We start from the raw sequence: 353,224 nt of genomic DNA, 5'->3' as shown, positions 1-353,224 counted from the left end.
GCAGGAAGCCGATGATCTGTTCTTCGGAAAAGCGCTTCTTCACGTCCAATCTCCTTCTCGTTGGGGATTGGACTCCAAATCGTTGCGCTACTCAAAAGCGGGGGGACGTCGCGAAAGCAAAAATAAAGCTGAGCATGAGCCGGCCCGGCATGCCCTATGACAACGCCATGATCGAGAGTTTCTTTGCGAACCTGAAACTGGAAATAAATGACGGCCGCCCGTTTAAAACCCGGGAGGCCGCCAGAACTGCGATCTTTGAGTACATCGAAGTGTTCTATAACCGGGCCAGGCTGCATTCCGGGCTGGGCTATACAACGCCCTTACAAGCCGAGCGGCAATATCAACCGGTCAGGACTGTCCCCTGACTACCCTGTCCACGAAACACGGGGCACTCCAACCTGACCCCGTTTATTGCACGAAACCCGGGACACTCTACTCTGGCCCCCGATTCGCTGGATTATTGAAACCAACCCAGCGTACGGCCCTTTATCAGGCCAATGCTGGGCTAGCGAAGCCAACCCAGCCTATGGCTCTTATATCTTATGCCGCAATCCTACTAATTACATCCCGTTGAACTTCAGGAACGCATGATTTCAAAAATTCCCGGCCCTTGGGATCTTGGAATATCGCCCACTCAGAAATTACGTAAACAAGCTCACCATCATCCGCCATCAATTTGGCGAATCTCGTCCTTGCCTGTTCATTTTCATCCAAGAGATAAAGTGCGCATGCGATTGCTTGCGTCTCGTCGGATGATTCAACCAGCTTCCCGAGCCGACCACCATTCGGCTTTGCGCCGCCTCTTTTTCTTGCCAATTCATAATTAATGATGAGAGCTGGACTCGCCATACTATAACTAACTCTCTCCAAAGCAGCCTTACACAGAGCCTCCGCCATGCTATGACTTCCACACAACAGAAGTGCATGTGACTCCTCCACAGCACCATGGATTGTCTCATAAGGCTTGGCTGCATTTATGGCCCTTACGACCTCCAATTGCCCCTTGTAGTCCCGTTGTGCCTCGCAAATCTTATACTTCATCTGAAGGCGCTCGTCAGGACTAAGAACAGTTGCTTTTGATTCCGCAAGCTTCTCAATATCGCCCACTTTTCCAGCGTACTTCAGGACGTCCGCAAGCCAAAGAACGTGCACTGCCTCGCCCCCAAGGTCTACAGCAAGCTTCATGTCATCCGTTGCCGAGCTGAGGTCAGAGTTACGCTTAAGGCTATGCTTGGCACGCCTAAATAGAAAATTACGACTTTTCAAATAAGACGAATTCTGCGAGAGATCTCCTATCTTCTCTGCAAGCTCATTATTCCTATCAAACTTGTCATATGCATCCAAAAGCAGAAGCTCGTAGGCGAGCACTGAGTGCCTATTCGCTGAATCTCTCGCCACCTTAACTCTATCTATAAAAGAATCAACATCAACGTGAGACGGCTTCGCCTCTCTCGCAGAAATTGAGTCCATTAGAGCAACCAGAACCTTAATAGCACGCGGAGACTGCTCAAGCCCGGCATTAACGACACGCTCAAGCTCTTCTTTATCCTGACCGCCATCCTTAACGGCCTTTATTAAATAGCTAAGGTATGTACCCCAAGCATACCCTTCCACCGAAGGCTCAAGCTGAATCGCCATCTTCAGACAATTCTTAATTTCATCATGGTTATTTGCCGCCCTGTCAAATCCGGCATCCAACCTATCGATGAGTATTTTCGCTTTCTCGTTCCAGGCATTTGAGCTATAGGGATCAATCTGTAGTGCCAAATCGACCATTGCCAGCCTATCCGCCTCAGTCCTCAACATCGATGACTTCCAAATTGGCCAAGCATCCTCTTTAGGATCGGACTTCATAAGCTCATCAATGAAGTTGCATGCTGCAATCCTGTCTCCACTCGCCTCCTCATTCTTAGCGGATAGAACTAAAAACTCCTCCCGCGCCTGCCAGCTTGACGCATCTCTTACCGCGCAAACAAGACGTTTCCTCGCAGAATCATAATCTCCAGAAGATATGAACTGCCTGACAGATATCAAACAACCAATCTCACTGTCGGTCATTTTACTCGCAGGCTTCACTGCCCCCTGCGACTCGCGATCGGACGCACTTCGAATGGCATCAAGTAGCTTCTCTCGATCAAATGCTCTTTTCAGCCTTTCGATGTCACGAACAATAATACTGGAACCCGAGAGAGCCAAATCTTCACTTTCACAAAAGCCACTAATAATCTTCCGCGGCTTATCAGATATAAGATTTGTTTCTATCGGAAGACTGTCACCAATCGCATCGCCATGCAGCTGAGCCATTAGCTCGTCAAACCCATCAACAATTACAAAATAAACTCGATCCCGCCAGAGGAGCTTTAGGAGCTCTTCACTCGGCTCATCATCCTTCCGAAGGCACCAGTAAATCCCGTGCCTAAAATATTCCTCGCTGCGAAGAAGATGGCTGAGCACATCCATAATTGATCGATCAGAACCAGAGTATCCAGCTACGATCAGGCCATGCTCCCTGCTGAATTCGACAAACTTCTTCTTTGTATTTTCCTCTAACGACTCGGTCTCACGCACTGTTGACTTTATGTCATCAAAAAGATAATCGCCGTGCAGCTTTATGACCTTTGGCCTCTTAGATGTGACACTTACGCTAGTGACCGATGAGTCATGCGCACAAACAATTGGACGCATGTCGGAGAACCTAAAGAACGCTTCATTGATGAGATCATCAAAATTGGTGGTGAATACAGTGTTGAAATACCCGTTCTCAATGAGCCTAACTAAATATGCATAGCCAATACTAGGAGATTTCTCTGCGACCTCAGCTTCGATGAACATTCGACGCTGCCTTGGGAGGTCAAAACGCCGCTCAAAGAGACTGGAATATTCTTTACTAGGCACATACCAACTTGATTCCTCCCTGGTCAAGTAGTCATTAACTTCAGAAATAGTGAACTCGGCGACTCCCGGATGACTGGAAATATATATTTCTTCCTTCCATATCCGAGTGAGCTGAGAAGCACTTCTCACGCCCGAAGTTACTGAACAACCGGCGCCTAGCAGTAACGTAAAGTTCGGCACCTCACTCGTCCTAGTTATTAAAAACCTACTCAAATCCGAGTATGAACGACACTTGGCACGCAGCGGCTGCAACGCCTGAGGCAAATCCATAGCACCCCCCTTTTTATATTGTTTTCCTTAGAAATTCTGACCTTTTACGCCCCACAACTCTCTCGCACACGCCCATACAACCGCGCGGTCACGCATTTGCTGCCCCACTAGATAAATTCCAGAACAGCGTCCTCTCTTCCCCTTGCCTATACGGCTGTATACCACCGATTTTGTAAGGACTTCAAACTACTTAAACCATGGCTAAGGATAGTTAGATAGTGCTCGCCCTCGTGGAACCAAAAAAAAGGCGGCCACCAGGCCGCCTTTTTTTCAGCTTTACCGGACATCAAACCCCGACAGGGTTCGCCTTCTCCGGATCAATCCCGTACTGCTTGATGGCCCGGGCGACGTCCTTGGCGGTCATCTTCCCATCCTTCGCCAATGCGGCAATGGCGGCGTGGGCGATGTAGTAGCGGTCCACTTCGAAGAAACGGCGCAGGTTGGCGCGGGTGTCGGAGCGGCCGAAGCCGTCGGTGCCCAGGACCGAGTAGGTCATCGGCACGAAGGCGCGGATCTGGTCGGCATAGGCGCGCACGTAGTCGGTGGCGGCGATGGCCGGGCCCTGGCGGCCTTCCAGCAGCGCGGTGACGTACGGCTTGCGCGGTTCGGCTTCCGGATGCAGGCGGTTCCAGCGCTCGGCGTCGAAACCGTCGCGACGCAGTTCGTTGAAGCTGGGGCAGGACCAGATATCGGCGGTGACGCCGAAGTCCTTGTCCAGCAGCTCGGCCGCGGCGATGGCTTCACGCAGGATGGTGCCGCTGCCCAGCAGCTGCACGCGCAGCTCGCCCTTCTTCGGCTTGCCGGCATCGGTGAGCAGGTACATGCCCTTGATGATGCCCTCGGCTGCACCTTCGGGCATGCCCGGGTGGGTGTAGTTCTCGTTCATCAGGGTGATGTAGTAGTACTCGTCCACCTGGTCTTCCATCATGGCCTTGGTGCCGTGCTGGAGGATGACGGTGACTTCGTAACCGAAGGTGGGGTCGTAGCTGCGCACGTTGGGGATGCCGCCGGCGACGATGTGGCTGAAGCCGTCTTCGTGCTGCAGGCCTTCGCCGTTGAGCGTGGTGCGGCCGGCGGTGCCGCCGAGCAGGAAGCCGCGGGTACGCATGTCCGCCGCCTGCCAGGCGAGGTCACCCACGCGCTGGAAGCCGAACATCGAGTAGTAGATGTAGAACGGCAGCATCGGCACGTTGGAGACCGAGTAGCTGGTACCGGCGGCCATCCACGAGGCGATGGCGCCCGGCTCGCTGATGCCCTGCTGCAGCACCTGGCCGGACTGGTCCTCGCGGTAGTACATCAGCTGGTCGGCATCGACCGGCTTGTACTTCTGGCCGTACGGGGCGTAGATGCCGATCTGGCGGAACAGGCCTTCCATACCGAAGGTGCGCGCTTCGTCGGCGACGATCGGCACCAGGTGCGGGCCCAGTTCCTTGTCGCGCAGGCTGATGTTGAGCGTCTGCACGAAGGCCATGGTGGTGGAATAGCTGCGCTCGCCCGAATCCTTGAGCAGGCGCTCGTAGGTTTCCAGTTTCGGGGCGACGAAGGACTTGCTGGCCTTCTGCCGGCGCTGCGGCAGGTAGCCGCCCAGGGCGGCGCGACGCTCCTGCAGGTACTTCACTTCCGGCGAATCCGGGCCCGGGTGGTAGAACGGCACCTGGCCGTCCTTGAGCTGCTCGTCGGTGACCGGGATGTTGAAACGGTCGCGGAAGTGGCGGACCGCCTCGTCGTCCAGCTTCTTGGTCTGGTGGGTCGGGTTGAGCGACTCGCCGGCGCTGCCCATGCCGTAGCCCTTGACCGTCTTGGCCAGGATCACGGTCGGCATGCCCTTGGTGTTCACGGCCTGGTGGTAGGCGGCGTACACCTTGTGCGGGTCGTGGCCGCCACGGTTCAGGCGCCAGATGTCGTCGTCGGACAGGCCGGCGACCATCGCGGCGGTCTCCGGGTACTTGCCGAAGAAATGCTCGCGGGTATACGCGCCGCCGAAGGCCTTGCAGTTCTGGTATTCGCCGTCGACGGTTTCCATCATCAGCTTCTTCAGGACGCCGTTGGTGTCCTTGGCCAGCAGGGCATCCCAGTAACCGCCCCACAGCAGCTTGATCACGTTCCAGCCGCCGCCACGGAACACGCCTTCCAGTTCCTGGATGATCTTGCCGTTGCCGCGCACCGGGCCGTCCAGGCGCTGCAGGTTGCAGTTGACCACGAAGATCAGGTTGTCCAGGCCTTCGCGGCCGGCCAGGGCGATGGCGCCCAGGGTTTCCGGCTCGTCCGACTCGCCGTCACCGATGAAGCACCACACCTTGCGGTCGGACTTCTCGATCAGGCCGCGGTTCTCCAGGTACTTCATGAACTGCGCCTGGTAGATCGCCGCCAGCGGGCCCAAGCCCATCGACACGGTCGGGGTCTGCCAGAAGTCCGGCATCAGCCACGGGTGCGGGTAGGAGGACAGGCCGCCGCCATCGACTTCCATGCGGAACTTGTCCAGCTGCTGTTCGTCGATGCGGCCTTCCAGGAAGGCGCGGGCGTAGATGCCCGGGGCGCTGTGGCCCTGGATGAACAGCAGGTCGCCCGGGTGGTTCTCGCTGGGCGCGCGCCAGAAGTGGTTGAAGCCCACGTCATAGAGCGTGGCGCCGGAGGCGAAGGAGGCGATGTGGCCGCCCAGGTCGCCCGGCTTGCGGTTGGCGCGGACCACGGTGGCCATCGCGTTCCAGCGGATGATCGAGCGGATGCGCCATTCCAGCTCCGCGTTGCCCGGGCTCTTGGCCTCCAGGTGCGGGGCGATAGTGTTGACGTATTCGGTGGTGGGAGAGAACGGCAGGAACGCGCCCGAACGACGGGTCAGTTCCACCATGCCTTCCAGCAACTGATGCGCGCGCTCGGGGCCCTCGACATCGATAACGGCCTTCAACGACTCGATCCACTCCTGTGTTTCCACCGGGTTGGGGTCGTTGTTCAGCACTTCATTCAACCAGTTCATTGGCGCTCCCAGGTACTGCACGCACGCGCGCGCTTGTTTTTAATTTTGAGCCCTGAAGTGTAGCGCACCGCGCCCCTGACGAAGCTGGCTACGCATACGTATGGCGTTGATTCCACTACTGTCCGCAAGACATCCGGCGACATCGATGGCCCCCGGACGTAGACACGGCAGGACACCCCGTCCGCAGCGCCGTCGCATGGCGGGCAGCGCCATGTGGGCCCGAAGCCGCGAGCCGCCCGGGTCAGCAAGGTGACAACGGGAGCCATGCTGCGATGCAGCAGAAAACCGGTCGGCGGAATCATCCGGTCGCGTCCGTACCACCTGCCCGGCCGGATCGTCGCCGGCGCTTGCCGGCCGGGGCTTTTCGATATATCGTCTTTGCCAATTCCGATATATCGAAATGAAGGCCGAGGCCGTGACCACCGATACCCGCAGCCGCGCCACGGCCCGTCCACTTGGCCGCGGTGACCTGCGCCTGCTGCTGCTGTGGCTGCTGGGCCAGGCGCCGCGCCACGGCTACGAACTGATCCAGCAGGTCAGCGAGATGTTCGTGCGCACCTACACGCCCAGCGCCGGCTCGGTCTATCCGCTGCTGGCGGACTTCGAGAAGCAGCACTGGGTCAGCGTCGAGGAGGAGGGCGGCCGCAAGCGCTATCGCATCAGCGCGCTGGGCCGCGCGCAGCTGGCCGCGCGCGATGCCGAGGTGCAGGCCGCCGTGCTGCGTGCCCGGCACAGCGCGCGCACGATGGCCAAGGCCAAGCTGCCGCCGCCGTTGCGCGAGGCGATGGGCCAGCTCACCCGGGCGCTGATGCTGCACGACCGCCGCTGGCGCGACGCCGACGTGGCCCACATCACCGCGCTGCTGGCCCAGGCCACGGCGCGGGTGCGGCACGCGGCACAGGACGGCGACGATGCCGGCTGAGCCACACCGCCCTCTTTCTTCCCACGACCCAGCCAGAGCGATCCAGCCAGGTCACCCCGGCGCACCGCGCCTTTGACCGAACCCAGGTACCCCCATGTCTTTGCATGAATCCCGACTCGTCCGCCGCGCCATCCAGTTCCGCCCGCTGCAGGTGCTGCACAGCCAGCGCCTGACCCCGAACATGCAACGCGTCATTGTCGGTGGCGATGCGCTGGCCGGCTTCGAGAGCGCCGCGCCCGACGATCACGTCAAGCTGTTCTTCCCCAATGCCGAAGGCGCCTTCGTGCTGCCGGAGCTGACCGAGCAAGGCCCGCGCTATCTGGAAGGCCAGCTGCCCTCGCCGGCACGCGACTACACACCGCGCTTCTTTGACGCGCAGGCCGGCGAGCTGGTGCTGGATTTCGTGCTGCACGGCGATGGCCCGGCGGCGAACTGGGCGGCCAGCGCGCAGCCGGGCGATGCGCTGGTGGTGGCCGGCCCGCGCGGCTCGCATGTGATCGCCGACGACTTCGACAGCTATGTGCTGATCGGCGATGAAACCGCGTTGCCGGCCATCGCCCGACGGCTGGAAGAGCTGCCCGAACATGCCGTGGCCGAGGTGTTCATCGAGATCCCCGAGGAAGCCGACCGCCAGCCGCTGGACAGCGATGCGCAGGTGACGGTGCACTGGTTCGAACGCAACGGCTTCGCTGCGGCCAGCAGCACCCTGCTGGAGGATGCGCTGGTGGATTTCGAACAGCCCGACGGCGATGCGTTCTACTGGATCGCCGCCGAATCGCGGCGCGCGCGGATGATGCGCAAGTTCATCGAAGGCCACCTGCAGGTGCCCAAGGAATGGATCCGCGCCACCGGCTACTGGAAGGCGGACCCCGACGAGGCGGAGTGATCGCAGCTGTCGCCTCGCCGAGGCGACGCACGAGGGAGGCCGTGCGCGAACGCGTGGCGGCGTGGACAGCGGCGAACAGCCGCCGCGCTCGCCACCGCCTGCACGGCGGCGCGCGGTGCCTCCCGTTTGCGGGGCGCGTGCGTTACAGCGGCGCGCTTCGGCCCGCGCCGAACCGGTAGGTCACCCCCAGCATCGGACCGGACAGGGCCACGTCCAGACGCTTGCCCTGGTCGCGGTAATCCAGGCGCTGGTGGCGGTAACCCATCGACACGAACCACTGCTCGGTCGCCTGGTAGTTGGCCAGCGCCAGCACCTGCCAGGTGGCATCCGAGCCCAGCCCGAACCCACCGACATCCGCATAGGCCACGCTGCTCCAGCGCGGCGAGAGCACCTGGCGCCAGCGCACGCCGGCGATCGGGTCGACGAACGACGAATCCGAACGCGCCGAGAGCAGGCCCGGCACCTGCACCGCGGCGTTGATATCCCAGTAGCGGATGCCGGCCAGCAGATCGATGCCGGTACGCTCATCGGCCCTGACGGCATAGCCGGCGGTCAGCGTGGCCGAGGTCTGTCGCACCTTGACGTTGGCCGCCAGGCCCAGCGGCAGCGGCGTTGAATCGGAGGTGGCGGCATGGGTGAGATCGGCCTGCAGCACGACGTTGCCGCGGCGCGCGGTGCCGGTGATAAACGCGGCGGCGTCCAGGCTGTCCATCAGCTCGGAAAAGGACTTGTCCACCTCGGCCGTCGGCGCGCTGCGGAACGGGCGCACCTGGCCTTCCATGCCGCTCATCCACACATACGGGGTGGCCTGGAAACGCCAGCGGTCATCGCCGGACGTCTCGGCCTGGGCCAGCGGCACAACGGCCGTCGCCAGCACCAGTATGGCCAGCGACGCCGGCAGGTACTTGAGGTTGAATCGCGTGTGCATGGGAGCTCCGGGTGATGCCTGCCCGCGTGCCGGGCAGACGATCGATGTAGGCAAGCGGCGCTCAGACGCCGAGGAAACGGAACGGCTTGGTTTCCTTGAACTGCGCGTTGGCCTCGCCGGCATACAGGGTGCGTGCCTGCTGCCCCAGATCCAGCCGCCTGACCTTGCCGGTACGCTCGCTGAAATCGATCTTCTTCAGATCCACCCAGAACACGTTGGGCGCCAGCGCGGACTCGAAGTAGTACAGCTTGCGGGTCTGGTCGGCCACGGTGCGCCAGCGCGTGGAGGAGATATTGGGCTGGTCCGGCGTGGTGATGCCATAGGGCACCGACACGTTGCGGATCACACTGAAAACGCTGGCGGTGGATTCCACCGGATCGGTGGATTTGGGAATGGCGTCGATATAGAACGCCGCACGCGCGAAGCGGTCCGCCGCGCGGTTGGTGCCCGGCAGCATCACCGTGCCGCCGATCTGCCGCCAGTAGCTTTCCAGCGCCAGCTGCTGCTCGAAGACCGGCGAGTTGGTCATCACCGTGTAGTCGCGGCTGTGGTGGATGACCTGCTTGCTCTTGATGTACTCGATGATGGCGCTGTCGCCACTGGCATCGGACAGTGACAGGTGCAGCGTGGCCAGGCGCTGCTCGCCGGGGGCGGCATCGCTGACCAGGGTGAACGGCTCGTCGGCCAGCGCCTTGACCGCTTCTTCCACGGTGGCGAAGTTGTCGAGCATGTACTGGGTCCACACCGAGATGCTCAGGCCCGGCTTGCCGCTGTCGCGCGCGGGGTATTCGGATTCGGCCAGCCACAGCAGGTTGGCGACCAGGCCCGCCTCGTTCATGCCGTCGGTGGTGGCGAAGTCGTAGGCGCTGGCGATGACGCTGCCGTGGCGCGAGGTCCACGTGAGCGTATTGGCGCCGGTCTCGCCGTTGCGCTGCATGCCGCGCGGAAACATCCACAGATGGGTGCCGGTATCGACCTTGTAGTCCATCGACCGGCCGGTGAAGACCTCATCGCCGGCACCGTGGTAGACGAAGCGGGTGCAGGCCGTTGCGGGGGGCGCCATGCCCAGCACGCCGACAACGAGCGTGGCACAGGCTGCCACGAGGGATCGCTTGACTGACTTCATGGACAAAAACTCCCTTTTTTTGACCGTTGCATTGACAGCAGACGGACAGATCCTAGCAACGATCCCCTATCGACAGTGGACACAGTGGCCCTGCCTTGCCGCAGCGGCCGCCTTCCAGCCGCTGCTATGCTCGGCGCAGCCACGCCCGGCCGCCGATGTGATCGATCCCATGTCCGAATTTTCCGCCGCCTCCCCAACACTGCGCCTGCCGGCGTTCGCCCTGCTGCTGGCCGTGGGCCTGGCCGCCTGCCAGAGCGCGCCGCCTGCCGCTGCCGACCCCGACTTCGGGCTGTGCCGGGATGCCACGCTGCAGTGGGCGGTGGGCAAGGTCAACGACGAGCCGACCATCCGCCGGCTCAAGCGCGAAAGCGGCGCCGGGCTGGTCAATCCGATCGGCCCGGCCAGCATCACCACCCGCGACATCCGCAAGGACCGCCTGCGCGTGTTCGTCGATGCCAACAACGTCATCACCGCGGTGCGCTGCGAGTAACCGCGCAGCCTTGCGGTGGTGCATGAAAACAGAAGGCCCGCCATCACTGGCGGGCCTTCTTGTTGCAGCCGCTGGGCGCAGCGGTCAACCCGCCCCGGTTACTGGGCCTTGGCTTCTTCAGCCTTGGCTTCTTCGGCCTTGGCCTGGCTGGCCTCGGTGGTGATACGGACCTTGACCTCATCGCTGACGGCCGGGGCGTAGGCGCCCACGCCGAAGTCGCTGCGCTTGAGGGTGGTGGTGGCATCAAAGCCGACCGACAGCACCTTCATCATCGGGTGCTCGCCGGCACCGTTGACGGTCACGTCCAGCACCACCGGCTTGGTGACGCCCTTGATGGTCAGGTCACCGGTCACGGTCAGCTTGTTGGTGCCGGCCGCTTCCACCTTGGTGCTCTTGAACGTGGCGGTCGGGAACTTGGCGGCGTCGAAGAAATCGGCGCTGCGCAGGTGCTCGTCGAACTTGGCGGTGAAGCTGTTCAGGCCAGACAGCGGCAGGGTGACTTCCACGGTCGACTTGCTCACGTCGGCGGCGTCGTACACCAGGGTGCCGTCGGCATTGCCGAAGTGTGCGGTCGGGTTGGAGAAGCCCATGTGGTTCCACTGCACCAGCACATCGGTGTGGCTCGGATCGAGCTTGTAGGTACCCGACGCGACCTGGATGGCCGCAACTTCCGGGGCAGCGGCTTCGGCCGGCGCGGCGGCGGTTTCCGCCGGAGTCGCGGCCGGGGCGACCTGTTCGGCCTGTTCGGCCGGCTTGGAGCAGGCGCTGATGGCGGCGGCCAGGGCCAGCGGGAGCAGCAGTTTGGAGAGCGTGGACATGGCAGTTTCCTTGAGGAAGAGAGAGAGGAACGGAGGCAGTTTCAACACGCCGGCGTCAGCGGATGTGATGACCGCCGGCGATGGAACACTTACTCGATGCGCGCGGCTTCATCGAAGGACAGGCGCGGCAGACGCGGGAACAGCCCGGCCGGATCGCCATAGCCCAGGTTGACCAGGAAGTTGGACTTGATCGCGGTGCCGGCAAAGAACGCCTCATCGACCTTGGCGTTGTCGAAGCCGGACATCGGACCGGCATCCAGGCCCAGCGCGCGCGCGGCCAGGATCAGGTAGGCGCCCTGCAGGCTGCCGTTGCGGAACGCGGCCTCGTGACGGCCCTCACGCGGGCCATCGAACCAGCTCTTGGCATCGGTGTGCGGAAACAGGTACGGCAGCTTCTCGTGGAAATCCAGGTCAAACCCGATGATCGCCGTGACCGGCGCGGCCAGGGTCTTGGCCAGATTGCCTTCGGACAGCGCCGGCGCCAGCTTCTGCTTGGCCTCGGCCGATTTGACGAACACAAAGCGTGCCGGGCTGGCGTTGGCCGAGGTCGGCGCCCACTTCACCAGGTCGTACAGCGCGCGCAGCTGGCTGTCTTCAACCGGGCGGTCCTGGAACGTGTTCTGGGTGCGGGCGGTACGGAACAGCTGGTCGAGCGCGGCATCGTTGAAGATGTCGGACATGGAAACTCCGTGGTGAATTGGCTACGGTCGTGGCGCTGGGCCGGAAAGGCCCGGACAATGACACGACGAGTGGACGCAGTGTAGAGCGCCACGACTGATGCAACACCCGGCCTTACTGAAACGAATTGATGCCAAACGCGAAACGATCGACGCTTCCCTGGACGATCACCGACGGCCGCGCCGGCAACGTCCGCCAAGCGGTCGCGTTGGCATCGGCGTTGCGTCTGGGCGGCCAGCAACGGCTGCAGCTGGAACCGCGGGCACCGTGGCGCTGGCTGGCACCGCGCTTGCTGCCCGGTGCCACGCGCGGCTTCGGTGCAGGCTTCGAGCGGATGGCCGCCGCGCAACCCGGACTGGCGATCGGCTGCGGCCGCCAGGCGGCCGGCGCGCTGCGGGTGTTGGGCCGGAATGGCACGCGCACGGTGCAGATCCTCGATCCGCGTATCCACCCGCGCCACTGGGATCTGGTGATCACCCCGGACCACGACCGCCTGCGCGGCGACAACGTGCTGACCCTGCTGGGCAGCCTGAACCCGGTCACCGACGACTGGCTGGCCTGCGGCCGCGCGGCCTTCTCCAGTTTCGAACACCTGCCCGGGCCGCGCACCGCCCTGCTGGTCGGCGGCCCCACCGACCACGCGCCGTGGCAGCAGCGCGAGATCGTGCCGCTGTTCCAGGCGCTGGCCGCGCAGGTGCGCGCCGAGGGCGGCAGCGTGCTGGCCACCACCTCGCGGCGTACCCCGCGCGCGGTGACCCAGGCGCTGCTGCACGCTTTTGACGATGTGCCGGGGGTGATCTGGAGCGATGGCGGTGACGGTTCCAATCCGTACGCCGGGCTGCTGGGCTGGGCCGACCGCGTGGTCTGCACGCCGGACTCGGTGAACCTGCTGTCCGAGGCCTGCGCCACCCGGGTGCCGGTGGGCGTGCTGCTGGGCCGGCGCGCGCAGGGACGGATGGCACGGTTCCAGCAATCGCTGGTCGAACGCGGCCGGCTGCTGGAGGGTCTCGCCGCGCTGGACGCCGACCCGGCAGACCCGATCGAACCCTTGCGCGAAACCCCGCGCATCGCCGCCGAGGTCAAGGCCCGGCTCGGCCTGTAACGGTCTTTTACAGTTTGCCTGCAAGGATGCCCCCCGATGAACCACCGTTTCCCCCTAGTGCTGGCGCTGGGTATCGCCACGCTGGCCCCGGTGGCGAGCGCGCAGCCGCCGACCTGCACCCCGCGCTACCCGCCGCCGACCACGATCGCGGCGATGTTCGACATGGCCGCCATCACCGCCGACACCCTCGATGCGCTGCCCGGGGTGGAGGTGGCCATCGCCGCGCGCGGCGGCCAGGACCTGCGCAGGTACGGCCTGCGCCACAGCCATCTGGCGTTTCTGGTCCGCAACGAAGCCGGCAGCTGGGATGTGCTGCACCTGCTCAACCGCTGCAAATCCGGGACATCGGACCTGTACCGCGAAGGGCTGGTCAATCTGCTCGGTGAAAGCGCGATCAGCACCGACCTGCGCGTGGGCATTCCCACGCCGGCCGTGCAGGCCGCGCTCAGGCAGCTGCTGGCCGGCGAAGCCGCAGCGGCCCGCGCCCTGCATCAGCCGCGCTACAGCATGCTGGCCTGGCCCGGCGGCAGCGACTACCAGAATTCCAACCAGTGGATTCTGGAAGTGACCGCCGCGGCGATGGCGCAGGTCGAAGACGGCCGCACGCTGGGCAACCGCGACGCCGCACTGGCCTGGCTCAAGCACAAGGACTTCAGGCCCTCACGCCTGCATATCGGTCTGGGCAAACGGCTGGGGGCGCGCCTGTTCGCCGACAACGTGGCCGTCACCGATCACCCGGCCAGCGAACGCGTTTCCGGGAACTATTCGGTGGTGACGGTGGAATCGGTGTTCGATTTCTTGCACCAACGCGGCGCGCTGGAGCGCGAGCTGAGCATCGCCCACCAGCGCATCGCTGCACCCGCCGCACCTTCTTCCCCGTAACCCCAGGAGAACCTCATGAAATCCCTGCTTGCCGCTACCGTCCTGACCTGCGCTCTGGCCCTGGCGCTTCCCGCATCTCCGGCGCAGGCCGGCGACGACATGACCGGCTCGCAGGCCTCGGTGCTGATCACCGGCGTGAGCGCGATGATGGTGGTGTCCGGGCCGTTGTACCTGTCGGTCACCGGCGTGCGCAGCGTGGCCGACCTGTCCAAGGCCTCCAGCAAACCGCACGAGGGCAAGCGCCGGACCAGCGCCGGGCCGCTGCCGGACATGCAGGTGAAGGACATCGTCCGGACCGCGGACGGTGGCCGCAGCGTTTCCCTGCAAGACCCGGCCAATCCGGAAAACACCGCCCTTCTGCAATGGCCGCAGCGGCAGGACAACCCGGCGGCCAACTTCGTGCCCGGCCAGACCGTGGCCTTCACCCCGAGTCCGCAGGGCGCGGGCTGGATGCTGCGCGCCGAGGACGGCGCGGTGCTGACCTTCGTGCCGACCATCGAGGCGGCCGGGGACAGCCGTACCACGACGCTGTAAGCCTCCTCACAACCGGCCCCGCCGCCGGCCCCACCCGGGCGCCGGTGAAGGACGGTAAAGGCCGGACCGGTACAATGGCCGCCCTCTTGCGCCCGCCGGCTCCGGCGCGGCCACTCTTCCTTTCCTGTTCCGCGGCGCCTTGCGGCGTTGCCGCCTGCGCTCTGCCATGTCCCCGAATCCGCCGATCCGCTTCGCCCCGTTGACCCTCCCCTCGCTGCTGCTGGCCGTGCTGGCCATGGGCATCGTCGTGCTGGGCTCGAACGTGCTGGTGCAATACCCGATCAATGACTGGCTGACCTGGGGCGCGTTCAGCTATCCGGTCGCGTTCCTGGTCAGCAACCTGATCAACCGCCGCTTCGGCCCGCGCGCCGCGCGCCGCGTGGCCTGGGCCGGGTTCGCGGTGGCGGTGCTGCTGTCGATCTGGATCGCCACGCCGCGCATCGCGGTGGCCTCGTGCTCGGCGTTCATCGTCGCCCAGCTGCTGGACATCACCGTGTTCGACCGGCTGCGCGCCGGCAACTGGTGGCGGGCGCCGATGGTGGCCACCACCTGCAGCGCCACGGTGGATACGGCGATCTTCTGGTCGATCGCCTTCGCCGGCTCGCAGCTGCCGTGGGTCAGCTGGGCGGCCGGTGACCTGGCGGTGAAGCTGGCCATCGGCGTGTGCCTGCTGGCCCCGTTCCGCGCCCTGCTGTGGAAGATGGCGCCGCTGCGCGGCCAGCCCGGCACCCGCTGAGCCGACCGCCCGGCAGCACCACCGGACCAGGGAGTGAGACCTACAGCGCCGCTTTGCCCGGTTCGAACGGCAAGCCCTGGGCGATGGCCGCGGCGGTGATCGCCGCGCACGCCGCTTCGATTTCCGGGGTGGGCGCGGTGATGCGCGGCCGCCGGTCCAGCGTGCAGCGCAGCCCGGCATCGAGCAACGTGGCATGGGCGTCGTGCAGCGCCACCGCGGTAGTGCCGGGCAGCCAACCGGCCGCGGCCAGTGCCGCGATCAGGAACGGGGTCTCGCGCGGCTCGCACAGCGCCGGATGGCCGGCCGCCTGCGCCAGCACCCCGGTCTGCAGCACGAACTCCAGATCCACCAGCCCGCCGGCGCCCTGCTTCAGGTCCATCCGCGCCGCGTCACTGCGGTCCAGTTCGGTGCGCATGCGCGCGCGCATCTTCAGCACGTCGGCGTACAGGGTAGCGTGGTCGCGCATCCGGCCCAGCGTGGCCGCGCGCACCTGTTCGAAATCGGCCAGCAGCGAGGGCTCGCCGGCGATCGCGCGGGCGCGCACCAGCGCCTGATGCTCCCAGGTCCAGGCGCGCTCGCGCTGGTAGTCGGTGTAGCTGGCCAGCGAGGACACCAGCGCGCCCTTGCCGCCATCCGGGCGCAGCCGCACATCGATGTCGTACAGGCGGCCGGCGGCGGTGACCGCGGCCAGCAGCGCCATCACCTTCTGCGCCAGCCGCGCGAACCAGCGCCCGCTTTCCAGCGGCCGGCCGCCATCACTGGCATCCACCCCGGCCGGGTGGTCGTACAGGAACACCAGATCCAGATCCGAGCCGAAGCCCAGCTCCAGCCCGCCGAGGCTGCCGTAACCGATGATCGCAAAGCGCCCGCCGGGCACTTCGCCATGCGTGGCGACCAGATCGGCACGGGCCATTTCCAGCACCGTCACCACCACCGCGTCGGCCAGCTGCGCCAGCTGCCGGGTGCAGTCCACCGCCGGCTGGCGGCCATCGTGGAAGGCCAGCGCCATGCGGAAGCTCAACGCCAGCCGCACCTCGTTGAGCATGCGCAGCGCCGCTTCCGGATCGTCGAGGGTCAGCGCCTGCGCGCAGGCGTCGTGCATGTCCTGCAGCTGCGGCATCGGCCCGGCCACGCGGGTATCGAGCAGCTCGTCCAGCAGCAGCGGGAAACCGACCAGACGCTCGGACAGCAGCGCGCTGCGCGCCAGCACGTTGACCAGCCGTTCCAGCGCGCTGGGCTGCTCGTCCAGCAGCGCCAGATAGCTGGTGCGGCGCAGGATCGCCTGCAGCAGGCCGAGCACGCGGCGCAGCGCGGCATCGGGCTGCGGCGAGCGGGTGGCGGCATGCAGCAGCGCCGGCAGCACCCGGTCCAGCCGCGCCCGCGCCGCGTCGGACAGCGACTTCACCCCCAGCGACTGGGCGAACTCGCGCAAGGACTGGTCCGCGCCGGTGGCATCGGCGAAGCCGGCTTCGGCCAGCACCTCGGCACTGCCGCCGCCGGGCAGCACCCGCCAGTAGCTGGCCAGCGCATCGGGCGCAGCCTGGCCCTGGCGCGGCGCCAGCAGCGCGTCGAACTCGGTGGCCACCCGCTGCCGCTGTCCGTCCAGATCGCGCAGCAGCGCCTCCCAACCGGCATAGCACAGGCCCAGCGCGATGCGTTCGCGGTCCAGCGGATCGACCGGCAGCGCGTGGGTCTGCGCGTCGCGCAGCATCTGCAGGCGGTTCTCCAGCCGCCGCAGGAAGCGGTAGGCGTCGATCAGGTCCTGGCCATCGCCGGCCGCCATCTGCCCGGCCTCGACCAGCGCGCGCAGGGCTGGCAGCAGGCGCCGCTCGCGCAGCGCCGCTTCGCGGCCGCCGCGGATCAGCTGCAGCGCCTGGGCCAGGAACTCGATCTCGCGGATGCCGCCCGGGCCGCGCTTGATATCGTCCAGCCGGTCCTTGCGCGCGACCTCGGCGGTGATCGCGGCCTTCATCTCGCGCAGGCCGTCGAGCGCGGTGAAATCCAGATAGCGGCGATAGACGAACGGCCGCAGCGTCTGCAGCCACGCCTCGCCGGCGGCGATATCGCCGGCCACCGCGCGCGCCTTGATCCACGCATAGCGTTCCCAGTCGCGGCCCTCGCGCTGGAAATACTGGTCCATCGCGGCAAATGACAACGCCACCCGGCCGGCGCTGCCGAACGGGCGCAGGCGCAGGTCGACGCGATGGCAGAAGCCTTCGGCGGTGGTTTCATCCAGCAGCCGTGCCAACCGCTGGCCGAGCCGGGCGAAATACTCCTCGGCCGCAAGCGGGCGGGCGCCATCGGACTCGCCTCCTTCCGGGTAGGCGTAGACCAGATCGATATCGGAGGAGAAATTCAGCTCGCCGCCACCGAGCTTGCCCAGCCCGAACACCACCAGCCGCTGCACACTGCCATCGGCGGCACGGACCACGCCATGGCGCTGGGCGAACTCCTGCTCCAGCGCGGCCAGTGCCAGCTGCAGGCAGTCCTCGGCCAGCGCGGTGGCACCGGCCAGCGTCGCCTCCACCTCGTCCAGACCAAGCAGATCGCGCCAGACCAGGGCGGTGGAAACCGCCGCGCGGTAGCGGCGCAGCCGGGTCGGCCAGGCGCTGGCCTGCAGCGGGTCCAGCACCGGTGGCGGCAGCGGCACAGCGGCGCCGTCGGCCAGCCAGCGCAGCAGTTCCGGCTGCCGGCACAGGGTGTCGATGGCGAAATCGCTGGCCACCGCCAGCTGTCGCAGGCCGGCGTCGAAGGCGGCCGAGGGCGGCCAATGCGACGGATCAGGGACAGCCAGCCGCAGGCGGGCCAGCGCGCGGTCGACGACCGGAAGGACGGATTCAGGCAGGGCGGAGGCGATTGGACTCATGCGCCAATTCTGGCATCCGCTGCCAACTGCGGTCGCGATCTGCCGCGAAAAGACAATAAAAAAGCCCGCTGGCAGCGAACTGCCAGCGGGCTTTGCTCCCTCCCCCACGTCGGGATGCAGAGCGATCCTGCGGGGATCGGAAGCAACTTGCACGCTGCAGTGCAAAACAATACCCGGCAGTACAGAAGCATTCCGGCGGCCGGCGCCATCCCACCAAGGTCGGACAACATCCCCGCGTCCGATCCGCGATAATCCAGTGTCCCCTACGAAAACTTGTCGTCATGTCTGTCGAACGTATTCTCGACGCGCGTCTGCGTGACCGCGTGGTTTCTGCCGAAGCCGCTGCCGCCCTGATCCAGCCGGGCGAAACTGTTGCCATGAGCGGTTTCACCGGCTCCGGCTATCCCAAGGCCGTGCCGGTGGCGCTGGCCAAGCGCATCGAACAGGTGCATGCCGATGGCCTGCCGTTCCAGATCAAACTGCTGACCGGCGCCTCCACCGCACCGGAACTGGATGGCGCGCTGGCCAAGGCCGACGGCATCGCCATGCGCATGCCGTTCCAGAGCGATCCCGATGCCCGCACGCGCATCAACGAAGGCAAGCTCGACTACATCGACATCCACCTCAGCCACGTCGCCCAGCATGTCTGGTTCGGCTTCTATGGCGAGATCGACACCGCGGTGATCGAGGTCTCGGCGATCCGCGAGGACGGCTCGCTGGTGCCCTCCACCTCGGTCGGCAACAACAAGACCTGGCTGGACCTGGCCAAGAAGGTGATCATCGAGGTCAACGACTGGCAGCCGGCCGGCGTCGATGGCATGCACGACATCTACTACGGCACCGCGCTGCCGCCGCACCGCAAGCCGATCCCGCTGGTCAGCGCCAACGACCGCATCGGCGACACCTCGCTGCACTGCGATCCGGACAAGATCGTCGCGGTGGTTCGTACCCACGGCCCGGACCGCAACAGCCCGTTCAGCCCGATCGATGCCACCAGCGAGATGATCGCCGCGCACCTGATCGACTTCCTCAAGCACGAGGTCAAGCAGGGCCGGTTGCCGGCCAACCTGCTGCCGCTGCAGTCCGGCGTGGGCAACATCCCCAACGCGGTGCTGGCCGGGCTGGCCAAGAGCGGTTTCCGCGACCTGGCCGCCTTCACCGAGGTGATCCAGGACGGCATGCTCGACCTGCTCAAGTCCGGCGTGCTCAGTTACGCCTCGTGCACCGGCTTCGCGCTGAGCCCGGAAGCCAACGAGGAGTTCAAGCGCAACATCGATTTCTACCGCCAGCGCATCATCATGCGCACGCAGGAGATCTCCAACCATCCGGAACTGGTGCGCCGCCTGGGCTGCATCGGCATGAACGGCATGATCGAGGTAGACATCTACGGCAACGTGAATTCCACCCACGTGATGGGCAGCCGCATCATGAACGGCATCGGCGGCTCCGGCGACTTCGCCCGCAACGGCTTCCTGTCCACGTTCCTGAGCCCGTCCACCGCCAAGAACGGCACCATCTCGGCGATCGTGCCGATGGCCAGTCACGTCGACCACACCGAGCACGACGTGTCGATCATCGTCACCGAACAGGGCCTGGCCGACCTGCGCGGCCTGACCCCGCGCAAGCGCGCCCGCGTGCTGATCGACAACTGCGCGCATCCGGATTTCCGCGACCAGCTCAACGATTATTTCGACCGCGCCAGCCGCGACAGCTACGGCAAGCACACTCCGCACCTGCTGCCGGAAGCCTTGTCCTGGCACCAGCGCTGGCTCGACACCGGCAGCATGAAGGGCTGAGTCCTTTCAGCGCGCTTCAAAAAAAAGCCCGGCGCAACGCCGGGCTTTTCGTTTTAGGCAACGACCGCAGATCGCGCTCAGACCGCCGTTCTGTCCTTGATGGTAGTGCTGGGGCCATTGCCCTTGACGCTGGTGATGCCCGCTTCGCGTGCCGCCTGCGAGGCATACAGCTGGCTGCTGCCGATCACCTGGTGATTGGCGGCCTTGAGATTGAAGTGGTAGCGCCCGTCGCTGGCGGTCTTGCGCTCGTAGCGCGCCTCGTCGGGGCTGTTGTGCTGCACCGAGGCGATACCGTTCTCGGCCGCGGTCCGCGTGCTGTAGCGCTCGCTGGTGAGGATCACCTCGGCGTTGCCCGCCTTGAGCACGAAATAGAACTGGCCGTCACTGCTCTTGTCCAACTCGTACCAACCTGCCATCGCAATTCCCCCGCGTTGAGGATGAGGCCGGCTCGCGGCCTCCGCGCTGCCGCAGGCAGGGCGGAAGGTCCGGACAACCGGACGCGGCGGCGATCAGCCACCGCCACCGCGCAGCCGACTCTACCTCAATCCTCCTGCCGCTCCAGCCAGGCCAGCTTGCGCTCGCGCGGCAACTGTTTGATCTGCCATTCCGCGCGCGAGGCGGCGGAGCGGTCGGCATAGGGGCGGCTGGCCAGGATCCGCAGCGGTGGATACGCGCGGGTGTAACGCGCGCCCTTGCCGGCGCGGTGCGCCTGGAAGCGCGCCTCCACATCGGTGCTGATACCCGCGTAGTAGCTGCCGTCACGGCATTCAAGCAGATACAGGAACCAGCTGGCGGTGCGCACAGGCGTTGCAGGCCTACATCACAGGCTGGCGGCGTCGGCGATCTTGCACATGCCCGCGCCCACGGCCTTGTTCGAGGTCATCTGCCCGCCCTTGGTGCTGAATCGCACTTCCACGCGCACGCTGCCATCGTCCTGGCGGCGCACGGTGGTGCGCAGTGGCACGGTGGCGCCGCCCCCGCCGGTGACCGGATTTTCCGCGGCGATATAGCCGGTGCGCTCGTTCGGGTAGATGCCGACCATGCCTTCGGCCTCGATCGCGGCCACCGTCTTGGCGAAGACTTCCGCATAGCCCAGGCCTTCGTGGTCGGTCGAGGCCAGGAACTGCTTGCCGGAGCTGAAACCGCCGGTCACCGACAGGTTCTGCAGGCAACCACTGCCCGAATCCTCGACCGGCTTCCTGGCGGCCACCGCCATCGCCGGAACCAGCGCCATTGCCAACGCCACACTGCACATACGGGTACGCATTACTTCCTTCTCCCTGGAACGGTGAACTGATCGGCTTCCTGCCGGGGGAGGTGGATTGCCCCGTCGCCACAGCAGACCGGAGGCCTCGCGCCTCCGGCTGCGTAAACTACTGCGGCAGGCTCCCGTGCACCAGTAGGGACGTCACACAAGGCTCAGGCCGCCGCCTCCAGCTGCACGCGGCGACGCGCACGCACCGCCTCGGCCAGACGCTCCAGCACCTGCACGGTGCTGTCCCAGTCGATGCAGCCATCGGTGATGCTCTGCCCATAGACCAGCGGCTGGCCTTCGATCAGCTCCTGGCGGCCGGCCACCAGATGGCTCTCGATCATCACCCCGACGATGCGCTGCTCGCCCGCTTCCACCTGCATCGCGACGTCATCGATCACCTTGGGCTGGTTCTCCGGCTTCTTGCTGCTGTTGGCATGGCTGGCATCGATCATCAACCGCGCCGGCAGCTGCGACTTGGCCAGCACGTCGCTGGCGGCCTGCACACTGGCGGCGTCGTAGTTCGGGGCCTTGCCGCCGCGCAGGATCACATGGCAGTCCGGGTTGCCCTGGGTGGCGACGATGGCGGTGCCGCCTTCCTTGGTCACCGACAGGAAGTGGTGCGGGTGCGAGGCCGCGCCGACCGCATCGGCAGCGATCTTCACATCACCGGTGGTGCCGTTCTTGAAACCCACCGGGCACGACAGCCCCGAGGCCAGCTCGCGGTGCACCTGGCTTTCGGTGGTGCGCGCGCCGATCGCGCCCCACGCCACCAGATCGGCGATGTACTGCGGCGAGATCACGTCCAAAAACTCCACGCCGGCCGGCAGGCCAAGGCGGTTGATGTCACGCAGCAGGCCGCGCGCCACGCGCAGGCCCTTGTTGATGTTGAAGCTGCCATCCAGGTCCGGATCGTTGATCAGGCCCTTCCAGCCCACCGTGGTGCGCGGCTTCTCGAAGTACACGCGCATGACGATTTCGAGTTCACCACTGAGCGCATCGCGCAACGGACGCAGGCGCTGGGCGTATTCCATCGCCGCCACCGGATCGTGGATCGAGCAGGGGCCCACCACGACGGCGAGACGGTCGTCCTGGCCGTGCAGGATGCGGTGCAGCGCGGCGCGGGCATCGGCCACGGTCTGCGAGGCCTGTTCATCACAGGGCAACAACGCCAGCAGCTGTGCCGGCGAAGTCAGCGGTTCAAGTTTGCGGATGCGAAGATCGTCGGTGTGGGGGGGCATGGGGGTCTCCAGTTCAAAACGAGTGAATGGTTCTGCCCCAGCGTGGCGGCATGAAAAAAGCCGCCAGGTTCGCTGGCGGCTTTTCGGGAATGCATCTGAAAGTTTCTTCAGGGTGAGCGCAGTCCTTCCTCCGCCAGCGGCTTGGGAAAGTAATACCAGAAGTAAAAGCTGGCGCGGGCTGCGTTCATGGGGAGCATTGATAACACGGTTTTTTGTGCGATGCGACAGTTTCAGGGGCAACGGACACCTTGGGTCCGGCACCATCGTGTTCTTCCCCGCAGGATCTATCTTCATAAAGCAGCAGCGATAAGAAGTTCATCGCAACGGCGGCATACTGCACCGCCGCTCACCGCGTTCCTGACCGCTGCGATGAACAACGACACCACCGGATTGCTGCAGATCGCCTGCCCGCACTGCCATGCCATCAACCGCGTCCCCGGCGCGCGCCTGGGACAGGCACCGGCCTGCGGGCGATGCCACCGGCCGCTGTTCACCGCCACGCCGCTGGCGTTGAACAGCGCCGCGTTCGAGGCCCATGCCAGCCGCTCGCAGATTCCGCTGCTGGTGGATTTCTGGGCGGGCTGGTGCGGCCCGTGCCGGCAGATGGCGCCGGAGTTCACCAAGGCGGCCGCGCAGCTGGAACCACGCATGCGCCTGGGCAAAGTCGATACCGAGGCCGAACCGGCGATCGCCTCCCGCTTCGGCATCCGCAGCATCCCGACCATGGTGTTGATCCAGGGCGGTCACGAGATCGCACGCCAGTCCGGCGCGATGCCCGCCAGCAGCATCGTGCAATGGGCCAGCGCGCAGCTGCGCGGCTGACGCGGCGGCAACCGCACAGCGCAGACAAAACAAAACCCCGCCTCGCGGCGGGGTTTTGCGTACATCAGCAGCGGTGAGGCCGCGGCGGACTTAGAAGTCCATACCGCCCATGCCACCCATGCCGCCCATGCCACCGGCACCCATGGCCGGCTCGTCCTTCTTCGGCGCCTCGGCCACCATCGCTTCGGTGGTGATCATCAGGCCGGCGATCGACGCGGCGTTCTGCAGGGCCGAACGGGTCACCTTGGTCGGATCCAGGATGCCGAACTCGATCATGTCGCCAAACTCGCCGTTGGCGGCGTTGTAACCGAAGTTGCCCTTGCCTTCCTTGACCTTGTTGACGATCACGGACGGCTCTTCACCGGCGTTGGCGACGATTTCGCGCAGCGGGGCTTCCATCGCACGCAGCGCGATCTGGATGCCGTGGTTCTGGTCTTCGTTGTTACCCTTCAGACCGGCCAGCGCGGCAACCGCACGCACCAGCGCCACACCGCCGCCCGGGACCACACCTTCTTCCACCGCCGCACGGGTCGCGTGCAGGGCGTCATCGACGCGGTCCTTCTTTTCCTTCATTTCGATTTCGGTCGAGGCACCGACCTTGATCACGGCCACGCCGCCGGCCAGCTTGGCCACGCGTTCCTGCAGCTTCTCGCGGTCGTAATCGGAGGAGGTGTCCTCGATCTGGGTCTTGATCTGACCAACACGGGCCTCGATGGCGGCGACATCGCCGGCGCCGTCGATGATCGTGGTGTTCTCCTTGGAGACCTGCACCTTCTTGGCGCGGCCCAGGTCCTTGATCGTGGCCTTGTCCAGCGACAGGCCCACTTCCTCGGAGATCACGGTGCCGCCGGTCAGCACGGCCATGTCTTCCAGCATCGCCTTGCGACGGTCGCCGAAGCCCGGGGCCTTGACGGCCACGACCTTGACGATGCCGCGGATGGTGTTGACCACCAGGGTCGCCAGCGCTTCGCCTTCGATGTCCTCGGCGATGATCAGCAGCGGCTTGCCGGCCTTGGCGACGCCTTCCAGCACCGGCAGCAGGTCACGCACGTTGGAGATCTTCTTGTCGTGCAGCAGCACGAACGGATCGTCCAGGTCGGCGGTCTGCGCCTGCTGGTTGTTGATGAAGTACGGCGACAGGTAGCCGCGGTCGAACTGCATGCCTTCCACCACGTCCAGCTCGTTTTCCAGACCCGAGCCTTCCTCGACGGTGATCACGCCTTCCTTGCCGACCTTCTTCATCGCTTCGGCGATGATGTTGCCGATCGACTCGTCCGAGTTGGCCGAGATGGTACCGACCTGGGCGATGGCCTTGTCGTCAGCGGTCGGCTTGGAGATGTTCTTCAGCTCGGCGACGGCGGCAACCACGGCCTTGTCGATACCGCGCTTGAGGTCCATCGGGTTCATGCCGGCGGCCACAGCCTTGGCGCCTTCACGGATCAGGGCCTGGGCCAGCACGGTGGCGGTGGTGGTGCCGTCACCGGCATCGTCGTTGGTGCGGGAAGCGACTTCCTTCACCATCTGCGCGCCCATGTTCTCGAACTTGTCAGCCAGTTCGATTTCCTTGGCCACGGACACACCGTCCTTGGTGATGGTCGGGGCGCCGAAGCTCTTTTCGAGCACGACATTGCGGCCCTTCGGGCCCAGGGTGGCCTTGACGGCATTGGCGAGCGTGTTGACGCCGCGCACCATGCGCGAACGGGCGTCTTCACCGAAACGGATATCCTTGGCAGCCATGTGCTGTTACCTCAGTAAATATAAGAGTGTCTGGGGGTGGATCAGGTGGGAAGACGCGCTCAGCCGACGATGGCGAGGATGTCGTCTTCGCGCAGCACCTTGTACTCGACGCCGTCGGCCTTGTAGGTCGAACCGGCATACTGGCCGTAGATGACCTTGTCGCCGACCTTCAGCGCCGGCGCACGCACCGAACCGTTGTCCAGCGGCTTGCCCGGGCCCACGGCCACGACTTCACCCTTGGTGGACTTTTCCTTGGCCGAATCCGGGATCAGGATGCCGCCGGCGGAAACTTCCTCGGCTTCGATCGGCTTGACCACAACGCGGTCGTGAAGCGGCTTGATGCTCATGAAAAGACCTCTTAAGTTATTGATTGGCCTGAAAACTTCGGCGGAACCCGACCGCTTTGCCGGCGATATAGGTGCCACGCGTAAAAACGCCCGTCGAACGGGCATGACTGCGAGATGGGGCCCGCCCGGAGGCTTTCAAGGGCTGCAAGAAAAAAATGGCGCGGCCCGGGAGACAAGCGGGCCACGCCATAGCAAGAGAGAAATTGCCGCCCGGCCGCAGGGCTGGACTGCTTCTTGAATATCAGGGGTAGCGGGACCCGTGGACCGAACCGTGGGTTACGCCCGCCGGCGACACTGCATCACAGCAGATGGCAGGACGCACAGCCTCTGGCACTTTCCGCCCTGCGGATTTTGCTGCGCAGTACAGGGTTCGGATAGGCCGGCAGCGCGATGGCCGCGAGGATGGCAAGGATCGCCACCACCATCAACTCGATCAGCGTGAATCCCCGTGCGGTGCGTCGTTCCCGGAAGCCGCCTCCTGTTGCGTGCCAACCAGCGGTACATACGTCACCCAACGGCGCCAGTCGCCAGTGATCCGGCCTTTCATCGCAGGTGAAACACGCCTACAAAAACTGTGACTTGCCGCAACATGCAAGCGGTGACAACGGTATTGGAACTCCTCTTTGAAAGTGTGGGCGACGCTTCTGCGACAATGCCCGCATGGACGTAAGACTGGTCTTTTGCACCTGCCCGGACACTGTGACTGCGCAATCGCTGGCCCGCCACCTGGTGGAGCAGCGGCTGGCCGCCTGCGTGAACTTGTTGCCGCCGATGCAGTCTGTGTACCGCTGGCAGGGACAGATCGAGCAGGCGCAGGAGGTGCAGCTGCTGATCAAGACCTGCGCCGAGCGGCTGGACGCCCTGTCCGCTGCTATCGTCCAGCAGCACCCCTATGAATTGCCGGAGATCCTGGTGGTCTCCCCGGACGCCGGCCTGCCGGCGTATCTGGACTGGATCCGGGCCCAGACCCGGGAGGAAACCTGATCGATGATGTTGTTCCAACGTTTGACCGCGCTGTGCCTGCTGTCCCTGTGCGCCCTGCCCGCCCTGGCCCTGGATGAAAAGGGCCTGCTGCCGGTCGACCAGGCCTTCGTCCTGAAGGCCGAGGCCGGCAGCCGCGAGCGGATCGAGCTGCGCTGGGACATCGCCCCGGGCTACTACCTCTACCGCCACCGCACCAGCGTCAAGGCCGGCCCCGGCTTTACCGCCGGCGCCTTGCAGATGCCCGCCGGCAAGAAGAAGTACGACCAGTTCTTCGGCGATGTGGAGACCTACCACCGGCAGCTGCGGGCCACCCTACCGGGCACGGCCGAGTCCGGCGCGGACAGCGTGACCCTGGAAGTGCGCTACCAGGGCTGCGCCGATGCCGGGGTGTGCTATCCACCGCAGAAACGCAGCATCGAGGTGAAACTGCCCGGCGCCGCCGCATCCAGCGCCGCTGCCGGGTCCGGCGCGCCCCTGTTCAACCCGCTGGCGCGCAACACCGGCGGCCTGAAGCTGCCCGGCGCGGCGGCGGCACAGGAGCTGCCGCTGCCGTCGGAACAGGCCTTCGGCTTTGAAGCCATCGTCGATGACGGCAACCGCCTGCTGCTGCGCTTCTCGCCGGCGCCCGGCTATTACCTGTATCGCGACCGCACCTCGCTGGCGCTGGAAGGCGCTGCGGGCATCCGCACCGGCAAGCCGCAATGGCCGGCCGGCCAGCCCTACCGCGACGAGCACTTCGGCAATGTCGTGGTCTATTTCGACCAGGTCGAGGTGCCGGTACCTCTGCGCCGCGAGCGCGCCGAGGCCACCAGCGCCACCCTGGTGGCCACTTTCCAGGGCTGCCAGACCGATGGCATCTGCTATCCGCCGATGACCCGGCGCGTGCGCCTGTCGCTGCCGGCCGGTAGGGTCTCGCCCCGCGAGGAGGCGGTCGTCGCACCGCTGGTGATCCCGCCGCTGCCCAGCGGACAGAAGGCCGCGCCGGCCGCGGCCCTCGAGCCCACCCCACTGCAGGCAGAAGCCGGCGCACCGCAGCCGCTGGTGATGCGCCCCAATGCCGACCCGGGCACCGGCGCCCTATCACTGGACGCCTCGGCCGACAACAGCCTGCGCAGCCAGCCCCCGGGCACCACCGCACGCCCGGCGCTGCTGGGGATCCTGGCGCTGGCGCTGCTCGGGGGCCTGGTCCTGAATCTGATGCCCTGCGTGCTGCCGGTACTGTCGCTGAAGGTGCTGGGGCTGGCGCAGAGTGGCGAAAGCCGCCTGCACGCGCGCCGCCACGCCCTCTGGTACACGCTCGGGGTGCTGGTCGCCTTCAGCGCGATCGGTGCGCTGGTGCTGGCGCTGCGGGCAGCCGGCCAGGCGGCGGGCTGGGGCTTCCAGCTGCAGCATCCGTGGTTCATCGCCACCCTCGTCTATCTGATGTTCGCGGTCGGCCTGAGCCTGTCGGGCGTGTTCACGCTTGGCGGCCGTCTCGGCGGCGTCGGCCAGTCGCTGGCCCACCGCAGCGGGGCGGCCGGTGATTTCTTCACCGGCGTACTGGCCTGCGTGGTGGCCAGTCCGTGCATCGCCCCGTTCATGGGCCCGGCACTGGCCTATGCCTTCACCGCCCCGCCGCTGCTGGCGATGCTGGTGTTCCTGGCCCTGGGCCTGGGACTGGCGCTGCCGTTCCTGCTGATCGGCTTCGTCCCGCGCCTGGCACGGCGCCTGCCCAAGCCCGGGGCATGGATGGAAACCTTCAAGCAGGTGCTGGCCTTCCCGATGTATTTCACCGCCATCTGGCTGCTCTGGGTGCTGGGCAAGCAGCGCGGCATCGACGCGGTGGCGCTGTTGCTGGCGGGTGCGACATTGCTGGCGCTGGGTCTGTGGTGGTTCGAGCGCAGCCGCTGGCACAGCCGCCACGCGGGCATGGCGCTGGGCGCGCTGATCGTACTGGCCGCGCTGGCTCCGGTCTGGGCCGTGACCCGTCTCGCTCCGCCGGCGGCGCAGGCCACCAGCGAAGGCGCCGTGGCGTATTCGCCGGAAATGCTCGACCGCCTGCGCGCCGACAACCGCGTGGTGCTGGTCAACATGACCGCCGACTGGTGCGTGACCTGCAAGGCCAACGAGCGCAACGTGCTGGACCGTGACGCCTTCCGCGACACCCTCAAGCGCCTGGATGCGGTGTATATGCGCGGCGACTGGACCAATGTCGACCCGCAGATCAGCGCCTTCCTCGAGCAGCACAAGGCCGTGGGCGTACCGCTGTACGTGGTCTACGGCCCGGGCGCGCCGCCGCGGGTGCTGCCCACCGTACTGACCCAGGCCGTCGTCGAAGACGCGCTGCTGCGGGCGGCCCGCTGAGATGCGCCGGCCGGCCTGGCCCGTGGTCATCGCCCTGGCCGCCGCGGCCGGTACCGGCGCCGGGCTGTGGCTGACCAGGCCCGGGACCGATCCCCTTCCGTCGCCACCGCCCTTGCCGGCAGCACCGCCGGCGGTGTACGCCGCCGTCCCAGGCGACGCGATGCCGGCACTGACGCTGCCGGACCTGGACGGCATGCCCACCCCACTGCCCGGGCGGTTCCTTGGTCGCCCCCTGCTGATCAACGTCTGGGCCAGCTGGTGCGCACCGTGCATCGAGGAAATGCCGGAACTGGCACGCTTTGCCGCCCAACATGCCGACAATGGCCCGCAGGTGCTCGGCCTGGCCCTGGACAGCCCCGAGGCCGTGCTCGACTTCCTGGGCAATGTGCCGGTGTACTACCCGATCGTGCTCGACACACCGGGACCGGCCGACGCCAGCGTCAGGCTTGGCAACACCCGAGGGCTGCTGCCCTACAGCGTGCTGGTCGATGCGCAGGGGCGCATCGTCAGGCAGAAACTCGGCCCGTTCAAAGCCGGCGAGATCGAGCGCTGGGCACAGCTGCCCTGAGCGATGGGGCCGCCTGGCGGCGATCGTCGGCGAACAGGCCGACTTCCCGCAGATTCGTAATCCGGGTGATCGCGCCGTTGACGCCTGCACCCTGCGCTCTGCCTGCCGCAGCGTCTGCCGGGAGTACCACGGCGTGGCCACCAGAAAAATTCAAACAAACGATTAAAACGAAGCTAATTTCGTCGAACTGGACAGCATCGCCAGCTTCCCTCACACTGCCGCCCTTTCCTGCCAACCCTGCGGCCCATGGCAAAACTGCTGGTCCTTCACGGCCCCAACCTGAATCTGCTGGGTACGCGCGAACCCGAGGTCTACGGCAGCGCGACGCTGGCCCAGATCGACGCCGCGCTGATGACGCAGGCGCAGCAGGCCGGGCATGCGACCGAGCACCTGCAGTCCAATGCCGAACATGTGCTGGTGGACCGGGTGCAGGCCGCCCGTACCGACGGTACCGCCTTCATCCTGATCAATCCGGCCGCCTTCACCCACACCTCGGTGGCACTGCGCGATGCGCTGGCCGCCGTGGCGATCCCTTTTATCGAGATCCACCTGTCCAACCCGCACAGCCGCGAGCCATTCCGCCACCACAGCTATCTGAGCGACAAGGCGGTGGGGGTGATCTGCGGCTTTGGCGCCGACAGCTACCGCTACGCCATGGACGCCGCCCTGCAGCGGCTCTGACCCTTTCCACGGAACCGCGTGGCGCCTGACGCCCACGGTTTCGAACACCACCCAACGAGGTATTCAATGGACCTGCGCAAAATCAAGAAACTGATCGACCTGCTGGAAGAGTCGAATCTGGCCGAGATCGAGATCAAGGAAGGCGAAGAGTCCGTGCGCCTGTCGCGCACCCCGGTGGCCGGCTATGCCGCCCCGGCGCCGGCTCCGGTCTACGCCGCCCCGGCACCGGCCGCCGCCATGCCGATGAGCGGCCCGACCGAGGCCTCCACCGGCGGTACCGCCAAGCCGGGCAACGCCCTGCCGGACGGCCACGTGCAGCGCGCGCCGATGGTCGGCACCTTCTATGCCTCGTCCTCGCCGGACAAGCCGGCCTTCGTCAGCGTCGGCCAGCAGGTCAAGGCCGGCGAGACCCTGGCCATCATCGAGGCGATGAAGATGTTCAACCCGATCGAAGCCGAAGTCGCCGGTACGGTCGTGGCGATCCTGGGTGAGAACGGCCAGCCGGTCGAGTTCGACCAGCCGCTGTTCGTGATCGCCTGAGGCGCCGGCCATGCTCGACAAGGTCGTTATCGCCAACCGGGGTGAGATCGCGCTGCGTATCCTGCGCGCCTGCCATACCCTGGGCATCCGCACGGTCGCGGTGCATTCCACCGTTGACCGCAACCTCAAGCACGTGGCCATGGCCGACGAGTCGGTCTGCATCGGCCCGGCCCCGTCCACGGACAGCTATCTCAACATCCCGGCGATCATCGCCGCGGCCGAGGTCACCGACGCCCAGGCCATCCATCCCGGCTACGGCTTCCTCTCCGAGAACGCCAACTTCGCCGAACGCGTGGAAGAGTCCGGCTTCATCTTCATCGGCCCCAGGGCGGACACCATCCGCCTGATGGGCGACAAGGTCGAAGCCATCCGCGCGATGAAGGCCGCCGGCGTGCCGTGCGTGCCCGGTTCGGGCGGCCCGCTGGGCGAAGACCCGGCCACCAACGTCAAGATCGCCCGCGAGATCGGCTATCCGGTCATCGTCAAGGCGGCCGGCGGCGGCGGCGGCCGCGGCATGCGCGTGGTCCATACCGAGGGCGCGCTGGTCAACGCCATCGCCACCACCAAGCAGGAAGCCAAGGCCGCGTTCGGCAACGACATGGTCTATATGGAGAAGTTCCTGGAAAACCCGCGTCACGTGGAGATCCAGGTGCTGGCCGACGGCCAGGGCAACGCCATCCATCTGGGCGAACGCGACTGCTCGATGCAGCGCCGCCACCAGAAGGTGGTGGAAGAAGCGCCGGCGCCGGGCATTACCCCGGAACTGCGTGCGGAGATCGGCAAGGTCTGCGTGGAAGCCTGCATCCGCATCGGCTACCGCGGCGCCGGCACCTTCGAATTCCTGTTCGAGAACGGCCGCTTCTACTTCATCGAGATGAACACCCGCATCCAGGTGGAGCATCCGGTGACGGAGATGATCACCGGGATCGATCTGGTCGCCGAGCAGCTGAAGATCGCCGCCGGCCACAAGCTGTCGATCAAGCAGAGCGACATCCAGATCAATGGCCACGCCATCGAGTGCCGGATCAACGCCGAGGACCCGGAAACCTTCTTCCCGTGCCCCGGCACCATCACCGGTTTCTACCCGCCGGGCGGCCCGGGCGTGCGCGTGGACACGCACATCTACGGCGGCTACCGCGTGCCGGCCAACTATGACTCGATGATCGGCAAGCTGATCGTGCACGGCCCGGACCGCGACACCGCCATCGCCCGCATGCGGGTGGCACTGAGCGAGATGGTGGTGGACGGGATCAAGACCAACGTGGCCCTGCAGCAGCGCATCATGCGCGACAAGGGCTTCCAGGCCGGCGGACAGAACATCCACTACCTGGAAAAGCGGCTGGCCGAGCGCAAGAACCAGTCCATCGCGCTGACCTGATCAGCGCATGGCGACAGGGAAAAGGCGGGGCAACCCGCCTTTTTCTTTGCCTGCGATCCGCTGCCGGCTACTGCGCGCCGGTATCGGCGGCGGTGATCGCACTGCCCTTGACCGGCTCCACGCCCAGCGGCGAGGTCGGATCGACAATCATCACCGTTTCGGTCGAGCCGTCGGGCCATACGATCTGGAAGGTGCTGCCGGCCGGCAAGGTCGAAAACGGCGTGCCGCTCTGCGCGCGGTAGACCGCCGCCGCCTGGCTGGCGCCGGCACGACGGGCGTCGGCGTCGGCCTTCACCGAGGTCAGCTTGACCTGGGACAGGTTCCGGTAGCGGCTTTCATAGGTGTCTATCAGCAGCACCCCGACCGCGCCGGCCGAGTAGGCCACGAACAGGACGACCCAGATCCAGAACTTGGCACCGCGCAGAAAACGACGGTAATTCATCGCGCACCTCCCCGCGCCTTGCGCAGGTAACTGACCAATTCGTTCATTTTCTCAACACCTTGCCGCGGTACCGCGGCATCAAACACGAAAGACTCGAAGTCCTGCCCCGGGTCCCGCGAACAGATTCCGCCGTTGGCGCAATAGCTGTTCATCAGGACGCTGTCGGGCCCGCACGCCAAGCCGAGACGACACGCCGCCACCTGCCACGCCAGTTGCGTGAACTGGCTGCCCGCCACCAGCCCGCTCAACGCATCATCACCGGCGGCCATCACGCCCATCGCCGGTGAAATCGCCAGAAACGCTTCCGGATCCTGCGACTGCTGGACCCGCTCCACCAGCCCGCGCCGGTACTCCGGCTCCTTGTGCAACGGCTCGCCCATCGCCAGCAGCGCGGCCTCGGCGGCCAGATTGCCGGCCCTGGCAGCCTGGCGACGCTGCTGCAGCAGCAACGGCCGGCCCAGCTGGTCGGCAGCGGTGAAACCGCTACAGCGCTGGCTTACCCGCTGCCGCGCGGCGATCAGGCCCGGGGCGTCATCCAGCCCCAGCCCGGCCAGCATCGCGCTGTCCAGTGCATAACTTTGCGGGTCCAGCGCATACAGGCCGCAATAGTCATAGATCCGGCTGACGACCCACCCCGCCTCGGCATCGCCGGCCGCCGCGGCAAGCCGCAGCTGACGGGCATAGTCGAACAGATTGCCGCCATCCTCCAGCGCACCGCGCAGATCCACCGGCAGGCCAGGCCCGATCGCGGTGGAACGCTCACGCAGCACCGGCGGTGGGCGGGTCGGGCGCGGCGAGGCGGCGTTCGCCACCAGCGCCGCCTCGACCTGCCCGGCCACAGCCTGTTCGGCCCCGGCACCGCTTTGTGCCAGCCCGCTGCGATAGCCCAGCACCGCCAGCAGCGCGGCCGCCGGCAGCACCAACAGGTACCAGGGTTTTCTGGACAGGCTGGAAAGCATGGAAACCGGCGAAGACCGCTGCGGCAGAAGGATGTGAAGTCTAGCAACCACAACGCCGGAACGGCTGAATCGGCGGGCGGAAAACGCGCAATCGGGCGCCGCCTCGTCTAGGATGCGCGGTCTGTCCCGCTGTCGCTGTCCCTCGCCCATGCCATTTCTCGAAATCACCCTGCGCTGCACCGAAGCCACCCAGCCCCGCTACGAAAATGCACTCGACGACGTCGGCGCGCTGGCGGTGACCATGCTCGATGCCGACGCCGACACCAGCAACGAGCGGGCGATCCTGGAACCGGGCGTGGGCGAGACCCCGCTGTGGAACGAACTGGTACTGACGGCGCTGTTCCCGGCCGACACCAATGCGCTAGCGCTGCTGGCCGCGCTGGAAGCCTTCGATGCCGGGCTGGACTGGAGTTCGGTCAGTTTCCGCGCGGTCCAGGACGAGGACTGGGAGCGCGCCTGGCTGGACCAGTTCCAGCCGATGCGCTTTGGTGCGCGCACCTGGATCGTGCCGTGGAACCATGAACTGCCCGAAGACGCGCAGGCCGCCGATGCGGCCGTGGTGCGGCTGGACCCGGGACTGGCGTTCGGCTCGGGCACCCACCCGACCACCGCGCTGTGCCTGCGCTGGCTGGACCAGCTTTCGACCGACGGCCTGCTGGCCGGCCAGGCCGTGCTCGATTTCGGCTGCGGCTCGGGCATCCTCGCGCTGGCCGCGCTCAAGCTGGGCGCCGGCAGTGCCACCGGCGTGGACAACGACCCGCAGGCACTGATCGCCACCGCCGACAATGGCGAGCGCAACGGCATGCAGATCGCCGCCTACCTGCCCGAGGACGAGCCGGTGCGGACCTACCCGATCGTCGTGGCCAATATCCTGGCCTCGGCGCTGGACGCGCTGGCCGAACTGCTGGCCGCGCGCGTGGCCCCCGGCGGCCGCATCGCCCTGTCGGGCATCCTGCATGGTCAGGAAGACGAGCTGCTGCAGCGTTATGCGGCATGGTTCGACCAGCTCGAAGCCGTGCGCGATGGCGACTGGATGCGCATCACCGGCGTGCGCCGTGCTTGAATGAGGCCAATGCGCCGGCCTTGCCACCCATGACCGAAGAAACCACTCCGCCTCGTCGGCCGTTGGCCACCTTCCTGCGCGCCGCCCCAGAGGGCACGGCGGCCATCGACGACGCCGGTGACGCGCCGGCCGGCGCCTGCCTGGTCGAAACCTCGCCGGCGGACGGGCAGCACGGGGAGGAACCGGCGGTGACCGGGGAGGCCAGCACCGCCGTGCTGACCCCGCCGCCGGAGAGCGACCCGGCTGTCGTTCCGTTTGAGGATGCCGTGGAAGCGGCCTTGCTGGAGCCAGCGGGAGTCGAGGCGCCCAGTTTCCTGCGTGCTGCCGCCACGCCCGACACTGCCCGGCCCACCCCGCGCTGGCAGTGGGGCCTGCTGGGCGCACTGGCGCTGGTGTTGCTGCTGCAGATCCTCATCGCCGACCGCGCCACGCTCGCCGCCAGCGCCAGTACCCGTCCGCTGATCAGCGGCATCTGCACGCTGCTGCGCTGCGCGCTGCCGGCCTGGCATGAGCCGGCCGCCTTCGCCATGCTCAGCCGCGATATCCGCCCGGTGCCCGGTCAGCCCGGTGCGCTGCAGGTGCAGGCCAGCTTCCGCAACGATGCCCGCTGGGCGCAGGCCTGGCCAGCGCTGCGGCTGTCGCTGTCCGACGCCGACGGCCGGGTGATCGGTCGCCGCACGCTGCTGCCGGCCGACTACCTCGGCAAGGGCGCCGATCCCCAGGCGCGGCTGGAGCCGGGGCAAAGCGCGCAGGTCTCCTTCCGGCTGCGCGAACCGGCCGCGGCCACGGTCGCGTTCAACTTCGAATTCCAGTAACCGCGGTACCGGCGTGGCAGCGCGCCGGCCCACGCGCTAGACTCCCTCCCCTCACGACGGGCCGCGCGCCCGCCTCTGCTGAATCCGGGAACTCCCTTGAACGCTGCCCCTCCACGTCCTGACACCAGTCGCGGCGCTCCGAAGCCGCCGCTTCGCGAACACGTTGCCCAGTCCGTGCGGCGCTACCTGCGCGATCTTGACGGCTGCGACGCCGACGATGTCTACGAGATCGTGCTGCGCGAGATGGAGATCCCGCTGTTCGTGGAAATCCTCAACCACTGCGAGGGCAACCAGAGCCGCGCGGCGTCGATGCTGGGCATCCACCGCGCCACCTTGCGCAAGAAACTCAAGGAATACGGGCTGGCCTGATCCCGCCCGGCGGGCCTGGGCGGATACGGCGCCGGGCTGCCGCACGCAGGGCGCGGCCGGCACGCAACCGGCGCCTCGGCCTACAATATCGGCCCGCTCCGCTGATCCCCACGCCCCATGTCCTCCGATTTGCTGCCCGTCCGCCGGGCCCTGCTGTCTGTTTCCGACAAGACCGGTCTGCTCGAACTGGCCCGCGCCCTGGCCGCCCGCAACGTCGAACTGCTGTCCACCGGCGGCACCGCCAAGGCGATCCGAGAGGCCGGCCTGCCGGTCAAGGACGTGTCCGATGTCACCGGCTTCCCGGAAATGATGGACGGCCGGGTCAAGACCCTGCACCCGATGGTGCACGGCGGCCTGCTCGGCCGTGCCGGTACCGATGACGCGGTGATGGCGCAGCACGGCATCGCCCCGATCGACCTGCTGGTGCTGAACCTGTACCCGTTCGAAGCGGTCACCGCCAAGGCCGACTGCACCCTGGCCGATGCGGTCGAAAACATCGACATCGGCGGCCCGGCGATGTTGCGCAGCGCGGCCAAGAATTTCGCCCGCGTCGCCGTGGCCACCAGCCCGGACCAGTACCCCGCGCTGCTGGCGGAACTGGAGGCCAATGATGGCCAGCTGTCGGCGGCCAAGCGTTTCGAACTGTCGGTGGCCGCGTTCAACCGCGTCGCCCAGTACGACGCGGCGATCAGCAACTATCTGTCGGCCGTCACCGACACCGGCGCCGCGGTGCCGGTGCGCAATGAATACCCGGCACAGATGAATTCCTCTTTCATCAAGGTCATGGACCTGCGCTACGGCGAGAACCCGCACCAGAGCGGCGTGTTCTACCGCGACCTGTACCCGGTGCCGGGCACGCTGGCCACCTTCGTGCAGCTGCAGGGCAAGGAACTGAGCTACAACAACCTGGCCGACGCCGATGCCGCATGGGAATGCGTGCGCCAGTTCGACGTGCCGGCCTGCGTCATCGTCAAGCACGCCAACCCGTGCGGCGTGGCTTTGGCGGCCGATGTCGGCGCCGCCTACGAGATGGCCTACAACACCGACCCGACCAGCGCGTTCGGCGGCATTCTGGCCTTCAACCGCACGCTGGACGCGGCCACCGCCAAGGCCATCCTCGACCGCCAGTTCGTCGAAGTGCTGATCGCCCCGGACTACGAGCCGGCCGCGCTGGACTACGCCACCAAGAAGGCCAACGTGCGCGTGCTGCGCATTCCGGCCGGTGATGCGCGCAACAACTACGACACCAAGCGCATCGGTTCGGGCCTGCTGGTGCAGAGCGCCGACAACCGCGGCATGAGCGCCGACGAACTGAAGACCGTCACCCGGCGCGCGCCGACCGCCGCTGAAACGCGCGACCTGCTGTTCGCCTGGCGCGTGGCCAAGTACGTCAAGTCCAACGCGATCGTCTACGCCAAGGACGAGCGCACGATTGGCGTGGGCGCCGGCCAGATGAGCCGTGTCTATTCGGCACGCATCGCCGGCATCAAGGCCGCCGACGCCGGTCTGGTGGTGCCGGGGTCGGTGATGGCCTCCGATGCGTTCTTCCCATTCCGCGACGGCCTGGACGCCGCCGCCGAAGCCGGCATCACCGCGGTGATCCAGCCGGGCGGTTCGATGCGCGATGCCGAAGTGATCGCCGCGGCCGATGAACATGGCATCGCCATGGTGTTCACCGGCGTGCGTCATTTCCGTCACTGAGCCGCGCACCGATGGCCATGGGGATGTTTCCACGCTTGATTTCCCTGGCCGCCGTGGTCCTGCTGGCGGCCTGCCGGCAGGACACGCCGCCGGCCGCCGGCGCCGGGGCGGAAAAGCCGGTACTGCGCCACGATGACGCGGTACGGGCGCTGCTGCAGGAGCGCTACGGCGCGCCGGCACAGCTGACCGGGCAATGGGCGCAGCAGCTGGAGGATCCTGGCACCGGCAGCGCCCGCCCGGTCCAGCGCGCGCTGTGCGCCGACCACGGCATCACCCTCGGCGGCAACCGCTACCGCATGCTGGCCGTCTGCACCGGCTATGCCAACGCCACCTCGATCGAGCTGGGCACCACCGATTTCATCGTGCTGCAGCAGGCTGCCGACGGCAGCATGCGCCTTGCCGCCGAGTTGCCCGGGCGCGCCAGTGGCGCCGACGGACAGCCGGGCAGCATCAGCACGGTGCAGGTGGGCGCCGGAGCGTGGGCCTACCAGATCGACGACGAGCTGGTGGCCGTCGGCTCCAGAACGCGACACCGCGCCTGGCTGCTGTTCGATGGCGGCGACAGGCTCGCGGACGCCGGCTGGCTGCGTGTGCACTGGGACAACCACAACGCCATCGAATGCAACGCCGCCGGCCATTGCGCGCCCGGCACGCTGGCGCTGGATCTGGATATCCGGCCCGACGACAGCCAGCCCGACGTGCCCTACTGGCCGCTGCGGGTGACCGAAAGCGGGCGCGACTGCCACGGCCGGGCCAACCGGACCTATACCGTCACCTACGATCCGGCACAGGCGCGCTACCTGATCCCGGCCGACCTGCAACGCGAGGAATGCCGCTGATGCGCAAGACCGTTCTGCTTCTGGCTGCCGTTGCCGGCAGCGCCCTGTTGCCCGGCTGTGGCAGCGACCAGCTCACCGGGGCCCAGCGCGCGGCCATCGCAACGCTGGGCACGGAACTGCCCGCGCCCTATCGCGATGGCCTGGTGATCGATTCGGTGCATCGCCATGGCGATGACCTGGTGCTGATGATCCGTTTTCCCGAGGCCACCGTGGCCATGGCCAAAGCCAAGCCCGACCTGTTCGCCGCGCTGCGCCGCGATGAAGCCGAGGCCATCGCCGAGCTGTGCCAGGAACCGGCGTTGGCTCCGGTCTACGCGGCCGGTGGCGGTGTGCGCCGCCGCTTCGTCGATGCCAACGGCGCGGTGTTTTTCGAAGTCTCCCTGAGCGCTTCCGACTGCCCTTCCCCTTGAATGCCCCACAGGAACTGACCCCATGAAAATCCTCGTCATCGGCGCCGGTGGCCGTGAACACGCTCTGGCCTGGAAGCTGGCGCAATCGCCGCGCGTGAGCGAAGTGATCGTCGCCCCGGGCAACGCCGGTACCGCCACCGAAGCCAAGTGCCGCAACGTGGCGGTCAAGGTCACCGACATCGACGGCCTGCTGCGCCTGGCCCAGGACGAGGCGGTGGGGCTGACCGTGGTTGGTCCGGAAGTGCCGCTGGTGCTGGGCGTGGTGGACCGCTTCCGCGCTGCCGGCCTGCGCATCTTCGGCCCGACCGCCGCCGCCGCGCAGCTGGAAGGCAGCAAGGCGTTTGCCAAGGATTTCCTCGCCCGCCATGGCATTCCCACCGCGTTCTACGCGGTGCACACCGAGGTGGCGCCCGCGCTGGCCTACCTGCGCGAGAAGGGCGCGCCGATCGTGATCAAGGCCGACGGCCTGGCCGCGGGCAAGGGCGTGATCGTGGCGATGACCCTGGATGAGGCCGAAGCGGCGGTGCACGACATGCTCAGCGGCAACGCCTTCGGCGATGCCGGCGCACGCGTGGTGATCGAGGAGTTCCTCGAGGGCGAGGAAGCCAGCTTCATCTCGATGGTCGACGGCCGCACCGCGCTGCCGATGGCGACATCGCAGGATCACAAACGCGTGGGCGATGGCGACACCGGCCCGAACACCGGCGGCATGGGCGCCTACTCTCCCGCTCCGGTGGTCACCCCTGAAGTGCATGCACGGGTGATGCGCGAAGTGGTGGAGCCGACCGTGGCCGGCATGATCAAAGATGGCGTGCCGTTCACCGGCTTCCTGTATGCCGGGCTGATGATCGATGCCAGCGGTGCGCCGAAGGTCATCGAATTCAACGTGCGCTTCGGCGACCCGGAAACCCAGCCGGTGATGCTGCGCCTGCAGTCGGATCTGGTCGAGCTGCTCGAGGCGGCCATCGACGGCGCGCTGGCTGGCGTGGAAGCCTGCTGGGATCCGCGTCCCAGTCTGGGCGTGGTGATGGCCGCCCGGCCGTATCCGGAAACGCCGATCACCGGCGAGGTGATCTCGGGCCTGCAGGACGTGCCGGGGGATATTTCCCACGGCGGCGCCAAGGTCTTCCACGCCGGCACCGCGCAGGACACCGCAGGCAACATCCTTTCCGCCGGCGGCCGTGTGCTGTGCGTGGCCGCGCTGGGTGACAGCGTCTCCGCCGCGCAGCGGCACGCGTATGCCGGTGTGGCGAAGATCCACTGGACCCACGCGTTCCACCGCACCGACATCGGCTGGCGTGCCATCGCCCGCGAGCAGGATCAGGGCTGATCCCCCCTGAAACAGACCGGTGCGCTCGCCCTGCGGTCGCACCGGACGATTGCCGGTCTGTCCCCGGGACCGGCAATAATGGCCCCTGATCCCATCATCGAGCGCCACCCGCCTTGGAATCGCGCCTGACCCGGCTGTGGGCCCACGAGAAAGCCAGCTATGGGCTGCGGGTGTTCATCGCGCTCACCGCCGCTCTGGCCTACGGCTGGTACGACGGCCCTATCGGGGCGATCCCGGGGCTGTTCCTGGGCATCATCGCCAGCGCCATCGCCGAGACCGATGACAACTGGTGGGGACGCACCAAATCGGTGCTGCTGTCGCTGCTGTGCTTTGTCGCGGCCGCCGCCGCGGTGGTCGTGCTGTTCCCGCATCCGCTGCCGTTCATTACCGCGCTGGCGCTGACCGCGTTCGGCCTGACCCTGCTCGGCGCACTGGGCGAGCGTTATGCCTCCATCGGCCAGGCCACGGTGACGCTGGCGATCTACGCGATGATCGCGCTGGACCAGCACCCTGGCAGCAACCAGTGGCAGGCGACGGGTGAAGTGCTGCCATTGCTGGCGGGCGCGGCGTGGTACGGACTGCTGTCGATCCTGTGGGCGGCGATGTTCGCCAACCGCCCGGTGCGCGAGCGTCTGGCGCGGCTGTTCGTCGAGCTGGGCCAGTACCTGCAGCTCAAGGCCGACCTGTTCGAACCGGTACGGCAGGGCGACCTGGAGGCGCGACAGCTGGCGCTGGCCGAGCAGAACGTGCGCGTAGTGCGGGCGCTGAACATCGCCAAGACCGCGATCCTCAGCCGCTTCGGCCGCTCCGGGCGGCCAGGTGTGCAATCGGGTCTGTATTTCCGCCTGTACTACATGGCGCAGGATTTCCATGAGCGGGCCAGCTCCTCGCACTACCCCTATGAGGCACTGGCCGAAGCCTTCTTCCACAGCGACGTGCTCTACCGCTGCCGGCGCCTGCTGTCGCTGCAGGGCAAGGCCTGCCAGGCCCTGGGTCAGGCCATCCGCCTGCGCCAGCCCTTTGACTATGGTGAGCGCACCCGCGTGGCCGGGCAGGATCTGCAGTCCTCGCTGCAGTACCTGCGCGCGCAGCGCAATCCACAGTGGACGCGCCTGCTCGGTTCGCTGCAGCTGCTGGCGGCCAACCTGTCCAGCATCGAGCGGCAATTGTCGGAAACCGCGCTGGCCGACACCCCGCTGGAAGGCATCGACACCCGCCTGCGCGATTCCTCGCCGCATACCCTGCGCGAGATCGGCACGCGCCTGCGCCAGGCCCTCACGCCCGGCTCGCTGCTGTTCCGCCACGGCGTGCGTATCGGCATCGCCCTGATCGCCGGCTATGCCCTGCTTGCGCTGGTGCATCCGGAAAACGGCTACTGGATCCTGCTGACCATCGTGTTCGTGTGCCGCCCGCATTTCGGTGCGACCCGCTTGCGACTGGTGCAGCGCATCGCCGGCACACTGCTCGGCCTGGGCGTGACCTGGGCATTGATGCAGCTGTTTCCCGGTACCGGCCTGCAGCTGTTGCTGGCGCTGGCCGCGGCGCTGCTGTTCTTCATCACCCGTACCGACCGCTATGTGATCGCCACCGCGGCGATCACCCTGATGGCGCTGCTGTGCTTCAACCTGCTCGGCGATGGCTTCGTGCTGATCTGGCCGCGCCTGCTCGACACGCTGATCGGCTGCGTCATCGCCGCGCTGGCCTCGCTGCTGATCCTGCCGGACTGGGAAGGCCGGCGGCTGCACAAGGTGATGGCGCAGGTGGTGGCGACCGGCGCGGCGTATCTGGAGGAGGTGCTGGGCCAGTACCGCAGCGGCATGCGCGATGACCTGCCCTACCGTATCGCCCGACGCGACATGCACAACGCCGATGTCGCCCTGTCGGCAGCCCTGTCCAACATGCTGCGCGAACCGGGCTATGCCCGCGGCAATCTCGATGCGGGTTTCCGCTTCCTCGCCCTGTCCAACACCTTGCTGGGCTATCTGTCGGCACTGGGGGCGCATCGCGCGCAGGCGGTGGTGGTCAGCGATGATCCGCTGGTCCACCAGGGCCAGCAGCAGCTGCAGCAGTCGCTGTCGCAACTGGCGCAGGCACTGGGCAAACGCGAGGCCGCCACGCCGCAGGAAGACGAGATCGCCCTGGCCGATGCACTGGAGCAGACACCCGAGGACATCAACGAGAAATCGCAGCTGGTACGTACCCAGCTGGCGCTCATGCTGCGGCTGCTGCCGCGGCTGCGCACGGTGGCCGCCGAAGCGGTGGCAACAACCACTGCCGGCAGCGCGCCCCCGGCAAAGGCCTAGCGCGACCTGCGCGCCGGCACGAAGAACACCAGCAGGCCGAGCAGCGCCAGGCCGCCGCCCAGCACGCACACGCCGTTCCAGCCGTATCGCGTCCACGCCGCCGTGCCCAGCGCCGAGCCACTGGCGCCGCCGATGAAGTAACAGGTCATGTAGGCCGAGGTGATGCGGCTGCGCGCGTTTTCATCCAGCTGGTAGATCGCGCTCTGGTTGTTGATGTGTACCGCCTGCACCGCGATATCCAGCAACAGCACGCCAACGACCAGGGCTGCCAGCGAGACCGGCGCCAGCGCCAGCACCAGCCAGGACAGCAGCAGCAGCATCAGGCCGCCGCCCGCCACCCAGCGCCCCAGTCCGCGATCACTCAGCCGCCCGGCGCGGCTGGCCGCCAGCGCCCCGGCCGCGCCCACCAGACCGAACAGGCCGATGGTGCTGATCGAGTAGCCATAGGCCGGCCCTGACAGCAGGAACGCCAGTGGCGTCCAGAACACGCTGAAACCGGCAAACAGCAATGCGCCCAGCAGCGAGCGCCGGCGCAGCAGCGGCTCATCGCGCAGCAGAACCAGCACCGAGCCGATCAGACGTGGATACGACAGTCTGGCCGTCGGCCTGTATGGCGGCAGCAGCCGGGCCAGGACAAGGGCACACAGCAGCAACGCCACACACGCAACCCAGTAGATGGTGTGCCACGAGCCGATGTCCGCCAGCAGCCCGGAGGCGGTCCGCGCCAGCAGAATACCCAGCAGCAGGCCGGCCATCAGCGTGCCGACCACGCGCCCGCGCTGCTCCGGTCGCGCCAGCGTGGCCGCATGCGGAATGATGATCTGCGCGGCCACCGCGCTCAGCCCAGCCAGGGCGGTACCCGCCAGCAGCTGGACGAAATTGCCGGCGCTGGCACTGATCCCCAGGCCCACCGATGCCAGCACGAACAGGCCGACAATCAAACCTCGCCGCTCCAGCCTGTCGCCCAGCGGCACGATCAGCAGCAGCCCGGCGGCATAGGCCAGCTGCGCCACCGTCACCACCCAGCCGGCCATCCCGGCACTGACGTCGAATACGCCGGCCAGCAGCTGCAACAACGGCTGGGCGTAGTAGTTGCTAGCCACCACCAGACCAACCGCGATCGCCAGCAGCAGCACCAGCGCGGAGGACAGCGGCCGCGACGCGGCGGCGACTGGAGCGGAGTTGTTCATCACAGGACATATCGCACAAGGCCGCGTCCGGCGCGGCAGAGCCGCTATTTTTGCCGAGCTTGCGCGCAGGCGGTGAAAACACCGCCATGACACAGTGATCCAGAAGCCAAGGCCGCGTTTGATGGGTACTTCAGCCGCCATCACGGTCTGCTAATGTGCCGCGCAGACCAAGGAGTCCCGATGTCCGGCCACAGCCAGTTCTCATTGCTCACGCAGCGACGCTTCCTGCCGTTCTTCATCGTCCAGGCACTGGGCGCGTTCAACGACAACATCTACCGCCAGGCGATCATCGGCCTGCTGTTCTATCTGGGCGTGAGCACCGAAGAACGCGCGCTGTACACCAACCTGGCACCGGCGCTGTTCATCCTGCCCTACTTCCTGTTCTCGGCACTGGCCGGACAGATCGCCGAGAAGCTGGAGAAGCAGCGGCTGATCGTGATCACCACGCTGATGGAGATCGTGATCATGTCGCTGGCGGCGATCGGCTTTCTCACCCAGAACATGCCGGTACTGCTGATCGCGCTGTTCTGTACCGGCCTGCAGTCCACCCTGTTCGGACCGGTGAAATACTCGGTGCTGCCCTCGATCCTCAAACCCGAGGAACTGACCGGCGGCAACGGTCTGGTCGAGATGGGCACCTCCATTTCGATCCTGACCGGCATGATCGCCGGCGGCATGATCTTCGCGCTGGCCGGCAGCCAGGGCCCCATCGTCGCGGCAGTGGCGATCATCACCCTGGCATTGGCCGGCAACCTGGCCGCACGCCTGATCCCGCGCGTGGATGCCGGTGCGCCGGACCTGAAAATCCACTGGAATCCGCTGCGCGAATCGCTGGCGGTGCTGCGCCTGGCCAAGAAGCAGAAGGCGGTCCGCAACGCCATCCTCGGCGTGTCATGGTTCTGGTTCTTCGGCACCATCCTGACCTCGCAGCTGCCCACCTACGCCGAGGTCAATCTGGGCGGCGGCTCCACGCTGTACATCGTGGCGCTGGCACTGTTCTCGCTGGGCACCGGCACCGGTTCACTGCTGTGCGAAAAGCTGTCCGGGCGCATCGTCGAGATCGGACTGGTGCCACTGGGCGCGTTCGGCATGAGCGCATTCCTGTTCGATCTGTATTTCGCCCGCACCGGCACAGCCAGTGTGGCCGGTCTGGATCTGGCCGGATTCCTGCAACAACCCGGCAGCGTGCGCATCGTCATCGATCTGCTCGGCATCGGCCTGTTCACCGGCTTCTTCGTGGTGCCGCTGTTCGCGTTGATCCAGAGCCGTTCGCCCAGGTCGGAGATGTCGCGGGTGTTCGCCGCGCTCAACATCCAGAACTCCGGCTTCATCGTGCTGGCCGCCGGGCTGGGCCTGCTGACCCAGACCGTGCTCGACTGGAGCGTGCCGCAGCTGTTCCTGGCGCTGGCCATCGCCAACGTGGTGGTGGCGGTCTACATCTTCACCATCGTCCCCGAATTCCTGATGCGCTTTTTGAGCTGGGTGATGGTGCACACCCTGTACCGGCTGCGCGTGACCGGCGTGGAGGAACACGTGCCCGATGAGGGCCCGGCGCTGATCGTCTGCAACCACGTCAGCTACATGGATGCGTTGATCCTGTCGGCGACCATCCCGCGCCCGGTGCGCTTTGTCATGTATTACCGGATCTTCAACATCCCGGTGATGCGCTGGATCTTCACCACGGCCAAGGCCATTCCCATCGCCAGCCCGAAAGAGGACGCCGCGCTGATGCAGCGCGCGTTCGACGAGGTGGATGCGGCGCTGGCCGAGGGCGAACTGGTCTGCATCTTCCCGGAGGGCGCGTTGACCAAAGACGGTGAGATCGCGGCGTTCAAGTCGGGCGTGGAGAGGATCCTGGCGCGGCGGCCGGTACCCGTGGTGCCGATGGCGCTCACCGGCATGTGGTCGAGCATGTGGAGCCGGCGCGACACCCGGCTGGGACGGATGCGGGTACCGCGCCGCTTCCGCGCCCAGATCGGCGTCATCGCCGCGCCCCCGGTGGAGGGAACCGCTACCGGTGCCGCGCAGCTGGAGGCCAAGGTGCGGGCATTGCGCGGCAGCGAGGCCTGAGCACACGCCACGCTTTCCAGACGTAAGACAACTGGCTACGCTATCGCGCTTATGCATCGCAGGGGACAATGCGACGCAAGGGACACCCAGGGGATACATGGACAACGCGACACCACCGGTACCGGCACCAGCGCCGGCGCCACCCATTCCGCAGCAGGTTCACCACTACTACCATCCGCACAAATCCGGTGGCGTGGCGGCGTTGCTGGAAGTTCTCCCCGGCCTGTTCCAGGTGTTCGGCATCGGCCATATGTACGCTGGCAATGTCGCCACCGGACTGTTCATCATGTTCGGCTACTGGGCCGTGGCCTTCGTCAATTTCCTGCTGCTTTTCCTGTTCATCGGTTGGATCACCTGGCCCCTGTGCTGGATCGCCGCCATGATCATTTCGCCGCTGATCGCGGCAAATGCCTGCAAGTCTCGCTGATTTTTCAACAAGGAGTTTTTCGTGAACACCAGCAGTCCCGCCGTTTCCAACAACCTCGTCTGGGCGATCCTGTCCACCCTGTTCTGCTGCCTGCCGCTGGGCATCGTCTCGATCATCCACGCCGCCAAGGTCAACGGCCTGCTGGCCGCCGGTGACGTCGCCGGTGCCCGTGACGCGTCGGAGAAGGCCAAGAAGTGGGCCATCTGGTCGGCCCTGGCCTGGGTCGTGGTCGTGATCCTGTATGTGGTCGTGTTCGTGCTGCTGGGTGTTGGCGGCGCGATGAGCGGCGCATCGGGTTACTGATGCATTACGCAGGTCGGCTGTCCGCGGCCGGCCTGCGCTCTGTGACATGAGATTTCCCCCGCACCTGTTGCGTTATGCACCGCTGGCCGCAATGGCCACGCTCGGCGCCGGTGCGGTGGCCGTGCTGGGCCGGATCGATCCGAACACACCCGGCAATCCCCTGCCCGCCTGCCCGTTCTACATGCTCACCGGCATCCTGTGCCCGGGTTGCGGCAGCACCCGCTGTCTGCATGCGCTGGTCCAGCTGGACCTGCCCCAGGCCCTGGCGATGAACCCACTGCTGGTGGTCTCGATTCTGCCCATGCTGATGATGGCCCTGCACGGCGCGGGCCTGTGGCCGAGAGCACTTCAGCCGATGCTGCGACCGGTTGCGCGGCCGATGCTGTGGATGGGACTGATTGCCGGCTTCTGGGTTACCCGCAACCTTCCCTGGTATCCGTTCCATCTGCTGGCACCGGGCTGATACAGCCGTCTTCCGCGCGACTGGCGCGGTGGCCCTGCAGCGCCTTCCCGCTGGCGGGCCTAGCCGACCCAGCCGGCGATGATCATCAGCGCCAGCACCACCATCCACAGCAGCAGCATGCGCCAGACCAGGCTCATCGCATCGCGCAGTTCGGGAAAGCGCTCGTCGGCCGGCAGCATGCCTTCCAGTCGCGCCGCTTCGGCCGCTTCGGCTTCTTCCACCAGCTCGGCCCCCACACTCGCGCGCGCAGCCTCGGCCAGGAAGCCGATGGACAGCGATGCCCGGCTGCCGCCGGCACGGCGCCACGCCGAAGACACGGTGTCGAAATTGCCCGCCAGCGCCATCGCCAACGTCATCAGCTGCGCCACCGGCCATTCCAGGATTTTCAAAAAGGTGTTGCCGTCTTCGCGCGCCGCAGGCGAGAGCAACGCGCCCTGCGCGCCGTGCACGGCCTGCACCAGCAACCGGTAGAGCAGCACGCCCCACGGCCCCAGCAGCAGGAACCAGAACAGCGGGGCGAACCAGCGACGCAATCCATTGATCACCGTGGCATCCACCAGCGAGGGGGCGTCCTCGCGCAGGCTGCCGCCGGCGCATTGCAGCTGCGAGATCGCCACACCACAGGCGTTTGCATCTTCGGCATCGATCACCGCTTCCACATCGCGATCCAGATCGCGCGGCCCCCAGCACAGGGCCAGCACGGCGATGCCGAACAGCAGCGACGGCAAGCCGTACAGCCGACCGGACAACAGCCACTGCAGCGCGGCGACCGCCAGCACGCAAGGAAGGATCGCCAGCCACAAAGCATGGCGGTTGTCCTGCGCCGTTTCCGACTGACCCTGCACCCATGCCAACCAGCGCCCGAACCAGCGCCAGTCACGCAGCGCGGCCATCTGCGCCGGCGCCAGATGGCCCAGTACCAGCGCGGCGATCACCGCTACCAGTGTCGTGAACATGCGAATTCTCCTGTCACGATTGTCGGCATTGCCTTCCCCCTTGGAACCGGCGCAGATGGCGCTGGCAGCGGCTCAACGACGCTGACGGTCGAACCAGTCCACGATCAGCGTCCGCGCGATGGAAATCCGCGGCGGCAGCAAGATGCCCTGCCCGTCATCGTCGATCTCACGCTGCATTGCCGAGCTGATTTCATCCACACTGAACCAGCGCGCATCTTCCAGTTCGCCATCCACGGCCGGAACATCGTCCTCGGCAGTGGCGCAGAAGCCGACCATCAACGCGCCCGGAAACGGCCACGGCTGCGTACCCAGATAACGCGCTTCACGCACCCGCACCTTGGCCTCCTCGAACACTTCGCGCCTGACCGTCTGCTCGAAGGTCTCGCCCGGTTCCACAAAACCGGCCAGCACCGAATAGCGGCGTGGCGCCCAACTGGCCTGGCGTCCCAGCAGCAATCGCCCCTGGTTTTCGACCGCGACGATCACCGCCGGATCCACCCGCGGATAGTGTTCAGTGCCACATTGTCCGCAGTGGCCGATGAAACCGCCGCGACGGAAATCCACCGCGCCGCCACACACGCCGCAATAACGGGTGCGCGTATGCCAGTACGACATGCCACGGGCATAGCAGAACGCTGCCGAATCGGCCGGCGACCAGCTCGCCGCGGCCTGGCGCAGATCCACCCGCTGCGGCGCGCTTACCGTCACCGCACCGGCCTCGACCACGAACACCGCACGGCCCTGTTCCACGCCCAGAAAGATCGCCGATCCCGGGCCACCGCCCAGATCCCGGCCACTGAGCGGGAGCGGCTGTCCGCTGTCATCGCACAAGGCCGTGCCATCGGTATCGAGCACCAGCACGCGGGCCTGCGGCCACAGGCCGGACAACGCATCGGGGTCATCGCGCAACGCATCGGCGCGATCAAGGGAGCTGGCGGTAAACGCGTAGCCGGCCAAGGAAGGTAGGGAGAGCTTTGACATCGGCCAGAGCGTGCCGACAAAGCGCCCCTATCGCAAGGGCGCCGTGTGCGGCCGGTGACTCAGACCGAGAAACTGCTGCCGCAGCCGCAGGTGGTGCGGGCATTCGGGTTGCGGATCACGAACTGTGCGCCGGTCAGGCTTTCGGTGTAATCCACCTCGGCCCCCATCAGGTACTGCAGGCTCAGCGGATCGACCAGCAGGGTCACGCCGTCGGTGACCACCGCCAGATCGTCGGCCTCGCGGTTCTCGTCGAACTCGAAGCCGTACTGGAAGCCGGAACAGCCGCCCCCCTGGATGTAGACGCGCAACGCCAGCGCGTCACTGCCCTCGTCCTGGATCAGTTCACGCACCTTGGCCGCGGCCGCACCGGTGAAATTGAGCGGACGATCAAGCGACTGGTAATCAGGTGCCGGCTTGGCGCCGGGCAGGGACACTAACGTACTCATGGGGTCAGCATGGGGACGCGGCCGGGAGGATTCAAGCTTCGGCCGCTTCAGCTTGGCGGATCTTTCCGCCCCGCTTGGCCTCCGGCGACGGCAGCGCGGCGACCGCGCTGGCGGAATGGACCAGTCGACCGTTCAACTGGGCACCGGCATTCATCTCCACCACCTGGTAATGGACGTTGCCGGTCACCCGCGCGCTCGGGGTCAGCTCGATCCGCTCGCTGGCGTACACGTCGCCATCCAGGCGGCCGCTGAGCACCACCACCGCGGCGCGGATCTCGCCTTCGATATGACCCTGTTCGGCCAGCGTCAGCATCGCCTCGGCACCGTCTTCGGCGACGACCTTGCCCAGAATGCGGCCTTCCACGTACAGCCCGCCGCTGAACACCACATCGCCGCGGATCACCACCTGCGGCCCGATCAGGGCGTCCACGACCAGCTGGCTGTCGCGGTTGGATTTGCTTTTGAACATCATTACTCCCCTCTGCCGTTGCCGGCGAGCTTCCAATCGAATGTCTGTGTGGCGCCTCCCCCGGGCCCCGACAGCGAGACTCGCACACGTTGCGGGGTGAAATCCCGGGGCAGCATCACGCTCCCGTCCAGCTGCTGGAAATAGCGGAACGAATAGTTCTGCCCGGGCACATCCTTGCGCTGGTGCAGCTCATCCCAGCTGACCGTGGTCAGTTTGCCGTCTTTCACGCCCTCTACCGAGAAGCGCATCTGGCCCTGGCTGATGGCGCCGCGGTTCAGGTTCTGGGTCAGCACCACGCTGTAATGCCAGGTCCCGGCCGCCTCGGCGGAAAATTCGATCGAATGGGCGTTCAGGCCCTTGCGCTGGCTGGTGGCCCCCACCAGCCGCTCATAGAAGGCGACATCGGCGCGCAGGCCGGCGATTTCCTCGTCGCGTTCTGCCAGCGAGGCCTGCACTTCGGTATTGGCCGCGCGGCTGATCTTGTCCGATGCCTCGAGCGTGGCCTGCCGCTGCCGCAATTCTTCGATCTGCCCGCGCTGCTGCTCCAGCTGCTGCTCGCTCTGGCGCAGGCGCTCGCGCAGACCGCCCGCATCGGGCGAGGCATAACGGGCGGCCAGCCAGCCCACCAGCAGCAGCGACAACAGCCAGGCGGTGGCCAGCAGCGCAAGGGGCAGCCAGCCCGGGCGGGTGCCACCGGCGCCGCGCGGGGTGATCTGGAAACGGGAAGGCGATCGGTTGTTCATGGCAGTGGCCGGCACCCGTGAGTGAAGACGGGCGCTGCTGCTCCGTTCGAAACGACACGGCAGTGTAAACGACCCCCGGCCAGGGCGCCGGCAGGCCGGATCTGGCATTCACCGCGGCCATGCCCGATAGTTGGACCCTGCTCACAGTTTCCTCATGGACCGACGACCGTGACCGACGCCCATATCTTTGTCATCGGCATCCTGCTGGCCTGGCTGGCCGGCATCCGGGTGTATCTGACCGTGTTCGGCGTGGGCCTGGCCGGGCTGCTGGGCTGGGTCGAGCTGCCGCCGGCGCTGCAGGCCACGCAGTCCTGGTGGGTGCTGGGCACCTCCGGCGCACTGGCCATCACCGAATTTTTCGCCGACAAGATTCCCGGGGTGGACTCGATCTGGGACCTGCTGCAGACCCTTGCCCGGGTGCCGGCCGGCGCCTTTCTCGCCGCGGCGACCCTGTCAGGCGACGGGGAGCTCAGCACCGGCGTGCTCGCCGCTGGCGCCGGGGTCGCGCTGGCCAGCCACGGCCTGAAGGCCGGTACCCGCGCCTTGCTCAACACCTCGCCGGAGCCGGCCAGCAACTGGGTCGCTTCCACCGCCGAGGATGGTGTGGTCATCGGCGGGCTGGCGCTGGCGCTGGCCAACCCGTGGCTGGCGCTGGTGTTCGTGATCGGCGCCAGCCTGATCGGTGCGCTGACGGTATGGCTGATCTGGCGCATGCTCTGGCGCGGATTGCGCCGGCTGTTCGCCGCCCCCCCGCCCGCTGCGCGGCCCGCGCAAGCGCCGGCACCGGGCGATCATTCGCTGCCACCGTCGGCTTGACCGCATAATCCACGGTCGACCGGGAGTACCGATGGCCACCAACGACACTGTGATTTCCTCCGCACGACCGATCCGCGCGGAAACCCCACCGGCCAATTACTGGCAGCGCTGGAGTGTGGAGAACGTGCCTGCCAGCATCACCCAGCCCGAACAGACGCAGGCACCCGCCCCGGTGCCTTCGGCGGCCCGCAACGAGAACAGCAATCATCAGGCCGCCGGCGAAGCACCGTATCGCGTGCTGATCGTCGAGGACGACCGCTCCCAGGCGCTGTTCGCACAAAGTGTGCTGCACGGCGCCGGCATGCAGGCCATCGTGCAGATGGAAGTGGAGGGCGTGCAGCAGGCCATCACCGAGCACCGTCCGGACCTGATCCTGATGGACCTGCACATGCCCGGCCTGGACGGCATGCGCCTGACCGCGCTGATCCGCCAGCAGCCGGACCAGCAGCTGCTGCCGATCGTGTTCCTGACCGGTGATATGGATCCCGAGCGCCAGTTCGAGGTGCTCGACAGCGGCGCCGACGACTTCCTGACCAAACCGATCCGGCCGCGTCATCTGGTGGCAGCGGTCTCCAACCGTATCCGCCGCTCACGCCAGCAGGCACAAGGACGCAGCGACACCGCGCCGGTGATGAACAATCCCGAGACCGGCCTGCCCACCCGCCACAACCTGATGCTGCAGCTGGGCACGGCCCTGGCCGAACGGCAGCCCGGTGGCGTGATGTTCATCGAAGTGGCCAGCGCCCTGGGGCTGCGCGAACGCTATGGCTATGCCGCCTTCGAACGGCTGATGGTGCAGGCCGGACGACGCCTGGCCGAGGCGGCGCGGCCGCATCTGTTGGCCCGTCTGAACGACAACAGCTTCCTGCTGCTTACCCGCGGTATCGACGAAGAAGCACTGGCACCGCTGGCAGGCGCGGTGCGCCAAGCGCTGTCGGCCCATCCATTGATCGCGCGCGAGGACGAATCGGTCCACCTGCGCTGCGCCATCGGCTATGCCGGCCTGTCACACGGCTTCGCCGATGCCGGCAGCGCGCTGGAGGCGGTGGAGCGCACCGCGCTGCTGGCACGCCTGCACCCCGACGGTCTGGTGGCTTACCAGGGCAGCGAAGACGCCACGCATGAACACCTGGCCCTGCTGGACGGCCAGATCGAACTGGCCTACCAGCCCATCGTCGCTGTCGCCGGTGGCGACACCGCCCAGTACCAGGTGCTGCTGCGCCTGCGCCAGAGCAACGGCACCCTGCTGTCCGCCGGGCAGGTCATTCCCGCCGCCGAAGCCGCCGGCCGCATCGCCGACCTGGACCAGCAGATGCTCGACCACGCACTGGGCATGCTGCACCTGTACCAGCATGCCACGCCACCGATGCGGCTGTTTGTCTCGCAGTCGCTGCGCACACTGGCGCGCGAGAGCTTCGCCAACTGGCTGTTGAATGCACTGCAGGAGCGCCAGGTGCCCGGCAGCTCGCTGGTGGTGGATGTCCGCCTGGGCGACGCACTGGTGCATGCGGTCACCCTGCAGCAGTTCTGTACCCGGCTGATGCCGGCAGGTGTGCAGTTCTGCCTGAGCCAGTTCGAGCCCGGCGACGAGGCCAATGCACTGCTCAGCCAGTTGCCGCTGAGCTACGTCCGCATGGCCGGTCGCTTCGCCGGCAGTGCCGGCAGCCAGAAACTGCGCGATGAGCTGCGGCTGGCCATCACCAGCGCCCATCACGCCGGGCTGCAGGTCATCGGCCAGCAGATCGAGGACCCGCAGGCCGCCGCGGCGATGTGGATGAGCGGGGTCGACTTCATCCAGGGCAACGTGGTGCAGTCGGTGGGCACGGAGCTGAACTTCGATTTCCAGAACGCGGTGCTATGAGCGGGCGCTCGGCCGAGCACACACCGTCAGCCACCGGATGGGCGATCGCCGCGGCGATGCTGGCGATCGCCGCGGCAGCATGTGTCTGGCTGCTGCCGCCCCGCTTCGCAGCCCTGGCCGCAACCGGCGCCATGCTCGGCGCCGGCGCCTCCGCCCTGTTTGCCGTTTTCGCCAGCCGCCACCTGGCCGACACCCTGGCACTGCAGCGAAGCCGCGCGTTACAGAGTGAGCGCGAACTGCTGCGACTGCGGCAAGAAGAGCAGCGACACACCCGGCTCGAACAGCAGCTGCTGCAGGCCAAGCAGGAGGCCGAGGCTTCGACCCTGGCCAAGAGCGAGTTCCTGGCCACGATGAGCCATGAGATCCGCACTCCTCTCAACGGCATCATCCCGATGCTTGAACTGGTTGCGCAGGGACACCTGGAGCCGGAACAGCGGGAGATGCTCAACACCGCCAGCGAAAGTTCGCGCCAGCTGTTCCGCATCGTCGATGACATCCTCGATTACTCCAAGCTTGAAGCCAACCGGCTGGAGCTGGAGATCACCACCTTCAACCTGCGCGAACTGCTCGATTCGATGCTGCAACTGATGCAGCGTTCGGCCGAGCACAAGGGGCTGCGCATCACGTTGGCACTGGATCCGGCGGTACGGCTTTCGGTGCGCGGCGATCCGGTACGGTTGCGCCAGGTGCTGAGCAACCTGCTGGTCAACGCGATCAAATTCACCGAGCGCGGCAGCATCCAGATCCAGGTCAAACGACTGGGCGAAACCAATGCCCAGCACCAGCTGCGCTTTGAAGTGCACGACACCGGCATCGGGATCGATGCCGCCCAGCAGGAGCGCCTGTTCAACGCCTTCACCCAGGCCGACGCCTCCACCACGCGCCTGTATGGCGGCACCGGGCTGGGACTGGCCATCTGCAAACGCATCATCGACCTGATGCACGGCAGCATCGGCGTGGTTTCTACCCCGGGCAGCGGCGCCACGTTCTGGTTCGAGATTCCCCTGCTGAAGGTGATCGGCGATCTGCGCCAGACGGCTCCGGTAGAGAACAAGACGCGGGTACTGCTGGTCACACCCGAACCGCGTCTGCGCCAGCGGCTGGAGCTGGCACTCCCGCACTGGGGCTTTGCGGTCCACGCGGTGGATACGGTGCAGGAGGCGCTCGAGCGCCTGCGCAATGGCACCGCATCCAACGCCTATCACACCGTCATCGGCGATCTGGAACCCCTGCGCCAGAGCGCCCTGGCGCTGCAGCGCGCCATCGCCCGCAACGAGCACGGCGACCTGCGTCTGATCTGGCTCTACGGAGATATGCCGGTCGCCGAAGAACTGCGCGCCCATGGCAACCTGCTGTCACGGCAAAGCCCGGATGCGGATCTGCGCGCAATGCTGGCGCCGGTGATTCAGGCGCCAACACCGGCGACGCCCGCCCCGCAATCGGCAGCCGCCCAGGCCGAGCCGGACACCCCTACCGCACTGGCCGGGGCACGCGTGCTGCTGGTCGAAGACAACCCGGTGAACCTGCTGGTCGCGCAGAAGCTGATGGCCGTCCTCGGCTGCGCGGCCGACACCGCAGTCCACGGCGAGATCGCCCTGCAGAAGATGCGCGTACAACGCTACGACGCGGTGCTGATGGACTGCCAGATGCCGGTGCTCGATGGCTACAGCGCCACGCGCCGCTGGCGCGAGCACGAGACCACTGCGGGCCTGCACCGACTGCCAATCATCGCGATGACCGCCAACGCCATGGCGGGCGATCGCCAGCGCTGTCTGGATGCCGGGATGGACGACTACCTGTCCAAGCCCATCGCCCGCGACGAGCTCGCCGCCTGCCTGCGCCGCTGGTGCAAACCGGCCTGCGCAGCCACTGCTGCCGCGGTGCCGGACATGCGCCCTGCGATGGCCGCCCCTCCGGTGGAAACACCATCCAGCATGCCGCCGGCCACTTCGCTGCCGGTGCTCGAGCGCGAAGTGCTCGATGAGCTGCGGGAAATCGCCGGCGGAGAAACCGCCACCATCATCAAGGTGTTTCTCGATGACACCGCACCGCTGGTCCGTCGGCTGCAGGACGCGGCGGCCAGCGCCGATCTGGACCAGTTGCGCGAGCTGGCCCACAGCCTGAAATCCTCCAGCGCCAATGTCGGCGCGCTGGCGTTGTCAGCCGCGGCGCGCCGGGTGGAACTGGATGCCCGCGCCGGCACCCTGGAACGGCCGGCGGTGATGGTCGCGCTGATCATCGCCGAGTTCGCGCGCACGCGCCTGGCACTGACCGGCTACCAGGCCGGAATCCGCGAAACCAACAGCACCGTCGACCACTGAAGCCGGATCAGTCGTCCAGCTTGGTCAGCAGATAATTCGGCTCGCCGATGCGCGCGATCAGATCCAGCTGGGTTTCCAGCCAGTCGATGTGCTCTTCCTCGGAATCGAGGATCTTCACAAACAACTCGCGGCTGACGTAGTCACCGATGGACTCGGCGTAGGCCACCGCATCGCGCAATACCGTCACCGCTTCGATCTCCAGCGCCAGATCGCACTTGAGGATCTCGGTGGGATTTTCACCGATGCGCAGCTTGCCCAGCGCCTGGAAGTTCGGCAGTCCTTCAAGGAACAGGATGCGATCAGACAGCACGTCGGCATGCTTCATCTCGTCGATCGATTCCTTGTATTCGTGTTCGGCCAGTTCCTTCAGCCCCCAGTTCTTCAGCATCTTGGCGTGCAGGAAGTACTGGTTGATGGCGGTCAACTCGTTGTAGAGGACCTTGTTGAGGAATTCGATGACCTTGGCGTCGCCCTTCATTGCACTCGCTCCCGCAGTTGAACGCAGGCACTGTAACGCTTGCGGATGCCGCATGAAGGAACGCGAATCGTGATCATTAGCCCCAGCGCGGGCTCACCTCGGGGAAGTCCCGCTGGGACTTACGCGGCGCGGGCCATCCACAGGACGGGGAGCGGCAGGGCCCGGGTGTTGCGGGCCTGTTCCAGCAGGCCCGCGGCCATCTCCAGACAAGAGCCGCAATTGGACCCGCACCCGGTACGCATCGTCAGCTCTGCCACCGTTTCGCAACCCGCCAGGGCGGCTTCGCGGATCTGGTGATCGGTAACTCCGGTGCAGATGCAGACGTACATGATGCGTGGGCCTTGAGTAGCCGGAAGCGGCTGATCGAGATTCAAACGCAAACGCGAATAGTTGTCAATTCCGAAGGTGAACCGCCCCTAATCCTCGTGGAGCCGTCGCCGCGGCCAGGGCCCGGTCCGGCGCGTTCGCTTGCGTGGCCGCTCATGCCCGGCACTGCTGCCCGGCAACCACGCCTCCTGTGCGGATCGCGGCATCGCCTGAATACCGCCCCCCGCCACCCCCTGCGCCAGCGGCGCCAGATGCCGCAGCGCACGCGCATAGACACCCCGCTTGAACATCACCACATGCTCGACTGGGTACCAGAAGTCCACCCAGCGCCAATGGTCGAATTCCGGGGTCTCGGTCAGGTCCAGGCGCACATGCGCTTCATCGCCGGTCAGACGCAGCAGGAACCAGACCTGCTTCTGGCCGACGCAGACCTGGCGCTCGTTATGGCGGATGGCCCTGGCGGGCAGCCGGTAGCGCAACCAGCCAGGCGTGGCCCCCAGCACTTCGACGTGCTCAGGCAACAGACCGGTTTCTTCCTGTAACTCGCGATACATGGCCTCGACCGGTGTCTCGTCGGTGTTCATTCCACCTTGCGGGAACTGCCAGCCATCCCGGCGCACGCGGCGTGCCCAGAACACCTGCCCATCCTCACGCATCAGCACAATGCCGACGTTCGGTCGATAGCCGTCCGGATCGATCACGATGCGGACTCCTGAAAAATCTACTGCAGCGACTCTGCCATGGCCGCCCTCAGGCCACAAGCACGGAAAAAACCTGTTGACATAGTCCGGCCGTCCAAGAATAATTGCGGGCTCCCTGAGGCTATGTAGCTCAGCCGGTTAGAGCACAGCACTCATAATGCTGGGGTCGGTGGTTCGAGTCCACCCATAGCCACCACAGGGAACAGAGAGGCAACTCTCGCAACCACAGCCCCGTCGCCAAGCGGTAAGGCACCTGACTCTGACTCAGGCATTCGGAGGTTCGAATCCTTCCGGGGCTGCCAGATACCAAAAGGCCAGATCGAATGATCTGGCCTTTTTCTATTGATCAATGCCAGTCAAAACATGCGGAATCTGGCTTCCACACGCATGGCATGCGATAATCCAGTCCGCACTTAGCCCCGTCGCCAAGCGGTAAGGCACCTGACTCTGACTCAGGCATTCGGAGGTTCGAATCCTTCCGGGGCTGCCAGATACCAAAAAGGCCAGATCGAATGATCTGGCCTTTTTCTATGCCCGACCCCCACCCGCGCACCCACACTGCACCGATGCCAGAAACAACAAAAGCCCGGACGAGCCGGGCTTTTGTTTCGCAACCAGTCGGGCAACCGGAGTCGCCCGATCCAGAGCACTGGAAATCAGCGCTTGGAGAACTGGGTGGCGCGACGGGCCTTGTGCAGACCGACCTTCTTACGCTCGACTTCACGGGCGTCACGGGTCATGAAGCCAGCCTTGCGCAGCTCGGACTTCAGGGTTTCGTCGTACTCGACCAGTGCACGGGCAATGCCCAGACGGATCGCACCAGCCTGACCGGTGGTGCCGCCGCCAGCGGCGGTGACCAGGATGTCGAAGCTTTCAGTGTTCTTGGTCAGCTCAAGCGGCTGGCGCACGATCATGCGCGCGGTCTCACGACCGAAGAACTCGTCCAGCGGACGACCATTGACGGTGATGTTGCCCGAACCCTTGCGCAGGAACACGCGAGCGGTGGAGGACTTGCGGCGGCCAGTGCCGTAGTTTTGAGTGATAGCCATGATTAGATATCCAGAACCTGCGGCTGCTGTGCGGCGTGCGGATGCTCAGTGCCGGCGTAGACCTTGAGCTTGCGGTACATCTGGCGACCCAGCGGGCCCTTCGGCAGCATGCCCTTGACCGCGGTCTCGAGCACGCGCTCCGGATGACGCTCAAGCGCCTGAGCCAGATTCTCGCTCTTCAGGTTGCCGATGTAACCGGTGAAACGGTGATACATCTTGTCCTGCAGCTTGTTGCCGGTGACGGCAATCTTTTCTGCATTGATGACGACCAGGTAGTCGCCGGTATCAACGTGGGGGGTGTAAACCGGCTTGTGCTTGCCGCGCAGACGGCGGGCCAGTTCGGAAGCCAGACGACCAAGGGTCTTGCCGTCGGCATCAACGAGGTACCAGTCGCGCTGGACGGTCTCGTTCTTTGCAGTGAAAGTGCTCATAAAGAACTCTGTTAGGTCGGGCTCATTGCGGCGTTGGACCACCGGAACTCTGCCACGCGTTGTGAAGGTGAAACGCAAGAGGCGGGATTCTACCAGCCGCAACGGGACTGCGCAACCTGGCAACCGGGCACATGCCTCCGCCTTGGCATACCCTGACCCAGCGGCGAGAATCGGGCATCCGCTTACCCGCCTGCAGCCCCATGCCCACCGCACGTATACAGACACCCCTGGATCACCTGTTGACCGAAGCACAGCGTGCGCTGGACACGGTGTTCGGGAGTCCAATGGCTATCCGGCCCAATCCCGCCGGCGACACACCCGAGGCGGCACTGGACCCGGACCAAGTCCGGCATGCGGCCGGACTGATGCGCATCAACCATGTCGGCGAAGTCTGCGCGCAGGGCCTGTATTTCGGGCAGGCCGCGGTTGCCCGCGACCCCGCCACGCGCGACCATCTGCTCGCAGCGGCACAGGAAGAAACCGACCACCTGAGCTGGTGCGCCGACCGCCTGCACGAGCTGGGCAGCCGCCCCAGCCTGTTCAACCCGCTGTGGTACGCCGGCAGCTACACCATCGGCACCCTCGCCGGCCTGCGCGGCGATGGCTGGAACCTGGGCTTCGTGGTGGAGACCGAGCGCCAGGTGGAGGCCCATCTGGATGAGCATCTGCAGACCCTGCCGCCGGCCGACCAGCGCAGCCGCGCCATCCTGCAGGTGATGAAGCTCGACGAGGCCCGCCACGCCGAGCACGCCGAACATGCCGGCGCACGCAAACTACCGTTTCCGATCCCGTCGGCAATGGCACTGGCATCCAAGGCGATGAAGGCCGTGGCTTACCGGCTCTGAGCGAAGCATCCACGCGTCTGGAACCACTCCGGAAAATGTGCGGGCCACGGCATCCGGAGACGCCGACTACCCGGCACCGCACCGAGCGGCGACTAACGCATCCGGCCTTCCGGCGCACATCGGGCCTCCAGGAGCGCCGGCAGCCCAAACGGGGGCATCGGCTTACGAGACCAGCTTCAAGCCGACCACACCGCTGACAATCAAGCCGATGCACAGCAGCCGCGACCACGATGCATCGTCGCCGAACAGCAGCACCCCGGCCACCGCCACGCCAACCGCGCCGACTCCGGTCCATACCGCATAGCCGGTACCCACCGGGATGGTACGCAGCGCCTGGGTCAGCAACCACAGGCTGATCGCGGCAAGCACCACCGTCAGAACGCTTGGCCACAGACGGGTGAAGCCTTCGCTGTACTTCAGGCCCAGGGCAAACCCGATCTCGAATACGCCGGCCAGCAGCAGATAGATCCAGGGCATCACGCAACTCCTCCACAAATCAAAAAAAAACGGCGGCCCGATGTCTGCACCGGGCCGCCGTCGGCAATCGTCTGCATCCACTGCAGGGCGGGCCGTCCCGCCAGTTGTCACGGCAGCGGGCACGCCCGCCGCCGTGTTGAGACTCACTCGGCCAGGTTGCGGCCGTGGAAAAGCTCCTCGATCTCACGACGCAGCAGCGCCTCGATCTTCATGCGCTCCTTGAACGAGAGGTTCTTGGCCTTCTCTTCGAACAGGTACTGGTCCAAGTCGAAGTCCTTCAGGTGCATCTTGGTGTGGAAGATGTTTTCCTGATAGACGTTGACGTCGAACATCTCGTAACGCGACTTGATGTTCTTGGCCAGGAAGTTCTGGATCGAGTTGATCTTGTGGTCGATATAGTGCTTCTTGCCCTTCACGTCACGGGTGAAACCGCGAACACGGTAATCCATGATCACGATGTCCGATTCCAGGCTCTCGATCAGATAGTTCAAGGCCTTCAGCGGCGAGATCACGCCGCAGGTGGCCACATCGATGTCGGCGCGGAACGTGGCGATACCTTCCTGCGGATGGGTTTCCGGGTAGGTGTGAACGGTGATGTGCGACTTGTCCATGTGCGCGACGACTGCATCGGAGATCAACTCCTTGCCGGCGGCCTTCTTGTCGATCACCGGTTCTTCGGAGATCAGGATCGTGACCGACGCCCCCTGCGGGTCGTAGTCCTGGCGCGCAATATTCAAGATGTTCGCACCGATGATCTCAGCGACATCGGTGAGGATCTGCGTGAGTCGATCGGCGTTGTATTCCTCGTCGATGTACTCGATATAACGCTGGCGCTCCTCTTCGGTACGCGCATAACAGACGTCATAAATGTTGAAGCTCAAGGCCTTGGTGAGGTTGTTGAATCCTTGCAACCTCAGGCGAGGCAACGGCTTGACCACGGCGGTCGATCCTGTAGATGGTGGGAAAGGTGGCGATTATGGGGCAAAGTCCCCCCCTGCGATACGTACCCACATTACCCCGGTTTGCCCGGTGGGGTCAGCGCCGCTAAGCTTGTCCGTTAAGCATGTTCATTCGTCATGTGAACGCCATCATGAGCCAAGGGAACGCCACCACCGTGTCCAACGCGCGCCTCGCCTCCAGCCCACTGGCTCTGGATATAGCCACCATCGAACGCTTTCTGGCCCACAGCCACCGGCGCCGCTACCCTACCCGGACCGATGTGTTCCGCCCTGGCGACCCGGCCGGCACCCTGTATTACGTGATCAGCGGCTCGGTCAGCATCATTGCCGAGGAAGACGACGACCGTGAACTGGTGCTGGGCTATTTCGGCGCCGGCGAGTTTGTTGGCGAGATGGGTCTGTTCATCGAATCGGACAAGCGCGAGGTCATCCTGCGCACCCGCACCCCGTGTGAACTGGCTGAAATCAGCTATGAACGCCTGCACCAGCTGTTCCTGGGGCCGCTGTCCACCGACGCCCCGAAACTGCTGTATGCCATCGGCTCGCAGATCTCCCGGCGCCTGCTGCACACCAGCCGCAAAGCCAGCCGCCTGGCGTTCCTGGACGTGACTGACCGCATCATCCGCACCCTGCACGATCTGGCCAAGGAGCCGGAGTCGATGAGTCATCCACAAGGCACCCAGTTGCGCGTGTCGCGGCAGGAGATCGCCCGGCTGGTGGGGTGTTCGCGTGAAATGGCCGGCCGCGTGCTGAAGAAGCTGCAGGTGGACGGCATCCTTCACGCCCGCGGCAAGACCGTGGTGCTGTACGGAACCCGCTGACACGCCTTCAACCATCGCGCCAGCGCCTGTGCGATCAGCGCGATGATCGCGGCATCCATCAAAAAAGCCCCCTTTCGACCGGGGGCTTTTGTCTGCGCGACACCGCTGCCCGGCGGCCCGGATGATCTGCATGAACAGCGGCGGGAATACCCGCCCCTGTCCGCCCGACTTCCCCATAGCCTGCCACCGCAGATGCCGGAGAAACGTTGCCGATGGAGCTTTCCTTGACCGCTCCGGGCTCTGCCCGCAGGCTGGCGATATGGAATTTGGCAGCGAGTTCTACTGGTTCATCCTGATCGGGCTCGGTGCGCAGCTGGTGGACGGCGCACTGGGTATGGCCTTCGGCCTGATCTCCTCCTCCGTGCTGCTCAGCATGGGCCTGCCGCCTGCCGCGGTGAGTGCCAGCATCCACACCGCCGAGGTGTTCACCACCGGCGCCTCGGGCGTCTCGCACCTGGTGGCCGGCAATGTCGACCGACGCCTGTTCCTGCGCCTGGCCGTGCCCGGCGCGATCGGCGGCGCGCTGGGCGCCTATGGGCTGACGCGGCTGCCGGGCGAGGCCATCCGTCCGTTCATTTATCTGTATCTGCTGACCCTGGCGGTGTTCATCCTCGCCCGCGCCGCCGGCCGCTTCGCGCCGCGCCGGGAGATAAAGCGGGTACCCCTGCTGGGCTTCTTCGCCGGCCTGCTCGATGCCAGCGGTGGCGGCGGCTGGGGACCTGTGGCGACCTCGACCCTGCTTGCGCGCGGCGCTCAGGCCCGCACCACCATCGGTACGGTCAGCGCGGCCGAATTCCTCGTCACCCTGTCGATCTCGGCCACCTTCCTGCTGTCGATGGGGTTGCAGCACCTGTCCATTGTCGCCGGGCTGCTGGTGGGCGGCATGATGGCCGCACCGGTGGCCGCGCTGCTGGTCAAGCGGGTCCGGGAGCGCTGGGTGCTGGTTGCCGTGGGCCTGCTGGTGCTGTCGATCAGCCTGTTCCAGATCGGCACCGCGCTGCTCAAGCTGCGCGGCGCCTGAGCCGGCTCAGGGCAGCGGATCACCGCCGCGACCGGCACAACCCCAGTTCAGGATTGGCGTTCCCACCGGCAGCACCTTGCCGAAGTAGGCCACGCGCGAATGCTTGGGATTGACCACCACCGGCGCCCTGGCCGCTTTGAGCAGCGGCAGGTCGGCGGTGCTGTCCGAATAGGCGATGGCGATGTCGCCGTAGCCCCGCTCGCGCAGCATCCGCATCTTTTCCTCGTTGTGGCAGTGCCGGGTGGCGCCCATCGCGCCCAGCCGCGGCCCCACTTCACTGCCGATCACCGGCACACCCTGGTGGGCGACGAAGGTGAGGATGGCGCGGGCCAGCTCCGGCGGCGCGCCGGTGGCCACCACCACGCGGTCGCCGGCGCGGCGATGCGCGGCAAACACCTCCAGCGCATGCGGCAGCAGCTTCTGGCGAATCTGCGTCTCGTGCGTGAGCACGTACCGGTCGATGACCTTGTTGAACTCGCGCGCCTGATGCAGACCGAACGTGGCAATCCAGACATAGCCGGAAATGCCGATGCGCCGCGTCGGCAGCATCGCCACCAGCGGCCCCAGTACCGGCGTGGCCAGCACCGCCGCGAGCAGTCGCAGCGGATTGCGCCTGATCAGCCAGGCGAACAGATGGCTGCCGGAATCGCCGTCGTAGAGGGTGTGATCGAAGTCGAAGACGACCAGTTGCGCATCGTCCGGAGGCAAGGGGTATGAATCGGTCATGCCGGGAAGAATAGCTGACGCAGGCCCTCGCCCGGCTCTTCCACACGCATGAAGGCTTCGCCGACGAGGAAGGCGTTGACGCCTGCCTCACGCATCAGCTGGACATCGGCCGGGCCGAGAATGCCGCTCTCGGTGATCAGCAGGCGGTCACGCGGCACCGCATCCTTCATGTCCAGCGTGTTCTGCAGCGACACCTCGAATGTGCGCAGGTTGCGGTTGTTGATGCCGATCAGCGGCACCGGCACCTGGATCGCACGCTCCAGCTCGTCGATGTCGTGCACTTCCACCAGCACGTCCATGCCCAGCTGCATCGCCAACCCGGACAGCTCGGCCAATTGGCGGTCATCCAGCGCCGAGACGATCAGCAGGATGCAGTCCGCGCCCAGCACGCGCGCCTCATAGACCTGGTAGGGGTCGATGACGAAGTCCTTGCGCAGCACCGGCAGGGTGCAGGCCTCCCGCGCCTGCTGCAGGTAGGCGTCCGCGCCCTGGAAGAAATCCACGTCGGTCAGCACCGACAGGCAGCTGGCGCCACCCAGCTCGTAGCTCACCGCGATATCGGCCGGATGGAAGTCCGGGCGGATCACACCCTTGGACGGACTGGCCTTCTTGACCTCGGCAATCACCGCCGGATCGCCATTGGCGATCGCCGCGTTGAGCGCATTGGCGAAACCGCGGACCGGCGGCGCCTCGGCCACGCGCGCCCTCAGCTCGGCCAGCGGCACGCGGGCGCTGCGCTCGGCCACCTCCTGCATCTTGCGGGCGAGGATGGTGTTGAGGATGTCACTCATGGATCTGTTTCCTGAAAGGCGGGCGCTGCGGACGCGGGAAGCGGAGAAGCGTTCAACTGTGGCCGGCCAGCATACGGCTGACGGCCACGTACTGCTGCATGCGCGCACGGGCGCTGCCATCGGCGATGACCGCACGGGCGCGGACCAGACCATCGGCGATGCTGTCGGCCACACCGGCCACATACAGCGCCGCGCCGGCATTGAGCGCGACGATGTCGTTGGCCGGGCCCGGCTCGTTGTCGAGCACGCCACGCAGCATGGCGATGGATTGCCCGGGATTCTCGACCTTGAGGTTGCGGCTGGCCGACATGGCGATACCGAAGTCCTCCGGATGAATCTCGTACTCGCGCACCTTGCCGTCACGCAGCTCGCCCACCAGGGTGCCGGCGCCCAGCGAGATCTCGTCCATGTTGTCGCGGCCCCACACCACCAGCGCGCGCTCGGCGCCCAGCTCGCGCAGCACGCGCGCCTGTATGCCGACCAGGTCCGGGTGGAACACGCCCATCAGGATATTGGTGGCACCGACAGGGTTGGTCAGCGGGCCGAGGATGTTGAAAATGGTGCGCACGCCCATCTCGCGGCGCACCGGCGCCACCACCTTCATGGCCGGATGGTGCATCGGCGCGAACATGAAGCCGATGCCGGTCTGTTCAATGGCGCGAGCCACCTGCCCGGGCTGCAGCTCGATCACCGCGCCCAGCGCTTCCACCGCGTCGGCGCTGCCGGATTTGGAAGAGACGCTGCGGTTGCCATGCTTGGCCACCTTGGCACCAGCCGCGGCCACCACGAACATCGAGCAGGTCGAGATGTTGAACGTGTGCGAGCCATCGCCGCCGGTACCGACGATATCGACCAGATGCGTCTTGTCTTCCACCGCCACCGGCAGCGCGAACTCGCGCATCACCGTGGCCGCGCCGGCGATCTCGCCGACGGTTTCCTTCTTGACCCGCAAGCCGGTGAGGATGGCCGCGGTCATGGTCGGCGAGACTTCACCGCGCATGATCTGGCGCATCAGGTCGACCATCTCGTCGAAGAAGATCTCGCGGTGTTCGATGGTGCGTTGCAGGGCTTCCTGCGCGGTGATGGTCATGACAACTCCAGAAATCAGGAAATAACGATGTAGTCGCTTTGGCTGCGGATGCCGGCGTGTGCGCCACGCCGAAGCTGCACATGCAGGCCACCGATCGGCCCCACCGGCAGGCAGCGGTCTACATCCAGCAGCGCATCGCGGTGTGGCTTGATCCACTGCGCCTGGGCCTGCGCCAGCGCCTTGCGCTTGGCCTCGGCCGCGTCGGCGGCGACCACCAGCAGATACCGGTGGTCTTCGCCGAATGCACCTTCGACATAACCGCCGAGGTTGACGAAGAACAGCGTCGGCGCGTCCGCGGCAGGCGGGTCCTGCGACAGGCGCACCTGCCAGTCCTCGACCCCATCGACCGTCATCCATGAATCCAGATGCAGGCCGGCGGCCTCGCCGAACCACTGCTCGCGCAGCTGCGGCCAGGTCTGCCTGATATCCCGGCCAACGGCGAAAACCACGTCGTGCACCTCGGTATTGGCACGCGCATGGCGGCCGCCGAGCATCACCACGAACAGGCGCAGTTCGATATCACCCATGACACCGGCGTTCCGTCAGCGCTCGAATCGAACCGGCCTCATCGGCCTGAAGCAGCCTCGTCCGTGCAATCAGCATGTACGGCCCAGGAAGTTCTTCATCAGCGCGTGGCCATGCTGGGTGAGGATCGATTCGGGATGGAACTGCACCCCTTCGACCGGATACTCGCGGTGGCGCAGGCCCATGATTTCTTCCATCGACCCGTCCGGGTTCTCGGTCCAGGCGGTGATCTCCAGCGCGGCCGGCAGCGTGTTCTTGTCCACCACCAGCGAGTGGTAGCGGGTGGCCTCATAGCGGTCCGGCAGGCCGGCAAACACGCCCTTGCCTTCATGGCGGATCGGCGAGGTCTTGCCATGCATGATGTTGCCGGCGCGAATCACGTCACCGCCATAGACCTGGCCGATGCTCTGGTGGCCCAGGCATACGCCGAACACCGGGATGCGGGGACCCAGCTGGCGGATCACCTCCAGCGACACACCGGCCTCGTTCGGCGTTTTCGGGCCGGGCGATACCACGATATGCGAAGGCTGGAGCGCGGCGATCTGCTCGACGCTCATCGCATCGTTGCGCACCACCTTCACCTCGGTACCCAGCATCTGCAGGTACTGCACGAGGTTGAAGGTGAAGCTGTCGTAGTTGTCGATCATCAACAGCATGGAATGGCACTCATTGAGCGATCAGGAAGATCGCGTAGACGTTTTCGGTGAAGGTGATCGTCCCGGTTTCCAGACTCTCGGGCGCAAGGCGGGAGCCGGATACCTCCATTGCCGCAGGCGCAGGGGGAGCCGGCGGAGACGGCGGCGGGATGGCGTCGTCCCCGGCATCTTCGCTCGCCGACTGCCACGTACCGGCCTGCACGCCGTAGGCAAAACTCGGAGCAACGTCGGAGATGGTGTACAGGCCGGTGATGCGCGTGCCGTAGGCCGCTGCCAACCCTTCGGCGGAATGGCGCGACTGGCGGGCGGCTTGCGCCTTGAGTTCAGCGCGCAACGTGCTGGCCTTCGCGTAACCGGAGCGCAACGAGGTGATCTGCAATTCCGGCCCGGCATCCACGTCGGCCAGCAATGCGCGCAGCTTCTCCAGATCATCGAAGCTGCCACGGACGCGACGGACAACCTTGGTTCCCTTGAACACCTGCTTGCCGTTCTCGTACGCGTTCTCGGCGGAAATCGACAGGGAGGAGGCGTAGGTGTTTTCCGCCAGCGCGCGGTGTTTCTTCAACGCGGCCAGTACCGCCGCCACGTTCCGCTCGACCCTCGACCGCGCCTGTTCCGGCGCCATGTCCGTGGCTTGCACCAGGAACTCGACGGTGAAGTGATCCGGCACCACCGTGCGCGCGGCCTGCCCCTTCACCAGCAGATGGGGCTGCGACGGAATCGAATTGGCTTGTGCGAACGACAGCACCGGCGCCAAGGCCAGCAACAACGACAACACGAATCTGCTCTTCATCCCGATTTCCCCATTCCCCTGCGCACCACGATGCGCAAACAATGCACGCTCACAAGCCCTTCGCCGCCTGCGCCACCGCGCGGAACAGCGCGCGGCCCTTGTTCATGGTTTCCTGCCACTCGGCATCGGGGTCGGAGTCGTAGACCACGCCGCCGCCGGCCTGCACGTACAGGTAACCGTCCTGGATCACCGCGGTGCGGATGGCGATGGCGGTATCGGCATCGCCGTTCCAGCCGATGTAGCCGACCGCGCCGGAATAGACGTTGCGCTTGACCGGCTCCAGCTCGCGGATGATCTCCAGCGCACGGATTTTTGGCGCGCCGCTCACCGTGCCGGCCGGGAAGGTCGCGCGCATTACATCGCTATAGCTCAGGCCGGCCTTCAACGTGCCGGTCACTTCACTGACGATGTGCATGACGTGGCTGTAGCGCTCGATCACGAACTGCTCGCCCACTTTCACCGTGCCCGGCTCGGCGACGCGGCCGACATCATTGCGGCCCAGATCGATCAGCATCACGTGCTCGGCACGCTCCTTGGGATCGGCCAGCAATTCGACTTCCAGCGCCTTGTCCAACTCGGGCGTGGCGCCGCGCGGACGGGTGCCGGCGATCGGACGCACGGTGACGATGCCATCGCGCAGGCGCGCCAGGATTTCCGGCGAGGAACCCACTACCTGGGTGCCACCGACATCGATGAAATACATGTATGGCGAGGGATTCAGCGCACGCAGCGCGCGGTACACGTCGATCGGCCGTGCACGGAACGGCACGCGCAGGCGCTGGCTGGGCACCACCTGGAAGATGTCACCGGCGCGCACGTAGTCCTGCGCCTTGCGCACCACCGCGTGGTATTCCTCGCGGGTGAACGAGGACTGGAAGTCCTGCTCGTCGATGGCGTCGGACACCTGCGACTGCGGGTAACCGGCGCCGCCCTGGCGCAGGCGGTGCGCCAGCTCATCGAGACGACGGTTCGCGCGTGCCCAGGCCTGCGGCTGCGCCGGGTCGGCATGCACGATCAGGTACAGGCGGCCCTTGAGGTTGTCGAACACCGCCAGCTCTTCGGACAGCATCAGCAGGATGTCGGGCGTACCGAGTTCGTCGGGCTTTTCGCCCGCGCCCAGGTGCGGCTCGATGTACTGGATGCACTCGAAGCCGAACCAGCCGACCAGGCCGCCGGTGAAGCCCGGCAGGCCCTCCAGCTGCGGCACCGAGTACTGCTTGCGCAGCACTTCCACCTCGGCCAACGGGTCGGCCACGTCGCGGCGCTCGACCACCTCGCCCAGCTCGCTGACTTCCAGCGTATGCCCGCGGAAGCTGTACGTGCGGCGTGCAGGCAGGCCGATGATGGAATAGCGCCCGAAGCGTTCGCCGCCTTCGACGGATTCAAACAGGTAGGTATACGGGCCGTCGGCGAGCTTCAGGTAAACCGAGAGCGGCGTGTCCAGGTCGGACAGCACTTCACGGACGACGGGGACGAAATTGTGCGGGTGTGCGCTGCGGCCTTCAGCGGCCAGTTGCTGGAACTGCTCTTGCGTGATCAAGACGGCTTTCCTTCCGGGAAACGACGGTGGCGGGACGGACGACGGCAACGGGCCACCATCGCCACCAGCGGCGAGCGGAAGAAAGGGAACGCTTGGTCGTCAGAATGGGCACCGGGCAACTCTACCGCAAGATCGCGGTGTGGTGTGCATCTGCAACATCGGCAATTGCTTGCAGCAGCAACGGTTCAGCGGCTGAGCAGGGCGGTGTCCGCAGGCAGATGCATGCGTACCCGGCCGGGCACACAGCGCACATGGAAGCGGCGCGCCTGCAGCGGCTCCCCATCCAGATTCAGTGTCATCGGCTGCATGGCATCGATCCACAGCTGATGCAGGCGGGCGCGTACCGCGACCTGCTCCAGTGCCGCGTGCTTGCCGTCGCTGAACAAAGTGCCCAAGGTGGACAGGACCTCACCGGAAAGCTCGGGCACGACAGTCAGATCCAGCAGACCATCATCGAGCAGCGCATCCGGGCACAGCACCTGGCCGCCGCCGGCCTGACGGCCATTGCCGATACCCAGTGCGATGAAATCTCCCTCCCATGCGAAGTCTCCGCCATGGATCCGCGCCCGGATCGGCTCGATCCGGCCCACCCGCGAAATACCGGTGACCACGTACGCCAGCCCGCCCAGCATTTTCTTCAATCCTTCGCGGGTTTCCACGGTGACGTCGGTACCGAAACCGCCGCTGGCCAGATTCGCGCACCAATGGCTTCGCCCGTCACCGTCGATCTGCAGCAGATCGATCGGCCGCGCCGCCGTGGCGCCAATCAGCGTCAGCGCGGCCAACGGTTCCAGCGCGATGCCGGAGGCGGCCGCGAAGTCGTTGGCGGTACCCAGCGGCAGCAATCCCAGCGCCGGCAGCTGCGCCGCATCCAGCGTGCTCTGCGCCATGGCCTCGGCCACTTCGCTCAAGGTGCCATCGCCACCGCCGGCCACGATCACCGCGGCATTGGCCGCGATGGCTTCACGCACATGACGCCCGGCATCACCGGCTTCCCAGGTCACCCGGACCGCGAGCATGCGGCCCTGTCGCCGCAGCTGCGCAACAGCCTCGCGCACCGCCTCATCGTTGGCGGACTTGCCATTGAGGATCAAAAACCACGGACTTGCCTGCATGCTGTTCTCCGGAAACGCGCGCAGCCTAGCAAGCGCGTCACTGCGGGCGGGTGAATGTCACCGTTCCGTCATCGAGGACCGGGAGTATGGAAGTCCATAGCAAGGACGACGGATGGAGGCAGGATCAGCCTCCGCACTATTCCCCAGCCGCAGCGGCAACGCTGCGGCCTTTTTTTGCTTTACCTGCAGAGCCGAGCCCTGTCTGTTGCCCGGCAAAGGGGATGAGCTCTTGTCGAGCTGATTTCGTCCGTGCTTCGCGGCGTACGCCGCTCCTGCAAACAGCCGGTCATTCGCCTGCGGCGAACTTCTGCAGCGCTTCGCCTTGCAGGCGGTACACCGTCCATTCGTCCTGCGCCACCGCTCCGGCGGCTTTGTAGAAATCGATAGCCGGCGTGTTCCAGTCCAGCACCGACCATTCGAAACGACCGCAGCCCTGCGCTACCGCCAGCCTGGCGATGTGCTGCAGCAGGGCCTTGCCCGCGCCGCTGCCGCGCGCCTCGGGGCTGACGTACAGGTCTTCCAGGTAGATGCCGGTGCGGCCCAGCCAGGTCGAGTAGTTGTAGAAGAACACGGCGTAACCAATCGCCTTGCCGTCGCGCTCGCAGATCAGCGCCTGCGCCTTGGCATCCGGACCGAACAGGCTGTCACGGATGCCGGCCTCGTCGGTCTGCACCGAGGATTCGGCCTTCTCGTAGATGGCCAGTTCGCGGATGAAGTGCAGGATCAGGCCTGCGTCATCGGCCAATGCCGGGCGGATGCGTACTTCTGCCGCGTCCACCACTCAGCCCCGCGCCGCAGCGACGTTGCCGCGCATCTTCGCGATCACCCCGGCATAGTCCGGCGCATTGAAGATGGCCGAACCGGCGACGAAGGCATCGGCACCGGCGGCGGCGATCTCGCCGATGTTGTCGGCTTTCACCCCGCCGTCGACCTCCAGGATCACCGGCTTGCCGAGCTTGTCGATCATCGCACGCACCGCGCGCAGCTTGTCCAGCGTGGAGGGGATGAAGGCCTGGCCACCGAAGCCCGGATTGACCGACATCAGCAGCACCAGGTCCAGGTCTTCCAGCACCCAGTCCAGCACTTCGACCGGGGTGGCGGGATTCAGCACCAGGCCGGCCTTGCAGCCGTGCGACTTGATCAGCTGGATGGTGCGGTGGACGTGGCGGCTGGCTTCCGGGTGGAAGCTGATGAGGCTGGCGCCGGCCTCGGCGAAGTCCGGCACGATGCGGTCCACCGGCTCGACCATCAGGTGCACGTCGATCGGCGCGGTCACGCCGTGCTTGCGCAGCGCCTGGCAGACCATCGGGCCGATGGTCAGGTTGGGCACGTAGTGGTTGTCCATCACGTCGAAATGGACCCAGTCGGCGCCAGCGGCCAGCACGTTGTCGACCTCCTCGCCGAGCTTGGCGAAATTGGCCGAGAGGATGGACGGGGCGATGATGCAGTTGGACATGACGGGAGCCTTTCAGCGCTTGCGCAGGGTTTTGATGCGGTCGTAGGCGGCGTTGATCTGCCGGGCCTTCTTTTCGGCCTGGGCGCGCAGTTCGGGCGCGGCGCCGGCCACTTTGTCGGGGTGGTACTGGGACATCAGGCGACGGTAGGCCAGGTCGATCTCGGCATCGGTGGCGTCGCGGGTGACCCCCAACTCGCGGTACGGCAGATCTTTGCCCAGGCGGAACCAGTCACTGTCGAAGGCATGGCCCAGCAGCAGGCCGATCACCGCACCAAACAGGGGATTGGGCCTGAAAAGCAGGGCCCCGGCGATGAAACCAAGCAGTTTTCCGTACCAGCGCATGGAGGTTCCAATGGCCTGAGGACCGTCAAGACGCGCATTTTATGCCACAGCGACCCGATCCGGCTTTACACTAGGCCGCCCGCCGTCCAGCAGCGGGCCCTGCGGGTCTCCAGACCCGGGTCCTCCACGCCGGCGGCATCATTGCCAAGCCCCAGGAGTGCCCGTGCCGACCACGCTGTTGCAATCCGATCTTCCCGGCCTGCCCTTGCGCCATCGCGGCAAGGTGCGTGATGTGTTCGATATCCCACGCGAACGTCTGCCTGCTGGCACGCCCCCCGGGGACTACCTGTTGATGGTTGCCACCGATCGCCTGTCGGCGTTTGACGTGGTGCTGCCCGACCCGATCCCGGGCAAGGGCGAGATGCTGTGCCAGGTCTCCAACTTCTGGTTCAAGAAGACCGAGCACCTGATGCCCAACCACCTGACCGGCATCGAGGTGGCCAGTGTGCTGCCCGAAGGCGTCGATCCGGCGCTGTACGCAAAGCGCGCGGTGGTGACCAAGAAGCTCAAGCCGGTGCCGGTGGAAGCGATCGCCCGCGGCTATGTGATCGGCAGCGGCTGGAAGGACTACCAGCGCACCGGTAAGGTCAGCGGCATCGCCCTGCCCAATGGCCTGCAGCAGGCCGAGAAACTCCCCGAGCCGATCTTCACCCCGTCCACCAAGGCGGCGGTGGGCGACCACGACGAGAACATCGATTTCGACGCGATGGTCAAGGCGGTGGGCGCGGATCTGGCCGAGAAGGTGCGCGACGCCACGCTGCGGATCTACAAGTTCGCGGCCGAATACGCGGCCGAGCGCGGGATCCTGCTGGCCGATACCAAGTTCGAGTTCGGCACCGACGCCGATGGCCGCCTGTACATCATGGACGAGATGCTGACCCCGGATTCCTCGCGCTACTGGCCGGCCGACGAGTACCAGGTCGGGATCAGCCCGCCGAGCTACGACAAGCAGTTCGTGCGCGACTATCTGGAGACCCTGGACTGGGACAAGACCGCCCCGGGCCCGGCGCTGCCGGCCGAGGTGATCGAACGCACCCGCGCCAAGTACGCCGAGGCGCTGGACAAGCTGGCGGGCATCAGCATCGACTGAGGCCGTACCACCTGGCGGACGCGGCCTGCCGGGCGCGTCCGCCAGGTAGCCGCACTATGCTCTGCCCACCAAGGGCCGGGAGAGACCATGGACATCCGCAGCGCGCGCCCGCTGGACCGCTACTTCGCCGGTTATTCCGGCGACCATAGCAACGCCACCAACCAGGCGATCCATGTGGTCGCGGTACCGGCCATCCTGTGGTCGGCGATCGCCCTGCTGTGGTGCGTTCCGCCGTTGCTGCCGTGGTTCCAGCACGGCATCTGGGCGGCCCTGGCGATGTTCGGCACCTGGGCCTATTACAACCACCTGTCGCGCCCGCTGGGCATCGGCATGCTGATGCTTTTCTTCGTGGCCGGCTGCATCTGCCGGCTGCTGGAAGACCGCCTGGGCATTCCGCTGCTGCTGCGCATCGGCATCGGCGTGTTCGTGCTGGCGTGGATCGCACAGTTCATCGGCCACAGGATCGAAGGCCGACGGCCCAGTTTCCTGACCGACCTGACCTACCTGTTGATCGGCCCGATCTGGGTGCTGGCCAAGCTGTACCGCCAGTTCGGCTGGCGTTACTGATCGGCCGCCGCCGGCGCGGTGAACATCGTCGCCTCGGCAATGAACGGACGCGGCGCATAGCCGAAGTCCCGTCGCGCCGGTTCGATATCGAAGACCAGCGGATCGCGCATGCGGGCGAGCGTGGCCGCATTCATGCCCTGCAACCGCCCGCTGGCATGCGCCAGCCGCAAGGCCAGCCGGAACAACGGCGTCGGCACGCTCCACAGACGCGGCCGGGCCGGCAATGACGCCAGCACCCGCCGGACCATCTCGCCATATCCCAGCACCTCACCGCCGCCCAGCGCATAGGCGCGACCGGCCGCTGCCGGATGCCGCACTACCTGCAGGGCCGCGTCGGCCAGATCCTGCACGTGCACCGGCTGGCGCAGACCATTGGCACAATGCGGCAACACAAAAAAACCCGTACGCGCAGCCAGCGCGGCGATGACGCTCAGCGTCTTGTCACGGCCGGCACCGTAGACCAGCGTCGGCCGCAGTACCGTGGCGGCGACACCACGCTCTTTGGCACGCTTGAACAGCACCTGCTCGGCTTGGCGCAGACGACCGGCCACATCCCGCTCGGCCGGCTCACGGGAATCCTGCTTGACGTCCACACTGGTCGAACCGAACGCCACCACCTTCGGTGCGTGCACGTCCGATGCGGCATACCAGCGCGCGAAATGGTCCAGCGGACCACAGCTGAAAACGGCGTCGAACCCCTCTTCGCCCTGCCAGGTGCCGGACAGGTCGCCGCGCTGCCAGCGCACTCCCGGCAGCGCCACCTGCGCGTGGCGTGACACCGCGGTCACCTCCCAGCCTGCGGCCAGCAGGTTGGCCAGTACGCGCTCACCGATCTGGCCACTGGCACCAAACAGCAGTGCCTTGCGCAGGCCGGTTTCAACGCGGGTGTCATTTTCCATGCCGCACAGGATAGGCGATCAATCGCGATTTGCCGCAGCAGGTAGACTCGAACCGGACAACGCCGAGCACGCCATGCCCTCTCCTGAAAGCCACTCCCACGCCGTTCCCTCCGCCATCCTGCTCGCCACCGATCTGAGCGCCCGTTGCGACCGCGCATTGGCACGCGCCCTGCAGCTGGCACGGCAATGGAACGCGCGGCTGGTGGTGGCCACGGTACTCCCGGATGCCGCCATGGAAGCCGGCGCGGAACTGCCACACGGAGCGCCGGACCCGCGGGATACCGCCGAACGTCGCCTGCAACGGCTGCTGGACGGGGAAGAACACAGCGGCAGGATCGACGTCCGGGTGACGCAGGGCCATGTCGGCCGGGCCCTGCTGCGCCTGGCGGCCGAGGAGAATTGCGGCCTGCTGGTCACCGGCATCGCCAGCGACATGCTGTTTGAACTGCCGGTACCCGGCTCCACCGTGCTGTGGCTGAGCCGGCATTCGCCGCTGCCGGTGCTGATCGTGCATGACCGGGTACGTGGACCGTATCGCCACCTGGCGGTGGCCAGCGATTTCTCCGACAGCGCCAACCGGGCAGCCGGCCAAGCCTTGTCGCTGCTGGGTCCGCCATTGCGGCTGTCGCTGGTGCATGCACTGGAACCCACGGGCAGCCCCCTGCTCGGCGGCGATCGCGCCAGCGTGCAGGAGCAGGCCCGGGACGCGGCGCGCGGACAGGCCCAGCAACTGCTGGCCGAACTGCGGCCGCTGCTGGCACAGGCCATGGCGGAAATCCACATCGATACCGGCGCGCCGGCGGCGGTACTGCGACGGTATACCCGGGACAGCGGCGCGGAGCTGGTCATTGTCGCCACGCACGGCCGCGGCGCGCTGTTTGAGCTGCTGATCGGCAGCGTCGCCCGGCGGCTGGTCGCGGTGCTGGAAACGGACACCCTGCTGATACGCGATCCGCGTTCCCTGCCCGCAGACACCGCCGTTACTGGACTTGCAGGCTGAACCCGAACGGCTCGTTCAGAAAAACCGCCGGACCGGGAAAAAGCGCCTGTTAAACTCGAAATCCTCCCGTTGCACCTTCATTCCTGAATGACGCCTGTCCTGCCGTTGCTGCTCGCGCTGCCTTTCCTGCTGGCTGCGGCCATCGCCCTGCTGGGCCGCCTGCCACGCAGCGCGGCGGCCTGCTTGGCGGGGGCGGCACCGGTGCTGGGGCTGGCGCTGCTGGGCAGCGTGACCCCGACCGTGCTCGATGGCTGGATCGTCCGCAGCAGCTGGCAGTGGCTGCCGCAGATCGGGCTGGATTTCAGCCTGCGCCTGGACGGGCTGGCGTGGATGTTCGCCGGGCTGGTACTGGGTATCGGCGCGCTGGTGGTGCTGTACGCGCACTACTACCTCTCGGCGAAGGACAGCGCGCGGCGCTTCTACAGCTACCTGCTGCTGTTCATGGGCGCGATGCTCGGCATGGTGCTGGCCGGCAACCTGCTGCTGTTGATGGTGTTCTGGGAGCTGACGAGCATCAGCTCGTTCCTGCTGATCGGCTTCTGGTCGCACCGCAAGGACGCCCGCGAGGGCGCGCGCATGGCACTGGTGGTCACCGGCGGCGGCGGTCTGGCGCTGCTGGCCGGCGTGCTGCTGATCGGCCGCATCGTCGGCAGTTTCGATCTGGACGTGGTGCTGGCCTCGGGCGAGCTGATCCGCGCCAGCGCGCTGTATCCGTGGGCGCTGCTGCTGGTGCTGGCCGGCATCTTCACCAAGAGCGCGCAGTTCCCGTTCCACTTCTGGCTGCCGCATGCGATGGCCGCGCCGACGCCGGTGTCGGCCTATCTGCACTCGGCCACGATGGTCAAAGCCGGCGTGTTCCTGCTGGCACGGCTGCACCCGGCGCTGGCCGGCACCGAACTGTTCTTCTACGTGGTCAGCGGTATCGGGGCGATCACCCTGCTGATCGGCGCCTGGAACGCGATCTTCCAGCATGACCTCAAAGGCCTGCTGGCGTATTCGACGATCTCGCATCTGGGCCTGATCACCCTGCTGTTCGGCCTGTCCACGCCGATGGCGGTGGTGGCCGGCGTATTCCATATCCTCAACCACGCCACCTTCAAGGCCTCGCTGTTCATGGCCGCCGGCATCATCGACCACGAGACCGGCACCCGCGACATGCGCCGGCTCGGCGGCCTGCGTCGGCTGATGCCGATCACCAGCACGCTGGCCATCGTCGCCTCGCTGGCAATGGCCGGCATCCCGCTGCTCAACGGTTTCCTGTCCAAGGAAATGCTGTTTGCCGAGGCGCTGGCCACCGAAGGCCCGGACTGGATGCGCAACGCGGTGAGCGCCGCCGCGCTGCTGGCCGGCATCCTCGGCGTGGCCTACAGCCTGCGCTTCGTCCACGACACCTTTTTCGGCAAAGGACCGGTCGACATCGACGTGGTGCCGCACGAACCACCACGCTGGATGAAGGTGCCGGTGGAAGTGCTGGTGGTGATCTGTCTGGCGGTGGGCATCGTGCCGGCGCTGACCGTCGCCCCGGTGCTGCAAGCCGGTGCGAGCGCGATTCTTGGCAACGCGATGCCCGGGTACAGCCTGGCCGTCTGGCACGGCTTCAACCTGCCATTGGCGATGAGCGTCATCGGCGTGGCCGGCGGCATCGCACTGTATTTCGGCCTGCGCCGGTTCACCGACCTGTACGCCGCGCGCAACCGTCCGGTCGGCAAGCAGCTGTTCCAGCGCAACCTGGAGGTGCTGTTCGGCTTTGCCCAGCGCTTTACCGCCGCAGTGGCCAACGGCAGTCTGCAACGCATGCTGCTGGCGCTGGTGCTGGTGGCGGTGATCGTGGCCGCCGCGCCCTATGTCGCCAATCCGGCGATACCGGCCTGGCCGGCGCCGCAACCGATCCCGTTGCTGGGCTGGATGCTGTGGCTGGTGATGCTGGCCTGCGCCTTTGCCGGCCTGTTCCTGTTCCGGCAGCGCCTGCTGGCGGTGATCGTGATCGGCGGCACCGGGCTGATGGTGGCACTGACCTTCGTGTTCCTGTCCGCGCCGGACCTGGCCCTGACCCAGCTGATGGTGGAGATGGTGACGCTGGCGCTGATGCTGCTGGGCATGAACTACCTGCCGGCACAGTCGCCGCCGGAACACTCGCGCTGGCGCAAGCGCCGCGATGCGGCCATCGCCACCGTCGCCGGTACCGGCATCGCCGCGCTGGCCTATTCGCTGATGACCCTGCCGCCCAACACCATGGCCGGCGAACTGCTGCTGCGCTCGCTGCCCGAGGCCTACGGCCACAACGTGGTCAACGTGATCCTGGTGGACTTCCGCGGCTTCGACACCTTCGGTGAGATCACCGTGTTCGGCATCGCCGCGCTGGTGGTGCATGCACTGCTGCGGCGTTCGCGGATGGCGCCGGAGCAGATCATGCCCGGCCCGCCGATGAAGCTGCCGGTACCGGCCGATCTGGCGCAGATCATGTTCCCGCTCACGCTCACCGTGTCCATCTTCCTGTTCCTGCGCGGCCACAACGCCCCCGGCGGCGGCTTCATCGCCGGCCTGGTGCTGGCGGTGCCGCTGCTGATCCAGTACGTGATCCAGGGCTCGGCCTCGGTGGAATCGCGCTTCGGTTTCGACTACATCCGCTGCATCGGCCTGGGCCTGCTGATCGCCCTGCTCAGCGGCGCCGGCTCGCTGCTGTTCGGCGTACCGTTCCTGACCAGTGGCCACCTGGACCTGCAGCTGCCGCTGATCGGTGAAGTGCCGCTGGCCAGCGCGATCGGTTTTGATACCGGCGTGTACCTGGTGGTGTTCGGCGGGGTGATGCTGATCCTGTCGATGATGGGCACCGTCAAACCCTCGCGCAGCCGCAACGCCCGCAACGGCGAAATCGATATCCACCGCCGTTCGGCCCGCACCGGGGAGATGCACTGATGGAACTGGCCCTGGCAAGCGCGATCGGTGTGCTCACCGGCATCGGCATCTACCTGCTGCTGCGCGCGCGCAGCTTCGATGTGATCCTGGGCATGACCTTCCTGTCCTATGCCACCAACCTGCTGATCTTCAGCGCCGGGCGGCCGGTGATCGGCAAGGCACCGGTGCTCAAGGACGGGATCGCCAGCACGCTGGCGCACTACACCGATCCGCTGCCGCAGGCGCTGGTGCTGACCGCCATCGTCATTGCGTTTGCGATGACCGCGGTGAGCATCGTGCTGGCCATGCGCAGCCGCAGCGACAACCACAGTGATCACGTGGATGCACACGAGCCCGAGCCGCCGGCTGAGCAAGCCGCCAAACCGGGGAGCGGCGCATGAACCATCTGGTGATCCTGCCGATCCTGATTCCGCTGCTGGGCGCGGCGCTGTCGCTGTTCATCGAACACCGACGCTACGGGCCCAAGGTGCAGCGCAGCGTGGCCTGGGCCAGCATGGCGGCGCTGGCGGTGGCGGTGGCGCTGCTGTTTGCGCAGACCAGCCAGGGCCATATCTGGGCCTACCTGCTGGGCGACTGGCCGGCGCGGCTGGGCATCGCGCTGGTGGCCGATGGCCTGGCGGGCTGGATGCTGGCCACCACCCTGCTGCTGGCCATCGCCTGCCTGCTGCATGCCTGCACCGGCTGGGACCGGCGCGCGCCGCATTTCCATGCGCTGTTCCAGTTCCAGCTGGTGGGCCTCAACGGCGCGTTTTTGACCGGCGACATCTTCAACCTGTTCGTGTTCTTCGAGGTGCTGCTGATCGCTTCCTACGGCCTGCTGCTGTCGGGCGGACGCGGCCTGCGCATGCGCATCGGCCTGCACTATGTGGTGTTCAACGTCACCGCCTCGACGCTGTTCCTGATCGCGCTGGGCATGCTCTACGCCACGCTGGGTTCGTTGAACATGGCCGAGATCGGCCAGCGCATCGCCGAGCTGCCGCCGAGCCACCTGAAGCTGGCCAAGGCCGCGCTGGGCCTGCTGCTGCTGGTGTTCTGCGCCAAGGCCGCGCTGCTGCCGCTTTACCTGTGGCTGCCCGAATCCTATGCCCGCGCGCCGGCGGCGGTGGCGGCGCTGTTCGTGATCATGACCAAGGTCGGCCTGTACGCGGTGCTGCGTGTGACCTCGCTGTGGTTCGATGCCGACGCCGGCGCGATGGCCGGTTATGGCAGCGATTGGCTGCTGTGGGCCGGTATCGCCACCTTGCTGGTGGCCGCGCTCGGCGCACTGGCGGCCACCCGCCTGAGCGTGCTGGTCGCCTACCTGGTGGTGGTCTCGGCGGCAACGCTGTTCATCGCCTTCGCGCTGGGCACTCCCGGCACCCTTTCCGCCGGCCTGTACTACCTGCCGCACAGCACCTTCACCGCGGCGGCACTGTTCCTGGTGGCCGACCTGATCCGCCGCCGGCGCCTCCGTGCCGGGCAGCGACGCGAGGGCGAGCAGACCGTACTGCCGGGCAAGACCGTGCCGGGCCTGCTGTTCCTGGTCGGCGCGGTCGCGGTGGCCGGATTGCCGCCCCTGGCCGGCTTCCTGGCCAAGGCCGCGCTGCTGGCGGCCGTGCCCGACGCGCACACCGCCGTGGTGTGGACCGCGGTGCTGGGCAGCAGCCTGCTGGTGATCATCGGCCTGACCCGCACCGGCATCCGCCTGTTCTGGCATGTGCCTGGCGCCGAGGACGAGGTGGCCGGGCCGCACCCCGGGCCCAGCGAAGCCCCGGCGCGGCCGTTCGAAACCGCTGCCGCCTGCCTGCTGCTGGGCTACGTGGTGGCGATGAGCGTGTTCGCCGCGCCGCTGATGCGCCAGTCCGAGGCCATCGCCACGCAACTGCAGGCGCCGGACCGCTACCTGCAGGATGTGCGCGGCACCCTCCCGCAAGTGAGGCAGCCATGAGTCCACATCGCCCCCTGCTGCGCCGGCTGTTCCCGTCGCCTGTCCTGTCCATCACCGTGGTCGCGTTCTGGATGGTGATGTCCTTCACCTTCGACGTGGGCCAGCTGCTGCTGGGCCTGCTGCTCGGGCTGGTGGTGCCGCTGTTTGCCGCGCGCCTGGACCGCGAGTTCGCCCGCATCGGCACCTTGCGACCGGTACCGCGGCTGGTCTGCACGATCCTGTGGGACATCCTGATCTGCAACCTGCGCGTGGCCGCACAGGTGCTGGGCCCGGAAGACCGCCTGAAACCGGCGTTCATCTGGCTGCCGCTGGATATCGGCAACATCCACGGCATCGCCGCGCTGACCAGCTTCATCACCCTGACCCCCGGCACGGTGTCGGCCGCGCTGTCCGAGGACCGCCGCCACCTGCTGGTACATGTGCTGCACCTGGAGGACGCCGACGCGCTGATCGCCGAGATCAAGAGCCGCTACGAGGCGCCGCTGATGGAGATCTTCCCGTGAACGGGCATCTGATATTCGAAACCACCCTGATGGTGTGCATGCATGTGGTCGGGCTGGCGATGCTGCTGGCGCTGTGGCGGCTGCTGCGCGGGCCAACCGTGCCGGACCGCATCCTCGCCCTGGACACGCTCTCGGTCACCGCCATCGCGCTGCTGATGCTGTTCGGCATGTACCTGGATTCGGCCATCTATTTCGAGGCCGCGCTGATCATCGCCATGCTCGGCTTCGGCAGCACCGTGGTGCTGAGCAAGTACGTACTGCGCCGGGATATCGTCGAATGATCACGTTCCTGCAGATCACACTGTCGGCCCTGCTGGTGTTCGGCTGTTTCTTCATCCTGGTCGGCGCGCTGGGACTGGTGCGCTTTTCCGACTTCTTCAAGCGCCTGCATGCGCCGACCAAGGCCAGCACCCTGGGGGTGGGCTGCATCCTGGCGTGCTCGGTGGCCTATCACATCTTCCTGGGCGAAGACCCGCAGCCGCGCGAGCTGCTGATCACCGTGTTCCTGTTCATCACCGCCCCGATCAGCGCGCACCTGATGGCCAAGGCGGCGCTGTCGCTGATGATGGAAAGCCGCCCCGAACCGCCCACCGGCGGTAACGGCGGGCCCGACACCGACACTCCGCCTCACTGAGGCGGCGGCGCTTCCGGCGTGCGTCAGCGCAGCTGGATCTGTGCCACGTCGCTGACGCGCACATGGGTCTGGTAGTAGTACTTCCCGCTGGGCTGCCCCTGACCGTCGGTGAAGTCGATCCGCACCATGCGCGCGGTACCGCGCACCAGAACCGGCTTGCCCTTCAACACCGTCTTCGGATCGGCCTGCAGCCGCTCGGCCAGCGCCAGCCGCGCCTGCGGATCCACCGCGACGCTGAGATTGCGCGGGTCACGGTAGTCCGGCCGCGAGCCCAGGAACAGGCGGCCACCCTCTTCCCCTATAGCACGCACGTTCAGTGCGAACACGCCATCCACGCCAAGGCCGGGGCCGGCGGCCGCGGCCAGCTGCACCGCCATCGCCGGATCGATCCAGGCCCCCTGTTGCCGCGGCAGCAGCGCGCACCCGGCCAGTACAACGCACAACACCGCAACGCCCATCCCCTTGCGCATAACTGCCTCCCTGATCCGTCAATACAACAGCGCCAGTTCCAACCCCACCCACGCCAGGAACGCCACGAGCAGCACCGCACCTTCGCCGCGGGTGATCTTCAGGTCGCCGCGCAGCATCGGGTACAGCATCAGCACGAACACGATCGCCGCCGGCAGCTCCAGCCGCACGAACGAGGCCGGCAGCGGCATCGGCCGCAGCGCCGCCATACCGCCCACCACCACCAGCAGGTTGAACAGGCTCGAGCCGATCACATGACCGACCACCATGTCGCCCTGGCCGCGACGCGCCGCGGCGATGGCTGCAGCCACTTCCGGCAACGCGGTGCCGATAGCCACCGGCAGCAGGCCGGCCAGCAACGGCGACATCCCCCAGCCGGCACCGATCACCGGTGCGGCCTGCACCACCCAGCGTGCGCCGTAATACAGCACCACGGCGGCGATCAGCAGGCGGACCATATTGAGCCACAGCATCGTGCGGGTGGTGGCGTAGTTGGCGATGCTCTCCTGCAGCTCCACCGGCTCGCGCCGCGCGCGCGTCAGCAGCAACGCCAGCACCGCCACAAAGCCCAGCAGCAGCACGATGCCTTCGCTGCGGCTGATCACGCCATCCAGGCCGAACACGATCAACGCCAGCGACGCCACGGCCAGCAGCACCAGCAGCGGCGACAGCAGCCGGGTGCGCACCAGCAAGGGAAACGCCAGCGCTGCCAGACCCAGGGTCAGACCGACGTTGACGATGTTGCTGCCCACCGCGTTGCCCAGTGCCAGCTCCTGCGCGCCGACCACGAACGCGCGGGCATTGACCACCAGCTCCGGCAGCGAGGTGCCGAACGCCACCAGCAGCAGACCGGCGACGAACGGCGAGGCGCCGAAGCGCTGGGCCAGACCGGAGGCGGCCTTGACGATGGAGTCCCCACCCAGCGCCAGCAGCAGCAGCCCCAATGCGAACCACACGATTGCTTCAAACATTCCGCATCTCTCCCGGCAATGATGGCGGCGGTTGCAGGGCCGAACGCGTGCCCCACCGTTAGCGGCAGCAGGGTATCAGCCGCAGCCTTCCACGTAATCCACCTGTGGCGGCAGTCCCACCCGCCACGCGCCGACCTTGCCATCGGCGCCCAACTCGAACACCAGCACGCCCGGACCACCGTCGGCCGCCGTCACCCGCAGCATCCGGGCGCCGTCCACATACTTGTGCGGCTGCGTGGGGCTGGCGTGCGGATACAGCGCCTGCAGCTGTGCCAGCTCCATGCCGACCGTGCCACCGCCCGGCGCCGGAACAGCGGTGCTACGCAGGTCATAGCGCACGAAGCGGTCGCCCTCGATCATGAAGAATGGTCGGGCCTCGTCCTGGCCGGCCGGACTGAGGTAATAGCAGCCGCCGTCGGCGACCGCATCGCCTTGCAGCGCGTCAGGCCACAATGCGTGCAGCTGCGCGGCATCGCTGCCCAGTGGCACCGGCCCATAGCCCTGCCAGCGGGCACCGGCAGTCGTCGCAGCAGGCCCAGCCATGGCGGCCGGTGCGGACACGCTGCCGGTTGCCGACGGCGATGCGGTCGGCTCGGACGGGCGATCACAGGCCGCCGGCAGCGCGAGGAGGATCAGCGAAAACAAGGCGATGCGGTTCATACGGCAACTCCGGGCAGGTCCGGGCCGAGTCTAGCGACCGCACCGGCCGCGCCAGGTGAGCGACGCCTTGTCATGGTGCTTTCACCGGCGACCGCCAGGCTCATCTCCTTCCGCGCCGCGTCGAGTCCCCATGCAGCCGCACAAGACCGAACTGGGCCATGCCGAACTGCACACACCCTCCGGCGCGCTGGACCTGCGCCAGCGGCGGGCGCTGATCCTGTGTGATGGCAAACGTGATCTGGACGAGCTGCGCCTGCTGCTGGGCAGTGACGCGGCCGCACTGATCGCCGGGCTGCAGCGCGAGGGCTATCTGTCCACGGACCGCCCCGCTCCTGCCGAGCCGCACCGCCGCTCGCTGCTGGCCGCACGCATCTATGTGCTGGATATCCTGGCCCTGCAGCGCCATCCCACCGCCACCCAGCTGCACCGGGTGCTGCAGGCCGCACGTGAGGATGCCGATACCGTGCAGGCGCTGACACTGGCCCTGCGACACCTGCCGACACTGACTTCCGAAGGCTACACGCAGCGGGTGCAGGCGCGCCTGCGTGAAGTGCTGCCGCAGGCGCAGCTGGCAGCGGTGCTGGAACCGGCACCGCTGCCGGCGTGAATCACCCCCGGGGCGGGGTGAAGTGGTTGCGCAGGCCGCTCCAGCAGGCCTGGTAGCCACGCTGGCGATGCGTCGCGGCCACCGCCTGCTCGCTCGGGCAGATCACCCCGCGGGTTTCGAACATGAAGGCCATGGTGTCGGTGATCACATCCGGCCTGGACAGGTCGGCATGGGAAGCCTTGTCGAAGGTGGCCGCATCCGGACCGTGGCCGGTCATGCAGTTGTGCAGCGAGGCGCCACCGGGCACGAAACCCTCGGCCTTGGCGTCGTAGGCGCCGTGGATCAGCCCCATGAACTCGCTGGCGATATTGCGGTGGAACCACGGCGGGCGGAACGTGTCCTGCGCCACCAGCCAGCGTGGCGGGAAGATCACAAAATCCAGGTTGCTGGTGCCCGGGGTGTCGCTGGCCGAATGCAGCACCAGGAAGATCGACGGATCCGGATGGTCGTAGCTGATCGAACCGATGGCGTTGAAGTGGCGCAGGTCGTAGCGGTACGGCGCGTAGTTGCCGTGCCAGCCGACCACGTCCAGCGGCGAGTGGCCGATGTCCGCGCGCCACAGCCGGCCCTGGAACTTGGCGACCAGCTCGAATTGCCCTTCAAGGTCCTCGTAGGCGGCCACCGGGGTTTCGAAATCGCGCGGATTGGCCAGGCCGTTGCTGCCGATCGGCCCCAGGTCCGGCAGCTTCAACTGTGCGCCGAAGTTCTCGCAGACATAGCCGCGCGCCTGCCCGTCGGGCAGCTCCACGGCAAAACGCACGCCGCGCGGGATCACCGCGATCTGCTGCGGCTCGATCTCGATCAGGCCCAGCTCGGTGCGCAGCCGCAGCCGGCCCAGCTGCGGCACGATCAGCAGCTCGCCATCGGCGTTGTAGAACCAGCGGCCGCGCATGTCCGCGTTGGCCGCATACATATGTATGCCCGCGCCGCTGTGTGCCGCAGGCCCGCCGTTGCCGCCCATGGTGTACAGGCCTTCGATGAAATCGGTGGGCGTGGGGGGCAACGGCAGCGGATCCCAGCGCAGCTGGTTGGGCGACACCGCCGCGTGGCTGAACTCGCCATGCAGGTGCGGCTGCACGAACGGCGTGAATTCGCCGTGCATCGCCGCCGGACGGATCCGGTACAGCCAGCTGCGGCGGTTGCTGCCGCGCGGAGCGGTGAAAGCGGTGCCGGTCAGCTGCTCGGCATACAGGCCATGGGCCACCCGCTGCGGCGAATTGCGTCCCACCGGCAGCGTGCCGGGTACGGCCTCGGTGGCGAACTCGTTGCCGAATCCGGACTGGTAGGCGGTATTGCTCTGGGACATGGCTGCGCTCGCTTGGATGGGCCCGGACGGGAGGGGATGGTTTCAGGTCAGCTGACGCCGGGTCGCCGGTTCGATCAGCAAGCCCAGTTCTCCGGCAAGTTCAAGAATGCGCGGGCTGTCGTGGCGACGGACGATGAAGGCGTAGAGGTTGTCGTCGAACGGGTTGCCCCACAGCAGTATCTCGTAGGGCGTCGGACGGGCGGCCAGCTGCCCGTCCAGCCACTGGAAATATTCCGCCGCCGACAGCGCCTGGTGGGGCATTGCCGGCAGCGGGTTGGCGAACTGCTCGCTGATCTCCTCGTGCAGTTCATCGAGCTTGTCACCGATGGCGAGGTAATCGCCCAGCTCGGCCAGGACCGCGAACTGCATGAACGCCGCCGGGCTGTCGCCGTCGATCCAGTCCAGCTCCGGATCCATCGGCGAGGCCTTGATCCTGGACACGCAGGCGGCCAGGTCCTTGCCTTGCAGGTCGTCACAGGTCAGCAGGGTGATCAGCTCGGTCAGCATCGCGCGTTTCTCGGGGGAATGGGCCGGTAACGTTACAGCACGCCGCGCTTGATCTGGTCGCGCTCGATGCTCTCGAACAACGCCTGGAAGTTGCCTTCGCCGAAGCCTTCGTTGCCCTTGCGCTGGATGATCTCGAAGAAGATCGGGCCAATGGCGTTGGTGGTGAAGATCTGCAGCAGCTTGCGCTGCTTGGTCTCCGGATCGGCATCGATCAGGATCTTGTTCCTGCGCAGACGCTCCACGTCCTCGCCGTTGTCCGGGATGCGCAGGTCGACCACGTCGAAATAGGTGTCCGGCGTGTCCAGGAACTGGATGCCACGCGCGCGCATCGCCTCGACCGTGTCATAGATGTTGTCAGTGAAGCAGGCGATGTGCTGGATGCCCTCGCCCTTGTAGGCGTCCAGGTATTCGTTGATCTGGCTCTTCGGATCGGAGGACTCGTTGAGCGGAATGCGCACGATGCCATCCGGTGCGGTCATCGCCTTGGACACCAGCCCGGTCTTGGCGCCCTTGATGTCGAAGTAGCGGATCTCGCGGAAGTTGAACAACCGCTCGTAGTAGTCCGACCACTGCTGCATGTTGCCCAGATACAGGTTGTGGGTCAGGTGGTCGATGAAGGTCAGGCCGAAGCCGGCCGGGTTCTGCTCGGCGCCTTTGATCGGCTCGTAATCGGTGTCGTAGATGCTGCCGCCCGCGCCATAGCGGTCCACCAGATACAGCATGCAGTCGCCGATGCCCTTGATCACCGGCGCCGGCACCGCGCGGGTGTCGGCCAGCAGGGACACTTCCTCGGCGCCGTTGCCGATGGCCGCGGCCAACACCTCGGCCGCCGGCTTGCCGAAGCGGATCGCGAAGCCGCAGGCGCACGGACCGTGCTTGGCGGCGAAATCGGCGGCGAAGGAATCCGGCTCCTCGTTCACGAGGAAGTTGACGCCGCCTTGACGGTAGACGGTAATAGCACGCTGCCGGTGGCGGAGCACAGCAGTGAATCCCATGTTCTGGAAGTAGTCGTGCAGCTGGGCACCCTGCCCGGCCGGTGCGGCAAACTCGACGAACTCGAACCCGTCGATGCCCATCGGGTTTTCGAAGGTGGTGACCTGCATGCCCAGATTGGGCGCGTGGGTGGCGCTGGGGGTATTCATGAGTTGGCTCCGGAAGCAGGGCAGTCGCCGGTCACCGGCGAGCTAGACAGGAAGGCCCGCCCGAACGGGGGCCTGGACCGAAGGTTATAGTTTCACATGAAACCACCATCAAGGTGCACTGCAGCATGAGCTCTTCCGATTACAGCAAGTCCACCAGCATCCGTGCCTCGCACGTGTTGCTGGATCTCGAGCAGTTCCTGCCTTACCGCATCAGCGTGTTGTCCAACCGGGTCAGCGGCAACATCGCCCGGCTGTATGGCGAGCGCTATGGCCTGGCCATCCCCGAATGGCGGGTGATCACGATCCTGGCGCTGTACCCGGGCTCCTCGGCCAGCGAGGTGTCCGAGCGCACGGCGATGGACAAGGTCGCGGTCAGCCGCGCCGTGGCGCGCCTGCTGGAACGCGGTTTCATCAAACGCGAGACCCACGGCGATGACCGCCGGCGCTCGGTGCTGGCGCTGTCGGCGGCCGGCTTCGAGGTCTACGAGACCATCGCACCGCTGGTGATCGAGATGGAGCGGCGCCTGATGTCGGTCCTCACCGAGGAGGAAGAACAGGGGCTGGAACGCCTGATCACGCGCCTGGCCGAGGCCGGCCTGGCACGCATGAACGAGGCTTGATCGCCATCGGCGATCAGCTCAGGTACTTGCGTCGCGCATAGATCCATGGCGCGGCCAGCGCGGCGATGGCGCCTCCGGCAAAACCCAGCGCCGAAGCCACCGCGGCCGCTTCGATCTGACCGGGCAGGGCCAGTGCTGCGATTACCAGCAAGGCCGCCGGCAGGCCGATGAACGAAGCCAGGAAAAAGCGCCAACGCGGTACCCAGGTGTGCAGCTGCATCAAACTTGCGCTGGCCCAGGCCTCGCCGGCTTTGCCACGTCTTATTTTGTCCACCAGTTTGACCAGATCGACCTCGACCACGCCACGACCGCCGCGCATCCGCGCCAGCTCGGCGCCAACGTCGGCCGGTTCCGGCCACTGCGCCGGCCAGGGCTGTGGCGCGGCGACGCCATAAGCGGTCAACACCGGCAAGGTCAGCGACGGGGCCGACAGCGCACGCAGCCGGCGGTTGTCCAGCACGCACCAGATCTGCGTCATGCCATCGACCGTCACCTGGTACAGCGCCAGTTGCGCCGCTTCCGGATAGGCCAGCGTCGTCACCCGCGCGGCCATCGACTCGACGCCCAGCGCGCGCAGGAAGCCGACCCGGCTGCGTCCCTCCTGCGCCCAGGCCAGACCGAGCGGCGAGAGCAGCATCACTTCGGCCTGATCGGCGCTGCCTGCCGTTGCCCGCTCGTCGGCCGCCAGATAGACCGCCAGCGATTTCGGCTCGGCCACCTCGGCCCGGCTCCAGCGGTGCGATTGGCCAAGCAGGAATTTCAGTGGCACCCGCGCCGGCACGGTCTCGCTGCGCACCGCATCGGAGGCGAACGGCAGCACCGAGGCGACGAAGGCACGCAACTCGTTGCCCGGGTGCGCGCTCCATTCGGCCGGCAACAGGCCGGACAGCAGGCCGTCGCGCACCAGCGCATCGATCCGTTCTTTCTGTTCGACCAGCCGGGTGATCGCCGACTGCAGCATGATGTTCGGCGGTGAGGCGGCCAGCGGCAGGCGGTAGCGCGGCACTTCCTGCGGCATGTCTGGCGTTTCATCCAGCAGTGCTTCCACCGTCGGCAGGTTCACACCGGCGGCCTCGGCAGTGGCGGATTCGTCAAGCGCATCAACAGGAGGCGGAGCAGCGTGCATGCGGATAGGGCCGGCGTCCCCGGCCGGATGCCGGGCTATCTTTCCGATAGCGGCCGGAGTGCACGGAAATGAAGCCCCGGCGTGCCTCCAATAAAAACGGCGCCCTGCGGCGCCGCTGTTGCTGACGGTTACCGCATGCCTAGGGCGTGGCCGGCGGGGCCCACTGGCGGAGGAACGCCTCGAAGCGCGCGCGATCGTAGCCCTTACCCTTTTCCAGCTCGCCGGTGAACTGCGAGTGCAGCAGCCGGCCGTCGGCGTCGAGCACGAACAGGTGCGGATAGCCGGTAATCCCGGGGAAGCGCGACAGGAACGCGACGTTCTCGTTGTCCTCGCTGTAATTGACCTTCATCCACACGTAGTTGGCATCGCGGAAGCGGCGCAGCTGCGAATCGCCTTCCATGAAGGCGTCGAGCAGGTGGCACCACGAGCACCATTCGCCACCGACATCCAGGATGATGCGCTTGCCACCACGCTGGGCCTCGACCTTGGCCGTTTCCAGATCGGCGAACGGATCGCGCGCCGGGTCGAACTGCGCATTGAGCCCGGCCACCGCGGCGATATCCGCCGCGGCAGGGGTATTGCCCGAAGCCACCGGCTGGCGGATATCGGCCACCGGCGGTTTCTGTTCGGAGGTGTCCAGCGGCTGCACCGCTGCCGGCGCGGCGGCCGGCGGCGGATTGCAGCCGGCCAAGGCCGCGGTGAGCAGCAAGGCAACCATCCCGGACAACCGCTTCATCGGCACCGCCTTACTTCACGCCGTGCATCAGCTTCTGGATCAGCGGCGCGATCAGGAACAGCAGCACGCCGGCGCCGATCAGCACCCAGAAACCGAAGGTGTAGCCGGCCTGCGCCGAGGCCACGGTCATGCCGCCTTCGCCGCTGACGCTGCTGGCGAAAATGCCCGACAGGTTGTTGCCGATCGCTGTGGACAGGAACCAGCCGCCCATGCCGAAGCCGATCAGGCGCACCGGTGCCAGCTTGGTCACCATCGACAGGCCGATCGGCGACAGGCACAGCTCGCCGACCGACTGGATCACGTAGACCATGAACAGCGTCCAGAACGGGATCTTCAGGCTCTGCGGGTCCACCAGGCTGGACAGCGCGAACATCAGCAGCAGGAACGCCAGGCCGTTGAAGATGATGCCCAGGCCGAACTTGCGCGGGATCGACGGATTGGCCTTGCCCATCTTGACCCACATCCAGGCTATGACCGGTGCCAGGGTGATGATGGCCAGCGAGTTGACCGACTGGAACCAGCCCACCGGGAACGTCCAGCCGCCGAAGTCGCGCTGGACGATGTTCTGCGCCAGGAAGTTGAACGAGCTGCCGGCCTGTTCGAAGAACATCCAGAACAGCACGTTGAAGGCGAAGATGATCAGCATCGCGATCGCCTTGTCGCGCGCCACCGCACCGTTGGCGAAGCCTTCGCGCAGGATCAGCACGCACAGGCCCACGAACAGGATCGTCAGCAGCACCTGCAGATTGTTGGCATCGATGGTCAGCAGGAAGTAGATCGCCGGAATCGCCACCAGCACCCCCAGCACCACCAGCAGCAGGCGTCCGAAACCTTCAGCGCCGGCCAGCGGACGGCCGATGCCCTTGAGCTGGGCGCGGCCAAACCAGAACCACACCAGGCTGATCAGCATGCCCACGCCCGAGGCGATGAACACCGCCTTGTAGGCCGGCATCTGCGAGGAGCCGCCGAACATGTTCTCGGCCAGCCAGCCGGTCAGGATCGGCGCGATCAGCGCACCGGCGTTGATGCCCATGTAGAACAGGGTGAAGCCCGAATCACGGCGCTCATCGCCGGTGGCATACAGCTGGCCGACCATGGTCGAGATGTTGGGCTTGAACAGGCCATTGCCGGCCACGATGGTGGCCAGGCCGATCTTGAACACCATCTCGTTCGGCACCATGACCAGGAACAGGCCGGCCGCCATCACCACCGCACCCAGCAGGATCGAGCGCTGGTAGCCGATCACCCGGTCGGCGACATAGCCGCCGAACAGCGCCGCCGCGTACACCAGCGCCAGGTAGGCGCCGTACAGCTTGCTGGCCGAGCCTTCACCGGCGGCGTCGCCGTTGAAGAACTGCGCCACGATGTACAGCGCCAGCGCCCAGCGCATGCCGTAGAACGCGAAGCGCTCCCAGAACTCGGTCATGAACAGCATCCACAGCGGACGCGGATGGCCAAGCGTGGTCTTGAACTCCGGCACGGGCGCCGGGGTGGATGCGGAATTCGGCGCGGCAGCGCTCATGCGGGACTCCCCTGAACAATTCGTTGGGTAAAGAAATCGGCCGGAACCGGCGCGACGGGCGAGGATCACAGAAGCGTCTGCTTCACGTCAAATAGAGGTTGCGCCGGTCAGGTGCCGGTCATGCACGGCCATGGCCGCCGCGCAAACCACCTGGCCGCCGCCGCAACCTCATGAATGCGCCGCAATGCCGCCAGCGCCCAGCGCGTGGCGGCACACCCCACCGCCCTCCGCCCGCGAGGCGGGGCAACGGCGCCGGGGGGCTGCCCGTGGCCCGTCTCAGCCGTCGGCGCGGATACTGGTGCGCACTTCGAACAGTTCCGGGAAGAAGGTCAGCTCCAGCGCCTGGCGCAGGAAGCCCACGCCGGAGGAGCCGCCGGTGCCGCGCTTGAACCCGATCACCCGCATCACCGTGCGCATATGCCGGAAGCGCCACAGCTGGAACTGGGTTTCCAGGTCCACCAGGTCCTCGCACAGCGAGTACTCGCGCCAGTAGCGGTCGGTGTCCTGGTAGATGGTCTCGAACACCGGGCGCAGCGCCGGATCGCTGACATGCGGCCGGGTCCAGTCGTGGTCGTCGTAGGTGGCCGGGATGGCATGGCCGAAGCGCGCCAGATAGGCCAGGAACTCCTCGTACAGGCTGGGCGCCTCCAGCACTTCACGCAACTGCGCCTGCCCGGCCGGGTCGTGGGCGAACACGTTGAGCATGTCGGCGTTCTTGTTGCCCAGCAGGAATTCGATATAGCGGTACTGCAGCGACTGGAAGCCCGAGGACGGCCCCAGCACGTCGCGGAAGCCCATGTATTCGGACGGGGTGAGCGTTTCCAGCACCGCCCACTGCTCGGTCAGCAGGCGCAGCACCTGCTTGGCGCGGGCCAGCACCTTGCGGCACTGCCAGACCTGGTCGCGCTGCAGGAAACCGCGCGCCGCGCGCAGCTCGTGCGCCAGCAGCTTCAGCCACAGCTCCGAGGTCTGGTGCTGGATGATGAACAGCATCTCGTCGTGGTGCGGCGGACTGGACAGCGGCTGCTGCGCGGACAGCAACTGGTCCAGCCGCAGGTAGCCGCCGTAGGTGAGCCGGCCCTGCAGATCGGTATGGATACCGGCTTCGAGCTCACGCTGGTTCTTTTCTACGGTCATCGGTCGTGCCTGTGCGCGGGGCGCAAAGCGTAACGCAGCCCGGCCATTGGCGGCGGCCCCGCGCAAACGGAAACGCAACACTTGCCAGCGCGCCCGGCGCGACAATGCGCAGGCCCGACAACGCGACTGAATACGTTGAGTTTGCGGCGCCTGCCCCGTGGCTATCGACCCCGGCGGACGCTCGCACGGCGGTTTGTGCTGCGCCGCAGGACGGCTTTTCCGGTCCGAGTCCTTACCATGGGCAATTCCTATCATTTGAAACCATCTGTTCAAGGTGTTGATGCGATGACGGTTTCCGCCCAGTTCCAAATCGAATACCTGCAGTACCTGGATGCCGACGGCAACCTGGTCCGCAATGACCTTCCCGCCTCGCTGCGCGATGCGCGGGCGCTGCTGCCGATGTTCAAGCAGATGCTGGCCACGCGGGTGTTCGACACCAAGGCCGTGGCCCTGCAGCGCACCGGCAAGCTCGGCACCTTCGCCTCCTGCCTGGGCCATGAAGCGGCCCACGTCGGCATCGGTGCGGCGATGAAGCCCGGCGACGTGTTCGCCCCCAGCTACCGCGAGTACGGCGCCATGTTCATGCGCGGTGTACGCCCGCGCGACGTGCTGATGTACTGGGGCGGTGACGAGCGCGGCAGCGATTACGACCGCGACAGCGACGCGGTCCGCGACTTCCCGATCTGCGTGCCGATCTCCACCCAGTGCCTGCATGCGGCCGGCTCGGCGCTGTCGTTCAAGCTGCAGGGCAAGCCGCAGGTGGCGGTGACCGTGTGCGGTGATGGCGGCAGCTCCAAGACCGATTTCTACGCCGCGGTGAACTCGGCCGGCGCCTACAAGCTGCCGCTGATCCTGTGCGTGGTGAACAACGGCTGGGCGATCTCGGTACCGCGCTCGGCCCAGACCGGTGCCGAAACCCTGGCGCAGAAGGGCATCGCCGGTGGCCTGTTCTGCCTGCAGGTGGACGGCAACGACCTGATCGCGGTGCTGGCGGCGATGGAACAGGCGCGCGAACGCGCCCTGGCCGGCAACGGCGGCACCGTGCTGGAACTGCTCACCTACCGCCTGTCCGATCACACCACCGCCGACGACGCGCGCCGCTACCGCGATGACGCCGAAGTGAAGGCGGCCTGGTTGAACGAGCCGATGCTGCGCCTGCGCAAGTACCTGGCCGCACAGGGCGTGTGGAGCGAGGAGGAAGAAAAGAGCTGGATCGCCGAATGCGGCGCGCGCGTGGACGAGGAGGTCAACGCCTACCTCAACTGCCCGGTGCAGCCGGTCGAGGCGATGTTCGACTATCTGTATGCCGATCCGCCGCCGGACCTGCTGGCCCAGCGCGCCGACGCCATCGCCCTGGAGCAGCGCCATGGATGATCTCAAGCGCACCGCCCCTGAATCCACCGCCGGCCACGACGCCGGCACGGCGCACAGCGCCGCCACCGCGCGCGGAGAAGAGCCCATGACCGCAACGCCCATCACCCTGATCGAAGCGGTGACCCAGGCCCTGGCCTGGGAAATGGAACACGACCCCTCGGTACTGGTGCTGGGCGAAGACGTCGGCGTCAACGGCGGCGTGTTCCGCGCCACCGCCGGCCTGCAGCAGCGCTTCGGCGCGCAGCGCGTGCTGGACACCCCGCTGGATGAAACCACCATCGCCGGCCTCACCGTCGGTCTGGCCGCGCAGGGCATGAAGCCGGTGGCCGAGGCCCAGTTCGACGGCTTCGTCTACCCGATGGTCGACCACGTGATCTGCCATGCCGCGCGCCTGCGTTACCGCACCCGTGGCCGCCTGCACTGCCCGATGGTGCTGCGCGTGCCGTGGGGCGGCGGCATCCGCGCGCCCGAGCACCACAGCGAAGCCAACGAGGCCATCTTCACCAACGTGCCGGGGCTGCGCGTGGTGCTGCCGTCCAGCCCGCAGCGCGCCTACGGCCTGCTGCTGGCCGCGATCCGCGAGCCGGATCCGGTGATCTACATGGAGCCCAAGCGCATCTACCGCCAGTACAAGGAAGTGGTCGCCAATGACGGCGAGGCACTGCCGCTGGACGTGTGCTTCGTGCTGCGTGACGGCACCGACGTGACCCTGGTGACCTGGGGCGCGCAGGTCAAGGAAGCGCTGGAAGCGGCCGACAAGCTGGCCGGCGAAGGCATCAGCGCCGAGGTCATCGACGTGGCCACGCTGCGTCCGCTGGACTTCGCCACCATCGCCGAATCGGTGGCCAAGACCGGCCGCTGCGTGATCGTGCAGGAAGCGCCCAAGACCGCCGGTTTTGGTGCCGAGATCGCCGCGCGCCTGGCCGAGGAATCGATGTACGACCTGCTGGCCCCGGTCGAGCGCGTCACCGGCTACGACACCCACATCCCGCTGTTCCGCCTGGAGATGAAGTACCTGCCGAGCGTGGAGCGGATCGTGGCGGCGGCCAAGCGCGCCGTGGCGGCGGGCTGATATGCGGGCACGCCTGCATGGCAGTCACCGCAACCAGTACCGCAACCCGGTGCAACTGCGCACCGGACAGATCGTCGAACTCGGTGTCCGCGACGAGGAATGGCCGGCCTTCGCCTGGGTGAAAACCGCCGAGGGCACCGCCGGCTGGGCCCCGGCCGACTGGTTGCGGCCGCTGGGGGACGGCCGCGCCGAGGCCTTGCGCGACTACAGCGCGCGCGAGCTGGACGTGGACCGCGGCGAACAGGTGCGACTGCATCACGAACATGGCGGCTGGTGGTGGTCCGAACGCGCCGATGGCGTGCAGGGCTGGCTGCCGGCCCGCGAACTTGAACTGCTGGAAGAGAACTGCACATGAGCCAGACCAAGAGCTTCAACCTGCCCGACCTGGGCGAAGGCCTGCCGGACGCTACCATCGTCGAATGGTTCGTCAAGGAAGGCGATGTGATCCGGCTGGACGAGCCGCTGGTGTCGATGGAAACCGCCAAGGCGGTGGTCGAAGTCCCCTCGCCGGTCTCCGGCAAGGTGCTCAAGCTGGCCGGCGCGGCCGGTGACATCGTGGTCACCGGGCACATGCTGGCGCACTTCGAGATCGACCCGAACCTGCCGCAGCGTGCCGAAGGCCAGGACACCGGCCACCACCACGGCGCCCCGGCCGAAGCCGCGCCGGTGCCGGTGGCTGCACCTGTCCCGGCGGCAGCCGCCGCCGAACGGGCCGATGAAGGCACCGTGGTCGGCGCGATGGTCAGCTCCAACGCCGTGCACACCGAACAGGCCGTGGCCGTGGGCGGGGTCAAGGCGATGCCGGCGGTGCGGGCGATGGCACGCAAGCTGGGCGTGGACCTGACCCGCGTGCGCGCCACCGGTGCCGACGGCGCGGTGACGATGAACGATGTGAAGCAGGCCGCCGCGGCCGGCACCGCCAAGGTCGGCGCCACGCCGGTCCCCGCTCCGCAGGCCGCTGCCGCACCGCTCACCGCCGCACGTGCCGAAACCACCCGTACGCCGCTGTCGGCCGCCGGCAAGCCGATGCGCACCGCCCCGCCGGGCGTGGTCGCCAAGGGCCAGCCGGAACCGCTCAAGGGCGTGCGCCGCAACATGGCCCGGGTCATGGCCGACGCGCACAGCAAGGTCGTGCCGACCACGCTCAATGACGACGCCGACATCCATGCCTGGGCGCCGGGCAACGACATGACCTCGCGGCTGGTGCGGGCAATCGTCGCCGCCTGCCAGGCGGTGCCGGCGATGAACGCCTGGTTCGACGGTGACACCCTCACCCGCACCCTGCACGCGCAGGTCGACATCGGCATCGCCGTGGACACCGATGACGGCCTGTTCGTGCCGGCGCTGCGCAATGCCGACATGCTCGACGCCCGCGGTGTGCGCGAAGGCATCAACCGCCTGCGCCAGCAGGTGGAAGACCGCTCCATCGCCCCGTCCGAGCTCAGCGGCTACACCATCAGCCTGTCCAACTTCGGCATGTTCGCCGGCCGCTATGCCACCCCGGTGGTGGTGCCGCCGTGCGTGGCGATCGTTGCCGCCGGGCGCGCCCGCTTCCAGCTGACCCCGGTGATGGGCGGCGTGGAAACGCACAAGGTGATCCCGCTGTCGGTGACCTTCGACCACCGCGCCTGCACCGGTGGCGAAGCCGCCCGCTTCCTGCGCGCGATGATCGACGATCTGGCCCTGGCCCACTGAGCAGTTTGTTTGCAGCAAGACTTCAGCCCGCAGCAATGCGGGCTTTTTTTTGGGGCGGAGGAACCGGGTCTTGCCTTACCGATGGCGCGGGCACCGCGTTGCGCACTGTCACCCCGGTCTGCGGTCACGGCGCTAGGATGCGCACATCCACCTCCACCTGCGACGGTACGCCTGATGAACAGCTGGATCTGCAGCAACTGCAAGGAAGCCAACGAAGGCAACTTCGAACAGTGCTGGAACTGCGGCACCCATGCCGATGGCTCGGCGCCGGAACGGCCATTCCGGCCCGAGGCCAGCGCGCCATGGCTGCAGCCGCCGCGGCTGATCCAGTGCCTGCGCTGCCCGGGCTCGCGGATGGAGTTCATCGGCCGCAAGCGCTTCCACGAAGGTTCGCAGGCCATGCCGTTCCTGCTGGGCGATCTGGGCGAGCTGTTCGTCAACCGCGAGGAGTTCGAGCTGCATGCCTGCCCGGCCTGCGGCAAGGTCGAGCTGTTCCTGTCCAACCTGCCCCGCTGAAAGTCGCCACCGGACCGGGAGTATCGCCATGAGCCACCGCAGCCGTCTGGCCGGTTTCATCATCGATTGCCAGGACACCGACAGTGATACCGCCGCGGCCTTCTGGAGCGCGGCGCTGGGCCTGCAGGCGCTGCCGGCCGAGACCGACAGCGACGGCGCGCAGTACACGCGGTTGCGCGATGCGCCCGGTGAGCTGCAGGTGGAAGTGCAGCGGGTCAGCCACCCTTCGCGCGTGCATCTGGATATCGAGGCCGACGACATCGACGCCGAAGCCGACCGGCTGGAAGCACTGGGCGCGCGCCGCATCGGCTTCGTCAAACGCTGGTGGGTGATGGAGGCGCCGACCGGCCACCGCTTCTGCGTGGTGGCGATGAAGCATCCGGCGCGCGGACAGACCCCCAACACCTGGGAGTAACCGCGCCGGCGCGCCGATAATGGCCACCCGTTCCTGCTGGAGATATACCGATGTCCGTTTCCTCCCTTGCCGGTGCCCGCGTGCTGGTGGCTGGCGGCAGCCGTGGCATCGGTCTGGCCATCGCCGCTGCCTTTGCCCAGGCAGGCGCGCAGCTGTCGCTGTGTGCACGGGGCGCGGCCGCGCTGCAGGCCGCCGCGACCAAGCTGTCGACACCGGGCTATTCCCTGCATTGGCAACGCTGCGACCTGTCCGATCCGGTGCAGATCGAACACTGGGTCGAAGCGGCGGCCGCCGCGCTGGGCGGCATCGATATCGTCATCAACAATGCCTCCGGCTATGGCAACGGCAACGATGACGCCAGCTGGCAGGCCGGCTTCGATATCGACCTGATGGCGGCGGTGCGTACCAGTCGCCTCGCGCTGCCGTACCTGCGCCAGAGTGCACGGCCGGCGATCCTCAACATCAGCTCGATCAACGCCTCGGTGCCGACCCCGCGCGCGGCCGCCTGTTCCACCGCCAAGGCGGCGCTGAACTACTACACCGTCGCGCTGGCCACCGAACTGGCACGCGAGCGCATCCGCGTCAACGCCATCGCGCCCGGTTCAATCGAATTCCCCGACGGCCTCTGGGACCGTCGCCGTCTGGAGGAGCCGGTGCTGTACGAGCAGATCCGCGCCAGAATTCCGTTCGGCGGCTTTGGCGCGGCCGACGACGTCGCCAGCGCGGCGGTATTCCTGTGCTCGCCGGCCGCCCGTTGGATTACCGGCCAGGTGCTGGCGGTGGATGGCGGCCAGTCGCTGCCGGCGTAACCCCGGAAGACGTCGCCGAAGACACTGCGCCTCTGCGCAAAGCACCTCAGGCCAGCGCCGCGGAACCCACCACCTGCACACCGGGTTGCGGCTGCAGCGCCGCCTGCACCAGCGCGGTGCCGATATGCGCGGCCGGATTGATCCGCCAGCCGCGCGGCAGCACCGGTGCCAACGCGCCCAGTACCACGCCGGCCAGATGCTCCGCCGGGCGACGCTCACGGCGCTGCCCGCCGATCAGGCCCGGCCGCACCAGCGTCAGCGAGCTGAACCCCAACGCGCGCAGATCCCGCTCCAGCTCGCCCTTGACCCGGTTGTAGAACAACGGCGAGCGTGCATTGGCCCCGGCGGCCGAGTTCAGCGCGAACACCTCACAGCCCTGGCGCTTGACCGCCTGCGCGATCAGCAGCGGATAGCCGTGGTCGATTTGCCGGAACACTTCACGCGAACCGGCCTGTTTCATCGTCGAGCCCAGCGCGCAGATGGCCGCGTCCACCCGCCACCACGGCGCCTCCAACGGCAAGGCGGCGAAGTCGTGTACCGGATTGAGCAGCCGCGCGTGGCGCATCGGCAGCGGCCGCCGCGTCGGCGCCACCACACCGCTGCAGCGCGGATCGTCCAGCAGCTGCTGCAGCACCTGTGCACCAACCAGCCCAGTCGCGCCCGCCAGCAATACCCGCATGAGTTACCTCCCGTGATCGCTTGCCGTTCAAGCAGGCCCCCACCTTGCCGATAATGGGGGTTGCTTACCACCTTCCCGGCGCCAGCGCGCCCGCTTCCTGCCCGGACTCCCGCAATGGCCGACAGCACCGAGACTCCCCTTCCCCGCGGCGCCGGGCTGGGACGCATCCTGTCACGCCGGCAGGCGGCAAGCGCCGAACCGGCGGTGAACAGTCCACGGCCGGCCGAGGGCGCCCAGGGCATGGCGCAGCTGCAGCTGCTGTTCGCCGCCGCCCGCGAGCCCGAAGCGCTGCTGCACGCCTTCGCCCAGGGCATGGCCACGCTGCCCGGCGAGCTGGGCGACATGGGCCAGCGCCTGCACAGCGCCCAGGCCGAGCGCGACTGGGAGCGCTATGGCCGCCTGCTGCGGCAACTGATCGACAAGTACATCCGCACGGTCGAACTGGACACCCCGCCATCGGCGAACGGCGATGCCGCCAAGCTGCGCGACCTGCTGCGCAACACCCTGGATGCGGTGCTGGCCGGCTTGCTGGTACAGGCGCCGGAACTGCAGCAGCACACCGAACGGATGGGTGCCGAACTGCGCCACTGGCAGCCGGGCCAGTCGCTGGCGCCGGTGGAGCAGCAGCTGCGCGAGCTGTGCCACCAGGTCGGCGTGCGCAGCGAAGGGCTGCAGGAACAGCACGACCTGCTGCTGAACCTGTTCGATCTGCTGCTGGAAAACATCGCCGAACTGCTCGAGGGCGGCAGCTGGTTGCAGGGGCAGATCAGCGCGGTGCGCCAGTTGCTGGGCGGCCCGCTGGATCGCAGCTCGCTGGAGCACACCCGCAACGACCTGCGGGAGGTGATCTACCGCCAGGGCCTGCTCAAGCAGGGCATCGACGCCTCCAAGACGGCGATGAAGGAGTTGATGATCGATTTCGTCCAGCAGGTGGACGGCATGGCCACCGATACCGGCGATTACCACGACCGTCTGGCCAGTTACGCCATCTCGGTCCGCCAGGCACGCAGCATCGCCGATCTGAGCCAGCTGCTGCAGGACGTGCTGCAGGACACCGCGCGCGTGCAGGCGCAGGCGCTGCGCGCGCGCGACCACCTGGCCAATGCCCGGGCCGAGGCGGTCGCCGCCGAGCAGCGGGTGCTGCAACTGGAACGTGAACTGGAAGAAGTCGGCAGTCAGCTGCGGACCGATCCCCTGACCGGGGCACTCAACCGGCGTGGCCTGGAAGAAGTGCTGGGCGGGGAACTGCGCGCCGGCACCACGCCGCTGAGCGTGGCGATGCTGGACCTGGACCACTTCGGCCAGACCAACGCGACCCACGGCCATGCCGGCGGCGATCAGGCGCTGCGGCACCTGGTGGCGGTGATCCAGCATCGGTTGCGCGGCCGCGATCATATCGCCCGTCTGGGCGGCGACGAGTTCGTGCTGGTGCTGCCCGAGCTGGGCCGCGGGGCCGCGTTGGAAACGGTGCAACAGCTGCAGACCGCACTGGTCCAGCGGCCATTCCTGCATGAGGACCAGCGCGTGCAGGTCCGTTTCAGTGCCGGCGTCGCCAGCGCGGTGGCCGGGGAAACGGCCGATGCGCTGCTGCAGCGCGCCGACCGTGCCCTGTATGCCGCCAAGCGCGGCGGCCGCAACCTGGCGATCCTGGCCGACTGAGCGGCAAGTTGGAAAAGGCTGTGATATTTCCTGCGCTGGTGCGAATCATCAGGGCATGGACACCATCATGATGGCCGGGACGAGCGAGGATCTGCAGCAGCGCTTCGCCGCGCTGCTGGCACAGCATCAGGGCATCGTGCTCAAGGTCGCCCGCGCCTATTGCCATGACAGCGAGGAGCGCAGGGACCTGCTCCAGGAGATCAGCATCCAGGCCTGGCGCGCGTTCCCCGCCTTCGCCCCGGAGCGCGCGCAATTCAGCACCTGGCTGTACCGCATCGCGCTGAATGTGGCGATCTCGCAATTGCGCCACCAGCGCCTGCGCCTGCATCACCACCGCGATGTCGATGCCGCGCGCATCGATGACCTCGCCGCGGTGGCCGACAGCGCCGAGGATGCGGCCAGTCTGGCCCAACTCAATGCACTGATCCGCAGCCTGCCGGCCCTGGACCGCGCCTTGCTGCTGTTGCACCTGGACGACTGCAGCCACCGCCAGATCAGCGAGGTGCTGGGCCTCAGTCCGGGCAATATCGCCACCCGCCTGCACCGCTTGCGCCAGCAACTGCGCCAGAGGCTCAACCCATCCCCCGACCGCTGAGGACACGCGCATGGAACTGGACGATCTCAAATCCGCCTGGGCGCAGCAGACCCGGCGTCTGGACCAGATCGAAGCGCGGGCGCTGGAGGCCTGGCGTGAGCCGCGTCGCCGCGACGTGCGCAAACGCCTGCGGGGATTCAGCGCGTTGCAGCTGCTGTGGCTGGCGGTATGGATCGTGGTCACCGCACTGGCCGCCCGCTTCTGGATCGAGCATCGGCAGGTGCCGCACCTGCTGCTGACCGGACTGGTCTTGCACGGCTACGGCATCGCCGCGATCTGGGTGTCGATCACCCGCGCGTTGCTGGCCGCGCGCCTGCAGTACACCCAGGCACCGGTATTGCAGCAGCTCACCCGGCTGGCGCAGCTGCGCCGCTTCACCGCCCTCACCGAGCTGGCGCTGGGGCTGCCGTGGGCCTGTCTGTGGCTGCTGGCCACGCAGTGGCTGTGCGTGCAGTGGCTGGGGTTGGATCTGTATGCGATGGCGCCGCGCTGGTTCATCGCCACGCTGGGGGCAGGTCTGGTCACGGCAGTGGCCGGCAGCGTCCTTGCGCACCGGGCGCTGCACCGGGTGCCCGCCTCCCATTGGCTGCACCGCGGATTCGAGGCTCTGTCCGGGCAATCACTGGCCCGCGCCCAGCAGGAACTGCGCGAGCTGCAGGACCCGCTGCGCTAGCCCCATTCCGTGCATAGCCTGTCCCAGGCCGGGCTTCGTCCTGTTTGGCGAAGCCGTGGTTCAGGGGACACGTCGGTGCTGATCGCGCCCACCGGTGTCGCAGGGCGCGGGCCGGCACCGGTACCCATCACGCCATCATTCGTGCTCAGTGCGCCGGCTTGCCGCCGCCGCGCAGCCGCTGGAACAGCGTCACCGCCACCAGCACCAGCGCGCCGACGCTGATGCCCACCACCACGCTGCCCAGCGCGTTGGCCAGCCATTGCAGATGCGCCGGCGCCAACCCGGTCACGAAGTGGTGCAGTGCCGGAATCGCATGCACCAGGATGCCGCCGCCCACCAGGAACATCGCCGCGGTACCGGCGATGGACAGACCGCGCATCAGCCACGGTGTGGCATACAACAGCCCGCGTCCGAACGCGGCCAGCGTGCGGCCCTTGTCCAGCAGCCACATGCCCAGATCATCGAGTTTGACGATGCCGGCCACCAGGCCGTAGACGAATACGGTCATCGCCAGCGCGATCACCACCAGCGTGGTCACCTGCTGGCCGAACGGGGCAGTGGCCACCACCCCCAGCGACAGCACGATGATTTCGGCCGAGAGAATGAAGTCGGTGCGCACCGCCCCCTTGATCTTGTCCTTCTCCCAGGCCACCACGTCGGTCTTCTCGTCGGCCAGCGCTCGGGTCAGCTCGGCCTTGTGCGCGTCGTCCTCGTCCTTGGAGTGCAGGAACTTGTGCGCCAGTTTCTCCACGCCCTCAAAGCACAGGAAGGCGCCACCGATCATCATCAAGGGCGTGATCGCCCACGGCAGCCAGGCGCTGATGGCCAGCGCCGCCGGTACTAGGATCGCCTTGTTGACCAGCGAGCCCCTGGCCACGGCCCACACCACCGGCAACTCGCGGTTGGCGCTCACGCCGGTCACCTGCTGCGCGTTGAGCGCCAGATCGTCCCCCAGCACGCCGGCGGTCTTCTTGGCCGCCACCTTGGTCAACAGGGAAACGTCATCGAGCAGTGTGGCGATATCGTCGAGCAGGGCAAACAGGCTGGCTCCAGCCATGGGCACACCGTAGGAATGGGACAGGCGGCGATTTTCACCTATTCAGCGCCTGCCGCGCGTGAGGCCGTGCGTGTTCACCCCTCTACCACCCGGCGCCGGCCACACTGGCCCTCCCTTCTGCCCGGAACGCCTCCTTGACCGAGCCATCCAGCGATACCACCGCGACCACTATCGGCGGCATGAGCCGACGCCAACAGATCGTGCGCCTGCTGGTGCGCTACCGGAACTCGGGGGTGTTTTCCGGCCTCCAGCTTGATGGCGAACTGCCGCGTCTGGACCGGATTCCCGCCACCGACAACCCCACCCAGTTCGTGGCCGATCTGGAGGCGCTCGGCACCACCTTCGTCAAACTCGGGCAGGTGCTGTCCACGCGACCGGACATGATTCCGGCCGAGTATGTGACCGCCTTGGAGCGCATGCAGGAAAAAGTGGCGCCGATTCCGGCCGAACAGATCCGCGCGATCATCGAGGAAGACCTCGGCGCGCCGGTGGCCAAGCTGTTTGTCTGGTTCGACCCGGAACCGCTGGGCTGCGCTTCCATCGCCCAGGTGCATCGCGCCGAACTGCGTGATGGCCGCCAGGTGGCGGTGAAAGTGCAAAAGCCCGACGTGGCCGCGCAGCTGCGTTCGGATCTGTCGGTGTTGCGCAGCTTTGCCACCGCCGCCGACCACCTCACCCGGGTCGGCCGCAAGGTGCGCTTTTCCGACTGGCTGGACGAGTTCGCCAAAACTTTGCGCATGGAGCTGGACTACGAAACCGAAGCGGCCAATCTGGCCCGCTTCGGCCAGCATCTGGCGCCCTATCCGGAGCTGACGGTTCCACAGCCGGTGTGGGACCTGTGCAGCCGCCGGGTGCTGACCATGGAGCTGGTGCAGGGCGTGCGGGTGGATGCCATTCCACAGGTCCGGCGCACCGAGCAGTCGATGGAGCCGCTGGCCGCGGCGCTGATCCGCGGCTACCTGGACCAGATCTTCGTCCATGGCGAGATCCACGCCGATCCGCATCCGGGCAATCTGCGCGTCACCCCCGAGGGACAACTGGCCATCTTCGATCTGGGCATGGTGGCGCATGTGCCGCCGCGGCTGCGCGAGCGCCTGCTCAAACTGCTGTTTGCCGCCATCGACGGCCGTGGCGAGGAAGTGGCCGATGAGATCATCAGCATCAGTACCCGGCTGGAGGATTACGACGAGGAGCGCTACCTGCGCGAGACCGGGCAGATGATCGCCCGCTACGCCGCCAATGGCACCATGTCCGAAGGCCATGTGGTGCTGGAAGTGGTACGCATCGCCACCGCCAGCAACCTGCGCACCCCACCGGAACTGACCCTGCTGGGCAAAGCGCTGCTGAATCTGGAAGGCGTGTGCCGCGTGCTCGCGCCGGCGATGAACACCCGTGGTGTGGTCGAAAAGCAGCTGCAGCATGTGATGCGCGCGCGCCTGAAAAAGTCGCTGTCGGTGGCCAATCTGGCCAGCGAGGCGATGGAGATGCAGCAGCTGCTGCGCAACGGGCCGCGGCGCCTGACCGACATCCTCAGCCTGGTCGCCGAGAACCGGCTGCAGATGAAGGTGACCGGGCTGGAAGAATCGCGGCTGATGGAGAACATCCAGAAGGTCGCCAACCGCATCGCCGCGGCCCTGATCACCGCCGCGCTGCTGCTGTCCTCGGTGCTGTTGATGCGGGTTCCCACGCGCGTGACGCTGTTCGGCTATCCGGCCTTCGCGATCCTGCTGTTCCTGGTGGCGGTGGTGATCGGTCTGGGGCTGATCCTCAGCGCCCTGCTGTTCGACCGGCGCACGCGGGCCCGTGCGCACGAGGAACGCGGACATCGCTGAGCCGGAATGACGCCGCCACCGCCACGCTCATGGCGCGGCGGCACGGCAAACTGTTGCGCCGGAAAAAACATTCCAGTCAGGTTCGCGCAGGCACTCTGCTGACATCCCTCCGTCACATGCATGACACCGCATGATGGCAGGGAGCCTGCGGCCGCGGCCGTTGCCCTGTTCCATTCTCCACCTGACCGCATGCATTGGATCATCTGGCTCTATCTGGCAACACTTGTCGTCCTGCTGTTGTTGTCACCCACCGGACGGCGCCTCAAGGCGGGACTGCTGTCAGTGCTGTTGCTGGCCTTGAGCAGCTGGTGGCTGATCGATCGGCTCAGTGGCGATGGCATCAACTCCGCCACGCTCTATCACCTGCGCAGCGATATGGAAGGTGCCGGTGTGGGGGATTTCGGCGCGTACATCGCCGGCTTCCTTGCCCTGGTACTGCTGTCGCTGACACCGCTGCTGTTGATGCGGATCAAACGCTTCCAGCGGAGGCGCGGCGGCGGGGCCGTGTTGGCCGGATTCATCGCGCTGGTGATCGCCACGATGGCAAGCAGCCCGCTCTACACGGATGCGCGACGCATCTACCAGCAGATGCAACCGGTCGACTACAGCAGTGTCGCGCCCGAATACGTGGTGCCATCCCGGCCTTTGGCACGCACCCCGAATATCGTCTGGATCTATGGCGAAAGCCTGGAGCGCACCTATCTGGATGAGGCGGTGTTTCCCGGACTGATGCCCAACCTCCGGCGCCTCGCCGGCCAGGGGCTGGACGTGCGCGATATCGCCTCGGCCGACGGCAGCGGCTGGACCATCGCCGGGCTGGTGTCTTCGATGTGTGGGGTGCCGCTGACCACCGCACAGGGTGATGAGAACAGCATGGGCCGCATGGCCAGCTTCCTGCCCGAGGCGTTCTGTCTGGGCGACTATCTCAAGCAGCAGGGGTACCGCAACCATTACCTGGGGGGCGCCAACGGCCAGTTCGCGGCCAAAGCCGATTTCCTGTCCACGCATGGCTTCGACGAGGTGCGGGACCTGGCTTGGTTCCAGCAACAGGATATCGCCCAAAAGCATTTCTCCAACTGGGGCGTGCATGACGATGTGCTGCTCGATCACGCGTTCGAGCGCTTCATGGAGCTCTCACGCAACGGCCAGCCGTTCATGCTCACCGCACTGACCATGGACACCCATCATCCGGCCGGCCATCTGCCGGTGGCCTGCAGGAACCTGCGCTACCGCAGCGCGCTGGGCGATATCGGCCTGCTCCATGCCCTCCAGTGCAGCGACCGGCTGATTTCGCGGCTGGTCGATCGCATCCGCGCCAGCGCCTTTGCCGGGAATACGCTGGTGATCATCGCCTCCGACCACCTGGCCATGCCCAACCACCTGAGCCATGTGCTGGAGAAGCAGACCCGCGAGAACCTGCTGTTGTTCCTCGGCCCGGATATCGCCCCGCGCCAGCTGCACAGCGATGCCGGCACCACACTGGATTCGGGCGCCACCTTGCTGCAGCTGATCGATCCGGCGATCGACGCGATCGGCTTCGGGCGTTCGCTGGTCGCGCCACAGCGCGCGCCCAGCGCCAGTGTCGCAGCCTTGCACGGCGATGGCGACAGCTACACCCGCTACCGCGCGTTCGCCCGCTCGCTGTGGCTGGGTGAACAGAACCGCATGCTGCGTCTGCAGGACGACCACGTGCAGGTCGGCGTGCAGAACGTACAGCCACCGGTACTGCTCGAGTACGACCGCAAGTGGGAGTTGAAGTCGGTGTATCTGGAGAACACCTCGCGCAAGTTCGACGAAGCCGATCCCGAGCACCGGCTGGCCTACGTGGACCGCTGCACCGCGTTCGAGGACGGCTCGGCCGAGGGCCACTGGTGCGCGCTGCTGGTGGACAGCGACCAGGGCATGCGCCTGTACCGCGACGGCCAGTTGCGCCGCGGTATCGCTGTGGATGCCCCGCTGCAACCGTTCCAGGGCCCGCGCCCGAGCGTGCGCCAGTCACGCATGATCAGCCGCCAGCCGCAGCGCACCGGACCGGGCCGGTACGTGCTGGAGATCTATGCCGCGCAGCGCCCGCAACGCGCGTTCTGGGTCGAGGCGGTGTCATCGCAGCGCAAGGTGGTGGTCGCCCAGCAATGGGTGCAGGCCGACAGCGACGGGCGCATCCGCATGCCGCTGGGACTGGATCACGCCATCGACGATCTGGAGATCCGCGCCTGGCTCAGCCATGCCGAAACCCTGGCGGTGGACGACTACGCGCTGGTGCGCACGCCGGCGCAGCGGACCCGTTCCTGATCTGCGGCGGTCACCGCGCCGCCTCAGGTCGGCGCCGGTGCCGACGGATCGCGTACCAGATGGATATCGGTGGGGGTGACCAGCGCGATGCCCTGCGCCGCCACTTGCTGCAACAGCTCGAACAGCAGCTCACTGCGGGTGCCGTAGACATTGCGCGAGGAGGGCACGTAGGCAAAGCTGTTGATCGCCACCTGGCCACCGCTGATCGAATCGATGAACACCGACGGTTCCGGATGCTCCAGCACGGTCTCGTTGGCCGCATAGATGCCGAGCAGCAGCGCGCGCAACCGGCCCATATCGGTGCCCAGCGGCACCGAGAACTGGATCTGGATCCGCCCCAGTGCATTGGCCGTGGTCATGTTGCGGATGGTCTTGGTGATCAATTCGGAGTTGGGCACGATCAGCGTGGAGCGGTCACCCACCTGGATCTCGGTCGAACGCACCGAGATGCGGCGGATGTCCCCCTCCTGGTCGCCGATCTTCACCCAGTCGCCGATCTTCACCGGCCGCTCGGCCAGCAGGATCAGCCCGGACACGAAGTTCTGGGTGATCGCCTGCAGACCGAAACCGATACCCACCGACAGCGCGCTGGCCAGCAACGCGAGCTTCTCGAAGCCGATACCCAGCGTCGCCAGCGACCACAGTACCGCCAGCACGATGCCCAGATAGCGGGCGACGGTGCTGATCGAGTTGCGCGCCCCAAGATCCAGTTCGGTCTTGGGCAGATAGGTATCCACCAGCCAGCGCTGCACCACCTGCATCAGCGCCAGCGCCAGCACCAGCACCCCGATCGCCCACAGCACCGAGGACGGCCGCAGCAGGTTGTCGCCGATCCGGATTCCACCGGCCAGCGTCTCCAGCCAGCCATACAGGGCGCTGACATTGCCGAACGGAGCGATGAACGCGGTGATACCCAGCATCACCACGGCAATCCGCAAGATCGCCGACAGCAGCACGCCGGCCTGCTCCAGGCGGCCGGGCGGCAGACCGGTGGACAGACGCAGCATGCGTCCCAGCGCACTGCCCGGTGCCAGCAGCCACAGCGCGAAGTCATCGGCAAAGCGCAGCAGCAAGGTGGTCGCCAGCACGACGACCGTGCCCCATACCATCTGCTGGGCGGTGAACATGGCGAAGTTGAGATAGCCCAGCAAGGTCGCCACCAGCGCCGCGCCGATGCTCAGATAACCGCCCAGACGCGCCACCACCAGCCAGCCGCTGCGCGGCGCACTCGGCGCGCGCCCACTGCCGGCATCCTCCTGCTCGACCCTGGCCGCCTCTGCCGCCCGGCGCCGGTGCAGCGCAGCCAGGGTCACCAGCATCGACATGATCAGCACCACATAGGTCAACGCGATCAGGCCATCGAGCGTCACCGTGCCTACCTGCGAGGTCCGCGCCGCGGCGTTCACCGCCCGCAGCAGCATCGTCAGCCAGGTCAAGCCTGCCGCCGCCCACGCGAAGCGGCGCAGGCGCAAGGCGGCCAGGTCATCGATATCCAGCAGCCGCCACGACGGCCGCTTGGGCACCAGCAGACAGGCAGCAAGCGCGCCGATGAAGGCGGCCACCAGGGTTGCCAGTGAAAACTGCTCGGCGACGCGCTCCAGCCGCGGTGCGATGGCTGAAATCTCCTGCAGCCCCGCCACCATCGCCAGACTCGCCAGCCACGGCATCAGCGTACCTACCAGCAGCAGCCACACCGCCAGTCCGGTACGCCGCAGACGCCCTACCGGCGCCCGCTCGGAGGCGGCATAGCGGCGCCCCAGATGCCGCAGCCACAGCCGCAGCGGAAACAGCAGCACCAGCGCCACCGCCGCGCCTACCAACGGTGCCGCCCAGCCATGCCGGGCCGTGGCCTGGCGCATGCCGTTGCCGGCCTGCCGGTACAGCGACTGGAAGCGCCCCACATCGTCCGGCAGCTGCGCGAAGAACTGGCGCCACAATGCCGGCGACAGCGGCGAGCCGACCTTGCGCCCGAGCTGTTCGCCGAACTGCTGGGCCCGCATCTTCTCGATCGCGTCGCCCAGTTGCCGGGCATCCTCGGCCAACAGTTTTCCCCGCTTGATAGCGGCATCGATCTGGTCGCGCTGGCGCTCCAGCGCCTTGCGCTGGCGGGCGATATCGGCCACTTCGCCCCCTTCCGGCGCCGGCCCGAGCTGTTCGATACGCGCGTCCAGCTGGGCCAGCTCCGGCGCCAGTGCCTGCACGCTGCTCTCGGCCTCGCGCTGGGCCTGGGCGGCCTGCTCGGACAGGGTCTTGAGGGTTTCCGGCGCGTCGGCATCATCCATGGCGTGCTGCGTCGAGGCGAACAGCTTGCCGGCCTGTTCGATCCGCAGCTGCGGGGTCAGCCCGGCGCTGGTCGCGGCTTGCGGCGCGGCGCGTGCCGGCTCGACCGACAGCCCTGTTCCCACCATCAAAATGACAAACAGCACGACGCGCAGCGGCTGTAGAACGCATTGAGCAAGCAAGGCAAAAGCACCGGATCGCGCGGAACACCGCGCCTGCTGCGGACTATAGATCAGCCAGCATCCAGATCATGCGAACCGTCGCGACACGCAGCACGGCGGACGCAACCGCGCCAGGTGAGGGCGGTTGCGTCCGGGAATGCGGGGAGAGCTTCCACAGTGGGCTGATCGTGGGCATAGGCTGCCCTGGGCTCGCAGCCCTGAGAGTCCGGCCGCGGACCGGCACCCGCAAACAGCGGACTTCGCCGTCGAGCAGCGCAGTCACCTGCTTGCAGCGCGCGCGTGACGCGCCCACTGGTCAAGCAGCGGTCTATGTGAGCGGAGTAACGTCAGGCGGAGCAAAAGTGATTCAGGTCACGGTCTGCCTGGAGCAACCGGCAATCCGCGCGGCCGCCGCGCACAACCCGTTCACCGCGCTCGGGCTATAGCGTTGCCTCCCGGAACTTGCGATCACCAAGGAGACGCTATCCATGACCGAGCATTCGCCCCTGCCTACCGTGCCCTCGCTGGAGCTGCAGCGCTATCTGGGCACCTGGTATGAAATCGATCGTCTGCCGATGCGGCATGAGCCGGAAGACGCCACCGATGTCAGCGCGCACTACTCGCTCAATGAAGATGGCAGCGTACGGGTGCAAAACCGCTGCCTGCACAACGGTGAGCTGGAAGAATCCATCGGCCGGGCCACGCCGGTGGATGCCTCCAACAGCAAACTGGAAGTCAGCTTCCTGCCCGAGGGCCTGCGCTGGATTCCCTTCACCAAAGGCGACTACTGGGTGATCGCACTGGCTCCGGACTACACCACGGCGATGGTGGGCAGCCCGGACCGCAAATACCTGTGGCTGCTGGCCCGGCAACCGGATATGGACGCGACCATCCGCGAGCACTACCTGGCACGGGCACGCCAACTGGGCTTCGATATCGAGCCGCTGATCCATACCCCGCACACCGGCCACCGCACGGCCTGAACCGGCACCACTGAACCTCTACAGGCGAGGAACACGACGACGATGGATCTTAAAAGCGGCTATCCGTTCTGGGCCATCCGCAACGGATTGATGCGGGCCTTCCCGCAGCTGGAGCAGTCGCTGCGCTGCGATGTGCTGGTGATCGGCGGCGGTATCAGCGGCGCCCTGATCGCCGACGAGCTGGGCCGGCATGGCCATGATGTGGCCGTGGTGGAGCAACGTGATATCGGCTGGGGCTCCACCGCGGCCAGCACGGCGCTGTTGCAGTACGAAATCGATACGCCGCTGCGGGTACTGGCCAAACACTACGGCGAAGAACAGGCGGTGCTGGCCTACCAGGCCTGTGCCGAGGCCATCCCCGGATTGCAGCAGGTCGCCGCGCGGCTGCGCGGCACGGATTTCCAGCACCGCTCCAGCCTGTACTACGCCAGCCGTAGGCGCGATGTGCCCGCGCTGATCGACGAGTTCGAACTGCGCCGCCGCCACGGCTTTGCGGTGCGCTGGCTGGATACGGCGCGAATCCAGAAGCGCTATGGTTTCGCCGCACCGGGCGCCATTGTCAGCGAGCTGGCCGCCAGCGTGGATCCGTACCGGATGACCTACCACCTGCTGGCCGAGCTGCGACGTCGCGGCGGACAGGTCTATGACCGCACCTGCATCACCGCGCTGGAGCCCTCCGCGCGCCAGGTGCAGGCACGGACCCAGCAGGGCGTCACCATCACCTGCAAACACGTGGTGATGGCCGCCGGCTACGCCAGCGAGGCGTGGCTGGACCAGCGGGTCGCGCGCAACCGCAGCAGCTACGCCTTCGTCACCGATCCGCTGCCGGTCGCGGCGCTGGGGCCGTTGCGCGCAACGATGCTGTGGGAAACCGCGCGGCCCTACCTGTACCTGCGCAGCACCGCCGATCACCGTCTGCTGGTCGGCGGTGAAGATGACGCGGTGGACATCCCCGCGCGTCGCGACGCCCGTGTCGACCGCAAGGCCCACACGCTGGCGGACAAAGTCACTGCGCTGTTTCCGCACCTCCCGCTGGTACCGGCCTTCGCCTGGGCCGGTACATTCGCCGAAACCCGCGACGGGCTGCCGTTCTTCGGCACGCATCCGCAGTGGGGGCCACGGGTGCAGTTCGCCCTGGCCTATGGCGGCAACGGCATCACCTATTCGATGATCGGCGCCGGCCTGATCCGCGCGGCCATCGAGCGGCGCCAGCACCGGCTGGCTGCGCTGTTTTCCTTCCAGCGCCTGGAGTGAGCGCCGCGGGCAGGCGGAAACGACAGGCATCATTCAAGCCATATCTGCTAGTTTTGCACCAGCGGCATCACTGACGATGCCGCGTGCTCCGGAGCGGTACCCGCCATGATCCGAACCTCCCTTATCCTTGCCCTGTTGCTGCTGCCCGCTGCCGCGGTGGCGCAGAACGATGCGGTCACCCCGGGGGCGCTGGATCTGAGCGTTCCTCAGGCGCCGTTGCGGTATCTCGGTGATCCGGCCTACCAGTCCGATGCACCAGGCACGTTCTACGGCGATCACAGCGGTCGCAGCCTGTCCAGAAACCAGCCCGCCGCCGAGGCTGTCGACGACAAGCTGCAGGTGCATGGCGCGATCAGCACCGGCATCGGCTATTCCAAGCAGACCGGCAACAGCCACTGGAGCGCAGTGGATCTGAACCTGGGCAAGAACTACACCAACGACGAGGGCAAGACCCGTCGGGTGGACCTCAACATCCACCTCAGCAAGGGGGAAGGCATCGGGCCGTACGGTTATGGCCCGGGCCCCTGGTACGGCGGCTGGTAAGCCTCCCGGGACCGGCTCAGCTGCTGCAGCGCATCCACATGCAGTCGATGGCATCGAGCGCGATGTGCAGCACCAGGCCGATGCCGAACAGACGCGTGCGTTGGGGCACCACCAGCCCGGCATACAAGGCGATCGCCGGCGCGGTATGCAGCGGGTGGAAGCCGACACTGCACCGGTCCGGCACGTAGACAGGATCGGCCAGCAGGTGATCCAGGTCGATCACCCAGCCCAGCAGCATCACCAGCCACGCCTTGCCGAACTGCGGGCGCCAGAACAGCCACGCCAGCAGCGCCGGCACCGCCGCATGCAGGCACAGGTGGATGATCGCGCGCAGGCTCACCGGCTGCCCCGGCGGAGCGTCATCTGTGGCTTCCCCGGCGGAGCGGTGGACGCGTAAGGAACGGCAGGTATGAGGCGCATGCGCGGCGGGCTGTCTGAACGGGCACCAATTGTAGGCCGGGGCCGCAGGGTGCGGCGTTACACTATGCCCCCGCAGGCAGTTCCGCCGCGGTGGTGACGGAGTGGCAATGATCAACAACGACGTACTGCGCAGCATCCGCTACATGCTCGATCTCAGCGACGGCATGGTGGTGGATACGATCCTGCTGGCCGATCCCGCCTTCAGCGTGGATCCTTCGCAGGTGCATGATTTCCTGCGCAAGGAAGACGAGCCGCTGTTCGTGGCCTGCCCGGACGCCGTGCTGTCGCGCTTCCTCGATGGCCTGATCTACCACTTCCGCGGCCGCGACGACTCGCAGCCTGCCCGCCCGCCGGAAAAGCGCATCACCAACAACGTGGTCCTCAAGAAGCTGCGCGTGGCCTTCGAGCTGAAGGATGTCGATATGCACGATGTCTTCGAGAGCGCCGGTTTTCCGGTGTCCAAGCCGGAGCTGTCGGCGCTGTTCCGCCAGCCCGACCACAAGAACTACCGCGAATGCGGCGACCAGATGCTGCGCAATTTCCTCAAGGGCCTGACCCTGCGCCTGCGCGGCAACCGCTGAGTCACCAGCACCGTGGCGGGCAGTTGCCCCACCGTTGCACAAAGAAAAAGCCCGGCAATGCCGGGCTTTTCTGTCTGGGCAACCGCTCAGCCGGTTACCAGCTGAAGCGCGGGCCGATCGACCATTCCTTGTCGCCTTCGCCGTTCATCTTGAGGTCGCCATTGATGCCCCAGTTCTGGTTCAACTTCACCTGGCCACCGAGACGGCCGTAGAACTCGCCTTCCGGGTTGATGCCGTGCTTCTTGGTGTAGTCCTCGTAACCGGCCATCGCATAGACCTCGGCGTGGGCACCGAACGCGGTGCGGATACCGGCCTCGGCGCTGTAGCCGTTGAAGTCCAGGCCCTGCTTCGGGTCGAACTTGTTGTAGGCCACGCGGCCGACGAAGTCGGTGCTGTTGCCGATTTCGCGGTTGTAGCCGACACCGACGCGCCACTGGTCGGTCTTGGCGTCGGTGAGGTCGGCCTTCTGCTGGTTGTATTCACCGAAGGCATGGACGTGCGGAATGAATTCATAGGAACCCTTCACGCCCCAGCCGTCGGCCTTGCCGGCGTCCGCGTCGGTCTTGACGTAATCGGCCTGCGCATAATTGTAGGACAGGCCGTCGGCGGCCGAGGCGGCGAACGGAGCGGCGGCAAGCAGCGCCAGGGCAATCAGCGAATTCTTCATGGGTACAACCTCTGGATTACTAACTAGATGGCACAGCAGCCAGCGCGACTGCTTGCGTCCGGTTGTAAGTTTTCCGTTAGCCACCCCAACGCATCCTGAAATCGGCATGCGCGAGAAGCGCTGTTTTTAGGCGTTTATTCAGGCCTTTTCTGGCACGCGTGGCGCGTGTAGCGCAATTGGCCGGATTCAAGCGAGCACGGCGATCTACGTGTGCTTGCGCTTGCCCGCAGCGGCCTGGCCGAAGGTTGTCGGCGTCGCCGGACCGTGTAGCGGCACGCCGGTTTCGATGTCGCGCAGGATCGGGCAATCCGGGCGGCCATCGCCGGCGCAGCAATCCACCAGCGCCTGCACCGTCTGCACCATCTCCTGCAGCTGGTCGATGCGCTCGCGCAGCACCTGGATGTGTTCGCTGGCCATGCGTTTGACGTCGGCGCTGTGGCGCGAGTGGTCCTTCCACAGCGCCAGCAGTTCGCCGATACGCTCCACGCTGAAGCCCATGTCGCGCGAACGCTTGATGAAGCCCAGCGTGTGGATGTCGCGCGCGCTGTAGAGGCGGTAGCCGGCATCGGTACGCGCCACCGGCCCGATCAGGCCGCTGTCCTCGTAGTAGCGGATCATCTTGGCCGAGATGCCGGTGGCCCTGGCGGCCTGGCCGATGTTCATGCCCACTTCCATCATCGTCTCCGTCAACCCTGTGGCGGCTGGAAGCGCTTCAGGCGCAACGCATTGCCCAGCACGAACACCGACGACAGCGCCATCGCGCCGGCGGCGAACACCGGCGAGAGCAGCACGCCCCACAGTGGATACAGCACGCCGGCGGCCACCGGAATCAGCGCGGTGTTGTAGGCGAACGCCCAGAACAGGTTCTGGCCGATATTGCCCATCGTCGCCTTGCTCAGGGCGATGGCGTTGGGCACGCCCTGCAGGCTGCCGGACATCAGCACCACATCGGCCGCCTCGATCGCCACGTCGGTACCGGTGCCGATCGCCATGCCGACATCGGCCGCGGCCAGTGCCGGCGCATCGTTGATACCGTCACCGACATAGGCCAGATGGCCATGCGTGGCCTTCAGCCGCTGCACCGCCTCGACCTTGCCTTCGGGCAGCACTTCGGCAACCACCTTGTCGATGCCCAGCTGGCGGGCGATGGCCTCGCCGGTACGGCGGTTGTCGCCGGTGATCATCACCACCTTCAAGCCCAGCGCGTGCAGCGCGGCAATGGCGGCGCGGGTGTCGTGCTTGATCGGGTCGGACACGGCGATGATCGCTGCCAGCACACCATCGATGGCCGCGTACAGCGGGGTCTTGCCCTCCTCGCCCAGCCGCCGCGCGGCATCGGCGAACAGCGCCACGTCCAGGCCGAGCTTGTGCATGAAACGGTCCGCGCCGACTTCCACGCGCACGCCGTCCACCTCGGCCCGCACGCCGAAACCGGTCACCGATTCGAAGGCGCTGATCGCAGGCAGCGTCAGCCCGTCCTGCTGCGCGGCGCTGACGATGGCGCGGGCGATCGGGTGTTCGGAGCGGTCTTCCACCGCCGCCACCCTGGCCAGCACTCCGGCGCGGTCAAAGCCGTCGGCCAGCTGCAGGTCGGTCAACAGCGGGCGACCTTCGGTCAGCGTGCCGGTCTTGTCCACCGCCACCACCTGCGCCTGCTTGAGCAGCTGCAGCGCTTCGCCCTTGCGGAACAGCACGCCCAGCTCGGCGCCACGGCCGGTACCGACCATGATCGAGGTCGGCGTGGCCAGGCCCATCGCACACGGACAGGCGATGATCAGCACCGCCACCGCGTTGACCAGACCGAAGGTCAGCGCCGGCTCCGGGCCGAACAGCAGCCACACCGCGAAGGTCAGTACCGCCAGTGCCATCACGATCGGCACGAACCACAGCGTGATGCGGTCCACCAGGGTCTGGATCGGCAGTTTGGCGCTCTGCGCCTGTTCGACCAGGCGGATGATCTGCGCCAGCACTGTGGCACCGCCCACCGCGGTGGCGCGCACGCCCAGCGTGCCGGTCTGGTTGACGGTACCGCCGATGACGCTGCTGCCCGGCGCCTTCTGCACCGGCACCGGCTCGCCGCTGATCATCGATTCATCGACATAGCTGTCGCCGTCGATCACCTGCCCGTCCACGGCGATCCGCTCACCCGGACGCACGTCGATCACATCGCCACTGGCGATCTGCTCCAGCGGCAGTTCCACCACACCGCCGTCGCGGCGCACGCGTGCGGTCCTGGCCTGCAGCTTGAGCAGGCGCTTGATCGCCTCGGAAGTGCGGCCCTTGGCCTTGGCTTCGAGCATGCGCCCGAGCAGGATCAGCGTCACGATCACCGCCGCGGCTTCGTAGTAGACGTTGACCGTGCCGGCCGGCAGCAAGCGCGGGGCGAAGGTCGCCACCAGCGAGAAGCCGTACGCGGCCAGCGTGCCGACCGCGACCAGCGAATTCATGTCCGGTGCGGCGCGCAGCAGCGCCGGGATACCCTTGAGATAGAAGCGGCGACCCGGCAACAGCAACACCAGCGTGGTCAGCGCGCACTGCAGCAGCCAGCTGTTCTGCGTGCCCAGCGTGCTGGCGATGACATGATGGAACGCCGGCAGCAGATGCCCGCCCATCTCCAGCGCGAACACCGGCAGGGTCAGCGCCGCGGCCAGCCACAGATCGCGCTTGAGCACGCGCAGCTCCTCGGCGTGACGCTGCGCCTGGGCATCCTCGCCGCTGCCGGCCGGGTCCAGCACGCGGGCGCTGTAGCCGGCCTTGGCGATGGCGGCCAGCAGCGCCTGGACCGGCGCATCGCCCTGCACCCGCGCGCGCTCGGTGGCCAGATTGACGCTGGCCGACTGCACGCCGGGGACCGCCTGCAGCGCGCGCTCCACCCGGCCCACGCACGAAGCGCAGGTCATGCCCTCGATCATCAGCTCCACCGGGGCCGGCGCGCTGACCTCGTAGCCGGCCTTGCGTATCGCCTGCACCAGCGCCTGCCGCGCAACACTGCCATCGGTCCGCACGCTGGCGCGCTCGGTGGCGAGGTTGACGCTGGCCGACTGCACGCCGGGCAGCGCGCTCAGCACGCGTTCCACCCGGCCCACGCACGAGGCACAGGTCATGCCTTCGATCAACAGTTCTTCCGAATGTTGTGCCGGATGCGGGGTGCCCGGATCGACCTTGCTCATCATCGGCTCATCTCCACCTGCCTACTGTTGAGGGCACCTTAAAGCTTCCCACGATGGCAGGGTCAAGCCTTATCCGGTGCTTGACCTTGCCACACTGGCAAGCCCCACCATGCCCCCACCCAGTGGAGATTCCCGATGAAACTGCATATCGACAGCATGACCTGCGGCGGCTGCGCCCGCAGCGTGACCGCAACCGTCAAGGACGTGGACCCGGCTGCCACCATCGACATCGATCTGGCCGGCAAGACCGTGCAGATCCAGTCCAGCCACCCGGTGACCGATTTCATCGAGGCGCTGGACGCGGCCGGCTTCCCGCCGGCACAGCAGGACTGACCCGCCCCGGTGGATCAGGGCTGAACCGGCGCCGGAGCCCCTCTTCAGGTCCGGCGCAAGGGACATGCGCGCACTTCAGCGCGCCACGCGCCGCCATACCTCGCGCTCGACCCGGCGCTCACCGTCCCAGCGTTCCAGCGTCCACACATCGCCTTCCAGCGTGTAACGGAACTCGTAGCGGCCACCGCTCTCCAGCGGATAGGACGCCATCAGCGGGGTTTCCACGTAGCGCCCGCCCTCGGTGGTATAGGTACCCGAACCGCCAGCCCAGAACTTTCCGTCACTGGTGGTGGTGAAGGCGAAGCGGCCGTCGGCCAGCAGCTTGGTGCCGGCGAGCTTCTGGCTGGCGTAGTCCACCACCGCACCCTCTTTGTTGACGGATTCACCCGATTGCAGCTGCCACGCGCCCTGCAGTGCGGGCGCATCGCTCGCGGCAGCAGTGGCGAGGCAGGCCAGACCGCCCAACAGCACGGCGGCGGCGAGGGAACGCGGTGACAACATCGGCAACTCCACGGTAGGGGCGGGCCCGCATTGTGCGCGGCCGCACGCAGGCGCGACCACTACCGGAACATCGGCAACCTTTCCGGGGCGACGGCGACCGGCGGTATCATGGCCCCCATCTTCTGAAGTGGCAGCGGCAACGTGCAGACCCTCCTGACCCCGGTATCGATCGGCGAACTGATCGACAAGATCACCATCCTGGAAATCAAGGCCGAGCGCATCACCGATGCGGCCAAGCTGGCCAACGTGCGCACCGAACTGGATGGCCTGTGGCCGCTGTGGCTGGAACAGCAGCGCGCGCGCACCGAGCTGTCGCCGCTGAAGGACCAGCTCAAAGCGATCAACGAGCGCATGTGGGACATCCAGGACCGGCTGCGCGACAAAGAAGCGGCGCAGGACTTCGGCGCCGGGTTCATCGCCCTGGCCCGCGGTGTCTATGGCACCAATGGCGAGCGCGTGGCGGTCAAGAACCAGATCAACCGGGTGGCCGGTTCGGCGCTGGTGGAAGAGAAGCAGTACCAGGGCGAGTAAGCCGACGCTGCCGAAAGCAGAAGGCCAGCGTCAAAACGCTGGCCTTTCGCGTTTCACCACCGCTGATCGGGCTCAGAATGCGAGCTGCGCCCACACGCCCACTTCGTCGCTTTCCATCGCCTTCTGCTTCGAAGCCTGCTCCACGCGCTTGCCAACCGCGGCCAGCCGCAGGTGCTTGTTCGGCTTCCACTCCACGCCCAGCTGGTGATAGCGCTCGCGGGTGATCGGATCGATATCCAGGCTCATGCGGGTTTCGTCATAGCGGGCGAACACGCCGTACTGCGGGGTGAACTGGTAGCTGCTCCACGCCGACCAGCCGCGCTGGTCATCGCTGCCGGGTTTGGTGATGCGGGTCCAGTCCTCGGCACGGAAGTACTGCGCACCGGCGCGGCCGCGCACGCCCACCCAGCTGGCCATCGCGTTCCAGCGCTGCGCGGTGTGCACATGCGGCTTGCTTCCGGCATCCTGCGCGCGCGTGCCGCGGTAGCCACCGGCGGCCAGTTCCACGCCCTTGAGCGGGGTCCAGCCTGCCCGCACTTCCACATCGGCACGGTTGCCCAGCCGCGGCTTCTGGAAGCCGCCCCCGGTCACCACCGAGGCCGCGTACACCAGCGGCCCATTGCTGTACTGGCCATGCACACCGTAGTCGGCCGGCGCGCCCATCTTGGTGCGCGCGATCAGCCCGGCGTCCACATACCGGAACCCTTCGCGCGCGGACTCCTGCGCGATCCACGGCGTCGGCGCATTGCCCAGCCGCAGCCAGCTGCCCTTGCCGAAACTGCGCTGCAGGTAGGCATGGCGCACCCAGACATCGGTCGGATCGCTGTTGCGGTTCCACTGCACATCGGTGGTGATCTGCGCCGACCAGCGCGCGTTGAACCGATGGTCCAGCGTCACGAAGGTGCGCTTGAGGTCGATCGCCAGTCCTTCATCGGCGGTATCCACGCCATCGCGGTCCAGCTGGCTGGCGTTGACGAAGATCTGCGTGGACAGCTTCGTGTCCGGGCCGCTGTCCTGCGCCAGCGCAGCCAGTGGCGCGCAGCCGGCCGCGATGGCCATTGCGAGGACTCCGCGGGAAACAATCTGCATTCCTGTACTCCTGGTTGCCAACAGCTCTATCAGTAACGTGCGTCTTCGGGTTTCTTGTCGCGCGGCCAGTCGTTGACCTTGCCTGCAAAATCCGGCCGCGGCTGCTTGATGAAATACTCGGCCACATCGATCGCATCCTGGTCGGGCAGCACCGTCTGTCCGAACGGCGGCTCGTAGGTCACCGCCAGCGGCATGTTGTGCTTGACGAACGCCGCCGCCTTGCTCAATCGCGCCATGCCGGCGCCGATGTTGAACGACTCCTCGCCCCACAGCGGCGGGAAGAGGTAGTCGCCGGAGGCGTCCTTCATGCCCTCGCCGTTGTTGCCATGGCAGGAGGCGCATTGCGCGGCGTAGATCTTTTCACCGCGTACCGGATCGGGCCGCAGCGACATGTCGATCGGTCCTTCGGTCTTGCCCGACACCTTCGCGCCCTTGGCCATGCCGCGGCCCAGCCAGTGCATGTAGGCGAGCATGCCCTGCATCTCGGCCGATTCCACCGCCAGCTTCCTGCCGTTCATCGAGCGCACGAAGCAGCCGTTGATGCGCTCGGCCAGATCGATGGCCTTGCCCGGTCGCGGCATGTAGCGCGGGTAGTTGCCGCCGGTATTGAGGTAGTGGTTGCGCAGCGGCTCGCGGCCGTTGGCCATATGGCAGGAGTTGCAGTTCAGGCCGTTGCCGACGTTGTCCGGCAGCAGTCGTGCGGTTTCATTGAGCAGGCGCCGGCCCAGCATCACCTGCGCGGCGTTGGACAGCCCGGCGATCTCCTGCACGCTGGGCGCCAGATGATGGCCCAGCAGCTTGCCATCCTTGTCCAGCACCTCCATCGGCACCGGCTCGGGCGCATCCAGCTCCGGCTGCGTGTAGGCGTGCCAGGCCCAGGCGCCGGCGGCACCGGCCAGCAGCAGGGCGGCAGCGGCCGCCATCCATGACTTGTTCATTGCGCGGCCTCCTCGGGCACGTAGTGCACGGGCTTGTGCGCGATCACCCGCCGCATGCGGGCGATGTCGTTGGCCGTCACCTCGCTGGCATGGTTGCCCCAGCTGTTGCGGATGAAGCTCAGGATGTCGGCCAGCTCGACGTTGGGCACATGGGCGAAACCGGGCATGGTGAACGCCATGCGGTCATGCGCGGTCTGCGGTGTACGGCCACCGGCCAGGGTCACCTGGATCAGCGAGCTGGGATCATCGGAGAACACGATCGAGTTGCCGGCCAGCGCCGGGTAGACGCGCGGCGCGCCCTTGCCGTCGGCGCGGTGACAGGCCTGGCAGTGCTCCGAATAGCCCAGCGCACCGGGCTGGCGGTAGTCGCCGGCGCGCAGCTGCGCGGTGGTGGTGTCGGCGCGCGGCGTCCACTGCGGCGCACGTTCGGCACGCGCCGGCAGCTGCTTGAGGTAGTGCGCCATCGCCTGCAGATCTTCGGCACTCATGTGCTGGGTGCTGTGCTGGACCACATCGGCCATGCCACCGAAGGCCGCGGTGCGGTCGGTACGGCCCGTGCGCAGGAACTCGACGATCTCGGCCTCGCTCCACGTCGCCAGCCCGATATCCTCATCGCGCAGGCTCTTGGCATACCAGCCTTCGAGCACCGAGCCGGACAGGAACTGGCCGCTGCCGTCCTCGCCCAGCGCCTTCTCCTGGAACGCCAGCCCGCGCGGGGTATGGCAGGCCCCGCAATGGGCCAAGCCCTCCACCAGATAGGCGCCACGCTGCGCACTGGCATCCAGTGCAGGATCAACCCGGTGCTCGCGCGGACGGGCGAACATCAGCTGCCACCACGACAGCGGCCAGCGCATGCTTGCCGGCCACGGAATCGTGGTCGCGGCGTTGGCCTGCGCCACCGGCGCCACGCTGGACATGAAGTAGGCATACAGCGCCTTGATCTCCTCATCGGAGCTGATCATGTAGGACACATACGGCATCGCCGGATACAGCGGCTGGCCATCGGCGCGGATGCCACGGCGCACCGCCCGTTCGAAATCCGCGTAGTCGTAGCCCCCGATACCGGTGGCCTTGTCCGGGGTGATGTTGGTCGAATAGAGGGTGCCCATCGGCGTCTGCATGCCCAGCCCGCCGGCAAACGCCTTGCCGCCGGGAGCGGTGTGGCAGGCGGCGCAATCGGCCACGCGCGAGAGGTATTCACCGCGCTGGATCAGCGCGCGATCGTGGATATCGACCTCGGCCACCTGCCGCGGTGCGAACCAGTGTGGCGTGGAGCGGGCGACACCGTAGGCAACCGCCATCCCCGACACCACCACCAACACCAGCTTCGTGAGTTTCTTCATTCGACCTGCCTTACCGGGAGCGCGGCCATTCTCCCGAGGCCGTCTGTGCGGGGGCATGATCCAGATCAATCACCGCCGCGCGTCTGCCGCACCGCAACGCGCAAAACGTGCAAAGGCAAGGGCGTTGCGGCATTCCACCCGGACGGCGCAGGATCCAACCGCCAGCATAGGCAAAGCCGGAACATCGCCGGACTGAAGGCTGGCCTGCGGCGTTGCACCGGTACCGGAGGGTACGTGGTGCAGAAAAAAGGCCAGGCAATGCCTGGCCCATCGGTTGTGCCTGGTGTCAGGCGATTGCGTGATGCTGGAGCAGCGTGGCCACGTCCAGACGTACGGTTTTGATCGACAGGCACTGCGGACACACCCGCTCAAGCACCTTGATCGCGGGCTCGTACACCGCGTTGCATTTCCTGCACTGGATCCATCCAGTCATGTCGGCTTGCATAAGCCTCCCTTGTTGCTGTTACCACAAGCCCATCAGATGGGGGCCGCTCCAGCGGTTTTAAAGGGGGCGACCACCAGATGCCCGCAGCGGCACCGGGACCACGTCCGGTCGCTGCCGCAGCCAGCCTCATCCCGGCAACCGGCAGGCCTAGAGATTTCCCAGCACATACAGCAATGCCATCACCGCCAGCGCAGCGGTCACCGCCGCGAAGAAGATCTTCCACGCACTGTAAGGACGCTCACCGGCAATCTCGCCGGTGTAGCCGTTGGCCAGTACCTGGTAGCTGCGCGCGCCATAGGTGTAGCTGACCAGCCACACCGGCACCAGGATGTGTTTGAAGGTGCGGGCGCTGTAATCGGCCTGTACCTGCAGATTGCGGTGTGTATCACCGGGTACCTGCTCGGCGCACAGCGCTTCTGTCTGCGCCTGCATCTGCGCCACGTTCTGTTGCGCGGCCTGGCGCAGATCGACCTGGTAACGCTCCACCGTCCAGCCACGCACGAACTCGGGCGAATAGGCCTTCAGATCGGTGGTGGTCGGAAAGCGGCCGATCTTGTGCAGCAGCGCCATATGCACCCCGACCGTACCCGGCACCAGCTCGTCATCGAAGAAATGCCGAAGCGAGCCCGCCGCCGGTTCCCAGCGCGTGCGTTGCTCCTGTCGGGTCCGGGTATTGCCGTTGGAGTCGCGGTAACTCACCGTCACGTAATAGTGGTAGCCGGCCTCGGCCGTCCAGCGCGCGGACACCTGCGCATCGAACGTCCAGTACGGCAGGTACACGCCCTTGAGCGTATCGGTCAACGCCGCACGCTTGAGCCGGTTCGGCGCGAACCAGCGCGTGCCGTACCACTTGCGGATGCCATCACGGACCTGCCCGTCGCTGATCTTGAACGGCAGCAGGCTCTGCGGGGTGATCGCATCGCCCAGCGACTGGTGATCGATGATCGAGGGCGAGCCGCAGAACTCGCAGCGGTCGGCCACCTTGCCGGCGACAAATACCGAGATCGCATGGCAGCTCTGGCACTGCACTTCGCGTGACTGCGCGCCATAGCCGCGTTGCGCGGCAGGCGTGGCCGCCATGCTCTGCAGCAGGCCCAGCACACCGCCCGGGCGTGCCTGCTCCGCCGGCAGCGGTGGAGGCTGCGTGCGCTCGGCCGCCTGCAGCCGCGCCAGCGCCTGCATCAGGTCCTGTTCGACCACACCGGCACTGCCATCGCCCACACCGTCGGCGGCCTGCGCCAGCGGCACCAAGGTGCCGCAGTACGGACAGGCCAGCGCCTGCTTGCCGGCATTCCATTGCAGATCCCCGCCGCATTCGGGACAGGGATGTTTGCCAACCGTTGCGTTGTTCATCCGCCGCGCAGGAACTCTTCCAGTGCCGACCGGGCGATGCGGGTGGCAGTGCCGATCTTTCGCGCTTTCAGTTCACCGGTGGCGATGGCCGCCATCACGTCCTCCACCGACACCGACAAGGTCTGCGCGGCCTGCTCGGGGGTGAGTACGTCCAACACCGGTGCTTCCGTGCTGGCGGCCGGCAGCGGCGGCGGTACCGCTGCAGCGGCCGGTGCGGTGCCCTGCATGCCGCGCATCATTTCCTGCGCCATGCCAAAGCCCATCGCCATCTGCGCCGGCACCGCGGCGGCAGCGGCCCCTTCACCGCCCTCGCCCATGCCGTGGCCCATCTGGTATTTGACGTAGTCGTTGAGGTTGCCGATCACGCCCATGCTCGAGCGCTTGTCGATGGCCTGTTCCACTTCCGGCGGCACCGACACGTTCTCCAGCACGAAGCTGGTGATCTCGATGCCGTACTTGCCGGACATGGCCGGATTGATGATCGGCAGCAGCGCCTCGCCCAGTTCGGAATAGCGCTGCGCCACATCCAGCGCCGGCACACCGGCCCTGGCCAGTGCCTCGGTGAACACGCTGACGATGCGCGAACGCATGGTGTCGGCGAATTCGTCCAGACGGAAATTCTGGTCGGTACCCGCCACCTCCTTGAGGAACTTCGGCGGATCGATGATGCGGAAATCGTAGGTGCCGAACGCACGCAGACGCACCACGCCGAAATCGGCGTCGCGCATCATCACCGGGTTGGCGGTGCCCCACTTGTTGCCGGTGAACAGGCGCGTATTGAGGTAATAGACATCGCACTTGAACGGCGCCTCGAAGCCGTACTTCCAGCCCAGAAGGGTGGACAGCACCGGGATGTTCGCCGTGCTCAGCGTGTGCTTGCCGGGACCGAACAGGTCGGCGTACTGGCCGGCGGCGACAAACTGCACCATCTGCGATTCGCGCACGATCAGCTGCGCGCCGTTCTTGATCTGGCGGTCCTCGTCCGGCCAGCGGTAGGACAGCGTGTCACGCGAGTCATCGGTCCACTCGATGATCTCGATCAGCTCTTTCTTGATGAAGCCCAGAATGCTCATACCGCCTCCCGAATCGTCTGAGGGCCGATTCTAAGACGGAACGAGCAGAGCCGGCGCAGGGTCGCCGGCCCCGGGTACCCGTGCAATCAGGCGCGCAGTGCCGCCAGCAGGGTGTCGATATTGCGCCGGTTCTTGCCCCAGTCCAGGCATTGCGTGGCCAGGATGCAGGTGCTGCGGAATACCGCGTGGCCCGGTGCCAGGGTGATGGCCACGGTTTCACCGAACGAGAAAAGATTCAGCCCGACCTTGGCGATCACGGTGCTGCCGTGGCGGCGGATATCCTGCCAGCCGGCCTTGCGCATGGCCGCTTCCACGGCTTCGACAGTATGTGCACCGGGCAGGATGTGTTCGTGAAACGCGGGAAATGCGAACGTCATCAGAGGGCTCCTTCCGCAGACATGATCCATTCATATACCCAGCGTTGCCGCCAATGGCAAGCGCGTCCCCGGGGCGCCGCGGCCGTCAGGCCAGCTCCAGCCGCGGCGCCTCGTACCATTGCGCCTGCGGAAAATGGCGCGCCACATGCGCACGGATGAAACCGCGGCTGTCAGCGGCGATCACTTCATCATCGCTGTCGTCGCGGCAGTTCCATGCCACCCCGTGCAGCGTGATGCCGCGCGCGGCAATGGCCTCCAGCGACAGCAGCGTGTGGTTGATGCTGCCCAGCCGCCCGGAGGTCACCAGCAGTACCGTCCAGCCGCGCTGGACCACATAGTCGATGGTCAGCAGCTGCGCGGTCAGCGGCACCATCAGGCCACCGGCACCTTCCACCAGCACCGTGTCATAGCGCGCGCGCAAACGCGCGGTGGCCTGTTCGATCGCGGCAAGATCCAGCTCGCGCTGTTCCAGCCGCGCGGCCAGGTGCGGCGAGGCCGGATAGGCGTACAGCACCGGCATCGTCGTGCCATCGCGGTCTTCCTCGAACAGATCACAGCCCATGATGCGGCGGTGCATCAGGATGTCGTCGGACGCACCGACGCAACCGGTCTGCACCAGCTTCTGGGTGATGACGTTGTCCCCTTGCTCAAGCCACTGCCGCGCCAGCCAGCCGGTGACCACGGTCTTGCCGATATCGGTATCGATGCCACTGACGAATACCACCTTGCCGTTCATGCGCGCATATCCTCGTCCTGCAGGCTGGCCACCAGCGCCACCATGCCCTCGCACAGCTGTTGCAGCTGCGCCGGTTCAATCACATACGGCGGCATCACATACACCAGCCGTCCAAACGGGCGGATCCAGATGCCCGCCTCCAGCATGCGCTGCTGGATGCGTTCCAGCCGCAGCGGCGCCTTCAGCTCGATCACCCCGATCGCACCGAGCACCCGCACATCGGCCACCTGCGGCAGCGCGCGTGCCGGCGCCAGCCCCTCGTGCAGGCGGTGCTCGATCGCTGCCACCGTGCCCTGCCAGTCCTGCGACCGCAGCAGCCGGATCGAGGCGGCCGCCACCGCGCAGGCCAACGGGTTGGCCATGAAGGTGGGGCCGTGCATGAACACGCCCGGCTCGCCGCCGGCGATGCCCTCGGCCACCGCACGCGTGCACAGCGTCGCGGCCAGGGTCATGTAACCGCCGGTCAACGCCTTGCCGATGCACAGAATGTCCGGACTGATACCGGCATGCTCGCAGGCGAACAGCCGCCCGCTGCGGCCGAAGCCGGTGGCGATCTCGTCGCAGACCAGCAGCACGTCATGCGCGTCGCATAGCCGCCGCAGCTCGCGCAGGTACTGCGGATGATAGAAGCGCATGCCACCGGCGCCCTGCACGATGGGCTCGATGATGAACGCCGCCAGCGTGTCAGCGCGCTCGGCGAACAGTTGCGCGACCGGCGCGATATCACGCTCATCCCACGGTTCGTCAAACCCCGTACGTGGCGCCGGCACAAAGCAGCGCGCCGGCAGCGACGCACCGAACAGGCCATGCATGCCGGTGACCGGGTCGCACACCGACATCGCGTTCCAAGTGTCACCGTGATAACCGGAGCGGGTGGTGGCGATGTTGTTCTTGCAGGGTTTGCCGCGTGCGGCCTGGTACTGCACCGCCATCTTCAGCGCCACCTCCACCGACACCGAACCGGAGTCGGCGTAGAAGATCGCCTCCAACCCCGCCGGCACGATCTCCAGCAGCGCCTTGCCCAGCGCGATCGCCGGCTCATGGGTGAGCCCGCCGAACATCACGTGCGACATCTTTCCCAGCTGCCCGATGACGGCCTGGTTCAACACCGGGTGGTTGTAGCCATGCACCGCGCACCACCACGAGGCCATGCCGTCGATCAGGCGGGTACCGTCTTCCAGTTGCAACAACACGCCATCGGCACGGGCGACCTTGAGCACCGGCACCGGGCCGCCCAGCGCACTGTAGGGATGCCACAGGTGCTCACGGTCGAATTGATCCATCACCATCATCCAGAACCACGCCGCGCGGGAGCGCGGCTTGCAGGGCGCGTACCTTACGCCCTCGCCCGCAGCGGCGCACGTGCGCCGCCACGATGGGTTCTCGTCACTGCGGCAGCGAGGCCATATCGATGACGAAGCGGTAGCGCACATCGGATTTCTCCATGCGCTCATAGGCCTCGTTGATCTGGTCCATGCGGATCATTTCGCAGTCCGGCAGGATGTTCTTCTCCGCACAGAAATCCAGCATCTCCTGGGTCTCGCGGATGCCACCGATCAGGGAACCGGCGATGCAGCGGCGGCCCAGCAGCAGTGGCACGGAGTTGATCTGGCCCATCGGCCCGACCTGGCCCACGATCACCAGCGTGCCGTCCACATCCAGCAGCGGCAGGTAGGGGTCCAGCTCATGCTTGACCGGCACCGTGTCGATGATCAGATCGAACGAGGCCGCGGCCGCGGCCATCGCCGCCTCGTCACTGGAGACCAGCAGGCGGCCGGCGCCCAGTTCCAGCGCATCGGCCTGTTTGGACGGGCTGCGGCTCAGTACAGTGACCTCGGCGCCCAGACCGGCCGCCAGCTTCACCGCCATATGGCCCAGACCGCCCAGGCCGATCACGCCAACGCGGCTGCCCGGGCCCACGTTCCAGCTGCGCAGCGGCGACCAGGTGGTGATGCCGGCGCACAGCAGCGGCGCGGCGCGCGCCAGGTCCAGCCCTTGCGGCATGCGCAGGCAGAATTCCTCGCGCACCACCAGATGCTTGGCGTAACCGCCCTGGGTGGGCTCGCCGCTGATGCGGTCGGCGCCGGCATAGGTGCCGGTCATGCCGTTGCGGCACAGCTGCTCCTGGCCGCTGTCGCACTGGTCGCAGGCCAGGCAGCTGTCGACCATGCAGCCGACCGCGACATGATCGCCCACCTTGTAGCGACTGACCTCGGCACCGACCTCGATCACCCGGCCGACGATTTCATGCCCCGGCACGATCGGGTAATAGCTCCAGCCCCAGTCGTTGCGGGCGGTGTGCAGGTCCGAATGGCAGACGCCGCAGTACAGGATCTCCATCGCCACATCGTTGCTGCGCAGCGCACGGCGTTCGAAGGTGAAAGGCGCCAGCGGCGAGGTCGGATCGTAGGCGGCGTAACCGTGGGTTTTCATGGGGCATCCGGTAAAGCCGCGGTGCGGCGCAGGCGCACAGTCTAGGTGCGCACCGGTGATGGCATAAGTCACGCCGGCAGGATGCAGCTGTCCATACATGGCCACCACAGGCATATCGAGCGAAGAAATCGCCATGAGCCGACGCCCGAATCGCCGCATTGCGTGTAGTGCGGCCAGCCCCTGTGGCCTGAAAATACGGGCGACACCTGCTACCGCTTTGCGCCGATGAAATCCTCTCCCACACCGCTCCCGCCGCTTCGCAGCTGGCTGGGTATTGAACGCAACCAGACCCGTCATGGCGAAAAGTGGATCTCCGCGCTGGGCGCGCTGCTGGGCCTGCTGGCGGTCTACCAGCTCACCCACTGGAGCTTTCCGCACGGCTTTGACGGCCATCCGGGCAGCACCCTGCTGCTGGCCTCGATGGGTGCCACCGCGGTGCTGGTGTTCGCGGTACCGCACGGTGCGCTTTCGCAGCCGTGGCCGGTACTGGCCGGGCACCTGGTCCCCGCGTTCATCGGCGTCAGCTGCCAGCAGCTGTTTCCCGGCCAGGTATGGACCGGCGCACTCGCGGTCGGACTGGCGGTGGCGGCAATGCACTACCTGCGCTGCATCCATCCGCCCGGTGGCGCCACCGCCCTGGCGGCGGTGATCGGCGGCAGCGACGTGCATGCGCTGGGCTACCACTATCTGCTCACGCCGGTGGCGATCAATGTCGGTGCGATCCTGCTGGCGGCGGTGCTGTTCAACGCCTGCTTCGCCTGGCGCCGCTATCCGGCCCATCTGCACCGCCGCCGGCAGCCCCTGCCCAGCGTGAGTCCGGCCCAGCGCAATTTCGATCTGACCCAGGAGGATTTCCACGCCGCCATCGGCCAGCTCAACTCCTTTGTCGACATCACCGACGAGAACCTCACCGAGCTGCTGGAACTGGCCAAGCAGCATGCCGAGCGCGTGTCGCTGCACCCGGCGCGGATCCAGGCAGGGCGCTGCTACAGCAATGGCCGGCTGGGCCGCACGTGGAGCGTGCGCCAGGTGCTCGCGCTGCCGGCGGCAGGCATCCCCACCACCCGTCTTTCGTATCGCATCGTCGCCGGCGACGGTTGCGGCCAACAGGGCGAGGCCAGTCCGGCGCAGTTCCAGCACTGGGCCCGCTTCCAGGTGGAGGCGCGCCAGGACGGACGCTGGATCAAGACCGGTGCCGGGGAACTGCCGGCGACCACCGGACAGGACGCCGCGCGCCGCCCGCCTTCGCTGCCGGCGTAAAGCACGCGCGCAGTCGCGCTCCGGCAAGCCCGGCGGGAACAGGTGCCGGCAGTCGTGCCTCCTCCATCGCGCGGGCGAAGGACGGGCGTGCCAGCGACCGCGCAACAACGGATAACGGTTGCTGATCGGATCGGCCCAGGCGGGGGAGAGCAGCAGTGGCGCGACCGCGCAGTCGGCCAGGCTGAGGTGCCCGCCGCATGCCTCCTCCAGCCGCTGCCCGGCGAACATGCCACCGAAAGAAAAAAGGCCGGCGCGCAAACCCGCGGCCGGCCCTGCTGGTTCCGCCAGAATCAACCGGCCCGGTTCAAACGGCCATATTCATCCGGCCACCCAGGTGCCGCCGCCCATGCTGCAGCTCTGCGGCAGACCTTCCAGACTGTCGGCGGTGCGCTCGTAGTAGTGGCCGTCGAACCTGCCACCGAAGATGTTCCGGCACACGCCCTGCGAGGGCGACGGGCAGGCCTCCATATAGGTCACCTCGGCCGGTGCGCTGCCGGCCTGCTTCAGGCCATCGGCCAGCCCTTCGCAGGCCCGGGTCAGGTCCTGCTCGGTGCTGGTGCCGGCGATCTGCATGCAATCGCGCGAGCGGATCGACTCGCCGAGGACGGTGATGGTGCCGGCGATCATGCAGGCTCGCCGCGCGCCCGCCGTGGCGGTGTCCGCGGCCACTGCGGGGCCCGTGGCGGCAGTCTCTTCCGCCACCGGCGCGGGTGCCAGCGTCAGCGGGGCCGTTGCCAGCGCCGGCTGCTCCGGCTCCGAACAGGCAGACAGTCCCGCCACCATGACCACCATCAGCCCCACCCATTTCCCTGTCTGTCGCACATTGCACTCCTGTGTCTTGATGGACTGCCGATCATAGGCAATGCAGGACATCGGCGCCCATCGATGCAGATCACAGTTACAGATACCGTCTGCCACCTTCGCGCCGGTTGCGGCGCGGTGGCCGCGCCAGCAATCGCCGCCACACAAAAAAAAGGGCCAAGCATCAGCCTGGCCCTGGTACCGGCCCGCGCAGGCGCGCGGCGGTCAGAAACGGTAGACCAAGCCCAGACCCAGCACCGGGTACACGCTCAGATCGATCTTGTCTTCCAGCTCGCGGCGCTCCTGCTCCAGATCGGCCTTGAACTGCGGATCGGCGGCCAGCCCGGTGGCGGCCAGGCTGACGCTGGTCTTGGCCGAGATCACGCCCAGGTCGGCGTAGAAGCCCAGGCCTTCACCGCGCGAACGGTAACCCACGCCCACATACGGCGCCACGCTGTCCTTGATTTCCACGCGGCCACGCAGCTGGCCCACATCGGCGGCGGTGTACTGCACGCCGTTGAACTCGTAGACGCCGCCGGCACGCGGGGTACCGGTGACAGCCGCGCGGATATCACCGACCACCAGACCGGCCGAGACGTGGAAGCCGCCCGACAGCGGATGCCAGTTGAGCTTGACGGTGGCGTTGTTGAACTTCAGATCCCCCTGGTAGCGGACGTCATCGGTGTTCTCGTCGCCGTCGATGGTGAAGGAGTTGTAGCCCACGGTGGCGGAGAAACGCTCGGTGAACTGCGAATTCAGGTCCACGCCATAGCCCAGCGTGGACACGCCGGCACCGACGCTCACGTCGTCAAAGGCGGCCGCGGCGGCGGCGGGGACAACCAGGCTGGCAGAGAACGCAACGGCCAGGGCGAGGACAGTGGGTTTGAACATGAATATGAAATCCGGAAAGAAAGAGATCGGCCATAAGGCGCTGCCGGTAACGGCAGCGAGCGGGAAACCTTTAATAGTGGTCTGCTCCCGTTCCCGCCCTGCCTGAAACCACAGCGACCCGCCTCAGAATCCTCCCCACCGGACAAGCCGGAGCACCACCGAACCGGCCTAAAGCCGTGACCGGGTAGCCACTATTTGCAAAACGACGGAAGAGCGTTCGCGCAGCAGCCGTGCACGTGTCGCAACGCTCTTCTAAAAGCCCGGTGGCGGATCAAAGCCATCCGCCTGCGTAGCAGATGGAAACCTTGGACCTTGAACCATCACCCAAACAGAAGAGCCATTGAAAAAATCGACGCTGCCCCGGGTTATACGGCCCATGTCTTACCCATGAAAAATGGCTGCCGTGTGGCAGCCATTTCCATGGACCCGACAGGGATGGGAATTCAATCCCTCGCTTATTCCCCGTGCATCAATCAATGCAGATTGATGTGCGCCTGGTTGTCGGCGTAGTCCTTCTTCGGGTCCACACCCAGCATCATCTTGATCCCGGCCAGAAGGTTGTTCTCGTTCTTCCAGACCTCGGCATCAGCGGGATCAAAGCGCAGCAGTACCAGCGTGGGATCATCCTTGCCCTCGAACCACGCGGCAATAAACGGGTTCCACAGGCGCTCGATCATGGCCGGATCGTTGTGCACGCTCAACGTGCCATTGATGGTCGCAAACAGTTCATGCCCCTTGGCCACCACGAGCACCTGCGCCGCCGTCCCCGTCCGGGCCAGGTCCGCCAGCGTATTGGGCCGGCCGGCGAAGAACCATACCGGGCCATGCTCTCCCTCCACCAGGGCGGTCATCGGCCTGGGCGCGCCGTGGTGACTGCCCGGCACACCCAGCAGCACGGTACGGTCGGAGGCCAGGGTCTTCCAGAGTTTTTCCTGAAGCTCTTCGGGTGTGGTCATCCACGTTTCTCCACTTGAGGGAAACCCGATCCTCGCCGACCGTCCATATGCAGACAGTGATGACAGACGCCGCCATTGAAGACATCACCGCAACCTGTGCACCGTCGCGATCCGCGGAGCCCAGGGAACCGGTGCCGCTCCATCACATCGACATGCATCCAGCGGAAGCGGTTTGATTCGGACCTGCGGCGCTCATCCTTCGAGCCGGCGTCGCCGCTCATCGCCACGCCCGGCAGGTGACTTCTGCCGCGTCAGCCGATCTGCAACGGCCGAATGGCCGGTCAAATGCACCCGGCCGCGCAACAGGCGAAAGCCGTTGAACGTGAGCTCTCGTCAAAACCAGCGGGGCAGAGCGAATAATTGACTCTGACAGCGGGGTTTTCTTCCGATTTCCGTGGGCACGCCCGGCCTCTACAATCAGCCCAGCACTTCTCCGGATGCAAACCAGATGGGCATGTTCTCGTGGACCGAAAAGTCCCCCGCCGCGCTGCAGAACGGCGGCGTCATCGGACCCGACGAGCGCCTGCCCTGGGCGCAAACGGGGCTGATGGGCATCCAGCACGTGATAGCCATGTTCGGCTCGACGGTGCTCGCGCCCATCCTGATGGGGTTTGACCCCAATCTGGCCGTGCTGATGAGTGGTGTCGGCACCCTGATTTTCTTCCTCATCACCGGCGGCAAGGTCCCCAGCTACTTGGGCTCGTCGTTCGCCTTCATCGGCGTGGTGAACGTGGCCACCGGCTATGTGGCCAGCCAGGGGGCCAACGCCAATATCGGGCTGGCATTGGGCGGCATCATGGCCTGTGGCCTGGTCTACATCGCCACTGGCGTGCTGGTCCACGCGGTGGGCACGCGATGGATCGAACGCTTCATGCCGCCGGTCGTCACTGGCGCGGTGGTGGCCGTGATCGGCCTGAACCTGGCCTCGATTCCCATCAAGACCATGGCCGCCAACAACTTCGATGCGTGGATGCAGGCGGTGACCTTCCTGTCGGTCGCGCTGGTGGCGGTGTTCACCCGCGGCATGCTGCAGCGCCTGCTGATCCTGATCGGCCTGATCGTGGCCAGCGGCATCTATGCCGGTCTGACCAACGGCCTGGGGCTGGGCAAACCCGTCGATGTCAGCGGCATCGCCGCCGCCCCGTGGTTTGGCCTGCCGTCCCTGCATGCGCCGGTTTTCAGCACCCGCGCCATGCTGCTGATCGTGCCGGTGGTGATCATCCTGGTGGCCGAAAACCTGGGCCATATCAAGGCCGTGACCGCCATGACCGGCCGGAACCTGGACCAGTACATGGGCCGCGCCTTCATCGGTGACGGTGTGGCAACCCTAGTCTCCGCTGCCGGCGGCGGCACGGGCGTGACCACCTACGCCGAGAACATCGGCGTGATGGCCGCCACGCGCATCTACTCCACCGCGGTGTTCCTGGTCGCGGCACTGATCGCCATCGCGCTGGGCTTCTCACCGAAGTTCGGCGCCCTGATCCAGGCCATCCCGCTGCCCGTGATGGGCGGGGTGTCGATCGTGGTGTTCGGTCTGATCGCCATCGCCGGCGCCAAGATCTGGGTCGACAACAAGGTGGATTTTTCCGACACCAAGAACCTGATCGTGGCGGCCATCACCCTGATCCTCGGCACCGGCGAGTTCACCTTGAAGTTCGGCGAGTTCGCGCTCGGCGGCATCGGCTGCGCCACCTTTGGTGCGATAGGGCTCTATGCGTTGCTTGGCCGCGCCAAAGCCCAGTGAAGCGGCACCTGTCTAAGACGGACAGAACGGAAACCCAGGGCCAGAGCCAATAATCGACTCTGACCCCCTGTTTTTAGTAGCCCGGGTAAGGCCAGCGGCCGCACCCGGGAAAGCCGTCACGTTGCGTTGGAGGAAAGCCCCGGGTGCGCATCGCTTACCCGGGCTACGCGTGCTCACCGACGTGCACCGGTGATGCGATCGCGCCCATGCCCCAATCCGCTGGCAACTCGCCATCACGCACGTAACGGTGGAACGAGGAGTACGGCCAATCAACCACGCGCGTGACCAGCCCATGCTTTACCGGATTGAAATGCACATAGTCCACGTGTGCACGCAGGTCATCGTCATCGCGGATCGTGTGCTCCCAGAAGCGCGACTGCCACGGTGACGGCCCCGCGTTCCGCAAACGCCGGGTGAACCCCTTCTTGATCTCCTGGCAGAGCCGCGAATAGTCCGCGTCGGTCTCGTGCATGCGGATAACGGCGTGCAAGTGGTCGGGAAGCACAACAGCAGCCACAACCGTGTGTGGAATGCGCGAACGTGCCTTCTGCCAGGATGCCCGCAGAAGATCGACATGCCGTACCAATGCGTCGTCGCGCCGATCGCGGAGAGTCACCGTAAAGAAATAGGCACCGCCCGCAACCCGGTTCCGCCGGTATCGCACCATCCCGAGCCACTCCGCGCCCCATCATGCGACCAACAGTAGCCCCGGTAAGGCCCGGGCCGCACCCGGAAAAGCCGCGCGTTGCCATCGGGGAATGCCCCGGGTGCGCGTCGTTTACCTGGGCTGGGCGCTGGTCAAAGGGGCCCGTACGTGCGGCGTGTGGAAACCTTTGTTCTCGCCTCTGATCTTGAAAAGCCAAGGCAGAAAAGCTTTCGTGCACCTGCGGTGCGCGAGTCACTTTGACCAGCCATTCGGCTGTTGAAGGGCCTTTCTTTGTCTGTGCAAAGAAAAGTAACCAAAAGAGACGCTTTCCCAACAGCCGAATGGCTGGTCAAGCACACCCGGACGCATGCCCGCGCCATGTGCGGGTCCGCCACTGCCCGGCGCATTTTTCGACGGCACATCCATGTACCGGCGAAAAACGACGCGCTCCTGCGCGTCGCCCTGCGGGTATCCGCGCCCGTCATTGGCCATGCTCTACGGGATTGAACGTCAACCGCAAAAGCACAAACTGAAAAGCAAACGGCGGAGAGCGGCCCAGACTCACATCCCGCTGGCATCCATACAGCGACGTAGCCCGGGTAAGGCCACCGGCCGCACCCGGGGGCGTCCCAATGTATGCATCGAGGGAAATTCCCGGGTGCGCTTTGCTTACCCGGGCTACGCGCTGTTGCTGTTGCTGTTGCTGTTGCTGTTGCTGTTGCTTTCAGCATTTGATCCACCCGAGCTGTGAAAGCATGCCGAGCACCGCAGTGGATCGGGGAAGAAGGCGCGGGTGTCTGAGCGAAGCGAGTTCCGCGCCGCTCCGATCCGCGAGGAGCGCAGGGCACCGATGCGGCTTCATCGCATCGGCATGCGTCCGGCGAAAGCGGTTTTGGTTACTTTTGCCAAGACAAAAGTGACCCGGCTGCGCAGCAGGCGGAAGCCTTTGACCTTGATCCACCGCCAGAACAAAAGGACCAGATCGAACAATCGACTCTGACCCCTGTTTTTGGTTTTTCACCGTAGCTCGGGTAAGGCCGGGGCCGCACCCGGGAAAGCCCCAAGTTGCCATCGGGAAACCACCCGGGTGCGCGGCGCTTACGCGGGCTACGCGCCTGACAGCCTGGCGCGTCACCGGACCCGCCCAAAGCCCTGCCGACCCGCACGGAAACTTGGCGAAGCAGTTGAAAGCCTCAACCGGCAAGAAAAAAGCCTTAACGGAGTAGCTCGGAGCCTTAACGGACAAGCTAAAAGACTTAATCGTTCAGCCAAAAGCCTTAACCGATAGACTAAAAGCCTCACGGGAGTAGCAAAAAGCTTTAATCGTTCAGCTAAAAGCCTCACGCGTCAGGCTAAGTGCCTCAACGGATAGGCTAGGAGCCTCAACGGAGCAGCTGGAAGCCTCAACCGGGTAGTTCGGCGGTTCAATGGGCCGCTGAAAAGGAGCGGCGCTGAGCGCAGCGGGTTCCGCACCATCCCGAGCCACTCCGCTCCATCACGCGACCAACGGTAGCCCGGGTAAGGCCCGGGCCGCACCCGGGAAAGCCGCACGTTGCCATCGGGGAACACCCCGGGTGCGCGTCGCTTACCCGGGCTACGTGCTGGTCAAGCACACCCGGACGCATGCCCGCGCGATGCGCGGGTTCGCCAATGCCCGGCGCATTTTTCGACGGCACATCCGTGTAGCGGTGAAAAACGACGCGCTCCTGCGCGTCGCCCTTCGGGTATCAGCGCCCGTCATTGGCCATGCTCTACGGGGATGAGCGTCAAAAGCGAAAAGCAGACTCAAGAGCAGAGCCGCTTTTGATTTCAGCTTTTGATCCACCCGAGCCGTCAAAGCATGCCGAGCACCGTAGTGGATCGGGGGAAGAAGGTGCGGGTGTTTGAGCGCAGCGAGTTCCGCGCCGCCCCGATCCGCGAGGAGCGCAGGGCACCGATGCGGCTATACCGCATCGGCATGCGTCCGGCGGAAGCGGTTTTGGTTCCTTTTGACGCAACAAAAGGAACCCGGCTGCGTAGCAGACGGAAGCCTTTGACCTTGATCCATCGCCAAAACAAAAGGGCCAGATCGAACAATCGAACCTGACCCTCTATTCCCGCCAAGAAGTAAACCTGATCCCGCTACTTCTCCTTAATCTTGGCATTCGGAAATTCCACAGAAAACTGCGATTGCGCAAAATTCCGGAACGCCTGTGACGCCCTATAGACGTGCAGCATTGCCGGAAGCGTGGAGACCAAAGAGTAAATAACGAGCAATGCAACGAGCCAGCCCAATGCCGCTCTAATTAATAATAATATAACTTGAGCAGCCAGCGGCAGCTGCTCCCAGGAAATACCTATGACATTCAGCACAAACGCAACGTGGCCTGATCCAACTTGAATTGCAAGAAGCAAGGCCGCGACTTGAAGAATCATGAAATGGAGAAAAGCGTTTGCCATCTCCTTCATTGCAGACGTCCCACTCCCGAAGTCGACAGCCAACAAAATTCGAAATTTATCGCTTCCAATACCGAGCGACAGCGTAAACGCTGCGATGGAAAAGCCTAACAGACCAGGGACCACGCTTATAGCAAGTGCAGGCGCGCGCCCTGAAGCCCATACAGGAAGCACAATTAATGACATCAGCACAGAGGCTCGAAAAAAAGGACTAGCCCGGAGCGCAGGAACCCCACCGTACTCTTTGAAATAAGTCTTTAGCGTCTCTTTAAAGTCACCCCACTGCTTTCCCGAGTCGCCTTCCATGATTAAACCCGCCTTCTGCGCCTTCTAACCGATCCGGAAATTTCGCTCATAGCGTTGTACTGAGCACTAATATCATCCACAACATCCGCATTATAGGCAGTTGTTGCAATTAATGGCCTACTGTCTTGGGTCGACCGCTTAACGATCTGCCCGTCATCATTAACACCTTTAACTTCAACATAGCCGTTCTCGTCTGCAACACGCGCAAGAGCAAGTGTTGCACCGTTCGGCTCCAACGTCCGATCAGCAGATGAGATGCGCTGCTCTAAACGATCAGCAGATTGCTCAAGCAAGAACCTGTTTAAATCCTCATATGGCGTCGTATCAAAGTCACCCGGGTTAGGACGATTTGAGCGAATGTAGATCTCACTAATATTATCGAGAAGGAAAACGCTATCGACGCTATTCTCCTCCGTGACAGGCCTTACCGTTACAGGACCAAATTCCTTAACCACCTTTGGCAAATCGAAAAGTTGCGTTAAAAATTTGAGCATCGAGGCAGGACCCACTCCCCCCTTAGCTGCCTCCACATCGAAAGCCAATGTGTGAGTCTTTTCGTCCAGAACAAATCGGCAGCGCTTCAAGCCAGGACGAAGATTGGCCGGAAGCTCGATCTTGTTCAGTTCGTCCTCCGATGCCTCCTCGTTGGTCTCCAAATCTAACCACGATTGTGCTGCGTCAAATTGTACGAAGGTGGATATCACACCGTGAACTCCTGGCGCATCAGCCCGAGGGGAGTCCCAAACTTGCGTTATCATTCCATAACGATCCGAATGTATCTTTGCGACTAAATGTCTGCGCTGAACGAATCGAATCAATCGTTCGTAGGTACCTTCGGGATGCGGATGCACAACTATATTAAGCGCAGCCATTCGCAGAACAGTATTCCGAGCCATCAATCACTTCCCTGATTAAAGAAAAGGCCAAGCATTAAGCTTGGCCAATTGATTCCTTAGTGCATCACCCGCACTTGCTATACCCACAATTCAAGCAAGTCTGGCAGCCATCCATCACCACCAGCGCCTTGGTGCTGCACTTGTGGCACATGGTCGCCGCGGCCGGGAAACTGCCGTTGTCGGCACTGGCGTCCTCGCCCGCTTCCACGGCGGCAACCGCGACGGTTACGGCTTCAGCGTTTTTTTTTGAGTGTTCCTCGAACTGCTTGCGCTTCTCGGCGATCATGGCGCGCTGGTGCGCGCTCATTTCCGGATCGTGCAGCAGGCCGATCGACTTCATGTGCTCTTCGACGATGAAGCCCAGCTCGGCCACCAGCGACGGCATGTACACGCCACCGGCCTTGAAGTAGCCGCCCTTCGGGTCGAACACGGCCTTCATCTCATCGACGATGAAGGTGACGTCGCCGCCCTTGCGGAACACGGCCGACATGATGCGGGTCAGCGCCACGATCCACTGGAAATGCTCCATCGACTTGGAGTTGATGAAGATCTCGAACGGACGGCGCAGCTCGTGCTGGGTATCGGCGTTGAGCACGATGTCGTTGATGGTCACGTAGAAAGCGTGCTCCACCAGCGGTGATTTGATCTTGTAGGTGCTGCCGATCAGCACTTCCGGGCGCTCGATGCGCTCGTGCATGTGCACGATGTTGTCCAGCGGGGTGGCGTCCTGGACCACGGCAACCGGGGCGCTGGCCGCTGCTTCCCGGGCTTTGTCGTCCGGAGTGACGACGGAGTAACCCTTGATTTTCTTGTCGATTTTGACGGCCATGGTGCGTGTCCTGGATATGCGTGGTGGTGCGGGGTATGCGGCAGCAACCCCGTCCTCGCGGTGAGGACGGGGCGCGCGGTGCGACTTACTTGCGAACGGCCTTCTTGACCGCCTTCTTCACGGTCGCGGCCTTTTTGGCAGCGGTCTTTTTGGCGGCCGCGGCCTGCTTGACGACCTTCTTTTCAACTTTCCTCACCGCTTTCTTGGCGGTGGCGACCTTCTTGACGGCCTTTTTCTCGGCAGTCTTTACCGCCTTCCTGGCGGCGGCGACCTTCTTGACGGCCTTCTTCTCGACGGTCTTTACCGCCTTCCTGGCAGCGGCGACCTTCTTGACCGCCTTTTTCTCGACGGTCTTCACCGCCTTCCTGGCGGCAGCGGTCTTCTTGACCACGGCCTTGGCCACCTTCTTCTCGGTGGCCTTCACTGCCTTTTTGGTGGCAGCGGCTTTCCTGGTCACGGCCTTGGCGACCTTCTTCTCGGCGGTTTTGACCGCCTTCTTCGCCGAGGCCGCCTTGCTGGCCGCGGTCTTCTCGACCTTGGCCAGGGCCTTCTTGGCCGCGGCGCGCTTGCCGGCGCCCTGCTTCTTCAGCGCGGCCGCTTCGGCCTGGGCGTTGACCTTGGCCGTTTCCAGCTTCTTGCGTACCGAGGAGACGGTCTTCTTCACTTCCTTGCTGGCGGCGGCCGCCTTCTTGGCGACGACCTTCTCGGCCTTGGCCACGGCCTTCTTCACCTTGGCGACCTGCTGCTTGGCGCCGGCCTCGGCTTTGCGGGCGCGGGCCTTGACTGCGACAACAGCGTCGCTGGCGGTGACCGCCAGGCTGTCTCCCAGATGGGCGGTGGTTTCTTTCACAGTCTCGACAACCTGGGAAACGGTCGCCGTCACACCATTACCATTGCTCATAAAGCCCTCCTCAGGGCGTCGGGTCTGTAACGTGGGCGATGCTATCTCGAAGCCGATGCAACGTGGAACTCACGCGGTACAACCCGATGGCGGCGACCATCGCGTCACCGCCCCGCCGCAGCGGCGGGACGGCCGGGACATTACTCAGAACTTGCCGTAATACCCTTCTTTCAAGGCATCGAACAGGTTGGCGGCGGTGTGCATTTCGCCGTCGTACTCGATCTGTTCGTTGCCCTTGACCTCCACCGTGGAGCCGTCTTCCAGCTCGAAGCGGTAGGTGGTGTTTTCCAGGTCCGCTTCCTTGACCAGCACGCCCTGGAAGGCGGCCGGGTTGAAGCGGAACGTGGTGCAGCCCTTCAGCCCCTGCTCGTGGGCGTAACGGTAGATGTCCTTGAACTGCTCGTACGGGTAATCCGTAGGCACGTTGGCGGTCTTGGAGATCGAGCTGTCCACCCATTTCTGCGCGGCGGCCTGCACGTCCACGTGTTCCTTGGGTGAGATGTCGTCGGCGCTGATGAAGTACTCCGGCAGCTGCGCGTCGGCGTCTTCGGCAAACGGCATGGCCTTGGCGTTGACCAGCGCGCGGTAGGCCAGCAGCTCGAAGGAGAACACGTCCACCTTCTCCTTGGACTTCTTGCCTTCGCGGATCACGTTGCGGCTGTAATGGTGCGCGAAGGACGGCTCGATGCCGTTGGAGGCGTTGTTGGCAAGGCTCAGCGAAATCGTGCCGGTCGGGGCGATGGAGCTGTGGTGGGTGAAGCGCGCGCCGGTTTCGGCCAGTTCCTTGACCAGTTCCGGAGCAACCGTGGCGATGCGCTGCATGTAGCGGCTGTACTTGGCGTGCAGCACCTTGCCGGCGATGGCCTGGCCGACCTTCCAGCCGTCCTTCTTCATTTCCGGGCGCTGGCGCAGCATCGCGGCGGTAACGGTGAACTGCTCGTCCATGATCGGCGCGGCGCCCTTCTCGCGGGCCAGTTCCAGACCGGTTTCCCAGCCGGCCACGGCCATGTCGCGGGCGATGGCTTCGGTGAATTCGCACGATTCCTTGGAGCCGTACTTCATCTGGAGCATGGTCATGGTGCTGCCCAGGCCGAGGAAGCCCATGCCGTGGCGGCGCTTGCGCATGATCTCGTTGCGCTGCTGCTCCAGCGGCAGGCCGTTGACCTCGACCACGTTGTCGAGCATGCGGGTGAACACGCGCACCACTTCCTTGTACTCGTCCCAGTCGAAGCTGGCCTTGTCGGTGAACGGATCGCGCACGAACTTGGTCAGGTTGACCGAGCCCAGCAGGCAGGCGCCGTACGGCGGCAGCGGCTGTTCGCCACACGGGTTGGTGGCGCGGATGTTTTCGCACCACCAGTTGTTGTTCATCTCGTTGACGCGGTCGATCAGGATGAAACCCGGCTCGGCGTAGTCGTAGGTGGAGACCATGATCATGTCCCACAGGTGGCGGGCACGGATGTGGCCGTAGACCTTGCAGGCGACCAGGCCATCGTCGCGGACGATGTAGTTCTCGTGGGTCGGCCAGTCACGCCAGACCACGTCCTCGGCCTTGGCCAGGTCGATGTCGCCGTGTTCCTTGGTGTTGAACGGGAACACCAGCGGCCAGTCGGCATCGGTCTTGACCGCCTCCATGAAACCGTCGGTGATCAGCAGCGACAGGTTGAACTGGCGCAGGCGCCCGTCCTCGCGCTTGGCGCGGATGAAATCCTTCACGTCCGGATGCGACACGTCGAAGGTGCCCATCTGCGCGCCGCGGCGGCCACCGGCACTGGACACGGTGAAGCACATCTTGTCGTAGATATCCATGAAGGACATCGGGCCGGAGGTGTAGGCCCCGGCGCCGGCTACGAAGGCGCCGCGCGGGCGCAGCGTGGAGAACTCGTAGCCGATGCCGCAGCCGGCTTTCAGGGTCAGGCCCGCTTCGTGGACCTTCTCCAGGATGCCGTCCATCGAGTCGGTGATGGTGCCCGACACGGTGCAGTTGATCGTGCTGGTGGCCGGCTTGTGTTCCTGCGCGCCGGCATTGGAGGTGATGCGGCCGGCCGGGATGGCACCGCGGCGCAGCGCCCAGACGAAACGCTCGTACCAGTAGGCGCGCTTCTCGTCACTGGCTTCGGCATCGGCCAGGGCACGGGCCACGCGCTGGTAGGTGCCGTCGATATCGGCATCCAGCGCTTCACCCGCCTTGGTCGTGAGGCGGTACTTCTTTTCCCAGATGTCCTGCGAGGCAGGCTGCAGAGGGATCAGGTCCGATTTGGTTTGATTGCTGACCACTTCAAGACGCACCGTGCTCATGATTATGGAAATTCTCTTCAAGGCGCCATGGGGCGCGATTTGGCTCTTCCCCGGCGGGCCGGGCGGCAACGACGACGACGCACAGCCGCGTGGTTACGCGCCTGCTGGCGGGATGAGGGGACTCCGGGGACTACCGGTTATCTGCATCGTTTTCGCTGTCATTGCACGCCTTCCGCTGGGGTGCTCGCCCCGAGCATAACCCTACTGCTTGGGGGCGCGTTTCACATCAACCCAATATCTTGTGGCTGATGGCGAGGCCAAGCTTACCCAGCGGCAAGGTGATGTCAAACGAAAAATCTGCCGCCAGCCCCTTGCAATCGGCGAAGCGCTTGCCGGCCTTGGGATTGCGGCGGTGCGGAATATTTCATTGTCGATTTAGCCGTCGCCGGCCACACTCGCGTTCAGTGAATTCCGCCCCATCCCGACGCGCCCCCTGGCGCCTGTGCACGGAGCTACCGCACTTATGCGACCGATCCCCACTTTGCTGACTCTGGCCCTGGCCGCCGCCTTCGGCGGCTTCACCGCCACGGCGATCAACGCCCACCTGGACAACCGTGCCGATGCAGCGCCGCTGGCCAGCGCGCTGCCGGCCACGGCCGCGTTGCCGGCCTCGGTGGCCGGGCAGCCGCTGCCCTCGCTGGCGCCGATGCTGGAGCAGGTGATGCCGGCCGTGGTCAGCGTCAATACCAAGCAGGTGGTACGGGTGCGCAACCCCTACTTCAACGATCCGTTCTTCCGCCGCCTGTTCCCGCAGGTGCCGGCCGAGCGCATCAACGAGTCGCTCGGCTCGGGCGTGATCATCGATGCGGCCAAGGGCTATGTGCTGACCAACCACCATGTGATCGAAAACGCCGACGATGTGCAGGTGACCCTGGCCGACGGACGTACGGTCAAGGCCGAGTTCCTCGGCTCCGATGCCGACACCGACATCGCGTTGATCCGCATCCCGGCCGAGAAGCTCACCGAGATCCGCCTGGGCAACAGCGACCAGCTGCGCGTGGGCGACTTCGTGGTCGCCATCGGCAACCCGTTCGGCTTCAGCCAGACGGTGACCAGCGGCATCGTCTCGGCGGTGGGCCGCAGTGGCATCCGCGGGCTGGGCTACCAGAACTTCATCCAGACCGATGCCTCGATCAACCCGGGCAACTCCGGCGGTGCGCTGGTCAACCTGTCCGGCCAGCTGATCGGCATCAACACCGCCAGCTTCAACCCGCAGGGCAGCATGGCCGGCAACATCGGCCTGGGCCTGGCCATTCCCTCCAACCTGGCGCGCGACGTGGTCGAGCAGCTGATCACCAAGGGCGTGGTGGTGCGCGGCACGCTGGGCGTGGAAACGCAGAACCTGAGCCCGCAGATCGCGCAGGGCCTGGGACTGGCCGAAGCACGCGGCGCACTGGTGACGCGGGTGCTGCCCGCCTCGGCGGCGATGGCCGCGGGGCTGAAGGCCGGCGATGTGATCACCGCGATCAATGGCCAGCGCGTGGACAACGCGCAGGCGCTGCACAACTTCGAGGGCCTGCAGCCGGTGGGCCGCACGGTGGAGCTGGAAGTGCGTCGCGACAGCAGAGCGCTGCAACTCAAAGCCACCTTGAAGGAACAGCCGCGTGCGGTCAGCGGCGAAACGCTGGATCCGCGCCTGAGCGGCGCGACCTTCGCCGATCTGCCCGAATCACTGCGTCAGGCCGGCCTCAACGGCGTGCTGGTCAGCAACGTGGCACGTGGCAGCCGCGCCGCACAATCGGGGCTGGCCAGTGGCGATGTGATTCTTGCCGCCAGCAGCGGCGAGTTCACCGATCTGGCCAGCTGGCGCGCCAGTTTCCAGCCGCGCCCGCCGCAACTGGCGCTGAGCATTCTGCGCGGCAACACGCGCGGTCAGCTGTTGATGCGATGATGGTTCATCGTCCGTAACGCGCCTTACACCCCGCGACTGGTATTTCTGGACGCCCGCTGCAACCCGCGCGCCGCCTCGCGGCGCTCCCGCTGAAACCAGGAGATCACGATGAGCCCCACCAATACCGAAAACATGAAAGAGCATCTGGGCGAGGCCGGCGCGCACCTGAAGTCGGCCGCAAATGCCGCCGGTTCGGCGGTCAAGGGCGCCGCCGGCGCCGCCACTGACGAACTGCGTCTGGGCAAGGCCAACATGAAGGCCGAGCTGTCTGACAGCGCCCTGTCCGGCCTGGCCGCGGCCGAGCTGGGCGGTGCCGCCGCCAAGGAACAGATGGACGCGCTGATGGACAAGAGCAAGGATCTGATCGACAGCGCCGCCGAGCTGATCCGCGAGCGGCCACTGGCCTCCTTCGGCGTGGCCTTCGCCGCCGGCTGGATCATCGCCAAGCTCGCCCGCAGCAACGACTGACCGGCGTGAGCGAACACGCCACACTGCCACCGGGTGAACCGGCAGGAGCGGATGCGCCAGCCCCCGGACTGGAAGAGAGCATCCGCCAGATCGGCAATGCCGGTCGCCAGACGCTGGATTCGGCCTCGCACACGTTCCGTTCGCTGCGGCGCCTGGCGTCGGCCGATTTGGCCCTGGCCCGCAGCGCCTTCGGCCGTGCCCTGGCCTGGAGCGGGGTGGCGATCGTGTTCGGCGCCTCGGCGTGGCTGCTGCTGGCCGCCACGCTGGTCGCGTTGCTGCAGTACCTGGGCCTGTCACTGTTCATATCGCTGCTGGTCCCCACCCTCGCCAGTCTGGCGATGGCCGGCTATGCGATCTGGCGGGTGTCGTACTTCTTCCACCACACCGGCATGCATGCCACCCGCCGGCAGCTGTCGCGGATGGGCCTGTTCGATGAGCCCGGCGATGAAGATCCCGATGCCCACGTGACCGTGCCCGGGGACAACACGCCATGAAGTTCGAAGTCCTGCAGCGCCGCGTGCGGCGCGCCGAAGCCGTGGTGCAGGTCCGCAGCACCGAAACCCTCACCCAGTGGAATTTGCTCAACCATGTCTGGCGGCGCGCCTGGACCCCCGGACGCATCGTCATCGCCGGCCTGGCCGGCGGCTTTGCGGCCGGCAAGCTGGAGCCCGGTGGCGCCTTCAGCGGTGGCCGCTGGCTGCAGATGATCGGTTCGGTCTCCGGACTGGTGGCCTCGGCACAGGCCTCGGTGGCTTCGTTTGCGGCCGCGGCCGCGGGCATGGCGGCGCAACAGGCCAGCGCCGCGGCCGATGATGCCGGACAGGCGGCCGAAACCGCCGCTTCGACCGCTGCCGCAGCCGACCCCGTGCAGCCACGCGCGGCCGAAGCCGCCACCGACGTATCAGAGTCCTGAGCTCCCGCGCCGGCACACCGCCCCTCCCTCTTTCTGAGCATCGTCCGCATGTCCGAGTCGTTGCCCGAAGTTGCCGCACCTGAGGACCCGCCGGCCCCCGCGCCACGTCCGCGTTCGCCAACGGCGCTGGTGGTGCTGGCCACCCTGGCCGTCGGCTACACGCTGTGGGCCGCGCAGAGCGTGATCCTGCCGGTGCTGCTGGCGATGTTCTTCGCACTGGTGGGCAACCCGATCATCCGCGGGCTGCAGAGGCTGCATGTCCCGCGGTTTCTGGGCGCCGTGCTGGTGTTGCTGGGCGGGCTGGCCGGCAGTGGCGCGCTGGCGGTGCAGCTGGCCGGGCCGGCCAGCGACTGGGTGCAAGAGGCGCCGCAGCAGATGCGGCAGATCTCGCGCCAGGTGCAGGCGCTGGTCAAACCGGTGCAACAGGCCAACCAGGCGGCCGAGAGCTTTGCCCGCGCCGCCGCCGGCGAGGGCAGCCGCAAGGTGCAGGTGATCCGTACCCAGCTCGATGACCCCTACAAGGCGCTGGTGCGCACGCCCAAGCTGGCAGCCTCGGCGCTGGCGGTGGTACTGCTGACGCTGTTTTTCATGATCTATGGCGACAGCCTGCAACGGCATGTGCTGGCGCTGCTGCCCACCCGCCAACAGAAGCGTTTCACCGCCGACATCCTGCGCTCGATCGAGCGCGAGATCTCGCGCTACGTGCTGACCATCAGCGTGATCAACGTGCTGCTGGGGCTGGCCCTGGCCGGCGCGCTGATGCTGCTGGGCATCGCGCTGCCCGAAGCGCTGCTGTGGGGCACGGTAGCGGCACTGCTGAATTTCGCGCCCTACGTGGGGCCGCTGCTCGGCATCGCGTTGATGCTGCTGATGGGCTTTGTGCAGTTCCGCGATCCGCTCACCGCGTTCCTGCCGGCGCTGTGCTACCTGGCCTTGCACACGCTGGAGGGCCAGCTGGTGACGCCGGTGGTGCTCGGCCGCAGCATGGCGATCTCGCCGCTGATGCTGATCCTGGCGCTGATGCTGTTCGGCTGGCTGTGGGGGATGGTCGGGCTGTTGCTGGCGGTGCCGCTGCTGGTCTGCGTGAAACTGGTGCTGACCCGGCTGGACGGCATGCAGGGCTGGGCCAGGCTGCTGGAATAGTGCATCGCAGGCCTGCGCCGATGGCTTGACGTAAAATGGCCAGGTGAACTTCCCTGTCCTAGCCATCACCCTCGATCTGGACGACACCCTCTGGCCGTTCGCGCCCATCGGCGCGCGGATCGACCAGGTGCTGCACGACTGGATGCGCGAGCACAGCCCGGCGACGGCCACCCTGTACCCGGTGGAAGCGATGCGCGAACTGCGCGAACGCACCTTCGTCGACAACCCCCACTTGCACCATGACCTGAGCGCGTTGCGGCGGCTGACACTGGCCGAAGCGCTGGACAACAGCGGCGCGAACCCGGCGCTGCTGGAGCCGGCCTACGAAGCGTTCTACGCCGCGCGCAACCAGGTCGAGTTCTATCCCGATGCACTGGCCGCGCTGCGCCGTATCGCCACGCGCGTGCCGGTGGCGGCGGTCAGCAATGGCAACGCCGATCTGCAGCGCATCGGCATCGGCGAGCTGTTCGCCTTCCAGCTGGGTTCGCGCGAGTTCGGTGCGGCCAAGCCGGACCCGGGCATCTTCCATGCCGCCTGCGAGCGCCTCGGCGTGGCGCCGGCACAGGTGCTGCACGTCGGCGATCACGCCGAGATGGACGTGGCCGGCGCCATCCGCGCGGGCCTGCGCGGTTGCTGGATCAATCGCGACGCACATACATGGACCCATCCGGAGCTGCAGCCCGATCTGCAGTTCGACACCCTGACCGGACTGGCCGACTGGCTCGATGCCAACGCATCCAGCCACCTGGCCTGAACCGGCGGCCGCCACCAGACGCAGTAGAGGTATTGCATGTCCACGCTCAATGGTTTCACCACGGATTCTTCGCACGCGCTCCCCCTGTACGTGCTCGACCACAACGGTTTTGCCGCGTGGAACGCGCAGCAGCCGGCCGCCCTGCAGGCCTGGCTGAAGAGCCAGCAGTTCAGCGCCGCGCCCGGCTCGGTCGCGCTGCTGCCCGGCACCGACGGCCTGGCCGGTGCGGTGCTGGGCGTGGGTGATCGCGCCGATGCCTACAGCTATGCGCACGCCCCGTTCGCGCTCCCGGCCGGCAGTGTCTGGAAGGTGGCCGGCGAACTGGATATGGCCAGTGCCAGCAACCTGCAGCTGGGCTGGGGCCTGGGCAGCTACCGCTTCGCCCGCTACCGCAAGCCGGCACGCGCACCGGCGCAACTGCTGGCCTCCCCGTCCAGCGAAGTGGCCGATGTCATCACCGCCTGCCTGCGCGTGCGCGACTGGGTCAACACGCCCACCGAGGACATGGGCCCGCAGCAGCTGGAAGATGCCGCACGTGCGCTGGTGAACGCCCATGGCGGCGAACTGGAAGTGATCGCCGGCGACGAACTGCTGGAACAGAATTTCCCGACCATCCATGCGGTCGGCCGCGCCTCGCACCGTGCACCGCGACTGATCGCACTGCGCTGGGGCAAGGCCGATGCGCCGCATCTGGCGCTGGTCGGCAAGGGCGTGTGTTTCGACACCGGCGGCCTGGACCTGAAGCCGGCTGATGGCATGCGCAACATGAAGAAGGACATGGGCGGCGCCGCCCACGCGCTGGCGCTGGCCGGGCTGGTGATGGCACAGGAACTGCCAGTGCGGCTGACCCTGCTGATCGCCGCGGTGGAGAACGCGGTCGGCCCGGACGCGTTCCGTCCCGGCGAGGTCATCACCACCCGCAAGGGCATCACCGTGGAGATCGACAACACCGACGCCGAGGGCCGGCTGGTGCTGTGCGATGCGCTGACCTATGCCAGCGAGCAGCAGCCCGAGGCGATCATCGATTTCGCCACACTCACCGGTGCGGCGCGGATCGCGCTGGGTCCGGACCTGCCGGCGCTGTTCGCCAACGATGACACCCTGGCCCAGCAGTGGCTCGACGCCGGCGACGCCACCCGCGATCCGGTCTGGCGCATGCCGTTGTGGCGCCCGTACCTGCGCTACCTCAACAGCGGTATCGCCGACATGGCCAATGCCGGTTCGCGCATGGCCGGCTCGGTCACCGCCGCGCTGTATCTGGAACGCTTCATCGAAGCCGGCCAGACCTGGGCGCATCTGGACGTGTACGCGTGGAACGACAGCGAGCGCGCGGGCCGTCCGGCCGGTGGCGAAGCGCTGGCGCTGCGCTCGGCCTGGGCGATGCTCAAGACCCGCTACGGCCGCTGAGCATCACCGCTGCGGGCTGATGTCCTGACAGGCGTCAGCCCGCGGTGTGCAACAACGGTCGCAACTGGCGCATCCGTGCCTGGGTGGCCGGCCCGACCAGCGCGAAGGCGGTATTTCCCTCCGCCCAGTACTGCGCCAGCAGGCGCCCATCGCGGCGCTCGCCCTGGCTGAAGCGGTCGCTGCGCGGCCGCAGATACAGGCCGATGCGGGCCCCGTCGGCATCCTGGTAGACCAGCATGGCCGCCGCGCCTTCCGGGGTGGACAGCATGCGTCCGCCCTGCAGCTGGAACCCCTGCGACTGCAGGTCCGGCGCCGCGCCGGCCGCGCCGAAGTTGGCCTGCAGCCAGCCCTGCAGCGGACTGTCACGACCGGCCCCGGACTCCAGCGGCATATCCGTGTCGGCAAACAGACGGTAGGCAGCGACGGCATCGGCCATCGGCAGGCGCTCACCGGCCATGCGCAGCTCGCGCGCCTGCCAGCCCAGCGTCGTGCCAAGACCGAGGGCGAGCACACAACTGGCGACCAGCCCCAGCCGCGCGCGTCGTTGCCGCTGCAGCTGGCGGCGGATCTGCGGCGGTGCCAGGGGGGTATCGGCCGGCAATGGCTCCAGACCGGCCCAGGTCGCGCGCAGCGAGGCGGCATCGCGTTTCCAGCCGGCGATGCGCGCGGCCTGCTCCGGGTGGTTTTGCAGCCAGTGCTCCAGGGTGCGGACACGGTCGGCGTCCAGGCGCCCATCCACGTAGGCGTGCAGTGCTTCGTCGTCGGGAGGCAGTGTGTTCATTTCAGTACCCGCAGTGCCGGAGTGGTATCGGCGGTGCCTTCATCCAGCGCACGCAGCCGGTCGCGCGCCCGCGACAGCCGTGACATCACCGTGCCGATCGGAATGCCCAGCGCCTCGGCCGCTTCGCGATAGCTGAAGCCTTCAACACTGACCAGCATCAGCAACGCCCGCTGTTCGACCGGCAGCCGGGCAAAGGCGGCCAGCTGCGCACGTCCATCGTGTACGCGCTCTGCCGATGGCGAGATGCCGGCCTGCTGCGGTGCGAACAAGGCCACCACCCGCTGCCAGCGCGCCGCGCGCCGGCGTTCGTCCATGAACTGGCGATAGAGGATGGAGAACAGCCAGGCCTGCAGCGCATCGTCCTCGCGCCGGGTATGCCAGCGTCGCAGTGCGCGCTCGAGCGTGGCCTGCACCAGATCGTCCGCACTGGCCGGATCGGCCGCCAGTGAGCGGGCAAACCGGCGCAGGCGGGGCAGGAGCGCGCGCAGGCGTTCGTCGTCGAAGGTATCCATCACAGTCAGGCGGCAGAGTTACAGGTATGACGCTAAGGTCGGAGGATTATTCCCGGGCCGGGCAAAACCTTTCCGGAATATTTCCCGCCGGTCGATGGAATAGATCGCGCGCCCGCACGTCCTACCTGCCCACATACCCAGGAAACGCCCATGACTGCCGACTCCCCTCCTCCTGCAACGCGCCGGCACCGCTGGCTGCCGCTGGCCGCCATCGCGGGCATCGCCGGGCTCGGCGCGGTCGCCTTTGCCTGGTCGGCCGGCTGGATCGGCAGCAGCCAGCGCCTGACCGCGTCCACGTTCATCAACACGATCGAGGCCACCGGCGCGCGGCATCCCGGTTTCCGCCGGGCCCACAGCAAGGGCATCTGTGTGACGGGCACCTTCCAGGGCACGGCCGAGGGCGCTGCGTTGTCCAAAGCCCGGGTGTTCTCGCAGACGGCGGTGCCGGTGCTGGGGCGGATGTCGATCGGCGGCGGCGATCCGCATGGCGCCGATGCCGCGGCCCGCGTGCGCAGCATGGCGCTGCAACTGCGCAGCGACGACGGCCAGGAGTGGCGGATGGCGATGAACAGCTTCCCGTTCTTCGCCGTGCCCTCGGCGGCGGCGTTTCTGGAGCAGACCCGCGCCCAGATCCCGGATCCGGCCACCGGCAAGCCCGACCCGGCCAAGATGGCCGTCTTCCTGGACAAGTACCCGCAGGCGCGGCGATTCCAGGCCTGGGCCAAGTCGGCGCCGTGGTCCAGCAGCTGGGCCAACACCGCCTACAACGGTATCCACAGCTTCCGCTTCATCAATGCTGCCGGCGACACCCAGCCGGTGCGCTGGTCGATGCGGCCCCAGGCGCCGTTTGTGGAAATGGACAAGGCCCAGCGCGCGCAGGCTCCGCTGGACTATCTGGCCGAGGAACTGGGCCAGCGCCTGGCCGCCGGCCCGGTGCGCTGGGACATGCAGGTGAGCCTGCCCGAGCCCGGTGATGCGATCGACGATCCCTCCCAACCCTGGCCGGAAAACCGCCGGCAGGTGACCGTGGGCACGCTGACACTGCTGCAGTGGCAGCCGCAGGCCGACGGCGCCTGCCGCGATCTGAACTTCGATCCCCTGATCCTGCCCACCGGCGTGGAAGCGTCCGATGATCCGATCCTGGCGGCGCGCTCGGCGGTGTATGCCAAATCATTCGACCGGCGCGAACGCGAAATCGCCAGCGGCAAAGCCATCCAAGCCACCGGCCAGGGAGTAACCCGATGAGCGGCTCACCCATGAAACCTGATCCTTCGCACTTCAACCTGCTCGCCCGCCTGCTGCACTGGAGCATGGCAGTGCTGATCCTGACGATGCTGTTTGTCGGCGTGATCATGGTCGCCTCGCTGACCTTGCGGCCGGTGCTGATCGACCTGCATCGCCCGCTCGGGATCGCCATCCTGCTGCTGGCACTGGTGCGCCTGGGCAACCGTCTGAGCCACCGCGCGCCGCCGCTGCCAGCCGATCTGCCTGCCCTCCAGAAGTTCGCCGCGGTGGCATCGCACTGGGTGCTGTATGCGCTGATGCTGGCGATGCCGCTGATCGGCTGGGCGATGCTGTCGGCCGGCGGCTATCCGGTCGTGATGTTCGGCAGCGTGCATCTGCCGGCGATCGTGCCGCACTCGCCCGGGTTGTATGCGCCGTTGCGGGCAGCGCACGGGCTCCTGGCCTACCTGCTGTTCGCCACGGTGCTGGTGCACCTGTCGGCGGCGCTGTACCACGCCTGGGTGCGCCGCGACGGCGTGTTCCAGGCGATGGCCCGCGGCCCACGCCGCGAGCGTCCGTAACGGCTACAGCCAGCCTTTCTGCCGCGCGAGGCGATACGCCTCGATGCGGTTGGCCACGCCGAGCTTGCCGATGCATTCGGACAGGTAGTTGCGCACCGTGCCGTGCGACAGGCCGAGCTGTTCGGCGATCTCGTTGGCCGAGCGGCCTTCGCCGGCCAGTCGCAACACCTGGCGCTCGCGGTCATTGAGCGGATCGGCTTCGGACCACGCTTCGACCGCGAGCTGCGGATCGATCGCGCGGCCACCGCGCTGCACCTGGCGCAGGGCCTCGGCCAGCTTCTCGGCCGGAGCATCCTTGAGCAGATAGCCCTGCACGCCGGCATCCAGCGCGCGGCGCAGGAAGCCACTTCGCGCGAAGGTGGTGACGATCACCACCTTCACCGGCAGCCCGTGGCGCTGCACGCGCTGGGCCAGTTCCAGCCCGGTCAGTCCCGGCATCTCGATATCGGTGACCAGCACATCGGGCGTGAGCCGCTGCAGCTCCCGCCAGGCGATCTCGCCATCGGCCGCGGTGCCAATCACTTCGATATCCGTCTCCAGGTTGAGCAGCGCCGACAACGCGCCGCGCACCATCGCCTGGTCCTCGGCCAGCAGGATGCGGATCATGCGCGGACCTCCCCGGCCGCGGCTGCGTCAGGCGGCAACGGTGCAGCATCTGCCAGCGGCAACGACGGCGTCGTGGCAGTGACGGGAATGCGCACCTTCAACCGTGTTCCCTGCCCCTTGGGCGAATCGATCCGCAGCTCGCCCCCCAGCGCCAGTACCCGCTCACGCATGCCGGCCAGGCCGTTGCCATTGGCCGCCACACCGCCTCGGCCATCATCGACGACCTCCATCCACACCGCGCCGGGCTCGCTGTGGATGGCGATCTGCGCCGCATTGGCCTGGGCATGCCGGGCGATATTGGTGGCCGCTTCGCGCAGGATCATCGACAGCCCCGCCTCGATCCAGGCCGGCATCGGCGGCGGTGGCGAATAGCGCAGATGCACATGCGAGGACTCCAGCAGCAGATGCGCCGACGCCAGTTCGGCGGCCAGATCGGCGGCGCGGAATCCGGTGACCGCACTGCGCACCTGTGCCAGCGCATCCCGGGCGATCTGCTCGGCCTCGGCCAGCTCGCGCTGCGATCGCTGCGGGTCACGCTCGAACAACTTGCGCGACAGCTCCATTTTCAACGTGATCAATGACAGGGTATGGCCGAGCAGGTCATGCAGATCCCGGCCGATGCGCTCGCGCTCGGCCGTGGCGGCCAGGCGGCGCACCTCTTCATGCGAGAGCCGCAGCGCGGCGTCCTTCTCGCTGCTGGCGCGCTCCACGTTGACGATGATGCCGATGATGACCGCCAGCACCGGCACCCAGGCAACGGTCTGCCACGGGTAGCCGATCCACGAGGCCAGCGCCACGAACACCACGTTCAACAGCAGCACTTCGATCAGGTAGCGACCGGTGCCGATGGCGCGGTTGGTCCGCAGCATCACGCAGCCGAAAATGAAGTAGTTGATGCCCGAGGGATACCCCCGCAGCAAGGCCAGCGACAACACGATCATCGCCAGCGCGAACAGCGGCGCGATGCGCCGGGGTGACAGCAAGGTCAGCGCATACAGCAGCAGGAACAACGGATACGACCACAGGGTGATCAGCGCCCAGCGCACGGTGTAACCGCCGCCGAACATCGGCGTGATGAACACCCACACCGTCCAGAAAAGATGCACCGCGTCGATCCATGGCCACTTGCCGAGCCTGAGGTTGTCGGCCACCACCGAATCCGGGGCCGGCGCAAGCCAGGCGGGGAGAAGACGGGACATCAGCGGACGGCTCCGGTTGCAGTGCGGGCCATGATGCCATCAGCCATGACGGCGCAGGCGCCACGCCGCCAGCAGCGTCACCGCGACAGTGAACACCGCCAGCCATGCCACATGCGGCCAGGTGCTGCCCGTATCGAAGCCGAGCGAGGACTGGGCGATCAGGTTCAGGTGATGACTGGGCCAGATCGGCGCCAGCGTGCGCAGCAGCGGCGGCAGCATCGACAGCGGGAACCACAGCCCCGACAGCAAGGCCATCGGCAGGTACAGCAGGTTCACCAGCGCCGGCGCGGCATCGCCCTTCACCCGCGTGCCAATCAACAGACCCAACGCGCAGAATGGCAACGCGCCCAGCACACAGGTCACGGTCAGACACAGCACCTGGGATGCCGACAACGCCACGCCCGCGACCAGCACCGCCAGCACCTGCAACAGCACCCCGATCATCAGCGCCATCAACATCGCCATCACCATCTTGCCGATGAGGTAGGCGGCCGGTGGCATCGGCAGCGCACGTTTGAGTCTGAGCAGGCCGTTGCCGCGCTCCAGCGCCAGCGATACGCCAAAGCAGAACAGGCCGGGCGCCATCACCCCGAAGGTGGAATAGGTGCCCAGCAGGAAGCGCGGCCCGTCAGCGGAATGCCCCAACCCCAGCACCACCGCGAACATCAGGTAGAAGATGGCGGGGAACAGCAGCGAGGGCAGCACGAAGCCGGGGCTGCGCAGGTAGCGCAGGCATTCGGCGCGCGCCTCCTGCAGATAGGCACCGAGCAGCCGCCGGCCGGACATGGCGGGCACGGTACGCGTACCGGCTTGGATCAACGGGGAAGTGTGCATCAGGCCGCCTGTGCGTGGGGGTGGGTGAGATCGTAAAACGCCTCTTCCAGTCCGACCGGTTTGACCTCCAGCGCGGACAGGTCCGGATCGGCAGCAAGCAGGCGCCGCACCACCGCCTCCACCTGGTCGCAGGCCAGATGCAGGCGGTCGCCCTCGCGCTGGGCCTGGCGCACGCCCGGCCAGCGTGCGACCTGCGCGGCATCCAGCTGCGACTGGCAGCGCACCGTGCGGACCAGCACGCGGGCCCGCAGGGCCGCGACGCTGCCGTCGCTGACCACCTGGCCGCGCCGCATCACGCAGATGCGGTCGGCCAGCTGCTCCGCCTCTTCCAGATAGTGGGTGGTCAGCACCACCGCCGCACCCTCGTCCACCAGGGTGCGTACCGTGGCCCACAGCCGCTGCCGCGCGGGCAGGTCGAGGCCGACGGTGGGCTCGTCCAGAAACAGCAGGCGCGGCCGGCCACAGATGGCGACGGCAAACTGCACTCGTCGCTGCTGGCCTCCGGAAAGTCTTCCGTAGCGACGTTGCAGCAGGTCCTCGATACCGGCCAGCGCCGCACATTCGTCCACGGCACGCGGCAGCGGGTAGTAGCTGGCCGACAGCCGCAGCAGTTCCGCCACGCTCAGGGTTTCCGGCAGCTGCGCTTCCTGCAGCATCACCCCGATATTGCGCCGTGCCGCCAGTTGCTGCGGATCGTCACCGAACAAGCGCACCTGCCCGGCATCGGCGCGCAGCAGGCCCAGCAGCAGGCCAATGGTGGTGCTCTTGCCGGCGCCGTTGGGCCCGAGCAGCGCCAGCACCTGGCCCGCATACAGGTCCAGGTCCACGCCCGCCAGTGCCGCCACCGTACCGTAGCGCTTGTATGTGCCACGCAGGCTGGCCAGCACTTCCTTGCCCTGCTCCATCACCATCACCTCCAGGCGGAATGGCGCCACGGTAGGCGCGACACGGCCGTGGCGGCAGTCCCGGCGGTCAGGCAAAGCAGGTGACACCCGTCACCTGTGCCGCCGCTGCCGGCTGCCTATGCTTCGCTCCAGCCCTGACCTTCCCGTCGCACCGGTTTGGGGTACCTTCCGTCACATTCCCCGTCACGCGCCGTCTTCTCCCACATGAATGCATCTGCTGAACTGCTGAAGGAACTCCGCATCGACCGCTCCGCGCCGCCGCGCGGCCCCTCGCCATCACGGCGCTGGTGGTGGGTGGTGGCGGGTCTGGCGCTGCTGCTGGCCCTGGCCGCGGGCATGTGGTTGGGGCGCAAGCCGGCACTGACGGTGGACACCGCGCCGGTGCTTGCCATGGCGCAGAACGGCAGCGGCACCGCCTCGGTGCTCGATGCCAGCGGCTACGTGGTCGCACGGCGCATGGCCACCGTCTCGGCCAAGATCACCGGCAAGGTGCGTGAGGTGATGATCGAAGAAGGCATGCGCGTGGAAGAAGGCCAGGTGATGGCCACGCTGGATCCGATCGATGCCAATGCGCAGCGCAGCCTCAGTGCCGCACAGCTGTCAGCCGCACGCAGCCAGATCGGCGGCCTGCAGGCACAGCTGCGCCAGAGCGAGGCCGAGGCCACGCGCCTGCACTCCCTGGTCGGCCAGCAGCTGGTGTCACGCTCGCAGTACGACCAGGCCGTGGCGGCCCGCGACAGCCTGCGTGCGCAGTTGGCCACCGCCCGCCACAACGCCGAGGTGGCGCGCGACGCGCTGGCCATCGCCGACCTGGGCGTGGACAACAACATCGTGCGCGCGCCGTTCTCCGGCGTGGTCACCGCCAAGGCCGCACAGCCCGGCGAAATCGTCTCGCCGTTGTCGGCCGGCGGCGGCTTCACCCGCACCGGCATCGGCACCATCGTCGATATGGATTCGCTGGAAGTGGAAGTGGAAGTGGGCGAGGCCTTCATCGGCCGCGTGCAGCCGAAGATGCCCGTGGAGATCGTGCTCAACGCCTATCCGGACTGGAAGATCCCCGGCGAGGTGATCGCGATCATCCCCACCGCAGACCGCGGCAAGGCCACGGTGAAGGTCCGCGTAGCGTTGAAGGTGAAAGACCCGCGTGTGGTGCCGGAAATGGGCGTGCGGGTGAGCTTCCTGGAGAAGGCCGCGCCGGCTGGAACCGCGGCCCCCAAGGGGGTACGGGTACCGGGCGCGGCCATCGTGCAGCGTGACGGCAAACCGACGGCATTCGTGCTGCAGGCCGACAACACCGTGCGGGCGCAGGCGGTGCAGACCGGCGCCACGCTGGGCAAGGACAAGCAGGTGCTGGCGGGTCTGGGCGTGGGGCAGACGGTGGTGCTCGATCCGCCGGATGCCTTGAAGGATGGCGACAAGGTGGCGCTGGCGGGCGCGGACAAGTAAGCGCCCTGCCCGCTGGCCGGGCGTATCCGCTGCGGTGCCGGGAATCACGCGCTGATTGTGCTGCAGGTTTTGTGTGAACCGCCTGTGCGCTCCAGCGCGGTGCGGCCCTTGTCGTCGTTCCACGCCGCTGTGCCCTGCACCTGCCAGGTGGCAGGCCCACATTCCTTCCGTCACTGCTGAGGTCTACCCATGAGCCCCCTCGTTTCCTTGCGCAACATCACCAAGACCTATCAGCGCGGCCCGGAGAAAGTGCAGGTGCTGCAGGGCATCGATCTGGATATCGCCCGGGGCGACTTCGTCGCGCTGATGGGTCCGTCCGGTTCGGGCAAGACCACGCTGCTCAACCTGATCGGCGGGCTGGATGCGCCCAGCGGCGGCGAGATCAACATCGAAGACCAGCGTATCGACCAGCTCAGCGGCGGCCAGCTCTCCACCTGGCGCAGCCACCACGTCGGCTTCGTGTTCCAGTTCTACAACCTGATGCCCATGCTCACCGCGCAGAAGAACGTGGAATTGCCGTTGCTGCTGACCGGCCTCAACGCCAGCGAACGCAAGCGCCGCGCGCAGATCGCGCTGACCCTGGTCGGCCTGGCCGATCGCCGCGACCATCGCCCCAATGAACTGTCCGGTGGCCAGCAGCAGCGCGTGGCCATCGCCCGCGCCATCGTCTCCGACCCGACCTTCCTGATCTGCGACGAGCCCACCGGCGACCTCGACCGCCAGAGCGCGGAGGAAGTGCTGGGGCTGCTGCAGCTGCTCAACCGCGAACATGGCAAGACCATCATCATGGTCACCCATGACCCCAAGGCCGCCGAGTACGCCACCCACACCGTGCATCTGGACAAGGGCGAGCTGGTCGACACCCCGGTGCACTGAAGGAGTCCGGTCATGAAAAAACAACACCAACGGTCTTCGTTACGGCGCAGCTGCCCTCACGGTGGCGCACAGGCAGGTACGCCATGAAGTACTTCTCCCTGATCTGGGCGCAGCTGTTTCGCAGCCGTACGCGCACCCTGTTCACGCTGCTGTCCATCGTCACCGCGTTCCTGCTGTTCGGCATGCTCGATTCGGTGCGCGTGGCCTTCGCCAGCGGCGGCAGCAGCGTGGCCGGTGCCAACCGGCTGGTGGTCGCCTCGCGCCTGTCTATCACCCAGTCATTGCCGATCCGGCTGGAATCGCAGATCCGCCAAGTGGAAGGCGTCGACGATGTCACCTATGCGATGTGGTTCGGCGGCATCTACCAGGACCAGAGGAACTTCTTCCCCAACTTCTCGGTGGCACCGAACTACTTCGACCTGATGACCGAATTCGACATCCCCGAGGACCAGGTCGAAGCGTTCCGCACCACCCGCACCGGCGCCATCGTCGGTGAGGAGCTGGCCAAGCAGTTCGGCTGGAAGATCGGCGACACCATTCCGCTGCAGGCCACGATCTTTCCGCGCGGCGGCAGCAACGACTGGCCGTTGCAGCTGGTCGGCATATTCAAATCCAGGAACACCGCCACCGCGGCCAACGAAGAACGCCAGCTGATGATGAACTGGAAGTACTTCGACGAATCCAACGACTACATCAAAAACCAGGTCAGCTGGTACACCGTGCGGCTGGACAACCCCGACCATGCCTCGCGGGTGGCGCAGGCCATCGATGCGCTCTCGGCCAACTCCGACCATGAGACCAAGAGCCAGACCGAGTCGGCGTTCCAGCAGGCTTTCATAAAGCAGTTCGCCGACATCGGCATGATCGTCACCTCGATCATGGGTGCGGTGTTCTTCACCCTGCTGCTGCTCACCGGCAACACCATGGCCCAAGCGGTGCGCGAGCGCGTTCCCGAGCTGGCGGTGCTAAAGACGCTCGGCTTCAAGGACGGCACCGTGTTGATGCTGGTGATGGTGGAGTCGGTGCTGCTGGTCGGCCTCGGCGGCGCTACCGGTCTGGGACTGGCGGCGCTGGCGCTGCCGGCCATGGCGCCCAAGACCATGGGCCTGCTGCCGCCGGTGGTGCCGGGACAGACCTGGGCGATGGGTGCGCTGCTGATCGTGCTGATCGGGCTGGTGGTGGGCGTGTTGCCGGCGCTGCGCGCCAAGCGCCTGAAGATCGTCGATGCACTGGCCGGGCGCTGAGGAGAACGAGATGAGGAAATTTCTTGCAAATGCGCTGGTCATCGTCCTGCTGGCCATCGGCCTGGGCATCTGGATCGCGCTGCCGTGGGTGGGCGTGGCCGGCGTGGCGATCGTACTCGCAGGGTGGCTGCTGCTCACCCGCAGCGGCCGACTGGCCCTGGCCGCCACCCGGATCGGCCTGGCCAGCCTGCCGCAGCGCTGGGGCGCCTCCTCGGTGATCGTCATCGGCATTGCCGGCGTGGTCGGCGTGCTGGTGGCGATGCTGGCGATGGGCCAGGGCTTCCAGGCCACACTGGAAAGCACGGGCAATGACACCACCGCCATCGTGCTGCGCGGCGGTTCGCAGGCCGAAACCAATTCGGTCATCACCCGCGAGCAGGTACCGCTGCTGGAAACCTTGCCCGGTGTCGCGCGCGGCGACAACGGCCGCCCGCTGGTATCGCCGGAGCTGTCGCAGGTGGTCAACGTCATCTCGCGCAGCGACGGTACCGACGTCAACGCGCAGTTCCGCGGTGTCGGCGAACAGGCCTGGGCAGTGCATGACAAGGTGCGGATCGTGGAAGGGCGCCAGTTCGGTGCCGGCCTGCGCGAGATCGTGGCCGGTCGCGGCGCACAGAAGCAGTTCCGCGACCTGGAAGTGGGCCGGACGCTCAACCTCGGCAACCAGACCTGGACGGTGGTGGGCATCTTCGAATCCGGCGATGCACACGAGTCCGAGCTGTGGACCGATGCGCAGACCCTGGCCGCCACCTACAACCGCAGCGCCTGGCAGTCGATCACGGTGCGTACCGAGGGCAGGCAGGGCTTTGCGACCTTCAAGGCCGCGGTGGAGGCCGATCCGCGCCTGAAGCTGGATGTGGAGACCACCGCCGACTACTACCGCAAGCAGGGCGGAAGCCTCAACGGACTGCTCAAGGTGCTGGGTACGGTGATCGGCGCGATCATGGCGGTGGGCGCGGTATTTGGCGCGCTCAACACCATGTATGCGGCGGTGGCCACGCGGGCGCGGGAGATCGCCACGCTGCGCGCCATCGGCTTCCGGGGCGTGCCGGTGGTCACCGCGGTGATGCTGGAGACCATGCTGCTGGCGCTGCTGGGCGGCCTGCTGGGCGGGGCGGTGGCGTGGCTGGCGTTCAACAACTTCACCGTTTCCACGCTGGGCAACAACTTCAGCCAGGTGGTGTTCCAGTTCAAGGTCTCACCGCCGCTGCTGTGGAGCGGGCTGAAATGGGCGCTGGGGATCGGCCTGGTTGGTGGCCTGTTCCCGGCGTTGCGCGCGGCGCGCTTGCCTATCACCACCGCCCTGCGCGAGACCTGAGGGCTGCGGGCAGCGTCGCGGGAACCGTCGTTGCCCGCGCTTCGGCCGGCCCGTTGACAGCGCCATGGCGGAAACCCTCCCTTCACGCATCTATCCGTTTGGTCCATGATGCGCGCCCGCCTAAGTCCTGGCGGGCAGCGCATCTGTGTGAGCGGATGCTGCGTCCCTCCCCCAACGGTGATGCATCTGTCATGGCGCCCCTCGCGGGCGCTTTTTTTCGTAGTTAGAAAGGAAGTCTGAAAGCGATGTATCTGAAGTCAAAACCGCTGCACACCGCCATTGCCCTCGCATTGGCCAGCAGCTGCACCCCCGTTGCGTTCGCGCAGGACGCCACCGACGCCCCGGTCACCCTGGACCGCATCGAGATCACCGGTTCGCGTATCCGCCAGGCCAATGTCGAGACCGCCCAGCCGGTCATCGCCCTGACCCGCGCCGAAATCGAGAAGAAAGGCTACGTCAACGTCGCCGATATCCTGCAGGACGTCACCGCCGCCGGCGCGCCGGCGCTGAGCCGCGCCTCGGCGCTGTCCTCCGGTCGCGACTACGGCGGCATGTTCGTCAGCCTGCGCAACCTCGGTCCCGAGCGCAGCCTGGTGCTGATCGACGGTCGCCGCATGGGGGTCAGCGCCGGCGGCTACTCCGACGTCGGCTCGATTCCCTCGGCCATTGTTGAACGCGTGGAAGTGCTGACCGACGGCGCCTCGGCGCTGTACGGCTCTGACGCCATCGCCGGCGTGGTCAACGTCATCACCCGCAAGAACTTCGATGGCGGCACCGCCAGCGCCTACGTCGGCCAGTACGGCGAAGGTGATGGCCAGAAGCGCGCCTACAGCGCGACGTTCGGCAAGACCTATGACCGCGGCTGGTTCAGCGTCGGCGCCGAAAGCACCAAGGAAGATCCGGTGCTGGGCGGCGCGCGCGAGTTCACCGCCTATCCCAATGGCCCCTATCACCCCACCGATGGTCTGAACGGCACCACGGCATGGGGCTCGGTCACCGTCGATGGCAAGGTGCTCAGCGTCGGTCCGGGCGGCGATCCGTCGAAGAAGGAGAACTTCAAGCCGGTCGACCGCGCCACCTATGCCAACACCAAGACCAACATGACGCTGCTCTCGGCGCTGGAACGCAAGTCGGCCTTCGCCAACGGCGGCTTCCAGATCACCGACGACCTGCGCGTGGTCGCCGACGTGCTCTACAGCGAGCGCGAGTCGGTCAAGCAGCTGGCCGGCTACCCGTACTCGGTGTCCCAGGCGCAGGCCAACAGCGGCGCGCGTGCGGCCCTGTCCAAGGACAGCGCGTTCAACCACTGGGGCAAGGACGTGCTGTTCTCGCACCGCACCGAGGAGTTCCCGCGTGCGACCAACAACAGCCTGACCACCAAGCGTGCCAGCGTGGGCCTGGAAGGCAGCTTCGAGACCGGTTCGCACTTCTGGGACTGGAACGTGGGCTACATGTTCAACCGCAACGAGGGCGAGCGCCGCACGCTGCAGAGCATGTACCAGCCGAACGTCAACAACGCGGTGGGCGCCTCCTTCATCGATGCCAATGGCGTGGCCCGCTGCGGCACCGTCGGCAACGTGATCGAAGGCTGCGTGCCGTGGAATCCGCTGGCACCGATGGGCAGCAACAGCCCCGGTTCGCTCAGTGGCGACCCGGCCGTGCGCGACTACCTGTTCAAGAGCTTCGTCGACGATATCCGCAGCACCACCAAGGTGTTCAGCGCCAACCTCTCCGGCTCGCTGTTCGCGCTGCCGGCCGGTGACGTGATGGCGGCGATGGGTGTGGAACACCGCAGCGAGGAAGCCAGCTACACCCCGGACCTGATGGTGCAGAACGGCCAGATCGCCGGTACCAGCGGCAAGCCGACCGCCGGTGACTACAAGCTGGACGAGGTCTATCTGGAACTGCAGGTGCCGCTGCTGGCGGATCTGCCGTTCGTGCGCGAGCTGTCGATGGACGTGGCCGGTCGCTATTCGGACTACAACAACTTCGGTGGCACCACCAACGGCAAGTTCGGCCTGAAGTGGAAGCCGGTCGACGAGCTGCTGGTACGCGCTACCTACGGCACCGGCTTCCGTGCGCCGACCGTGGACGACCTGTACGGCGGCACGGTCACCACCCGTGACCGCATCACCGATCCGTGCGACCGCGCCTTCGGCGCCGCCGCGCGCAATGCCGAGGTCGCCGCCCGCTGCACCGCAGCCGGCCTGGGCAACGACTTCCGCCAGAAGACCGGTGACGGCGAACTGGCCACCACCTCCGGCGTACAGGCCGTGACCGACTTCACCTCCGGCTCCAACCCGGAGCTGAAGCCGGAAACCGCCAAGACCTGGACCGTGGGCCTGGTCTACAGCCCGGACTTCGTCTCCGGCCTGGACCTGAGCCTGGACTGGTGGAAGATCCGCATCGACAACGTGATCGTTGGCGAGTCGGCCACCGACATCCTCAACCAGTGCTACGTGCAGGGCATCACCTCGGCCTGCAACCGCTTCACCCGCTACACCTCGGGCACCAACAAGGGCCAGGTCAGCGGCATGAACCGTTCGTTGAACAACGCCGGTTACCAGGAAACCGCCGGCTACGACGTGGGCATCCGCTACCGCCTGCCGGAACTGGCGATCGGCCAGGTCTCGCTGCGCTGGAACACCACCTATGTGGACTACCTGTCGCGCAAGAGCGACAACGAAGCCACCACCCCGGTCGACCAGTACACCGGTTGGGGCGGCAACTTCCGCGTGCGTTCGAACCTCACTGCCGACTGGCAGTACGGTGATCTGGGCGTGAGCTGGACCACCCGCTACTACTCCAGCATGAAGGAGAAGTGCTCCTACGATCTGGACGGTGGCCCGGAGTGCAACCTGCCCGACTTCCAGTCGCCGTACACGGACATGCAGCCGAGCAAGCAGGTCGGTTCCAACACCTTCCACGACCTGCAGGTCCGTTATGCGCTGCCGTGGGACGGCACCGTGTCGCTGGGGGTGAACAACGTGTTCGAGCACGCAGGCCCGATCATGTACAGCGGTCCGAACAGCAGCTTCACCTACTACGGTGGCTTCGACATCGGCCGTTTCATCTACATGAAGTACCAGCAGCGTTTCTGATCCACCGCGCTGTGAGTTGACGGAGCGGCGCCCTGCGGGGCGCCGTTTCCGTTTCAGCGGTGGCGCAGGCCGCGATGCCTCACGCCCGCGAACGGGCCCTGGTCGCGGCCCGCAGTCCGGCGAGCGCGAACACCGCCAGACCCGCCCAGATCAGACCGAAGCCGATCAGCTGGCGGTGCTCGAACGCCTCGCGGAACACCAGCACGCCAACCAGGAACTGCAGGGTGGGGGCGATGTACTGCAGCAGCCCGACCACCGTCAGCGGCACCCGCCGCACCCCGTAGGCGAAGGCGATCAGCGGGATTGCACTGACCGCGCCGGCCAGCACCAGCAACGCATCGTTGCCCCAGCCCCAGCCGGAGAGGAAGCCGCCGCCGTGGCCGCTCTCGGCCCACAGCACGTAGGCCAGCGCCGGCAGCACCATGAACAGGCTTTCCACGCCCAGCCCGGCCACCGCTTCGACCGCCACCAGCTTGCGGATCAACCCGTACAGACCGAAGGTGACCGACAAACCCAGCGCGATCCACGGCGGCCGCCCGCTTTGCCAGGTCAGCCAGGCCACGCCCAGCGCGGCCAGCGCCACCGCCAGCCACTGCAGCTTGCCCAGCCGTTCGTCCAGCACCACCACGCCCAGCACCACGCTCAGCAGCGGGTTGATGAAATAGCCCAGGCTGGTTTCCACCACGTGGCCGGCATTTACCGCCCAGATGTACAGGCTCCAGTTGGCACCGATCAGCAGGCTCGACAGGCCCAGCAGCCAGAACCGCCGTGGCGTGGCCCAGACCTCGCGCAGCCAGCCCCAGCCACGCACCAGACCCAGACCGCCCACCAGCAGCACCGCGCTCCAGACAATGCGGTGGGCGATGATCTGGAACGAGGGCACGTCCTTGAGCAGATGCCAGTACAGCGGGAACAGGCCCCAGATCACAAACGCCAAGGTGACAGCGAGCAGGCCGTTGCGGTGGTCGCCGGTGGTGTTCATGCGCGGCGGATCCGGGCCAGGGTGATGACCACGACGCCGGCCAGGATCACCGCCATCGCACCGATATCGGCGCCGCTGAAACGCTCGTGCGCGATCCACGCGCCCAACGCCACCGCGATCACCGGATTGACGTAGGCATAGCTGCTGGCCAGCACCGGGCGCACGTTGTGCAGCAGCCAGACATAGGCGGTGAAGGCGATGATCGACCCGAACACGGTCAGGTAGCCCACCGACAGCACGCCCTGCAGCGTGGGCAGCGCGTCCATCCGCTCGCCGCGCAGCAGGCCGCCGGCCACCAGGATCACGCCGCCGCACAGCATCTGCCCGGCGGCGGTCATGAACGGCGATGGCAGGTCGCGTCCGCGCGACCAGATCGACCCGGCGGCCCAGCCCAGCGGGGCGATCAGCAGAAACACCAGTCCGTGCGGGGTGGCGGTCAGGCTGCTGCCGGCGTTGAGCCACAGCACCCCGGCAAAACCAATCGCGATGCCCAGCCATTCACCGCCGGTGGCCTTCTCGCCGCGCAAGGTGGAAAACAGTGCCATCCACAGCGGCACCGAGGCCACCGCCACCGCCGCCAGGCCCGAGGACACTTCGCGTTCGGCCATCACCACCATGCCGTTGCCCAGGAACAGCAGGCACAAACCCATCACCGCCAGCGTCGCCCATTGCGCCCGGGTCGGGGCGGCCACTCCGCGCCAGCGCAGCAACGCATAGAGCACGCTGCCTGCCACAACGAAGCGCGCGCCGGAGATCACCGACAACGGCGGCAGGCCGCTTTCCAGGGCCAGATGGATGCCCAGATAGGTCGAGCCCCAGACCACGTACACCAGCAGCAGGGCGAGGACGACAAGACCACCGCGCGGGGCGGGCCGTGCGGAAACGGGAGCGGACATGGGCAGAACCGGCGGGGGACCGCGCCATTTTAGGCCACCACCGGCCCCCCACTGCTACCGCTGTTGCAACGCCGGGTTGCAACAGCGGCGCAGGGATGGGCGATCAGCGCCGCGCCGCGTCGCTGGCCTCACGTGCGGCCTCGAACTCCGCGCCCGGCTGCCACTGCGGCCACTGCCGGCTGTTGGCCAGTTCCAGCCCCAGGTCGTAGACCAGCAGCGTGTCGGCGGCCAGCCCGCGTGCATCCCACTGCGGCGACCACGCATCGCAGGCCTGGTGGTAGCAGCTGGCGAAGTAGGCATCGCGCAGCGCGCGGCCGGCCGCCACGCCACCGTCGCGCTTGTCCAGCCCCGCCCCCACGGTGATCGCCGGCACGCCCTTGCGGGCGAAGGCGAAATGGTCGGCACGGTAGAAGAAACCGGCTTCCAGATTCGGATCGGGCGACCAGTGGCGGCCACGCGCCTTGGCCACGCGGTCGATGTCCTGCTCGAGCGAGACGCGGCCATTGCCCCAGGTGGCGATATCGGCGGTTTCCCCGTCCGGGCTGAACATCTCGATGTTCAACACCGCCGCGGTGGTTTCCAGCGGCGCCAGCGGATGGGCGGCGTAGTAGCTGGCCCCGAGCAGGCCTTTCTCCTCGGCGGTCAGCGCGATGAAGTACAGCGTGCGCTGCGGCCGTGGGCCGGCGGCGAACACCCGCCCCAGCTCCAGCAGCGCGGCCACGCCGGTGGTGTTGTCGATCGCGCCATGGCGCACGGTCTGGCCGCTGGCGTCGGGCTGGCCGATGCCGAACGCATCCCAGTGCGCGGAGAAGATCACCGATTCGTGCGGATGGCTCGCGCCTTCCAGCCTGGCCACCACGTTGCGGGTCACCACCGGCTCGCGCTTGAGTTTGAAGCTGGCCGACAGGCGCGCATCGCCCAGCGCCACCGGCCGGAAGTCGGCACGCATCGCCTTGCGCTTCTCGACCTCGAAATCCAGCCCGGCAGCGGCGAACAGCTGCTCGGCCAGGCTGCGCTGCATCCAGCCACGCAGCGTGGTGTGCTGCGCCATCGCCTCGGCCTGGCTGCGCTGGATGTCAAACAGCGGCGAGGTGCCCGATGCCTTCACCGTCGCCCACGGATACGCCGCCGGCGCGGTCTCGTGCACGATCAGCACGCCTTCGGCGCCCCGGCGCGCGGCCTCCTCGAACTTGTAGGTCCAGCGGCCGTAGTAGGTGACCGCGCGGCCATCGAACGCCCCGGCCATATCGGCCTCGAAATCGGCGTCGTTGATCAGCACCACCGCGATCTTGCCGCGCAGGTCCACGTCCTTGTAGTCGTCCCACTGGCGCTCGGGCGCAGTGATGCCGTAACCGACAAACACCAGCGGCGCATCGCGCACCTCCACGGCCGCCTGCGGGCGCAGGCTCTGCAGGGTCACGTCCTCGCCGTTGACCAGTTTCCGCGCCGTGCCACCGAGCCTCAGTTGCGCGGTGACCGGCCCGTCGACCTGCGCGCGTACCAGCGGCACGTTCTGCACCCAGCTCCCGTTTTCGCCGCCCGGCTGCAGACCCGACGCACGGAATTGCTCGACCAGATAGTCCACGGTGCGCTGTTCGCCGGCGCTGGCCGGCGCGCGGCCCTCGAATTCGTCCGAGGCCAACACCCGCACGTGCCGGGACAACGCTTCGGCATCGATGCCGCCGCCGGGAAGGTCGTTGGCCGCATGGGCGATGCCGCCGGCAAACAGGCACGACGACAACAGCAGAATGCGCATCGGATTCACAGCGGACACCAGCGTTCGACAGAGCGGCGATTCTATCGCGTGCGGTGTCTGTTTAATGAGGGGGCCACGCCACCGCGCAGATCGTTGATCGCCACAGCCGTGCACTGCACTCCACTCCAGCCTTCAGCGGCGGTCGCGGTCCAGCCAGCATTCCAGCCCCTGGGCATTGAGCTCGATATCCATGCCCAGCACCTGCAACACCTGCACCTCGTCCAGGGTGCTGCCGTGCCGGCGCAGCCGCGCCACATACAGCGCGCCCAGCGCCTGCACCAGCAGCCGGTGGCGATCGGCGTGACCATCGCAGCGGCGGGCGATAGCCACCATCGCGTCGATCTGCGCGTGCAGCTCGGCCGCCAGTCGCGCCGGCTGCTCGACGCGGCCGTAGTGGGTCAGGTACATCGCCACCGGCGCGCGCGCCATCAGCCGCTCGATCGAGGCATGCAGCGCCTGCGGCTCGAACTGCACCGGCGAGGAGGTCGGAATGATGAACGGCCCGGCGTCACTGTCCAGTTCGCGATAGGACAGGCCGAAGGTGTCGCCGGTGAACCAGCTGCCGCTGGCCGCATCCCAGATGCAGTGGTGATGGCGGGCATGGCCAGGGGTGTCCACGCACAGCAGCTCACGCCCGGCCAGCGACACGCGATGGCCATCCTCGGCCACCACCACGCGCGCGGCCGGCACCGGCACGATCTGCCCGTAGCTGCGCGCCATTTCTTCCTCGCCATAAACCGCGGTGGCACCGGCGATCAGCCGGCCCGGATCGATCATGTGCGCCGCACCACGCGGATGCACCACCAGTTGCGCGTTGGGCAGCTGCTGCAGCAGCGCGCCGGCACCGCCGGCGTGGTCCAGGTGCACGTGGGTGAGGAGCAGCCAGTCGATATCGGCCGGCTGCAGCCCGGCCCGGGCCACCGCGGCCAGCAGATTCGGCAGCGAGTGCGTGGTGCCGCAATCGACGAACGCGCCGCGACCGCCGTGCACGATCAGATAGGCCGCATCGAAATGATCGCGCTGGAACGCGGTGTCGATGGTGTGGATGCCAGGGTCGACGGACATCGGGCAGCTCCGGGAAGGCGATCTTCGATCCTGCCAGCCGTTGCCGGCCGCTTCCACTGCACCTTGGTCGCAGCCGCCGGATCAGTGCACGAGCACCCGCGGGCGCAGCAGCAGCGCCAGCACCATCACCGCCAGGAAGCCGCCATAGGCGTACAGCACCGCCAGGATCTGCTTCCACAGGCCCGCAGCCCCTTCCGCCGCGCCCACCCGGTAACCCCACAGCATGAAGCCGGTGCTGACCAGCAAGGCCAGCCCCAGCATCACGGCGTCGAACAGCCTGCGGGCGCGATGCCGCGGCTGGCGCGGAAACCACCAGTACAGCGCGCCCACCACACAGAACCAGGGAAAGAACAACAACAACGACAACCAGGCCATCGACGTGCTCCTTCCAGGTAACGGGTCAATCCTTGGCGGCGGCCTCGCGCAGCGCGGCCAGCGCGGCCAGCACCGGCTCCACTTCGCCTTCGACCTTGAACAGCTCGCTCTGCAGCGCATCGCCCTGCTCGGCCTGCTTGAGCACGGCGATCAGCTGGCCGGCATCGCGCGGCGAGTCGAAGCCTTCGCTCTGGATCAGCAGCTGGCCTTCGCCATCGAGCAGCTTGAAGTAGAAACGGCCGTCCTTCTCGCGGTACTGCTTGAACAGTGGCAGCGCCACCTTGGCCACCGCTTCGGCCTTCGCCGTCTGGCCGATGGTGGACAGGTCGCGCAGGCCCACCGCTTCGCGCAGCTGCTTGAGCAGCGGGATGGCGAACTGCTCGCGCAACTGCTGGCCACGCTGGCGCAGCAGTGCCTCGATCTTGGCCGGCTCGGCCATCAGTGCGTTGTAGCGCTCGCGCAGCGGCGCCAGCTCGGCGTCCATGCGTTCGAACACCTGCGCCTTGGCCTCGCCCCAGGCGATGCCGTCGGCGAACGCCTGGGCGAACGCGGCGGTCTGCTCGGCGCTGGCAAAGGCCTGGTACATCTGGAACAGCGCCGAGCCCTCGGTGCTCTTGGGCTCGCCCGGCGCACGCGAATCGGTCAGCACCGAGAACACCAGTTTCTTCAGCTCCTCGCGCGGGGCGAACAGCGGAATCACGTTGTCGTAGCTCTTGCTCATCTTGCGGCCGTCCAGGCCCGGCAAGGTGGCCACCGCCTCGTCGATCACCGCCTCGGGCAGCACGAAGTAGTCCTTGCCGTAGACGTGGTTGAAGCGCTGGCCGAAGTCGCGCGCCATCTCGATGTGCTGGATCTGGTCGCGGCCGACCGGCACCTTGTTGGCACCGAACACCAGGATGTCGGCGGCCATCAGCACCGGGTACATGTACAGGCCGGCGGTGACACCGGCGTCCTCGTCGATGCCTTCCTCGCGGTTCCTGTCCACCGCCGCCTTGTAGGCGTGGGCGCGGTTGAGCAGGCCCTTGCTGGCGACCGTGGTCAGGTACCAGGTCAGCTCGGTGATTTCCGGAATATCGCTCTGCCGGTAGAACCACACCTTGTCCGGCTCCAGCCCCGCGGCCAGCCAGCTGGCGGCGATCTCCAGGGTGGAGCGCTGCACGCGCAGTGGATCCTGGGTGTTGATCAGGCTGTGCAGGTCGGCCAGGAAGAAGAAGCTTTCCGTGTCGGCAGCGCGGCTGGCGGCGATGGCCGGGCGGATCGCCCCCAGGTAATTGCCGATGTGCGGGGTGCCGGAGGGCTTGATGCCGGTAAGGACGCGGGTAGTCATGAACGCAAGGGTGACAGAGGAATGAACCCGGCCAGTGTAACCCCGCCGGTCCCCGTCGCCGCCCCCATCCGCGTGTTCGACGGGCCGTTCACTGCCCGGGAGCTGGCCATGCACGGTCTGTGCGCCCGCGTGTTGTGCGGCATCGCACCCTGTGGGGCTCCAAGTCCGCGGCGGACCGCGAGGCGAGCCGCCACGCCTGATGCGGGACTTCGTACGTGCCGCGAGCGGTAGCACCGGCATCCCATCGCCGGTAATTCCTCCCGGAGGTCCAGTACCGATCAACGCACCCACACCCGCCCTGCGTGCCCTTACAGGAAGGGCCGCATCGCTGCGGCCCTTCTTCAATCACCTGCGCGAAGGCGCTCAGTGGTAATCCGGATATTCCTTGTGCAGGGCCTTTTCGAAATCACGCACCTCGCTCTCAGCGCGATCCTTGGCCCAGCCATAACGTTCCTGCAGGCGCCCGCTCAGATATTCGGCGTTGCCTTCGGCCACCTTCATGTCGTCATCGGTGATGTCGCCCCACTTGGCCTGCACCTTGCCCTTGAGCTGGGTCCACTTGCCGGAAATGATGTCTTTATTCATTACGTTGCTCCTTTCGGGGGATACGCGGTTGGTTCGCGTGGGACCACCATGGCAGCGACGATGTTGGCATCAGGTCCACGCTTCGTTGGCCCATGCTGATGTCGGTGAACGATGCTTCAGCTTCAACGTCTGACCTCGTATAACGCAACAAGGCCGGCAGTGCCGGCCTTGTTGCTTGAACTCGAACAGGTACCTGCCGGATCAATGACCCTTGGCAGCATCCTCGACCTTCTCACCGGCCTTCTGCACATCCTTGCCGGCACCGGCAACCGTGTTGCAGGCCGACAGCATCGCCATCGAGAACATCGACACCAGCACCAGAGCAACCAGACGCTTCATGTTTTTCTCCTGTTGTGAGTAGACACCCAAGTCTTGCCGCAAAGCACTGCCGTCAGCACTTGCCGTCACTGCAATCGCCGGCCTTGTCTTCCACCTTCTCTCCCGCCTTCTGCATATCCTTGCCGGCACCGGCAACGGTGTTGCAGCCACTGAGCATTCCGACCGAAAACAGCCCCAGCAGGGCCAACATCAGCACTCGCTTCATCCGACTTCTCCTTTGCATCTGGCGGGAGCCGGCGGCGGACATCCGCAGCCGACCTGCCCGCAGGTGCAGGTGAATCTGGCGAGTGCGCTGTGCAGTGGGCGTGAACAGCGGCCCGGTGCGTTCAGGCTCAGCCCCGCATCAGCGTGGACTTTCCGAACAGGCTTTCCACCAGATCCACCGCCAGCTCGGCGGTCTTGTTGTGGTGATCCAGCAAGGGATTGAGCTCGACGATGTCCAGCGATCCCATCAGACCGGTGTCGGCGATCATTTCCATCACCAGCTGTGCTTCGCGATAGTTGGGACCACCGGGCACCGTGGTGCCGACGCCGGGCGCGATGCTCGGATCCAGGAAATCCACATCGAAACTGACATGCAGGTGGGTATTGGCGTCGATGCCGGCCAATGCCTGCTGCAGGGTGCGCTTCATCCCGGTCTCATCGATATAGCGCATGTCGTAGACATCGACGTGGTGCTGCTTGATCAGGCGCTTTTCCTCGGCATCCACCGAACGGATGCCGATCTGTCGCACCTGCTGCGGCGAGATCGCCGGCGCATTCCCTCCCAGCCGGGTCAACGCATCCGGGCCCAGTCCGCACAGGCAGGCCACCGGCATGCCGTGGATGTTGCCCGAGGGCGTGACCTCGGAGGTGTTGAAATCCGAATGCGCATCCAGCCACAGCACGCGCAGCTGTTTGCCCTGCTCGCGGCACCAGCGTGCCACCGCGGTGATCGAGCCGATGCCCAGGCAATGATCGCCACCGAGCATGATCGGCAGGCGTCCATCGGCCAGTTCGGCGTAGGTCGCCTCCATCAGCGCCCTGTTCCAGGCCACCACTTCATCCAGATGCCGGTAGCCGTGCACCGGCCCGCTCCAGGGATTGCGCGGCCCCTGCAGATTGCCCACATCACGCACCTCCACACCGCGCGCGACCAGGGCCTCCGGCAAGCCTGCAATGCGCAGCGCCTCGGGCCCCAGACGGGCTCCGCGATGGCCGGCCCCCACATCCGTGGGTACCCCGATCAGCGACACGGGACGAAAAACGGCCATACCGATACCTCCATTGCAAATCAGCGCAGTCTAGCGAGCAGCCGCACGAACGCCTCGCGGCAGCGCAGCAGGAGGCAAACGGAAGGGAAGGGTGGTGCCGCTTATCCGAATCGAACGGATGACCTACTGTTTACAAGACAGTTGCTCTACCAACTGAGCTAAAGCGGCAAGATTGTGCGTCCGGCGAGCCATTGCAGCCGCGCGGACAGTTTACGCCATCACAGCGCGCAAACCCGCCGGATCACTGGACCGGCGGGGCGCCATTCTAGCGTAGCCGGGTGCAATCCAGCGATTGTTGTTGCGCCGCGCCGCTGCGCTGCGCCAGCACCGCGGGGCTGGAGCCTGCCGCCACGCTCGCATCGATCCACCAGCTGGGCGGCGTTTCACTGCCATTGGCGACCAGCCTGGCGGGAAACCCCGCTGCCGTCAGCGCCGCCTGGCGGCGCTCGGCGCCTTCGCGATTGCGGTACTGGCCCAGCGCCACCGCATTGGCATCATCCCCCTGGGCGATGATGAAGTAGTCACTGAAGCCGGCCTCGACAATACGCTTGACGGTGGCCTGGGCCTCATCGCGGGTGGCCGCTGCCGGGATCAGCACGCGATAACCGGATGCCGCCTTGCCCGGCACCTCACGCAGCCGCGCGCGTTCGGCCACCGCCCCCAGCCTGGACAGCGCCCCCTGCGCCTGGGCCTGGGCGGTGAACGGCCCCAGACTCAGACATTGCGCCGGTGCCCGGGCTTCAGGCGCGGCCGGTGCGGGTGCAGAAGCGGCAACAGCGGGCGGGGCAACCGCCGCCTGTGCTGCGTTCGCGGCGGCAACCAGCGCGGGCTCGGATGGGCCCGGCGCGACTTCCGCAACAGGCGCGGCGGCCGGTGGTACCGCCGGCGTGGGCAGCAGCTCGAGCGAGGCCACGCCCGGCTCGTTATCGGCAGGCAGTGGCGCGGTCGCTGACCGCGGCGTCATCCACCACAGCGCGACCCCCACGTTGAGGATGGCCAGTACGACAATCAGGAAGCGGATCAACATGGGTCGATCCTAACGTTCCAGCACGGGCTGATGCACGGCCCAGCGTGCCAGTCCGTCCAGCACCAGTGCCGGGCGGTACTCGGCTGGCGGCAGCAATGGCAGCAACGGGGCCGCCCCGCCGCCATGCACCAGCAACTGCGGCGGCACGCCGAGCAGCTCCGCGCCAAGGCGCAGGCTGCGCTCTACCAGCGCCACGGCAGCCCCGTCACAGCCCGATGCCAGGGCGTCGGCCGTATCGTTGGCGAACTCGGCGTAGTCACCGCCACTGGCCGGCAACTGCGCCGCACGGGCATGCAGGGCCTGCCGCATCACCGTCGGCGAGGCACCGATCCGGCCACCGCGGTGCAGCCCATCGCCATCCATGAGATCGATCGTCAGTGCGGTTCCAACCCCCACCACCAGTACCGGCTGGCGCGCACGCGCGGCGGCCAACAGGGCGAGAAAACGGTCCACGCCGAACTTTTCCGGACGCGCATAGGCAATGCGCACACCGGCACATTCGACCTGCGTGCGCGCCACCTGTACCCGCGCGAAGCGGGCGTCCAGCACCGTCATCACCTCGGCCGTCAGCGTGCTGGCCGCCACGCTGGCGACCCACGCGGTATCCCCCCGTGGCAGCGCCTGCAGCGCGGAGGCGGTCATCGCCTCGGCACCGTGCGCCCAGGCCTGCACCGGACCCACGCCGCCCTCCACCAGCGGCGCGAACTTGAACCGCGAATTGCCCAGATCGAACAACCAGTCGCTCATGCCGCCCTCACGCTGACTTCGCCGGCATGGAAGCAGGTTTCCCGCCCGTCGATGCGCACCCGCAGCGCGCCATCCTCGGCCAGTCCGCAGGCGTGGCCCTCATGCAGCACGCCGGCCTCCTCGATCCGCACCACACGTCCGGCCAGCACGTCCATCGCCGCATAACGCGGCAGAAACGGCGCCAGACCCTGCTGTTCGAACAATTCCAGCGCCGGCAGCAGTCGCGACAGCAGCGCGGCGACCACCGCATTGCGCGAGACCGGCGCGGTGCCGAGCGTTTGCAGATCGATCCACGGCTGTCCGATATCCGCGGCCACCGCCGGGGGCATATGCACGTTCAAGCCCAGTCCGATCACCGCGCGCGCCGGACCGGCAAACTCGCCACCGCCCTCCACCAGAAGACCGCCGAGCTTGCGCCCGTCCACCATCACATCGTTGGGCCACTTCAGGCCGGCACCGGTGAACCCCAGGGCATGCAGCGCCTCCACCGTGGCCACGCCCATCGCCAGGCTCAGCCCGCCCATCCGCGACAGCCCCCCGGGAAACGCGCGCGACAGCGACAGGTACACATGGGCGGCCAAGGGCGAGGCCCAATGGCGGCCGCGCCGTCCACGGCCACCGGTCTGGCGCTCGGCCAGCAGCACCTCCACCCCGCGCCCAGGCGCGCTGCGCTGCAGCAATTCGCTGTTGGTCGAGGCCACGGTCCAGCCCACCTGCAGATCCGCCAGCAGATTCACCACGTCCGGCGCCAACGCCGCGCGGATCGCCGCGGCCGACAGCAGCTCCACCGGACGTTCAAGCCGGTAGCCGTCGCCCGCGCGACCGTCAATCGCCACGCCAGCCGCGCGCAGGCCCTGGATACGCTTCCAGACTGCGGCCCGGGTCTGCCCCAGCTCGCGGGCCAGCGCATCGCCGGAAAGGGGCCCGGCCCCCAGCTTGGCCAGCAGTTCGCGGTCATCCACGGCAGCTATTCCTCGAAACAATCGGCGAAATTATGCGGGATGCCCGGCAGGGCGCCCAGCACACGGACCAATTCAGGCAAAAAAGCAGGCTAGAATCGGGAGCTCGCCCGCTCTGGATGTTGTCGATGCGCCACCTCGCACATTGCCTGATCCTGTTGTTGACGCCGGTTGCAGCGCAGGCCTCCGAAGCGCTCAATGGCTCCAGCAACACCGGCTGCACCTACGCTCCCAGCGAAGTGGAGCGGGTTGCAGTGCCAGCGGCATCGGTGAATCTGGCCAGCGGCGCGCCAGCGCCGGCGACAAAGCGCACCACACCGCCGGCCGGCGGTGGCAGCGATGAGGAAATCATCCCCCGCCTGCGCGCACCGAAGTGGCACCGCCTGCTGCCGGGCATGTTCCGCTGATCCCTGGATTCGGGCGCTGGTGGCAACGCCCGCCACCTCCGGTTGATGACGCGCTTTGGCTGCAGGTCCGCGAGGCTTGCCCGTGGGTGCGGCCGCTTGTCCCGCAACGCGAGCGCCGCCTGCGCGAGCTGGTCGCGCGGTTCCTGCAGCGGAAAACCATCACCGCGGTCGCCGGGCTGGAACTGGATCCGGCCCAGCGCCTGCTGCTGGCCACGCTGTGCTGCGTGCCACTGATCGAGTTCGGTGCCGAAGGCCTGCACGGCTGGTCCGAACTGGTGGTCTATCCCGATGCGTTCCGGGTGCGCCGCAGCCATCTGGACGCGGCCGGCATCCTGCACGAATGGGATGACGAACTGATCGGCGAGGCGTGGGACAGCGGTCCGCTGATCCTGTCCTGGGCCGATGTGCAGGCCGATATCGCCGATCCGCGGGCCGGGTTCTGCGTGGCCGTGCACGAGATGGCGCACAAGATAGACCTGCTCGATGGTGCGATGGATGGCACGCCACCGCTGCCGCGGGAGTGGCAGAAGCAGTGGGCGCGCGATTTCCAGCAGTGCTATGACCGTTTCCGCCGGCAGGTGGACAACGGCGAGGACACCGCTCTGGATACATATGCGGCCGAGGCCCCTGAGGAGTTCTTCGCGGTCGTCAGCGAGTACCACTTCTCCGCACCGCAACTGCTGGAGCAGGCGATGCCGGCCGTGGCCGCACACCTGCACCGCTTCTATGGCCCGTCGCCGTTTGCCGACGCGCCCGCCGCCCTCGACGGCGTCTGAGCCTCACAACCCCGGCGGCAGCGTCACTTCGAAACGGGCACCGCCCAGTTCGGCCGAACGCTTGACCTGCAGTTCGCCGCGATAGTCCTTGATCAGGTCCTGCACGATCGACAAGCCGATGCCATGGCCCTGTACCCGCTCGTCACCGCGTACACCGCGCTGCAGCACCTTGGCGATATTCTCCTCGGCGATGCCCGGGCCATCATCGTCCACCGCCAGCTGCAGGCCGGCGCGGCGTCCCGGCGCGGCGGGGATCGGCTTGGCGGTCAGCAGCACGCTGCGGCGCGCCCACTTGAACGCGTTCTCCAGCAGGTTGCCGAGCAACTCCTGCAGGTCACCCGGCTCGCCATAGAAATTCACGCCCGGGGCGATATCGAACTCGCACAGCACGCCCTTGCTGGCATAGATCTTCTCCAGCCCCGGAACGATGTCTTCGGCGGTGGCCTCGATCGGCACCGGCGCGGAAAACAGCTTGTGGCCCGAAGAGGCCGCCCGGGCAAGCTGGTAGGACACCAGGTTGTTCATGCGCTGCAGCTGCACGTCCAGTTCCTCGCGCAGCGCGGCGGCGTCGGCACCGCTGTCCAGCTGCGTGCGCAGCACCGCGATCGGTGTCTTCAGGCTGTGCGCCAGATCGGCCAGCGTATTGCGCTGGCGGTCCAGGTTCTCGCGTTCGCTTTCGATGAAGGCGTTGATGCTTTCGGTCAGCGGCTCCAGCTCACGCGGATGCCGCTCACTCATGCGGGCGCGCTCGCCGCGCTGCACCTTGGTCAACTCGTTGATCACGCGCTTGAGCGGGCGCAGGCTCCATTGCAGCACCAGGGTCTGCAGCAGCAGCAGGATCAGGCCGGTGACACCGAGCCAGAACCACACCGCGCCGCGGAACACCCGCAGCTGCGCACCCAGCGCGCGCGAATCTTCCAGCACATAGATGGTGTAGGGGAACTCGGCTTCCGGCGCACCGTCACCGCCCCAGACCAGCCCCAGCCCGTAGCGGTAGACCTCGCCAGGCGTGCCGTCGATCTGGGTCATCGGCAGCGGCCCTTCGAACACCTCCTGCCGGGGATCAAGCAGGTGGCCGCTGACTTCCGGCAGGATCGGCCCTTCGGCGGACATGGAATTGCCATGGTCGCCGGGCATCACCACCTGCAGGTACAGGCCGCTGCCGGGCACATCAAAGCGCGGATCCGGCGGCTGCTCGCGGATATACAGCGAGCCGTCGCGGGTGAAGTCGATGCCACCGGCATAGGCGGTGGCATAGTTTTTCAGGCGCTCGCGCAGATTGGCACGCGCAGTGTCGGCGAAGGCCGCATCCAGTGCGTAGCCGGCCAAGGCCAGGAACGCGATCAGCCCCACCGACGCGGCCAGCAGCTGGCGCGCCTGCAAAGAACGAGGCCGCCAACGCTTCAACAGCCACTGACGGCCCGTCATATCGCACCGCCCCTGACGGGGCTCAGCCTTCGTTACGCGGAATCGCGAACCGGTAACCGCGGCCACGCACGGTTTCGATCGGCTTGAGTTCGCCGTCCGGATCGAGCTTCTTGCGCAGACGGCCGATGAACACTTCCAGCACGTTCGAATCGCGATCGAAATCCTGCTGGTAGATGTGCTCGGTCAGATCCGCCTTGGACACCAGCTCGCCGGCGTGCATCATCAGGTACTCGAGCACCTTGTATTCGTAGCTGGTCAGGTCGACATTGCTGCCGCTGACACTGACGGTCTGCGCCGCCAGATCCAGCGCCACCGGGCCACATTCCAGGGTCGGCTTGGACCAGCCGGCGGCGCGGCGCAGCAACGCGTTGACACGCGCCAGCAGCTCTTCGACATGGAACGGCTTGACCAGGTAGTCGTCGGCGCCCTGCTTCAGACCCTCGACCTTGTCCTGCCAGCTCGACCGCGCGGTCAAGATCAGCACCGGAAACTTCTTGCCCTCGTCACGCAGCGCCTTGATCAGCTCCATGCCCGACATCTTGGGCAGACCCAGATCGATGATGCCCACGTCGAACGGGACTTCGCGGCCCATGTACAGGCCTTCCTCGCCATCCTGCGCCGCATCTACCGCGAAGCCTTCGCGCTTGAGGCGGGCTGCCAGGGTCTCCCGCAGCGGGGCTTCGTCTTCGACCAGAAGGATACGCATGAACTCTCCCTAGTAACTTGGGCCGGCCGTGGGCCAGCATTTTGATGCGGAACGCGGGCGATTATCGCTGTTCAGGAGTTATCGCCGCGTGGTGGCGGATCGGCCCGGCGCGAACCGCGCGGGACCGGCGGCGAGGGATCGTCCATATAACGCACCCGGCCGCGGTCATCCATGTATTTGACGCGATTGATATCGCGGCCATCGTAGGGCACGCGCTCGGCACCGAGAATGCGGCCCCCGGTTTCGCGCTGCACACGACGCACCGCGTCGGACAGCGAGCGGCCATTGGCCTGCATCCGGGGTGCGTTGCGGGCTACTCCGGCCTCGTTGCTGACGCCGCGCGCCTCCGGGCGCTGTTCCTGTGCCGCAGCCGGCGCCACGACCGCACCGGCGGCAGCCAGGGCTGCGGCAACGACGAGGGGGAAAACATGGCGGCTGGCCGGAAGCATGCAGTGATCCTATCGGACTGCGACGGAACGTTCAAAAATCGTGAATCGCGGGTCCAGAAAAACTTCTAGGAAGCTCACGAAATCGAGGCAAATAATTGATTTTTAGGGGTGAATCCGATCTGAACTCCTCCCCGCCTCCACCGGCCACGTTCAGCTAGATGGCCAAACCAACACCACTTCCAAGGTCATGCGGCGCGGGCGGCCTGCTCGCGGGTCACCTGCAGCGCTTGTTCGATCAGCGCCCAGTCCGCGCCCGGACGGTGTGCGCCTTCGCTCAGCACCTGGCGGAAACCGCGGCCACCGGGCTGGCCGTGGAACAGCCCGAGCAGGTGGCGGGTGATGTGCTTGAGCGCCAGTCCTCGCCCGAGCTGGGCCTCGATATACGGACGGAAGGCGGTGAGCAGCTCTTCCCGCGGACGCAAGGCCATGCCGGTCTGCGCCGCCTCCAGCGCATGCAGCACATAGGGGTCGTGATAGGCCGCGCGCCCCAGCATCACCCCATCGACCTGTGCCAGCTGCGCCTGCGCGGCCTCGACCGTGGCAATGCCGCCATTGAGTACCACCGGCAACGCCGGACGCTCCTGCTTGAGCCGGTACGCCCACTCGTAGCGCAGCGGCGGAATCTCGCGGTTCTCCTTCGGCGACAGGCCCTTGAGCCAGGCGTTGCGCGCGTGCACCACGACCATCGCCGCGCCGGCGGCGACCTGCCGGTCGACGAAGGCGGCGAACACCGCATAGTCGTTGTCCTCGTCCACGCCCAGCCGGCACTTCACCGTGATGGGAATCTCCACCGCAGCAGCCATCGCCGCCACGCAATCGGCCACCAGCTCCGGTTCGCGCATCAGGCAGGCGCCAAACCGCCCGGCCTGCACCCGGTCCGACGGACAGCCGCAGTTGAGGTTGACCTCGTCATAGCCCCAGTCAGCGGCAATGCGCGCGGCCTGCGCCAGCAGCGCCGGTTCGCTGCCTCCCAGCTGCAGCGCCAGCGGCTGTTCGCTGCCATCGAAGCCCAGCAGACGCTCGCGATCCCCATGGATCACCGCATTGGCATGCACCATCTCGGTATACAGCCGTGCACCCGGCGCCAGCAGCCGGTGGAAAGCACGGCAATGGCGATCGGTCCAGTCCATCATCGGGGCGACGGACAGGCGCAGCGAGGCGGCGTAACGGGTAGTGGAAATGGGCGACAGGGGCATGGGCGGATACGCGATTTCGTGGCCCACCGGTCGTGGAGGCGACCGGCGGCGAAGAACAAGGGGGCACAAAGAGTAAACGACACGCCTGAACCCCGTTGGCACAGGCGCGCCAGCGCCGCTTCGAACCGGTATCGCGCAATCGCAACAACGACAATCCACGACACGCCGCGGACCGCGATGGAAACGGCGAAAATCCGCGTGCATAGGGCCGATGGTGACGACACCGCCGCGCAGGTATCGTTGCGGTCCGGTCATTCCATATTTCCCTCCCGCGCTGCGAGACTGCCCAGTCAACCTGCCCCACCTTCCCTATGAGTACACCCGTGGACATCGCCACTTCCGCGTCACCTCCCGACTTGTTGAGCGGTCTTTCCGAGGCGCAGCGCGATAGCGTTCTTTCACAGATGCGACGGGTGGAGCTGCACAAGGGCGAGCACCTGGTGCGCCAGGGCGACAGCGCCGACCACGTCTATTACGTGCTGCGTGGGCGCTTCGAGGTCTTGCTCGATGGCCGGCATCTGGTGGCCGAGATCGGTGCCGGCGAGCCGGTCGGGGAGATCGCGTTCTTCGGCGGCCTGAGCCGCACTGCCGATGTGGTGGCCAGCCGTGATTCGGAAGTACTGGAACTGAGCCGCGAGAATTTTGACCGCCTGGCGGCGGCCCAACCGGACTTCATCCAGTCGATCCTGCGCACGCTGGGGCGACGGCTGGCAGCCACCACCGCCGCCGCATCGGCGCTGGCACCGCGCATCGCCGATGCTGTCGGCCTGTGTGCGGCCGGCCAGTCGGCAGTGCCCGAATCACTGGTGGCCGATCTGGTGCAGGCGCTGCGCGACAGCGGCAGCCGCGTCTGCGTGCTGCGCGCCCGTGACCTGCCTGGCGATGTGGCCGCGGACGATGAGCGCCTGATGTCGCAGTGGCTGGGGGGGCAGGAACAGCGCGGCAGCACACTGCTGCTGGTCAGTGGTGACGGCAACCCGGCATGGGATCGCGCCGCGCTGCGTCACTGCGACCACCTGCTGCTGTGTGGCCGGCTGGATGAGGCCAACGCCGGCCCGGTGGCGCTGGGCGAGCTGGAGCGTTACGCCGCCCCCCTGTTCCGCCCACGCCAGACCAGTCTGCTGTTGTGGCGGGAGCAGTCCCGCACGGCCATCGCCCATACCCGGCACTGGCTGCAGGGGCGTGCGCTGCACCTGCATCACCACGTCGCGTTGGACCGGCCAGGTGACTTCGGCCGTGTTGCCCGCCTGCTGACCGGACGGGCGCTGGGGGCCGTGCTCGGCGGCGGCGGCGCGCTGGGGGCCGGGCACATCGGTACCCTGCGCGCCCTGGGCGAAGCCGGCATTGAGCTGGACATCATCGGCGGCACCTCGATCGGCTCGGTGGTTGCCCACGCCTACGCGGCCGGCGACGACGCCCATTCGATGCTGGCCGACTACGAGCATTTCTTCATCAAGCGCAAGGCGCTGGGGCGCTTCACCCTGCCCTGGTACAGCCTGCTCGATCACCGCCATCTGGATGCCTGCATGCAGGACCAGCTGGGTGATTCACGCCTGGAGGACCTGCCACTGAACTTCTTCGCGGTCGGCGCCAACCTCTCCACCAATGAACTGGAGGTGGTGCGGCACGGGCTGTCCCGGCACGCGCTGCGCATTTCCACAGCGATCCCGGTGGCGTTGCCGCCATGGATCAACGCGCAGGGCCAGGTGCTGGTCGATGGCGGGGTCATGAACAACGTGCCGATCTCGGTGATGCGCGCGATCAAGAGCGGTCCGAACATGGTCTCGATGCTCTCTCCGGGCAAGGAATGGCAGGTCAAGAGCGCCTATGAGCGCGTGCCCTCGCGGCTGGCGCTGGCCTGGCAGCTGCTGCGCGGACAGCGCAGGGACGATGACTTCCCGCGTCTGGGCGAAGTGGCGGCACGTTCGATGCAGATCACCTCCGGGCGCATGCTGCGCGGCACCGGGCTGGGCAGCGATCTGCTGCTCAAGCCGCCGGCCGTGCCGGGCATGGGCTTGCTGAACTTCAAACTCGGCCGCGCGCAGGAGCAGGCCGGTTACGAGTACACGCGCCGCTTCCTGGACAAGGCTGGTGGCCTGGAAGGCATCCAGGCCTGGCAGCGCGGTGAAGTCATGCCCGAATTCGAGGACTGACCGCCCTCAGGGCAGCGGCCCGAACACCAGCAGCCCGCCCAGCCACAACGCCTTGCACAGCACGTGCAGCAGCTGGTCCAGGTTGTAGCTGATACGGCGGCCACACTTGAGGTCGTCGATCAGCCAATGGCTGGCCGTCTCCAGCACGCCCAGCAGCAGACTGCCGGTGATCAGCGCGACCGCGCCGCCATGGATCACCGCATGTGCGCCCAGCGCCTGGTACCACGGCACACCCTGCATCGGCGAAAAGCGGCTCTTGGCTCTGGCCAGGAATTCGCCCTGCAACGGGTAATCGGCCACCGCATGGCCGAGGATCAACAGCAGGAACGTCTGGAGGATGTCGTAGGGGGCCATCTGCGCACACGGCTCGGGCTAGGTCTGGAGTCTGGCACTACTTGGCGGTGGCAGTGAAGATGCCATCCCACTGCGCCGGCGGTTGAGCCCGCAACTGCTCGAGCCGGTCCGCATACCGGTCATGCAATGCAGCCAGCGAGGCGGCGACGGGGAATTCGCGCAGCACCTGCAACGCCAAAGCGGTCGCATCGAACTCGGCCGCACGGTACCGCGCCAGCATCTGCGCATGCGCCTGCGCGTACTGCTGGAATGCCGGGTCGGCAACCAGGTCGGCATTTCCCAGCAGCGCATGCAACACCACCGGCTCACTGCGCCCCACCACCCGCACCCGGTCGACTTCGATGAAGGCCAGATCGGTGGCCTGCATTTTCACCGCCCCGGTGACCAGCACCGTGACACCGTAGAACTTGGTCAACCCCTCCACGCGCGAGGCCAGATTGACTGTGTCACCGATGGCCGAATAGGAAAAGCGTTGTTGCGAACCGAGATTGCCGACGCAGGCCTCGCCGGTATTCAGCCCGATCCCGATGCGGATCGCCCCGCCACTTTCACGGTTGAGCGCATCCACCGCCGCCACCATGCCCAGTGCCGCCAGGCACGCCTTGCGCGGATGCGCGGCGATATCCACCGGTGCGTTCCAGAACGCCATGATCGCATCGCCGATGTACTTGTCGATGGTGGCCTCATGGGCCAGCAGCACATCGGTCATCGGCGTGAGATAGCGGTTGAGCAGCGAGGTGAGTGCGTCCGGCGACAGGTTTTCCGACAGCGCGGTGAAGCCACGGATATCGGAGAACAGCACGGTGATCGGGCGGCTCTCGCCACCCAGTTTCAACGCCTGGGCGTCGTGCGAGAGCCGCTCCACCAGCGCCGGCGACAGGTATCGCCCGAACGCCGAGCGCACGAAGCGCTTTTCCCGGTTGCCGATGAACAGCAGCGTCGGCAGCAGGGTCAGGAACACCGCCAACAGACACAACACGGCCGGCAGCGGATCCAGCAGCCAGGCGTGCCGGCGGTACGCCCACCATGCGCCGCCGAGCACCGCGACCAGCAATCCCAGCAACACCGCCGAAGACAGCAGCGGACGACTGCCGTTGAGTACCAGCAACAACAGCAGCGCGCCCACTACCGCCACCAGCACCTCGGCACCGCGTGCCCAGTCCGGGCGCTGCAGGAACTGCTGGTTCAAGGCCTGGTCGATCAGCTCGGCATGCACGTTGACACCCGGCGCGGCCGACGCCAGCGGAGTGGCGACGATATCGCGCAGACCGATCGCCGAGGTTCCCACCAGCACGATGCGCCCCTCCACCTTGGCCGCCAACCTCGCCGCGTCGGACTGCAGCAGCTGCCATGCAGGAATCACGCTCATGTGCGGCATGCCCGAGTAATGCAGGCGCAGATGCCCATGCCCGGAGGCCGGCAACTCCAGCGCGCCAACCTTCACCGACATCAGCGCCAGCGACCCGCCGCCGCGTTCGCCACTGGCATCGGTGGAACGCAGTACCAGGCCCGACGCACCCTGCGCCACACGCAGCGCCTCCACGCCGAGACCGGGATACAGCTGGCCCGCGGCCGCGGTCACCAGCGGCATCGAACGGATGATGTTGTCGTGGGCCGGCGGAAACGAAAAACTGCCAAGGCCGCTGGCGGCCGCGGTCAGCACCGGCAGATTGGACAGGCCGCCCCGGACGGCCGGCAGGTACTGGCGCGGATCGGTCCCGGCAAAGGACAGCCCGGCCAGCGGCGATGGCAGCTCACGGCCGACTTCATCGGCCGGCGCCACCCCCATCACCACCGGATGGCGGACGATGGCCGCGGCGAACAGCGCATCGTTATCCAGCGCCAGCTGCGGCGGCAGGCGGATATCCAGCCCCTGCGCGCGCCACCGCTGCAGCTGTGGCCCCAGCGAGGTGCGATCGGGTTCGGTGAAAACCATGTCAAAAGCGATGGCGGCCGCCCCCAGCTGGCCGGCGGTGTCGACCAGCTGCCCGATCTGGTCGCGCGGCCACGGCCATTGGCCGACCCGCTGCAGCGAGGCCTCATCGATATCCACCACGACCACGCCCGGATCGGCCGAAGCCGTGCGCGGCGCGCTGCGCTGGAAGGCATCGAACAGCAGGTCCGACAGTCGCGCCAGGCCATCGCGCAGCACCACGTCCGCCACCAGCGTCAGCAGCAGTACCAGCACACCCGCGAAGAGCAGCCGGGCCTTGCCCGGGCGCAGTGGCCGCGTGTTTGCCGCTCTGATCATCGACCGCCGCTCACTTGGCAGCGCCGGCATCACGGGTACCGCCGAAAATACCGCTGGCCGACCATTCGCCCTCCTCGACCTGGAAGGTGCCGAACATCGCCGCAGCCTTGTCCTCGCCATCGCTGGCGAAACCGGCGCTGTAGCCGCCACTGAGCGAACTGTTCTGGTCGTCCATCAGGCTTCCCGCAAAGGCGCCATCGGGCGTGCCCGGCAATGCCATGGTGTTGATATCCAGATTGCGGTCGCCAAAGGTGCGTCCATCGAAGTTGCTGATCTGGAGGCTGCCGGTGCCGGTGGCGAAATCCACGGTCGCGCTGAAGTCGCCCCGGACGGTACGGGTATCGGAGACGCCATCGCTCACCGCTCCGAGCGCATGGCCGCTGTAGCTGGCGACGATATCGGTGGGCAGCTGCGCAGCGGGAGTGACGTTGCCCACGATCCAGTAGCCGTGCTCGGCGCTGTACTCGGTGCCGTTGGTGGGCACGAGCGCCTCCCAGTGGCCCCAGCTGAGGTAGTCGCAGTCACACAGCAACGCCGGGTCGGCCGCCACCTGCAGGGTGCCGTAGCTGTTGCTGGCGCCGTACTCGGTGTTGGACACGTACTGGCCATCGACGACCTCGTAGGCCGCACCCTCCCACTGCATCGGCGCGATGCGCGCGGAGAACGTTCCGGCGGTCACATCGAAAACCAGCTGTGCGCTGCCGCCGAGGGCCGCACGGCCACCACTGAAGCTCGACGCGAAGCCGCTGTACGTGCCTGTCAGCGTTTGCAACGGGGGCTCCGGCTCCGGCTCCGGCTCCGGCTCCGGCTCTGGCTCTGGCTCTGGCTCTGGCTCGGGCTCTGGCTCTGGCTCGGGCTCTGGCTCTGGCTCCGGCTCCGGCTCCGGCTCCGGCTCCGGCTCGGGCTCCGGCTCGGGCTCGGGCTCCGGCTCCGGCACGGCTGCGATATCGCCATAAGTGGCGGCCAACGTCAGCTCGTCGCTGTCCGGGGTGCTGCCGCCACCGGCCTGCTCTGGCGTACGGCTGCGGTCGGCCGGATCCATCGCCATCGGCGCGCCGCTGAATCCGGCCAGGCCACTGGGATTGCCGTCCAGCCCTCCGGCATCGCCCATCGGCGGATTGGGCGAGTCGGGGACGGCTCCCGGCGACAGCGCGGGCAGATCCCCCGGGTAAGTCGCCCGGCCATCCGTGCCGACCACCATCGACGTCCCGGCCTGGCTCAGATTGCCGGAGTGCCCGTCATTGCCGGTCCAATCGATGCCATCCCCATAGACCAGATCGACGCGCAGCCGATCGCCGATGAGCATATCCACCACCGCCCCGCGGATGCCGGCCGTGCCCACCGGGGTGGTGATGGAGGCACCGCCCTTGGCTTTGGAGGCCGCTCCTCCGACAAACCGCAGGATGCCGCGGCTGGCACTGGCCGCCAATCGGGCGCTGCCCTTGGCCGGGTCGTAGACGAAGCGGTCGATGACCAGCGACGAGCGCGGGCCGACGGTGAAGCTGCTGCCATCGGCCAGCAGGATCTGCACCGCGCCCTTGTCGTCGGTCTCGAAGCGCTGGTCGCGCAGCACGTGGTCGCCCAGCCGCACCTGGCGCATGGCGGCGGTTCCGCTCTGGCTGCGCGCCGCCGGCGACACCGCAGCGGTCACGCCCACCTGCGGCTGCTGGGCGAACGCCGGGGGCAACAGTACGGCCGCCTTGAGCAGGACGATCACCGGAAGATATTTGGCCGCCATGTCGTGTCCTCAGAAGCTCTGTGTCAGCGAAAACCCGACGAAGCGGTTGCTGTAATCGCGGATCTGGTAGTTCGAATGCACCGTGCGCCAGCCGGCGAAGAACTGCAGCTCGGTGCTGTCGCGCAGCGGAACGGTCTGCACCAGCTGCAGCATCAGTTCGTTGCCCTTCTGCACATGGCGCCGGTCCACCACCGGCATCGGCGCGTCATTGCGGCGGCGGCCCAGCTGCCCCAGCAGCGCCAGCGTCCAGGACTGCTGGCCAGCAGCAGCTGGCGCGGCAAAACGGTGACTCAGGCCGGCAGTGAGCCGCGGTTCCCAGTAGGCGTTGTAACCGGCGCGTGCCTCACGGCGCTCGACACCGGGGCCGATCACCCATTGCCAGTCGGCAGCGTGCTGGCGGGTGTAACTCACGCTGGCGCGATAGCGCTGGCCGGAGAACTCCGCCGCGCTGGCCTGGGCCGGTGGCGGGGTGTAGTGCTCATCGCGGTAGTCGAGGTTCACCGCCAGCGCCGCCTCGCGTCCAACCGGCTGCCGGTAGGCCAGCGCCAGTCCTTCCGACTGCATGTAACGCGCGCCCTGCAGCCACATCTGTCCGGTGACCGCGCTGAGCGACAGGCGCGCATCGCGCAGTCCCAGCCGGCTGAGCGAGAAATCCGGCCCCACCCGCAGCTCCAGCACCTGGCTGTCGAGCCGGTCCAGTTCGCGATAGCGATTGCCCGAGCCGCCCAGCGACACATCCAGGCGGTCGCCGTGGCGCGACAGCAGATGCCGGTAGCGCAGATTCGCCCCCACCTGGCCGCTCAGGTCGCTGGCCGCACGCGACTCGGGCGACAGCAGGAAATCCAGGCCGTTGAGGGAAATCGAGTTCACATCCGGCGCCGCGTTGGCATTGCTTTCCCAGCGGCTGCCGAGCATCACGCGCCCGGAGAACCCGCTGCGTTGCCGCTTGCCGGCATCGATCACCGCCAGATAGCCCTCGACCTTGATCCGCACCGGCTCGGGCGTATCGGTCCGCGCCAGCACCGCGTCAAACAGCGTGCGGGCCTGGGGATAGGCGCCCAGCCGGAAGTACAGCGCGGCCAGTTCCAGCTGCAGCCGCGGCGTGGCCGGATGCTGCACCAGCAGACGTTCATAGGTGCCGATGGCCGCTTCGTAGTCGCCCACGCGGGTGGACAGCACCGCATAGGCAAAACCGGTATCGACATCGGCCGGGTTGGCGAGGATCTTCTGGAACAGCGCGCGGCGCTGCTCCTCCAGCTGCGGCACCTCGGCGGCCGGCACCGAGGGCGGCAGGTTGTAGGAACGGTGCTGCGCCCAGCTGGTGCCGGTTGAAACACAGCACAGCGCTGCCGCCAGCAACACCGTCCGCGCTCGCCCCCTGCGTGCTGCGGCTACCGGTGCTGCCTGGCGGCGGCACTGTCCCCCCATGCGTGTCCTGCTCACATCCACCTCCCCACCGCGCGCTCCAACCACTGTCGGCCGACAGCGCAGGGCGCAGCGTGCGCGGAGTGTAGGGAACCGGCGTAAGAGCCCGGCCGGCGCGCTGCTCATCCAGCCGGGAATGGCTCGCCGTAGAATCCCGTACACGCCCTTCCGTGCGTGCCCCGCGATCTACGTCCCATGAATGCCTACGCCCTGCTTGCCTGTGCCATCGTCCTGGAAGTGGCCGCCACCTCCCTGCTCAAGGCCTCCGATGGCATGACCCGGCTGTGGCCGACGCTCGGCGCGCTGGCAGGCTACGGGGTGTGCTTCTGGCTGCTGTCGCTGGTGATGAAGTCCATCCCCACCGGCATCGCCTACGCGGTCTGGTCCGGCGTGGGCATCGTGCTGATCTCGCTGATCGGCCTGTTCGTGTTCAAACAGAAGCTCGACGCCGCGGCCATCCTCGGCATCGGCCTGATCTGCGCCGGGGTGCTGGTGATCAACCTGTTCTCGCGCGCCAGCGCCCACTGAGCCGATTGCCTGCTGCTGAAACCAGTGCTTGACCGCCACCGCCGCGGGGCCTACCTTGTGTCCGCCACAGGTATCCATCTCTTAATTCGCATGAAGGGATGGAATTAAACGGGAATCCGGTGACGCAGGCCGCAAGGCCTGCCATTCCGGAGCTGCCCCGCAGCGGTGAATGGAAACGACCGCCGTCAACAGCACTGGGTTCATCCCCGGGAAGCGACGGCCAGTAGGAGGATGCCAGGCGCATCCGTGTCCATCAGCCCGAATACCGGCCTGGGCCGGGAGACCTGCCGTCTCCCGATTCGACCTGGAGTCTCCGCGGGGAGGCAGCCGGTACCGTCAGCCTGCAGCCGCGGGAGCGGTGCGCTGCATCCACGCCAGATGTCCGGTTCGCCCGCGGGGGCGAAGGTCGCTGGCGGGGTGGAGGCAGCCGCAAGGCATGCGCCCACCGCGCGGTTCCTTCGTTCCTCAATGCCCATGCAATGAGGAAAGAATCATGACTACCGTTACCAACCTGGGGTTTCCCCGTATCGGCGCGCGCCGCGAACTCAAGCGCGCCCTGGAGAGCTACTGGCGCGGCGAGAGCTGCGTGGCCGAGCTGCAGGCCACAGCCGCCAGTCTGCGCATGCGTCACTGGCAGCTGCAACGCGAGGCCGGCGTGGACGTACCGCCGAGCAACGATTTCAGCCTGTATGACCAGGTGCTCGATACCGCCGTGCTGTTCGATGCGATCCCCGAGCGCTACCGGCCGCTGGCCGAGCACTGCCCGCTGGACGCCTACTTCGCCATGGCCCGCGGCCTGCAGCGCGGGGGCGTGGACCTGCACGCGCTGGAAATGACCAAGTGGTTCGACACCAACTACCACTACCTGGTGCCGGAGCTGCAGCGCGGCCAGCGTTTTTCGCTGCGCGGCGACAAGCCGCTGGCCGAATACCGCGAGGCCAGGGCACTGGGGATCCAGACCCGCACGGTGCTGCTCGGCCCGGTCAGCTTCCTGCTGCTGTCCAAAACCACCGACAACAGCAATCCGCTGGAGCTGCTCGATGCGCTGCTGCCGGCCTACGCGCAGTTGCTGGCCGCCCTCAGGGAGGAGGGCGCCAGCTGGGTGCAGCTGGACGAGCCGGTGCTGGTGCAGGACCTGGACCCGGCCGCGCGTGATGCCATTCGCCACGCCTATGCCGTCCTTGCCGGCCAGCCGCGCCCGGAGATCCTGCTGGCCACCTACTTCGGTGCGCTGGACGACAACCTGGAGCTGGCCACATCGCTGCCGGTCGAAGGCCTGCATGTAGACCTGGTGCGCGCCCCCGAGCAGCTCGACGCGGTGCTGCGCGCATGGCCGGCCGGGCGCGTGCTGTCGCTAGGTCTGGTCAACGGCCGCAACGTCTGGCGCAGCGCGCTGGACAACGCCCTGATCCTGGCCCGCTACGCGCTCGGCCACCGCGGCCCGGACCGGCTGTGGCTGGCGCCGTCCTGCTCGCTGCTGCATTGCCCGGTGGACCTGGCGCTGGAGAAGAAGCTCGAGCCGGAGCTGCGCAGCTGGCTGGCATTCGCGCGGCAGAAGCTCGAAGAACTGCGGCTGATCGCCGACACCCTGACCGGCAGCCGCGATACCTCGCCGCAACTGGCGCAGGCCCGCGCCGCGCTGGAATCGCGCCGCCAGTCGCCGCGCGTGCACAACCCGGCGGTCAAAGCACGGCTGGCGGCCTTGGATGCCGACGCGGGTGTGCGCGCCAGCGCCCATGCGCAGCGCCGCCAGCGGCAGGCCGAGGCGCTGCGCTTGCCGCTGTTCCCGACCACCACGATCGGCTCGTTCCCGCAGACACAGGAAGTGCGCGATGCCCGCGCCCGGCATCGCGCCGGCAAGCTGTCCAGCGCCGACTACGACAGCTTCCTCGCCGCGCAGACCGAGCACTGCGTGCGCCTGCAAGAGCAGATCGGGCTGGACGTACTGGTGCATGGCGAGTTCGAGCGCAACGACATGGTCGAGTACTTCGGCGAACAGCTGCAGGGCTTCGCCTTCACCGGCAACGGCTGGGTGCAGAGCTACGGCTCGCGCTGCGTGAAACCGCCACTGATCTATGGCGATGTCAGCCGGCCGGCACCGATGACGGTACGCTGGTCGCAGTACGCCCAATCGCTGACCGAGCGGCCGCTCAAGGGCATGCTGACCGGACCGGTGACCGTGCTGCAGTGGTCGTTCGTGCGTGACGACCAGTCACGCGCCCAGACCTGCATGCAGATCGCGCTGGCGCTGCGCGATGAGGTGCTGGATCTGGAAGCGGCCGGGATCCGCGCCATCCAGATCGACGAACCGGCCCTGCGCGAAGGCCTGCCGCTGCGACGGGCGCAATGGCAGGCGTATCTGGACTGGGCGGTGGCCGCGTTCGGCATCAGCGCCGGCGGCGTCGCTGACGCCACCCAGATCCATACCCACATGTGCTACGCGCAGTTCAACGACATCATCGACGCGGTGGCGGCCCTGGATGCGGACGTGATCTCGATCGAGACCTCGCGCTCGCGGATGGAACTGCTCGATACCTTTGCCCGCTTCGACTATCCCAACCAGGTCGGCCCCGGCGTGTACGACATCCATTCCCCGCGCGTGCCCAACCACGCCGAGATGATCGAGCTGCTGCGCAAAGCCAGCGAGGTGCTGCCGGCGGAAAAACTGTGGGTAAACCCGGACTGCGGCCTGAAGACCCGCACGTGGCCGGAGACCCGCGCTGCACTGGAGGCGATGGTGGAAGCGGCACAGGTGCTGCGCGCTGAATTCTCCGCAGTCTGATGGACGCCATGTAGGCCTGGCGCCGGGTCAGGACGCGACATCTTGCACGGCGCCCCTTCGGCCCGCGGCTGTCGGCAGACGGGCGAAGCCATGGGCAATTCATCGCGCGGTGCGTCGCAGATGATGGCCGACGCGCAGTGAAACGCAGCGGGCCGAAACGCGAAGTGCGGGCGGGTTACCCGGCCCGGGGTGCCGGGGCCCGGAAATCCGGCGGGTGATGCATCCACCGCGATGCACCCGGGTCGACCTGCCAATCCCGGGCGGGCGCCGCTCCAGCCTTTGCCGTGCCAATGCACGGGCCGGTGCCGCCCGGCCATCAATGCGCCGGCAAGGCCGTCCCCTGCGGATTGCGGCAACGACGATGCCGGCAAGGCGACAAGGCGGGCGGCACTTGGATGCCGCCCGCGCTGGCGTCAGAACGCCTTCTCGACGTTCATCGACACCCCATGGTCCTTGCCATCGCTGCCATACATCCCGCGGTACTCCAGGCGGGTGCTCCAGCCATGATCGGTGCGGAACACGCTCCCCAGGTTGATCACCAGGCGATTGCGGTCGAACCCGTTGAAATCCGCCCGGTAAACCGGTCCGAAGCCGTCTGCGTACTGCAGCAGGGCGAAGCTGTCGGCGCTGAAGTCGTGCTGATACTCCACCCGCAGCTGCGGCTGCAGCAGGCCCCACGTGGTCGGCCTGCGGAACTCCATCCTCAGGCCGAGCGTGCCGCTGTTGCTGTCGAAGTCCATGCGGTCGTAGCGCAGCGCGTAGACCGCATCGCCCTGCTCGGCATAGGCATCCAGTGCGGTACGCGCCAGGTCCAGTCGTCCATACGGGGAGAACAGCAGGGCATCGCCACCGAATTCGCCACTGAAGGTCAGCGACCCGAACCACTGGCTGCCATCGCGCTGGCCATGCAGGCTGGTACCGCTGACGGCTGCACGCGCCATCCGGTAATCCAACTGCTGGAAGCCGACCATGCCATCCAGGTAGTACACCTGCCCCGGGTGGTAGCTGGCGTAAAGGAACGCCACCTTGGTCTTGGCATCCAGCCGCGCCCCGTCATTGCCGACGTCGGTACGGTCGCGGCCGTAGCCGGCGCCGGCACCCGCCGCGAGCGACGGCCAGAACCGGTAGTCCACGCCTGCGCTGAGGCCATCGGTTTCGAAATCCAACGCATCGCGTCCGGCACGCGCATCCACATTGCCCGAACGCACGCTGCCACCGACCCAGGTTCCCAGCGCCAGCCCACCCTTGCCTCCGCGTTCGCGGGCGTTCGCGGTTCCCTGCATCGTAGTACCCGATGGATCGTATGTGCCGGAAGGTCCGCCAACCGGCATCGCCGCACAGCCGCGCTCGTCAGGATTCTGCAGGTCGGGGACGCAGGCCCTGTTGAAGGACATGCTCAACTGGTTGGCAAAGCCACGCCCGTCCGTTTGCCGGTGCAGGCTTTCCATGCGACGCAGGACGTTCATCGTCTGCGCCTCCGCGAACCGGCGGCTGGTGGCCTGCTGGGCTTCGATCAGTCCACGGACCTGGGGATCCTGGCTGGGATCGGGGCGCGCATTGATGTTGACCGTGTAGGCACGGGTACCACTGAAGCCCAGCGCGTCGGTCACCTGCACGGTGAACGCGTAGGCGCCGGCCACGTTCGGCGTGCCGCTGAGGACACCGTTGGCAGCCAGGCTCACGCCCGTGGGCAGCGCGCCCGTGCCGATCGCATAGGTGTAGGGCGCGGTGCCGCCGGCACCGGCCATGGCCTGCTGGTACGGCACGAACAACAGGCCATTGGGCAGCGTCGCCGGATCGACGACGATCGTCGGTGCCGACAGCGCGAGCGTGTAGGCATGGGTGACGGTACCGGCGCTGCCGGTGGTGCTGTCGGTGGCGGTGATGCTGAAGCCGAAACTGCCGGCGACCGTCGGCGTACCGCTCAGCGTGCCGGTGCTGGCGTTGAGCGCCAGGCCCGCCGGCAACGCACCGGCGCTCACCGCATAGGTGTACGGGGCGATACCGTTGCTCGCGGCGAAGGTCTGGCTGTAGCCGCTGCCCGCGGTGCCACCCGGCAGTGCGCCGGCCGCCGGGGTCAGGGCCAGGTTGGGCGCGGCGACGGTCAACATATAGGCATTGCCGACCGTGGCCGCGGTGCCACCGGTGCTGTCGGTGACGGTCACGCCCAGGTTGAACGTACCCGCCTGTGTCGGCGTGCCGGCGAAGGTGCCGGTCGCGGCATTGAAGGTGATGCCGGCCGGCAGCGTGCCGGTCAACGTCGGGGTGTACGGCGCGATACCGCCGCTGATGGTCAACGCCTGCGAGTAGACCGTGCCAGCGACGGCGCCCGGCAGCGTCGCCGGGGTCAGGGTCAGGGTCGGCACCGCTACCACAACCGCGTACGCCTGGGAGCCACTCTGGCCGAACGCGTCGGTTGCGGTGACGGTGAAATTGAACGTACCCGCCACCGTGGGCGTGCCCGACAGTGCGCCGGCCGCGGACAGTGCCGTACCCGTGGGCAGGCTGCCGGCGGTGACGGTGAAGGCGTAGGGGGCGACACCACCGGTCGCGCTCAGCGCCTGGCTGTATGCCAAGCCGGCAGTGGTATCGGGCAGCGTCGCCGGGGCGAGCGTGACGGTCGGCGCCGACACATTGAAGATGTAGCTCTGCTGCACGGTGAACGGCGCACCGGTCCCCGTCGTGCCGGCATCGGTCGCGGTGATCTGCACGGTGTAACTACCCGGCTGCGCCGGCGTGCCCGACACCGTGCCGGCGTTGAGCGTCAGCCCCGGCGGCAGGGTGCCGGTCACCGCGTAGGTGTACGGACCGGCACCACCGCTTGCGCTGAAGGCCTGGCTGTAGGCGGTGCCGTAGCTCAGGTTGAAGGTGGTCGAGGCTGGTGCCAGCGCCAGGGTCGGCGCGGCGACCGCCAGCGTGAACGCCTGGCCCACCGTGTTCGGACCGTTGCCGGTACTGCTGTCGGTGGCCAAGACATTCAGATTGAAGCTGCCCACCTGGGTCGGCATACCCGACACCGTCACCGTATTGGCGGTGGTACCGGTCACCGACAGGCCGGCTGGCAGGTTGCTGACCTGGAAGGCGGACCACGGCGGCGCACCGCCGCTGAAGGTGAAAGTCTGGGTGTACGACACACCCACCGTGGCGGCAAAACCACCGCCCGGGGTGATCGTGATCACCGGATCCTGCACGGTCACGCTCACCGTGGCCGGTGCCGAGGTGCCGCCGCTGTTGGCCGCGGCGTAGGTGAAACTGTCGGGACCGGCGTAGCCGGCGGTTGGCTGATAGGTGATCGTGGTACCGCTGACCAGTGCCGTGCCGTGGGCCGGCGGGGTCGCGATCGCGAGCGAGGTCGGCGCGCCGCCCGACAGGCTCAGCGGCACGCTGGTGGCCGCCGCGTCGTAGGCGACGGTCAGCGACACCGGGTTGGCGACCGGCGGGGCGTCGATCACGGTGAGCGCATACGCCTGCGTCGCCGTGTACGGGCCGGTGCCGGTGCTGCTGTCGGTGGCGGTGACGCTGATGTTGAACGTGCCATGCGCCGTCGGCGTGCCGGTGATGGCGCCGGTCGAGGCATTGAGCGTCAACCCGCCCGGCAGCGCGCCGGCGGTGACCGCGTAGCTGTAAGGCGCGGTGCCCCCCGAGGCGGCGGTGATGGTGGCCGAGTACGGCGTACCCAGCGTGCCGTCCGCCAGCGTGGTCGCCGGCAGCGAGATCGTCGGCGACGCGATGGTCACGGTGTAGGCCTGCGAGCCGGAGAACGGGCCCGGGAACGGGCTACTGTCAGTCGCGGTGATGGTGGCATTGAACGTGCCACCGGCGGTCGGCGTGCCGCTGAGCACACCCGCCGGGGACAGGGTCAGGCCGGCCGGCAGCGCGCCGGCGGTGACGGCGTAGCTGTACGGCGCGGCGCCGCCGCTGGCGCCCAGCGCCTGGCTGTAGGCTGCCGCCACCGTGCCGTTGGGCACTGTCGCCGGACTCACCGTCACCGGCACTTCGTCGTTGCTGATGGTGCCGACGCCCTGGTTGCCGCTGATCGTCGCGTTGGTCGCGCCGCTCAGGTTGACGAAGAAGGTCTCGTTCGCCTCGGGCACGGTCTCACCGATCACCGGCACGGTGATGGTGCGGGTGGTCTGGCCCGGGGTGAAGGTCAGGCTACCGCTGGTGCTGGTGTAGTCGGCCGGCTGCGTGGCCGTGCCGTCTGCGGTGGCGTAATTGACGGTGACGGTCCGGCTGCTGGCGGCGCTGAGGGTCACGGTGAACACCGCGCTGGTCGTACCGCTGTTGCCCTCGGCGACGGTGACGTCATCGATCGACATGCTCGGCATCGGGTCGTCGTTCTGGATCGTGCCGACGCCCTGGCCATCGAACACAACCGCGTTGGTCACGCTGGTGATGTTGACGAAGAAGGTTTCGGTGTTTTCGTCCAGCAGGTCGCCGTTGACCAGCACGGTGAAGGTGTAGGTGCTGCTGCCGGCCGGGATGGTCTGGCCGGTGAGCGACTGGGCGATGTAGTCGGTACCCGCGGTGGCGCTGCCGTTGACGGTAGCGATGTTGAAGCTGACACCGCCCGGGCCGGCGGGCTGGTCCAGGCTGACCGTGAAGGTGAAGTTGGTGGTGCCGGCGTTGCCTTCGTTGAGCAGGATGTCGTTGATCGTCAGGGTCGGCAGATCGTCGTTGCGGATGGTGCCGGTGGCGCTGTTGGGCACGCCGACCGTGTAACCGGTGCCGGCGGCCAGGGTCAGGATGACGGTCTCGTCGGTCTCGATGGTCACGTCCGCGGTCGGGTTGACCGTGACCGTGCCGGTGGTGCTGCCCGCCGGGATGACCAGCGGCGAGGCGATGGTCGCGTAGTCGGTGCCGTTGGTGGCGGTGCCACCGACGGTGTAGTTGATCGACAGCGCCGAGAACGCCGCCTGGTCCAGGGTGAAGGTGTAGACCAGGTTGGGTGCGCCATCCTCGGCGACCGACGCAGGGGACACCGTGACGGTCACGCTCGGCACGTCGTCGTTGAGGAGGGTGCCAGTGGCGCTGGCCGGGACGCCGACGGTATAGCCGGCGCCTGCGGCAACGGTCAGGGTGACCGTTTCATCCGGTTCGACGGTGTCGTCGACGGTCGGGTCGATGGTGATGGTGGCGGTGGTCGCGCCGGCCGGGATGGTCACGGTGGCGACGCTGCCGGTGTAGTCGGTGCCTGCGGTGGCGGTACCGGTGGTGGTGATGTTGACCACCGTCGGCGAGGTCAGGTTGAGGCTGCGGGTAACCGTGTAGGTGAGGTTGGTCGCGCCATCCTCGCTGACCGACGCCGGCGATACAGCGATGCTCACGCTGGGCGACGGGCTGACAGTGAGGGTGTAGGTCTCAAGCTCGAAATAGCTGCCCGGGCCGGTGCTCGAATCGGTGACGCGGAGCGTGACCGGGTAGTTGCCGGGGGCCGCGGTGGCGGTGCCGCTGACTACGCCGGCGCTGGAAAGGGTGATGCCGGCCGGGAGACTGCCGGTTTCGAGCTGGTAGGTATAGGGGGCGACGCCACCATTGGTGGTCAGGGTCTGGGTGAACGCCACACCCTGGATGGCGGTGCCGCTGCCGGTGCCAAGGCTCAGGCTCGGATTCTGGACGGTGCCGGTGTAGCCCTTGTCGACGTACTGGGCGGTGGGCGTGGTCGAATCCGTCGAGCGCACGCTGAAACTGTAGGCGCCGCGCTGGGTCGGCATCCCGCTCAGGACACCGGCGCTGCTCAGGCTCACGCCAACCGGCAGGGTGCCGCTCTGCAGGCTGTAGGTGTAGGGTGCGAGACCGCCGGAGGAGGTCAGCGTCTGCGAGAACGGGGTGCCGGCGGTCACCGTCGGCAGCGCGCTGGGGGAGACGACGATCGACGAGGTGGCCGGGGTGATGGTGATGCTCACCTGGACGTCTCCGATACCATCGAGCGAGCCATCGGCGAACTCGAAAACATCGGTCGAACCGGCACCCGAGCCATTGTTGCTGTAGTCCAGGAACCACTGGCCACCGGTCTGCCGGAGCACAGCGGTGCCGTAGTCCTCGAAATCGGGGGTGCCGAAACTGCCGCCATCGATGGCGCCGATACCGCCGAAGCCGCTGGAGACTTCGCAGTCGGAAACGTTGATCGTGACCGATCCGCCGCTGACAACCGTCGCCGTCTGGGCCGGGCATTCACCGGAGGTGTGCTGGGCGCTGGCCAGCGCGGGCCACAGCAATGCCAGGCTGCACAACAGCAAGGGGAAGCCGAACGGGAACGGGCGATCGCCGCGGCGACGCATCAGAAGCTTCGAAAGCATGTGTATTTAAGTTTCCCCGGAAGTCCATTACCCAACGACGAACGGTCGTGCCGACCATTCGATGCGCACGTCGTGCTTTCCACCCGAACACGGCCCTGTCCCCGACCGCCCGGCTGGCCCGGCATGCAAGCCGGGTAGCCCAATATGAGAACAGCATCGCACAACCAGAGCAAGACCCCATGATAGTGGGCAGCCCATACGCCCCATCGGGACTTGTGGGGCGACCGGCGGCGCTTAAGAGTGCAGCGGCGCGGCACATGACGTGCGGCGCCCACCACCTGAGGGGAAGGATCACGATGAGCGAATTCTTCATCGGCGCCGGCGGCAAGCAACCGCATTCGAACATTCAGCCCTACACGACCATCAACTTCTGCATCGCGCAGAGCGGCATCTTCCCGTCTCGCGAATGACGTCGAGTTCCAAGGACAACGCAATCGCGTACCGCCTGGTCGCGCACACGTCCAACCCACTTCCGGAGCAAGACCCCAATGAGTACTCCGTACATCGGCGAGATCCGCATGCTCGGCTTCGGCACTCGCGCTGCCCCCAACAGCTGGCAGTCCTGCGACGGCAGCCTGCTGCCAATCTCCCTGTACGACGCACTGTACACACTGATCGGCACCACCTATGGCGGTGACGGCCAGAGCACGTTTGCCGTTCCCGACATGCGCGGGCACAGGGTGATGCCCCTGACCGGCAGGCCCGCGTCGCTGGCGGCCGTGCCAGTGGCGTGCCCAGGGCAAACCGCAGGCGCAGCCGGCCACTGTGCGCGCAACGGTGCAGGTAGCGCAGCTCCAGCGGCTTGAGCAATGCCAGGATCGCCCACAGCAGCCCGGTCGCCAGCGTCGCGGCGGCATACAGTCCGGCACCGGCGGCCAGTCCCACCGACGCCACCGCCCACAGACCGGCCGCCGTGGTCAGGCCGCGGATCATCTGCTCGCGCTGCAGGAACAGGATGGTGCCGGCACCGAGAAAGCCCACACCGCTGATCACCTGCGCGGCGATACGGGAGGGATCGAGCACCACATTCGGCCGCCCCAGCACATCGGCGAAACCGAAAGCCGACACGGTGATGGCCAGCGCCGAACCGACACAGACCAGCATGTGCGTGCGCAACCCCGCCGCCCATTCCAGACGCCCGCAGTTGATCATGCCCTCCGCAGCAGCGCAGCCAGCAACAGACGCAGGCCGATTTCCCACCACTGGATCATGCTGCACTCCCGTTGTGGAACGCGCGGCACAGCCGCCCGCTGGCCGGACCGGCAATGCGCACCACCGCTAGACTGTGCGCCAGCCCATGTCAGGAAACAGTCGATGTACGCAAAAGACGTTGCGCTGCTGGTGGTGGATCTGCAGCCGGACTTCATGCCCGGTGGCGCGCTGCCCTGCCAGCAGGGCGATGCGATCGTCCCGGCGATCGCCCAGCTGCTGGCCTCGCGGTGCTATGCCACCGTCGTCGCCACCCAGGACTGGCATCCGGCCGATCACCTTTCCTTCGCCAGCCAGCACGGCGGACGCAAACCGTTCGAGCAGATCCTGCTGCATGGCCAGCCGCAGACGCTGTGGCCGGACCACTGCGTGCAAGGCTCCGCCGGCGCGGCGCTGGACCCGCGGGTGGACTGGCGTCATGCCGACCTGATCCTGCGCAAAGGCACGCAGCGCGAGGTGGATTCCTATAGCGCGTTCCGCGAGAACATCGGCCCGCACGGCGACCGGCCGGCGACTGGCCTGGCCGGCTGGTTGCACGAACGCGGCATCGCCGAGGTGCATGTGTGCGGACTGGCGCGCGACTACTGCGTGCTGTGGAGCGCGCAGGACGCGGCGATCAGCGGCTTCCGTGTGCGCTTGCGATGGGAGTTGAGCCGGCCGGTGTCGAGCGAAAACGATGTCGCCACCCGTATCGCGCTGGAAGCGGCCGGGATCGACCTGCTCTGAAGCGGCGACCGGCAGCGGTCCGCTCCGGCAACGCTCCCCCCCGATCACGACATCGGGCCGCATATCTCAGCGGAACACGACGGTGCGATGGCCGTTGAGCAGGATGCGGTGTTCGACATGGCGCCGCACCGCGCGGGCCAGCACCTGCGATTCGGTATCGCTGCCCAGCTGCACCAGATCGCGCGGCGTCATTGCATGATCCACCCGCGCCACGTCCTGCTCGATGATCGGGCCTTCATCCAGATCGGAAGTCACATAGTGCGCGGTGGCACCGATGATCTTGACCCCGCGCGCATGCGCCTGGTGATACGGCTGCGCGCCCTTGAAGCTGGGCAGGAAACTGTGGTGGATGTTGATCGCGCGCCCGGCCAGCGCCTGGCACAGCCGCGGTGACAGGATCTGCATGTAACGCGCCAGCACCACCAGGTCGATCCGCTCGCGTTCGACCAGGTCCAGCAGCTGCTGCTCCTGCTCATCTCGGTTGTGTGCGTCCACCGGCAGATGATGGAACGGCACCCCGTAGGAACCGCACAGTGCGGCAAAATCGGTGTGGTTGGAGGCCACCGCGGCGATGTCCACCTTCAGCTGGCGGCTGTGGGTACGGAACAGCAGATCGTTCAGGCAATGGCCCTGCTTGCTGACCAGCACCAGCAGGCGCGCCCGGCGGCGTGCATCGTGCAGCTCCCACTGCATTGCGAATGCTTCGCCCAGCGCCTGCAGGCGCGCGCGCACGGCCGGCGCATCCGCCACCGACCTCATGTCGAAATGCACGCGCAGGAAGAAGCGGCCGCTTTCCTCGTCACCGAACTGCTGGGCATCGAGGATGTTGCAGCCGGCCTCGAACAGCAGACCGGAGACGCGGTAGACGATGCCGGTACGGTCCGGGCAGGACAGGGTGAGAATGTAATCAGGGCGCATAGCCGCTGGAGTCTAAGTCAGCGGCGTGCGGCCGCACGCAATGCTGACAACTGCAACCAAGCGCCCCCGCGCTCAGCCGGGACCGCGCACGCTCCAGCGCACCAGCCGGGCGACCAGCGGACGCACCAGCAGCACGCAGCCGAACGCCACCGGCATCGCCAGCGCGTAGGCGTGCAGGATGCGTACCGGCAGCCCGCGATCCAGCCCGGTGTTGCTGGAGGTGATCACCGTGCACATCAGCAAGGCCATGATCGCGGCCATGTAGAACGCGAACATCCAGGGCATCGCCCGGGGCGGCAGCCGCCAGTCACGCCGGGCCGGTGGCCTCACCCGAACACCCCGCGGGCACCGGCCGGCTCACAGCGCAGGTACTGCGGCGCCGGGACGACCTTGTCGCCCAGGGCGGCGGCGGCGTGCCACGGCCAACGCGGGTCGTAAAGGATGCCGCGGGCCAGCGCGATCGCGTCGGCCTGGCGCTCCTTGAGGATGGTCTCGGCCTGCTTTGGCTCGGTGATCAGCCCCACCGCGATCACCGGCATGCCCACCACGGCCTTGATCGCCGCGGCGAACGGCACCTGGTAGCCCGGGGCCACCGGAATCTGCTGCCGCCGGTCCAGACCGCCGCTGGAGACATGCAGGAACTGGCAGCCCCGGGCATCAAGCACCTGGGCCAATGCAATGCTCTGCGGCAGATCCCAGCCGCCGGCGACCCAGTCGGTGGCCGAGATCCGCACCCCCACACTGATCTTGTCCGAGACCGCTTCACGCACCGCATCGAACACCCGCACCAGCAGGCGCAGGCGGTTCTCCAGCGAGCCGCCGTATTCGTCCTCGCGCTGGTTGCTCAGCGGCGACAGGAACTGGTGCAGCAGGTAGCCGTGCGCGGCGTGGATCTCGATCAGGTCCAGCCCGATCCGCTCGGCGCGGCGGGCGGCGGCGACAAACGCGGCGACCACCGCCTCGATGCCGGCCTCATCGAGCGCCTGCGGGAGCGGATCGCTGTCCAGATAGCCACAGGCCGACGGGGCCTGCGTCTGCCAGCCATGGGGATCTTCCGGCGAGAGCGCCGCACCACCGTCCCACGGGCGCGCCGTGGAAGCCTTGCGCCCGGCATGGGCCAGCTGTATCCCGATCGGCATCGGCGACCACTGCCGCACCGAGGCCAGCACTGCCGCCAGCGCCGCTTCGGTGGCGTCATCCCACAGGCCCAGGTCGGCCCAGCTGATGCGTCCTTCCGGCAGCACCGCGGTGGCTTCCAGGATCAGCAGGCCGGCGCCGGACTGCGCCAGCTGGCCCAGATGCATGCGGTGCCAGTCGTTGGCCAGCCCGTCGGTGCTGGCGTACTGGCACATCGGGGCGATGACGATGCGGTTGGACAACGACAACGGGCCGAAGGTGATCGGCGAGAACAGCTGGCTCAAAACAGACTCACGGGCAGGAGAAAACGGGCGCTATTGCACTCCTGTGCGCGGCCGCGCACAACCACCGGGATGGATCACTGTTTCGCAAATTCCGTGTTCAGCCCGCTGGCGGGCGCCAGCCTCAGTGCCCGCCCGGCAACAGAAACGCCAGCGCCTGCGCGCAGGACGCATGGATCTTGAGTTCGAGCAGGTCGTCGGCGCGGGTGCGCCCCAGGTTGATCGCGGCCACCGGCAGTCCGGCGCGGGCCGCGGCCTGCACGAAACGGAAGCCCGAATAGACCATCAGCGAGGACCCGACCACCAGCACCGCATCGGCCTGGCGCAGGTGCGCGTGCACCGCCTCGACCCGCGCGCGCGGTACGTTCTCGCCGAAGAACACCACATCCGGCTTGAGAATGCCGCCGCAGCGCTCGCAGGCCGGCACCTGGAAACCGGAGAAATCCGTGTCCAGATCGGCATCGCCATCCGGCGCGGTACTGGCCTGGCGCACCTCCCAGCCGGGATTGGCCTCGCGCAGGCGCTGCTGCAGGTGTTCGCGTGTGGAGCGCGCCTGGCAGCCCATGCAGCACACCGCGTCCAGGCGCCCGTGCAGATCGATCACCGTCCGGCTGCCGGCACGCTGGTGCAGGCCGTCCACATTCTGGGTCAGCAGCAGCTCGACCCGGCCCTCGGCCTCCAGCGCCGCCAGTGCGTGATGGGTGGCGTTGGGCCGGGCCAGACCGATACGCGGCCAGCCCAGCAGGCTGCGCGCCCAGTAGCGCTGGCGCGTGGCCGGCTCGGCCATGAACGCGCGGTAGTCCACCGGCGGCGTGCGCTTCCACTGCCCGTCGGCATCGCGGTAGTCGGGAATGCCCGAATCGGTGCTGCAACCGGCACCGGTCAGCACCAGCAGGCGCCGGTGCCGGGCGATGAACGCCGCCAGCCCGGGGGCCGGTGAGGTGGCCGGGATTCCGGCCGGAACTGCCGATGCGCCGTCCACGTGTCCGGTCCGGTCAGCGCGGCAGCGCCGGCACCGCGGTCGGGTGGCCGTCATCGCCCAGCGCGATCATCACGAAGGTGCCCTTGGTGCACAGCTTGCGTTCGCCGCTGTGCAGGTCCTCGGTGACCAGCTCCACCTCCACGGTCATCGAGCTGCGCCCGACCCGCACCACCCGGCCGATGGTTTCCACCATCTGCCCGACCCGGATCGGCAGCTTGAAATCGACCTGGTCCGAACGCGCGGTCACCACCGTGTGGCGCGAATAGCGCGCGGCGGCCAGGAACGCGGCCTTGTCCATCCACGCCAGCGCCTGGCCACCGAACAGCGTGCCCATGTGGTTGGTGTGGTTGGGAAACACGATTTCCGCCATGCGGATCTCGGTGGGCGGGTTGGTGTCGGCAATCGGTGTCATGGCGATCCTGCAACGTACTGGCCCGCGGCGGCAGTGCCGCGGGCATCGGGGGAGAACCCGATTTTAAAACAGGCGATGTGACGGCTCAGAACGCCATGTCGAAGCTGACCTCGCCCTGCACCCCGACCTGGTAGGCCGAGGCGCGGCGCTCGAAGAAGTTGGTCAGCTCCTGCACGTCCTGCAGTTCCATGAACGGCAGCGGGTTGCGCACGTTGTACTTCTTCTCCATGCCCAGCTTGAGGAAGTGGTTGTCGGCGCAATGCTGCAGGTACTGGCGCATGTCACGGGTGGAGATGCCGGCCACACCGCCGGAGAGCACGTCTTCGGCGAACTGCACCTCGCACTCGATCGCCTCGGCCAGCATCGTGTAGACCTGCTGCTTCATTTCCTCGTCGAACAGGTCCGGCTCCTCCTCGCGCACGGTGCGTACGCATTCGAAGGCGAACTCCATGTGCGCGCTTTCATCGCGGAACACCCAGTTGGTGCCCGAGGCCAGCCCCGGCAGCAGCCCGCGCGAGCGGAAGTAGTACACGTAGGCGAACGCGGCAAAGAAGAACAGGCCTTCGATGCAGGCGGCAAAGCAGATCTGGTTGAGCAGGAACTGGCGGCGCTGGGCGCGGGTTTCGATGCGCTTGAGATCCTGGATCGAGTCGATCCACTTGAAGCAGAAATCGGCCTTGGTCTTGATCGCCGGGATGTTCTCCACCGCCGCGAACGCCTTGGCGCGCTCGTCCGGATCGGGCAGGTAGTTGTCCAGCAGGGTCAGGTAGAACTGCACGTGCAGCGCCTCCTCGTACAGCTGCCGCGACAGGTACATGCGCGCCTCGGGCGCGTTGAGGTGCTGGTACAGGTTCAGCACCAGGTTGTTGGAGACGATCGAATCGCCGGTGGCGAAGAATGCGACCAGGCGGTGGATCAGGTGGCGGTCGGCCGGCGACATCTTGCCGTGCAGGTCGCTGATGTCGATCTGGAAGTTGATCTCCTCCACCGTCCACGAGTTCTTGATCGCGTTGCGGTACATCTCGTAGAAGTGCGGGTAGCGCATCGGGCGCAGGGTCAGCTCGAAACCGGGGTCGAGCAGCATCTGGCGGGTGGTGTCGGACATGGAAACCTTCTCTCTATTTTTTTGCCGCTTTGCGGTGGAAGCAGGGGAAACGTGCACGCCGGCGCGGCCGTCAGCCGCGTGGCCGCCGCCCGGTCGCGGGCGGCGGTGCGAGCCGCCTTACTGGCAGGCCTCACAGCTTTCCGGGTTCTCCAGCGAGCAGGCCACCGCTTCGGCCGGTGCATAGCTGCTGACCGTGGTCTTGGCGATCCGGGTGGCCGGTCGCGAGCGCAGGTAGTAGGTGGTCTTGATGCCCTGCTTCCAGGCGTACATGTACATGGAGGACATCGCACCGATGTTCGGGCTTTCCATGAACAGGTTGAGCGAGGCGGACTGGTCGATGAAGGCGCCACGGTCGGCGGCCATATCGATCAGCGCGCGCATCGGCAGTTCCCAGGCGGTGCGGTACACCTGTCGCAGCGGCTCGGGGATCTGCGCCAGGTTCTGGATCGAGCCGTCGGCCAGCTTGATCGCATCGCGCATTTCCGCCGTCCACAGGCCCAGCTGCTTGAGCTCGTCCACCAGATAGCGGTTGACCTGCAGGAAGTCGCCGGACAGCGTTTCGCGCTTGAACAGGTTGGACACCTGCGGCTCCACGCATTCGTAGCAGCCGGCGATCGAGGCGATGGTCGCGGTCGGGGCGATGGCGATCAGCAGCGAGTTGCGCAGGCCGTGCTGCTGGATGCGCGCCCGCAGCGCGTCCCAGCGGGCCGCGTCCACCGGGGCGATGTTCCAGGCGTCGAACTGCAGCGCGCCACTGGCGGCACGGGTGTCGTTGAACGAGGGATGGCGGCCCCGCTCGATGGCCAGCTCGCACGAGGTCTCCAGCGCGTGGAAGTAGATCGTCTCGGCGATCTGCCGGGACAGCGCGCGGGCCTGCTCCGAGTCGAACGGCAGCCGCTTGCGGAAGAACACGTCCTGCAGACCCATGCAGCCCAGGCCCACCGGGCGCCAGCGCAGGTTGCCGCGGCGGGCGGTTTCGATCGGATAGAAATTCAGGTCGATCACGCGGTCGAGCTGGCGCACGGCCAGGCGGACGGTTTCGGCCAGCTTGTCGAAATCGAAGTCACCGTGCGCGTCGAAGTGGTTGCCCAAGTTGATCGAACCCAGGTTGCACACCGCGGTCTCCTCGTCGGAGGTGATCTCCAGGATCTCGGTGCACAGGTTGGACAGGTGGATCACATTGCCCGGGCGCAGGGTCTGGTTGCTGGCCTTGTTGCACTTGTCCTTGAACGTCATCCAGCCGTTGCCGGTCTCGGCCAGGGTGCGCATCATCCGGCCGTACAGCTTGCGCGCGGAAATGCGCTTGGCCGCCTTGCCCTGCGTTTCGGCCTGCACATAGGCGCGCTCGAACGCCTCGCCGTACAGGTCGGTCAGCTCCGGTACCACGCTCGGATCGAACAGCGACCATTCCTGGTCGGCTTCCACGCGGGCCATGAACAGGTCCGGCACCCAGTTGGCCAGGTTGAGGTTGTGGGTACGGCGCGACTCGTCACCGGCGTTGTCGCGCAGCTCGAGGAAATCCTCGATGTCGGCGTGCCAGGTTTCCAGATAGACGCAGGCCGCGCCCTTGCGCTTGCCGCCCTGGTTGACCGCCGCCACCGAGGAATCGAGCGTCTTCAGCCACGGCACGATGCCGTTGGAATGGCCGTTGGTGGAGCGGATCAGCGAGCCGCGCGAGCGCACCCGCGAGTAGCTCACGCCGATGCCGCCACTGAACTTGGACAGCTGCGCGATATCGCCGTACTTGGCGTAGATCGACTCGAGCGAATCGCGCGGCGAATCGAGCAGGAAGCACGAGGACAGCTGCTCGTGCACGGTGCCGGAATTGAACAGGGTCGGGCTGGACGGCAGGTAGTCCAGGCTGCCCATGCGCTGGTACAGCGCCAGCGCCTCGGGTACGTCCTCGCTCAACGCGCTGGCGATGCGCAGGAAGAACTGCTGCGGGGTCTCGATCACCTTGCGCGTGTGCGGATGGCGGAGCAGGTAGCGGTCATACAGCGTGCGCAGGCCGAAGTAGTCGAAGTTCAGGTCGTAATCGGGGTTGACCGCATCGTTGAGCTTGCGCGCGTTGATCTGCACGAAGCCCAGCAGCCGTTCGTTGATCAGGCCGACCTCGTGGCCGCGGGCGATGGACTGCGAGAACGCGTGGATCTCCTGCCCGGACACTTCCTTGGCGATGAAGCTGGCCAGCAGGCGCGCGGCCAGGCGGCCGTACTCGGGCTCCTCGCCGATCAGCAGTGCGGCGGTGCGGATCGACAGCTCGTCCAGCTCCTGGGTGGTGGCGCCGTTGTACAGGCCGGAGATGGTGCGGGTGGCCACACGCATCGGGTCGACCGCGTGCAGGCCCTCGCAGCAGCGCTGGATCGCACGCACGATCTTGTTCAGGTCTACCGGCTCGACCACACCGTTGCGCTTGGTCACGCTCATCGCGGTGGCGGTCGGCGGCGGGGTCAGCAGGAATTCGTCCGCCGTGGCGGGGGCGACGGCGGCGGGCGTTTCGGAAATGGTCACGGCGTTTCTCCATGCGTGATGCACGCGGCTCCCGTCCCTCGACAGGTGCGGGGCCGGCGGTTCCAGAGCATGGGGACGCGGTGTCGCACGGGCCGCGACGCGCGGACCGGCCAGGTCCACGTCACGGCTCGTGATGCACCGACCATCTCCCCCCGGAGATTCGCGCGGCCGGCACCGCGCGGTGTGCTTCGCGCGGCTGTCGGCAGGTCTTCGGACTCATGGGCGCGGAGGCGCAGGCCTCCTCCTTCTCCGCCGCTTCCCAAGGCCGGGCGGCCTCAGTGCTGTGTGGCGGGGTCGTTCCCAATTACCGCTGCGGGGCAGTGCTGGAATGGCCCGGACAGGCGTCACCAGCTTCCCTCTTAGTCCACCGGGTTGCTGCCCGGTGGAACCGACGCGCACAAGATACTGGGCAAAAGTGACAGCCGCAACACTAGATATTGTGAACAACCCTGTGCACAACCCGGCCGCAAGCTTGTCCCGCCACGGTTGTGGGGCATCGCCGGACGGCAGCATATTTTTCTCAAAGCTGGTTCAATCCCCGGCCCTTCCTGCGGGCCGTGGCCTTGAAACAGACGTTCAAATGGATCGCTGTGGCGGTGCTGGTGTTGCTGCTGGGCGCGTCGTTCCACTACAGCGGCGGCTGGCTGCAGCTGTGCGCGGGGCTGGCGCTGTTCCTGTTCGGCATGCAGTGCCTGGAACAGGGGCTCAAGGCGCTGGCCGGCGGCGGCATGGAGCGCCTGCTCGCGCGCAGCACCGCCACCCCGTTCAAGGGCCTGCTGTTCGGCGGCGGCGCCACCTTGCTGCTGCAATCGAGCACGCTGGTGTCGCTGCTGACCATCGCCTTTCTCGGCACCGGGCTGATCCAGCTCGGCGGCGCGATCGCGGTGCTGCTGGGCGCCAACCTCGGTGCCACCAGCGGCATCTGGCTGCTGGCGCTGGCCGGGCAGAACCTGAGCCTGTCGCCGCTGGCACTGCCGCTGCTGGTGTTCGGCGTGCTGGCCCGCTACACCGGTCCGCGCGGCATGGCGGCCGGGCAGCTGCTGGTCGGCATCGCCTTCATCTTCCTGGCCATCGACCAGATCAAGGACGGTTTCTCGGCGATGACCACCATCGAGCTGGGCCGCTATGCCGCCGATGGCTGGGCCGGCACGTTGCTGTTCGTGGCGGTGGGACTGGGGCTGACGGTGATCGTGCAGTCCTCGCATGCCACGCTGATGCTGACCCTGGCGGCGCTGTCGCAAGGCCAGCTGGAGCCGGCGCAGAGCCTGGCCATCGCCATCGGTTCCAACGTCGGCAGCAGCGTGTCCACCGCGGTGATGGGGTTCCTGGGCGGCAACCGCGCCGGGCAGCGGCTGGCGCTGGCGCATGTGCTGTTCAACGTCAGCACCGCGCTGGTGGCGCTGCTGGCCCTGCCGCTGCTGCAGTCGGCGGTGCTGTGGTTCACCGCCCGGGCCGGCATGGGCGACAACGCGCTGATCCAGCTGGCCCTGTTCCACACCCTGTTCAACGCGCTCGGCGTGGCCCTGTTCTGGCCATGGCAGGCGGGCTTTGCGCGGCTGCTGGAACGCTGGCTGCCCGACCGCCCGCAACCAGCCGGGCTGGTCGCGGAGATCGCACGGGGGCCGGCGGCCACGCGCCGCTCGCCGTACCTGAGCGACAGTGCGCTGCGCAGCGCCGACACCGCCACCCAGGCCTTCAGCCAGGAGCTGCGCCATCTGGGCCGGCTCAGCCTGGAGGTGATCGGCCAGGCCCTGTACTGCCCGCCAGACGAACTGGCGGCACCGCGCCACGACGACGTCGTGCTGCGCAGCCGCCTGCAGCAATCGACCCTGGACAGCGAGACGCTGTACCGCGAACACATCAAGCCGGTGTACGGCGAGCTGCTGCGTTTTGCCGGCCGGTTCGAACAACCGCTGGACGAGGTCCGCCAGCAGTGGTGGCGTGACGGCCAGGAGGCCGCCTCGCAGCTGGTCAAGGCGGTCAAGGACGCCCACCAGCTGCAGGCCAATCTCAAGCGCTATGCCGGCGCCACGGTGCAGCCGGGGAGTACCGCCAGCGCGGCGGCCAGCGCGTATCTGGAGCTGCGCCGGCAGCTGATCGATGCGCTGGCGTGGCTGGGGCAATCGGCTTCAGTGCCGGCCACAGCCGGGCACTGGCAGGCCCAGCGGCAGACCTTGCAGGCGCATCTCACCGCGTTCAAGGACGACTTCACCGCGCGGCTGTTCCGGGAGGTGCGTGAGGGCCGGCTCGACGGCGCCCAGCTCGGCTCGCTGGTCAACGATCTGGGCTATGCCCAGCGCATCGTCGGCAACCTGCACCAGGTGCTGGAGCTGTGCGACGGCCAGCGCCAGGGGCTGGCCTGGCGCGGGCGGGAGGAGGACGCCGCTACAGCCCCGGCACCCTGAGCGGACGGGCGGATCAGCGCGGGGCCGGCAGCTGCGCCAGTTCCTCGCGCACCAGCCGCACCACCAGCTGGTCCAGCGTGTCTACCGAATAGTTGGCCACCTCGTGCACAGTCTGGCTGCCCGGACCACTGCCCGGGTCGGCGGCGTCCTGGTAGGTGAGGAAGATGAAGCGGCCGCCGGTGTACTGGGCGATCTGCCGCTGCACGATCTCGCCGAGGGTGTCCTGGCCGGACGCGGCCACGCTCAACACCTTGATGCCCTTGCCCAGCGCGGCCAGCATGGTGGCGTCATAGCGGGGCGGCGGGTAGCCCATCTGCGGCGGCGCGTCGGCCAGCGCCACCAGCAGCCGGGTGGTGCCCGGGCCCCGCCAGCCCAGTGCCTGCACCGCATGGTCGAAGGCCTCGTTCATCGCCTCCGGGTAATCGCCGCCGCCGTGGGCACGCACGCCGTCGAGCACCTGCTGGAACGCGGCGACATTGCCGGTCAGGTCCCAGCTGCGCACGAAATACTCGTCACCACGATCGCGGTAGGTGACCAGCCCCAGGCAGATGTCCGGGCTGGACGGCAGCGTGCCGATCTGGCGCACGATGCCCTGCAGCGAGTGGCGCAGCTTGTCGATCTCATCGCCCATCGAACCGGTGGCATCGACCATGAACACCAGATCCAGCCGGGCCCGTGCCGGCGCCGGTGCATCGGCCAGCACCAGCTCCAGCACCTGCTTCTGGCCACGCCGCAACGGCGCGGTGACCTGCTTGCCACCACGCCGCACCGTCACCGTGTAATGACTGGAGTCGCGGTCATCGAAGGCGTTGGGATGCAGCCAGACCTGGCCACCGGCATCGGTGCGCGCCCACATCCGCGCGCCACCGGCCGAGCTGACCGCCACTTCGGCATCGGGCACCGGCCGGCCCTGGCCATCGACCACGCGCAGACGCTGGCGCACGCGGATATCGCGGCCCAGCGGCGCGGCGTGTTCATGGCGCTGCAGGAACTGCTGGAAGCTGCCGAAGTCGGCGTTGTCATCGACCACCCCGGCGGTGACCGGTATGGCCGGCTGCCGGCGTGGCGCGCGGACAGGCTGGGCGGCACTGCGGTACCGCTCCAGGGCCGGCTCCGCTGCCGCGCCCGTCGCCATCACCGGCAAGGGTGCCGCTGGCGGCGCCGGCGGTGACGGTGGCGGCGCCATGACAGCCTCCATTGCCGCGCCGGCATCGGCATCGGCCACCGCGCGGGTGCGCCGGCTGCCCGTCACGGTCAATTGCGGCGGCCGCCGCGGGCCGGGATCGGCCACCTCGCGCAGCAGCGGCGTGTCGCTGCAGACCGTGGCCGCCGGAGCGCGAAAGTTCGGGCGCGTCTGCCGCTCACGTTTGGGCGCGGGCGCCTGCAGTGCGGCTTCCGCAGTTGCCGCCGGTTCCGGCCATACCGGCTCGCCGGCAGTGGCCGGCAGACCCGCCAGCAGCGTCAACGCAAACGCCAGCGACTTCACCGGCAGCTGCCGTGCACTGCCTGTTGCCTGCTTCATGGGACCTCCGTACGCCTGTGGGCGGATTGGCCGCGCGGGGCGGCAGACGGAGACAGCAAACGCACGGGCAGGCGCAACGGGGTCAATCCCCGGACGCGCGGCCGCGCGTCCGGGGAGAGGGGTCAGTTGCGGTGTTCGGTGCCCAGGTACTCGGCGCTCTGCATTTCGATCAGACGGCTGGCGGTGCGCTCGAACGCCCCGGCCAGACGGGTGCCCGAATACAGCAGCGGCGGCGGGTCCTGCGCGGTGCAGACCAGGTTGACCTGGCGGTCGTACAGCTCGTCGATCAGGTTGACGAAGCGCCGTGCGGCATCCTCGTTCATGCGGTCGAAGTGCGGAATGCCGCCCAGCAGCACGGTGTTGAACTCGCGCGCGATCTCGATGTAGTCCGAGGGCCCGCGCGGGCCCTCGCACAGCGCGGCGAAATCGAACCAGACGATGCTCTTGCCGCGCCCACGCACCGGGATCTTGCGGCCTTCGATCTGGATGTTGCCGGCGCGTGCATCCTCGGCACCGGACAGCTCCTTCCAGCGGCCGCCCAGCCACGCATCGCTGTCGGCCGCCAGCGGCGCGCGGTACACCGGCGAACGGGTCAGCGCGCGCATCCGGTAGTCCTCGGTGCCTTCGGCGTACAGCTCCACGCAGTGCTTTTCCAGCAGCGCGATGGCCGGCAGGAAGCTCTCGCGCTGCAGCCCGTTGAGGTACAGGTTGGTCACCGCCGTGTTGGAGGTGGTCACCAGCGTCACGCCCTCGGCGAACAGCCGCTCCAGCAGCCGCGCCAGCAGCATCGCATCGCCGATGTCGGTGACGAAGAACTCGTCCAGCACCAGCACACGCAGCTGGCTGCGCCACTGCTGGGCGATCCTGGCCAGCGGATCGCTCTGGCCCTGGTGCTCGCGCAGCTGCTCGTGGATGCCACGCATGAAACGGTGGAAGTGGGTGCGGTACTTTTCCCGGATCGGCAGGCCGTCGTAGAACAGGTCCACCAGGAAGGTCTTGCCGCGGCCGACGCCGCCCCAGAAATACAGGCCCTTGACCGGCTCGGGCTTCTTCCAGAAGGCGGACAGGCGGTCCAGCCAGCCGTCCTGCGCCGAATCGACAATGGCCTCGTGGATGCGGTCCAGTTCGGCCAGGGCCGCATGCTGGGCCACGTCATCGCGCCAGTCGCTGCGGGCCACGCCGGCGGCGTAGCGCTGCGAGGGAGTCATGGCGTCCATGCTCAGTTGCTGTCGTCGGGCAGCCAGCGCCGCACTTCATGCTGGATCGCGCCGCGCAGGTCGATCAGCTTGCGATGGAAAAAATGCGAGGTGTCGGGCATGCGCACCAGTTGTGGCGGGTTCTCCAGCGACTCCAGCCACTGGTAGACGGCCTGGGCGTCGACCACCTCGTCGGCATCACCCTGCACCACCAGCCACTGGGCCGGCGGCTGCACCTGGCTGAAATCCCAGGTGCGACGCCCGACCGGCGGGGCGATCGAGATCAGGGCCTGCGGCTGCAGCGCACCGGTGGCCAGCAGCGAGACATAGGCACCGAAGCTGAAACCGGCCAGCCACAAGGCACTGTCCGGACGCTGGTTGCGCACCCAGTGGGCGACCGCACGCAAGTCATCGGTTTCGCCGACACCATTGTCGTAGGTCCCGGCCGAGGCGCCGACGCTGCGGAAATTGAAGCGCACCGTGGTGATACCCAGCTCGCGCAACGCGCGCGCGGCCATGGTCACCACCTTGTTGTGCATGCTGCCGCCTTCGATGGACAGCGGATGGCAGATGACGGCGATGACCGGGCGCGGCGTGACGTCGCCATCGGGCAGGTCGACGGCGACTTCCAGCGGCCCGGCCGGGCCTTCCAGGGTCAACGTCGCCGATTCGTGGGGAAATGGGGGCGTTTGCATGCGTCCATAATACCGGCCCCGCCCGGCGGCTTCACCGCCACGCCCTTCACGGTCGCCCCGTCCGATGCTTTTCCTGATGTTGAGTGTGATCTGCAGCGTGCTGGTTTCGGTGGTACTGAAACTGGCGCCGCGCCGCGGCATCGATATCGCCCAGGCGGTGACCTGGAACTATCTGGCGGCCAGCGGGCTGTCGCTGCTGGTGCTGCAGCCCTCGCTGCAATCGCTGCACAGCGCGCACACACCGTGGCCGGCGCTGCTGGGGCTGGCGGTGGCGCTGCCGGCCATTTTCCTGGTGCTGGCACGGGCGGTGCGCGAGGCCGGTATCGTCCGCAGCGATGTCGCCCAGCGGCTGTCGCTGCTGCTCTCGCTGGGCGCGGCATTCGTGCTGTTCGGCGAGCAGGCCAACAGCTGGAAGCTGGCCGGGCTGGCGCTGGGTCTGCTGGCGATCATCGGGGTCAGCGCGCGCAATGGTGGAACAACCAGCGCCACGCCTGCCAGCTGGCGCTGGCTGCTGGCGGTGTGGGCCGGTTTTGCGCTGATCGACATCCTGCTCAAACAGGTGGCCGCAGCCGGCACGCCCTCCACCGCGGCGCTGCTGGTCAGCTTCGCCATCGCCTTCGTACTGATGCTGGGCTGGCAGCTGCAGCGCCACCTCAGCGGTTCTTCGAAACTCACTGCCCGCAATTTCGGCTATGGGCTGCTGCTGGGCCTGCTCAACTTCGGCAACATCCTGTTTTACGTGCGTGCGCATCAGGCGCTGCCGCACAGCCCGGCGACGATCTTCGCCGGCATGAACATCGGCGTGGTAGGCCTGGGCACGCTGGTCGGTGTACTTGCCTTCGGTGAGCGCACCAGCGGCTGGAACCGCGCCGGTCTGGCGCTGGCGGTGGTGGCGATCGGGCTGATTACCCGCGGCACGCTGCAATAGGACACGCTGCAATGAAAACAGGCAGGTGCGGCAACGGCCGCGACCTGCCTGCCCGGGTTGTCTGCCCCGTCCGGGCAGGCGTGCGATCAGCTGCTGCGACTTACGGCTCGAAGCCCAGCAGCAGCGGGTCGTGGTCGGAACTGCGCCATGGGCCGGGCACATTGCGCCCCTGGTAGCCGGCCTCATCGGCCTCGTCGGCATTGATGTGCCATTCGGCAGCGCCCTTCAACCGCGCCGCCATGCCCGGGCTGAGCAGCGCGTGGTCCAGCCGCCCGCTGAGGCCGTTGTAGACGTAGCTGTAGGGCCGCTCCACGCCAGCCAGCGTGAAAGCATCCTGCCAGCCATCGGCTTTCAACTGGCGGATCGGGTCTTCCATCGCATAGGCGTTGAAGTCGCCCAGCAGCACCGCGTCACGGCTGCCGCTGCGCGTCGGATCGCCCTGCAGCCACTGGTGCAGCAGCCGCGACGAGGCGACGCGGGTGGCATTCCAGCAGCCCTGGCCATCGTTCTGGTCGGCATCGGCACCGCTGGCGCTGGAGCAGCCCTTGGACTTGAAGTGGTTGGCCACGACCACGAACGGTTTGCCGCTGCGACCCACGCGGAAAGCCTGGGCCAGCGGCACCCGGCTGCGTTCGCCGAACGGCTCGCGCTCCAGCACCGCCGGTTTGCCGAGCGGGCGCACCTTCGTGCTGCGGTAGATGATGCCGACGCGGATCGGATTGTCGCCCGGGCCGCGCCCGGCATCGACAAACGTCCAGTCACCGTCCCGGCCCTGGCCCTGGTTGAGCGCGCGCACCAGCTGGTCGATCGCCGAGCCCGGGCCGTAACCGTCATTTTCCAGCTCCATCAGCGCGGCGACGTCGGCACCCAGACCACGGATGGTGGCCACCAGCTTGGCCTGCTGCGCGGCCTGCTGTTCGGCGGTCTTGGCGCCGCGCAGGGTCGGATAGCCACCGCCCTTGCCGTCCCCGTTGAAATAGTTCTCCAGATTGAACGCGGCGATGCGCACACCGCCCGGCACGGTCGGTGCCTGGGGTGGACGCCGCACCTCATCTAGCGTCAGCGGTGCGGTCAGCTGCAGGCGGTAGTCGCCATCAAAGCGCTGGTCGACAACACCCTGCACCTCCCGCAGCTGCATGCCGGTCCGCAGCAGCAGGGCCTGCGGCAGATAGGCCACCGTGCCCGGATCCCGCTGGCTGCTGGCATCGTCCAGCCGCAGCCGGCGGCGCGCGTTGTCGGCGATCACCGCGGCCTGCTCCGGGCTGCCGGCGGCGGCCACTTCGCTGGGCTGCCACAGGCGGCCACCGAAGGCGGCGGTGAGTTCGCCGAAACGCTGCAGGCCGTCCTGCCCGGCCAGTGTCAACGGCGCGGTGATGCGGACCTGCATCCCCTCCAGCGCTTCCCAGCTGACCGGCGCATCGTCGATCAAGGTGACCGCCGGCGCCGCACGCGCGGCCAGCGCCACTACCGTGTCGGCCTGCAGGGTGGTCAGCGACGGGCCGTCCTTGCCGGCAGCCTGCTCCTGCACGGTGCCGCGAAGGCGCAGCCACTGCCCGGCCTGGACCTGCTGGCCGTCCGGCAGGCGCACGAACAGCGCGTCGGAGGTCGCCGCATCGCCATCCCCGGCATCCTGCACAAACACTCCACCCAGGCCGTCACGCATGTCGGCGGTAACCATCGCCTCGACCGTCACCGGCTTGCCTTCATAAGGGCTGCGCCCGCCGCTGCCCTGCACCGTACCGACAGGCAACACACTGGCCGGGGACGCAGCCAAAACCGGACCGGCACCTGCCGCAGCCAGGGCCAGGGCGAGTAGCGAAGGAAAACAGCGCATGGACGACTCCAAAGAAAAGCGCAACAGGGATACGGAAAACAGAAGCGCCGCCCTGGAAAGGCGGCGCTGGATATTCTGCAGCAATGCGGCCGGTTGCCCGCTGCCGAATATGGCGGCTTGCTACTTCAGGTTGGCGAGCATCCAGTCCACCGTCGCATGGATCTGCTCTTCGCTCAGGCCCGCATTGCCGCCCTTGGGCGGCATGATGCCGCCGTTCGGGCCGGTGTAGCCCTCGATGGCGTGCTTGTACAGCGTTTCCTTGCCCTGGGCGATGCGCGCGTCCCAGTGCGCGTGGTCCAGCGTTGGCGCCATGCCCACGCCGTTGGTGTGGCAGGCGGTACACAGGTTGTCGTAGATGACCTTGCCATCCAGGGTGCCGCCATATGCGCCACTGGCCATTGCCGCCGCTGTGGCCGCCGCCGCGGCGGCGGCCTGCGCCGCGGCGCCGGTGCTGCCGGCATATACCGCGCCGATCGGCGCGATGCGCTGTTCGGTGCGTTTGGTCGCCTGCGGGGAGACTTCACCGGGAATCGTGCGATGCAGGAAAAAAGCGAAAACAATCAAACCGATCGTGACGATGGCCAGAAAACCGATCACGATGGAAAAGCGCTTCAGAAACTCTAGGTCGTAATTCCGCACGTCTCATCACCCCGGGCGAGTAGTCGGTGGACCAGCAGTTGCCGGGCGAGTATAGACCAGCGTCCGCTACCGCCCGCAACGGGTGAACGTGCGTGCGGGCGTGTGGCGATGCAGCATCCGGCGCGCGTGGAATTACGCCTGCAGGCGGGCGCCGGCGGCACGCAGACACAGCGCGCTGATCGCCGTCACCAGATGTTCGCCATCGCGCAGGCCCTCGCGGCTGGGTGCGGTCGGCCCGACCAGCGCCTCGGTGAACGCCCCGACGATGCAAGCCGCGCTCACATCCAGATCCTGCGCAGGCAGCTCGCCGCTACGCACGCCGTCTTCCAGGATGCGCTTGAACACATCGCCGAACAGCCGCCGGCAGCGGATACGCTCGGCTTCCACGTCCGGGTCCACCGGCTCGGCAATGAAGGCATAGGCCAGCCCGGGACCGGCCATGGCGCGGCGCACGAACGAGGCCACCGCCCGTTGCAGCCGCCGCGCTGCCGGCAGGGGCTCATCAGCAATGGCCTCGAGGATCTCCAACTCGTGCTCCACGGCCGCGGTCAGCACCTCGACGAACAGTTCGGCCTTGGACGGAAAGTGGCGGTAGATCAGGCCGGTGGATACGCCGGCCTCGGCCGCCACGGCGGTGATCGGCGCGTTGCGGTAGCCGCCGGCAGCGACCAGTCGCCGGGCGGCCGCCAGGATCGCCTCGCGGTTGCCGGCGAGGCGCTTTTCCATACGTTCCGAGCGTTTGTAGGCCATGGAATGATTCTATGTTCAATTTTTGAATTTGTATTCACTTCTTTGCACGGACCCGTTAGGCTGCGCGCAAACGCCCGTGCTGACGGCCTCTCCCGTCATCCCCACCCCGGAGCGCCCCTCGCCAAGCAGTTCTGGAGCCGCCCCCATGCATATCCCCTCCCTGTCCTTCGATCTCGGCGAAGAGATCGACATGCTGCGCGAAAGCGTGGCGCAGTTTGCCGCGGCACATATCGCGCCGCTGGCCGCCGACGCCGACGCGACCAACCATTTTCCCAACCAGCTCTGGCGCCAGCTCGGCGAGCAGGGCCTGCTGGGCATGACCGTGGAAGAGCAGTACGGCGGCAGCGGCATGGGCTATCTGGCGCACGTGGTGGCGATGGAAGAAATCTCACGCGCTTCGGGTGGCATCGGCCTGTCCTACGGCGCGCATTCCAACCTGTGCCTCAACCAGCTGCGCAAGAACGCCAGCGAGGCGCAGAAGCACAGGTACCTGCCCAAGCTGTGCAGCGGCGAACACGTCGGCGCCTTGGCGATGAGCGAACCGGGCGCCGGCTCGGACGTGGTGTCGATGAAGCTGCGCGCCGAGCTGCGCGGCGACCACTACCTGCTCAACGGCAACAAGATGTGGATCACCAACGGCCCCGATGCCGATGTGCTGGTGGTCTATGCCAAAACCGACCCGGACGCCGGTTCGCGCGGCATCACCGCCTTCATCATCGAGAAGGGCATGAAGGGCTTCTCCACCGCGCAGAAGCTGGACAAGCTCGGCATGCGTTCGTCCAACACCTGCGAACTGGTGTTCCAGGATTGCGAAGTGCCGGTCGAGAACGTGCTCGGCGAGGTCGGCGGCGGCGTGAAAGTGCTGATGTCCGGGCTGGACTACGAACGCGTGGTGCTCTCCGGCGGCCCGCTGGGCCTGATGGCCGCGGCACTGGATGTGGTGCTGCCGTACGTGCACGAGCGCAAGCAGTTCGGCGAGGCGATCGGCACGTTCCAGCTGATCCAGGCCAAGCTGGCCGACATGTACGTCGGCTTCAACGCCTGCCGCGCCTATGTGTACGCGGTGGCCAAGGCCTGCGACCAGGGCCGGACCACACGCCAGGACGCGGCCGGCGCGATCCTGTATTCGGCCGAGAAGGCCACCTGGGCCGCGGGTGAGGCGATCCAGATCCTCGGCGGCAACGGCTACATCAACGAGTACCCGGCCGGACGTTTGTGGCGCGACGCCAAACTGTACGAGATCGGCGCCGGCACTTCGGAGATCCGCCGCATGCTGATCGGCCGCGAACTGTTCCAGCGCACGGCGTGATGGCGCTTGATCGCCTTCCCCGGAAACCGGTGAAGCGATTCGAACACCATACCCTCGCGCCCAGGCGGCAACCGACATGCTCCATGCACCCTCAGGATTCCGGCCATGACCGTACTCACCTCCCAGCTGCAACCCGGCAGTGACAGCTTCGAAGCCAATCGCGCCGCGATGCAGGCCCAGGTCGATGATCTGCGCGCCACCCTGACGGCCACCGCCCGCGGCGGCAGCGATGCGGCGCGGGCCAAACACACCGCGCGCGGCAAGCTGCTGGTGCGTGAGCGGATCGATGCCCTGGTCGATCCCGGCAGCGCGTTTCTCGAGATCGCGCCGCTGGCCGCCCATGGCATGTACGACGATCCGGTGCCCGGCGCCGGCATGGTCGCCGGCATCGGCCGCGTCTCCGGCGTGGAATGCCTGATCGTGGCCAACGACGCCACGGTCAAGGGCGGCACCTACTACCCGGTGACGGTGAAGAAGCATCTGCGCGCGCAGGAAATCGCCCAGCAGAACCGTCTGCCCTGCATCTACCTGGTCGACTCCGGCGGCGCCTTCCTGCCGCTGCAGGATGAGGTCTTCCCCGATCGCGATCACTTCGGCCGCATCTTCTACAACCAGGCCAATCTGTCGGCGCAGGGCATCCCGCAGATCGCCTGCGTGATGGGCAGCTGCACCGCCGGCGGCGCGTATGTGCCGGCGATGAGCGATGAGACCGTCATCGTCAAGGAACAGGGCACCATCTTCCTCGGGGGCCCACCGCTGGTGAAGGCGGCCACCGGCGAAGTGGTCAGCGCCGAAGAACTGGGGGGCGCCGACGTGCACACACGCATTTCCGGCGTGGCCGACCACATGGCCCACAACGACCTGCAGGCGCTGGCGCGGGTGCGCGCGATCATCGCCAACCTCAACTGGCGCAAGCCCGAACCGGGCGTTGCGCTGCAGCCCAGCGAAGAGCCACTGTTCGATGCGCACGAGCTGTACGGTGTGATTCCCGCCGACACCCGCAAGCCTTATGACGTGCGCGAGGTGATCGCACGCATCGTCGACGGCTCGCGCCTGGACGAATTCAAGCCGCGCTACGGCAACACCCTGGTCACCGGTTTTGCCCATGTGCATGGCCATCCGGTTGGGATCATCGCCAACAACGGCATCCTGTTCTCGGAGTCGGCGCTGAAGGGGGCGCACTTCATCGAGCTGTGCTGCCAGCGCAACATTCCGCTGCTGTTCCTGCAGAACATCACCGGCTTCATGGTCGGCCGCAAATACGAGCACGGCGGCATCGCCAAGGACGGGGCCAAGCTGGTGATGGCGGTGGCCAACGCACGCGTACCCAAGTACACGGTGGTGATCGGCGGCTCGTTCGGTGCCGGCAACTACGGCATGTGCGGCCGCGCCTATTCCCCCCACTTCCTGTGGATGTGGCCGAACGCGCGCATCGGCGTGATGGGCGGCGAACAGGCGGCCAGCGTGCTGGCCACGGTCAAGCGCGACGGCATCGAGGCCAAGGGCGGTGCGTGGTCGGCCGAAGAAGAAGACACGTTCAAGCAGCCGATCCGCGACCAGTTCGAGCAGCAGGGCCATCCGTATTACGCCAGTGCGCGGTTGTGGGACGACGGGGTGATCGATCCGGCGGATACGCGGCGGGTGCTTGGGTTGGCCTTGGCTGCCAGTCTCAATGCGCCCGTGCAGGACACGCGGTTTGGCGTGTTCCGGATGTGATTGGCATGATTGCCGCTCTGACAGCAACAGCAAGGGCTTTCACTCCCCTCCGGGGATCGAGTTACTTTTCTTTGCTTGTGCAAAGAAAAGATAACCAAAAGAAGCGCCTGTTCAACAGCCGAATGGCTGGTCAAGCACACCCTGCCTTCGCGCCCACACCGCTGCGCGGCGCGGGTCCACTCCGCCGGCAGGATTTTTCGACGAGACGTCCCTGTCTCGTCGAAAAACGACGCACTTCCTTGTGCGCCGCCCCTTCTGGGTCTTGTCTGCCGGCTCCGTCGCTACGGAAGGGGCCCCTAAGATCAAAGTCAAAGGCCAGAGCAAAGCTCGGCCCCGCAACTTCCGCTCTTCGCAGCAATTCCATCGCCTCGGCACTCAACGGATAAAGTCATGTTCAACAAGATCCTGATCGCCAATCGCGGTGAAATCGCCTGCCGCGTCATCGCCACCTGCCGGCGTCTTGGCATCGCTACCGTCGCGGTGTATTCGGATGCCGATCGCAATGCGCGGCACGTGCGGCTGGCTGACGAGGCTATCCATATTGGTGCCGCGCCGGCTGCCGAGAGCTATCTGCGCGCCGAGGTCATTCTCGAAGCAGCGCGTCGTAGAGGTGCGCAAGCTATCCACCCTGGTTATGGCTTCCTGTCCGAGAATGCTGGCTTCGCGCGTGCCTGTGATGCTGCTGGCATCGTGTTCATTGGACCGCCGGCCAGCGCCATCGATGCGATGGGCGACAAGAGTTCGGCCAAGGCCTTGATGCAAACTGCCAACGTGCCACTGACGCCGGGCTATCATGGTGAGCGTCAGGAACCGGAGTTCCTGCGCGCGCAGGCCGATTCGATTGGTTATCCGGTGCTGATCAAGGCCAGCGCTGGCGGTGGCGGCAAGGGCATGCGCAAGGTCGAGGCCAGTGCCGACTTCGAAGCGGCGTTGGCCAGCTGCCAGCGCGAGGCGCAGGCGGCGTTCGGCAATGCCCACGTGCTGGTGGAGAAGTACGTCGAGCGGCCGCGCCATATCGAGATCCAGGTGTTTGGCGACAGCCACGGCAACGTGGTCTATCTTTTCGAACGCGACTGCTCGGTGCAGCGCCGTCACCAGAAGGTGCTGGAAGAAGCGCCCGCGCCCGGCATGACGCCCGAACGTCGCACCGCCATGGGCAAGGCCGCCACTGATGCCGCACGTGCGGTGGGCTATGTCGGTGCTGGCACGGTGGAGTTCATTGCCGGCCCGGATGGCGATTTCTATTTCATGGAAATGAACACCCGCCTGCAGGTCGAGCATCCGGTCACCGAGCTGATCACCGGCACCGACCTGGTCGAATGGCAGCTGCGCGTAGCCGCAGGCAAGCCGCTGCCGAAGACCCAGCAACAGCTGCAGATCTGCGGCCACGCGATCGAGGCGCGCCTGTACGCCGAGGATGCCGACCGCGGCTTCCTGCCCTCCACCGGCACCTTGCGTCATCTGCGTCTGCCGCAGCCCAGCGCCAATGTCCGCATTGATGCCGGTGTGGAACAAGGTGATGCCATCACCCCGTACTACGACCCGATGATCGCCAAGCTGATCGTCTGGGATGCGGACCGCGACCGCGCGCTGCAGCGCATGCAACATGCACTGGCGCAATGCCAGGTGGTGGGCGTCACCACCAATGCGGCCTTCCTGCGCCGGCTGGTGATGACCGGTTCGTTCCAGCACGCCAACCTGGATACCGCACTGATAGAACGCGAGCACGCTGCGCTGGATATCCAGCACAGCGCTGCAACCGTGGCAGATTGGGCGCTGGCGGCGGTACTGGCTTGCAACGACGCGGCCGCTGCGACGAACGACACCTCCCCGTGGGCCATCAACGATGGCTGGCGCATCACCGGTCCAGCCGCGCGTTCGCTCCTCATGGAACATCTGCAGCAGCAACAGACGCTGCAGGTGCGCAGGCAGCCCTATGGCTGGCAGGTACAGGTCGGCGACGCGCTGGTTCACGTCATCGGCAGTGCGTACGGCAACGGTTACGCCCTGCAGGTCGGCGACCGCCTCTATCGCGGGAACGTGCTACGTGATGGCAATGTGCTGCACGTATTGGGCGAGGAACGGCAACAGCGCTTCATCCTGCACGATCCGGTCGCCGAGGCCGACAGTGCCGGCGACCCGGGTGGCAGTCTGCTCGCGCCGATGCCCGGGCGCGTGGTGACACTGCTGGTCGAACCCGGCAGCACCGTCAGCCGTGGCACGCCGCTGCTGGTGATGGAGGCCATGAAGATGGAGCACACCCTGCAGGCGCCGTCCAACGGCACCGTGCATGGCTTCCGCGCCAAGGCAGGGGATCAGGTTGGAGATGGCGCGGTGCTGGTGGATTTCGAAGCCGGTTGAGCGCCGCGCGACCGCCTCATGCGGTGGTCGCGGGCCACACCGCGTTGCCCGGATCAAATTCGGTAATGCGCAATGCCGGTCTGCGCCGACCGAAGCCGCAGACCGCGATCACACCGGAGGTGAGGGCATCCAGGCCGAACATCTGTTCAATCTGGTGTTCGTTGACCGCTGCCGTGACGAAGGCCCCCAGGTCCATTTCCGTCGCCGACAGATACAAGGTCTGCGACAGATGCCCCGCGTCCAGCACCAGTGCCCGGTAAGCCTTGGTGTGATTGCGGTACTTCCAGAAACTGCGGCGATAGGTGGCGACCAGCGCAACCATCACCGGCGCATTGGAAAACCAATGCTGGCCGGCCACCATCGTTGTCGCCAGCTGATCCAGTGGCAGCTCGGGCGACGGGAGGCGCGAAAGCGAATGGCTGTCGGCCAGGTAGCGGTACAGGCCCGGCGGCACGCCTTCGACCTGCTGCACCAGCAGATAGGCATCAGTGGCATGCAGACCACCACCGGACGGGCTGCTGCGCTTCAGGAAGCGCAACCCCGGCGCAGGTTCCACAACATGCGTCGCGGCGAAGACGCGCTCCATCAGGGTCTGGAACGCCGACAAGGGCAGCGGCTCGCCGGAGAAGTTCCGGCAGGTCACCCGGCGACGCAGTACGGCATCGAATTCCGTAGCCACGCCAGGACCGAGCCGAAGATCAATTGGCGGCTGCGGTTCGGGGCGCGGCGTGCCGAAATGGCCGACCAGGCCGGCGATGGTATTGGTCCCGTTGCGCTCCATGTCAGCGGCGCTGTCGATCTGCGACCAGCGACCACGCGCAGCATACGCTGCTGCCAATGGCCACCAGTTCGCCTCACGCAACCGCTCGTCCGCTTCTCGGTGCTGCCGCCAGGCTGGCTCTGCGGCATCGCTCACCAGCAACCCGGTATCCAGCAGCGCCTGAAGCTGCTCCGGTGCAAGGCTCAACGTGTCTGCCCGACTCCATCGACTGGGGCTGCACTGGCCCAGTGTCTGCACCATCCAGTCCGCAACGTCCACCGCGCCTTCGCTCAAGTGCGGGGCCAGCGCACGCCATGAACGACGGCGTTCCAACCCGTCGCCGCCACCGAGAAGTACCGCCAGACTGAAGCTGGCGCTTTCCAGCGGCTCGAAGAACAGAACGCTACAACGCCTTACTTCCATAACGCCCCACTTGATGCCTTACGATTCATGCCGCTACTCACTTCGACCTGCAACACCCACCTCACTGGAAGACTCCATGACCAACGCTGATCACGCCCCCCTTCCCCATGACGTCGCCGACCAGTTGCTGCAGCAGCTTTCCACCAACGATGCCTTCCGCGAGGCATTCGCCAACGATGCCCGGGCGGCGCTGACGTCGCTCGGCTATACCCCTCCTGCCGGCGCCACGCCCTACTGCCTGACCGTGGAGAAACTCGCCAGCAAGGAGGAATTCGCACAGGCACGGGGACAGCTGATGGAACACCTGACCTCGGCGGTGGGCCTGACGGTGATCTTCTGCTACGAGGCTGGCCGGATCAACGAAGCGGTCGGCAGCTGAGGCGCTGGAGCCTGGGCGCGGGGGAGCGATGCAGACTCCCCCCGCAACTTCCCGGCAGCCTCCAGAACGTCGCTGACGTTCAGCGGCTGCAGTAGCTGGCTTCCATTGAACTCCACGTAGGCCCGGCCCAGGTTCTCCGACAGCCACGCACGGTGGATGCGTGCCGACCGGGCATCCCCCATCGCGTCGAACGCAGCGGCCAGCTCCACCCGGACCTGCACCGCCTCGGTGCCATCCAGTAGCGGAGAAAGCAGTCTCACGGATTCCTCCGGACGCCCCTCCAGCCGTGCCTGTGTGGCATTTACCAGCCGCCGCATCCACGCCAGGTTGAACGGCCCATCCAGCTCGGACAGGCGTGGCAACGCATCCAACCCGCGGCGACTGGATGCGGTAAAGCCCGAGCGTTGTGCCAGATGGATAGCGACAAGTGCCCTGAACAGTGCGTTCTGCCGTCCTCTGACATTGCCCGTTCCCCGCGCATAGTTCACCGATTCATCTCGCAGCGACGCCAGGGTTGCCGCCGAGCTGCCGGCATCGCTGGCCAGCATTCTCGTCATCTGTTCCAGCAACTTGAACTGGACCACGTGGTCGGGGCCGTACTGCGTGGATAGCTGTGACGCCTGCTCGGCTTCGGCCACGGCCTGTGCCCGCTGCGAGCGGCTCAAGGCCACACTGATCCGGTCCATGGAGGCATAGAGGCTGGAGGGATTGCCCGGCGCCGGCCTGATCTGCTCGAGCAGCTTCTGCGCTTCATCCAGCCGCCCCAGGACCGCAAGTGCGTTGCCGCTGTAGCGCAACGGCTTGCCGCCGCCTTCGCTTTCGGCCTCACGGAACGTCTGTAGCGCCTGTTCGGCCTTGCCCAGCGCCAGCTGGATGCGGCCGACATGATCCAGCGGCACCGCACGCATCGGGTCCTGCGGGACCGCCGCCGCCTGCGCGAAGGGCAACGCCTCTTCGAACCGGTTCTCCACGATCAGGTACCAGGACGTATTGGACGGACCTGCGAAGTAGTCCGGATACATCGTCGCCAGCAGCTTCCACTGTGGCAAGGGCGATGCGGCCGAACGCAATTCGTGCTGCCAGGCCTCCAGATACATCTGATCGCGCGGCGGCAGCCGGTCACGATGGGACAGCGCGGCATCAAGTTGAGCCAAAGCAGGTGCTTCATCCAATCCGGACCAGTAGATGCGCGCCAGACCCATGTTCGCCAGCGCGAAATCGGGATCGATTTCCAGAGCCTTCTTGTACAGATTCTCGGCCAGCACGTAGTCGCGTACGGCCATCGCCTTCAGGGCCAGCGCATAGGCGCGCAAGGCTTCCAGGTTGGAAGTGGTCACTTCCGGGAGCGGCTCGGAGTCACGCGCCAGCGCCAGGCTGGGCTCACCCAGGCGGGTACGCAGGCGCCCGCTCACGGTGTCCACCGAGGCCAACAATGAATTCACGCCACGGCCTTCGGCGTACAGCGAATCCAGTGTGCGGCCATCTGCGGGATTGATGATCTCTACCGTGAAGCGGAACCGGTTGCCGATTTCATCCACCCGGGCCATGAGCACCGCCCGTGCACCATCGCGGATGGCCACTTCCGAGGCGACCCGTGCGGTCATCGCCTGGTCCGCATCCAGCTGCATCAACCCCAGCGTTTTTTGTACCTGCAGCTCGCTCAGCACGTTGACGAAACGGGACTGCTCCAGACTGATGCGGAACGCCTGCTCGATCGAGTCATCCAGCAGGGATTCCCCGGTCAGATTGCGTACCCCCCCTACAAGCACCCAGTTGCGCTCGGCGAAGGCAATGGCAGGTTCCGGCCGCACAATTACCCACGCGGCAATCAGCAGTCCCAACAGCAGTACCGCTTCCGTCACCAGCGCCAGCGGACGGCGCCAGAGGGGCAACTCCCGCCACGCCTTTTCCGAACCCGGCGGCATGCGCAACGGCGCGCGGCCCTCCCTGCCGACCTCGAATACCTCCTGGGCGCTTGGCATCCCCTTGAAATGCCAATGTCCGTGCGACTTCCACTTCAGTCTGGCACCCCGGTCATCCAGTTCGCGCTGGGCACTGCGCATCATCGATTCGGCTGCCGCCGACAGCAGGATCTGTCCCGGCCGCGCCAAAGCCATCAGCCTTGCCGCCATCGGTTTGGCCAGCCCCTCCACTTCCAGGGATTTGGCACCGGCGGCCACAGCCTCCTCGCTGTTGTGCCAGGACAGCACATAGCCCACGTGCATACCCAGCCGAGCGCGCAGCGGCAACTTCTTTTCCTTGCCAAGACGATCCAGGACGTCCAAGTAATCCAGGGCGAACCCCAGGCCGTCCACCGGTGCATTGAACAGCAGGAACATGCCATCGGAGCGGTCAATCAAACGGCCGTTCCAGCGCCGCAGCAACTGCATGACCTGGGCATCAAGTGTGCGGAACAGATCGGCGGCGGCGTTGTCGCCGATCCGCTCGACCAGCGCCACCGAGTCGCACAGGTCGGTCAGGACCAGCGTCTTGAACTGGCGGCTGGACTGCAGGCTTTCAGGAACCTCTTCCACGTCACCGCTCCACGTGACCGGTCAGCGCAGTGTCCACTGGGCACGCCCCCCACCGAGGCGCTTGGCCTCATAAAGGGCGTCATCGGCGCGCGAATAGGCATCGTTCCAATGCTGGTGCGTTTCCATCGGCACGATGCCGATGCTCACCGAGCAGATACCCGGCATCGCCCCGGGGAACGCCTCCAGCCCGCGCACGGCTTCAAGAATGAAAGCCGCTACACGCGTCAACCGCTCCATGTCCGCGTGCTTCAACAGAACGCAGAATTCGTCGCCGCCAAGGCGGCAGGCGATATCGTCTTTCCCCGCCACCGAACTGAGCACCCGGCCCAGGCGCTTCAGCACATGGTCGCCGGCGAGGTGGCCGTGGGAGTCGTTGAGCGCCTTGAAGTCATCGCAATCGATCAGCAACAGGCCCTGCGGACGCTGCCCGGAACGGTGCGCCTCCTGCAGATAGACCGTGAGCGCGCGCCGGTTGCCCATCCCCGTCAGGTCGTCGGTATAGACCAGCTCGCGGGTACGGTGCAGCTCGTCGTTGGCGCTGTACAGATTGCTCAACGTCTCTTCCAGCTCCTGATTGCGGCGGCTCAGCTGGTCGATCAGGCGCTGCTCACTGGAGACCACCCGCCACAACGTGCGCCGCAGGAAGAACACCACCGTTGCCGGGTCCTGATCGATCAGCCGATGGAAATTGGCACAGGTGACTTCCAGCAGGACGGTATCGCCACAGGCGCGCGCGGCGGAAGAACGCGGATGGCGGTCGACCAGCAATCCGAGTTCGCCGAAAAAATCATTCGGTCCCAGCTGCTTGGGCGGCAAGCCCGGGCCGAAGTCCAGGCAGATGGCCCCACTGACGATGATGAACATCGAGGTGCCGATATCACCGCGCTGGAACAGCACCTCGCCGTCAGCCAGCATGCGGCGGTCACCGAACGGCGCGAACAGGGCGAACTCCACCGCAGAAACCTGCGCGCGCAGCGCAGCATCCCCAGCATCGGCGACGCTGGCGGGAAGATGTTCCTGCACTACCGGTCCCCCTGACCCCATGCCGCTCATCCGTTGCCTCATGGATTCCCGCCATTTGCCGGCGAGTAATGCGCAAGAGCCTATCATCAAAATAAGGTGATGTGGATCCCAACTCCGGGAATACAGCTTCGCTTTGACCTCCAAAAGAAGGGGCCCGTAAGAGCCCCTTCCCGTCGTCACCTAAGCCGTACTCACGCGGCCTTTTCCGTCTGGAACTGCTCCTCTTCGGTGGACCCGGTCAGCGCGGTCACGCTCGACGCGCCGCCCTGGATCACCGTGGTCACATCGTCGAAGTAGCCGGCACCCACTTCCTGCTGGTGCGAGACGAAGGTGTAGCCCTGTTCGCGGGCAGCGAACTCCGGTTCCTGCACCTGCTCCACGTAGTGGCGCATGCCCTCGCCACGGGCATAGTCGTGGGCGAATTTGAAGGTGTTGAACCAGTTGATGTGGATGCCGGCCAGGGTGATGAACTGGTACTTGTAGCCCAACGCGGCCAGCTCGTCCTGGAACCTGGCAATGGTCTTGTCGTCCAGGTTCTTCTTCCAGTTGAACGAGGGCGAGCAGTTGTAGGACAGCAGCTTGCCGGGGCTGGCGGCATGCACGGCCTGGGCGAACTCGCGGGCGAAGCCCAGGTCCGGGGTGCCGGTTTCGCACCACACCAGGTCGGCGTGCGGGGCATAGGCCACGCCGCGGCTGATCGCCTGCTCCAGGCCGTTCTTGACGCGGTAGAAGCCCTCGGCGGTGCGCTGGCCGGTGACGAACGGGGCGTCGTTGGGGTCGAAGTCGCTGGTCAGCAGGTTGGCGGCTTCGGCATCGGTACGCGCCAGCACGATGGTCGGCACGCCCAGCACGTCGGCGGCCAGACGCGCGGCGGACAGCTTCTGGATCGCCTCCTGGGTCGGCACCAGCACCTTGCCGCCCATGTGGCCGCACTTCTTCACCGCCGCCAGCTGGTCCTCGAAATGCACCGCGGCGGCGCCGGCAACGATCATGTTCTTCATCAGCTCATAGGCGTTGAGCACGCCGCCGAAGCCGGCCTCGCCATCGGCGACGATCGGCAGGAAGAAGTCGATCGCGTCCTCGGCCTTGACCTTGCCGTCAATGATGTTCTTCCACTGGATCTCGTCGGCGCGCTGGAAGGTGTTGTTGATGCGACGGACCATGGTCGGCACCGAGTCGTAGGCGTACAGCGACTGGTCCGGGTACATGGTTTCGGAGGTGTTGCCGTCGGCGGCCACCTGCCAGCCGGACAGGTACACCGCTTCCAGCCCGGCCTTGGCCTGCTGCATCGCCTGGCCGGCACTGATCGCACCGAAGGCGTTGACGTAGCCCTTCTTCGAGCCGCCATTGACCAGTTCCCACAGGCGCTCGGCGCCGCGCTTGGCCAGGGTGTGTTCCGGCTGCACGCTGCCACGCAGACGCACCACGTCGGCGGCGCTATAGGTGCGCTTCAGCCCCTTCCAACGCGGGTTGGTATCCCAGTCCTGCTGCAGGGCGGCGATCTGTTGCTGGTAGCTGCTCATCGTGCTGTCCTCGAAAAGTCGTGCTTGCGTAAGGGGAGGGGTCAATCGATCTGCCGGTAGGCCGGCAGGGTCAGGAAGTCGGCCAGCTCGTCGGCGCGGCTGAGCTGGTCGAGCAGGCCGATGGCCTGGGTGATGCGGCCGCCGCCGGGCAGCGCGGAGGTGTCGCCAAGGCGCGCCGGCAAAGCGCGCAGGGTGCTGGTCAGCAGCGCGAAATCGATCGCCGTGCCGTCGTCCAGATGCTGGTTGCCGGCATGCAGCCACTGCCAGATCTGGCTGCGGCTGATCTCGGCGGTGGCGGCGTCTTCCATCAGGTTGTGGATGGGCACGCAGCCATTGCCATCCAGCCAGGCGGCCAGGTAGCGCACGCACACCTCGACGTTGTTCTCGAAGCCGGCACGGGTGATGGTGCCGCTGCACGGTGCGATCAGATCATCGCGGCTGACCTGCACGTCACGACGCAGCACGTGATGCTGGTTGGGACCGGGCATATGCTCGTCGAAGATCGCGCGCGCCACCGGGATCAGCGCCGGGTGCGCCACCCAGGTGCCGTCATGGCCGGCGGTGACCTCGCGCAGCTTGTCCGCACGCACGCGCGCCATCGCCTGCTCGTTGGCGGCAGCATCGTGGTTGATCGGAATCTGCGCGGCCATGCCGCCCATCGCATGCGCGCCACGGCGGTGGCAGGTCTTGATCAGCAGTTCCGAGTAGGCCTTCAGGAACGGCTGGGGCATCGTCACCTGGCCGCGCTCGGGCAACACCTTGTCGGCGTGGCGGCGGAAGGTCTTCAGGTAGGAAAAGATGTAGTCCCAGCGGCCGCAGTTCAGCCCGACGATGCGCTCGCGCAGCGCATGCAGGATCTCGTCCATCTCGAACACCGCCGGCAGCGTCTCGATCAGCACCGTGACTTTGATCTGCCCCTGCGGCAGGCCGAGCATGCCTTCGATGTGCGACAGCGCGGTCTCCCACAGCGCCGCCTCTTCCATCGACTGCAGCTTGGGCAGGTAGAAGTAGGGGCCGCGGTCCTTGTCCATCAGCGTCTGCGCGTTGTGGAAGGCGAACAGCGCCGCGTCGAACAGGCCGCCGGCAATCGGCTGGCCGTCAACCAGCACGTGCTTCTCGTCCAGATGCCAGCCGCGCGGGCGCACGATCAGCACCGCCTGCTCGTCGAACGGGCGCAGCGTGTAGTGCTTGCCGGGGCCCTTGGCGGTGGCCGGCGCGGTGAAATCCAGATCACCGCGCACCGCCGCCTTCATCGTCTGCTGGCCGGCCAGCACGTTGCGCCAGGTCGGCGAGGTGGAGTCCTCGAAGTCGGCCATGAACACCTTGGCACCGGAGTTCAGCGCGTTGATGACCATCTTCGGGTCGGTCGGGCCGGTGATCTCGACGCGGCGATCCATCAGCGCGGCCGGGATCGGCGCCACCGTCCAGTCGCCCTCGCGGATGGCACGGGTGTCGGCACGGAAATCCGGCAGACCGCCCTGGTCGAAGAAAGCCTGGCGCTCGCGGCGGGCCGCCAACCGCGCCTGCCGCCCCGGCTCGACCGCACGGTGCAGCGATACGAGCAGGCCCAGCACGCCGGCCGGCAGCAGCGCGGACTGGCCGGCCAGCTGGGTGGTCAGGGTGATGCCCGGGGTCGGGCGGGGGGCGGACTGCGGCGTGGCGACAGCGTGGGCGACGGCGGACATTGGAAGTTCCTGCGGGTGTCGGGAGCTCCAACGTGCCGCTGCGTGGAGGTATTTAACAAAACAGTTTTTGCAATGCTTTTTATAAGTTGTGCTAATACTGGCTTTGCCATGCCAACCAAACCGCCCGCAACCCCTCGTTTTTCCTACAAGTCTGATCGGCTCAAGCCGCTGCGGGCGTTCCTGCAGACGGTGCGTCTGGGCTCGGTTTCGCGGGCGTCGGAAGCGCTTTTTGTCAGCCAGCCGGCGGTGAGCCTGCAGCTGCAGGCGCTGGAACGGGAGTTGGGAGTAGTGCTTTTCGAGCGCAGCGGGCGCCGCCTGGTGCCCACCCGCGAGGGCCAGCTGCTGTACGACATGGCGCAGCCGTTGGTGGAAAGCCTGGACGGGCTGCTGCCGCGGTTCCGCGAAAAGGTCAGCGGACTGGACGCGGGCGAGCTGAACATCGCCGCAAATTCGTCGACCATCCTGTATCTGCTGCCAAAGATCGTCGAAAACTTCCGCAGGCTACACCCGGATGTGCGCCTGACCCTGCACAACGCGATCAGCGCCGACGGCACCGATCTGCTGCGCAGTGACGCCGCCGATCTGGCCATCGGCTCCATGCTGGATGTACCGGCCGACCTCAGCTACGCCCCGGTCTACCGCTTCGACCAGGTGCTGATCACCCCGCCCGACCACCCGCTGGCAAAGAAAAAGAACCTGACGCTGGAAGACCTCTCCCCGTGGCCGCTGATCCTGCCGCCGCGCCGGCAGATCACCTGGCGGCTGGTCGACCTGGTGTTCCAGCAGCACCGCGTGCCCTACACGGTGGCGCTGGAAGTGGGCGGCTGGGAGGTGATCAAGCAGTACGTGGCGATGGGTATGGGCATCAGCATCGTCACCGCGCTGTGCCTGAACGAGGCCGACCGCGACAAGCTGGTCACGCGCGCGATGGGGGAATTCTTCCCTTCCCGCAGCTACGGCGTGGTGGTGCGCCGGGGCAAGGTGTTGTCGCCACAGGCGCGCGCCTTCGTCGAGTTGATCCAGCCGGATCTGTTCGCGCCACGGCAGTACGACGATACCGGGCACTCCGAGCGCTAGGCGGCAGGCGCTGCCCAGAAGGCGGTATCAGGCCTCCTGTCGGACAAACCCAGAACGGGCCACGGGCCGCGCCGCAGGAAGCGGCTCAGACGGTTTGGCGGGGATCAAAGCCGCTGCCACTCCAGACCTTCACCGCGGCGCCAGTACACCGCCAGCGCCTTGCCGTAGACCTTGTCGGCATCGACCAGACCGAAGAAACGGCCATCGAAACTGTTGCCGCGATGATCGCCCATCACCAGCAGTTTGCCGGCGGGGAGGGTGAAGCCCGGGATATCCGGACCTCCGCCTGCATCCAGATCCAGCTGCACCGGCTTGCCGTCGAAAAGCTCGCGGGCGACACCCTGCTGCAGACGCCGTCCATTGATGCTCAGGTATCCCCCACGCAGCGCCACACGATCCCCACCCACCGCCACCACCCGCTTGATCAGGCGGGTGCCATCGGCCGGTGAATCGAACACCGCCACATCTCCGCGCTGCGGCGTGCCGGTGGCCAGCAGCTGCATCTGCGTGAACGGCAGCCGCACACCATAGGCGCGCATATCCACCGCCACCCGGTCGCCGGGCTGCAGCGTGGGCTGCATGGAACCACTGGGCACCTGGTAATGGTTGGCCAAGGTGTCGCGGGCCACGCCGAGCAACAGCAGCATCACCGCCAGCGGCAGCGCTTCACGCCGCAACCAGGCGATGGCTGGATGGCGCGGGGGAACAGACGACGTGTCGTTCATGGCACTTGCCCTGCACGGAGAGGAGAGCCTGTTGACCTGCCAGCCAACGGGGGAGTTCCCGTGCGACGCACGCCCGCCAGGTACACGGCACCCAGCCGTCGCCCGCCAGCGCCGCACAGCAGAACGGCAGGGTTTCCCCTGCCGTCCGTCGCTACCGGTTTACCGCACCAGCGCTTACTTCAAACCACGGTTCTTCAGCAGCGGTTCCACACTCGGATCCTTGCCACGGAAGTCGCGGTAGGCGGTGGCCAGATCGCGGGTGTTGCCAATGGACAGGATCTTGTCGCGGAACACCTGGCCGTTCTCACGGGTCAGGCCACCGTTCTCCTTGAACCATTCAAAGGCGTCATGGTCGATCATCTCCGCCCAGAAGTAGGCGTAGTAACCGGCCGAATAGCCACCGCCCCAGATGTGATCGAAGTAGCTGCTGCGGTAGCGCGGCGGCACCTGCGCCAGGTCCACCTTGTAGCGTTTGAGCGCATCGGCCTCGAACGTGTCCACATCCTGCAGCGGTGCATCCGCGCCCTGCGTGTGCCAGGCCATGTCCAGCAGCGCCGCCGACAGGTACTCGGTGGTGGCATAGCCCTGGTTGAAGGTCTTGGCCTTGGCGATCTTCTCCACCAGCTCCTGCGGCATCGCCGCCTTGGTCTGGTAGTGCCTGGCGTAGTTGGCGAACACCTTCGGGTCCGAGGCCCAGTGCTCGTTGAACTGCGACGGGAACTCGACGAAGTCGCGCGGCACACCGGTGCCGGCCACGCTCGGATAGGTGGTCTTGGAGAACATGCCGTGCAGCGCATGACCGAACTCGTGGAACATCGTGGTCACGTCATCCCAGCTCAGCAGCGCCGGCTGGCCGGCGGCAGGCTTGGTGAAGTTGCTGACGTTGTAGACCACCGGCTTGGTGCCGGTCAGGCCGTCCTGTTCGACGAACACATCCATCCAGGCGCCCCCGGACTTGCTGTCGCGCTTGAAGAAATCGGCGTAGAACAGCGCCAGCGGCTGGCCGTCGGCATCGGTCACCTCGAACACACGCACGTCCGGGTGGTAGACCGGCAGGTCGGTGCGCTCCTTGAAGGTCACCCCGTACAGCTGGGTGGCGGCGAAAAAGACGCCGTTCTGCAGCACGTTGTCCAGCTCGAAGTAGGGCTTGATCTGCGCCTCGTCCAGGTCGTACTTGGCCTTGCGCACCTGCTCGGCGTAGAAGTCCCAATCCGAGGCGGCGGCCTTGAAGCCGCCCTTCTGCGCGTCGATCACCTTCTGGATCTCGGCCAGCTCGCCACGGGCCTTGGCGGTGGCGGCCGGCACGGTGTCGGTCAGCAGCTTGAGCGCGTTGGCCGGGGTCTGCGCCATCTGGTCGGTCAGGTTGTAGGCGGCGTAGTTCGGGAAGCCAAGCAGCTTGGCCTTGGCCGCGCGCAGCTGGGCCAGGCGTTGGATGATCGCGCGGGTGTCGTTGGCATCGCCGTGCTCGGTGCGGGTTTCCGAGGCTTCCAGCACCTTGGCGCGCACCGCGCGGTCATGCAGCGAGGCCAGCACCGGCTGCTGGGTGGTGTTCTGCAGGCCCAGCACCCACTTGCCTTCCAGCTTGCGGCCCTTGGCGGCATCGGCAGCGGCAGCGATGTCGGCCTCGGACAGGCCGGCCAGCTGCGCCTTGTCCTCGAGGGTGACCGCACCGGCGGCGGTGGCCGCGACCAGCTTGTTGTGGAAATCGTTGGAAAGGGTGGCCTCTTCGGCGTTGTACTGCTTCAGCGTCTCCTTGTCGGGATCGCTGAGCTGGGCGCCGGCTTTGACGAAGCCCTTGTAGGTTTCCTCGACCACGCGCAGCTGCTCCGGCTCCAGCCCGGCACCCTGGCGCGCGTCATAGACCGCCTTCACCCGCTCGAACAGCTTGGCATCCAGATAGATCGCATCGCTGTGCGCAGCCAGCTGCGGCACCACCTCTTCCTGGATCTTCTGCCGCTCGGGATTGGTATCGGCCTGCACCACGCTGAAGAACACGCGGCTGACGCGGTCCAGCATCGCACCGGATTTTTCCATCGGCAGCAGGGTGTTGTCGAAGGTGGCCGGCTGCGGGTTGTCGGTGATCTGCTTGATCTCGGCCAGGTGCTGGCGCATGCCTTCGGCGAAGGCCGGCAGGTAGTCGCTGTCCTTGATCTTGTCGAAGGCCGGCGCCTGGAACGGCAGCGGACTGACGGCCATGAACGGGTTGGTCGAGGCGTCGGCGGGCTGGCCGGCCTGGGGGGGCGTGTTGGTGGTCACGGGGGCAGTGGACTCCTTGCCGGAACAGGCGGCCAGCGCAAGGCTGATGGCGGTGGCCAGGACAACGGTACGCGACATGAAACGGCTCCTTGGGAACGGGCTTCGATCAGCCCACAACCCTACTCCGTTGCCGCGGCGGCAACATGTGCCGATGGTGGCGGCCGCCGCCTGCACACCGGCCGCGCGGACTCAGCCGGTACCGCGGTTCTTGCCCATCCACTGCCGGTACCACTGGCGGATGGCGAGCATGTCGGCCGCATCATCGCCACTGGTGAAAAACGGCTCGCCGAAGCCGATGGTCTTGTCCGGGTAATGGAAATAGGCCGGAATCACCGGCACCTCGGCCATCCGTGCGATCTTGAGGAACCCCCCCTTCCACTCCTTGACCGGCTTGCGCGTGCCCTCCGGGGCCAACGCAAACCAGACCCGGTCACTGCGCTGGATCATCGCCACCACCTGCCCCACCGTGCCCTGCGGCGAACTGCGATCCACCGGCATCACTCCGAGCCCGCGCAGGATCACACTCAGCGGCCACCAGAACAGCTTGTCCTTGCCGAGGATGCGCGCGTCCACGCCCAGCGCCATCTTGGCCGCCAGCCCCCACAGACCGTCCCAGTTGGACGAATGCGGCGCGGCGATCACCACCGCCTTGGCCAGGTCCGGAATCGGCCCGCGGATATGCCACCCGCCCAGACGCAGCACGCTGCGCCCCAGCCAGCGGCTGAGTGCGCGGCCCTTGAGTTGTGGCATGTTCGGCGGCAGGACCGGCACGGTCGGTAAGCGGTTGCTCAAGCACTACTCCCAATTGCGTTGCGAACGGCCGCGCTTGACCTGCGCACGGCCTTTTTTCTCATCCAGGCGGCGCAGCTTGGAGCCGTAGGTCGGTTTGGTCGCCACCCGCGCCTTGGGCACGCTCAGGCCGGCCTGGATGAAGCTGACCAGGCGTTCACGCGCGTCCTGGCGGTTGCGGTCCTGGGTGCGGAAGCGCTGCGCGTCGATCACCAGCACGCCTTCGCCGGTCATACGCCGGTCGCGCCGGGCCAGCAGAAGCGCGCGCAACGGCTCGGGCAGCGACGGCGAGGCGGCGATATCAAAGCGCAGTTCCACGGCGGTGGAGACCTTGTTGACGTTCTGGCCGCCGGCGCCGGACGCGCGCACGAAACGCTCGACGATCTCCGTTTCCGGTATCGCCAGCTGCTCCGAGATTTCAATCCGGTCCCTCGCCATCGGCGCATTGTAAGGGGCAACCGCCCCCGCGCCGCCGTCGCTCCCGTCGCAACGCGGCGCACTTCCTGCGGCGCGTTGCGACGATATCTGGGACCCTATTCCCAGTACTGCCCGGCCCAGCGGCGCCATGCGCGGTAGTGGTGGATCGCGAAGCCGGCAAAGGACGGCTCGTTGCGCAGCGCGCGTTCGACCTTGCGCACCTCCTGCTCGAACACCTTCGGGCCTTCCTCATGGAAGGTGACCTTGTTGATGTCGTTGGAAGAAACCTCCAGCCCGATCACCACCTTCTTGCCGACTTCATTGGCGTAGGCGATCTCGCTGGCCGCATGCGACAGGATGCTGTCGCGGCCCTCGGCCTTGTCGCGGTAGTCCATCAAGGCGACGTAGTCGTAGATGTTGATGGTGTGCTCGCTCACCGGACGATGACGGCCATTCCACTCCACCTCGATGCCGTCCAGCCAGAACGGAATCGCCGGGCCAACCGTCAAGGTCGCGCTGCTCTCCTGCTTGATGCGCATCACCGCTGCGCTCATGTCCAGGAAGCCCACCAGCAGATCCGCGCGGGTGTCGTCATTCCATTCGTCGAGGATGTGCGGCTCGATGTCCAGGTTGGCGCCATCAAAACGTGCGGCTTCGGGTACCGATGCGTTGTACTCCACCACGCGGCGGAACATCGCTTCGGCTTCTTTGCGGTAGGCCGGCAACACGTAGTTCTGGGTGCTCAGATACCAGGAGCCCAGCAAGGCATATACCTTCATCTTCTTGCCATGCATGCGCTCGATGAAAGCGCGATACAGTTGCGGCTGATCGACGATCAGGTTGCGGCCCTTGTAGGCATCGGCATACAGGTAGATGGTGTCGATCTGCTGCGATTTCAGATAGGCGGCGGCCTCCTCGGCGACGGCCGGGTCCTCGACCATCGCATAGGACTCCGCTTCCCAGGTCCACATCGCGCGGCTGGCCGCCATGGAAGGTGCGCTCGACAGCAGACACAGCAGTGCCAGCATGCCGATGGCAAGACGATTGTTCATTACTGCTTCTCCACGGTGCTGCCGGTATCCACCAGCAAGTGATAACGGCCCTGCCCGATGGCCTTGCCGCTATCGGGGTCGGACGGGAATACCGATACGTAGCACCGGCCTTTGCAATCTTCGGGCTGCGGCAGGGGCAACTGCAGCTGGACCTGATGACTGCCGCCAGGCGGCAACTGCAGGGCCTGGCCGTAGACCTCCTGCAGTTCGCGGCCGTTCTCGCTGGACATGACCGCCAGCGGCACGAACACACGGCTGGGCTTGGAATCCCCGCTGGCAAATACCGCCGACAAGCGCACGCCGGTCGCCGTCGCCGTGGCCTCGGCCGAAGTGATGGACACGCCGGGCACCGCCGGTGCAGCAGACAGTTGCGTGGCCTCGGGAACGGCCGCATAGGCGACCAGTGGCGGCGTAGCGCCGTCCGGAAGCAGCGCGCCGCGCTTGAGGAAGATCGCATTGGCCTGCGTATAGCGTTGCAGGCGCTGCGCCACCCACTCGCGCACGCTGGCGTCATCGGCCCTGGCCAGATGCATGCCGTCCTGCAGTTCATACAACTCGCCGTCGCGCAGCCACCAGCGGTCGGCCAGATACTCCGGCGCACTGGTCTTGGTCTGCTTCAACGGCAGCTGATGCAGGTTTCGGAAATTCTCGGACATGTCCAGGCCGGTACCCAGCCACGCGGTCCGCGCCGGACGCTGCAGGCCGTAGGTGTTGGACAGCAGGGCCATCAGCGAGGGCGTCACATCCAGCTGCGAGGACACCGCACGCACCCGCTTGGGCTGCTTGAGCAGGGGCGAGAACACGATCAGGGGCACGTGGTAACGATCGACGTGTTCACCCATCGGGATCTCCGGCAGCCGGTGATCGCCAGTCACCACGAAAATGGTGTCGTCATACCAGGGCGCCTTCTGCACCGACTCGAAATAGCGCCGCAACTGGTCATCGGTATACAGGATCGTGCTGTAGATCGCGGCGTTGGCGCGGTAGCCGGCCAGGCGCGACTCCGGCACCCGCAGCTGCTGCAGCTGCTGCTCGAATCGGGCACGGTAGGCCTCCTGCCCGGGGAACTCGTAGCTGGTGTGCATCGAGATGGTCTGCATCGCCAGCACGAACGGCGATGGCAGGCGGTCACTGTCGGCCAGCACGCGCGACACCAGCTCCTTGTCCGGGTAGCCCCAGGCGCTGAACGGATTGCGCTGGTAGCCAGGACCGAAGTTGTTCATGTCCACCAGCGTCTGCACCTGCTGCAGCCGCATGTAGCCCCGTTCGTCATCAAAGGCGGTATCGGTGCCGTTGTAGAACGCGGTGTGATAACCCTGCTGGCGCAACACGCTGAAAAGGCCTGGATGCGCAGGCATGCGTTCGCCCAGCGCGGTGAAGCCCTGGTCGGCAAAGGGTGCCGAGCCGAGCAGGGTCGGCAGCACGCCGAACGTGCGGCCCTGGTTGGCGATGAAATTGTCGAAATAGAGGCTGCGCGCAGCCAGGGTGTCGAGGAACGGGGTGAAACTGCCCAGCGCCGCCTGCGGACCGGAGAACGAACGCCCCAACCCCTCCACGATAATCAGCACCACATTCGGCGGGCGCCCGTCGCGGGTCGGCGCGAAGTACGCGCCCAGGGTATCCGGCGTCTGCTCCTGGCGCAGGAACGGATAGTCCGGGTCCAGCGCCGGCTCTGGAGCCGCATGCGCCGATGCGGTCGCCACCATGGCAGCCCCGGACTCGGCGTTGGACCAGCGCCACACATCGGCACTGAACCAGGCCAGCTTGTTGCAGGCCACTGCGCGCGCAGCCTCGTCGGTCAGCAGGCTGGCCCCGGTTGGCATCGGCAGCAGCCAGGCCAGCGCGGCGCCGGCCAGCAGCCCGCCGCTCCAGCGCGCAGAACCGGGGGCATTACGCCGTGCCTGCCACAGCAGCCCCGTCCACAGCACCAGCAATGGTAGGCCGATCGCCAGGACACCGCGCAATGTCATCGGCGCCCCGTCAGACAGCGTCGTGCGGATCTCGGCGATGCTGTAACCGAACAGATCCGCGCCCAACGGCACCTGCGCCACCTGGAAATACTGGTCCAGCACCACCTGCACGACCAGGAACACTGACCACAGCAGGGCCAGGGTGACAGCACGCGGCACCGCCCGTTTCAGTGCCAGCAGCGGCAACGACAGCAACAGCAGCAGCGGCACCGCACGCAGCAGCACGAACAGCGACTGTGCCGTGGCCACACCGGCCACCGCCCAGCGCTGCGACGCAGTGTCGCCGGCACCGGCCACCGCATTGGCCACGGTTACCGCCACCAGCACCAGCTGGGCCAGCAGCAGAACAGGAAAAACCGAGGAAAAGCGCGCCCACGCGCTACCGTTGTGCGGTGTTGTCATCGTCGCCTACCCCCTTACCAGCGCGTATAGATCGACGCCGATACCCGCTGCTCGTCGAAACCGCCGTCATCGTCGGCATAACCGGCACCGAGCTTGAAGCCCCAGTTCGGGGCGAACTGGTGCCGCCAGGCGACCCCAAGGCTCGCGTTGTTGTCGCGCACCAGGCTGCCGAAGCGGTCCACGTCGGTACTGCGACCGCTGCTGACGCTCACTTCCAGGTAGTTGTCCGCGTCACCGCGATAGTAGTTGCGCAGCAGTACGCGATGACTCCAGCTGCCCGAGCCCACGCCCGGCACGTGCTGCAGTTTGTAGCGCCCGTACCAGTTGCCGCTGTAGCGGCCCACGCCAATTCCGTAGAACTCGGTGTCTCCGGAAAAACGCAGGTGATCGACACTGGCCGACAGTTCCCAGCCACTGCCCACGCCCTGGAACACTTCCACGCGCCAGGACTGCCGGGGCAACACGCCGCTGGACGGGCCATGCTGGTAACGCAGATTGGCGTAGGCCCGCGACCACAGCGGGGTGTAGCCATCCAGCGCCCAGGCGATATCGCTGGTGTTGAAATGGTCCGCACGCAGCATTTCCAGCCCCAGCGAGCCGCGCTTGAAGTACCGGCGTAACGACAGGTCGGCATCATTCCAGCTCTGCCGGTTACCACTGAAACGGGTATGGCTCCAACCCGCGCTGGCACTCCAGCGATAGCCGTCGGCGGCAGCGACATCGGGATTGGCCATGCGTGGCAACAGGCTGTCACGCAGGCTGAGGATTTCCGCCGGATCCGCCCCCAGCGCCTCGGCCGCGTCGAAATCGGCGCGGGCGGCGGCGATCTGGCCCTGGTCACGCAGGGCCCGGCCGCGGGCGATATGCGCCGCGGCGCTGTCCGGCGCCAGCGCCACCCACTGCGCATACGCAGCGGCCGCCTGCTGCGGGCGATCGCTCCAGCGATACAGATCGCCCAGGGCCGACCAGGCATCGGCGTAGGTCGGGCTCTTCTGCACCACCTGCTGCAGATCCGCCTCGGCGGCGGCGTATTGACCATCCCAGGCGTAGGTGCGGCCACGTGCCAGCAGCAGGTCGCTGTTGCCCGGGTGCTCCGCCAGCAGCGCGGTGTACTGCGTGATCGCCTCACTGCGCTGGCCATCGGTGGCCAGTGTGCGGACCTGCTGCATCCGTGCCTCAAGCGAGTCGGCCGGCGCCTCGGCCGGTGACTGGGCCAGCAGCGCACCGGGAGTGGACAGCGCCAGCAACAGCAGCGGACGGGCACATCGACGGGTAGACGCGGTAGAAAGCAAAAAACACCTCATGGAGAAAATCCTGCGGTTCATTTCGGAGTACTGCCATAACTTGCCGGCGGCATTTCGGCGGCCTCTTTGTCCGGCGCATCCTCGAGGGTGTGCTGCCACGACCCGTCACGGCTGATCCGGCCCCAGTTGCGCACCTTGCCGCGGCTCAACAGCCAGCGCAGGGTGCCGACAAAACGCCACCACGAGTTGATCTGGCGATAGCCGAAGTTCTCCAGTACCGCCAGCAGAAACAGCTTCAACTGCTGCGTCGGACGCTGGTAGAGACGGAACGAAAGCTCCTCCAGCACCATTGCATTGACCGACAGCAAAATTCCCATGCCGATGGCCGCAGCCAGGAACACCAGGAAGGTCTCCAGCGGGACCAGCCCCAACAGCGCCAGCACGATCATCGTCACGTAGCCGACCACTTCGATCAACGGCCCCAGGAATTCGAAGATCACCATGAACGGGAACGCGATCCAGCCGACCGCGCCGCCGCGGCGGTTGAACATCAGGGCCATGTTCGACCACAGGCTCTCGGCCAGCCCCTGCTGCCAACGCACCCGCTGGCTCTTCAGCGACCGCAGATCGGTCGGAGCCTCGGTCCAGCACACCGGGTCAGGCACGAACACGATGCGGTAGTCCCGCTTCTCCTCGCGCAGATTGCGGTGCAGGCGGACCACCAGATCCATGTCCTCGCCGACCGTATTCAACCGGTAGCCGCCAATGGCGATCACGCGCTCCTTGTAGAACACGCCGAATGCGCCGGAGATGATCAACAGCGCGTTGGCCGGCGACCAGCCCATACGTCCGAACAGGAACGCGCGCAGGTATTCCACCAGCTGGAAACCGGGCAGCATCCGGCTTGGCAGGCCGACCTTGGACAGCATGCCGTCCTTGACCGTGCAGCCATTGAGCACCCGCACCACGCCGCCGCTGGCCACCACGCGGCCATCCTCCAGGAACGGGCGCACCACCCGCGACAGGCTTTCCGGCTGCAGGATGCTGTCGGCATCGATCACGCAGAACAGTGGGTAGCGCACGCAGTTCAAGCCGGCGTTGATCGCATCGGCCTTGCCGCCGTTGGCCTTGTCCACCAGGCGCACGTTGGGAAAACGCGCCGAGGCATAGACCGCGTGCACGGGCTCGGTCTTGAGCCGGCACCGGTAGGCTTCAGGCACCTTCACCAACCCGAACGCGTCGATCAGCGCCTGCCGGGTGGCATCCGTGGAGCCGTCGTTGACCACCACCACTTCGTATTCCGGATAGACGGTCTTCAGCAGTGAACGTACCGAAGAGACCACCGACTTCTCCTCGTTGTGCGCCGGCAGGATGATGCTCACCGGCGGCTGGTATTCGCGCAGTCCCTTGGGCAGGTAGTTGGCGCGGTACTCGCGCATGTAGCGCACGATCTGGAACGCCGAAACGTAGTTAAGCACCAGATAGGCGATATTGATCGCGGCGAAGTAGGCGATGAACACCCACTGCAGCGAGACCATCAAGCGTATCCACGGGACCTGCTGCAGATAGCTCACGATCAGATGCCAGTATTCGTTCATACCCCTGCCCTCATGCTCTGCTCGGACAGCACGTGGTCGATGATGTCGCGACCATACGGATCGTTCACCCGCTCCCGCACCGCACGCATTTTGTGCTCATCCATTCCCGGCAACATCAACAGCGCCTGCGCGGCGCGGTAACGCACCCACCACACACTGTCCGACAGCAGCGGCTCCAGCCGGACGTGATCGCTGGCATCGCCGATGCGCGCCAGCGCCGACGCCGCATGCATGCGGATGTGCCAGCGGGCAACCTGCAGGAATCCGCGCACCTGCTCGATATCCTGGCGATCGTTGACCAGCTGCAGACACACCGAGATGACCCGGTCATCCACATCGCTCTGCATCAGCTCACGGATCACGGCCGCTGCGCGCTCCGGATCAATGTCGGACAGAAAGCGCACCAGCTTCAGCGCGGTGTCGGAATTGGCCCGCAGCAGCGCGTTTGAAAGCTCCCGCACCGCACTGCCGTCCTGGTTTTCGGCCAGAATCCGGGCGACGCTGCCCTGCACCCAGTCGTCGCGTTCGAGAATCAGCGGCACGAACATGGCCATGGCCCGCGCAGGATCGATCTGCGACAGTGCCCGCGCCGCGCACAGCGAGACGATCGGACTGTGATCGGTGAGATGTTTGGCAATGGTGTCGAACATGCCGCCATCGCGCAGATGGCCCAGCGCGATGATCGCCATGGCACGGTCGTGATAGCTGCCGCGCAGCAGGCGCGGGGCGGTGTCAGCCAGCCCGACCCGCTGTCCCAACGGCACCAGCCGACGTGACGCGGCATCATCCAGCGGCTCATGGATCGCGTTCCAGGCTTCGATAAAGCCAGGTGCCTCGCGCCGCTCGAGCTTGCGGGTCGGCACTCCCGGTGTCTCCAGTTCCTGGCGCAATACCTGCGACCAGTACTGCATCGACTGCGCATCGCGCCGCTCACGCCACTGCGTGCGCACGCGCATCAGCAAGATGGTGGTCAGCAGCACCACCGTCAGCAGCAGCGTGGAAACCGCCACCCAGTACGCCACAACGACGACCAGTGGCCCAGTGAACAGACCTTCCATCCCCTTCCCCTACTTCCCTGCAAAAGTACCCAATTGTCATCCGACTGCCGCAAAGCCGTGTTACGACGACATGCGGCAAAAAGTGTGATCCAAGTCACCTTACCCGTCAATTTCTGCGGAAATATCGTCCAGATCCGCCCGGCGGCATCCTGGGCCGCGGCACATGTCGATGAAAAATAACGACTTGCACTCTTACGCTGTGCGCCGCGCCAACACCGAATAAATGGCAAGGCCGGCGATTGCGCAGAAATCGCCCATCTGGACGGCCGGGAGGGAGCGTCGGGTAAGCTCTGCGCTCCACCCAGAGCAGAGGACGATCCATGCGCGGCCATCGCCCGTTACGCTACCTGCGCTTCCGCCTGTTGTTGGCCAGCGGCCTGGTGTTGGCCGGCCTCGTACCGGCACTGGCCACTCCCGCCAGTGATGGCGACATCAACCGTCTGCTTGCCGCCTCGCGGGCGCAGACCATGCTCGATGCGATGCTGCCGCAGATGGAAGCCATGCAGTCCCAGCAGTTCGCACAGCTGACCGCCGGGCAGGCGCTGACCCCCGAGCAGAAGGCGCGCGTGCAACGCATCCAGCAGCGCACCTCGCAGACCCTGCGCGAGGCGCTGTCATGGTCGCAGATGCGCCCGATGTATGTGGATCTCTACAAGAAGTCGTTCTCGAAAGAGGACGTGCTGGCGATGGCCGAGTTCTACGAGAGCCCGGCCGGGCAAAGCCTGCTCGACAAGACCCCGCAGCTGATGCAGAACCTGATGCTGGCCATGCAGCAGAAGATGACGCCACTGCTGGCGGATCTGGAGCAGGATCTGGACGCGATCATCCAGGAATCCGAAGCTGCCCGGTAGTTCCCGCGCGGTGTTCGCTGGCGGGTGCGTCGGGTCGAAGGCCCGCTGTCCCGCCCGGCACATGACACGGCCCGAGCAACGCCTTTGAGCCGGGGTCGACAGCCGCCCGCAGCGGCGTTGCCGGATGGATTGGACACCGCCGCGTGCCTTCGGCACTGCGATCCGCTGAAGAACCAAGGCTACGGCCTGCTTCCTGTTTTGAGCGCGCCGCGCGCCTGTGCGGTGCAACATTGCAGGCACGGCCGTTGGCGATACGTCGTTGATCCCCCCCACCGGGCATGACGCGCCGCAAGCCGGGACGTCCCGCCGGCAGGCCGCGAAACTGGCCACGATGACGGTCCGTTGGAAAAATGTCGGAATTTCGTGACAATCGTCACAACAAGCACTGACATCCAGTCAGTGCAGTCCCGGGGAGAGGGAATGAAAAAGTCCACAAGGAACAAATGGCTGGCTGCGCTCGCTGTTGTGGGCCTGCTCGGTTTTGGTGCGGGCGTCTGGGTTCTGCTGAATCCGGCCAGCTTCGTGGTGCAGCCCTGGCGCGCACAACAGTCGGTGACGTCGGCACGCTTCGTGTTCGGCCCGTATCCGGTGCAAGCCGACATGGATCGCCTGAAGGACGAAGGCGTGACCACCATCATCAGCCTGCTCAACCCCAAGGTCCCCTACGAGGCGGTGCTGCTGGAGGAGGAAAAGAAGCGCGCGGCGGAGCTGGGCATCGAAGTGCACAACTTCCCGATGGGCAGCATCCTCGGCCAGCGCTTCGGTGAGGATTACGAGCGCAACTCGCGCGCCGCCGCCGAGACCGCGATCAACACCCCCGGCACCGTGTACATCCACTGCTACCTGGGCCTGCACCGCGCCGCCAACGTGCGCGACTATCTGGAAAAGCACGGCACGGTCGATACCCGCCAGTTCGATGGCTCGGTCAAACATGACCGGACGCCGCGCCAGCTGGCCAACGAGCGCGCCCGCCGCCTGTTCCGCCAGCAGGAATATGCCGCCGCCCTGCGCGAACTGCACAGCGTGCAGCCGCTGGACTATTCGGCGCATGTGGCCGAAGGCTGGGTGCATCTGCGGCAGGCGAACAACGAGCTGGCCCGCAACAGCTTCCGCGCCGCCAGCCAGATGCCCGGGGCCCGTTCCGATGCCTCCAGCGGGCTGGGCTTTGCGCTGTTGCGGCTGGACGATACCGACGGTGCCCATGCCGCCTTCAGCCAGGCGCTGGAGCTCTCGCCTGACGACCATGACGCGATGCAGGGCATGGCCCAGGTGTTCTACCGGCAGGACAAACCGGAACAGGCACGGGTCCTGCTCGAGCGCCTGCATGCCGCCGCGCCCGACAACGCCGAAGTGGCCGAACTGCTGGAACGCGTCAGGGCCGAGAAACAGGCCGCGGCAGGCGCCGCGCTGTAACGCGACGCGGCAGCGGCCCCGGTGCGGCGCCGCTGCCGATGCCGACGGCCGAACGATGACTCCGGCCGGTCGGCAAGGCCGCCGGAGCGGCGGCTGGCCTTTCGGCTGTCATGCCAGCGCCCGAAGCGTGCCGCCCTGGCCCGCCAGGCAGCTCAAAGCAGCGGAGAGATACGGGCTACACCGGCCGGCCCCGCGTAGCGCCGGCGGCGCGTCAGGCCTGGCCGAGCTGCCAGCCGAACAGGTCCAGCGCCTTCTGGAACTCACGATCCAGCGGGGCGTGTACTTCGATGCGGCGCCCGTCCTGCGGATGCGGGAAGGCCAGGCGCTCGGCGTGCAGCAGCATGCGGTGCACGCCCTGCATACGGAAGCTGCGGTTGTGCCGGCCGTCACCATGGCTGGTGTCGCCGATCATGTGGTGGAACATGTGCTTGAGGTGCCGGCGGATCTGGCGGAACCGCCCGGTCTGCGGCTGGCAGCGCAGCAGCGCATAGCGCGAGGTCGGAAAGCCCGCCGACGGAATCGGCAGTTCCCCTTCCAGCAGTTTCTGGAAATGGGTGATGGCCGGCTTCTTGACCGGCTTGCCGGGGCCGCCATCCAGATCGTGATCGACGGTAAAAGCCGCTTCGGCCGGCCAGCCGCGGCATACGGCCAGATAATCCTTCTCCACCTCGCCCCCCATCAGCGCCTTGCCCAGCACGCTGGCGCTGTCGCGGTCGAAGGCCAGCAGCAGGCAGCCGCTGGTGGCGCGATCCAGCCGGTGCACCAGGAAGATCGGCTTGCCCAGCTGCTCGCGCAGCCGGTCGGCCAGGAAGTCATCCTCGCCACGCGCGAGCTTGCTGCCGTGGACCATCAGCCCGGCCGGCTTGTTGACCACCGCCAGCCACGGGTCTTCGTACAGCAGCGGCAAGGGCTCGAAAACCACCGGTTCCACCGCCTGCTCCAGCGCCTCGCTCATCGACGCAGCCACGCCGACGCCAATGCCAACACGCCAACACCCCCGGTGATCCACGACCACACCGGGATGGACGCCAGCTGCGGGCCACCGGCCTGCAAGCCGTACAGCAGCGCCGACACCACCACCAGCCCGACTCCGGTCACAGCGGTAATCACGCGCCGCTGCATGCGCTTGAGCGTGTCATTGAGCGTGACGATGTCCTGCGAGCGCATCGCCAGCTCATGCTTGCCTTCCACCTGCTGGCGCAGCCAGCTGTGCAGCAGCGCCGGCATGTCCGGGGCCTGGGTCATGATTTCCGGCAGGCGCTTGCGCAGCTCCTTCAGCGCGCGGCGCGGGCTGTAGCGCTCGCGCAGGATGCGTTCGAGCACCGGCTTGGCCACTTCCCAGATGTCCAGGTTGGGGTCGAGCTGGCGGCCTACGCCCTCGATGTTGAGCAAGGTCTTCTGCAGCAGGATCAGCTGCGGCTGCAGGGTCAGCTGGTAACGCTGGGCGGTGCGGAACAGCTTCATCAGCACTTCGGCCAGCGAAATCTGCGACAGCGGCCGGGTGAAGTAGGGCTCGCAGACCGCGCGCACGGCGGCCTCCAGCTCATCGATGCGCACCGTGGCCGGCATCCACTGCGCCTGCAGGTGCAGCTCGGCGATACGGCGGTAATCGCGGTTGAAGATGGCCATGAAGTTCTCGGCCAGGTAGAACTGGTCCTCTTCCGAGAGCTGGCCCATGATGCCGAAGTCCAGCGCGATGAAGCGCGGGTTGTCGCGGCGCGCCGGATCGATGTCGACCCAGATGTTGCCGGCGTGCGCATCGGCATGGAAGAAGTTGTCGCGGAACACCTGCGTGTAGAACACCCGCACGCCCTTGGCCGCCAACGCCTTGCGGTCGATGCCGGCCTTGTCCAGCGCCACGATGTCGTCAGAGGGAATGCCCCAGACGCGCTCCAGGGTAAGCGCGCGTTCGGCAGTGTGGCTCCAGATCACCTCCGGCACGTACAGGTCGTCGGAGTTTTCCCAGAAGCGACGCAGCACGCTGGCGTTGGCGCCCTCGCGCTGCAGGTCCAACTCGGCCGCCAGCGTGGTCTCGATCTCGGCCACCACTTCGCGCGGACGGATCTTGTCGGCGCGCGGATGGGTGCGTTCAACCAGGGCAGCCAGCGACTTGAGCAGGGCGATGTCACCGGCGATCTGCTTTTCGATATCCGGGCGCAGCACCTTGACCACCACCTGGCGGCCGTCGTCCAGGGTTGCCGCGTGTACCTGCGCGATCGAGGCCGAGGCCAGCGGTGTGGTGTCGAAGCTGGCGAAGGCCTCGGTGATCGGCAGACCCAGCGCCTGCTCGACGATCCGCAATGCCTGCTCCCCATCGAACGGCTTGACCCGGTCCTGCAGCAGGGTCAGCTCGACAGCGACATCCGGCGGGACCAGATCGCGTCGGGTGGACAGGATCTGCCCGAACTTGACGAAGATCGGTCCCAGTTCCTGCAGCGCCAGACGCAGCCGGGCACCGCGCGACTGTGAGGCGATATCGGCACTGGCGCGCGGCACGAACGGCTTGGCCACACGCAGCCAGCGCTCGACCGGAGTGCCATCAAGCAGGTCGTCCAGACGGTATCGCAGGATCACCCGGCCGATGCGGCTGGCGCGGAACATGGCGCGGGTCGCCTTCATGCGGCACCTCCCGGATGCTGGCGCAGGCGCGCGACGCGCGCGGCCATGCGCTCGACGTCGTCACGGATCACGTCCACATCGTCATGGAAGGCCTCCAGTTCGGCGCGGGCCACCACATCACGCGATTCCTCGGTGACATACTCGGCGGCGGTCTCGGCCAGATCCCTGGCACTGCGGCGGGCCTGTGCCAGCGCCGCGCGCAGGGCCTGCGCGATCTGCACCCCCAGCACCTCACCGAACGCCTTGACGAACGGCTGCTGCCAATCCGGATCGAAGCGCATGGCCAGCTGCTGCAGGCGACGGGCGAGCTCGGCGTCACCGGAGACTTTCACCCGGCCGGCCGGCGCGCTGTTGCCGCGCCGCGCATTGGCCAGGAATGGCAGCTGCGCCAGAACACCTCCCAGGGTGCTGCGCACGGCCAGGTCCGGCTCCAGCGAGGGGTCCACCGGGCCGACGGTCAGGCGCTGGCCGCTGACTCCGATCTGCATCGCCAGCGACGGCGATTCCAGGGTCAGGGCGATGCGCTGGCCATCGAGCGGGGCCAATGCGGTGCGGGTATCCGGGTCCAGCGCGAGTGCACGGTTGAGCGCCACTTCCAGCGCACGGCCGGCCAGCGGCTTGATCACATTGAAGGGGGATGCAGGCATGGCGGGCATTCTACCTGCCCGCGCAAGCGCATCGCCGCACGTGGATTAATCGACAGATAACCGCCACGCGCCCGCGCAGGCGGACGCCGGAAGGTTCATGCTATGCATATTCCCTTCAACACAAGCGGCAGGAGCACACAGGCAATGGGCAAGACCCGGGTTGGCATCATCTTCGGCGGTCGTTCGGCCGAGCACGAGGTCTCGCTGCAATCGGCGAAAAACATCTTCGATGCGCTGGACAAGGACCGGTTCGACGTCAGCCTGATCGGCATCGACAAGCAGGGCCTGTGGCACCTGTGCGATGCGGCCAATTTCCTGCACAACGCCGAGGACCCCAAGCGCATCGCGCTGGATACCTCCGGCCCGGTACTGTCGGTGCTGCCGGGCGCCGAGCACGGCCAGCTGCTGGCCGCCGATGGCCGCCAGGTGCCGCAGCTGGATGTGGTGTTCCCGATCGTGCACGGCACCCTGGGCGAGGACGGCACCCTGCAGGGCCTGCTGCGTACACTGAACCTGCCGTTTGCCGGCCCCGGCGTGCTCGGTTCGGCCGCGGCGATGGACAAGGATGTGGCCAAGCGCCTGCTACGCGATGCCGGACTGGCGGTGGCGCCGTTTGCCTGTTTCAACCGGGTCAGCGTCGCGCAGGCCAGTTATCAGACGCTGGTCGCCCAGCTGGGCTCGCCGCTGTTCGTCAAACCGGCCAACCAGGGCTCCTCGGTGGGCGTGAGCAAGGTGCGCAACGCCGCCGAGTTCGCCACCGCGCTGGCACTGGCGCTGTCATTCGACCACAAGGTGCTGGTGGAATCGGCGATTGCCGGTCGCGAGATCGAATGTGCGGTGCTCGGCAACGAGGTCCCCGAAGCCAGCGTCTGCGGCGAAGTGGTGGTGCATGACGACTTCTATGCCTATGACACCAAGTACATCAGCGCCAGCGGCGCGGAGACGGTGATCCCGGCCGATATCAGCGCCGATGCGCAGGAGCGTATCCGCCAGATCGCCGTGCGCGCCTACCAGGCGCTGGACTGCATCGGCATGGCGCGGGTGGACGTGTTCTTCACCGCGAGCGGTGAGGTGGTCATCAACGAGCTGAACACCCTGCCCGGCTTCACCAAGATCAGCATGTATCCCAAGCTGTGGGGGGCCAGCGGGCTGGGCTACACCGCGCTGATCACCCGGCTGATCGAACTGGCGCTGGAACGCCACGCCGCGGACAAGGCCCTGAGCAGCTCGATCAACGCCCTGGCCTGACCACAGGCGATCAGGCCGGTGATGCGCCGCGCGCCATCACCGCCTGGTCCCTATCGCCCGCATCGTGACCGCCTAGGCCGTACGGTGCCGAGGGCAAGAGCGTGATCTGCCGCGAACGACCGCGGCCCGCCGGATAAAGGAAAAGAAACGGCCCGCACCGGTCACCCGGGCGGGCCGTCGTCGTGCAGGGCGATCGTGCGATCAGACTTTCTTGCGGAACAGCGAGATCACCGCAAGGATCAGGAACACCACGAACAGGATCCACGCGATATTGCTGGCAGCGCCGGCGATACCGCTGAAGCCCAGTACCGCGGCGATGATGGCGATCACAAAGAAGACGACGGCGTAATGGAGCATGGGAAAGTTCCGCTGTTTGGACACGCGGTGCATCTTCCATGTCCGGCGGTCGCGACACGGTGATCGCGACGTGATAGCGGCATGACGACGCAGCTCAACCGGCAGTGGTCGCCGCTGCCAAGCGACGCAACCCCTCTTCAATCGACACCTTCGGCACGTAGCCGAAATCGCGGCGCGCCGGCTCCATCGAATACCAGTGCGGCGTGCACAGCTGCTCGGCCAGAAAACGCGTCATCGGCGGCTCGCCACGCAGCCGCAGCAGCGGCCACAGCTTTTCGCAGACCGCGCCAATGCGGTAGGCGGCCTTGAACGAGATCGTCTTGTCCACCGCCGGCGCGCCCACCGCAGCCAGCAGCCGGTTGAGCAGTTCGCGCATCGGCAGCGGCTCGCCATTGGAGATGAAGTAGGCCTTGCCGGCACAGGCCGCACCGACCACCAGATGGTCGAACGCATCAAAGTGCGCCTGCGCGGCATTGTCGATGAACGTGGTATCGACCTTGTTGCTGCCGTCGCCGACAAAACGCAGGCGCCCGGCCCTGGCCCGCTGTGCCAGACGCGGCACCAGCTGGTTGTCGCCCGGCCCCCAGATCAACCGCGGCCGCAGCGCGACGGTGGCCAGCTCGGCGCCGTTGGCGGCCAGCACTTCCTGCTCGGCGAGGGTCTTGGTGGCCGCGTACGGCGCCTGGAAATCCTCGCCATAGGGCACCTCGTCCGCGCCTAGCCCCTCCACCGGATGGGTGGCGCGATGGGTCACGCTCGGCGTGGAGGTATAGACCAGACGCCCGATGCCATGCGCACGACAGGCGGCCAGCACGTTGCGGGTGCCAACCACATTGGCCTGGAAGTAGCTGTCATAGCTGCCCCAGGCGCCGGCCTTGGCGGCGTTGTGGAAGATCGCATCGACGCCGGCGGCGGCGTGGTGCACCGCATTGGCATCGGCCAGATCGCCGCGGATCTGGCCCACGCCCAGCGCCTGCAGCTGCGGGTAATGGCCGCGGTTGAAGCTGAGCACCTCGTGGCCGCGCGCGACCAGGCCCCGGCACAGCGCCTGACCGAGAAATCCACCGCCGCCGGTGACCAGAATCTTCATGCGCGCTCCTTCAATCGGGTTGCCGCCCAGACCGCGAGCTTTTCGCGGCCGATCTTGGCGTTGTGGCGGATGTCCACCGGAAACGCCGGATGCTGCAGGAACCGGCCAATCCCGGCCAGCCTGGGCTGCGTTGCCGCCAGTGCGCGCAGCGCCTGCTCGATGGCGGCGGCCTCGCTGCCGGGCAGCCGTTCGTAGCACAGCACCGGCACCTGCCGGCCCAGCGGCCCCACGCCGACCAGCGCGGTGCGACGCACGCCGGGCACGGTGTTGAACACCGGCTCGACCTGCTCGGTGTACAGCGGCCCGGTGGCGGTTTCCACGCGCTGGGTCTTGCGCCCGCAGAACCACAGCCGCCCCTGCGCATCGAACCAGCCCACATCGCCCATGCGGTGCACGATGCGCTCGCTGCCGTCGGCCAGCACCTCGCGGATCTTGGCCGCGGCGGTGGCCTGCGGCCGGTTGAAATAGCTGTCGGTGGTGGTGGGCCCGGTCACGGTGATCTCGCCGACCTCGCCCACGGGCAGTTCGCGCACACCGCTCCAGTTGGCGATGGGTTCATCGGTGATGGCGATGATGCGCACCTGGTTGGGCGCCACCACCGCGCCGACACAGGTGCCGGCACCACTTTCGGTCGCCGCGCGGGTCGCCTCCAGCTCACGGCCTTCGATCACCGCCACCGGCAGGCATTCGGTGGCGCCATAGGGCGTCCAGAACTGGCCGTCGGCCGGCATCAGCGCGCGGATCTTGGACACGGTCTGCGGCGGCACCGGCGCCCCGGCCGAGGTCGCGCGGGTCACCGTCGGCAGCGGCTGGCCGTACTCGGCCAGCACCCGCATCAGCGCCGGCGAGCCGAACAGCTGGGTCACGCCGAAACGGGCGATGGCGTCATGCAGCTTGCGTGGATCGGCACTGCCGGGCCGGGTCGGGTCCATGTCCGGGATCACCGAGGTCAGGCCCAGCGCCGGATCAAACAGCGCGAACGGCGGGAAGGTCGGCAGATCGACGCCGCCGGGCTGCATGCCGAAGGCGTTGCGCAGCAGCTCGATCTGGCCGAGGAAATGGCGGTGGCGGTAGACCACGCCCTTGGGCACGCCGGTCGAGCCGCTGGTGAACAGGATCGCCGCGGTGTCCTCCGGCGCGGTGGCCACCAACTGGCTGCCGGCGCCGGTCCCGGCCGCTTCGAGCCGGGCCAGGGTGGTGCCGCCCCAGCCCCAGCGCGTGCCGACCGTGACCAGCCGCGTGGCCGACTTCGACCAGCCCAGCAGCAGCCGCGCCAGATGCGCCAGCGGGATACCGATGAAGGCCTGCGGCTGCGCCTCGTCCAGGCATTGCTTGAGCGCGCGCCTGTCGATGCCCGGATCCACCAGCACCGGCACCGCACCGATCTTGAACAGCGCGAACATCAGCAGGAAGAACTCCGGCCCCGGCCGCACCATCACCACCGCGCGTACACCGCGGCCGACGCCATAGGCCGCCAGCCCGGCGCCGATGGCATCGCTGCGCGCATCGAGCGTGCGGTAATCCAGGGTGACGTCGTAGCGGGCCATGCCGTCGGGGCCCGGCCGGCCCGGGCAACGGATGGCGATCTGGTCGGGCCGTTCACGCGCCAGTTCGGGCAGGCGCGCGGCGATATTGCAGGAATCGTTCATCGGCATATTGTCACCGCTGCAGAAATTTCTTGCGCGCGGAACGGCGGCATGGAAAATCCTCCAGCTTCCCCACCCGCATCGCCGCCCCAAGGCCGGCTCCCATGCCCCATCCCTGCCTCAGCTGCGGCGCCTGCTGCGCCCAGTACCGCGTCGCCTTCCACTGGATGGAATCGGACGAAGCCAGCGAAGGCGGCGTGCCACACGCGCTGACCCAGCGCCTGGACCCGCACCGGCTGTGCATGCAGGGCACCTATTCGGACCCGATCCGCTGCGTGGCGCTGGATGCGCGCATTGGCGAGTATTCGCGCTGCACCATTCACCCCAGCCGTCCCAGCGTCTGTCGCGAAGTCGATGCGTCGTGGGAATACGGCCAGGTCAGCGCGCAGTGTGATCGCGCGCGCGCCGCCCATGGGCTGGCCCCGTTGACCCTGGCCGACTGGCGCTGGCGCGATGCGGCCGACAATGACGGTCCACAGCCGGACGACAACGGCAACACGCCATCCTCACCGCCACAGCCGCCGATCGCCGCCTGAGCGCTGCCGGGCCCAACCGCCGCAGCGCAAAGTCCGGCGGGGTTGTCATCGGGCAGTCAGCGCAGGGGGTTGCGCTCCAGGAACGCACGCACCGCCGGCACGATGGCCTCGTGCTTGTCTTCCAGCACGTAGTGGTTGGCATCCTCGAACGCGGTCACTTCGGCCTGCGGCAAGGCCTTGCGGAAGCCGGCCAGGAAGTGGTGGTCGAAGCAGAAATCACGCAGGCCCCAGGCGATATACACCGGGCGGTCGGCGAAAGACGGCAGCGCCGCAGCGGCACGCTCCAGCAGCGACCACGCCTTGTCGGCCGGTGACAGCGGGATGTCCTGCATGAAGCGGATGGTGGCGATGCGGTTGGCCCAGCTGTCGTACGGGGCGACATAGGCACGGCGCACTTCGGCAGGCATCCTGCGGCTCACGCCCAGCCACGAGGCGCCGGCGGAGAACGCGTTGAAGGTACGGATGAACCACTCGCCCGGCTTCCAGTGCCGGCCCATGGCGATCTGCCACGGCATCGGCTTTTCGGCCGGCAGCGGGAACGCGGCGGTATTGGTGATCACCAGCCGCTTGACCTGCGCGTGGTGCGACAGCGCCCAGCCGAAACCGATCATGCCGCCCCAGTCGTGCACCGCCAGCGTCACCGGACCGGTGATGCCCAGGTGCGTGAGCAGCGCGTCCAGATCATCCACGCGCGACTGCAGCGTGTACTCGTACCGGCTGTCATCGGGCTTGTCGGACAGGCCCATGCCGATGTGATCCGGCACGATGCAGCGGTATTTGTCGCTCAGGCCGTTGACCAGATGGCGCCACAGATAGCTCCACGACGGGTTGCCGTGCAGCATCACCACCACCTCGCCATCGCGCGGGCCTTCGTCGATGTAGTTCATCGACAGCCCGGGACGGACCTCGAAGCGGTGGGTGTGGCTCGGATAGCCGGGGAACTTGTTCATCACATCGCACCTGGAAAAAGGGCCGGCAGAACCGGCCCTGTGTTTCGTCTGCGCCGTGCCGGCTTACCAGACGACTTCGGCCATCGTGCAGTTCAGGCCCGAGCCGATACCCATCAGCGCCACGCGGTCGCCTTTCTTGAGCTTGCCCAGCTGACGCAGCTTGCTCAGCACGATCGGCACCGAGGCCGGACCGATGTTGCCGTGCTCGCCGAAGATGGTCATCACCTTCTTCGGGTCGATGCCGAAGGCCTTGATGAAGGCGTTGGTGTGCGGCTGGCTGACCTGGTGGATCACGAACTGGTCGATCTCCTCCACCGCCCAGCCCAGCGCCTCGCGCGTGGCCTCGAAGGTCTTGGTGGCCAGCTTGATGCCTTCGATCAGCAGCAGGCGGGTGTCGGTGACCATGCGGTCCAGGTTGCCCACGCACAGCTTGTTCCACTCGTTGGCCGCACGGGTCACGCCGCCCTTGTAGCGCGGCGCATCGGGCACCAGCTCCGAGCGTGCCAGCACCATGGCCGCGGCACCGGAACCGGTGGTCAGCGCGGCGACTTCGTCGCGCAGCTGCTGGGCGGTGATGTCCGGGGACATCATGCGCTCCAGGGTCTTTTCATAGACCAGGTTCGAGGTTTCGCCGTCGACGATCAGTGCGTAATCGATATCACCGCGCTCGAGCATGCGCGCGGCCACGTCCATGCCGTTGATGAAGGCCAGGCAGGCGTTGGCGATGTCGAAGGTGACACAGTCTTCGCCGATGCCCAGGTTGCCGGACACGATCGACGCGGTCGACGGCTCCAGGTAGTCACGGCTGACGGAGGTGTTGAGCAGCAGGCCGATCTTGTCGGCGGTGATGCCGGCATCATCCAGCGCCTTCTGACCGGCGAGGGTGGCCACATCAGAGGCTTGCGTACCCTGGTCCCAAAGCCGGCGCGCGTGGATGCCGGCGATATCGCCCAGCACATCGGCACGGATCCCCAGGCGTTCCAGCGTGGGCTGGAGCCGCTCGTTGATTTCCTTGGAGGTCAGCGTATGCGGCGCATCAATATGCGCCAGTCCCGCGATCGAGACATTCTGGAAAGGCATCGGAAAGCGCCAAGACTCAGGCGAAGGGGGCGCTATTCTAGCCTCTGCGCCTTTTTACCGCATCTTTACAAATAAACGGCCCGCCGTATGGAGCCCTCCGGCGCGCTGGCAGGCACCGGGACCACGTGCCTGCGCGCCGCGGAGCCGGGAAATCACCGGCTCACGGACAGTTGCCGCACTCAGCGCGGCGGGCACTGGTAGGCGGCAAAGCGCTGGCTGCCATCGGCCGGCAGCCCTGTCGCCTGCACCGCATTGGCACCGGCACTGGGCGCTTCGTTGCGGGCCAGGGTTTCCAGCTCTTCCTGCACACGCAGCGGGTTGCGGTTGTAGAAACCGACCTTGTTCTTCACCGACACCACGATCTCGCCCTTGGTCACGCACCCCGGCGCGACCGGACCGGCCGGCAGCACGCGCACCGCCTTGCCTGAAGATTCAATCGGCACCCAGGTGCAGGCAGCGGTGCTGGCGATCAGGACAGACAGAAACACGATACGCATGGACAGTTCCTTGTAGATAACGGAACGGATTGTGCCGTGAATGAATGAACCCGTCATGATCCATGGCCCGCTCCACTGCGGAGCGGGCCATGGCGTGGGCTGCGTGGAACTTACCTGGCCGTGGCGGCCACCGGCTTGCCTTCGGTATCGATCACGGTGACTTCGCCCAGGTTCAGGGCACGCACCGGGGCTTCGGTCTGCTTCAGGTCCCCCACCACCACCCAGGTCAGCGCGGCCGGATCCAGCGTGCCGGCGGCCTGCGCCACCTGCGCCGGGGTCATCGCCTCGATCTCGGCCTTGCGCTTGAACACGTAATCATCCGGGCGCTGGTAACGGACGATGCCACCGATGGTGCTCATCACCGCCGCGCCGGTCTCATAGGCGCCGGGCAGGCTCAGCGTCTGGATGTTGCGGATGCGGGTGACCTCCCCGGCCGTGGGCGGGCGCTGGCCGCCGGCGAACTGCGCGATCTCGGCGTGCATCTCCTTCATCGCCTCGGCGGTCTTGTCGATCTGCACCGGCGCCACCGCCATCCACGGCCGCTGGCCCAGGGCGGGGCTGGCCATGCTGCGCGCACCGTAGGACCAGTGCTTGTCCTCGCGCAGATTCATGTTCAGACGCGAGGTGAAATCACCACCGAGCACGCCATTGGCCATATCGAAGCGGGTGGCTCCCGTATCCATGGTGGAAGGCACGACCTGGCCGGCGAACAGGTTGGCCTGCACCGCGCCGGGCTGGTCGATCAGGTACACGCGCGCGCCCTGCGGACGGGCCACCGGGGCCGGTGCCGCCACGCTGGCCGCGGCGCCTTCGCCCTTCCAGTCACCGAACTGGCGCTCCAGCAGCGGCACGATCTCCTGCAGCGTGGTGTCGCCGACCACGATCAGCGTGGCCGCTTCCGGACGCACCCAGGCCTTGTGGAAACCGACCAGGTCCTCGCGGCCGAGCGCGGCGATCGCCGCCTCGTCGCCACTGCCGGTGAACGGAATCGCATACGGGTGACCGGCGCCGTACAGCAGCGGCGGCAGCACGCGCATGGCCACCGCGTTGGGTTGCGCCTTCTCCTGCTGGATGCCGGCGATCCAGGTCGCCTTGATGCGGTCGATCTCGTTCTGGTCGAAGCGCGGCGCGCGCAGCGCGTCGGCATACAGCGCCAGCGACGGGGCCAGGTTCTCCTTCAGCGCCGACAGGAACACGCTGGCGCCGTCCAACGATGCGCCGGCGCCGATGCGCGCGCCCAGCGCCTCGGCGGCGTCGGCGAATGCCAGCGCGCCGCGCGAACCGGCGCCCTCATCGAGCATGCCCATGGTGAAGTTGGCGGTGCCCGGCTTGCGTCCCTGATCGGCGGTGAAGCCCCCCGGGAACTCATAGCTGAACTGCACCACCGGGATGTCATGGCGCTCGGCCAGCACCACCCGGGTGCCGTTCTTCAGCGTGGCGCGCTGCAACTGCGGGAACTTCAGCTCGGGGAAGCTCGTGGTCTGCGGCACGCCGGCGCTGCGGTCGACCTGGCTGGGCAGTGCCGTGTACTTCGGGTCCACCGCCGGCACGTTGAACGGCGCCGGCTTGCCCGAGGGCAGTTCCTCCAGCGCCACCCGCGCGCCGGGCGTGACCACCAGGGTGTGGTCGCCCACGCCCAGCCACTTCGCGCCAACCGCCTTCAGGTCTCCGGCGGTGGCCTTGTCGATGTTGGCCAGCGAGGTGCGGAAGCAGCCCGGATCACCTTCGTACACCGTGCATTCGGCCAACGCGTCGGCCTTGCCGCCGAAGCCGCCGATCCGCTCGATCCCGCGCACGAAACCCGAACGCGACTGCACCTTGGCGCGCTCCAGTTCGTCGGCGCTCGGGCCTTCGGCGATCAGGCGCTTGAGTTCCTCATCGATGGCCGCCTCCACCTTGGCCGGGTCCACGCCCTGCTTGACCGTGGCCATGATCAGGAAGTTGGAGCCCAGCTGCGAGGCGTCGGCCATCGCGGTGATGTTGTCCACCAGCTTGTCGTTGTGCAGCAGGCGCTGGTCCAGCCGCGAGGACTTGGCCCCGCCCAGCACATAGGCCAGCAGCCCGAGCTGGTCGATATCGGCCGTGCCCAGCTGCGCCACATTCCAGGCGCGATAGATGCGTGCCTGCGGCACCTTGTCGGTCATCACCTCGCGGGTGCTGGCCGGACGCTGCGCCACATCCACCTTCGGCTGGGCCATGCTCGGACCGGCCGGGATATCGCCGAAGTAGCGGGCGACTTTCTCTTTGGCGGTGGCCACATCGATATCGCCGGCCAGCACCAGCACCGCGTTGTTCGGGCCGTACCAGGTGCGGAACCAGGTCTTCACGTCATCGAGCGAGGCGGCATTGAGATCGTTCATCGAACCGATCACGCCGTGGTGGTACGGATGCCCGGCCGGATACAGCGCGCGGGTCAGCTTGTCCCACACCTGGCCATAGGGCTGGTTCTCGCCCTGGCGCTTCTCGTTCTGCACCACGCCGCGCTGTTCATCGAGCGCGGCCTGGTCGATCGCACCGAGCAGGTGGCCCATGCGGTCGGACTCCATCCACAGCGCCATGTCCAGCGCGGTGGTCGGCACGTTCTGGAAATAGTTGGTGCGGTCGGTATTGGTGGTGCCGTTCTGGTCGGTGGCGCCGACCTGCTTGAACGGTTCGAAAAACTCGCCGCTGTGGTTCTCGCTGCCCTGGAACATCAGGTGCTCGAACAGGTGCGCAAAACCGGTGCGGCCGGACGGCTCGTCCTTGGCACCGACGTGGTACCAGATGTTCACCGCCACGATCGGCGCCTTGCGATCGGTGTGCACCACCACCCGCAGGCCGTTGGGCAGGGTGAACTGTTCGTAGGGGATATCCACCGCCGGGGCCGCGACCGGCGCGGACTTGGCTTCGGCGACCAGAGGCGCGCCGACGAATCCTCCGAGGGCGGCGCTCAACGCCAGGGTGAGCAGGGCGGTGCGGGGAACAGCTGCGTTCATTCCTCTTTCCTTGGGCATGAATGTGAGTGCCGATGCTAACCGGGCCCCGAAGTCGCCACACCGCCCATCGGTCATAGCGGCGTTTCCCGGCCACCGCGTCCGCGGTGGACACCCCCGGCACGGCCAGTGTCCGGACAACGGACACCGCGCATCCACGAGAAACCAAGCCATATCAATGAGATGCAGTTGGCATGCAGCCTGCTCTGTTCTCACTGCAGCGCAGCCAGTCCCGAAGCAAACCTGAGCAAACGCTGAACCATACATCGGAAAGCAAGAAATTTCTTGCAGCACGAGGAATGGTGTACTACATTACTACCACACCGCTGTTCACACACACCAAATAGGTCCTGCCATGAACACCAAGTCCATCGCCATTGCCATCGCCCTTGCCGCCGGCACCGCGTTTGCCGCTTCGGTCCAGGCTTCCGACATCCCCACCCTGGAAACCGTGCAGGTGCGTCCCAGTGCCGACCAGCTGGCCCAGGCCGAACACGAGCGCACCAGCGCCATCCCCACCCTGAGCGCGGTGCAGGTCCGCCCGACCGCCGGCCAGATCGTCGAACGCAATGCCGAACTGGCCGCCGCCCAGCCGATGGTGACGCTGGCCGCCATCCAGGTGCGCCCGACCCGCGAACAGCGCGACGCGCTGGCCGCCGAGACCGCACACGACAACCGCGTCCACGCCACCACCATGGCGATGGCCACCGCGCTGGGTCACTGGGTGGTCGCCGTGCCGGCCCTGCACATCCGCCCGGGTTCGCTGAGCCTGCAGTCGCTGGCCATCAACGTCGCCGCCGATCTGCTGGGCCGCTGAGCCGGCCACACGCCAGGCCCTGCCTGCGGCGGCGTAAACTGCGCCGATGACTTCCGCACCCGTTTTCGATGTCCTGCTTTACCAGCCCGAGATCCCGCCCAACACCGGCAATGTGATCCGGCTTTGCGCCAACACCGGCGCGCGCCTGCACCTGATCGAGCCGCTGGGCTTCGACCTCAGTGACAAGCAGCTCAAGCGCGCCGGCCTGGACTATCACGAATACGCGCAGCTGCAGGTCCACCCGGACCTGGAGACCGCGCTGGCGCGCATCGCGCCCACGCGCCTGTTCGCTATGAGCACCCGAGGCAGCGTGCGCTATGACAGCGTGGCCTTCGCCGATGGCGATGCGTTCCTGTTCGGCCCGGAAACCCGTGGTCTGCCGCAGGACCTGCTGGATTCGCTGCCCGACGGCCGCCGCCTGCGGCTGCCGATGCAGCCCAACAACCGCAGCCTGAACCTGTCCAACTCGGTGGCGGTGGTGGTGTTCGAGGCCTGGCGCCAGCACGGTTTTCCCGGCGGCCAGTAGCGCGCGCGGACAATCCGGCGGGCGCAGGGCCCTTGGCGGCCGGAGTGCGCGGTTCACTCCCCGCCGCCGAGCACCCCGAGCGCCTGCAACTGCCCCAGGCGCCCGGCATCGAGTGAGAGAATTTCCTTCAGCACCTGTGCGGTGTGCTGCCCCAGCATTGGCGCGGCCTGCGTGTACTGGAGCGGGGTGGCGGAGAACTTCAGCGGATTGCGCACCATCGCCACGCGGCCACCACCGGCATGCGGCAGCTCGATCTTCAGCCCCCGCGCCCGCACCTGCGGATCATCGAACACCTGGTCGATGCGGTTGACCGGATTGGCCGGCACGCCCGCTTTTTCCAACAGCGCCAGCCACTGCGCGGCCGGACGCGCGCGCAGACACTGCTGCAGCTGCGGCACCAGTGCATCGCGATGGGCGACCCGTGCATTGTTGGTCGCATAGCGCGGATCGGCCGCCAGCTGCGGCTGGCCGATCACCTCGCACAAGCGCGCGAACTGGCCATCGTTGCCCACTGCCAGCATGAAATAGCCATCGGCCGCCGGCATCACCTGGTAGGGCACGATGTTCGGGTGCGCGCTGCCCTGCCGCTCCGGCACCACGCCGCCGACCAGGTAGTTGGAGGCTTGGTTGGCCAGCCAGGCCACCTGCGTGTCCAGCAGCGCCAGATCGATCTGCTGGCCGATGCCGGTGCGCTCGGCATGGCGCAGCGCCGCCAGGATCGCGGTGGCCGCATACAGGCCGGTCATCAGGTCGGTCGCGGCTACGCCCACCTTCTGCGGACCGGCGCCGGGCGCGCCGTCGGGCTCACCGGTCACGCTCATCAGTCCACCGATGGCCTGGATCGCCGCGTCATAGCCGGCGCGCTGCGCGTACGGGCCATCCTGGCCGTAACCGGTGATCGAGCAGTACACCAGCTTCGGGTTCAGCGTCTGCAGGCGCGGGAAATCCAGCCCGTACCGGGCCAGCCCGCCGACCTTGTAGTTCTCCACCAGCACATCGCAGCGGGGAACCAGTTCGCGGATCAGCGCCTGCCCATCGGGCGTGGTGAAGTCGATCGCCACCGAGCGCTTGCCGCGGTTGGCGCACAGGTAGTACGCCGATTCGCCGGTGTCGTGGCCGGCGGCATCTTTCAGGTACGGCGGCCCCCAGCTGCGGGTGTCATCACCCACCCCGGGGCGCTCGACCTTGATCACATCGGCACCGAAATCGGCCAGCACCTGCGTGGCCCAAGGCCCGGCCAGGATGCGGGACAGGTCCAGCACGCGCACACCCTCAAGCAAGTTCACTGCAGCCCCCAAGCCCGGATAGCGGAACGCGCAGGGTGCCACGGCGCGCCGCCCGCCGGCCAACGCGGCACCGCCGCACACACGATCGGCCGGGTTCCACAACCCGGCCGACGGTATTTGCAGCATTCCCGCGTCGCGGTTTTGACGGCCGGCCAGCGGCTCAGTCGTCGTCCTGCTCGGCCGCTTCACGGCCCTGCTGGCGGATCAGCGCTTCCTCGCGGGCGTCGTTAATGGCGTGGCGCACGCTGTCCAGATCGATGCTGCTCATGTCCGGGGTGTACTGCCCGGTCAGCACGGTGTCCGGCTGCAGCTCGCCAGCCTGGAACAGCTCCCACATCTCCTCGCCGTACCAGGTGTCCAGCAGTTCCGGCGCGCTGCGCCCGAGGAACGCGGTGAGGTTGTTGACGTCGCGCAGCAACATGGTGCGCGCAGCGTTGTTGCCGGCGGCGCTGACCACCTGCGGGAAATCGATGACGATCGGGCCGTCCGGGCCGACCAGCACGTTGTACGGCGACAGGTCGCCGTGGATCAGCCCGCAGCACAGCATCAGCTTGACCTGATGCACCAGCACCGCGTGGAACTGGCGCGCCTCCTCGGCCTCGAGCTCCACCTCGCCCAGGCGCGCGGCGCTGAAGCCTTCGGCATCGGTGACCAGCTCCATCACCAGCACGCCGTGGAAATAGCCGAACGGCTCGGGTACCCGCACCCCGGCTTCGCGCAGCTGGTAGAGCGCGTCGACCTCGGTGTTCTTCCACGCCGTTTCCTGCTGCTTGCGGCCGTACTTGCTGGCCTTGCCGATGGCCCGGGCCTCGCGCGAGCCGCGGACCTTGCGACCCTCCTGGTACTGCACGCGCTGCTGGAAGCTGCGCTGGGCCATGTCCTTGTAGACCTTGGCGCAGCGCACTTCACCGCCGCTGCGGACCACGTAAACGGCCGCTTCCTTGCCGCTCTTGAGCGGGCGCAGCACTTCTTCGATGACACCGTCGTCGATCAGTGCCTGCAATTGTTGGGGTGTCTTCACGGTCTCTCGGTAGGTACTGGCCGACAGGGCGGCACGGCCGGGCGGCGGATCGAACGGCGTCGAACGTGGCCCGATAGGACGGGATCAAGGGGGCATATTGTTGCCGATGGCGCCCACCGGCAACAGGCCGGCGGCATCTGCCGGGGTGGGGCGGCGTTCACGTTGCCGCCGGAACCCGCCCCGGCGGCAATGCGGTTGCCAGCCGCGTCCGCGCGGCGCTTCGCCCGCGATCAGAACGCGTTGATGCCGGTCAGCTCGCGCCCGATCACCAGCTGGTGCACGGTCTCGGTGCCTTCATAGGTGATCACCGACTCCAGGTTCAGCGCATGGCGGATCGCACCGTGCTCGATGGTGATGCCGGCGCCGCCGAGCAGGTCACGGCATTCGCGGGCGATGTCGATGGCCAGGCGGCAGTTGTTCCACTTGGCCAGGCTGACCTGCTGCGGCTGCATCTGCCCGGCGTCCTTCAGGCGGCCCAGCTGCAGCACCAGCAGCTGGCCGGCGGTGATGCGGCGGGCCATGTCGGCCATCTTGATCTGCGCGCTCTGGGTGGCGGCGACCGGGCGGCCGAACAGGATGCGCTCCTTGGTGTAGGCCAGCGCTTCGTCCAGACAGGCGATGGCCGCACCGATCGGGCCCCAGGTGATGCCGTAGCGGGCCTGGGTCAGGCAGCCCAGCGGGCCCTTGAGGCCCTTCACGTTGGGCAGGCGGTTGGCATCGGGCACGCGCACGTTGTCGAAGAACAGCGCACCGGTCACCGAGGCGCGCAGGCTCATCTTGTGCTTGATCTCCTGGGCGGTGAAGCCCGGGGTGCCCTTCTCGATGACGAAGCCCTGCACGCCCTCGTCGGTGTTGGCCCAGACGATGGCGATATCGGCCACCGGGCCGTTGGTGATCCACATCTTGGAGCCGTTGATGACCCAGTCGCCGCCGTCCTTCACCGCGCGGGTCTTCATGCTGGCCGGGTCCGAACCGCCGTGCGCCTCGGTCAGGCCGAAGCAGCCGATCACCTTGCCGCGTGCCATGTCCGGCAGCCAGCGCAGGCGCTGTTCTTCCGAGCCGTAGGCGTAGATCGGGTACATGCACAGCGAGCTCTGCACCGAGACGAAACTGCGGATGCCCGAATCGCCGCGCTCCAGTTCCTGGCAGATCAGGCCATAGCTGACACCGTTGAGCCCACCGCCCCCGTACTGCTCCGGCAGCGAACTGCCGAGCAGGCCCATGTCGGCGATCTCGCCGATCAGCTCGCTCGGGAAGCGGCCCTGGTCGAAACAGTCGCCGATGATCGGAATGACCCGCTCGTCGGTGAAACGGGCAACGGAATCCTGCACCGCGCGCTCTTCCTCGCTCAGCAGCGAACGCACATCGAACAGGTCGTAGGGGTTCAGTGTCTTCAGGCTCATTACTGTCTCTGGGAAGGCGCCTCGGCGCCCGGGAAGGTAGGGCATAAGGTAGTGCAAACCGGCCGAAAGAATTGCTGCGCCCGCACGTCCGCCGCCGCCACGCGGGGCGGTTGCCGCCGGCCCACCCCCCAACCTTCGGGACAGACACGGCAACGGGTGGACGCGGTATGGTGTCGCCCTCCTCAGCCGTGAACCGCACCGATGCCCGCCACTCCTCCGGCCCCGGCCACCGCGCCGTCGCAGTCCCTGGAACGCGCGCTCAAGCCGCGCCAGCTGATCATGATGGGGCTGGGCAGCGCGATCGGCGCCGGCCTGTTCCTCGGCTCGGGCGTCGGCATCCAGGCCGCCGGTCCGGCGGTGCTGATCTCCTATCTGGTGGCCGGCACGCTGGTCATCATCATGATGCACGCCATGGGCGAGATGGCCGCCGCGCGCCCGACCAGCGGTGCGTTCTCGGTCTATGCCGCCGATGCACTGGGCGCCACCGCCGGGGCCACCGTGGGCTGGCTGTGGTGGGCGCAGCTGGTGGTGGTGATCGCGGCCGAATCGGTGGGCGCGGCCGGCCTGCTGGCCACGGTCTGGCCACAGCTGTCGGTGCCACTGACCTCGCTGGCGTTCATGCTGGTGTTCACCGCGATCAACCTGCTGGGAGTGCGGAACTACGGCGAGTTCGAGTTCTGGTTCGCGATCCTCAAGGTCGGCGCGATCATCGCCTTCATCCTGGTCGGCATCGCGCTGCTGCTGGGTCTGCTGCCGGGCGTGACCTCGCCGGGGCTGGCCAACTTCACCGCCCATGAGGGGTTCATGCCCAAGGGCCTGGCCGGTATCGGTGCGGCGCTGCTGGTGGTGATCTTCGCCTTCGGCGGCACCGAGATCGTGGCCGTGGCCGCGGCCGAAACCCAGGACCCCGAGCGCAGCCTGGCGCGCGCCATCCGCACCGTGGCCTGGCGCATCCTGGTGTTCTACATCGGTTCGATCGGCGTGATCATCGCCGTGGTGCCGTGGAACAGCGCCTCGCTGAAGTCACCGTTCGCCGCCGTGCTGCAGGTGGCCAATATTCCCGGCGCCGCCACCGCCATCACCCTGATCGCGGTGATCGCCCTGCTGTCGGCACTCAACGCCAACCTCTACGGCGCTTCGCGGATGATCTACTCGCTGGCCGAGCGCGGCGAAGCCCCGCGCTGGCTGGCGCGCACCAACGCCCGCCAGGTGCCGGTGATCGCGGTGCTGGCCAGTGTGCTGTTCGGCTTCGCCGCCACCGTGCTGGAACTGCTGTTCCCCGACCAGGTGCTGCCGGTGCTGCTCAACGTGGTCGGTTCCACCTGCCTGCTGGTATGGACCATCACCCTGGTCTCGCAGCTGATCCTGCGCCGCCGCGCCGAGCGGCGGGGCACGCCGCTGCCGTTCCGGATGGCCGGTTTCCCGTATCTGACGGTGCTGGCGCTGGCGATCCTGGCGCTGATCTTCGCCCTGCTGATGGTCTCGCCGCAGACCCGCATGCAGTTCCTGTCGATGGCCGCGCTGACCGCCGTCATCGCCCTGTGCAGCGCGCTGGCGCGGCGTGCCCGCGGCGGCTGAACATGCCGGATCGGGCTGTTCACCGGCCCGCCGCGACGGCGGGCTTGTTTTAACGCCAAACTAACGGCAGGCTGCGCCCATTCGAGGCCAGCCATGCCGATTGAAGACCCAAGCGTCGACCCCCACATCGCCCCCAACGCCACCTTCGCGCAGCCGTTGTGCGGGAAGTCGGCCGGCGGCTGGCTGGCGTCCGGGCGCGGCAAAAATCACCTCCGATGCACCCGATCCGGGCTATCAACGCGGGTATCGCAATGCACAGGTTGGGCCCGACGTGACCGTACCCGCTCGCAACTCATCGCCCTGGCCCTCGCCGGGCGGGCCGATGGCCAGCGCCGCCACTGTCCACACGGACCGCATTGACCTGGCCTCCCCGCTCCACAACGTCCCTTTCCCCCTCCCCTGCCGCCTTATCGCAACGCCATGATCGACCTAGACGACCTTATCGAGCGCGCCATCGACCCTTCCGCCGTGAAGCTGGAAGGCACCCTGACCAATCCGCCCTCCTTCGGCGTGTATGCCATCACGAACGACGAGGACGGCAGCACCCATTACCGCTTCGGCAATCACCCGGTGCGTCTGCACGAGCTGGAAGACAAGTTCGGCGCGGCCGAGCTGGAATACCTGTTCCTCAACCGCGAGGACGCCGCGGCGATGACCGCCGCGCTCAACCGCGCCGACTCCTGAGCCGCGCCTCGCGGCTCACTTCAGCCCCAGCCGCTTGGCCAGCCGGTTCAAGTTGGCGCGGTCCAGTCCCAGCGTGCGGGCGGCCTCGGTCCAGCTGCCGGCGTGCCGCTCCAGACTGGCGGCGATCTGCCGCCGCTGGAAATCCTCCACCGCCTTGCGCAGATCACCGGCCACCGGTGTGCGGGTCGTCGCCGGCCCGGAAGGGGCCTCCGGACTTGCGGCCAAGGGCAACTCCAGCGCCGGCGGGCCCACGGTGAGGATGCGCGGCCGGGCCTCGCCACTGGCGGCCAGCGCGCGCAGCACCGCACGGCCGACCAGGTGTTCCAGTTCGCGCACATTGCCCGGCCAGTCGTAGCCCAGCAGCGCCGCCTGTGCCTCGGCCGACAGCCGCAGGCTGCGCAGGCCCATGCGCGTGCGCGCCTCCTCCAGGAAATAGCCGGCCAGCAGCAGCACGTCGCGCTCGCGCTCGCGCAGCGGCGGCACCCGCAGCGGATAGGCGCCGAGCCGGTGGTACAGGTCGGCGCGGAAACGCCCTTCGCGCACCGCAGCGGCCAGATCCAGATTGGTCGCGGCGATCACCCGCACATCCACCTGGTGTTCGCGGTCCGAGCCCACCCGCTGCAGCTGCCCGCTCTGCAGCACGCGCAGCAGTTTGGCCTGGCTGGCCAGCGGCAGTTCGCCGACCTCGTCCAGGAACAGGGTGCCGCCATCGGCCAGTTCGAATTTGCCGCGGCGCTCGCCGACGGCGCCGGTGAAGGCGCCGCGCACATGCCCGAACAGCTCGCTTTCCACCAGCGCATCGGGCAGCGCGGCGCAGTTGATCACCACCATCGGCTTGTCCGCGCGCGTCGAGCGGCGGTGGATGCCGCGCGCTACCAGTTCCTTGCCGACCCCGGTCTCGCCGCTGATCAGCACGCCCAGGTCGGTCGGCGCGACCAGCTCCATCTCCTTGCGCAAGGCCTTGTAGGCGCTGCTCTGCCCCACCACCTCCGGCGGCGGACGCTGGCCGGCGGCCTGCCGCCAGGTCTCGGCCAACCGCTGCTCCTCGCCCAGCTGCGCCGACAGCGCGCCGATCCGCTCCACCGCCTTGACCGTGGCCGCGGCCAGGCTGACGAACGCCTCCAGCCGGCCGCATTCGGTCGGCCCGAACTGCCCTGGGCGCAGCGCATCCATCGTCAGCACGCCCCACGGCCGGTCGTCGATGTACAGCGTGCAGCCCATGCAGTCGTGCACCTCGAGGTGGCCGTGGACCGAATCCACCAGCCCGTCGTAGGGATCGGGCAGGCCGCAGTCGGCGGCAAAGCGCACCGTGCCGGCGCCCTGCAGGATCGCCGCCAGCCGCGGGTGCTGGTCCAGCCGGAAGCGCCGGCCCAGCGTGTCCGCGCTCAGGCCTTCCACCGCCAGCGGCACCAGCTGCTCGCCGTCCAGCCGCAGCAGCGCCACCGCGTCGGCCGGCAGCAGCTGCCGCAGCACCTGCAGCAGGCGCCGGTAGCGCTCGGACTCGGGCAGATCGCGCGACAGGTCATCGACCAGCGGAATGATCGCGGCCATGAATGGACTTCGGGTCATTTCGACACCCTCGAGTCCGATTGACTCGGATAACTACGGGTCATTTCAACCCAACACAATCGCAACCCGTTGATTTTCATAGCTTCAAAAGCTGGCACGGAACGTGGAATACACAGGGTACTCCTGAAGCAACCCGAGAAACACGCAATGCTGAGCCCCACCCAACGCGACCTGATCAAAGCCACCATCCCGCTGCTGGAAACCGGCGGTGAAGCCCTGACCACCCATTTCTACGGGCTGATGCTGACCGAGAACGAGCAGGTGCAGCCGTTGTTCAACCAGGCCCACCAGGCCAGCGGCAACCAGGCCCGGGCCCTGGCCAACGCGGTGCTGATGTACGCCAAGCACATCGACCGGCTCGAGGCGCTGGGCCCGCTGGTCGGCCAGATCGTGCACAAGCACGTCGCCCTGCAGGTGCTGCCCGAGCACTACCCGATCGTCGGCCACTACCTGCTGCGCGCGATCCGCGAGGTGCTGGGGCCGGAGGTGGCCACCGACGAGATCCTTGAAGCCTGGGGCGCGGCCTACCAGATGCTGGCCGACATCCTGATCGGTGCCGAGGAATCGGTGTATGCGGCCAATGAAAGCGCGCCCGGCGGCTGGCGTGGCGCCCGCACCTTCCGCGTCGCCGACAAGGTGCGCGAGAGCGCGGAAATCGTCTCCTTCCATCTGGTGCCGGCCGACGGCGGCGCGGTGGTGGACTTCCAGCCGGGCCAGTACATCGGCATGACGCTGGTGCTGGACGGCAAGGAGGTGCGCCGCAACTATTCGCTCTCGCGCGCGGCCGATGGCGTGGGCTACCGCATCAGCGTCAAGCAGCAGCACCAGGGGCTGGTCTCCAACCACCTGCACAACCATGTGCAGGTCGGCGACACCCTGGAGCTGTTCGCCCCGGCCGGGGATTTCACCCTGCAGGTCAGCGACAAGCCGCTGGCGCTGATCAGCGCCGGCGTCGGCATCACCCCGACCCTGCCGATGCTGGAACAGGCGCTGGCCAGCGGCCGCGAGGTGCATTTCATCCATTGCGCGCGCAACGGCCAGGTGCATGCGTTCCGCGAGCTGATCGCCGAAAAGCAGCAGCAGCATCCGCAGCTGCGCAGCTACACCTGCTACAGCGAAGCGCTGCCGGGCGACCAGGCCGACGCTGAAGGTTTCCTCTCGCGCGAACTGCTGGAGCAGTGGCTGCCGGCCGAGCGCGACCTGGATGCCTACTTCCTCGGCCCCAAGCCGTTCATGGCGCAGGTCAAGCAACTGCTGCGCGCTGCCGGCGTGCCCGAAGCCCAGAGCCACTACGAGTTCTTCGGCCCGGCCGCGGCGCTGGACGCCTGAGCCGCGCAGGCACACCGTGTTGAGGGGGGGCAGGCCGGCGGGGCAATCCGCCGGCCTGCTTGTTTGCCCCTGCCGCAAGCCCCCACGGCAGGGCTAGGCGGCGGGAGCGCGCATTGCCGGGAAGATGGGCATGAACATCTGTGCCGTGAAGCGGACGGCGATGCCGCGCTTTCGGCCCGGCGGGCGGGGACATCGGCCGGTCCTGTCCGGCCACGCTGGAACCGCTGGAACCGCTGGAACCGCGGGAGCGGCGGGAGCGGCGGGAGCGGCGGCCAGGCTCCATCACCGCGGATGCGGGATCAGCGCAGGTGGGCCTGCAACCAGCGCTCGACGATGACGAGCGTTCCCAGCTTGGCCGGAACCGCCAGCGACATCGCCCGTGCAAAAGCATCCGCCTGTCGAATGAAGGCCTGTCGGGCCATCCGCTGCGCCTGCTGCACGGCCGACTGCTGCCGGCGCAGCTGCACGATCTGCAGCGACGGCCGGCCCGGCGGGGCGAACTTCTGGTAGCGGCGCAGCTCATCGGCGACCAAGGCGACATCGGCCTCGCGCTGCGCCAGCGCCTGCCCGGCCAGCAGCAGCTGCTCCAGCGCCTGCCCGCGCGCGTTCAAGGCACCGTCCGCATCGAACAGCGCCAGCGGCGCCAGCACCGGATCGCGCTGCTGCAGACGCTGCAACGGCAGCGTCCAGGGAAAGGTGGCGATGAAATCGGACATGCGGGCGACAGGCAAGGAAGGGCGAGGCACTGTACGGACTGGCGCCGGCCGGCACCAGTCACACCGGCCGCACGCTCAGCCGATCACCCGCTTGAATGGCGGCAGCGCATCGATGATGCGTTTGCCGTAGCGACGGGTCAGCAGCCGCGAATCGAGGATGATCACCCGGCCCGTGTCGGTGGAGGTGCGGATCAGCCGCCCGGCGAACTGGGTCAGCGTGCGCAGCGCATGCGGGATCGCGATCAGGTTGAACGAATTCAGCCCGCGGCTTTCGAACCACTCGCTCAGGGTCGAGGTCTGCGGATCGGTCGGCACCGCGAACGGCACCTGGGTGATGACCACCGTGGTGCAGGCCTCGCCCGGCAGGTCCAGGCCCTCGCCAAAGGAGTTCAGGCCGAACAGCACCGAGCCCTCGCCCGCCGCGGTGCGCCTGAGGTGCTCGTCGATCATCTTCTGCTTGGCGCCGTCACCCTGCACCAGCACCTTCTTGCGCAGCGTCGCCGGCATCAGCTCGGCCACTTTTTCCATCTTCCAGCGCGAGGTGAACAGCACCATGCTGCCCTTGTCCCAGTCCAGTTCGCTGGCCAGGTACTTGGCCACTTCCTTGGGATGGCGCTCGCGGTCGTCCGGCGTCACCGGGAACGGCGGCACGATCAGCTCGGCCTGGTTGGGCAGGTCGAACGGCGAGGCCAGCGACACCATCTCCGCGTCTGCGGGAATGCCGTTGTCGATGGCCAGCGACTGGAAATCGCCGCCGCCGGTCAGCGTGGCCGAGGTCATCACCACCGAGTCGACCTCATCCCACAGCAGCTTGCGCAGCACCATCGCCGCCGATACCGGCGAACAGTGCAGGATGGTGTCGCCATCGCGCGACAGGGTGATCCAGCGCGCGATCGGCGGCTGGCCCTCCTTGTCCTCGCGGCGCCAGCCGGCCCACAGGTTGTACTGCTGCTCGACCATTTCCTGGGCCATGCCCAGATTGCGCTGCAGACGTTCGACCGCCGGATCATCCTGCTTGCCCTTGGCCACCGCCGAAGCCGCCGCCGTGGCCCAGTTGAGCAGGGTGCGGGTTTCATCGGCCAGCACTTCGATCGGCTGGCGCCAGGAGTCAGGCAGGCGGCCATTGGCGGCGCGCCACATCGGTTCGCGCTCGTCCGGCTGCGGAATCCATACCTGGGCGATCTCGTCGCGGAAGGCCTTGAGCAGCTTGCTCACCCGCGCCGCCACCTCGATGGCCTCGTTCGGCAGCAGGTTGCCGACCCTGTCCTTGTCCACCGCGCGGTAGGCGCCGGCGATCAGGATCTGCAGGCGGCCGGTGCGCTTGGCCATGTCATCCAGCGGCAGGGTGGCCGCGCCCTGGTCGATGGCGACATTGCCGATGTGGTGGCCTTCGTCCAGCACCAGCAGCATCTCGGCGGGCGGGGCGATCAGCGGCTGGCCGCTGTCGCTGTCGCCCAAAGAGAGGGCCGACAACAGCAGCGCATGGTTGGTGACGATGATCTGCGCATCACGTACTTCAGTACGCGCGCGCAGCACCGGGCATTGCGCCGAATACGCGCAACGGCGCCCGGCACAGGCCGAGGCCGGCGTGGTGATGCGCATGCGCAAGGTGGGGGTGACCGCCTCCGGTGCGTTGTCCAGGTCGCCATTCCACTTGCCCTCGATGAAGGCCTTGGTCAGCTTCTCAGCCACATCCATTTCGATCGGCGCCAGCGGCCGGTCGTAGAGCGGGGCCTCGTCGCCGAACATGCCTTCCTGGCTGCCCTCGCCCTGCGCTTCGGCGGCATTGCGCGTGCACAGATAACGGGTGCGTCCCTTGGCCAGCGCCACGGTGGCCTGCAGCCCGGTGTTCTTCAGGAAATTGGGGATGTCGCGCTCGACCAGCTGCGACTGCAGCGCCACGGTGCCGGTGCTGATCACCAGCTTCTTCTTGCTGGCCAGCGCGATCGGCACGCCGGCGGTCAGATAGCCCAGACTCTTGCCCACGCCGGTCGGCGCTTCCACCACCCCTACGCCGCCGGTGCCCAGCGCGCGCGACACCACGCCGATCATCTGGCTCTGCGAGCGGCGCGTGCTGAACCCGGGCGTATTGGCCTGCAGCTTGGCGTAGGCGTCGCGGATGCCGGCCTTCAATTCCTCGGTCAAGGTCCGCGGTGCTTCCACTTTTTCGGTCACGCCACTGTGCTGCCTGCTGCGATCAAGGCCGGCATTTTCCCACACCGGCCCGCATTCACCGAATGCCCGTGCAGATCACAGCGTGCCGCGCGCGGCCTGTCGCCGCAGCGCCTGTACCAGCGCCCACGCCAGCAGGATGAAACCGGTGGCCTCCAGCAGCGACAGCGCGAAATGGGCCACGCCCAGCACCGTGTTCAGGCCACTGAGGCCGGCGAAGTTGCCACCGGCAATCAACAGCAGCGGCAGCACGCTCAACACGCCGCCGACAAGGGTCGCCGCCAGCAGCAGCACCAGTGCCGACAGCGCCACCGTGCGCACCCGCCCGCGCGGGGTATCCAGCAGCATCACCAGGGCCACCCCCAGCGCGATCAGGATCGGCAGGCGGTAGCCGATGGAGACCAGCAGGGTGGTCAACAGCTGCGTGCTTTCCATGGCGCGCTCAGTCGGCGGTGACCAGGAACGCATCGCGGCTGCGCAGCTGCGCATACACCGCATCGGTTTCCGGACGCATGCCATGCCATTGCTGGAAGCTCTCGGCGGCCTGTTCGACCAGCATGCCCAGCCCGTCAAAACTGTTGCGGCAGCCCGAGGCGCGGGCCCAGGCCAGGAACGGAATGGCCGCCTCGCCGTAGTTCAGATCCACCGCCGTGGTCATGCTGTTGACCAGCGACAGCGGCAGGTTGAAGCCCTCACCGCCACCGCGCGCGGCCGAGGTGGCGTTGATGATCAGTTCGAAATCGCCCTGTTCGCGCAGCGCTTCCCAATAGGCGGAAATCGCGCGGCCCGGTTCGCTCATCGCATCGACCAGCGCATCGGCGCGCTCCGGCGAGCGGTTGACCACGATCAGTTCCAGGATGCCGGCATCAAGCAGCGCCGGCGCCACGCCGCGTGCGGCGCCGCCGGCGCCGAGCAGCAGCACGCGGCGGCCGCGCAGGTCCAGCCCATGCCGCCCGGTCAGGTCGCGCACCAGACCGATGCCGTCGGTGTTGTCCCCGTGCCAGCGATCACCCTTGCGCAGCAGCGTGTTGACCGCGCCGGCGCGCTGCGCACGCGAGGTGGTGGTGGTGCACAGCGCGAACGCCGCCTCCTTGAGCGGCAGGGTCACATTGGCCCCGACGCCGCCCTCGGCGGCAAAGGCTTCCAGTGCGGCGGCGAAGGCGTCCGGCGAGGCCTCGATCGCACGGTAGTCCACGGCGATACCGTGCGCCTTGCCGAAAGCCGACTGGATGAAGGGCGACTGCGAGTGTGCGATGGGCTGGCCAAATACGGCGTAGCGGGGTGCGCTCATGGTGATCCTCTGCATGACCTAGACTGGACGCGATTCTCGCCTGCGGAACCTTCATGCGGACCCGACCACTGCTGCTCGCGCTGACTGCGAGTCTACTCTGTACCCCGGTGGCCTCGGCGCTTTCCGAGTTCGGCATCGAAGGCATGGGCGTGGTCTCCACCCGCGCCGATGAGCTGCGTGCCAGCCTGTCGGCCGACGGCCAGCGCATCGTCTGGGCCAGCAACCGCGACGGCGGTGCCGGCGGCTGGGATCTGTGGCAGGCCAGCCTGCAGGGCACGCGCTGGATGGCAGCACAGCCGCTGGCGCTCAACAGCGGGGCCGACGAGGTCGATCCGTTCCTGAGCGCCGACGGCCGCTGGCTGTACTTCACCTCCAACCGCACCGGCGGCCGCGGCGGATTCGACCTGTACCGGGCCGCGGTCCGGCCTGACGGCAGCTTCGGTGCCCCGCAGCCGCTGGGCAAAACACTCAACAGCCGCCACGACGAGCGCTCGCCGGCGCTGGCCGACGATGGCCGCCTGCTGTTCACCAGCAACCGCCCCGGCGCAGCCGGCGGCTGGGACCTGTGGCAGGCGGACAGCGCGGGCGCGGGTTTCAGCGCGCCGACGCCCCTGGCCGGCATCAACAGTGCGGCGGATGAAATCGATGGCAGCTGGCTCAGTGGCGGCCGCGCGGTGCTGTTTGCCCGCACCGCGGCCGAAGGCGGCACCCGGGTCTGGCTGGCGCAATGCCGACAGGGCCGCTGGGCGCCACCCGCGGCGCTGGCGCTGTCGTTCAACACACCCGGGGGCACCACCCGCGGCGCGCTGGTCGATGCCAGCAAACCGGCCGAGCTGGTGCTCAGCGGCAGCGCACGGGCGCCGCGGGCCGGCGGCCTGGACCTGTACCGGATGAAGGCCCCGGCGGTGGACGGCAGCGACGACTGCCACTGAGCCCATGCCGGTGGCGGCAGCTCAGCGGCGGGCGAGGATCTCGGCGCGACGCTTCTCGTACTCTTCCTCGCTGATCTGGCCCTTCTGCTTCTGCAGGCTCAGCGCGCGCAGCCCGGCATCCACCTCCGGCGGCGGCGGGGCTTCGCGCTGCAGCCGTTCGGCCGCCGAATGCAGTTCGGCCGGACGCCGGCGCGCACGCACGATCGCCGCGATCACCAGCCCGATCACCGCCGCGAATACCGACACGCCGATCACCCATACCACCCACTGGTAGGCCTGTACCGCCGGAGCATCCATCTCAAGCCTCCTTCAGCCAGCGCGCGATCTGCGGCGCGTAGTAGGTCAGCACGCCGTCGGCGCCGGCGCGTTTGAAGCCGATCATCGTCTCCAGCACGCACTTGCGCTCGTCCAGCCAGCCATTGGCCGCGGCCGCCTTGAGCATCGCGTACTCGCCACTGACGTGGTAGGCGAAGGTCGGCACGCCGAATTCGGTCTTCACCCGGCGCACGATGTCCAGGTACGGCATGCCCGGCTTGACCATCACCATGTCCGCGCCTTCCTCCAGGTCCAGCGCGATCTCGCGCATGGCCTCGTCGCTGTTGGCCGGGTCCATCTGGTAGGTCTTCTTGTCGGCCTTGCCGAGGTTGCCGGAGCTGCCCACCGCATCGCGGAACGGACCGTAGAAGGCCGAGGCGTACTTGGCCGAATAGGCCATGATGCGCGCGTTGATATGACCGGCGGCGTCCAGCGCGGTACGGATCGCACCGATGCGGCCGTCCATCATGTCCGAGGGCGAGATGATGTCCACACCGGCTTCAGCGTGCGACAGCGACTGCTTGACCAGCGCCTGGACGGTGATGTCGTTGAGCACGTAGCCGCGCTCGTCGATGATGCCGTCCTGGCCGTGCGTGGTGTACGGATCCAGCGCCACGTCGGTCATCACCCCCAGCTCGGGGAAACGCGACTTCAGTGCACGCACCGCGCGCTGTGCCAGACCCTCCGGATGCCAGGCTTCGGCCGCGTCCAGCGTCTTGCGCGAGGCGTCGATCACCGGGAACAGGTCGATCACCGGTACGCCCAGTTCCAGCGCCTGCTCGGCCTCGCGCAGCAGCTCGTCGATGGACATGCGGTCCACGCCCGGCATCGAGCCGACCGGCGCGCGGCCGTCCAGCTCATGCACGAACACCGGCCAGATCAGGTCGTCGGTGGTCAGCGTGTGCTCGCGCATCAGCCGGCGCGAGAACTCGTCATGGCGCATGCGGCGCGGGCGGTAATGGGGATGGCCCATGGAACTACTCCTTGATTCAAAAACGGTGATCAGCGCAGGACATAGCCCTGCGGCTGCAATGGTTCAGGCAATGGCTGCCGGCCCAGCGCGTCCAGCACATCGATCTCGATGGTACGCACCATCGCATCGAGCGGCAGGTCATTGGGCTCCAGCCCGAACGGCTCCTCCAGCTCCTCGCCGAGCTGGTCCAGGCCGAAGAAGGCATAGGCCAGCAGCATCGACACCAGCGGCGTGGCCCAGCCCAGCGCGCCGGCCAGGCCGAACGGCAGCAGCACGCAGAACAGCCACGCGCAGCGGTGCAGCAGCAAGGTGTAGGCAAACGGCAAGGGCGTGCCGGCGATGCGCTCGCATCCGGCCTGTACCGAGGACATGGCCTGCAGGCGCGCTTCGAACTGGCCGTACAGGTAAGGGTCGAGCCGACCTGCGTGCAGCGGTACCGCCAGCTCGCCGGCCAACTGCGCGAGCACCGCGTCGGGGATGTTGCGTCGCTGCAGCACCACCCTCTGATCGTCGGCCAGCCACGGCGCCGCCGCGGCCGCCTGATCGGCAGCGCGCAGGCGCGCGGCCAGTGCGTGGGCGAAAGCGATCAGCAGATGGGACGCACGCGTGCGCAGCGCCGGCTCACCGGGCAGCAGCGCCGCAGCCGCGCGGGCAACACTGCGTGCCTCGATCAGCAGCTGGCCCCACAGCTTGCGCCCTTCCCACCATCGGTCATGGCAGGCGCTGTTGCGAAAGCTCAGAAAGATCGACAGCACCAGACCCAGCAGGGTGAAGGGCACCACCGTGACCCCGTCGCGACCAAACGGGTGCCAGTAGCGCTCGAACGCCGCCACGGCCACCGCCAGCACACCGATCGCCAGCACCTTGGGCGCGATGGCCGGCACGATGGAACCGCGCAGGATGTACAGCAGCTGCCAGCCAGTGGGACGGGGGCGGATGATCATCGGAAAGCAATCACGCCGGGCAAAGGCCCGGTCAACGCGGGCATTTTACGCCCGCTGGCCGCCCCCGACCGGGCCACCCTCTTCCCGGTTCAGATGAACCCACCGCCGATGCTCAGGCGGATCACCCCGACCACGATCACGATGCCATTGAGCAGCAGGCCGGTCTTGGCCCGGCCCCGCTTGCTGGCATGGGTGAACAGCAGCCCGATCGCGGCGATGACCGCGCCCACCGCAGCGAACGGAATCAGAAACCAGTTGCCCCACCCCAGCAGCGGGATGAACGCCAGCACCATCCACAGCAATGCCACAATGCCCCAGACCAGGCTGATCAGCCCCATGTTGTTTCCTCCGCTTGTTGCAGCCTGCACCATAGCCGGTAAACCGGCTCGAAAACGCCCCTGTGCGGAAAGTCGCCGGTCCTGTGGAATTCGCGGCTGATTCAGCAACTGCCGGGGATCATCCGCAAACAACGATCATCGGGGAGTGAAACCATGAAATTCCCGCTTGTCATCGCTTTGGGCCTGGTCTTGGCCACCGGCGGTTGCGCCAGCACCTCCAAGGTCATGCTCGGCCAGGCACGCGCCCCGGTGGACCCGGCCAGCGTGCAGATCTATTCCACGCCGCCGCCGGGCTCGGTGGAAATCGCCCAGCTGGAAGCCTCCAGCGCGGTCGGCTTCGGCACCCAAGGCCAGACCGATGCCGCCGTCGCCCGGCTCAAGCGCGAAGCGGCCGCGCTGGGCGCCAACGGGGTGATCCTGATGGGCGTGGGCGGCGGACGTTCGCCGGTCGGCATGTCGGTCGGGGCCGGCAGCTTTGGCCGGCACAGCGGCGGGGGCCTGAGCGTGGGTATTCCGACCGAGCAGAAACGCGCGGCCGGGGTGGCGATCTGGGTACCGCCGGGCGCGGGCAAGTAACGGCTGCGGCAGGACAGCGAAGGGCGCCATGCGGCGCCCTGCATTTTTACCGCTTGCGCTGCGCCGGAATGAACACCTCGTTGACCGCCGCGGCCAGCTGGTCCGGCGGCAACAGGCCCTGGTCGAGCAGGAAATTGTTGAATGCCAGGCGGTCGAACCTGTCGCCCAGGGCCAGCTCGGTCTGCATGCGCAGTTCCATGATCCGGGTGTAGCCATAGAAATAGCTGCAGGCCTGGCCCGGCGCACGCACGGTGTAGCGGTCCAGCTCCTGGGTGGCCATCGCCTCGGACAGCCCAACGCCTTCCACCAGCAGCTTGCGCGCCCGCTCGCGGTCGGTCTGGCCCAGATTGAGTGCGGGATCGAGCATCGCCCGGGCCGCACGCAGCAGGCGGAACTGCAACGCGATCATCTGCCCTTCCAGCGGCTCGAACGGCACCATCTCCGCCTCGGCATACAGCGCCCAGCCCTCAACGTTGACCGAATTGAAGGCGAACATCGTGCGCGCCAGCGAGATGCCGCGCTCGACCATGGCCGCGAACTGCAGGTCGTGGCCGGGGCGGCCTTCGTGCGCGCTCAGCGTCCACGCCGCCGCGCCGAAGTTGAAGTCGTCGTACCGGGCCTTGTCACCCGAGGCGGGGTTGCCCAGCGGCAGCACGAACGTGCCCTGCTGGCCGGTGTTGCCCACCAGCGGCGGCGGCAGGTAGTGCGGGGCAGGCGAGGCGGCGCTTTCGGCGGCGCTGCCCAGGCGCATCTGCAGCGGACGCTGCGGCACGTCGACGATGCCCTGCTTGTGGATGATCGGATCGATCGCATCGATCACGCCGCGGTAGTGCGACTCGAGCTGGTCGTTGCCGATGGTGTCCTGCTTCAGCGCGCGGATCACCGCCACGTAGTCGGTGTTGTCGGCAACCTTCAAACCCTTGGCCTGCACCACCAGCGGTGCCAGCTGGCGCATCATCGCGCGGGTTTCCATGTACTCGAGCTGGGCACGCTGCATCAGCAGCGCCGGGTCGATATCCACCCCCACCCGCTTGAGCTGGAACGCGTACAGCTCGGCCGGCAGACGGGTATCGGTGCGGGCCTGGGGCAGCACGTCCTGCTGCGTCCAGGCGATGTAGTCCTTCATCTGCGTGGCCAGCTCGGCCAGCGAGGCATCGGCGCCGTCGATCTTGTACTTGGCAAACAGCTGGCCGATGCCGGCGATGTAGGTGTCGACATTGGCCAGCGCCTGCTCGACTTCGATCCGGGTCGGCTGCAGCAGGTTGGGCGTGCCGCTCTTTTCGGCGTAGCGCTGGCGCGCCAGGGTGGCCAGCGGCTGCGTGCCCGGGGCCCTGCCGAGGTAGGCGTTGAGCCGGTCCAGTGCCTTGGCCCGGCGCGCTTCGGGCACCTGGTCGGAGAGCAGGTTGTTGAGGCCGCCGAACACGGTCTGCGGCACATCCACCCACGGCATCAGATGCTGCTCGTCGAGCGCGCTGCCTTCGATGTTGCGTCCGGCCGCGTCGATCATGATCTGCAGGTCCTGGCGCAGATTGGGATCGCGCTCGACCTGCAGCTTCTCGCGCAGCTGGTCGCGCGCCTGGTTCATGGCGGCGCGGTAGCGCGCGGCGTTGTCCGGCCCCAGATCGACCACCTTGTCGTCATAACCGGGCACGCCGAAGAAGCTGGTCATCTCCGGCTGGAACGGCGCCTGCGCGGCAAGCAGGATCTGCGCCAGCTCGTTGCTGCGCGCAACCCAGGCCGGGACGGCGGGCGTGGTCGTGGTCGTTGCGGGTGCGGCGGCGCTTGCGGTGAGCGGCAGCGGGGCGGCAAGGGCGAGCGCGACGGCGAGGACGAGAGGCTTCATGGACAGCTCCGTGAGGAATGGGCTGACCGTACGCAGTCGCTACCGGGGCGGCAAGGGTAGGAAGTGGGGGCTGTTCGCGGGAGTGGCAGCAACGGGGGCAACGCTCATCCCTTCCTGGACCTCCCCTGGCCTGCGGCCAACGGGCGAGACCCGCGGCTGCGCGGCGGTCCGACAAACCGCCGCAAACAGCTCCCTCCCCTTGCCGGGGACAAGGGAAGGGGGCATTCCGCTTTGGCTTGCAACCCCTTCCCCACAAACCACTCCAGCAACGCCGCTCAGGGCTTCAGGCAGCGCCCAAGGAAGTTTTCGGCGACGCGGTAGCGGTGCAGTGCATCCATGCCCGACAGGCCGTGCTTGGCACCCGGATAGGTCATCAGCTCGAACGGCTGGCCACGTTTCTGCAATGCGCTCATCAGGCTGGTGGAATTGGAGAACAGCACGTTGTCATCGGCCATGCCGTGGATCAGCAGCAGCGGCGAGGTCAGTCCGTCGATATGGGTGAGCACGCGCGCCTCGCGGTAGCCATCGACATTGGCCGCCGGCAGGTTCATGTAGCGCTCGGTGTAGTGGGTGTCGTACAGGCCCCAGTCGGTGACCGGTGCACCGGCCACGCCGCAGGCGTACTGGTCCGACGCCTTGGCCAGCAGCATCAAGGTCATGTAGCCGCCGTTGGACCAGCCCTGCACGCCGATGCGCGCACCGTCCACCCATGGCTGGCTCTTCAGCCACTGCACGCCCTTGAGTTGGTCGGCCACTTCCACCGTGCCCTGCACGCCGTACAGCGCGCCGCCGAAGTCACGGCCGCGGCGCGGCGTGCCGCGGTTGTCCAGCGAGAACACCACATAGCCGCGCTGGGCCAGGTACTGGTTGAACAGGTGGTCGCCACGGCCCGGCCAGCTGTCGGTCACCGTCTGCGAGGCCGGGCCGCCGTAGACGTACACGGCCACCGGGTATTTCTTCGCCGGGTCGAAGCCCTCGGGCTTGATCAGGCTGTAATGCAGCACGGTCTTGCCGTCGGCGGCCGTCAGCGTGCCGTACTCGACCGGGCGCTGCGCGTCGCGGTACTTCGCGTACGGGTGCTTCGGGTCCGCCAGGTTGTTGTCCAGCAACGTGGCGATCTTCTCGCCATTGGCGCGGAACAGCTCGATCTGCGGCGGCGTGGTGTGGTTGGACCAGCTGTCCACATAGACGCTGGCGTTGTGGGCGAACGCGGCGCTGTGCATGCCGGGGCTGCGCGAGAGCTTCTTCGGGCTGCCGCCGGCCAGCGGCACGGCGTAGATCTCGCTGCGCAGCGGCGATTCCACACCGGCGCGGAAATACACGGTGCCGGCGTCCTCGTCCACGGCCAGCAGCTCGTCGACCGGCCAGTTGCCCGAGGTCAGCGCGGTCATCTGCTTGCCATCGGCGCTGGCCAGGTACAGGTGTTGGAAGCCGCTGCGCTCGGAGGACCACACAAAGCGGCCGTCCTTCAGGAAGCGCAGGCTGTTGTGCAGCGGCACCCAGGTGGTGCCGGTCTCGGTGGCCAGCGTGCGCTGCCGGCCATCGACCAGGTTGGCCTCGACCAGCTCCAGCGTTTTCTGGTCACGGCTCTGGCGCTGGAAGGTGAGGTGCTGCGGATCGCGCCAGTTCACGCGGGTCAGGTAGATATCGGTCTGCTTGCCCAGGTCCACCCAGTTCACCGCCGCATCGGCGCGCGGCGCGATCACGCCCAAGGTGACCCGCACGTTCGGATCGCCGGCGGCCGGATAGCGCTGCTCGATCATCTCCACGCGGTCGGCATACATCTCATAGCGCTTCTGCACCGGCACCGGCGATTCGTCGATGCGGGCGAAGGCGATGGCCGAGTCATCCGGCGCCCACCAGTAACCGGTGTGGCGGTCCATTTCCTCGTCGGCGACGAACTCGGCCACGCCGTTGCCGATGGTGGCGCTGCCGTCGCGGGTCAGCTGCAGCTGCCTGCCGCTGGCCAGGTCGATCACCCACAGGTTGCGCTCGCGCACGAAGCTGACAAAGCCGCCCTTGGGCGAGAGCTTGGCGTCGGTGCTGAAACCTTCGCCATGGGTGAGCTGGCGCACCGCCTCGCGGCCCTGCTTGCCCAGGTCGTACAGGTACAGCTCGCCGCCGAGCGGGAACAGCAACGTCCTGGCATCGGGCGACCACTGGTAATCGACGATGCCGCTCAGCGCGGCGATGCGCTGGCGCTCGCGGCGCGCCTTTTCCTCGTCGCTCAGGGTCTCGGTGCCGGGCAGCACCACCTTGGAATCGACCAGCAGCCGGGTCTGGCCGCTGGCGATGTCGTATTCCCACAGGTCCAGCTGGTTGCGGTCGCTGTCCTTGCCGCGCAGGAAGGTGACCCGCGAGCCGTCCGGCGCCACCTTGGGCTTCATCAGCGTCGGGCCGGACAGCGGCGCGGTGCCGGTGATGGCTTCGAGGGTCAGCTTTTCGGCGTGGACGGCGGGAGTGGCGAAGATCATGGCAAGGGCAAGAAACAAGGGACGCATGGAATTCCTGTCGGCGACAGCACGGATCGGGCCATCCTAGCCGAGCCCCTGCGTCCTTGCCCCTGCCGTGAGTCAGTCGCGCCGGCCGAACAGCTGCTGGCGTTCTTCCTCGCTCAGCGGCTGCCCGGCCTGCGGGTTGACCGTCGGCCCCAGCGCATACGCCCGCTGCGTGGCCGGCCGGGCGGCAATGGCCTGGTGCCAGCGCTGCAGATAGGGAAAGGCGTCAAAATCCACCGGCAGCTTGTCGTAGGCGCCGATCCACGGGTAGCAGGCCATGTCGGCGATGCCGTACTCCTCACCGGCCAGGTAGGCCGACTGTGCCAGGCGCTTGTCCATCACCCGGTGCAGGCGCCGCACCTCGCTGTCGTAGCGCTCGATCGCATAGGGAATGCGCTCGGCGGCATACACGTTGAAATGGCCCATCTGCCCGCTCATCGGCCCCAGCCCGCCCATCTGCCAGAACAGCCACTCCAGGGTGGCGGCGCGCCCGCGCAGGTCGGTCGGCAGGAAACGGCCGGTCTTCTCGGCCAGGTACAGCAGGATCGCGCCGGATTCGAACACGCTCACCGGCGCGCCGCCATCGGCCGGGGTGTGGTCGACGATGGCCGGCATCTTGTTGTTCGGCGAAATGGCGAGGAATTCCGGCAAAAACTGGTCGCCCTTGCCGATATTGACCGGGACGATGCGGTACTCCAGCCCGGTCTCCTCCAGCAGCAGGGTGATCTTGTGGCCATTGGGGGTGGGCCAGTAATAGAGGTCGATCATGCGTACGGCTCCAGGAAAGACAGCCCCCAGTGTAGGCAACGGCGTGCTTGGCAGCGTTACGGCCGTGCCGTTAATCTGCCTGCTTTCCGCAACGCAGCATTCCCTGACCGATGTCCGAATTCAAGCCGCTGAGCCCGCTTCCCTCCCTGATCTTCGCCTCGCGCTGGCTGCAGCTGCCGCTGTACCTGGGGCTGATCCTGGCCCAGGGCGTCTACGTGTTCCTGTTCGGCAAGGAGCTGTGGCACCTGATCCACTCGGCCACGGAAATGAGCGAGCAGCTGATCATGCTGGCGGTGCTGGGCCTGATCGATGTGGTGATGATCTCCAACCTGCTGGTGATGGTGATCGTCGGCGGCTATGAGACCTTCGTCTCGCGCCTGCGCCTGCAGGGCCATCCGGACCAGCCCGAGTGGCTGAGCCACGTCAACGCCTCGGTGCTGAAGGTCAAACTGGCGCTGTCGATCATCGGCATCTCCTCGATCCACCTGCTCAAGACCTTCATCGAGATCGGCAACCTGGGCGCCGAAGGCAGCAAGTACACCGAAGCCGGGGTGCTGTGGCAGACCATCATCCACTGCGTGTTCATCCTCTCGGCCATCGGCATCGCCTGGACCGACAAGCTGATGCACAACGGCTCGTCGAAAAGCGCCAGCCACTGAACTACACTCCCGACGCCCGCCACATTGTGACGGGCGTCTCTCTTTCACACCATCAGCATCCCCACCTCGTGCAGGCAGGGGTGGCAATGCTAGATTCGCCCTTTGCTCCAGATCGCCGGCGTCGGGAAACGCCGTGCAGTCACCCGGTCCGGGCAATCACTTTCGCGTTCGTCGATTCAAGGGGAAGTCTGATGTCGTACGTCACGATCCATGGCAAAGCGCGCCTGCTCGCGCCCAGCTTGCTGGTGGCCGCTCTGGTGGCCTGCTCGGGCAAGGAAGAAACCACGCCTGCACCGGTCACACCGGCAGCCGCGCCCGCCGCCGCACCGGCACCGGCCGTCTCGGCCAAGGTGCAATCAATGGATACCGAGCAGCTGCGCGATTCGGCCAGTGCGGCCTTGCGCGAGAACCGCATGTACGCCCCGGCCGGCGACAACGCGATGGAGTACTACCTGGCCCTGCGCGACAAGCTGCCCGACGATGCCGCGGTCAAGAGCGCGTTGACCGATCTGCAGCCCTACACCCTGATCGCCGCCGAGCAGAGCCTGGCCCGCGAGGACTTCGCCGAAGCGCAGCGGCTGGTGGCCCTGATCGAGAAGGTCGACGCCGGCGCCCCGGCGCTGCCGCGCCTGAAGCAGGGCATCACCTCCGGCATGCAGGTGGCGGTCAAACGCACCCAGGAGGAGACCGACAAGGTCAAACGTGAAGCCGAAACCCGCGCCAAGCAGCTGGTCGAACAGCAGCGCCTGGCCCAGCAGCAGGCCGCCGAGGCCAGCGCGGCCCAGCAGCTGGCGGCCAGACAGGAGGCCGCGCGGCAGGAAGCGGCGCGTGCCGAAAGTGCGCGCCAGGAAGCCGAGCGCCAGGCGGCCGCCCGCCGTGAGGCCGAACAGCGCACCGCCACGCCCGCTCCGACGGCGCCCAAACCCGCTGCGGCGGCATTGCGCGCGGTCAGCACGCCGGCACCCCGCTATCCGGCCGACGCGCTGCGCTCGGGTACCTCTGGCGAAGTGCTGGTGGAAATCTCCGTCGGCACCGACGGCTCGGTCACCGACGCCCGCGTGCTGCGTTCCAACCCGCCGCGCGTGTTCGACCGCGAAGCCCTCAACGCGGTGCGCCGCTGGAAGTTCGAGCCGATCGCCAGCCCGACCACCACCCGCCGCACGCTGGCCTTCACACCGAACCAGTAAGTCCGCCGTCATGGCAACAAAAAGGCCCGGATCGCTCCGGGCCTTTTTGTTTGCCGCGCTCCCGGCTCAGCCGGAAATCGCCAGCCGCTCCTGCCGGTAGCGCCATACCGCCACCGCCCACAGCAGCACCGCCAGCAGCACCGAAGCCGCCAGATACACGCCCCACTGCGCTGCGGTCGGCATCTCGCCACGCGTCACCTTCACCAGCATCTGGTTCTGCGACAGGAATGGCACCGCGTACTGCCACAGCTGGGTGTCCTTGAGCGGATAGGCCATCAGCGCGTAACCGGGCAGCATCGGCAGCAGCATCAGCCACACCATGTGGCTCTGTGCCTCTTTCATGCTCTTGGCGCTGGCGGCCAGGCAGGTCAGCAGCGCGGTGCCGATCAGCACCAGCGGCAGCAGGATCACCAGCAGCTTGCCCATCGCCGCGAAGCTCACGTCCAGCGAGCGCGCGATCCCGGTGCCAAGGCTCGCACTGAGCTTGAAGGACAGCAGGATCAGCAGCATCGAGGCCAGCCCGATCACCACCGCGGCCAGCATCTTGCCGCTGACCAGTGCCCCGCGCGCGACCGGCGTGGCCAGCAACGGCTCCAGCGACTGCCGCTCGCGTTCACCGGCGGTGGTGTCCATCGCCAGATGCGAGCCACCGACGAAGGCGGTCAGCATCAGCATCAGCGGCAGGATGAAGGACAGGAAGATGCCGCGCTTGGCTTCGGCCGTGGCCAGGTCGCGGGTGCCGACATTCACCGGCGCGGCGACCATCGGGCTGATCCCGCGCGCCAGCAGCCGCAGCGAGGCCACCGATTGGCCGTATTCGCCCAGCGTGGCGCGCACCCGTGCCACCTGCACCTCGCTGGTGCGGCGGGTGGTATCGGCCACGATCTCGACCTTGGCCGGTTTGCCGGCCTGCCAGTCGGCGGCGAAGTCCGGATCGATCACCAGCGCCAGATCCTCGCGCTGGGAACGGATGCGCTGCTCGATGTCCGCCGGTGCCTCGGTGGCAGTGATGCCGCGGCTGGCCAGGAACGCTACCAGGTTCGGTGCCCGCGCGATGCCCACCACCGGCACGGTCATGTCTTTCTCCAGCTGCGTCTCGGCACGCAGGCTGGCCAGTTTGCCCATGCCCAGGAACAGCAGCGGATAGAGCAGCGGGGCGGTCAGCAGGGTCAGCAGGAAGGTGCGGCGATCGCGGGCGAAGTCGCGCAGCTCCTTGCGCATCACAGCGAACATGCTGCGGAAATATCCAGTCCGGTTCATGCGTGCAGACCCTCCTCGCTGCCGATCAGTTTGACGAACGCATCTTCCAGATTGGCCTCGCCGGCCTGCGCGCGCAGTTCCTCCGGCGTGCCCTGCGCCACCACCCGGCCCTGCGCCACGATCACGATGCGGTCACACAACGCGGCCACCTCCTGCATGATGTGGCTGGAAAAGATCACGCAACGGCCTTCGGCGCGCAGCTCCTTGAGGAAGCCGCGCAGCCCGCGGGTGGTCATCACGTCCAGGCCGTTGGTCGGCTCGTCGAGGATGACGTTGCGCGGATCATGGATCAGCGCGCGGGCGATCGCGGTCTTGGTGCGCTGGCCCTGGCTGAAGCCTTCGGTGGCGCGATCCAGGAAATCCTCCATCTGCAGCGCCTGGGCCAGGCGCTCGGTGCGTGCGGCGATGGCCGCCGGGCTCATGCCGTGCAGCTGACCGAAGTAGTCGATGTTCTCGCGCGCGGTCAGCCGCTTGTAGACGCCGCGCGCATCGGGCAACACGCCCAGGCTGCGGCGTACCGCGTTGGGGTCGACAGCGGCATCGATGTCATCGACCAGCACGCGGCCGGTCTCCGGCGTCATCAGCGTGTAGAGCATGCGCAGCGTGGTGGTCTTGCCGGCGCCATTGGGGCCGAGCAGGCCGGTGATCTGGCCGTCATGGGCGGTGAAGCCCACTTCGTCCACGGCGATCACCGGGGCTTTGTCCTTGCCCTTGCCGGGAAAGGTCTTGCGAAGTCGTTCTGCAACGATCATGGAAGCGGATTCCTCAGGAATGCGGTGAGGTCACGGTTCCCAGCCATTGAAGCTGGTGAACGGCGGCACGTAGTCGAGTTTTTCCAGGCAGGCGCCATCGAGCGCCTTGGCATCGGCCTTTTCAACGAACTGGGCGAACAGCTTGGGCATGCAGCCGGCACCGATGACGTTGTGGCCTTGCCCGCGCAGCACGAAAAGACGGCCGTTGGGCAGGGTCTTGACCACCTCCTCGCCATAGCGCGGCGGCGTGACCGGATCGAACTCGCCTTCCAGCACCAGCGCCGGCACGTTGCCGGCCAGGGGCTGGTGGAAGTCCGCCGGCGCGGCGCGCTTGGGCCAGGCCGCGCACATCGCCGCCATGGCCTGCGGCATCTGGTTGCCCAGCACGGTGCCTTCATCGGCCTGGTTGGCGACCATGCTCTCGCTGTCCTCGCTGCACACCACCGACAGCTGCATGCCCATGGCCATGCTGTCCTTCATGTCGCCCTGCATCATCTGCGCCAGCGCCATCAGGTTTTCATAGCGGCCGGCGCCGGCTTCGTGGATCAGCTTGGGCAGCAGCGCCGCGGCCGCCGGCATGTAGGCATACATGCGCACCAGACCGGCCACGGTCTCGGCGCGCAGCACGTCCTCGCGCTCCTCGCCACTGCTCGCGTCGCGGTAGCGCACCGTCACCGGCTGCGCGCGCAGCCTGGCCAGCAGCGCATCCAGTTCCGCACGCGGGTCACCGAGCTTGTCTTTGCACGAGGGTGTCTGCGTGCACTGGGCGAACTGCAGCGCCAGCGCATCATCCAGGTTGCGCGCGAAGATGTTGCCCAGCTGCTGGGTATTGGGCACCACCGAATCGAGCACGATGCTGCGGGTGGCCTGCGGATGGCGCATGGCGTACTGCTGGGCCACGCGGGTGCCGTAGCTGACGCCGACCAGGTTGATCTTCTCCGCGCCGATGGCCGCGCGCACCGTGTCCAGATCGGCCACCGCATCGGTGGTGGTGTAGAAGCGCAGATCGGCTTTCCCCGCCAGTTTGGCCGCACATTTTCCCGCCTCGACCTGCATGGCCGCAGGCGAGATGTCCTCGCTTTCGGGCGTATCACAGGCCAGCAGGTTGGATTTTCCGGTGCCGCGCTGGTCCACCAGAATCACGTTGCGGTGCTTGCGTACCTCGGCAAACGCCGTATCCACCTGCGGGTAGGTGGCCACCGCCGCCTGGCCCGGACCGCCGGCCAGGAAGAACACCGGATCCGGCTGCAGGTCGGTCTGCTTCTCCGGTGCCAGCCAGGCGATGTTCAGGGCGATCTTGCGCCCCTGCGGATTGGCCCGGTCCTCGGGGACCTGGAAGGTGGTGCAATGCGCTTCCAGGCTGTTGCGGCTGAGCGGCGAGCTCAAGCTGCAGGGGGTGAATTCCAGGCTGCCCAGGGTCAGCGGCTTGGCCGGCGTGGCTGCCGTTGCCACGGCCGGCTCACCGGTGGCCGGCGCTTGCGACTCCGCCGCCGGCCGCGTGATGCGGTAACCGACAAGGCCGGCGACGACGGCCAAGGCGAGGATGGTTTGGGTCTTGCGGGACATCATCGGAACAGCCCCTCACGGTTGAAGGAAACAAACGGATCTGCCTGCATCCAGACGCGGTCGCGGCAGCTATGTGACGTCGGGAAAGAAGATTTCCTCGATCCGGCGATCGAACAGTCGTGCGATGCGGAAGGCCAGCGGCAGGCTGGGATCGTACTTGCCGGTCTCCAGCGCATTGACCGTCTGCCGGGAAACGGCCAGCCGTTCGGCCAGCTCGCCTTGCGACCAGCCGCAGGCATCACGCAGTTCGCGCAGGCGGTTGTCCATACCGGTGCTTCAGCGGTAGCGGCGCGCGACCACGGCTTTGACCAGGCCATAGCCCAGGCACAGCAGCGGGAACACCCAGATCATCGCCGCACCGGCCGGCACATCCACCACCCGCGCCACCTGCAGCAGGCCGCCGCCCAGATACAGCAGCGAGACCAGCGCGGTGGCGAAACTGACCGCCTGCAGTTCGATACGCTGCTGCAGCTCGTCGGCATCGCGGATGTAGCGGATCATCGCACGCAGCATCAGCGCGATCGGCGGCACCGGCAACAGCGCGACCAGCGCCCGCAGGCCAATGCTGTCCACGTGTTTGAGCAGCCAGATCGAGCTGAACAGCAGCACCACGTAGCCGCCCAGGGCGACCATCATTTCGCGGGTATAGCGCTTGCGCAGCACCGGCGGTGCGGTATCGCAGGCATCGGGAAGCAGCCGGCGCAGCACCACGGCAAACAGCAGGCCGATGGCCAGGCCGGCGAAAATGCCAGCGAGCATCGGACCGGGAGCGTGCGGCATGCCCTTGAGGAGCGCGCCACTGGCGAGCGCGGCCATGACCGCGGCAAGCAGCAGCCAGCGCGTGGCGGTCAGGGCCATCAGCGCAGCGTCCGGCAGCGCGGGCGGAAAATCGCCACAGCGGTCGCGCCCCCGCCAAGGCCCGGCAAGGGGACGCGCGCGGCCAAGGCGCGGGCGGTGTTCACAACAGCGGTGCGGGAATGCCTACGGGACTGCATATCAACCACCCTGTAAAGGACGCTTGACAGACGATAGGGGCGGCACCGTCCCGCTGTCAAGGAGTCTTTACAGGTGGAACCGTGCCGGCGCGATTCCGCGTGGCGCCACTGCCCGCAGCCGGGCCGGCTTATTTGCTGCTGACGTACTTCTCGCGGCGGATCTGCGGATTGCCCAGACCGGCGGCCTTCAGCGCCTCGGCGCAGGCATCGACCATGTCCGGATTGCCGCACAGGTAGGCGATATCACGCGCCGGATCCGGCGCGACTTCCGCCAGTTGCTGCTGCACATAACCGCGACGCACGTCCGCATGCGGCTCGGCCGGCAGCTCGCGCGACAGGCACGGCATATAGCGGAAGCCCGGCGTGGCCTCGGCGAAGGCGCTGAAATCCTCGCTGTACAGCAGCTCGGCCGGGGTGCGGGCGCCTTGCAGCAGCACCACTTCCACCCCGCGTTCGACGATGGCCTGGCGCAGCTGCGGCAGCATCGAGCGGTAGGGCGTGACGCCGGTTCCGGTGGCAATCAGCACATAGCGGGCATTGTGGTCGCCCGGCTGCAGGCAGAAGCGCCCGAACGGACCGCTGGCACTGAGATGCCCGCCGATCTCCAGCCCTTCGAACAGCGCGGTGGCCGCGCCGCCGGGCACGAAGCTGACTGCGATCTCCACCGCCTCGCCCGGGCCCATCGCATGGTCATGGATGGTCGCCAGCGAATAGCTGCGCTTGGTGGCAGTGCCGTCGGCATAGGCGAAATGGATCTGGATGAACTGGCCGGGCGAGAAATCCAGCGGCTGACCGTCATCGCGGACGAACTGGTAATGACCGACCGTCGGCGCGAGCATGCGCCGGCCGACCAGCTTGAGGGGGAATTGGACAGGCACGGGGAGGGAACAGTGTGTAGCCGGGCTGACGCCGCAGGGGCTTCTATAATACCGGCTTGCTCTTATCCGGCGCCTTTACCCGGGCGCAAAGGCCGAAGCTTGGACCCCCGAACCTCCCCCGTCGCGCCCGCGTTGCGCGTGACCGACCTCCGCAAGACCTACGACAACGGCGTGCACGCGCTCAAGGGCGTGTCGCTGGAAGTGGCGCCCGGTGATTTCTTCGCCCTGCTCGGCCCCAACGGCGCCGGCAAGTCGACCCTGATCGGCATCGTCTCCTCGCTGGTGAACCTCAGCGAAGGCCAGGTCGAAGTGTTCGGCACCGATCTGGTCAGCAATCGCAGCGCGACGATGCGCCTGCTCGGGCTGGTGCCGCAGGAAATCAACTTCAACCTGTTCGAGAAGCCCTTCGACATCCTGGTCAACTACGCCGGCTTCTACGGCATTCCACGTGCCGAGGCGGAGGTGCGCGCCGAAGAGGAGCTCAGGCGCGCCCACCTGTGGAACAAGGCGCAGATGATGAGCCGCACGCTGTCCGGCGGCATGAAGCGGCGGCTGATGATCGCCCGCGCGATGATGACCCGCCCGCGCCTGCTGATCCTGGACGAACCCACCGCCGGGGTGGATATCGAGATCCGCCGCGACATGTGGAAGACGCTGCAGGAGATCAACGCCGCCGGCACCACCATCATCCTGACCACCCATTACCTGGAAGAAGCCGAGCAGCTGTGCCGCAACCTGGCCATCATCAACCACGGCCGGATCGTCGAGCAGGGGCCGATGCGCGACCTGCTGGCCAAACTCGACGTGGAAGGCTTCATCTTCGACATCGACGGTGAGCTGCCCGCGCAGCTGCCGCAGATCGAAGGCGCCACGCTGGTCGCCACCGATGCACACACCCTGGACATGGACATGCCGCGCGCGATGGACCTCAACCGCGTGTTCGCCGCGCTCAACAGCGCCGGCATCCGCGTGCGCTCGATGCGCACCAAGAGCAACCGCCTGGAAGAGCTGTTCGTGCGCCTGACCGGCAACCTGGAGACCTCCGCATGACCCCCGCCGCCAACACCGAAACCGCCACCACCGGCGCGCGCAACTGGGTGGCACTGGGCACCATCGTGCGCCGCGAGATCAACCGCATCCTGCGCATCTGGGGCCAGACCCTGGTGCCGCCGGCGATCACAATGACCCTGTACTTCCTGATCTTCGGTGGCCTGATCGGCTCGAAGATCGGCGACATGGGCGGCTACAGCTACATGCAGTTCATCGTGCCGGGTCTGGTGATGATGAGCGTGATCCAGAACAGCTACGGCAACATCTCCTCCTCGTTCTTCGGCGCCAAGTTCGGCCGCCATATCGAGGAGCTGCTGGTCAGCCCGATGCCGAACTGGGTGATCCTCGGCGGCTATGTGGCCGGCGCAGTGGCGCGCGGCATGGCCGTGGGCGTGATCGTGCTGCTGATCGCCATGTTCTTCACCCCGGTGCGCATCCCGCATCCGCTGGTGACGCTGAGCACGGTGCTGCTGGGCGCGACGATCTTCTCGCTGGCCGGCTTCATCAACGCGGTCTATGCCAAGAAGTTCGACGACGTGGCGATCGTGCCGACCTTCATCCTGACCCCGCTGACCTACCTGGGCGGCGTGTTCTATTCGATCACCCTGCTGCCGGGCTGGGCGCAGACGCTGACCCATGCCAACCCGATCTTCTACATGGTCAACGCCTTCCGCTACGGCCTGCTGGGCAGCAGCGACGTGCCGCTGTGGGTGTCGTATGCGCTGATGCTCGGCTTCGTCGCCGCGCTCGGCGCGCTGGCACTGTGGCTGCTCAAGCGCGGCGTCGGCCTGCGCAGCTGAACCCGGGGGCGCCGCAAGGCGCCTTCTTTTTACCTGCGGCCGCCGCGCGCACACCTATGATGGGCCGGCTCCCCTTGCTGATGGACTTACGATCTGATGCGCATCCTGATTCTCGGCGCCGGTGGTACCGGCGGCTACTTTGGCGGACGTCTGGCCCAGGCCGGTCTTGATGTCACCTTCCTGGTACGGTCGGGCCGCGCCGCGCAGCTGGAGCGCGATGGCCTGGTGATCCGCAGCCCGCTGGGCGATGCCACTTTCCCGGTCGCCCACGTCACCGCCGATGCGCTACCGCACGGCGTGCTGGAACGCCCGTTCGATCTGGTGATCCTCAGCTGCAAGGCCTACGACCTGGACAGCGCGATCGAGGCGATCGCCCCGGCGGTCGGCACACACACCAGCGTGCTGCCGATCCTCAACGGCCTGCACCACTACGCCGCGCTGGATGCACGTTTCGGACGCGAGCGGGTGCTGGGCGGACTGTGCTTCATCAGCGCGACCAAGGCCGCCGACGGCGCGGTGCTGCATCTGGACACGCCGGCCAAGCTGACCTTCGGCGAGCGCGACGGCGGCGCTGACAGCGCGCGCGTGGCCGCCCTGGTCACGGCCTGCGAACAGGCCGGCATCGACCATGTCGCCTCGGCCGATATCGCCCGGGAGCAGTGGATCAAGTACACCTTCCTGACCGCGCTGGCCGCCGGTACCTGCCTGATGCGTGCCGATGTCGGCAGCATCGTGGCCAGTGACCATGGCACCGCGTTCATGCAGGCGCTGTATGGCGAATGCCTGGCAGTGGCCGCCGCCACCGGCCAGGCGATCCCGCAGAAAGCGCAGGACATCGCCCTGTCCGCGCTGACCAGGGCCGGTTCGCCGATCAAGGCCTCGATGCTGCGTGATCTGGAAGCCGGGCAACGCGTGGAAGCGGCGCATATCGTCGGCGACATGCTGGGCCGCGCGCTTGCGCAGGAACAGTCGGCGCCCCTGCTGCAGGCCGCCTACTGCCACCTGCAGGCCTACGAAGCACACCGCGGCGCATGACCGCCGCCGGAATGCTGCCACGGCGGGTGCTGATCCTGGGGATGGGCTTCGCCGGCCGCGCATTGGCGCTGCATCTGCGGTCGCTGGGCGTGGCCGTGGCGGGCAGCGTGCGCGATCCGGCACCCGCGCCCGGCGACGGCCTCGTGCGCCATCGCCTGCATCCGGACCACGCCCCCGACACGGCGCTGCTGGACGCCATCGCCCGGGCCGACGCGGTGCTGTGCAGCGTGCCGCCCGATGCCGACGGCGACCCCGCGCTGCGCCTGCTCGTTCCCGCCCTGCAGGCCAGCCCGGCGCTGCGCTGGATCGGCTACCTGTCCTCGACCGGCGTATACGGCGATCGCGGCGGCGGCTGGGTCGACGAACACGCCGAGGCCGATGCCGGTGATGCCGTCGCACTGCGCCGGCTTCTGGCCGAAGCGCAGTGGCGCACGCTGGCCGCCGAACGCGGCATCGCCTCGGCCACGTTCCGCCTGCCGGGCCTGTACGGCCGCGGCCGCAACGCGCTGGTACGGCTGGCGCAGGGCCGCGCGCGCCACATCGTGCGGCCCGGGCTGGTGTTCAACCGGCTGCACGTCGAGGACCTGGCCGAGGCCGTGGCCGCGGCGATGTGCCGGCCGGTCCGCGACGCGCTGTACCTGCCGGCCGACGACGAACCGGCACCACCGCAGGACGTGCTGGCGCATGCCGCGCAGCTCGGCGGCTTCGCGATGCCGCCGGCGCTGGCCTGGGACGACGACGCGCTCGAGCCGATGCTGCGCCGCTTCCATGCCAGCAACAAACGCATCGACAGCCGCGGTACGCGCCAGGCGCTGCAGTGGCAGCCGCGCTTCCGCAGCTACCGCGAAGGCTTGAGGGACGCCTGGGAAGCGGGCGATGGCCGCAGCGGTCCGGCCGGTGAGGCGCCCTAGCCGGCGTCCGGCAGGCCGAAGAACGCGCGGGTGGCCGCGGTAGCGTTGGCGGCGGTCAGCGCGACGTCCTCGCCGCGATCACGCGCCAGCTCCTCCACGATATGCGACAGGAACATCGGCTCGTTGCGCCGGTCTTTGGGCATCGGCTTGAGGGTGCGCGGCAGCAGGTACGGCGCATCGGTTTCGATCATCAACCGCTGCGCCGGAATATGTTTGACCAGCTCGCGCAGATGCGCGCCACGGCGTTCGTCGCACAGCCAGCCGGTGATGCCGATGTACCAGTCCTGGTCCAGATAGTCGAACAGCTCCTGGCGCTCGCCGGTAAAGCAATGCACCACGGCCGGGCCAAGCCGGCCGTCGAAGTTCTTCATCATCGCCATGAAATCGGCATGCGCATCGCGCTGGTGCAGGAACAGCGGTTTGTGATTCTCGCTGGCCAGCTGCAGCTGACGTTCGAAGGCATTGCGCTGCGCCGGGCGCGGCGAGAAATCGCGGTTGTAATCCAGTCCACACTCGCCCACCGCCACCACTTCCGGATGGGCATGCAGCGCGCGCATCTCGGCATCGCACTCCTCGGTGTATTCCAACGCGTGGTGCGGATGCACACCGGCAGTGGCGAACAGGATCCCGGGATGCTGCTGCGCCAGTTCCAGCGCCATCGGCGAATGCTCGCGGCTGGCGCCGGTGATCACCATCTGCACCACACCGGCCTCGCGCGCCCGCGCAAGCACCGCATCGCGGTCGCGATCGAAGGAATCGTGGGTGAGATTGGCGCCGATATCGATCAGTTGCATTGCAGGGTCTGGTGTCGCGGAAAACCCGCATTGTAGTGGCTGGTCGGCAAGCAAGCCGCCGAGCGCGCGGCACCAGGCTTTATCCTTGTACCGTATGGCCTTCCCCGACTTCCCGATTTCCCCGCTGCTGCCGCAGATCCGCGCGCAGCTCACCGCGCATGCGCGACTGGTGCTTGAAGCCCCGCCCGGCGCCGGCAAGACCACCCAGGTGCCACTGGCACTACGGGATGCGCCGTGGCTGGAAGGGCGCAGGATCATCATGCTCGAACCGCGACGCGTGGCCGCCCGCAGCGCCGCCACCTTCATGGCCCGCCAGCTCGGTGAGCCGGTCGGCGACACCGTCGGCTATCGCATCCGCTTCGAGAACAAGATTTCCGCGCGCACGCGGATCGAGGTTGTCACCGAAGGCATCCTGACCCGGATGCTGCAGGACGACCCGCTGCTGGAAGGCGTCGGCGCCCTGCTGTTCGATGAATTCCACGAGCGCCACCTGGCGGCCGATCTGGGCCTGGCGCTGGCGCTGGACGTGCAATCGCAGCTGCGCGAGGACCTGCGCATCGTGGTGATGTCGGCCACGCTCGACGGTGAACGGCTGGCCGGTTTTCTGGAGGCGCCACGCCTGTCCAGCGAGGGCCGCAGTTTCCCGGTGGTGGTGAGCCATTTTCCGGCCCGCCGCGACGAGGCGCTGGAAGCGCAGACCCGCCGCGCGGTGGAACAGGCGCTGAGGCAGCACCCCGGCGACGTGCTGGTGTTCCTGCCCGGCCAGCGCGAGATCGGCAAGGTGCAGGCCGCCCTGGCTGGCACGCTGGATGCCACGGCTGCCGTGCTACCGCTGCATGGCGAGCTGCCGGTGGAGCAGCAGACGCGCGTGCTGCAACCGGACCCGGACGGCCAGCGGCGGGTGGTGCTGGCCACCAACGTCGCCGAATCCTCGGTCACCCTGCCCGGCGTGCGGGTGGTGATCGATGCCGGACTGGCCCGCGAGCCGCGCTACGACCCCAACAGCGGTTTCTCGCGACTGGATATCGTGGCCATCTCGCAGGCCTCGGCCGACCAGCGCGCCGGACGTGCCGGGCGCGTGGCCGAGGGCTGGGCCTACCGGCTGTGGCCGCAATCGCAACGGCTGGAGGCGCAACGCCGGCCGGAAATCGCGCAGGTGGAACTGGCCGCGCTGGCGCTGGAACTGGCGGCCTGGGGCAGCGACGCGCTGCGCTTCGTCGACACCCCGCCGGCCGGCGCAATGGCGGCCGCGCGCGAGTTGCTGCAACGGCTGGGCGCACTCGGCGACAGCGGCTCGATCACCGTCAGCGGCCGCCGCATGCTGGCGCTGGGTACCCACCCGCGGCTGGCGGCGATGTTGCTGGCCGCCCGGGGCGCCCGCGAACAGGCGCTGGCCGCAGACCTGGCTGCGCTGATCGAAGCGCGTGACCCGCTGCGTCAGGGCGGCGATGCGCTGGCCGCACGCTGGCGCGCCCTGGCCGCGCTGCGCGGCGGACGGATGCCGGCCGATGCCAACCGTGGCGCGCTGACCGCGATCGACGCCGCCGCCAGGCAGTGGCGCCGCCGCCTGCGCTGCGACGCCGCCCCGCCTGCCAGCGTCGAGGCCCATGAACTGGGTGATCTGCTCGCCCACGCCTTTCCCGATCGCATCGCCGTACAGCACCCGAATGATCCGCAGCGCTACCTGTTGGCCAACGGCCGCAGCGCGCGCCTGTTCGATACCAGCGACCTGCGCGGCGAGCCGTGGCTGGTCGCCAGCGAGCTGCGCCATGAAGCCAAGGATGCCTTGCTGCTGCGCGCCGCGCCGGTGGATGAGGCGCGCCTGCGCGCCGATTTCCCCGACCGCTTCGTACAGCAGGAGGTGGTGCGCTGGGACGCCGACAAACGCGCCCTGAGCGCGCGCCGCGAATCGCGCTTTGACCGGATCGTGCTCGACAGCCGCGCGGCCGGCCGTGTCGATCCGGCCCACGCCGCGCAGGCGCTGACCGATGCGGTGCGCGAACTGGGACTGGAGGCGCTGCCGTGGACCGAGGGCCTGCGGCAATGGCGCTGGCGCACGCTGGCGTTGCGCCACTGGATGCCCGAGCTGGCGCTACCCGATCTGTCCGACACGGCCCTGCTGGCCACGCTCGATGACTGGCTCAAACCGGCCTTCGCCGGCAAGAGCCGGCTCGACGCGCTGGGCGAGGAGGAACTGGGCGAAGCACTGAAGTCACCGCTGCCGTGGTCGCAACGGCAACTGCTGGACCGCTATGCACCGGTGCGAATCAGCGTGCCGTCGGGCATGGAACGGCGCATCGACTACGCGATGGACGATGACGGCCTTACCCCACGACCGCCGGTGCTGGCGGTGAAACTGCAGGAACTGTTCGGCCTGGCCGACACCCCGCGCATCGCCGATGGCCGGGTGCCGCTGCTGCTGCACCTGCTCTCGCCCGGGGGCAAGCCGCTGCAGGTGACCGGCGACCTGAGGAATTTCTGGCAGAACACCTATGCCGAAGTGAAGAAGGAAATGAAAGGACGCTATCCACGGCATCCGTGGCCCGATGATCCGTGGACCGCCTCGGCCACGCATCGCGCAAAGCCCCGCGGGACGTGACAGGTCCGGTGACGGCCATCAGGCAGGGCCGCAGTGCGAAACCATGCGTGATGCGGCGCGCGGTCGCGACACCGGTCACCCCACGATCCGGAGCCCGGTGCGGCATGACCCAACGCTCCGCGGATGCCTCACCGCGTACGGGGATCGCCTGAAAACGGCCGCTGCACGCAACACCATCCTCGGTATGCGGCGCATGGATCGCACCTGCAGCCACGCTGCATTCATTGCGGCTAACATTCTCTACACGCCCGGACGTCGACACTCGGCGTCTGCCCCGTGACTCAAAGGACACCCCACATGAGCAAGTTCAGCGATATCACCGGACCGGCCCTGGAGCGCGCCATGGAGCTTGTCGGCCATGCCGGCGACAACCTCAAGAGCGGCGGTTCCAATGCCGCCGAATGGCTAAAGGCCGGTGCCGCCATCGGTGCGATGAAGACCGGCGGCCGCGCGGTGACCAAGGTCGCAAAGCGCAACCCGACCGCCACCATTGCCGTGGCCGCCGTGGGACTGGGCCTGCTCGGCTACGCGCTGTACCGAAAGAACAAGCGCGACAACGCCGCCATCGATGCCAGGTCCCGCGAGATCGCCCAGCGCCGGCGCCATGCGGCCAGCGTGGTGGAGGAAACCAGCGATATCGGCAGCGACGCCTGATACCGGCCTTGCACCTCCGGCATTGCCCCGCAGCGCCGGAGGTAGCCGCACAACCGCAGCGGCCCACCCCCGTTCTGCACCGTCACATCCGCGACATCGCCGGTAATCGCAGAACACCTGACCCGCTCACGGCATCCGGGTTGCGCGGCCTCAATCCAGCCGGCGCCACTGGCCCGGTTGCAGATCTTCCACCGCATACGGCCCCATCGACGCACGTACCAGCCGCAGTGTCGGCAGGTTCACCGCCGCGGTCATGCGCCGCACCTGGCGGTTGCGCCCTTCGCGGAGGGTGATTGCCAGCCACGCATCGGGAACGGTCTTGCGGAAACGTACCGGCGGATCGCGGGGCCACAGCGCCGGCGGCGTTGACAGCAGCTGCACCACCGCCGGCAGTGTCGGGCCATCGTTGAGCTGCACACCGCTGCGCAGTGCCTGCAGCTTCTCTTCGGTGGGCACACCTTCCACCTGCACCCAATAGGTCTTGGACTGTTTATGGCGCGGGTCGGTCAGCCGGTGCGCGAGCGTGCCGTTGTCGGTCAGCAGCAGCAGCCCTTCACTGTCGTAGTCCAGCCGCCCGGCGGCATACACCTGCGGCGGCAAGCCAAAACCGGCCAGCGTCGCCCGCGGCGGCTGGCTGCGATCGGTGAACTGGCACAGGACATTGAAGGGCTTGTTGAACGCGATCAGCATGGAAGCGGCAGGGACGGGAAAACGACAGGGATCATTTTCCCATCCCCGCAACGCAGACGTGCGATCAGAGTACGGGCTTGACGAAACGCAGCGTCATCCGGTCACTCTCGCCGATGGCCTTGTACCTGGCCGCATCGGCGGCATCGTGGCTGTTGGAGGGCGGCAGCGTCCACACGCCCTTGGGATAGTCCTTCGTGTCCCGCGGATTGGCGTTGATCTCGCTGCTGCCATCGAGCTTGAAGCCGGCCGCCTCGGCCATCGCGATCACCTGCGCCTGGCCGACATAGCCGGATTTGTCATCGGCCGGCACATCGGTCTTGGCGCGGTGCTCCACCACGCCCAGCGTGCCACCGGGCTTGAGCACCTCGAAAAACGCGCGGAACATGCCATCGGCCTGATCGTTGGAGCGCCAGTTGTGGACGTTGCGGAAGGTCAACACCAGGTCGGCCGACGCGGGCTTGCCCAGCACCGGCGCGGCCGGATCGAAGGCGATTACCGCGGCGCGGTCGAACTGCGCCGGCGACCCGGCGAACTTCTTCGTCAGGCCATCGCGCGAACGCTGCTGGTAGTCACGCCCGCCACCGGCCGGCAACGCCTGTGGATCCACCACCGCAGCCACGTACTGGCCGTTCTCACGCAGATAGGGCGCCAGGATCTCCGCATACCAGCCGCCGCCGGGCGTGATCTCCACCACCGTCTGTGTCGGCTGCAGGCCGAAGAACGACAGCGTCTGCGCCGGGTGGCGATGCGCATCGCGGACGACATTGGCCGGGGTGCGCCAGCTGCCGGCCACCGCCGCCTGCAACTGCGGTGCAACCTGGAGGTCGGCAGTGCTGGACGCGGCCTGCGTGGCAACAGCCGGCGCGCCCGCGAGCAACACACTCATTCCCAACAGACAGGCACTCAGCAGCGGTACGGACTTGCTCATCGCGGACTCCGATTGTTCATGTGGATGGATGGCCGCGAGCCTAGCACGCGTCACAGCGGTCATGAGGACGTTGGATATCCCGCATGCACGCCCTGTGCGCGTGCCTGCCGGAAGGCTTCTCCAGGGCATGCCAACGGAACGTGAACGCCGTGCGTCTATGCTGCGGCACTGGACCCAAGGAGGTACGCATGCCCCAGTTACGCGAACTTGGTCGCTCCGGCCTGCACGTCGCCCCGATCGCCTTCGGCGGCAATGTCTTCGGCTGGAGTGCCGATGAGAAAACATCCTTCGCCCTGCTCGATGCCTTTGTCGAGGCCGGCTTCAGCCTGATCGACACCGCCGATGTATACCCGGCGTGGGTACCCGGCAACCGGGGGGGCGAATCGGAGACGATCATCGGCCGCTGGCTCAAGCGCAGCGGCAAGCGCCAGAACGTGCTGATCGCCACCAAGGTCGCCAAATGGGCCGAACGGCCGGGCCTGTCGGCGGACAACATCAATCAGGCCGTCGAGGATTCCTTGCGCCGCCTGCAGATCGACACCATCGACCTGTACCAGGCCCATGAGGATGATGAATCGGTGCCGCTGGAGGAAACCCTCGGGGCGTTCGCCCGCCTGATCGAGCAGGGCAAAGTACGCGCGATCGGTGCGTCCAACTACAGCGCCGCGCGCCTGCGCGAGGCCCTGCAGGTCTCCGCCGACTACCACCTGCCGCGCTACGAGACCCTGCAGCCGGAATACAACCTCTACGACCGCAGTGGGTATGAGACCGCGCTGGAACCGCTGGTCCGCGAGCACGGGCTGGGCGTGATCAGCTACTACGCACTGGCCAGCGGCTTTCTCAGTGGCAAGTACCGCACCGCCGGCGACGCGAGCCAGAGCAGCGCGCGTGGGGCCAAAGTGGTGGAGCGTTATCTCAACCCGCGTGGCCTGCGCATCCTGGCCGCACTGGATGACGTGGCCGCCAGCCACAAGGCGACCCCGGCGCAGGTGGCACTGGCGTGGTTGATCGCGCGTCCGGGCATCAGCGCACCGATTGTCAGTGCCACCGGCGTGGCGCAGCTGCATGAGGTGCTGGCCGCCGCACAGCTGGCACTGACCGCAGCGCAGATCACACAGCTGGATGCGGCCAGCGCCGAATCCCACAGCGGCGGCTGAGAGCGGCAAACGCGCCGCCGGCGGGCCGGACGCAGATGCCGGCCCGACCGGCCGGGTTCAGCCCGGCGCGCTCAGCCATTCCCGCATCGCTGCCGTCACCTGCTGCGGCTTCTCCAGAGGGGCCAGATGGCCACAGTGCGCGATGACCACCAGCGTGGCCTGCGGCATCAACGCGGCAATCTGGCGACTGACCGGCAGCGGCGTGATCGCATCGTTCTGGCCACACAGCACCAGCGCCGGCCCGCGCCACTGCCGCAGCACCTGGCTGCCGTCCACCCGTTCGATCCGGCTCTGCCGCACGAACACCTCCGCGCCCAGGCGCGCGGTCATCGCCCGCACGCTGTCGACCAGGGCGTGATCCTGCAGTCGTGAGGCGTCGATATAGCTGCGCATCAGCTTGTCGCCAAACCCGTGGAACATGCCGGGCAGGCGCGCGCTGTGCTGCTGCGCCAGCCGTTGCGCGGCACGTTCGGGCGAATCGGGTCGGCAGGAGGTATCCAGCAGTGCCAGGCGCAACACGCGCTCCGGCGCGATACGCAGGATGTGCTGGGCGATGTAGCCACCGAGCGAGAATCCGGCCAGGGCGAACCGCGGCGGCGCGTGAGCCAGCACCGCCTCGGTGGTGGCCTGCAGAGTGTCATGCCGGGTGAGATCACCCACCTGGCAATCGGCGATATCGGCCAACGCCGCAAGCTGCGCACGCCAGAGGGTGGCGTCGTTCAACAGGCCCGGCAGCAGCAACAGGGGAATCCTGGCGGTATCGGCCGCCGCGACAGCAGTTTGCATCCGGGTATTGTGGCCCGGCGCCGGGCTGCAGACATCCTGCTGACTGGAACACAGGCGCAAACCCGCGGCGGCTGTCGAAGACACTCGCCACGCACGCGCCACTGAACCCGGCCCTGCCTAGGCGCCGGCAGGATGGACCGGCAAGGTGACAGTCATGATGGTCGCGTCATCGGGATCGGCTTTCACCTTGAAACCCAGGCTCTGGCACATCGCCAGCATGGTGGTGTTCTCGCGCAGCACCTGGCCTTCGACGATGTTCAGACCCTGCCACCGGGCGTACTCGATCATGATCTGCATCAGCTTCCAGCCGATGCCATGGCCCTTCAGGTCCGAGCGGATCAGGATGCCGTACTCGCCGCGGTTGTAATCGGCATCGGCATGCAGGCGTACCGCGCCGAGCATCTCGCCATTCTTCGGGTCGATCGCCACCAGCGCGATGGAGCGTGCGTAATCGAGCTGGGTGAGGCGTGCGATGAATTCATGGCTGAAGTGTTTGACCGACTGGAAAAAGCGCAGCCGCAGATCATCATCGGTGACACGCGCGAAGAACGCGCGGAACAACGCGTCATCTTCCGGGCGCACCGGCCGCACGAACGCCTTGCCGCCATCGGACAGCTCGATGCTGCGCTCCCACTCGGTGGGATACGGGAAGATCGCAAACCGTGGATGGCCGCGGCCCTTGTGCAGACGCTTGACCGCGGCGATGGCGATGCGTGCATCCACGGCGATCACGCCGGTGCGATCGGCCAGCAACGGATTCAGATCCAGCGTGCGGATCTCGGGGATATCGGCCGCCAGCTGCGCCAGCTTGACCAGCACCAGCGCCACCGCCCGCTCGTCGGCAGCCGGCACATCGCCATAGGCCTTGAGGATGCGCGATACCCGGGTGCGTCCGATCACTTCGTGGGCCAGGCGCAGATCCAGCGGCGGCAGCGCCAGGGTCTTGTCGTCGATCACTTCCACCGCGGTGCCACCGCGACCAAACACCAGCACCGGGCCGAACACCGGGTCATCGGCGATGCCGGCGATCAGCTCGCGGGCCTTGGGCCGCAGCAGGCAGGGTTGCACCAGCACCCCTTCGATGCGCGCCTGCGGGCGCTGTTCACGCGCGCGTTGCAGGATCGAGGTCGCCGCCGTCTGCACCGCCTGCAGCGTACCCAGGTTCAGGCGCACCCCGTCGACCTGGGATTTGTGCGGGATGTCGGGCGAGAGGATCTTCACCGCCACGGTCTGGCCCTGCTCCAGCAGCGGCTGCGCCACCTCCATCGCCTCGTGCGGATCGCGCGCGACCATCACTTCCAGCGACGGGATGCCATAGGCCTGCAGCAGCGCATGCGTGGCCACCGGATCCAGCCATTGCTGGCCGTTGGCCAGGGCCGCCTCCACCAGCGTGCGGGCCGCCGCGACATCGACCACGAAATCGGCAGGCAGGCTGGGCGGGGTCTCCATCAACGCCGCCTGCGCCTCGCGGTAACGCACCAGATGCTGGAAGCCGCGCACCGCTTCGGCCTCGGTCGGATAGGTCGGCACGCGTGCGGTGTTGAGGGTGGCTGTGGCGCGATCGTCATTGCCCAGCCATACCGCGAACACCGGCTTGTCGCGCAACTGCCGCGAGCGCAGGCCCAAGGTGCTGGTCAGCGCCTGCGCGGCATCGGCCGAGGAGGTGAACGCGGTGGGGACGTTGATCACCAGCACCGCATCATTGGCCTCATCGGACAGCAGCGCCTCGATCGCCGCGGCATAACGCCCGCCATCGGCATCGACCACGATGTCGACCGGGTTGTCGCGTGACCAGCCCTGCGGCAGCGCCTTGTCCAGCTGCGCGATGGTGGCCGGTGACAGCTCGGCCAGCGATCCGCCCAGCGCCTGCAGCTGGTCCACCGCCAGCCGGCCCACGCCACCGCCGTTGCTGAGGATGGCCAGCCGGCGCCCGGGGAAGGTGCCCAGCCGGCCCAGCGTCTCGGCCGCGGTGAACAGCTCGTCCAACGCGTTGACCCGCAGCAGCCCGGCACGGTTGAAGGCGGCGTCATACACCGCATCGGAGGCGGCCAGCGCCTGCGAGTGGGTGCTGGCCGTCTGTCCATTGGGCCGCGACTGGCGACCGGACTTGACCACCACCACCGGCTTGGCGCGCGCGGCGGCACGCGCGGCCGACATGAACTTGCGCGCATCGCTGATCTGGTCGACGTACAGCAGGATGGCGCGGGTGCGGTAGTCGGCGGCGAAGTAGTCGAGCAGGTCGCCGAAATCCACATCCAGCGCATCGCCCAGCGAGACCACCGCCGAGAACCCCACCGATCGCGCCACGCCCCACTCCACCAGCGCGGCGGCAATCGCGCTGGATTCGGAAATCAGTGCCAGATCGCCGGCCTGCGGCGTGTGCGCGGCGATGGAGGCGTTGAGCCGCGCATGCGGTGCGATCACGCCCAGGCAATGCGGCCCCAGCACACGCATGCCACGCGGCCGCGCGGCGGCCTCGACCTGCGCGGCCAGCGAGCCGGGGCCGTTGCCCAGCCCGGAGGTGAGGATGATCGCGGCGGCCACGCCCAGCTCGGCGGCCTGGCTGACCACCTGCGGCAGGATCGTGGCCGGCACCGTGAGCACCACCAGGTCCGGGATCCACGGCAGATCCTTGAGCCGTTTGACCGTGCGCATGCCATCGATCTCGGCATAGCGCGGACTGACCCAGCCGATCTGCCCGGCGAAGCCGCCGGCGCGCAGGTTGCGGATCACCGCGCGCCCGGCCGAGCGCTCGCGCGGGCTGCCCCCCACAACAGCCACCGAACGGGGACGGAACACGGTCTGCAGGTGGTAGGTACTCATCGCAGCGCCAACAACGGAAACCGGCCCCAAGGTACACGCCCACGCGTGCAAGTGGCATGCGTGCGATCAAATCCGCACGCATCCGCCGGCATCTTCCCGGTTACAGCAAGGTGCCGCGCAGGATCAGCGCCGCGATGCTGAAGTAGATGACCAGCCCGGTAACATCCACCAGCGTGGCCACGAACGGCGCCGAGGCACTGGCCGGATCGAAGCCCAGCCGCTTGAGCGCGAAGGGCAGCATCGAGCCCGACAGCGAGCCGAGGGTGACGATGCCCACCAGCGCCGCGCCGATGGTCAGTGCCAGCAATCCCCAGTGCTCGCCGTAGTCGTGCAGCCCGCCGAGCTGCCACACGCTGATGCGGATGATCGCCAGCACGCCCAGGATGCCGCCCAGGACGATGCCGGTGGGCAACTCGCGCAGCGCCACCTTCCACCAGTCGCGCAGACGCAGCTCGCGCAGTGCCAGCGAACGGATCAGCAGCGAGGTCGCCTGCGAGCCGGAGTTGCCGCCGGAGCTCATGATCAGCGGGATGAACAGGGTCAGCACCACCGCGCGCGCCAACTCCTGCTCGTAGTGCTGCATCGCGCTGGCGGTGAGCATCTCGCCCAGGAACAGCACGCTCAGCCAGCCGGCGCGCTTGCGCAGCATCTCGAAAAAACCGATCTGCATGTACGGCCTGTCCAGCGCCTCGACGCCGCCGAACTTGTGCACGTCCTCGGTGGATTCATCGATCAGCGCATCGAGGATGTCATCGACGGTGACGATGCCCAGCATCCGCCGCTGCGCATCCACCACCGGAATCGCCAGCAGGTCATGGCGGCGGATCAGCCGCGCCACTTCCTCCTGGTCCAGCAGCGGATCGACGGTGACCGGCGGATTGAGCTGGGCCACACTGAGAATCGAAGCGTCCGGCGCGCCGGTGATCAGCCGGCGCAGGGTCACCACCTGCTGCAGCTGGCCGCTGGACGGATCCAGCACATAGATCGCATAGACGGTCTCGCGCGAGCGCTCCACCTCGCGGATGTGTTGCAGGGTCTGGGCCACGCTCCAGTCGGCCGGCACGCCGACAAATTCGGTGGTCATCAGGGCGCCGGCGGTATCGGGCGGGTAGCCCAGCAGCAGCTGGATGGAGTGGCGCGCTTCCGGCGCCAGCAACGGGATCAGCCGCGCGCGGTGGCTGTCATCGAGCTCATGGACGATATCGGTGGCACGGTCGTCGGCCATCAGCCCCAGCAGCGCCGCCGCGCGCGGGGGCGGCAGCGCGGCGACCAGCTGCCCGGCGCGCTGCAGCTCCGGCGCCTCGAGCAGTTTGACCGCGCGTGGCAGCGGCACCGCGGCCAGCGTATCGGCGGCCCGCGGCAACGGCAGCGTGTTGAGGAACTCGACCGCGTCGGCGGTGTTGAAATCGGCAAGCGGGGCGTTGGCGGCGACGGTGTCCGCCGCCCCGCGCAGGTGCTGCTTCTGGTTCATGTTGATTCGCCTGTCTACGTTGCGACCGCAACGCCAGTACCGGCGAACCCGCCCCTGTCAGGCGGCCACCGTCACTGGCGTCGAACAAGGTCGACTTCTACTGTCACTGGACATGGGAGGGACTCCGGGAAGATGCTGCGCGGGCTGGCCGGCAACGCGACGAGTCTGGCCACCGCAGCCGGCGGGGTCAACCGCGCGCGGTGAGGTGAAGGGCGGATCGGCCTGCGCGCTGCACCTGCGTTGACGGCGCAACCCGCATAATGGCGGCCGGCCGGGCGATGCCAGTGCGGTCTGGCGGTTCTACCCAGAGGAGCACGCGTTACATGCATGGCGGCGGTTTCGAACTGGCTCTGGTGCTGCTGCTGGCCGCGGTGATCGCCGTGCCGGTGTTCAAGCGCTTCGGCCTGGGCGCCGTGCTGGGCTACCTGGCTGCGGGCGTGGTGCTGGGCCCGCATGTGCTGGGCTTCGTGCAGGATGCCGACCGCGTCCTCAATGCCGCCGAGACCGGTGTGGTGATGCTGCTGTTCGTGATCGGGCTGGAGCTCTCGCCGGCACGGCTGATGGTGATGCGGCGGCCGGTATTCGGCGGCGGCACGGTGCAGGTGCTGCTCAGTGCCGCGGTGCTCGGCGGGCTGCTGCTGATCTACCACTTCCACTGGAAAACCGCGCTGGTCATCGGCACCGCGCTGGCGTTGTCCTCCACCGCGGTGGGCCTGCAGCTGCTGTCCGAACACAAAGCGCTGAACAGCGACTATGGCCGTTTCGGTTTCGCCATCCTGCTGTTCCAGGACCTGGTCGCCATTCCGTTGCTGGCGGCCATTCCGCTGCTGGGCGGGGTCAAGAATGAAACCCTGACCTGGCAGGATGCGGCCATCGCCCTGGGCGCGCTGGGGCTGGTCATCGGGCTGGGGCGGCCGCTGCTGCGGCAGATCTTCCTGATCGTGGCACGCACGCGCATGCCCGAGGTGTTCACCGCCACCGCGCTGCTGGTGGTGCTGGGCACCGCCTGGCTCATGGCCGGGGCCGGGCTCAGTGCCGGGCTGGGCGCGTTCGTGGCCGGGGTGCTGCTGGCCGACTCCGAATTCCGGCACGAGATCGAATCGCAGATCGAGCCGTTCAAGGGCCTGTTGCTGGGCCTGTTCTTCATCGCCGTGGGCATGGGCATCGATCTGGAGCGGGTCGCCGCCGAACCGGAAGTGATCGGCATCGGCGTGGCGATCCTGCTGCTGGTGAAGTTCTCGATCCTGCTCGGGCTCGGCCTGGCCACGGGCATGTCGCTGCGCAGCGCGTTGATGCTGGGCAGCGTGCTGTGGCTGGGCGGCGAATTCGCCTTTGTGGTGTTCAACGAGGCCGAGCGCGCGCACCTGCTCGGCCGCATCAACCATGACCGGCTGGTGGCCATCGTCAGCGTATCGATGGCGATCACCCCGCTGCTGTTGCTGGCGCTGCAGCGGCTGCTGCAGCTCAAGCCACCGGTGCACGCGCCGGAGCATGCGCCGGACGAGACGCTCAAGGATGCCGGCGCGCAGCGGCCGCAGGTGCTGATCGCCGGCATGGGCCGGTTCGGCCAGATCGTCGGCCGCGTGCTGACCGCCCAGCGCATTCCGTTCGTCGCGCTGGAATCGGACCCGGAAACGGTCGAGGACCTGCGCCGCTTCGGCAACAAGCTCTATTACGGCGACCCGACCCGCCCGGATCTGCTGCGGGCGGCCGGTGCCGAGCACATCCGCGTGTTCGTGATGGCCATGGACAACCCGGAAACCAATCTGCGCGCGGTACGGCTGGTACGGCGCCTGTATCCACACGCCACCGTGCTGGCACGCGCGCGCAACCGCCAGCACGCATGGAAGCTGCTGGACATGTCGGCCGAACCGTTCCGCGAAGTGCTCGGCTCCAGCCTGGAAGCCAGCGAGCGGGTGCTGACCGCGCTGGGCATCGCCCCGGCGGTGGCGCAGGACCATGTGCAGCGTTTCCGCGAGCACGATGCGCAGCTGCTCCGGGCCCAGCACCTGGTCTATGACGACGAGGCGGCGGTGATGCAGACCTCGCGCGACGCGCGTGCGGACCTGATGCAGCTGTTCGAAGCCGATGCCGGCGACGCCGCGGCGGCCGCGCCGCCCGATACCCGCCCCTAGCCCACGACGCCGGCGGGTGACCGGTCAGCGGTGGTCGCGCAGGAACCGGGCCATCGACGATACGCCCGGCACCGCCGGTTCGAATTCGCCGGCCACGTCGATGAAGCCGCGCATGATGGCGATGTCGCGCGGAGTCCGGTTCAACGCGTCGCGCAGGTCCGGATCGGCGCCGGCCCGCAGCAGGCGCTGCACCAGCAGCGGCAAGCCGTGCAGCGCGGCCAGATGCAGCGGGCCGAAGCCACGCGGATCGCGCACTTCCAGCGACACGTCCTCGTCGAGCAGGCGCTCGACCGCGGCCAATACCACCTGTTCGTCACAGACGGTACCCGGTTCGGCTCGCGCCCCCAGCAGCAGCAGCAACGGCGTCACCGTCCCGGCCGAGGCCTGGTCCGGTTCGGCACCGGCCAGCAGCAGCGTATCGAGCAGGGTCAGCAGGCGGGTGCGGTCGCGTGCGGTGAAGCCGTACAGCGTGGCGCAGTGCAGCGGCGCCAGCTGCTGGTCGTCGCCGGCATGCACGTCGGCCCCGGCAGTGAGCAGGCGCGCGACGATATCCGGCAGGCCCAGCGCGGCGGCCAGCATCAGCACGGTGACGCCGCCCGGCAGGCGGTGTTCGAGCTGGGCACCGGCATCGAGCAGCGCGGTGACGATTGCCGTTTGCCGCATGCTGACGGCCGCCGACAACGGCGTGGCACCGCTGGCCGCGGCGTGTTGCGGATCGGCACCGCGTGCGAGCAGCAGATCCACCACCACCGCATGGCCGCCGCCCGCGGCCCGCAGCAGGCCGGTGCAGCCCTGCGCATCGACCGCATCCACCGCAAAACCCAGATCGATCAGGCGACGCACCGCATCGGCGTCACCGGCCATTGCCGCGGCCGGCACATCGGCCTCGCGCAGCGGGCGCAACGGCAGCGACCAGCCACGCCAGTCCAGCCAGTCGGCCAGATCGCGGCGCCCGCTCGACAGCGCCACACCCAGCGGCGTCTGCCCGTCGGCGGCGCGTGCCTCGGGCGAAGCGCCCTGCAGCACCAGCAGTTTCAGCGAGGACTCGCGGCCCAGTGCGGTGGCCAGATGCAGCGCGGTCATGCCGTGGCTGTCACGCGCCTCGCGATCCACGCCCATGGCCAGCAGGCTCTGCTGCAGTTTCAGCCAGCCCAGACGCACCGCCAGTGACAGCGCCGGATCCCCGGCCGGGGCCGCGCCGAACGGATCGGCACCGCGTTCCAGCAGCTCCAGCGCGAACTGTTCGATACCGCGCGCGGCATGATCGTGCTGCACGCAGGCCGCGAGCAGCCGTGCCAGACCGCCACGTCCGGCCGGCGAGACGCCGTGCTGCAGCAGCACCTGCAAGGTCGGCAGCGCATCGGCACCACGCGCCAGCAAGGCGAACATCGGGGTATCGCCACAGGCATCGAGCACCTCCGGCGCCGCGCCCTGGCCCAGCAGCCAGTCGACCACGCGCGGCTGCAAGGCCAGCTGCGGATCATGCAGCAGGCCGCCCAGCTCCTCGGCCGAACACAGCCGGGCCAGCGCCGGCATGCCGTCGAAATTGGCGAACACCAGCGCTTCGCGCAACAGCACCAGCGGCGCGCGATCGGGCAGTGCCGCCAGCGTCTGGCTGTCGCCAGCGGCCTCACCCGTGCCGGCATCGCTGACAGCCGCCGGCAGCGGATAGGCCGGGTCCAGCAGCGAGACGATCGACCAGCGACCGGCGGCGGCGGCGTGGTCGACGGCGCGGCGGCCATCGGCGCCGACGCTGTCGGCCGGAATCCCCAGCTCCAGCAGGCGCTGGATCAACGCCACCGAGACATGTTCGGCACGGCTGGCCAGCAGCACGGCATTGCTGCCCTCGCCATCGACCGCGATCACATCCGGCTTGTATGCGAGCAGGCGCTCCAGCACACCGGCATGGCCGTGCGCGGCCGCATCCAGCCAGGGCGTGCGCCCCAGTGCATCGCGTGGCTCGACGTTGGCCCCGGCACTGAGCAGGGTTTCAACAATATCCACGTGGCCGGCCGCCGCGGCCTCATGCAGCGCGCTGCGCCGCTGCCGGTCGCGCGCGTCCAGCCGCGCCTTGTGCTTGAGCAGCAGCTGCACACCGGCCGGGTCATCCTCGTCGGTCGCCGCGGCCGCAATCAGCACCGGAATGCCGTCCTCCGGCTCGGGCCGGGCGCCGCGTTCGAGCAGGAACCTGGCCAGCCGCCAGTTGCCGGCCTGGCAGGCCAGTGCCAGTGGACTATGGCCGTCGTTGTTGAGCGCATCGATCTCGGCGGCGGCGTCGCGCAGCAGCGCGGCCACGCCCGGATCGGAACTGCGCGCGGCATGATGCAAGGGCGTGTTGCCGTCGGCATCGGTTGCGCGCGGGTCGGCGCCGTTGGCCAGCAACGTCATCACCGCCTCGGGCCGGCCGTGCCAGCTGTCGCGGGTGGCCGCCAGCAACGGCGTCATGCCGCGATGGGACTGATTCAGATTGACGCCACGACTGATCAGCGCCCGCAGTACACGCAGATCCGGCAACACCGCGGCCAGTACCGCCAGGCTGCGCTGGTCACGCGCCGCCGTCGGCGGCGGTGCATGCGGATCGGCTCCGGCCTCCAGCAGCTGCAACGCGCGATCCACGCGGCCGCCACGCACCGCCTCGTACAGCTGCGGCACCAGTTCATGCTGCGCCAGCGGTTCCAGCGGCACCGGCGTGATGGCCGCCTCGGCAAAGGGATCGAAGGTTTCCACCGCCGGGGCGGGAGCGGCGACGGCCGGCGCGGCCGGCATGCGCTGCAGCAGCGCGTGCAGCAGTGGCGCGGCCAGCGCGGTAGCCAGCGCCAGCGGCCAGCGCAGGCCCTCCGGCAGCAGGCCCGGCCAGGCCGGCAGCACGACCGCGGCGCACAACAGCAACAACAGCAGCGCTGCACCCAGCCCCTGCCAAGAAGTGAGGCCACGCCCGGCCAGCGCCTGCCATTGCATCGGCAAACGGCTGTCCTCACGCTCCATCGCATGCCACAACGGCCACGTCCGCCACAGTCCCAGCACCGCTACGCTCACCGCCACGCCCAGCGCCAGCACCGCCGCCAGACTGCCGCTGTCATGCAGCGCCGCCAGCGGCCAGGCCACCAGCAGCGCCACCACCGCGGTGCCCACCAGCCACAGTCCGGCCAGTTCCGGCAGCGCACGTTTGAGCAGCGCACCTGCCGGGGCCTGCGCGCGGGTACCGCGCCCCCATGACACCGCCAGCGCGAACGCCGGCTGCGCGAGCACACCGCACAGCGCCGCCACCACGCCGCCGAACGCCGTGGCCAGGCTCAACACCAGACCCGTCGCCAGTGCGGCGGCAATCGCACGGGTGCGCGTGTGATCAGTCATCGCGACCGTCGATGCGGGCGATTTTTACCGGCGCCAGCGGTTGCGGCGGCAGCTGCAGATGGAATCCGCGCTCGACCAGATTCGCTCGCACGAGCGCGGCGTCGGCCTGGGCCAGGCGACGCTCGGGAGTCAGGGCCACCTCCATCACGAAGGTGTACGGTGCAAGCGTGGCACCCAGTGTGGCCGGGATCACATCGAAATCATCACGCTTGGCAAGATAGACGTAGGTGTCCTGCTTGCGTTGGCTTTTATAGACGTAGGCTTGCATGCCCATGGGGCGTTGCCCTGGGATTGAGTGGCCATGATTGTGGAGGAAATGCCGCAGCGGCGAAAGGCGCGCCCTGTGCGCGTGCCACGGTTTCAGCCGTGCGCATTGCGGTTGTTCATCAAAATCCCACGCTGCGCCGGAAGGTGACAGCGTCACCTTCCATTTCCGCCCACAGCCCCGCCTATATACTCGCGCCATCGACCGCTCCTGGAATACCGCGTGACCGCAGCATCGCCGCCCCGCATGACGCCTGTCTCCATTCGCGCCTTTACCGCCACCACTGCACTGGGTGCCGGACTGGCCGCGCAGCGGCACGCTCTGCGCGATCGGCGCAGTGGTTTGCGCCGCAACGACTTCGGCCCCGATCCGCTGGAATGCTGGATCGGCCGCGTCGACGGACTGGAAAGCGCCGCGGTTCCCGAGGCGCTTTCCGCCTACGATTGCCGCAACAACCGCCTGGCCTGGCTGGCGCTGCAGCAGGACGGTCTGCCGCAGCAACTGGCCGCGGCCATTGCCCGCCATGGCGCGCACCGCATCGCAATCGTGATCGGCACCTCGACCTCAAGCATTGGCGCCACCGAAGAGGCCTACACGCGGCTCGAGCCCGATGCCGAGGGCGTCCCTCAGTTTCCGGCCGATCTGCAACGGGCGCGTATCCATTCACCCCATTCGCTCGGCGAGTTCGTGCAGCAGGCCACCGGCCTGCGGGGCCCCTGCGTCACCGTGGCCACGGCCTGCTCTTCCAGCGCCAAGGTGTTTGCCCAGGCCGCCCGCTGGATTTCCGCCGGCATTGTCGATGCCGCGCTGGTGGGTGGCGTGGATACCTTGTGCGGCAGCGTGCTGTTCGGCTTCAACGCACTGCAGCTGGTCTCGCCCACCCCGTGCCAACCCTTCGATGCACGCCGCAGCGGCCTGTCGCTGGGCGAGGCCGGTGGCTTTGCACTGCTGGAACGTCTCGATCCCAATGACGGCGCTGCGCTGCGCCTGTGCGGCTATGGCGAGTCCAGCGACGCCCACCATATGTCCGCGCCACATCCGCAAGGGCTGGGCGCGCGGCTGGCCATGGCCGATGCCCTGCACCGCGCCGGTATCGACGCCAGCGAGGTGGGCTACCTCAACCTGCATGGCACCTCGACCCCGGCCAATGACAGTATCGAAGCACGCGCGGTGGATGCGCTGTTCCCGCCGACACTGCATGCCGGTTCAACCAAGGGCTGGACCGGACATACGCTGGGCGCGGCAGGCATTGTGGAATCGGCCATCGCGCTGCTGGCCCTGTCGGACGGCCTGCTGCCGGGCACCCTCAACAGCGAGGTCCGCGATGACGCCTGCGGTGAGCAGATCCATTTTGAAAATGCACAGCGATCCATCCGTTACGCGATGAACAATTCATTCGGTTTTGGCGGCAACAACTGCTCGCTCGTGTTCGGCAGGGCGGACTGATGGCGATGCTTGAAGCAACCCTGGAAGGTGTGGGTTTCTGGTGCACCGGCCTGCCCTCGTGGCAAGCGGCGTGTGATCACGTGCGCACAGGGGCGATCCCGGAAGGCGCACCCGCGCGGCCGTCGGCGCAGCTGCTGGCCGCCAATGAACGCCGGCGGGCGCCGGAGACGGTGGCCGTGGCACTGGACGTGGCACTGGCGGCCTGCACCCGCGCCAGCCGCGATCCGGCCAGTCTGCCGTCGGTGTTCACCTCCACCCACGGCGACCTGGCCATCACCGATTACATGTGCGCGGCGCTGACCCAGGACCCGCGCGCACTGTCACCGACCCGCTTCCACAACTCGGTGCACAACGCGGCGGCCGGTTACTGGACCATCGGTGCCGGCGCATTGCCGCCGGCCACCGCGCTGAGCGCCCACGAGGCCAGCTTCGCGCAGGGCCTGCTGGAAGCGCTGGCGCAACTGGCCAGCGGTAGCGAGGCGGTGCTGCTGGTGGGCTACGACAGCCAGTCCACCGGTCCGTTGGGCCAGGTCTCGCCCAGTCGCGGCCTGCTCGGCGGGGCGCTGGTGCTGTCCCGGACACCCGCCCCCGGGCAGCCGAGGCTGCAGGTCGCCTTGGGCGACGCAGCCAACGCATCGGCGCCAGATGCCGACGGGCCGTTGTCACGCTGGATGCGCGGCAATGCGATGCTGCCGATGCTGCCGTTTTTTGAAGCGCTGGCGCTGGAACGGACCCAGGTGCAGCTTGCGGCCGGTAACGGGCAGTGGTTGAGCATAGGGATCGCTTATGACTGATAGGGCTCCTCTCACCGCGGACGAGGTCGCCGTCCTGATCCCGGCGTTGAACGAATCGCTGCGGATCCGCGAAGTGGTGTCGGGCGCGCTGGCGCACCATCGCCATGTGATCGTGGTCGACGACGGCTCCGACGATGACACCGCCGGATGCATCGCCGACCTGCCGGTGATCCTGCTGCGGCACAGCCGGCGCATGGGCAAGGGCCATGCGCTGCGCAGCGGGTTTGCCGAGGCGCGCGCCCGCGGCCTGCGCGGGGTGCTGACCATGGACGGCGACGGCCAGCATGCCGCCAGCGACCTGCCGCGCCTGCTCGACAGCGCCAACCGCCACCCCGGCTGCATCATCATCGGCGCGCGCCTGCGCAAGCGGGCGCTGCAACCCATCCACCGGCGGCTGGCCAATGAGTTCGGCGACTGGGGCATCGCCTGGGGCACCGGCTACCAGGTCGCCGACAGCCAGAGCGGGCAACGTTTCTATCCCGAGCAGGTACTCGCGCTGCAGGACATTCCCGGCGAAGGCTTCGTGTTTGAGGCACAGGTGGTGATTTCAGCCGCACGCCAGCTGGGCACGCGTTGCGTGTCGGTACCGATCGAGTCGCGCTACCAGAGCGCGAACAGCAGCGAACAGTTCCGCCGCAGCCACTTCCGCCCGCTCAGCGACCTGTACCGCATCACCAGCCACATCGTGCTGCAGGCCTTGCGTTACGGCCACATCCGCGCGGTGTACCGCGCCATCCAGGCCAATCCGCCGCTGATCGACGACCCCAGCGGCGAGTTCGGCCCGCCTGTCGCCGTGTCCAGCCCCCACCGGGAGCACGTATGAATTCTGCCGCCACTGATGTCCTGATCATGGGTGGCGGCCTGGCCGGCCTCAGCCTCGCCATCCAGCTCAAACAACGCGATCCGACACTGGCGGTGACGGTCATCGAACGCCGCGCCCATCCGGTGCGGGAAGCGGCCTTCAAGGTCGGCGAATCGACGGTGGAAATCGGCGCGCACTATTTCGCCAACGTGCTCGGTTTCAAGGACCACCTGGAAAGCCGGCATATCCGCAAGTTCGGGTTCCGCTTCTTCTTCTCCGAAGGCCAGCACGATATGGCTGCCTGCACCGAACTGGGCGTCAGCCGCTTGCTGCCAACGCCCTCGTGGCAGCTTGATCGTGGCCGCTTCGAGAACTTCCTCGGCGAACAGGCTGTCTCGCTCGGGGTGCGGTTCCTGGATGAGGCGGTGGTACGCGGCATCGAGCTGGGTGAGGGCGCGGATTCCCACCAGGTCCGCTACGAACGCCAGCAGCAGACCACGACACTGCACGCGCGCTGGCTGGTCGATGCCAGCGGCCGCGCCGGGCTGCTCAAGCGCAAGCTGGATCTGGCGCAGGCCAACGCACATGAAGCCAATGCCGTGTGGTGGCGGGTCGATGGCCACATCGATCCCAACCAGTGGAGTGATGATCCGCAGTGGCAACAGCGCTGCACACCGCCGGACCGCTGGCGTTCGACCAATCACCTGTGTGGCCCGGGCTACTGGTTCTGGCTGATTCCGCTGTCCTCCGGCGCACATTCGCTGGGCATTGTCTGCGATGCCTCGATGCATCCGCTGGAGCAGATGAACACCCATGAGAAAGCCATGGCCTGGCTGCAGCAACACCAGCCGCAGATGGCCGCCACCTTGCAGCAGCCACAGCACACGCTGCAGGACTTCCTGTTCCTGCGCAAATTCTCCTATGGCTGCAAGCAGGTGTTCTCGGCCGACCGCTGGGCGCTGACCGGCGAGGCCGGGCTGTTCCTGGATCCGTTCTATTCGCCCGGCAGCGACTTCATCGCCATCAGCAACGGCTATATCTGCGACCTGATCGAACGCGACCGCAAGCAGCAGACGTGGGCGCCGTATGCGGAGATCTACCAGCAGGTGTACTTCTCTTTTTACGAGAACACCCTGACCCTGTATCAGGACCAGTACCCGCTGTTTGGCGATGCCCAGGTCATGCCGGTCAAGGTGATCTGGGATTACACCTACTACTGGGCATTGCTGGCCCCGCTGTATTTTGCCGACAAGCTCACCGACATCGGGCTGCTGGGACGGATACGGGACCTGTTCCAGCAGGCCCGGGCCCTCAACCTCGGTATGCAGGCGCTGTTGCGCGACTGGGGTGCGCGCAACCAAGGTCCATTGCGTCCGGATGGCCGCCTGCTCGACCAGCACGGCATCGACTGGTTCTACGCCATGAACCAGTCCCTGCACGAACAGACCGAAGTCGCTGACGAGGTGCTGGTGCAGCAGCTGCACGGCAATGTGCAGCGCATGCGCCAGCTGGCCGGCGAGGTACTGGAACAGGCGCGCCTGCGTCACCCGCAGATCGACAGCCATGGCCTGGAAACACTGGCCGCGGCAACGCCGGCCACCGCGCCGTCACTGGCCGCCCACTGGTACGGCTGAGCCGTCCTCCGCGAGAAAGCCGATGTCACATACCCCGTTGTTGCTGCAGCTGCTGGTGATCCTGGCGGTCGCTCGCCTGTGCGGTCTGCTGCTGCGTTATCTGGGCCAGCCGCCGGTGATCGGCGAGATGGCCGCCGGCATCGTGCTGGGTCCGATCGTGCTGGGCGCCGCGTTTCCAGGCTTCCACGCCACCCTGTTCGCCCCGGCCTCGCTGCCCGCGCTGTCGGCGCTGTCGACACTGGGACTGGTGCTTTTCATGTTCATCGTCGGTGCCGAATTGCGCGCGCCCGACGGTGTGCGTGCGCAGCTGCGCAGCGCCGGCTGGGTCGGCATCCTCAGCGTCCTGCTGCCGATGGCGATGGGCATCGGCATCGCGCCGTGGCTGCATCCGACGCTGGCCCCGGCCGGCGTCGGCTTCTGGCCGTTCGCACTGTTCATGTCCGCGGCAATGTCGATCACCGCCTTCCCGATCATGGCGCGCATTCTCAAAGAACGCGGCATGACCCATACCCGTATCGGACGGTTGTCGCTGTCGGCGGCCGCCATCGCCGATGTGTTCGCCTGGATGATGCTGGCGCTGGTGGTGGCGCTGATCGGTTCGGGCGAGGGCTACACGGGCTTTCTCAAGACCACCCTGGGCCTGGTACTGCTGTGCGCGCTGGTGTTCGGCGGCCTGCGTCCGCTGTTCGGCGGGCTGCTGCGACGCTACGCGGCCGATGGCGTGCCATCCGGGATGATGATGGCGGCGCTGTTGATCGGCATGTTCGCCTGCGCCGCCACCACCCAATGGCTGCACCTGCATCCGGTGTTCGGCGCGTTCCTGTTCGGCGCCTGCCTGCCGCGCGACGACCGCCTGCTCAAGAGCCTGATCGAGCGGCTTGAACACGTGGCGGTGATCGTACTGATGCCGGTGTTCTTCGCACTGGCCGGGCTGGACACCAGTGCCGACGCCTTTGTCGGGGCCGGGCTCGGTGCGCTGGCGCTGATCCTGGCCGCGGCGGTGCTGGGCAAAGTGCTGGGCGGCGCAGCCGGGGCCCGCATCGGCGGCTACCCCTGGCGGGATTCGTTTGCGGTGGGCTCACTGATGAACGCGCGGGCGCTGATGGAGCTGATCGTGATCAAGGTCGGGCTCGATGCCGGCCTGATTGGCCAGGAGCTGTTCACGCTGCTGCTGGTGATGGCGATCGTGACCACACTGATGACCGGGCCGTTGCTGACCCTGTTTGCCGGAAGGCGGCAACCGGCGTCGGGCACGCAAGGGCCTGGCCGCATCACGGAAACCAGCCCGCCCCGGTGAGGCGCGCCGGCCGGGCACAGCCGGGGCCGGAGGCAATCCACGCCGTCCGCCTCCACTACCGCAACGCCACTCAGCCCATGCCGCCGTTGATCCCGATCACCTGGCCGTTGATGTAACCGGCCGCATCGCTGCACAGGAAGGCGACCAGCGCGGCCACTTCCTGCGGCGTGCCGGCGCGCGCGGCCGGCACCGTCTGTTTGATCAGCTCGGCGGGAAAGGCGTCGGCGGCCATCTGCCCTTCGATCACCCCGGGGGCGACCACGTTGACGCTGATGCCGCGGCTGGCCATCTCGCGCGCCAGTGACCGGGAGGCACCATGCAGACCGGCCTTGGCCGCGGCGTAATTGGTCTGGCCGCGATTGCCCAGCACCGCGGCCACCGAGGACACACTGACGATGCGGCCCCAGCGGGTGCGCGCCATCGGCAGCAGCAGCGGCTGGGTGACATGGAAGAAGCCGTGCAGTGACACCTCGATCACTCGGGTCCACTTGGCCGCGTCCATCCCGGCCATCGGCGCGTCGTCGTGGATGCCGGCGTTGTTGACGATGATCTGCACCGGGCCATCAGCCAGCAGCGCCTCCAGCGCCTGCGCGGTGGCTGCGCCATCGGCGACATCGAAGGCCACCGCCTGGGCACTGCCGCCGCTGGCGAGAATCTCCTGCACCACGGTTTGGGCGCGGACGAGGTTGGCATTGGCATGCACGATCACATGGTGGCCGTCGGCGGCCAGCTGGCGACTGATGGCGCCACCGAGGTCACCGCTGCCTCCGGTCACCAGGGCGCGTCGGGGAGTAGAGGTCATGGTCGGATCCGTGATCGGTCGAAAAAGAAGGAAATCATGCCAGCGGCTGCAGCATCACCGCCGCGCGGCCTTCGGCCAGCAACTGGCCTTCATGCAGGATGCGGAAGCCGTACTGCTGGCTGGCCTCGGCTTCCACCAGCACCTGTGCATGCGCCTGGATCAGGCCGGGCAACTGGTCGATGCGCGACACATGCAGCTGCACATCACGCAGCGCCACCAGCACGCCCGGCGCCGCCCGGCCGCCGTGATCGCGGGCGCGCAGCCCGCCATGCACCGCCATCGCCTGCGCGCCGTATTCGCACAGATGGATGACGCCCAGCTGCCCGTTGTGGCGCAGCGGATGCTCCGGGTCACGATGGTTGCCGGCCTGCAGCTGCACGCTGCCGGCATCCCAGTGCAGCACGCGGTCCCACAGGCACATGCCGCCCTGGTGCGGAATCATCGACAGGATCTGCTCACGCGTGACCATCGGCACTCTCCCGCGACGGATGACGCGATACCAGCAGCGCCAGCACGAAGTTGCACACCACTCCCAGAGCGACCGTGCTGCCAATGGCGCGCAACACCGGAATCGAGGACCACGCCAGCAGGCTGAACACCAGCAACGTCATCAGGCTGCAGACCAGCAGGCCATGCAGGGTGCGCAACTGGTCGGCATGGTTGTCGCCGGCATGCTCGAAGAACAGCCCGTAATCCAATCCCAGCCCGGCGGCCAGGATCAAGCCGATCAGGTGGAACAGGTTCAGTTCAACACCGCTGCCGCGCAGCAGCGCCAGCACCAGCAGCGTGCTCAGCGCCATCGGCAGCAACACCCGCCATACCCGCCGCGGCGAGCGCAACGCCAGCCAGACGGTGGCGGTCAGCAGCACCATCGCCACCGCCAGCGCCAGCAGCACGCGGCCGCGGTAGGCGGCCACCAACGTTTCGGAGGCCTGCTTCATGTCCAGCAGCTCGGCGCCGTGCGCACGCGCGGCGCTGGCCACGGCGGCCACGTCGTGCAGCCCGCCCAGCGAAACCAGCGCAGTGGCATGATCCGGCCCCTGCAGCAGCAAGCCCCCCACCGCGGTCGCCAAGGGCGTGCCCTCCAGATCGGCGGGCTGCAACGGCGGCGCGCTGCGGGCCTGCTGCAGATCCCGCACAAACGGCGCGAAGGCATCGGCGCGGAACGGGGTCTCGGCGACCGCGGTATCCAGCGCTTGTTGCACGGTGGCGGTGTCGGGCAATTGCGCCTGGCGCCTGCGCTGGGTGGCGGCGCTGGGCAGGTAACGCGCCGCCATGTCATAGCTGTCCAGCGCGCCTTCGCCCACCAGTCGCTCCAGGGAAGGGCGCAGCTGTTCCGAAGCCGCCAGCACTGCCTGTGCATTTTCGCCACGCAAGGTCAGCACATAGCGCACGTCTGGCGCGCCCAGCTCCTTGCGCAACTCGGCATCGCGCTGCAGATCCTGCGGATCGACCGGGGTCAGCCGCCCCAGATCGTTCTGCCAGAACGCCCCCGGCGCCCACAGCAGGGCGACCACCGCCGCCAGCGCCAGCGCCGCCAGCGACCAGCGCGGCCGCGGCAGCCGCTGCACCTGTCGCCAGATGCGCGCCAGCAGGGCCGAATCGGCGAAGTCGCGGGTCGGCGGATCGACCAGTGCCGGCAGCAGGTAGCGCGTGGCCAGCGCCGCGGTCAGCAACGCGGTGATGGTGAACACCGACAGCTGCTTGAGGCCGTCCACGCCCGAGAACAGGAAGGTGAGGTAGGCAATGCAGGTGGCGATCACCCCGGTGCCCAGGGTCGGCCACAGCGCGCGCACGTTGTCCCACGGTGACCGGCCCGGACGCTGGTGGCTGAAGAAGTGGATCGGATAATCCTGCACCACCCCGATCAGGGTGAAGCCGAAAGCGATGGTGATGCCGTGCACCCCGTCAAAGCCCAGCGCCACCGCGCCGAGCCCTGCCAGACCGGCACTGGCCAGCGGCAGGAAGCCCAGAATCGGCATCTTCCAGCTGCGGTAGGCCAGCCACAGCAGCAGGATCATGCCCAGCGTATCCAGCGTACCGATGGTGCCCGCTTCGCTGGCGGTGCGATTGCCGATCTTGACCGAAAACGCCCCCGGCCCGCTCAGCTCCAGCCGGCTGCCACTGTCGGCTGAAACCTGCGCGAAGGCGCGCTCGACCGCATCCACCGCCGCTTGCTGACCGCTGGGATCAAACCCGGCGGCATGGGTCTGCATCAGCAGCAACGCCTGGGTACCGGTGCGGTCGAACCACACCTCTTCCAGCCGCTGGGGCGCGTTGGCCGGCTGCAGTGATTCGGCCACCCGCAGGATCTGCAGGGTCGGGTCGGAGGCCAGCAGCGGCTCGATCAGCGCACCGGCCGGCGAGCCCAGATCCTGCACCCGTGCCTGCAGTTCCTCGCGCAACGTCGCAGTGGAGAACGCATCGTCCGGCAACTCGCCCAGCAGATAGCGGTATGGCAGCAGCTGCGGCGCAATGGCCTCCAGACCGGCCTGTTCGCCGTTGGTGACCAGTTCGAACTGCGGATCCCGTGCCAGTTGCGCGCGCAGCGCCTGTGACTGCGAGGCCAGTTCGAGCGGCGCCGCGCCGGACAGCGCGACCAGCAGCAGGCGGGTGCCGGGACCTTCGCCCAGTTCGTCCAGCAGCAGCTTCTGCGCCGGGGTCTGCGCATCGGGCATGAATTTGCGCAGGTCGCCGCTGAGCTGGACGCGCGCGCTGATCCACGCGCTGGCCACCGCAAGCAGCAACAGCCAAGCGATCGCCAGACCGATGCGCTGCTTCGATGACAGGCTCAACGCGATCCACCGTCGTGGCACAACGCCGTCAGGGCGTCGGCATCGCGTACCGCGGCGGCGGCCACCGCGGCACCACCGAGCAGGGTCCGCTGCACATCGCCCTTGGCCGGGCGCGTTTCAATGCAGCGCAGCTCGTTGCCGCGGCCGTGCAAGGTGATGCTGGCCACCCGCCGGGCCAGCGCCTCGCCGCGCGGCGCCAGTCGCAGCTGCCATCGCTGCGGGGTGCCTTGCGGCTCAAGCCGGTAGGCCTGCTCCAGCGCCGCCTGGTCGCCCGACAGCAGCGCGCCGAAGCTGGTCTGCAGGTCGGCCAGTTCCGGCACCCGCTGCAGCGCGAATACCCGCGGCGGCTTGCCGGCACGGGCAATGCTGACCTTGCCCTCGGCAATGGTGGTGGTTTCGGCGTAAGGCGCGCTCACCTCGCGCACCAGCGTGGCGTTGTCGGGGCGCCGGTACTGGCCTTCCACCCGCAACGGCTCCTTCAGCAGCGCCGAACCGCGCAACTCGACAAAGCCGGTCTGGCTGGGTGCCGGCTGGGCCAGTTGCTGGAGGATCCAGCGGGCCTCAAGGGCGCTCGCCGAGGCTGTCAGGGCCGTGCTGGAGATCAGCAGCAGGAGTGCGCGCCGGGTCCACCGGGGCAGGGAACGCGTGGTCATCGGCATGCCAGAAATCATAGAAATTGAACCAGTTGTAAGGGGCACTGCGCAGCCGCGACTCCAGCCGTGCGGCGTAGCGCTGGACCAGCTGTGCCAACGCGCCGGCACGCTCGCGGCGCGGGATCTCGACGACGTCGTCAAACGCCTCGAACACCAGATCGTAACGGTTGCCCCCGCGGTACAGACCAAATGCCAGTACCACCGGCACCTTCAGCACGGCGGCAATCAGCCACGGCGCGGTGGGAAATGGCGCAGGCGTGCCCAGCAGTGGCGCGGCGACCGACGGCTCTCCCGGCCGCGCGCGATCCACCAGCATCGCCACCAGCGCCCCTTCCTCGAGCGCCTGCTTGATCGCCATCACGATGGAGGGGCCGTCCTGGCCGGCATCGATGATTCCGGCCGCCAGCACCGGATCCAGTTCGGCCAGCACCTCGGTGATCGCCGGGTTGTGCGCCTTGTCCAGCAGCACCCGCAGCTGGATGTCCGGGCGTTGCCGGCCCAGCGCGCGCAGCGCGTCGAAACTGCCCAGGTGCGAGCCGAACACCAGTACCCCACGGCCCTGGTCCATCGCCGCGTGCAGCTGCTCCAGACCGACATTGTGGATATCGAACAAACGCATGCGCCCACCGAGCATGAACACCCGGTCCAGGATGGTGGCCGCGAACGTATGGATATGCCGGGCGACTTCGGCCAACGAGGCGGGGCGCCCATGCACCCGCGACAGGAACGCGCGCGAGGCGTTGCGTTCGGCGCCGCGCATCAGCAGGAAATACAGGGTGATCGGATACAGGCAGAGCCGCGAGACGCCGCGCCCGCCATAGCGGGCGATGGCGGCAATCAGCCGGATCGCACCGCGGCCGCCGCCTTCAGGACGGCGCTTCCAGTCGACCTCGCTCATGCCAAGGCGTCCGGCGTTGCCATCACCAGCTCACCGCGCACCAGCAGCTGCGCCTCGCGCAGCACCTTGAAGCGCCAGCGCGGCGCGGCGCCTTCCAGTTCTATCGTCGCGACCTGATCCGGCAGCAGCGGCGCCATGAACTTCACCTGCGGCAGGCGCACGGCGGTGACCGGCACGCCGCACTGGCCACTGATGGCCAGCAACACCTGCTCCAGCACCACCACGCCCGGCACCAGCGGCCGCCCCGGGAAGTGGCCGGGCAGGCAGGGATGGTCGGCGGGAATAGTGAATTGCATGGCATCCACCGGAACAAGGACGGCCGCAAAGGATAACCGGCGCCGGTACCGCTCAGCGCAACAGGTCGCGCCAGAACGCGGGACCCAGCTGCGCCATCTGCCGCGCGAACTGCACGGCGTTGCGATCTGGACGGTCCGGGAACAGGCGCGTACGCAGCGCGTATTCGAGTACGAAGAACCCTCCGATCAGGCCCCAGTTGGCGATATTGGCGCACCATGACCACTGCTCATGGGTGACCGGCCACCACGGCCGCAGGCCCAACATGACCAGCAGCCCCCCCGGTACGGCGCTGGCCGCCAAGGCAAGGTTCAAGGCCGCCAGCAGCACCAGCACCGCCACCCAGGCCCCGGTCAGGTGGCGGGTATAGCGCTCCAGCGCGGCGGTCACCGGCATGCCGGCACGCTGATACAACGCGCGCATGATGCGCCCGATCAACGGCACCTGGCCTGCGCCCAGCGTGCGGGCGAACCCCCACGCCACCAGCAGCGGGAACACCACCGGCGGGGCCAGCAACAGCATCCACGCCAGCGGCGAGCCGGCCAACCACACCAGCGCCAGCGTGCACAGCAGCAGTAGCGGCAGGGCCCAGCCGCGGCGCTGTGCCAGCGGCGCCAACAACAGCAGCAGTACCAGACTGAACATCGCCGCCGCCGCCCAGATCCCGTCGCTACGGAGGCTGGCCACGTGCGACAGCAGCGGGTAGGCCAGCAGCAGCAGCATGCGGATCAGCGCAGCGGCCGCACCGTGGCCGGAAGGAGGCGCAACAGCCACGCGCTCCACCTCAGGCGGGCTTGTTGGCGTCGATATGAGCCGAAAGCGAGCGCAGCGACGTGAAAATACGCCGGTTGTCCTCATTGTCCGAGCGCAGCTGGAAGCCGTAGCGCTTGCTGATGGCCAGCGCAAGCTCCAACGCATCAATCGAATCCAGGCCCAGGCCGTCATTGAACAGCGGCGCCTCCGGATCGATCTGCGACGGAGTGACGTCCTCCAGGTTCAGGCTTTCCACCAGCAATTCAGCCAATGCGGCCTCGGACGGGGTTTGTGGCGACATGTACAGGTCCAGCGACGATTATGGAGGCGTAACGATCCGGCATCACCGTCGATAGCGCAACCGCGGTGGAAAAAACACGCGCGCTATCATGTGCCATCCCGGTTACACCGAATGTCCAGCGCATGATGTTTCCAGCACCACCCCCGTTGCCGCCTACCCCGTCCGGCCTTGCCCGCAACACCACGCCGGTCACCGCATGTGCGTGTTCCGGTAGCGCACCATGAGCGCCCATGCGGCGGTGACGTCCGCGTTGGCCGCATTGACCGTCGACTATGTGCCGGCCGCGCAGCTGCCGCTGTTGCTGGCCGATCCGCAGGTGCTGGCCATCTTCGCCTTTCATGCCGGCCGCGACGCGCCGGCCAGTGACGATCCGCGTTATCTGCAGGTAGGCCTGCAGGCCCATGGTGAACCGCAGCTGGAAGTGTGGCGCAGCCGCGCGCCGGTGCGCAGCGGACGCGACGCGAACGGCCTGGCCTGGGCCAGCGATGGCGCGCTGCTGTTTGGCGCCATGCAGATCGATGAGGCTACCGCCGGCGGCATCCTGGAAGCCTCGCAGCAGGCCTACGCGCAGATGCTTGCCGCGCTGCCGCAGCACGGTTACCCGCATCTGCTGCGGATCTGGAATTACTTCGATGCCATCACCGAAGGCGACGGTGACCAGGAGCGTTATCGACAATTCTGCATCGGCCGCGCCCGCGGCCTCGGCACGGTTGATCCGACCACCCTGCCGGCGGCCACCGCGATCGGCCGGGTGGATGGCGTACGGGTACTGCAGGTCTACTGGCTGGCCGCCCGCGAACCGGGCATTCCACTGGAGAACCCGCGTCAGGTCAGCGCCTACCGCTATCCGCGCCAGTACGGGCCGCAGCCCCCCAGTTTCGCCCGCGCCATGCTGGCCGCGCCCGGCAGTGCGCTGCCCTTGCTGCTGTCCGGGACCGCCAGCGTGGTCGGACACCAGACCCTGCACGCCGACTGCACCGCCCTCCAGCTGCAGGAAACATTCGCCAACTTCACCGCGTTGATCGACGCGGCGCGCCAGCATGTCCCCGCGCTGCCGCCACAGTTCGGCGCCGGAAGCCGGCTCAAGGTCTATGTGCGCGACGGTGACGAGCTGGCGCAGGTGCAACAACAGCTGTCACAGCATCTGGAGGCGCAGGTGCCGCGGTTGCTGCTGCATGCAACGGTGTGCCGCCGCGACCTGCGCGTGGAGATCGACGGCGTCCACGGCGGCTGAGCCGGCGGCGCAAAAGGCCCGGCGCTGCGGGGCTCAGTGGCCCAGCAGCGCCAGCAGCGCATCGCGCGGCAGCTTGCCGGTCTCGTTGCGCGGCAGCGCCTCGACCTTGCGCAAAGGCCGCGGCAGGAACACCGGATCCATCAGCGGACGCAGCTCCTGCAGCAGCTCGGCCACCTCGCGCTGCGGGGCCACCACCAGCGCGGCGATGCGACCCACCGTATGTCCCGGTTCCGGCGCCAGCTGCAGCACCACCGCATCCTCGACCCCCTCGAGCGCCTGCAGTTTGCGGGTCAGGTCGCCCAGCGAGGCGCGCTTGCCGGCGATTTCCAGCAGATCGGCCCGTCGCCCGCGCAGCACGAAGCGGTCGCCGGGCAGCAGCTCCACCAGATCGGCCAGCAACACCGGCGTGGCCAGGTGCGGGGCATGGATGCGGGTGCCATCGGGCTGCGGTTCCAGCCAGACTCCCGGCAGCAGTTGCCAGGCGGTCTCGCGGGCGGTGCGGCGGCGGGCGAAGATGCAGGTTTCGGTGGAGCCGAACACCTCGCGCACCTCGGTGTGGAAACGCTGCTCGGCGGCGGCGGCCAGTTCCTGCGGCAGCGGGGCGGTGGCGGTGACGATCCCGGCCAGTGGCGGCAGCGCCACGCCCGATTCGACCAGCGCCTTCAGGTGCACCGGGGTGGTCACCAGCAGCCGCGGCGCCGGCACCGTGGCCAGTGCCTGCGCCACATCCTGCGGAAAGAACGGGCGCCCGGCCTGCAGCGTGGCCGGTGCCAGCAACGGCAGCAGCACCGACATCTCCATGCCGTACATGTGCTGCGGCGGCACCGTGGCCACCAGCGAGGGCTGCGCCGGCCCCCACAGGTCCTGCAGCGCCTGCAGGTTCTGCGCGGTACTGGTCAGGAACGAGCCCCAGGTCTTGGGATTGGCGCCGGGTACACCGGTGCTGCCGGAAGTGAAGCCGATCGCCACCAGCTGCTGCTCGGCCAGCTGCGGCACCGGTCCGGCCAGCTGCGGCAGCTCGGCCGGCAGCACATGGCAGTCGGGCGGCAGCCGCTCCGGCGCGGCATCGCCCACGCAATAGGTCTGTGCATAGCGCTGCCGCACATCGGCCACCACCGCCGGGGCACGCGAGGACGGCAGCAGATTCACCTGGCCGCGCAGTGCGATCGCGCAGAACGCCACCAGGAAACGGTAGCGGTCTTCACACAGATTGACCGCATGCCGGCCCGCCGGCAGTTGCGCCGCGACCCCGCGAACCTGCGCCAGGAAGGTTGCCAGCGTCACCGGTCCGCTGCCGAGCACCGCCAATGGCCGGTCGCTGGGGCCGGTGGCAAGTGGATGGACGGCGCGGGAGGAAGCTGCTTCGGGGGCAACGGGCATACGACAACCACGACCTCGGCTGGGCGAATGGACGACCGGCCGCACCGGGGCGCGGACAACCGGCGGCTAGCTTGGCGGCGGCTTGCCCGGCTGGCAAGCCGCACGCGCCGTGCCGGGTCAGTGGTAGCCCATCTCGGCGGTGACCTTGCCGCGGAACACGCGGTAGGACCACACCGTATAGCCCAGGATCACCGGCAGCAGCAGCGCCAGTCCGACCATGCTGAAACCCAGCGACGTGGCCGGCGCGGCGGCCTGCCACAGCGTCATCGTCGGCGGCAGCAGGTACGGCCACATGCCCAGCACCAGGCCGAGGAAGCCCAGCACGAACAGCGCCAGGGTCAGCAGGAACGGCGGCAGGTCGCGGCGCGGGTGCATCGCGCTGCGCCACAGCGCCACCGCCACCGCCAGCGTCAGCAGCGGCACCGGTGACAGCCACCAGAAGTTGCCGTCGCTGAACCAGCGTTCCATCACCCGCGACTGCAGGAACGGCAGCCAGGTGCTGACCAGGCCCATGAACACGAGCACCGCCACCATCAATGGCCGCGTCAGCGAACGCGCCAGCGCCTGCTCCCGGCCGCCGGTCTTGAGGATCAACCAGGTGCTGCCCAGCAACGCATAGCCGGTGACCACCGCCACCCCGGTCAGCATCGAAAACGGGCTGAACCAGCCGAACGCACCGCCGACATAGCGCCCGTCCTGCATCTTCAAACCTTCCACCAGCGCGCCCAGAATCACGCCCTGCGCGAAGGCGGCCAGCAGCGAGCCCAGTGCGAAGGACACGCTCCACAGCCGACGCGAACGCTGCGCCTTGAAGCGGAACTCGAACGCCACGCCACGGAACACCAGCGCCATCACCAGCAGCAGCACCGGCAGATACAGCGCCGACAGCAGCGCCGCATAGGCCTTGGGAAAGGCGGTCATCAACCCGGCGCCGCCGAGCACCAGCCAGGTTTCGTTGCCGTCCCAGATCGGCGCGGCGGTGTTCATCATCACATCCAGCTGCGGCTCGTCCTCGGCGAACGGCGCCAGGATGCCGATGCCGAGCACGAAGCCGTCCAGCACCACGTACATCAGCACGCCAAAACCGATCACCGCGAACCACGCCACCGTCAACACGGTTGCCATGTCCATCTCAGCGCCCCTCCAGCGGTTCATCGGCGCCGGACAGCGGCCGCGCCGGTGTATGCGTGCCGTCATCGCGCGGCGGCTGTTCATGCGGCGCCGGGCCGGAACGCAGGATCTTGGCCAGGTACCAGGTGCCCCAACCGAACACGAACAGATAGCCGATGACGTAGACCGCCAGCGACAGCGCGGTCATCCACGCGCTGTGCGGCCCGACCGCATCGGCCGTGCGCAGCACGCCATACACCACCCACGGCTGCCGGCCCATCTCGGTGACGAACCAGCCGGCCACCAGCGCGATGAAACCGCTGGGCAGCATCCAGTGCCAGCCGCGCAGCAGCCATGTGGACTGCAGCAGGCGTCCACGCCACAGCTGGAAGGCCGAGATCCAGGCCACCAGCAGCATCAGCGTGCCGATCCCGACCATGATGCGGAACGCGTAGAACACCGGCACCACCGGCGGCCGCTCGCTGGCCGGCACCGAGCTCAGCGGCGCAAAGGTGCCATCCAGGCTGTGGGTGAGGATCACGCTGCCCAGCTTGGGAATGGCGATCTCGTAATCGTTGCGTTCTTCTTTTTCGTTGGGCACGGCGAACACCACCAGCGGCACACCCTCACCGGGCGGGGTGTCATGCCAGTGCGCTTCCATCGCGGCGATTTTCATCGGCTGGTGCTTGAGCGTGTTCAGGCCGTGCATGTCGCCGACGAAGATCTGCACCGGCACCGTGAGCGCGGCGAAGGCGACGGCGGCCACCAGCATCTTGCGGCCGGCTTCCAGGTGCACACCACGGCGCAGATACCAGGCCCCGACGCCGCCGATGACGAAACAGGTGGTGATGAACGAGCCCAGCGCCATGTGCGCCAGCCGGTACGGGAAGGACGGGTTGAACACCACCTGCCACCAGTCCTGCGGATGCACGATGCCGTCGATGATCGTGTAGCCGGCCGGGGTGTGCAGCCAGCTGTTGGAGGACAGGATCCAGAACGTGGAAAACAGCGTGCCCAGCGCCACCATGCAGGTGGAGAAAAAATGCAGCCGCGGTGAGACCCGGTCCCAGCCGAACAGCATCACCCCCAGGAAACTGGCCTCCAGGAAGAACGCGGTGAGCACTTCGTAAGTGAGCAATGGCCCGATCACGGTACCGGCCACTTCGCTCAGGCGTGGCCAGTTGGTGCCGAACTGGAAGGCCATGACGATGCCGCTGACCACGCCCATGCCAAAGGACACGGCGAAGATCTTCTGCCAGAAGAAGAACAGCTCGCGCCAGACCGGATTGCGGGTGCGCAGCCAGCGCCATTCGACGAAGGCCAGCCAGCTGGCCGTGCCGATGGTGAAGGCCGGAAACAGCACATGGAAACTGACAACGAACCCGAACTGGATCCTGGATAACAGCAGCGCGTCCACAGCGCTTCTCCGCACGACGTGTAATTGGGGCAATTCTGGTCCGGTATTGGTTAAGAACGGATGTGACCGGTTGTCGCAGTGCGTCAAACTGCCGCAGCGGCACGGCGGCCCGGTCGGCTCTCCGCACGGCTTGCCGGTTCCGGCCTCCGGCGCGCCGGTTGCCGCGCCCATGACCTGTGGCCCAGCCCGGGCGCAGGCCGGACTGCTAGGCTTGTGCGGTTTTCTTTCCCGGTATCCGCAATGCCCAGACTCCTGCCGCTGTCCCTGCTGTTGTTGGCCGCTTTCGGCAACGCCCACGCCGCGCCCACGCCGATCACCATCGAACAGGCCATGGCCGACCCGGACTGGATCGGCCCGCCGGTGGAATCGGCGTGGTGGTCATGGAACGGGCAGCAGGTGGAGTACACGCTCAAGCGCCCGGGCAGCGCGGTACGCGACAGCTTCCGCCTGCCGCTGGCCGGCGGCGTCGCCCAGCAGGTGGCGGACGACCAGCGCGGCACGCTGGATGCGGCCAACCGCGTCTATGACGGCAGCCGCCAGCGCATGGCGTTCGTGCGCAATGGCGATGTGTTCGTGCGCGATCTGCGCAACGGCACCCTGAGCCAGATCACCCGCAGCAACGAACGCGCCAGTGGTGTCAATTTCGCCAGCGATGGCGGTGTGATCTGGAAAGTGGGCAACAACTGGTTCCACTGGAACCCGCGCAGCGGGGTGACCAGCCAGGTGGCCCAGCTCAAGGCCGAGAAGAATCCGGCCGACGCGCCCAAGGCCGATGTGCTGCGCGACCAGCAGCTGCGCACCCTGTCCACGCTGCGCAGCGACCGCGCCCAGCGCGAGGAACTGCGCGAGCAGGGCGAGCGCTGGCGCCAGGCCGATCCGACCCGCGCGCCGGCGCCGATCTTCCTCGGCGCCGAGGTCGAGATCGTCGACAGTGTGCTCTCGCCCGATGCGCGCCACCTGATCGTGGTGACCAAGCCCAAGGGCTATGAGGAAGGCCGCGGCGGCAAGATGCCGCTGTACGTGACCGAGTCCGGCTATGAGGAAGCCGAAGACACCCGCACCCGCGTGGGTCGCAACAATCCCGAGCCGCACGCGTTCTGGCTGGCCGACGCCGCCACCGGCAAGGTCCAGGCGCTGTCACTGGATGATCTGCCCGGCATCGCCACCGACCCGCTGGCCGCGCTGCGCAAGAAGGCCGGCAAGGACCCGCTCAAGGGCAACCGTCCGCTGGAAGTGATGAGCGAGTTCATGGGCGGCGGTATCCGCTGGAATGCCGACGGCAGCCAGGCGGCAATCATGCTGCGCGCCAACGACAACAAGGACCGCTGGATCGCCACCACCAGCGCCACCCGCGCCAAACTGGAAAGCCGCCATCGCCTGACAGACGCCGGCTGGATCAACTGGGGCTTCAACGATTACGGCTGGATGCCCGATGGCCGCACGCTGTGGCTGCTGTCTGAAGAATCGGGCTACTCGCACCTGTACACGCAAAGTGGCAGTGGCAAGCCCAAAGCGATCACATCGGGCAACTGGGAAGCCTCGGCACCGGTACTCAGCGCCGACGGCAGCAGCTTCTACTTCCTGTGCAACCAGAAATGGCCCGGCGACTACGAAGTGTGCAACGTCAACGCCAACGGCGGTGCCGTGCGCGAAGTGACCGCGCTCGATGGCGTGGAAGACTTCAGCCTGTCACCGGATGGCGGGCAGCTGCTGGTGCGGTATTCGGCACCCTACCTGCCGGCGCAGATCGCCGTGCTGCCGAGCAGCGGCGGCGAAGCACGCAAGCTCACCGACACCCGCAGCGCCGCCTTCAAGGCCCGCGAATGGGTGCAGCCGCAGATGGTGCAGGTGCCGTCCAAGCACGGCGCCGGCCATATCTGGGCCAAGTACTACGGCCCGGAGAAGCTCGAAGCGGGCAGGCAGTATCCGATCGCCATGTTCGTGCACGGTGCCGGCTACCTGCAGAACGTGCATGCGCGCTATTCCAACTACTTCCGCGAGCAGATGTTCCACAACCTGCTGGTGCAGCAGGGCTACATCGTGCTGGACATGGATTACCGCGGCAGCGAGGGCTATGGCCGCAACTGGCGTACGGCCATCTACCGCAACATGGGCCATCCGGAGCTGGAGGACTACCTGGACGGCCTGGACTGGCTGGTCGAGACCAAGCAGGGCGACCGCGACCGCGCCGGCATCTACGGCGGCTCCTATGGCGGCTTCATGACCTACATGGCGCTGTTCCGTTCGCCGGGCACCTTCAAGGCCGGCGCCGCGCTGCGCCCGGTCGGCGACTGGCACCAGTACAACCACGCCTACACCGCCAACATCCTCAACACCCCGGACATCGACCCGGAGGCCTACCGCATCTCCTCGCCGATCGAATACGCCGAAGGCCTGCAGGACCAGCTGCTGATCGCGCACGGCATGATGGATGACAACGTGTTCTTCCAGGACTCGGTCAACATGAGCCAGAAGCTGATCGAGCTGCACAAGGACACCTGGTCGATCGCGCCCTACCCGCTGGAACGCCACGGCTACACCCGCGCCGACTCCTGGCTGGACCAGTACAAGCGCATCTACAAGCTGTTCGAGCAGGAACTGAAGTAAACAGAAGGGCGCCGCACGGCGCCCTTTTTCCCGAGGATGGCGGCGTCCTGGAAACAGCGCCCGCCACCAATTCCACCGCCCATGGAGTCTCGCCGTGTCCCCGTCCGATTCCCCGATCCGCATCGTCACTGCGGTGATCCTCGATGACGCCGGCCGCGTGCTGGTGGTCCGCAAGCACGGCTCGGACACCTTCATCCAGCCCGGCGGCAAGCGCGAACCCGGCGAGGAGGCGTTGCAGACGCTGGCCCGCGAGCTGCACGAGGAACTGGGCGTGAGGCTGCGACCGGACGGTGCACAGGCCCTGGGCGTGTTCGAGGAGACTGCGGTCAACGAACCCGGCCGGCGCGTGCAAGGCGAAGCATGGCGGGTGCGGGTCGAGGGTACGCCGCAGGTGCAGGCCGAGATTGCCGAGCTGGCGTGGATTCCATTGCAGCCCCCGCATGGCGTACGTCTGGCGCCACTGAGCGCCCGCCATATCCTGCCGGCCGCCGCCGTGCTGGCGGGTGCGCCCGGGACTGGGCAAGCCGGCTGAACCGGGCGATAGTTCGGGCTCTTCCACCTTGCCCGGCCCGCGTGAACCCGCCCGACCTTCCCCCTGCCCGCCCCCCACGCGATGCGGCCACCGGCTTCATCGATGTCACCGCCAAGCTGTCGCTGCTGATGGCGGCGCTGTCCATTGTCTGGAGCCTGCTGCAGCTGCTGGCCGTCGGCCTTCTGCAACACCTGGACGTGGCCGGCTGGCTGCAGCAGCAGGCCCTCCCGGTTCCGGCAGCGGTGCAGTGGGCCGCGCAGCACCTGCTGGGCCTGTCACTGTTGCTGCTGCTGGCCTCGCTGGCGTTTCTGGGGGTGTCCTGGGGCCTGCTCAAACGCCGCGAGTGGGGCCGCATCGGGTTCATCGTGTTTGCGCTGCTGGTGGCAGTGGCCAATTTCGCCTTCCTGCCGCTGGTCCAGGACATGTTCAACAGCATGTACCTGATCATGCCGGCCGAGCTGCTCGATTCACCGCAAGGCCAGGAGCTGCGTGCACAAGTGCGCCTGAGCCAGTGGACCACCCTGCTGACCGCTGCCGTCACCGCCGTGGCCATCGCCGTACTGCATGGCTGGCTGGTGATCAAGCTGCAGCGTGTGGACGTCCGCAGGCAGTTCCGCTGAGCGCGGCAGCGGCACGATACCGGCAACCCCCGCAGCACGCCGCCGCTCCGTACCCGCCCGGCACGGCGGCACCGCAGGCCTGCGCTAAAGTACGCACATGAATGAATTCGACCGCGTACGCGACTACCTGACCGGCCTGCAGGACCGCATCTGCAGCACCATTGAACAGGCCGATGGCCAGGCGCGCTTCATTGAAGACCGCTGGCAGCGCGCCGAAGGCGGCGGTGGCCGCACCCGCATCCTGCGCGAAGGTGCGGTGTTCGAGCAGGCCGGTATCGGTTTTTCCGATGTCGCCGGCACCCGCCTGCCGCCGTCGGCCTCGGCCAACCGCCCGGAACTGGCCGGCGCCTCCTGGCGCGCGTGCGGCGTGTCGCTGGTGTTCCATCCGCGCAACCCGTACTTGCCCACCACCCACGCCAATGTGCGCTATTTCCACGCCGAGCGTGATGGGCAGAAGGTCGCCGCATGGTTCGGCGGCGGCTTCGACCTGACCCCGTTCTACCCGTTCGACGAAGACGTGCACCACTGGCACACGGTCGCACGCGACCTGTGCAAACCCTACGGCGCGGAGCGCTACGAGCAGCACAAGCGCTGGTGCGACGACTACTTCTTCCTCAAGCACCGCAATGAGACACGCGGCATCGGCGGCCTGTTCTTCGACGACCTGCATGACAATTTCGACACCGACTTCGCCTACCTGCGCGCGGTCGGCGACGGTTTCCTCGACGCCTATCTGCCGATCGTGGAGCGGCGCAAGCACACGCCTTATGGCGAGCGCGAACGCGAGTTCCAGCTGTACCGGCGCGGCCGCTATGTCGAGTTCAACCTGGTCTACGACCGCGGCACGCTGTTCGGCCTGCAGAGCGGCGGCCGCAGTGAAAGCATCCTGATGAGCCTGCCGCCACGGGTACGCTGGGAGTACGGCTTCCAGCCGGAGCCCGGCAGCGATGAAGCGCGCCTGGCGGACTATCTGGTGCCACGCGACTGGCTGGGCGCCTGACCGTCAACGCGACTCCGGGCGCTGGATGATGGCGATACGGCCGTTGGTTTCCAGCAGCGCCACTTCGACATCCTCCAGCGCCGCGCAACCGGCCTCACGCATGGCCTGCTCGAAATCGGCCTTGCTGACCAGCTCGCGCCTGAGCACGCCCCGCAGCACCCGGCCATGGCGGGCCAGCACCACCGGCTCGCCTTCGATCACCTTTTCCGCCCATGGACTGCGCGCGCTGATCCAGCCCACCCCATAATTCAATGCGATCAGCGTGGCCGCCAGCAGCAGCCCGCCACCGAGCGAGGTGTCCTGGCCCAGCAACGCGTTCTGCACCGCATTGCCCAGCAGCACGATCAACAGCATGTCGAACGGTGTGAACTGGCCCAGCGCGCGTTTTCCGGCCAGACGCACCATCACCAGCACCACGGCATAGACGATCACCGCGCGCAGCACGAATTCCCACCACGGCATCGCCAGTGCGAACAACTCGGACATCTCCCCGACTCCCACGACACGTTAGCCATCGATGCTCGCCCAGCGGCAATCAACGGCATGCGAGGGTGTGATGCCCCAAATAAAAAGCCCCGCCGACCAGGGGGGGGTCGACGGGGCCGGGGAGCGGGCATTTGGGGAGTAATCCCCGCTCCGAGATCTGCTCCAGGGGATGGGAGAGATCCGCGACAGACATTGCGTCTGCCGGGGACTATATGAGCATTCCCAACATTGATGGTTCGTGAAGAATTGCGCTGAAAACCGTGGTGATTAAGGGGTTATTCATCCGAAAACGCCCTGGCGAAAAGTGAATGCGTCGCACGATATGCAACGTTCCATTCGCATCACCAAATCACCCCACTCAGCGCCCAATCCCCAGGTCAGTGCGCCTCATCCCAGTTGTCGCCGATTCCGCAATCCACCACCAGCGGCACGCGCAGGCTGGCCGCCGCACACATCCGTGCCACCACTTCTCTGCGCAGCGTGTCGATGAAATCGGCATCGGCCTCGAATACCAATTCATCGTGGACCTGCAGGATCATCAGCGCACGCTCGCGGTGATCGGCCAGCCACGCATCCACGCTGACCATCGCCCGCTTGATGATGTCCGCCGCGGTGCCCTGCATCGGTGCATTGATCGCGGCGCGCTCGGCGCCGGCACGCAGGCCCTGGTTGCGGGCGTGGATATCGTTCAGGTACAGCCGGCGACCGAACAGCGTCTCCACATAACCCTGTTCACGTGCCTGCACGCGCATGCGCTCCATGAAGTCGCGGACCGCCGGATACCGGCTGAAATACAGCGACACATAATCCTGCGCCTGGCCGCGATCGATGCCCAGGTTCTTGGCCAGCCCAAACGCACTCATGCCGTACATCAGACCGAAGTTGATCGCCTTGGCGGCGCGGCGCTCGTTGGCGGTCACTTCGTCCAGCGCGCGACCGAACACTTCAGCCGCCGTCGCGCGGTGCACGTCGGCGCCCTGCTCGAACGCACGCACCAGACCCGGATCCTCGGACAGGTGGGCCATGATCCGCAGCTCGATCTGCGAGTAGTCGCAGGCCATCAGCTTGCGTCCCGGCGGCGCTACAAAGGCCTTGCGGATACGACGGCCGTCATCGGTGCGCACCGGGATGTTCTGCAGGTTGGGATCGGACGAGGACAGGCGGCCGGTCGCCGCACCGGACTGGTGGTAGCTGGTGTGGACGCGGCCGGTCTGCGGATTGACCATTTCCGGCAGCTTGTCGGTGTAGGTGCTGCGCAGCTTGGCCAGCCCGCGGTATTCCAGGATCACCCGCGGCAGCTCGTGCTGCTCGGCGATCGCTTCGAGTGCTTCTTCGTTGGTGGACGGCTGGCCCTTGGGGGTTTTCACCAGCGCCGGCAGGCCCAGCTCGTCGAACAGCACGGCCTGCAGCTGCTTGGGCGAATCCAGGTTGAAGGTATGGCCGGCCAGCTCGGTGGCCTTCTGCTGCGCGGCCAGCATGCGGGCGGACAGGTCACTGCTCTGCCGCTTCAGTTCGACCGCGTCGATGCGCACGCCATTGGCCTCGATCCGCGCCAGCACCGGCACCAGCGGCATCTCGATCTGGCGGTAGACCTTTTCCAGCGCCGGTTCAGCCGCCAGCTGTGGCGCCAGCACCCGGTGCAGGCGCAGGGTGATATCGGCATCTTCGGCGGCATAGCTGCCGGCCTCGTCGATACCGACCTGCGCGAAGGAGATCTGCTTGACCCCCTTGCCGGCCACCTCCTCGAACTTGGTGGTGGTGTAACCCAGGTAGCGCTGCGCCAGCGAATCCATGTCGTGGCGGGTGGCGGTGGAGTTGAGCACGAAACTTTCCAGCATCGTGTCGTCGGCATAACCCTGCACATCGACACCGTGACGGCGCAGCACGTGGATGTCGTACTTGCCGTGCTGGCCGAGCTTCTTCTTGCTGGCGTCTTCCAGCAGCGGCCTGAGCGCATCCAGCACCTGCTGCATCGGCAGCTGCGCCGGCGCCCCCGGATAGAGATGGCCGACCGGAATATACGCGCCCTTGCCAACCTCCACCGCCAGGCTGATACCGACCAGGTTGGCGCGCATCGCGTCCAGCGCGTCGGTCTCGGTATCGAAGGCGAATTCGTCGGCGGCCTGCAGACGTTGGACCCAGGCCTGCAGCTGTTCCGTGGTGAACACCGTCTCGTACTCGCCCTTGGCCGCCATGGCCGGATCCAGGCCGCTCACCGGCGCGCTGTCGGCCGCCCTGGCATAGCCGGCGGCGGTGCCGCGCAGGCTGGGCTTGCTGTCGGCGGCCACTTCCGGCGCGGCAACGCCGCCCAGTTCGCGCAGCGCCTGGGTGAAGCCATAGCGCGCGTACAGCTCGCGCAACGACTCCGCATGCTGCTCGCGCAGCTTCAGGTCGCGCGGGCCCTGTTCCAGCGGCACATCGGTGCGGATGGTGACCAGCTCGCGGTTCAGCGCCAGCCGCGGCAGCGCGGCGCGCAGGTTTTCGCCGATCTTGCCCTTCATACCCGGGGCGGCGGCAATCACGCCCTCCAGGTCGTTGTACTCGGCCAGCCACTTGGCGGCGGTCTTGGGACCGCACTTCTCCACGCCAGGCACGTTGTCGACGGTGTCGCCCATCAGCGCCAGGTAGTCGACGATCTGCGTGGCACGCACGCCGAACTTGTCCATCACCGCGGCATCGGAATCGGTGCGGCTGCCGGTCATGGTGTTGACCAGCACCACGCCCGGTCGCACCAGCTGGGCAAAGTCCTTGTCGCCGGTGGAGATGGTCACTTCCAGCCCGTCGGCAGCAGCCTGCAGCGCCAGGGTGCCGATCACGTCATCGGCTTCCACACCTGGCACGCGCAGGATGTCGATGCCCAGCGCCTGCACGATGTCGCACATCGGCTGCACCTGCGCGCGCAGGTCGTCGGGCATCGGCGGCCGGTTGGCCTTGTAGTCGGCATACAGCTCGTCGCGGAAGGTCTTGCCCGGCGCATCGACCACGAAGGCGACGTATTCGGGCTTTTCCTTCAAGGTGGCGCGCAGCATGTTGACCACGCCGAACAGGGCCCCGGTGGGCTCGCCAGCGGCGTTGGACAGGGGCGGCAGCGCATGGAACGCGCGGTACAGGTAACTGGACCCGTCAATCAGGACTAATCTGCTCATGCGGCGATTCTACGCGGCACGCCCGCACCGGCGGCGCCATGGACAGCGCATAATCGAGACCACAACCTGGCGCTCGGAGCCCTTCATGAAAAACCTGATGCTGTTTTCCCTGTTGGCACTGGCCGGTTGCGCCAGCAGCGGCACGCGCGGCGATGCGCCCGTGGACGTGGCCGGCGCTGACGTCGTGTCGCGCACGCAGGACAACGGCGATCTCGTCGAGGAATACCGCATCCAGGGCCAGCTGCGCATGGTCAAGGTAACCCCGGCACGCGGCGCACCGTATTACATCTACGACCGCAACGGCGACGGTCGCATGGACAGCGACAAGGACGGCGCCTCGCCGGTGTACTGGAAGCTGTACAGCTGGTGATCACCGGCACCGCAACCGGGGGAGGTTGGAACGTGACTTGCTTTGAGCCATGTCCCATCCCCCGCCCCCAGCATCACCCATGAATTCGACTGAACGCCGCCAGCCGCCGACTCCCTCGCCGTCGCAGAACGGGCTCAACCACGCGCAGCAGCAGGCGGTGGAAACCCTGGAGCATTTCGGCTGGCAACTGCGCTTCGTACGCCGCCCGCTGTTCCGCGACGCGGTGCCGGTGCTGTTCGACCGCGACGATGCGCGCTACGTGGTGGTGCAGGCCGATGGCAGCCTGGACGAATCGCAGACCCTGGCACTGCGCGCGCCACGCGAAAACAACATCCTGAACTGGCGCCGCGCGTAACCGGCGCGACCTGCCGCCGCGCATGCGGGTGCAGGCGCCCTACGGCAGATCCCGCTGCACTGTGACCAGATGCGACGCTGTGCGTCGCCAGCAGTGCGATCGCAGGTACACGCCGGATTCGTCCAGTCGTGCCAGCGCAGGGCCGGCACGACGTGAATGTCAGCGGATCACCAGCACCGGCACCGTGCTGCGAGCCAGCACTTCGGCGGTCTGGCTGCCCAGCAGCACGCGCGAGATGCCGCGATGGCCGTGCGAGGTCATCACCAGCAGATCGCTGCCACAGGCCTGGGCAGTGTCGATGATGCCGTCGGCCGCATAGCGGTCCAGTACGTGATGGGTCTTCACATCGGCGACACCGGCGGCCTGGGCGGCCTGCCGCGCCGGCTGCAGGATTTTCTGCGCGGCGTCTTCACGGTCCTGCTTGTACTCCGGTGTGGCTTCATAGCCGGAGCTCCAGCCCATCGCGTCATACATGCCGACCGCCCACGGCTCGGACACGTTGACAATATCCACATGCGCACCCAGCTGCGCGGCCAGTTCCAGGCCCTTGGCCAGGCCCTTGCCGGCAAGCTCGGAACCATCGGTGGCGATCAGAATGCTCTTGTACATGGTCTGCTCCCTGAAAGTACCCGCGGGCGCGGGGACACCACCATGACATACCAGACGTTCAGGTTCCGCCTTGACCCTGATCAAACCGGCGGACGGGTGGCGGAGGCGGTGTTTTCACGGCCGGACCACGCCGGCTCCTATGATCTGACCGCTGACGCCCCCCAACCATGGCTCCGTATGACCCGTGCCGCATCGACCGTTCTGGGACTTGTGCTGGCCCTGGCGCTGCTGCCCTGGGCGGCGGCGCAGGACACTTCCCCGGCGCCCCCTGCCAACGGCGCAGCGGCCACGCCCGCCGCCAGCCCCCGCCCGATCGCGCTGGAGGACATCCCGGCACGGGCGGACACCGACGAGCGCTACGCTGACGAAGTGCTGGTCCGCAGCACCCAGGATCTGCCGATCCAGCGCAGCGCCGAACCGGAACTGCGGGCGATCGAGCAGTCGGTGGATGCCAAGGGCGGGATGTTCGCCTACGCCGAACTCAGACGCCTGCCCGTACTGCGCCTGGAAAGCCTGGAGCGCCACTGGAAGTTCGATGCGCTGCGCTTCAGCCATTGGAAGCAGGAGCTCAGGGCCAGCACCGATCCTTACGCGCGCGATGCCGCCGAGCTGTCCGACCGGCGCGCGTTGTGGGAGGCCACGCGCCGTGCGTATCCGCCCGGGTCGCTGCCGGAGGCGCTGTCACAGCGGATCGATACGGTCATCGCCCGTCTGCGCCAGGCCGAGAACTCGTTGTCCAGCCCGCTGCAGCAGCAGATGGAACTGGGGCGACGCGCCAATCTGCTCGATGCCCGGATCCGCAGCGGCGAACACGCGGTGGCCGCCGCGATCGAGCATATCGATCGCCGCCTGTTGCGGATCGATGCCCCGCCCTTGTGGACAAGCAGCGCCTCGGCCGCGGTCAATGACAGCATGCGCCAGGTACTGCGCAAGGAACTGGCGCTGGAGCTGGAGTTCATGCGCCAGTACGCCGAGGCGGGGCTGGGCAACCAGCGGGCACTGCGCGCCCTGGAAATCGTACTGGTGCCACTGCTGGGCTGGCTGGCGTGGAGGACCCGGCGTACCCCGCAGGTGGATGCGACCACCGCGGCCTCCGCGCACGTGCTGCTGCGCCCGGTGTCGTGCTGGGTACTGCTGTCGATGATCGGGGTGATGGTGCTGGAGCCGGATGCCCCGTTGCTGTTGCACCAGATCACCATGGTCGTGGCATTGATCCCGGTACTGCGCCTGTTACCGGCCCCGGCGCGCGCCCTGCTGGGACCGTGGCCCTATCTGGCCTCCGGCTTCTATCTGCTGCAGCGGCTGGGTTTCTTCCTGCTGGCCAACCACCCGCTGTATCGCTGGTACTACCTGCTGCTGGCCGCGACGATGCTGCTGCTGACCCTGTGGCTGCTGCGGCTGGCCCGTCGGCACACAGCCGATGCCAGCGCGTCGGTACGCACGGCGGCACGGGCGTTGGCGTGGACCGCGGTGGCGCTGCTCAGCGGCTCGATCGTGAGCAATGTGCTGGGCAATGTGTCCATGGCGGTGATGCTGGCCGGCGGCATCATCGATTGCGGCTACATGGCACTGGTGCTGTACGCCGCGCTCGCGGTGTTCTCGGCATTGCTGCGGACCCTACTGGCCCAGCCCGGCCTGCACCACCTGCGGCTGCTGCAGGCGCATCGCGAAAGCCTGGCCGACGGCATCATCCGAGTGATGCGGCTGGGTACCGCGGCGGGGTGGCTGGTGTTCGCCATGGAGCGCTTCCGGGTCTTCCGCCCGCTGTGGTCGCTGGCCCAGTCGGCACTGACGCGCCGGCTCGAATATGGCGAACTGTCACTGAGCCTGGGCGATGTGCTGGTGTTCTTCGTCTCGGTGTTTCTGGCCTTCTGGATCGCCCGCTCGCTGCGACTGGTGCTGCAGGAGGAAGTGCTGGCGCGGATGTCGCTGCCACGCGGTGTGGGCAACAGCGTCGCCTCGCTCAGCTACTACGCGCTGCTGCTGATCGGCCTGCTGCTGGCGTTGTCCGCCGCCGGCTTCAAGGTCGGGCAGCTGACCTTCCTGTTCGGCGCGCTGGGCGTAGGTATCGGGCTGGGCCTGCAGGGCGTGGTCAACAATTTCGTCTCGGGCCTGATCCTGATGTTCGAACGCCCGCTGCAGCCGGGCGATGTCATCGATTTCGACGGCACCAGTGGCCGCGTCCACAACATCGGCATGCGCGCCACCACCTTGAAGACATTCGAGGGCGCCGATGTGGTCATCCCCAACGGCATGCTGCTGTCGGAGAAGCTCACCAACTGGACCCTGCTGGACAGCAGCCGCCGGCTGAGCGTGGACGTGGGCGTGGCCTATGGCAGCGATGTGGCACAGGTGCAGGCGCTGTTGAGCCAGGCCGTCAGCGACACCGCGCATGTGGCGAAATTTCCGCCACCGTCGGTGTTCTTCCTGGGCTTTGGCGCCAGCGCGCTGGACTTCTCGGTGCGCGCCTGGACCCATGACGCGGACAACTGGATGGGTGTGCGCAGCGCACTGGTAGCCAACCTCCATGCGGCGCTGAGCCAGGCGCAGATCGAGATACCGTTCCCGCAGCAGGACCTGCACCTGCGCTCGGTGGACAAGACCGCCGCCGAAGCGCTGTTCCGCCAGGCGACGGGCACCGGCCACCCTGCCGGTACGGACACGCCGCCGGCCTAGGCGCGCGCCGCGCCGCGGCTACAGCAGCGTCAGGTTGGCGTAGGCCAGCACCAGCCACTTGCTGCCGGCATCGGCGAATTCCACCTGCACCCGCGCATGCGCGCCGCTGCCCTCATAGTCGGTGACCATGCCTTCGCCGAACTTGGGGTGGGTGACCAGCGCACCGAGCCTGATCGGGGGCAGCTCGATGCTGGCGTGGCCGCCCATCACCCGGTTGGCGCCCAGCGAGGCCGGTCGCGACACCTGCACCTTGGGGCGAACCTCGTTGAGCAGCTCGCGCGGGATCTCGCGCAGGAAGCGTGACGGCAGGCTGTAGTTGTCCTGGCCATGGATGCGACGCGACTCGGCATAGCCGAGCACCAGTTTCTGCCGCGCGCGGGTGATACCCACATAGGCCAGACGCCGCTCCTCCTCCAGCCGCCCGCTCTCTTCCAGCGACCGCGCGCTCGGGAACAGGCCTTCCTCCATGCCGGCCAGGAACACCAGCGGGAATTCCAGGCCCTTGGCCGAGTGCAGTGTCATCAGCTGCACGCCCTCCTCGCCGGCCTGCGCCTGGCCTTCGCCCGCCTCCAGAGAGGCATAGGACAGGAACGCGACCAGCTCACTCATGTCCTCGGCGCCCTCTTCGATATCGTCTTCGCGGCGCACGAAACGCGAGGCCACCGAGACCAGTTCGTCCAGGTTGTCGATACGCGACTCCGAATCCAGCGCATTGCGACTTTCCTTGCCCCAATGCTCGCGCAAGGCCGAGCGTACCAGTACGTGATCGATCCGCTCGGCCAGATCCATCTCACCGGTTTCGGCAGCAAGCTGGCCGATCAGGGTGATGAAACCGGCCAGCGCATTCCTGGCGCGCGAGGTCAGGTCGGTGCCCTGGGTGGCCAGCATCGACGCTTCCCACAGCGACAGCGCCTGCTGCCGCGCGATACGCCGCACCTCATCCAGCGTGCGCTCGCCGATGCCGCGCGTCGGCGTGTTCACCGCGCGCTCGAACGCGGCGTCATCGTTGCGGTTGGTCATCAGCCGCAGGTAGGCGAGTGCATCCTTGATTTCGGCACGTTCGAAAAAGCGCATGCCACCGTACACGCGGTACGGCACCTGCTCGCTGAGCAGGGCTTCTTCAAACGCGCGCGACTGCGCATTGCTGCGATAGAGCACGGCGACATCGCCATAGCTGCCGCCGTCACGCACCCACTGGCGGGCGCGCTCGACCAGATAGCGCGCCTCGTCCATCTCGTTGTAGGCGGCGAACAGGTCGATCGGATCGCCATCACCGCTGTCGGTCCACAACTGCTTGCCGATCCGGTCCGGGTTGTGTGCGATCACCGCGTTGGCGGCGTTGAGGATGTTGGCGCTGGAACGGTAGTTCTGTTCCAGGCGAATGGTCTGCGCGCCGGGGAAATCCTTCAGGAAGCGCTGCACATTCTCGACCTTGGCGCCACGCCAGCCGTAGATGGCCTGGTCATCATCACCGACCACGAACACGTTGCCACTGTCACCGGCCAGCACCCGCACGAAGGCGTACTGGATGGCGTTGGTGTCCTGGAACTCGTCGACCAGGATCTCGCGAAAGCGCGCGCGATAATGCGCCAGCAGTGCCGGGTTGTCGCGCAGCAGTTCATGCGCGCGCAGCAGAAGCTCGGCGAAATCGACCAGCCCGGCGCGGTCGCAGCGCTCCTGGTAAGCGGCGTAGGCCTGACGCATGGCCTCGCCCCAGTGGTCATGCGGCTCGGGCTGGATGTGCGCCGGACGCCGGCCCTCATCCTTCTGCGCGTTGATCCACCACATCACCTGCTTGGGCGGGTACTTGCCGTCGTCCAGCTCCAGCTGCTGCACCACACGCTTGACCAGCCGCAGCTGATCGTCCGAATCCATCACCTGGAAGGCTTCGGGCAACCGGGCATCGGCCCAGTGCAGGCGCAGCAGACGATGGGCCAGACCGTGGAAGGTGCCGATCCACATGCCGCGGCTTCCCTGGGCCAGCTGCGCGTCGATGCGATGACGCATCTCGCCGGCCGCCTTGTTGGTGAAAGTCACCGCGAAGATGCCATGGGTCGGCACGCCGATGACTTCGTTGAGCCAGGCGATACGGTGGGTGAGTACGCGGGTCTTGCCGGAACCGGCGCCAGCGAGGATCAGGTGATGACCGGGAGGCGCGGAAACGGCCTCGCGCTGGGCTGCATTCAGCCCGTCGAGCAGGTGGGAAACATCCATGGACGCATTTTACGGGAAGCGCCCGGTCCCCGCCGCATGGCAGCTAGTGCTGCAGCTGCTGCAACAGGGTCGTGGCCGCGTGTGCGGCCTGCCCGCGCAGTTCGGGGATGGCCAGGCTTTCCCACAACCGGCCGATGCGCAGGCTGCCCAGCACCTGCAGGCGTGTCTCGATAGTGCCGTGGGCATCGATCAGGCTGCCATCGGGCGCGCTGTCGATACCGATCCCGTGCGGTCCCGGACGCGCTACGCCACTGCCGAGCAGCTGCTGCAGCAAGGTGTTGCGCATGGCCTGCGCCCGCATCTCCACACCGGTGGCGTTGACCACACAGTGCACATCCAGCTGCAGCGGCCGACGACGGATGTCGTGGGCCAGCAGTTGCACGCAGGCCCCCTCGCTCACTACCGCCTGCAAGCGGCCGCGATGCACCTGCAGGCGTCCCTGCTCTGCCAGTGTCAGCAGCTGCGCGTGCACCGGTGCGGCAACGCGGTGCCGGTGTACGTCCCAGTAGCGCACCACGTGGCGCAGAAAGCGCCGCTGGTCATCGAACGAAAGCGACTGCCACAGCGCCTGGCCCAGCGGGCGGATGCGCTCCATCACGCTCTGCCACGGAATGCCGCGCACACTCGCCTCGGCCGCATGCCGGCGCAGCGCGCGCATGCGCTGGCGCAGGTTCATCGCCAGCAGCGGTTGCGGATCGTAGTCGGCCGCCGGCCCGGCCGCGTGCGGCAGCGGCAGCAGCGCATGCCGCGACAGCACGTGGATGGCCCCGTGATGGCCGCTGGCAAGCAGCGACATCACGGTGTCGACCATGCTCAGCCCGGAACCGACGATGGCCACATCCGCCGCCGGGGAGATAGCACGCACGGCCGGGTAATCCCATGCCTCGACCCGCTTGCCGGCGGGCAGCACACCGGCGCCTCGTGCCGGCAGCGGCCGCAAGGCGTTGCCCGGCGCCAACGCCACCGCCCGCGCGCGCAGCTGCGCACCTGAATCCAGCGCGAGGGTGAAGCCCTCGGCATCGGCCTGCAGCGCCCGCACATGTTCGGCGCGGACCTGCAACTGCGCGATGCTGGCAGCGGCGGCCTGCTGCAGGCGCAGGCGCAGGTAGTCCGCATAGTGCTGTCGTGGCACGAAGCGGTGGGCCAGCGCGTCGCGATCCAGCGCCGGGAAGGCCTGCACGTCCTGCAGGTAATCGAGAAAATCCTCCGGCTGCGCCGCAAAACCGCTCATCTTGGCCACCGGCACATTGAGCAGGTGCTCGGGATAGGTCGTGGCGTACGCCACGCCCCGGGCCAAGGGCAGATCGGGCTCCAGAATCAGCACCCGCAGCGGCCGCTGCGCCTCACGCAGCACACCAATAGCCGTGAGGGTACCGGCAGCGCCACCACCGATGATGGCCAGGTCGTACACATGCGGAGTATCGATAACGCTCATAGGCCCGATTGTAGGGGATGGCATGCCTGCGACTGATGCCGTCAGGGCATGTGCTCATGGGCGCGATACCCGGAGTTTTTCATCCTTCACAAACACGGAACCCGCCTTGCGGCGGGTTCCGGATGAAACGCAAAACCGGCAATCCCGGGGGATTACTTGATCTTGCCTTCCTTGTACATCACGTGCTTGCGCACCACCGGATCGTACTTCAGGAATTCCATCTTCCCCGGGGTGTTCTTCTTGTTCTTGTCCGTGGTGTAAAAGTGGCCAGTGCCGGCCGAGGAAATCATACGGACCTTATCGCGCTTACCTGCCATGATTATTTACTCCTCAGACCTTTTCGCCGCGGGCACGCAGCTCAGCCAGAACGGAATCGATACCGTTCTTGTCGATGGTGCGCAGTGCATGCGCGGAAACACGAAGCTTGACCCAGCGGTTCTCGCTGGCAACCCAGAAGCGACGCTCATGCAGGTTCGGCAGGAAACGACGGCGGGTCTTGTTGTTGGCGTGCGAGACGTTGTTACCTGTCTGCACACCCTTACCGGAAACTTGGCATACGCGGGACATTGCGCACCTCGATAATATTGATGACTTCCTTAGCCAGGAAGACGGCGGCCCCGGCGGTTGCCCGCCACGCGTCATGGGAATCAAAGGGTTACGCTGTCGAGGATGTCCGGATGACGTGTTCCCGGCCACCGATCCGGAGGTTTCCGGACACAGCGAGCCGGAAATTATGCCCAAGGGCAGGCCAAAGCGCAAGTCCACGCCCGGGCCACGGGCGACCGGGGGCTATTCCGGGGCAAATGCCAAGGCCCGGCGCCAGCGCAACGGCTGGGTGGCCCGGCCCGGATCGGGTGGGAACACGGTCAGGTAGCCGGCAGCGATGGCCCGTTCACGCAAGCGCTCACCGACGCCTTCGGCCACCTCCACCTCGACATGGGTCACGTGCCCCTGCGGGTCGACATCCATCGCCCACACCAGCCGGCCCACCCATTGCCCGGCCGGGATCGACGCATCGTAGTTCGGGCGGCCAGCCACATAGGGAGCCGAGCGCGTCAGTTAGTGCGGTGAATCCTCGATACGCGGATCGACCCGGACCTTGGCCGTCCCGGTACGGCCATCGCCGAGGACGACGTGCACCGTCCAGTCCCCCGCCGCGCCCCCAGCGGCCAGATCGGCCGGGTAGCACCGTTTGATTCCGCGATAGTCATCATGCTGCTGCAGTGACACCTGCGCACCCTCGGCATCCCGCAGTTCAATCTGCAAGCCGCCCACATCCGTGGAAACCGCATTGGCGGCAATGCAGATCTGATGGCCGTGGTCGCCCTGCATGACGAACTGGCGGTTCTGCTGGCGGGCCAGCGCCTCCACCGGCGGCCTGGACCACAAGAACTCGATGTAGAGGTCAGGCGCCTGAGCGGCAACATTGCCGCCACCGAGCAACAGCAGCCCCATCACCACAAACTGACACACGCGCATTGACTGCCTCCCGGAGCCGACCACCGGACTCTAGCAAGTCCGATGCTGCGCATCCCGACAGGCAGTCAGTCTTTGCGGTGCAGCCAGCGGTACAGCACCGGCAATACCAGCAGGGTCAGCAGCGTAGAGGAGACAATGCCGCCGATCACCACCGTGGCCAGCGGCCGCTGCACTTCCGAGCCGGCACCGACGTTGAAGGCCATCGGCACGAAGCCCAGCGATGCGACCAGGGCGGTCATCAGCACCGGTCGCAAACGGCCCAGCGCGCCTTCGCGCACGGCCACATCGAGACTTCGGCCCTGTTCGCGCAGGTGGCGGATGAAGCTGATCATCACCAGACCATTGAGCACGGCCACACCGGACAGCGCGATAAAACCGACGCCGGCCGAGATCGACAACGGAATGCCACGCACCGCCAGCGCCAGCACGCCACCGGTCAAGGCCAGCGGCACGCCGCTGAACACGATGCTCGCATCGCGCGTCGAGCCGAAGGCCCAGAACAGCAAGGCGAAGATCAGCAGCAGAGTCACCGGCACCACCACCGCCAGACGCTGGCTGGCCGAGATCAACTGCTCGAAGCTGCCGCCGTATTCCACCCAGTAACCGGCCGGCACTCTCACCTTCGTATCGATAGCCTGTTGCAGCTCGCTGACGAAACCACCCAGATCGCGGTCACGTACATTGGCGGTGATGACGATGCGCCGTTTGCCGTTGTCGCGGTTGATCTGGTTTGGCCCTTCACTGCTTTCGATACGCGCCAATTCACGCAACGGAACCGTGCGCGCGTCGCCGCTGCGCCAGCCACCGGCACGGCTGGATTCATCCGCACTGTCCTGTGCCAGTGCGGGCTCCAGCGACACCGGCAGATCGGCCAGTGCCGCAGGGTCCTGACGGATGGTTTCCGGCAGGCGGACGACGATATCGAAACGTCGATCACCCTCGAACAACTGCCCGGCCACACGCCCGCCAACCGCGGTGGAAACCGTGGACTGCAGCTGGCCCGGGTTGAGTCCATACCCCGCCAATGCCGCACGATCCGGCGTGACCGTCAGCAAGGGCAACCCGCTGGTTTCCTCCAGGCGCACATCGGCCGCACCCGGTATCTTGTTGGCCACCGCGACGATGCGCCGGCCCACCTGTGCCAGCGTTTCCATGTCATCGCCGAACAGCATCACCGCCACGTCGGCCCGCACGCCGGAGATCAACTCGTTCATGCGCATCTGGATCGGCTGGGTGAACTCGTAGTTGTTGCCGGGCAGCTCCTCCACCGCGGCCTCCAGTTCGGCCAGCAGCTGCGCGCGCGGCTTGCGCGGGTCCGGCCACTGCTTGCGTGGCTTCATCATGATGAAAGTGTCGGCGACCGAAGGCGGCATCGGGTCGGAGGCGACTTCCGGTGTGCCGATCTTGGAGAACACCTTGTCCACTTCCGGCAGCTGCTGCAGGCGTGCTTCCACCTGCTTCTGCATGTTCACCGACTGGGAGAGGCTGGTACCGGGAATGCGCATGGCGTGCATGGCAACGTCGCCTTCGTCGAGGTTGGGCACGAACTCGCTGCCCAGCCGCGCTGCCAGCAGACCGCAACCGACCACCAGCACCAGCGCAGCGGCAACCACCCAACGGCCACGCCGCATCACCCACGCCAGCAACGGCGCATAGCAGCGTGCGCGCAGCCATACCATCAAGCGGTTCTCCTTCTCCTCGATGCGGCCACCGAGGAACATGGCAATCGCCGCGGGAACGAAGGTTAGCGACAACAGCATCGCGCCGCTCAATGCCAGTACCACAGTGATCGCCATCGGGTGGAACATTTTTCCTTCGACGCCGGTCAGCGCAAAGATCGGCAGGTAGACCGCGGTGATGATGCCCAGGCCGAACAGGCTGGGCCGGATGACCTCGGCGGTGGCGCTGGCGGTTTCTGCAAAGCGTTCCTCGCGGGTCATCGCCCGGCCCAGCGCATGGGTGCGCTCGCCGAAGCGACGCAGGCAGTTCTCGATGATGATCACCGCACCATCGACAATCAGACCGAAGTCCAACGCGCCAAGGCTCATCAGGTTGGCGGACACACCACCGCGTGCCATGCCGGTCAGGGTGAACAGCATCGCCAGTGGAATCACCGCGGCGGTGATCAGCGCCGCACGGAAGTTGCCCAGCAACAGGAACAGCACCACGATCACCAGCAGCGCGCCTTCCAGCAGGTTCTTTGCCACCGTTCCAATGGTGCGATCAACCAGCGCGGTGCGGTCATAGCTGGCGGTGACCGTGACCCCAATAGGCAGGCTGCGCTGCGCCTGTTCCAGCTTCGCCGCAGCCGCGCGCGCCACCTCGCGGCTGTTGGCACCGACCAGCATCACCACCGTGCCCATCACCACTTCGTGGCCGTTCTGGGTGGCGGCACCACTACGCAGTTCCGGCCCTTCGGCTACCTCGGCCACGTCATGCACATGGATGGGCACGCCTTCGCGGCGGGCCAGCACGATGTTGCCGATTTCCTCCAGCCCGGCGACTTGTCCCGGCACGCGCACCAGGAACTGCTGGCCGTTGCGTTCGATGTAACCGGCGCCGATGTTCTGGTTGTTGCCTTCCACGGCGTCGGCGACATCCTCCAGGGTGAAGCCCAGCGCACGCAGCTTGGCCGGATCCGGGGTGATGTGGATCTGCCGCTGGTAGCCACCAATCGTATTGACCTCGGTCACGCCAGGTACGTTGCGCAGCTGCGGCCGCACTACCCAGTCCTGCAGCGTGCGCAGGTCGGTGGCGGTGTAGGGCGAACCATCGGGCTTGCGCGCCTTGGGATCGGCGTCGATGGTGTACATGAAGATCTCGCCCAGGCCGGTGGCAATCGGCCCCAGCTGCGGGTCCAAGCCCTCCGGCAGCTGTGACTTAACCTGCTGCAGGCGTTCGGCGACCTGTTGGCGGGCGAAGTACAGATCGGTGCCGTCCTTGAACACCACCGTCACCTGCGACAGGCCGTAGCGCGACAAGGAGCGCACTTGTTCAAGCTTCGGCAGACCCGCCATCACCGTTTCCACCGGCCAGGTGATGCGTTGCTCCGTCTCCAGCGGCGAGTAGCCATCGGCGGCGGTGTTGATCTGCACCTGTACGTTGGTGATGTCGGGCGTGGCGTCGATGGACAGGCGGGTGAAGCTCCAGCTGCCGATCGCAATCAACGCGAAGGTGAGCACCATCATCATCCAGCGATGGGCGATGGCGCTGCGGATGATGCGCTCAAGCATGGCGGCACCCTCCAACTTGCATGCACTGGTCAATGTTCATGCGCGGCCCCCGCCTTGCCGATGTCGGCCTTGACCACATAGCTCTGCTCGACCACAACCTGCTCGCCAACGCGCAGGCCGTCCTTGACCTCGACCTTGCCGGCATCGCGTGCGCCCAGCACCACCGGACGCGCGGTATAGATATCGCCCTCACGCACGAACACCACCTCGCGGCCTTCCATGGTCTGCAGTGCGGAAAGCGGCACCACCATCGCAGCCGGCTGCATCGCCACCACGATGCGCGCCTTCACCGCCGCACCGGGCCGCCACAGGCCGTCGTCATTGCGCACGCTGGCGCGGGCCACGGTGCTCTGGCTTGCAGTGGCGGTGCCCGGCAGCACGCGCTCCAGGGTGGTGCTCTGGCTGCCGCCATCGGTCATGCGCGTCACCGTGACCGGCACGCCGGCGGTGATGTGCTGGGTGTCGTTGCCGAAGATATGCAGGTCCACCCACAGTTCGGACAGGTCGCCGATCTCGAACAGCGGCGTGCCCTCGCCCGCAACCGCGCCCACCTGTGCCTGCCGCGACAGCACCACGCCGCTGATTGGCGCGCTTACGGTGTAGGTGGTCAGGCTGAGATTGCTGTCGATGCTGGCCAAGGTCTGGCCGGCACTGACGCGATCACCGACGTTTGCACGCAGCGAACGGATCGGCCCGGGAAAGCGCGCCATCACCTGCGCGATGCGACCATCCACCGGGGTCAACAGGCCCTGCACCTCGTGCTCATCGGCAATGGTGCCAGCCTGCACCGCGGCGCTGCGGATGCCGGACTGGTCGGCCATAGCGGCCTTGATGGTGGTGCGGTCGGCGTGGGCTTCCTCGCCCTCTTCATGGGCGTAACCGTCTGCTTCGCCGCCGTTGTCCTCAGCATGGTCATGGCCAGCTTCTTCTGCTGCACCGGCAGCGGCTTCAGCCGCCGGCTCTGCGCCACAGCCGACCAACAGCAGACTCATTGCCAATACGCCGGCAGCGACAACATTCATCGGACGGCTCATCGTGCGTTCTCCACGGCAACGGTTGCATCGGTGGCCAGCATGCCCTGGCCGGTAAGACGCTGGATCTCGATCAGCGCGGTGTGTGCGGTGATGGCCGCGTCCAGCTGGCGCTGGCGCGACTCGATACGCATGGCCTGTAGCTGCGCCCATTCCATGTAGCTGGCAGCACCGGCGCGCCAGGCCTGCTCGGCAGCACGTTCAGCCTTCTGCAACTGCGGCAGCACATCACTGCGCATTCGCTGCACTTCCAACCGCGCGGTGACATAGCGTCCGTGTGCCTCGGCCAAGGTGGCGTACAGCTGTTGCTGACGGGCCTGGCGCTGATAGGGAAGCAGGGCGAGATCGGCTTCCGCCTCGCGGATTTCCGGCGCGGCACGGCGGGCGCTGCCCAGCGGAATGCTGAAACCACCAACCAGCGAGGTGGCGTTGTCAGCGCGGCTGTTGCGGACCCCGGCCTGCCAGCTCCAATCCGGGCGGCTGCGGGTGCGTACCAGTTGCAGCTGGGCCTCGCGGATGCGTTGCTCGCCCAGCAGCTCGGCCAGCTCCGGTGCGCGTTGCAGATCGTCATTGAGCAATGCGAAATCGCGCAGTGCCGGCAGCTGCAACGCATCGCCACTCACGGTGTTGAAGTCGGGCGAGCGTGCGCCCCACAACGCGGCCAGCGACAGCCGCGCTGCGCTGGCTTCTTCGATGGCACGATCGCGGTCCAGTTCGGCCTGCGCCAGCATTGCCTGCGCGGTGAACAGCACCGATTCCGGCGAGGCACCGGCCTGCAGCCGCAGGCGGGCGGCGGCGACGGCGCGGCGGCGCTGTTCGATATCGGTGTTGGCGATCTGCAACGCCGCTTGCGCCTGTGCCACCGCGAGATAACGGCGTGCGGTTTCGGCGAGCAGATCAAGGCGTGCGGTGGCGCGTTGCGGCGCCAGTGCATCGATATTGGCCTGCGCCAGCATGCGCCGCGCATCGAGCTTGTCGCCGCGTTCCAGCACACCGGACAGGCTGACGGTGGCCTCGGCGCCCTGCACGCCACGGGCATCGCCGCTGCCGGGCGGGTGCTCCAGTTCCACACCCAACTGCATCGGCGGACGCAGCAGCGCGGCATTGCGGCGGGCTTCAAGTACAGGGCGCTGCGCATCGATCAGACGCAGCTCGGGGTGATCAAGGGCAACGCGGACGATGGCATCGTCCAGCGTCAACGGCACAGCAGGCACCGGCACCTGCGCATACGCGCGCGGCACCAGCGCAAAGGCGGCAACCGCCGCCAGGCGCATCCACATGGGTTTCTCCAGATAGCAGGTTCAGACGTGGGAACCGGCCAAGGGGCCGGGACGTCAGACGGCTATCGGGGGGCGGAACAGGCTCTCGGTCGGATGCGTGACCGCTTGCGTGCCCAGGATGGCCACGGCCTGCTGTGCGGGCGGCGATGCCACGCTCCAAGCAGGGGTGACGGTGGGCAGCACGCCCCCATGGCCGTGGCAGTCCACGCAATGCACCAGCGCATGCAGCAGCGCATTGGCGCTGTCTTCGGCATCCGGCGCCGCGGCCAGCTTGCTGTCGTCGTGTTCATGCACGCCGGCACCGATGTCGGTGTGCGCCAGCATGTGGATGTCGGTCAGTGCGGCAGACAGCGAGGTGCCAAACACGCCGATGCCGACCAGGGCCAACATCAGCAGGCGCAACAGATGGAGACGGCGGTGGCGCAGGGTACGCAGCATCGGCGCAGCCTAGCCGGTGATCACCGGGTTACACAATCGCATCGGCGCGCGACTTCAGGCCCAAATGGCTCCCCTGTCCACGCGCTTCTGCTTCCGCATCGCCCTTTGCCGTCCCTCCCCCGGATCGAGAGAGGGAGGGCCAAACCTACTTTGCGCTCTTGCGCTCGGCGATGAAGGCCTTGATCTGCTGCTCCAGCACCGGCAAGGGCACCGAACCCTGCTTGAGCACGGCGTCATTGAAGGCCTTGAGGTCGAACGCTTCGCCCAATTCCTTCTCGGCCAGCGCGCGCAGCTTGACGATGGTGATCTCGCCGAGCTTGTAGCTCAGCGCCTGGGCCGGCCAGGAGATATAGCGGTCCACCTCGGTGGTCACTTCATGCTCGCTCAGCGCGGTGTGGTCGCGCAGGTAGGCGATGGCACGCTCGCGGGTCCAACCGTAGTGGTGCACGCCGGTGTCGATCACCAGTCGCGCGGCACGCCACATCTCGTAGGTCAGCCGGCCGAAATCCTCGTACGGGGTTTCGTAGATGCCCATGTCCACACCGAGCTTCTCGCTGTACAGGCCCCAGCCCTCGCCATAGGCGGAGATGTAGTTGTTGCGGCGGAACTCGGGCTGTTCGCCCTGTTCGGCCGCCAATGCACCCTGCAGCGCATGGCCCGGATCGGACTCGTGCAGGGTCAGCGCCGGCAGGTTGTACAGCGGCCGTGCCGGCAGGTTGTAGGTGTTGACCCAGTAGGTGCCCATGCCGCCGCGGCCGGCGGTCCAGAACGGCGCGATATCCGGCGGCACCGGCACGATGGTGAAGCGCGCACGCGGCAGGGTCACGATCTTGCCGATCACCCCGTCCACGCGCTTGGAGATCCAGGCTGCGCGCCCCAGCAGCTCCTCGGGGGTCTTGGCGTAGAACTGCGGATCGGTACGCAGGAATTCGAGGAAATCGGCAAAGCGGGTCTCCTCGCTTTTCCCGGTGAACCCCAGCTTGTCGATGATGTCGTTCATCTCGCGCTGGATGCGCTTGACCTCGGCCAGGCCCAGCGCATGGATCTGCTGCGGGCTCATGTCCAGGGTGGTGTATTCGCGGATCTGCTGGCGATAGAACGCCTTGCCGCCGGGCATCTTTTCCGCCGCCAGCGTGGTGCGCGCCTGCGGCACATACTCCTCGCGGAAGAACGTCAGCAAGCTGGCGAACGCCGGAATGACGCTGCCGCTGATGGCCTGGCGGGCCTCGGCCTGCAGCTGGGCCTGCTCGGCGGCCGGAATGCTGGCCGGCAGCTTCTTCAGCGGCGCATACAGCGGCGATTCGGTCGGATCTTTCAGCTCGGCCACCGCGGCGATCGAGCCGTCACGCCCTTCCAGCACCGCCCGCGGCACACTGAAGCCACGCGCCAGCCCGGCACGCATGTTCTGCGTCTGCTGGCCGAAATAGCGCGGCACATCGTTCAGCCGTGCGATGTAGTTGCGGTAGTCCTGCACGGTCTTCATCTCGCGCCGGGCCATGAAGCCCAGGTTCGACCAGAACGAGGAGTCCGAATTGAACGGCATCTCGTAGGCGCGCAGGCGCACCTCGTCGGCCAGGTTCTCGACCTGGTACAGGTAGATGGCGTAGTTGATCCGGTTCTCGGCCGAGAGCGTGGCCGGATCGATCGCCTCAAGCTGCGCGAGCACTTCCTCCCACACCTTCAGCCGCGCCTGCTGGGCCTCGGCGCCCACATCGGGCAGCCGGGTGGCATTGGCCGGGGCATCACCGTCCTCGCTGGCCTCGCCACCGCCGGCCTGACGCCAGGCCCATTCCTTCTCGTAGATCGCCTTGAACTGCTCATCGGCGCTGTACGCGGCCAAGGTGGCCGGCGCCGCGGATTTGGCCGGTGCGGCCTGCAGCGCGGTGGGCAGTGACAGGGCGAGCAGCAGAGCGAC

326 protein-coding genes, 4 tRNA genes, 2 pseudogenes and 2 riboswitches (1 of these 334 only partly in view) are annotated in these 353,224 nt (G+C 67.1%); of the genes and pseudogenes, 131 read left to right on the top strand and 201 right to left on the bottom strand.

Translation table 11 applies throughout. The features are described 5' to 3' along the window. Positions 1 to 365: transposase (locus tag ACVOMC_RS02520; protein ID WP_481522707.1), on the top strand; the 365-nt coding region annotated here is incomplete at its 5' end. A gap of 175 nt (positions 366 to 540) precedes the next feature. On the opposite strand, the gene ACVOMC_RS02515 is transcribed toward ACVOMC_RS02520, so the two are convergent. Together ACVOMC_RS02515 and aceE are read right to left on the bottom strand one after the other, a co-directional pair. Further along, positions 541 to 2,832 (bottom strand): SIR2 family protein, encoded by a 2,292-nt coding sequence (locus tag ACVOMC_RS02515; RefSeq protein WP_481522706.1) that lies wholly within the window; start codon positions 2,830 to 2,832, stop codon positions 541 to 543. 619 nt (positions 2,833 to 3,451) lie between these two features. After that, positions 3,452 to 6,139, bottom strand: coding sequence for a pyruvate dehydrogenase (acetyl-transferring), homodimeric type (gene aceE / locus ACVOMC_RS02510; protein WP_481522705.1), 2,688 nt, complete (start codon positions 6,137 to 6,139; stop codon positions 3,452 to 3,454). A 400-nt stretch (positions 6,140 to 6,539) separates the two neighbouring features. Between aceE and ACVOMC_RS02505 the strand changes: the two genes are divergently transcribed. Both ACVOMC_RS02505 and ACVOMC_RS02500 read left to right on the top strand, forming a co-directional pair. Next, positions 6,540 to 7,061, top strand: a complete 522-nt coding sequence (locus tag ACVOMC_RS02505; protein WP_481522704.1) for a PadR family transcriptional regulator — start codon at positions 6,540 to 6,542, stop codon at positions 7,059 to 7,061. Between the two features lie 94 nt (positions 7,062 to 7,155). Further along, positions 7,156 to 7,947: a siderophore-interacting protein gene (locus ACVOMC_RS02500; RefSeq protein WP_481522703.1), complete on the top strand. Its 792-nt coding sequence runs from the start codon at positions 7,156 to 7,158 to the stop codon at positions 7,945 to 7,947. A 142-nt stretch (positions 7,948 to 8,089) separates the two neighbouring features. Here the strand turns inward: ACVOMC_RS02500 and ACVOMC_RS02495 are convergent, their stop codons facing one another. Beyond that, positions 8,090 to 8,875, bottom strand: coding sequence for a porin family protein (locus ACVOMC_RS02495; RefSeq protein ID WP_481522702.1), 786 nt, complete (start codon positions 8,873 to 8,875; stop codon positions 8,090 to 8,092). A 61-nt stretch (positions 8,876 to 8,936) separates the two neighbouring features. Then, positions 8,937 to 10,001, bottom strand: a complete 1,065-nt coding sequence (locus ACVOMC_RS02490) for a linear amide C-N hydrolase (protein WP_481522701.1) — start codon at positions 9,999 to 10,001, stop codon at positions 8,937 to 8,939. A gap of 169 nt (positions 10,002 to 10,170) precedes the next feature. On the opposite strand from ACVOMC_RS02490, the gene ACVOMC_RS02485 reads away from it, so the two are divergent. After that, complete coding sequence (locus ACVOMC_RS02485) at positions 10,171 to 10,491, top strand: hypothetical protein (RefSeq protein WP_057505774.1); 321 nt, start codon at positions 10,171 to 10,173, stop codon at positions 10,489 to 10,491. A gap of 98 nt (positions 10,492 to 10,589) precedes the next feature. Here the strand turns inward: ACVOMC_RS02485 and ACVOMC_RS02480 are convergent, their stop codons facing one another. Together ACVOMC_RS02480 and ACVOMC_RS02475 are read right to left on the bottom strand one after the other, a co-directional pair. After that, positions 10,590 to 11,309 carry a YceI family protein gene (locus ACVOMC_RS02480; RefSeq protein ID WP_481522700.1) on the bottom strand — a complete coding sequence of 240 codons (720 nt, stop codon included), beginning with the start codon at positions 11,307 to 11,309 and terminating at the stop codon, positions 10,590 to 10,592. Between the two features lie 89 nt (positions 11,310 to 11,398). Continuing rightward, a complete protein-coding gene (locus ACVOMC_RS02475; RefSeq protein WP_481522699.1) occupies positions 11,399 to 11,989 on the bottom strand; it encodes a malonic semialdehyde reductase in 591 nt (196 codons plus the stop codon). A 128-nt stretch (positions 11,990 to 12,117) separates the two neighbouring features. On the opposite strand from ACVOMC_RS02475, the gene ACVOMC_RS02470 reads away from it, so the two are divergent. The 4 genes from ACVOMC_RS02470 (at position 12,118) to ACVOMC_RS02455 (ending at position 15,241) form a co-directional block, all read left to right on the top strand. Then, the gene (locus ACVOMC_RS02470; protein ID WP_481522698.1) at positions 12,118 to 13,089 is read left to right on the top strand and encodes a mitochondrial fission ELM1 family protein; all 972 of its coding nucleotides are present in this window, start codon (positions 12,118 to 12,120) and stop codon (positions 13,087 to 13,089) included. 36 nt (positions 13,090 to 13,125) lie between these two features. Beyond that, positions 13,126 to 13,971: a DUF2145 domain-containing protein gene (locus tag ACVOMC_RS02465; protein WP_481522697.1), complete on the top strand. Its 846-nt coding sequence runs from the start codon at positions 13,126 to 13,128 to the stop codon at positions 13,969 to 13,971. 15 nt (positions 13,972 to 13,986) lie between these two features. Continuing rightward, the gene (locus ACVOMC_RS02460) at positions 13,987 to 14,505 is read left to right on the top strand and encodes a hypothetical protein (protein WP_481522696.1); all 519 of its coding nucleotides are present in this window, start codon (positions 13,987 to 13,989) and stop codon (positions 14,503 to 14,505) included. 166 nt (positions 14,506 to 14,671) lie between these two features. Further along, complete coding sequence (locus ACVOMC_RS02455) at positions 14,672 to 15,241, top strand: queuosine precursor transporter (RefSeq protein ID WP_057505762.1); 570 nt, start codon at positions 14,672 to 14,674, stop codon at positions 15,239 to 15,241. Positions 15,242 to 15,281: 40 nt separating this feature from the next. Here the strand turns inward: ACVOMC_RS02455 and glnE are convergent, their stop codons facing one another. Continuing rightward, positions 15,282 to 18,107, bottom strand: a complete 2,826-nt coding sequence (gene glnE, locus ACVOMC_RS02450; protein ID WP_481522695.1) for a bifunctional [glutamate--ammonia ligase]-adenylyl-L-tyrosine phosphorylase/[glutamate--ammonia-ligase] adenylyltransferase — start codon at positions 18,105 to 18,107, stop codon at positions 15,282 to 15,284. Between the two features lie 281 nt (positions 18,108 to 18,388). On the opposite strand from glnE, the gene ACVOMC_RS02445 reads away from it, so the two are divergent. Continuing rightward, positions 18,389 to 19,903, top strand: coding sequence for an acetyl-CoA hydrolase/transferase family protein (locus tag ACVOMC_RS02445; RefSeq protein WP_481522694.1), 1,515 nt, complete (start codon positions 18,389 to 18,391; stop codon positions 19,901 to 19,903). Between the two features lie 77 nt (positions 19,904 to 19,980). Here ACVOMC_RS02445 and ACVOMC_RS02440 read toward each other — a convergent pair whose 3' ends face one another. From ACVOMC_RS02440 to ACVOMC_RS02425, 4 genes are all read right to left on the bottom strand, one after another. Then, positions 19,981 to 20,319, bottom strand: a complete 339-nt coding sequence (locus ACVOMC_RS02440; protein ID WP_057505765.1) for a YegP family protein — start codon at positions 20,317 to 20,319, stop codon at positions 19,981 to 19,983. A gap of 125 nt (positions 20,320 to 20,444) precedes the next feature. After that, positions 20,445 to 20,705, bottom strand: coding sequence for a GIY-YIG nuclease family protein (locus tag ACVOMC_RS02435; protein WP_481522693.1), 261 nt, complete (start codon positions 20,703 to 20,705; stop codon positions 20,445 to 20,447). Between the two features lie 18 nt (positions 20,706 to 20,723). After that, the gene (locus ACVOMC_RS02430) at positions 20,724 to 21,170 is read right to left on the bottom strand and encodes a hypothetical protein (protein ID WP_481522692.1); all 447 of its coding nucleotides are present in this window, start codon (positions 21,168 to 21,170) and stop codon (positions 20,724 to 20,726) included. A gap of 152 nt (positions 21,171 to 21,322) precedes the next feature. After that, positions 21,323 to 22,396, bottom strand: coding sequence for a 3-deoxy-7-phosphoheptulonate synthase (locus ACVOMC_RS02425; RefSeq protein ID WP_481522691.1), 1,074 nt, complete (start codon positions 22,394 to 22,396; stop codon positions 21,323 to 21,325). Between the two features lie 369 nt (positions 22,397 to 22,765). Here ACVOMC_RS02425 and trxC point away from each other — a divergent pair, with 369 nt between their 5' ends. Continuing rightward, the gene (gene trxC, locus ACVOMC_RS02420; RefSeq protein WP_057505766.1) at positions 22,766 to 23,218 is read left to right on the top strand and encodes a thioredoxin TrxC; all 453 of its coding nucleotides are present in this window, start codon (positions 22,766 to 22,768) and stop codon (positions 23,216 to 23,218) included. Positions 23,219 to 23,308: 90 nt separating this feature from the next. On the opposite strand, the gene groL is transcribed toward trxC, so the two are convergent. From groL to ACVOMC_RS02405, 3 genes are all read right to left on the bottom strand, one after another. Beyond that, complete coding sequence (gene groL, locus ACVOMC_RS02415) at positions 23,309 to 24,955, bottom strand: chaperonin GroEL (RefSeq protein ID WP_057505767.1); 1,647 nt, start codon at positions 24,953 to 24,955, stop codon at positions 23,309 to 23,311. A 59-nt stretch (positions 24,956 to 25,014) separates the two neighbouring features. Next, a complete protein-coding gene (locus ACVOMC_RS02410; RefSeq protein ID WP_481522690.1) occupies positions 25,015 to 25,302 on the bottom strand; it encodes a co-chaperone GroES in 288 nt (95 codons plus the stop codon). Positions 25,303 to 25,601: 299 nt separating this feature from the next. Then, complete coding sequence (locus ACVOMC_RS02405; RefSeq protein WP_481522689.1) at positions 25,602 to 25,817, bottom strand: prepilin-type N-terminal cleavage/methylation domain-containing protein; 216 nt, start codon at positions 25,815 to 25,817, stop codon at positions 25,602 to 25,604. Positions 25,818 to 25,962: 145 nt separating this feature from the next. Between ACVOMC_RS02405 and cutA the strand changes: the two genes are divergently transcribed. The 6 genes from cutA to accC all read left to right on the top strand — a co-directional run bounded on the left by cutA (position 25,963) and on the right by accC (position 31,796). Then, a complete protein-coding gene (gene cutA, locus ACVOMC_RS02400) occupies positions 25,963 to 26,286 on the top strand; it encodes a divalent-cation tolerance protein CutA (RefSeq protein WP_054658667.1) in 324 nt (107 codons plus the stop codon). 3 nt (positions 26,287 to 26,289) lie between these two features. Beyond that, on the top strand, positions 26,290 to 28,629 hold the full coding sequence (locus ACVOMC_RS02395; protein ID WP_481522688.1) for a protein-disulfide reductase DsbD family protein: 2,340 nt from the start codon (positions 26,290 to 26,292) through the stop codon (positions 28,627 to 28,629). A gap of 1 nt (position 28,630) precedes the next feature. Continuing rightward, positions 28,631 to 29,197 carry a TlpA disulfide reductase family protein gene (locus ACVOMC_RS02390; RefSeq protein ID WP_057505769.1) on the top strand — a complete coding sequence of 189 codons (567 nt, stop codon included), beginning with the start codon at positions 28,631 to 28,633 and terminating at the stop codon, positions 29,195 to 29,197. Positions 29,198 to 29,443: 246 nt separating this feature from the next. Next, the gene (aroQ, locus tag ACVOMC_RS02385) at positions 29,444 to 29,878 is read left to right on the top strand and encodes a type II 3-dehydroquinate dehydratase (RefSeq protein ID WP_054660863.1); all 435 of its coding nucleotides are present in this window, start codon (positions 29,444 to 29,446) and stop codon (positions 29,876 to 29,878) included. A 66-nt stretch (positions 29,879 to 29,944) separates the two neighbouring features. Continuing rightward, entirely contained in the window at positions 29,945 to 30,418 is a 474-nt protein-coding gene (accB, locus tag ACVOMC_RS02380) for an acetyl-CoA carboxylase biotin carboxyl carrier protein (protein ID WP_057505770.1), read from the top strand. Between the two features lie 10 nt (positions 30,419 to 30,428). Continuing rightward, positions 30,429 to 31,796 carry an acetyl-CoA carboxylase biotin carboxylase subunit gene (gene accC / locus ACVOMC_RS02375; RefSeq protein WP_054660431.1) on the top strand — a complete coding sequence of 456 codons (1,368 nt, stop codon included), beginning with the start codon at positions 30,429 to 30,431 and terminating at the stop codon, positions 31,794 to 31,796. Between the two features lie 67 nt (positions 31,797 to 31,863). On the opposite strand, the gene ACVOMC_RS02370 is transcribed toward accC, so the two are convergent. Further along, on the bottom strand, positions 31,864 to 32,238 hold the full coding sequence (locus tag ACVOMC_RS02370; RefSeq protein WP_054660428.1) for a hypothetical protein: 375 nt from the start codon (positions 32,236 to 32,238) through the stop codon (positions 31,864 to 31,866). Continuing rightward, a complete protein-coding gene (locus ACVOMC_RS02365) occupies positions 32,235 to 33,197 on the bottom strand; it encodes a hypothetical protein (RefSeq protein ID WP_481522687.1) in 963 nt (320 codons plus the stop codon). The genes ACVOMC_RS02370 and ACVOMC_RS02365 overlap by 4 nt, the downstream gene beginning before the upstream one ends. A gap of 148 nt (positions 33,198 to 33,345) precedes the next feature. Between ACVOMC_RS02365 and prmA the strand changes: the two genes are divergently transcribed. The 8 genes from prmA (at position 33,346) to yccS (ending at position 42,027) form a co-directional block, all read left to right on the top strand. Beyond that, on the top strand, positions 33,346 to 34,260 hold the full coding sequence (prmA, locus tag ACVOMC_RS02360; RefSeq protein ID WP_481522686.1) for a 50S ribosomal protein L11 methyltransferase: 915 nt from the start codon (positions 33,346 to 33,348) through the stop codon (positions 34,258 to 34,260). A 29-nt stretch (positions 34,261 to 34,289) separates the two neighbouring features. Then, positions 34,290 to 35,075, top strand: coding sequence for a DUF3426 domain-containing protein (locus ACVOMC_RS02355; RefSeq protein ID WP_481522685.1), 786 nt, complete (start codon positions 34,290 to 34,292; stop codon positions 35,073 to 35,075). A gap of 96 nt (positions 35,076 to 35,171) precedes the next feature. Then, a complete protein-coding gene (fis, locus tag ACVOMC_RS02350) occupies positions 35,172 to 35,444 on the top strand; it encodes a DNA-binding transcriptional regulator Fis (RefSeq protein ID WP_054661077.1) in 273 nt (90 codons plus the stop codon). A gap of 117 nt (positions 35,445 to 35,561) precedes the next feature. Further along, positions 35,562 to 37,145 (top strand): bifunctional phosphoribosylaminoimidazolecarboxamide formyltransferase/IMP cyclohydrolase, encoded by a 1,584-nt coding sequence (gene purH / locus ACVOMC_RS02345; protein ID WP_481522684.1) that lies wholly within the window; start codon positions 35,562 to 35,564, stop codon positions 37,143 to 37,145. 35 nt (positions 37,146 to 37,180) lie between these two features. After that, positions 37,181 to 37,984: a hypothetical protein gene (locus ACVOMC_RS02340; RefSeq protein WP_481522683.1), complete on the top strand. Its 804-nt coding sequence runs from the start codon at positions 37,181 to 37,183 to the stop codon at positions 37,982 to 37,984. Further along, a complete protein-coding gene (locus ACVOMC_RS02335) occupies positions 37,984 to 38,394 on the top strand; it encodes a hypothetical protein (RefSeq protein ID WP_481522682.1) in 411 nt (136 codons plus the stop codon). The genes ACVOMC_RS02340 and ACVOMC_RS02335 overlap by 1 nt, the downstream gene beginning before the upstream one ends. A gap of 22 nt (positions 38,395 to 38,416) precedes the next feature. Then, positions 38,417 to 39,724, top strand: coding sequence for a phosphoribosylamine--glycine ligase (gene purD / locus ACVOMC_RS02330; RefSeq protein ID WP_481522681.1), 1,308 nt, complete (start codon positions 38,417 to 38,419; stop codon positions 39,722 to 39,724). Positions 39,725 to 39,837: 113 nt separating this feature from the next. Beyond that, positions 39,838 to 42,027, top strand: coding sequence for a YccS family putative transporter (gene yccS, locus ACVOMC_RS02325; RefSeq protein ID WP_481522680.1), 2,190 nt, complete (start codon positions 39,838 to 39,840; stop codon positions 42,025 to 42,027). Here yccS and ACVOMC_RS02320 read toward each other — a convergent pair. Continuing rightward, positions 42,024 to 43,217 carry an MFS transporter gene (locus tag ACVOMC_RS02320; protein ID WP_481522679.1) on the bottom strand — a complete coding sequence of 398 codons (1,194 nt, stop codon included), beginning with the start codon at positions 43,215 to 43,217 and terminating at the stop codon, positions 42,024 to 42,026. The genes yccS and ACVOMC_RS02320 overlap by 4 nt on opposite strands. A 180-nt stretch (positions 43,218 to 43,397) precedes the next feature. On the opposite strand from ACVOMC_RS02320, the gene ACVOMC_RS02315 reads away from it, so the two are divergent. The 4 genes from ACVOMC_RS02315 to ACVOMC_RS02300 all read left to right on the top strand — a co-directional run bounded on the left by ACVOMC_RS02315 (position 43,398) and on the right by ACVOMC_RS02300 (position 46,480). Then, positions 43,398 to 45,287 (top strand): MFS transporter, encoded by a 1,890-nt coding sequence (locus ACVOMC_RS02315; RefSeq protein WP_481522678.1) that lies wholly within the window; start codon positions 43,398 to 43,400, stop codon positions 45,285 to 45,287. 97 nt (positions 45,288 to 45,384) lie between these two features. Then, the gene (locus ACVOMC_RS02310) at positions 45,385 to 45,714 is read left to right on the top strand and encodes a hypothetical protein (protein WP_054658938.1); all 330 of its coding nucleotides are present in this window, start codon (positions 45,385 to 45,387) and stop codon (positions 45,712 to 45,714) included. Positions 45,715 to 45,735: 21 nt separating this feature from the next. Next, positions 45,736 to 46,017 carry a CD225/dispanin family protein gene (locus ACVOMC_RS02305; protein WP_054658939.1) on the top strand — a complete coding sequence of 94 codons (282 nt, stop codon included), beginning with the start codon at positions 45,736 to 45,738 and terminating at the stop codon, positions 46,015 to 46,017. A 46-nt stretch (positions 46,018 to 46,063) separates the two neighbouring features. Next, on the top strand, positions 46,064 to 46,480 hold the full coding sequence (locus tag ACVOMC_RS02300; RefSeq protein ID WP_057506048.1) for a DUF2752 domain-containing protein: 417 nt from the start codon (positions 46,064 to 46,066) through the stop codon (positions 46,478 to 46,480). 59 nt (positions 46,481 to 46,539) lie between these two features. On the opposite strand, the gene ampE is transcribed toward ACVOMC_RS02300, so the two are convergent. The 5 genes from ampE to ACVOMC_RS02275 form a co-directional block, all read right to left on the bottom strand. Next, the gene (gene ampE, locus ACVOMC_RS02295; protein ID WP_481522677.1) at positions 46,540 to 47,436 is read right to left on the bottom strand and encodes a regulatory signaling modulator protein AmpE; all 897 of its coding nucleotides are present in this window, start codon (positions 47,434 to 47,436) and stop codon (positions 46,540 to 46,542) included. A 72-nt stretch (positions 47,437 to 47,508) separates the two neighbouring features. Beyond that, positions 47,509 to 48,417, bottom strand: coding sequence for an NAD(+) diphosphatase (nudC, locus tag ACVOMC_RS02290; RefSeq protein WP_481522676.1), 909 nt, complete (start codon positions 48,415 to 48,417; stop codon positions 47,509 to 47,511). A 59-nt stretch (positions 48,418 to 48,476) separates the two neighbouring features. Then, positions 48,477 to 48,863: an iron-sulfur cluster insertion protein ErpA gene (gene erpA / locus ACVOMC_RS02285; RefSeq protein WP_054658942.1), complete on the bottom strand. Its 387-nt coding sequence runs from the start codon at positions 48,861 to 48,863 to the stop codon at positions 48,477 to 48,479. 31 nt (positions 48,864 to 48,894) lie between these two features. Then, entirely contained in the window at positions 48,895 to 49,332 is a 438-nt protein-coding gene (locus ACVOMC_RS02280) for a bactofilin family protein (RefSeq protein WP_054658944.1), read from the bottom strand. Between the two features lie 2 nt (positions 49,333 to 49,334). Next, positions 49,335 to 50,075: a DUF6776 family protein gene (locus ACVOMC_RS02275; RefSeq protein WP_057506074.1), complete on the bottom strand. Its 741-nt coding sequence runs from the start codon at positions 50,073 to 50,075 to the stop codon at positions 49,335 to 49,337. A gap of 168 nt (positions 50,076 to 50,243) precedes the next feature. Here ACVOMC_RS02275 and ACVOMC_RS02270 point away from each other — a divergent pair, with 168 nt between their 5' ends. From ACVOMC_RS02270 to ACVOMC_RS02260, 3 genes are read left to right on the top strand one after another with little or no spacing between them, the layout of a single operon-like run. Beyond that, complete coding sequence (locus ACVOMC_RS02270; RefSeq protein WP_481522675.1) at positions 50,244 to 50,891, top strand: DUF4126 domain-containing protein; 648 nt, start codon at positions 50,244 to 50,246, stop codon at positions 50,889 to 50,891. Between the two features lie 31 nt (positions 50,892 to 50,922). After that, positions 50,923 to 52,752, top strand: a complete 1,830-nt coding sequence (locus tag ACVOMC_RS02265) for an EAL domain-containing protein (protein ID WP_481522674.1) — start codon at positions 50,923 to 50,925, stop codon at positions 52,750 to 52,752. Beyond that, on the top strand, positions 52,749 to 55,073 hold the full coding sequence (locus ACVOMC_RS02260; RefSeq protein ID WP_481522673.1) for an ATP-binding protein: 2,325 nt from the start codon (positions 52,749 to 52,751) through the stop codon (positions 55,071 to 55,073). The genes ACVOMC_RS02265 and ACVOMC_RS02260 overlap by 4 nt, the downstream gene beginning before the upstream one ends. A 7-nt stretch (positions 55,074 to 55,080) precedes the next feature. Here the strand turns inward: ACVOMC_RS02260 and bfr are convergent, their stop codons facing one another. The 3 genes from bfr to ACVOMC_RS02245 all read right to left on the bottom strand — a co-directional run bounded on the left by bfr (position 55,081) and on the right by ACVOMC_RS02245 (position 56,579). Next, on the bottom strand, positions 55,081 to 55,551 hold the full coding sequence (gene bfr / locus ACVOMC_RS02255) for a bacterioferritin (RefSeq protein ID WP_054659448.1): 471 nt from the start codon (positions 55,549 to 55,551) through the stop codon (positions 55,081 to 55,083). A 119-nt stretch (positions 55,552 to 55,670) separates the two neighbouring features. Then, the gene (locus ACVOMC_RS02250) at positions 55,671 to 55,880 is read right to left on the bottom strand and encodes a (2Fe-2S)-binding protein (protein WP_481522672.1); all 210 of its coding nucleotides are present in this window, start codon (positions 55,878 to 55,880) and stop codon (positions 55,671 to 55,673) included. 87 nt (positions 55,881 to 55,967) lie between these two features. Further along, positions 55,968 to 56,579 (bottom strand): RNA pyrophosphohydrolase, encoded by a 612-nt coding sequence (locus tag ACVOMC_RS02245; RefSeq protein WP_481522671.1) that lies wholly within the window; start codon positions 56,577 to 56,579, stop codon positions 55,968 to 55,970. Between the two features lie 119 nt (positions 56,580 to 56,698). On the opposite strand from ACVOMC_RS02245, the gene ACVOMC_RS02240 reads away from it, so the two are divergent. From ACVOMC_RS02240 to ACVOMC_RS02230, 3 genes are all read left to right on the top strand, one after another. Further along, positions 56,699 to 56,775: transfer RNA gene (locus ACVOMC_RS02240), tRNA-Met, on the top strand. Between the two features lie 31 nt (positions 56,776 to 56,806). Beyond that, positions 56,807 to 56,881: transfer RNA gene (locus ACVOMC_RS02235), tRNA-Gln, on the top strand. Between the two features lie 113 nt (positions 56,882 to 56,994). Beyond that, positions 56,995 to 57,069: transfer RNA gene (locus tag ACVOMC_RS02230), tRNA-Gln, on the top strand. A 166-nt stretch (positions 57,070 to 57,235) separates the two neighbouring features. Here ACVOMC_RS02230 and rpsI read toward each other — a convergent pair. Together rpsI and rplM are read right to left on the bottom strand one after the other, a co-directional pair. Beyond that, the gene (rpsI, locus tag ACVOMC_RS02225; protein ID WP_005411311.1) at positions 57,236 to 57,628 is read right to left on the bottom strand and encodes a 30S ribosomal protein S9; all 393 of its coding nucleotides are present in this window, start codon (positions 57,626 to 57,628) and stop codon (positions 57,236 to 57,238) included. Between the two features lie 2 nt (positions 57,629 to 57,630). Beyond that, positions 57,631 to 58,059 carry a 50S ribosomal protein L13 gene (gene rplM / locus ACVOMC_RS02220; protein ID WP_054659439.1) on the bottom strand — a complete coding sequence of 143 codons (429 nt, stop codon included), beginning with the start codon at positions 58,057 to 58,059 and terminating at the stop codon, positions 57,631 to 57,633. Positions 58,060 to 58,259: 200 nt separating this feature from the next. On the opposite strand from rplM, the gene coq7 reads away from it, so the two are divergent. After that, positions 58,260 to 58,904, top strand: a complete 645-nt coding sequence (coq7, locus tag ACVOMC_RS02215; protein ID WP_481522670.1) for a 2-polyprenyl-3-methyl-6-methoxy-1,4-benzoquinone monooxygenase — start codon at positions 58,260 to 58,262, stop codon at positions 58,902 to 58,904. Between the two features lie 162 nt (positions 58,905 to 59,066). Here coq7 and ACVOMC_RS02210 read toward each other — a convergent pair whose 3' ends face one another. Both ACVOMC_RS02210 and speD read right to left on the bottom strand, forming a co-directional pair. Further along, entirely contained in the window at positions 59,067 to 59,381 is a 315-nt protein-coding gene (locus ACVOMC_RS02210; RefSeq protein WP_481522669.1) for a DMT family transporter, read from the bottom strand. A gap of 143 nt (positions 59,382 to 59,524) precedes the next feature. Further along, the gene (gene speD, locus ACVOMC_RS02205; RefSeq protein ID WP_057506052.1) at positions 59,525 to 60,319 is read right to left on the bottom strand and encodes an adenosylmethionine decarboxylase; all 795 of its coding nucleotides are present in this window, start codon (positions 60,317 to 60,319) and stop codon (positions 59,525 to 59,527) included. Positions 60,320 to 60,471: 152 nt separating this feature from the next. Here speD and crp point away from each other — a divergent pair, with 152 nt between their 5' ends. Continuing rightward, positions 60,472 to 61,161 (top strand): cAMP-activated global transcriptional regulator CRP, encoded by a 690-nt coding sequence (gene crp / locus ACVOMC_RS02200; protein WP_054659443.1) that lies wholly within the window; start codon positions 60,472 to 60,474, stop codon positions 61,159 to 61,161. Between the two features lie 259 nt (positions 61,162 to 61,420). Next, entirely contained in the window at positions 61,421 to 62,182 is a 762-nt protein-coding gene (locus ACVOMC_RS02195) for a sulfite exporter TauE/SafE family protein (RefSeq protein WP_057506053.1), read from the top strand. 6 nt (positions 62,183 to 62,188) lie between these two features. On the opposite strand, the gene ACVOMC_RS02190 is transcribed toward ACVOMC_RS02195, so the two are convergent. From ACVOMC_RS02190 to ACVOMC_RS02140, 11 genes are all read right to left on the bottom strand, one after another. After that, complete coding sequence (locus ACVOMC_RS02190) at positions 62,189 to 62,908, bottom strand: haloacid dehalogenase-like hydrolase (RefSeq protein ID WP_481522668.1); 720 nt, start codon at positions 62,906 to 62,908, stop codon at positions 62,189 to 62,191. Further along, positions 62,905 to 63,699, bottom strand: a complete 795-nt coding sequence (gene trpC / locus ACVOMC_RS02185; protein WP_481522667.1) for an indole-3-glycerol phosphate synthase TrpC — start codon at positions 63,697 to 63,699, stop codon at positions 62,905 to 62,907. Before trpC ends, ACVOMC_RS02190 begins: the two co-directional genes overlap by 4 nt. Positions 63,700 to 63,751: 52 nt before the next feature. Continuing rightward, entirely contained in the window at positions 63,752 to 64,789 is a 1,038-nt protein-coding gene (gene trpD / locus ACVOMC_RS02180) for an anthranilate phosphoribosyltransferase (protein ID WP_481522666.1), read from the bottom strand. Between the two features lie 14 nt (positions 64,790 to 64,803). Continuing rightward, a complete protein-coding gene (locus ACVOMC_RS02175; protein WP_481522665.1) occupies positions 64,804 to 65,316 on the bottom strand; it encodes a DUF1543 domain-containing protein in 513 nt (170 codons plus the stop codon). 69 nt (positions 65,317 to 65,385) lie between these two features. Next, a complete protein-coding gene (locus ACVOMC_RS02170; RefSeq protein ID WP_481522664.1) occupies positions 65,386 to 65,970 on the bottom strand; it encodes an anthranilate synthase component II in 585 nt (194 codons plus the stop codon). Between the two features lie 10 nt (positions 65,971 to 65,980). Then, the gene (locus ACVOMC_RS02165; RefSeq protein ID WP_481522720.1) at positions 65,981 to 66,763 is read right to left on the bottom strand and encodes an SIMPL domain-containing protein; all 783 of its coding nucleotides are present in this window, start codon (positions 66,761 to 66,763) and stop codon (positions 65,981 to 65,983) included. A gap of 49 nt (positions 66,764 to 66,812) precedes the next feature. Then, on the bottom strand, positions 66,813 to 68,303 hold the full coding sequence (gene trpE / locus ACVOMC_RS02160; protein WP_054658256.1) for an anthranilate synthase component I: 1,491 nt from the start codon (positions 68,301 to 68,303) through the stop codon (positions 66,813 to 66,815). 185 nt (positions 68,304 to 68,488) lie between these two features. Beyond that, positions 68,489 to 69,418, bottom strand: a complete 930-nt coding sequence (gene yegS, locus ACVOMC_RS02155; protein ID WP_481522663.1) for a lipid kinase YegS — start codon at positions 69,416 to 69,418, stop codon at positions 68,489 to 68,491. A 286-nt stretch (positions 69,419 to 69,704) separates the two neighbouring features. After that, entirely contained in the window at positions 69,705 to 70,196 is a 492-nt protein-coding gene (locus tag ACVOMC_RS02150) for an N-acetyltransferase family protein (RefSeq protein WP_481522662.1), read from the bottom strand. Positions 70,197 to 70,199: 3 nt separating this feature from the next. Continuing rightward, positions 70,200 to 70,874, bottom strand: coding sequence for a ribulose-phosphate 3-epimerase (gene rpe, locus ACVOMC_RS02145; RefSeq protein ID WP_054658252.1), 675 nt, complete (start codon positions 70,872 to 70,874; stop codon positions 70,200 to 70,202). 12 nt (positions 70,875 to 70,886) lie between these two features. After that, positions 70,887 to 71,216: a J domain-containing protein gene (locus ACVOMC_RS02140; protein WP_054658250.1), complete on the bottom strand. Its 330-nt coding sequence runs from the start codon at positions 71,214 to 71,216 to the stop codon at positions 70,887 to 70,889. Positions 71,217 to 71,379: 163 nt separating this feature from the next. Between ACVOMC_RS02140 and ACVOMC_RS02135 the strand changes: the two genes are divergently transcribed. Together ACVOMC_RS02135 and ACVOMC_RS02130 are read left to right on the top strand one after the other, a co-directional pair. After that, the gene (locus ACVOMC_RS02135) at positions 71,380 to 72,306 is read left to right on the top strand and encodes a phosphoribosylaminoimidazolesuccinocarboxamide synthase (protein WP_057506056.1); all 927 of its coding nucleotides are present in this window, start codon (positions 71,380 to 71,382) and stop codon (positions 72,304 to 72,306) included. A gap of 87 nt (positions 72,307 to 72,393) precedes the next feature. Further along, positions 72,394 to 72,873, top strand: a complete 480-nt coding sequence (locus ACVOMC_RS02130) for an Mpo1 family 2-hydroxy fatty acid dioxygenase (RefSeq protein WP_481522661.1) — start codon at positions 72,394 to 72,396, stop codon at positions 72,871 to 72,873. Here ACVOMC_RS02130 and ACVOMC_RS02125 read toward each other — a convergent pair. Further along, positions 72,867 to 73,772, bottom strand: coding sequence for an NAD-dependent epimerase/dehydratase family protein (locus ACVOMC_RS02125; protein ID WP_481522660.1), 906 nt, complete (start codon positions 73,770 to 73,772; stop codon positions 72,867 to 72,869). The two genes, ACVOMC_RS02130 and ACVOMC_RS02125, sit on opposite strands and share 7 nt — an antisense overlap. 73 nt (positions 73,773 to 73,845) lie before the next feature. On the opposite strand from ACVOMC_RS02125, the gene ACVOMC_RS02120 reads away from it, so the two are divergent. The 7 genes from ACVOMC_RS02120 to ACVOMC_RS02090 all read left to right on the top strand — a co-directional run bounded on the left by ACVOMC_RS02120 (position 73,846) and on the right by ACVOMC_RS02090 (position 80,752). Beyond that, positions 73,846 to 74,772, top strand: a complete 927-nt coding sequence (locus ACVOMC_RS02120; RefSeq protein WP_481522659.1) for a universal stress protein — start codon at positions 73,846 to 73,848, stop codon at positions 74,770 to 74,772. An 87-nt stretch (positions 74,773 to 74,859) separates the two neighbouring features. Continuing rightward, the gene (locus ACVOMC_RS02115) at positions 74,860 to 77,688 is read left to right on the top strand and encodes a monovalent cation/H+ antiporter subunit A (RefSeq protein WP_481522658.1); all 2,829 of its coding nucleotides are present in this window, start codon (positions 74,860 to 74,862) and stop codon (positions 77,686 to 77,688) included. Then, entirely contained in the window at positions 77,688 to 78,068 is a 381-nt protein-coding gene (locus ACVOMC_RS02110; protein WP_481522657.1) for a Na+/H+ antiporter subunit C, read from the top strand. The genes ACVOMC_RS02115 and ACVOMC_RS02110 overlap by 1 nt, the downstream gene beginning before the upstream one ends. After that, complete coding sequence (locus tag ACVOMC_RS02105) at positions 78,065 to 79,615, top strand: monovalent cation/H+ antiporter subunit D (protein WP_057506060.1); 1,551 nt, start codon at positions 78,065 to 78,067, stop codon at positions 79,613 to 79,615. Before ACVOMC_RS02110 ends, ACVOMC_RS02105 begins: the two co-directional genes overlap by 4 nt. Next, positions 79,612 to 80,118 (top strand): Na+/H+ antiporter subunit E, encoded by a 507-nt coding sequence (locus ACVOMC_RS02100; RefSeq protein WP_054660114.1) that lies wholly within the window; start codon positions 79,612 to 79,614, stop codon positions 80,116 to 80,118. Before ACVOMC_RS02105 ends, ACVOMC_RS02100 begins: the two co-directional genes overlap by 4 nt. Before the next feature lie 29 nt (positions 80,119 to 80,147). Beyond that, positions 80,148 to 80,399 (top strand): K+/H+ antiporter subunit F, encoded by a 252-nt coding sequence (locus ACVOMC_RS02095; RefSeq protein WP_425478351.1) that lies wholly within the window; start codon positions 80,148 to 80,150, stop codon positions 80,397 to 80,399. Continuing rightward, positions 80,396 to 80,752 (top strand): Na+/H+ antiporter subunit G, encoded by a 357-nt coding sequence (locus ACVOMC_RS02090; RefSeq protein WP_481522656.1) that lies wholly within the window; start codon positions 80,396 to 80,398, stop codon positions 80,750 to 80,752. The genes ACVOMC_RS02095 and ACVOMC_RS02090 overlap by 4 nt, the downstream gene beginning before the upstream one ends. Positions 80,753 to 80,775: 23 nt before the next feature. On the opposite strand, the gene ACVOMC_RS02085 is transcribed toward ACVOMC_RS02090, so the two are convergent. From ACVOMC_RS02085 to ACVOMC_RS02075, 3 genes are all read right to left on the bottom strand, one after another. After that, entirely contained in the window at positions 80,776 to 81,222 is a 447-nt protein-coding gene (locus ACVOMC_RS02085; protein WP_481522655.1) for a hypothetical protein, read from the bottom strand. An 18-nt stretch (positions 81,223 to 81,240) separates the two neighbouring features. Further along, positions 81,241 to 82,191, bottom strand: a complete 951-nt coding sequence (locus ACVOMC_RS02080) for a calcium/sodium antiporter (RefSeq protein WP_481522654.1) — start codon at positions 82,189 to 82,191, stop codon at positions 81,241 to 81,243. 75 nt (positions 82,192 to 82,266) lie between these two features. Beyond that, positions 82,267 to 82,851 (bottom strand): lectin, encoded by a 585-nt coding sequence (locus tag ACVOMC_RS02075; RefSeq protein ID WP_481522653.1) that lies wholly within the window; start codon positions 82,849 to 82,851, stop codon positions 82,267 to 82,269. A 130-nt stretch (positions 82,852 to 82,981) separates the two neighbouring features. Here ACVOMC_RS02075 and ACVOMC_RS02070 point away from each other — a divergent pair, with 130 nt between their 5' ends. Further along, positions 82,982 to 83,458, top strand: coding sequence for a hypothetical protein (locus ACVOMC_RS02070; RefSeq protein WP_481522652.1), 477 nt, complete (start codon positions 82,982 to 82,984; stop codon positions 83,456 to 83,458). A gap of 1 nt (position 83,459) precedes the next feature. Here ACVOMC_RS02070 and hmgA read toward each other — a convergent pair whose 3' ends face one another. Genes hmgA through hppD form a run of 3 tightly spaced genes read right to left on the bottom strand, consistent with a single transcriptional unit; the run spans position 83,460 to position 86,413 of the window. Beyond that, positions 83,460 to 84,764, bottom strand: a complete 1,305-nt coding sequence (gene hmgA / locus ACVOMC_RS02065) for a homogentisate 1,2-dioxygenase (RefSeq protein WP_481522651.1) — start codon at positions 84,762 to 84,764, stop codon at positions 83,460 to 83,462. A 42-nt stretch (positions 84,765 to 84,806) separates the two neighbouring features. Then, positions 84,807 to 85,271: a hypothetical protein gene (locus ACVOMC_RS02060; protein WP_054659310.1), complete on the bottom strand. Its 465-nt coding sequence runs from the start codon at positions 85,269 to 85,271 to the stop codon at positions 84,807 to 84,809. A 32-nt stretch (positions 85,272 to 85,303) separates the two neighbouring features. Continuing rightward, complete coding sequence (gene hppD / locus ACVOMC_RS02055; protein ID WP_481522650.1) at positions 85,304 to 86,413, bottom strand: 4-hydroxyphenylpyruvate dioxygenase; 1,110 nt, start codon at positions 86,411 to 86,413, stop codon at positions 85,304 to 85,306. A gap of 125 nt (positions 86,414 to 86,538) precedes the next feature. On the opposite strand from hppD, the gene ACVOMC_RS02050 reads away from it, so the two are divergent. Continuing rightward, complete coding sequence (locus ACVOMC_RS02050; protein ID WP_054659311.1) at positions 86,539 to 87,033, top strand: MarR family winged helix-turn-helix transcriptional regulator; 495 nt, start codon at positions 86,539 to 86,541, stop codon at positions 87,031 to 87,033. A 13-nt stretch (positions 87,034 to 87,046) separates the two neighbouring features. On the opposite strand, the gene ACVOMC_RS02045 is transcribed toward ACVOMC_RS02050, so the two are convergent. From ACVOMC_RS02045 to ACVOMC_RS02030, 4 genes are all read right to left on the bottom strand, one after another. Further along, positions 87,047 to 88,159, bottom strand: coding sequence for a hypothetical protein (locus ACVOMC_RS02045; protein WP_481522649.1), 1,113 nt, complete (start codon positions 88,157 to 88,159; stop codon positions 87,047 to 87,049). 139 nt (positions 88,160 to 88,298) lie between these two features. Then, complete coding sequence (locus tag ACVOMC_RS02040) at positions 88,299 to 88,895, bottom strand: thioredoxin family protein (RefSeq protein ID WP_481522648.1); 597 nt, start codon at positions 88,893 to 88,895, stop codon at positions 88,299 to 88,301. 10 nt (positions 88,896 to 88,905) lie between these two features. Then, positions 88,906 to 90,417: a peptide MFS transporter gene (locus ACVOMC_RS02035; protein WP_057506062.1), complete on the bottom strand. Its 1,512-nt coding sequence runs from the start codon at positions 90,415 to 90,417 to the stop codon at positions 88,906 to 88,908. A 276-nt stretch (positions 90,418 to 90,693) separates the two neighbouring features. Beyond that, a complete protein-coding gene (locus tag ACVOMC_RS02030) occupies positions 90,694 to 91,554 on the bottom strand; it encodes a tryptophan 2,3-dioxygenase (protein WP_054659870.1) in 861 nt (286 codons plus the stop codon). Between the two features lie 285 nt (positions 91,555 to 91,839). On the opposite strand from ACVOMC_RS02030, the gene pdhA reads away from it, so the two are divergent. The 7 genes from pdhA (at position 91,840) to ACVOMC_RS01995 (ending at position 97,435) form a co-directional block, all read left to right on the top strand. Next, positions 91,840 to 92,928, top strand: a complete 1,089-nt coding sequence (gene pdhA, locus ACVOMC_RS02025; RefSeq protein ID WP_481522647.1) for a pyruvate dehydrogenase (acetyl-transferring) E1 component subunit alpha — start codon at positions 91,840 to 91,842, stop codon at positions 92,926 to 92,928. Then, a complete protein-coding gene (locus tag ACVOMC_RS02020) occupies positions 92,921 to 94,000 on the top strand; it encodes an alpha-ketoacid dehydrogenase subunit beta (RefSeq protein WP_057506063.1) in 1,080 nt (359 codons plus the stop codon). The genes pdhA and ACVOMC_RS02020 overlap by 8 nt, the downstream gene beginning before the upstream one ends. A 1-nt stretch (position 94,001) precedes the next feature. Next, the gene (locus ACVOMC_RS02015) at positions 94,002 to 94,355 is read left to right on the top strand and encodes an SH3 domain-containing protein (RefSeq protein ID WP_054659864.1); all 354 of its coding nucleotides are present in this window, start codon (positions 94,002 to 94,004) and stop codon (positions 94,353 to 94,355) included. Further along, positions 94,352 to 95,695: a dihydrolipoamide acetyltransferase family protein gene (locus ACVOMC_RS02010; RefSeq protein ID WP_481522646.1), complete on the top strand. Its 1,344-nt coding sequence runs from the start codon at positions 94,352 to 94,354 to the stop codon at positions 95,693 to 95,695. The genes ACVOMC_RS02015 and ACVOMC_RS02010 overlap by 4 nt, the downstream gene beginning before the upstream one ends. A gap of 174 nt (positions 95,696 to 95,869) precedes the next feature. Further along, complete coding sequence (locus ACVOMC_RS02005) at positions 95,870 to 96,211, top strand: hypothetical protein (protein WP_481522645.1); 342 nt, start codon at positions 95,870 to 95,872, stop codon at positions 96,209 to 96,211. Between the two features lie 28 nt (positions 96,212 to 96,239). Further along, the gene (locus tag ACVOMC_RS02000) at positions 96,240 to 96,626 is read left to right on the top strand and encodes a VOC family protein (protein WP_481522644.1); all 387 of its coding nucleotides are present in this window, start codon (positions 96,240 to 96,242) and stop codon (positions 96,624 to 96,626) included. A 50-nt stretch (positions 96,627 to 96,676) separates the two neighbouring features. After that, positions 96,677 to 97,435: an SDR family NAD(P)-dependent oxidoreductase gene (locus ACVOMC_RS01995; RefSeq protein WP_481522643.1), complete on the top strand. Its 759-nt coding sequence runs from the start codon at positions 96,677 to 96,679 to the stop codon at positions 97,433 to 97,435. A 46-nt stretch (positions 97,436 to 97,481) separates the two neighbouring features. Here ACVOMC_RS01995 and ACVOMC_RS01990 read toward each other — a convergent pair whose 3' ends face one another. Continuing rightward, positions 97,482 to 98,114 (bottom strand): Rossmann-fold NAD(P)-binding domain-containing protein, encoded by a 633-nt coding sequence (locus tag ACVOMC_RS01990; protein WP_481522642.1) that lies wholly within the window; start codon positions 98,112 to 98,114, stop codon positions 97,482 to 97,484. 114 nt (positions 98,115 to 98,228) lie between these two features. Between ACVOMC_RS01990 and ACVOMC_RS01985 the strand changes: the two genes are divergently transcribed. From ACVOMC_RS01985 to ACVOMC_RS01975, 3 genes are read left to right on the top strand one after another with little or no spacing between them, the layout of a single operon-like run. After that, positions 98,229 to 99,773, top strand: a complete 1,545-nt coding sequence (locus tag ACVOMC_RS01985) for a GGDEF domain-containing protein (RefSeq protein ID WP_481522641.1) — start codon at positions 98,229 to 98,231, stop codon at positions 99,771 to 99,773. Positions 99,774 to 99,828: 55 nt separating this feature from the next. Further along, a complete protein-coding gene (locus tag ACVOMC_RS01980) occupies positions 99,829 to 100,368 on the top strand; it encodes an RNA polymerase sigma factor (RefSeq protein WP_481522640.1) in 540 nt (179 codons plus the stop codon). Positions 100,369 to 100,378: 10 nt separating this feature from the next. Further along, entirely contained in the window at positions 100,379 to 101,041 is a 663-nt protein-coding gene (locus ACVOMC_RS01975; protein WP_481522639.1) for a hypothetical protein, read from the top strand. A 145-nt stretch (positions 101,042 to 101,186) separates the two neighbouring features. Here the strand turns inward: ACVOMC_RS01975 and ACVOMC_RS01970 are convergent, their stop codons facing one another. Beyond that, complete coding sequence (locus ACVOMC_RS01970; RefSeq protein ID WP_481522638.1) at positions 101,187 to 102,098, bottom strand: DUF808 domain-containing protein; 912 nt, start codon at positions 102,096 to 102,098, stop codon at positions 101,187 to 101,189. 179 nt (positions 102,099 to 102,277) lie between these two features. Here ACVOMC_RS01970 and ACVOMC_RS01965 point away from each other — a divergent pair, with 179 nt between their 5' ends. After that, positions 102,278 to 103,930 (top strand): ABC1 kinase family protein, encoded by a 1,653-nt coding sequence (locus ACVOMC_RS01965; protein WP_083468518.1) that lies wholly within the window; start codon positions 102,278 to 102,280, stop codon positions 103,928 to 103,930. 189 nt (positions 103,931 to 104,119) lie between these two features. Then, a complete protein-coding gene (locus ACVOMC_RS01960) occupies positions 104,120 to 106,222 on the top strand; it encodes a phosphoglycerol transferase I (RefSeq protein ID WP_481522637.1) in 2,103 nt (700 codons plus the stop codon). 23 nt (positions 106,223 to 106,245) lie between these two features. On the opposite strand, the gene ACVOMC_RS01955 is transcribed toward ACVOMC_RS01960, so the two are convergent. Beyond that, complete coding sequence (locus ACVOMC_RS01955; RefSeq protein WP_481522719.1) at positions 106,246 to 108,630, bottom strand: DUF3772 domain-containing protein; 2,385 nt, start codon at positions 108,628 to 108,630, stop codon at positions 106,246 to 106,248. Positions 108,631 to 109,151: 521 nt separating this feature from the next. On the opposite strand from ACVOMC_RS01955, the gene ACVOMC_RS01950 reads away from it, so the two are divergent. The 3 genes from ACVOMC_RS01950 (at position 109,152) to ACVOMC_RS01940 (ending at position 111,443) form a co-directional block, all read left to right on the top strand. Then, positions 109,152 to 109,646 carry a lipocalin family protein gene (locus tag ACVOMC_RS01950; protein ID WP_481522636.1) on the top strand — a complete coding sequence of 165 codons (495 nt, stop codon included), beginning with the start codon at positions 109,152 to 109,154 and terminating at the stop codon, positions 109,644 to 109,646. A gap of 42 nt (positions 109,647 to 109,688) precedes the next feature. Further along, positions 109,689 to 110,900, top strand: a complete 1,212-nt coding sequence (locus ACVOMC_RS01945; RefSeq protein ID WP_481522635.1) for an NAD(P)/FAD-dependent oxidoreductase — start codon at positions 109,689 to 109,691, stop codon at positions 110,898 to 110,900. Positions 110,901 to 111,005: 105 nt separating this feature from the next. Continuing rightward, positions 111,006 to 111,443 carry a hypothetical protein gene (locus tag ACVOMC_RS01940; protein WP_481522634.1) on the top strand — a complete coding sequence of 146 codons (438 nt, stop codon included), beginning with the start codon at positions 111,006 to 111,008 and terminating at the stop codon, positions 111,441 to 111,443. Positions 111,444 to 111,459: 16 nt separating this feature from the next. Here the strand turns inward: ACVOMC_RS01940 and ACVOMC_RS01935 are convergent, their stop codons facing one another. Continuing rightward, a complete protein-coding gene (locus tag ACVOMC_RS01935) occupies positions 111,460 to 111,783 on the bottom strand; it encodes a DUF6122 family protein (protein ID WP_054659197.1) in 324 nt (107 codons plus the stop codon). 187 nt (positions 111,784 to 111,970) lie between these two features. Here ACVOMC_RS01935 and ACVOMC_RS01930 point away from each other — a divergent pair, with 187 nt between their 5' ends. Further along, a complete protein-coding gene (locus ACVOMC_RS01930) occupies positions 111,971 to 112,444 on the top strand; it encodes a YehS family protein (RefSeq protein WP_481522633.1) in 474 nt (157 codons plus the stop codon). A gap of 94 nt (positions 112,445 to 112,538) precedes the next feature. Here the strand turns inward: ACVOMC_RS01930 and ACVOMC_RS01925 are convergent, their stop codons facing one another. From ACVOMC_RS01925 to ACVOMC_RS01915, 3 genes are all read right to left on the bottom strand, one after another. Beyond that, positions 112,539 to 113,111, bottom strand: coding sequence for an OmpO family porin (locus ACVOMC_RS01925; protein WP_057506070.1), 573 nt, complete (start codon positions 113,109 to 113,111; stop codon positions 112,539 to 112,541). Between the two features lie 204 nt (positions 113,112 to 113,315). After that, a complete protein-coding gene (gene cueR / locus ACVOMC_RS01920; RefSeq protein WP_481522632.1) occupies positions 113,316 to 113,774 on the bottom strand; it encodes a Cu(I)-responsive transcriptional regulator in 459 nt (152 codons plus the stop codon). 23 nt (positions 113,775 to 113,797) lie between these two features. Further along, the gene (locus tag ACVOMC_RS01915; protein ID WP_481522631.1) at positions 113,798 to 116,281 is read right to left on the bottom strand and encodes a heavy metal translocating P-type ATPase; all 2,484 of its coding nucleotides are present in this window, start codon (positions 116,279 to 116,281) and stop codon (positions 113,798 to 113,800) included. 135 nt (positions 116,282 to 116,416) lie between these two features. Here ACVOMC_RS01915 and ACVOMC_RS01910 point away from each other — a divergent pair, with 135 nt between their 5' ends. Then, the gene (locus ACVOMC_RS01910) at positions 116,417 to 116,614 is read left to right on the top strand and encodes a heavy-metal-associated domain-containing protein (protein ID WP_481522630.1); all 198 of its coding nucleotides are present in this window, start codon (positions 116,417 to 116,419) and stop codon (positions 116,612 to 116,614) included. Positions 116,615 to 116,689: 75 nt separating this feature from the next. On the opposite strand, the gene ACVOMC_RS01905 is transcribed toward ACVOMC_RS01910, so the two are convergent. Next, a complete protein-coding gene (locus ACVOMC_RS01905) occupies positions 116,690 to 117,115 on the bottom strand; it encodes a hypothetical protein (RefSeq protein WP_481522629.1) in 426 nt (141 codons plus the stop codon). Between the two features lie 141 nt (positions 117,116 to 117,256). On the opposite strand from ACVOMC_RS01905, the gene ACVOMC_RS01900 reads away from it, so the two are divergent. After that, the gene (locus ACVOMC_RS01900; RefSeq protein WP_481522628.1) at positions 117,257 to 117,646 is read left to right on the top strand and encodes a DUF6165 family protein; all 390 of its coding nucleotides are present in this window, start codon (positions 117,257 to 117,259) and stop codon (positions 117,644 to 117,646) included. A gap of 72 nt (positions 117,647 to 117,718) precedes the next feature. Here ACVOMC_RS01900 and ACVOMC_RS01895 read toward each other — a convergent pair whose 3' ends face one another. From ACVOMC_RS01895 to ACVOMC_RS01850, 10 genes are all read right to left on the bottom strand, one after another. Next, a complete protein-coding gene (locus ACVOMC_RS01895; protein ID WP_481522627.1) occupies positions 117,719 to 118,735 on the bottom strand; it encodes a hypothetical protein in 1,017 nt (338 codons plus the stop codon). A 29-nt stretch (positions 118,736 to 118,764) separates the two neighbouring features. Beyond that, on the bottom strand, positions 118,765 to 119,673 hold the full coding sequence (locus ACVOMC_RS01890; protein WP_481522626.1) for a c-type cytochrome: 909 nt from the start codon (positions 119,671 to 119,673) through the stop codon (positions 118,765 to 118,767). After that, positions 119,670 to 121,016 carry a c-type cytochrome gene (locus tag ACVOMC_RS01885; RefSeq protein WP_481522625.1) on the bottom strand — a complete coding sequence of 449 codons (1,347 nt, stop codon included), beginning with the start codon at positions 121,014 to 121,016 and terminating at the stop codon, positions 119,670 to 119,672. The genes ACVOMC_RS01890 and ACVOMC_RS01885 overlap by 4 nt, the downstream gene beginning before the upstream one ends. Positions 121,017 to 121,302: 286 nt before the next feature. Continuing rightward, positions 121,303 to 121,449, bottom strand: a complete 147-nt coding sequence (locus ACVOMC_RS01880; protein ID WP_157722938.1) for a hypothetical protein — start codon at positions 121,447 to 121,449, stop codon at positions 121,303 to 121,305. Positions 121,450 to 121,608: 159 nt separating this feature from the next. Then, positions 121,609 to 122,814 carry a TFIIB-type zinc ribbon-containing protein gene (locus ACVOMC_RS01875; RefSeq protein ID WP_481522624.1) on the bottom strand — a complete coding sequence of 402 codons (1,206 nt, stop codon included), beginning with the start codon at positions 122,812 to 122,814 and terminating at the stop codon, positions 121,609 to 121,611. Then, entirely contained in the window at positions 122,811 to 123,887 is a 1,077-nt protein-coding gene (locus tag ACVOMC_RS01870; protein WP_481522623.1) for an SPFH domain-containing protein, read from the bottom strand. Before ACVOMC_RS01870 ends, ACVOMC_RS01875 begins: the two co-directional genes overlap by 4 nt. An 86-nt stretch (positions 123,888 to 123,973) precedes the next feature. Beyond that, positions 123,974 to 124,264 carry a hypothetical protein gene (locus tag ACVOMC_RS01865; protein ID WP_054660358.1) on the bottom strand — a complete coding sequence of 97 codons (291 nt, stop codon included), beginning with the start codon at positions 124,262 to 124,264 and terminating at the stop codon, positions 123,974 to 123,976. An 85-nt stretch (positions 124,265 to 124,349) separates the two neighbouring features. Beyond that, on the bottom strand, positions 124,350 to 125,000 hold the full coding sequence (gene bioD / locus ACVOMC_RS01860; protein ID WP_481522622.1) for a dethiobiotin synthase: 651 nt from the start codon (positions 124,998 to 125,000) through the stop codon (positions 124,350 to 124,352). After that, the gene (bioA, locus tag ACVOMC_RS01855) at positions 124,997 to 126,283 is read right to left on the bottom strand and encodes an adenosylmethionine--8-amino-7-oxononanoate transaminase (RefSeq protein WP_481522621.1); all 1,287 of its coding nucleotides are present in this window, start codon (positions 126,281 to 126,283) and stop codon (positions 124,997 to 124,999) included. Before bioA ends, bioD begins: the two co-directional genes overlap by 4 nt. Positions 126,284 to 126,386: 103 nt before the next feature. Further along, on the bottom strand, positions 126,387 to 127,433 hold the full coding sequence (locus ACVOMC_RS01850; protein ID WP_481522620.1) for an NAD(P)-dependent alcohol dehydrogenase: 1,047 nt from the start codon (positions 127,431 to 127,433) through the stop codon (positions 126,387 to 126,389). A gap of 225 nt (positions 127,434 to 127,658) precedes the next feature. On the opposite strand from ACVOMC_RS01850, the gene ACVOMC_RS01845 reads away from it, so the two are divergent. Further along, positions 127,659 to 128,693, top strand: coding sequence for an HPP family protein (locus ACVOMC_RS01845; RefSeq protein WP_481522619.1), 1,035 nt, complete (start codon positions 127,659 to 127,661; stop codon positions 128,691 to 128,693). 318 nt (positions 128,694 to 129,011) lie between these two features. Here the strand turns inward: ACVOMC_RS01845 and ACVOMC_RS01840 are convergent, their stop codons facing one another. The 3 genes from ACVOMC_RS01840 to ACVOMC_RS01830 all read right to left on the bottom strand — a co-directional run bounded on the left by ACVOMC_RS01840 (position 129,012) and on the right by ACVOMC_RS01830 (position 131,341). Then, the gene (locus ACVOMC_RS01840) at positions 129,012 to 129,473 is read right to left on the bottom strand and encodes a hypothetical protein (RefSeq protein WP_481522618.1); all 462 of its coding nucleotides are present in this window, start codon (positions 129,471 to 129,473) and stop codon (positions 129,012 to 129,014) included. Positions 129,474 to 129,719: 246 nt separating this feature from the next. Further along, a complete protein-coding gene (locus ACVOMC_RS01835; RefSeq protein ID WP_481522617.1) occupies positions 129,720 to 130,385 on the bottom strand; it encodes a hypothetical protein in 666 nt (221 codons plus the stop codon). A gap of 473 nt (positions 130,386 to 130,858) precedes the next feature. Next, the gene (locus ACVOMC_RS01830; protein ID WP_481522616.1) at positions 130,859 to 131,341 is read right to left on the bottom strand and encodes a pyridoxamine 5'-phosphate oxidase family protein; all 483 of its coding nucleotides are present in this window, start codon (positions 131,339 to 131,341) and stop codon (positions 130,859 to 130,861) included. A gap of 448 nt (positions 131,342 to 131,789) precedes the next feature. Here ACVOMC_RS01830 and ACVOMC_RS01825 point away from each other — a divergent pair, with 448 nt between their 5' ends. After that, positions 131,790 to 133,085, top strand: coding sequence for a solute carrier family 23 protein (locus ACVOMC_RS01825; RefSeq protein ID WP_481522615.1), 1,296 nt, complete (start codon positions 131,790 to 131,792; stop codon positions 133,083 to 133,085). A gap of 163 nt (positions 133,086 to 133,248) precedes the next feature. On the opposite strand, the gene ACVOMC_RS01820 is transcribed toward ACVOMC_RS01825, so the two are convergent. The 8 genes from ACVOMC_RS01820 to ACVOMC_RS01785 form a co-directional block, all read right to left on the bottom strand. Beyond that, complete coding sequence (locus ACVOMC_RS01820; RefSeq protein WP_481522614.1) at positions 133,249 to 133,752, bottom strand: REP-associated tyrosine transposase; 504 nt, start codon at positions 133,750 to 133,752, stop codon at positions 133,249 to 133,251. Between the two features lie 837 nt (positions 133,753 to 134,589). Beyond that, a complete protein-coding gene (locus ACVOMC_RS01815) occupies positions 134,590 to 134,721 on the bottom strand; it encodes a hypothetical protein (protein ID WP_481522613.1) in 132 nt (43 codons plus the stop codon). 843 nt (positions 134,722 to 135,564) lie between these two features. Continuing rightward, the gene (locus ACVOMC_RS01810; RefSeq protein ID WP_481522612.1) at positions 135,565 to 135,807 is read right to left on the bottom strand and encodes a hypothetical protein; all 243 of its coding nucleotides are present in this window, start codon (positions 135,805 to 135,807) and stop codon (positions 135,565 to 135,567) included. Between the two features lie 45 nt (positions 135,808 to 135,852). Continuing rightward, on the bottom strand, positions 135,853 to 136,473 hold the full coding sequence (locus ACVOMC_RS01805; RefSeq protein ID WP_481522611.1) for a hypothetical protein: 621 nt from the start codon (positions 136,471 to 136,473) through the stop codon (positions 135,853 to 135,855). A gap of 2 nt (positions 136,474 to 136,475) precedes the next feature. Then, entirely contained in the window at positions 136,476 to 137,345 is an 870-nt protein-coding gene (locus tag ACVOMC_RS01800) for a DUF4747 family protein (RefSeq protein WP_481522610.1), read from the bottom strand. 88 nt (positions 137,346 to 137,433) lie between these two features. After that, positions 137,434 to 138,198: a TSCPD domain-containing protein gene (locus ACVOMC_RS01795; RefSeq protein ID WP_481522609.1), complete on the bottom strand. Its 765-nt coding sequence runs from the start codon at positions 138,196 to 138,198 to the stop codon at positions 137,434 to 137,436. An 85-nt stretch (positions 138,199 to 138,283) separates the two neighbouring features. Continuing rightward, positions 138,284 to 139,099 carry a histone gene (locus ACVOMC_RS01790; RefSeq protein WP_481522608.1) on the bottom strand — a complete coding sequence of 272 codons (816 nt, stop codon included), beginning with the start codon at positions 139,097 to 139,099 and terminating at the stop codon, positions 138,284 to 138,286. A gap of 144 nt (positions 139,100 to 139,243) precedes the next feature. After that, positions 139,244 to 141,397 carry an adenosylcobalamin-dependent ribonucleoside-diphosphate reductase gene (locus tag ACVOMC_RS01785; protein WP_481522607.1) on the bottom strand — a complete coding sequence of 718 codons (2,154 nt, stop codon included), beginning with the start codon at positions 141,395 to 141,397 and terminating at the stop codon, positions 139,244 to 139,246. 463 nt (positions 141,398 to 141,860) lie between these two features. On the opposite strand from ACVOMC_RS01785, the gene ACVOMC_RS01780 reads away from it, so the two are divergent. The 7 genes from ACVOMC_RS01780 to ACVOMC_RS01750 all read left to right on the top strand — a co-directional run bounded on the left by ACVOMC_RS01780 (position 141,861) and on the right by ACVOMC_RS01750 (position 147,973). Next, positions 141,861 to 143,288 carry a Do family serine endopeptidase gene (locus ACVOMC_RS01780; RefSeq protein WP_481522606.1) on the top strand — a complete coding sequence of 476 codons (1,428 nt, stop codon included), beginning with the start codon at positions 141,861 to 141,863 and terminating at the stop codon, positions 143,286 to 143,288. Positions 143,289 to 143,396: 108 nt separating this feature from the next. After that, positions 143,397 to 143,756, top strand: coding sequence for a hypothetical protein (locus tag ACVOMC_RS01775; RefSeq protein ID WP_054660582.1), 360 nt, complete (start codon positions 143,397 to 143,399; stop codon positions 143,754 to 143,756). 5 nt (positions 143,757 to 143,761) lie between these two features. Further along, positions 143,762 to 144,250, top strand: coding sequence for a phage holin family protein (locus tag ACVOMC_RS01770; RefSeq protein ID WP_481522605.1), 489 nt, complete (start codon positions 143,762 to 143,764; stop codon positions 144,248 to 144,250). Continuing rightward, the gene (locus ACVOMC_RS01765; protein WP_481522604.1) at positions 144,247 to 144,669 is read left to right on the top strand and encodes a protein sip-5; all 423 of its coding nucleotides are present in this window, start codon (positions 144,247 to 144,249) and stop codon (positions 144,667 to 144,669) included. Before ACVOMC_RS01770 ends, ACVOMC_RS01765 begins: the two co-directional genes overlap by 4 nt. Positions 144,670 to 144,717: 48 nt before the next feature. Next, positions 144,718 to 145,812, top strand: a complete 1,095-nt coding sequence (locus ACVOMC_RS01760; RefSeq protein ID WP_481522603.1) for an AI-2E family transporter — start codon at positions 144,718 to 144,720, stop codon at positions 145,810 to 145,812. Positions 145,813 to 145,855: 43 nt separating this feature from the next. Next, the gene (locus tag ACVOMC_RS01755; protein ID WP_481522602.1) at positions 145,856 to 146,566 is read left to right on the top strand and encodes an HAD family hydrolase; all 711 of its coding nucleotides are present in this window, start codon (positions 145,856 to 145,858) and stop codon (positions 146,564 to 146,566) included. Positions 146,567 to 146,602: 36 nt separating this feature from the next. After that, complete coding sequence (locus ACVOMC_RS01750) at positions 146,603 to 147,973, top strand: leucyl aminopeptidase family protein (protein ID WP_481522601.1); 1,371 nt, start codon at positions 146,603 to 146,605, stop codon at positions 147,971 to 147,973. Positions 147,974 to 148,007: 34 nt separating this feature from the next. Here the strand turns inward: ACVOMC_RS01750 and ACVOMC_RS01745 are convergent, their stop codons facing one another. Further along, complete coding sequence (locus ACVOMC_RS01745) at positions 148,008 to 148,754, bottom strand: anti-sigma factor family protein (RefSeq protein WP_481522600.1); 747 nt, start codon at positions 148,752 to 148,754, stop codon at positions 148,008 to 148,010. Then, positions 148,751 to 149,266, bottom strand: coding sequence for a sigma-70 family RNA polymerase sigma factor (locus ACVOMC_RS01740; protein WP_481522599.1), 516 nt, complete (start codon positions 149,264 to 149,266; stop codon positions 148,751 to 148,753). The genes ACVOMC_RS01745 and ACVOMC_RS01740 overlap by 4 nt, the downstream gene beginning before the upstream one ends. A gap of 150 nt (positions 149,267 to 149,416) precedes the next feature. Between ACVOMC_RS01740 and ACVOMC_RS01735 the strand changes: the two genes are divergently transcribed. After that, positions 149,417 to 150,511 carry a catalase family peroxidase gene (locus ACVOMC_RS01735; protein ID WP_481522598.1) on the top strand — a complete coding sequence of 365 codons (1,095 nt, stop codon included), beginning with the start codon at positions 149,417 to 149,419 and terminating at the stop codon, positions 150,509 to 150,511. 11 nt (positions 150,512 to 150,522) lie between these two features. Beyond that, positions 150,523 to 151,071: a cytochrome b gene (locus tag ACVOMC_RS01730; RefSeq protein ID WP_481522597.1), complete on the top strand. Its 549-nt coding sequence runs from the start codon at positions 150,523 to 150,525 to the stop codon at positions 151,069 to 151,071. A 3-nt stretch (positions 151,072 to 151,074) separates the two neighbouring features. Here ACVOMC_RS01730 and ACVOMC_RS01725 read toward each other — a convergent pair whose 3' ends face one another. Genes ACVOMC_RS01725 through ACVOMC_RS01710 form a run of 4 tightly spaced genes read right to left on the bottom strand, consistent with a single transcriptional unit; the run spans position 151,075 to position 154,615 of the window. Further along, the gene (locus ACVOMC_RS01725) at positions 151,075 to 151,677 is read right to left on the bottom strand and encodes a response regulator transcription factor (protein WP_057505847.1); all 603 of its coding nucleotides are present in this window, start codon (positions 151,675 to 151,677) and stop codon (positions 151,075 to 151,077) included. Next, positions 151,674 to 152,876: a sensor histidine kinase gene (locus tag ACVOMC_RS01720; RefSeq protein ID WP_481522596.1), complete on the bottom strand. Its 1,203-nt coding sequence runs from the start codon at positions 152,874 to 152,876 to the stop codon at positions 151,674 to 151,676. Before ACVOMC_RS01720 ends, ACVOMC_RS01725 begins: the two co-directional genes overlap by 4 nt. 39 nt (positions 152,877 to 152,915) lie before the next feature. Beyond that, positions 152,916 to 153,710: an ABC transporter permease gene (locus tag ACVOMC_RS01715; RefSeq protein ID WP_481522595.1), complete on the bottom strand. Its 795-nt coding sequence runs from the start codon at positions 153,708 to 153,710 to the stop codon at positions 152,916 to 152,918. Next, entirely contained in the window at positions 153,710 to 154,615 is a 906-nt protein-coding gene (locus ACVOMC_RS01710) for an ABC transporter ATP-binding protein (RefSeq protein ID WP_481522718.1), read from the bottom strand. Before ACVOMC_RS01710 ends, ACVOMC_RS01715 begins: the two co-directional genes overlap by 1 nt. Before the next feature lie 204 nt (positions 154,616 to 154,819). On the opposite strand from ACVOMC_RS01710, the gene ACVOMC_RS01705 reads away from it, so the two are divergent. From ACVOMC_RS01705 to ACVOMC_RS01685, 5 genes are all read left to right on the top strand, one after another. Next, positions 154,820 to 156,061: an efflux RND transporter periplasmic adaptor subunit gene (locus tag ACVOMC_RS01705; RefSeq protein ID WP_481522594.1), complete on the top strand. Its 1,242-nt coding sequence runs from the start codon at positions 154,820 to 154,822 to the stop codon at positions 156,059 to 156,061. Between the two features lie 189 nt (positions 156,062 to 156,250). Further along, the gene (locus ACVOMC_RS01700) at positions 156,251 to 156,937 is read left to right on the top strand and encodes an ABC transporter ATP-binding protein (protein WP_481522593.1); all 687 of its coding nucleotides are present in this window, start codon (positions 156,251 to 156,253) and stop codon (positions 156,935 to 156,937) included. 83 nt (positions 156,938 to 157,020) lie between these two features. Then, a complete protein-coding gene (locus ACVOMC_RS01695) occupies positions 157,021 to 158,181 on the top strand; it encodes an ABC transporter permease (RefSeq protein ID WP_481522592.1) in 1,161 nt (386 codons plus the stop codon). A 10-nt stretch (positions 158,182 to 158,191) separates the two neighbouring features. Next, complete coding sequence (locus ACVOMC_RS01690; RefSeq protein WP_481522591.1) at positions 158,192 to 159,499, top strand: ABC transporter permease; 1,308 nt, start codon at positions 158,192 to 158,194, stop codon at positions 159,497 to 159,499. A gap of 245 nt (positions 159,500 to 159,744) precedes the next feature. Beyond that, on the top strand, positions 159,745 to 162,600 hold the full coding sequence (locus tag ACVOMC_RS01685; protein WP_481522590.1) for a TonB-dependent receptor: 2,856 nt from the start codon (positions 159,745 to 159,747) through the stop codon (positions 162,598 to 162,600). A 79-nt stretch (positions 162,601 to 162,679) separates the two neighbouring features. Here ACVOMC_RS01685 and rarD read toward each other — a convergent pair whose 3' ends face one another. From rarD to birA, 14 genes are all read right to left on the bottom strand, one after another. Next, positions 162,680 to 163,582, bottom strand: a complete 903-nt coding sequence (gene rarD, locus ACVOMC_RS01680) for an EamA family transporter RarD (protein WP_481522589.1) — start codon at positions 163,580 to 163,582, stop codon at positions 162,680 to 162,682. Next, positions 163,579 to 164,478 carry a drug/metabolite exporter YedA gene (gene yedA, locus ACVOMC_RS01675; RefSeq protein WP_481522588.1) on the bottom strand — a complete coding sequence of 300 codons (900 nt, stop codon included), beginning with the start codon at positions 164,476 to 164,478 and terminating at the stop codon, positions 163,579 to 163,581. The genes rarD and yedA overlap by 4 nt, the downstream gene beginning before the upstream one ends. A 103-nt stretch (positions 164,479 to 164,581) precedes the next feature. Beyond that, complete coding sequence (locus ACVOMC_RS01670) at positions 164,582 to 166,234, bottom strand: M28 family metallopeptidase (RefSeq protein WP_481522587.1); 1,653 nt, start codon at positions 166,232 to 166,234, stop codon at positions 164,582 to 164,584. A gap of 132 nt (positions 166,235 to 166,366) precedes the next feature. Next, complete coding sequence (locus ACVOMC_RS01665; RefSeq protein ID WP_481522586.1) at positions 166,367 to 167,299, bottom strand: MBL fold metallo-hydrolase; 933 nt, start codon at positions 167,297 to 167,299, stop codon at positions 166,367 to 166,369. An 81-nt stretch (positions 167,300 to 167,380) separates the two neighbouring features. Beyond that, the gene (locus tag ACVOMC_RS01660; protein ID WP_054659624.1) at positions 167,381 to 167,674 is read right to left on the bottom strand and encodes a hypothetical protein; all 294 of its coding nucleotides are present in this window, start codon (positions 167,672 to 167,674) and stop codon (positions 167,381 to 167,383) included. A 25-nt stretch (positions 167,675 to 167,699) separates the two neighbouring features. Further along, complete coding sequence (locus ACVOMC_RS01655) at positions 167,700 to 169,001, bottom strand: tryptophan--tRNA ligase (protein WP_481522585.1); 1,302 nt, start codon at positions 168,999 to 169,001, stop codon at positions 167,700 to 167,702. Positions 169,002 to 169,364: 363 nt separating this feature from the next. After that, positions 169,365 to 169,586, bottom strand: a complete 222-nt coding sequence (locus ACVOMC_RS01650; protein ID WP_054659626.1) for a CsbD family protein — start codon at positions 169,584 to 169,586, stop codon at positions 169,365 to 169,367. 201 nt (positions 169,587 to 169,787) lie between these two features. Further along, complete coding sequence (locus ACVOMC_RS01645) at positions 169,788 to 169,925, bottom strand: entericidin A/B family lipoprotein (protein WP_054659628.1); 138 nt, start codon at positions 169,923 to 169,925, stop codon at positions 169,788 to 169,790. Between the two features lie 52 nt (positions 169,926 to 169,977). Next, positions 169,978 to 170,130, bottom strand: a complete 153-nt coding sequence (locus ACVOMC_RS01640; protein ID WP_054659629.1) for an entericidin A/B family lipoprotein — start codon at positions 170,128 to 170,130, stop codon at positions 169,978 to 169,980. A gap of 127 nt (positions 170,131 to 170,257) precedes the next feature. After that, entirely contained in the window at positions 170,258 to 171,178 is a 921-nt protein-coding gene (gene rocF, locus ACVOMC_RS01635; protein ID WP_054659631.1) for an arginase, read from the bottom strand. Between the two features lie 92 nt (positions 171,179 to 171,270). Then, positions 171,271 to 171,346: transfer RNA gene (locus ACVOMC_RS01630), tRNA-Thr, on the bottom strand. A 97-nt stretch (positions 171,347 to 171,443) separates the two neighbouring features. Continuing rightward, positions 171,444 to 172,205, bottom strand: coding sequence for an SPOR domain-containing protein (locus ACVOMC_RS01625; protein ID WP_057505839.1), 762 nt, complete (start codon positions 172,203 to 172,205; stop codon positions 171,444 to 171,446). A 9-nt stretch (positions 172,206 to 172,214) separates the two neighbouring features. Further along, the gene (locus tag ACVOMC_RS01620) at positions 172,215 to 172,952 is read right to left on the bottom strand and encodes a type III pantothenate kinase (protein WP_481522584.1); all 738 of its coding nucleotides are present in this window, start codon (positions 172,950 to 172,952) and stop codon (positions 172,215 to 172,217) included. Next, positions 172,949 to 173,914 (bottom strand): bifunctional biotin--[acetyl-CoA-carboxylase] ligase/biotin operon repressor BirA, encoded by a 966-nt coding sequence (gene birA, locus ACVOMC_RS01615; RefSeq protein WP_481522583.1) that lies wholly within the window; start codon positions 173,912 to 173,914, stop codon positions 172,949 to 172,951. Before birA ends, ACVOMC_RS01620 begins: the two co-directional genes overlap by 4 nt. A gap of 125 nt (positions 173,915 to 174,039) precedes the next feature. Between birA and ACVOMC_RS01610 the strand changes: the two genes are divergently transcribed. Both ACVOMC_RS01610 and ACVOMC_RS01605 read left to right on the top strand, forming a co-directional pair. After that, a complete protein-coding gene (locus ACVOMC_RS01610) occupies positions 174,040 to 174,318 on the top strand; it encodes a hypothetical protein (RefSeq protein ID WP_481522582.1) in 279 nt (92 codons plus the stop codon). Beyond that, positions 174,285 to 175,094 carry a M90 family metallopeptidase gene (locus tag ACVOMC_RS01605; RefSeq protein WP_481522581.1) on the top strand — a complete coding sequence of 270 codons (810 nt, stop codon included), beginning with the start codon at positions 174,285 to 174,287 and terminating at the stop codon, positions 175,092 to 175,094. Before ACVOMC_RS01610 ends, ACVOMC_RS01605 begins: the two co-directional genes overlap by 34 nt. Before the next feature lie 3 nt (positions 175,095 to 175,097). Here the strand turns inward: ACVOMC_RS01605 and ACVOMC_RS01600 are convergent, their stop codons facing one another. The 4 genes from ACVOMC_RS01600 to dusA form a co-directional block, all read right to left on the bottom strand. Next, a complete protein-coding gene (locus ACVOMC_RS01600; RefSeq protein WP_057505837.1) occupies positions 175,098 to 176,522 on the bottom strand; it encodes an ATP-binding protein in 1,425 nt (474 codons plus the stop codon). 22 nt (positions 176,523 to 176,544) lie between these two features. Further along, positions 176,545 to 177,228 (bottom strand): response regulator transcription factor, encoded by a 684-nt coding sequence (locus ACVOMC_RS01595; RefSeq protein WP_053520384.1) that lies wholly within the window; start codon positions 177,226 to 177,228, stop codon positions 176,545 to 176,547. 71 nt (positions 177,229 to 177,299) lie between these two features. Beyond that, positions 177,300 to 177,677, bottom strand: coding sequence for a PepSY domain-containing protein (locus ACVOMC_RS01590; RefSeq protein WP_481522580.1), 378 nt, complete (start codon positions 177,675 to 177,677; stop codon positions 177,300 to 177,302). 185 nt (positions 177,678 to 177,862) lie between these two features. After that, a complete protein-coding gene (gene dusA, locus ACVOMC_RS01585) occupies positions 177,863 to 178,873 on the bottom strand; it encodes a tRNA dihydrouridine(20/20a) synthase DusA (RefSeq protein ID WP_481522579.1) in 1,011 nt (336 codons plus the stop codon). Positions 178,874 to 179,184: 311 nt separating this feature from the next. On the opposite strand from dusA, the gene ACVOMC_RS01580 reads away from it, so the two are divergent. Continuing rightward, the gene (locus tag ACVOMC_RS01580) at positions 179,185 to 181,026 is read left to right on the top strand and encodes a cyclic nucleotide-binding and patatin-like phospholipase domain-containing protein (RefSeq protein WP_481522578.1); all 1,842 of its coding nucleotides are present in this window, start codon (positions 179,185 to 179,187) and stop codon (positions 181,024 to 181,026) included. A 6-nt stretch (positions 181,027 to 181,032) separates the two neighbouring features. Here the strand turns inward: ACVOMC_RS01580 and ACVOMC_RS01575 are convergent, their stop codons facing one another. Genes ACVOMC_RS01575 through ACVOMC_RS01560 form a run of 4 tightly spaced genes read right to left on the bottom strand, consistent with a single transcriptional unit; the run spans position 181,033 to position 186,731 of the window. Beyond that, on the bottom strand, positions 181,033 to 181,380 hold the full coding sequence (locus ACVOMC_RS01575) for a DUF3307 domain-containing protein (RefSeq protein WP_481522577.1): 348 nt from the start codon (positions 181,378 to 181,380) through the stop codon (positions 181,033 to 181,035). A 37-nt stretch (positions 181,381 to 181,417) separates the two neighbouring features. Continuing rightward, positions 181,418 to 183,631 carry a CHASE2 domain-containing protein gene (locus ACVOMC_RS01570; protein ID WP_481522576.1) on the bottom strand — a complete coding sequence of 738 codons (2,214 nt, stop codon included), beginning with the start codon at positions 183,629 to 183,631 and terminating at the stop codon, positions 181,418 to 181,420. A gap of 10 nt (positions 183,632 to 183,641) precedes the next feature. Further along, positions 183,642 to 185,369 (bottom strand): FecR family protein, encoded by a 1,728-nt coding sequence (locus ACVOMC_RS01565; RefSeq protein WP_481522575.1) that lies wholly within the window; start codon positions 185,367 to 185,369, stop codon positions 183,642 to 183,644. A 9-nt stretch (positions 185,370 to 185,378) separates the two neighbouring features. Continuing rightward, a complete protein-coding gene (locus tag ACVOMC_RS01560) occupies positions 185,379 to 186,731 on the bottom strand; it encodes a surface lipoprotein assembly modifier (protein WP_481522574.1) in 1,353 nt (450 codons plus the stop codon). 258 nt (positions 186,732 to 186,989) lie between these two features. Between ACVOMC_RS01560 and ACVOMC_RS01555 the strand changes: the two genes are divergently transcribed. Both ACVOMC_RS01555 and metE read left to right on the top strand, forming a co-directional pair. Beyond that, the gene (locus ACVOMC_RS01555) at positions 186,990 to 187,322 is read left to right on the top strand and encodes an SMR family transporter (protein WP_481522573.1); all 333 of its coding nucleotides are present in this window, start codon (positions 186,990 to 186,992) and stop codon (positions 187,320 to 187,322) included. A 51-nt stretch (positions 187,323 to 187,373) separates the two neighbouring features. Continuing rightward, positions 187,374 to 187,610, top strand: a riboswitch (cobalamin riboswitch). Positions 187,611 to 187,815: 205 nt separating this feature from the next. Continuing rightward, positions 187,816 to 190,104, top strand: coding sequence for a 5-methyltetrahydropteroyltriglutamate--homocysteine S-methyltransferase (metE, locus tag ACVOMC_RS01550; RefSeq protein ID WP_481522572.1), 2,289 nt, complete (start codon positions 187,816 to 187,818; stop codon positions 190,102 to 190,104). A 413-nt stretch (positions 190,105 to 190,517) separates the two neighbouring features. Here the strand turns inward: metE and ACVOMC_RS01545 are convergent, their stop codons facing one another. Further along, positions 190,518 to 196,403 (bottom strand): putative Ig domain-containing protein, encoded by a 5,886-nt coding sequence (locus tag ACVOMC_RS01545; protein ID WP_481522571.1) that lies wholly within the window; start codon positions 196,401 to 196,403, stop codon positions 190,518 to 190,520. A gap of 317 nt (positions 196,404 to 196,720) precedes the next feature. Between ACVOMC_RS01545 and ACVOMC_RS01540 the strand changes: the two are divergent. Both ACVOMC_RS01540 and ACVOMC_RS01535 read left to right on the top strand, forming a co-directional pair. After that, positions 196,721 to 196,813 (top strand): annotated as a pseudogene (locus tag ACVOMC_RS01540) (microcystin-dependent protein); the annotation flags it as partial. A gap of 78 nt (positions 196,814 to 196,891) precedes the next feature. Beyond that, positions 196,892 to 197,209: a phage tail protein gene (locus ACVOMC_RS01535; protein ID WP_481522570.1), complete on the top strand. Its 318-nt coding sequence runs from the start codon at positions 196,892 to 196,894 to the stop codon at positions 197,207 to 197,209. Positions 197,210 to 197,255: 46 nt separating this feature from the next. Here the strand turns inward: ACVOMC_RS01535 and ACVOMC_RS01530 are convergent. Next, positions 197,256 to 197,507: pseudogene (locus ACVOMC_RS01530) on the bottom strand (MgtC/SapB family protein); the annotation flags it as partial. A gap of 210 nt (positions 197,508 to 197,717) precedes the next feature. Here ACVOMC_RS01530 and pncA point away from each other — a divergent pair. Next, on the top strand, positions 197,718 to 198,338 hold the full coding sequence (pncA, locus tag ACVOMC_RS01525) for a bifunctional nicotinamidase/pyrazinamidase (RefSeq protein ID WP_481522569.1): 621 nt from the start codon (positions 197,718 to 197,720) through the stop codon (positions 198,336 to 198,338). Between the two features lie 66 nt (positions 198,339 to 198,404). Here the strand turns inward: pncA and purU are convergent, their stop codons facing one another. From purU to ACVOMC_RS01490, 7 genes are all read right to left on the bottom strand, one after another. Continuing rightward, entirely contained in the window at positions 198,405 to 199,256 is an 852-nt protein-coding gene (gene purU / locus ACVOMC_RS01520) for a formyltetrahydrofolate deformylase (RefSeq protein ID WP_481522568.1), read from the bottom strand. Positions 199,257 to 199,328: 72 nt separating this feature from the next. After that, complete coding sequence (locus tag ACVOMC_RS01515) at positions 199,329 to 199,532, bottom strand: DUF2798 domain-containing protein (RefSeq protein WP_481522567.1); 204 nt, start codon at positions 199,530 to 199,532, stop codon at positions 199,329 to 199,331. Between the two features lie 50 nt (positions 199,533 to 199,582). Next, complete coding sequence (locus ACVOMC_RS01510) at positions 199,583 to 200,677, bottom strand: NADH:flavin oxidoreductase/NADH oxidase (RefSeq protein ID WP_481522566.1); 1,095 nt, start codon at positions 200,675 to 200,677, stop codon at positions 199,583 to 199,585. A 121-nt stretch (positions 200,678 to 200,798) separates the two neighbouring features. Continuing rightward, complete coding sequence (locus ACVOMC_RS01505; protein ID WP_481522565.1) at positions 200,799 to 201,656, bottom strand: NAD-dependent protein deacetylase; 858 nt, start codon at positions 201,654 to 201,656, stop codon at positions 200,799 to 200,801. 13 nt (positions 201,657 to 201,669) lie between these two features. Beyond that, positions 201,670 to 202,068, bottom strand: coding sequence for an acyl-CoA thioesterase (locus tag ACVOMC_RS01500; protein WP_481522564.1), 399 nt, complete (start codon positions 202,066 to 202,068; stop codon positions 201,670 to 201,672). 85 nt (positions 202,069 to 202,153) lie between these two features. Continuing rightward, positions 202,154 to 203,173 (bottom strand): ribonucleotide-diphosphate reductase subunit beta, encoded by a 1,020-nt coding sequence (locus ACVOMC_RS01495; RefSeq protein ID WP_054660712.1) that lies wholly within the window; start codon positions 203,171 to 203,173, stop codon positions 202,154 to 202,156. A 117-nt stretch (positions 203,174 to 203,290) separates the two neighbouring features. Beyond that, positions 203,291 to 205,600 (bottom strand): ribonucleoside-diphosphate reductase subunit alpha, encoded by a 2,310-nt coding sequence (locus ACVOMC_RS01490; protein ID WP_481522717.1) that lies wholly within the window; start codon positions 205,598 to 205,600, stop codon positions 203,291 to 203,293. A 268-nt stretch (positions 205,601 to 205,868) separates the two neighbouring features. Beyond that, positions 205,869 to 206,092: riboswitch (cobalamin riboswitch) on the bottom strand. Positions 206,093 to 206,241: 149 nt separating this feature from the next. On the opposite strand from ACVOMC_RS01490, the gene ACVOMC_RS01485 reads away from it, so the two are divergent. After that, entirely contained in the window at positions 206,242 to 208,089 is a 1,848-nt protein-coding gene (locus tag ACVOMC_RS01485) for a Na/Pi cotransporter family protein (RefSeq protein ID WP_481522563.1), read from the top strand. A gap of 13 nt (positions 208,090 to 208,102) precedes the next feature. Here the strand turns inward: ACVOMC_RS01485 and ACVOMC_RS01480 are convergent, their stop codons facing one another. The 3 genes from ACVOMC_RS01480 to ACVOMC_RS01470 all read right to left on the bottom strand — a co-directional run bounded on the left by ACVOMC_RS01480 (position 208,103) and on the right by ACVOMC_RS01470 (position 211,502). After that, positions 208,103 to 209,611 carry a VWA domain-containing protein gene (locus ACVOMC_RS01480; protein ID WP_481522562.1) on the bottom strand — a complete coding sequence of 503 codons (1,509 nt, stop codon included), beginning with the start codon at positions 209,609 to 209,611 and terminating at the stop codon, positions 208,103 to 208,105. A gap of 122 nt (positions 209,612 to 209,733) precedes the next feature. Next, positions 209,734 to 210,828, bottom strand: a complete 1,095-nt coding sequence (gene zapE / locus ACVOMC_RS01475) for a cell division protein ZapE (RefSeq protein WP_054659800.1) — start codon at positions 210,826 to 210,828, stop codon at positions 209,734 to 209,736. 2 nt (positions 210,829 to 210,830) lie between these two features. Continuing rightward, entirely contained in the window at positions 210,831 to 211,502 is a 672-nt protein-coding gene (locus ACVOMC_RS01470; RefSeq protein WP_481522561.1) for an alpha/beta hydrolase, read from the bottom strand. Positions 211,503 to 211,566: 64 nt separating this feature from the next. Here ACVOMC_RS01470 and ACVOMC_RS01465 point away from each other — a divergent pair, with 64 nt between their 5' ends. Beyond that, positions 211,567 to 212,430 (top strand): EamA family transporter, encoded by an 864-nt coding sequence (locus ACVOMC_RS01465; RefSeq protein WP_481522560.1) that lies wholly within the window; start codon positions 211,567 to 211,569, stop codon positions 212,428 to 212,430. Between the two features lie 100 nt (positions 212,431 to 212,530). Here the strand turns inward: ACVOMC_RS01465 and ACVOMC_RS01460 are convergent, their stop codons facing one another. From ACVOMC_RS01460 to ACVOMC_RS01450, 3 genes are all read right to left on the bottom strand, one after another. Next, entirely contained in the window at positions 212,531 to 214,264 is a 1,734-nt protein-coding gene (locus ACVOMC_RS01460; protein WP_481522559.1) for an ExeM/NucH family extracellular endonuclease, read from the bottom strand. Positions 214,265 to 214,384: 120 nt separating this feature from the next. Further along, positions 214,385 to 214,903: a c-type cytochrome gene (locus tag ACVOMC_RS01455; protein ID WP_057505510.1), complete on the bottom strand. Its 519-nt coding sequence runs from the start codon at positions 214,901 to 214,903 to the stop codon at positions 214,385 to 214,387. 132 nt (positions 214,904 to 215,035) lie between these two features. Then, complete coding sequence (locus ACVOMC_RS01450; protein WP_481522558.1) at positions 215,036 to 215,653, bottom strand: TetR/AcrR family transcriptional regulator; 618 nt, start codon at positions 215,651 to 215,653, stop codon at positions 215,036 to 215,038. Positions 215,654 to 215,798: 145 nt separating this feature from the next. Here ACVOMC_RS01450 and ACVOMC_RS01445 point away from each other — a divergent pair, with 145 nt between their 5' ends. The 3 genes from ACVOMC_RS01445 (at position 215,799) to ACVOMC_RS01435 (ending at position 221,039) form a co-directional block, all read left to right on the top strand. Further along, positions 215,799 to 216,962: an isovaleryl-CoA dehydrogenase gene (locus ACVOMC_RS01445; protein ID WP_481522557.1), complete on the top strand. Its 1,164-nt coding sequence runs from the start codon at positions 215,799 to 215,801 to the stop codon at positions 216,960 to 216,962. A gap of 105 nt (positions 216,963 to 217,067) precedes the next feature. Then, positions 217,068 to 218,678, top strand: coding sequence for a carboxyl transferase domain-containing protein (locus ACVOMC_RS01440; RefSeq protein WP_481522556.1), 1,611 nt, complete (start codon positions 217,068 to 217,070; stop codon positions 218,676 to 218,678). 390 nt (positions 218,679 to 219,068) lie between these two features. Continuing rightward, entirely contained in the window at positions 219,069 to 221,039 is a 1,971-nt protein-coding gene (locus ACVOMC_RS01435; RefSeq protein WP_481522555.1) for an acetyl/propionyl/methylcrotonyl-CoA carboxylase subunit alpha, read from the top strand. A 16-nt stretch (positions 221,040 to 221,055) separates the two neighbouring features. Here ACVOMC_RS01435 and ACVOMC_RS01430 read toward each other — a convergent pair whose 3' ends face one another. Continuing rightward, a complete protein-coding gene (locus ACVOMC_RS01430; protein ID WP_481522554.1) occupies positions 221,056 to 222,222 on the bottom strand; it encodes a putative peptide maturation dehydrogenase in 1,167 nt (388 codons plus the stop codon). A 76-nt stretch (positions 222,223 to 222,298) separates the two neighbouring features. On the opposite strand from ACVOMC_RS01430, the gene ACVOMC_RS01425 reads away from it, so the two are divergent. After that, on the top strand, positions 222,299 to 222,601 hold the full coding sequence (locus ACVOMC_RS01425; protein ID WP_054658123.1) for an NHLP-related RiPP peptide: 303 nt from the start codon (positions 222,299 to 222,301) through the stop codon (positions 222,599 to 222,601). Here the strand turns inward: ACVOMC_RS01425 and ACVOMC_RS01420 are convergent. The 4 genes from ACVOMC_RS01420 to aceB all read right to left on the bottom strand — a co-directional run bounded on the left by ACVOMC_RS01420 (position 222,562) and on the right by aceB (position 229,366). Further along, entirely contained in the window at positions 222,562 to 225,135 is a 2,574-nt protein-coding gene (locus ACVOMC_RS01420) for a putative peptide modification system cyclase (protein ID WP_481522553.1), read from the bottom strand. The two genes, ACVOMC_RS01425 and ACVOMC_RS01420, sit on opposite strands and share 40 nt — an antisense overlap. Before the next feature lie 21 nt (positions 225,136 to 225,156). After that, on the bottom strand, positions 225,157 to 226,179 hold the full coding sequence (locus ACVOMC_RS01415) for a GGDEF domain-containing protein (protein ID WP_481522552.1): 1,023 nt from the start codon (positions 226,177 to 226,179) through the stop codon (positions 225,157 to 225,159). Between the two features lie 170 nt (positions 226,180 to 226,349). Further along, positions 226,350 to 227,681 carry an isocitrate lyase gene (gene aceA / locus ACVOMC_RS01410; protein ID WP_481522551.1) on the bottom strand — a complete coding sequence of 444 codons (1,332 nt, stop codon included), beginning with the start codon at positions 227,679 to 227,681 and terminating at the stop codon, positions 226,350 to 226,352. Positions 227,682 to 227,722: 41 nt separating this feature from the next. Continuing rightward, positions 227,723 to 229,366, bottom strand: a complete 1,644-nt coding sequence (aceB, locus tag ACVOMC_RS01405; RefSeq protein WP_481522550.1) for a malate synthase A — start codon at positions 229,364 to 229,366, stop codon at positions 227,723 to 227,725. 108 nt (positions 229,367 to 229,474) lie between these two features. On the opposite strand from aceB, the gene ACVOMC_RS01400 reads away from it, so the two are divergent. Continuing rightward, positions 229,475 to 230,443 (top strand): LysR family transcriptional regulator, encoded by a 969-nt coding sequence (locus ACVOMC_RS01400; protein WP_481522549.1) that lies wholly within the window; start codon positions 229,475 to 229,477, stop codon positions 230,441 to 230,443. Positions 230,444 to 230,547: 104 nt separating this feature from the next. Here ACVOMC_RS01400 and lepB read toward each other — a convergent pair whose 3' ends face one another. The 9 genes from lepB to ACVOMC_RS01355 all read right to left on the bottom strand — a co-directional run bounded on the left by lepB (position 230,548) and on the right by ACVOMC_RS01355 (position 241,954). After that, positions 230,548 to 231,168, bottom strand: a complete 621-nt coding sequence (lepB, locus tag ACVOMC_RS01395) for a signal peptidase I (RefSeq protein WP_481522548.1) — start codon at positions 231,166 to 231,168, stop codon at positions 230,548 to 230,550. Between the two features lie 174 nt (positions 231,169 to 231,342). Next, complete coding sequence (dcp, locus tag ACVOMC_RS01390; protein WP_481522547.1) at positions 231,343 to 233,502, bottom strand: peptidyl-dipeptidase Dcp; 2,160 nt, start codon at positions 233,500 to 233,502, stop codon at positions 231,343 to 231,345. Between the two features lie 111 nt (positions 233,503 to 233,613). After that, positions 233,614 to 234,216 (bottom strand): lysophospholipid acyltransferase family protein, encoded by a 603-nt coding sequence (locus ACVOMC_RS01385; protein WP_481522546.1) that lies wholly within the window; start codon positions 234,214 to 234,216, stop codon positions 233,614 to 233,616. A 3-nt stretch (positions 234,217 to 234,219) separates the two neighbouring features. Further along, positions 234,220 to 234,651 carry an alternative ribosome rescue aminoacyl-tRNA hydrolase ArfB gene (arfB, locus tag ACVOMC_RS01380; RefSeq protein ID WP_481522545.1) on the bottom strand — a complete coding sequence of 144 codons (432 nt, stop codon included), beginning with the start codon at positions 234,649 to 234,651 and terminating at the stop codon, positions 234,220 to 234,222. 95 nt (positions 234,652 to 234,746) lie between these two features. After that, positions 234,747 to 235,682: a hypothetical protein gene (locus ACVOMC_RS01375; protein ID WP_481522544.1), complete on the bottom strand. Its 936-nt coding sequence runs from the start codon at positions 235,680 to 235,682 to the stop codon at positions 234,747 to 234,749. Then, complete coding sequence (locus ACVOMC_RS01370) at positions 235,682 to 238,054, bottom strand: LTA synthase family protein (protein ID WP_481522543.1); 2,373 nt, start codon at positions 238,052 to 238,054, stop codon at positions 235,682 to 235,684. The genes ACVOMC_RS01375 and ACVOMC_RS01370 overlap by 1 nt, the downstream gene beginning before the upstream one ends. Before the next feature lie 14 nt (positions 238,055 to 238,068). Next, positions 238,069 to 239,358 carry a YaiO family outer membrane beta-barrel protein gene (locus ACVOMC_RS01365; RefSeq protein ID WP_481522542.1) on the bottom strand — a complete coding sequence of 430 codons (1,290 nt, stop codon included), beginning with the start codon at positions 239,356 to 239,358 and terminating at the stop codon, positions 238,069 to 238,071. A gap of 17 nt (positions 239,359 to 239,375) precedes the next feature. Continuing rightward, positions 239,376 to 240,896, bottom strand: coding sequence for a glycosyltransferase family 2 protein (locus ACVOMC_RS01360; protein ID WP_481522541.1), 1,521 nt, complete (start codon positions 240,894 to 240,896; stop codon positions 239,376 to 239,378). Beyond that, a complete protein-coding gene (locus ACVOMC_RS01355) occupies positions 240,893 to 241,954 on the bottom strand; it encodes a HEAT repeat domain-containing protein (RefSeq protein ID WP_054659544.1) in 1,062 nt (353 codons plus the stop codon). Before ACVOMC_RS01355 ends, ACVOMC_RS01360 begins: the two co-directional genes overlap by 4 nt. Positions 241,955 to 242,274: 320 nt before the next feature. Between ACVOMC_RS01355 and ACVOMC_RS01350 the strand changes: the two genes are divergently transcribed. Then, positions 242,275 to 242,805 (top strand): DUF2059 domain-containing protein, encoded by a 531-nt coding sequence (locus tag ACVOMC_RS01350; protein WP_054659542.1) that lies wholly within the window; start codon positions 242,275 to 242,277, stop codon positions 242,803 to 242,805. A gap of 420 nt (positions 242,806 to 243,225) precedes the next feature. After that, positions 243,226 to 244,218 (top strand): tetratricopeptide repeat protein, encoded by a 993-nt coding sequence (locus ACVOMC_RS01345; RefSeq protein ID WP_481522540.1) that lies wholly within the window; start codon positions 243,226 to 243,228, stop codon positions 244,216 to 244,218. A gap of 211 nt (positions 244,219 to 244,429) precedes the next feature. Here the strand turns inward: ACVOMC_RS01345 and ACVOMC_RS01340 are convergent, their stop codons facing one another. Genes ACVOMC_RS01340 through ACVOMC_RS01330 form a run of 3 tightly spaced genes read right to left on the bottom strand, consistent with a single transcriptional unit; the run spans position 244,430 to position 247,484 of the window. Next, entirely contained in the window at positions 244,430 to 245,173 is a 744-nt protein-coding gene (locus tag ACVOMC_RS01340; protein ID WP_481522539.1) for a pseudouridine synthase, read from the bottom strand. Next, positions 245,170 to 246,837: a ubiquinone biosynthesis regulatory protein kinase UbiB gene (ubiB, locus tag ACVOMC_RS01335; protein WP_481522538.1), complete on the bottom strand. Its 1,668-nt coding sequence runs from the start codon at positions 246,835 to 246,837 to the stop codon at positions 245,170 to 245,172. Before ubiB ends, ACVOMC_RS01340 begins: the two co-directional genes overlap by 4 nt. After that, the gene (locus ACVOMC_RS01330; RefSeq protein ID WP_481522537.1) at positions 246,834 to 247,484 is read right to left on the bottom strand and encodes a ubiquinone biosynthesis accessory factor UbiJ; all 651 of its coding nucleotides are present in this window, start codon (positions 247,482 to 247,484) and stop codon (positions 246,834 to 246,836) included. Before ACVOMC_RS01330 ends, ubiB begins: the two co-directional genes overlap by 4 nt. A 144-nt stretch (positions 247,485 to 247,628) precedes the next feature. Here ACVOMC_RS01330 and ddlA point away from each other — a divergent pair, with 144 nt between their 5' ends. Beyond that, the gene (gene ddlA / locus ACVOMC_RS01325) at positions 247,629 to 248,732 is read left to right on the top strand and encodes a D-alanine--D-alanine ligase (RefSeq protein WP_481522536.1); all 1,104 of its coding nucleotides are present in this window, start codon (positions 247,629 to 247,631) and stop codon (positions 248,730 to 248,732) included. Between the two features lie 201 nt (positions 248,733 to 248,933). Here ddlA and ACVOMC_RS01320 read toward each other — a convergent pair whose 3' ends face one another. From ACVOMC_RS01320 to oleC, 3 genes are all read right to left on the bottom strand, one after another. Next, complete coding sequence (locus ACVOMC_RS01320; RefSeq protein WP_083468499.1) at positions 248,934 to 249,089, bottom strand: DUF1328 domain-containing protein; 156 nt, start codon at positions 249,087 to 249,089, stop codon at positions 248,934 to 248,936. A 94-nt stretch (positions 249,090 to 249,183) separates the two neighbouring features. Continuing rightward, positions 249,184 to 250,179 (bottom strand): 2-alkyl-3-oxoalkanoate reductase, encoded by a 996-nt coding sequence (gene oleD / locus ACVOMC_RS01315; RefSeq protein WP_481522535.1) that lies wholly within the window; start codon positions 250,177 to 250,179, stop codon positions 249,184 to 249,186. Further along, positions 250,176 to 251,828: an olefin beta-lactone synthetase gene (gene oleC / locus ACVOMC_RS01310; protein WP_481522534.1), complete on the bottom strand. Its 1,653-nt coding sequence runs from the start codon at positions 251,826 to 251,828 to the stop codon at positions 250,176 to 250,178. Before oleC ends, oleD begins: the two co-directional genes overlap by 4 nt. 101 nt (positions 251,829 to 251,929) lie before the next feature. Between oleC and ACVOMC_RS01305 the strand changes: the two genes are divergently transcribed. After that, on the top strand, positions 251,930 to 252,361 hold the full coding sequence (locus ACVOMC_RS01305; RefSeq protein WP_481522533.1) for a YkgJ family cysteine cluster protein: 432 nt from the start codon (positions 251,930 to 251,932) through the stop codon (positions 252,359 to 252,361). 56 nt (positions 252,362 to 252,417) lie between these two features. On the opposite strand, the gene ACVOMC_RS01300 is transcribed toward ACVOMC_RS01305, so the two are convergent. From ACVOMC_RS01300 to ACVOMC_RS01285, 4 genes are all read right to left on the bottom strand, one after another. Beyond that, positions 252,418 to 253,311, bottom strand: a complete 894-nt coding sequence (locus ACVOMC_RS01300; protein WP_481522532.1) for an alpha/beta fold hydrolase — start codon at positions 253,309 to 253,311, stop codon at positions 252,418 to 252,420. A gap of 63 nt (positions 253,312 to 253,374) precedes the next feature. Beyond that, a complete protein-coding gene (locus tag ACVOMC_RS01295) occupies positions 253,375 to 254,391 on the bottom strand; it encodes a 3-oxoacyl-ACP synthase III (protein WP_054659904.1) in 1,017 nt (338 codons plus the stop codon). A gap of 179 nt (positions 254,392 to 254,570) precedes the next feature. Next, positions 254,571 to 254,888, bottom strand: a complete 318-nt coding sequence (locus tag ACVOMC_RS01290; protein WP_054659906.1) for a DUF4156 domain-containing protein — start codon at positions 254,886 to 254,888, stop codon at positions 254,571 to 254,573. Positions 254,889 to 254,998: 110 nt separating this feature from the next. Continuing rightward, a complete protein-coding gene (locus ACVOMC_RS01285; protein WP_481522531.1) occupies positions 254,999 to 257,863 on the bottom strand; it encodes a M16 family metallopeptidase in 2,865 nt (954 codons plus the stop codon). Between the two features lie 352 nt (positions 257,864 to 258,215). Here ACVOMC_RS01285 and ACVOMC_RS01280 point away from each other — a divergent pair, with 352 nt between their 5' ends. Continuing rightward, on the top strand, positions 258,216 to 258,677 hold the full coding sequence (locus ACVOMC_RS01280; RefSeq protein ID WP_481522530.1) for an XAC0231 family protein: 462 nt from the start codon (positions 258,216 to 258,218) through the stop codon (positions 258,675 to 258,677). A 46-nt stretch (positions 258,678 to 258,723) separates the two neighbouring features. Continuing rightward, complete coding sequence (trmL, locus tag ACVOMC_RS01275; protein WP_481522529.1) at positions 258,724 to 259,203, top strand: tRNA (uridine(34)/cytosine(34)/5-carboxymethylaminomethyluridine(34)-2'-O)-methyltransferase TrmL; 480 nt, start codon at positions 258,724 to 258,726, stop codon at positions 259,201 to 259,203. 53 nt (positions 259,204 to 259,256) lie between these two features. Here trmL and ACVOMC_RS01270 read toward each other — a convergent pair whose 3' ends face one another. From ACVOMC_RS01270 to ACVOMC_RS01260, 3 genes are all read right to left on the bottom strand, one after another. Beyond that, positions 259,257 to 260,489 (bottom strand): CaiB/BaiF CoA transferase family protein, encoded by a 1,233-nt coding sequence (locus ACVOMC_RS01270; protein WP_481522528.1) that lies wholly within the window; start codon positions 260,487 to 260,489, stop codon positions 259,257 to 259,259. A gap of 160 nt (positions 260,490 to 260,649) precedes the next feature. Next, a complete protein-coding gene (locus tag ACVOMC_RS01265; RefSeq protein WP_057505525.1) occupies positions 260,650 to 261,510 on the bottom strand; it encodes a PA4780 family RIO1-like protein kinase in 861 nt (286 codons plus the stop codon). Positions 261,511 to 261,740: 230 nt separating this feature from the next. Next, entirely contained in the window at positions 261,741 to 262,913 is a 1,173-nt protein-coding gene (locus ACVOMC_RS01260; RefSeq protein WP_481522527.1) for an acyl-CoA dehydrogenase family protein, read from the bottom strand. Positions 262,914 to 263,114: 201 nt separating this feature from the next. Here ACVOMC_RS01260 and ACVOMC_RS01255 point away from each other — a divergent pair, with 201 nt between their 5' ends. After that, on the top strand, positions 263,115 to 264,491 hold the full coding sequence (locus ACVOMC_RS01255) for an amino acid permease (RefSeq protein WP_481522526.1): 1,377 nt from the start codon (positions 263,115 to 263,117) through the stop codon (positions 264,489 to 264,491). A 420-nt stretch (positions 264,492 to 264,911) separates the two neighbouring features. Continuing rightward, a complete protein-coding gene (locus tag ACVOMC_RS01250) occupies positions 264,912 to 265,175 on the top strand; it encodes a hypothetical protein (RefSeq protein ID WP_481522525.1) in 264 nt (87 codons plus the stop codon). A 15-nt stretch (positions 265,176 to 265,190) separates the two neighbouring features. Here ACVOMC_RS01250 and norR read toward each other — a convergent pair whose 3' ends face one another. After that, the gene (norR, locus tag ACVOMC_RS01245) at positions 265,191 to 266,744 is read right to left on the bottom strand and encodes a nitric oxide reductase transcriptional regulator NorR (RefSeq protein ID WP_481522524.1); all 1,554 of its coding nucleotides are present in this window, start codon (positions 266,742 to 266,744) and stop codon (positions 265,191 to 265,193) included. Between the two features lie 147 nt (positions 266,745 to 266,891). Here norR and hmpA point away from each other — a divergent pair, with 147 nt between their 5' ends. Further along, entirely contained in the window at positions 266,892 to 268,073 is a 1,182-nt protein-coding gene (gene hmpA / locus ACVOMC_RS01240) for an NO-inducible flavohemoprotein (RefSeq protein WP_481522523.1), read from the top strand. Between the two features lie 299 nt (positions 268,074 to 268,372). Here the strand turns inward: hmpA and ACVOMC_RS01235 are convergent, their stop codons facing one another. From ACVOMC_RS01235 to aroE, 4 genes are all read right to left on the bottom strand, one after another. Then, positions 268,373 to 268,789 carry a hypothetical protein gene (locus tag ACVOMC_RS01235; protein WP_481522522.1) on the bottom strand — a complete coding sequence of 139 codons (417 nt, stop codon included), beginning with the start codon at positions 268,787 to 268,789 and terminating at the stop codon, positions 268,373 to 268,375. Between the two features lie 75 nt (positions 268,790 to 268,864). After that, entirely contained in the window at positions 268,865 to 270,964 is a 2,100-nt protein-coding gene (gene dinG, locus ACVOMC_RS01230) for an ATP-dependent DNA helicase DinG (RefSeq protein ID WP_481522521.1), read from the bottom strand. Between the two features lie 75 nt (positions 270,965 to 271,039). Continuing rightward, on the bottom strand, positions 271,040 to 271,396 hold the full coding sequence (locus tag ACVOMC_RS01225; protein ID WP_481522520.1) for a hypothetical protein: 357 nt from the start codon (positions 271,394 to 271,396) through the stop codon (positions 271,040 to 271,042). 7 nt (positions 271,397 to 271,403) lie between these two features. Next, positions 271,404 to 272,252 (bottom strand): shikimate dehydrogenase, encoded by an 849-nt coding sequence (gene aroE, locus ACVOMC_RS01220; RefSeq protein ID WP_481522519.1) that lies wholly within the window; start codon positions 272,250 to 272,252, stop codon positions 271,404 to 271,406. A 53-nt stretch (positions 272,253 to 272,305) separates the two neighbouring features. On the opposite strand from aroE, the gene ACVOMC_RS01215 reads away from it, so the two are divergent. Further along, on the top strand, positions 272,306 to 273,184 hold the full coding sequence (locus ACVOMC_RS01215) for a TolB family protein (RefSeq protein WP_481522518.1): 879 nt from the start codon (positions 272,306 to 272,308) through the stop codon (positions 273,182 to 273,184). A 21-nt stretch (positions 273,185 to 273,205) separates the two neighbouring features. Here the strand turns inward: ACVOMC_RS01215 and ACVOMC_RS01210 are convergent, their stop codons facing one another. The 4 genes from ACVOMC_RS01210 to ACVOMC_RS01195 form a co-directional block, all read right to left on the bottom strand. Then, positions 273,206 to 273,481 (bottom strand): SHOCT domain-containing protein, encoded by a 276-nt coding sequence (locus tag ACVOMC_RS01210; RefSeq protein ID WP_481522517.1) that lies wholly within the window; start codon positions 273,479 to 273,481, stop codon positions 273,206 to 273,208. A 1-nt stretch (position 273,482) separates the two neighbouring features. Next, positions 273,483 to 274,472 carry a porphobilinogen synthase gene (gene hemB / locus ACVOMC_RS01205; RefSeq protein ID WP_054660766.1) on the bottom strand — a complete coding sequence of 330 codons (990 nt, stop codon included), beginning with the start codon at positions 274,470 to 274,472 and terminating at the stop codon, positions 273,483 to 273,485. A 29-nt stretch (positions 274,473 to 274,501) separates the two neighbouring features. Beyond that, a complete protein-coding gene (locus ACVOMC_RS01200) occupies positions 274,502 to 275,416 on the bottom strand; it encodes a bestrophin family protein (protein WP_481522516.1) in 915 nt (304 codons plus the stop codon). An 89-nt stretch (positions 275,417 to 275,505) separates the two neighbouring features. Next, positions 275,506 to 275,754: a hypothetical protein gene (locus tag ACVOMC_RS01195; protein WP_057505534.1), complete on the bottom strand. Its 249-nt coding sequence runs from the start codon at positions 275,752 to 275,754 to the stop codon at positions 275,506 to 275,508. Between the two features lie 153 nt (positions 275,755 to 275,907). Here ACVOMC_RS01195 and ACVOMC_RS01190 point away from each other — a divergent pair, with 153 nt between their 5' ends. Continuing rightward, the gene (locus ACVOMC_RS01190) at positions 275,908 to 276,330 is read left to right on the top strand and encodes a hypothetical protein (RefSeq protein WP_481522515.1); all 423 of its coding nucleotides are present in this window, start codon (positions 275,908 to 275,910) and stop codon (positions 276,328 to 276,330) included. 46 nt (positions 276,331 to 276,376) lie between these two features. On the opposite strand, the gene ACVOMC_RS01185 is transcribed toward ACVOMC_RS01190, so the two are convergent. The 3 genes from ACVOMC_RS01185 to ACVOMC_RS01175 form a co-directional block, all read right to left on the bottom strand. After that, on the bottom strand, positions 276,377 to 278,173 hold the full coding sequence (locus ACVOMC_RS01185; RefSeq protein WP_481522514.1) for a DUF885 domain-containing protein: 1,797 nt from the start codon (positions 278,171 to 278,173) through the stop codon (positions 276,377 to 276,379). A gap of 275 nt (positions 278,174 to 278,448) precedes the next feature. Next, entirely contained in the window at positions 278,449 to 280,674 is a 2,226-nt protein-coding gene (locus ACVOMC_RS01180) for a S9 family peptidase (protein ID WP_481522513.1), read from the bottom strand. A 72-nt stretch (positions 280,675 to 280,746) separates the two neighbouring features. After that, a complete protein-coding gene (locus tag ACVOMC_RS01175) occupies positions 280,747 to 281,439 on the bottom strand; it encodes a glutathione binding-like protein (RefSeq protein ID WP_481522512.1) in 693 nt (230 codons plus the stop codon). A 110-nt stretch (positions 281,440 to 281,549) separates the two neighbouring features. Here ACVOMC_RS01175 and ACVOMC_RS01170 point away from each other — a divergent pair, with 110 nt between their 5' ends. Further along, positions 281,550 to 282,098, top strand: a complete 549-nt coding sequence (locus tag ACVOMC_RS01170; RefSeq protein ID WP_054659647.1) for a TIGR00645 family protein — start codon at positions 281,550 to 281,552, stop codon at positions 282,096 to 282,098. A 191-nt stretch (positions 282,099 to 282,289) separates the two neighbouring features. Further along, positions 282,290 to 283,285 carry an energy transducer TonB gene (locus tag ACVOMC_RS01165; RefSeq protein WP_057505538.1) on the top strand — a complete coding sequence of 332 codons (996 nt, stop codon included), beginning with the start codon at positions 282,290 to 282,292 and terminating at the stop codon, positions 283,283 to 283,285. A gap of 66 nt (positions 283,286 to 283,351) precedes the next feature. Here ACVOMC_RS01165 and ACVOMC_RS01160 read toward each other — a convergent pair whose 3' ends face one another. The 6 genes from ACVOMC_RS01160 to ACVOMC_RS01135 all read right to left on the bottom strand — a co-directional run bounded on the left by ACVOMC_RS01160 (position 283,352) and on the right by ACVOMC_RS01135 (position 288,697). Beyond that, positions 283,352 to 284,545, bottom strand: a complete 1,194-nt coding sequence (locus tag ACVOMC_RS01160) for an ABC transporter permease (protein ID WP_481522511.1) — start codon at positions 284,543 to 284,545, stop codon at positions 283,352 to 283,354. After that, on the bottom strand, positions 284,542 to 285,297 hold the full coding sequence (locus tag ACVOMC_RS01155; protein ID WP_481522510.1) for an ABC transporter ATP-binding protein: 756 nt from the start codon (positions 285,295 to 285,297) through the stop codon (positions 284,542 to 284,544). Before ACVOMC_RS01155 ends, ACVOMC_RS01160 begins: the two co-directional genes overlap by 4 nt. A gap of 30 nt (positions 285,298 to 285,327) precedes the next feature. Continuing rightward, a complete protein-coding gene (locus ACVOMC_RS01150) occupies positions 285,328 to 286,863 on the bottom strand; it encodes an alpha/beta hydrolase (RefSeq protein ID WP_481522509.1) in 1,536 nt (511 codons plus the stop codon). 69 nt (positions 286,864 to 286,932) lie between these two features. Further along, positions 286,933 to 287,130, bottom strand: a complete 198-nt coding sequence (locus ACVOMC_RS01145; protein ID WP_054660986.1) for a helix-turn-helix transcriptional regulator — start codon at positions 287,128 to 287,130, stop codon at positions 286,933 to 286,935. A 9-nt stretch (positions 287,131 to 287,139) separates the two neighbouring features. Beyond that, positions 287,140 to 287,721 carry a hypothetical protein gene (locus tag ACVOMC_RS01140; RefSeq protein WP_481522508.1) on the bottom strand — a complete coding sequence of 194 codons (582 nt, stop codon included), beginning with the start codon at positions 287,719 to 287,721 and terminating at the stop codon, positions 287,140 to 287,142. Between the two features lie 265 nt (positions 287,722 to 287,986). Beyond that, positions 287,987 to 288,697, bottom strand: coding sequence for an FAD-binding oxidoreductase (locus ACVOMC_RS01135; RefSeq protein WP_481522716.1), 711 nt, complete (start codon positions 288,695 to 288,697; stop codon positions 287,987 to 287,989). Positions 288,698 to 288,835: 138 nt separating this feature from the next. On the opposite strand from ACVOMC_RS01135, the gene ACVOMC_RS01130 reads away from it, so the two are divergent. From ACVOMC_RS01130 to ACVOMC_RS01115, 4 genes are all read left to right on the top strand, one after another. After that, a complete protein-coding gene (locus tag ACVOMC_RS01130; RefSeq protein ID WP_481522507.1) occupies positions 288,836 to 289,786 on the top strand; it encodes an ABC transporter ATP-binding protein in 951 nt (316 codons plus the stop codon). Then, positions 289,783 to 290,586, top strand: coding sequence for an ABC transporter permease (locus tag ACVOMC_RS01125; protein ID WP_481522506.1), 804 nt, complete (start codon positions 289,783 to 289,785; stop codon positions 290,584 to 290,586). The genes ACVOMC_RS01130 and ACVOMC_RS01125 overlap by 4 nt, the downstream gene beginning before the upstream one ends. 96 nt (positions 290,587 to 290,682) lie before the next feature. Next, a complete protein-coding gene (panE, locus tag ACVOMC_RS01120) occupies positions 290,683 to 291,621 on the top strand; it encodes a 2-dehydropantoate 2-reductase (RefSeq protein ID WP_481522505.1) in 939 nt (312 codons plus the stop codon). Further along, complete coding sequence (locus ACVOMC_RS01115) at positions 291,618 to 292,532, top strand: Rossmann-fold NAD(P)-binding domain-containing protein (protein ID WP_481522504.1); 915 nt, start codon at positions 291,618 to 291,620, stop codon at positions 292,530 to 292,532. Before panE ends, ACVOMC_RS01115 begins: the two co-directional genes overlap by 4 nt. Here the strand turns inward: ACVOMC_RS01115 and ACVOMC_RS01110 are convergent. Then, complete coding sequence (locus ACVOMC_RS01110) at positions 292,529 to 293,326, bottom strand: TatD family hydrolase (protein WP_481522503.1); 798 nt, start codon at positions 293,324 to 293,326, stop codon at positions 292,529 to 292,531. The two genes, ACVOMC_RS01115 and ACVOMC_RS01110, sit on opposite strands and share 4 nt — an antisense overlap. Before the next feature lie 94 nt (positions 293,327 to 293,420). Between ACVOMC_RS01110 and hrpB the strand changes: the two genes are divergently transcribed. Both hrpB and ACVOMC_RS01100 read left to right on the top strand, forming a co-directional pair. Next, the gene (hrpB, locus tag ACVOMC_RS01105; RefSeq protein ID WP_481522715.1) at positions 293,421 to 295,925 is read left to right on the top strand and encodes an ATP-dependent helicase HrpB; all 2,505 of its coding nucleotides are present in this window, start codon (positions 293,421 to 293,423) and stop codon (positions 295,923 to 295,925) included. A gap of 297 nt (positions 295,926 to 296,222) precedes the next feature. Continuing rightward, positions 296,223 to 296,579, top strand: a complete 357-nt coding sequence (locus ACVOMC_RS01100) for a hypothetical protein (protein ID WP_054659121.1) — start codon at positions 296,223 to 296,225, stop codon at positions 296,577 to 296,579. A 150-nt stretch (positions 296,580 to 296,729) separates the two neighbouring features. Here ACVOMC_RS01100 and ACVOMC_RS01095 read toward each other — a convergent pair whose 3' ends face one another. After that, positions 296,730 to 297,269 (bottom strand): pseudouridine synthase, encoded by a 540-nt coding sequence (locus ACVOMC_RS01095; protein ID WP_481522502.1) that lies wholly within the window; start codon positions 297,267 to 297,269, stop codon positions 296,730 to 296,732. Positions 297,270 to 297,333: 64 nt separating this feature from the next. Then, a complete protein-coding gene (locus ACVOMC_RS01090; protein WP_481522501.1) occupies positions 297,334 to 298,197 on the bottom strand; it encodes a class I SAM-dependent methyltransferase in 864 nt (287 codons plus the stop codon). A gap of 188 nt (positions 298,198 to 298,385) precedes the next feature. On the opposite strand from ACVOMC_RS01090, the gene ACVOMC_RS01085 reads away from it, so the two are divergent. Beyond that, positions 298,386 to 299,354 (top strand): aldo/keto reductase, encoded by a 969-nt coding sequence (locus ACVOMC_RS01085; protein WP_481522500.1) that lies wholly within the window; start codon positions 298,386 to 298,388, stop codon positions 299,352 to 299,354. 57 nt (positions 299,355 to 299,411) lie between these two features. On the opposite strand, the gene ACVOMC_RS01080 is transcribed toward ACVOMC_RS01085, so the two are convergent. The 3 genes from ACVOMC_RS01080 to mgtE all read right to left on the bottom strand — a co-directional run bounded on the left by ACVOMC_RS01080 (position 299,412) and on the right by mgtE (position 304,434). Then, positions 299,412 to 300,140, bottom strand: coding sequence for an alpha/beta fold hydrolase (locus ACVOMC_RS01080; protein ID WP_481522499.1), 729 nt, complete (start codon positions 300,138 to 300,140; stop codon positions 299,412 to 299,414). Positions 300,141 to 300,257: 117 nt separating this feature from the next. Then, the gene (locus ACVOMC_RS01075; protein WP_481522498.1) at positions 300,258 to 302,963 is read right to left on the bottom strand and encodes a bifunctional acetate--CoA ligase family protein/GNAT family N-acetyltransferase; all 2,706 of its coding nucleotides are present in this window, start codon (positions 302,961 to 302,963) and stop codon (positions 300,258 to 300,260) included. A gap of 100 nt (positions 302,964 to 303,063) precedes the next feature. Then, positions 303,064 to 304,434 (bottom strand): magnesium transporter, encoded by a 1,371-nt coding sequence (mgtE, locus tag ACVOMC_RS01070; RefSeq protein WP_481522497.1) that lies wholly within the window; start codon positions 304,432 to 304,434, stop codon positions 303,064 to 303,066. A 323-nt stretch (positions 304,435 to 304,757) separates the two neighbouring features. Between mgtE and ACVOMC_RS01065 the strand changes: the two genes are divergently transcribed. After that, the gene (locus tag ACVOMC_RS01065) at positions 304,758 to 306,569 is read left to right on the top strand and encodes a monovalent cation:proton antiporter-2 (CPA2) family protein (protein ID WP_481522496.1); all 1,812 of its coding nucleotides are present in this window, start codon (positions 304,758 to 304,760) and stop codon (positions 306,567 to 306,569) included. 24 nt (positions 306,570 to 306,593) lie between these two features. Here the strand turns inward: ACVOMC_RS01065 and ACVOMC_RS01060 are convergent, their stop codons facing one another. Both ACVOMC_RS01060 and ACVOMC_RS01055 read right to left on the bottom strand, forming a co-directional pair. After that, positions 306,594 to 309,923: an ankyrin repeat domain-containing protein gene (locus tag ACVOMC_RS01060; RefSeq protein ID WP_481522495.1), complete on the bottom strand. Its 3,330-nt coding sequence runs from the start codon at positions 309,921 to 309,923 to the stop codon at positions 306,594 to 306,596. Next, positions 309,916 to 310,191 (bottom strand): YcgL domain-containing protein, encoded by a 276-nt coding sequence (locus ACVOMC_RS01055; protein WP_057505558.1) that lies wholly within the window; start codon positions 310,189 to 310,191, stop codon positions 309,916 to 309,918. The genes ACVOMC_RS01060 and ACVOMC_RS01055 overlap by 8 nt, the downstream gene beginning before the upstream one ends. A 243-nt stretch (positions 310,192 to 310,434) precedes the next feature. Here ACVOMC_RS01055 and ACVOMC_RS01050 point away from each other — a divergent pair, with 243 nt between their 5' ends. Genes ACVOMC_RS01050 through ACVOMC_RS01030 form a run of 5 tightly spaced genes read left to right on the top strand, consistent with a single transcriptional unit; the run spans position 310,435 to position 316,161 of the window. Continuing rightward, a complete protein-coding gene (locus ACVOMC_RS01050; protein ID WP_054660556.1) occupies positions 310,435 to 311,634 on the top strand; it encodes a beta-ketoacyl-[acyl-carrier-protein] synthase family protein in 1,200 nt (399 codons plus the stop codon). Between the two features lie 5 nt (positions 311,635 to 311,639). Beyond that, positions 311,640 to 312,428 (top strand): beta-ketoacyl synthase chain length factor, encoded by a 789-nt coding sequence (locus tag ACVOMC_RS01045; protein ID WP_481522494.1) that lies wholly within the window; start codon positions 311,640 to 311,642, stop codon positions 312,426 to 312,428. After that, complete coding sequence (locus tag ACVOMC_RS01040) at positions 312,421 to 313,251, top strand: glycosyltransferase family 2 protein (RefSeq protein WP_481522493.1); 831 nt, start codon at positions 312,421 to 312,423, stop codon at positions 313,249 to 313,251. Before ACVOMC_RS01045 ends, ACVOMC_RS01040 begins: the two co-directional genes overlap by 8 nt. Further along, positions 313,248 to 314,864, top strand: a complete 1,617-nt coding sequence (locus tag ACVOMC_RS01035) for an NAD(P)/FAD-dependent oxidoreductase (protein WP_481522492.1) — start codon at positions 313,248 to 313,250, stop codon at positions 314,862 to 314,864. The genes ACVOMC_RS01040 and ACVOMC_RS01035 overlap by 4 nt, the downstream gene beginning before the upstream one ends. Positions 314,865 to 314,886: 22 nt before the next feature. After that, positions 314,887 to 316,161 (top strand): cation:proton antiporter, encoded by a 1,275-nt coding sequence (locus tag ACVOMC_RS01030; RefSeq protein ID WP_481522491.1) that lies wholly within the window; start codon positions 314,887 to 314,889, stop codon positions 316,159 to 316,161. Positions 316,162 to 316,231: 70 nt separating this feature from the next. On the opposite strand, the gene fabG is transcribed toward ACVOMC_RS01030, so the two are convergent. Genes fabG through ACVOMC_RS00990 form a run of 8 tightly spaced genes read right to left on the bottom strand, consistent with a single transcriptional unit; the run spans position 316,232 to position 322,657 of the window. Next, a complete protein-coding gene (fabG, locus tag ACVOMC_RS01025) occupies positions 316,232 to 316,963 on the bottom strand; it encodes a 3-oxoacyl-ACP reductase FabG (protein ID WP_481522490.1) in 732 nt (243 codons plus the stop codon). Positions 316,964 to 316,997: 34 nt separating this feature from the next. After that, complete coding sequence (locus ACVOMC_RS01020; RefSeq protein WP_481522489.1) at positions 316,998 to 317,432, bottom strand: hotdog family protein; 435 nt, start codon at positions 317,430 to 317,432, stop codon at positions 316,998 to 317,000. Further along, on the bottom strand, positions 317,419 to 319,764 hold the full coding sequence (locus ACVOMC_RS01015) for an MMPL family transporter (protein WP_481522714.1): 2,346 nt from the start codon (positions 319,762 to 319,764) through the stop codon (positions 317,419 to 317,421). The genes ACVOMC_RS01020 and ACVOMC_RS01015 overlap by 14 nt, the downstream gene beginning before the upstream one ends. Then, positions 319,755 to 320,417 (bottom strand): LolA-related protein, encoded by a 663-nt coding sequence (locus ACVOMC_RS01010; RefSeq protein ID WP_057505551.1) that lies wholly within the window; start codon positions 320,415 to 320,417, stop codon positions 319,755 to 319,757. Before ACVOMC_RS01010 ends, ACVOMC_RS01015 begins: the two co-directional genes overlap by 10 nt. Further along, positions 320,320 to 321,309 (bottom strand): LpxL/LpxP family acyltransferase, encoded by a 990-nt coding sequence (locus ACVOMC_RS01005; protein ID WP_054659921.1) that lies wholly within the window; start codon positions 321,307 to 321,309, stop codon positions 320,320 to 320,322. Before ACVOMC_RS01005 ends, ACVOMC_RS01010 begins: the two co-directional genes overlap by 98 nt. Then, positions 321,306 to 321,605: an ApeI family dehydratase gene (locus tag ACVOMC_RS01000; RefSeq protein WP_481522488.1), complete on the bottom strand. Its 300-nt coding sequence runs from the start codon at positions 321,603 to 321,605 to the stop codon at positions 321,306 to 321,308. Before ACVOMC_RS01000 ends, ACVOMC_RS01005 begins: the two co-directional genes overlap by 4 nt. A gap of 52 nt (positions 321,606 to 321,657) precedes the next feature. Further along, complete coding sequence (locus ACVOMC_RS00995; protein ID WP_481522487.1) at positions 321,658 to 322,377, bottom strand: ketosynthase; 720 nt, start codon at positions 322,375 to 322,377, stop codon at positions 321,658 to 321,660. Between the two features lie 10 nt (positions 322,378 to 322,387). Then, positions 322,388 to 322,657, bottom strand: coding sequence for a phosphopantetheine-binding protein (locus ACVOMC_RS00990; protein WP_054659917.1), 270 nt, complete (start codon positions 322,655 to 322,657; stop codon positions 322,388 to 322,390). A gap of 220 nt (positions 322,658 to 322,877) precedes the next feature. On the opposite strand from ACVOMC_RS00990, the gene ACVOMC_RS00985 reads away from it, so the two are divergent. Beyond that, entirely contained in the window at positions 322,878 to 323,891 is a 1,014-nt protein-coding gene (locus ACVOMC_RS00985; protein ID WP_481522486.1) for a chorismate transformation FkbO/Hyg5 family protein, read from the top strand. Between the two features lie 33 nt (positions 323,892 to 323,924). Here the strand turns inward: ACVOMC_RS00985 and ACVOMC_RS00980 are convergent, their stop codons facing one another. The 3 genes from ACVOMC_RS00980 to ACVOMC_RS00970 form a co-directional block, all read right to left on the bottom strand. After that, positions 323,925 to 325,271: an AMP-binding protein gene (locus ACVOMC_RS00980; RefSeq protein WP_481522485.1), complete on the bottom strand. Its 1,347-nt coding sequence runs from the start codon at positions 325,269 to 325,271 to the stop codon at positions 323,925 to 323,927. A gap of 117 nt (positions 325,272 to 325,388) precedes the next feature. After that, positions 325,389 to 326,402 (bottom strand): cytochrome d ubiquinol oxidase subunit II, encoded by a 1,014-nt coding sequence (gene cydB, locus ACVOMC_RS00975; protein WP_481522484.1) that lies wholly within the window; start codon positions 326,400 to 326,402, stop codon positions 325,389 to 325,391. A 1-nt stretch (position 326,403) separates the two neighbouring features. After that, positions 326,404 to 327,798, bottom strand: a complete 1,395-nt coding sequence (locus tag ACVOMC_RS00970) for a cytochrome ubiquinol oxidase subunit I (RefSeq protein WP_481522483.1) — start codon at positions 327,796 to 327,798, stop codon at positions 326,404 to 326,406. A gap of 240 nt (positions 327,799 to 328,038) precedes the next feature. Between ACVOMC_RS00970 and ACVOMC_RS00965 the strand changes: the two genes are divergently transcribed. The 4 genes from ACVOMC_RS00965 (at position 328,039) to hemF (ending at position 332,557) form a co-directional block, all read left to right on the top strand. Continuing rightward, positions 328,039 to 330,405, top strand: a complete 2,367-nt coding sequence (locus ACVOMC_RS00965) for a S9 family peptidase (RefSeq protein WP_481522482.1) — start codon at positions 328,039 to 328,041, stop codon at positions 330,403 to 330,405. Positions 330,406 to 330,499: 94 nt separating this feature from the next. After that, a complete protein-coding gene (locus tag ACVOMC_RS00960; protein WP_481522481.1) occupies positions 330,500 to 330,937 on the top strand; it encodes an NUDIX hydrolase in 438 nt (145 codons plus the stop codon). A 41-nt stretch (positions 330,938 to 330,978) separates the two neighbouring features. After that, the gene (locus ACVOMC_RS00955; RefSeq protein WP_481522480.1) at positions 330,979 to 331,557 is read left to right on the top strand and encodes a hypothetical protein; all 579 of its coding nucleotides are present in this window, start codon (positions 330,979 to 330,981) and stop codon (positions 331,555 to 331,557) included. Positions 331,558 to 331,654: 97 nt separating this feature from the next. Then, positions 331,655 to 332,557 carry an oxygen-dependent coproporphyrinogen oxidase gene (hemF, locus tag ACVOMC_RS00950; protein WP_481522479.1) on the top strand — a complete coding sequence of 301 codons (903 nt, stop codon included), beginning with the start codon at positions 331,655 to 331,657 and terminating at the stop codon, positions 332,555 to 332,557. 3 nt (positions 332,558 to 332,560) lie between these two features. On the opposite strand, the gene ACVOMC_RS00945 is transcribed toward hemF, so the two are convergent. Together ACVOMC_RS00945 and polA are read right to left on the bottom strand one after the other, a co-directional pair. Continuing rightward, positions 332,561 to 333,043, bottom strand: coding sequence for a DUF421 domain-containing protein (locus tag ACVOMC_RS00945; protein WP_481522478.1), 483 nt, complete (start codon positions 333,041 to 333,043; stop codon positions 332,561 to 332,563). Between the two features lie 377 nt (positions 333,044 to 333,420). Continuing rightward, a complete protein-coding gene (polA, locus tag ACVOMC_RS00940; RefSeq protein ID WP_481522477.1) occupies positions 333,421 to 336,189 on the bottom strand; it encodes a DNA polymerase I in 2,769 nt (922 codons plus the stop codon). Between the two features lie 85 nt (positions 336,190 to 336,274). On the opposite strand from polA, the gene ACVOMC_RS00935 reads away from it, so the two are divergent. After that, the gene (locus tag ACVOMC_RS00935) at positions 336,275 to 336,559 is read left to right on the top strand and encodes a DUF2782 domain-containing protein (protein ID WP_054660491.1); all 285 of its coding nucleotides are present in this window, start codon (positions 336,275 to 336,277) and stop codon (positions 336,557 to 336,559) included. A gap of 79 nt (positions 336,560 to 336,638) precedes the next feature. Beyond that, on the top strand, positions 336,639 to 336,914 hold the full coding sequence (locus ACVOMC_RS00930; RefSeq protein ID WP_054660489.1) for a hypothetical protein: 276 nt from the start codon (positions 336,639 to 336,641) through the stop codon (positions 336,912 to 336,914). Between the two features lie 159 nt (positions 336,915 to 337,073). Here the strand turns inward: ACVOMC_RS00930 and ACVOMC_RS00925 are convergent, their stop codons facing one another. Continuing rightward, positions 337,074 to 337,523, bottom strand: coding sequence for a universal stress protein (locus tag ACVOMC_RS00925; protein ID WP_481522476.1), 450 nt, complete (start codon positions 337,521 to 337,523; stop codon positions 337,074 to 337,076). A gap of 177 nt (positions 337,524 to 337,700) precedes the next feature. Here ACVOMC_RS00925 and ACVOMC_RS00920 point away from each other — a divergent pair, with 177 nt between their 5' ends. Then, on the top strand, positions 337,701 to 340,199 hold the full coding sequence (locus ACVOMC_RS00920; RefSeq protein WP_481522475.1) for a mechanosensitive ion channel domain-containing protein: 2,499 nt from the start codon (positions 337,701 to 337,703) through the stop codon (positions 340,197 to 340,199). A gap of 18 nt (positions 340,200 to 340,217) precedes the next feature. Here ACVOMC_RS00920 and uvrD read toward each other — a convergent pair whose 3' ends face one another. From uvrD to ACVOMC_RS00865, 11 genes are all read right to left on the bottom strand, one after another. After that, positions 340,218 to 342,413, bottom strand: coding sequence for a DNA helicase II (uvrD, locus tag ACVOMC_RS00915; protein ID WP_481522474.1), 2,196 nt, complete (start codon positions 342,411 to 342,413; stop codon positions 340,218 to 340,220). A gap of 43 nt (positions 342,414 to 342,456) precedes the next feature. Continuing rightward, positions 342,457 to 343,848, bottom strand: a complete 1,392-nt coding sequence (locus tag ACVOMC_RS00910; protein ID WP_481522473.1) for an FAD/NAD(P)-binding protein — start codon at positions 343,846 to 343,848, stop codon at positions 342,457 to 342,459. Positions 343,849 to 344,000: 152 nt separating this feature from the next. Further along, the gene (gene rpmG / locus ACVOMC_RS00905; protein WP_172675037.1) at positions 344,001 to 344,168 is read right to left on the bottom strand and encodes a 50S ribosomal protein L33; all 168 of its coding nucleotides are present in this window, start codon (positions 344,166 to 344,168) and stop codon (positions 344,001 to 344,003) included. Positions 344,169 to 344,178: 10 nt separating this feature from the next. Then, entirely contained in the window at positions 344,179 to 344,415 is a 237-nt protein-coding gene (gene rpmB / locus ACVOMC_RS00900; protein ID WP_057505668.1) for a 50S ribosomal protein L28, read from the bottom strand. A gap of 222 nt (positions 344,416 to 344,637) precedes the next feature. Next, positions 344,638 to 344,886 carry a hypothetical protein gene (locus tag ACVOMC_RS00895; RefSeq protein ID WP_256202284.1) on the bottom strand — a complete coding sequence of 83 codons (249 nt, stop codon included), beginning with the start codon at positions 344,884 to 344,886 and terminating at the stop codon, positions 344,638 to 344,640. 21 nt (positions 344,887 to 344,907) lie between these two features. Beyond that, a complete protein-coding gene (locus ACVOMC_RS00890; RefSeq protein ID WP_481522472.1) occupies positions 344,908 to 345,303 on the bottom strand; it encodes a hypothetical protein in 396 nt (131 codons plus the stop codon). A gap of 89 nt (positions 345,304 to 345,392) precedes the next feature. Continuing rightward, positions 345,393 to 348,560, bottom strand: coding sequence for an efflux RND transporter permease subunit (locus ACVOMC_RS00885; protein ID WP_481522471.1), 3,168 nt, complete (start codon positions 348,558 to 348,560; stop codon positions 345,393 to 345,395). A 29-nt stretch (positions 348,561 to 348,589) separates the two neighbouring features. Beyond that, positions 348,590 to 349,582 (bottom strand): efflux RND transporter periplasmic adaptor subunit, encoded by a 993-nt coding sequence (locus ACVOMC_RS00880; RefSeq protein WP_481522470.1) that lies wholly within the window; start codon positions 349,580 to 349,582, stop codon positions 348,590 to 348,592. 8 nt (positions 349,583 to 349,590) lie between these two features. Further along, positions 349,591 to 350,871: a TolC family protein gene (locus ACVOMC_RS00875; protein ID WP_481522469.1), complete on the bottom strand. Its 1,281-nt coding sequence runs from the start codon at positions 350,869 to 350,871 to the stop codon at positions 349,591 to 349,593. A gap of 54 nt (positions 350,872 to 350,925) precedes the next feature. Then, on the bottom strand, positions 350,926 to 351,309 hold the full coding sequence (locus ACVOMC_RS00870; RefSeq protein ID WP_481522468.1) for a hypothetical protein: 384 nt from the start codon (positions 351,307 to 351,309) through the stop codon (positions 350,926 to 350,928). A gap of 145 nt (positions 351,310 to 351,454) precedes the next feature. Further along, positions 351,455 to 353,224, bottom strand: the 3' portion of a protein-coding gene (locus tag ACVOMC_RS00865; RefSeq protein ID WP_481522467.1) for a DUF885 domain-containing protein. Its footprint extends 18 nt past the window's final position; 1,770 of the gene's 1,788 nt are visible here — the last part of the coding sequence; the start codon falls outside the window, past its right edge — the gene reads right to left on this strand; the stop codon is at positions 351,455 to 351,457.

The organism is Stenotrophomonas sp. STEN014 (assembly GCF_056760315.1).
The sequence above is the reverse complement of the archived record's forward strand: the minus strand, read 5'-3'. Positions and strand labels throughout refer to the sequence as shown.

Bases quoted from the DNA above. Each gene is read 5' to 3' on its own strand.
- ACVOMC_RS02515 (WP_481522706.1), bottom strand. From the start codon at position 2,832: ATGTTCATCGAAGCTGAGGTCGCAGAGAAATCTCCTAGTATTGGCTAT.
- aceE (WP_481522705.1), bottom strand. From the start codon at position 6,139: ATGAACTGGTTGAATGAAGTGCTGAACAACGACCCCAACCCGGTGGAA.
- ACVOMC_RS02505 (WP_481522704.1), top strand. From the start codon at position 6,540: ATGAAGGCCGAGGCCGTGACCACCGATACCCGCAGCCGCGCCACGGCC.
- ACVOMC_RS02500 (WP_481522703.1), top strand. From the start codon at position 7,156: ATGTCTTTGCATGAATCCCGACTCGTCCGCCGCGCCATCCAGTTCCGC.
- ACVOMC_RS02495 (WP_481522702.1), bottom strand. From the start codon at position 8,875: ATGCACACGCGATTCAACCTCAAGTACCTGCCGGCGTCGCTGGCCATA.
- ACVOMC_RS02490 (WP_481522701.1), bottom strand. From the start codon at position 10,001: ATGAAGTCAGTCAAGCGATCCCTCGTGGCAGCCTGTGCCACGCTCGTT.
- ACVOMC_RS02485 (WP_057505774.1), top strand. From the start codon at position 10,171: ATGTCCGAATTTTCCGCCGCCTCCCCAACACTGCGCCTGCCGGCGTTC.
- ACVOMC_RS02480 (WP_481522700.1), bottom strand. From the start codon at position 11,309: ATGTCCACGCTCTCCAAACTGCTGCTCCCGCTGGCCCTGGCCGCCGCC.
- ACVOMC_RS02475 (WP_481522699.1), bottom strand. From the start codon at position 11,989: ATGTCCGACATCTTCAACGATGCCGCGCTCGACCAGCTGTTCCGTACC.
- ACVOMC_RS02470 (WP_481522698.1), top strand. From the start codon at position 12,118: ATGCCAAACGCGAAACGATCGACGCTTCCCTGGACGATCACCGACGGC.
- ACVOMC_RS02465 (WP_481522697.1), top strand. From the start codon at position 13,126: ATGAACCACCGTTTCCCCCTAGTGCTGGCGCTGGGTATCGCCACGCTG.
- ACVOMC_RS02460 (WP_481522696.1), top strand. From the start codon at position 13,987: ATGAAATCCCTGCTTGCCGCTACCGTCCTGACCTGCGCTCTGGCCCTG.
- ACVOMC_RS02455 (WP_057505762.1), top strand. From the start codon at position 14,672: ATGTCCCCGAATCCGCCGATCCGCTTCGCCCCGTTGACCCTCCCCTCG.
- glnE (WP_481522695.1), bottom strand. From the start codon at position 18,107: ATGAGTCCAATCGCCTCCGCCCTGCCTGAATCCGTCCTTCCGGTCGTC.
- ACVOMC_RS02445 (WP_481522694.1), top strand. From the start codon at position 18,389: ATGTCTGTCGAACGTATTCTCGACGCGCGTCTGCGTGACCGCGTGGTT.
- ACVOMC_RS02440 (WP_057505765.1), bottom strand. From the start codon at position 20,319: ATGGCAGGTTGGTACGAGTTGGACAAGAGCAGTGACGGCCAGTTCTAT.
- ACVOMC_RS02430 (WP_481522692.1), bottom strand. From the start codon at position 21,170: ATGCGTACCCGTATGTGCAGTGTGGCGTTGGCAATGGCGCTGGTTCCG.
- ACVOMC_RS02425 (WP_481522691.1), bottom strand. From the start codon at position 22,396: ATGCCCCCCCACACCGACGATCTTCGCATCCGCAAACTTGAACCGCTG.
- trxC (WP_057505766.1), top strand. From the start codon at position 22,766: ATGAACAACGACACCACCGGATTGCTGCAGATCGCCTGCCCGCACTGC.
- groL (WP_057505767.1), bottom strand. From the start codon at position 24,955: ATGGCTGCCAAGGATATCCGTTTCGGTGAAGACGCCCGTTCGCGCATG.
- ACVOMC_RS02410 (WP_481522690.1), bottom strand. From the start codon at position 25,302: ATGAGCATCAAGCCGCTTCACGACCGCGTTGTGGTCAAGCCGATCGAA.
- cutA (WP_054658667.1), top strand. From the start codon at position 25,963: ATGGACGTAAGACTGGTCTTTTGCACCTGCCCGGACACTGTGACTGCG.
- ACVOMC_RS02395 (WP_481522688.1), top strand. From the start codon at position 26,290: ATGATGTTGTTCCAACGTTTGACCGCGCTGTGCCTGCTGTCCCTGTGC.
- ACVOMC_RS02390 (WP_057505769.1), top strand. From the start codon at position 28,631: ATGCGCCGGCCGGCCTGGCCCGTGGTCATCGCCCTGGCCGCCGCGGCC.
- aroQ (WP_054660863.1), top strand. From the start codon at position 29,444: ATGGCAAAACTGCTGGTCCTTCACGGCCCCAACCTGAATCTGCTGGGT.
- accB (WP_057505770.1), top strand. From the start codon at position 29,945: ATGGACCTGCGCAAAATCAAGAAACTGATCGACCTGCTGGAAGAGTCG.
- accC (WP_054660431.1), top strand. From the start codon at position 30,429: ATGCTCGACAAGGTCGTTATCGCCAACCGGGGTGAGATCGCGCTGCGT.
- ACVOMC_RS02370 (WP_054660428.1), bottom strand. From the start codon at position 32,238: ATGAATTACCGTCGTTTTCTGCGCGGTGCCAAGTTCTGGATCTGGGTC.
- ACVOMC_RS02365 (WP_481522687.1), bottom strand. From the start codon at position 33,197: ATGCTTTCCAGCCTGTCCAGAAAACCCTGGTACCTGTTGGTGCTGCCG.
- prmA (WP_481522686.1), top strand. From the start codon at position 33,346: ATGCCATTTCTCGAAATCACCCTGCGCTGCACCGAAGCCACCCAGCCC.
- ACVOMC_RS02355 (WP_481522685.1), top strand. From the start codon at position 34,290: ATGACCGAAGAAACCACTCCGCCTCGTCGGCCGTTGGCCACCTTCCTG.
- purH (WP_481522684.1), top strand. From the start codon at position 35,562: ATGTCCTCCGATTTGCTGCCCGTCCGCCGGGCCCTGCTGTCTGTTTCC.
- ACVOMC_RS02335 (WP_481522682.1), top strand. From the start codon at position 37,984: ATGCGCAAGACCGTTCTGCTTCTGGCTGCCGTTGCCGGCAGCGCCCTG.
- purD (WP_481522681.1), top strand. From the start codon at position 38,417: ATGAAAATCCTCGTCATCGGCGCCGGTGGCCGTGAACACGCTCTGGCC.
- ACVOMC_RS02320 (WP_481522679.1), bottom strand. From the start codon at position 43,217: ATGAACAACTCCGCTCCAGTCGCCGCCGCGTCGCGGCCGCTGTCCTCC.
- ACVOMC_RS02315 (WP_481522678.1), top strand. From the start codon at position 43,398: ATGTCCGGCCACAGCCAGTTCTCATTGCTCACGCAGCGACGCTTCCTG.
- ACVOMC_RS02310 (WP_054658938.1), top strand. From the start codon at position 45,385: ATGGACAACGCGACACCACCGGTACCGGCACCAGCGCCGGCGCCACCC.
- ACVOMC_RS02300 (WP_057506048.1), top strand. From the start codon at position 46,064: ATGAGATTTCCCCCGCACCTGTTGCGTTATGCACCGCTGGCCGCAATG.
- ampE (WP_481522677.1), bottom strand. From the start codon at position 47,436: ATGTTCACGACACTGGTAGCGGTGATCGCCGCGCTGGTACTGGGCCAT.
- nudC (WP_481522676.1), bottom strand. From the start codon at position 48,417: ATGTCAAAGCTCTCCCTACCTTCCTTGGCCGGCTACGCGTTTACCGCC.
- erpA (WP_054658942.1), bottom strand. From the start codon at position 48,863: ATGAGTACGTTAGTGTCCCTGCCCGGCGCCAAGCCGGCACCTGATTAC.
- ACVOMC_RS02280 (WP_054658944.1), bottom strand. From the start codon at position 49,332: ATGTTCAAAAGCAAATCCAACCGCGACAGCCAGCTGGTCGTGGACGCC.
- ACVOMC_RS02275 (WP_057506074.1), bottom strand. From the start codon at position 50,075: ATGAACAACCGATCGCCTTCCCGTTTCCAGATCACCCCGCGCGGCGCC.
- ACVOMC_RS02265 (WP_481522674.1), top strand. From the start codon at position 50,923: ATGGCCACCAACGACACTGTGATTTCCTCCGCACGACCGATCCGCGCG.
- ACVOMC_RS02260 (WP_481522673.1), top strand. From the start codon at position 52,749: ATGAGCGGGCGCTCGGCCGAGCACACACCGTCAGCCACCGGATGGGCG.
- bfr (WP_054659448.1), bottom strand. From the start codon at position 55,551: ATGAAGGGCGACGCCAAGGTCATCGAATTCCTCAACAAGGTCCTCTAC.
- ACVOMC_RS02250 (WP_481522672.1), bottom strand. From the start codon at position 55,880: ATGTACGTCTGCATCTGCACCGGAGTTACCGATCACCAGATCCGCGAA.
- rpsI (WP_005411311.1), bottom strand. From the start codon at position 57,628: ATGGCTATCACTCAAAACTACGGCACTGGCCGCCGCAAGTCCTCCACC.
- rplM (WP_054659439.1), bottom strand. From the start codon at position 58,059: ATGAGCACTTTCACTGCAAAGAACGAGACCGTCCAGCGCGACTGGTAC.
- coq7 (WP_481522670.1), top strand. From the start codon at position 58,260: ATGCCCACCGCACGTATACAGACACCCCTGGATCACCTGTTGACCGAA.
- ACVOMC_RS02210 (WP_481522669.1), bottom strand. From the start codon at position 59,381: ATGCCCTGGATCTATCTGCTGCTGGCCGGCGTATTCGAGATCGGGTTT.
- crp (WP_054659443.1), top strand. From the start codon at position 60,472: ATGAGCCAAGGGAACGCCACCACCGTGTCCAACGCGCGCCTCGCCTCC.
- ACVOMC_RS02195 (WP_057506053.1), top strand. From the start codon at position 61,421: ATGGAATTTGGCAGCGAGTTCTACTGGTTCATCCTGATCGGGCTCGGT.
- ACVOMC_RS02190 (WP_481522668.1), bottom strand. From the start codon at position 62,908: ATGACCGATTCATACCCCTTGCCTCCGGACGATGCGCAACTGGTCGTC.
- trpC (WP_481522667.1), bottom strand. From the start codon at position 63,699: ATGAGTGACATCCTCAACACCATCCTCGCCCGCAAGATGCAGGAGGTG.
- trpD (WP_481522666.1), bottom strand. From the start codon at position 64,789: ATGACCATCACCGCGCAGGAAGCCCTGCAACGCACCATCGAACACCGC.
- ACVOMC_RS02175 (WP_481522665.1), bottom strand. From the start codon at position 65,316: ATGGGTGATATCGAACTGCGCCTGTTCGTGGTGATGCTCGGCGGCCGC.
- ACVOMC_RS02170 (WP_481522664.1), bottom strand. From the start codon at position 65,970: ATGCTGTTGATGATCGACAACTACGACAGCTTCACCTTCAACCTCGTG.
- ACVOMC_RS02165 (WP_481522720.1), bottom strand. From the start codon at position 66,763: ATGAAGAGCAGATTCGTGTTGTCGTTGTTGCTGGCCTTGGCGCCGGTG.
- yegS (WP_481522663.1), bottom strand. From the start codon at position 69,418: ATGCAGGCAAGTCCGTGGTTTTTGATCCTCAATGGCAAGTCCGCCAAC.
- rpe (WP_054658252.1), bottom strand. From the start codon at position 70,874: ATGTCCAACTGCATCATCGCCCCGTCCATCCTCTCGGCCAATTTCGCC.
- ACVOMC_RS02140 (WP_054658250.1), bottom strand. From the start codon at position 71,216: ATGCGCTGGTACGGAAAACTGCTTGGTTTCATCGCCGGGGCCCTGCTT.
- ACVOMC_RS02130 (WP_481522661.1), top strand. From the start codon at position 72,394: ATGGACATCCGCAGCGCGCGCCCGCTGGACCGCTACTTCGCCGGTTAT.
- ACVOMC_RS02125 (WP_481522660.1), bottom strand. From the start codon at position 73,772: ATGGAAAATGACACCCGCGTTGAAACCGGCCTGCGCAAGGCACTGCTG.
- ACVOMC_RS02120 (WP_481522659.1), top strand. From the start codon at position 73,846: ATGCCCTCTCCTGAAAGCCACTCCCACGCCGTTCCCTCCGCCATCCTG.
- ACVOMC_RS02115 (WP_481522658.1), top strand. From the start codon at position 74,860: ATGACGCCTGTCCTGCCGTTGCTGCTCGCGCTGCCTTTCCTGCTGGCT.
- ACVOMC_RS02110 (WP_481522657.1), top strand. From the start codon at position 77,688: ATGGAACTGGCCCTGGCAAGCGCGATCGGTGTGCTCACCGGCATCGGC.
- ACVOMC_RS02105 (WP_057506060.1), top strand. From the start codon at position 78,065: ATGAACCATCTGGTGATCCTGCCGATCCTGATTCCGCTGCTGGGCGCG.
- ACVOMC_RS02100 (WP_054660114.1), top strand. From the start codon at position 79,612: ATGAGTCCACATCGCCCCCTGCTGCGCCGGCTGTTCCCGTCGCCTGTC.
- ACVOMC_RS02095 (WP_425478351.1), top strand. From the start codon at position 80,148: ATGGTGTGCATGCATGTGGTCGGGCTGGCGATGCTGCTGGCGCTGTGG.
- ACVOMC_RS02090 (WP_481522656.1), top strand. From the start codon at position 80,396: ATGATCACGTTCCTGCAGATCACACTGTCGGCCCTGCTGGTGTTCGGC.
- ACVOMC_RS02085 (WP_481522655.1), bottom strand. From the start codon at position 81,222: ATGCGCAAGGGGATGGGCGTTGCGGTGTTGTGCGTTGTACTGGCCGGG.
- ACVOMC_RS02080 (WP_481522654.1), bottom strand. From the start codon at position 82,191: ATGTTTGAAGCAATCGTGTGGTTCGCATTGGGGCTGCTGCTGCTGGCG.
- ACVOMC_RS02075 (WP_481522653.1), bottom strand. From the start codon at position 82,851: ATGAACCGCATCGCCTTGTTTTCGCTGATCCTCCTCGCGCTGCCGGCG.
- ACVOMC_RS02070 (WP_481522652.1), top strand. From the start codon at position 82,982: ATGCAGCCGCACAAGACCGAACTGGGCCATGCCGAACTGCACACACCC.
- hmgA (WP_481522651.1), bottom strand. From the start codon at position 84,764: ATGTCCCAGAGCAATACCGCCTACCAGTCCGGATTCGGCAACGAGTTC.
- ACVOMC_RS02060 (WP_054659310.1), bottom strand. From the start codon at position 85,271: ATGCTGACCGAGCTGATCACCCTGCTGACCTGTGACGACCTGCAAGGC.
- hppD (WP_481522650.1), bottom strand. From the start codon at position 86,413: ATGAATACCCCCAGCGCCACCCACGCGCCCAATCTGGGCATGCAGGTC.
- ACVOMC_RS02050 (WP_054659311.1), top strand. From the start codon at position 86,539: ATGAGCTCTTCCGATTACAGCAAGTCCACCAGCATCCGTGCCTCGCAC.
- ACVOMC_RS02045 (WP_481522649.1), bottom strand. From the start codon at position 88,159: ATGCACGCTGCTCCGCCTCCTGTTGATGCGCTTGACGAATCCGCCACT.
- ACVOMC_RS02040 (WP_481522648.1), bottom strand. From the start codon at position 88,895: ATGAAGCGGTTGTCCGGGATGGTTGCCTTGCTGCTCACCGCGGCCTTG.
- ACVOMC_RS02035 (WP_057506062.1), bottom strand. From the start codon at position 90,417: ATGAGCGCTGCCGCGCCGAATTCCGCATCCACCCCGGCGCCCGTGCCG.
- ACVOMC_RS02030 (WP_054659870.1), bottom strand. From the start codon at position 91,554: ATGACCGTAGAAAAGAACCAGCGTGAGCTCGAAGCCGGTATCCATACC.
- pdhA (WP_481522647.1), top strand. From the start codon at position 91,840: ATGACGGTTTCCGCCCAGTTCCAAATCGAATACCTGCAGTACCTGGAT.
- ACVOMC_RS02020 (WP_057506063.1), top strand. From the start codon at position 92,921: ATGGATGATCTCAAGCGCACCGCCCCTGAATCCACCGCCGGCCACGAC.
- ACVOMC_RS02015 (WP_054659864.1), top strand. From the start codon at position 94,002: ATGCGGGCACGCCTGCATGGCAGTCACCGCAACCAGTACCGCAACCCG.
- ACVOMC_RS02010 (WP_481522646.1), top strand. From the start codon at position 94,352: ATGAGCCAGACCAAGAGCTTCAACCTGCCCGACCTGGGCGAAGGCCTG.
- ACVOMC_RS02005 (WP_481522645.1), top strand. From the start codon at position 95,870: ATGAACAGCTGGATCTGCAGCAACTGCAAGGAAGCCAACGAAGGCAAC.
- ACVOMC_RS02000 (WP_481522644.1), top strand. From the start codon at position 96,240: ATGAGCCACCGCAGCCGTCTGGCCGGTTTCATCATCGATTGCCAGGAC.
- ACVOMC_RS01995 (WP_481522643.1), top strand. From the start codon at position 96,677: ATGTCCGTTTCCTCCCTTGCCGGTGCCCGCGTGCTGGTGGCTGGCGGC.
- ACVOMC_RS01990 (WP_481522642.1), bottom strand. From the start codon at position 98,114: ATGCGGGTATTGCTGGCGGGCGCGACTGGGCTGGTTGGTGCACAGGTG.
- ACVOMC_RS01985 (WP_481522641.1), top strand. From the start codon at position 98,229: ATGGCCGACAGCACCGAGACTCCCCTTCCCCGCGGCGCCGGGCTGGGA.
- ACVOMC_RS01980 (WP_481522640.1), top strand. From the start codon at position 99,829: ATGGACACCATCATGATGGCCGGGACGAGCGAGGATCTGCAGCAGCGC.
- ACVOMC_RS01975 (WP_481522639.1), top strand. From the start codon at position 100,379: ATGGAACTGGACGATCTCAAATCCGCCTGGGCGCAGCAGACCCGGCGT.
- ACVOMC_RS01970 (WP_481522638.1), bottom strand. From the start codon at position 102,098: ATGGCTGGAGCCAGCCTGTTTGCCCTGCTCGACGATATCGCCACACTG.
- ACVOMC_RS01965 (WP_083468518.1), top strand. From the start codon at position 102,278: ATGAGCCGACGCCAACAGATCGTGCGCCTGCTGGTGCGCTACCGGAAC.
- ACVOMC_RS01960 (WP_481522637.1), top strand. From the start codon at position 104,120: ATGCATTGGATCATCTGGCTCTATCTGGCAACACTTGTCGTCCTGCTG.
- ACVOMC_RS01955 (WP_481522719.1), bottom strand. From the start codon at position 108,630: ATGGTGGGAACAGGGCTGTCGGTCGAGCCGGCACGCGCCGCGCCGCAA.
- ACVOMC_RS01950 (WP_481522636.1), top strand. From the start codon at position 109,152: ATGACCGAGCATTCGCCCCTGCCTACCGTGCCCTCGCTGGAGCTGCAG.
- ACVOMC_RS01945 (WP_481522635.1), top strand. From the start codon at position 109,689: ATGGATCTTAAAAGCGGCTATCCGTTCTGGGCCATCCGCAACGGATTG.
- ACVOMC_RS01940 (WP_481522634.1), top strand. From the start codon at position 111,006: ATGATCCGAACCTCCCTTATCCTTGCCCTGTTGCTGCTGCCCGCTGCC.
- ACVOMC_RS01930 (WP_481522633.1), top strand. From the start codon at position 111,971: ATGATCAACAACGACGTACTGCGCAGCATCCGCTACATGCTCGATCTC.
- ACVOMC_RS01925 (WP_057506070.1), bottom strand. From the start codon at position 113,111: ATGAAGAATTCGCTGATTGCCCTGGCGCTGCTTGCCGCCGCTCCGTTC.
- cueR (WP_481522632.1), bottom strand. From the start codon at position 113,774: ATGAACATCGGCCAGGCCGCCAGGGCCACCGGCATCTCGGCCAAGATG.
- ACVOMC_RS01915 (WP_481522631.1), bottom strand. From the start codon at position 116,281: ATGAGCAAGGTCGATCCGGGCACCCCGCATCCGGCACAACATTCGGAA.
- ACVOMC_RS01910 (WP_481522630.1), top strand. From the start codon at position 116,417: ATGAAACTGCATATCGACAGCATGACCTGCGGCGGCTGCGCCCGCAGC.
- ACVOMC_RS01905 (WP_481522629.1), bottom strand. From the start codon at position 117,115: ATGTTGTCACCGCGTTCCCTCGCCGCCGCCGTGCTGTTGGGCGGTCTG.
- ACVOMC_RS01895 (WP_481522627.1), bottom strand. From the start codon at position 118,735: ATGCAGATTGTTTCCCGCGGAGTCCTCGCAATGGCCATCGCGGCCGGC.
- ACVOMC_RS01890 (WP_481522626.1), bottom strand. From the start codon at position 119,673: ATGAACAAGTCATGGATGGCGGCCGCTGCCGCCCTGCTGCTGGCCGGT.
- ACVOMC_RS01885 (WP_481522625.1), bottom strand. From the start codon at position 121,016: ATGAAGAAACTCACGAAGCTGGTGTTGGTGGTGGTGTCGGGGATGGCG.
- ACVOMC_RS01880 (WP_157722938.1), bottom strand. From the start codon at position 121,449: ATGACTGGATGGATCCAGTGCAGGAAATGCAACGCGGTGTACGAGCCC.
- ACVOMC_RS01875 (WP_481522624.1), bottom strand. From the start codon at position 122,814: ATGAACAACGCAACGGTTGGCAAACATCCCTGTCCCGAATGCGGCGGG.
- ACVOMC_RS01870 (WP_481522623.1), bottom strand. From the start codon at position 123,887: ATGAGCATTCTGGGCTTCATCAAGAAAGAGCTGATCGAGATCATCGAG.
- ACVOMC_RS01865 (WP_054660358.1), bottom strand. From the start codon at position 124,264: ATGACGTTCGCATTTCCCGCGTTTCACGAACACATCCTGCCCGGTGCA.
- bioD (WP_481522622.1), bottom strand. From the start codon at position 125,000: ATGAACGGCAAGGTGGTATTCGTCAGTGGCATCGATACCGATATCGGC.
- bioA (WP_481522621.1), bottom strand. From the start codon at position 126,283: ATGGATCAATTCGACCGTGAGCACCTGTGGCATCCCTACAGTGCGCTG.
- ACVOMC_RS01850 (WP_481522620.1), bottom strand. From the start codon at position 127,433: ATGAAAACCCACGGTTACGCCGCCTACGATCCGACCTCGCCGCTGGCG.
- ACVOMC_RS01845 (WP_481522619.1), top strand. From the start codon at position 127,659: ATGAAATCCTCTCCCACACCGCTCCCGCCGCTTCGCAGCTGGCTGGGT.
- ACVOMC_RS01835 (WP_481522617.1), bottom strand. From the start codon at position 130,385: ATGTTCAAACCCACTGTCCTCGCCCTGGCCGTTGCGTTCTCTGCCAGC.
- ACVOMC_RS01830 (WP_481522616.1), bottom strand. From the start codon at position 131,341: ATGACCACACCCGAAGAGCTTCAGGAAAAACTCTGGAAGACCCTGGCC.
- ACVOMC_RS01825 (WP_481522615.1), top strand. From the start codon at position 131,790: ATGGGCATGTTCTCGTGGACCGAAAAGTCCCCCGCCGCGCTGCAGAAC.
- ACVOMC_RS01820 (WP_481522614.1), bottom strand. From the start codon at position 133,752: ATGGTGCGATACCGGCGGAACCGGGTTGCGGGCGGTGCCTATTTCTTT.
- ACVOMC_RS01805 (WP_481522611.1), bottom strand. From the start codon at position 136,473: ATGGAAGGCGACTCGGGAAAGCAGTGGGGTGACTTTAAAGAGACGCTA.
- ACVOMC_RS01800 (WP_481522610.1), bottom strand. From the start codon at position 137,345: ATGGCTGCGCTTAATATAGTTGTGCATCCGCATCCCGAAGGTACCTAC.
- ACVOMC_RS01795 (WP_481522609.1), bottom strand. From the start codon at position 138,198: ATGGCCGTCAAAATCGACAAGAAAATCAAGGGTTACTCCGTCGTCACT.
- ACVOMC_RS01790 (WP_481522608.1), bottom strand. From the start codon at position 139,099: ATGAGCAATGGTAATGGTGTGACGGCGACCGTTTCCCAGGTTGTCGAG.
- ACVOMC_RS01785 (WP_481522607.1), bottom strand. From the start codon at position 141,397: ATGAGCACGGTGCGTCTTGAAGTGGTCAGCAATCAAACCAAATCGGAC.
- ACVOMC_RS01780 (WP_481522606.1), top strand. From the start codon at position 141,861: ATGCGACCGATCCCCACTTTGCTGACTCTGGCCCTGGCCGCCGCCTTC.
- ACVOMC_RS01775 (WP_054660582.1), top strand. From the start codon at position 143,397: ATGAGCCCCACCAATACCGAAAACATGAAAGAGCATCTGGGCGAGGCC.
- ACVOMC_RS01765 (WP_481522604.1), top strand. From the start codon at position 144,247: ATGAAGTTCGAAGTCCTGCAGCGCCGCGTGCGGCGCGCCGAAGCCGTG.
- ACVOMC_RS01760 (WP_481522603.1), top strand. From the start codon at position 144,718: ATGTCCGAGTCGTTGCCCGAAGTTGCCGCACCTGAGGACCCGCCGGCC.
- ACVOMC_RS01750 (WP_481522601.1), top strand. From the start codon at position 146,603: ATGTCCACGCTCAATGGTTTCACCACGGATTCTTCGCACGCGCTCCCC.
- ACVOMC_RS01745 (WP_481522600.1), bottom strand. From the start codon at position 148,754: ATGAACACACTGCCTCCCGACGACGAAGCACTGCACGCCTACGTGGAT.
- ACVOMC_RS01740 (WP_481522599.1), bottom strand. From the start codon at position 149,266: ATGGATACCTTCGACGACGAACGCCTGCGCGCGCTCCTGCCCCGCCTG.
- ACVOMC_RS01735 (WP_481522598.1), top strand. From the start codon at position 149,417: ATGACTGCCGACTCCCCTCCTCCTGCAACGCGCCGGCACCGCTGGCTG.
- ACVOMC_RS01730 (WP_481522597.1), top strand. From the start codon at position 150,523: ATGAAACCTGATCCTTCGCACTTCAACCTGCTCGCCCGCCTGCTGCAC.
- ACVOMC_RS01725 (WP_057505847.1), bottom strand. From the start codon at position 151,677: ATGATCCGCATCCTGCTGGCCGAGGACCAGGCGATGGTGCGCGGCGCG.
- ACVOMC_RS01720 (WP_481522596.1), bottom strand. From the start codon at position 152,876: ATGTCCCGTCTTCTCCCCGCCTGGCTTGCGCCGGCCCCGGATTCGGTG.
- ACVOMC_RS01715 (WP_481522595.1), bottom strand. From the start codon at position 153,710: ATGCACACTTCCCCGTTGATCCAAGCCGGTACGCGTACCGTGCCCGCC.
- ACVOMC_RS01710 (WP_481522718.1), bottom strand. From the start codon at position 154,615: ATGGAGCAGGGCAAGGAAGTGCTGGCCAGCCTGCGTGGCACATACAAG.
- ACVOMC_RS01705 (WP_481522594.1), top strand. From the start codon at position 154,820: ATGAATGCATCTGCTGAACTGCTGAAGGAACTCCGCATCGACCGCTCC.
- ACVOMC_RS01700 (WP_481522593.1), top strand. From the start codon at position 156,251: ATGAGCCCCCTCGTTTCCTTGCGCAACATCACCAAGACCTATCAGCGC.
- ACVOMC_RS01695 (WP_481522592.1), top strand. From the start codon at position 157,021: ATGAAGTACTTCTCCCTGATCTGGGCGCAGCTGTTTCGCAGCCGTACG.
- ACVOMC_RS01690 (WP_481522591.1), top strand. From the start codon at position 158,192: ATGAGGAAATTTCTTGCAAATGCGCTGGTCATCGTCCTGCTGGCCATC.
- ACVOMC_RS01685 (WP_481522590.1), top strand. From the start codon at position 159,745: ATGTATCTGAAGTCAAAACCGCTGCACACCGCCATTGCCCTCGCATTG.
- rarD (WP_481522589.1), bottom strand. From the start codon at position 163,582: ATGAACACCACCGGCGACCACCGCAACGGCCTGCTCGCTGTCACCTTG.
- yedA (WP_481522588.1), bottom strand. From the start codon at position 164,478: ATGTCCGCTCCCGTTTCCGCACGGCCCGCCCCGCGCGGTGGTCTTGTC.
- ACVOMC_RS01670 (WP_481522587.1), bottom strand. From the start codon at position 166,234: ATGCGCATTCTGCTGTTGTCGTCGTGCCTGTTTGCCGGCGGCATCGCC.
- ACVOMC_RS01665 (WP_481522586.1), bottom strand. From the start codon at position 167,299: ATGTCCGTCGACCCTGGCATCCACACCATCGACACCGCGTTCCAGCGC.
- ACVOMC_RS01660 (WP_054659624.1), bottom strand. From the start codon at position 167,674: ATGGCCTGGTTGTCGTTGTTGTTGTTCTTTCCCTGGTTCTGTGTGGTG.
- ACVOMC_RS01655 (WP_481522585.1), bottom strand. From the start codon at position 169,001: ATGACTACCCGCGTCCTTACCGGCATCAAGCCCTCCGGCACCCCGCAC.
- ACVOMC_RS01650 (WP_054659626.1), bottom strand. From the start codon at position 169,586: ATGAATAAAGACATCATTTCCGGCAAGTGGACCCAGCTCAAGGGCAAG.
- ACVOMC_RS01645 (WP_054659628.1), bottom strand. From the start codon at position 169,925: ATGAAGCGTCTGGTTGCTCTGGTGCTGGTGTCGATGTTCTCGATGGCG.
- ACVOMC_RS01640 (WP_054659629.1), bottom strand. From the start codon at position 170,130: ATGAAGCGAGTGCTGATGTTGGCCCTGCTGGGGCTGTTTTCGGTCGGA.
- rocF (WP_054659631.1), bottom strand. From the start codon at position 171,178: ATGGCCGTTTTTCGTCCCGTGTCGCTGATCGGGGTACCCACGGATGTG.
- ACVOMC_RS01625 (WP_057505839.1), bottom strand. From the start codon at position 172,205: ATGTTGATCCGCTTCCTGATTGTCGTACTGGCCATCCTCAACGTGGGG.
- ACVOMC_RS01620 (WP_481522584.1), bottom strand. From the start codon at position 172,952: ATGAGCGACTGGTTGTTCGATCTGGGCAATTCGCGGTTCAAGTTCGCG.
- ACVOMC_RS01610 (WP_481522582.1), top strand. From the start codon at position 174,040: ATGCGCCACCTCGCACATTGCCTGATCCTGTTGTTGACGCCGGTTGCA.
- ACVOMC_RS01600 (WP_057505837.1), bottom strand. From the start codon at position 176,522: ATGACGGGCCGTCAGTGGCTGTTGAAGCGTTGGCGGCCTCGTTCTTTG.
- ACVOMC_RS01595 (WP_053520384.1), bottom strand. From the start codon at position 177,228: ATGCGTATCCTTCTGGTCGAAGACGAAGCCCCGCTGCGGGAGACCCTG.
- ACVOMC_RS01590 (WP_481522580.1), bottom strand. From the start codon at position 177,677: ATGCTTCCGGCCAGCCGCCATGTTTTCCCCCTCGTCGTTGCCGCAGCC.
- dusA (WP_481522579.1), bottom strand. From the start codon at position 178,873: ATGCCCCTGTCGCCCATTTCCACTACCCGTTACGCCGCCTCGCTGCGC.
- ACVOMC_RS01580 (WP_481522578.1), top strand. From the start codon at position 179,185: ATGAGTACACCCGTGGACATCGCCACTTCCGCGTCACCTCCCGACTTG.
- ACVOMC_RS01575 (WP_481522577.1), bottom strand. From the start codon at position 181,380: ATGGCCCCCTACGACATCCTCCAGACGTTCCTGCTGTTGATCCTCGGC.
- ACVOMC_RS01570 (WP_481522576.1), bottom strand. From the start codon at position 183,631: ATGATCAGAGCGGCAAACACGCGGCCACTGCGCCCGGGCAAGGCCCGG.
- ACVOMC_RS01565 (WP_481522575.1), bottom strand. From the start codon at position 185,369: ATGGCGGCCAAATATCTTCCGGTGATCGTCCTGCTCAAGGCGGCCGTA.
- ACVOMC_RS01555 (WP_481522573.1), top strand. From the start codon at position 186,990: ATGAATGCCTACGCCCTGCTTGCCTGTGCCATCGTCCTGGAAGTGGCC.
- metE (WP_481522572.1), top strand. From the start codon at position 187,816: ATGACTACCGTTACCAACCTGGGGTTTCCCCGTATCGGCGCGCGCCGC.
- ACVOMC_RS01545 (WP_481522571.1), bottom strand. From the start codon at position 196,403: ATGCTTTCGAAGCTTCTGATGCGTCGCCGCGGCGATCGCCCGTTCCCG.
- ACVOMC_RS01535 (WP_481522570.1), top strand. From the start codon at position 196,892: ATGAGTACTCCGTACATCGGCGAGATCCGCATGCTCGGCTTCGGCACT.
- pncA (WP_481522569.1), top strand. From the start codon at position 197,718: ATGTACGCAAAAGACGTTGCGCTGCTGGTGGTGGATCTGCAGCCGGAC.
- purU (WP_481522568.1), bottom strand. From the start codon at position 199,256: ATGCGCCCTGATTACATTCTCACCCTGTCCTGCCCGGACCGTACCGGC.
- ACVOMC_RS01515 (WP_481522567.1), bottom strand. From the start codon at position 199,532: ATGTTCGCGTTCTACATGGCCGCGATCATGGCCTTGCTGATGTGCACG.
- ACVOMC_RS01500 (WP_481522564.1), bottom strand. From the start codon at position 202,068: ATGACACCGATTGCCGACACCAACCCGCCCACCGAGATCCGCATGGCG.
- ACVOMC_RS01495 (WP_054660712.1), bottom strand. From the start codon at position 203,173: ATGTCCGACACCACCCGCCAGATGCTGCTCGACCCCGGTTTCGAGCTG.
- ACVOMC_RS01490 (WP_481522717.1), bottom strand. From the start codon at position 205,600: ATGAGCGTGACCAAGCGCAACGGTGTGGTCGAGCCGGTAGACCTGAAC.
- ACVOMC_RS01480 (WP_481522562.1), bottom strand. From the start codon at position 209,611: ATGAAGCAGGCAACAGGCAGTGCACGGCAGCTGCCGGTGAAGTCGCTG.
- zapE (WP_054659800.1), bottom strand. From the start codon at position 210,828: ATGGACGCCATGACTCCCTCGCAGCGCTACGCCGCCGGCGTGGCCCGC.
- ACVOMC_RS01470 (WP_481522561.1), bottom strand. From the start codon at position 211,502: ATGCAAACGCCCCCATTTCCCCACGAATCGGCGACGTTGACCCTGGAA.
- ACVOMC_RS01465 (WP_481522560.1), top strand. From the start codon at position 211,567: ATGCTTTTCCTGATGTTGAGTGTGATCTGCAGCGTGCTGGTTTCGGTG.
- ACVOMC_RS01460 (WP_481522559.1), bottom strand. From the start codon at position 214,264: ATGCGCTGTTTTCCTTCGCTACTCGCCCTGGCCCTGGCTGCGGCAGGT.
- ACVOMC_RS01450 (WP_481522558.1), bottom strand. From the start codon at position 215,653: ATGGCCTACAAACGCTCGGAACGTATGGAAAAGCGCCTCGCCGGCAAC.
- ACVOMC_RS01445 (WP_481522557.1), top strand. From the start codon at position 215,799: ATGCATATCCCCTCCCTGTCCTTCGATCTCGGCGAAGAGATCGACATG.
- ACVOMC_RS01440 (WP_481522556.1), top strand. From the start codon at position 217,068: ATGACCGTACTCACCTCCCAGCTGCAACCCGGCAGTGACAGCTTCGAA.
- ACVOMC_RS01435 (WP_481522555.1), top strand. From the start codon at position 219,069: ATGTTCAACAAGATCCTGATCGCCAATCGCGGTGAAATCGCCTGCCGC.
- ACVOMC_RS01430 (WP_481522554.1), bottom strand. From the start codon at position 222,222: ATGGAAGTAAGGCGTTGTAGCGTTCTGTTCTTCGAGCCGCTGGAAAGC.
- ACVOMC_RS01425 (WP_054658123.1), top strand. From the start codon at position 222,299: ATGACCAACGCTGATCACGCCCCCCTTCCCCATGACGTCGCCGACCAG.
- ACVOMC_RS01415 (WP_481522552.1), bottom strand. From the start codon at position 226,179: ATGGGGTCAGGGGGACCGGTAGTGCAGGAACATCTTCCCGCCAGCGTC.
- aceA (WP_481522551.1), bottom strand. From the start codon at position 227,681: ATGAGCAGCTACCAGCAACAGATCGCCGCCCTGCAGCAGGACTGGGAT.
- aceB (WP_481522550.1), bottom strand. From the start codon at position 229,366: ATGTCCGCCGTCGCCCACGCTGTCGCCACGCCGCAGTCCGCCCCCCGC.
- ACVOMC_RS01400 (WP_481522549.1), top strand. From the start codon at position 229,475: ATGCCAACCAAACCGCCCGCAACCCCTCGTTTTTCCTACAAGTCTGAT.
- lepB (WP_481522548.1), bottom strand. From the start codon at position 231,168: ATGAACGACACGTCGTCTGTTCCCCCGCGCCATCCAGCCATCGCCTGG.
- dcp (WP_481522547.1), bottom strand. From the start codon at position 233,502: ATGTCGCGTACCGTTGTCCTGGCCACCGCCATCAGCCTTGCGCTGGCC.
- arfB (WP_481522545.1), bottom strand. From the start codon at position 234,651: ATGGCGAGGGACCGGATTGAAATCTCGGAGCAGCTGGCGATACCGGAA.
- ACVOMC_RS01375 (WP_481522544.1), bottom strand. From the start codon at position 235,682: ATGAACAATCGTCTTGCCATCGGCATGCTGGCACTGCTGTGTCTGCTG.
- ACVOMC_RS01370 (WP_481522543.1), bottom strand. From the start codon at position 238,054: ATGACAACACCGCACAACGGTAGCGCGTGGGCGCGCTTTTCCTCGGTT.
- ACVOMC_RS01365 (WP_481522542.1), bottom strand. From the start codon at position 239,358: ATGAGGTGTTTTTTGCTTTCTACCGCGTCTACCCGTCGATGTGCCCGT.
- ACVOMC_RS01360 (WP_481522541.1), bottom strand. From the start codon at position 240,896: ATGAACGAATACTGGCATCTGATCGTGAGCTATCTGCAGCAGGTCCCG.
- ACVOMC_RS01355 (WP_054659544.1), bottom strand. From the start codon at position 241,954: ATGGAAGGTCTGTTCACTGGGCCACTGGTCGTCGTTGTGGCGTACTGG.
- ACVOMC_RS01350 (WP_054659542.1), top strand. From the start codon at position 242,275: ATGCGCGGCCATCGCCCGTTACGCTACCTGCGCTTCCGCCTGTTGTTG.
- ACVOMC_RS01345 (WP_481522540.1), top strand. From the start codon at position 243,226: ATGAAAAAGTCCACAAGGAACAAATGGCTGGCTGCGCTCGCTGTTGTG.
- ACVOMC_RS01340 (WP_481522539.1), bottom strand. From the start codon at position 245,173: ATGAGCGAGGCGCTGGAGCAGGCGGTGGAACCGGTGGTTTTCGAGCCC.
- ubiB (WP_481522538.1), bottom strand. From the start codon at position 246,837: ATGAAGGCGACCCGCGCCATGTTCCGCGCCAGCCGCATCGGCCGGGTG.
- ACVOMC_RS01330 (WP_481522537.1), bottom strand. From the start codon at position 247,484: ATGCCTGCATCCCCCTTCAATGTGATCAAGCCGCTGGCCGGCCGTGCG.
- ddlA (WP_481522536.1), top strand. From the start codon at position 247,629: ATGGGCAAGACCCGGGTTGGCATCATCTTCGGCGGTCGTTCGGCCGAG.
- ACVOMC_RS01320 (WP_083468499.1), bottom strand. From the start codon at position 249,089: ATGCTCCATTACGCCGTCGTCTTCTTTGTGATCGCCATCATCGCCGCG.
- oleD (WP_481522535.1), bottom strand. From the start codon at position 250,179: ATGAAGATTCTGGTCACCGGCGGCGGTGGATTTCTCGGTCAGGCGCTG.
- oleC (WP_481522534.1), bottom strand. From the start codon at position 251,828: ATGAACGATTCCTGCAATATCGCCGCGCGCCTGCCCGAACTGGCGCGT.
- ACVOMC_RS01305 (WP_481522533.1), top strand. From the start codon at position 251,930: ATGCCCCATCCCTGCCTCAGCTGCGGCGCCTGCTGCGCCCAGTACCGC.
- ACVOMC_RS01300 (WP_481522532.1), bottom strand. From the start codon at position 253,311: ATGAACAAGTTCCCCGGCTATCCGAGCCACACCCACCGCTTCGAGGTC.
- ACVOMC_RS01295 (WP_054659904.1), bottom strand. From the start codon at position 254,391: ATGCCTTTCCAGAATGTCTCGATCGCGGGACTGGCGCATATTGATGCG.
- ACVOMC_RS01290 (WP_054659906.1), bottom strand. From the start codon at position 254,888: ATGCGTATCGTGTTTCTGTCTGTCCTGATCGCCAGCACCGCTGCCTGC.
- ACVOMC_RS01285 (WP_481522531.1), bottom strand. From the start codon at position 257,863: ATGAACGCAGCTGTTCCCCGCACCGCCCTGCTCACCCTGGCGTTGAGC.
- ACVOMC_RS01280 (WP_481522530.1), top strand. From the start codon at position 258,216: ATGAACACCAAGTCCATCGCCATTGCCATCGCCCTTGCCGCCGGCACC.
- trmL (WP_481522529.1), top strand. From the start codon at position 258,724: ATGACTTCCGCACCCGTTTTCGATGTCCTGCTTTACCAGCCCGAGATC.
- ACVOMC_RS01260 (WP_481522527.1), bottom strand. From the start codon at position 262,913: ATGAGCCTGAAGACACTGAACCCCTACGACCTGTTCGATGTGCGTTCG.
- ACVOMC_RS01255 (WP_481522526.1), top strand. From the start codon at position 263,115: ATGCCCGCCACTCCTCCGGCCCCGGCCACCGCGCCGTCGCAGTCCCTG.
- ACVOMC_RS01250 (WP_481522525.1), top strand. From the start codon at position 264,912: ATGATCGACCTAGACGACCTTATCGAGCGCGCCATCGACCCTTCCGCC.
- norR (WP_481522524.1), bottom strand. From the start codon at position 266,744: ATGACCCGAAGTCCATTCATGGCCGCGATCATTCCGCTGGTCGATGAC.
- hmpA (WP_481522523.1), top strand. From the start codon at position 266,892: ATGCTGAGCCCCACCCAACGCGACCTGATCAAAGCCACCATCCCGCTG.
- ACVOMC_RS01235 (WP_481522522.1), bottom strand. From the start codon at position 268,789: ATGTCCGATTTCATCGCCACCTTTCCCTGGACGCTGCCGTTGCAGCGT.
- ACVOMC_RS01225 (WP_481522520.1), bottom strand. From the start codon at position 271,396: ATGGAAAGCACGCAGCTGTTGACCACCCTGCTGGTCTCCATCGGCTAC.
- aroE (WP_481522519.1), bottom strand. From the start codon at position 272,252: ATGAGCGCACCCCGCTACGCCGTATTTGGCCAGCCCATCGCACACTCG.
- ACVOMC_RS01215 (WP_481522518.1), top strand. From the start codon at position 272,306: ATGCGGACCCGACCACTGCTGCTCGCGCTGACTGCGAGTCTACTCTGT.
- ACVOMC_RS01210 (WP_481522517.1), bottom strand. From the start codon at position 273,481: ATGGATGCTCCGGCGGTACAGGCCTACCAGTGGGTGGTATGGGTGATC.
- hemB (WP_054660766.1), bottom strand. From the start codon at position 274,472: ATGGGCCATCCCCATTACCGCCCGCGCCGCATGCGCCATGACGAGTTC.
- ACVOMC_RS01200 (WP_481522516.1), bottom strand. From the start codon at position 275,416: ATGATCATCCGCCCCCGTCCCACTGGCTGGCAGCTGCTGTACATCCTG.
- ACVOMC_RS01195 (WP_057505534.1), bottom strand. From the start codon at position 275,754: ATGGGGCTGATCAGCCTGGTCTGGGGCATTGTGGCATTGCTGTGGATG.
- ACVOMC_RS01190 (WP_481522515.1), top strand. From the start codon at position 275,908: ATGAAATTCCCGCTTGTCATCGCTTTGGGCCTGGTCTTGGCCACCGGC.
- ACVOMC_RS01185 (WP_481522514.1), bottom strand. From the start codon at position 278,173: ATGAAGCCTCTCGTCCTCGCCGTCGCGCTCGCCCTTGCCGCCCCGCTG.
- ACVOMC_RS01180 (WP_481522513.1), bottom strand. From the start codon at position 280,674: ATGCGTCCCTTGTTTCTTGCCCTTGCCATGATCTTCGCCACTCCCGCC.
- ACVOMC_RS01175 (WP_481522512.1), bottom strand. From the start codon at position 281,439: ATGATCGACCTCTATTACTGGCCCACCCCCAATGGCCACAAGATCACC.
- ACVOMC_RS01170 (WP_054659647.1), top strand. From the start codon at position 281,550: ATGTCCGAATTCAAGCCGCTGAGCCCGCTTCCCTCCCTGATCTTCGCC.
- ACVOMC_RS01165 (WP_057505538.1), top strand. From the start codon at position 282,290: ATGTCGTACGTCACGATCCATGGCAAAGCGCGCCTGCTCGCGCCCAGC.
- ACVOMC_RS01160 (WP_481522511.1), bottom strand. From the start codon at position 284,545: ATGAACCGGACTGGATATTTCCGCAGCATGTTCGCTGTGATGCGCAAG.
- ACVOMC_RS01155 (WP_481522510.1), bottom strand. From the start codon at position 285,297: ATGATCGTTGCAGAACGACTTCGCAAGACCTTTCCCGGCAAGGGCAAG.
- ACVOMC_RS01150 (WP_481522509.1), bottom strand. From the start codon at position 286,863: ATGTCCCGCAAGACCCAAACCATCCTCGCCTTGGCCGTCGTCGCCGGC.
- ACVOMC_RS01145 (WP_054660986.1), bottom strand. From the start codon at position 287,130: ATGGACAACCGCCTGCGCGAACTGCGTGATGCCTGCGGCTGGTCGCAA.
- ACVOMC_RS01140 (WP_481522508.1), bottom strand. From the start codon at position 287,721: ATGGCCCTGACCGCCACGCGCTGGCTGCTGCTTGCCGCGGTCATGGCC.
- ACVOMC_RS01135 (WP_481522716.1), bottom strand. From the start codon at position 288,697: ATGCTCGCGCCGACGGTCGGTCATTACCAGTTCGTCCGCGATGACGGT.
- ACVOMC_RS01125 (WP_481522506.1), top strand. From the start codon at position 289,783: ATGACCCCCGCCGCCAACACCGAAACCGCCACCACCGGCGCGCGCAAC.
- panE (WP_481522505.1), top strand. From the start codon at position 290,683: ATGCGCATCCTGATTCTCGGCGCCGGTGGTACCGGCGGCTACTTTGGC.
- ACVOMC_RS01115 (WP_481522504.1), top strand. From the start codon at position 291,618: ATGACCGCCGCCGGAATGCTGCCACGGCGGGTGCTGATCCTGGGGATG.
- ACVOMC_RS01110 (WP_481522503.1), bottom strand. From the start codon at position 293,326: ATGCAACTGATCGATATCGGCGCCAATCTCACCCACGATTCCTTCGAT.
- hrpB (WP_481522715.1), top strand. From the start codon at position 293,421: ATGGCCTTCCCCGACTTCCCGATTTCCCCGCTGCTGCCGCAGATCCGC.
- ACVOMC_RS01100 (WP_054659121.1), top strand. From the start codon at position 296,223: ATGAGCAAGTTCAGCGATATCACCGGACCGGCCCTGGAGCGCGCCATG.
- ACVOMC_RS01095 (WP_481522502.1), bottom strand. From the start codon at position 297,269: ATGCTGATCGCGTTCAACAAGCCCTTCAATGTCCTGTGCCAGTTCACC.
- ACVOMC_RS01090 (WP_481522501.1), bottom strand. From the start codon at position 298,197: ATGAGCAAGTCCGTACCGCTGCTGAGTGCCTGTCTGTTGGGAATGAGT.
- ACVOMC_RS01085 (WP_481522500.1), top strand. From the start codon at position 298,386: ATGCCCCAGTTACGCGAACTTGGTCGCTCCGGCCTGCACGTCGCCCCG.
- ACVOMC_RS01080 (WP_481522499.1), bottom strand. From the start codon at position 300,140: ATGCAAACTGCTGTCGCGGCGGCCGATACCGCCAGGATTCCCCTGTTG.
- ACVOMC_RS01075 (WP_481522498.1), bottom strand. From the start codon at position 302,963: ATGAGTACCTACCACCTGCAGACCGTGTTCCGTCCCCGTTCGGTGGCT.
- mgtE (WP_481522497.1), bottom strand. From the start codon at position 304,434: ATGAACCAGAAGCAGCACCTGCGCGGGGCGGCGGACACCGTCGCCGCC.
- ACVOMC_RS01065 (WP_481522496.1), top strand. From the start codon at position 304,758: ATGCATGGCGGCGGTTTCGAACTGGCTCTGGTGCTGCTGCTGGCCGCG.
- ACVOMC_RS01060 (WP_481522495.1), bottom strand. From the start codon at position 309,923: ATGACTGATCACACGCGCACCCGTGCGATTGCCGCCGCACTGGCGACG.
- ACVOMC_RS01055 (WP_057505558.1), bottom strand. From the start codon at position 310,191: ATGCAAGCCTACGTCTATAAAAGCCAACGCAAGCAGGACACCTACGTC.
- ACVOMC_RS01050 (WP_054660556.1), top strand. From the start codon at position 310,435: ATGACGCCTGTCTCCATTCGCGCCTTTACCGCCACCACTGCACTGGGT.
- ACVOMC_RS01045 (WP_481522494.1), top strand. From the start codon at position 311,640: ATGCTTGAAGCAACCCTGGAAGGTGTGGGTTTCTGGTGCACCGGCCTG.
- ACVOMC_RS01040 (WP_481522493.1), top strand. From the start codon at position 312,421: ATGACTGATAGGGCTCCTCTCACCGCGGACGAGGTCGCCGTCCTGATC.
- ACVOMC_RS01035 (WP_481522492.1), top strand. From the start codon at position 313,248: ATGAATTCTGCCGCCACTGATGTCCTGATCATGGGTGGCGGCCTGGCC.
- ACVOMC_RS01030 (WP_481522491.1), top strand. From the start codon at position 314,887: ATGTCACATACCCCGTTGTTGCTGCAGCTGCTGGTGATCCTGGCGGTC.
- fabG (WP_481522490.1), bottom strand. From the start codon at position 316,963: ATGACCTCTACTCCCCGACGCGCCCTGGTGACCGGAGGCAGCGGTGAC.
- ACVOMC_RS01020 (WP_481522489.1), bottom strand. From the start codon at position 317,432: ATGGTCACGCGTGAGCAGATCCTGTCGATGATTCCGCACCAGGGCGGC.
- ACVOMC_RS01010 (WP_057505551.1), bottom strand. From the start codon at position 320,417: ATGCCGATGACCACGCGTTCCCTGCCCCGGTGGACCCGGCGCGCACTC.
- ACVOMC_RS01005 (WP_054659921.1), bottom strand. From the start codon at position 321,309: ATGAGCGAGGTCGACTGGAAGCGCCGTCCTGAAGGCGGCGGCCGCGGT.
- ACVOMC_RS01000 (WP_481522488.1), bottom strand. From the start codon at position 321,605: ATGCAATTCACTATTCCCGCCGACCATCCCTGCCTGCCCGGCCACTTC.
- ACVOMC_RS00990 (WP_054659917.1), bottom strand. From the start codon at position 322,657: ATGTCGCCACAAACCCCGTCCGAGGCCGCATTGGCTGAATTGCTGGTG.
- ACVOMC_RS00985 (WP_481522486.1), top strand. From the start codon at position 322,878: ATGAGCGCCCATGCGGCGGTGACGTCCGCGTTGGCCGCATTGACCGTC.
- ACVOMC_RS00980 (WP_481522485.1), bottom strand. From the start codon at position 325,271: ATGCCCGTTGCCCCCGAAGCAGCTTCCTCCCGCGCCGTCCATCCACTT.
- cydB (WP_481522484.1), bottom strand. From the start codon at position 326,402: ATGGACATGGCAACCGTGTTGACGGTGGCGTGGTTCGCGGTGATCGGT.
- ACVOMC_RS00965 (WP_481522482.1), top strand. From the start codon at position 328,039: ATGCCCAGACTCCTGCCGCTGTCCCTGCTGTTGTTGGCCGCTTTCGGC.
- hemF (WP_481522479.1), top strand. From the start codon at position 331,655: ATGAATGAATTCGACCGCGTACGCGACTACCTGACCGGCCTGCAGGAC.
- ACVOMC_RS00945 (WP_481522478.1), bottom strand. From the start codon at position 333,043: ATGTCCGAGTTGTTCGCACTGGCGATGCCGTGGTGGGAATTCGTGCTG.
- polA (WP_481522477.1), bottom strand. From the start codon at position 336,189: ATGAGCAGATTAGTCCTGATTGACGGGTCCAGTTACCTGTACCGCGCG.
- ACVOMC_RS00935 (WP_054660491.1), top strand. From the start codon at position 336,275: ATGAAAAACCTGATGCTGTTTTCCCTGTTGGCACTGGCCGGTTGCGCC.
- ACVOMC_RS00930 (WP_054660489.1), top strand. From the start codon at position 336,639: ATGAATTCGACTGAACGCCGCCAGCCGCCGACTCCCTCGCCGTCGCAG.
- ACVOMC_RS00925 (WP_481522476.1), bottom strand. From the start codon at position 337,523: ATGTACAAGAGCATTCTGATCGCCACCGATGGTTCCGAGCTTGCCGGC.
- ACVOMC_RS00920 (WP_481522475.1), top strand. From the start codon at position 337,701: ATGACCCGTGCCGCATCGACCGTTCTGGGACTTGTGCTGGCCCTGGCG.
- uvrD (WP_481522474.1), bottom strand. From the start codon at position 342,413: ATGGATGTTTCCCACCTGCTCGACGGGCTGAATGCAGCCCAGCGCGAG.
- ACVOMC_RS00910 (WP_481522473.1), bottom strand. From the start codon at position 343,848: ATGAGCGTTATCGATACTCCGCATGTGTACGACCTGGCCATCATCGGT.
- rpmB (WP_057505668.1), bottom strand. From the start codon at position 344,415: ATGTCCCGCGTATGCCAAGTTTCCGGTAAGGGTGTGCAGACAGGTAAC.
- ACVOMC_RS00890 (WP_481522472.1), bottom strand. From the start codon at position 345,303: ATGGGGCTGCTGTTGCTCGGTGGCGGCAATGTTGCCGCTCAGGCGCCT.
- ACVOMC_RS00885 (WP_481522471.1), bottom strand. From the start codon at position 348,560: ATGCTTGAGCGCATCATCCGCAGCGCCATCGCCCATCGCTGGATGATG.
- ACVOMC_RS00880 (WP_481522470.1), bottom strand. From the start codon at position 349,582: ATGAATGTTGTCGCTGCCGGCGTATTGGCAATGAGTCTGCTGTTGGTC.
- ACVOMC_RS00875 (WP_481522469.1), bottom strand. From the start codon at position 350,871: ATGTGGATGCGCCTGGCGGCGGTTGCCGCCTTTGCGCTGGTGCCGCGC.
- ACVOMC_RS00870 (WP_481522468.1), bottom strand. From the start codon at position 351,309: ATGCTGCGTACCCTGCGCCACCGCCGTCTCCATCTGTTGCGCCTGCTG.